Origin of the sequence: Microbacterium jepli (genome assembly GCF_047237905.1) — a bacterium.
Classification (GTDB): domain Bacteria; phylum Actinomycetota; class Actinomycetes; order Actinomycetales; family Microbacteriaceae; genus Microbacterium.
Map to the genome: position 1 here is coordinate 223,519 of NZ_JBDFLW010000005.1, position 461,373 is coordinate 684,891.

The window sequence follows — 461,373 nt, forward strand, 5'->3', positions numbered from 1 at the left end:
CGGGACATCCGGAGGAGACGGCGAGGTTCTTCCGCGCGGAGTACGCCCTCGACGCCCGCATCGCCGAGTACCCCGCGCCGATCGTCGTCTTCGCCGACGGCATCACCATGGGCGGCGGCATCGGCCTGGCCGGGCATGCGGCCGTCCGCGTCGTCAGCGAGCGCTCTCGGCTCGCCATGCCCGAGACGCGCATCGGCTTCACTCCCGACGTCGGCGGCACCTGGCTGCTCGGTCAGGCCCCGGGACGCACGGGCGAGTACCTCGCGCTGACGGGCGCGTCGATGGATGCGGCCGACGCCCTTTACGCCGGCTTCGCCGACCACCTGGTGCCCAGCGCGCAGCTCGACGAGCTTCGCGAGGCGCTGGCGATGGGCGGGGGAGACCTCCCCGCCGACGAGTGCGTGCGCGCGTTCTCGATCGACCCCGGGCCGTCGCGGCTCGAGGCCGCCCGCCCGTGGATCGACGACGCGTTCTCGGCGGAGACGGTCGGCGAGATCCTGCAGCGGCTCCGCGCGCGGCCGGAGGCCGAGGCATCCGCCACCGCCGACGTGCTCGAGGAGGTGTCGCCGACCGCGCTGGCCGCCACGCTCGCCGCCGTCCGCGCGGCGCGCTCGCTCCCAGGCCTGCGAGCCGCGCTCGAGCAGGAGTACGGCCTCGTGCTGTGGTTCGCCCTCACCCAGCCGGATCTCGTCGAGGGCATCAGGGCGCAGCTCGTCGACAAGGACCGCACGCCCGCGTGGCGACCGGCGTCGATCGCCGAGGTCGACCCCGGCATCGGGGCGGAGGCGCTGGCGTTCCGCCCGCCGCAGCCGCTGTGGGCGCGTCCGTAGAATCCCGTCATGACGCTCGCGGCCACGAAATCCGCTCAGCGCAAGGAGCGGCGCGCGCGACGCCGCTACTCGCGCGGCGTCGCGCTGGACTGGGCGTTCTTCATCTTCGCGGGTCTGTCCGCCGTGTGGCTGGCCTACCTCAGCGTCGACGAGGCCTTCCAGGTCGGGTGGTGGGGCATCGCAGCGGCGATCGTCTTCTGGGTGCTGCTGGCCTACCTCGTGCTGCCCCGACTGCACCGCATCCTCACCACCATCTACGTGCCCGACTACTTCATCGGTCGAACGCGCACCAGCGACGGCCTGCTCGGCGACCCGGTGAACCTCGCCCTCATGGGCGAAGGCGCGCAGATCGAGGCCGCGATGCGGGCGGGCGGCTGGACGCGGGCGGACCCGGTCACCCTGCGCTCGTCGTGGCTGATCATCACGCGCACCCTCGGGCGGCGGAGCTATGACGACGCCCCCGTCAGTCCGCTGATGCTGTTCGGCCGCCAGCAGGATTTCGCGTACCAGCAGCAGGTCGACGGCAACCCCTCGCAGCGGCATCATGTGCGGTTCTGGCGCTGCCCCGACGGGTGGCTGCTCCCGGGCGGACGACGCGTCGACTGGCTCGCTGCCGGCACGTTCGACACCTCGGTCGGCCTGTCGCTGTTCACGCTGCAGGTCACGCACAAGATCGACGCCGACACCGACGTCGAGCGCGACCACATCGTCACGACGGTGTGCGCCGCCGAGCCGCGCGTGCGCCTCGAGGTGCTCAAGGACTTCTCCACCGGCTATCACTCGCGCAACGGTGGTGGCGACAGCATCCGCACCGACGGCGACCTCCCGATCCTCGACGTGAGAGGGGTGCCGGCGTGAGCGTCGACGCGCGGGGCGAGCAGCTCCCCGAGAAGCGGGCCGCCTACGAGCCGGCCGCCCGCCTGGCCGAGCCGACGCCGCACGACCCCGCGATGAAGCGCCCGATCTCCACCGTCACCGGCGCCGTCCTGGTGCTGCTGCGCGTCGTCACCGGGGTGGCCGTGCTCATCACCGTGATGGCCGGGGGCACGCCCGACGACAGCCTCGCCGACCTCGTCGGCGTGCAGGCCGACGACGAGACCGCGGCGATCGGACTCGGCGTCTATGCGAGCGTCGTGGGGGTGTCGCTGCTCATCCAGGCGATCCTCGGCCTGCTCATCCTCGCCGGGCGCAACGGCCCGCGCGTGTGGGTCATGCTGTTCGCCGTGGCATCCATCTCCACCGCCTTCGCGGGCTGGTGGTGGCAGGGCCAGGAGATCCGGGTGAGCGGCACGCTCCTGTCCGTCGCGCTGGACGTGCTGATCCTCCTGGCGCTGTCGAGCCGCAGCGCCTCGGCGTACGCCCGCCGCAACGAGCCGCGCCCCGACTGACGAGCCGGGCGAGCCGCGCGAGGCCGCGCGATGCCGCGCGACACCGCTCCGAGCATCCTCACGGGAGCGCGGGGGTAGCGTGGAACGCCGCACCGACCGAGGGGAGCGCGCGTGTTCGACAGCCCGCTGTCCGCGTCCGCCTACGACGTCCTCGCCGTCTCGCCCGACGTCTCCGAGGAGGATCTGCGCCGCGCCTACCGGCTGCGGCTGCGCCAGAGCCACCCCGACACCGGAGGGGACGCCGCCGTCTTCGTCCAGGTGCAGCGCGCGTGGGACCTCGTCGGCACCCCCGAGGCCCGTGCCGCCTACGACCGCGGCCACGGCTTCGGCCAGGCAGCCGCGCCCGAGTGGTCGGGCTGGCACGCGCAGACGCCTCCCGCCGACACGCGACCCCGCGCCCGGTCGTACGGGCAGCCCGGCGGCTGGCGGCGCGAGCGCTACCTCGATCTCGTGCGCGAGTGGGTGGGCCGCGGCGTGACGCTCGACGACCCGTACGACCCCGCGCTCGTGCGCTCGGCGCCGCACCACCTGCGCCGCCTCCTCGCCGACGCGCTCGCCGAGGAGGCGACCGCCCGCATCGTCGCCGACCTCGGCATGGGGTACACGGTGTGGCACGACGTCGCCGCCGGCGGCCGCTCGGGCGACCCCGAATCCAAGGTCGACCACATCGTGCTCGGGCCGAGCGGTCTCTACGGGCTGCTCTCCGAGGACTTCGGCGGGCCCGTGCGGCTGAAGCGTGGCGAGCTCATCGGCGACGGGATCGCCGGCGCGCCCATCGCCGAGCTCCTGAGCCGGCTCCGCGTCGTCGCCCGCGCCGCCGGGGTGCGCTTCGGCGGGGCCATCGTCGTGCTGCCCGACGAGGACGTCGCCGAGGCCATCACCGAGCTCGGCAAGGTGCGGGGCATGCAGGTCGCCGTCGTCGCGCGCAGCGCGCTGGCCACGGTGCTGCGGCGCGGTGTGTCGGGCGCCCGGGCGGTCGGCGGCAACGAGGTGTTCGACGCCCGCACGCGCCTCAACCAGACGGTCGCGTTCGTCTGATCCGCGAGGCACGGGCCCGGGCTCGGCGGGTGACGATCCGCGCGCCGGCGCCGCTCAGTCGTTGAGGCCGAAGAGGTCGAGCGGGTGCGTCAGGCGCCACCAGGGGCTCGGCGGGTCGATGTCGCGGTCGAGGCGCAGGTTCACGGCCGCCTCGTTCAGCGGCCCGGTGGCGGTCAGCCCGCCCACGACGTCGCTCTCGTCGCGGCTGTCGCCCAGGTCGTAGGTGGGGTCGACGGTCGCGACACCGCCGTTCCAGAGGATGACGTTCGCATCGGCGTCCACCACGATGTCGGCCGTGGCGCCCCACCGCGTGCTGACGGTGCCGGCGACGGTGCCGCTCGCGACGGTGGTCGTCGGCTGCAGCTCGCCCTCGAGCTGCGCGTACAGCGCGCGCGAGGCCCCGAGCCGCGCCTCGTCGTCGACCTGGCCCATGACGGCGGCGTACAGCCGCACCGAGGTGTCGCCGATCTCGACGTCCTTGGCCGACAGGACGTTCCAGCTGTCGAGCGTTCCCGTCTTGACGCCCACCACGCCCTGGTCGGCCAGCAGCCCGTTGGTGTTGGTCACCGTGCCCGCCCCGGGGAGCTCGACGGACTGCTTCGCGACGATCTCCGCGATGACCGGGTTGGCGAGCGCGCGCTCGGCGAGGGTGATGAGCGCGGCGGGGCTGGCGATGTTGCCCGCCTCGATGCCGCTCGGGTCGACGATCGTGACGCCCGGCACCCCGTGGGACGCGAGCCATGCGTTGGCCGCCGCGGCGTACACGCGGTCCGACGGCCAGATGTCGTAGGCCAGCCGGTCGGCGTAGTTGTTGGCCGAGCCGATGAGCATGCCCTCCAGCAGCTGGTACTGCGTCAGCGTGCCGCCGATCGGCACGTCGAGGGCCGACTCCCCGTTGCGGCGATACGCCCAGTAGTCGTCGCTGTCCGCGCCGGTGAACCGGAACTCCGGGCCCGACTCGCCCACCGCCAGCGGCATCTGGTCGAGCACCAGCAGGGCGGTCACGACCTTCGTGATGCTCGCGATCTCGACCGCATCGGGCGAGGAGCTCGCCTCGCCCACGCCGAGCACGGCGATCGCCGCGCTGCCCTGCGCCGGCCACGCCGGAGCGGTCGCGGGCGCCGCGGCGGGCGTGACGGTCAGGGCCGTCACGGTCGGCGCGACCGCGTGCAGCGGCCACAGCAGCGTCGTCGCGGCATAGACGGCGATGAGGGCGAGGATCAGCCCCGTCGGCACCAGCACGCCGGGCCGCCAGGGGGAGCGTCGCGGCGCCCGTGCCAGCAGGTCGGCCGCGACCGGCACGAACGGCGTGGTGGCCGGGACGACGGGCGTGGTCACCGTCGCCACGCGCTCCTCGTCGACCCACGCCAGGGCGATCGGACCGGTGGCCTGCGCGCGAGCCTCGCGTCGACGGACGGGGGCGTCGTCGATGCTCACTCGCGCAGAATACCCTGCGCCGTCCGGGGATATACTCAACGGCACAACCACGGGAGTCCGGTGAGCCGGGCTGAGAGGAAGCGATCCACGCTTCGACCGTCGAACCTGATCCGGATCATGCCGGCGCAGGGAGGAGTTCAGATGAGTGCTTCCACGTCTCCATCCATCGAGAGGGATGCCGCGGCCGGCCGTCGCCCCGCAGCATCCGGTCGCTTGCACTGGCGCGTCGTCGACATCGTCGTCGCCGCGGTGCTGGGCGTCGCGCTGGGCCTCGTGTTCTGGGGGTGGAACACCGTCGGCTACGCGTGGTTCCTCGCCATGGACGCCCTCACTCCCGGCCTCGGCGGCCTCGCCGCGGGCATCTGGCTGCTCGGCGGCGTCGTCGGCGGCCTCGTCATCCGCAAGCCCGGAGCGGCGCTCCTCGTCGAGGTGATCGCCGCCATCGTGTCGATGCTCATCGGCAACGTGTGGGGCGTCTCGACGCTGTTCTCCGGCATCGTGCAGGGACTCGGGGCCGAGCTGATCCTCCTCGCTTTCCTGTACCTGCGCTTCACCCTCCCGGTCGCGATGCTGGCCGGTGCGGGCGCCGGCGCGGCCGCCTGGGTGTTCGAGTTCTTCTACGGCAGCTCGCCGAACATCCTGAAGACGCTCGAGTTCAACCTCATCTACCTCGGCTCGCTGCTGGTCTCGGGCGCGATCCTGGCCGGGCTCGTCGGCTGGCTGCTGGTGCGCGCGCTCGCCGCGACCGGTGCGCTCAGTCGCTTCGCCGCGGGCCGGGAACTGCGTCGCGACGTCTGATGACGGCTCCGGCCGGCGTCCTCGTCGAGGGCTGGGGATGGCGCTACGCCGGCCGTCGGCTGCCGGCCGTCAGCGGGGTCGACCTGCGCATCGAGCCGGGTGAGCGCGTGCTCCTGCTGGGCGCATCGGGCTCCGGCAAGTCGACGCTGCTGACCGGCATGGCGGGTCTCCTCGGCGACAGTGACGAGGGCGAGCGCACCGGACGCATCCTCGTCGACGGGGAGCCGCCGGAGCTGCAGCGCGGACGGGTCGGACTCGTGCTCCAGGATCCGGAGGCGGGGGTGGTGCTCTCCCGCGTGGGCGACGACGTCGCCTTCGGCTGCGAGAACCTCGGCGTCCCTCCGGAGCAAATCGGCCCGCGGGTGCGCGAGGCGCTCGACGCGGTGGGTCTCGACGTGCCGCTCGACCGCGCCACGGCCGCACTGTCGGGCGGTCAGAAGCAGCGTCTTGCGCTCGCCGGCGTGCTCGCCATGCGCCCGGGGCTCCTGCTGCTCGACGAGCCGACGGCGAATCTCGACCCCGATGGGGTGGCGGAGGTGCGCCGCAGCGTGGGCCGGATCGCCGAGGCGACCGGCGCGACGATCGTGCTGATCGAGCACCGCACACCGGTCTGGGTCGACCTCATGACGCGCGTGGTGGTGCTCGACCCCGACGGCGGCCTGCTCGCCGACGGATCGCCCGCGGAGGTGTTCGCCGTGCACGGCCGCGCGCTCGCCGAGGCGGGCGTGTGGGTGCCCGGCGCAGCCGTCGAGCTGCCCGTCCTGCCTCCGAACGGCGCGGCCGAGCCGGTGCTCGCCGCCGACGGCCTCGCCGTCGGCCGGGTCAGGGGCGTACCGGTCGCCGCCGGCCTCGACATCCGCGTTCCCGAGGCGGGGGCCACGGTCATCACTGGGCCCAACGGCGCGGGCAAGTCGACGCTGGCCCTGACGCTGGCCGGCCTGCTGCCGGAGGTCGCCGGCGAGGTCGTGGCCGCCGAGCGGCTGGCCGGTCGCGGCGGCCGCCGTCCGCTGCGCTGGCGCTCGACCGAGCTGCTCACGCGCATCGGCACCGTGTTCCAGGAGCCGGAGCACCAGTTCCTCGCCGCGACCCTGCGCGACGAGCTCGCCGTCGGGCCGCGCGCGCTGGGCATGTCGCGCCCCGAGATCGATGCCGTCGTCGACGAGCTCCTCGAGCGGCTCCGCCTCGACCATCTCGCGCTCGCGAACCCCTTCACGCTGTCCGGCGGACAGAAGCGGCGGCTGTCCGTCGCGACGGTGCTCGCCGCGTCACCCGCGGTCCTCGTGCTCGACGAGCCGACCTTCGGGCAGGACCGCCGCGGATGGACCGAGCTCGTCGGCCTGCTGCAGCGCGAGACCGAGCGGGGCCGCGCCGTCGTGGCGGTCACGCACGACGAGGACGTCGTCCGCCACCTGGGCGGGCACCGCATCCGGCTCGGGGCCGGCGCGGAGGCGGCGGCATGAGCGTGGTCGCACCGACGAGGCGAGCGGATGCCGCGGCATCCGCCTGGCTCGACGGCATCAACCCCGTCACGAAGATCGTCATCGCCCTCGTGCTGTCGGTGCCGCTGTTCGCCAGCATCGACGTCGTCTCGGCGATCGTGGCCATCGTGCTGCAGCTCGCGTGCCTGCCCGTCACGGGGCTGCGCCTCGGCGCGGTGCTGCGCCGCATCGCGCCGATCGCCCTGTTCGCGCCGGTGGCGGGTGTCAGCATGCTGCTCTACGCCCAGCCCGGCGGGCGGGTCTACGGCTCCTTCCTCTACGCCACGGTGAGTGACGCGTCGATCGAGCTGGCCGTGGCCGTGACGCTGCGGGTGATCGCGCTGGCGCTTCCGACCATCCTCCTGTTCGGGCGCACCGACCCGACCGAGCTCGCCGACGCGCTCGCGCAGGTCGCCCACCTGCCGGCGCGCTTCGTGCTCGGCGTGCTCGCCGGCACCCGCACGCTCGGCCTGTTCGTCGAGGACTGGCGCACGATGGCGCTCGCGCGCCGCGCGCGCGGGCTCGGCGACCGCGGCGCGGTGCGCCGCTTCCTGTCGATGGCGTTCGTGCTGCTGGTCTTCGCCGTGCGTCGCGGCACGAAGCTCTCCACCGCGATGGAGGCGCGGGGCTTCGGCTCGCCCATCCCGCGCACGTGGGCGCGGCCGTCGCGCCTGCATCCGCGGGATGCCGTCGCCGTCGCCGGTGCGGTGCTGGTCATCGCCGCGGCACTCGCCGCGGCGGTCGCCGCCGGAACGTTCCGGTTCGTCTGGTCCTGACCGCGCGCGGCCCGTAGCGTGGGAGGGACGCGATGGATTCGGGTGAGACGGAGTCCCGCTTAGACTGGCACCGCGTCGCAGCACCTGTTCGAAGGAGAGCATATGAGACTCACCGGCACCAGCGCCCTGGTCACCGGAGGCGCGAGCGGGCTGGGCCTGGCCACCGCCCGCCGCCTCGCCGAGGCGGGATCCGCCGTCACCATCATCGACCTGCCCGCTTCCGCGGGGGCCGACATGGCCGCCGAGCTCGGCGGCTCATTCGCCCCGGCGGACGTCACCGACGCGGAGCAGGTGGCGGCCGCCGTGGCGCAGGCCGCGGCATCCGCTCCCCTCCGCGTCGTCGTGAACTGCGCGGGCATCGCCCCGCCGGCGAAGGTGCTCGACCGCGAGGGCAACCCCGCCGTGCTCGCCGACTTCGAGCGCGTCGTGCGCATCAACCTCGTCGGCACCTTCAACGTCCTCTCGCAGGCCGCCGCCGCGATGGCGCGCACCGAGCCCGACGTCGATTCGGGCGACCGCGGCGTCATCGTCAACACCGCGAGCGTCGCCGCCTTCGACGGCCAGATCGGCCAGCCGGCGTACTCGGCGAGCAAGGGCGGCGTGCACGCGATGACACTGCCGATCGCCCGCGAGCTCGCCCGCCACGCCATCCGCGTGCTGACCATCGCGCCCGGCATCATGGAGACGCCGATGCTCGCGGGTCTGCCGCAGGCCGCGCAGGACTCCCTGGGCCAGCAGGTGCCGTACCCCGGCCGTCTCGGACGCCCGGACGAGTACGCCCGGCTGGTCATGTCGATCGTCGAGAACGGCTACCTCAACGGCGAGACGATCAGGCTCGACGGCGCGATCCGGATGGCACCGAGATGAGCGACTCGACCGCGGATCCGATCCTCCTCGCCCGCGAGGGCGCGCTCGCGCGCATCACGTTCAACCGTCCGGCCTCGCTCAACGCGATGGACTTCGCGATGGGCACCCGCTGGCGGGACATCGCGGTGGAGGTCGCCGCCGACGCGTCGATCGGCGCCGTGATCCTGGATGCCGCGGGTCCCGCCTTCTGCGCCGGCGGGGACGTCATCGCGATGGGCGCCTCGGGGGCGGGCGGCTCCGCCGTCACCGAGATGGCCGGCGTGATCCACGAGGGCATCCGTGCGCTCGTCGAGTGCTCCACCCCCGTCGTCGCCGCCGTGCAGGGTGCGGTGGCCGGCGGTGGCCTGGGGCTCATGCTCACGGCGGACTACATCGTCGCCTCCGATTCCGCGCGCTTCGTCAGCCGCTACGCCAACATCGGCCTGACGCCGGATCTCGGCGTCTCCACGCTCCTGCCCGCGGCGATCGGACAGCGCCGCGCGCTGCAGCTGCTGCTGCAGGACCGCACGCTGGGCGCCGCCGAGGCGCTCGACTGGGGCCTCGTCGCCGAGGTGGTGCCGGCCGCGGAGCTCGCCGCCCGTGCCGAGGCCGTCGCGCGCTTCTGGCTCGACGGCGCGACGGCGGCCTTCGGCCAGGCCAAGCGGCTCATCCGCTCGGGAGCCGGGCGCCCGTTCGCCGACAACCTCGCCGACGAGGCCGCCACCATCGGCGCCCGCTTCGACACCGACGAGTCGAAGCTCCGCGTCGCGGCGTTCGCCGCAGCATCCCGCAAGCACTCCGCCCCGAAGGAGAACCCGTGAGCTCCCCCTCGTCCGCCGGCCCGCTCGCCGGCCGCACCATCCTCATGTCCGGCGGCAGCCGCGGCATCGGCCTCGCGATCGCGCTGCGAGCCGCGGCCGACGGCGCCAACATCGCGCTGCTCGCCAAGACCGACACGCCCCACCCGCGCCTCGAGGGGACCGTGCACACCGCGGCGCAGCAGATCCGGGATGCGGGTGGGCAGGCCCTGCCGCTGGTGGGCGACGTGCGCAACGACGACGACATCACCGAGGCCGTGCTGAAGACCCAGGGCGAGTTCGGCGGCATCGACATCGTCGTGAACAACGCGTCGGTCATCGACCTGTCGGGATCGCTCGACCTCGCGGCCAAGAAGTACGACCTCATGCAGGACGTGAACGTCCGCGGCACCTTCCTCTTGTCGCGTGCAGCCGTGCCGGCGCTCCGCGACAGCGCGAACCCGCACATCCTGTCTCTCTCGCCGCCGCTCAACATCACGCCCAAGTGGCTGGGAGCCCACACCGGCTACACGCTGGCCAAGTACGGCATGACGATGGTCACGCTGGGCCTCGCGGCCGAGTTCGCCGGTGACGGCATCGCCGCCAACACGCTGTGGCCGCGCACCACGATCGCCACCGCTGCGGTGCAGAACGTGCTCGGCGGCGACCAGCTGATGAAGGTGAGCCGCACGCCGGAGGTCTACGCCGACGCCGCGTACCAGGTCATGCTGCAGCCGTCCCGCGAGTACACCGGCCAGACGCTCGTCGTCGAGGACGTGCTGGAGGCCGCCGGCGCGACCGACTTCTCACGGTACGCCGCGGTGCCCGGGACGCCCGATGACCGCCTGTACCCCGACATCTTCCTGGACTGAGTACCCTGACCGGGTGAGCGTGCCCTCGATCGTCGACCTCCTCGGCGAACGTCCTCTCGTGCTCGACGGCGGACTCGGCACGCTGCTGGAGGCGCGCGGGCACGACCTGTCGTCGTCGCTGTGGTCGGCGCGTCTGCTGCGCGACGACCCCGACGAGGTCAGGGTCGCGCACGCGGAGTTCGTCACGGCCGGTGCCGACGTGCTCATCACGTCGTCCTATCAGGTGGGCTACGACGCGCTCGCCGCCGAGGGGCTCAGCGCCGCGGAGGTCGACGAGCTGCTCCGCGCGTCCGTCCGCCTGGCGAGGGAGGCCGCCGACGACGCGGGGCGCGACGTCCTCGTCGCCGCCTCGATCGGTCCGTACGGAGCGGTCCGCGCCGACGGCAGCGAGTACACCGGGGTGTACGACGTGGATGCCGCGGCCCTGCGTCTCTGGCACCGCCGTCGCCTGCAGGTGCTGGCCGACGCCGGTGCGGACCTCATCGCCGTGGAGACGCTGCCGTCGCTCGCCGAGGTGGAGGCGGTCGCCGCCGAGCTCGCCGGCACCGGTGCGGCCGCGTGGATCTCCCTGTCGGGGGCGAGCAGCGGCTTCACGCGCGCGACCCGCATCGCGGCGCTCGCCGCCGCGGCGGAGGTGGACGAGGTCGTCGCCGTCGGCGTCAACTGCTGCCCGCCGGGCTCGGTGGCCGAGGCCCTCGCCGACGCCCCCGACGGCGTCGCGCTCGTCGCCTATCCGAACAGCGGCGAGCAGTGGGACGCGCACGCGCGCGCCTGGCACGGCGCCGGCAATATCTCTCCGCACGACGCGTCGGCCTGGATCGAGGCGGGCGCACGCCTGGTGGGCGGATGCTGCCGCACGACCCCCGCCGACATCGCCGGGCTCGTCGCAGCGATCCGTCGCTGACCTGCCGCGGAGCCGCCGGCGACGCGGCGCCGGTTGAGCCCGCTCAGTCGCGACCCAGACCGCGCGTGCGACCCGCGACGATCGTCACGCTCTGGTCGCTGAGCCACTGGAAGCCCAGGCTCTCGGTCGGCGTCATCCCGGCGGGGCGGTCGGCCGCCGGGATCGCGGAGTAGGGCACCGTCACCACGAGCGCGCCGCGGTCGAAGTCCTGAGCGGGCCGGCAGTCCGCCCGCACATCATCGTCGAGCACGACCGCGAGACACGGGAGCCCGCTGCTGCTGCGCGCGAGCCACAGCTGCCCGCCGTAGAAGTCGCCCAGCGGCGCCGACCAGCGCACCGCCTCGGGCACCGGGAACGGCGGGGCGGTCTCGCCCGACGGCAGGTCGAAGTAGTCGCCGAACCAGTCGTCGACGGGGATCTCGAGCAGCACCCGCGCGGTCGGGTCGCCGGAGAACGGGCTCGCGTCACCGAACCGCGCCGCGACGCTCGCCGTCGGCGACGGCGCGGCGACGGGCTCGAGCTCGGCACCCTGCCACCCCGCCGCGGCCATCAGCACGGCGAGGACGCCGACGCCCGCGACGAGCGCGAGGTGCCAGCGAGCGCGCGGACGGGACGACGGCTCCGGGACGACGGCGGCGCCGACGTCGACCACGGGGTCGGAAAGGGGAGCGGGTGCCGCGCCCTCCGCCGTCGGCGATGGGTCCGGCACGCGTACCGGCTCGGGCTGGGGGCGTGCCGCCTGCTCCAGCTCGTCGAGTCGCGCGAGCGCGACCGGATCGGCGGCGATGTCGGCGTCGGGTCCGTAGGCGCGGCGCCGCAGTCGCGCGAGCTCGGCGGCGTCGTCGTCCACGGACACACGCTACCGGCCGCCGCGCAGGTGCGGCCGGTACCCTCGGAGTCATGACTTCTCCCACCGTTCCGCCTGCCCGGCTCGGCGCCGTCCGCCAGGTGCGACCCGCGACGGAGGGCTGGAAGCAGAAGAAGGACGACGAAGGCCGCCCGCTCCTGCAGTTCGCGAGTCCCAAGCGCGGCAAGCCCCCGGTGCACCTGGCCGACCTCACCCCCGAGGAGCGCGTCGCGAAGGTGAAGGAGCTCGGACTCCCCGGCTTCCGCGCGCGCCAGCTCGAGACGCACTACTTCACGCACTTCACCGACGACGCCGCCCGCATGACCGACCTCCCGGCGGAGTCCCGCGACGAGCTGGTCGCCGGGCTCCTGCCCCCGCTCCTCACCGAGGTGCGCCGGCTGGCGACCGACCGCGGCGACACCATCAAGTTCCTGTGGAAGCTGCACGACGGCGCGCTCGTCGAGTCGGTGCTCATGCGCTACCCCGGCCGCATCACGCTGTGCGTCTCGTCGCAGGCCGGTTGCGGCATGAACTGTCCGTTCTGCGCCACCGGCCAGGCGGGCCTCACCCGCAACATGTCGGCGGCCGAGATCGTCGCGCAGGTCGTGGCGGCCAACGCCGCGATCGTCAACGGCGAGCTGGGCGGCAAGAAGCGCGACGACCACTCCGCGGAGAAGGTGTCGAACATCGTTTTCATGGGCATGGGCGAGCCGCTGGCCAACTACGCGCGCGTCATGCACGCGGTGCGGGTCATGACCGACAAGAAGCACGGCATGGGCATGAGCGCCCGCGGCATCACCGTCTCGACGGTCGGTCTCGTGCCGGCGATCCGCAAGCTGGCCGCAGAGGACGTGCCCGTCACGTTCGCGCTGTCGCTGCACGCCCCCGACGACCAGCTCCGCGACGAGCTCATCCCGGTGAACTCCCGCTGGAAGGTCGACGAGGCCCTCGATGCGGCCCGCGCCTACTTCGACGCCACCGGCCGTCGCGTCTCGATCGAGTACGCCCTCATCAAGGACATGAACGACCACGCCTGGCGCGCCGACCTCCTCGCCGAGAAGCTCAACGCCCGCGGCAGGGGGTGGGTGCACGTGAACCCGATCCCGCTGAACCCGACTCCGGGCTCGATCTGGACGGCGTCCGAGGTGCCGGTGCAGAACGAGTTCGTGCGCCGGCTGAACGAGGCCGGCATCCCGACGACCCTCCGCGACACCCGCGGCAAGGAGATCGACGGCGCCTGCGGTCAGCTCGTCGCGACGGAGGAGGACGAGGTCGTGGCCGCCGGAGTCGCGCCCGCTTCGTGAGCACCCGGTAGCCGACACCGCTCGGGCCCGCAAGGCGAGAGCTCCTCGGGGAGCGGCGATCTAGGCTGGCATCTTCCCCGATGCGAAGGAGCCTTCCGCGTGCGCACCGTCCCCCTCGGCACGACCGGTCTCGACGTCCCCAACATCGTCCTCGGCGTGATGCGCATCGGCGAGATGAGCGACGGCGAGATCCGAGACCTCGTCGCGACCGCCCGCGACAGCGGGATCGACTTCTTCGATCACGCCGACATCTACGGGTCCGACTCCTTCCACCAGTGCGAGCGGCGCTTCGGCGAGGCCCTCGCCCTGTCGTCGTCCGAGCGCTCGGCGATCACGCTTCAGACGAAGGCCGGCATCGTCAAGGACGGCCCGTACTTCGACTTCTCCGCCGAGCACCTTCTGCGGCAGGTGGAGGGCTCACTGGCGGCGCTGCGGACCGACTACATCGACGTGCTCCTGCTGCATCGTCCTGATGCGCTCGTCGAACCCGATGAGGTCGCGCGCGCCTTCGACGAGCTCGAGTCGGCCGGGAAGGTGCGCGCCTTCGGCGTCTCGAACCACACGCCCCGCCAGATCGACCTCCTCGCCCGCTCCGTGCGCCAGCCGCTCGTCGCGAACCAGCTCCAGCTGTCGATCCCGCATGCGGCCATAATCGCCCAGGGTGTCGCGTCGAACATGCCCGGGACGGACCAGTCGACCACCGTCGACGGCGGCGGTGTGCTGGACTACTGCCGTCTGCACGACATCACCGTCCAGGCCTGGTCTCCGCTGCAGGGCGCGAACGGCCCCTTCCTCGGCTCCGCCGCCCACCCCGAGCTGAACGCCGTCATCGATCGGCTCGCCGCCCAGTACGACGTGCCGGCCATCGCGGTCGCGACCGCGTGGATCACCCGCCATCCCGCCGGCATGCAGGTCGTCCTCGGGTCGACGAACCGGACGCGGGTCGCCGACGCAGCCCTCGGCTCCGACCTGCCTCTCACCCGCGCCGAGTGGTACGAGCTGTTCCGCGCCGCCGGACACGACGTGCCCTGACGCGCTCCGCGAATCATCGCCATACCCCACCCCCACGAATCGAAGAAGGAGAACACCCATGGTCGAATACCGGTACCTCGGGAACAGCGGCTTCAAAGTCTCGGAGATCACCTACGGCAACTGGGTGACGCACGCCTCGCAGGTCGAGGACGACGCGGCCGTCAAGACCGTGCACGCCGCACTCGACGCGGGCATCACCACCTTCGACACCGCCGACGCGTACGCGAACACCGCAGCCGAGGTCATCCTCGGGAAGGCGCTGCAGGGCCAGCGCCGCGAGTCGCTGGAGATCTTCACGAAGGTCTACTTCCCGACCGGCCCCGGCGGCGCCAACGACACCGGCCTGAGCCGCAAGCACATCACGGAGTCGATCAACGGCTCGCTGCAGCGTCTGGGCACCGACTACGTCGACCTCTACCAGGCGCACCGGTTCGACTACGAGACGCCCCTGGCGGAGACCTTCCAGGCCTTCGCCGACCTCGTCCGTCAGGGCAAGGTGCTCTACATCGGGGTGTCGGAGTGGACGGCCGAGCAGCTGCGCGAGGGCCATGCGCTCGCGAAGGACCTCGGCATCCAGCTCATCTCGAACCAGCCGCAGTACTCGATGCTGTGGCGCGTCATCGAGGGCAAGGTCGTGCCGGCCAGCCAGGAGCTCGGCATCTCGCAGATCGTCTGGTCGCCGATGGCGCAGGGCGTGCTGAGCGGCAAGTACCTGCCCGGTCAGCCGGTGCCCGAGGGCTCGCGCGCGACCGACGAGAAGAGCGGCGCCGAGTTCATCAAGCGGTTCCTCGAGACCAAGACGCTGGAGGCCGTGCAGAAGCTCAAGCCGGTCGCCGAGCAGGCGGGACTCACCATGCCGCAGCTGGCCATCGCCTGGGTGCTGCAGAACCCGAACGTCGCGTCCGCTCTCGTGGGCGCCTCGCGCCCCGAGCAGCTCGCCGACACCGTCAAGGCGTCGGGCGTGCGGCTGGACGCCGACACCCTCGCCGCGATCGACGAGGCGCTCGGCGACGTGGTCGAGGACGACGCCGAGAAGACCTACAGCACGTCGCCCAAGACCCGGATGTCCTGACGCCGATGGAGGCGATGAGCGCCGGCATCCTGCTGCATCGTCCGGCTCCCGGGGAGTCGGACGATGGCGGCGTGCAGGTGCTCGTCGCCCACATGGGCGGGCCGTTCTGGGCCGCCAAGGACGCCGGGGCGTGGTCGATCCCGAAGGGCGAGTTCGATCCGGCCGAGGAGAGCGCCCGGGATGCCGCGCGTCGCGAGTTCGCGGAGGAGCTCGGCGTTCCCGCACCCGACGGCGACTATGCGGAGCTCGGCACCTTCGCGTACTCGTCGGGGCGGAAGACCGTCACCGTCTTCACCGCGGACGGGTCGGCGATCGACACGGCCGCGTTCGTCTACGGCGAGTTCGAGCTGGAGTGGCCACCGCGCTCGGGCAGGATGCAGAGCTTCCCCGAGGTCGACCGGGCCGAATGGATGCCGGTGGCCGCGGCCCGCGACAGGCTCGTGGCCGGTCAGCGCCCCGCGGTGGACGCCCTGCTGCGGCTTCTCGCCGCGGCATCCGACTGAGGAGACGGTCAGCGACCGTTCTTCGGAGCGACGGACACGTCCAGCTTCGGATGGGTGCCGAGCGACGACCACGCGCTCTCAACGCCTTCGGCGGCGTGCTCGGACGCCCGCACGGCGCGCTCGTCGGCCCATGCGTTCAGCACATGGCCGGAATGGCCGCGCACGTGCTCGAGCGTCACGTCGGGCAGTCCTCGCTCGCGGCGGTCGTCGCGGGCGATGATGAGCTTCTCGAGGATGTCGCGGTTCTTCGTCGGCGCGCCGGTCGACGTCTTCCATCCGCGGCGCCGGTGGCCGTCCATCCACGTGGAGTAGGTGTCGATCGCGTACTTCGAGTCGGCCTGCACGACGAGGTCGGCCACGTCGCGGTGGTCCTCGATGGCGTGGAGCAGCCCGAGCAGCTCGCCGATGTTGTTGGTGCCGAGCGGCAGCGAGCCCGCGGCCCACTCGCCGTCCTCGCCCACCCACGCCCAGCCGGCGGGGCCGGGGTTGCCCTTGCAGGCGCCGTCGGTGGCCACGATGTATCGGTCGACACTCACCCTTCCACGGTAGTCGCCGCGCCGGAGCCGTCGTGCCGCGGACGGCCGCCCTCAGATCTGCGAGCGGGGGCCCGGCTCGACGATCTTGTTGAAGCCGGTGACCGGCTGGTTCTCGTCGAACGACGCGACCGGGCGACGGAAGCCCCGCGTCAGCACCAGCAGGTACAGCACGCCCAGGCCCGTCCAGATGAGGCCGACCACCAGTGCGTGGCTGTCGAGGTTCACCCACAGCAGGCCCGTCAGCACCATGCCGATCGCCGGCATCACGATGTAGGCGAGGATGTCGCGCGGCGTATGACGCCGGTTCCGGCGGATCGCGAAGTACGCGATCACCGAGATGTTGACGAAGGTGAAGGCGATGAGCGCGCCGTAGTTGATGTAGTCGACGATCTGCTCGAGCGTGAACGCGATCGCCGTCAGGCTCACGAGTCCGACGAGCACGACGGTGAATGCGGGCGTGTGGGTGCGGGGGCTGATGTAGCCGAAGAGCTTCTTCGGCAGCACGCCGTTGCGGCCCATCACCAGCAGCATGCGCGCCACGGAGGCGTGCGAGGCGAGCCAGGAGGCCAGCGTGGCGGCGAAGCCGGCCGCCGTCAGCACGGACTGCAGCCAGATGCCGCCGACCTGCGAGCCGATCTCGGGCAGCGTCGAGTCGGCGATCGCCTCGGGCGGGAACGCGTCGTACGACGGGAAGCGCAGCTGCGTGAAGTAGCCGGCGACGAGGAAGATCGCGCCGCCCACGAGCACCGTCAGCAGGATCGCCCGCGGCATCGTCTTGGGCGACTTCGCCTCCTCGGCGTACATCGTGACCGCGTCGAAGCCGATGAACGAGAAGCACACGATGGTCGCACCCGCCAGCACGGCGCCGAATTCGACGTCGGGGTGGAAGAAGGGCTCGACGGATGCCACGGTGCCGCTGCCCGCGCCCTGGATGAGCTGGATGACGACCATCACGACGAAGACGGCCATGACGGCGATCGAGAACACCAGCAGGATCATGTTGGCGTTGGACGTGCCCCGCATCGTCACGTAGATGATCCCGGTGACCGCCGCGGTGAAGACGACGACCCAGATCCACGCCGGCACGTCGGGGAACAGCGCCACCATGTAGCTGCGCAGGATCAGCGCGTTGACCATCGGCAGGAGCAGGTAGTCGATGAGCGATGTCCAGCCGACCAGGAAGCCGAGACCGGGGTGCATCGACTCGCGCACGTAGGTGTACGCGGAGCCGGCGCTCGGGATGACACGCACCATCTTGCCGTAGCTGATGGCGGTGAACCCGATGACGATGAGCGCCACCGCGTAGGCGGCGGGCACGGCGTTGTTCGTCTCGACGGCGACGTTGCCGAAGGTGTCGAAGACGACGGTGGGCGTCATGTAGCCGAGGCCCAGGCCGACGATCGACCAGAGGCCGAGGGTCCGGGCGAGGTTGGCGGTGCGGGCCTTCGGGGCCGCAGCGGCGGCGCGCGACTCGTTCGTGGTCACTCCTGGAGGTGTGGGGACGACACCGCCTGGGTGTGTCCGGTGTGGGAGGGCGAGGGCCCGCACGGGGCCGTCCGCATCATCGGGTGTGGGTCAGCATAGGACCCAGGTGTTTCACAGGGATAGCGTCGAGATGTCCGTGCGCGTCACCGCACGCAGCAGCATCCCGCCGTCAGAGACGCGACCAGGCCTCGGTGAGCACGGAGCGCAGAATCTGCTCGATCTCGTCGAACTCCGCGGGCCCGACGGTGAGCGGCGGGGCGAGCTGGATGACCGGGTCGCCGCGGTCGTCGGCGCGGCAGTAGAGGCCGGCATCGAAGAGCGCCTTCGACAGAAAGCCCCGCAGCAGTCGCTCGGACTCGTCGTCGTCGAAGGTCTCCTTCGTCGTCTTGTCCTTCACAAGCTCGATGCCGAAGAAGTAGCCGTCGCCGCGCACGTCGCCGACGATCGGCAGGTCGAGCAGCTTCTCGAGCGTCGCGCGGAAGATCGGCGAGTTCGTGCGCACGCGCTCGAGCAGGTTCTCCTCCTCGAAGACGTCGAGGTTCTCCAGGGCGACCGCCGCCGAGACCGGGTGCCCACCGAAGGTGTAGCCGTGCGGGAACGACAGGTCGCCGTGGGCGAACGGCTCGTAGACGCGGTCGCTGACGATGGTGCCGCCCAGCGGCGCGTAGCCGCTCGTGACCGCCTTGGCGAAGGTGATCATGTCGGGCTGGTAGTCGTACGCCTGCGCGCCGAAGTAGTGTCCGAGGCGGCCGAAGGCGCAGATGACCTCGTCCGAGACGAGCAACACGTCGTGGCGGTCGCAGATCTCGCGCACGCGCTGGAAGTACCCGGCGGGTGCGGGGAAGCATCCGCCGGCGTTCTGCACCGGCTCGAGGAAGACCGCGGCGACCGTCTCGGGCCCCTCGAACTCGATCATCTGCTCGATGCGGTCGGCGGCCCACAGCCCGAACTCCTCGGGGGTGCCGCCGCCGAAGCCCGACTCCGCGGCGCGGTAGTAGTTCGTGTTGGGCACGCGGAAGCCGCCGGGGGTGACCGGCTCGAACATGTGCTTCATGACGGGCAGTCCGGTGATGGCCAGGGCGCCCTGCGTGGTGCCGTGGTAGGCGATGGCCCGAGAGATGACCTTGTGCTTGGTCGGCTTGCCCTGCAGCTTCCAGAACTGCTTGGCGAGCTTGAAGGCGGTCTCGACGGCCTCGCCGCCGCCGGTCGAGAAGAAGACATGGTTGAGGTCGCCGGGGGCGAGGTTCGCGATGCGGTCGGCGGCCTCGATGCCGGTCGGATGCGCGTACGACCACAGCGGGAAGAACGCGAGCTCCTCGGCCTGGGCGGCGGCGGCCTGCGCGATGCGCGAGCGGCCATGGCCGGCGTTGACGACGAACAAGCCGGCGAGGCCGTCGATGTAGCGCTTGCCGTGCGAGTCCCAGATGTGGTGACCCTTGCCCTTGACGATGATCGGGACGCCGCCGCCCTCCGTCATCACGGACTGGCGCGAGAAGTGCATCCAGAGGTGGTCGCGGGCCATGGCCTGCAGGTCGGCATCGGAACGGGTCAACGGTCCCCCAGGGGTGAGCGGGCGAGGAGTGCGGTTCTTCGAGAGGCTACTCCCCGCCGCGCGCCGCCGACCGGGACCTGGGTCGCGTCCCGGCCGGCGTCCGCATCACGGGCGCAGGAGCACCTTGCCCACCCGTGCGTCGCCGTTGGCGGTCACCGCGGCGGCGGCCTCGTCCAGTCCGTAGGTCGCGGCGACGGGCAGCGTCAGCACACCGGAGGAGAGGTGCTCGCCGAGCTCTCCGAAGAGACGGCCGCGGGTCGCGGCATCCATGCTCGTCGAGACCTTGCTGCCCCAGAAGCCCTTCACCGATGCCTGCGTGAAGATGATGTCACCCGACGACAGCTCCATCGTGGGGGAGTCCATCGCACCGAAGACGACGAGCGTGCCGCCCTCGCCGAGCAGCGAGAGGACGTGTCCGCTCGAGGCGCCCCCCACCGAGTCCACGCCGGCGACGATGGTCGCGCTGCCGATGATCTCCGCCACGCGGTCGCGCCAGTCGTCGGTGTCGACGGCGACGACGCGGTCGATGCCCTGACCTGCGAGATCCGCCACCGCACCGGAGCGACGGACGAGCCCGACGACGTTCACGCCGCGGGCGCGGCCGATCTGCGCGACCATGCGCCCGACGGCGCCGTTCGCGGCGTTCTGGACGATCCACGAGCCCGGCTCGAGGTCGAGGGAGTCGAGCAGGCTGATCGCGCTGAACGGCATCGCCACGAGCTGCGAGGCCACCTCGTCGGAGAGGTCGTCGGCGACGGGGATGAGGGCGGCCGCCTTCACGATGAAGTACTCCGCCCACACGCCGAAGGTGCCGCCGGTGGCCACGCGCTGGCCGACCGAGAGGTTCTGCACACCGTCTCCGAGCGCATCCACCACGCCCACAGCCTCCGTGCCGGCGCGGGAGGGCAGCTCGGGCTTGAAGCCGTAGGTGCCGCGGATCGTCCACAGGTCGTGGTTGTGGATCGGCGAGAGGAGGAGGCGCACGCGCACCTCGCCGGCGCCCGGCTCGGGCAGCGCCACATGCTCGACGGAGAGGACGGCCGCCGGGTCGCCGAATTCGGAATGGGTGAGAGCGCGCATGGAAGCCTCCGGGTTGATACTGTAATGATCAGTCCAATATAGCGCTCGTCCCTGGAAGGAGCAGCCGTGGGGCGCACAGCCACCTTCGACCGCGACGCGGTCGTGCGTGCGGCACGCGACGTGTTCTGGGAGCGCGGCTACGCCGCCACCGGCATCACCGACCTCGAGGAGGCGACGGGCCTCCGCCGGTCGAGCCTCTACCACGCGTTCACGGCCAAGCGCGGGCTGTTCGAGGCCGTCGTACAGGCGTACCTGACCGATGCGAGAGCCGAGTGGGCGGGGCTCCGCGATCCGCAGCCGGCGCCCGACGCGCTCGAACGCTATGTCGCCGAGCTCGCCGCGGGGTTCGCGGGCGCGTCCATCAGGGCGCGAGCCGGGTGTCTGCTGCTCAACGTCGCCTCGACCGCCGTCGCCGTGGAGGACGGCGCCCTGAACGATCTCGTGGTGCAGTACGTCGGCGAGCTCCGGGCCGCCATCCGCGCCGGCGTGGGCGCGCGCCGCCCCGATCTCGGCGACGTCTCAGCCGACGACCTCGCGCGCGTCTGCGGTGCGCTCGTCATCTCCGCGCTCACCTCCGCGCGCACCGACGCCGATGCCGCAGCACGGGACCTGGCCGCGGTTCCGGCGGCCCTCCGCGCATGGGACGACGCGCCGACGTCCACCTGATCCACAGGAGAGGGGTCGTACTCTCTTCCGATGTCCTTCTCCGCTCACCGGCCCGGCCGCTTCGGCTCCGACGGTCGCATCGACCTCGATGCGCCCGACGAGTTCGACGACGCCGAGCCTCAGTATCTGAGCGACCTGCGCGCCGACGCCGACGACGACCAGTCCACCCACGCGTGGGGCGCTCCGGGTGTCGCTGACGAGCAGGACGCGGCGCAGCATCCGGAGCCGTTCGCAGAGACCGCCGAGGCGCCGGCGCCGACGCGTCAGGAGCGGGCGCCGCGCGAGCCCCGGGCGCCGCGCGCTCCGCGTCCGCCTCGTCAGCGCCGGGTGTCGCCGCCGCGCCGGCGCCTTCCGCTCGGACGCCGCATCGCCGTGCTGGGCGGCGCCGACGCCGATGTGCTCGAGGACGTGCCGGAGGAGACCTCGCGCTTCGTGCAGATGTTCTTCGTGCTGCTGGGCACCGCGCTCGTCTCGGCGCTGTCGATGGTCTTCGCGCTCGTCACCGGCGTGCGCATCTCGGTGTGGCTCGCCATCCCGCTCGCCGTCGTCTGGGCGCTCCTCATCTTCAACCTCGACCGCTTCCTCACCTCGACGATGCGCTCGACGCGCAACGTGGGCCGGCTCATCGGGCTCGCCCTTCCCCGCGTGATCATGGCGGCTCTGATCGGCATCGTGGTCGCCGAGCCGCTCGTGCTGCAGGTGTTCGCGAACGACATCGCCCGCGAGGTCAACTCCACCAACGTCGTGCAGGCCCAGACAGATCAGAACGCGGTCACCGACGGGCCGGAGAAGCAGGCTCTGGATGCCGCGAGCGCCCAGGTCTCGGCGCTCGAGAACCAGGCGGCGACCGGCATCGTCGAGGGCACGTCGTCGACCTCCGCCGAGGTCGTCGCCGCCCAGCAGTCGGTCGACCAGCTCACCGCGCAGCTGACCGCCCAGCAGGGCGTCATCGACCAGGCGCGTCTGGTCTATCAGTGCGAGCTGACCGGCGCGGGTGCCGGCACCGTCACCGGTTGCACCGGTGTCGCGGGCGAGGGCACGAGCTCCGACGCCGCCCAGGCGCAGCTGACCCAGGCGCAGTCCGCCTACGACGCGCTGTCCGCACAGCTGACGCAGGCGCAGTCCGCGCTGACGGCGGCCTCGGCCGCGAGCACGGGTGCCGCCGCCGCCTCGGGCGAGCAGAACAAGCAGCAGGCCGAGGATCAGCTCCCCGCCGCCCGCGCGCAGTACGACGGGGCACTGGCCGCCTACAACGAGCGGGCCGCGGCCATCGCCTCGGGCAACGCGGGGGCGGTCGGTCTGCTGAGCCAGATCGGTGCGCTCGAGCGCCTGTCGCAGAAGGAGCCGACGCTCCTATGGGCCCACTGGCTGATCGCCGCGCTCTTCTTCATGATCGAGCTGCTGCCCGTCCTGGTGAAGGTGCTGACGAGCTTCGGCGGACCGTCGCTCTACGAGAAGGCGGAGGCGCTGCGCACGCAGGTCGCGCTCGACCGCGTGACCACGCGCACCTTCCACCGTCGCGCCGAGGCGCTGGCGAGCACCTCCACGAGCTGACCGGCCTCAGGCCTCGCGCGTCGCCTCCCACTCCTCGACCCTGTCGTCAGCCACGTGCACTGAACCCCACCGCGCGCCTCTGTATGCGCTCAGGCGCTGATCCCGCCCCGCGCCTCCCATCCGGCCCGACTTTGTATACACTGGGCCTGTTCCGGCGAAGGGGGATGCATGCGCGCCAGCGATCGGGCGTACGAGCGCCTCCTCGACGAGATACAGAGCGGACAGCTGGCGGCGGGGGCAGTGCTGAGCGAGGTCGGGCAGTCGACCCGCCTCGGTGTCAGCCGCACGCCGCTCCGCGAGGCGCTGAGCCGCCTGGCCGCCGACGGGCTGGTGGTGCAGCAGTCGCCGCGCGTGACCGTGGTCGCCGGCATCGCGGCGGCCGACATCCGCGACCTCTTCGAAGTGCGGACCGCGCTCGAGACCACGGCCGCGCGGGCCGCCGCGCGCCGAGGAGACCCGGCGGTCTTCGCCGCGCTCGCGGAGGAGTTCCGCGCCGCCGGCCTCGACGACGCCGCGCTCGACGCCTACTACGCGCTCATCGCGCGCTTCGACCGGGCTGTCGACGCGGCGGCCGACAACGCGCGCCTGTCCGCGGCCCTCCGCACCGTCCGCACCCACCTCGTGCGCGTGCGCCGTCTCGCGCGCGACAAGCCCGCCCGCCTGGCCGCGTCCGCGGCCGAGCATCGGCTCATCGCGGCCGCCATCGCCGACGCGGACGCCGACCTCGCGGCATCCGCCACCGCCGTTCACCTGCACAACGCGCTCGAGAGCGCACTGCTCTCCCTCGAGGATGCGCCGCGCCCCCTCATCCCCTCCGGAAGGACATCATGACCGTCACCCACCACCTCCGCGTCCACCGCAGCGACGAGGAGCTCGCCCGTGAGGGACAGCTCGCCTGGCGTCTCGCCGAGATCGCCACCGATCCGGTCGAGGTCGACGACGACGTCGCGGACATGATCGTCAACCGCGTCATCGACAACGCGGCCGTGGCTGCGGCATCCCTCACGCGTGCGCCCGTCAGCGCGGCGCGCCAGCAGGCCCTCGATCACGCCGTGTCGATCAGCGGTGCGGGGGCCACGGTCTTCGGCTGCACCCTCGAGCGCCGCACGAGTCCCGAGTGGGCGGCCTGGGCCAACGGCGTCGCCGTGCGGGAGCTCGACTACCACGACACGTTCCTGGCGGCGGAGTACTCCCACCCCGGAGACAACATCCCGCCGATCCTCGCCGTCGCCCAGCACGTCGGCAGCGACGGGCGGGCACTGCTGCGCGGGCTCGCGACCGGGTACGAGATCCAGATCGACCTCGTGCGCGCGATCTCGCTGCACCGTCACAAGATCGACCACGTCGCGCACCTCGGCCCCTCGGCCGCCGCCGGCATCGGCACGCTGCTGGGACTCCCCGCCGAGACGATCTACCAGGCCGTCGGGCAGGCGCTGCACACGACGACCGCCACGCGTCAGTCGCGCAAGGGCGAGATCTCGACGTGGAAGGCGCATGCGCCGGCCTTCGCGGGCAAGATGGCCGTCGAGGCGGTCGACCGGGCGATGCGCGGCGAGACGAGCCCCTCGCCGATCTACGAGGGCGAGGACGGCGTGATCGCCTGGATGCTGGACGGACCCGACGCCTCGTACGAGGTGCCGCTGCCCGGCCCGGGGGAGTCCAAGCGCGGCATCCTCGACTCGTACACGAAGGAGCACTCCGCCGAGTACCAGGCGCAGGCGTGGATCGATCTCGCTCGCAAGCTGCACGCCGAGCGGCCCGACGCGGCCGATCCCGCGAACGTCGAGTCGATCGTGCTGCACACGTCGCACCACACGCACTACGTGATCGGCTCGGGCGCGAACGACCCGCAGAAGTACGACCCGACCGCCTCGCGCGAGACGCTCGACCACTCGATCCCGTACATCTTCGCCGTCGCCCTGCAGGACGGCGGGTGGCACCACGTCGACTCCTACGCCCCCGAGCGCGCCGCGCGACCCGACACCGTCGCGCTGTGGCACAGGGTCACCACCGCGGAGGACCCGGAGTGGACGCGCCGCTATCACTCGGAGGACCCGAACGAGAAGGCGTTCGGCGGCCGCGTCGTCATCCGCTTCACCGACGGCAGCGAGCTGACGGACGAGATCGCCGTCGCCGACGCCCACCCGCTGGGCGCCCGTCCGTTCGGACGCGAGGACTACATCCGCAAGTTCCGCCTGCTCGCCGAGCCCGTCCTCGAGCCCGCCGAGATCGAGCGCTTCCTCGACCTCGCCCAGCGCCTTCCCGAGCTCACCGTCGACGAGGTGCGTCAGCTGAGCATCGTGGCCAAGCGCGGCGTGCTGGCCGGGGCCCCGGCACCGAAGGGCCTCTTCTGATGCTGTACGCCAGCACGCCGGCGGCGGAGAAGCGCCGCCTGTTCCGCGAGCGCCTCGCGACCGGGGAGCTCCTGCGATTCCCCGGCGCGTTCAATCCGCTCAGCGCGCGGTTGATCGAGCGCAAGGGGTTCGAGGGCGTCTACATCTCGGGAGCCGTCCTCTCGGCCGACCTCGGCCTGCCCGACATCGGGCTGACGACGCTCACCGAGGTCGCCGGGCGTGGTCAGCAGATCGCCCGCATGACGGAGCTGCCGGCCATCATCGACGCCGACACCGGCTTCGGCGAGCCCATGAACGTCGCGCGCACCGTGCAGACGCTCGAGGACGCGGGCCTGGCGGGCATGCACATCGAGGATCAGGTGAACCCGAAGCGGTGCGGGCATCTCGACGGAAAGGCGGTCGTCGACGACGACACGGCCGTCAAGCGCATCCGCGCCGCCGTCGACGCCCGCCGCGACGCGAACTTCCTGGTGATGGCGCGCACCGACATCCGCGCCGTCGAGGGGATGGATGCCGCGCTCGACCGCGCTCGCGCGCTGGTGGACGCCGGCGCCGACGCGATCTTCCCCGAGGCGATGCGCACGCTCGAGGAGTTCGCCGCCATGCGCGCCGCCGTCGACGTGCCGATCCTCGCGAACATGACGGAGTTCGGGAAGTCCGAGCTGTTCCCCGCGCAGCAGCTGGCCGACGTCGGCGTCAACATCGTCATCTGGCCGGTGTCGCTGCTGCGGATGGCGATGGGCGCCGCAGGACGGGCTCTGGACACGCTCGAGTCCGAAGGTCACCTCACCGGCAGACTGGACGAGATGCAGCACCGCGCCGACCTGTACGACCTCATCGACTACGAGGGCTACAACCACTTCGACACCAGCGTCTTCAACTTCACCATCACGAAGGACTGACATGAGCGACATCGACATTAAGAAGGGCCTCGCGGGGGTCACGGTCGACTACACCGCGATCTCGAAGGTCAATCCCGACACCAACTCGCTGCTGTATCGCGGGTATCCGGTGCAGGAGCTGGCCGCGACGCAGTCGTTCGAGGCGGTGGCGTACCTGCTGTGGCACGGCGAGCTGCCCGACGACGAGCAGCTCGCCGAGCTGCGGCGCACCGAGCGCTCGCAGCGGGCGCTGCCTGAGGACGTCAAGCAGACGATCGACCTGCTGCCGCTCTCCGCCCACCCGATGGACGTCGTGCGCACCGCCGTGTCCGCCATCGGTGCGGCCGACGAGGAGACCGCGGATGCCTCGCCCGAGGCCGATCTGCGCAAGAGCATCCGTCTGCTCGCCGTGCTGCCCGCCGTCGTCGCGTACGACCAGCGCCGCCGCCGGGGGCAGGAGCTGATCGCACCCCGCGACGACCTGGACTACTCCGCGAACTTCCTCTGGATGACCTTCGGCGAGCTGCCCGACGAGGTCGTGCGCCGGGCTTTCGACGTGTCGATGATCCTGTACGCCGAGCACTCCTTCAACGCCTCGACCTTCACCGCGCGCGTGATCACCAGCACGATGTCCGACCTCTACTCCGCCGTCGTCGGTGCGGTGGGCGCCCTGAAGGGCGCCCTGCACGGCGGGGCGAACGAGGCCGTCATGCACATCTTCGACGACATCGGCACGGCCGAGAACGTGGGGCCGTGGCTGGATGAGGCGCTCGCGTCGAAGCGGAAGGTCATGGGCTTCGGTCACCGCGTCTACAAGCGCGGCGACTCGCGCGTGCCGACGATGAAGGCGGCGCTCGACACGCTCGTCGCGCATGAGGGCGCCGACGATCTCGCAGCCCTCTACGACACGCTCGAGGCCGACTTCGTCGGACGCAAGGGCATCTACCCGAACCTCGACTACCCGTCCGGTCCCGCGTACCACCTCATGGGCTTCGACACCCTGACGTTCACGCCGCTGTTCGTCGCGGCACGGGTGACGGGCTGGACCGCGCACATCATGGAGCAGGCGGCCGCCAACGCGCTCATCCGCCCGCTGTCCGCCTACAACGGCCCCGACGAGCGTCACGTCGAGGGCTACGTCGCCGACACCGCCGCCGTGGATGCGGCCGAGCGTCCCGAGGAAGCCGAGGCCTGAGCCATGGCCCGCACCGCCGTCATCGTCGACGTCGTCCGCACGCCCGTCGGCCGGGGCAAGCCCGGAGGAGCCCTTTCGGGCGTCCACCCGGTCGACCTCGCCGCCGGCGTGCTGCGAGCGGTGCTGCAGCGGAACGGTCTGGAGTCGCGGCAGATCGACGACGTGCTCCTCGGCTGCGTGAGCCAGGTCGGGGAGCAGAGCTCCAACACCGCGCGCCAGGCGGTCCTCGCGGCGGGGTTCGATGAGGGCGTGCCCGCGACGACCATCGACCGGCAGTGCGGATCGAGCCAGCAGGCCGCGCACTTCGCGGCGCAGGGAGTGATGGCGGGTGCCTACGACATCGTCATCGCCGGTGGCGTCGAGTCGATGAGCCGCGTGCCGCTGGGCACGTCCGCCTCCGTCGCCGGGTCGCCGATCTCACCGCTGCTGCGGGCGCGGTATCCCGAGGGCCTCGTCAATCAGGGCGTCTCGGCGGAGCTCATCGCGCACCGCTGGGAGCTCGATCGCGCGGAGCTCGACACGTACGCGGCGCTGTCGCATCGACGAGCAGCGGATGCCGCGGCATCCGGTCTCTTCGACGGGCAGCTGCTCCCGGTCGAGACCGACGGCGGCGCCGTGACGGCGGACGAGACCGTCCGCCCGTCGACTACGGTCGAGGGCCTCGCCGGGCTGGCGCCGGCGTTCCGCACCGACGCTCTGGCCGAGCGCTTCCCCGAGCTGGACTGGCGCATCACACCGGGCAACTCCTCGCCGCTCACCGACGGGGCGTCGGCCGCGCTGATCATGGCGGAGGAGACGGCCGTCGCGCTGGGCCTGCGGCCGCGTGCCCGCTTCCACGCGTTCGCCGTGGTCGGCGATGATCCGCTGATGATGCTGACCGGGCCCATCCCGGCGACGCGGCGCATCCTCGAGCGGAGCGGGCTGACGATGGCCGATCTCGACGCCTACGAGGTGAACGAGGCGTTCGCCTCCGTGCCGCTGGCGTGGGCTCGCGAGCTGGACGCGGATCCCGACGCGCTGAACGCCTGGGGCGGCGCGATCGCGCTCGGGCACGCGCTCGGATCGTCGGGCACGCGGCTCCTCGGCACGCTGCTGGCCCGGCTCGAGGCCGGCGGCGGGCGCTACGGACTGCAGACGATGTGCGAGGGCGGCGGCATGGCGAACGCGACCATCATCGAGCGGCTCTGACGCGGAATCGGCGGTTCGCTCCTCCTCCCCAGATGCGCTGATAGAAGCTTCTCCACGGCTTTGGGAATCACCCGTTGATCTGGGTCATTTCGGGAACGGAATGTCGGTGCCCGCTGGGATGATGGACGCATGACGAACCCCGCCGACGCGCTCTCGAGGGCGTCGGCCACGCTCGCGGGTGCCGTCGAAGACCTCTACCGTTCGGGCGCGTTCGGCGAGTCCGACGACGCGGATGTGCTCACGGTTCTCGCCGACGCGGCTCAGATCGTGCGGCAGGCTGAGGCGGTCATGATCGCCGCGGTCGCCGAGCTGGAGCAGCGAGCGGACGCCGCGCCCCACCCCGACCGTCCGACCACTCGCTACGGGTGCCGCTCGGTGAACGAGCTCGTACAGCGCTCCACGCGCGCCTCCGGTCGGCGCGCCGGCGACCTGGTGCGCGCCGCGCGTGCGGTGCGTCAACCGCGCACGCTCCACGGCGATCGGCTGCCGGCGGAGTATCCGGCGATGCGCGAAGCCGTGGCATCCGGAGAGATCGGCATCGAGGCGACTGTCGCCGTGGTGTCCGCACTGGACGCCGCCCTGTGCGACCGTCAGGTGCGGGCGGCCGCGGAGCGCGAGCTCGCCGCGTCCGCCCTCGGTGCAGGCCCCGATGGCGGCCCTCCGCCGAACGTCGACGACCTCCGGATGCAAGCGCACGTCTGGGCGCTCTACCTCGACCAGGACGGCGCCGAGCCCCGAGAGGCGCGCGCACTGCGGAAGCGCGGGCTGACGGTGGGTCCCTGCCGGGACGGCGTCGTACCGATCCGCGCGAACGCGCTTCCCGAGGTCGCCGCGCAGTTGCAGCGGCTCTTCGACAGCATCCTGAATCCGAAGGGACACGGGCCGGCGATCCCGCCGGGGCCCCGCTTCTCGCAGAGCGCCGCCGGCGGTGACGCCTCCGACACACCGTCAGCCGATGACGCGGACGACCGCACGCGAGCGATGAAGCACCACGACGCGCTCGCCATGATCCTGGCGGTCGCGGCCCGATCGGGAGAGCTCCCGACCATCGGCGGTGCGGCGCCGACGCTCGTCGTCGCGGTGGCGGCCGATGATCTCGACTCGGGAACGGGTGCCGCGCACATCGACGGATGCGTCGAGCCGGTTCCTCTCGCCGTCGCGCGGCAGGTCGCCTGCAGCGGCTCCGTGCAGCGCGTCATCAGCGACGGTGCAGGCCGCATCCTCCAGATCGAGATCCTCGATCGGGTCTTCGCCACGCACCAGCGCCGGGCGATCACGCTCCGGGACGGCGGTTGCGTCATCCCCGGATGCGGCGTTCCTGCCGCGTGGTGCGAGATCCACCACGTGCATGAGCATGCGGACGGCGGGCCCACCCACACGGACAACGGCGTTCTGCTGTGCTGGTATCACCACCGCACGATCGACTCGAGCGGGTGGGCGGTGCGCATGACCGCCGGCGTGCCCGAGGTCCGCGGGCCCGCTGGTGGGACGGCTCCGCCCGCTGGCAGGCCGTCACCACCTCGCCGACACGAATGGGCCGACGGTTGCGGATGCGCAGGACGGCAGGCGTCCCGTGATCAGTTGTCGCGGAACGGAAGATTGAGGTCGGCGGGATCGACCTCGACATCGCCCACGTCGTCGGGGCCGCCCGTTCCGGGGACCGCGTTGATCTGGTCGGTGTCGATGTCGTCGTCGATCGAGTCCGGCAGCGGATCATCCTGCTTCTGCTCGGTCTCGGTTTCGCTCGCGGGGCTGTGCGCCATGTCCTTGCGGACCGCTTCGCTCTCGGGGATGCCGGTGCTCTCGGCGGACTCGTCGGTGGGGGGCGGCGGCGGCGGGGTCTCACCCGCGGCGAATCGCATCTTCTCGTCAGCGTTCATGGCTCGACGGTATGCCTGGCGACGTCATGCCCTGCACCCCTTGACGGGAGTGCGGAGACGGGTTGTCAAGCCCGCCCTCGGTGTCCGCCACTCGAACTAACGTACGAGTCATGTCAGAGAACAACTCGTCCGGCGAGACGCTGGGCTCCACCGAATCCGCCGACAACCCCGCCGTCAAAGACCCGTCCGATTGGGTCACCGGTGACGAGCCCATGACCGCGCCGCAGCGCAGCTACCTCGACACCCTGGCCCGCGAAGCAGGCGAGGAGATCTCCGCCGACCTCACCAAGGCCGAGGCGTCCGAGCACATCGAGCGCCTCCAGTCCGAGACGGGTCGCGGCAGCGAATAGTCGTCCGCGACGAGGTCGACCGCCGAGCAACCATCTATTCGGCGGTCGTCCTCGCATTTACAAGGACGTCCAAGTAAACTCACCATTGCGCTGAGATCAGCGCAGGAGGAGTGCACAGGATGTCCGATCTGATGGTGGCCGTCAGCGCAGAAGAGCGCACCGCAATGGTCGAGGCGGTGCGTGACTTCGCCAGTACGGAACTTGCTCCTCACGCGCTGGAGTGGGACGAGACCAAGACCTTCCCCCGTGAGACGATCCGTCGCGCGGGCGAGCTCGGACTCGGTGGCCTCTACGTCCGCGAAGACGTCGGCGGCACCGCTCTCGCGCGCGTCGACGCGGTCGCCCTCGTCGAGGAGCTGGCGAAGGCGGATCCCGCCGTGGCGGCCTTCATCACGATCCACAACATGGTCGCGTGGATGATCGACACGTACGGCACCGAGGAGCAGCGCCGGCAGTGGCTGCCGTCGCTCACCGCCATGGTCGACCTCGGCAGCTACTGCCTGACGGAGCCGGGAGCGGGGTCGGATGCCGCGGCCATCGCCACCAGCGCCATCCGGGTCGCCGGCGACGCGGCCGACGGACCCGATGACGGCTTCGTTCTGACCGGCGTGAAGCAGTTCATCTCCGGAGGCGGCGAGGCCGCCGTGTACGTCGTCATGGCCCGCACCGGAGAACCGGGCGCCCGCGGCATCACCGCGTTCCTCGTGCCGGGTGACGCGGCGGGTCTCTCCTTCGGTCCGAACGAGAAGAAGATGGGCTGGAACGCGCAGCCGACCCGGCAGGTCATCCTCGACGAGGTGCGGGTTCCGGCATCCGCTGTCCTGGGCGAGCTCGGTGGCGGCTTCAAGGTCGCCATGTCCGCGCTCAACGGCGGCCGCGTGAACATCGCCGCCTGCTCGCTCGGCGGCGCGCAGTGGGCGCTCGACCGCGCCATCCGCTACGTGCACGAGCGCTTCACCTTCGGCGAGCCACTGTCCGAGCGTCAGAGCGTCGTCTTCACCCTGGCCGACATGGCCACCGAGCTGACGGCGGCACGCGCCCTCGTGCGCGACGCCGCACGCGCGATCGACGAGCACGCTCCCGACGCCGCGATGCAGTGCGCGATGGCCAAGCGGTTCGCCACCGACGCCGGGTTCCGTGTCGCGAACGACGCGCTGCAGCTGCACGGCGGCTACGGCTACCTCCACGACTACGGCATCGAGAAGGTCGTGCGCGATCTGCGCGTTCACCAGATCCTCGAGGGCACCAACGAGATCATGCGGGTCATCATCGGCCGCGAGCTCATGGCCGCGGCATCCTGATCGCGGCATTCTGATCGCCACCCGCCGACAGCCACGAAGGCCCCCGTCACTGATGCCGGGGGCCTTCGTCCGATGCGCCGCGTCAGTCGGTGGTGACGCCCCGGCGCCGCCGCAGCACGAACGCCGCGCCGCCCGCGATGACGAGGAACGCGCCTCCCAGGGCGAGTCCCCACGGCACGTCTGCGCCGGTCAGGGCCAGCCCGGTGCCTCCTGCACCCGACCCGGCCGAGCCGGAGCCGGCCGAACCGGCGCCCGGCGTGCCGGGCGTGCCCGGCGTGCTCGTTCCGGGAGTGCTCGGACCCGGCGTCGGCGTGGGCGCCGACTCGGTGACCGGGACCGCAACGGTGACGACCGTTCCCGTCTCCGCCGTGAGCGTCACCTGCAGCACGCTGCCGGCCGGCGCGTCAGCGGGGACGGTGACCCGTACCTCGGCGGCACCGGCGGTGACGGGTGCCGTCCCGGCATCCGTTCCGTCGATGCTGACGCTGAGCTCCGTGGTCTCGGGGGTGCCGAGGCTCGTGAGGTTCAGGCCGGCGGCGGTGAACGTCGCGGTGCCGCCTGCGGCCGTCGGCGCGAGACCCGTGACCTGCACGCCGTGCTTCGCGTACGACGGCGCGACTGGCGAGTCGGCGGCCAGGAAGTCGATCCATGCCTGGTAGTCGACGTTGCCGGTGTCGAGGCGATCCGTCGCCGCCGTGAACGCGCGGAAGTTGTCGCCGCCGTCCGCGAGGAAGGACAGCGTGCCGACCCGGTATTCGGCGGTCTCGTCCAGCGGCTGACCGTTCACCGTCACGGACGTGATGCGGTCGCCCTGCGCGCGGCCGGCGTCGTACGTGTAGGTCACGTTCTCCGACAGCCCGAGCTGCAGGTAGGGGCGCGTCGGCACGTTCCCGTTCGCGTCGAGCTGCCACTGCTCCTCAAGCAGCTGCGTGAAGGTCGCGCCCGTCATCGTCACGAGCGTCGTGGTGTTCGCGAAGGGGAGCACCGCCAGCGCCTGGGCGAACGAGATGTCGCCGTCGGCCAGGCCGGGCGCCGCCGAGGCGCCGAACTCCGCCTGCGTGTCGTAGAGCTCGCTGCGGAGTCCGCCGGGGTTGGTCACACCGATGTCCGCGATGCCCTCCGGCAGGCTGGCCGTCGAGGACAGCAGGGCGTCGGCGACCAGGTTGCCCAGAGTCGATTCCGCGGAGCGGTCATCCCGCTTGCCCCCGGTCCAGATCCCGTCGACGAAAGATCCTCCGGAGAAGGCGGTGGTGATGTCGCTCGACATCTCGGCCACCTTCCGGTTGCCGATCTCCGTGGCCACGCCCAGCGCGGCATCCGCGATCGTCTTCACCTCCGCGACGCGCGGGTAGCGGTCGGCGAGCACGGCGTCGTCGATCGTGGTCCGCGCGATGTTGCGCTCCGTGTGGGACAGCACCTCGCCGGTCTCGGCATCCAGAGACAGGGTGATCCGGCCGATGTTCTCGCCGTACGAGCCAGTCTGCAGAATCGGGCGGGTCTTGGCGGCCTCACCGGGGACCGGCGCGGCCCAGGCGTACTTCTTGTGGGTGTGGCCGGTGAAGATGGCGTCGACCGCGGGCGAGGTCTCCTGCACGATGCGGGCGAAGTCGCCGCCCTTGGCGAGCTCCGCCTCGAGCGAGGCCTCCTCCGCCTCTCCCGCGCTCGCGCCCTCGTGGTAGAGGGCCACGATGACATCCGCCTCGCCGTTGGCGTCGCTTCCGTCGGTCAGCTCTCCCGCGACGCGGTTCACCGCGGCCACGGGGTCACCGAAGTCCAGCCCGGTGATCCCCGAGGGGGACACCAGCGATGCGGTCTCCCGGGTGACGACGCCGACCACGGCCACGCGCAGGCCTTCGACGTCGAAGGTCTCGAACGCGGGCAGCGCGGGCGTCGTGGTGCCCTTCCTGTACACGTTCGCACCGAGGTAGGGGAAGTCCGCGGCGGGCTGCACGCGGTCGGTCAGGTCTGCGAATCCCTGGTCGAACTCGTGATTGCCGACGGCGCTGGCATCCAGCCCGAGAGCGTTGAGCACATCGATGGTGGGCTGGTCCTTCTGGTACGACGAGGCGAACAGCGAGGCGCCGATGTTGTCACCCGACGACAGGAACAGGGCCGCGCCGGGCGCTGCGGCCCGCTGCTCCTCGATCGTCCCGGCGAACTTCACCGTGTTGCCGTCGATGCGGCCGTGGAAATCGTTGATACCCAGCAGCGTGAGGTCCACGGTGCCGCGTTCGTCGATCGCGAAGAGGGTCGTGGTCCCCGACACCTCGTTGCCGACGGCCAGCATGGGCGCGCCGGTCGAGGAGTCCGCGGCGGGGATGAAGTGCAGTCCCTCCGGACCGAGGTCGCCGGCCGCGGCCAGGTCGTCCTCGCCCTGCACCGCGAAGTCGCGGTTGTTCACGTAGGTGACGAACGACGCCGCGGAGGGGACGCTGATGTCGTAGACCATCACGCCGCCGACGCGCTCGAGGCCGACGAAGGCGTAGGTGCGACCGCCGACCTCTCCGATGGCGACGTTCTCGGGCTCGGGGCCCTTGTCGTCGCTGCGGCCGTCGACGTCGGTCTCCTCGTGGTTGGAGTTGAACCCACCCGGCACCGCTGCGGCGACGGTCCGCTCGAACTCGGAGCCCGAGTCGTAGACCTGCATGCCGTCGGTCGTCCAGATGGAGAACGACCGGGCGCCGTAGGCGTACAGCGCGTCGTAGCAGCCCTTCTCGGCGTCGAAGCCGAGGTCGGCGGCGACCTTGAGGCGGCCGAGGTCGGCGTCGCCTGTCTGCGTCGCCAGCGGGCTGTCTGCGCAGACCGGCCCCTGGCCGTCGTCCGCGAGGTTCTTCACCCGCGATTCGTCGATGAAGTCGCCCCACTCGCGGGCGTCTCCTTCGTTCGCGGTGACGAGGTAGGTCTGCCCGCCGGCGGCGTAGGACTGGATGCCGTCGGGCATGTACACGCCGAACAGGTCCTCGTAGCTGCGGATCGAGATGGCGTCGTCGCGGTCGGACGCGTCCAGCGCGTTGCCGTCGGCACCCCAGTCCTTGTAGCCGAGGGGGAGGATGCCGGACACGGCCGCCGACGCCAGGTCGACGGTGGCGACGGCATTGGCTTCCTGCAGGGTCACGTAGGCCGTGCCGCCGTCGATCGCGACGTACTCCGGCTCGAGGTTGCGGCTCACCCGGTTGGCGGAGAGCGGGGTGTCGCCCTGGTCGGGCGCGGCGACATCGGGACCGAAGACGCGGACGCCCGCGGGGAGCGCGTCGCCCTCGAACCCGCCGAAACCGGCGGTGCGGACGTCGGCCTGCGTGGGCGCGGCCCTTCCGATCGGCGCCGTCACGACGCTCACCGAGCCCTCGGGGTCGACCGAGAAGTCATCGGCGGGCTCACCTTCGTTCGCCGACACGACGTACGCGCCGTCGTCGGAGAAGGTGACCATGTCGGGGAGCGCGCCGACCTTGACGCTGCCGAGGAACGCCTCCTCCGCGTCCGCGGCATCCGCGTCGAAGAACACGAGGCTGCCCGGCTCCGTCTTCGCCGCCGCCTCGAAGGCGATGACGCCGAGGCCGTCGGCGCGCACGGCGACCGAGTTGGCCACGCCCGGCGCGCTGATCTCGAAGAGCTCGGCGATCGCGGCGGGGTTCGAGTAGTCCAGCACCATGACGGCGCCGGCCTGCGCGTCGACGACGAAGAGGCGGTCGCCGTGCGCGGTGACGATCTCGGCCGCCGACTCGTTGAAGACGCCGGTGTCGAAGCTGCCGATCGGCGAGAGCGCGATGCGCGCGTCGTCGGCGGACAGACCGACGGGGTCATCGACCACCGCCGCCGACGCGGTGCCGACGGCGGTGAGGGTCAGGGTGCAGACGGCCGCCGTGACGGCCGTGAAGGCGACCGCGCGGCGGAGGGGATGCGAAGGCATGCGTGTCCTCGAGGTGTGGGGGAGCGGAAGCTCCACCTTCGGGCCCGAGGGTGTCGCGCGGGTGAACGGACGGCAACCGGCCGTCGCCCTCAGGGTCCGGCCGGACCCGCGATCTTGATATACCTGAAGAGTCGACGACGACAGCCGGGAGGCCGCTCATGAACACCTCGACCACGCGCATCGCATTCCTCGGCCTCGGCCACATGGGACTCCCGATGGCGCGCAACCTCGCGGCCGCGGGCCATGAGGTGACCGGTTTCGACGTCTCGCCGGCCGCCCGAGAAGCGGCGCGCGCGGCGGGTCTCGCAGTGACGGAGACGGCGACGGATGCCGCCGCCGACCGCGACGTCGTGATCACCATGTTCGCGGCCGGCAGCCAGGTGCTCGGCGCCTACCGGGGAACGGCCGACGTGCCCGGCCTGCTCGCGGTGGCCGCCCGCGGCGCGCTGTTCATCGACTGCTCCACGATCGCCGTCGACGAGGCGCAGGAGGCGCACGCGCTCGCCGAGGCAGCCGGTGTCCGCAGCGTCGACGCCCCCGTCTCGGGCGGCGTGGTGGGCGCCGAGAACGCCACCCTCGCCTTCATGGTCGGGGGATCGGAGGCGGATGCCGCGGCCGCACGACCGCTCCTCGAGCACATGGGCGCACGGATCGTGCACTGCGGCGGCGCCGGTCTCGGGCAGGCCGCCAAGGTCTGCAACAACATGATCCTGGCCGTGTCGCAGATCGCCGTGGCCGAGGCGTTCGTGCTCGGCGAGCGGCTGGGACTCGACCACCAGGCCCTCTTCGATGTGGCTTCGAACGCGTCGGGCCAGTGCTGGGCGCTGACGACGAACTGCCCCGTGCCCGGGCCGGTCCCCACCAGCCCCGCGAACCGCGACTACCGTCCGGGCTTCGCCGGCGCTCTCATGGACAAGGACCTCGGCCTCGCCGAGCAGGCGCTCGTCCGCACGGGCACCGACGCCCGCATGGGCCTGCTCGCCCGGGAGATCTACCGCGAGTACGCGGCCGGCTCCGGCGCGCAGCGCGACTTCAGCGGCATCATCACCGACATCCGCGCCGCCGGCGAGAAGGAGACATCATGACCGAGTACGAGACCATCGTCGTCGAGACCCGCGGTCGAGTCGGCTGGATCACCCTCAACCGGCCCGAGGCGTTGAACGCCCTCAACTCGCAGGTCATGCGCGACGTCGTCGACGCCGCCACCGCCTTCGACGCCGACCTCGGGATCGGCGCCATCGTCGTCACCGGCTCGGAGCGCGCCTTCGCCGCCGGAGCCGACATCAAGGAGATGGAGTCCAAGACCGGCGTCGAGATGATCGTCGACGGTCATTTCGACGCGTGGTCGCGCTTCGCTGAGGTGCGCACCCCCGTGATCGCGGCGGTCTCCGGCTACGCCCTCGGCGGCGGCTGCGAGCTGGCGATGATGTGCGACATCATCCTCGCCGCCGACACGGCCCGCTTCGGCCAGCCCGAGATCACCCTCGCCGTCATCCCCGGCATGGGCGGCACGCAGCGTCTCGTCCGCGCGATCGGGTACTACAAGGCGGCGGAGCTCGTCCTCACGGGCCGGATGATGGATGCCGCGGAAGCCGAGCGCTGCGGACTGGTCTCGCGGTTGGTGCCCGCCGCCGAGCTTCTCGCCGAGGCCTCGGCGGTGGCCGAATCGATCGCCGCGAAGTCGCTGCCGTCGCTCTACGCCGCGAAGGCCGCGCTCGACGCGGCGCTGGAGACCGCGCTCGCCGAGGGGCTGCGGTTCGAGCGCCAGGCCTTCGCTGGACTGTTCTCCACCGCCGACCAGAAGGAGGGCATGGCGGCTTTCCGCGAGAAGCGCCGTCCCGACTTCACGAATGGCTGAATCCCGGCTTCAGAGCGGCTCGGGCAGCGGCCGGGGGTCGGAGAAGTCCCCCGACGCGCGGCGCAGTCGCGCGATGATGCTGACCAGCTGCTCGATGTCGTCGCCCGAGAGTCCAGGCTCGGCGAACACCTCGGTGTTGAGCGCCGAGGTCGCCCGCTCCACGAGCTCCCGCCCGTCGTCGGTCAGGGCGAGGATGGCCGCGCGCCCGTCGGTCGGGTGCGGCTCACGCACGACCAGCCCGTCGCGCACGAGGCGCTCGACCGTGTTCGTGACGCTGGTGGGATGCACCTGCAGGCGGGCGATGGCGCTGGCCATCGGCATCCGCCCCTCTCTCGTGAAGGCGAGAAGGCGCAGCATCTCGTACCGGGCGAACGAGAGAGCGAAGGGCTTGAGGGTGCGCTCGACCCGGCCGATCAGCAGCTGCTGCGCGCGGATGACTGAGGTCACCGCCGTCATGCCGACGGCCGCGTCGTCCCAGCCGTGCGCGATCCATTGCCGCTTGGCCTCGGCGATCGGGTCGACGGGGAGGCGTCGTGCTCCTGCCATGCGGGCTCCTTCCGATCGCGGGCGCCCTCCCACGGTACCGATCGGGGAGTCCGCTGTGCGCACGGCAGGGTCCCGCGCACGTCCGCCCGGTCCGGTGCCGCCGCCTAGAATCGAGAGGACGAAGGAGACGCACCGATGAAGATCGTCGTTCTGGTCAAAGAAGTGCCGGACACGTGGGGTGACCGCATCCTCGATCTCGAGACGGGACTCGCCGACCGCGGCGCGAGCGAGGCCGTCCTCGACGAGATCGGGGAGCGCTCGCTGGAGGTCGCGCTGAGCTACGCCGACGCGCACGCGGGCACCGAGGTGGTCGCCATATCGATGGCTCCGGCCTCCGCGGCGACCACGGTGCGCAAGGCCCTCGCGATGGGCGCCGCCTCCGCCGTCCACATCGTCGACGACGCACTGCACGGCGCGGACTACGTGCTGACCGCCGAAGTGCTGACGGCGGCGATCCGCCGCACCGGCTTCGACCTGGTCGTGGCGGGCAACCTCTCCACCGACGGCGCCGGCGGCGTCGTCCCCGCGATGGTCGCCGAACTCCTCGGCGTGCCGCAGCTGACCGCCCTGACCGCCGTCGAGATCGGAGAGACGTCGGTCTCCGGCACCCGCGCGAGCGACGCGGGCACCATGTCGGTCTCCGCCCCGCTGCCGGCCGTCGTCTCCATCACCGAGGCGCTCCCCGACGCCCGCTTCCCGAACTTCAAGGGCATCATGGCGGCCAAGAAGAAGCCGTTCGAGACCCTGTCGCTCGACGACCTCTCGGTCGACGCCGCGGATCCGCTGGCAGCACGGTCGATCGTGGTGTCGCTCGCGAAGAAGCCCCCTCGCGAGGCGGGCGTGAAGATCCTCGATGAGGGTGACGGCGGGCAGAAGCTCGCCGACTTCCTCGTCTCGCAGAGGCTGGCGTGAGGTTCTGATGAGCGATTTCCCCGACGACTCGATCCTGGTGCTGCTGGATGTCATGCCCTCCGGCGAACTGGCCAAGAGCGCAGCCGGACTCGTCGGCGCCGCGGCGTCGATCGGCACCCCGGTCGCGCTTGTCGTGACCGAGGCATCCGCGTCGCAGGCGGCCGCCGAGCAGGCCGCCGCGCTCGGTGCTGCGCGGGTGCTGCTGGCCGACCACGCCTCGCCCGGCTCGCTCACCGTGCCGATCGTCGACGCGCTCGTCGCCGCGGCCGACGCCGTGCGCCCCGACGCCGTGCTCGTGTCGAACTCCATCGAGGGCCGGGATGCCGCGGCACGCTTCGCCGCGCGGACGCGTGGCGCGCTCGCCGCCGACGCCGTGGGCGTGACCCGCGACGACCAGGGGGTCGTCGCGGAACACTCGGTGTACGGCGGCGCCTACAACGTCGTGTCGGCAGCGACCTTCGGACCGCTCGTGGTGACCGTGCGCCAGGGCGCCGTGGACGAACGCGCCACTGCGCAGCCCCTGGTCAGCGAGACTCTCGCGGTGACGGCGTCCGGTGCTCCCGCCGCCTCGATCGACTCGTTCTCCGAGGCGGAGGCGACGTCGACGCGTCCCGAGCTCCGCGGAGCCGGCGTGGTCGTCTCCGGAGGCCGCGGCCTCGGCTCGAAGGAGAAGTTCGAGCTCGTCGAGGAGCTGGCCGACGTGCTGGGTGCCGCCGTCGGAGCGTCGCGCGCGGCAGTGGATGCCGGGTACGTGCCGTCGTCGTATCAGGTGGGTCAGACCGGCGTGTCCGTGAGCCCGCAGCTGTACATCGCGCTCGGCATCTCCGGAGCCATCCAGCACAAGGCCGGCATGCAGACGGCGAAGACGATCGTCGCGGTCAACAAGGACGCCGACGCCCCGATCTTCGAGATCGCCGACTACGGCGTCGTCGGAGACCTCTTCACCGTCGTGCCGCAGCTCATCGCGGCCCTCCGGTCGCGGAAGGCGTAACCGCGCGTGGCGACCTTCGGCACACAGGTGCGACGCGGTCTGCCGCGCACGCGCGGCGGTGAGCCCTGGCCGCCCGCGGGTGAGGCTCCGCACGCTGCCGCCGATGTCGCTGGCGTCACGGAGACCGCACCCGTTCCGGAGGCCGTTCCCGTTCCGGAGGTCGTTCCCGTTCCGCGGGCCGGCTCCGTCGCCGATGCCACGCCCGTCGCGGAGGCGACACACGTCGCGATGACGGATGCTGCCGCTCCCGCAGTCGCTCCGCCACCTGTCCGCGCGATCCGTCGTGGGCTGCCGCGGGTGCCCGGGGGAGAGCCCTGGCCGCCGGCGGTCGCATCCGCCGCGCCGGATGCTCCCGCGGCAGCGGACATGGCGGTCGAAGCGCCGACCACAGCCGCCCCACAGAATGCGGGTGCAGCCGCGAGTCCGGCATCGAGCGTCGCGGGCACCGCCCTCACGGCCGTCTCGGACACCGACGCGGCGGCTGAATCCGCATCATCCGCCCCGGCCGCGGCGCCCGCGAATGCCACCCCATCCGGCGGCGTCGCGCTGCGCCGCGGCCTTCCCCGCGTCGCGGGCGGAGAGCCGTGGCCCCTGGCCGGCACCGCCCCCGAGGCGGGAGTCACCCGGGCGGCACCGTCAGCAGCCACCGCGACCGCGACCGCCCCGGCCGCCACCGCACCGCCCGCTTGCGCCCCCGCCGCCGCGACGGCTCCCGCCGCCACCGCAGAGCCCGCCGCCCCGGCCACCGAAGCGGCTCCCGTCGCCGACGAGGCCCGGGTCGCAGCATCCGTCTCCCCCGACCTCGCTCCGGTCAGCGCGTCGGCCGCGGGCTCGGTCGTCGTCTCCGGCCCGCGGCCGCCGCTCCCGTTCACCCGCACCGTCTGGGCCGGGCGTGCCGCGCAGGCGGCGCCCGTCCCCAGGCCGGCACCGGAGCGCATCCGCGGACTCTCCAAGGTGCAGTGGGCCGGTGCTGTCATCGGCGGCGGCATCGCCCTGCTGTTCGCGGCCGCGATGCTCGTGTTCGCGGCGCGGTGGTTCGTGTCGCTGCCCGGCGTGCAGTCGTTCCTCACGACCTACCCCGGCGAGACGCACCTGCCCGAGGGCGCGCCCGTCGGCTTCCCGGCGTGGCTCGCCTGGCAGCACTTCTTCAACACGTTCTTCATCGTGCTGATCATCCGCACCGGCTGGCAGGTGCGTGCCGAGAAGCGGCCGGCCGTCTTCTGGACTCCGCGCTGGTCGAAGAAGGGCCGCGGCAAGATCAGCCTCGCGCTGTGGTTCCACCAGTCGCTCGACGTGCTGTGGTTCGCCAACGGCCTGATCTTCATCGTGCTGCTGTTCGCCACCGGCCAGTGGATGCGGGTCGTCCCCACGAGCTGGGACGTGTTCCCCAACGCGCTGTCCGCCGCGCTCCAGTACGTCTCGCTCGACTGGCCGACCGAGAACGGCTGGGTGAACTACAACAGCCTGCAGGTGCTGGCGTACTTCGCGACCATCTTCATCGCGGCGCCGCTGGCCGCCGTCACCGGCGTGCGGATGTCGGGCTTCTGGCCGAAGAAGGCGGAGCGGCTCAACAAGGCGTACCCGATCGAGTGGGCGCGGGCGGTGCACTTCCCCGTCATGCTGTACTTCGTCGGCTTCATCGTGGTGCACGTCGCGCTCGTCTTCGCCACCGGAGCACTGCGCAACCTGAACCACATGTACGGCGGTCAGGACGCCGTGAACTGGACCGGGTTCTGGATCTTCGTCGGCTCGATGGCGCTCCTCATCGCGGGGTGGATCGCGGCCCGCCCGATGGTGCTCGCACCGATCGCCCGGCTGTCCGGCAAGGTCAGCGGGCGCTGACGGCTCCTGTCGGGAGATCGACGGTCGCCGTCGATCCGCGCGCCACGAGCTCCGTCGGCATGACGACCGATTCGCCCTCGACGGTCTCCCCGCCGGCGGCGCGCACCAGGATCCCGACCGCCGCCGCGGCCATCTCGCCGATGGGCTGGCGGAGGGTCGTCAGCGGCGGGTGCAGCCACCGCGCGCCCCGCACGTCGTCGAAGCCCACGACGAGCACGTGCCGGGGGATGCTGAGCCCGGCGTCCGCGACAGCACGGTAGGCGCCGGCGGCCATCTCGTCGTTGCACGCGAAGACGCCGACAAGCCCCGAGCCGCCCCGCGCGGCGATCTCCTCGAGCGCGCGGGCGCAGGCGCGCCGCGCGCCCCAGGCCGTCCAGTCCGCGCTCACGTGCACGCGCGGCGCCGCGGGCGCGGCGCGGGACAGCACCTCCCGGAAGCCGTCGATCCGCGCGCGGCCGAAGCGGTAGGAGGGCGTCCCGCCGATCGACATGAAACGCTCAGCGCCGCGCTCCACGAGATGCGCGGCGGCAGCCGCCCCGCCCTCCCGATCGGTCGTGCGCACGCTCGGCAGACCCCGCGGCGCTTCCGACGGCGGCTCCACGAGCACGAGCGGGATGTCCGCCCTCCGCAGCGCCTCGATCTGCAGGGCCGTGGGCGTGCGGAGGCCGACGATGACGCCGGCCGACCCGCGCGAGAGGATGCGCGGCATCCAGTCGTCACCCGGATCCTCGCGATCCGCCGTCAGCGTCAGGTCGTAGCCGTGCGCCTCGGCCGCGGCACGGGCACCGGCGGTGATCTCGGCGGTGTAGGGGTCGTGGAAGCGTCCGAGCACCAGGTCGAAGGTCCGCGCGGTGCCCGATCGGGGTCGCCCGCGGCTGTCCTGCCCGGCGTGGTAGCCGAGCTCCGCCGCGCTGCGCACGACGCGTGCGCGCGTCTCGGTCGCCATCTCGCCGCGTCCGCGCAGCCCTCGCGAGGCCGTCGCGACGCTCACGCCGGCGTGAGCCGCCACCGCTGCGAGGGTCACGCGTCGCGAGGTCACCCCGCCATTTTGCGCAAATTTCATCGCGGGTGCACGCCATCGGTGGCATCGTGTCCCGGCGTACGCCCCCGTCGGGGCGCGGGAGGGAGTCGATGATGACGACGCACGAGACACGTCGGGCGCTGGTGGTCCGGGGCGGATGGGACGGACACCGCCCCGTCGAGACGACCGACCTGTTCGTGCCGTTCCTCGAGAGCTCCGGCTTCGAGGTGCGCATCGAGGAATCCAACGAGGTCTACGCCGATCGCGCCGTCATGGACGACACCGATCTCATCCTGCAATCGGTCACGATGTCCGAGATCTCGCGAGAAGCCCTCGGCGGGCTCCGCGACGCCGTCGAGCGCGGCACCGGTCTCGCGGGGTGGCACGGCGGTATCGCCGACTCCTACCGCGGGAGCTCCGACTACCTGCAGCTCGTCGGCGGGCAGTTCGCGACGCATCCCGCCGTGAGCCCTGAGGAGCGGGCGGGCGGCGAAGCCGACAACTTCCTCCCGCACACCATCGACGTCACCGACCTCGGGCGCACGCACGAGATCATGGCCGGCATCGAGCGGGTCGCCCTGCGCACCGAGCAGTACTGGGTGCTCACCGATGACCTCAACGACGTGCTGGCGACCACGACCCATCCCGTCCAGCCGTACCACCCGTGGCACCGGCCCGTCGTCTCCCCGGCGGTCTGGACCCGCGCCTGGGGCCGCGGACGGGTGTTCGTCGCCACGCCCGGACACAGCCCCGACGTGCTCGAGGACCCGAACGTGCGCACCATCGTCGAGAGGGGACTGCTGTGGGCGAGCCGCACGCGATAGGCATCATCGGCCTGGGGGTCATCTCCGCGCAGTACCTCGAGACTCTCGGCTCCCACCCTGCCGTCCGCATCGCGACGACCGCCGATCTCGACATGGAGCGCGCGCGGTCGGTCGCCGAGCGCTATCCCGGATGCCGCGCCCTCTCCGTCGACGAACTGGTGCGGGATCCCGCGGTGCAGACCGTTCTGAACCTGACGATCCCCTCAGCCCACGCCGACGTCGCCCTCCGGGCGCTCGCCGCGGGCCGCGACGTGTTCGGCGAGAAGCCCCTGGCCGCCACCTTCGAGGACGCGACGGACGTCATGGCGCGGGCGGGAAACTCGTGGGTCGGCTGCGCCCCCGACACCGTGCTGGGCACCGGCGTGCAGACGGCGCGCGCCGCGGTCGATGCCGGCGCGATCGGCCGGCCGCTCTCCGCCGTCGCCACCTGGGTGTCGCCGGGGCACGAGGCGTGGCATCCGAATCCCGACTTCTACTACCGGGAGGGCGGCGGACCCCTCCTCGACATGGGCCCGTACTACCTGACCACCCTGTTCCATCTCCTCGGGCCGGTCGCGCGGGTGACCGGCGCATCCTCCCGACCGCGGACGACCCGCACCATCGCCTCGGGCCCGCGCGCGGGCGAGGAGATCCCCGTCGAGATCGACACCCACGTGACCGGCGTCCTCGAGCACGTCGGCGGGGCGGTCTCGACGGTCACATTCAGCTTCGACGCGATCACGACGCAGGCGGCGCCCATCGAGGTGCACGGGGAGTCCGGCACCCTGGTGGTCCCCGATCCGAACCTCTTCGAAGGGGTCGTGCACGTGCGCCGGGAGCGCGGCGGCGACGGCGAGCTTGTGACGGATCGCGCGGGCTACGAGAACGCCGGGCGCGGCATCGGCATCCTCGACAGGATCGCCACGGGCTCGGGTGCGCGCACCGACGGCGCGATCGCGCTGCACGTGCTCGAGGTGATGACCGCGCTCGGCGCTTCGGCGCGCGACGGCGTCCGTGTGGAGCTCACCACGCGCCCGGAGCGGCCGCCGGTGGTGCCCTTCACTCCGGAGAGCGTCTGGCGATCGTCCTGACGGCCACCGCGACGGATCAGGGACCCGACGAGAACGCGTCGGCGTCGTCCTGACCGCGGGATGCCGCTCCCGCGGCGAAGCCGGCGGACCAGGCCTCGTCCGAGCCGAGCGAGAACATGTCGCGCTCGGCCGGGCGCACGATCGACCGGGCACCCGGCAGGTCGAGCGGCCCGACGAGGTCGCCGCGTCCGCGCACGACCGCGACGGGCAGCCGCGCGGCCTTGCCCTTGACGAGGTCGCCCGCCGAGGCGAGCTCGTCCGCCACGCACGGCATCGTCACGATGAGCGGCCGCCCCTCGGCGTCGGTTCCGCCGCGGAGATCCTCGAACACGTGCACGCCGGCGGCGCCGATGGCCGAATCCGTCTGACCCTCGCGCCAGGCGCGGCCGAGCGTGTCGGAGATGATGACGCCCACCGCGGCGCCGAGTCGGTCGCGGAGTCCGCTCGCCAGCGCGCGCGCCGACGCGTCGGGGTCCTCGGGCAGCAGCAGCACCGTCCCCGCCGGGGTGTTCGAGGCGTCCACGCCGGCGGCGGCCGCGACGATCCCCAGTCGGCTCTCCACGATGCGGGTGACGTGTCCCGTCGGACTCGTGCGGGAGGCCACAAGCCGCACGGTCTCCGCCGTGATCGCGTCTTCCCGGTCATCCGCGAGGATGATGCGCCCCTCGGCCTTGGAGACGATCTTCGAGGTCACGACGAGGATGTCGCCGTCGCGCAGCTGCTCCTCCGGACGAGTGGATGCCGCGGCATCCGCGATCACCGAGACGAGATCATCGCCGGGCGAGATCTCGCCGATCCCCGGCAGCGCCCAGACCTGCAGCACGTCAGCGGACGAACCGCACCTCGGTGAGCGTCTCGCCGAGGAAGGGCTCCGTGTGCGACGCGCCGTCCAGGGAGAACCCGTTGCGCGCATAGAAGCGGTGCGCCCGGGGGTTGTCCTCGGCGACCCAGAGGTAGAGGGGCTCGCCCTCGTCGACGGCGGCGTCGAACAGGCGCTGACCGATGCCCGTGCCGTGGAAGGCGTCGAGCAGGTAGATGAAGTACAGCTCCCGGAGTGCGGGGGCGTCCTTGTCGCGTGCGGGACCCGATCCGACGAACCCGACGATCTCGCCGTCGACAAGTGCCGCGCTCATGCGGAACTCGGGACCCTGGGAGGCCCAGTGCGTCCACAGCTCGGCCATGCGGCGCGGCGAGATCTTCTCGAGCGCGGCCTTGCTGATGAGGTGGTCGTAGGTCTCGTGCCAGCAGCTGGCGTGGACCCTGCCGAGCGCCTCGGCATCCACGTCGCGGACGGGACGGACGACGATGTCGGTCTGCAGTTCGGGCTCCATGGCCAGACTCTACGCGGGGCCCGCCGTCGGCGGAAATCCGCGCCGAACGGACCACACGGGCCCGAGCGTGGCTACCATCGCACCTCGTGAACGTGATCTGGCGCACCCTGCTCACCATCTGGCACGCCAAGGCGATGCTGCGGCGCCGTGGACCGGCAGATCCGACGTCGGTCGGGCGCATCCGGCTGCGCACGCTGCCCACCGACATCGATCTCCTCGGACACATGAACAACGGGCGGTATGCCTCGCTGTTCGACCTCGGACGCTTCGACCTGCTCATCCGCACGGGGGTGTGGGACGTGCTGCGCGCACAGGGCTGGTACGCCGTGGTGGCCAGCGAGTCGGTGACCTTTCGCAAATCCCTGCAGCTGTGGCAGCGCTTCACCGTCGAGTCCCGCCTCATGTCGCACGACGACAAGTCGGTCTACCTGATGCATCGGGCGGTGGTGAAGGGGGAGGTGTACGCGGAGATGGTGGTGCGGGCCCGCTTCCTGCGGACGTCGGGAGGCATCGTCCCCCACGAGGAGCTGTTCGAGGCGCTGCACCGGCCCGACACCCTTCCGCCGCTGGCGCCGTGGGTCACGGCGTGGGCGGCGGGGTCCGCTCTGCCGTCCACCCGCAGCGCGGCGCCCAGCACGTGGGAATGACCGTGTTTCCGCGGGTTCCGCACCGCGACACGCCCGGGATGCACGCCCGATTTGCCGAGTCCGCCGGACCTGCGTAAGTTATATCGAGTTCGCCCCACAGGGATGCGGGAGGCCGAGAGCCTCACCCCCTCAAGCGGAGAACGAAACCCCCACATGCAGAACGGCTTCGGCTGAACTGTGTCGGGTTGCTTCCGAGTCGGATGCGGCCGGGGATAGGAAACTGCCCCACGTGAAGCTTTGCGGTGGATCGTGGGTGCGTCCGTTCCTTGAGAACTCAACAGCGTGCACTTGTCATATGCCAATGAACCTCGCAACTGATCCTTTTTTGGGTTGGTTGGTGAGATTTCTTTGAGATTAATTGAATTGTCAGTGATGGCATTCTTTTGGTCAGGTTGAACTCGCATGACTTTTCGCCTTTTTCCGGTGGGGGTTGTGCATCATTTTTTTATGGAGAGTTTGATCCTGGCTCAGGATGAACGCTGGCGGCGTGCTTAACACATGCAAGTCGAACGGTGAAGCCAAGCTTGCTTGGTGGATCAGTGGCGAACGGGTGAGTAACACGTGAGCAACCTGCCCCGGACTCTGGGATAAGCGCTGGAAACGGCGTCTAATACCGGATATGAACCACAGCCGCATGGTTGGTGGTTGGAAAGATTTTTTGGTTCGGGATGGGCTCGCGGCCTATCAGCTTGTTGGTGAGGTAATGGCTCACCAAGGCGTCGACGGGTAGCCGGCCTGAGAGGGTGACCGGCCACACTGGGACTGAGACACGGCCCAGACTCCTACGGGAGGCAGCAGTGGGGAATATTGCACAATGGGCGGAAGCCTGATGCAGCAACGCCGCGTGAGGGATGACGGCCTTCGGGTTGTAAACCTCTTTTAGCAAGGAAGAAGCGAAAGTGACGGTACTTGCAGAAAAAGCGCCGGCTAACTACGTGCCAGCAGCCGCGGTAATACGTAGGGCGCAAGCGTTATCCGGAATTATTGGGCGTAAAGAGCTCGTAGGCGGTTTGTCGCGTCTGCTGTGAAAACTGGAGGCTCAACCTCCAGCCTGCAGTGGGTACGGGCAGACTAGAGTGCGGTAGGGGAGATTGGAATTCCTGGTGTAGCGGTGGAATGCGCAGATATCAGGAGGAACACCGATGGCGAAGGCAGATCTCTGGGCCGTAACTGACGCTGAGGAGCGAAAGGGTGGGGAGCAAACAGGCTTAGATACCCTGGTAGTCCACCCCGTAAACGTTGGGAACTAGTTGTGGGGGCCATTCCACGGTCTCCGTGACGCAGCTAACGCATTAAGTTCCCCGCCTGGGGAGTACGGCCGCAAGGCTAAAACTCAAAGGAATTGACGGGGACCCGCACAAGCGGCGGAGCATGCGGATTAATTCGATGCAACGCGAAGAACCTTACCAAGGCTTGACATATACGAGAACGGGCCAGAAATGGTCAACTCTTTGGACACTCGTAAACAGGTGGTGCATGGTTGTCGTCAGCTCGTGTCGTGAGATGTTGGGTTAAGTCCCGCAACGAGCGCAACCCTCGTTCTATGTTGCCAGCACGTAATGGTGGGAACTCATGGGATACTGCCGGGGTCAACTCGGAGGAAGGTGGGGATGACGTCAAATCATCATGCCCCTTATGTCTTGGGCTTCACGCATGCTACAATGGCCGGTACAAAGGGCTGCAATACCGTGAGGTGGAGCGAATCCCAAAAAGCCGGTCCCAGTTCGGATTGAGGTCTGCAACTCGACCTCATGAAGTCGGAGTCGCTAGTAATCGCAGATCAGCAACGCTGCGGTGAATACGTTCCCGGGTCTTGTACACACCGCCCGTCAAGTCATGAAAGTCGGTAACACCTGAAGCCGGTGGCCCAACCCTTGTGGAGGGAGCCGTCGAAGGTGGGATCGGTAATTAGGACTAAGTCGTAACAAGGTAGCCGTACCGGAAGGTGCGGCTGGATCACCTCCTTTCTAAGGAGCATCTGGCAGCTGGCGTCCTCCTTTGGGGGTCGTGTGGTTGTCCAGGCGCCAGTTCGAGACGAATGTTCTCGCTGGTAGCTCATGGGTGGAACATATGACGAGGTGCTGTTCGGGTTGTTCCGGGCTGAGTACGCCGCTTGCGGTGGGAAAGGTTCGGGGTGGTCGGGGTGGCACATGCACGCTGTTGGGTCCTGAGGGACCGGTCGTGACTGCTTTCGGGTGGTTGCTTCTTTCCTCTGGGCCTTGCCTTCTGTCACCGGATGGTGGTGGGGGTGGGGTACCGCCCGTACTTTGAGAACTACACAGTGGACGCGAGCATCTTCAAGATGACCCGTAAGGGTTGTCTTGTTTTGATGATCTTAAAGATCATTAGTCAATTTCGAGTCACACCTTTGGGTGTGGTCCGATTCTTTGATGAACTCATGTGATTTCAAGTCTTTAAGAGCAAACGGTGGATGCCTTGGCATCTGGAGCCGAAGAAGGACGTAGCAATCTGCGATAAGCCTCGGGGAGTGGATAAGCACACTGTGATCCGAGGGTGTCCGAATGGGGAAACCCCGCTGGGCGGCGTGCCGACCTAGTGACTCCCGCCTGAATATATAGGGCGGGTAGAGGGAACGTGGGGAAGTGAAACATCTCAGTACCCACAGGAAGAGAAAGCAACCGCGATTCCGTTAGTAGTGGCGAGCGAAACCGGAACAGGCTAAACCGAGTACGTGTGATATCCGGCAGGAGTTGCGTATTCGGGGTTGTGGGACTTTTCGGGCTGCTCTGCCGAGCAGCCGGCGTGACAAGAAGGTATAGACGAACAGGATTGAAAGCCTGGTCATAGAGGGTGTGAACCCCGTAGTCGAAATGCCTTGTCTTGGCGTGAAGAGTATCCCAAGTAGCACGGGGCCCGAGAAATCCCGTGTGAATCTGTCAGGACCACCTGATAAGCCTAAATACTCCCAGATGACCGATAGCGGACAAGTACCGTGAGGGAAAGGTGAAAAGTACCCCGGGAGGGGAGTGAAATAGTACCTGAAACCGTTTGCTTACAAACCGTTGGAGCCTCCTTAGTAGGGGTGACAGCGTGCCTTTTGAAGAATGAGCCTGCGAGTTAGCGATATGTGGCGAGGTTAACCCGTGTGGGGTAGCCGTAGCGAAAGCGAGTCTGAATAGGGCGATTCAGTCGCATGTCCTAGACCCGAAGCGAAGTGATCTATCCATGGCCAGGTTGAAGCGACGGTAAGACGTCGTGGAGGACCGAACCCACTTAGGTTGAAAACTGAGGGGATGAGCTGTGGATAGGGGTGAAAGGCCAATCAAACTTCGTGATAGCTGGTTCTCTCCGAAATGCATTTAGGTGCAGCGTTGCGTGTTTCTTGCCGGAGGTAGAGCTACTGGATGGCCGATGGGCCCTACAAGGTTACTGACGTCAGCCAAACTCCGAATGCCGGTAAGTGAGAGCGCAGCAGTGAGACTGTGGGGGATAAGCTTCATAGTCGAGAGGGAAACAACCCAGACCACCAACTAAGGTCCCTAAGCGCGTGCTAAGTGGGAAAGGATGTGGAGTTGCTTAGACAACCAGGAGGTTGGCTTAGAAGCAGCCACCCTTGAAAGAGTGCGTAATAGCTCACTGGTCAAGTGATTCCGCGCCGACAATGTAACGGGGCTCAAGCACGTCACCGAAGTTGTGGCATTGACATTTTTGGTAGGCCTTCGTGGTCCAGCCGTGTTGATGGGTAGGAGAGCGTCGTGTGGCCAGCGAAGCGGCGGTGTGAACCAGCCGTGGAGGCTACACGAGTGAGAATGCAGGCATGAGTAGCGAATGACGTGTGAGAAACACGTCCTCCGAAAGACCAAGGGTTCCAGGGTCAAGCTAATCTTCCCTGGGTAAGTCGGGACCTAAGGCGAGGCCGACAGGCGTAGTCGATGGACAACGGGTTGATATTCCCGTACCGGCGAAGAACCGCCCAAGCTAATCCAGTGGTGCTAAGTGCCTGAATCCCAGTGCATCGATCCCTTCGGGGTGAGAGCGTTGGGCCTAGCGCACGACCCCATGCTGGTGCGGTTAGCGTATTAACAGGTGTGACGCAGGAAGGTAGCCCAACCCGGGCGATGGTTGTCCCGGGGCAAGTGCGTAGGCCGAGTGATAGGCAAATCCGTCACTCATTAAGGCTGAGACACGATGCGGATAAAAAGTGGGTGATCCTATGCTGCCAAGAAAAGCATCGACGCGAGGTTCCAGCCGCCCGTACCCCAAACCGACTCAGGTGGTCAGGTAGAGAATACCAAGGAGATCGAGAGAATCGTGGTTAAGGAACTCGGCAAAATGCCCCCGTAACTTCGGGAGAAGGGGGGCCATCCACTTATACCAGCTTGCCTGGAAAAGGGTGTGGTGGCCGCAGAGACTAGTGGGTAGCGACTGTTTACTAAAAACACAGGTCCGTGCCAAGTCGCAAGACGATGTATACGGACTGACGCCTGCCCGGTGCTGGAAGGTTAAGAGGACCGGTTAGCCGCAAGGCGAAGCTGAGAATTTAAGCCCCAGTAAACGGCGGTGGTAACTATAACCATCCTAAGGTAGCGAAATTCCTTGTCGGGTAAGTTCCGACCTGCACGAATGGCGTAACGACTTCCCAACTGTCTCAACCGCGAACTCGGCGAAATTGCATTACGAGTAAAGATGCTCGTTACGCGCAGCAGGACGGAAAGACCCCGTGACCTTTACTATAGCTTTGTATTGGTGTTCGGTGTGGCTTGTGTAGGATAGGTGGGAGACTTTGAAGCGTGGACGCCAGTTCATGTGGAGTCATTGTTGAAATACCACTCTGGTCACTCTGGATATCTAACTTCGAACCGTGATCCGGTTCAGGGACAGTGCATGGTGGGTAGTTTAACTGGGGCGGTTGCCTCCCAAAAAGTAACGGAGGCGCCCAAAGGTTCCCTCAACCTGGTTGGTAATCAGGTGGCGAGTGTAAGTGCACAAGGGAGCTTGACTGTGAGACTGACAGGTCGAGCAGGGACGAAAGTCGGGACTAGTGATCCGGCAGTGGCTTGTGGAAGCGCTGTCGCTCAACGGATAAAAGGTACCTCGGGGATAACAGGCTGATCTTGCCCAAGAGTCCATATCGACGGCATGGTTTGGCACCTCGATGTCGGCTCGTCGCATCCTGGGGCTGGAGTAGGTCCCAAGGGTTGGGCTGTTCGCCCATTAAAGCGGTACGCGAGCTGGGTTTAGAACGTCGTGAGACAGTTCGGTCCCTATCCGCTGCGCGCGCAGGAAGTTTGAGAGGATCTGACCCTAGTACGAGAGGACCGGGTTGGACGAACCTCTGGTGTGTCAGTTGTTCCGCCAGGAGCACCGCTGATTAGCTACGTTCGGGATGGATAACCGCTGAAAGCATCTAAGCGGGAAGCCGGCCTCAAGATGAGACTTCCATACCATTTATGGTGAGAGGCTCCCAGCCAGACTACTGGGTTGATAGGCCGGATGTGGAAGCGTGGCAACACGTGAAGCTGACCGGTACTAATAAGCCGATGACTTGATAACACACCGTTCATGGTGCTTGCGTCCACTGAGTGGTTCTCGATGTACGGTCGAGAACCGCACCAACAACTGTTGTTGTGTGCACGATTGAAACATCACAAGTGTTTCGGCGGCCATAGCGAGAGGGAAACGCCCGGTCACATTCCGAACCCGGAAGCTAAGCCTCTCAGCGCCGATGGTACTGCAGGGGGGACCCTGTGGGAGAGTAGGACACCGCCGAACAACCTCTTTACAACGAAGAATAGCCACCCGATGACGGGTGGCTATTCTTCGTTAACGGCCGTTCTGCGGCTTCCGACGTGCGAAGGCATCGCGCAGCGCATCTCGCACAGCCAGGATGGCGGGTCGTGTGGATGACTCCCGCATGGCGACGAAGATCTCCCGCGCCGGAGCACCCGGAAGGTCATGCAGGTCGATGTCCTGCGGTGTCGGCATCCTCACCAGTTCGGGGAGCATCCCGACCGCCACCCCGTCGGCGATGAGACCGACGTGCGCGGTGAGGTCCGCGATCTCGAAGCGCACGTCGGGCTCGAATCCGGCCGCGCGGCACTGCTGCGTCGCCCACTGACGTGCCGCGGTGCCCACCGGCTCCATCACCCAGGCGCGTTCGGCGAGGAGCTCGAGCTGCGCCCGGCTCTCCCCTCGCGGGAGGGCAAGGCGAATGGGGTCGCGACCGAGCGATACCCGGAGCAGTCCCGGCTGCTGTTCCCGCGTGTGCCCGGGGTACTGCTCGGCGACGACGAGGTCGTAGCGACGCGTGCGCAGTTCGAAGAGCCCCTCCTCCGGGGGGACCTGCGAGACGTAGACCGCGAGGTCGGGCTCTTTCGTCGCCAACAGCGCGAGGGCGGGCGGGACGAGCGATTGCGCCGCCGACTGCATGACCGCGACGCGCACCGGCGCGCTCTGGGGCCGCAGCGCGTCGAGCTCGCCGCGCGCCTGCTCGTCGAGCTGGAGAGCGCGCGCCGCATGCGCCGCGAGGAGCTCGCCGTGGTCGGTCAGTCGCACACCGCGCCCGTCCGCCACGAACAGGGGGACGCCGGCCTCCTTCTCCAGCTGCGTCAGCTGCTGGGACACGGTCGACGGGCTGTAGGAGAGAGCCTCGGCGACGGCTGCGAGCGTGCCGCGGAGTGAAAGCTCGTGGAGCAGACGGAGCCGGCGCAGTTCGAACACGTCATCCCTCGATTTCCTCGACGAGTACCCATCGTAGATGTTCGCTTTTCTCGATGCTTCCCGTGCCGCAGGCTGAGGGCATGACGAACGCCGAGGTGCACTCTGGAAGCACGACGACGAGGGGAGCGCAGACGATGACGTCGACGGGATACGCGGTGAGGGACGACCTGGCGGAGCGCGCCATCGAGCTCGCGCAGCGCTGGACGACCGAGAGCGCCGCCGTCGCTGCGGACCCGGCGGCCGAGCGCCTCGCCGGCGTGCTCAAGGACCCGAACGGCCTGCCCTTCACGATCGGGTTCGTCGACGGCGTCATGCGTCCCGAGAGCCTGTCGGCCGCAGCATCCAATCTGCAGCGCGTGGCGCCCCTCGTGCCGGGGTTCCTTCCCTGGTATCTCCGCGGCGCCGTCCGGCTGGGCGGGACCATGGCTCCCGTCCTGCCGACGCCGGTCGTGCCGATCGCTCGGCGCGTGCTACGCGAGATGGTCGGCCACCTCGTCGTGGACGCACGCCCCGACAAGCTCGGGCCGGCGATCGCGGCGCTGCGTGAGTCCGGCGCGCGCCTCAACCTCAACCTGCTCGGCGAAGCGGTGCTGGGGGAGCAGGAGGCGCTGCGCCGCCTCGAGGGCATTCACGAGCTCATCCGCCGCGATGACGTCGACTACGTCTCCGTCAAGGTGTCGGCCATCGCGAGCCACATCTCCATGTGGGCCTTCGACGAGGTCGTCGACAAGGTCGTGGACCGGCTCCTTCCGCTGTACGAGACCGCCGCCTCGACGGCGGACGCACCCCAGGGACCGACCTTCATCAACCTCGACATGGAGGAGTACCGCGATCTCGATCTGACGATCGCCGTCTTCACGCGCATTCTCGAGGATCCGCGCCTCCGGGGGCTCGAGGCCGGCATCGTGCTGCAGGCCTACCTGCCCGACGCCCTTCCGGCCCTCCGCCGCCTGACCGCGTGGGCGCAGGAGCGCGTCGCGGTCGGCGGCGCGCGCATCAAGATCCGCCTGGTGAAGGGTGCGAACCTGGCGATGGAGCACGTCGACGCCGTCATGCACGACTGGCCGCTCGCCACCTACGACGCCAAGGTCGACTCGGACGCCAACTACCTCCGCTGCCTCGACGAGGCGCTGCGCCCCGAGAGCACCGCGGCGGTGCGGATCGGCGTGGCCGGGCACAACCTCTTCGACATCGCGTACGCGTGGCTGCTGGCCGGTGAACGCGGCGTCCGCGACGGCATAGAGTTCGAGATGCTGCTCGGCATGGCCCAGGGCCAGGTCGAGGCCGTCGCGCGCGAGGTCGGGCACGTGCTGCTCTATGTTCCGGTGGTGCGTCCCGACGAGTTCGACGTCGCCATCAGCTACCTGGTGCGCCGGCTCGAGGAGAACGCCTCGAGCGACAACTTCCTCTCGGCCGCCTTCGACATCGCCGAGGACCCGTCGATGTTCGCCCGGGAGCGCGACCGCTTCGAGGCGTCGCTGCGCCGGGCGGCCGATCCCGCGCTGACCGTCGGGTCGCACCGCTCGCAGGACCGGTCGGCCGAGGCGGGCCCCGACGCATCCGACACCACCGACACCGCTGACGTGCTCACGCGTGACGCCGACGACGACCACGCCACGCAGGTCGTGCTGGGCATCGCGCGGTCCGCGTCGGCCGAGCCCGGTGACACGGTTCCGCTCGCACCGGAGAGCAACGCGGTCGGCTTCGGCGGGCAGGCGTTCGTCGACACCGCCGTCTTCGCCCCGCGCGAATCGACCGAGCGGGCGCTCGGCGCCCCCGGCTTCGCCAACGCCGCGGACTCCGACCCCTCGCTGCCCGCCAACCGCGAGTGGGCGCGGCGGATCGTGGCGCGGGTGGCGGCCTCGACGCAGGGCGAGGCGACGATCGACGCCGCGCTGGTCGACGAGGCCGATCGACTGGAGGAGATCGTCGCGAACGTGCGGGATGCCGCGGTCGCGTGGGGCTCCCGGCCCGCCGCCGACCGCGCGGCCGTCCTGCAGAACGCCGCGCGCGTGCTCGAGTCCCGCCGTGGCGAGCTCATCGAGGTCGCAGCCTCGGAGACCGGCAAGATGCTGGCGGAGGCCGACGTCGAGGTCAGCGAGGCCGTCGACTTCGCCAACTACTACGCGGCCACGGCACGGGAGCTCGATCGTGTCAGCGGTGCGGTGTTCGTGCCCGCGCGTCTCACGGTCGTCACGCCGCCCTGGAACTTCCCGCTGGCCATCCCCGCGGGCGGTGTGCTGGCCGCCCTGGCTGCGGGATCCGGCGTCGTCTTCAAGCCCGCGCCCCAGGCGCGGCGCTGCGCGGCCGTCATCGCCGATGCTCTGTGGGACGCCGGCGTGCCGCGCGAGGTGCTCGCCCTCGTCGACATCGACGAAGGCGACCTCGGCCAGCGCCTGATCTCCCACCCCGACGTCGACAGGGTCATCCTCACCGGCTCCTGGGAGACGGCCGCGCTCTTCCGCTCGTGGCGCCCCGACCTGCCGCTGCTCGCCGAGACCAGCGGCAAGAACGCCATGATCGTCATGCCGTCCGCCGACCTCGACCTGGCGGCATCCGACCTCATCAAGAGCGCCTTCGGGCACGCCGGGCAGAAATGCTCCGCCGCGTCGCTGGCGATCCTGGTCGGCCCGGTCGCCCGGTCGCAGCGGTTCGCCCGCCAGCTGGTGGATGCCGCGACCTCGCTGCGCGTCGGCCCGCCCAGCGATCCGCTGGCCGAGGTCGGACCCGTGATCGAGCCGCCCCAGGGCAAGCTCGCCTGGGCGCTGAGCGAGCTTGAGGGCGAGGAGAAGTGGCTGGTGAAGCCGCGCCCCCTCGACCACGGTGAGGAGTACGCGGGGCGGTTCTGGACGCCGGGCATCCGCACCGGCGTGCAGCCGGGATCGCGCTTCCACCTCGAGGAGGTCTTCGGTCCGGTGCTCGGCGTGATGCACGCCCCGACGCTCGCCGCGGCCATCGAGCTGCAGAACGCCGTCGCCTACGGGCTCACGGCCGGGCTGTACACGCAGAGCCCCGAGGACCTCGCGCTCTGGCTCGACCGCGTGCAGGCGGGCAACCTCTACGTCAACCGCGGCATCACGGGAGCCATCGTTCAGCGGCAGCCGTTCGGCGGCTGGAAGCGCTCGTCCGTGGGCGCGGGCACCAAGGCCGGCGGCCCGAACTACCTCATCGGCCTCGGCTCCTGGCGCCCGTCGAGCGGTGGGCCGTCGTCGGCGACGCTGCACCTGCGCGGGCTGGACTCGCGCATCACCGCGGTGATCGAGGCCGCGCAGCCGTCACTGGACTACGAGGCCTTCGAGTGGCTGCGCCGCGGCGCGCTAGCGGACGCGATCTCGTGGAGCCGCGAGTTCGGCCAGGTGCGCGACGTGTCGCGCCTGGGCGTCGAGCGCAACCTCTTCCGCTACCGTCCGGTGGACGTCGCCGTCCGGGCGACCGCGGACGCATCATGGCAGAGCATCCTGCGCGTGGTGCTGGCCGGCATCCGCTCGGGATCGACCTTCGCGGTGAGCCTTCCGACCGGGCTGCCGACCGGGCTGCCGGCCGAGGTGCGACGCGCCCTGGGCGACGCCGACGTCTCCGTCTTCGTGGAGAGCGACGCGGAGTGGCTCGGACGCATGTCGACCCGCAGGGGCGCCGACTCGGCGCGCGCCCCGCGCGTGCGTCTCGTCGGACCGCCGGAATCGGTGGCGGCGCTGCACGGCGACCTCGCCGAGGCCGTCGCCGGCGACCCCGATCTGGCCGTCTACGCCAACGAGGTCACCACGGCCGGGAGGATCGAACTGCTCCCGTTCCTGCACGAGCAGGCCATCGCCATCACCGCCCACCGGTTCGGCAATGCCGACCGGTGGAGCGAAGCGGTGATCTGAGGGCGCGTCAGGGGAGGACGAGCGAGCCGGTCTTGGTCGCGGCATCCGCGGCCCTGGCCTGCTCGTCGTCTTCCGCGGCCTGCTTCTCGTCCCGCTCGTCCGCGGCCTCCTGCAGCGCCGATTTGGCGCGCAGGGGCGGGGTCTTGAAGAACAGCGACAGCACGAAGGCCAGCAGGACGACGCTCATCGCGACCCAGTAGACGGTGACGGCCGACGAGTTGAACCCGACGAGGAACGGCTTGGTCAGACGCGGGTCGGCGGAGACCAGGAACGACGTGTCGTTGAGGGTCGAGTCGCCGATCGAGGTGTCGCCGTCGCCCGCGGTGAACTGGTCCTGCAGCGTAGTCGCCAGCGTCGTGACGAATGCGGAGCGCGCCGCGGCGTCGCTGAAGTCGAGGCTCACCGTCCCGTCGTCGGCGACGCGGGCGACCGGCACCTGCTGCTGAATCTGCTGGGCGGCGGCCTGACGGGCCTGCGTGACGGCGGCGGCGGTCGCCGCCTCCTGCGCCGCAGCGGGGATCTGCCCGGCTGCGACCTGTGCCGCGACGGCCTGGGTCGCAGCATCCGTCGCCTGATCGACGCCGTCCTGCACCTGGGCGGTGGTCTGCTCGGTGACCCGCGAGACGATCGGGGTGTAGATCGACTCCATGATCTGCTCGTTCTGCGGGGCCGTCGCCACGGCCGGGTCGAAGGCGGCGTCGAGCGCCCCGGTGAGGGTCGAGTCGTCGGAGAAGGAGCCGATGATGTTCGACGGCATGAGCGTGAACAGCAGCGACAGGAGCACCGCCGTGCCCAGCGTTCCGCCGATCTGACGGAAGAACGTCGACGAGCTCGTGGCCACGCCCATGTCGCGCAGCCCGACGGAGTTCTGGCTCGCGATCGTCAGGGTCTGCATGAGCTGGCCCAGACCCAGGCCGATGACGAGCATCGCGCCGGCGACGAACCAGTACGTCGTGTCGAACTTCATGAAGGTGAGCAGGAAGAAGCCGACCGACATCAGGAGGGTGCCGAGGATCGGGAAGATCCGGTACTGGCCGGTGCGGGCGATGATCTGACCGCTGGCGATCGAGGCGATCATCAGGCCGAGGATCATCGGCAGCATCTGGAAGCCGCTCTCGGTGGGCGTGGAGCCCAGCACCAGCTGCAGGTAGAGCGGCAGGGTCAGCATCGCGCCGAACATGCCGAAGCCGACGAGCACGCCGATGACCGTGGCCATCGAGAACGTGGGGGAGCGGAAGAGCTTGAGCGGGATGAGGGCGTCGTCCTTCATCAGCGTCTCGGCGATGACGAAGGAGAGGATGCCGATCGCGCCGATGACGTAGCAGGCGATGGCGATGCCCGAGCCCCAGCCCCACTCGCGGCCCTGCTCGGCGACGAGCAGCAGCGGCACGAGGGCGACGATGACCGTGGTGGCGCCCCACCAGTCGATGCGCACGGAGTGCCGCGGCTGCTTCGGGATGTGCAGGAAGCGCCAGACGATCGCCAGCGCGACGATGCCGATCGGCACGTTGATCAGGAACACCCAGCGCCAGCCGGTGATGAAGAGGATCTCGCCGGAGCCGGCGAACAGTCCGCCGACGAGGGGGCCGATGACGCTGGAGATGCCGAAGACGGCGAGGAAGTAGCCCTGATACTTGGCGCGCTCGCGGGGGGCGAGGATGTCGCCCATGATCGCGAGCGGCATGGACATCAGTCCGCCGGCGCCGAGTCCCTGGATCGCGCGGAAGGCGGCGAGCTCGATCATCGAGGTGGAGAAGCTCGCCAGCACCGAGCCGATGATGAAGATGACGATGGCGATGAGGAAGAGCGGACGGCGGCCGAAGATGTCGGAGAGCTTGCCGTAGATCGGCGTCGAGATCGTCGAGACGATCAGATACGCGGTCGTGACCCACGCCTGCAGGCTCAGGCCCTGGAGGTCGTCGCCGATGGTGCGGATCGCGGTGCCGACGACGGTCTGGTCGAGCGCGGAGAGGAACATCCCGGCCATGAGGCCGAAGATGACGAACAGGATCATGCGGTGCGTCATGATCGGCGCGGAGGAGCGCGGATCGGTGGCGACGGTGGCGGACATGCGAGGCCTCGTTCTGAAGAGGGAGTCGGGATGCTGCGGCCCGCCGTCACCGGTGGTTGTCGCAGGTCAACCATCGTACTCCCGCTCCCGACCTCCCGCGGGCGGTCGTGCGAGAATGAGGACGGCGTGCCCGAGTCGACGGCTTCTCTCAGCTCCGCCGGGCCCCTGGACAGCGTCCGCCGCACCTTCCGCTCGAGGAGCAGTATGTCCACGCAGGAGACCACCGAGACCGCCACGACCACGGGACGCGTCGCCCAGCGCCGCCGGTACCTCATGTGCCGCCCGGAGCACTTCACCGTCAGCTACACCATCAATCCCTGGATGGAGCCGGCCAAGCCGACCGACACGGCCAAGGCCGTCGCCCAGTGGCAGGACCTCTACGACGCCTACGTCGCCCTCGGGCACGAGGTCGAGCTGATCGATCCGATCGCCGGCCTGCCCGACATGGTCTACACGGCCAACGGCGGCTTCCTCATCGACGGCGTCGCGTACGGCGCCAAGTTCCGCTTCCGCGAGCGCGGCCCCGAGGGCCCGGCGTTCATGGACTGGTTCCGCGACCGCGGCTACGACGTGCGCGAGCCCGTCGAGGTCAACGAGGGCGAGGGCGACTTCCTGCTCGTCGGCGACACGATCCTCGCGGGCACCGGCTTCCGCTCGACCGGTGACAGCCACCGCGAGATCGGCGAGGTCTTCCGCCGCGAGGTCGTCTCGCTCACCCTCACCGACCCCCGCTTCTACCACCTCGACACCGCGATCGCCGTGCTCGACCCGGTGCAGGGCGAGGGCGGAGTGGATGCCGCGAACATCGCGTATCTGCCGTCGGCGTTCGACGAGCGCAGCCGGCAGATCCTCACCGAGCGCTACCCTGACGCGATCCTGGTCTCCGACGAGGACGGCTCGGTGTTCGGGCTGAACTCCTCCAGCGACGGCTACAACGTGATCATCTCGCCGCGTGCGAAGGGCTTCGAAGCGCAGCTGCGCGAGCGCGGCTACAACCCGATCATGGTCGACCTGTCGGAGCTGCTGCTCGGCGGCGGCGGCATCAAGTGCTGCACCCTGGAGCTGAGGGACGCCCGATCATGAGCGCCCCGCACGCGCCCGCGCTCGACGAGGCGAGCTCCCGCGTCATCCTCGACGAGGCCCAGCACGTCGCGCACAACTATCACCCGCTCCCCGTCGTGATCTCCCGCGGCGAGGGGTCGTGGGTGACCGATGTGCAGGGCAAGCGCTACCTCGACCTGCTCGCGGCGTACTCCGCACTGAACTTCGGCCACGGGCATCCCGCGATCCTCGCCGCCGCCCGCGAGCAGCTCGACCGGCTCACCCTCACCAGTCGCGCGTACCACAACGATCAGCTCGGCGCCTTCGCCGGGGCGCTCGCGACGCTCTGCCGCAAGGACGTCGTGCTGCCCATGAACACGGGCGCGGAGGCGGTCGAGACCGGCATCAAGGTCGCGCGGGCATGGGGATACCGCACCAAAGGCATCCCCGACGGCCAGGCGAGCATCATCGTCGCCGACGGCAACTTCCACGGCCGCACCACCACGATCGTCGGCTTCAGCGACGACCCGTCGGCGAGGGACGACTTCGGTCCGTACGCCCCCGGCTTCGTCCACGTGCCCTACGGGGATGCCGCGGCGATCGAGGCCGCCATCACTCCGCACACGGCGGCGGTGCTCATCGAGCCCATCCAGGGCGAGGCCGGCGTCGTCGTGCCGCCGACCGGATACCTGCGCGCGGTCCGCGAGACCACGACGCGCGAGAACGTGCTGTTCATCGCCGACGAGATCCAGTCGGGACTCGGTCGCGTCGGAACCACGTTCGCGTGCGACCGCGAAGAGGTCGTGCCCGACCTCTATCTGCTCGGCAAGGCGCTGGGCGGCGGCATCCTCCCGCTGTCGGCCGTCGTCGGCGACCGTGCGGTGCTCGGCGTCATCCAGCCGGGCGAGCACGGGTCGACGTTCGGCGGCAACCCGCTCGCCTGCGCCGTCGGGCTCCGCGTCGTCGAGATGCTCGCGACCGGCGAGTTCCAGCGCCGCGCCGCCGCGCTCGGCGCGCACCTCGAGGAGAAGCTGCAGGCGTTCCTGGGCAACGGCGTCACCGCCGTGCGTGTGGCGGGTCTCTGGGCCGGCATCGACATCGACCCCGCGGTCGGCACGGGCCGCGAGGTCGCCGAGAAGCTCCTCGCCCGCGGCGTACTCGTCAAGGACACCCACGGGCAGACGATCCGCGTCGCGCCGCCGCTCGTGATCCGCTCGACGGAGCTCGACTGGGCGCTCGAGCAGCTGCGGGTGGTGCTCGCGGCGTGACCGACCACGGGGCGAAGGCCGGTGAGACTTCCGAGGACGGCGCGCGCTCGCTGATCGATCGGGCCTTCGCCATCCTGGGTACCTTCCAGGGCGGCCGTGTGAGGCAGTCGCTGTCTGATATCAGCCGACGCACCGACCTGCCGATCGCGACATGCCACCGCATCGTCGGACGCCTGACGGAATGGGGCGCCCTGGAGCGTGATGCGGAGGGCCGCTACAACATCGGTCTGCGGCTGTGGGAGGTGGCGTCGCTGGCCCCGAGATCCGTCGGTCTTCAGCGCCTGGCGCGCCCGCACATGCAGGACCTCTACGAGACGACCGGGTACGCGTCCCACCTGGCCATCCGCGAGGGACTGGAGCTCGTGTCGATCGACCGGTTCCAGAGCCCGCGCCGCCAGGTGAGGCGACCCCAGATCGGCGTGCGCTACCCCATGCACGCGACGGCGATCGGCCTCGTGCTCCTCGCCAACGCCCCGGCGGACGTGCGGGCGGAGGTGCTGGCCGGTGAGCTGGAGGCCTTCACCCCTCGCACCTACACGGACCCTGTCGTGCTCGAGCGCGTCCTCGATGACATCCGCCGCACCGGCTACGCCGTGAGTGACCGCCAGGTGGACAAAGTCCACATCAGCGTGGCGGCTCCCGTGCGTGCGTCGGATGACTCCGTCGTCGCGGCGGTCTCCCTGGCACTCACGGAGAAGGACGTGGACGGCAAGAACATGATCCACCTCGTGCGTCTCACGGCTGCGTCCATCTCGCGCACGCTCGACGCCGCGGGCTTCGGTCGCGTCGAGAGCTGACGGTCTCCGGTCTCCGGAGGCCCGAGCGACGACGCGTCGACGATCAGCGTGTGAACGCGCTCAGTCCCGTGATGGCGCGGCCGACGATCAGGGAATTGATCTCGTGCGTGCCCTCGAAGGTGTACAGCGCCTCGGCGTCGGCGAAGAATCGCGCCACATCGGTGTCGACCCGGATGCCCTCTGCCCCGCAGACTTCCCGGGCCAGGGCGACCGTCTCCCGCGCCCGGTCGGCGGCCCACGTCTTGACCAGCGCGGCGTGAGCGTCCTCGGCGGCTCCCGACGCGCGGCGCTCCGTCAGCCGCATCGCCATGGCAAGCGTCGCGGTGGCGTTGCCCAGCATCCGCGTCAGCTTCTCCTGGACGAGCTGGAAGCCTGCGACGGGTCTGCCGAACTGCTCACGAGCGAGCGTGTACCGCAGCGCCGCTTCATAGGCGCCGGCCTGCAGGCCGGCGGCGTTCCAAGCCACCACGAAGCGCAGGTCGGCGAGGATGCGGGACAGGTCGCGGAACGAATCGATCCGCTGCAGGCGGTCGTGCTCGGGCACCACGACATCGTCGAGAACGATGTCGCCGTTGCGCACCATGCGCAGGGCGATCTTCCCCGAGATGTCGGTGACGGTCACGCCGTCGGAGGTGCGCGGCACGACGAACGCCTTCGCGCTGCCGTCGACCTCATCGCGGGCCACGACGACGAGGACGTCGGAGATGGCGGCATTGCCGATCCATCGCTTGCGCCCGGAGATCCGCCACGAGTCGCCGACGCGCACCGCCGTGGTCTCCAGCCCCCCGGCGATGTCCGATCCGTGTGCCGGTTCGGTGAGGGCGAAGCATCCGGTCAGCTCGAAGGACGGGATGCGCGGGTCCCAACGCTCGATCTGCTCCGGGGATCCGCCTTCCCGGACCAGAGTGCGGAACATGCCGACCTGACCGCCGTAGAGGGTGCCGATCGACATGTCGAAGCGGGCGAGTTCGAAATGGCGGAACCCGATGTAGACGGGCCGAGGAGCGCCGTCGGCCGTGAGGAGCGCGGGGTCGTCCTCCAGCCGGAGAGCGGCCATCTCGGCGCGAAGGTGCTCCGGGCAGGTCGCGTCCTCCCACCACCGCGCGAGGTGCGGACGAGCACGTTCCTCGAGGAGCGCGCGCAAGCCGGCGAGCTTCTCGGTCTCGGCGGCGGTGAGCGATTCGGCGAATCCGAACAGGTCCGTCCGCTCGGTCACCCCGTCAGCCCCAGCAGCCTCGCGGCGTTGTCCTTCAAGATCATCCGGGTCTTGTCCTCCGGGAACTCGAGCAGGGCGAAGTCGTTCAGCCAGCGGTCGGGCGTCAGAGCGGGGAGGTCGGAGCCGAAGAGCATCTTCTGGGTGAGATAGGTGCGCGCCGCGCGCACGAGTGCGGGGGAGAAGTACTTGGGTGACCACCCGGAGAGGTCGATCCACGTGTTGGATTTGTGGGTGGCGATCGAGATCGCCTCGTCCTGCCACGGAACGCTGGGGTGGGCCATGATGACCTGCAGCCGGGGATGCCGCGCGGCGACATCGTCCAGCAGCATCGGATTCGACAGCGACAGTCGGAAGCCCCACCCGCCCGGCGTCCCGGCGCCGGCGCCCGTCTGTCCTGTGTGGACGATGATCGGGACGCCCAGCTCTTCGATCTGCGTCCACAGGGGGTCGAACTGCTCAGCGGACGGGTCGAACGCCTGCACGGAGGGGTGGAACTTGAATCCCCGGACGCCGAGTTCGAGCACCTGACGCCGGGCTTCCTCGACCGCAGCCTCGCCCTGCAGCGGGTCGACACTGCCGAAGGCGACGAGCACGTCGGCATTGCGCCGGGCGCCGGCCGCCAGATCGTCGATGCTGTTCGGTGCGTGGCCGAGATTCGTGGTGGCGTCCACCGTGAAGACGACCGCCGCCATGCGGCGCTCGCGGTAATAGTCCGCTGTCTCGTCGACCGTGCGCGGCTTCTCGCTGCTGCCGAAATACGCCGCCATGGCCTCGGTGAGCGCGGGTGGGGAGGCGGTGCGTCCGCTGTCGTCGATCTGCACGTGCACGTGCACGTCCACGGCCGTCACAGCGGAGAGGTCGATGCCTGTCGGTGCGTTCATGGGGAGGCTTCCTTCGTGTGGCGGTCGGCGAGTTCCTGAGCGGCATCGGCCTTCACGCGGGCCAGCTCCACCTTGCCGGTCTGCGAGCGGCCGAGCGACGTGCGGACGAACCAATGCCGAGGCTTCTTGTACCCGGCGAGCTGAGCGTCGACGTGCCGGGCGAGATGAGCAAGATCGATCGGCGCACCCGCCGCGGGCACGACCATCGCGCTCACGACCTCACCGAATCGAGGGTCGGGGAGACCGAAGACGATCGCGTCCGCAATCCCGGGATGAGACAGGAGAACCTCTTCCACCTCAGCGGGGAAGACCTTCTCCCCACCGGTGTTGACGACTGCGCTCAGCCTGCCGAGAAGCTCGATCGACCCGTCCCCCCGCGCGCGCGCCCAGTCGCCGGGCATGACGTAACGATGCCCATCGATGACGGGGAAGGTCGCCGCGGTCTTGACCGGGTCGCGGTAATAGCCGACGGGGAGGATGCCGCGGAAGGCCAGGATGCCGACGGCGCCCTGTTCCGGAGCCACCTCGTGAAGATCGGGATCGAGCAGCACGGTGTCCGGGGTGGTCACCAGGGAGGTGGGGAGATCGTGTTCCCCCCGGGTGATGCCGAACGCGAACGGGCCGCCTTCGCTGGAGGCGAGCAGGTCGACGATCATGATGTCGCCCTGCCGGTGCAGCCGCGCCTTCACGTCGTCGCTGAATCGCATGCCCGAACTCATGACCGAGTCGAGCCGCGGGAGGCCGTCGCCGCTGCGCTCGAGCGCTTCCACGAAGGGGAGTGCGACGGCGTCGCCCGCCACGACCACTCGAGTCACGTCGTGGGCGCGGGCGAGCCGCAACGCCTCCTCCACATCGAGGTGCGCTGACGCCTGAAGCACGATCGTGCCGCCGAGCGCGAGCGTCCCCATGGTCGTGGACTGCGCCGTGCCGTGCAGCAGCGGAGGAAGGGGGAGCGTGACGACGCGGGGAGTGCCGGGGTCGACGGCGATCGCCACCGCCGCCGCGAGGTCTCCCGGTGGCTCCACGTCGATGATGCCCCACGTCGACTGGCGCCGCGCATGGAGGAGGGTGTCCATATCCCACACCACCGCCCGAGGAGTGCCGGTGGTGCCGCCGGTGTAGAGGCGCATGTCGGCCCCCGAAGGGGCGCGCGGGGGCATCGTCCCGCCGGCGTCGATGACACGGGAGTACGGCGTCGCACCGTCGATCGGGGCGCCGCCGTCATCGACCGAGATGAGCTCCAGCGCCGGCTCGAGACCGACGACCGCTTCGGCGACGATGCCGTGGAAGCTCGTTGCGAAGATGAGGGCTCGCGCATCGCAGTCGTCCAGCAGCGCTCGGACCTCGCCGGCGCGGTATCGATAGTTGATCGCGACGGGGGCGACGCCGATCGACAGGCATGCCCAGAGGAACGTGAGGTACTCCGGGCGGTTGTACAGCAGCATGGCGGCGGCGTCACCCGGACGGAGTCCGCGCGCCCTGAGGTGGTTCGACAGTGCGCCGGCCTCGGCGGCGAACCGGCCGTAGGTGAGGATGTCGTCGGCCGTCACGATCGCCGGCCGCTCCGAGTCGGCATGCGCGATCGCCTGCCAGAGGTCGCTGTAGTGCACCGCGGTCACGCGCTTCCCTCACGCGAGGGCGGTCCGCTCGGCTGGGCGTGGCCGGCGAACTGCGAGCGCCAGGCGTCGCCGATGCCCTCGGCATCCCATCCCCCGTCACGGTACGAGGTCTCCAGAGCTGCCGGATGCGCGTACAGGGTGAGGCGGTCGCCGCCGATGCCGATCGCCTGGCCGGTGACATCGGCGGCGTCGGCGGAGGCCAGCCACACGACCAGCGGAGCGACGTCCTCGGGCGTGCCGAGGGCGTTGTCGCGTCGGATGTCCGGCGGGATCGGCTGGCCCGCCAGGTAGTCCTCGTAGACCTGCGTGTAGGCGGGGATCGTCGCGGTCATGGGGGACAGGGCGGTGGGGACGACCGTGTTCACGGTGATTCCCGCGCGCGCCAGCTCCAGCGACCACGTGCGCGCCATGGCGACCAGGCCCGCTTTCACCGCGGCGTAGTTGGTCTGCCCGAAGCTCCCGAATTGGCCGGCGGGAGACCCGATGAGGATGATGCGACCGCCTTCGCCCTGCTCCCTCATGTAGGTCGCCGCCGCCCGGCCGCATGTGAACGACCCGCGCAGGTGCGTGGCGACGACCAGGTCGAAGTCGGCGTCGCCCATCTTCCAGAGCACGCGGTCACGCAGCACGCCCGCGTTGGCCACGAGGATGTCCAACCGTCCGAAGGCGCTCCGCGCCGCCGCCACGAGTCGTTCAGCGGTCTCGGTCGGGCCGACCGCGCCGATGCATGCGACGGCCCGGCCGCCGCGCCCGGTGATCTCGGTGACCGCCCGAGCAGCGGCATCCTCGTCCACGTCGTTGACGACGACCGCGGCACCGGCGTCGGCCAGTGCGAGGGCGTAGGCGCGGCCGAGACTCCGTCCGGCGCCGGTGACGACGGCGACCCGTCCGTCCAGGCTCACGGCGCTCATCGATAGTGCCTCAGGACGAGCTCGGCGGCGACCGCCGGCTTGTCGCCCCCGCCCTCGAGCTCGAAGGTCAGGGCGAGGGTGACCTGGAAGCCCTCGGAGATCGTCGTCACATCGGCGACGGTGGCGTGGAGCCGAACCCGTCCGCCGGAGGGGACGGGCCGCGGGAACCGGATGCGGTTGTAGCCGTAGACGATGCCCATACGGGCATCGGCGACGCGATAGATCTCGCGCAGCGGAAGAACGACCATGCTGAGGGTCAGCATGCCGTGGGCGATGCGCTCACCGAACGGCGATGCGGCGGCGGCGGCCTCATCGACGTGGATCGGGTTGTCGTCGCCGGTGAGGTCGGCGTACACGTCGATGTCGTCCTGCGTGATGCGGAGCCAGGATGACGGCCCGAGCTCGCGCCCGGCGAGGCCGGGAAGATCGTCCATTGTCAGGGTGTCGGATGTCATCGCTGCTCCTCTCGTACGAGGGCGTCGCCCATCGTGATGATCGCGCGACCGGTGATCTCACCGCGCGCCAGTGCGTCATAGGCCGCCGCGGCCTCCTCGAGCCGGTACCGCCGGGTGATCAGGGCGGCCGGGTCGAAGCGGCCCGATGCCGCGAGCTCCGCGACGGCCGGCAGGTCCGTGCGGGTGCGTCCGCCGAAGGACCCGATGATCTGCTGCCCGCGTCGCACCAGCGGAGTGATGGGCACCGCCGCGGTGCTCGCACCGGCGGCGATGCCGATGGCCACCATCCGTCCGCCGTCGGCGAGCATGCCGACCGCCTGCGCGAACGTGGTGGGGTTGCCCAAGGCCTCGAAGGCCACGTCCACTCCGCCGGTGAGTGCGCGCACCCTCTCGACGGGATCCTCCGTCGATGCGTCGACGGTGGCCGTCGCGCCCAACTCGTGGGCACGGGTGAGTTTCGCGGCCGCGATGTCGACGGCGATGATCTCCGCCGCACCGGCCGCGCGGGCCATGGTGATGAGGCTGGAGCCGATTCCCCCCACGCCCACGATGGCCACGGTGGCGCCGGTCTCGACTGCTCCCGCTCGGAAGACCGCGCCGTAGGAAGTGAGACCGGAACAGCCGAGGAGGCAAGAGGCCTCATGGTCGGGCCCCTCGGGCAGTGCGGTCAAGGCGGTCAGCGGAGCGACGCAGTACTCGGCGAGACCGCCCATCGAGTACATGGCGAGGAAGGAGCCGTCGGGCATGGAAAGGCGGCTCGTGCCGTCGTACAGCGTGCCCCCGAGCCGGTTCCGCCGGAAGAACTCGATGCACAGATCGTCGCGGCCGCGCAGGCACTCCCGGCACGAGGCGCACGGCATGATGAAGCCGGCGACGACGATGTCTCCGACGGCGAGCCCGGACCCGTCGCCCGAACGGCTGTCGCCGGAATCGCCCAGGGCGACGACACGGCCGCTGACCTCGTGACCGAGCACCGCAGGCCGGGGGAAGGCGACCTCGCCCCGCATCACGTGGAGGTCGGTATGACAGACCCCGCACGCGATGACCTCGAGCAGGGCCTCACCGCGCTGAGGAATCGGGGTTCGGATGCGTGCGATCTCGAGGCGATCGTCGGCCAGGACGGCCGCCCGCATCGTCGCGGGCACGGGGTGGGTCACGGCATCTCCTCGGGCGGCATCGGTCTTTCCCCATCCTGGTGAGCGGCCGACCAGGAGGCACGCACCCTTCCACGTAGCGGAAACGCCGATGGAGGCAGCCCCGGGTGCGATGCGATCCTGGCGCCACGCCGACGACGACGTGGAGAGGGAGATCGTGATGACACTGCTGGAACCGCTGCTGGACCCCACCGGTATGGAGGAGGGCGCGGCCGACGCGACCCTCTCACCGCGCCCGGTATCGCTGCGCGGCCTGACGATCGGTCTGCTCGACAACACCAAGCCCAACGCGACGATGCTCCTCGAGGAGATCGGCGCCCGCCTGGTCGCCGACCACGGTGCCGCCGATACGCGTCTGTTCACGAAGGACTACTTCGGCACGCCGGTGCAGGACGACCTGTTCGCCACGATCGTGCAGGAGTGCGACGTCGTCGTCACCGCGGTGGGGGACTGCGGGTCCTGCAGCGCCGCCACTGTCGCCGACGGCATCAAGTTCGAGCGGGCAGGGGTCCCGGCCGTGAGCATCACGTCGGATTCCTTCCTGATGTCCGGGCAGGCGATGGCGACGGTGCAGGGGTTCCCCGGATTCGCCTTCCACGCGGTGAAGCACCCGATGGCGAGCCTGAACGCGGGCGAAGTGCGCGAACGTGCGCTCGCCGCGATGCCGGAGGTCCTGCGGATCCTCGGCGTGGAGGAAGGATGACCATGAGCACGACGATGCTGTCGACGGAGAACGGGACCCTGGATGCCGCGGAGGTGCGCAATCTGCTCGAGCACTATCAGGACATGGGCTGGACGGACGGGTTGCCCGTCGTGCCGGTCACCGCATCGATCCTCGAGGAGTTCCTCGCGGCAACGGATCGTGACCCCGAGGAGGTGCTGTTCGTCATCCCGCACCTCAATCGACGTCTCACCGTCCGTCTCGCGGCCCTCAACGCCGCGCTCGCGGGCTGCCGCCCCGAATACCTCCCCGTCGTGATCGCCGGCTGGGAGGCGATCGCGAAGGAGCCGCATCCGGCGCGGGGCATCTGGCAGTCGACCACCGGGACGGCGCCGATGCTCGTGGTCAACGGACCCGTGCGCGAGCGCATCGGCCTGAACAGCCGCGGCAACATCTTCGGATCGGGCTTCCGCGCGAACGCCACCATCGGGCGGGCCATCCGCCTGGGTTGCATCAACGTGTTCGGCCTGCACCCGCACAAGCTCGACCAGGCGACGCAGGCCACCCCGGCGAAGTACTCGGCATGCATCGCGGAGAACGAGGAGCAGAGCCCGTGGCCCGCCCTCCACGTCGAGCACGGCTACGACGGCGGGGAGGACGTCGTCACGGCATTCGTCATCCGGTCCGTCATCCACATCGAGGCGCGCCATACGCAGGAGCCCGAGCAGCTCGCGCGCGACTTCATCGACACGATCGTGCGCACGGGGGCGCTCATCCATGAGTACACCAGTGCGCTCCTCGTGCTCACTCCCGAGCATGCGCAGGTGTTCGCCTCCGCGGGGTGGGGCAAGGACCAGCTCCGCGCTTTCATCTTCGACAACGCCGTCCGACCGCGTGAGGACCTGGCGTCGGTGGGGAAGGACGCGCTGTCGCACAAGACGCGGTGGCGCTTGGCGACGGCGCACCCCGACTCGATGCCCGACACCGCGAGCGGAACCAGTACGCCGGAGACGGTCCGGCTGCTGAGCGATCCGACCTCCGTGCAGATCATGGTGGCCGGGGCCGACAACGCCGGCGTGTCGGCGGTGGTGGAGATCTTCACGCTCAACCCCCCGCGCCCGGAGCCCTACTCCGACCAGGCGATCGGAGCGGCATCGTGAGCGCCGCGACGGACGGTCCTGTCATCGATGAGGCACTGTCGTCGTTCAGCGACATGATGGCCGCCGACGGGTACGTGCTGAGCTGGACGCCGGCGGAGGCCGGGAGCATCGTCGTGCGCATCGACGCGACGCCGGAGGCCTGCGCGGACTGCCTCGTTCCGGCGCCCGTGATGCAGGCGATCATGACGCAGGCGCTCGCCGAGACGCCGTACAGCGTCGACCACGTCGTGCTGCCGAGCGAGGCCGCCCACGGGTGATGACGATGCGCCTCACCGATGACGAGACACGGATGCGCGACGGCGTCGAGGGCGACGCCGTCGCGGCGGCGATGGATCTCTTGATCCGCTACGGCGACGCGCTCGGCGCGGAACGTCTCGTGGACACCCGCAACGTGGCCGGCACGATGACCCAGCCGTCGCCCGCGAAGGCGAAGCTGTTCGAGGAGGGGGGCTGGGCGCGCGCGTACGCCGTGATCAACCTCGACTGCGACCGCGAGATCGAGGTGCCGCGGATGAAGGTGCCGACCTGTCAGCTGCAGCACGGCTTCGCCGACGATGCGAACGGGCTGACCCTCTATCCCGAGTCCTCGATCCGCTTGCAGGACGACGCCGAGTCCTTCTTCAGCGAGCGTGGCGTCAACATCCTGGCGACGTGCACGCCGTATCAGGTCGGGAACCTCCCGGTGCGCGGTGAGCACTGCGCCTGGATGGAGTCCTCCGCCGTCGTCTACTGCAACTCGGTCCTCGGCGCCCGCACCAACTGCGAGGGCGCCGCCTCCACCGGGGCCGCCGCCCTCACCGGGAAGATCCCCCTGTGGGGCAACCACCTCGCCGAGAACCGGCATGCGACCCACCTGATCCGGGCTGATGTGGACGTCGACTCGTTCCAGGAGTGGGGCATGTTCGGCTATTTCGTCGGCGAACAGGTACTGGAGGCGCGTCCTGCCGTCACCGGGCTGCTGGCGCAGCCGGACCTCGCGGATCTCAAGCACTTCGGTGCAGCCACGGCGACGTCGGGCGGAGTGGAGCTCTTCCACATGCCCGGCGTGACGCCCGAGGCGCCCACCCTCGAGGCCGCGTTCGGAACGAGCCCCGTCCCTGAGCCGGTCGTGTACGGCCGACGAGAGCGGGAGGCCGTGTACGCCGCCCTCAACGGCCAGGGGAACAGCCGCGACGTCGACTTCGTGCTGCTCGGCTGTCCGCACGCCTCGCTCGACCAGGTCGCCGAGCTGGCCGCGCGTCTGGAGGGGCGGCACCTGAGCTCGAGCACGGAGCTGTGGGTCATGATGCCGCGAGCCCTCGCGAGCATGGCACTTCGCAACGGCTACACGCGCACGATCACGGCCGCCGGCGGGCGCGTGCTCACCGACTCCTGCCCGGCGATGTCGAAGGCCGCGCCCCCGGGCACCCGGGTGTTCGCGACCGATTCGGCCAAGCAGGCGCACTACCTGCCGGCCATCCTGGGAATCGAGGCGTGGTTCGGCACCCTGGCGGAGTGCGTCGATGCGGCCGTCACCGGCCGTTGGAGCGGGGGCCTCGCGTGATCGAGCTGCGGGGCCGCGGGATCGTGCCGGGTGTCGCCGAAGCGCCCGCGCTCGTGACGCACGAACCCATTTCCGGCTTCGGCGGCATCGACGTCGCGACGGGGACGGTCATCGAGCCGCGGCACGAGCTCTTCGGAGTCTGCTTCACGGGACGCGTGCTGGTCTTCCCCGGCGCCAAGGGGTCGTCGGGATGGTCGGGCTTCTTCCAGAGCACCCGCCTGATGGGCACCGCGCCGGCGGCGATGGTGTTCGACATCCTCACCACGAAGGCCGTGCTGGGTGCCATCGTCACCCGTGTGCCGACCGTCGTGCAGGCCGTCCCCTCGGCGCTCGATCTGGTGCGCACAGGCGATGTCGTGCGCGTGGACGGCACCTCGGGTCTCATTCAGGTCCTGCGCGACGATGAGAAGGTCGCGCGGTCTTCCGAAGACGAAGACGAGTCTTTCACGCAGTGGAAGGCCTCTTCTGATCGGAGGTGAGGTGATCGCAGACTCGACATGTTCGCCCGCAACGGCGTGGGCGTTTCATTCGGACAGAGGAGTCAGAGATGATCCGTGCAGTGCGTTCCTCCCCCCAGCCTCGACCGGGCCTCCTCTCGCGCGTCGCCCGGACGGCCGCCGTCTTCGGCGTCGCCGGAGCCCTCGCGCTCGCCGGCTGCTCCTCTCCGGCCTCGTCCGGTTCGCAGGGGCAGGACGGCGGCGAGCTGAAGAAGATGCTCGTCGTCACTTTCCTGCCTTTGGAGTCCTTCAGCTTCACCCCGGAGATGTATGCCTACTCCGGCGGTTACTTCGAGAAGCACGGTCTGGATGTGCAGCTGCAGCCGGTGCAGGGCACATCCGCGGCCATCCAGGCCCTGCTCGGCGGAGCGACCCCCATCACGCGTGCGAGCACGGTGGATGTGTTCCCGGCGATGGAGCAGGGGCAGGAGATACGCTCGATCGGCACGATGGCCTACAAGTCCAACCTCCGCATGGTGTCGGTGGAATCCGAGCCCATCACCTCGACTGCGGACATGGAGGGCAAGACCATCGGGATGGGGTCGGTCGGCGGCACGAGCGAGAAGATGCTCGATCTGGCGCTCAACGCCGACGACATCCCGGCTGACTCCGTCACGCGTCAGGCCGTCCCGGTGACCGCTGCGACCCTCGAGGTCGTACGGCAGGGGTCGCTCGATGGCTACATCGTGAGCCTCGACACATCGCTGGCCATCGAGCAGCAGGCCGAGGACGCGGTCGTCGACCCGGCCGGACTCACCGATGCCCCCGACATCCAGACCTGGATCACCACCGCGGACAACCTCGAGAACCCGGAGCGCGTGGAGGAGCTGAAGGCATTCCTCGCCGCGATGGACGAGGCCGTGCAGGCGGTCATCGACGACGCGCCCAACGGCTTCGACAACGTGCTCAAGACCCTCCGCGACAGCGGTGACTGGTCGTTCCCGGCGCTGGCCGACGACGACGTCTCCCGTGCCGCACTCGAGATCTACACCACCGAGACCTGGGTGGAGCAGGGCGGCGACGTGCGACTCCTCGAGAACGACCTAGACGCGTGGAAGTCCACGTACGACACCTACGCCGCAGCGGGACTGCTCAAGGGCGGTCAGGACCCCCTGCAGTGGATCACGAACGAGTACGTCCCCGGCGGATGACCGCGGACGCCCGGAGCACGAGGAGGCCGACGATGATCGACGACACACTCGAAGCACGAACGAGCGAGGCTGCACAGGTGGAGCGCCCGCGGCTGCGCATCCAGGGGGTGGGCCGCGACTTCCATACCAAGGCGGGTGTCACGCACGCCGTCTCCGGGGTGGACCTCGATATCCGACGCGGCGAGTTCGTCGCCGTGATCGGCCGGTCGGGTTGCGGGAAGACGACTCTCCTGCGCATGATCGGAGGCCTCCTCGCGCCCAGTGCCGGATCCATCCAAGTGGACGGCAAAGAGCTGTGGAACGGATCGCGCGTGGATCCCTCCGCCATCACGAAGCTCGGCTTCGTCTTCCAGGAGAGCAACCTGTTCCCCTGGTTCTCGGTGCTCGACAACATCGCCCTGCCGCTGAAGATGCGCGGCGTGGGCAAGACGGAGCGGCGGGACCGAGCCCGCGAGCTGGCAACGTTGGTGGGGCTCGCCGGCTTCGAGAAGTCCTACCCGCGCGAGCTGTCCGGAGGCATGCGTCAGCGTGCGGCCATCGCCCGCGCGCTGAGCACGAAGCCCGACCTGCTGCTCATGGACGAGCCGTTCGGCGCGCTGGATGCGCTGACGCGCGAGCGCATGAACCTCGAGCTCCAGCGGATCGTCATGGAGACGACGTCGACCGTGGTGTTCGTCACGCACGACATCCCCGAGGCCGTCTTCCTCGCTGACCGCGTCGTGCACATGACCCCGCGGCCGGGGCGCATCAGGCAGATCCTCCCGGTCCATTCGGCCAAGCCACGCAGCGTCGACCTCCAGACGACGCCCGAGTTCAACGACATCGTCCGCGCGCTGCGGCACGACCTCGACGAGGAGCACTGAGATGTCCACCTCCACCCAGGCACCCGAGCAGCCCCGCACCCGCGGGCCGATCGACGACGCACCCACGGCACCGGTCGCCGTCACCCGGCGCACGCCGCAGGGGCGATTCATGAAGATCCTGCCGTGGATCGTCACGCCCGCGCTGGTGATCCTGATCGTGTTGGCCTGGCACCTCTACGTGACGATCGCGAAGGTCAACCCGTTCGTCTTCCCTCCGCCTGCCGCGGTCGGCGAAGCGTTCGTCGTCCTGCTGGCCGATCCGGCCACCTGGTCGGAGGTCGGGATCACGGTCACGGAGATCCTCGCCGGCTTCGCGATCGCGGTCGTGCTGGGTGTCCTGGTCGGTGTGCTGCTGGGCAAGCTGCCGTGGCTCGAACTGAGCATCCGACCGCTGATCGTCATCTCGCAGGTGGCGCCGAAGGTCGCCTTCATCCCGCTCTTCGTGATCTGGTTCGGCTTCGGGATGACGTCGAAGATCGTGCTCGCCGCACTGCTGGCGTTCTTCCCGGTGATGCTGAACGTCCTGCTGGGCGTCCGCTCAGTGGAGCGCGGCCAGCGCGAGGTCATGAGCAGTCTGAATGCATCCCGGTTCCAGACCTTCACTCAGCTCGAACTGCGCAGCCTGCAGCCCTACCTCTTCGCCGGCATGGAGGTCGCCATCGTCCTGGCCACCATCGGCGCCATCGTGGGGGAGTACCTGGGAGGCAGCGAGGGACTGGGTGCGATGGTCGTGCGCGCGATGAACTCCCTGGACGCGTCGCGAACCTTCGCGCTGATACTGCTGCTCTCGCTGATCGGGCTGGTTCTCTATCTGATCGTCAATGAGGCGAAGCGGTTCTTCATCCCCTGGCACGAGTCGGTCTACGGACTGCGCGCCGAGACGTGATCTGACGCGACGAGCAGGCGCACCGCCCTCCCTAGGATGGGAGCGCGGTGCGCGTCTCGTGTGCCGAGAGGCGGACAGGCGGAACGGTGGACGGAGAACGATCGCGCGACCGCATCCAGAGCGTCGAGCGGGCAGTCGAGGTGCTGCGGGCCTTCGATGGGCATGACGCCCCGCTCGGCGTGAGCGCCCTCGCTGCACGCGTGCATCTGCCGCGGCCGGTCGTGCGCCGCATCCTCCTGACATTCGAACACCTCGGGTATGTGCGGTCGGACGGTGGGCTGTGGACCCTCACGCCCCGGATCCTCGAGCTGGGTGCCGGCTACTTCACCGCGTCCTCCCTCCCGGAGATCGCGTACCCGGTGATGGGGGACGTCGTCGCCGCGACCGGAGAGACGTGCAGCCTCGGAGTCCTCGACGACGGCGAGGTCATCCACGTCGCGCGCGTCGAGGAGCGGCGTCCTCTCCCCGACGCGGTGCGGGTGGGCACGCGGCTGCCGGCCCATGCGACGGCCGTGGGCCGTGTGCTGCTGGCAGCTCTGCCCTCGGCCGCGCTGGAGGAATATCTGGCCTCATCCGCGCGCGAGCGCTACACCGCGCGCACCATCGTCGAGGCCGATGCGCTTCGCCTTCATCTCGACGAGGTCCGCGCACGCGGCTACGACCTCTCGCTCGAAGAGCTGCACCCCGGGATGGTCGCCGCCGCCGTCCCGATCAGCGTCGATGCGTCGGCGGTGGGCGCGCTCACGGTCTCCTCCACCACGGTGCGCGCCGATGCCGATGTGCTCGAAGCACGCGTCGTCCCCGTGCTGTCGGAGGCCGCGGCGAGGATCGCCGCCGACTACCGATCGGCGAACCCGCAGATCTACCGGAGGGCGGCGTTCTCCGCAGCCACGGACATCTCGGGCGACGGCGGCTCGGTCCCGAGGTAGGCGCCGGCCTCCGTGAGGCGTCGCTGCAGAGCGGCGATGTCGATGCCGGCGACGTCCGTTCCGCTGCCGAGTGCGAGATCCGCAGCCGTGCCCGCCGCCTGGCCCATGACGAAGCACGGCCCGGTCACGCGCCCGGAGGACTGACCGCGTTGTGTCATCGAGGCGCAGCGTCCGGCGACCAGCAGATTCGCGACGCCGTGAGGCACCAGCATCCGGTAGGGCATCTGGTTGTAGCCCCGGCTGCCCGGGTCGGCGAATCGGAACTCGACGTCCCCGGCCACGTGCGCTTCCACCGGCCATCCGTTGACGCCGATGGTGTCGTCGAAGTCCGCGCAGCCGAGAATGTCGTCCTCGGTGAGACTGTAGGCGCCCAGGATGCGCCGCGTCTCGCGGATGCCGATCTGCGGGGCGATGTCAACGACATAGGAGTCCTCGAACCCGGGGGTGCGATCGCGGATGAAGGCGAAGGTGTCCTTCACCTGCTGGCGACCCTGCAGCTCGCCGTGCGTGAGCTGCCGCACGTCGGTGCCGTCGACAGCTGAGCCGTCGGGGTTGCTGAGCTGGGTGAGATTCGACCGCCATTCGAGCGGGTTGCGCTGGGGGCGCACGATGGGCTTCTTACGCGGGAAGTGATGGGTGCCGTCGGCCTCGGCGCGCTCCATGATCTCGCGGATGGTCTTCCATGCGGGTCCCGCGGCCTCGGCGTCCACGCCGTTGATGCGGAACATGAGGGAGGGATAGAGGAGGTGCTCGGAGCGTTCCACCGGCGCGCCGGCCCAGACGGCGAGATCGGCATCGCCGGAACCGTCGATGAAGATGCGCCCGCGCACCGCCGTGCGTCCCGACTTCGACTCGAGCACGACCGCGTCGATGCGGTCGCCGTCCATGACGGCGGACACGGCCGTCGCATGGAAGAGGAGGTGCACGCCCGCGTCGACGACCAGCTCGTCCGCGGCGATCTTGTACGCCGAGATGTCGAAGGCCTGCGCCATGATTCGGTCGGCCACGCTGAGATGCGGTCTGCTGAGACCGTCGAGGCGTTCCAGACGGTCCAGCAGCTCATCGGCCAGGCCCTTGATGACGCGGACGTCTTCACCGTCGACGCGCGCGTGCAGACCGCAGAAGGTCGAGAGACCGCCCATGGTGCCGGCACCGCCGAGGAAGCCGTAGCGCTCCACGAGCAGCGTGCTGCGTCCGGCTCGCGCGGCCGCCGTCGCCGCGAACAGGCCGGCCGGGCCGCCGCCGACCACGACGACGTCGTACTCGCCCATGACGGGGATGTCGGTGGCCGGTATCCGGATGGTGGCGATGCTCATACGTGCTCCTTCGCGGGGGAGGTCGCGGGCGCGGGGAACGACCCGTGGGAGGTGGACAGGGGAGTGGATGCCGCGGCACCGCATAGCGCCGTCGTCGCCCGCGAACAGAGCACCGCTCCGCAGCTCAGTGGCTGGACCAGCTGCTCGTAGTGGTCGAGCATTCCGCCGCCGGTGTCACGGTCGGCGGGAGGACGGTAGGGCTCGCGGGCGGCGAGGGTCTGTGCGTCCACCAGGAGGTCGACACGCCCCGCGGCGAGATCGATGTCGATGACGTCGTCGTCCTGCACCCGACCGAGCGGGCCGTCGGCGGCCGCCTCCGGCGACACCTCCCCGACGGAGATGCCCTGGTTGACGAGTCCGCTGAACTGTCCGTCGGTGACGAGCGCGACCTCGTGCGCCAGCCCGCGGGCGTGCAGGGCGAAGATGAAGGCCGAGGTGAGCCCCATGCCCGGGGCGCCGGACACGCCGATACCGCGGATGACGGCGACGTCGCCGCGGCGGAGGCGTCCGCTGCCGATGGCGGCGATGGCCTCCTCGCGCGTGCCGAACACGCGCGCCGGTCCGGTGAAGCGGTGCGGTCCCGGATCCGGCACGGGGCGCTTCGCGACAGCGCCGCCGGGGGCGAGCGTGCCGCGCAGAACCGAGATCGCAGGGTCGGTCCCGAACGGGTCGGTGATCGAGCGGATGACCTCTCCGTCGGCGGGTCTGGCCCGGTCCGCTGATTGCGCGACTGTCTCCCCCGTCACCGTGATCTGATCGCCGTCGAGCAGCGGGAGGAGTTCGCGCAGCACGGTGGCGCCGCCGCCGGCATCCTCGAACCGCTCGATCAGCCACGGTCCGTTCGGGCGCACCGCCGCGAGCAGCGGTGTCCGGCGGCCGAGCGTGCGGAACAGCTCCCAGACGTCGACCTCGACGCCGGACTCGACGGCGATCGCCTGCAGGTGCTTGATGGTGTTCATGGAGCCGCCGACGGCGAGCATGGTGCGCACGGCGTTGGTGATGGAGCCCGCTGTGATGATGTCGCGGGGCCGGACGTCGCGGTCGATGAGGTCGGCGATCGCAGCGGCGGCTCGGCGCACGCCGTCCCACATGCGGTCGCTGTTGGCGCGCACCGGGGCGGCGCCCGACACGGCCATGCCGAGTGCCTCCGCGACCAGGTGCATGGAGTTGGCCGTGGCCATCCCGGAACAGACGCCCGGACCGAGGATGGCGTCGTCCGCGAGGTCGGCCAGCTCATCCGTCGGCGCACCCGTCACCGCCGCCTGCGCGGCGAGGAGGAACACCTCTTCGACATCCGCCTCGCGGCCCTCCGCCAGACCCGAGTTCTGGTAGCCGCAGGGCACCACGACGGTGGGCACGTTGAGCCGGCCCGCCGCCATCAGGTGTGCGGGCGTCGTCTTGTCGCACGAGCTGAGGCAGATCATGGCATCCAGCTGGGCGCCCTCGACCGCCGCTTCGATGTCGTCGACGATGAGGTCGCGGCTGGGGAGGATGTAGCGGCCCGCCCGGCCGGCGCTCGTGACGAAGTCCGACGGTGCGACCGTGCGGATCTCCAGCGGAAGCAGGCCGTGGCTGCGCAGTTCGGTTTTCAGGACAGCCACGATGTCGTCGAGGTGCGCGTAGCAGGCGGCCAGGTCCGAAGACGTGTTGACGATGGCGACTTTGGGTTTGACGAGGTCCTCGGCGGGGATTCCGAGCGCGCGCCACTGCGCGCGACGGGCGATGCCCAGGGCGGAGGTGGGGGAGAAGTTGCTGCGGAGTGCGGGCATCGGCGACCGGTCCCTTCGAAGACGAACTCGCCCAGCGTACGCAGTGCGTGCACTTGAACGCAATGCGTGCAGACAATTCGGCGTGCAGAACTGTTCCGCACGCTCGCTCGTGCGGAGCGCCCGCCGGCGCCCGCCGTCCCGGCTCAGGCGACGGTGATGTTCAGCTGCTGCCAGCCGGTCGCGCCGTCGGGGGCGGGCCAGGCATCCGTCTCGGTCTGCGTCTCGCCGTCCACGTTCGTCGCGCGGCAGCGGATCGCGTGGTCGCCGGCCACGGCCGTCCACGGGATGCTCCACTGCACCCAGGTGTCGTCGGAGATCGCGGTGGCGAGAGTGGCCTCGCGCCACGCGCCGCCGTCGATCTGCACCTCGACCTTCGACACGCCGACGTGCGGCTGCCAGGCGACGCCCGCGATGACGGTGTCGCCGGGGCTGAGGCCCTGGTTGCGCCGCGGGACGTCGATGCGCGACTGCAGCTTGATCGGGCCGCGCTCCGACCACCCGCGCGTGCTCCAATACGCCTTCGCCCTGTCGAACCGGGTGACCTCCAGCTCGGTCACCCACTTCGTCGCCGAGACGTAGCCGTAGAGACCCGGCACGACCATGCGCACGGGGAACCCGTGCTCAACGGGCAGCGGCTCGCCGTTCATGCCGACGGCGAGGATCGACGCGTGGTCGGGATCCTGCAGCACATCGAGCGGGGTGCTCGCGGTGAAGCCGTCGATCGAGTGCGAGAGCACCATGTCGGCGTCGGCGCTCGGCACGGCGCGGGCGAGGAGCTCGCGGATCGGATAGCCGAGCCAGAGGGCGTTTCCGATGAGGTCGCCGCCGACGGTGTTCGACACGCACGACAGGGTCGTGAAGCTCTCCTCGAGCGGCAGGGCGAGCAGCTCGTCCCACCGCAGGGTGACCTCCTTCTCCACCATCCCGTGGATGCGCAGGCTCCAGTCGGCCGGGTCGACCTGCGGCACGATGAGCGCGGTGTCGATCCGGTAGAACGCGTCGTTGGGGGTCACGACCTTCGCCAGACCGGTGATGTCGAGCTCCGCACCGGCGGGGACGGATGCCGCGGCCTTCGCCGCCGACGGGAGCCGCAGCATCCCGCGCACAGCCTCGACCGAGCGCGATCCCGCCCGCAGCGCCGATCCACCGGCCACCGCCAGCAGGCCGAGGACGGCCGCCCCGCCGCTCCACACGAGGAAGCGGCGGCGGTCGAGGCCCGCGGCGTCCGGCTCCGCGGCGTCTCCGGACACCTCCTCCGCCGCGTCGCCCCGTCGCCGCGGCAGCACGAGCAGGGCGGCCGCGCCCAGGCCGCCGGCGAGCACCGACGGGAGCCACGAGAGCAGTCCGGCGTCGGCGCGCGAGAGCGCCGCGACGGCGCCGGCGATGCCGAGCGCGGCGAACACGACGCGGCCCCACGGGGGACGACGGGCGTCCAGTGCGCCGGCGGCGGCGGCCACGACGAGCAGCACCAGAGCGATGCCCACCAGCAGCGCGGGCTTGTCGCCCGTTCCGAAGAGGCTGATCGCGGCATCCTTCGCCCATGACGGCGCCGCGTCGATGAGGGCGCCGCCGATCGCGGCGAAGGGGCTCGAGCCGGGGGCGAGGATGGCGGCGGACAGCTCGCCCGCGCCGGCGCCCAGCACGACGGCCGCGATGCCCGCGATCGGCCCCGCTGCGCGCGCTCCGGCAGGTCTGGACTTCACCACACGCGAAGCCTACGTCCGCCACCCTGCACGTGGCCTGCGGACGGCCCGCACGCGAAACACCTCGGCAACACGGCCGGAGATAGGCTCTCGTCCATGGGCGATCTCTTCGACGGCTACGGCTCCACGCTGTCCCCTCGCAAGACCGCCTCCGGCGTCCCCGCGTTCGACGAGATGTTCGCAGTCCCGGAGCATCCCGGAGCCCCCGCCCGGTCCCGTGAGGCGTATCACGAGCTCTATCAGGCTCTCGCGCAGATGACGCAGGAGGAGCTGCGGGGGCGCACCGAGTCGCTCGCGAGCTCCTATCTGGCGCAGGGCGTGACGTTCGACTTCGCCGGCGAGGAGCGGCCCTTCCCGCTCGATGCGGTCCCGCGCGTCATCACGTACGACGAGTGGGCGCGCGTCGAGTCGGGCGTGAAGCAGCGGGTGCGCGCGCTCGAGGCGTTCCTCGACGACGCCTACGGCCGCCAGCACTGCGTGCGCGACGGCGTGCTGCCCGCCAAGCTCATCGCCTCGTCGCAGTACTTCTACCGGCAGGCCGCCGGCATCCACTCCGCCAACGGCGTGCGCATCCAGGTGTCGGGCATCGACCTCATCCGCGACGAGAACGGCGAGATGCGGGTGCTCGAAGACAACGTCCGCGTGCCCAGCGGCGTCAGCTACGTCATCTCGAATCGTCGCGTGATGGCCCAGACGCTGCCCGAGCTGTTCGTCTCGATGCGCGTGCGGCCCGTCGGCGACTACCCCAACAAGCTCCTCGCGGCGTTGCGCGCGTCCGCCCCGCCCGGGGTGGAGGAGCCGAACGTCGTGGTGCTCACGCCCGGCGTCTACAACTCCGCCTACTTCGAGCACACGCTGCTCGCGCGCCTCATGGGCGTCGAGCTCGTCGAGGGCCGCGACCTGCTGTGCGCCGGCGGCAAGGTGTTCATGCGCACCACGACCGGCCCCCGCCGGGTGGACGTGATCTACCGCCGCGTCGACGACGAGTTCCTCGACCCGCTGCAGTTCCGTGCCGACTCGATGCTGGGCGCTCCGGGGCTCATGCTCGCCGCCCGGCTGGGCAACGTCACGATCGCCAACGCCGTGGGAAACGGCGTGGCCGACGACAAGCTGCTCTACACCTACGTGCCCGACCTCATCCGCTACTACCTGTCGGAGGAGCCCATCCTCAAGAACGTCGACACGTGGCGGCTCGAGGACCCGGGCTCGCTCGAGGAGGTGCTCGACCGTCTGCCCGAGCTCGTCGTGAAGCCGGTGGACGGCTCGGGCGGCAAGGGCCTCGTGGTGGGGCCGGATGCCTCGCCCGCCGAGCTCGACAAGCTCCGCGCCACCCTCAAGCGCGATCCGCGCGGATGGATCGCGCAGCCGGTCGTGATGCTGTCGACCATCCCCACGCTCGTCGCGGACGGCATGCGTCCGCGCCACGCCGACCTTCGGCCGTTCGCCGTGAACGACGGCGAGGACATCTGGGTGCTCCCCGGCGGCCTCACGCGCGTGGCGCTGCCGGAGGGCGAGCTCGTCGTCAACTCCAGCCAGGGCGGCGGGTCGAAGGACACCTGGATCGTCGGCGGCGCGGCCCCCGGTCACGTCGAGTACGGCCAGGGCTCGGGGCTCGCCGGGCTCGTCGCCGACCAGGCGGCCACCGTCACCGAGGCGATCCCGATCATCTACGACGGCCAGCCGCCGCCGGCGCACTCGCCGCGCGATCCCGCCCGCGGCGATCGCGAGCAGCACGAGCAGCAGCAGCAGGAGCACGCGCGCTCGATGCCGCACACCGCCCAGTCGGAACAGCAGCAGCAGGTGTGCGAGGAGGGGACGTCATGCTGAGCCGCATCGCCGAGAGCCTCTTCTGGATCGGCCGCTACATCGAGCGCAGCGACGGCACCGCCCGCATCCTCGACGTGCACCTGCAGCTCCTGCTCGAGGACCCCTGGATCGACGAGGACACCGCGTGCCGATCGCTGCTGAGTGTCATGGGCTCGTTCCCGTCCGACCCCTCCGCCGCCGTGCGCCGGGAGGACGTGCTCGCCCGCCTGGCCGTGGACCGCATGAACCCGTCGAGCATCGCCTACGCCGTCACGGCCGCGCGCGAGAACGCCCGCCGCGCGCGTGAGATCGTGTCGACCGAGCTCTGGGAGACGCTCAACACGACGAGCGCCCGGATGCCGCGGCGCCTGCAGACCGACAAGGTGCACGAGTTCTTCCAGTGGGTGCGTGAGCGCGCCGCGCTCGCCGTCGGCATCGTGGACTCCTCCACGAGCCGCGACGAGGCGTGGCAGTTCTTCACCCTCGGACGCAGCATCGAGCGCACCGACATGACCGCCCGCCTGCTGGCGACGCGGTCGCTGACCGAGGCCTCGGGGCCGTCGTGGACGACGATCCTCCGGTCGTGCGGCGCGTACGAGCCGTACCTGCGCACCTACCGCGGCATGCCCAGCGCCCGCAACGCGGCCGAGTTCCTGCTGCTCGACCGGCTGTTCCCGCGCTCGATCATCTACTCGATCTCGCGCGCGGAGGACTGCATGAGCGCCATCGACCCCCGCGCCGACCGCGTGGGCCACTCCAACACGGTGCTGCGGGCGCTCGGTCAGATCCGCAACGACCTGGAGTACCGCCCGATCGGGGAGATCCTCGGCGAGCTGCCGCTGCACATGCAGCGGGTGCAGACCGTCACGCGCGAGGCGTCCGAGGCCATCCGCGGCCGCTTCTTCCCGACGCAGGCCGAGCCCAGCTGGATCGGGGAGATCTCATGAAGCGCCTTCGGATCGAGCACTCCACCGGCTTCAGCTACAAGGGCGACGTCACGGCCTCGTACAACGAGGCGCGCATGCTCCCGGTGTCCACCGACAGCCAGTTCGTGCTGAACTCCTCGCTCGACATCGAGCCGTCGACGTCGGTGAACCAGTACGTCGACTACTTCGGCACGCGCGTGGCCGCCTTCGACGTGCTGTCGCCGCACGCCGCCCTGCAGATCACGGCCAAAAGCCTGGTCGAGGTGCGCCCGCGTCCGCTCGAGCACCTCGACATCACGTGGGACGGACTCGCCCGCGAGGCGGAGCGGTCGCTCGAGACGGTGGAGCAGACGAGCCAGACCGGTCGCACGCGCCCCCACCCGGAGGTGGTGGAGCTCGCCCGCTCGATCGCGGCGCAGCACGAGCAGCCCGGGCGCGCGGCGCACGCGATCGCGGAGGCGGTCGGCGACGCCGTGGAGTACATGCACGGCATCACGGGCGTTCACTCCACCGCGAGCGAGGCCTGGGAGGCGCGCAAGGGCGTCTGCCAGGACATCGCGCACATCGCGATCGGCGCCCTCCGCGAGGTGGGCATCCCCGCGCGGTACGTGTCGGGCTACCTGCACCCCCGGCCGTCGGCCGAGGTCGGCGTCGCCGTGACCGGCGAGTCGCACGCGTGGGTGGAGTGGTTCGCGGGGGAGTGGCAGGGCTTCGACCCCACGAACAACATCGAGATCGGCGACCGTCACGTGCTGGTCGGCCGCGGTCGCGACTACGGCGACGTGCCGCCGCTGCGGGGCGTGTACGCCGGGCCGTTCAAGAGCAATCTGAACGTCAAGGTCACGATCACCCGCGAGGCCTGACCCGCGACACGCGGGCATGGCCTCGCGTCACCCGCGGGGCGTGACCTCGCGGCCGCGATCCACCAGCCGCGTGGGCAGCAGCACGGTGGTCGGCTCGACGCCGTCGGGATCGACCATGCGCTGCAGCAGCAGCTCCGCGGCCCTGCGGCCCAGCTCGCCCGCGTCGTAGTCCACGATGCGGATGCGCCGCGGAACGAGGCGCGACAGCTCGAAGTCGTCGAAGCCCGACAGGGCGATGTCGGCGTCGGCGGCCACGATCGCCTCCAGGGCGCCGATCGTCGAGCGGTTGTTGGCGCAGAACACGGCGGTGGGGGGCTCCGCCGAGGCCAGGAGCCGGGTCATCGCCTCGCGCGCCGCCTGCGGGGTGTGCATCTCGGCCACGACGAGGCGCTCGTCGAGGGCGCGGCCCGCGGCGGCGAACGCCTCCTCCACGCCCGCGCGGCGCTCGACCATCGTGAAGATGTCGGGCTTGTCCAGCAGCACCGCGATGCGGCTGTGGCCGGCGGCGAGCAGTTCGGTCAGGGCGGCACGGGCGCCGCCGCGGTTGTCGAGGAGGAGCTCGTCGGCCCGGATGCCGCGGGCCGGACGGTCGAGGAACACGACAGGCGTGCCGCGCTGCACCTCCGCCTGCAGGTAGGTGTGGTCGGCCGCGGTCGGCACGACGATGAGCCCGCCCACGCGGCGCTGGCAGAGGTCGAGCGCGAGCGTGCGCTCGGTCGCGGCATCCTCCTCACTCGAGGCGATGATCAGCTGCATGCCGCGGCCGACCGCGACCGCCGAGGCCGCGGCCGCGATCGTCATGTAGAAGGTGTTGGTGAGGTCCGCCGAGACGAAGCCGAGGGTGTCGCGGCTGCCGGAGCGGAGCGACGCCGCCAGCGCGTTGCGGTGGAAGCCGAGCTTCTCGGCCGACGCGGTCACGCGCGCGGCCAGTGCGGGATCCACGTGCGGCTGCCCGTTGACGACGCGCGAGACGGTCTTCAGGCTCACCCCCGCATCGGCGGCGACGTCGACCATCGTCGGGCGACCGCTCTTGCGCATGGTGCTCCTCCCCGCAGGACCGCGTGGAGGGCGAGCCGCGGCATCCATTGTCCCGGATCGCGTCAGGACGCCGGAGCGACCAGCCGCCCCTCCTCGTGCGAGACGGCGGCCGCGTCGAAGATGCGGTGGGTGAGCGCGGCCTCCTCAGGGCGCACCGTGCCGAAGCGGTCGCCGAGGTCGCCGGTGAGCTCCGCCAGGAACGCGGCCCACATCTGCAGGATCGCGTCGGAGAAGCCCGACTCGAAGTTCGCGCCCGTGACCGTGGGCCACACCGACTGGCTGCCGGCGTCGATGCTCTGCCACGACTGCTCGCGCCCGATGCCGGGCACGTCGACGATCGCGAACACCTCGACGGCCTTCGGGTTCTTCGTGCTGAAGCGCACACCGCCCGACATGCCGACGGCCTCGAACTCCCAGGTGTTCTTCTGTCCAGGAGCGATGCGCTTGGTCTCGGTGGTGAGCGGGAACGGCGCACCGTCGTGCGTCGCCCAGCTGTGGATGACCGCGTTGTCCCAGGTGTCGCAGGGGGCGGGCTCGCCGTCGGGACCGGGACGCTCGGTGACGATGTCCTGGAGCACGCCCTGCAGGCGCTCCGGCGCCCAGCCCAGGCGCAGCGGCACGTGCCACGTGTGCATCCCGAGGTCGTTCATGACGCCGGCGTCGCCGCAGAACTGCTTCTGCCGCTTCCAGTTGAGGGGCTTGTCCACATCGATGTCGCTGGAGTGCAGGAACGAGCAGGATGCCTCGACGATGCGTCCCAGCGCGCCGGAGCGGATGTAGTCGACCGCCCACTGCGCCCCCGGGAAGAACGGCATCTCGCTGGAGACCCGGACGAATGCGCCCGGCGTCTCGTCGATGGCGGCCATCACGGCGTCGGCCGCCGCGCGGTCGATGCCGAACGGCTTCTCGGCCAGCAGCGCCTTGCCCGCTCGGACGGTGTCGACGTAGAGCTTCTCGTGGAGGTCGTGCCGCACCGCGATGTAGACGACGTCGATGTCGGGGTCGGCCAGCAGCTCGGTGTAGTCGGTGGTCTTCATCCGGACCGACTCGATGCCGTCGAACCACTCCATGGCTGCGGGGTTGATGTCGCAGACGGCGACGAGGCGCGGATCGGCGGGGTGGTCGATGAGGGCGGGCCAGCGACGGAGCGCGGCGGCGATCTCGCGACCCATGAGGCCTCCGCCGATGATGCCGATGTTGAGGCGACGGGCGCTCATGCGGCACCGCCGACGAGGGCGAGTGCCTGATCGACCGAGGCGTCGTCGTGGACGACGGCCATGAGGGCCGCGGTGATGCCGGCGGGATCCGGATGCTGGATGACGTTGCGCCCGTACACGATGCCGCGCGCGCCCTGCGCGAGGACGGCGGTGGTGCGCTCGAGCAGCGTGCGGTCGTCGACGCGGCCGCCGCCGCGGACGAGCACGGGGGTGTCGCCGGCGGCCTGGATCACGCGGTGGTAGTCGGAGATGTCGTCGGTCGGGTCGGCCTTGATGAGGTCGGCTCCGAGCTCGCGCGCCTGGCGGACGAGCGTGACGATCTTGGCGGTGTCGCCGTCGACGCCGTACCCGCCGGAGCCGGGTTTGGTCTGCATGACGAGCGGTTCGATCATGAGCGGCATGCCCCAGCGCTGGGCGTCTGTGCGCAGGGCCAGGATCGAGCGGATGCACTGCTCCCGCACCTCCGGGTGGCCCGGCAGGTCGAGCAGGTTCACGCACACCGCCACGGCGTCGAGGCGCACGGCGACCTCGATCGCGTCGGGCACGTGGATGCTGTGCAGCGGCGACTCGAGCGGATCGCCGTAGACGTTGGCGATGTCGGTGCGCATCACCAGGCCCGGCTTCTGCTTGCCGGGGATGGACTGCAGCAGCGGCGCCTGTCCGAGCGTGAGCTGGATGGCATCGGGTCCCGCGGCGACGAGGGTCGAGACGGTGGCCGCCATGTCCTCGATGCCGGTGATGAACGAGTGCTCGTGGAAGGCGCCGTGGTCGACGGCGACGTCCAGGGCGCGGCCGGACCGCGCGTTGAAGAGCCGGTTGAGGCGGTAGGTCGACATCGATGTGCGCTTCCTGATCGTGGGGGCGTGGATGCGCCGATGCATCCGGGGACAGTATGCAGACTTTGAGACAACGTTGTCAACGAGCGATCGCGCTCGGCTCCGCTCCGGCCCGCCCGGCTGTCCGCCCGCCTGCTACCGTGACGCCATGACGGCGGAGCTGTACGGCAGGGCGGTGCCGGACGCCCTCCGGCGGATGGGATCCTCGGCGCAGGCCCTGTCGGTCGAGTCCTTCACGCGGACGGACGGACCGGATGCCGGAAGTCGCCGCATCCGGATGGTCAACGGCCCGCTCTCGGTCGAGCTCCTGCCCGACCGCGGACTCGACATCGGCCAGGTGCGCGCGCACGGCGTGCCGCTGGCGTGGATCTCGCCGACCGGGTTCCCCGCGGCATCCGTCGACGACGCCGACGGCCGCGGCTGGCTCCGTGCCTTCGGGGGAGGGATGCTGGCGACCTGCGGTCTGCGCAACGTCGGGCCGGCGAGCGACGACGGCGGGGAGCGGCATCCGATGCACGGCCGATACGTCTCGCTGCCGGCACGGGTGGTGCGCGCGGAGGCGACGGCCGGGGAGGTCGTGGTGGAGGCGGTGACCCGCGAGACCGCCGTCTTCGGCGACGACATCGAACTGCGTCGCCGCATCAGCATGGCCGTCGGCGAGCCGGTGCTGCGGGTGCGCGACGCGCTGGTGAACCGCTGCAGCCGGACGGTCGAGCCCATGGTGCTGTACCACCTCAATCTCGGCTGGCCGCTGGTGGACGAGGGCACGCGGGTGACGAGTCCGGCGACCGCCGTCGTGCCCCGCGACGCGGAGGCCGCGCGCGGTGCCGGCAGCTGGGACGTCTTCCCGGCACCCGCCGAGGACTACCCGGAGCAGGTCTTCTCGCACGTCCTTCCGCCGCGGCAGCCGGTGGAGGTGGCGGTCGCCGCGCCGTCCGGACTGACGGTGCGGGTGCGCTTCGACACCGCCGCGCTGCCGGGTCTCTTCCAGTGGCGCGTGGCCGAGCAGGGGCACTACGTGCTCGGGATCGAGCCCACCACGACTCCGACGATCCTCGGCCGCGCCGATGCGCGGGAGCGGGGACTGCTGCGTCCCCTGGCGCCGGGGGAGGAGCTGGCGCTGGGTGTGGACATCGCGGTGGAGGGTGCCGCGCACTGAACGCGGATGTATCGGTCGCGTTTCGATAACGGTGCTTGACAACGTTGTCCCGTAGCGCGCAGGATGATCGGCACCGGGCAGAAGGTCCGGATTCACGGCGATGACAACGATGTCGAGGTGGCTATCGATGACGCAGACCATCGCGGACCCGCACGCCCCGGTGTGCGCCCTGACCGGAGCACCCTCATGATCCCCGTCGTCCTGCCGCCGAATCCCGTGCAGCACTTCTACCGCGGCGGCGACCGCATCGCCGCCCTGCGCGGCATCGTGCCCGAGACCGACCACCAGCCGGAGGAGTGGCTGGCGGCGACCGTGTCGCGCTTCGGCGATCCCGTCACGGGTCTGGCGGTCACCGGCGACGGCGCGCTCCTGCGCGATCTCGTCGCCGCCGAGCCGGTCGCGTGGATCGGCGAGGGGCAGGGGCGGGATGCCGCGGACGTCGGCATCCTCGTGAAGCTGCTGGATGCGCGCCAGCGCCTCCCCGTGCACGTGCACCCCGATCGCGGCTTCGCGGCCCGCCACCTCGACTGCCCGTATGGCAAGACCGAGGCGTGGTTCGTGCTCGACACCGAGCAGGACTGCGCCGTGTACGTCGGCTGGAACCAACGGATCGACCGCGACGAGCTCGACCGCCGCCGCGACGATCAGGACAGCGAGTGGATGCTCGCCCACATGAACCGGGTCGTGGTGCGCGAGGGCATGGGCGTGCTCGTGCCCGCCGGCACCGCGCACGCCATCGATGGCGGCATCTTCGTCGCCGAGGTGCAGGAGCCCACCGATTTCTCGATCCTGCTGGAGTGGTCGGTGACGACCTCCACCCGCGAGGAGTCGCACCTCGACCTCGGCTTCGACGCCGTCATGCCCGCCGTCTCGACCGATCACCTCACCGAGGCGGAGCTCTCCGCCCTCATCAGCGGCGCCGGGACGCGCCCCCCGGGGCGGTCCTTCCGCGCCCTGCTGTCGGCATCCGCCGATCCGTACTTCCGGCTGACGGATGCCGCGGCCTCCGGCGGTGCGACCGAGCAGCGCCCCGCGGGCTTCGGCGTGGTGCTGGTCACCGACGGCGAGGGCGCCCTGGTCGGCGCGCGCGAGCGCATCGACGTCGCACGCGGTCAGGTGCTGGCCGTCCCGCACGCCTTCGGCGACTGGCACGTCGAGGGCGACGCGACCGTGCTGCTGGGCGAGCCCGGCGCGGGCTGGCCCGCGACCCTCGTCGCCCCGGGCGCCCCGGGCGGGAGCGGCATCCGGTGAACGAGTACGTCGCGGGTCTGGACATGGGGTCCACGAGCATCAAGATGCTCGTGGCCACCCTGGCGGGCGAGGAGGTGCTGGTGGTCAGCCGGCGCTCGCCGTGGACCAACCTCGAAGGCGGTCGCGCCGAGATGTCGCTCGACCGGGCGCTCGATGTGGTGCGGGAGCTGGCCGCGGAGGCGGACGGCCGACTCGCCGCCGACGGACCCGCCTACCGCATCCTCGCGCTGGGCATCTCGGGCATGGCCGAGGCCGGTGCGCTGCTGGACGCCGCCGACCGGCCGGCCGCGCCGATCATGGCCTGGTTCGACCCGCGCGGCGCCGAGGAGATCCTTGCGACGCCGGCCGCGTTCCGTGAGGAGTTCCCCGGCCGCACCGGCCTTCCCGTCGGTCCGCTCGCCTCCATCTCGAAGCTCCTGCACCTGCGCGGTCAGGGCATCCCGCTCGAGGGCCGCACCTTCCTCAACGTGCCGGAGTCGATCGTGCGCGGGCTCGGCGGGCCCCGGGTCGCCGAGTTCTCGCTCGTCTCGCGCACCGGCCTCATCGACCAGGACGACAGCTCGCCGTGGGACGCCGCCCTCGAGGTGCTCGGCGTCGGCGGCGGCATCCTGGGCGAGCGGGTCGGGGCCGGGACCGCCCTCGGACCGCTGACCGATCCGCGGATGCCGGCGGGCTTCCGCGGTGCGGCGCTCACGGTCGCGGGGCATGACCACCTCGTCTCGGCCGTCGCGGCGGGCGCCACCGACAGCGGCCAGATCTACGACTCGATGGGCACCGCCGAGGCGCTCGTGCGGGTGCTCGACGAGACGCTGCCGTTCGCCGCGCGGGAGCGGCTTGCGCTCGCCGGCATCAACACGGTGCGCCACGTGCTGCCCGGCAAGCACGTGCTCCTCGCGGGCACCAAATCGGGATTGCTCATGCGCCGCGTGCTGCAGCTGCTCGGCATCGGCGACGAGAGCGGCCGCGCCGCCCTCGACGCCCAGGTCATGCAGATGCCCGTCGGCGGCTCGCTCGCCCACGGCGGGGTGTCGGTGGACGGCGCCCGCAACGACGACGGCGTGCTGAAGATCGTCGCCGACAGCGACGGTCTCTCACCCGCGGAGCTGTTCACCGCGGCCCTGCTGCACGGCAACGACGTGTGCGCCGAGCTGATGGGGGTCATGGACCGGGAGGTCGCCCCCCCTACCTCGACCCTGCTCACGGGCGGCTGGTCGAGCATGGCCGCCGTCGTGCGCGCTCGGGAGCTGGTGCTGCCCGCGGTGACGGTGTCGACCCACGACGAAGGCACCGCGTACGGAGCGGCGCTGTTCGCCGCCTACAGCGTCCGGCCGGACGCATCCCACGACTTCGACGCGGTCGCGTCGACCTTCCTGGCGGGCCACTCGGGTGCCGCCGCATCTCCTGAGAGAAGAGGCTGAAATGGCTGTTCCAGTGCTGCAGGCGCGGGGTCTGTCTCGTCAGTTCGGGCATGTGCGGGCGTTGAACGAGGTCGACTTCGAGGTGTACCCGGGCGAGGTCACCGCGCTCATCGGCGACAACGGCGCCGGCAAATCCACCCTCGTCAAAGCCCTCTCCGGCAACCTCGCCGTCGACTCCGGCACGATCCTGTTCGACGGACAGGAAGTGGACATGTCCACCCCCTCGGCCGTGTCCGCCCTCGGCATCGAGACCGTCTACCAGGACCTCGCCCTCGCCCCCCACCTCGACCCCGTCCAGAACATGTACCTCGGCCGCGAACTGCGCCGCTCCGGGCTGGGCGGCGCGCTCGGGTTCATGAAGACCAAAGAGATGGCCGCCGCCTCCCGCGCCGCGTTCGACGACCTCGGCGCCACCGTCCGCTCCCTCACCTCCCCCGTCGGAGAGATGTCCGGCGGGCAACGCCAGGCCATCGCCATCGCCCGCGCCGTGCACTGGGCCTCCCGGGTGGTGTTCCTGGACGAACCCACCGCCGCCCTCGGCGTCCGCCAGACCAAGAACGTCCTGGACACCATCCGCCGCGTCAGCGACAAAGGCATCGCCGTCGTGTTCATCTCCCACTCCATGCCCCACGTCATCGACGTCTCCGACCGCATCCAAGTCCTCCGCCTCGGCACCCGCGTCGCCAACATCAACGCCAAAGACACCTCGATGGAAGAACTCGTCGGACTCATGACCGGAGCCGTCACCCGCAACGCCGACGCGACGCCGCCGGCCGACCTCAGCCCCGCGGGCGACGTCGTGGAGACCGAGACGCCGAAGGAGGACGGACGATGAGCACCACCAAACCCGCCACCGAGACCGTCGCCATCGGCACGCTCGAGGAGCCCAGGACGGGATTCCTCCGCGGCCTGCTCCGGGCGCAGGCGTTCCAGATCCTGCTCGTGCTGCTGGTGATCATCATCATCTTCAGCGCGCTGGCACCGGACACGTTCGCGCAGTGGTCGAACTTCCGGCTGATCATCCAGAACGCCTCGATCCTCGCGGTCCTCGGCGTCGGGATGACCTACATCATCATCACCTCGGGCATCGATCTGTCGATCGGCTCCGTGCTGGTCTTCTCGGGCGTCGTGTCCGCGCTGACCATGCGCGCGCTGGGCGGCGAGGGCTGGGGTGTCGCGACCATCGGCATCCTGGTCTCGATCGCCTCCGGCATCGTGTGGGGGCTCTTCAACGGCTTCCTGATCGCCAAGGGGAAGATCCCGCCGCTCATCGTCACGCTCGGCTCGCTGGGCATGGGTCTCGGCTTCGCCCAGATCATCACGGGCGGCGTCGACATCCGCCAGGTGCCGTCCGTGCTCACCGACTCGATCGGCTACGGCAACATCTTCGGCACGATCCCGATGATCTCCGTCATCGCGCTGGTCGTGGTGATCATCGGCGGCATCGTGCTGCACTTCACGCGGTTCGGTCTCCACACCTTCGCAGTGGGCTCCAGCGAGATCGCGGCGCGGCGCGTGGGCGTCAAGGTCGACCGGCACCTCATCGCCGTCTACACGCTGTCGGGCGGACTGGCCGGCCTCGCCGGCATCCTGTCGCTCTCGCAGTTCTCCACGACCGCCATCGCGGGCCAGTCGCAGACCAACCTGAACGTCATCGCGGCGGTGGTCATCGGCGGCACCTCGCTCTTCGGCGGCGTCGGCACGATCTTCGGCACCGTGGTGGGCCTGTTCATCCCCGCGGTGCTGCAGAACGGCTTCGTCATCACGGGCGTGCAGCCCTTCTGGCAGCAGGTCGCCGTCGGCGCCGTGCTCATCACCGCCGTCTACGTCGACCAGGTCCGCCGGTCGGCGGCCATGCGCGGCAACTCCCAAGGCCTCTGGCGCAAGTTCGTCAGCGGGGGCCGCCGCGGGTAGTCCACCCGCTGCCGGCCCACAGCAACACACCTGTTCGATCCAAGAGAGAAGTGGAATCACGATGAAGTGGAACAAGAAGGTCCTGGCCGTTGCGGTGCTGGGCGCGTCGGCGTCCCTCGCGCTCGCGGGGTGCGCGGGCGGGTCATCCGGTGGCGGGTCGTCCGCCGGTGCCGGCGGTGACGGCGGATACAAGATCGCGTTCGTGCAGGGCGTCGCGGGGGATGAGTTCTACATCTCCATGCAGTGCGGCATCGAAGCGGCCGCGAAAGACGCCGGCGCCACCGTCACCACCCAGGGCCCGGAGAAATTCGACCCGACCCTGCAGAAGCCGATCGTCGACGCGATCGTCGCATCCAAGCCCGACGCGCTGCTGATCGCCCCCACCGACGTGTCCGCGATGGAAGCACCCATCAAAGCCGCCGCCGACGCCGGCATCAAGGTCGTCCTGGTCGACACCACCCTGGAAGACCCCTCCATGGCCGTCTCCCAGATCTCCTCCGACAACAAGGGCGGCGGAGCAGCCGCGTTCGACGCGATCAAGGAAGCCCACCCCGAAGGCGGCAAGGTCCTCGTCGTGTCCGTCGACCCCGGCATCTCCACCACCGACGCCCGCGCCGAAGGCTTCGAAGACGCCGTCAAGGGCGACAGCAAGTTCCAGTCCCTCGGAGTGCAGTACTCCCACAACGAACCCGCCACCGCCGCGGAGATCGTCACCGCCGCCCTCCAGAAAGACCCCGACATCGTCGGCATCTTCGCCGCGAACCTGTTCGCCGCCGAAGGCTCCGCGACCGGCGTCAAGCAGGCCGGCAAAGACGGCTCCGTGACCATCGTCGGCTTCGACGCCGGCCCCGCCCAGGTCCAAGCCCTCAAGGACGGCACCGTCCAGGCCCTCGTCGCCCAGGAACCCGGCACCATCGGCAGCGACGGCGTCGCCCAAGCCCTCGCCGCCCTCGACGGCGGCACCCCCGAAGCCACCATCCAGACCGGCTTCACCATCATCACCAAAGACAACGTCGACGGCGACGCCAAAGACGCCGTCTACCAGTCCAGCTGCGGATAACACCCACCGCATCCCCGGTGGCCGGAACCGCGTGGTTCCGGCCACCGGCCTGCTGTGAAGGACACCCCATGAACTTCCCCGACCTGGCCGGGCGCACCGCCGTCATCACCGGCGGCGCCCGCGGACTCGGCTACTCCCTGGCCTCGGCACTGGCCCGGCAGGGCGTCTCGATCGCCCTCCTCGACCTGCTGCCGGAGGTCGCGGCATCCGCCGCCCGCCTCGCCGATGAGACCGGCGCCGCCACGACGTGGGCGACCGTCGACGTGACCGACGCGGCATCCGTCGACGCGGCATTCGCCGCCGCCCGCGAGACGCTCGGCACCGCCGACATCCTCCTGACCGCCGCGGGCATCACCGTGTGGGGCGATTCCGCCGAGGTGGAGCCGGTCGCATGGTCGCGTGTCATCGACATCAACCTGAGCGGCACGTTCTACGCGGCGCAGAGCTTCGCCCGCGCGCTGCGAGCGGAGGGACGCACAGGATCCGCCGTGCTCGTCTCTTCGATGTCGGGCCGCATCGTCAATGTGCCGCAGCACCAGGCGTCGTACAACTCCTCGAAGGCGGCCGTCGACCAGCTCGCGAAGTCGCTCGCGGTGGAGTGGGCGCCGGACATCCGCGTGAACGCGATCGCCCCCGGCTACTTCCTCTCCGACATGACCCGGCAGTTCACCGAGGCGAACCCCGAGCTCGCCGCCGACTGGACCGCGCGCATCCCCGCCGGCCGCATGGGCGAGCCGGCCGACCTCGACGGACTCGTGCTGCTCCTGGCGTCGTCGTCGTCCTCGTACATCACCGGACAGAGCCTCGTGATCGACGGCGGCTACACCGCGATCTGACGTGACCGATCTCCTGGGCGCCGACCGCGCCGCCTTTCTCGCCGTGGACCTGGGCTCCTCCGGCGTCCGCGTCATGCTCGGGATGCTGCAGCCCGCCCTCGACGTCGCGGAGATGCTGCGCGTGCCGACGCCGGTGACGAACGGTGCCGACGGGCGGGGCTGGGACCTCGCCGCGATCTGGGCGGCCGTGCAGGACGGGCTCGCCGCAGGCATGACGGAGGCGGACCGGCGGGGCGTCGCGGTCGAGGGGATCGGCGTGACCTCCTGGGGCGTGGACTACGCCCGCCTGACCGCGGACGGCGACCTGCGCCCGTTCGTGCGGCATCACCGCGATATGACCGGCGCCGCGAGCCCGCCGCCGTCGGAGCCGGACGCCGCCGGCGCCTACGCGGCGACGGGCGTGCTCGATCAGCCGATCAACACCGTCCACCAGCTCCGGCGCGATGCCGCCGACGGTCGCGGCGCCCCCGACGACGTCGTGCTGCTCGTCGCCGACGCGGTGGTCCACCTGCTCACCGGCGCGGTCGCCGCCGAGGCCTCCCTCGCCTCGACGACCGCCCTCGTCGACCGTCGCACCGGTGACTGGTCATCCGCGCGCACCGCGGATCTGCCGGCCCGCTTCCCGCGCATCGTGCCCGCCGGCGCGTCCGCCGGGGTGACGCGCCCCGAGGTCGCGGCCCGCATCGGCGCACGCGACCCGCTCCCGGTGTGGCACGTCACCGCGCACGACACCGCCGCCGCGTTCTCGGCCGTGACCGGCGCCGCCGACGACCGGGCCGACCTCGTCGCCGTCGTCTCGTGCGGCAGCTGGTCGGTGGTCGGGGCCGCTCTCCCCGCGCCCCTGCTGACCGACGCCGCCCGCCGGGCGGGGCTCACCCAGGAGGTCGGAGCCGACGGCGACATCCTCCTCGCGGCCAACCTCAGCGGGATGTGGCTGCTCCAGGAGGTCATCCGCGAGTGGGGTGCTTCCGACGAGCAGCTCGGCGCCCCGCCGACGACGCTCGACCAGCTGCTGCGGGATGCCGCGGTCTCCCCGTACCGCGGAGTCTTCGACCCCGCCGACCCGTCGCTGCAGGCGCCCGGCGGTCTGCCCGATCGCATCGTCGCGGCCGCCGTCGCGTCTTCCGGTGAGCGCCCGCGGAGTCGCGGCGACGTCGTCCGTACCATCTTCGAGAGCCTCGCCGCCTCGTACGCGCGCACCGTCGCGCACCTGGAGCACCTCACGGGTCGACGCGTGGCCGAGGTGCGCATCGTCGGCGGCGGCTCGCGTATCGCCCTCCTCGGCGAGCTGACCGCGGAGCGGACCGGCCTGCCGGTGCTTCGCGGACCGGTCGAAGCGTCGGTCATCGGGGTGCTCCTGCAGCTCGCGGTCGCCTCGGGCCGTGCCGTCGACCTGGCCGCCGCCCGTCGCGCGCTCGTGCCGGAACCCGGGGCCGCGGCATCCGTCCGCTTAGAAGGAGTCGCCCCGTGACCAGTCTCGACGCGCTCGTGGACCTCAGCCGACGCCTCGGCGACCCCGCGCTGGACGCCGCGCTGCTCGGCGAGGGCAACACGTCCGTCCGCGACGGCGACAGCATGACCGTCAAGGCCAGCGGTGCGGTGCTGGCCGATGCCGTGGCGGGCGACTTCGTGCGTGTGGCGCTGTCGGCCGCCACGCGCCTCGTCGACGATCCGGGCGCGGGCGACCCCGAGGTCGACGCCTTCTTCTCGGCGGTCGCGGCGGCTGAGGGGCGCCGGCCGTCGGTCGAGGCGCTGCTGCACGCGGTGATCTACGCGGAGACGGATGCCGCGGCGATCGCGCACGCGCACCCCACCGCGGTCAACGCCCTGCTCTGCTCGGTCCGCGCGGAGCTGCTCGTGGACGGCGGGCTCTTCCCCGACCAGGTCGTCGTGCTCGGAGCGCGGCCGTTGCTGGTGCCGTACGTGGACCCCGGCGTCGCCCTCGCCCGCGTCGTGCGCGACCTGCTGCGCGAGCACATCGCCCGCCACGGCGAGCCGCCGCGGGTGATCTACCTGCGCAACCACGGCATGTTCGCCCTGGGCGCCTCGCCCGCGGAGGTGCTCGGCATGACCCGTATGGCGCAGAAGTGCGCGCGGGTGATCCTCGGCGCCGAGGCCGCTGGCGGCGTGCAGTTCATGCCGCCCGCCGAGGTGGACCGCATCGACACCCGACCGGACGAGCAGTTCCGGCGGGCCCTGCTGAGCAAGGAGGCGTCCGCATGACGCAGCTGACCGACAGGATCGCGCTGGTGACGGGGTCGAGCTCCGGCATCGGCCTCGCGACGACCGAGGCGCTCGTGGCGGAGGGATGCCGCGTCGTCGCCGTCGCCCGGTCGGAGGACGCCCTCGAGAGGCTCCGGGCGGCGCATCCCGACGCCGTCACCCCGGTCGTGGCAGACGTGTCCGACCCGGCGGCGGGGGAGCGCATCGTCGAGCGTGCCCTCGCCGCCCACGGCCGCCTCGACATCGTGCTGCCCAACGCCGGCATCTACATCGGGGGAGATCTCGCCGGGACCTCGTCCGCGGACATCGCCGCGCTCGTGGCGACGAACGTCACGGGGGTCATGACGCTGGTGCGCGCCGCGCTGCCGCACCTCCTCGAGCGCGGGAGCGGCGACATCCTCGTCACGAGCTCGGTGTCGGGCCGCCAGGACATCGAGTGGGAGCCGGTGTACTCGGCGTCCAAGCACGCAGTGCAGTCCTTCGTCCACACCGTCCGGCGTCAGACGGCCGGTTCCGGCGTGCGGATCGGCGCGATCGCCCCGGGCGTCGTGCTGAATCCGCTGTGGGGGTTCGCGCACGGCTCGCCCGAGGAGGCCGCGCGCATCGAGGAGCGCACCGGCATCCGCTCCTCCGACGTCGCCGACGCCATCGTCTTCATGCTCACCCGCCCGCCGCACGTCGTCGTCCGCGACCTCGTGCTGCTGCCCACCGGACAGGACATCTGATGCCGCTCGTCTCCATGCCCGACCTGCTCGCCGGGTCGCGCGCCGTCGGGGCCTTCAACTTCATCCAGCTGGAGGTCGCCGAGGCGATCGTCACCGGTGCGGAGCGGGCGGGCACCGGGGTGATCCTCCAGCTGTCGCAGAACGCCGTGGCCTTCCACGGCGGGATGGCGCCGGCCGCATCGGCGGCGCTGCATCTGGCCGCGGCATCCGACGCGCCCGTGGTGGTGCACCTCGATCACGCCACCGACGAGACCCTCGTCGACGAGGCCATCGCGCTCGGGCTGCCCTCGGTCATGTTCGACGGCGCGCACCTGAGCGACGGCGAGAACGTCGCCCGCACGGCGGCGGTCGCCGGGCGCGCGCACGCCGCCGGGGTCTGGATCGAGGCCGAGCTGGGTGAGGTCGGCGGCAAGGGCGCCCATGCGCCGGGCGTCCGGACGGACGTCGATGATGCCGCGGCCTTCGTCACGGCGACGGGTGTCGACGCCCTCGCGGTCGCGGTCGGCAGCGAGCACGCGATGCTCGAGCGCACCGCCGCCCTCGACGAGGACCTCATCGCGCGGCTGGCGGACCGGGCCGGCGTGCCGCTCGTGCTGCACGGGTCGAGCGGCGTCTCTGACGCCGGGATCGACCGCGCGATCGCCGCGGGCATGCGCAAGATCAACATCGGCACCCACCTGAACGTGGTGTTCACCGGGGTGGTCCGCGCCGAGCTGCTCGCCCGTCCCGATGTCGTCGATCCGCGCCTCTACGTGCGGCCGGCGCGCGACGCGGTGGCCGCCGAGGTCGCGCGTCTGCTGACGCTGATCGTGCACGGCCGGCCCGGCATGGGCGACGCGGCATGACGCGCGGGACCGTGACGCGCGGGATCGTGACGCGCGGAACCGTGACGCGCGGAATCGTGACGCTCACCGCGGCGGGCGCGATCGATGCGACCTACCGCGTGGGCTCGCTGCGCACCGGCGACTTCGTGCGGGCGTCGTCGTACGAGCGGGAGATGAGCGGCAAGGGCGTCAACGTGTCGGCGGCCCTGTCGCTGGCCGGCGTCGCGACGTCGGCGGTGGTCACGGTCGGCGCGGACGACCTCGACTTCGCGGGCCGCGGGCCGCACGCCGGGCTGCTGCGACCGGTGACCGTGCCGGGGGCGACCCGCGTCAACACCTCGGTGATCGACGATGCCGGCGCGACGACGAAGGTGAACGCGCCCACACCGCCCCTGGAGGAGGCGACGTGGCGCGCGCTCGTCGCCGAGACGCTGGACGCCGTCGACGCGCTCCACGCCGACTGGCTCGTCATCTCCGGGACGCTGCCCACCCTGATCGGTGGCGGCACGGCGGACCTCGCCGACCTCCTCGCGGGAGCCCGCACGCGCGGCGCACGCGTGGCCGTCGACACCAGCGGCGCCGCGCTCGCGCGGGTGGCGGCACGGCCCGACGGCGTGCGGCTCATCAAGCCCAACGCCGACGAGCTTGCGGAGCTGACCGGCCGGTCGCTTCGGACGCTCGGCGACGTGGCCGCCGCTGCGCGGGAGGTCGTCGCCGGCGGGATCGAGGCCGTCTACGCGAGCCTCGGCGGCGACGGCGTGCTCGTCGTCACGGCGTCCGCCGGGGTGCATGCGCACGCCCGGCCCCCGCGCACCGCGAACACCGCGGGAGCGGGGGATGCCTCGCTGGCGGGCTTCCTCGTCGGTCTGGGCGACCGCGACCTCGACGATGGCGACGCCGTCGCGGACGCGGCCGCCTCCGCGGCCGCCTTCGGCGCGCACGCCGTCGCTCAGGCGTCGACGATCCTCCCCGGTCTCGAGGGGATGCCGTCGGCCGTGGTCACGCGCGACCCCGACCCCGGAACCCCGCTGTCGGAGCCGGCGCTGCGCTGACCGCGCGTCAGGCGGGCATCCGCGCCGGCACCCGCAGCCGCAGCATCCCGTCCTCGCGCACAAGCTCCACGCGGTCGAGCCCGTCGACGACGAGGTCGGCGTCGAGGGCGTCCGCGTCGGTCGTGCCGGCGATGCCGAGCACCGCGCAGCCGGCGGCGCGCGCGGCGGCGACGCCGGCGACGGCGTCCTCCACGACCAGGCAGCGAGCCGGATCCACGCCGAGCCGCGCGGCCGCGGTGAGGAACGGCTCGGGGTCGGGCTTGCCGCGGGTGACGTCGTCGACCGTGACGAACACGTCCGGGTGCGGGAAGCCCGCGGCATCCAGTCGCGCGGTCGCGATCGGGACCGATCCCGACGTGACGATCGCCCGCCGGTCCGGGGGCACGCTGTCGTAGAACGCGCGCGCACCGCGCACCGGCTGCAGGCCGACGGCGTCGGCGACCTCGAGGTCGGTGATCCGCGCGAGGCCTTCGACGCGCAGGTGCTCGGGGAGGAGCGCGGTGATGAGCACGCGCGCCGGCTGCCCGTGGTTCTCGTGGAGCGCCTGCATGGAGACGCCGTAGTGCTCGGCGAATCGCCGCCACGAGCGGGTGACCGAGGCTGTCGAGTCGATGAGCGTGCCGTCGAGGTCGAACAGCACCGCGTCGAACGTGCGAGCGAAGAGGGCGGCGTCCACGTCCACGGGCAGGCGCACCCCGAGGAGCGGCAGGAGGCGCGACAGCTGCTGGGCGGTGGTGAGCTCGGCGTCGACGGAGATGACGGGCACCGCGGGCGGCTCGGGCGCGAGGTCGGGGCGGTGACGGTCGCGCTCCTCGCCGCGGGCCGTGCGCCGGGCGCCGAGCAGCTGCGGGTCGCCGTCGAGGTGCACCACGCGCAGGTCGGCGGGGGCCACGGCGCGCACGAGTTCGTGCCACGCCCCGCCCCCGTGGAGCTCCGCCGTGAACGGCGCGACGAGCACCGCGCCGCCGACCGCGTCGACGACGTCGGCGACCACCGCCCGCAGCGCCGCGTACCGCCCGTCGCGGATCGCCGGGCCGTGCTCCGACGCCAGCCAGTGCCCTCCGAGCGCGTCCGTCGGCAGGGACTCGAGGAGCGGCGTGGTCACCGCGTCGAGGTCGAGGAGCGGCATCCTCAGCTCTCTGGCCAGCGCGCGTCCGAGAGTCGTCTTCCCCGAGCCCGCGACGCCCGCGACGGCGATCACGATCGGCCGGTCCATTTGACAGGGAGGGTGCATAGGTCCACAGTAGACGTACCAAGTCACCGGTGTCATGCTTGATTTTCCGGCATTCGACATCCGGTTCAGGAAGGAACCCCGTGTCCGACGGCGCACACGATCCCCACCCCGCCCCCACGGGCGCGCTGTCCGCGGGCATCGACCTCGGCAGCACCGGGGTGAAGATGCTCGTCATCGACGAGACGGGTCGCGAGGTCGTCGGCGCGCAGGTCGCGACGCCGTGGCGCGTCGGACCCGGCGGTACCACCGAGCTCGACGCCGCGACTCTGCTCGACGCCCTGTCCCAGCTCTTCGCGGAGATCGACACGGCCCTCGCCGACCTCACCGACGCGCCCATCGAGGCGGTCGGGATCGCCGGCATGGGGGAGACCGGGATGCTGGTGGATGCCGCGGGCGCCGCCGTCGCGCCGGGCTTCGCCTGGTTCGACCCCCGAGGCCTCGAGCAGGTGGCGGCGTTCCCCGCGCAGATCCACGACGAGTTCGCTGGTCGCACCGGACTGCCCCTGGGCGCGCAGGTGACCGTCGCGAAGCTCGCCCACCTCCGCGACGCAGGTCTGGACCTCGCCGGACTGCGCTGGCTGAACCTCCCCGAGTACGTCGCGGCGGCGCTCGGCGGCGACATCGCCGACGAGTACTCGCTGACCTCGCGCACCGGCCTGCTCGATCAGGACTCCGGCCTCGCCTGGCCCCCGATGCTCGACGCGCTCGGCGTCACCGCCGACATCCTCCCCGAGCTGCGCGGCGGCGGCCTCTCGTGGGGCCGGATCTCGGCCGCGCACGGTCCGCGCCTGGCGGGCGCCGAGCTCACCGTCGCCGGACACGATCACCTCGTGGCCGCCGAGGCCGCGGGCACGCTCGACGCCGACGGCTACCACGTGTCGCTCGGCACGGCCGAGGTGCTGCTGCGGGTGCTCGACCAGCCCCTCGGGTTCGAGGCCCGGGGCCGGCTCGCCGCCGCGCTCATCAACGAGGTGCGCCACATCGTCCCGGGCAAGCACGTGCTCGTCGCCGGGGTGAAGACCGGACTCCTGCTGCGGCGGGCCCTGCTCGCAGCCGGCGTCTCCGACCGCGCCGGCCGCGACGAGATGGATGCCGCGGTGCTCGCGCTCCCGCTGGAGGGCGCCCTGCCCTCCGGCGCCGTGGAGGTGACCGGAGCGCGCAACGACGACGGCGTGCTGCGCGTCACGATGCACGCCGACGGCGTGACCCCCGCGGAGGTCTTCGCCGCCGTGCTGCGCCACAGCAACGACGAGATCGCCGCGCTCATCCGCGCCATGGACCGCGAAGTCGCGCCCGCGACGCACGCCACGCTCACCGGCGGCTGGGCGGGCATGGCCTCGGTCGTCCGCGCCCGGGCGGCGGTGCTGCCCGACCTCACCGCCTCCACCCGCGAGCAGGAGACGGCCTACGGCGCCGCGCTCATCGCCGCGCAGCTCGTGCGACACCGCGAGCCCGCGCCCGCCGCCTGACGGCACCCACCCGAACGCACGCCCACGCAGACGTCCACGCAGACCCCACCGAGAGAGAAGACCATGAACGAACTGAACACGCTCGAGCGCCGCGCCCTGCGGTCGATCTCGACCCCCGCAGGCAACATGCTCATCGTCGCCGCCGACCAGCGCAACGGCATGAAGGCCGCCATCAAGGACGCGCCGGAGGGCTCCGACGCGATCACCCGCGAGCAGCTCGCCGAGGTGAAGGCCGACCTCGTCCGCCACCTCGCCAACCACGCGCCGGCCATCCTGCTCGACCCCGAGGTCGCCCTTCCCGCCATCGTCGACGACGGCGTGCTCGACCGCGACACCGCCCTCGTCGTGGGCCTCGACGCCTCCGGCTTCGAGACCGTCGACAGCCTGAAGTACACCCGCTTCGTGCCGGGCGTGACCCCCCGCACCGTGCGCGACCTCGGCGGCAGCGTCGCCAAGATGCTGTACTACACGCGCCCCGACAAGCAGGACGCCGACTCCCGCGTGGCCCAGGAGATCCGCGACCTTGTCGCCGCCTGCGAGGCGGAGGGCGTGCTGCTCATCGTCGAGCTGCTGACCTACCAGCTGGAGGGCGAGAGCGACGAGGAGTACGCCGCGGCGTTCCCCGACCTTGTCGCCGACGGCGCCGCGCTGGCCGTCGCGTGCGGCGCGAAGATCCTCAAGCTCCAGTACCCCGGCTCGGCCGAGGCGAGCGATGCGGTGACCGCAGCCGCCCAGGGCGTGCCGTGGGCCGTGCTGTCGGCGGGCGTGGACCACGAGACCTTCATCGAGCAGGTCGCCACCGCCGTCGCGCACGGCGCCGCCGGCGCGATGGCCGGCCGATCGCTGTGGAAGGACAGCCTGTCGTTCGACGCGGGCCTCCGCGAGGAGCGCCTCACCGGCCGGGCCCTGCCCCGCCTGCACGAGCTCGCGGCCGCCGTCGACCGCCGCTCCTGACGCCTGAACCCCTGGGAGTCGCGCACGGCTCCCGGGGGATAGGGTTCTGCGGAGTGACCGCACGTGCGCGGAAGGAGCCCACCATGACGACCATGCGTGATGTCGCCGCCCGCGCCGGGGTCAGCACCAAGACGGTGTCGCGCGTCTTCAACGACGACCCGCACGTGCTGCCGCACACCCGCGCCGAGGTCGAGAAGGCCATGCGGGAGCTGAACTACGTGCCCAACGTGATGGCCACGACGTTCCGCTCCGGCCGCGCATCGGTCATCGGCGTCGCGGTGCCCGACATCGTCGACCCGTTCTTCGCCGCGATCGCCCGCGCGATCGAGGACGCGGCCCGCGCCCACGGCATCTCGACCATGGTCACGAGTCTCGGCGACGACCCCGACGACGAGCGCCCGTCGCTGGAGTCGATGCTCGGCCGCAAGCTCACCGGGTTGGTCGTCGCGCCCGTGGGCGACGACCACTCCTGGCTCGAGCGCTGGCGCGAGCACACGCCGATCGTCTTCGTCGATCGCGGGCCCGTCGACCTCGTCACCGACACGTTCACCGAGGACGACGAGCATGGCGCGCACCTCGCGACCAGCCGCCTCATCGAGCACGGACACCGCCGCATCGCCTACGTCGGCGACGTCGTGCGGCTCTCCACAGAGACCAAGCGGTTCGAGGGCTGGCGGCGCGCGCAGAGCGAGTCCGGCATCCCGTTCGATCCTGAGCTCGCCGCCCTGGAGGTGGCGGATCGGGATGCCGCGGCCGCCGCGATCGCGCGCCTGCGGGCCCTTCCCGACCCGCCGACGGCCATCTTCTCCGCCAACGCACGATCGTCGATGGCGCTCGTGCACGTGCTGCGAGAGCAGCCGATGGCCCTTATCGGCTTCGGCGACTTCCCCATGGCCGACACCCTCATCCCGTCGGTCAGTGTGATCGACCAGGATCCTGCACGCTTGGGCACGCTCGCCGCGGAGCGCATCTTCGCGCGTCTCGCCGACGGCGACTCGGAAGACCTGCAGTCCTCGACGGTGCTCGACGTCACGCTCGTCGAGCGCGAGTCGAGTCTGGTGCCCGCGCCCGGTCGCGAGCAGCACGTAGCATCGACCCCATGACGACTCCGGAGCGCATCGACGACGTCTCGATCGGGGGCGACGCGATCCGTCTCGGCCAGTTCCTGAAGTTCGCGGGTCTGCTCGATTCGGGCGGCGACGTCAAGGAGGCGATCATCGACGGCTACGTCTCGGTGAACGGCGAGATCGACCGCCGCCGCGGCCGTCAGCTGCAGCTCGGCGACGTGATCGGCTTCGAGGGGCGGCACGTGCGCGTCTGCGCCTGACCGCCCCCTCGACAGGCGAGTCCGAGTAACCCGTCCGAGGGCCGCGTCAGTCGGCCTCCTCCGGGTCCTGACCCTTCGACGCCTCGGGCGCGTCGGGATCCTCGCCCTCGGCCTGCGACGGGTGGCCGACCTCCGCCTCGACCTGGCCGTCCGCCGGGCGGTCGGGGTCTTCGCCCTCGGCCTGGCTGGGGTGGTTGGGATCCTGGTCGTGCTCGCTCACGGTGCTCCTCCTCCGATGCGCGGCCGCGTGCCGCGATGACGTCAGTGAATCACCGCGGCGCGGCCCGCGCACCGGGGTTGCGCGGGCCGAAGTGAGTTCTAGACGGGCTCGGTCGTGCGGATGAGTCCGCAGTTCACGCACGACCACGCCACGAGGAAGCGCTCGTCGTCGAGGATCTCGAACCGCAGCTCGTCGCCGCAGGTGGGGCAGGCCCGGGGGTCCGGAGGCGGGATGGGCATGGCATCCAGCCTACGGACGGACGGGAGCGGTGGCGCGGTGGACGAGGCCCCTCGGGTCAGGCGCGGTCGTGGAGCGTGATCCGGTAGCCGTCGGGGTCGGCGAGGGTGAACGTGCGGCCGAACGGTCCGTCGATCGGTGCGGAGACGATGGTGTGCCCGTCCGCGACGAGGGCGTCGTGGATCGCCTGCACGTCGGTGGCGTGCAGCCAGATCGCGGCCCCGATGCCGGGCTCGGGCGCAGCATCCATATCCGTGCCGGGCACGATGTCGCGCAGGGCGAAGGCGATGGGGGAGGTCTCGAACACGACCGCGTGCGACGGTCCGCTCTGCGAGCGGACGAGCCCGAGGTACTGCTCGTAGAACGCCTGCGAGGCCGCGAGGTCGCGCGCCTGCAGGGAGATGAAGTCGGGTCCGGTGACGGGCATGATGCCTCCTACTGGGATTGTGTGTCAGTCTTCTGACACGCCCGAGTCTATGTCAGAATACTGACATGACGCAAGATGCGGACGGCATCCGATTGGACACGTCGCTCGGCTACCTCCTGAAGGAGGCCTCGAGCGCCCTGCGCGCGGCCATGGAGGAGGCCCTCCGCCCGCTGGGCATGAGCATCACGCACTACTCCTGCCTCGAGCTGCTCGCGCAGCGACCGGGACTGACGAACTCGGAGCTCGCCCGCGGCGCGTTCGTGACCCGGCAGTCGATGAACGTCCTCCTGCAGGCGCTCGAGCGCGACGGCATCGTCACGCGACCCGAGGAGGCGGCCGTCGGCAAGGCGCTCCCCGCCCGGCTGACCGTCCGGGGGAGAGCGAGCCTCGAGAAGGCGACCGCCGCCGTGCGGGCGGTGGAGATCCGGATGCTGGCCGGACTCGACGACGACCAGCAGGCCGCCGCGCGCGATGCGCTGCGCTGCATGGTGCAGGCGCTCCGGCCGCCCCGGCCGCCTCGGGATCGCGCATAGGATTCGGCTGTGACCTACCGGAGGGGGACGGCCGTGCCGGATTCGGATGACCGCATGACCTGGCTGCTGGTCGACGGCGAGAACATCGACGCGACCCTCGGCTCCTCGATCCTCAACCGGCGACCGCAACCCGACGAGCGGCCCCGCTGGGACCGCCTCGTGACCTTCGCCGAGCGCACCTGGCATCAGGCCGCGCGCGGCATGTTCTTCCTGAACGCCTCCGCCGGCATCCCGCTGCCGTTCGTGCAGGCGCTCAAGGCGATGGACTACGTCGTCGTGCCGCTCTCGGGCAGTCAGGACGACAAGGTCGTCGACATCGCCATCCAGCGCACGCTCCGGGCCCTCGCCGACCGCGACTCGGACGTCATCCTGGTCAGCCACGACGGCGACTTCCTGCCCGAGGTGGCCGCGCTGATCGATCCGTCGCGGCGGGTCGGGGTGGCCGCCTTCTCGGAGTTCCGCAACGCGGGCTACAACACGCTGCCGGGCCTCGAGCGGTTCGACCTCGAGTACGACGCGCGCGTGTTCGACGCGCCGCTGCCGCGCCTGCGCATCATCCCCATCGAGGAGTTCGACCCGGCGGTCTTCCTCGACCTCTGACCGTCCGTAGCGCTCAGCTGCTCTGCAGCGCGGCGATCGTCGCGCGCGCGCCGTCGGCCCTGAGGGCGGCGCGGGCGTCGACGTACGCGGCGCGGAGCCGCTCGTCGGCGCCGAGGTCGCCGAACACCGGTGCGTAGTCCAGGAGTGCTCCCGGATGCTGCGCCTCGCCCGCCACGGCGACCCGCAGGTCGTCGAGCCGGCGGTCGGCGACGGGCGTGGCATCCCCCTTCTCCGTGCGCCCCTCCAGGAAGACGCTCCAGGCGGCCAGCACGAGCGCCGACCGACGGATGTCGCCGCCGGTGGCGAGCTGCTCGCGCACGACCGGCAGGAGGAACTTGGGCAGACGGTCGGAGCCGTCGACGACCTGGCGCGCGAGGGTGTCGCGGATGGCCTCGCTGCTGAAGCGCGAGATCAGCTGCGCGCAGTAGGCGTCGAGATCGATGCCGGGAACGGGTCGGAGTGTCGGGATCGCCTCCTCGTGTATGTATCCGAGGAGGAAGCCCGTGAAGAGGGGATCCGTGCAGACCTCGTGCACGAAGGTGGCACCGGAGAGGATGCCGAGGTAGCTCATCGCCTGGTGCGAGGCGTTCAGGAGCCTCAGCTTCATCAGCTCGTACGGCTCGACGTCGTCCACCAGCTGCACGCCGACCTCGTCGAGAGGAGGGCGTCCGAGGGTGAACGCATCCTCGAGCACCCACTGCTCGAACGACTCGGAGTGCACCGGCCAGCGGTCCTCGATGCCGAAGCGCTCGCTGACCTCGGCGCGGGTCTCGTCGGTCGTCACGGGGGTGATGCGGTCGACCATCGAGTTGGGGAAGGCGACCTCGGCGGAGATCCAGGCGCCGAGTTTCGGATCGATCCGCTCGGCGAAGCCGAGGACGGCGGTGCGGGCGACATGGCCGTTGCCCTGGATGTTGTCGCACGACAGGACGGTGAAGGGAGCGGTGCCGGCTGCACGGCGACGGCGCAGTGCCTCGACGAGGAAGCCCAGCACGCTGGCGGGCACGGGGGAGCCGGCGAGGTCGGCGAGGGTGGCGGCATCCTGCGGGGTGAAGGCCCCCGTCGCGTCGTCGACGCCGTAGCCTCCCTCGGTGATGGTGAGCGAGACGATGCGCGTCTCGGAGTCGGCGAGCTTCGCGAGCACGGCCTCCGGATCGTCCGGGGCGTAGAGGTACTCGGTGATGGAGCCGATGACGCGGGCGCGCGTCGTGCCGTCGGGGGCGGTGGTGACCAGTGTGTAGAGGCCGTCCTGTGCGGCGAGCACGTCGCGCATCGCCAGGTCGGCCGGCATGACGCCGACGCCGCAGATGCCCCAGTCAGTGGAGCCCGCCGACAGCACCCGGTCAAGGAACATCGCCTCGTGCGCGCGGTGGAAGCCGCCGACGCCGAAGTGCACGATGCGGGTGCGGACCGCCGAGCGGTCGTAGCCGGGCACCTCCACGGCGGCGTCGAGGGTGTCGAGGGCGGCGGCGGTCAGCGCGGTCATGGGTGCTCCTGGAAGATGTGGAACCCGCGGGCGCCTCCGGCGAGAGAGGCGCCCGCGGGCGGCTGGTGCGTGCGTGGGTGTTATCCGCAGCTGGACTGGTAGACGGCGTCTTTGGCGTCGCCGTCGACGTTGTCTTTGGTGATGATGGTGAAGCCGGTCTGGATGGTGGCTTCGGGGGTGCCGCCGTCGAGGGCGGCGAGGGCTTGGGCGACGCCGTCGCTGCCGATGGTGCCGGGTTCCTGGGCGACGAGGGCCTGGACGGTGCCGTCCTTGAGGGCCTGGACCTGGGCGGGGCCGGCGTCGAAGCCGACGATGGTCACGGAGCCGTCTTTGCCGGCCTGCTTGACGCCGGTCGCGGAGCCTTCGGCGGCGAACAGGTTCGCGGCGAAGATGCCGACGATGTCGGGGTCTTTCTGGAGGGCGGCGGTGACGATCTCCGCGGCGGTGGCGGGTTCGTTGTGGGAGTACTGCACTCCGAGGGACTGGAACTTGCTGTCGCCCTTGACGGCGTCTTCGAAGCCTTCGGCGCGGGCGTCGGTGGTGGAGATGCCGGGGTCGACGGACACGACGAGGACCTTGCCGCCTTCGGGGTGGGCTTCCTTGATCGCGTCGAACGCGGCTGCGCCGCCGCCCTTGTTGTCGGAGGAGATCTGGGAGACGGCCATGGAGGGGTCTTCCAGGGTGGTGTCGACCAGGACGACCTTGATGCCGGCGTCGGCGGCGGCTTTGATGGGTGCTTCCATCGCGGACACGTCGGTGGGGGCGATCAGCAGCGCGTCGGGCTTGGACGCGACGATCGCGTCGACGATCGGCTTCTGCAGGGTCGGGTCGAACTTCTCCGGACCCTGGGTGGTGACGGTGGCGCCGGCGTCTTTCGCGGCCGCTTCGATGCCGCACTGCATGGAGATGTAGAACTCATCCCCCGCGACGCCCTGCACGAACGCGATCTTGTATCCGCCGTCACCGCCGGCACCGGCGGACGAACCGCCACCGGATGACCCGCCCGCGCACCCCGCGAGCGCGAGGGACGCCGACGCGCCCAGCACCGCAACGGCCAGGACCTTCTTGTTCCACTTCATCGTGATTCCACTTCTCTTGTTGGTAGGGCTTGGTGGGGGAGGGGTGTCGCGTCAGCCGCGGCGACCGCCGCTGACGAACTTGCGCCAGAGACCCTGCGGGTTGCCCCGCATCGCGCTGGAGCGGCGGACCTGGTCGACGTAGACGGCGGTGATGAGAACGGCGCCGACGGCGACCTGCTGCCAGAAGGGCTGGACACCCGTGATGACGAACCCGTTCTGCAGCACGGCCGGGATGAAGAGGCCGACGACCGTGCCCAGGATGGTGCCGACGCCGCCGAACAGCGACGTGCCGCCGATGACGACACCGGCGATGACGTTGAGGTTCGTCTGCGACTGGCCGGCGATCGCCGTGGTCGAGAACTGCGAGAGGGACAGGATGCCGGCGAGGCCGGCCAGTCCGCCCGAAAGCATGTAGACGCGGATCAGCTGGCTGTCCACCTTCACGCCGACGCGGCGGGCGGCGATCTCGCTGGAGCCGACCGCCAGCGTGTACAGGCCGAAGCGGGTGAAGCGCAGCATGACGGCGCCGAAGACGATGACCAGCAGCGCGATGACGGAGATCATCGGGATCGTGCCGAAGATGTTGCCGTAGCCGATCGAGTCGGTGAGCACCGCGGGAACCTCGCGCACGTCGATGCCGCCGGTGATGATCTGCGCGAGACCCAGCGTGATGCCGAGCGTTCCCAGCGTGACGATGAGCGGCGGGATCTTGCCCTTGGCGATGAGGAAGCCGTTGAACAGGCCCCAGAACAGGCCGGACAGGATCGACACCAGGATGCCGATCGCGGCGACGCCCCAGCCCTCGCCGCCGAGGGCGCGCATCGTGATGGCGGCGACGACGCCGGAGAAGACGAGCACCGACCCGATCGACAGGTCGATGCCGGCCGTCGTGATGACGTAGGTCATGCCCACGGCGAGCACGGCCAGGATCGACGCGTTCTGGATGATGAGGCGGAAGTTCGACCACTGCGCGAACGTGTCGGGCGCGATGGCGCTGAAGGCGATGATGATGGCCAGCAGCACCAGGAAGATCTGGAAGGCCTGGGCGCGCAGCAGTCCGCGGACGACGCCGGTCTTCGGCTCGTCGAAGGTGCCGATGGCGACCGTCTCGGTCGCGGGCGTGGTGCTGGAGGGGCGGGAGGTCGAGGTGCTCACGGCTGGGTCTCCTTGGTGACGGCTCCGGTCATGAGTCCGACGAGTTCTTCCATCGAGGTGTCTTTGGCGTTGATGTTGGCGACGCGGGTGCCGAGGCGGAGGACTTGGATGCGGTCGGAGACGTCGATGACGTGGGGCATGGAGTGGGAGATGAACACGACGGCGATGCCTTTGTCGCTGACGCGGCGGATGGTGTCCAGGACGTTCTTGGTCTGGCGGACGCCGAGGGCGGCGGTGGGTTCGTCCAGGAACACCACCCGGGAGGCCCAGTGCACGGCGCGGGCGATGGCGATGGCCTGGCGTTGCCCGCCGGACATCTCTCCGACGGGGGAGGTGAGGGAGCGGACGGTGGCGCCGAGGTCGTCGAACGCGGCGCGGGAGGCGGCGGCCATCTCTTTGGTCTTCATGAACCCGAGCGCGCCTCCGAGCCCGGAGCGGCGCAGTTCGCGGCCGAGGTACATGTTCTGGACGGGGTCGAGGTGGGGGGCGAGGGCGAGGTCCTGGTAGACGGTCTCGATGCCGAGGGCGGACACGGCCGAGGGGGTGGACATGTCCACTTCCTGTCCGTCGAACAGGATCGTGCCGGAGTCGACGGCGAGGTTGCCGGAGAGGGCTTTGACGAGGGTGGATTTGCCGGCGCCGTTGTCGCCGATGAGCGCGGTGACCTCGCCCGGGTACACCTCGAAGTCGACCTCGTTCAACGCCCGCACATGCCCGAACTGACGAGACAGACCCCGCGCTTGCAGGACGGGGACGGGTGGGGTGCTCATGAGCGGACTCCTTGTGTGATGTGCTGCCGGGAAGGTGTGGAGATCGTGACGCGCACGACGAGGTCGGCACGGTCGCGCGCGGGTTCGACGAGGCGGGCGTTGGGCTCGTCGACGTCGTCGACCCAGGCGGCCGCGGCGTCGGTGGGGTGGCCGTACGACTCGCGTCGCGCTACCAGGCGCCGCCGCCGCTCGTCGACCTCGACGTCGAGGAACCAGGACTCGTCGAGGAGGGGAGCCACGGCATCCCACCCGTTCTCGTCGTGGAGGAGGTAGTTGCCCTCCGTGATGACGAGGGGGACGCGGGAGGGCACGGCGATCGCGGAGCCGATGGACTCCTCGAGGGCGCGGTCGAAGACAGGTGCGTAGACGACGGGCTCGTCTGCTGCGCGCAGGCGCTTCAGCAGCGACACGTATCCGGGGACGTCGAACGTGTCGGGGGCCCCCTTGCGCTCACGCCGGCCGAGTCGGATGAGCTCGGCGTTCGCGAGGTGGAAGCCGTCCATGCCGACGAGCACCGCCGCATCGCCGAGGGCGTCCTGCAGGGCGGCGCACACGGTCGACTTGCCGGCCCCCGGGGTGCCGGTGATGCCCACGACCTTCCGGCCGCCGGTCGCGGCGATCATCCGCGCGCGCTCGACGAGTGTCTCCAGATCCGCATCGATGATGCGGGAGGTCTCGTCGTGGCGGGTCATGGTGTCCTCTGGGTGCCGACGACAACGTCGATCGCTGCGTCTGTGAAGCGGGCCTGTCGAACTCATTCGGGGGTGTGGCCCCGAGAAGATCTTCCTGAAACGTAGACCGTGCATGTCACCGGTGTCAAGCATGTCGTCCGGCGCGCTATGACACCGGCGACATGCCCGTCTTTCTGCGGGTAGCATGTCAACGCGCGGCCACGGCTCCACCTCCGGATCCCCGACGGCGCAGCATCCTTTCATCGTCGAGAAGAGAGCACGTCCCATGAGCGAATTCCACGGCCGCACCATCCTCGTCACCGGCGCGGGGGGCGGGATCGGCGGAGCGACCGTCCGCCAGCTCGTGGCCGCGGGCGCCGACGTGCTCGCCGCCGGGCGCACCGCCGACAGCGTCGCGCAGATCGCGGCCGAGACGGGCGCGGAGCCGGTCGTGTTCGATCTCGAGTCCGAAAACGAGATCCGCGCGGCGATCGAAGGCCGCGACCTCTACGGGGTCGTCAACTGCGGCGGCTGGGGCGGCGAGATCGCCACGCCCATGGACACCGACATCGCCGTCTTCGACAAGGTCATGAGCATCAACGCGCGCGGCTCGCTCCTGGTGACGAAGTACGCGTCGCGCGAGATGGTGCGCCTCGGCGCGGGCGGCGCGATCGTGAACGTCTCGAGCCAGGCGAGCCTCGTCGCCCTGAGCGGTCACATCTCGTACGGCTCGTCGAAGGCGGCGCTGGACAACATCACGCGCGTCTCGGCGCTGGAGCTCGGCGGACACGGCATCCGCGTCAACAGCGTGAATCCGACCGTCGTCATGACGCCGATGTCGGCCTGGTACTGGGGGCGCCCCGAGATCGAGGGTCCGTTCCTCGACGCGATGCCGCTGCACCGCTGGGCCACGGAGGACGACATCGCCGCGCCCATCGTGTTCCTCCTCGGCGACGGCGCCGCGATGATCTCCGGAGTCTCGCTGCCGATCGACGGCGGCTACTCGAGCCGATGACGTCGTCGGAGCTGGAGCGGGCCCGGCGCTCCGCGTGGCCGGAGGCACTCCCCACAGGGGACCGTCTCCGTGCCGGCGCGCGCGATCGCTGGGTGCGCATCCGCACGGACCTCGGCGACGGCCAGGGACGGGTCGGGATGCTGCGCCGTCACCGCGCCGTCATCGCCGAGCTCTTCGGCGAGCACACCTGGGTCACGGTCATCGCCGAGGACTGGCCGACCGGTGACGGCGCCGCCGGGTGGACGGCGGTGCACCTCCCGGAGGCGGAGCCGTGGCGCTCGGTCGAGGCCGAGGACGCGGACGGCGCGGACGGTGCCGCGGAGCTGTTCGTCGCCGAGGTCGGGGCGACCACGCTGGACGATCTGCTCGGGCTCGCGCTCGACGGCCGGGCGCTGTTCGTGCTGGCCGACCCAGAGCGTCGGCGCCTGTACGCGCCGTACGACCTCGGCGCGGACGTGTTCCTGGTCGACGAGGCCGAACGGGCGGCGTTCCGCGCCCGTCACGCCGACTGGCTGTCGCCGCGCGTCGACCGGCCCTGATCCGCGGTCTGGAATCCGACGCGCTCGCTGCCGGCGCCGCCCCCCGGTCGTCCCGTGTTCAGCCGCGCGGCTCGTAGTGGACGAGCGAGACGGATGCCGCGACCACCGCGCGGAGGTCCTCCAGGGTCGCCTCGGGGCCGAACCAGCCCTGCGCCCGCCCCTGCACCAGGACGTTGCCCAGAGCGGTGGCCTCGACGGGCCCGGCGAGCACCGGCAGCCCGGAGCGGTCGGCGGTCGCCTGGCAGAGCAGCCGGTTCAGGGATCCGCCGCCGACCAGGTGCACCGCGTCGAGCTCGCGCCCGGTCAGTCGGGCTGCGGTCGCCAGCGCGTCGGCGAAGGCCTGCGCGATGCTCTCGACGATCGTGCGGGCGAGCGCGGAGCGGCTCGCGGGCACGGGCGAGCCCGCCTCCGCCAGCACCGCTGCGATGCGCGCCGGCATGTCGCCGGGGGCCGCGAGGCGCGGGTCGTCGGCGTCGAAGAGCGGCACGTCGCCGGTGACGGCGGCCGCGGCATCCAGCAGCTCCGGCAGGTCGACGGGGGCGCCGTCCTCCTCTTCCCACGCGCGGACGGTCTCGCTGAGAAGCCACAGACCGGTGACGTTGTGGAGGAAGCGCACCCGGCCGTCGACACCGCCCTCGTTGGTGAAGTTCGCCGCGCGGGCGGCGTCGCTGAGCACCGGCGCGTCGAGCTCGAGGCCGACGAGACCCCACGTGCCGCAGGAGATGTAGGCGGCGTCCGGCGAGCTCAGCGGGACGGCCGCCACCGCCGAGGCGGTGTCGTGCGAGCCCACGGCGATCACCGGCGGCGCCGCGCCGATGTGCGTCGACGCAGCGCCGGAGACATCGCCGAGGCGCGTGCCGGGGTCGACGACCGTCGGGAGGACGGATGCCGGGATGCCCAGCCGCGCGGCGAGGTCGAGGTCCCACGCACCGGTCTGGACGTCGAGCAGCCCGGTCGTGGAGGCGTTCGTGCGCTCCGCTCCCTGGCTGCCCGTCAGCAGGTAGGCGACGAGGTCGGGGATGAGGAGTGCGACGTCGGCGCCGGTCAGCCGGTCGTCCGCGGCGAACTGGTAGAGCGTGTTGAACGGCAGGAACTGCAGTCCGTTCCGGGGATACAGCTCGTCGAACGGCGCGACGGCGTGCACAGCCTCGACGCCGCGGGCGGTGCGGTCGTCGCGGTAGTGGAACGGCTCGGCGACGAGGGCGCCGTCGCGGATCAGGCCGTAGTCGACCGCCCACGAGTCGATCCCGACGCTCTCCAGCGCCGGCTCGCGCTCGAGCGCGAGCCGGAGACCGTCGAGGATGTGCCCGTACAGCGCCGAGAAGTCCCAGTGGAGTCCGTCGGGCCCCGCCACGGGTCCGTTCGGGAACCGTGCGACCGGCTCGAGCCGCAGCATCCCGTCCTCGAGCCGGCCGATCATGACGCGGCCGCTGGTGGCACCGAGGTCGACCGCCGCGACGGCGCGCCGGGCCGGAACGTCGCGGCCGGCCGGGACGGCGCTGTCGGCCTGCGCGGTCATCGCAGGAACGCTGCGGCGACGCCGGAATCGACGGGGATGTGCAGTCCGGTGGTGCGGCTCAGCTCGGGGCCGGTCAGCACGTAGACCGCGTCGGCGACGTTCTCGGGCACGACCTCGCGCTTGAGGATCGTGCGGTTCGCGTAGAACTGGCCGAGGTCCTTCTCGTCGACGCCGTAGGTGGCGGCGCGGTTGGCGCCCCAGCCGGACGCGAAGATCCCGGAGCCGCGGACGACGCCGTCGGGGTTGATCCCGTTGACGCGGATGCCGTGCTCGCCGAGTTCCACCGCGAGAAGGCGCACCTGGTGGGCCTGGTCGGCCTTGGTCGCGGAGTAGGCGATGTTGTTCGGGCCGGCGAAGACGGAGTTCTTCGACGAGATGTAGATCACGTCGCCGCCCATGCCCTGCTCGATGAGCGCCTTCGCCGCCGCCTTCGCGACGAGGAACGAGCCCTTCGCCATGACGTCGTGCTGGAGGTCCCAGTCCTTCTCGGTCGTCTCCAGCAGCGGCTTGCTCAGCGACAGTCCCGCGTTGTTGACGACCAGGTCGATCCCGCCGAAGGCGAGCAGGGTCGCGTCGATCGCGGCCTGCACCCCGTCGGCGTCGGCGACGTTCGCGGCGACGCCGATCGCGACATCCGCGTTCCCGAGCTCGGACGCTGCGGCCTGGGCCTTCTCGAGGTCGAGGTCGGCCACGACGACGCAGGCGCCCTCGGCGGCCAGGCGGACGGCGATCGCCTTGCCGATGCCTGAGGCCGCACCCGTGACGAAGGCGATGCGGCCCTGGTGGGTCTTCGGCTTCGGCATGCGCTGCAGCTTCGCCTCCTCCAGCGCCCAGTACTCGATGCGGAACTTCTCCGCGTCGGAGATCGGCGCGTAGGTGGAGATGGACTCCGCGCCGCGCATGACGTTGATCGCGTTGACGTAGAACTCGCCGGCGACGCGGGCGGTCTGCTTGTTCGCGCCGTAGCTGAACATGCCGACGCCCGGCACGAGCACGATGAGCGGGTCGGCGCCGCGGATGGCGGGGCTGTCGGCCGTGGCGTGCGCGTCGTAGTACGCCTGGTAGTCCGCACGGTACTGCTCGTGCAGCTCCTTCAAACGTGCGACGGATGCCTCGACCGAGGCGTCGGCCGGAAGGTCGAGCAGCATCGGCTTGACCTTGGTGCGCAGGAAGTGGTCGGGGCAGCTCGTGCCGAGCTCCGCGAGCTCGGGCGCGCGCTCCGACGCGAGGAAGTCCAGCACGACGTCGGAGTCGGTGTAGTGCCCGACCATCGGCTTGTCCGTGGAGGCGAGTCCGCGGATCGTCGCCGCAAGTGCAGCGGCCTTCGTCCGGCGCTCGGCCTCGGGCAGGGCGGCGAACTCCTGGCGGGAGGCGCCGAACGGAGCTGCGGAGCCGTGCTCGTCGAGGTACTTCTGCGCGGTCTCGATGATCCACAGGGAGTTGCGCTCGGACTCCTCCGACGTGTCGCCCCACGCAGTGATGCCGTGGCCGCCGAGGATCGTGCCGACGGCCTGCGGGTTCTGCCGCTTGATCTCGGCGATGTCGAGTCCGAGCTGGAAGCCCGGACGGCGCCACGGCACCCAGACGACCTCGTCGCCGAAGATCTCGCCCGTCAGGCGCTCGCCGTCCACGGCCGTCGCGATCGCGATGCCGGAGTCGGGATGCAGGTGATCGACGTGCGCCGCGTCCACCAGACCGTGCATGGCCGTGTCGATCGACGGAGCAGCGCCGCCCTTGCCGTGCAGGCAGTAGTCGAAGGCCGCGACCATCTCGTCCTCGCGGTCGACGCCCGGGTAGACGTTCACCAGCGACCGGAAGCGGTCGAGACGCAGGACTGCCAGGCCCGATTCGGTGAGGGTGCCGAGGTCGCCGCCGGAGCCCTTGACCCACAGCAGCTCGACGGGCTCGCCCGTGACGGGGTCGGTCTCGGTGCCCTTGGCGGACGTGTTGCCGCCGGCGTAGTTCGTGTTCGCAGGATCCGCACCGAGGCGGTTGGAGCGGGCGATCAGCGCCGCAGCGGTCTCGTTCGTCATGTGCTTACGCTCCCCATCCGGCCTGGACGCCGCCGACGCGGTCGGTCTCGATCTTCTCCTGGTACCCCGATGCCGCGTACGCGGCCATCGGGTCGGCGGGGAGTCCGCGCGACTCGCGCCATTCCGCCAGGGCGGGGCGGACGTCGGTGTAGAACGCGTCCATGAACACGGCGTTGGCCGCCAGCACGTCGCCCGAGATCTGTGCGGCGCGAAGGGCCTCGCCGTCGACGAGCAGCGCCCGCGCGGTCATCTCCTGGACGTTGAGCACCGAGCGGATCTGTCCGGGGATCTTCTTCTCGACGTTGTGGCACTGGTCGAGCATGAACGCCACGTCGGGGTTGTTGAGCCCGCCGCCGCGGATGACCTCGAAGATGATGCGGAAGAGCTGGAACGGGTCGGCCGCACCCACGATGAGGTCGTCGTCGGCGTAGAAGCGCGAGTTGAAGTCGAAGGAGCCCAGCTTGCCGAGCCGCTGGAGCTGCATGACGATGAACTCGATGTTGGTGCCGGGGGCGTGGTGTCCGGTGTCGAGGCAGACCATCGCCTTGTCGCCGAGCGCCGCCACCTGCGCGTAGGACGTCCCCCAGTCGGGGACGTCGGTGTGGTAGAACGCCGGCTCGAAGAACTTGTACTCGAGCACCAGCCGCTGGTCGTCGCCGAGGCGCGCGTAGATCTCCTGCAGCGACTCCTGCAGGCGGTCCTGGCGGCCGCGCAGGTCTGCCTGTCCGGGGTAGTTCGAGCCCTCGGCGAGCCAGATCTTCAGGTCACGGGAGCCCGTGGCATCCATGATGTCGATGCACTCGAGGTGGTGCGCGATCGCCTTGCGGCGCACGGCGGGGTCTTCGTGCGTGAGGGCGCCGAACTTGTAGTCGTCGTCCTGGAAGGTGTTGGAGTTGATGGTGCCGAGCTCGACGCCGAGGTCGTTCGCGTGCCGGCGGAGGTCGGCGTAGTCGTCGACCTTGTCCCACGGGATGTGCAAGGCGACCGACGGTGCGAGCGCCGTGACGCGGTTGACCTCGGCGGCGTCGGCGATCTTCTCGTACGGATCGCGGGGGGTGCCGGGCGTGGCGAACACCTTGAAGCGGGTGCCGGAGTTGCCGAACGCCCACGAGGGCAGCTCGATCGCCTGCTGCTCCAGAGCGGAGCGGATGTCGGGGGTCAGCGTCGTCATGATGCAGTGCCTTCGGTGTCGGTGTCGGTGGTGCTGGCGGCGGCGGCCGTCAGCTGGTCGTGGAGGTGGAAAACCTCGGTCAGGGGCGTCGCCGCCTGGTCGGGGCGTCCGTCGAGGCCGACGAAGAACTCGGCCATCGAGGCCTCCCACGCGGCGGCGACGGGCGAGGCCGCGAGGTAGGCCTGTGCCGCGGCGTCGTCGTCCGTCTCGTAGTAGCCGAAGAGGCGGCCGTCGGCGCCCAGGAACAGCGAGTAGTTGCGACGTCCGGCGGCGGCGATCTCGGCCAGCATGTCGGCGCGGACGGGGGAGTGGCGGCGGACGTACTCGTCGACACGCTCGGGAGCGATCTGAAGCTCGAACGCGACGCGGGTCACGGGCACTCCTTCGTGTCGGCGGCGCGCTGTGCGTGGCTGATGCCACTCGTGTGATGAGCGCGATGAATCGTTTCAAACGATAGCCTGGGGAGCCGGCGACGTCAAGACCGGACCCCGCGTCAGATTGGCTCCGATGGCAGTGAGTGTGAAGGATGTTGCGGCCGCGGCATCCGTCTCGGTCGGAACGGTCTCGAACGTTCTCAACCGCCCCGAGAAGGTGTCGCCCGACACGGTCGCCCGCGTGCATGCCGTGATCGCCGAGCTCGGGTTCGTGCGCAACGACGCCGCGCGGCAGCTGCGCGCGGGGCGCAGTCGCAGCATCGGGCTCGTCGTGCTCGACAGCGCCAACCCGTTCTTCGCCGAGGTCGCGCGAGGCGCCGAGGAGCGTGCCGCAGCGGACGGCATCTCGGTCCTGACCGGCAACAGCGGTCAGGATCCCGTCCGCGAGGAGGCATACCTGGCGCTCTTTCGCGAGCAGCGGGTGAACGGCGTGCTGCTGACGCCGACGGGCAACGTCGGAGCGGCGGTGGTCGACGCAGGAGTGCCGCTCGTGCTCGTGGACGCCGGCGATCCGTCCGGTGCGGTGTCGTCCGTCGCGGTCGACGACGTCGAGGGCGGCGCGCTGGCGGTGTCGCATCTGCTCGCGCAGGGACGTCGCCGCATCGCCTTCGTCGGCGGACCGCTCTCGATCCCGCAGGTCGCCGATCGTCTGGAGGGGGCGCGTCGGGCGCTGGATGCTGCGCCCGACGCCACTCTCGAGGTGCTCGAGCTGGACGGACTCACCGTGCAGCACGGCCAGAACGCGGGCGCCGCGATCGCGGCCAGGCCGGCGGGGGAGCGACCCGATGCGGTCTTCTGCGCCAACGACCTCCTCGCCGTGGGGGTGCTGCAGGGGGCATCGATCCTCGGCGAGGTGCGCGTGCCCGAGGACATCGCCCTCATCGGCTATGACGACATCGACTTCGCCCGGGCGACGGTGGTGCCCCTCTCGTCGGTGCGGCAGCCGGCCCGGCAGATCGGCGCCACGGCGGTGGAGCTGCTGTTCGAGATCCTCGCCGACCCCGATGCGCCGGTCCGCCACGTCCGTTTCCGCCCGGAGCTCGTCGTGCGGGCTTCCACCGGTGGTGCCGGTGCCAGTGACGCGAGTCAGGGCGCGGGTGCTGGTTCGGGCGGTGCGGGTGCGAGTGCTGGTACTGGCGTGGGTATCGGTTCGGATGGTGCTGGAGCCCACGCTGGCACGAGCGCGGGTACTGATCCGGGCCTTGCCGGTGCCGACACGGGTGCTGCGCCGGCTGGCTCGGACATTGCTGGTGCTGGTGCTGGTGCCGGCGACCCTGATAGCAGTTCTGGTGCCGGCGCTGACGACGCCAGTGCCGGCGAGCGCCTGGGCAAGACTGCGCGCTGATCGCGCTGATCGCGCTGATCGCGCTGATCGCGCTGATCGCGCCGACCGCGCTGATCGCGCCGATCGCGCTGATCGCGCTGGCCCGCCGATCCCGCTGCCCGCCGATCTCGCTGATCACGCTGGGTGTGCTCTTGGTGTTCCTTCTGGGTACCGCGCTTGAACTCCCGACGCGCGACTTTCCCGAGGCCTGCAGCTCAGAACGGTGGCGGGTCGCCCGTGGGCACGAACATCACTCGAGGTGGTGGCGGATCCTCATAGGTGTTGCCGAGTGGACTGTGGAACTCGAGCGTGCCGTCGGGTCGTTGATGAACGGTCCACGGTGTCTCGGACTTCAGCGTGTGGTGACGCACGCACAGGTGCGCGAGGTTCCCCAGTGCCGTGCGACCGCCGTCGTGGTGCTCGTGATTGTGGTCGATCTGACAGCGGTGAGCCGGTTGCCGGCATCCCGGCGCTCGGCAGTGCCGGTCTCGGGCACGGAGGAACCGGCGCTGCGCGGCGGTGGGCTCGTAGCGGTCGACCTCGACGACGGTGCCGGTCACCGGATGCAGCAGCAGGCGGTCCCAGCCCGGCGCATCGCCGGCAAGCCGACGTGCCGTGTCGGCGTCGATCGGCGCACGCCCGTCGAGAGTGGCGCCGCCGTCACTCGCACCGGTGAGGACGGTCGCAGGAATCAGGATCTGCACCGACGCACTGATGGCACCCAGTTCGCCCGCGGCGTCGTCGTCGCTCGTCGGGTCGGCTGCGGGAGCGGACGTGAGCAGCAGGTCGCAGATGACATCCGCTTCGATCTGAGACAGCGTGCGGGTGTCGACGACCATCGGATTCGATCCGTCTCCCGGCGCGGCAGCACATCGGGGTGCCGCGGCGACGCCGGCAGCCACGGCGGCCCCTGCGGACGGACCGGTGTCGGCACCATCCGCCCCGGCCGCAGCAGAAGCAGACGCGGTCGCGGTCGCGTCCGCAGCCGCAGCCGCAGCCGCGTTCGATGCTGACGCTGACGCGGCCGCACGCTCAGCCTCGGCCAGCGCCACCTCCCTCAGTCGCCGCGCCATGCGGCCGATCCGGTCGGCGATGCCGCGCGCCAGGGTCGTGGGGAGGATGACGACGAGCTGCGACATGCCGTCGGCGAGCTGCGACACGGAGACCCCGCGCGAGAGCACGGCGCGGCTGAACCGCTCGGTCATGGTCTCGGGGTCGACCGCTTCGGCCAGTTCGAGCGCGTAGGCCCGCGTGCGACCGGGGCTCTGCCCGGCGGCGAACTCCAGGACCGTCGACTCCCACGCGCCGCGCACGCCTGGGTCGCCGATCGTCATGCCGGCGTCGAGGATCGCCGACACGTGTCGCATGGAGATCGTGCCGTCGGCGAGCGCGCTGACCGTCGCCGCAAGACGGGTCGTGAGCACGAAGGCCTCGTCGAGCTCCCGCTGCATCGTGCGGTCGTGCTGTCTTGTGGCGGCGGCCAGTTCGGCCGCGACGGACCGGACCGGCATGTCACGCAGGCGCGACGCGCGCGAGGGGAGGCGGCTGGTCTGCGCGACCGCGATCTCAGCGATCGTGGCCAGCGCGCGGATGCGCTCGGCCTGGGCGCGGCCGATCGCCGCGTTGGATGCGCGCACGCCGTCGATCTCGGCATTGAGCCGGTCGACGTCGCCGGGGGAGAAGAACCCGGCTGGTGTGCTTTCCATGCGTCGAATCTACGCGGGGGTTCCGACATTGAGACCCGCCGGATGCGGGCCGAAAATCGAACTGTGGACTGGGGTTTTCGTTCCAATCTGTGGAGGAGACGTTAAGCCCTACCCCCTCCGGGTAGGGAGGAGCGGCGGCGTCCGCATGCTGGCTGATCCGGAGGGAAGGAGCCTCCACGTTGCATCGGCAGCCGCCCCGGAACGAAGGACCTCGTGACACCCCGCGCGCCCTCGTGACACCCCGCGCGCCCTGGGGACGACCCCCTCGGGTCATCCCGAGCCGCCCGGAGCGCACCGACCCGCGTCACACACCGACACGATCCACCTCTCCAGCCCCATCGGCCCGGAATCGAACAAGACTCGAAGGCGAACACACCACAACCCCGTGCCGCATGGCCCCGCGCCCCAGCCCCCGCGCCCCAGACACCTGGCACCGCAACCCCGCCAGGCCCAAGAACCGAACCGACACCCCCGCGAACGCAAAGGACCCCGATGACTTCTGACGCCGCCGTCTACGTGCTGCACGACAACCCCGAATGGATCCCGCCGTTCGCGCGCGCGTTCGCCGCGGAGGGCGTCGAGCTGCGCGAGTGGCCGCTGGGGACGGGAACCGTCGACCTCGATGCCGAGCCCCCGGCCGGTGTCTTCTGGTCACGGCTGAGCGCCTCCTCGCACACCCGCGACGCGGAGGGCGCGAAGGATGCGGCACGCGCGACGCTGACCTGGCTGGAGAGCTGGGGCCGGCGCGTGGTCAACGGATCCGCCGTCACCGCACTCGAGGTGAGCAAGGTCGCCCAGCACGCCGCGCTGCGCCGGGCGGGCTTCGACGTGCCGCGCACGATCGCCGTCTTCGGAAGCGAGGGGCTGAAGGAGAGCGCGCGCCGGCTCGAGACGCCCTTCATCACGAAGCACAACCAGGGCGGCAAGGGCCTCGGCGTCCGCCGGTTCGACCGGTTCGAGGACTTCGACGCGTACGTCGACGGCCCCGACTTCGAGGTCGCGGTCGACGGCATCACCCTCCTGCAGGAGTTCCTCTTCTCGGCCGAACCCTTCGTGACCCGCGCCGAGTTCATCGGCGGCCGGTTCGCGTACGCCGTCCGGGTCGACACCAGCGCCGGCGGATTCGAGCTCTGCCCCGCCGACGCCTGCGCCGTGCCGGAGAACGGGGTGCCCGCCGAGCCGCTCTTCCGCCTCCGGACGGAGGTGGGGGCGCAGCATCCGCTCAGTACGCAGTACGAGGCGTTCCTCGCTGCGCACGGCGTCGAGATCGCCGGCATCGAGTTCATGGAGACGCGCGACGGACGCACCGTCACCTACGACGTGAACACGAACACGAACTACAGCCCCGATGTGGAGGCAGGCCTCGACGAGCCCGCTGGGCGCCGCGTCGCCCGCTTCCTCGGGTCGCTGCTGGCCGAGCAGACGGCGGCTGCGGTCCGATGAGGTTCGGATACTGGACGCCGACGTTCGGCGGATGGCTGCGCAACGACGCCGACGAGGGTGTGCCGGCGACGTTCGCGTACGTGCGCGACCTGGCCGCGGCGGCGGAGGAGTCGGGCTTCGCGCTCACCCTCGTGCCCGAGCTGAACCTCAACGACATCAAGGGCCCAACGGGTCCGGTGCTCGACGCGACCGCGGTCGCCGCCGGGCTCGCGGCCACGACGCGCTCGCTGGAGATCATGCTGGCGGTGCGTCCGGCGTTCCATCCGCCGGCGTTGACGGCGCGTCAGCTGACGACGATCCAGGATGCTGCAGCCGGCCGTCTCTCGCTGAACATCGTCTCCGCGTGGTGGGCGGAGGAGGCCCGGCAGTACGGCGTGCCCTTCGGCGACCACGACGCGCGCTACGCGGTCACCCGCGAATACGTCGAGGTGCTGCGCGGACTCTGGGAGCACACGCCCTACTCGTTCGAGGGCGCCCACTACGCCTTCGAGGGGACCCATCTCGAGCCCAAGCCGGCATCGGCGCCGCTGATCTACGCCGGCGGCGAGAGCGAAGCCGGTCGGGAGGCCATCACCGAATTCGCGGACGCCTATGTGACACACGGCGGCACGGTCGGCGAGCTCGAGGAGAAGATCCGCGACATGACGCGCCGAAGGTCGGAGTTCGGACGACCCGAACTCGCGCACATCGGCATGTCGGCCTTCGTCGTCGTGCGCGACACGGAGGAGGAGGCGCAGGCGGAGGTGCGACGGATCACCGCCGTGACCGAGGGCCCGGCCTACGCCTCGTACGGCGCCTTCGTCGAGAACTCGAACCTCGACGTCGAGGTCGCGCTCGCCGACTACTCCGTCTCGAACAGGGGTCTGCGACCGAACCTGGTGGGCACGCCGGAGACCGTGGCGTCGCGCATCCGGGAGTTCGAGGCCGTCGGCGTCGACACGCTGCTGCTGCAGTTCTCTCCGCCTCTCGAGGAGCTGCAGCGCTTCGGCCGCGACGTGATCCCGCTCGTCGACGGCGGAGCCGGATAGGCGGGCGTCCGACGAGGAGAAGCGCGAGCGAGCTTCCATCAGTAGGGTGATAGGAGATTCACCACAGAATGGAAATTCAGTGAACGCTGAGCAACCGTCCATGTCCCGCACGCTCGGCCGGACCGGCATCGAGGTGACGGCGATCGGTCTCGGCACGTCCGGGCTCGGCCGGGGCATAGCTCCGGGATCGCCCGAGGAGCGCGCCGCCGTCGACCTGGCGACGGCGATGCTGTCCGGGGGGCGCACGATCGACACGTCGAACGAGTACGCCGGCGGTCGTTCCGAGCCGGTGCTCGGCCTGGCCGTGCCGGCGGTACCCGACGCCGCATCGAGGATCGTCACGAAGGTCGACCGCGACCCGGAGACCGGCGCCTTCGACCGCGGCCGCGTGCTCCGCTCCTACGAGGAGAGCCTGCGGCGCCTCGGCGTCGATCGCGTGCGGCTGCTGCACCTGCACGATCCGTACACCGTGTCGTTCGAGGAGGCCGTCGCTCCGGGCGGCGCGCTCGCGGGGATGCTCGAACTGCGCGACAGCGGAGCCGTGGACGCCATCGGCATCGCAGCCGGGCCGATTCCGCTCATGACGAGGTACGTCGACACCGGCGCGTTCGACGTGGTGCTCAGCCACAACCGCTTCACCCTCGTCGACCGGAGCGCGTCCGCACTCTTCGAGAATGCGCGGGCTCGCGGGATGGGCGTCATCAACGCCGCACCCTTCGGCGCGGGCATCCTCGCGACCGGCGCCGGCGCCGCGACCGGCGCCGCGACGGAAACCGACGCCACGACCGGCGCCTTGACCGGTCCCGTGGCGGAAACAAACACGGCCGGCGCCACCCCCACCGGCCCGAAGCCGCCCTCGTACGGCTACCGCCCCGCCTCCGCCGCGCTGCAGGAGTGGGCGCGTCGGGCGGAAGCCGTCTGCACCGCCCACGGCGCGACGCTCCGCGCCGCCGCGCTCCGGTTCTCGACCCGCTCTCCGCTCGTCGACATGACCGTCGTCGGGGTGTCCTCGATCCACCGGCTGGCCCAGCTCGACGCGCTGGAGGGCGAGGCGATCCCCGATGACCTGTGGGCGGAGATGGACGCGCTCGGGCCGGCTCCGACGCCGATCGACGACGACGCCCCGGGCGGTGCCGGATGAGCGCCTACGTCGAGTCCTTCGCACCGGGGGCCGGTCGCCGTCGCCCCCGAGCGGACGCGCCGAGCGATGCATCCGTCCTCTCTCTCAACGGCTCCTGGCGGTTCCGGCTCTCGCCGACGGCCGCCGGATCGGGAGACGACTTCCTCCAGGACGGGTTCGACGACAGCGACTGGGATGCGATGCCCGTGCCGTCGCACTGGGTGCTCGAGGAGTTCACGCCGCTCGCCGGCGGTCCGGCGCGCTCGATGCGGGGCACCGAGGAGGGACCGCTCTACACGAACACGGCCTACCCGATTCCGCTCGATCCTCCGCGTGTGCCGACGGAGAACCCGACCGGCGACTACCGGCTGACCTTCGACGTGCCCGCCGGGTTCGAGCGGGCGGTGCTCCGCTTCCAGGGCGTCGACTCCTGCGCGAAGGTGTGGCTGAACGGAGCGGAGCTCGGCTGGTCGACCGGGAGCCGCCTCCCCTTCGAGTTCGACGCCCCCGTGCGCACCGGGCGCAACGTGCTCGCGGTGCGGGTGCACCGGTGGTCGGCCGGCACCTACCTCGAAGACCAGGACATGTGGTGGCTGCCCGGCATCTTCCGCGACGTCGAGCTGATCGCCCGGCCGGCCGGTGCCGTCGACGACCACTTTGTCCACGCCGACTACGACTCTTCGACGGGCCTCGGGACACTGCGAGTGGATGCCTCGTGCCCGGCCGTCGTCGAGATCCCCGAGCTCGGCATCCGCATCTCCGCGGGCGAGACCGTGTCGGTGCCCGTCGAACCGTGGAGCGCGCACCGCCCTCGGCTCTACCTCGGCACGCTGCGTGCAGACGGGCGTCCGGGGGAGGAGACCGAGACCGTGGCCCTCGCGGTCGGCTTCCGTCGCGTGGAGATCGTCGACGGCGTCTTCCGCGTGAACGGCCGCCCGGTGACCTTCCACGGCGTCAACCGGCACGAGCACCACCCCGACACCGGGCGCACGCTCGACCGGGACACCATGATCCGCGACATCGAACTCATGAAGCGGGCCAACATCGATGCCGTGCGCACGAGCCACTACCCGCCGCATCCCGAGTTCCTCCGGCTCTGCGACGAGTACGGGCTGTGGGTCGTGCTCGAGGTCGACCTCGAGACCCACGGGTTCATCTACGCCGGCTGGGAGGGCAACCCGCCGGCCGACGCCCGCTGGCGCGACGCACTCATGGACCGCCTGCACCGCACCGTCGAGCGCGACAAGAACCATCCGAGCATCGTGGTGTGGTCGCTGGCGAACGAGAGCTGGGTCGGCGACGCCTTCGGCGACATGCGACGGTGGCTCGACGATCGCGACCCGTCGAGGCCCGTGCTCTACGAACGCGATCCGCGCTACCGGGACTCGGATTTCGCCTCGCTGATGTACCCCTCGCTGGAGCTGCTCGAGCAGATCGGTCGCCGCGAGGAACCGCGCGGCGGACGCCTCGGCATGCACGGCATCGTCTTCGACGACGAGGTCGACCGCGAGGTGGAGGGGGACACGGATGCCGCGACCCACGTCATCGCGGTCACCGACGCCGACGACGCCCGGCGCCGCAGCCTGCCGTTCCTCCTCGTCGAGTACGCGCACGCGATGGGCAACGGTCCCGGCTCACTGCAGGACTACCAGCGGATCATCGAGGCCCACGACCGCCTGTGCGGCGGCTTCGTCTGGGAGTGGATCGACCACGGCTTCACCGTCGACGGTCTTGACGGGCAGCCGATGATCATGCACGGCGACGACGTCGACTACGAGCCGCGCGGCGGGCGCTTCAGTCTGCACGGGCTCGTCTTCAGCGACCGCACCCCGACCCCGGGGCTCGTCGAGCTCGCCAAGGCCTACGCGCCGCTCGAGATCACCGTCGACGGCGTCGTGCGCATCCGTCACCGCCGGCAGGATGCGGATGCCGCGGGTCTGGCCTTCCGCTGGACGCTCGAGACCGCGGGCGAGATCGTCGACAGCGGCGCGCTCGCAGTGCCGGTGCCGGCGGCCGGGGAGGCGATCGAGGTCGCGCTCCCGGTCGACGTCGGCCGCATGGGCGGGGCAGCCGCGGACGCGGTGCTGACGGTCGAGGCGGCGCTCGTATCCGATGAGCGCTGGGCCCCGGCCGGGCATGTGGTGGCGTGGGGCCAGCGGGTCCTCGATGAGCCTTCGCCCACTCCGCATCCCCCCACGCCCGGGACACGACGGAGGTGGAGCGCAGCATCCGGAGCGCTCGATATCGGCCCCGGTGTCTTCGACCGGATGACGGGACGGATGCTGCGGCTCGGCGATCTGGAGATCGACGGCCCCACGCTCGACCTGTACCGGGCGCCCACCGAGAACGACCACGGGCAGGGAGAGACGAACGACCTCGCCTCCGTGTGGCGCAAGACCGCGCTGGACCGCCTGCTGCACCGCATCGACGAGGTCGTGGAGGATGCCGGATCGCTCGTCGTGCGCGGGCGCACCGCTCCGCGCACCCACCCGCACGGCGTCGACTGGACGATGCGGTGGACGCCCGACGGCGACGGCCTGGTGCTCGAGACCGAGGTCGACTTCACCGGGCCGTGGGCCGACACCCCGTACATGCACCGCGACATCCTCGTGCCGCGCCTCGGGCTGCTGTTCGGGCTGCCCGGGCAGCTGGGGGAGGTCACCTGGTTCGGCCGCGGACCTGGGGAGACCTACGCCGACTCATTCGAGGGCTCACGCGTCGGACGCTTCGCCGCGTCGGTCGATGCCCTGCAGACGCCGTATCCCGTGCCCCAGGAGAACGGCAACCACCTGCAGACGCGCTGGCTGGAGCTGCGAGGAGCGCACGCCGGGCTGCGCGTCGACGGACGTCCGCTCTTCGACTTCACCGCGAGGCGATGGACGTCGCACGACCTCGCCCGCGCCGGGAAGCCGCACGAGCTGCGCGACACCGGGCGGGTGTGGCTCAACATCGATCACGCACAGCAGGGCGTCGGCTCCGCGTCCGTCGGTCCGGCGCTGCCGGAGCAGTACCGGGTGCCGCGCGAGCGCACCGCGTGGGCGGTCCGTCTGGAGGCGCCGCCGGCCTGATCGCGGTGCGGTCAGCGCGTCCAGACGATCTGACGCACCTGATCGGGGGTGTCGGCGATCGCGAACCAGCTGTCGGTCAGCAGCATGCCGCTCAGCTCCATCGGGCCGTCGCCGGCCGCGCCGTCCTCGGCGCCGTAGGTCAGCCACGTGCCTTCGGCGGTGTCGGTGAGCGTGTAGCCGTTGTCGACGGCGAGCTGCAGGACGGTGTCGCGCTCGCCGGGTGCCAGCGCCGTCCACGCGTAGTACTGCCGGGCGGCCATGTCGCCGGGGAGACCCCACGGGCACTCGATCGAGGCCTCGGTCGGCGTGAACTGGAACTGCGTCCACGGCTTGGGCGCGGGGGACATGCCCTGCCGGCGGAGGTCGGCGTCGACGGCGGGGTCGAGCATCGCGTCGCAGTCGATGGTGTCGATCGTCGGCAGCGTGGTGCCGGCCGTGGACTCGGGCGTCGGCGACGGCTCGGACGGCGACGGGACGGGGGTGGGCGTGGGCGCCGTGGTCGCTGACGGCGAGATGGTTGCCGCAGGGGTCGCGGCGCCGCCTGGCGTCCGCGGCGTCGCGCAGGCCGCGAGGGCGATCACGCAGGCCGCGACGAGCGCGGTGGATGCCGTGCGGCGGATGATCGACGATGCTGTCGCGGCGGGCCTCATGGCCTCACCCTACTGACCGCCCCCGACTCCGCGGCCGCCGTCGCGGCGTGCGTCGTGTCATGACCGTCGGGTGTCGCGCGAACGAGCGGCAGGACCCTACGATCCGAGCGCCGCGATGTCCGTGAACAGCGACACGACCCCGACCTGGCCGCCCTTCAGCAGCAGCTCCACGCCGTCCACCGCGGGATCAGCGGCGTGGGCGCGCAGCAGCACCACGTTGTCGCGCGGGTTCGCGGCGATCGAGAGGGATTCGACGCCGAGCAGGCGCGTGACGCGGCTCGACGTGTCGCCGCCGCACACGATGACGCGCCGGGTCGCCCCTGCCCGTACGGCCGCGTCGATCACGGATGCCGCGGCGTCCGCGATCGCCGGGAGCACCGATTCGCCGTCGGCCGGCCGCAGATCGGCGTCGTCGGACGTGAGCACGACGCCGCGACCGGTGCTCAGCGCTTCGAGCACGTCGGAAAGGAGGGGCGGCGACGGGGCGAGCGTCAGCGGCCGCACCAGCCAGCCGGCGGCGGCCGCGGCATCCGCCTGTCGTCTCGTCTGCGCCGAGCGGCTGCCGGAGACCACGAGCACCGGGCCGCGCGCCGGTGTCGATGACGGCACGGGTGCCGCGTCGCCCGGATCGGCGGCGGCAATCCCGTGCGACAGCCCGCCGGACCCGATCGCGAACACGGGCCCGGGCATCGAGAGGAGGGTGCGTCCGATCGTCACCAGATCGTCGTCGGTCAGCGCGTCCAGCACCAGGCCCGCCTCGGTCGCCGACGTGAGGCGCGCGGCGAGGTCGCCGAGCGCCGGCAGGGTGACCGAGGCGATCGGGAGGGCCGTCTGACGGGAGAGGTGCCGGGCGAGATCCGACTCGGTCATCGGCGTCGACGGGTGGGTCGACATGGTCGGCTGCCGGTCGAGTCGGTAGACGACACCGCCCTCCGCGGCGAAGTGGTGCCCGAAGAGAGTGAACCGCCCGAAGTCGGGCTGCGCGAAGAGCATCGGCACGGGTCGGTCGCCGACGACGGCGCGCGCGACCTCCAGCACGCGTCCGAGGCTGCCCACCGTGGGAGACGAGTCGGCGGTGGAGCACGCCTTGTACTGCAGCACCTGGGGATGCAGCGCCGTGAGCGCCGTCAGCGCCGGTCGCAGCTCCTTCTCGATCTCCGCCGGAGACAGCGACCGGGCGATGCCGGCCACGCCCACCACGTCCACTTCGGCCGCCGCCCGCCGCAGCGCATCGGCGTCGGGCAGGGCGGTGAACAGGCGGCCCGTCCACCCGCGGCGTGCGAACTGCAGCAGCGCGTCGACGCTGCCGGTGAAGTCGTCGCCGTAGTACGCGACGCGCAGGTCAGACACGCACCGGCCCGAAGAGCTCCATGGCACGGCGGAGGGCTGCGGAGCGGTCGAGGGCGTCGTCGACCGACTCCCCGGACGCGGCCGAGCGCCAGGCGTCGCGCATGCTCGCCACACCGGCGGCCGCGCCGTCCGGATGGCCGTGGATGCCGCCGCCCGCGAGCACCAGGAGGTCGGTGCTGCCGACCGCGCGGTAGGTCGCGTGCGCGAGGCCGCCCCACTGACCGGAGGACAGCACAGGGACGGTGGACGTGAGCCCGAGGAGCGGCGTGCGCACCGCGGCGATGGAGGCGAGCACTTCCTCATCCGTCTCGTAGAACTTGTTGCTGATGCCGTTGGTGTGCAGGTGATCGGCGCCGGCCAGGCGCGCGAGCTTCTGCCACGCTCCGAACCCTATGCCCACCTGATCGGAGCGGTTCACGGCCCCGAGCATGGCGCGGTGGCCGTGGACGGGCACCTCGGCGTGCCGGCGCAGGAACTCCAGTCCCGACAGTCCGACGAGGTTGATGCACGCCATCACGCAGGTGCCCCCGGCGGCGACGACGAGGTCATGGTTGGCCTCCAGCATCCCGATGTCATCGGTGATGTTGAAGGCGTACATCGGCATCCGTCCGGTGCGGTCGGCGTACCGGTGCAGCACGGGCATCACGGCGCGCACGCGTTCGGCCAGCGGCGCGGACGGGCCGTTGCCCTGCAGTTCGTCGTCCTTGATGAAGTCGACGCCCGCCTCGGCCAGCTCGCCCACGACCTCGGCCAGCTCCGACGGAGCCAGGCCGATGCTCGGCTTGATGATCGTGCCGATCATCGCCCCGTCCGGCCGCCCGACGAGTCGTCGCGTTCCCTCGACGCCGAAGCCCGGACCGGCGTAGCGGTCGGCGAAGGCCGACGGCAGCTCGAGATCGAGCAGCTTGATCGCCGACAGCTCCTTCAGCTCGAACAGGTTGCCCGCCACCGCGGCCAGCAGGTTCGGCATCGAGGGGCCGAAGTTGTCGAGCGGGAAGCGCAGGCGCAGGATGCCGCGACGTCGCGCCGACGGATCGCCGATGAAGCCGGGCAGTGCCGACGAACCGGTGAGGGGCACCTCCTCGATGGACTCGACCTGCGCCGCGAAGCGCGCCCGCAGATCGTCCGACTCGCGCTCGACCCGCACGAAGGTGCCCGTGGACTGCTCGCCGGCGAGCACCTCGGCCGCCTGGGCGAGGGGGAAGGAGGTCTCGATCGCGTAGGTGGCGATCACGTGCTGTGTCGTCATCGTCTCACCAGACCAGGGGGAGCCACACGGACATCTCGCCCGCTCCGCGGTTGCCCCACGCGTGATAGGGGATCAGTCGCGCGGCGACCGACCCCACCTCCGCCTCGGCGAGGTCGTCGTAGAGCGCGTCCTCATCGGGGGCGGGGAGGATCGCCAGCTCGGTCTCGAGCGCGACGACGCGGTGCCCGGCGACCTCCGCGTCAATCGGCGTGAGCGCGGAGCCGCGGCGCCAGGCCGCCTGCTCCAGTCGCACGCCGTCCGGCAGGTCGGCGCTCTCGAGGCAGTAGACGACGGGGCCGCGCTGCACGGCGATCTGGTTCGTGGCCTCCTCGGCCAGGCGATGGGCGCGCAGCACCCGCACCGGCATCGGCAGGTCGAGCACGACGACGTCTCCCGTGGCCCACGTCCGGTCGATGCGCGTGTACGTCCCGGGGGCGCTGACCGCGGCATCCTCTCCGTTGATCGTGAGGGTGACGCCCGCCGACCAGCCGGGGATGCGCAGCAGGAGCGGGATGCCGCCGCCTGCGGTCTCCGTGACGGTGAAGGTGATGCGGCCGTCCCAGGGGTAGTCGCCGTCCTCGCGGAGCGCGAGCACGCGGCCGTCCTGTTCGGCGCGCACGTCACTGCCGCCGTACTGGTGGAGGTGGAGGCCGTCGTCGCCGACGGCGGCGACGCGCTCGTGGAAGCGCGCCAGCGTGCGGGCGATGTTGGGCGGGCAGCAGAAGCAGCTCAGGTAGCCCTCGCGCAGGCGCTCGTCGGAGGGCGGCGGGGCGGGCACGGGGTGCAGCGCGGTGTCGCCCGGACGGCGGAGCGGGTAGGGCAGGTCGCGCACCTGACGGAGCGGGTTCGTGTAGAAGTACTCCGATCCCGCGAGGCTGATGCTCGCGAGCAGGCTGTTGACGGCCACCTGCTCGATGACGTCGGCGTACCCGGCGTCGCCCGTCAGCGCCAGCATGCGCTCGCCCCAGAGGATGAGCCCGATGTTCGCGCACGACTCGTTGTGGGCGGTCGTGTGGGGGAGCTGGAACGCGCGGCCGTAGGCCTGGTGCACACGGCTGATCTGGTCCTGCCAGGGGGAGCCGTCGGGCGAGGCGCCGTCGTAGAGAGCGCCGGCGCCTCCGGTGACATAGAGCTTGGTGTCGACGACGTCGCGCCACAGCCGCTCGAGCACCGCGGTGAGCTCTGCGTCGCCGGTCTCGGCCACGAGGTCGGCCAGGCCCGCGTAGAGGTAGTTCGCGCGGACGGCGTGCCCGGCGACGGCGGTCTGCTCGCGCACGGGCAGGCGGTCCTGGTTGTCGTCACCGCCCTGGAACTCGTCCCGGACACGCACGAAGGACTCGGCCAGCCGCAGCCAGCGATCATCGCCGGTCACGCGGTACAGCTCCACCACGGCCATGTAGTGCGAGGGGCAGATGGCGCTGCGGGCGAGCTCGACGGGCTTGTTCGTCGCGAGGTCCTCGAGGAAGGAGGCGGCCTTGACCGCGGCATCCAGCAGCGTGTCCGAGCCAGTCACCTCGTGGTGGCGCACGCCCGCGGTGATGAGGTGGCCCAGGTTGTAGGTCTCGAAGTGGAAGCGGTCGGCCAGCGCCGCCGTGTCCTCGTGGTTGCGCGCGGCGATGAGGGTCGGCGTGTGGAGGTATCCGTCGTCGCGCTGCACGGAGGCGATGAGGCGTGCGATCTCCTCCAGCCGGCCGGCGAGCTCGGGGTCCGGGTCGGTCTCCAGCCGTGCGACGGCCGCCTCGAACCACTTGTAGAAGTCGCCGTCCATGAACGGCGGGCCGAGATGGGTGCCCCCCTGCAGCCCGGCGGCCACGCGGAAGTTCGTCAGCCCCGGGCTCACGGCGGGGTCGCTCAGGCTGTCCCAGATCTGCGGGATGGTGGTGTCGCGCGTGCGGGCGTGCACCTCTCCCCAGAAGCCCCGCGCCCACCGGGCGCCGTCGGCCCCCAGCGGTCGCAGGCGGGCATGGCCGCGGAGCACGGGCGTGACGGTCATGGAGCGGTCCTTCCGGGGTGGCGTTCAGTCTTCAGCGGCCCGCGTCCTCGCGGCAACCGCCGGGAGCTTCCGGCGGCGTCCCGTGCTCTCGGAAAGAACTCGCGACCCTGCATCGAAATGCACTCTAACCCGATTCGAGGGCGAAAGTGAATAGAATTTCAGTACTGATTGTTGACACACACCCGATTCGTGCCTACTGTCGAGGTCGAACCCCCACACAGCTCGGTCGTCGTCAAGGAGGACGTTTTGAACACTCGCAGAAACCGCCGCCCGCTCATCGCGGTCGGTCTCGCCCTCGCGACGGTCCTGCCGCTGGCCGCGTGCGCCGGCGGAGGCAGCACCCCCGGCTCGACGGAAGGCGGCGGATCCACCGGCACCGACCCCTCGAGCTTCTCCGTGCTCACCGCGAACGAGAACCCGACCCTCGAGGCGCAGCTCACGGCACTCTCGGAAGACCAGTGCAAGGCGCAGAACGACGCCCTGCCCCTGGAGAACCAGAAGGTCGCCCAGGCCGACGTGGTGCAGAAGGTGACGCTGCTCGCCAGCCAGGACGCCCTGCCCGCCCACTTCATCGCCGGCACCGCGATGGTGCGCCCGACCGGCGATCTCGGCACCGCCGGGCTGGTCGTCGACTACAAGGCGGAGCTCGAGAAGCTCGGCATGTGGGAGAACATCCTGCCGGCCGCAGCCTCCACCATCGAGAACGTCTACGGACAGATGGTGTCGCTCCCGTACCAGTACAACCTCGAAGGCATCTGGTACAACAAGGAGATCTTCTCCGAGGTCGGCATCGACGAGCCCACCACCTTCGACGAGCTGCAGGCCGCGAACAAGAAGCTCGCCGCCGCCGGCTACACGCCGATGGCCGAGGCGGGCGCCGCGGCGTGGCCGCTCACGCGCCTCATCGGCATGTACATCTACCGCACCGTCGGCCCCGACGCCCTGACGGACATCCGCGACGGCAAGGCGAAGCTGACCGACCCGGAGTACGTCGCCGGCGCGCAGGCCCTGGTCGACATGGCGAACGCCGGTGACTTCGGCGAGGGCTACGTGACGGCCGACGCCGCCACGGCGAACAACGACTTCCTGACCGGCAAGGCCGCGATGAAGTACGACGGCACCTGGCTGCTCAGCAACATCAACGACCCCGAGCAGAACAAGATCGGCGCCGACAACGTGGGCTTCATCCCGTTCCCGGCCGTCGAGGGCGGCGCGGGCAGCATCGACCAGTGGCCGGCCAACGCCGGCACCGCGATGGCGATGAGCCCGAAGACCTTCGGCCCCAAGGTCGGCGACTGGCTCGGCTGCATCGCCGAGAACTACGGCTCGCAGGCCCTGCAGGATGCGGGCGTCATCTCCGGCTTCAAGGTGAACACCGAGGTGACCGATGTCGCCGCGCCGACCAAGATGGTGCAGGACAAGGTCGCGGAGATCACCGAGACGGTGCTGTGGTTCGAGGCGCTGATGGACGGCAAGTCCACCTCGCTGGCCCAGTCCAACGTGTCGCTGCTCGTCGGCGGCCAGCTCAGCCCCGCGGACTACATGTCGCAGCTGCAGTCGAGCATCGACGCCAACAAGTAGGACCCACGCGGCACCGGCCCGGGTCATCGCACGATGACCCGGGCCGTCGCTTCGCAAGCTGAGGAGCTTCGCCCATGAAACGGGTCTTCGGAGATCGCAAGACGATCATCATCCTGCTGGCACCCACGCTGGTGCTCTACGTCGCACTCAAAGTCGTGCCGGTGCTCTGGTCGCTGGGGCTGTCCTTCTTCGAGGGCAACTCCCTCCGCGGGTTCGAGTTCGTCGGCGTCAAGAACTTCACGACGTTCGCGTCCGACCCGGCCGCCCTGCAGTCGCTCGGGGTCAGCGTCGTCTTCGCCGTCCTCGCGACGGCCGGCCAGATCGTCCTGGGCTACCTGCTCGCGCTGCTCTACGTCTTCGTCCTGCGCAACGGCTCGGCCTTCGTGCGCACGGCGGTGTTCTTCCCGATGGTGCTGCCCACCGTCGCCGTCGCCCTGCTGTTCAAGAGCTTCGTGGCCGTGGGTGACAACCAGGGACCGGTCAACGACCTGCTGAACTTCTTCGGCCTGCCCAGCAACGAGTTCCTCGCCACCACCGTCGGCACCATGGTCGTCGCGCTCGCCATGACGTACTGGAGCTCGATGGGCTTCTACGCCGTGCTGCTCTACACGGGTCTGCTCGACATCCCCGAAGAGGTCATCGAGTCGGCGCGGCTGGACGGCGCGAGCGGGCTCAAGCTCGTGCGGCACATCATCATCCCGCTGTCGCTGCCGATCCTGATCTCGTCGATCATCTTCAGCTTCAACTCCACTCTCAAGGTGTTCGACAGCCTGCTCGCCCTCAACAACGGCGGACCGGGCACGTCGACGGCACCCCTCACCCTGTACATGTATCGCACCGCGTTCGAGTACGCCGAGTACGGCTACGGCAGCACCATCGCCCTCGTGCTGACGCTGCTGTGCCTGGTGTTCACCCTGACCATCTTCCGGTCATCGAGCCGCCGAGCGGAGGACTGAGCATGACCGCCACCCAGACCCTGACCCAGGCGAGGCCGCAGTCGCGCCTGTCCGCGACCGGCACCCCGACGGGACGCCGCCGCGCGCAGCGGATCCTCCGCCGCCTGCCGGTGTGGATCGTCGTCACCGTCCTGCTGATCGTCGTGCTCTACCCGCAGCTGTGGATCGTGCTGGGGTCGTTCAAGACCCAGAGCGAATTCCTCTCCAACCCGACGTGGGCGCTTCCGGAGTCGCTGAACCTCGACAACTACTTCCAGGCCCTCGGCCGGGGCAACGTCGCGGTCAACTACCGCAACAGCATCCTCGTGACGCTCCCGTCGGTCGCCCTGATCGTGTTCCTGGGCGTCGCCGCCGGCTATGCCCTCGAGGTCATGATCTGGAAGGGCCGGAAGGGCACGCTGCTGCTGATCCTCGCCGGGATCATGGTGCCCGGGCAGATGATCCTGGTGCCGCTGTTCACCATCTACTTCCGCATCGGCATCACGAACACCCTGTGGCCGCTGATCATCACCTACACGGTCATGGGCCTGCCGCTGACGACGTTCCTGATGGCGGCGTACTTCCGCACCCTGCCCCGCGAGATCTTCGAGGCGGCGACGATGGACGGCTCCGGGCCGCTCAAGTCGTTCTTCGTGATCGCGCTGCCGCTGATGAAGAACGCCATCCTCACCGTCGCGCTCGTACAGTTCTTCAGCGTCTGGAACGACCTGCTGATCGCCCTGACATTCACGGTGCGGCCGGAGCTGGCTACCATCCAGGTGGGCCTGCTGAACCTCAACGACCAGTACGGCTCGACGCAGTACGGACCGCTGTTCGCGGCGATCAGCATCAACATCGTCGCGCTGCTGATCGTGTTCGTGTTCCTGAACAAGAAGATCATGGCCGGTCTCGCCGCCGGGTCGCTGAAGGGCTGAGATGACCGAGCACACCCCCCGCGTCGCCTTCGTCCACACGGGCGCCGTCGTCATCGCGCCGGTCGCGGACCTGGCCACGCGCCTCCTCGACGGAGCGGCCACGGTCAACTACCTCGACGACAAGATCGTCGCCGACCTGGGCGACCCGGCGCGCGCCGACTCCGTGCCCGAGCGACTCGAAGACCTCGTGCGCGCGGCGCAGAGCGCGGGGGCCGATCTCGTCATGCTCACCTGCTCGTCCATCTCGCAGCTGGCCGCGCCCGTCTCCGAGAAGGTGGGCATCCCGGTGCTGCGCATCGACGAGGCGATGGCGGATGCCGCAGTGCGCCAGGGCTCTCGGATCGCCGTCCTGGCGACCCTGCCGACCACCCTGACCCCGACGCTGGCGCTGCTGCGCGAGCGGGCGGCGCTGGCAGGCGCCGCGCCGGAGTTCACCGACGAGGTCATCGACGGCGCATTCGCCGCGGTGTCCGCGGGTGACCGGCCCGAACACGACCGCCTCGTAGCCGCGGCGATCGAGCGGGTGGCGGCCGGCGCCGACGTCGTGGTGCTCGCACAGGCGTCGATGGCGAGTGCGGCGGATGCGGCATCCGTCTCCGTCCCCGTCCTCACCAGCCTGGAGCCCGGCATCCGCCGTCTCGGCGAGGCGCTGAGCGCGCTCTGACGGCGGCGCCGCGGCGCGTCAGTCGCGCTCGGCGAGGTGCTCGGCGGTGCGCAGGTCGGTGACGAGCGTCGTCACCCAGCCGCCGCGCAGGGCTCCGAGGATGGCGTCGCGCTTGCCCTCGCCGCCGGCGATGCCGACGCGGCGGGGGATGCGGCGCAGATCCTCGACGGGGATCGCGATGATGCGGTCGTCGATCTGACCGTGCACCGGAGACCCGTCCGCGCGGAAGATGCGGTGGCAGATGTCGCCGACGGCGCCGTCCTTCAGCAGCACGGCACGCTCCTCCGGCGGGAAAGCGTTGCCGCTGGTGGCCAGCACGTTCGAGGGCTCGATGCTGCCGATGCCCATGATGGCCATCGTGAGATCGCGCCAGTGCCGGGCGACCTCCTGCATCGACGGGTCGGCCAGGAGGCTGTCGCGGATGACCGGATCGGCCACCACGCCGGGCGCCTGCACGTAGACGGGCTCCGCCCCGAGCATCCGGGCGAGCTCGCCGAGGATCCGGTTCGAGTGGCTCTGCGCCTCGGGGGCGCCGACGCCGCCCAGCAGCTGCACCACCTCGGTGGCGGCGCGGACGGTGGAGGGCCGCATCCGATCGACCATCGCGAGCACCGTCTGGCTCCACGACGACACCCCGATGCGGTCGCCGCCGGAGAGCGTCGCCTCGAGGTACGCGGCGGCGCCGGCGCCGATCGAGGCCAGCAGCTCCGCGGCGTCGGCGTCGGGGTCGACGTCGACCACGACCGCTTCGGCGAGGGCGTACTTCTCCTCGAGACGCTCCTCGAGCTCGGCATGGACGCCCGGCGCGACGGTGACGATGGTGCGCACGATTCCGGCGGCTTCGGCGCGCTTCAGGAGGCGCGACACCTTGGCCTGTGAGATGTTGAGGGCGGCGGCGATCTCGGCCTGCCGCACGCCCCGCTCGTGGTACATGCGCGCGACCTTCGTCAGCAGGCGCACCTGACCGTCGAGCGGTCGGGCATAGCGGTTCACGGACACGGGGCTCCAGCCTCACAGGTGCGCTCAGCCTACTGACCGGCGCGGAATTCAGTATAGAATCTTTATGCAACTGCTGCATAGACATTCGAGCCCGGGTCACTCCTCGTGGTTCACGCCGAGAGGACCGACGATGACCGCCTCCTTCGACCGAGCGGATGCCACGACTCGCGTCGTCGGGCTGCGCTCGTCCCACGGCGTCGGCCTCATCGGCGTTCCGCGGTCGGGTCTGCGGCTGTCCTGGCGCGTCGAGGGGGCTCGTCCCGGCCTTCGTCAGCTCGCCTACGAGATCGCGGACGGTGCGCCAGGCTCCTCGCTCGCGACGCGCGGTGTCGTCGCGGGGGAGGAGTCCTTCGGCATCCGCATCGAGGAGGCGCTCGCCGCCCGTGAGCGCCGCGCCTACGCCGTGCGCATCGCGACCGAGGACGGCTGGACCGCGTGGAGCGATCCGCTCGTCGTCGAGGCGGGTGTCGACGGATCGGACCTCGATGCGCGCGTGATCGGCATCCCGAGCGAGATCGACGGCGCGGTGCAGCTTCTGCGCAGGGAGTTCACGCTCCCCGCGGCACCCGCCCGGGGACGCCTGCGCCTCAGCGCACTCGGACTCGTCGACGCCTGGATCAACGGCCACCGTGCCACCGACGCCCTCCTCACTCCCGGATGGACCTCGTACCAGGGCCGGGTGCTCGTGGACACGCTCGACGTCACGGCGCTGCTGCGCCCCGGCGTGAACGTCGTCGTGCTCGCCGTCGCCGACGGCTGGTACCGCGGCCGCATGGGCTTCGCCGCCCGCACCGGCATCTACGGCGACTGCTCGGGCGCGCTGGCGCAGATCGAGACCGAGCGCGGCGTGGTCGCCGTCACCGACGAGACCTGGCGCGGAGGCTTCGGCGCGATCACCGCGGCGAGCATCTACGACGGCACGGAGATCGACCTGCGCCGCGACGACCCCGCCGTGCACGAGCCCGGGTTCGCCGATGCGGGCTGGGTCGCGGCATCCGTCATCGACACCAATCCCGCCCTCTTCCAGCCGCGGTCGGCGCCCCCGGTACGGGTGGTCGCCGAGCTGCCGATGTCACCGAGCGAGTACGAGGGGCGCGTGCAGCTGGATGCCGCGCAGAACGTCACCGGCTGGGTGCGGCTGGTCGTGCGGGGACGCGCCGGCGACGTCGTGACGATCCGGCACGCCGAGGTGCGGGAGCCGTCCGGCGCGCTGCACACGGCGGCGCTGCGGGCGGCGAGGGCCACCGACGTCTACACGCTGGCCGCGGACGGCGAGAGCGTCCTCGAGCCCGCCTTCACGTTCCACGGGTTCCGCTACGCCGAGGTCGACGGCGCCGACGTCGTCGCGGCGACGGCGATGTGCATCTCCAGCGACCTGCCGGCGCGGAGCGCGTTCCGCTCGTCGCACCCCGCGCTCGACCGCTTCCACGCGAACGTCTTCTGGTCGCAGCGCGACAACTTCGTCTCCATCCCGACCGACTGCCCGCAGCGCGACGAGCGACTGGGATGGACCGGCGACGCCCAGGCGTTCGCCGCGACGGCCAACACCCTGATGGACGCGGAGTCGTTCTGGATCTCGTGGTTGCGCGATCTCGAGATCGACCAGACCGACGAGGGCGGCGTTCCGTCGGTGGTGCCCGACATCATCCGCTTCGAGGACATGCGGATGGGCGGTGTCCCGGTCGACAACATGGGCCGCGCCGGCTGGGCGGATGCCGCGACGATCGTGCCGTTCGCCGTGCACGAGTCCTTCGGCAGCGACGAGGTGCTCGAGCGCCAGCTCACGAGCATGCGCCGGTGGGTCGACCACCTGCGGCGGCGCGCCGGCGACGGCGTCGTGCTGCCGACGGAGCCGTTCCAGTACGGCGACTGGCTCGATCCGGATGCCCCGGCCGCACGCCCTTGGGAGGCGAAGGTCTCCGCGGACTTCGTCGCGAACGCCTTCTACGTCCGATCGGTGCGACTGCTCGCCCGTGCGGAACGCCTCGTGGGCGAGCCCGCGCGCGGCGACGATCTGGACGCGCTGGCGGACCGGGTCGCGGCGGTCACCTGGGAGCGCTGGGGGGAGCGGGCATCGTCGACGCAGACGGGCGCCGCGCTCGCCCTGGAGTTCGCCGTCGCCCCGGCGGGGCGGCGCGCCGCCATCGCGCAGGGCCTCGCGGACGACGTGCGCCGCCAGGGCGGGCGCATCGCGACCGGATTCCTCGGCACACCCCTCGTGCTCTTCGCGCTGTCGCGCGCAGGGCACCTGGCGGAGGCGTTCCTCATGGTGCTGCGGCGGGAGGCGCCGTCGTGGCTCTACCAGGTCGACCGGGGCGCCACCACGGTGTGGGAGCGCTGGGACGCGATCCGCCCTGACGGCTCAATCCACGGCGGCGACATGGATGCCGGGTCGCCCGACACCGAGGGTGCGGGCATGCTCTCCTTCAACCACTACGCCTACGGCGCGATGATCGACTGGGTCTACCGCACGGTCGCCGGCCTCGCCCCCGACACGGAGGCCCCCGGATACCGGGTCGTGCACGTCGCGCCCCGCCCCGCGGTCGGGCTCGACTCCGCGGCGGCGGAGATCGAGACGCCGCTGGGCCGGCTGGCGATCGACTGGGCTGTCGTGGACGACACGTTCACCGCGACCCTCGACGTGCCCTTCGGTGCCCGTGCCCTGCTCGACCTGCCGGTGACGGAGCAGTCCCTCGTCACGGTCGACGGCGCGCCGGCTCCGGCCGAGCTGACGCACGGCCGCCACACCCTCACCGTCACGCGGCCCGCGGTCGCCGCTCCCGCCTGACGCGGGCGACGACCGCACGATCCACCGAGAAGGGCACACCATGTTCATCGCCGTGACCGGCAGCCAGGGCAAGCTCGGACGGGCGACCGTCGCGCGGCTGCGCCACGAGGGCCATGACGTGATCGGGTTCGATCTGGCCGGCCCCGCCGGCCCGGGATTCACCCGCATCGACCTCGGCGACTACGGCCAGGTGCTCGACGCGTTCCTCGGCGTCACCGCCCGTCACGACGGCCTCGACGCGGTCGTGCACCTCGCCGCCATCCCGGTCAACGGCATCGTGCCGGATGCCGCGACCTTCCACAACAACGTGACGGCCTCGTTCAACGTGCTGTTGGCCGCCCATCGCGCCGGCATCCGCACGGTGGTGACCGCCTCGAGCATCACGGCCACGGGCTTCCCCTTCGAGGTCGCCCCGCCGCGACTTCCACTCGACGAGTCGCACAGCGCCGCCTTCAACACGTATGCGCTCGGAAAAGTGGTGGAGGAGGCGATGGCCGCTCAGCTCGTGGGATGGGATGCCGCGGCATCCATCACCGCCCTGCGCTTCACCAACGTGGTCGACGACAGCGAGTACGCCACCTTCGAGCGGGCCGGCGAGCCCGGCTACCGGCGCGACCTGCTCGGCTCGTGGATCGACGCCCGCGACGGCGCGCAGGCGGTGGCGCTGGCCCTCGCGCACGCCCGCCCGGGCTTCGAGATCTACCACGTCGCCCACCCGCAGTCCGGGAACGCCGATCCGTCACGGGTGCTGGCGGAGCGGTGGTTCCCGGGGGTTCCGGTCGCGCACGACCTGGGCGAGCACGAGTCGCTCTTCTCCACCCGCAAGCTGCAGAGGGAGCTCGGCTTCGTGCCGGAGCACGACTGGCGCTAGAACTCCTCCGCGACGGGGCGTCCCTCGACGTAGGCGATCATGTTGAGCACGAGGAAGTTCCAGTTCTGGAAACCGTGGGTCACGATCGGCTCGCCGTTGTCGGGGTGATAGTACTCGTGCAGCGAGCCCGTCTTCTCGAGGTCCCGGCCGAACAGCCGGATGGTCTTCTCCGCCAGCAGTCGCGCATCCTCCTCGTATCCGTACGACGAGAGGCCGCGGAAGACGAGGTAGTTGCTGATGCCCCAGATCGGGCCCAGCCAGTTCGACGGGTTGTGCGTGGCGCGCAGGTCGTAGGCCTTCTCCAAGCGCGACAGGGTGCGCACTCCGTGGGCGGCCGAGAAGGTGCGCTCGTCGCGGTGTCGCTCTACCATCCGCTCGGCCTGCTCCTGTGTCGCGATCCCCGCCCAGAGGGGCAGGAAGCTCGACCAGCTGTCGACCCGGAGCAGCACCGACGACCATCGGCGCGGCGCCCCGCGGTGCAGCCAGTCGTCGCTGCCGAGGGCCCGCAGGCCGATGTCGACGCTGTAGAACGTGCCGTCCCTCTCGTCCCAGGAATGCTCACGCACCGCGTCGGCGAGGTCGTGCGCCCGGCCGCGCCAGCGCAGCGACTCATCCAGTTCGTCCAGGTGCTCCAGGATCTCGCCGAGCGCGAGGAGCTCCCGGTAGAGCAGGCAATTGAGGAAGATCGCCGCCGTGCTTCGGTCGGGCCGGAAGAACACCGACGGGTCGTTGTCGACGCCGATCGCGAAGTCGCTCTGCCAGTAGGCGAGACCCGTCTCCGGATGGATGTGACTGTCCAGGTAGCGCTGCACGAAGCGGGTGAGTGCCGACAGGTGCGGGCGGAGCCACTCCGCGTCGCTGTCGCGCTGCACGAGCATGGCCGCGTGCTGCGCCAGCACCGGCTTGTGCATGTTCTCGCCGAACCCGCCGGCGCGACCGGGCTCCCGATGCAGGAACGGCCCGTCTGCGCGCAGCAGCACGGGGATGACGCCGTCCTCGTCCGCATGGTCGAGGAAGTTCAGGATGCTGCCGCGCTCGTAGTGGCGGAAGCGACCGGCATCCGCGGCGTCCCTCTCCACCTGCCCGAGGGCGATGCCGATGGCCCACGAGTCCCAATCCCAGAGTGCCGCGGCGTAGAAGGGCGAACCGGGACTGCTCGGCACCGTGTACGGGTGGGCGAGGATCCCCTCGGGTTCGCGCGTCATCTGGGGAGCGTGCGCGTGGATGTGCGTGCGCAGCAGGTCGGCCCATCGTGCGACCGCCGCCGTGGGCGTCGTCTCAGCCATCAGCCCACCTCGATGCCGAGATCGGCGATGCGGACGGGCGCGCCGGTCGACAGGGATCTGTTGGCCGCGATCCCCACCGCGATCGAGCGCAGGCCGTCGCGGTAGTCCGCGGCCCGCCCGAGCGCATCGTCCTGCGCACCGTGGAAGACGTCGTGCAGCAGGAGGCGGTCACCGCCGCCGTGGTCGCCGCCGCCTCCGCGGATGGGCACCTCCTGCGCCGCTTCCCAATGGCGCTGCAGCACCAGTCGCTCGGCGTTCGGGCGCGGGCCGTAGTCCTCTCCGCCGTCCGCGGCGAGCGACGGGTCGACGGCGATCCGGCCGTCCGCGCCCGGAAGGACGGCGCCGCGCTCGACGACGTCCAGCTCGACGCGTCCGCGCGTGCCGTTGACGGCGACGCGGTACCCCTCCCAGGGGGCGTGGGCGTTCAGCGCGTAGCTGAGGGTCGCCCCGCGGCGGTAGTCCACGACGACCGCGAGGTTGTCCTCGATCGTGATGCCGTCGTCGAATGCCGACCGGTCGCGCCGGTAGCCGTCGTGCTGCTCGGCGTCGAGGTAGAGGGCCCGCAGTCGAGGGTCGCGCCGCAGGTCGAGGGCGAAGGGATCCGCGGATGACGCGTCGCTGCTGCCCCGTTCGGCGCTGACGGTGCGGCCGTGCCGGCGGGCGTTCTCGGCCCCGTAGAAGCGCAGCCCGCCAGAGGCGAAGACGCGGGCCGGGGTGTCGGAGATCCACCAGTTCACGAGATCGAAGTGGTGGGACGACTTGTGCACGAGAAGCCCGCCCGACGTGCGCTTGTCCCGGTGCCAGCGCCGGAAGTAGTCCGCGCCGTGGGAGGTGTCCAGCATCCATTCGAAGACGACCGACGTCACCTCGCCGATGCCGCCGTCCGCGATGACCTGCTTGAGCGCGGAGTTGCGCGGCGAATACCGGTAATTGAAGGTGACCACCGGATCCCGCCCGGTCTCGGCCGCTGCCGTCGCGACGAGGCGTGCGCCGTCCTCGTCGATGGTGAGCGGCTTCTCCACGACGACGTCGACGCCCGCGCGCAGGCATCGGTCGATCAGGTCCGCGTGCGTCGCGTCCGGCGCGCACACGATGACCCGGTCGATGTGCTTCTCTTCGAGCGCCCGCACCAGTTCGTCCGGGTGGGCGGCACGCGGTGCCGCCGTCGCGCCGTGCCGCAGAGCCGCGGCGATCGCGTAGTCGGCCCGCGTGGGGTTGGGCTCGACGATGAGGGCGAGCTCGGCGACGTCGGCGTGCGCGCCGGCGATCGCCGCGACGTACATCTCGGCACGGTGGCCCGATCCGATCAGGGCGTAGCGGAGGCGGGCGGGCGGGGCGGGGCGCATGACGGGTCCTTCGGTGAGGGGAGCGGATGCCGCCGAGTGCACGGCGGCGGTCACAGCGGGAGCTCCAGGGGGCGCGGCACACCGTCGACGTCCGTCTCGGGCCAGACGCCGTCCCGGGTGAGGACGGTCACGCGGCCGCCGTCCAGGAGAACGGTGTCCTCGATCTTGCGGGCGTGCGCGGTCGGATTCCACGCGAACGCCTGTCCGTCCTGGACCAGCTCGGTGCCGCGCGGGGAGGCGCGCGGGTCGCGGCCCGCGTAACCGGCCGCTCCGCCCTGGTGGTGGCGGGTCCACTCGTCCGGAGCGAACCCGTGCCGGGGGTAGGCGGCCGCGATCTCCGACAGCACCTCGCCGAGCGTCGCGCCGTGCCGTGTCGCGCGGAACGCGTCGGACTCGACGGCGCGCAGCGCGGCGTCCCCGTCGGCCTCCGCGGTGGCCGCAGGCCCGAAGCGCACCCAGCGGGTGGCGTTGGAGATGAGACCGTCACGACGCGCGCAGACCACGACCATCGCGCGCGTGCCCAGCGTCGCCGAGGTGGGGAGCGGGTGGCGGTGGTGCAGGCGTGAGGCACCGGCGACCATCACCACGACCGGATCGGCCCCCCGCGCGACGAGCGCCGCGCTGAGCCGGCCTGCCAGCGCGCGCTCGGTCTCGTCGGGGACCGCCCGCATCAGCTCGGCGGTGAGGGCCTCGGCGGTGTCCCGGCAGAGGGCCGCGTAACGACGGCGCTCGCCCGGCAGCAGAACCGCTCGCGCGGCGCGCAGCGGCCCGGCCAGCGACTCCTCCGCCCACGCCGGGCCGTGGCGCTCGTCCACGAGCGGGGCGTGCCAGTCCACCGCCTCGACGGCGACACCGGGCGGCAGCTCCTCGGCCACCAGCCGCTCCGCCTCGTTGGCGAAGACGCGCACGAGGTCGCCCGCCGCGTCCACCCGTACCGCCGCCACGGGCGGTCCGAGGAGGCTTGTGTGCACCCGCGAGCCGTCGAGATACCAGGACAGGGCAGGAGAGGAGGTCAGCCACACCGCATCGGCCCCGGCCCCGGCGAGCACGTCGAGGACGCGACGGCGCTTGACCGCGCGATCCGCCGACGTCGAGGTTTCACGACCGGCAACGGAGGTCATGCGCTCACCTCCACTGCACCGAAGACCGCGTGACCGGGCCCTCGCGCGGCGAGGCCCCACTCGGCACCCGTCCAGCGACGGCCGGTGAGGACGAAGGGATCGCCCGCCGTCCTCCCGTCCACCGTGAACGAGGCTCGGTCGCCGTCAATGCGGAGTCCGAGGCGCACGCCGGCGGATGCGGCAGCCACAGGGCGGACGCGGATTCCCTCGTCGGTGTGCTCGAGGATCTCGACGCGGCCCCCGTGCTCGGTCAGGTGCGCGACGAGCTCGCGGACGATGCCGTCGTGGACCGTCAGCGACGCGGCGGCATCCTCCACGCCCAGCACCGGCACCTGGGTGTGGGGGTGGTCGCCGTCGACGGGACGCAGGAGGGCACCCGTCGCCGTTCCGGCGATCCGTACCCGTCCGCCTCCGACAGCGGTGACCAGCTCGGTGCGGGATGCTCCTCGGGAGTGCCATCCGGCGTCCACGACACGGCCGGTGAAGTCGTCGATCTGTCGCGTGGGTGGCGGTGGCACGGTGCCCGCCCGTGGCGTGTCCCAGACGGCGACCGGCTCGCCGGGGCGGTCGGGATCGCCGATCTCAGGCCACCCGTCGTCCCCCCACCGCAGCGGCTGCAGGTGCAGCACCCGTCCGAGCGGTCCGGCGGCCTGGAAGTGCGCGAACCACTCCTCGCCGTCGTCGCCCGTCACCCAGGCGCCCTGGTGCGGGCCGTTCACCCGCGTGCCGCCCTGCGCGAGCACCGTGCGGTGCTCCCACGGGCCTTCCCACGACGGAGCGCGGAAGACGTACTGCCACCCTGTCGCGACGCCGCCGGCGGGCGCGAAGATCCACAGGCGATCTTCCCGCCGGTAGACCTTCGGCCCCTCGAGCACGGTGCAGCCGGGGATCGCGTCTCCGTCGATGATCGTCCGCGAGGGGGTGCGCGCCGTGGTGAGGTGCGGGTCCGCCTCGAAGACGTCGATGCGGTTCGCGAAGCCGGCGCGCGAGCGCGCGTAGCCGTGCACGACGAGCGCCCGATCCTGGTCGTCGTCCCAGATCGGGCAGGCGTCGATGAGCCCCCGTCCGGCGAGGAGGACGCGGGGAGCGTTCCACGGCCCCTCCAGCGACGGCGCCTCGACGACGAGGACGCCGATGTCGGGGTCGCCCCACACGACGTAGAGCACGCCGTCACGCTCGCGGATGCTCGGCGCCCACACGCCGCCGTCGCCGGGGGCATCGGCTCGGTGACCGCCGGCGAAGCCCATGGCACGCCAGGTCATCAGGTCGTCCGATCGCCACAGCGGGAGGCCGGGAGCGCGATCGAAGCTCGAGGCGACGAGTGCCCATCCGCCCGCGCGGAGAGGGGTGATGTCGGGATCCGGCACGTCGTGATGCAGGAGCGGATTGCGGAAGCGCTGGCGCGCGCGGGGTTCGGTGGGCATCGTCGCCTTTCTGTCGTGCAGGCTCTCGAAGATGTGTTGGCACACGGGGGACCTGCTGATACAGTACGTGAGAAACCGGTTTCTGGAAACCGGTCTCTGCGCCGCTCGGCATCGATCGGCACCCCACGCACCCGGGTCCACCGGCTCAAAGAGGAGTTGCTTCAGATGACATACACACCCTTCACCCGCGGCCTGCGGCTGACCGGATTCGGCGCCCTCGCGCTCGGCCTCGTCGTGGGCACCTCGGCGTGCTCGGGCGCTGCCGCCCCGTCCGACGGCGCCTCCGAGGGAGGCGATGTGACCATCTCCTTCCAGTGGTGGGGCAACGACGAGCGCGCTGAGCTGACCGAGGCGGCGATCGATCTCTTCGAGGAGCAGAACCCGGGCGTCACGGTGGAGACGTCGTTCTCCGCGATCGATTCCTACATCCCCAAGCTCGCCACCCAGATCGCCTCCGGCTCCCAGCCCGACCTCTTCCTGATCCCGATGGAGTCGGTGAAGGAGTACACCCAGAAGCAGGCGACCTCCGACATCTCGCCCTACATCGGCGACATCATCTCCGTCGACGACATCCCCGAGGCCACGCAGCGGATCGGTGAGATCGACGGCGCGACCTACGGCTTCACGCTGGGCACCGCCACCTACGGGTGGGCGTACGATCCGAACGTCTGGGCCGATGCGGGACTCGATACGCCCGATGAGAACTTCACGTGGGACGACCTGAAGGACGCCGGTGAGGCGATCCGGGCGGCCAGCGGCGGAGCGAAGGCCGCCATCAGCGACCCCGGCGGCTACATCGCGCTCTTCTCGGTATGGCTCCGCCAGCAGGACAAGCTGCTGTTCACGGAGGACGGCGAGCTCGGCTTCGAGGAGCGTGACCTGAAGGGGTGGTTCGACCTGATGCAGGAGCTGCGTGACTCGGGGGCCACCACCGACCCGCAGACGACCTCGACGATCGACCAGAGCATGCAGAACTCGGGCTTCGCGCGGGGCCTGTCGGCGGGGGAGTTCATCGCCGCCTCGATCACCGGCGCCTTCGTGGACACCCTCGGGGAGGGCAACGTGGCGCTGGCGCCGATGCCCACCGACACCGGGACCATCGGCCTCAGCATGGCGGGCACCAACGTCGCGGCGATCTCGCCCAAGTCGGCCCACCCGGAGACGGCGGCGAAGTTCCTCGACTTCCTGATCAACGATCCCGAGGGCTCGAAGATCCTTGGCCTCACCCGCGGCATCCCGCTGAACACCAAGAACTACGAGGCCCTCGCGCCGAGCCTGACCGGCGGCAACAAGATCGTGAACGACTTCGTGCTGCAGTACCAGCCGCAGTTCTCCGACGCAGAGCCGCTCGCGCCGGCCGGTGTCAGCACCCTGCCTGCCGACTTCACCCTCGCCTACGAGAACGTGATCTTCGGACAGCAGTCCAACGCCGACGCGGCCAAGAGCCTCTACGCGACCTTCACCTCCGCGATCCGGTGATCGATCACCGGCCGCCGGGCATCGGCCCGGCGGCCGGTCCTCTCCGTACGAAAGGACGCTCATGACGGTCACAGAACCGGCGATCAGCGCCGGAGCGGTGCCCCCGCCCTACACTTCGGCGTCGCGGCCCCGCCGTCGCCGCCCGGCCGGCACGTCGCGCGGAGCGGCGTGGGTGTTCCTGTCGCCGTGGGTGATCGGAGCGGCGCTGCTAACCATCGGTCCGATGATGGCCTCCCTCATCCTCTCCTTCACGGACTACGACCTCTTCACCCAGCCGGAGTTCGTCGGCCTGGACAACTACCAGCGCATGTTCTTCGAGGATCCGCGCTTCTGGAAGTCCGTGGGCGTCACGCTCAACTACGTTCTCGTCGCCGTGCCGCTGAAACTCGCCATCGCCCTCGGCATCGCCCTCCTGCTCAACCGTCCCCGGCGCGGACAGGGGTTCTACCGCTCTGCCTTCTACGCGCCGTCGCTGCTCGGCGCCAGCGTGGCCGTCGCGATCGTCTGGCGCACGCTGTACTCGAACGACGGCGTGGTCGACAACACCCTCAACCTCTTCGGCCTCGACATCGGCGGCTGGATCTCCAATCCCTCCCTGGCGATCTACGTGCTCGTGAGCCTTGCGGTGTGGCAGTTCGGGGCGCCGATGGTCATCTTCCTGGCGGGGCTCAAGCAGGTGCCCTCCGAGTTGTACGACGCCGCGGCGGTGGACGGCGCGGGGAAGTGGCGCACCTTCTGGTCGGTCACCTGGCCGCTGCTGTCGCCGGTGCTGTTCTTCAACCTGGTGCTGGAGATGATCGGCGCCTTCCAGTCCTTCACATCCGCCTACGTCGTCAGCGGCGGTCGGGGTGGACCCATCGATTCGACGCTGTTCTACACGCTGTATCTCTACGACCGCGCCTTCACCGCCTTCGACATGGGCTACGCGTCGGCCATGGCGTGGTTCCTGCTCATCGTGATCGCCATCGTGACGGCCCTCATCTTCCGCAGCTCGCGCGGCTGGGTCCACTACGTCGGAGAAGAGAAATGACCGCCACCCTCCCGCGGGACACCGTCCCGGACGCCACGGCGACCCTCATCACCGGCAAGCCGGTGCCGCGGCGCCGGCCGCGCACCGCTCGCTCGCGCGCGTCGTCCGTCCTCTGGCATGTGTTCTCCTTCGCCCTGCTGGCGCTGCTCCTCTACCCCGTGCTCTGGCTGCTGGGATCGTCGTTCAAGCCGGGTACCGAGATCCTGACCAACCCCACACCGATCCCGCAGCAGTTCACCCTGGAGAACTTCGAGATCGCCGTCCAGGGCGTCGCGGGTCTGAGCCTGTGGCAGCTGCTGGGCAACTCGCTCACGATCTCGGTCCTCAGCGTCGTCGGCAACGTCGTCAGCTGCGCGCTGGCGGCGTACGCCTTCGCGCGACTGAAGTTCCGGGGCCGCGGCGTCCTGTTCGCCTTCATGATCTCGACGATCATGCTGCCCATGCACGTGGTGCTGATCCCGCAGTTCATCATCTTCAACGAACTCGGCATGGTCGGGACTTTCCTGCCCCTCGTCCTGCCGAAGTTTCTGGCGACCGAGGCGTTCTTCGTCTTCCTCATGGTGCAGTTCATCCGCGGCATCCCCCGCGACCTCGACGAGGCCGCCCTCATCGACGGCGCCGGTCCCTACCGAACCTTCTGGTCGGTGATCCTGCCGCTGATGCGTCCCGCACTGATCACCACGACGATCTTCTCGTTCATCTGGAGCTGGGACGACTTCTTCCCCCAGCTCATCTACTTGAACCGTCCGGAGTCCTTCACCCTGCAGATGGGCCTGCGCCTGTTCGTCGACCAGACGAGCGCGTCGGCATTCGGTCCGATGTTCGCGATGAGCGTGCTCGCGATCCTGCCCGTCGTCATCTTCTTCGCCATCTTCCAGCGCTACCTCGTCGACGGAGTGGCGACTTCGGGGATGAAGGGATGACTGCGCCCGCGGCGGCCACGCGAGGTCGGCAGGGGAGCGGTCTGGACCCGCATTCCGACACCTTCCGCTCGTTCTCCGATGTGCTCTACACGGGCGTGCTCCTTTTCGCGCTGTCCCTGCCGGTGCTCACCTGGTTCGCCGCGCTGTCGGCGGGCGCGCAGGCCCTGCGCGAGGCTCGGGAGGGCGACCGACACGTGACCGTCGGCGCCGTGTGGCGACCGTTCGTGCGTCGCCTCCACCGCCACTGGTTCGTGCACGTCATCGCGCCGACCGTGTTCGCGGCGGTCGTGGTGCTCGATGCGCTGATCCTTCCCTTCCTCGGCGCGGGCGAGCTGATGTCGACGCTCGTGCCGGCCCTGCTCGCCTCCGCGGTCGGAGCCGTCGCGCTGCGGGTCGCCGGCGCGTGGCGAGAGGACGTGCCGGCGCGGACCAGTGTCGCGCTCGCCTGGCGACGGATGTCGGAGGATGCCGCGGGTTCCGCCCTGCTGATGCTCGCCGTCGCCGCAGCCGGGGCGATCGTCTCCGTGATCCCCCTGCTCGCCTTCGTCATGGGCGGCCCGCTGGCGCTGGCGGCGGTCGCGATGGACCGATCGGGACGGAGCAGGACGTGATCGTCACGGACACCCGGAGGCGACGGGTCGTCATCGACTCGGACGTGAAGAACGAGGCTGACGATCAGTTCGCGGTGGTCCACGCCCTCCTCTCGCCGAGTCTGGACATCCGCGGCATCATCCCCGCGCACTTCGGCTCGTCGCGGTCGGCCACGTCGATGCTGGACTCCCGGGCGGAACTGGAGCACCTGCTCGCGCTCATGGGACGCACCGGGAGCGTGCGCATCGAGAACGGCTCCCCGGTCTCCCTGTCCGGGCATCCGGAGACCGTCCGCAGTGCCGGTTCGCGCCTCATCGTCGAGGAGGCGCGGCGCACCGACGCGGGACCGCTCTTCATCGCGTTCCTCGGACCGCTCACGGACATGGCGGCCGCGCTCCTCGAGGCGCCCGACATCGCGACGACCGACACGACGGTGATCTGGATCGGCGGGCCTCCGTACGGCGACCGCGAGTGGCGCGGCACCTGGCCGGAGTTCAATCTCCGCAACGACATCGCCGCGGCGAACGTGGTCTTCGGCTCCGGCATCCGCATCTGGCAGGTGCCGGCCAACATTTATCGACTGGTGGGCGTCGGGTACGCCGAGCTGCGACGTCGCGTCGAGCCGCACGGTGCCCTCGGCCGCTATCTCGCTCAAGCCGTCGTCGACTTCAACACCGCGCACCACGGGGTTCCCGTGGAATCCCGGTCCCTGGGGGACTCACCCGCCATCGCCCTGATGCTCGACCCCTGGTGCGCGGTCTTCCGCGCGCAGTCGCCGGTGCGGTTCACGGACTCCGGACACTGCGTCCCGGCCGAGAGCGGCTCGCCCGTGTCCGTCGTCGAGGCCATCGACGTCCGGTACTTCCTCGAGGACATGTTCGCCAAGCTCGCCGAATTCGGCGAGGTGAACGGCACCCGCTGACCGACGCGGCGGCGGGGCCGCCGCGTCGGGGGATCACACGAGGTCGGGCGAAGGCGCGGAGGTGTCGTCGTCGTCGAGCTCGGCCGGAACCTCGCCGGTCTCCTGGCCCATTCCCGCCGCGTCGATCGCCGGGCCGGCGGCTTCGGTGGGTTCGACGATCTGCTGCTCGTCGGCGGGCTCGCGGGTATCGGACATGACGTGCTCCTTCGGTCGGTGGGGCTCCAGCCTGGCCCCGCGCGGCTCCGTCACCGGCGTGCTTGACGCGGGAGCGCGTCAGCGGTAACGCCGTCTGCCGCTCGGAGCGGGCCCGTCGACGCCGCTCCCGCCGAGGTCACCGTGCGCGGCGGGGCGGGGGGCCCGAGCTGTCGCGCGACTGGAGCGTGCCCTCGAGCCAGAGCGGACCCTGCGGTGAGCGCCCCTCCATCGCCTCGTGCAGGCGCTCCCAGACGGCGACGCCCAGCTCGTCCTGCGGCACCGAGACCGTCGTGAGGGCGGGATCGCTGAAGCGGGCGTACGGGATGTCGTCGACGCCGACCACCGACAGGCGCGAGGGCACGTCGATGCCGAGCTCGCGCAGCCGCGACAGCAGCCCGAGCGCGACGAGGTCGTTGTAGGCGACGACGGCGGTCGCTCCGGACTCCAGAACGCGGTCCGCGCCGGCCCAGCCGTCATCGAGGCCCGCGCCGATCGTGAGCCGGTTGATGCGCAGCTCCGGATGCCGTTGCACGGCCGCGTCCAGGGCCGCGATGCGCAACCTGTTGGACGCGCTCGCGGTCGGGCCCCCGAGGTACATGAGATGGCGGTGCCCGAGTCCCTCGAGGTGATCGACGATGAGACCGATGGCCTGGCCGTAGTCCATCGCCACCTGAGGCACGGCCTCGTCGGCGACGATGCGATTGACCAGCGCGAGAGGCGCCGTCGCGCCCACCACCTGCGCGAGCCTGTCGTCGTCCATGCGGGGAGCGCACAGGACGAGCGCGTCGCACCGGCGCCGCGCCTCGATCGCGGCATCCATCTCCGCCGCCGTCTTCTCCTGGGTGTCGCCGACGAGGACGCGGTAGCCGTCCTTCGCCGCGGCACGCGTCACGCCTCGCAGGATCGCCTGGAACATCGGGTTGCCGAGATCGGGGACGACGACCGCGACGGTGTGCGTGCGACCCAGGGACAGGTTGCGCGCGGTCTCGCTCGGGCGGTAGCTGAGTGCGGCGGCGGCGGTGCGCACCCGATCTGCGATGGCGGGTTCGACGGTGCTCAACCCGTTCATCACCCGGGACACGGTCGCACGGGAGACGCCGGCGCGAGCCGCGACATCAGCGATCGTGGCCCGTCGAGACGGCGTCGTGCTGGTCATCGGTCTCCTCGTCGAAAGTCCTGGTTCATTGTGGCGGATGGTTTGCCGATGCCGACGACGTCACGCTAGTGTATCTGAGAAACCGGTTTCTCATCCGGTTCGCGAATCGAGAGGCGACGCATGCGCATCGCAGTGACAGGGGCATCGGGGCGCCTGGGCCGGAGTGTCGTGGACGTGCTCCGCGCCGCCGGGCACGAGGTGCAGGCGATGGACCGCGAGTCGGTCGACGGGGCGGCGGGGGTCGAGGTCGACCTCCGCGACCCTGTCGCGACGCGCGCGGCGCTGACGGCGCTCCACCCGGAGGCGGTGGTGCACCTGGCCGCCATCGCGGTGCCCTTCAGCGCGCCTGAGCGGGAGATATTCACCGTCAACACGTCGATGGCTTTCGACGTGATCGAGGCGGCGGTCGAGGCTGGAGCCTCCCGCGTGCTGGTCGCCTCCAGCCCGACGGTCCTCGGCTACGGCGCTGCGGAGTGGACGCCGTCGCGGCTTCCGCTCGATGAGACGACGCCCGTCGCCCCCGCCCACGCGTACGCCCTGTCGAAGGTCTGCGTCGAGGAGATGGTCTCCGCCTTCGCCCGAGCGGTGCCCGGCGTGCGCTTCGCCGCTTTCCGGCCCTGCTATGTCGTGCCGCCGGAGGAGTGGACCGGAGCCCCCACGCAGCAGGGTCACACCATCATCGAGCGATTGCAGGATCCGGCGCTGGCGGCGGTGTCGCTGTTCAACTACGTCGATGCGCGAGACGCCGGCGAGTTCGTCGCGGCGTGGCTCTTGGCCCTCGATGCGCCGACCGGCGCCTGCTACGTCGTCGGCGCGGAGGACGCCCTCGCGACGGCCCCGCTCAGCGATCTGCTGCCGCTCTTCCACCCCGGCACGGCGGGGGTCGCGGACGTGCTCACCGGCACGAGGCCCGCCTTCGACAGTTCGGCGGCGACGCGCGACACCGGCTGGGTCGCCCGCCGGTCGTGGCGCACGGAGCTGAGCGCCGACGACCTCGCCACGGTGACCGCCGCGCGTCCCGCATCCACCCTCGACCAGAGGATCCTGTCATGACTCTCGCCTTCGCCGACGGCCCGCTCTACTTCCCGGTGACGGCATTCGCGAATGACGGAACCGTGGACCTCGACATGACCGCCCGCGCGCTCGCCGCAGGACTCCAGCACGGCCCGGGGGGCGTGTTCCCGGCGTGCGGGACAGGCGAGTTCCACGCGCTGGCGGCCGACGAGTCACTGGCCGTGGTGCGCGCCGCGGTGCAGGTGGTCCAGCAGTCCGCGACGCCGGTCCCCGTCGTCGCCGGAGTGGGCGGACCGGTCGGCCAGGCGGTGGCCGCGGTCCGCGCGTTGCGAGAGATCGGCGTGGACGGCGTCCTCCTGCTGCCGCCCTACCTCGTCGGCGCCTCGCAGGAGGGACTGATGCACTACGTCGCGGCGGTGGCCGCGGCATCCGACCTGCCCGTCATCGTCTACCACCGCGGGACCGCACGCTTCTCGGCCGCGACCTTCGCACGCCTCCTGCGCGACCAGCCCACCGTCGTGGGATTCAAGGACGGCATCGGCGACGTGGCCCTCGCCCAGGAGATCGTGCTGGCCGCGGGCGCCGTGCGCGAGGACGTCGAGTTCTTCAACGGTCTGCTCACCGCGGAGGCGAGCCAAGCGGCCTACCGCGCCATCGGCATACCGCTGTACTCGAGCGCCGTCTTCGCGATGGCCCCCGCGATCGCCACGGCCTACTACCGCGCCTACACCGCCGGCGACAGCTCAGCCTGCGATCGCCTCCTGCAGGGCTTCTACCACCCGCTGGTCGCGTTGCGCGACACGACCCCGGGCTACGCGGTGTCGCTCATCAAGACCGGAGTGCGCCTCGGCGGGATGCCGGTGGGCGGCGTCCGCGCGCCGCTGACGGACCCCGGACCCGAGCACGTCGCCCGGCTGCGTGAGATCCTCGCGCAGGGCGAGCGGCTCGTCGCCGGCCTGTGAGCGCGATCGCCCGCATCGACCTCCACCGGGTGTCGGTGCGGATGCCGCGGCCCTGGGTGCCCGACGCACCCGACCTGCATCTCGTCCGTGTCGAGGTGGAGGACGCTGACGGACGCAGGGGATCGGGCTTCTCCTGGACGCCGACCATCGGAGCGAGTGCGGTCACGGCGCTTCTCTCGGACGACATCCGCGCCTTCGCCCTCGGGCGCGACGCCGACCCGGAGTCGCTGTGGCCCGACCTCTGGGCTCACCTCCATGAGGCGGGCGGCGGCGGAGTGACGACGATCGCCATGGCGGGGCTAGATCTGGCGCTGTGGGACCTGCGTGCGCGGGATCGCGGGCTGGGACTGCCCGCGCTGCTCGGGCGCCGACACGAGCGGCTCCCCGTCTACGGTTCGGGCGTCAACCTGCACTACAGCGAGGACGAGCTCGCGAATCAGGTGCGTCGGTGGATCGACCGCGGACTCGGCGCGGTGAAGATCAAGGTCGGCCGCCCCTCTCTCGCCGAGGACATCGATCGCGTCGCCCTCACGCGCGAGCTGATCGGGCCGGACCGCGGCCTGATGATCGACGCGAACCAGCGATGGGATCTGGATCGCTCGACCGCGGCCGTCGACGCGCTGAGGTCCTTCGATCCGGCATGGATCGAGGAGCCGCTGCGTGCCGACGACACCATCGGCTTCCGCGAGCTGGCGCGCCGCATCGACGTCCCGATCGCGCTCGGAGAGAACCTGCACACGGTGCATCGATTCCGCGAGGCGATCGAGGGCGGATACGCGGGGGTGCTCCAGCCGAACATCATCCGGGTCGGCGGGATCACGCCCTTCCGGGCGATCGCGGCGCTCGCGGCGGAGGCCGACGTGCCGCTCGCGCCCCATCTCCTCCCCGACCTCTCCGCGCAGGTGGCGGTGTGCCTGGACGCCGCGTGCTGGGTCGAAGACGTCGAGGACGCGGGCTTCGACGCGCTCGGCCTCTTGACGACCCCGTCGCCCGTGCGCATCGAGGGAGCCTGGGCGCACGTGGACGACGTGCACGGCCTGGGACTCGATCTCACCACCACCCCCCAGCTCAAGGAGTCACCGTGACCGCCGAGATCCTCACCGACCCCCGCGACCTCGACGCGGCTCTGGCGCGCAGCGCCGCCGCCGCCGAGGCCTTGCGCCGCATCCCGGACGGCGTCCGAGCGGGATGGCTCGACGCGATCGCCGACGCGCTCGACGCCGCGCGCGACGAGCTGGTTCCGATCGCACAGCGTGAGACGCACCTCGCCGAGGCGCGTCTGGTCGGCGAGGTGTCCCGCACCACGGGTCAGCTGCGCATGCTCGCGGCGGTCGCGCGTGAGGGCTCCTACCTCGAAGCCGTGCTGGATGCGGCCGACCCGGCCGCGACACCCCCTCGACCCGACCTGCGACGCGTGCTCGTGCCCGTGGGGCCGGTCGTCAATTTCGCGGCATCCAACTTCCCGTTCGCCTTCTCGGTCGCAGGCGGCGACACGGCCGCCGCCCTCGCGGCCGGGTGCCCGGTCATCGTCAAGGCGCACAGCGGCCACCGTGAGCTGTCGCGCCGGACGGCGGAGATCGTCGGTGAGGCGCTCGCGCGCGCTGGGGCCCCGGACGGCGTCTTCCACCTCGCCGAGGGGCGCGAGGTCGGAACGGCGCTCGTTGCGCACCCCGTCGTCAAGGCGGGGACCTTCACCGGGTCGGTGGCCGGCGGACGTGCGCTGTTCGACATCGCCTCCGGACGACCCGATCCCATTCCCTTCTACGGCGAGCTGGGCAGCGTCAACCCGGTCGTCGTCGCTCCCGGCGCGGATGCCGCCCGGGACGAGGAGCTCGCGGCGGGTCTCGCCGCCTCCTTCACGCTCGGGGCGGGCCAGTTCTGCACGAAGCCGGGCCTGGTGTTCGTGCCCGAGGGGAGCCGGATCCCCGAGCTCGCGGCCGCGTCCGTCGCGGCCGCCGGCCCCGCGCAGCTTCTGACCGAGTCCATCGCGAACGCCTACGCGGGCGGTTGGGACGAGCTTGCGGCCATCGACGGTGTGGACGTGCTGGCCGTCGCCACCGCCGGATCATCGGGCGTCACTCCGGGCGTGGTCCGCGCTCCGCTCGACACCTTCCTCGCCGAGCCGCGGCTCGGCGAGGAGCTGTTCGGTCCGGCCACGGTGCTGGTCACCTACCCCGACAAAGCCGGCGTCGCCGCTGCGATCCGGGGCCTCGAGGGCAGTCTCACCGGAACGATCCACGCAGAGTCCGACGAAGACATCGCCGAGCTCGTCTCGGCGCTGTCCGACCGGGTCGGGCGGCTGCTGTTCGGCGGGTGGCCGACGGGGGTCGCGGTCACCTGGTCGCAGCACCACGGGGGGCCGTGGCCGGCGACCACGTCGTTGTTCACGTCCGTCGGCGCCACGAGCGTGCGGCGGTTCCAGCGTCCGCTGGCGTTCCAGGACGCCCCCACGTCGGTGCTCCCCGACGCGCTCAAGGACGCCAATCCGCTCGGAATCCCGCGCCGCATCGACGGCGTCCTCACTCCGGGGGCGGCGCGATGACTCCCGTGGACGGCGTGCACGAGATCGTGCTCACGGGGCCGGGGGAGCCGATACCGGCCGACCGCACGCCCGTCGTGGCGCACTTCACGCAGGACGGGACGACCGTGGAGGTCCCCGGATTCTGGGACGGCGACGACCGATACGTCGTGCGCTTCGCGCCCCCGACGGACGGGGAGTGGTCGTGGTCGACGCGCAGTGACGCCGCCGAGCTCGATGGCGCGAGCGGTGCCCTGACCGCCGGCCACCGTACAGGCCCGGGCGGCGTGCGCGTCTCCGCGGTCCACCACTTCGCGCACGCGGACGGGACGCCGTTCCGTCCGGTCGGAGCCACGGCGTACAACTGGCTCCACCAGGAGGAGCCCCTCTTCTCCGAGACGGTCGAGGCGCTGGCGGAGGCCGGCTTCAACAAGTTCCGCTACATGGTGTTCCCCCAGGCCGGCGGCTACGTCGAGCACTTCCCCGAGCTGCTGCCGTTCGAGAGGGGAGCGGATGGCCGGTGGGACGTCTCGCGACCGGTCATCGCGTTCTTCCGCCGCCTCGACGACGCCGTCGCGCAGCTCGGAGCCCGCGGCATCCACTCCGACGTTCTCATCTTCAACGCCTACGACAACGGGCGGTTCGGTCTCGACGAGCTGGCGGAGGAGGAGGATGCCGCGTACCTGCGCTACCTCGTCGCCCGGCTCTCCGCCTCGCCGTACGTGTGGTGGTCGCTGTGCAACGAGTTCGACATCCTCGATCGGCCCACCGAGCGGTGGAACCGGATGGGCGAGCTGCTGGCGGAGATCGATCCGCACCAGCGCCTGCGCTCGATCCACCAGTGGATGCGCTTCCCCGACCACAACCAGCCGTGGGTGACCCACGCCTCGATCCAGAACGGCGCCGCGACCACCGAGTTCGGCCGGGCGTCGCTGTACCGCGATGCGTATCCCAAGCCGATCGTGCTCGACGAGATCAAGTACGAGGGGGACATCCCCGATCGCTGGGGCCACCTCAGCGGCCCGCAGCTGGTGCACCAGTTCTGGATTGCGACGGTCGCCGGGTGCTACGCCAGCCACGGAGAGAGCTTCGTCACCCCCGGCGGCAGTCTGCACATGGTCGAGGGCGGGCGCTTCCGCGGCGAGAGTCCGCCGCGGCTGGGGTTCCTGCGCCGCGTCCTCGACGACCTCACGATTCCAGGACTCGACCCGATCGATCGGTGGGACGACCCGGCCTATGTCGCGGGGTCACCGCGCCGCCAGTACCTGCAGTACCTCGGTCGGTCGGCACCGCACGAGTGGCCGTTCCGGCTCCCTCAGGGCAACCTGGGTGACCGTCTCGAGGTCGGCGACGCCTTCGAGGTCGACGTCATCGACACCTGGAACATGACGGTGACGCCCGTGGGCCGCCGTTTCGTGCTGGACGACGTGCAGCGCAACGACGCCTACGCGACGGGAGCCGAGCCGGTCCCGCTTCCGGCCGGCGAGGCCGTTGCGCTGCGCATCACACGGGTCCCCTGACCCGGCGCCAAGAACGCGCGGGCACCAGGGCCTCGACGGCGGCGGTGCCGTCGACCACGACGGACAGCATGCGAGGCCGCGTGTCGAGGTTCGCCATCAGCAGGGCGGTGGCCGCGGCATCCCGTGCTCCGACCGCCCAGACGAGGGTGTCGGGGCTCGCGCCCCACAGCAGCCGCGCACCGGACAGCGATCGCAGGGCGTCGACGGCCGCGGCGACCGGGTAGGGATCCCCGTCGGCGGAGCGGATGCCGCGGGCACCCCACTCCTCGAAGTACGCGATGCCCGCCACGCCGGGCACGGCCAGGGCGGCAGCGGACGCGATGGTCCAGGCCGCGAGCTCGGCGGAGGTCTGCCGTGGATCGGGCGATCCGGTGAACTCCGCGCCGTACCCATCCGAGAGGTCGTCGCGCACGGGGGCGGGCTCGCGACGCGTGGCCACGTTGTTGAACCGGGCGCGCAGCGTGACAGGCCCGACGTGGACCGGCCGATCGCCGGCGATCTCGACGGCCTGGGCGGCAAGAGCCCGCTGCACGGCGATGGACTCGAAGAGCTGCTCGTCGCCGAGCGTGTGGAAGAGGGGAGTGAGTCCGAACGCGACGGCGTCGACGTCCGCGGGCACGCGCTCCTGCTCGCGGTTGAGCTCGGTGAAGTGCGAGCGCGTGCCACCGACGAGGGCGGGGGAGAGTGCGGCATCTGCCAGGGCGACGCGCAGTGCGGCGACGAGCGCGGGCTCGCTGAGGTGGCTGACGGGGTCGAACACGCCCACCCGTCGCACGGGCAGGCCCACGAGTTCTCGCACAGCGGAGCCGAGTGCCGCCTCGAGCTCGGCGCCGGTCACCGCGCCGGGGGTCTTCGTGCCCCACGGCGCGTCGGCCGTCGGGGGAGCGATGAGTCGCACGTCCAGGGCGGCGGCGGTGCCCGCGGCGCGGGCCAGAGCGGCGCGCCAGTTCGTTGCGGACAGGTCGAGCTCGACCAGGAGCGCTTCGGACGTCACCTCGTGGGGCGCGGGTTCGGGCGCGGAGGCCGCTCCCACCACGATGTCGGGAAAGGTCCCCTCCGCGCGCAGTTCGATGCGGTCGGCCCCGCGGGCGCCGACTGCCGTCGCCGCCCCGGCGGCCCGCACCGTGACCGATTGCGCGACGCGCTCGCCGGCGGCGAGGTCGTACGGGAACGGCAGGTCGAGCGGGCGGCTGTACGTCTTGTACGAGGCGTCGGTCCAGTTGCGCTGGTCCTCCATCTCGAACACGTCGCCGCCGAACGCCAGGTCGACCTCGACGCCGTCGACCGCCCACGCCAGTCCGGCGATGTCGAACACGGGCTGATGCGGGCTGACGGCGCGGGGGAACGCGGTCGACTCCTGCCCGCCGCCCGCGTGCACGACCCGCAGCGGGACACCGGCGAGGCGGTGCGGATGCAGCACCACGAGTCCGACGCGGTTCGTGCGGAACGCCGCGCGCGACTCCGCGTCGAAGGTGACGGACACCACATCGCCGTCCGCGCGGACCGTCACGTCACCCGCGACGTCGGCGCCGAGGTCGGTCCACGTCACCGCGAGAGTCAGCGAGTCCGGACCTTCGTCGATGCGCGAGATCTCCGGAGTGGCCGTCGCCCAATCGGCGTCGCGGACGACGGCACGGATGCTGCGCAGCACCACGACGCCGCGCCAGGCGAGATCGGCGATCTCGTCGGCGCGGCGGTCGAAGCTCCAGTCGCCCCAGGTCGTGACGGCCATGTCATGGACGCGACCGGCGAGAGCGGCTCACAGCGTGGTCATCCCGCCGTCCACGGCGAACAGCGCGCCGGTCGCGAAGGCCCCGTCGTCGCTCGCGAGGAAGACCATGATGCCCTCGACGTCGCGCGGCGTGCCGGGGCGCCCGAGCGGGATGCGCCCCACGATCGCCGCACGGGAGGCGGGGTCATCCGAGATCGCGGTCACCAGCGACGTCTCGGTGTAGCCCGGAACGACCGTGTTCACGCGGATCCGGTCGGCGGCGTAGGCCGCCGCGACGGTGCGCGTCAGGCCGTGGATGCCGGCCTTCGTCGCGCTGTAGGCGGTGAAGTCCTGCCCCTCGCCGTTCAGCCCGGTCGGGCTGCCGGTCAGGATGATGGATCCGCCGCCGATCGTGAGCAGCCCCCGCACCGCGTGCTTGACGGTGAGGAACGTCCCCGTGAGGTTCACGTCGACGGTGCGCTTCCAGACCTCGAGGTCGAGGTCGGCCGCCTTCGCGTCCTGGCCGAACAGCTGCACGCCGGCGTTGGCGACGACGACGTCGGGCGTCCACTGCTCCGCGGCGAGCTCGGCGAAGGCCGCCTCGACCGACCGCTCGTCGGAGATGTCCATCACCGCGACGCGCGCGACGTCGGCGCCGATCTCCGCCACGGCGTCGATGGCCGCCGCCTCATCGCGGTCGGCCACGATGACGCGCGCGCCCTCGCGGGCGAAGCGCGCGGCCACCGCGTAGCCGATCCCGGTGGCGGCGCCCGTGACGAGCGCCGTCTTGCCCTGCAGTCTGGTCATGCCGGTCCTCAGCGCTCGATGTGGTCGAGGTGCAGCATCCGCGCGAGGTTCTTGTCGAGCTCGTCGTCGCGGAAGATCTTCTTCCAGTCGTCCTTGATGATGCTCTCGCGACCGTAGTCCATCGCGATCAGGCACGCGTCGCTGAACGGGTTGTCGCCGCGGAGGCCGTTGGCCAGGGCGACCTGCGTGTGACCGTACAGGATGCTGCGGGCCGCGGCCTCGGGGACGCCCATCGTGTTGATGGTCTCCTCGAGCGCCTCGTTGAGGAGGGCGCCGATCATGCAGGCGACCGTCTCGACCAGCGTCGGCTCGAGCTGCGCGAGCTGCTTGATCGTGACGAAATGCACGTCGATGACCGGCGCGTAGATCGCGCGCACCGTGGCTTCGACGATCGCGGCCTTGGCCGGGTCGTCGCTCTCGATGGCGGCGATCGCGTCCTGCGGCGCGGCGATGCCGCCGAAGGTGTCGGCCCACTCCTCGGGGCTCTGGCGCTGCAGGAAGATCGACGGGTGGCACGGGTGCGCCACGGCGCGGATGACGTCGTCGCGGTCGGTGAGCAGTCCGGCGTAGGCGGCGGCGGGATCGAGGGTGAGCGCGATCGCGCCCGACTTCATCTGCGGCACGAGGTCGGCCGTGACCGGGCCGAGGGCGAGGTCGGGCACCGCGAAGACCACGATGTCGGCGTCGGCGACGGCGGTCGCCGCATCCGTCAGCTCGCGGCCGGCGTCGATCGTGCGCTGCTGGCCGGCGGGGGAGTTCTCGACGTACCAGGCGGTGTGCGCGGTCTTGTCGAGGTTGTTCGACACGCGCATGCCCATCTTGCCGCCCGCGCCGATGACGGCGATCTTGTAGGACTCGGTCGCCGCCTCGGCGGCGGTGCTCGTCGACGTGTCGGTCATGGTGTGCTCCTCAGGTATTCGATGGTGGCGCGGGTCCAGTCCCGCTCGGTGCGGATGGTGGTCTCGGGGTCTCCCTGCCAGGAGAGCCAGTGCTCGACGATCTCGTTCACGCCGCGCTCGCGCGGGCGGACGGTCTCGAGCAGGTGCGGATAGTCGTGCAGTCCCTCGCCCATGACGGCGCCGCCGTAGGTGAACCCGACCCAGCCGGGCTGACGCGCGAAGGCGAAGTCCTTCACGTGCACGTTCTTCACGTGCGGCGCGGTGAGCTCGACGCAGTCACGGGGGAGCTCGACCCGCGCGACGACGTTCGCCGGGTCGAGGCAGACACCGAGATGGTCGTCACCGACCCGCTCGATGAGGGCGATCAGGTCGGACGTCGCGACCTGCTCGTACGTCTCCAGCGCGAGCGTGACACCGGATGCCGCATACCCCCCGATCGCGGAGCGCAGCTGCTCCTCGGCCTCGGCGAGGGTGGGGCGGCTGTCGGGCCCGTAGAGCATGGAGCGCACGAGTCGGGCGTCGAAGATGTCGGCGAGACGGAGGAAGCGCTCGAGGCGCTCGGGCTCGATGCCCTTGGTGCCGAGCTCGATGGTGAGGCCGAGGTCGCGGGCGGCGGCCGCGGCATCCGTCAGCTCGCGGTCGTCCATGGTCTCGAGCGGCGCGTAGTCGCAGATCTGGAAGAGCTCGACGTCGAGGGCGCGCGTGGCCTCGAAGGCGCCGCGCAGCGACAGCGGCTCCGGCACCCCGTCGGAGTGCTGCCAGAAGAAGGCGTAGGTGCCGAGGCCGATCATGCCGCCCCTCCCTCTGCCCCGCGCTCTACCCCGCGAGACTGCAGCGGGTCGGCGAGACCGTGGGCTTTCCCCGACGTTTCGCCGCGCTGCTGCAGTCTCGCGGTCCGGGCGCGGGCGGTCCGGGTGCGGGAGGTGCGGGTGGCGGCGGCGGATGCCTCGTCCAGCACCGCGACGAGGGCGTCGGGGTCGTGCGCGAAGCGGCCGAGGAAGAGCCCGTCGACGGCGTCGCCGAGTCGCGTCAGGAGGCCGGGGCCGGCACTGCCGCCGTAGATGACGGTGGATCCGTCGCGGGCGGGATCCGCGTCGAGGGCGTCGCGGAGCGCGCGGGTGACGACGGAGATGTGCGCGTCGGGCGCCGGCTCTGCGGCGCCGATCGCCCAGACCGGCTCGTACGCGACGATGACGGGTCCGGCGGGCGCTCCGTCGAGGTCGGCCTGCAGCTGGTGGAGGTTCGCGCGAGCGGCGGCCGCGGCATCCATCCGGTCCTCCTCGCCGATGCACAGCACCGGCGTGATCCCCTCGGACAGGGCCGCCGAGGCCTTCGCGGCGGTGTCGGCGTCGGTCTCGCCGAACAGTCGGCGTCGTTCGGCATGTCCGATCTCGGCGACGCGCACGCCGATCTCGGCGAGCTCGGCCGCGGTGACCTCGCCGGTGAACGCGCCGGGCGGGTGCGCGGAGACGTCCTGGGCGCCGACGAGCACCGGGGTGCCGGCGAACGCGGCGAGGGCTGCCGGGATCTGCAGGTACGAGGGGATGACGAACAGGCGCACGCGTCCGTCGGCGATCGCCGGCAGTGCCGCGACGCGCGCCGCGACATCGCCGCACCACGACGTCGCCCGGGCATGCGTGAAGTACGCCTTGAGGGAGACGCCCACCGTGATCGGGGCGGTCGAGGGGGTACTCATGCGGGTGCCGTTCTGCAGGGTGGCGGGGTCAGCAGGACCCGGTGGCCTCGTATTGGCCGATGACCGCGACCTTCTCGGCCGACGCCGAGGAGGTGTCGAAGCGGTAGGTCAGCCACTCCTTCGCGAGGCGACGGGCGAGCTCGATGCCGACCACGCGCTGGCCCATGCACAGCACCTGGGCGTCGTTGGAGAGTACAGCGCGCTCGACGCTGAAGGAGTCGTGGGCGGTCACGGCGCGGATGCCGACCACCTTGTTCGCCGCGATCGCGACGCCCAGCCCGGTGCCGCAGATGAGGATCGCACGATCGGCCTCGCCGGCGGCGACGCGCTCGGCCGCGGCGATCGCGACCTTCGGGTAGGCGGTGTGGCCGTCCGCGTCCACGCCCACGTCGATGACGGAGGCCACGCCGGGGTTGGCCTCGAGATCCTTCTTGATGATCTCCTTGTACTCGAAGCCGGCGTCGTCGCAGCCGATGACGAGGCGGAGGGGCTGGGGATCGGTCATGGGGTGGGTCCTTCCGAGGAGGCGGTCGAGTCGGCCAGGATGCAGCCGACGGCGGTCACGAGGAGCGCGAGGCTGATGGCGCCGGGGTCGGGCGTGCCGACGGCGTGCTCGCCGTGCGTGCGTGCGCGGCCCTTGCGGGGGAGCAGGCCGGCGGTGGCCTGTGCGGCGTCCGTGGCGGCGACGGCGGCGGACTTCCATGCGTCGGCGAGACCGGCGCCCCCGTCCACGCCGCGCGTGAGCGTCTCGGAGAACGGGATGAGCGCGTCGACCAGGGTCTTGTCGCCGAGTTCGGCCTTGCCGTAATCGGTGACGCCGCGCGAGCCCGCCGCCACGCCGGCGGCGACGGCCGCGGCATCCGGGGTTCCCGTGTCGCCGAGTTCTGCGGCGACGGCGCGGAGGATGACGCCCCACAGGGCGCCCGACGTGCCGCCGGCCTTGTCGGCCCATGCGTCGGCGGCGCGGGTCAGCGTCGTCTGCGCACCGGCGCCGGCGTCAGCGGCGCGACGTGCGGCGCGCAGCGCCGCGGTCGACCCGCGCTGCATGCCGATGCCGTGGTCTCCGTCGCCCGCGACGGAGTCGAGGCGCCCCAGCTCGTCGACGTTCTCGTCGACCGTGGCGGCGAGGGCCGCGACGGCGGCGACGACCGTCGCGGCGGAGGCGCGGGAGGCGTCGTCGGCCTCGGGCACCGCCACCTCGGCGTCGTCGGCGCGGTAGGCCGCGGCATCCACCCGCTCCTGGGGCGCGACGGAGCCGCGACGGTAGGCGGGGGTGTTGACCGGGGTCTCCCAGAGGGTCTCGAGCTCGTCGTCCAGCCAGAAGAGGGTGAGCGAGGTGCCGGCCATGTCGAAGCTCGTGCAGTACTCGCCGACGTGCGGGTCGACCACGACGATGCCCGCGTCCGCGAGCAGCACGGCGATGCGCCGGTAGACGACGAACATCTCCTCGTACTTGAGCGACCCGAGGCCGTTCAGGACGGGGATGACGCGGGCTCCGGCCGCCGACTCGACACCTTCGGGCAGCTCGGAGAGCAGGCGCTCGACGAGCATCTCGGCGAGGCCGTCGGCGGTCGGGACGTCGGCCTCGTCGATGCCGGGCTCGCCGTGGATGCCGAGCCCGATGGCCATGCGCCCGGCCGGGACGGAGAAGAGCGGGTCGGCGGCGCCGGGCAGGGTGCAGCCGGTGAAGGCGACGCCGAACGAGCGGGTGCGCTCGTTGGCCTTCTGTGCCACGGCCACGACGGCGTCGAGGTCGTAGCCGGCCTCTGCGGCGGCGCCGGCGATGCGGAAGACGGTGAGGTCGCCCGCGATGCCGCGGCGGCGGTCCTTCTCGGACACGGGCGCCGAGGCGACGTCGTCGGTCACGACGACGGTCTGAGCGGGGATGCCCTCGGCGCGGAGCTGGTCCTGCGCGGCGTCGAAGTTGAGCACGTCGCCGGCGTAGTTGCCGTAGGTGAAGAACACCCCGCCGCGGTTGTCGGCCGCGGCGGCGACGGCGTGCACCTGATGGGTCGAGGGCGAGGCGAACAGATTGCCCATCGCCGCGCCGTGCGCGAGCCCCGGACCGACCAGTCCGCCGAAGGCGGGGTAGTGGCCCGAGCCGCCGCCGACCACGACGGCGACCTGCCCGGCGGGCGATGCGGTCGAGCGCACCACTCCGCCGGTCACGCGGCGGACGTAGCGGCCGTTGGCGGCAACGAACCCCTCGATCATCTCGTCGGCGAAGTCCGCCGGCGCGTTCCAGAGGCGGGTCATCGGCGCGATCCGGGCTTCTGGACCGTGGATGCTGCGGCAGCGGCATCCGGGGTCGGCGTCGTCAGCTCGACGGCCACCGGCTCGATGCGCTTGCTGCGGGCGAGGAGCACCATGAGCACCGCGGAGACGAGCATGACGAAGCCGACGATCATCATCGGCACCTCGTAGCCGCCGGTCGCGTCGTGCACGGCGCCGGTGATGTACGGGGCGGAGAAGCCCGCCAGGTTGCCGACCGTGTTGATCAGGGCGACGCCGGCGGCGGCCGCGGCACCCGTGAGGAAGCGGGTGGGCAGCGTCCAGAAGTTCGGCAGGGCGGCGAAGATCGCGCAGGCCGTGATGGTGATGACGGCGATGGTGGCCGCCGGCGAGCCCGCGAACAGCGCCAGAGGGATCGTGACGGCGCCCACGACCGCCGGGACGGCGATGTGCCAGGTCTTGAGGCCCCGGCGCGAGGCGTCGCGCGACCAGAAGTACATGACGATGGCGGCCGGCAGGTAGGGGATCGCGGTGATGAGACCCTTCTGCAGCACATCGAACGAGGTGCCCGCGCTCTGCTGGAAGCCCTCGATGATCGTGGGAAGGAAGAACGCCAGCGCGTACAGGCCGTAGATGAAGCCGAAGTAGATGAAGGACAGCACCCACACGCGGCCGCTCTTGAAGGCGAAGCGCGCCGAGACGTGCTTCTCGTTGCCGCCGGTCGCCGAGCGCTCCTTCTGGAGGGCGTCGGTGAGCCAGACCTGCTCGTCGCGGGTCAGCCACTTCGCGTCGGCCGGCTTGTCCTTGAGGTAGAACCACGCGATCACGCCCACGACGATCGCGGGGATCGCGACGCCGAGGAACATGAAGCGCCAGCCCTCGAGGCCGAAGAACACGCCGTGCTGCTGGATGAGCGCGCCGGCGAGAGGGGCGCCGACCACGGTCGTGAGGGGCTGCGCCAAGTAGAAGAGCATCAGCACGCGGCCGCGGTACTGCGCCGGCACCCACAGGCTCAGGAAGAGGATGGCGCCCGGGAAGAAGCCGGCCTCGGCGACGCCGAGGAGGAAGCGCAGCACGACGAGCTGCTCGAAGTTGCCCACCCACGTGAACAGCAGGGCCACGATGCCCCACGACACCATGATGCGGGCGAGCCAGCGGCGGGCGCCGAAGCGGTGCAGGGCCAGGTTGGAGGGGACCTCCAGCAGGATGTAGCCGACGAAGAAGACGCCCGAGGCGAAGCCGAACTGCGCCGCGCTCAGCGCCAGGTCGGTGTTCATGCCGTTGGGGGCGGCGAATCCGATGGCGGTGCGGTCGAGGTAGTTGATGAAGAACATCAGCGCCACGAACGGCACGAGCCGGATCGAGACCTTCCGGATGGCGGACCGCGCGACGTCCGGCGCAGCGGTCTGGGAGGGGGACGTGTCCACGATGACTCCGATTTCGATCGACGTTGATTCGCGACGATGAAGCTCGGCGTCGCAGTCCCATTGTGGCAAACCGGTTGACCAATTACAAGATATCCGGTTGACCAATTTACGAGTGGTCGCACGCGCGCTACCGTGGTGCCATGCCCGCCTACCCCGGTGACGACGCCGGCGACATCGCCGCCGCGCTCGGCGCACTGCCCAGCGGGACGCCGGTGTCCGAAGTCGCCCGCAAGCTTATGGATCTCTTCACCGGCGGCTCCATCGCGCCCGGCACCCGGCTTCCTCCGGAGCGACAGCTGGCATCGACCCTCGGCGTCGGCCGCTCCGCCGTGAGGGAGGCGCTGGCCGCTCTGGAGATCCTCGGCATCGTCGACGTCCGCCCGGGGTCGGGGACCTACCTGCGCGGGACGGCGAGCGAGCTGCTGCCGCAGACCCTGCGGTGGGGACTGCTGATCGGGGAGCGCAACACGGCGGAGCTCCTCGAACTGCGTTCCGGTCTGGAGATCTACGTCGCGCGTCTCGCGGCTGCGCGCGCAACCGAGGCGGACCGGGCGCGGATCGCGGCTCGCCTCGACGACATGCGCGCGCAGCTGGGCGACCTCGCGGCTTTCGCGCGCGCCGACCTCGAGTTCCATCACACCCTCGCCGAGGCCGCCGGCAACAAGGTCCTCATCGACCAGCTGCAGGTGGTGCGCTCGCTCCTGCGGGTGTACGCGGACCGTGCCGTGCGTGACGAGGCCGAGGCGCGGTCCGCCATCGCGGAGCACGACGCCATCCATCGCACCGTCGTGGAGGGGGATCCGGATGCCGCGGCCTCCGCGATGGCGACGCACATGGCCACCGCGTCGGCCCGCCTGTCGGCGGACGCCGCCGTCGGCTGAAGCAGACGGACGGATCAGCCCGCGGCGTACTCCTCGATCACCACGCCCGAGGCGAAGGGCCGCGTGCGCGTCGGGGTGAACGCCCGGGCCTCGAAGGGGGCGTCGCCGAAGAGCGGTATGCCGGATCCGAACACGAACGGATTGCGCTTGAGCACCAGCCGGTCGATCTCCGGAAGCAGCGCGCCGGCCAGGCTGCCGCCGCCGCACAGCCAGATGTCGAGACCGCCCTCCTCCTTGAGGCCTCGGACCGTCGCCCGAGGATCCGCCGTGACGGTGATGGCGGGGTCGACGTCGCGCGTCCGGCGGCTCGCGACGACCTGGCGGAGATGCGGGTAGGGACTGGGGATGCCGGCCGCCAGCGCCGGGGTCAGCGTGTTCCAGCCCATGATGACGGTGTCGAAGAGCGTCCGCGGTGGCTCGATGCCGAGCGCCGCGTGGGCGTGGACGGGGAGCGCGTCGGCGTACTCGCCGTAGACGACGGCGCCGTGATCCCCCTCGGCGAGGAAGGCGTCGAAGCCGCCGTCCGGATCGGCGATGAAGCCGTCCAGGCTGACGGCCACGTAGTAGACCAGCTCTCGTGTCATGGGTTCTCCTCCCTGCCGGGAGCCTATCGAGGGCGCCGAGTGGCCACCCGGCTCAGTCGCCGACGCGGGTGAGCCGCACCGCCATGAACTGCCGGCCGGGCAGCTCCACGCGCACGGTGCCGCGGTGGGTGCCGCCGACGCGGTCGACCGTCATGTTCCAGGTGTCGATGACCTCGAGCGCCCATTCGCCGTCGGCGAGGATCAGGTTGCGGAAGCGCGGCCGGTTGAAGCCGAAGTAGCCGACCCGCAGCATCCCCTCGACCCCTCCCCAGGGGACGTCCCAGTCCGACGTCAGCGGATCCCACACGCCCTCGGGCGCCTCGGCCTGCAGCTTCTCGAGGAAGGCGATGCGGTCGGGGGAGGAGCCGTGCAGCACTCCGCCCTTCGCCCACCACAGCACCTCCGGGTCGTCGCCGAACCCGGCGTCCACCGCCCCGCCGTCCGCGGCGGGAAGGTACGTCTCGCCGTGGCCGACATACCCGCCGCGCACCGCGCCCTCCCAGAAGCGGCGCACCATCTCCTCGCCGGTGATGTTGCCCCAGCCCTGGTCGATGTCACCCTCGTAGGCGCACTCGTCGATGACCACGGGCTTGCCCCAGCGCTCGCGCCACTCGTCGGTGTTCTCGGCGGTGCGGTAGACGTCGACGCGCTGGATCGACACGTGCGTGATCCACGGACGGGTGTAGTCGTAGAACGGCCGGCAGTTGTGGATCGAGTTGAGGTGCCCGAACGGGTCCTCCGCGCCGACGACCGCCGCGAGGCGCTCCCAGTCGGGCTCGTCCTTGCTCCACAGGAGGTCGTACTCGTTGGCCATCGACCACCACACATTGGAGAACGCGGCCAGGCGGCGCACGACGTAGCGCAGGTAGCGCTCGTCGACGGCGGGCCCGAGGTCGGCGAACCCCCACCGGTCGTAGGCGTGGAAGAGGATCAGATCGGCCTGGATGCCGCGCTCGGCCAGCTGCGCGATGCGCTGCTCGAGACGGCGGAAGTGAGCCGGATCGAAGCGCTCCAGATCGAAGCCGTCCGCCAGCGAGCCCGGGAAGACGAAGTCCTCCGGCTCGTTCTGGTTGAACAGGTAGGACTTCGGGAACAGGCACATGCGGATCTTCGAGAACGGCGCCTCCGCCAGGGTCGAGAGCGTCTGCTCCTGCAGGGCGTCGGGCTGGTGCGTCCACGCGTAGGCGGTGGTGCCCAGCGGGCGGTGCCGTGTGCCGTCGGCATGGCGGAAGTGCAGGCCGTCGACGCGCACCGGGCCGTGCGCACCCTCCCGCGCCCCCGTCACGGTGAACGAGCCGGAGACGCCGTCCAAGGACCGCGCCGTGGAGCGCGTCGTGAACGTCCACTCGCCCTCCGCATCGGCGAGCACCCGCACGAGGTACCGCCCGTCGCCGTCGTAGAACCCGCCCATCCGCAGCTCGCTCCCGTCGGGGCGGGTGACCAGCGCGTCGAGCTCGACGTCGACGAAGGGATTGCCGTGCGACGGCCCCGCGAGGCGCACGTCGGCGACATCCCAGAGCGGCGTCGGCTCCGGCGCGGCGACCGACGCCGAGCCGCGTTCGACCGACGCGTCCTCGTACGACGGGTCGGGCTCGATCGCGGGCGCGTACGGCGGTCGCGGGTCCGCCCCCTCGCCGAGCTCCGCCAGCGACGCCCAGAGGCGTTCGCGCTCGGCGGCGTCCGAGAGCGACGGCACGAACCCGACCAGCTGGCCGAGCCGCCCGTTGCGGAACTGCGTGGCCATCGGCGAGGCCGCGATGCCGGGCATGTACCGCTCGAGCACCGCCCGGGCGGCGGGGTGGTCGAGGGCTTCGCCGAAGGTGGAGGCGCGGTCGAACATGGAGGACCTTTCGGGTTCAGGGGCGGTGGGCCGCGGGCTTCAGGACACGCGGCCGCGCTGGTTTCAGGACGCGGTGGCCGTGCGGATGGCCTCGTCGACGCGGGCGAGCACGTGCGGCGGGGTGAACATGAGGGCGGCCGCGACGGGGCGACCCGACCCCCAGAGGGTGTCGGCGCGCACGGCGTCGACGCGGTCGGGCGCGACCTCGGCGAGCGTCGCGAGCAGTGCGTCGTAGGCTCGGCGGTCGTCGATCACGTCGGCGAGCGAGGCGTCGAGCCCGTCGAGGGGCGGATGCTGCGGCTCCGGCGCTGCGCCGAACCGCCACTCGTGACGGCCCGAGCCGACGTGCTGCACAGGCTGGAGTGGAAGGGCGACCTCGGCGGTGGTGTTGGCCGGGACGGTCGCGCGGACGACGACGGTGTCGCCGTCGCGCTCCCACGCGACCGACGCTTCGCCGTAGGGGGTGAGGTGGCGCGCCGAGGCGGACGTCAGCCCGGACAGGGGCTGCGGCGCGATGCGCAGCGCGCGGTAGCCCGGTGCCGCCGGCGCGAGGCCGGCCACGGTGCGGTGCAGCCAGTCGGCCACGGCGCCCAGCGCGTAGTGGTTGAACGAGGTCATCTCTCCCGGGTTCACCGAGCCGTCGGGCAGCAGCGAGTCCCACCGCTCCCACACCGTCGTCGCGCCCATGGTGACGGGGTACAGCCACGAGGGGCACTCGGTCTGCATGAGCAGCCGCTCGGCGGCAGCAAGGTGTCCGCCCTTCGCGAGGGCGTCGGTGACGAGGGGCGTGCCGACGAAGCCGGTGCCGATGCGGTAGCCGCCCTCCCGCACGCGCGCCGACAGTCGCGCGGCGAGGCGGGCGCGCACGTCGGCGTCGTGCACGAGGTCGAACTCGAGCGCGAGCGCGTAGGCGGTCGGGGCGTCGCTCATCATGCGGCCCGCGGGCGTCACGTACTCCGCGACGAAGGCCTTCCGCGACCTCTCGGCGAGCGCGCCGTAGTGCTCCGCGTCGTCGTCGCGCCCGAGAAGGGCGGCCGCGTCCGCGACGATCCGCAGCGACCGGGCGAGGTACGCCGTCGCGACGATGTCGCCGTCGACTTTCGCCTGGCCGGGCTTGTCCGGCGGCGCCGACGGGTCCAGCCAGTCGCCGAGCTGCATCGATCCCGCCCACAGTCCGGAGTCCCCGGCCTCGGAGACGACCAGGTCGACCCATGAGGTCATGCTCGGATACTGCGCCTCGACGACGCCGAGGTCGCCGAAGCGCTCGTACAGCACCGAGGGCACCACGGTCGCGGCATCCCCCCAGGCGGCCGTCGCCCCGAGCGAGCCGAAGCTCGGCAGCGCGGCGGGGACGACGAGCGTCACATCGCCGCCGCGGCGCCCCTGCTCGAGCGCGAGGTCGCGCAGCCACGACGTCAGGAACCCGTCGCAGTCGTAGAGGAACGAGGCGGTGGGGGAGAAGACCTGCAGGTCGCCGGTCCATCCGAGCCGCTCGTCCCGCTGCGGGCAGTCGGTCGGGATCGACAGGAAGTTGCCCCGCATGCCCCACAGCACGTTGTCGTGCAGACGCGACAGCAGGGGGTCGGATGCCTCGAACCACCCCGTGCGCGTCATGTCGGTGTGCAGCACGACGGCCTCGACGTCGGCGGGGTCGAAGGCTCCCGGCCAGCCGTCGATGGAGGCGTAGCGGAAGCCGTAGAAGCTGAAGCGCGACTCGAGCACCTCCTCGCCGGTGCCGGCGAGGTCGAAGGTCGCCGTCGCGGCGGCGTTGCGGAGCGGGCGGATGCTGAGCTCGCCGTCCTCCAGCACCTCCGCGTGACGTGCGGTGAGCCGGGTGCCTGCCGGGCCGGTCACCCGGATCCGCAGGCGTCCGACCAGGTTCTGACCGAAGTCGAGGATGGTCGCTCCGGACGGCGAGGTCGTGACGTCGACCACGGGGAGGGTCTGGATGCGGCGGACCGGAGGGGCGATGCGGGCCTCCGGCACGGGGACCGTGTCGTAGTCCGGCCGGGCCGCGGGTCCGACGCGCACCGGATTCCAGCCCTCCACCGTGCCGCCGGGCGCCGACCAGCCGGGCAGCACCCGCCGCAGGTCCTGGTGCTCGCCCGGGTAGATGCCGCTGTCGACGACGGGACCGTCGCCGGTCGCCGTCCACGCGTCGCCCGTGGCGGCGATCGTGTCGACCGTCCCGTCCTCGAACGCGACGCGCAGCTGCGCCAGGAACGACGGCTGGTCGCCGTACAGGCGGTCGGTGAAGGTGAAGAAGCCGTACTTCTCGGTGTACCAGGCGCCGGCGACGGTCGCGCCGAGCACGTTGTCGCCCTGGCGGACGAGCCGCGTCACGTCGACCGTCTCGTGGACGAGCCGGTCGCGGTAGGCGGTCCAGCCGGGCGCCAGCACGTCCTCGGCCACGGGCTCGCCGTTGAGCTCGGGCTCGGCGACGCCGAGCGCCGTCCACAGCAGCAGCGCCGAGCGCACCGGACGGTCGAGGTGGAACGAGGTTCGCACCAGCGCCGGCTGCGCCGGCCGGTCGGGGTCGGCCAGCCCGATGGGCTCGGCCACCCACTCGCCCTCGGCGAGGAAGCCGGCGGCCACGCGCCGCGGCGCACTCCAGGCGGTCTGCGCACCCGACGTCGCGATCGCGCGCACCGTGACGTCGCGCTCCTCGCCCGCGGCGAGGGGCGCGAACGGCCAGGCGACCAGCGCGCTGTCCGGGCCGTCGAGCCGGACGGTGTCCCGCCCGTCGGAGAGCTCGGCCGACGCCTGGATCCAGCCGTCCGCCGCGTCCTCGACGGTCCACGTGAGACGTGGTGTCGGCGTCGCGACGAACACGGTGTCGTCCCGCAGCTCGGCGCGCAGCATCCCGATCACCGCGGTGTTCGTCGTCTCGGTCATTCGTCGTCTCCTTCGGTGGTCCAGCTGTCCACGATGATCTCGCCGCTCACGGCGTACACGCCGATCACCCGGCCGGTGAACGACTCGGTCGTCTCGGACGACAGGAAGCGTCCGTCGACCTCGCCGAGCTCGCGGCGCTCGCCGCCCGCCGTGACGGCGAGGGTGATCACGTCGCTCGTGCGGGGGAAGCCGCCGGATGCCGCGGGCGGGCTCGAGTCGATGTGCAGCTCGACGCGGCCCCCGGCGTAGGGCGTGCTCCACTCCTTCACGATGCCGGCCAGCGCGGCACGTCCCGTGAGCGCGCCGTTTCCTGCTTCGATCTCGACGTGGAAGCGCTCGTCGTAGCGCACGGCGAGTCCGCCCACGCCGGCGGAGGCGTCCAGGCCGACGGTCACCGCGGAACGGAGATGCTCCTGGCGGCGCCCGACGAATACGGGGCGCGGATCGTCGAGCGTCGCGCCCGTGCCGCGCAGCACGAGCGCACCGGGGTGCGAGTCGAGGTCGGCGTGGTCGGTCGGAAGGGAGCGGACGGCGATCCACTCGGCGTCGAGGGGTGCGTCGAAGATGACATCCGCGCGGGTGCCGGGGCGCGGGTTCAGCAGCACCGGGTCGATCGCGGGCCAGCCGTCGGACTCCCAGCGGACGGGGGTGACGAAGGTCTCGCGGCCGACGGCGGAGAAGGCGCGGGTCATGCTGCGGGGTCGCACACCCAGCAGCACGCAGAGCCAGTCCCCGTCGGGGCCGATCACCAGGTCGCCGTGGCCGGTGTTCTGCACGGGACGGATCGTGGAGCGGGCGGAGACCAGCGGGTTCTGCGGTGCGGTCTCGAACGGACCCTCGGGCGAGTCGCCGCGCGCGATGGAGATGCCGTGGCCACGCTCGGTGCCCCCCTCGGCGATCATCAGGTACCACCGGCCGTCCACCGCGTAGAGGTGCGGCGCCTCGGGGAACTGCCCGCCCGTGCCCGACCAGACCGAGCGCGGCTCCTCGAGCGCGCGGTGCGCGTCGAGGTCGACCCGCACCTGCTGGATGCCGAGGTGGGAGCCGACGCCCTCCCCGCTGAGGATGAGCCCGGAGAACGTGATGTAGACGGTGCCGTCCTCGTCCCACGCGATGTCGGGGTCGATGCCGTCGAGCGAGGCGGAGCCGTCGGCCTTCAGGATCAGGTCGCCGTCGCTCCACGGACCGGCGGCATCCGCGGCGGTGAAGTGCAGCATCCCGCGCCCCATCGCGTCGGTGACGACGAGGTGGAACACGCCGTCGCGGTGGCGGATGGTGGGCGCCCAGGCGCCGCCCGCCGTGGGCACCTCTTCGACGGCCAGCTGGCCGGGGCGGGTGGCGACGTGGCCGATCAGCTCCCAGGTCTCGAAGTCGGTCGACCGGTGGATCGGGATGCCGGGCAGGTACTCGAACGTCGAGGTCGCCAGGTAGAACTCGTCGCCGACGCGCACGACCGACGGGTCGGGGTGGAAGCCGCTGATGAGCGGGTTGAACAGCGTGGTCACGGGGAGCCTCGATCGTCGGGTGGGGCGCGGTGCGCGGGCGGGACGGATGCGCGAACGCGCGGGCGGGTCAGGAGCCGAAGATGCGGCCGATCTCGACCGCGAGGGCGAGCGCGCGGGGATCGGCGCCGCCCGGCCAGGGGCCGCGGGCGATCGTGTAGGCGAAGGCCACGCCCGTGTCGGGGTCGACGCAGGCGAGGGCGCCGGCGGCGCCATCGTGCCCGAACGCCCGCGGGCCGCCGAAGTGCAGCGCCGGCGTCGGCTTCTGGAAGACGACGCCATGAGCGCGGTGCGGCTGACCGAGCACCTCGTCGTAGCCGCTGACCTGCTGCAGGCCGACGACCTCGACGGTGTCGGGCGACAGCACGGGCGCGGCGCCGTCGACACCGGTCACCATCGCCGCGAACAGGCGCGCCAGACCCCGTGCCGAGCCCGTGCCCGACGCCCCGGCATGGCCGAAGCGCCAGCTGCGCTCATCGTTGGCGACATCGAGCTCCGGACCGGGGGACGACCAGACCAGCGGCATCAGCAGCGACGTGTAGCGCGGCGCGGAATCGATCTTGGGCCTGATCATCGGCAGCACGGGCACGCGGCGGGCGTCCTCGGACTCCGGGAGGCCGAGATAGAAGTCCACCGCGTGCGGGCGGCGGATCTCCTGCTCGTAGAAGTCCTGGAGCGTGCGGCCGGTGATGCGGAAGACGAGCTCCGCGCCGAGGTTGCCGATGGTGAGCGCGTGGTAGCCGAACGAGCTGCCGGGCTGCCACAGCGGCCGGCTGGCCGCGAGCCGGTCGGCGGCCGCGTGCGCATCGAGCAGCTCTGCCCACGTGAGGGCGGGCGTCGCCTGCGGCAGGCCGGCCTGGTGGGACAGCAGCTGCCGCACGGTGACCGCGCCCTTGTCCTTCGCCGCGAACTCCGGCCAGTACTGCGCGACGGGCGCGTCGAGGTCGACGAGCCCGCGCTCGAGCAGGAGGGCGATCGACAGGCCGAGCGTGTTCTTGCTCACCGAGTACGGCACCATCAGCGAGTCCCGGCTCAGGTGCGGACCGGTCCAGACGTCCAGCACCGGCCGTCCGCCGGCGAAGGCGGCCACCTGCACGGAGTATTCCGGATCCGCCGCGGCGAACCCCTCGATCTCGGCGACGACCGCGGCGAGGCGGTCGTCGGCGAAGCCGTCGACGTGAGCGGTCAGGGCATCGGACATGGGGGACCTTCCGGTGATCGGGGGGTGGAGCGCTGTGCGCAGTGGCGACCGGCGGTCAGTCGCCGACGCTCCACTCCATCGTGAGCGGAAGATCGGCCACGGAGGCCCCGGCGCGGAGGGTGAAGGCGCCGCCCTCGACCTGCCAGCCGTCGCTCCAGTGCGCGAAGCGCCGCGCGGGGAGGGGGATCGTCGCGGTGACGGTCTGCCCCGCCTCGGCCCGGACGGTCGCGAAGCCGACGAGCCAGCGCACCGGTCGCTCGACCGTGGAGTCCGCCCGCTCGGCGTAGACCTGTACGACCTGCTTGCCGGCACGCGCGCCGGTGTTGGCGAGCGTGACGTCGAGCGCATCGCCGTCACGCTGCACGGCGCCCCACGACCAGGTCGTGTAGCCGAGGCCGTGCCCGAACGGGAAGGCGGGCGCGGTGTCGGCGCGTAGCCACGCGCGATATCCGATGTGTATGCCCTCGGTGTAGGCCAGCACGCCGTCCTGCGGCGTGACGTCGGTGACCGGAACGTCCGCGAGTGCGGCGGGCCAGGTCGTGGGCAGGCGTCCGCCGGGCTCGGCGGCACCGGTCAGCACCGCCGCGACGGCGGAGCCGAACTCCTGCCCGCCGAAGTAGCCCTGGACGACGGCGGCGACATCGCCCGCCCACGGCAGCACCACGGGGGAGCCCGCGTTGACCACCACGATGGTCGGGGTGCCGGTGGCGGCGACGGCCCGCACCAGGTCGTCCTGGCGTCCGGGGAGGTCGAGGTCGACGCGGTCGTAGCCCTCGGACTCCACCTTCGAGTTCGTGCCGACGACGATAACAGCGACGTCGGCGGAGGCCGCGGCCGCCGCCGCGCGGGCGATCAGCTCGTCGGGATCGGTCTTCTCCGGGGCGATGCCGAGGGTGACGCTGAGCGCCCCGGCCAGGGGTCCGCCGGAGGACAGCGCGAACTCCGCGCGGAGGCGGAGCGGCCGGCCGGCCTCGGCCTGCACCGCGGCGGTCGACGACGGCGGGTTCAGGAAGGCGGCGCCGAGGTCGGTGCCCTCGATCTGCGGCGTCTCGGCGAGCATCTCGACGCCGTCGATCGACACGCGACCGGGGTTGGCGCCCGCGAAGCCGAGCTGGATCTCGCCGGTCTCGGCGGGCGTGTAGACCGTCTCGAGCACCACGGAGGAGCTCGCCGCGATCGGGGCGTCGCCGCCGAACCACACCAGTGCCGTCGAGCGGCGGTCTTCGGTGAAGAGCTCGGCTCCGTCCGCGTCGAAGAACGACACCCGCAGCCCGGGCTCGCCGGTCGCGGGGTTCTCCAGGTGCTCCAGCGGCAGCTCCGCGACGCCCTCCTGCACGACGGCGCCGATCTCGTACGAGACGGCCGCCTCGGGCAGCGCGGTGCGCAGCCCCTCCAGGGGCGATACGACGTGCTCGGGCAGCACGGTCGCGCTGCCCCCGCCCTGCGTGCGGGCCTCGAGCGCGTTGTGGCCGATCACCGCGACGGAGCGCAGGGTCGTCGCATCCAGGGGCAGGGTGCCGTCGTTCGTGAGCAGCACGGTGCCCTCGACGGCAGCCTCGCGGGTGAAGGCGACGCCGTCGACCGGGGCGGGCTCGACGCTCGGCGTGCCCTCGAGCGCGCCGACGCGCTCGGCCAGGAGCAGCATCCGGAGCACCTTGCGGTCGAGGTCCGTCTCGGAGACCCTGCCGTCGCGGACAGCCGCGACGAGGTCCCCCCACGCGGGAGCGGGACCGGGCATGGCGAGGTCCTGCGACGCGGCGACGGCGTCTAGGGAGCGCACCGCGGTCCAGTCGCTGACGACGACGCCGTCGAAGCCCCACTCGGAGTTCAGGGGTGTCTCGAGCAGGTCGTTCTCGGTCATGGTGACGCCGTCGACGGAGTTGTACGAGCTCATCACCGACCAGGTGCCGGCTTCGACGGCGCGCTCGAACGGCGCGAGGTAGAGCTCGCGCAGGGCGCGCTCGTCGACCCGGACGTCGACGGTGAAGCGGTCGGTCTCGGAGTCGTTCGCGACGTAGTGCTTCGGCGTCGCGGCGACGCCGTTGTCCTGCAGGCCGCGGACGTAGGCGGCGCCGAGCTCGGCGGTGAGCTCCGGGTCCTCGCTGAAGCACTCGAAGTGCCGGCCGCCGAGCGGCGAGCGGTGCAGGTTGATGGTGGGTCCGAGCACGACGTCCACGCCCTTGCGACGGGCTTCGGATGCTGCGGCCGCGCCGTAGCGGTAGGCGAGATCGATGTCCCACGAGGCCGCCAGGGCAGAGCCCGAGGGCAGGTTGAGCGAGGGCTCGCGCTCGTCCCATCGCGGGCCGCGCACGCCGGCCGGGCCGTCGGACAGGGTCATCGCCCGCACGCCGATCTCGGGGAGCGGCACGGTCGCCCAGAAGTCCGCGCCCTGCACGAAGGCGGCCTTCTGCTCGAGGGTCAGCTGCGCGAGGAGGGGCAGGAGGTGGGACGTCGCGTCGCTCGTGGCGACGGTCGATTCGGTGGTCACGGGGGTCCTTCCGGGGACAATGAGCAGCGGTGCGCCGCGTGGCGCACCGTCGAGCGGGGGATCAGGCGGCGTCGACGGACGTCGCGGCGCCGTCCGCCTGCGCGGCCAGCAGCGCACGGCGCGCGGCGCGCCGTTCCGCCTGGTCGTCGGGGTTCGGCACGGGGGCGGCCAGGAACAGCCGCTGCGTGTAGGGGTGCTCGGGGCGAGCGGTCACCTGGTCCCCGTCGCCGGTCTCCACGAGCTCGCCGCGGTACATCACCGCGACGCGGTGGCTGATGTGCCGGACGACCGCGAGGTCGTGCGAGATGAAGAGGTAGGCGACGCCGGTGCGCTCCTGGATTTCGATGAAGAGGTCGAGCACGCGGGCCTGCGTGGACAGGTCGAGCGCGGAGACCGGCTCGTCGCAGACGATGAGCTTCGGGTCGAGGGCGAGCGCCCGCGCGATGGCGACGCGCTGACGCTGTCCGCCGGAGAACTCCCGCGGCAGCCGCCCCGCGGCGTCCGAGGGAAGACCCACCCTATCGAGGAGGTCGCGCACCCGTGCCGACGCGGCCTTCGCGGCGGTGCCGCGAGCGGTCAGCGGCTCGGCGAGGATCTGCTCGATCGTGAGCGAGGGGTTGAGCGAGGAGTACGGGTCCTGGAAGACGACCTGGATCTCCGAGCTCAGCGTGCGCCGCTCCCGGCGGGAGAGGTGGCCGATCTCGCGACCGTCGTAGCGGATCGAGCCGCCGGTGACCGGCGCGAGGCCGAGGACCGCCCGGCCGAGCGTGGTCTTGCCCGATCCGGACTCGCCGACGAGGCCCACGGTCTCCCCGGGACGGATGTCGAGCGAGACGCCCTTCAGCGCCTGGAACGGCTTCGCCCGGAAGCCCTTGCCGGGATAGGCGACCTCGAGGTCGGCGATGTCGAGCAGCGGGTTCACGGGCGGACTCCTTCGGACGAGCCGGCCGGAGCCAGCGGACCGCGGGCGGGACCCTCGTCGAGGATCGCGTCCAGCAGCGACTGCGTGTAGGGGTGGGAGGGCGAGCCGAGGATGGTGCGCACCGGCCCCTGCTCGACGAACAGGCCCTGCTGCATGACCGTGACGCGGTCGCAGAGGTCGGACACGACGCCGAAGTTGTGCGTGACGAGCAGCATCGCCATCTGGCGCTCGCGCTGCAGGTCGCGGAGGAGGTCGAGCACCTCCGCCTGCACCGTCACGTCGAGGGCCGTGGTGGGCTCGTCGGCGATGATCAGGTCGGGGTCGGTCGACACGGCACCGGCGATCAGCACGCGCTGCGCCATGCCGCCGGAGACCTCGAACGGGTAGGCGTCGAAGGTGCGCTGCGGGTTCGGGATGCCGACCCGGTCGAGCAGCTCGAGCGACCGCTTGCGGGCATCCGCTTTGGACAGGCCCAGGTTCTTCACCAGCGGTTCGACCAGCTGCGAGCCGATCTTGAACGACGGATCGAGGTTGCTCATCGGCTCCTGGGGGATGTAGCCGATGCGGCGTCCGCGGATGCCGGCGTAGGCCCGCTCCGACGCGTCGCCCAGCTGCGTGCCCTCGTAGTCGATGGTGCCGGCGGTGACGCGGCCGCCGCGCGGCAGCAGGCCGAGCACGGCGAAGGCGGTCTGCGTCTTGCCGGAGCCCGACTCGCCGATCAGTCCGTGGATCTCGCCCTTGCGGATGTCCATCGAGACGCCGTGGACGACCTCGATGTCGGGGCCCGACGGCTGCTCGTAGCCGACGCGCAGGTCGCGGATGCTGAGCACCACTTCGTGCGATGCGCTCGCGGTGGCCGCGTCATCCGGGTGCACGATCGTGTCGGTGACGACGGGAAGTTCGCCCGAGTCTGCCAGCGCGTCGAGGTCGCCGCCGGAGAGGCTCATCGAGGTGGTCACGGCGGCGATGGAACCGGTGGCGGTGGTGACCGCACGGCGCCGCCGGCGGCGGACCGTCGCGGTGCGCTCCAGCACGTCGCGCATGGCGTTGGCGAGGAGGATCAGGGCGATGAGGGTGACGGCGATCGCGAGCGACGGCCACACCATGAGTAGGGGCGCCTGGTAGATCTTCTGGAACGCGTCGTTGAGCATGCCGCCCCACGTGGGAACGGACGAGTCGCCGATGCCGAGGAACTCCAGGCCCGACTGGATCGCGATGGCGATGCCCAGGATGATCGCCGACTGGATGATGATCGGCGCACGGACCACCGACAGGATGTGGCGGCCGATGATGCGCAGGTCGGAGAGGCCCGCCACGCGGGCGGCGTCGACGTACAGCTCGTTGCGCACGCCGGTGACGGCGGCGTAGACGAGGCGGAAGAAGGCGGGGGAGAGCAGGATGCCGAAGATCAGCATCGACAGCCACACCGAGGGTCCGAGGACGGCGCGGGCGGCCAGCAGCACCACGATGCCCGGCAGGGCCATCGTCAGCGACGTGACCCAGGAGGAGACGGCGTCGAACCAGCCCTTGTAGTAGCCGGCGATGAGGCCGGCCGTGACGCCGATGACCGCCGCGGTGACGAGCGCGACGAGGGCGGCGGCGACCGTCACCTGCGTGGCGGCGAGGAGACGGGACAGCACGTCGCGACCGGCGGAGTCGGTGCCCAGCAGGTGGTCTGCGCTGGGCCCCTTGAGGATCAGCTGCAGCGACGCGAGGTTCGGGTCGTGCGGCGCGATGATCCCGCCGAAGACGGCGATCAGCGCGACGACGGCCAGCACGATGAGCGAGGCGAGCCCGATGGGGCGACGCACGAGCCGGCGCAGGAGCGAGACGCGCACGGGCGGCGTGGGGATGGTGGTCGGGACGTCGACGGCGGTCATGACAGTCGCACCTTCGGGTTGAGCGCGGCCTGCGCGAGGTCGATGAGGAGGTTCACCACGATGACGATCACGGCGAAGGCGACCACGACGCCCATGACGACGGGGATGTCGCCCTGGGTGGTGGCGGAGACGGTCAGCTGGCCCATGCCCGGCAGGGCGAAGATCGACTCCACGATGACGGCGCCGCCGAGGAGGCCGACGAACTGCACCGCGAGGACGGCGAGGGCGGGGCCGCCGGCGTTGCGCAGCACGTGCTTGTAGACGACGCTGCCCGAGGACAGGCCGCGGCTGCGGAGCGTGCGGACGTAGTCGCGGGACAGCGCATCGGACACCGAGCCGCGGATCTGCTGCGCGACCGCGGCGATCGCGCCGATGGACAGGGCGATGATCGGCAGCGTCACGGACGAGAGCCAGCCGGCGAAGCTGGTGGTGATCGGGATGTAGCCCGTCGCCTTGAAGAGCTTGAGGTTGATGGCGAAGATCAGCACGAGGTACAGCGCGATCAGGAAGCCCGGGATCGCGAAGCCGACGACGGAGATGAACTGCACGAGGGCGTCGACCCAGCCGCCGCGGCGGGCGGCGAGCACGCCGAGCACGACGGCGATGATCGCCGACACGATCGTCGCGCCGATGACGAGCGACAGGCTGACGGCGAGGCGCCCGGAGAGGCTGACCGAGACCAGCTGGCCGTTGAACCACGAGCGGCCGAAGTCGCCGGTGAGGGCCGAGGTGATCCAGTCGCCGTACTGCACGAGCAGCGGGCGATCGAGCCCGAGCTCCCGCGTCTTCTGCGCCACCAGCTCGGCGGTCGCATTCTGTCCGAGGATGCGGCGGGCGATGTTGGCGCTGTCGAGGTAGAGCAGGCTGAACGCCACGATCGAGATGACGAGCAGCAGGATGACGCCCGAGAGCAGGCGGCGCACGATGAAGCCGAGCATTCTTCGCTCCGATGGGAAGAGGGTTGGTGTCCGGTCCGCCCTCAGGAGGGCGGACCGGACGTGGGCGTTACTTGGGCTGGATGTCGTAGATCGCCGGGTAGGCGTTCGTCGGCACCATCTCGACGGTCGTGTTCGCGTCGACCGCGAAGGAGCCCTGCACGCGGTAGAACGGGGCGAACCAGGCCTGCTCGACGATGTACTTGTTCAGCTCCTTGGCCACCGACTTCTGCGTGGCCTCGTCACCGAACTGGATCTGCTTGATGTACTCGTCGACCTTCGGGTCCTCGTACTTGTAGGGGTTGAAGACGGCGTTCGGCGCGATCATGAACTGGATGAGCTGCCAGTCCGGGTTCTGCTCCAGAGCCATGAACGATGCGGAGAACTTGGGCGCCAGCAGGTCGGCGATGAAGTTCTGACCGGGTTCGGTGTACTCGGCGGTGATGCCGATGTCGGCGAGCTGCTGCGAGATCAGCGTGTAGGTGCTGGCGCCCAGCAGCGTCGAGGACGGCATCGACAGCGTGAAGCCGTCGGCATAGCCGGCCTCGGCCAGCAGCTCCTTCGCCTTCGCCGGGTCGTACGTGTAGTAGTTGTCGAGCTCGGGGTCGTAGGCGTCGGAGGTCGCGGGGAACACCTGCGTGGTGACCGATCCCAGGTCGTTCTGCAGCGCGGCCTTCAGGCCCGCACGGTCGAACGCGTAGTTCAGCGCCTGACGCACCCGGACGTCGCCGAGCGCGGGCGTCTGCGTGCCGGCGCGGTCGAGGAGCAGCATGCCCTGGAAGTCGAGCTCGTTGGAGGCCACGGTCCAGCCGGCGCCCTCGACCTCGCTGAGGGTGTCGTTGGTCGACAGGCGGACGCCGTTGGCCTCGCCGGCCTTGATGGCGTTCAGCGCAGCAGTGGGGTCCTGGTAGACGTTGATGACGAGCTTGTCGTAGTGCTGCACGTCCGGGTTCCAGTAGTCCGGGTTCTTCGTGTAGGTGTAGCTCGTGCCCGTCACCGTCGCTGCGGTGTCGAGCATGTAGGGGCCGGAGCCGACGGGCGTGGTGGCCACGTCCGGGCTGTCGAGGGAGGCCTCCGCGCCGACGAGGCCCGGGTCGCGGGTCAGGTAGTTGAGCATCGCCGGATCGGGAGCGGCGAGCGTGATGACGACCGTGCTGTCGTCGGGAGCCTCGAAGCTCGTGACGCCGGAGAAGTAGCCCGCGTCCGGCGAGGTGCCGGCCTTGAAGCGCTCGAGGTTCTTGACCACGACCGCACCGGTCAGCTTGGTGCCGTCCGAGAAGGTCACGTCATCGCGCAGGGTGAGGGTCAGCACGGTGTTGTCGTCGTTGTACGAGTACTCGGTGGCCAGCCAGGGCTCGATGGTGCCCTCCGGCGTCGCGAGCAGGAGCGTGTCGAAGACGGCCTGGTAGTAGGGCGAGCGATTGCCCCACTCCGAGCCGGCCGGGTCGAGGGTCGTGGGCGCGGCGATCGCGCCGAGGGTGAGCGTGCCGCCCGACTGCTCGCCGCCGCCGGTCCCGGAGTCGCCGCCGGCGCAGCCGGTCAGAGCGAGAGCGGCGATCGCGAGGGCGGCTGCTGTGGCCTTCCAACGGAACATCCTTGGTCCCTTCATCAGGGCGATACCCCAACGGATCGCCTCTGACGGGAGAACGTAACAGCAAATCCGAACTGTCGCTAGGTTTTCGTTCGAAAAACCTAGCGATCGCTCGTGTTTCGTTATAGAACTGTCTCGAGGACCCGACGCGGGCTGCCGATGGAGGCAGCGGCGCGGGATGAGGTGACACGATGACGGACACCATCGGCGCTGTCGGGCGCGTCCGGGGGACGTACGCCAAGACGGCCGCGAAGCGCATAGCGATCCTGGATGCCGCTCTGGAGGTGTTCGCCGAGTCCGGGTATCGCGCGGGCTCCCTCCGCGAGGTCGCCAGCCGCGTCGGGATGAGCGAGGCGGGCCTGCTGCACCACTTCCCGAACAAGGGCGTGCTGCTCCAGGCGGTGCTCGACCACCGCGACGACCGATCCCGCGCGGTCGTGGACTTCGATCACGAGGACGGTCGGGTGGGCCTGCGCGGACTCATCTCCCTCGCGCTCTACAACCAGTCGATCCCCGGTGTGGTCGAGTTGTACTGCACGCTCTCCGCCGAGGCGACCGCCCCCTCCCATCCGGCCCACGCGTACTTCGTCGACCGCTACGCGTACGTGCGCCGCTCCGTCGGAGAGACGTTCGCCCGGCTGCGGGATGCGGGCCGCCTCCGCGCCGACGTCGACCCCGCGCGCGCCGCCATCGCGACGGTGGCCCTCATGGACGGCCTGCAGGTGCAGTGGCTGCTCGATCGCGACGCCGTCGACATGGCCCGCGAGCTGGCCGGTCTGTTCGACTCGATGGTCGACTTCGGCGAGGGCGAGTCGGTCATGTCGGGCGTCGTCGCGATCCAGCCCGAGGAGGACGCGGCGTGATGCGCACCCCGTTCGACGCCGGCTGGACGGTCGGCCCCAAGCGCGGCACCTTCGAGGCGCCCGTCGCCGGCGACCGCCGGGCGGTGCTGCTGCCTCACGACGCGCTGCGCGATCTGCCGCGCTCGCCCGACAGCGATCAGGGGGTGCACGCCGGCTACTTCCCCGGCGGCGTGTTCGAATATGCCAAGACGTTCACCGTGCCGGAGGAGTGGCGCACGCGCACGGTGCTGCTGGAATTCGAGGGCGTCTACCGCGACGCCGTCGTCAAGATCAACGGCGACTTCGCGGCGCACGAGCCCAACGGCTATGCGACGTTCGTCGTCCGCGCCGACGCCTTCCTCCGCTTCGGTGTGGACAACACGGTCACCGTCGAGGCGCGCGCCCACAAGGACTCCCGCTGGTACGCCGGGGCCGGCATCCATCGTCCCGTCCACCTGATCGTCGCCGATCCGGTGCACCTCTCCGTCGACGGCGTGCGGGTCACCACCCCGGACATCGACGCGGAGCGCGCGATCGTCGCCGTCTCGGCCACCGTCGAGAACGACACCCGGCACACCGCCCTCACCCGCGTGCGCTGGCGCGTCGCCTCGCCCGACGGCGCGACCGTCGCCGAGGGCTCGGCGCCCGTGACGGTGCTGCCCGGTGAGCCCGCGACGGCCCGCGCCCGCCTCCGCGTGCGCGAGCCGCGGCTGTGGGGGACCGGCGATCCCGCGCTGCACGTGCTGCACACGACGGTGGAGGATGCCGCGGGCACACGCATCGACGAGGACACGACGACGTTCGGCATCCGCTCCCTCCGGCTCGACGCCGCGCGGGGGCTCCGGATCAACGGCGAGACGGTGAAGCTGCGCGGCGCGTGCGTGCACGCTGACAACGGCCCGCTCGGCGCGGCCGCGGTCGATGCGGCGGAGGACCGCCGCATCCGTCTGCTCAAGGCCGCCGGCTTCAACGCGATCCGCAGCGCGCACAACCCGATCAGCCGCGCGATGCTCGACGCCTGCGACCGGCACGGCGTGCTCGTGATGGACGAGCTGACCGACGTGTGGACCTCGGCGAAGACCACCTTCGACTCCTCGCTGACCTTCCCGGAGCGCTGGCGCGACGACGTCGCGGCGATGGTGCGCAAGGACGTGAACCACCCGAGCGTCATCCTGTACTCGATCGGCAACGAGATCCTCGAGCTCGCCACTCCGCTCGGCTCCGCGTGGAGCCGTCGCATCGCCGAGGCGGTGCGAGAGGACGATCCGACGCGCTTCGTCACCAACGGCATCAACGGCATCATCGCCAACCTGGGTCACATGGCCGAGGCGAGGGCGGAGGTCGAGGCCGCCGATCCGAACACGATGATGGCCGGCATGGGCGAGCAGATGGCGCGGATGAACGCGTCCGACCTCGTCACCGCGTCGACCGAGGAGTCGGCCTCCGTGCTCGACGTCGTCGGCTTCAACTACGCCGACTCCCGCTACGCGCTGGACGCGGAGCTCTTCCCGGAGCGCATCATCGTGGGCTCCGAGACGTTCCCGTCGAAGATCGAGGTGATGTGGCAGCTCGTGAAGGAGTGGGACCACGTCATCGGCGACTTCACCTGGACGGGCTGGGACTACATCGGCGAAGCGGGCATCGGCCGCGTCGACTACACCGACGTGGAGGGCTACGAGCCGACCGGCACCGCCGGGCCCTACCCGTACGTGCTGGCGGAGAGCGGCGACCTCGACATCACCGGCCACCGCCGCACGGTGTCGTACTACCGCGAGATCGTCTTCGGGCTCCGCTCCGACCCGTGGATCGCGGTGCACCGCCCGCAGCATCACGGCCGTCCGGCCGCGACCACCCCCTGGTCATGGGACGACACCGTCGCCTCGTGGAGCTGGGGCGTGCCCGCCGGATCGCCGGTCGAGGTGGACGTCTACGCCGACGCCGACGAGGTCGAGCTGCTTCTCGACGGTGCCTCCCTCGGAACGGCAGCGGTCGGCGCGGCGCCGGCTGACGCGGCGCCCGGCAAGGCGTTCGTCGCCCGCTTCGCGACTCACTACCGGCCCGGCGAGCTGGTGGCCGTCGCCCGACGCGACGGCGCCGAGGTCGGCCGCACGGCGCTGCGGACGGCGGCGGGCGAGATCTCGGTCCTGGCCCGGGTCGACCGCGACCGGCTGGCGGACGGCTCCGAGGACGCCGCGTTCGTCGAGATCACGCTGGAGGATGCCGCGGGCACCGTGCCGTGCGACGTCGACCGTCTCGTCTCCGTCACCGTCGAGGGAGCCGGCACTCTCGGCGGCCTCGCCACCGGCCGCGCCCGCACCGAGGAGCCGTTCGGCGGACCCTCCGTCACGACGTACGACGGACGGGCGCTCGCCGTCGTCCGGCCGGACGGCACGGGCACCGTCACGGTGACCGTTCGCGCCGACGGATGCCGCGACGCCCGGGTGGTGCTCGAGGTCGCCTAGGCTCGCTCGAATGGAGCGCAACTGGGCCGGAACGCACGAGTACACCGCACCGTGGATCCTTCCCGTGGCGGATGAGGACGACGTGCGGCACGCCGTCCGCGAGGCGGAGGGCCGCGTGCACGCGCTCGGCACCCGGCACTCCTTCACCGATCTGCCCGACACCGACGGCACGCTGCTCGACCTCGCCGGCCTGACCGGCGGGTTCCTGCTCGACCAGGCCGCCGTCACCGTCACGGTCGCGGCCGGCACGCGCTACGGCGTGCTCGCGGAATTCCTCGAGGCGAACGGCTTCGCCCTGCACAACCTCGGCTCGCTGCCGCACATCTCCGTCGGCGGGGCGACCGCGACGGCCACGCACGGGTCGGGCGACGCCAACGGCGTGCTGACGACCGCGGTCCGCGGCATCCGCTGGATCGATGCGACCGGCGAGGTGCGCGAGACGCGCGAAGGCGACCCCGACTTCCCGGCGCTCGCGGTGGGCCTCGGCGCCTTCGGCGTCGTCGTGGCCGTCACGCTGGCGGTGCAGCCCACCTTCCAGGCCCGCCAGGACATCTACGTCGGAGTCACGTGGGATGCCGCGCTCGCCGACCTCGACGCCGTCACCGGCGCGGGCTACAGCGTCTCCGTCTTCACCCTCTGGAACGAGGAGTCGGTCGGCTTCGTGTGGGTCAAGACCCGCGTGGAGCCCGGTGACGCGGATGTGCCCGACACCCTGCTGGACGGACGCCGCGACCACGAGGCCGCCCCGCTCGGCACGGCCGGCAACGTCACCGAGGTGCGCGGCGTCCCCGGGCCGTGGCTCCAGCGCCTGCCGCACTTCCGGCTCGACGCCGTGCCGTCCTTCGGCGACGAGATCCAGAGTGAGTACTTCATCGCGCGCGAGGACGCGCCGGCCGCCCTGCGGGCGATGGTCGCGCTCGGCGAGCGGATCCGTCCCGTCCTCATCGTCAGCGAGCTGCGCACCGCCGCCGCCGACGAGCTGTGGCTGAGCGGCGCCTACCGGCGCGACATGCTCGCGATCCACTTCACCTTCGTCAACGACCCGGCGGGTGTCCGCGCGGTGCTCCCCGCGATCGAGGCCGCGCTCGCCCCGTTCGCGGCCCGGCCGCACTGGGCCAAGCTGCACACCTTTGACGCCGAGCGGATCGCCCGCGTGCACCCCCGCCTCGCCGACGCCCGGGAGGTCTACGAGCGCCTCGATCCCGAGGGCCGCTTCTCCAACGCCCACCTCGAGCGGGTCGGGGTGCGCCGGGCACGCTGACGCCTCCGGGCGGCCGGGCCACGGGCATCCGTCATCACCGCCGTTCGAGCGACGGCTCTCGCGCGGGCACAGGTCCGCTCCGCAGGGTTGCGTCCTGCGCTCGCGCCGGCACCTCGCCTCGCGCGGACGACCGCGTCAGCCCGCGCGGCGACCGGCGGGCTGCGGGTCCGTCGAGGGCAGCGGCACCGGGGTCGCCTCGGCGATCTCGTCACTGAACTCCTCGGGCGGGATGACGCCGATCGGACGCGTCTCGTCGATGGTCAGGCGGAAGCGCCGGCTCTCGTGCCGGTGAAGGCGACCGGATGCCGCGACCCACGTCAGCCCGATGATGCAGGCCAGCGCGCCGGCGGCCGCGCCCACCTGGATGGCGGCGCGGGGTCCGAACGCGGTGGCCACCCATCCCGCGATGGGGGCGCCGATGGGCGTCGCGCCCATGATGACGGCCATGTACAGCGCGAGCACGCGGCCGCGGAGCGCCGGGTCGGTGGTGGTCTGCACGTAGCCGTTCGCCGTCGTCAGCATCGTGACGGTGCAGAACCCGACGAGCACGAGCGTGACGGCGTAAAGCCCGTAGAGGGGCATGAACGACGACAGGAGCGAGACGGCTCCGAAGCCGCCGGCGGCCCAGACGACGACCCTCATGCGGGCGCGGTCGCGACGGGCCGACAGAAGCGCGCCGATGAGCGAGCCGATCGCCAGCACCGAGCTCAGCAGCCCGTAGCCGTCGGCGTCGCGGCCGAACTCGATGGCCATCGTGGAGGCGAAGATCGGGAAGTTCATGCCGAAGGCGCCGAGCAGGAACACCATCGAGAAGATGACGAGCAGGTCGGGGCGTCCGCGCACGTAGCGGAACCCGTCGGCCAGGCGCGCCGCGCCCGCCGAGCGCGCCCGCGGCACGAGCTCGTGCGCGCGGATCAGCGCCAGCGCCACCAGCATCGCGAGGAAGGTGCCGGCGTTGGCGAGGAACATCCAGCCCGTGCCGATCAGCACGACCAGCACGCCGCCGACGGCGGGGCCGATGAGGCGGGCCATGTTGAACGAGGCCGAGTTGAGGGCGACGGCGTTGGACGCGTCCTCTCGGCCGACCACGTCGGACACGAACGCCTGGCGCGCGGGGGCGTCGAAGGCGTTGACCATGCCGAACCCGAGGGCGAAGAGCCACATGAGGGGGAGGGTCATGACGTGGGTGAGCAGCAGCACACCGACGGCGACGGCGAGGAGCAGCAGCGCGGACTGCGTGACCATGAGCAGCTTGCGCCGGTCGAACCGGTCGGCGACCCAGCCAGTCACGCCCACGAGCAGCAGCGGCGGGCCGAACTGCAGCGCCATCGTGACGCCCATCGCGGTCGCGTCGTGGTTCGTCAGCTCGGTGAGCACGACCCAGTCCTGTGCGGTCGCCTGCATCCAGCCGCCGATGTTCGACACGAGGGCGCCGAGCGTCCACACGCGGAAGTTGAACACGCGCAGCGAGCGGAACATGCTGCTCATCTGTCGGCCACCTCCCGCATGATGGCCGCGGCCTCCGCGAGCACGGCGCGCTCGGCATCCGTCAGCTGCTGCAGTGCCGCCTCGAGCCACGCGTCGCGGCGGCGCACGGTCTCCGCCACGACCTCCCGGCCGGCATCCGTCACGACGATGTTCACCTTGCGGCGGTCGTTCTCGTCGGCCGAGCGGGTGAGGTAGCCGAGCTCCTCCAGGCGGGTGACCGTGCGGTTCATCGAGGGGGCGGTGACCCGCTCGCGCTCCGCCAGCTCGCCGAGCGTGTGCAGGCCGTGCACCTTGAGGGCGACCAGCACGGCGAACTGGCCGTCGCTCATCGAGTCGACGGCGCGCTGGCTGCGCAGGCGCCGCGCGAGGCGGAAGGTCGCCATGCGCAGATCGGATGCCGCGCCGCTGAGCTCACCGGTGATGTCGGGAGCTTCCGGGGTGTCTGTCGCGGCGGTCACGATTACTTAGCATAGCTCATTAGCCATGCTAAGGGGTTGCCGGAGCCCCGTCCTGCCCGCGCGCCTCCGCCGCGCGGCGACCGCCGCGCGAGGGCCCCAGCGACAGCGACGCGACCAGGCCGAGGGTGAGGAAGCCCGCCGCGGTGAAGGCTCCGAGGCGCGTGCCCTCCGAGAACGCGGCCTTGGCGTCGTCGGCGATCGCTGCGGTGTCGGGCGACTGCTCGAGTCCCGCGATCGCGCCGCCGGCGCTGTCGACCACCGCCGAGACCACCTGGTCGCGCTGCTCCGGAGGGAGTCCGCGGTCGTCGAGCTTCGCCCCGAGGATGCCGGCGGTGCTGGTGAAGAGCACGGTGCCGAGGATCGCGACGCCGAGCGCGGAGCCGATCTGCCGGGCGGTGGACTGCGTGCCCGAGCCCTGGCCGCTCTCGGCGACGGGCACGTCGGCGAGCACGACGCCCGTCAGCTGGGCGGTCGCGAGACCGACCCCGAAGCCGTAGGCGACCAGGCACGGGATGAGCCATCCCCATCCGATGTCGGCTCCGACGATGAAGCCCACGCCGGCCACGCCGATGATCTCGGCCACGAGCCCGATCCGCACGACGGCGACCGGCGAGATGCGTCCGGTCGTCGCACCGGCGGCGCCGCTCGCGACGAAGGAGCCGATCGCGAGCGCCAGCAGCGCGAAGCCGGTCTGCAGCGCGGAGAAGCCCTGCACGAACTGCAGCCACAGCGGGAGCGACAGGATGATGCCGAACTCGCCGAGCGAGACGACGAGGGCGGCGATGTTGCCGTTGCGGAATGAGGGGATGCGGAAGAGGCCCGACGCGATGAGGGTCGTCTTGCCGAGCCGGCTGCGGTGCCGCGCCCACAGCACGAAGGCGGCGACGCCGACGACGGCGATCGCGAACGAGAACGGAACGGGTGAGAGGGAGAACGGCCAGGTCCAGTCGCCGACGGCCGGGGCGGTCTCGGTGGTCCACCAGCCGTAGGTGCGGCCCTCGATGAGACCGAAGACGAGGGTCGCACTGGCGATGACCGCGAGGGCCGCGCCGCCGCCGTCGATCCGCCCGGGCTGATCGGCTCTCGACTCGCCGACGCACAGCAGCACGCCGACGATGATGAGGATGCCGAGCGGGATGTTGATCGCGAAGGCCCAGCGCCACGAGAAGTCCGTGGTGAGCCAGCCGCCCAGGAGCGGCCCGACCGCCGCCATGCCGCCGATGGTCGATCCCCAGACGGCGAAGGCGATGCCGCGCTCCTTGCCGCGGAAGGTGGCGTTGATGAGCGACAGCGTCGTGGGCAGCACCATCGCGCCACCGACGCCCTGCACGAGACGGGCGAGGATCAGCAGCCCGCCGGTGGGGGCGAACGCGGCGGCGACCGAGGATGCCGCGAACAGCACCACACCGAGGATGAGCAGACGGCGCCGTCCGAAGCGGTCGGCGAGGCTGCCGAAGACGAGGAGGAACGCTGCGAAGACGAGCGTGTACGCCTCCTGCACCCACTGCACCTCGGTGGACGTGATGCCGAGGTCGTCGACGATCGCGGGGATGGCGACGTTGACGATCGTCGAGTCCACGATGATCAGGGACACGGCGATGCTGATGAACACCAGGCCCGCCCAGCGTCGGCGGGTGAGGGTGTCGCTCACGGTCTCGTGCATGAGATTTACCTAGCTTTTCTAGCGATCTGTGGTCGCCGATACGTTAGCACGACGGCGGGCCGACGGCGATAGGCTCCGGACATGCCCGAGTACACCGACGCCTACGGCGTCACGATCGTCTACGACCGGCACCCCCTCACGGGCAGCTCGGGCGGCGGAGACGCGCGCGGAGTGGTGCAGCTCCTGCACGGCGTCGGGGAGCACGCGGGCCGGTATGCGCGCACGATCGCCGCGCTCACCGACGCCGGGTTCATCGTCTACGCCGACGACCACCGCGGGCACGGCCGCACCGGCATGACGCAGCACGGCGACGCCCTCCGTCTCGGCCGACTCGGGCCCGGCGGTCACCGCGCGGCCGTCGCCGCCCTGTGGCAGTTCACGACGCTCATCCGCGACGAGAACCCCGGCCTGCCCCTCGTGCTCCTCGGGCATTCCTGGGGATCGTTCCTCGCGCAGATCCTTCTCAACGACCACCCCGACGCCTACGACGCGGTCGTGCTGACCGGTTCGGCGCTGCGCTGGCCGGGTTCGCTGAACCACCGCCCGCTGAACGCGCCGTGGGCGGGGCCCGAGGCGACCGGCCTCGAGTGGCTGTCGACCGATCCCGCCGTTGCAGCGGACTTCGCCGCCGATCCGCTCACGATCGACGTCCCCCTCGCGAAGCTCTTCGGCGTCTCCGAGACGCTGCGCCTCGTCGGACGGCCGCGCAGAGACCTCGGCCGCGACATCCCGGTGCTCCTCATGGTCGGCCGCGACGACACGGTCGGCGGTCCGCGCAGCGTGCACCGGCTGGCCGACGCGTATCGCCGGCGCTCGGGACTCACCGACGTCACGACGCTCGTCTACCCCGACGCCCGGCACGAGATCTTCAACGAGGGCGTGCAGGAGGAGGTGCGGGCCGACCTCCTGGCGTGGCTCGACGCCCGCGTCCCCGTGCGGCACCGGCCGTAGGCTGAGAGCATGCACGGCGAATACAAGGTGCCCGGCGGCAAGCTCGTGGTGGTCGACCTCGAGGTGCGCGACGGGCGGATCGCGGACTTCCACCTCGCGGGCGACTTCTTCCTCGAACCCGACGACGCGCTCGCCGACATCGACGCGGCCGTCACGGGGCTTCCCGTCGAATCCGACGGCGGTCAGATCGCCGCCGCCGTGCGCGGAGCGCTCCCCGCTGGCGCGCAGCTGCTCGGCTTCACGCCGGAGGCCGTGGGCACCGCCGTGCGGCGCGCCCTCGTCACCGCGCCCGGCTGGAAGGACTTCTCCTGGGAGGTCGTGCACGACGCCCCTGTGAGCCCGCGCATGAACCTCGCCCTCGACGAGGTGCTCACCGCCCGCGTCGGCGACGGCCGCCGTAACCCCACGCTGCGCCTCTGGGAGTGGGACGAGTCGGCCGTCGTCATCGGCTCGTTCCAGTCGCTGCGCAACGAGGTCGACCCCGAGGGCGCGGCCCGCCACGGCTTCGATGTCGTCCGGCGCATCTCCGGCGGCGGCGCCATGATGATGGGCGCCAACTCGATCGTGACGTATTCGCTGTACGTGCCGGCATCCCTCGTGGCGGGCATGACGTTCGCCGACTCCTACGCCTTCCTCGACGACTGGGTGCTGCAGGCGCTGCGCTCGGTCGGCGTCGAGGCGACCTACCAGCCGCTGAACGACATCGCCTCGCCGCAGGGCAAGATCGGCGGCGCCGCGCAGAAGCGGCTGGCCAACGGCGGGGTGCTGCACCACGCGACCCTGAGCTACGACATGGACGGTCAGGTCATGACCGAGGTGCTGCGCATCGGCCGCGAGAAGCTCAGCGACAAGGGCACGGTCTCCGCCGCGAAGCGGGTCGATCCGCTGAAGAGCCAGACGGGGATGCCGCGCGCGGCCATCATCGACACCTTCATCCAGACGTTCTCGAACCTGTACGGGGCCGTTCCGGGGCACATCACCGACGACGAGTACGCCGAGGCGGAGGCGCTGGTCGAGTCGAAGTTCTCCACGGACGCGTGGCTGCGCCGCGTGCCGTGACCGACCCGACGGCGGACGCCGTCGCCGGCGGCACGGTCGCTCCCGGCCCGGCGCTCCGCGGCTCCGTCGCGATCCACCACGGCGACAACCTGGAGGTCGCGCGCACCCTGCCCGACGCGTCCTTCACGCTGATCTACCTCGATCCGCCGTTCAACACCGGCCGCGTGCGCGAGCGCGCGATCGAGACCGCCCGGGCCGCAGCATCCGTCCCTCCCGTCGCGGACGCGACTCCACGGATCGGTGCCGCCGACGCATCCGCGGCCGCGTCCGGCGCCCCTGCCGCCTCGGATCCGTGGAGTCCGGCAGACGCGGCCCCCGGCGCGCCCGCCTCGCCGGTCCGCACCGGCTTCCACGGACGGTCGTACGAGCGATTGCGCGGCGACCTGCGTGCCTACGACGACGCTTTCGATGACTACTGGGCGTTCCTCGAGCCCCGGCTCGCCGAGGCCTGGCGGCTGCTGGCCGACGACGGCACGCTCTACGTGCACCTCGACTATCGCGAGGTGCACTACGTCAAGGTGATGCTCGACGGGTTGTTCGGTCGCGACCGGTTCCTCAACGAGCTCATCTGGGCCTACGACTACGGCGCCAAGACCCGCAAGCGGTGGCCGACGAAGCACGACACGATCCTCGTGTACGTCAAGGATCCGACCGGCTACTGGTTCGACTCGGAGTCGGTCGACCGCGAGCCGTACATGGCGCCGGGGCTCGTCACGCCCGAGAAGGCCGCGCGGGGAAAGCTCCCGACCGACGTGTGGTGGCACACCATCGTCCCGACCACCGGCCGCGAGAAGACCGGCTATCCCACGCAGAAGCCCGAGGGGATCCTGCGGCGCGTCGTCCAGGCGTCCTCCCGGCCGGGCGACCGCGTGCTCGACCTGTTCGCCGGCAGCGGCACCACGGGCGCCGTGGCGGCCGCCCTCGGCAGGGACGCGGTGCTGGTGGACGCCAACCCGGCGGCGATCGAGGTGATGCGCCGGCGCATCCCCGACGCGGAGGTTGTCAACCCGAGGTGAGGCCGCGCGCCGCACGTCAGGATGGCGGCATGGCGCGACAGCGATGGGTGGTGGCCGGCCAGCTCGGCGAGGAGTTCGACGACGGCGGGCGGATGCTGCTGGTCGAGGCCCGCTCGGCGTGGAGCCGTGCCCCGATCCACCGTCGCAAGGCGCACCTCTACCTGTCGGCGATGCGGCACCGGAAGGCGGAGCTCGGCGACCGCATGGAGTACGTGCAGGCGGCGACGTTCCGTGAGGCGCTGGGGGGCCGCGACCTCGAGGTGGTCGATCCGACCTCCTACCGTGCCCGACGGCTCGCGCGCGAGCTGGGCGCCGAGATCCTGCCCAGCCGCGGCTTCGTCACGAGCGAGCCCGACTTCCAGGAGTTCGCCGACGCGCATCCGAAGGCCGCGATGGAGGACTTCTACCGCTGGGTGCGCGAGCGCACCGGCATCCTGATGGAAGACGGCCGCCCCGCGGGCAGCCGCTGGAACTACGACCACGACAACCGGCAGTCGCCGCCCAAGAACGCGCACACCCTCGGCCTGCCCGACCCCTGGTGGCCGGAGGAGGACGACATCGACGCCGAGGTGCGCCGCGACCTCGACCGCTGGGAGCGCGACGGCGACGTGCGCTTCGTGGGCACGGACGGGCCGCGCGAGTTCGCCGTCACGCCGGCGGAAGCGCGCGCGGCGCTGCGCGACTTCATCGAGACGCGGCTGAACGACTTCGGGCCGTTCGAGGACGCCATCCTCGAGGGTGACTGGACGATGGCGCACTCGCTGCTGAGCGTGCCGATGAACCTCGGGGTGCTCGATCCGCGCGAGGCCGTGGACGCCGTCGTCGCCGAGTACGCCGCGGGCCGCGCGCCGCTGGCGAGCACGGAGGGGTTCGTCCGCCAGATCATCGGGTGGCGCGAGTGGATCTGGCACCACTACTGGCGCTTCGGCGAGGACTACGTGCACAGCAACGTGCTCGCCGCGAACCGCGACGTGCCGCCCGCACTGCTCGAACTCGACGCCGACGAGATCGAGGAGGCGTGCCTCTCGCACGCGATCGGCACCGTGCGCGACCACGGGTGGGCGCACCACATCCAGCGCCTCATGGTGATCGGCAACCACGCGCTGCAGCGCGGCTACGACCCGCGCGCGATGAACGACTGGTTCGTGTCGATGTTCGTCGACGGCACGCCCTGGGTGATGCCCGCGAACGTGGTCGGCATGACCCTGCACGCCGACGGCGGTCGCGTGGCGACCAAGCCCTACGCGTCGGGCGGCGCGTACATCAACCGGATGTCGGACCACTGCCGCGGCTGCCGCTTCACGCCGACCGTGCGGATCGGCGAGAAGGCGTGCCCCTACACCGCGGGGTACTGGGCCTTCCTCGACCGGGTCGAGCCGATCCTCAGCGAGAACCACCGCATGCAGCAGCCGTTCGCGGGCCTCCGGCGCCTCGCCGACCGGCACGCCGTGGTGGCGCAGGAGCGCTCGCGCCCGCCCCTCGGGTTCCGCGCGGACGAGGACACGCCGCCGGTGCCGAGCGATCCCGCCTGATCGAGCCGCAGCATCCGGCCCGCTCCTAGGCTGAACCCATGCGATTCGGAACCTTCATCCCCCAGGGCTGGCGCTTCGACCTCGTCGGCATCGAGCCGGCCGATCAGTGGCGCGTGATGAGCGAGCTCGCGCAGCGCGCCGACGAGGGTCCGTGGGAGTCCCTCTGGGTGTACGACCACTTTCACACGACGCCGGTGCCGAGCGAGGAGGCCACCCACGAGGCGTGGACGCTGATGTCCGCCTTCGCCGCCGTGACCGACCAGATCCGCCTCGGCCAGATGTGCACCTGCATGGGCTACCGCAACCCGGCATATCTCGCGAAGGTCGCCGCGACGGTCGACCTGATCTCCGGCGGTCGCGCCGAGATGGGCATCGGCGGCGGCTGGTACGAGCACGAATGGCGAGCGTACGGCTACGGGTTCCCCGGAATCCCGGACAGGCTCGGGATGCTGCGCGAGGGCGTCGAAATCATGCATCAGGCATGGACCACCGGCACCGCGACCCTCGACGGGAAGCACTACCAGGTCGACGGGGCGATCGTGCAGCCGCAGCCGCTGCAGGAGGGCGGCATCCCGCTCTGGATCGCCGGCGGCGGCGAGAAGGTCACGCTGAAGATCGCGGCGAAGTACGCCTCGTACACGAACTTCGCCGGCTCGATCGAGGAGTTCGACCACAAGAGCGACGTGCTCCGCGGGCACTGCGAGAAGCTCGGCCGGCCGTTCGAGGAGATCACGCGGTCGTCGAACTTCAACACGATCATCGCCCCGTCAGAGGCCGAGGCGGAGGAGCGTCTCGCGCAGGTCGTGGCCCGCGTCGCGCCGCACGTGGGCGAGGAGCGCGCCGCCGCGATCGAGAGCGACTACCGCGGATCGCTGGGCTTCGGCACGCCCGAGCAGATCGTGGAGCGCCTGGCCGAACGGGCCGAGCACGGCCTCGGCTATGCGATCCACTACTTCCCCGAGCACGCCTACGACCGCTCGGGCATCGAGCTGTTCGAGCGCGAGGTCATCCCCGCCCTCCGCTGACCTCATGCCGCTCGTCGAGCGAGGAGCGCCGGCGACGAGACGAGACGCGTTTCGACTCGCTGCGCTCGCTCAACGGGCGGGCGCAGCGGTGGCGGAGGATCCCAGGCCCAGGGCCTGCAGCAGAGCGGCGATGTCGCCCGCCATGTCGATCGAGGGGTCCATCAGCCACTGCTCCTGCAGCCCGTCGGCGAGGGCGATGAGGATGCGGCTCAGCTGCTCGGGCTCCAGCGACGACGGCAGATCGCCGCGCTTCTGCAGGTCGGCGATGGCCGGCGCGAAGCGCGAGCGGATCTGCTCCACCCGCTCCCGGAAGTACTCGTGCCCGTCGTGGGCGGGATCCGTCGCGGCCGCCGACAGGTGCACGTACAGCTGCACCAGGCCGGGGACATCGGCGTTGTGCCGGATGAGCGCGAGGAAGCCGTCGAAGAGGGCGACGGGGTCGGGTCCCGCGGCGTCCATGCCGACGGCATCCACTTCATCACGCTTGCGCAGCACCTCGGTGAACAGCTCGTCCTTGCTGGCGAAGTAGTGCAGCAGTCCCGCCTGACTGAGGCCGACCGCGTCGGCGAGCTGGCGGACGGATGCTCCGCTGAACCCCTCGCGGACGATCACGTCCAGCGCGGTGGTGAGGATCTCCTCCCGCTTGGCGATGCCCTTCGCGTACGCGCCTCTCTGTGCCATAACTCGAGCGTATGGGCGCCCCGCGCGCGGGGGAGCGACCCGTCGCCTCACGTGTCGCGGCGGGCGCCCTCCGACGCGGCGACGGTGAAGATCGACGGCGCACCATAGCCGGCGGCATCGAAGGCGGCGCGCACGGCGTCACCCACCCGCTCGACGGCCGCGTGCTCCACGAGGGCGATGGCCGCCCCGCCGAATCCGCCGCCGGTCATCCGGGCGCCGATCGCGCCCGCCGCGACCGCGGCCTCGACGGCCGTGTCCAGCTCCGGCACGGAGATCTCGAAGTCGTCGCGCATGGAGGCGTGCGACGCGAGCAGCAGCGCGCCGATCGCGCGCGGGCCGCTCTCTCGCAGGGTCGCCACCGTCTCGCGCACGCGCTCGTTCTCTGTGACGATGTGCCGCACGCGGCGGAACGTCGTGTCGTCGAGCAGCTTCTCCGCCCGCGGGAGGTCGGCCACCGAGACGTCGCGGAGGGCGGGCACGCCGAGAGCGTGCGCGCCGCGTTCGCAGGCGTCGCGACGATCGCGGTAGCCGCCGGTCGCGTGGGAGTGCTTCACGCCGGTGTCGATGACGAGCACGTCGAGGCCCGCGGCGGCGAAGCCGAGGTCGACCACCTCGGTGTCGAGCGATCGGCAGTCGAGGAAGATCGCGGCATCCGTCCGCCCGAGCATCGCCGCCATCTGGTCCATGATCCCGGTGGGGGCGCCGACCGCGTCGTTCTCCGCCGTGCGGCCGATGCGCGCGAGGGCCACGGCGTCGAAGCCCAGCGACCACAGGTCGTTCAGCGCGGCGGCGGTGGCGCCCTCGATCGCGGCCGACGACGACAGTCCCGCGCCGACCGGCACGTCGGAGGCGATGGCGAGGTCGAGTCCGCGCGTGGGGGAGATGCCGGATGCTGCGACCGCCGCCCACGCGACGCCGATGGGATACGCGGCCCACTCGGGCACGTCCGACCCCGGGAAGAGGTCGGGCAGGTCCGCCAGGGCGACCTCGACCGGCTGTTCGGCGAAGGTCGAGGCGACGCGGAGCATGCCGTCGGCGCGCTCGGCAGCCACCACGCTGGTGCGGCGGTCGATCGCGAACGGCAGCACGAAGCCGTCGTTGTAGTCGGTGTGCTCGCCGATGAGGTTCACGCGGCCCGGGGCCGACCACGAGCCCAGCGGCTCGCCCGCGGTCAGCTCGGACAGCAGCGCGGACGCGCGGGACGCGGCATCCGTCCGTTCGTCCTGCGTCGTCATCGCGTCGTGCGCGTTCGGATCCGTCATCGTGCGATGGCCTCTCGGAGTCGGTCGGCGGCGGCCTCCGGGGCGATGTCGCCGATCCAGGCGCCCATCGCGGATTCGGATCCGGCCAGGTATTTGAACTTGTCGGCGGCGCGGCGCGGGGAGGTCAGCTGCAGGTGCAGGCGCACCGTGTCGCGGCCGACGCCGACGGGCGCCTGATGCCAGGCGGCGATGTAGGGAGTGGGGTCGCCGTAGAGGGCGTCGACGCCGCGCAGCAGGCGCAGGTAGACCCCGGCGAGCTCGTCGCGCTCCTCCGGACTGGTCTCTGCGAAGTCGGCGACGTGGCGGCGCGGCGCCAGGTGCACCTCGATCGGCCAGCGGGCGGCGAACGGCACGTAGGCGATCCAGTGCTCGGCCTCCAGCACCACGCGGGGACCGGCAGACTCGAAGGAGACGATGCGCTCGAACAGGTCGTCGCCCTCGCGCCGGATCGAGGCGAGCAGCAGCTGCGTGCGGGGGGTCAGGTACGGGTAGGCGTAGATCTGGCCGTGCGGATGCCGCAGCGTCACGCCGATCGCCTCGCCCCTGTTCTCGAACGGGAAGACCTGCTGGATTCCGGGCAGGCGGGACAGAGCGGCCGTGCGATCGGCCCATGCCTCGATGACCGTGCGCGCGCGCGTCGGCGTGAGCGTGCCGAAGGATCCCTCGTGCTCGGGCGAGAAGCAGACGACCTCGCAGCGTCCGACCGAGCTGCGCGTGCGCCCGAGCCCCGGGGCATCGAGGTCGGCGAGATCGCGCGGCGGATCGGCGGCCGCCGGGGCGTCGGCCGTGGCCGCGGCGAGCCCGGGGCCGAACGACGGCGACTTGTTCTCGAAGACGGCGACGTCGTACAGCGACGGGATCTCCGACGCGTTGCCGGGCGCCTGCGGAGCGAGCGGATCGAGGTGGGCCGGCGGCAGGAAGGCGCGGTTCTGACGCGAGGCCGCGATCGAGATCCAGTCACCGGTGAGCACGTCGCGACGCATGGTGGCCGTCTCGGGCCGCGCCTCGAGCACGCGCGGGTCGACGCTCCGCTCCGGGGGGAGCATGGTGCCGGGGTCGTCGTAGTAGATGAGGTCGCGGCCGTCGGCGAGGCGCGTCGCGCGCTTCACCACGCCGGCGCCGAGCTCCTCGACGAGCGAGGGCGCATCGCCGGGGGAAGCGTCGCCCGAAGGGCCGTCTGTCGGGAGCGTGTTCACGATAACACGCTACGCGCAGGGGATGGTAACGTCAACACGGGAAGGGGTGACATGGCGAAGCGCGCCTCGATGGCCGACGTCGCGGCCCGCGCGGGGGTGTCGGCGCAGACCGTGTCCCGCGTGGTCAACGGCAGTCCGCGCGTGGATCCCGCCACCCGCGCTCGCGTCGAGACGGCCATGGCTGACAGCGGATACCGTGTGCACCGCGCCGCGCGGGCGCTGCGCACCGGCCGGTCCGGCACCCTGGGCGCGATCGTCTCCACGCTCGCCACCGTCGGCAACTCGCTCCTGCTCGAGGCCGTCACCGAGGCCGCCGCCCGACGCGGGTACGACATCGCGCTCGTCACGATCGGCGACTCCCTCGCCCAGGCACTCGACCGGCTGCGCGATCAGGGCGTCGACGGCGTCGTCGTCGTGAACGAGGCATCCACCCTGGCTCACGCCGCCGAGCTGCCCGCCGACCTGCGCTTCGCCGTCGTCGACTCGCCCTTCGACGACCGGTACGTCGGTGTCGAGACCGACCACGTCGGCGGGGCGAGGGCCGCCACCGAGCACCTTCTCGCCCTCGGCCACCGCACGGTGGTGCACATCGCGGGTCCGGCATCGTCCTACGCCGCCTCCGAGCGCGAGCGCGGCTGGCGGGAGGCGCTCTCCAGCGCCGGCCGGGTCGTCGGCGACGTGGTGCGCGGCGCCTGGACCTCCTCGTCGGGCTACGACGCGGCCCGCGCGCTGCTCGAGGCGGACGCCATCGGCTCGGCCGTCTTCGTCGCAAACGACCAGATGGCGCTCGGCGCGCTGCGCGCGCTGGCCGAGCACGGACTGCACGTGCCCGAGGACGTCTCGGTCGTCGGCTTCGATGACGTGGCGGATGCCGCGAACTACCGTCCTCCGCTGACGACCGTGCGCCAGCACTTCGACCGCCTGGGCGAGACCGCCGTCGCGATGCTGGTCGACGGTGCCGACGCCGGACACTCCCGCCTGGTGGTGCCGGCCACGCTGGTCGAGCGCGCCAGTACGGCTGTTTTCCGGCCCGTGTAGAACGCGCTGAGCGTTTCGACTCGCTGCGCTCGCTCAACGGGCGGGTAGGGCTGTGCGTTTCGACTCGCTGCGCTCGCTCGACGGGCGGGGAGCGGTGAGCGTTTCGGCTCGCTTCGCTCGCTCAACGGCGGGGAGGGGTCAGGCCGCGCGGCGGGCTTCCCAGCCGCTGCGGACCATCTCGTCGACGCTCCAGCGCATCTTCCAGTCGAGGTCCTGCGCGGCGAGCTCGCCGGAGGCGACGATGCGGTCGGGATCGCCCGGGCGCCGGGGCGCGATGTCGGGGGTGAAGTCGATCCCGGTGACGCGGGCCATGGCATCCATGATCTGACGCACGCTCAGGCCGTCGCCGGAGCCCAGGTTGTACGCGGCATGCAGCGGCTCACCGGCGGCCAGGCGCTGCGCCGCGGCGACGTGCGCGAGCGCGATGTCGGCGACGTGCACGTAGTCGCGCATGTTCGTGCCGTCAGGGGTGTCGTAGTCGTCGCCGTTGATGCGGGGCGTGCGGCCCTCGATCAGCGCCTCGAACACGAGCGGGAAGAGGTTGTGCGGACTCGTGTCGTAGATCACCGGGTCGCCGGAGCCGACGACGTTGAAGTAGCGGAGCGACGTGTGCCGCAGCGGCGAAGCGGACTCGGCGGTCGCGACGCCCTGGTCGCGCAGCAGCCACTCGCCGATCAGCTTCGACTCGCCGTACGGCGACGCCGGCGCCTTCGGGGTGTCCTCGGTGACGAGGTCGACGTCGGGGGTGCCGTAGACGGCCGCGCTCGAGGAGAACACGATCGAGGCGACGCCGGCGGCCGCCATCGCCTCGAGCACGACCCGCGTGCCCTCGACGTTCTGCGCGTAGGTGTGCAGCGGGCGCTGCACCGAGACCCCCGCATACTTGTAGCCCGCGACGTGGATGACGCCGGTGACGTCGTGCTCGCGCAGCGTGCGCTCGACGAGCTCGCCGTCGAGGATCGACCCCTGGACGAACGGCACGCCGTCGGGCACGAAGCCCGCGTGACCGCTGGAGAGGTCGTCGAGCACGACGGGCGGGAGGTCGGCGGCAGCGAGTGCGCGCACGACGTGGGCGCCGATGTAGCCGGCACCGCCGGTCACGAGCCAGGACATGGGTCTCCTCCGGATCGGAACGGTGCGGCGCAGGGGGCTGGTCCGCGCCACCCACGCTACCGGTGCCAGGATGACGACATGAGCGTCGTCATCGCGGTCGACTCGTTCAAGGGTTCGCTCCCGGCCGCGGCGGCCGCGCAGGCCCTCGCGGAGGGATGGCGCCGCGCGCTCCCCGCGACGGACCTGCGCCTGCTGCCGATGGCCGACGGCGGCGAGGGGACGCTCGACGCGTTCGCTGCCACCGTGCCCGGTGCGCGGCGCATCCCCGTGCGCGTGACCGGACCGGCCGGATCGCCGATCGACGCCGCATGGCTCCTGCTCCCGCCGACCCCGCGAGCGCCCGCCGGCACCGCCGTCGTCGAGCTCGCCGCGACCTCGGGCATCGAGCTGCTCGGAACAGCGCTCCGCCCCCTCGACGCCGGAACGCGCGGCGTCGGCCACGCGATCGCCGCCGCCCTCGACGCGGGCGTCTCGCGCGTCGTGGTGGGCATCGGCTCGAGCGCCTCCACCGACGGCGGCGCGGGTCTCCTCCAGGCTCTGGGCGCCGACCTGACGGATGCCGCGGGCACCGCGATCGCGGACGGCGGCCGCGGCCTGGCGGCCCTCGCCGCCGTCGACCTGACGGGGCTGCGTCCCATGCCGGACGGCGGCGTCACCGTCCTCACCGACGTGCGCAACCCACTCCTTCGGGCCGACGGCGCGGCGGCCGTCTTCGGCCCGCAGAAGGGCGCGACGCCCGCGGAGATCCGGATGCTGGACGACGCCCTCGCCCGCTGGGCAGCGCTGAGCGGGGTCGATCCGCGCACCCCCGGCGCCGGAGCCGCCGGCGGCGCGGGCTACGGGCTCCTCGTCTGGGGCGCGATCCTCCAGCCCGGTGCGTCGGCCGTCGGAGAGCTCATCGGTCTGGAGCAGGCGGTGGCCGCAGCATCCGTCGTCATCACGGGGGAGGGGGCGTTCGACGGGCAGTCCTCGGCGGGCAAGGTCCCGGGCCACGTCGCCGCGCTCGCCGCCGCGCAGGGAGTGCCGGTCCTGCTGGTGGCCGGCCGCATCGCTCCGGATGCTGCAACCGACGCCTTCGCGCACACCGTCTCCCTGACGGAGCTCGCGGGCGGCACGGCCGGAGCGATGCGTGATCCTAGGCGATGGCTTCGGGCGGCCGGTGAGAGCCTGGCGAGGAGGACAATGGGGACGTCTTAATCCCCCCGAAGGAGACCATGTACACCGTCAACGCCTACGCCGCCCCCTCCGCCACCGAGCCGCTGGAGCCCACCACCATCGAGCGCCGCGACCTCGGCCCGAAGGACGTGCTCATCGACATCGCCTACGCCGGCATCTGCCACTCCGACATCCACACCGTCCGCGGCGAGTGGGGCGAGATCGTCTACCCGCAGGTCGTGGGTCACGAGATCGTGGGCACCGTGGCGGAGGTCGGCTCCGAGGTCACGCTGCACGCCGTCGGCGACCGCGTCGGCGTCGGCTGCATGGTCAACTCCTGCCGCGAGTGCGAGAACTGCAAGGCCGGCATGGAGAACTACTGCCTCAAGGGCAACGTCGGCACGTACGCCGGCAAGGACAAGGACGGCACCATCACACAGGGCGGCTACGCCGAGAAGATCGTCGTGGTCGAGGACTTCGTGCTGCGCGTGCCCGAGTCGATCCCCTACGAGGCGGCCGCGCCGCTGCTGTGCGCCGGCATCACCACGTACTCCCCGCTCGCGCACTGGAAGGTCGGTCCCGGCAGCCGTGTCGCCGTCGTCGGCCTCGGCGGACTCGGCCACATGGCCGTCAAGATCGCCCACGCGATGGGCGCCGAGGTCACCGTGCTCTCGCAGACGCTCAGCAAGAAGGAGGACGGCCTCAAGATGGGCGCCGACCACTACTACGCCACGAGCGACCCCGAGACGCTGAAGAATTTGCGCAACTCGTTCGATCTCATCGTGAACACCGTCAGCGCCCCGCTCGACCTCGACGCCTACCTGCGCACGCTCGCGCTGGACGGCACGATGGTCAACGTGGGCGCCCCGCCGGAGGCGCTGCCCCTGCACGTCTTCACGCTCTTCGCCAACCGCCGCACGTTCGCGGGCTCGAGCATCGGCTCGATCGGCGAGACACAGGAGATGCTCGACTTCTGCGCCGAGCACGGCATCGCCCCCGAGATCGAGCTCATCGACGCGTCGCAGATCAACGAGGCCTACGAGCGCGTGCTGAAGTCCGACGTGCGCTACCGCTTCGTCATCGACACGGCGACGCTGGCTCCCGCGAGCTGACCCGGGGCTGCGTTTCGTCTCGCTGGCGCTCGCTCAGCGACCGGTCTCCGGTGGTTGAGCGAGCGTCCGCTCGTTGAGCGAGCGAAGCGAGTCGAAACGCGCGCTCAGCCGCCGAGCGCCGCCGACACGACCGCGCGGGCCTCCTCCTGCACCTCGCGCAGGTGTTCCTCGCCGCGGAGCGACTCGGCGTAGAGCTTGTAGACGTCCTCGGTGCCCGACGGCCGCGCGGCGAACCACGCGTGCTCGGTCTGCACCTTCAGCCCGCCGATCGCGGCGCCGTTGCCCGGAGCGTGCGACAGCTTCGCGGTGATGGTCTCACCGGCGAGCTCCGTGGCACTGACGGCCTCCGGCGAGAGCTTCGCGAGCTGGGCCTTCTGCGCGGGACTGGCGGGCGCATCCACCCGCTGGTACGCGGATGAGCCGAATTGCTGCTCGAGCTCCGCGTAGCGCTGCGACGGAGTCTTGCCGGTGACCGCGAGGATCTCGGCCGCCAGCAGGCACAGCAGGATCCCGTCCTTGTCGGTCGTCCAGACGGTGCCGTCCTTGCGCAGGAACGAGGCCCCGGCCGACTCCTCGCCGCCGAAGGCGACGGATCCGTCGAGCAGGCCCGGCACGAACCACTTGAAGCCGACCGGCACCTCCAGCAGCGTCCGGCCCAGCGCGTCGGCGACCTTGTCGATGATCATCGACGACACGAGGGTCTTGCCCACCGCGGCGTCGGCCGGCCAGCCGTCGCGATGCGAGAACAGGTAGTCGATCGCCACCGCGAGGTAGTGGTTCGGGTTCATCAGGCCCGCGTCGGGCGTGACGATGCCGTGCCGGTCGGCGTCGGCGTCGTTGCCCGTGAGGATGTCGTACTCGCTCCGACGCTCGACGAGCGACGCCATGGCCGAGGGTGAGGAGGGATCCATGCGGATCTTCTCGTCCCAGTCCAGCGTCATGAACTTCCACGTCGGGTCGACGTCGGGGTTCACGACGGTGAGGTCGAGTCCGTAGACCTCGGCGATGAGGGCCCAGTACTCGACGGATGCCCCGCCCAGCGGGTCCGCGCCGATCCGCACGCCCGCGCGGGCGATGGCCTCGACGTCGATGATGTTCACCAGGTCGCGCACGTAGCCGTCGCGGAAGTCGTACGCGCCGAGTGTATCGGCGTCGATGTCCTTGAACGCGGTGCGCTTGACGCCCTCGAGCCCGGCCGCGATCAGCTCGTTGGCGCGGTTCGCGATCCACCCGGTGGCGTCGGTGTCGGCGGGTCCGCCGTTCGGCGGGTTGTACTTGAATCCGCCGTCGCGCGGAGGGTTGTGGCTGGGCGTGACGACGATGCCGTCGGAGCGGCCCGGGTCATCGAGCGCGCGGCCCTTGTTGTACGTGAGGATGGCGTGGCTGAGCGCCGGCGTCGGCACCCACGAGTCGCGGGAGTCGAGCCGCGCGTCCACGCCGTTCGCGACGAGCACCTCGACGGCGCTCCGCTCCGCGGCGAGCGACAGGCCGTGCGTGTCGCGACCGAGGAAGAGCGGCCCGGCGATGCCCTGCGCCGTTCGGTAGTCGACGATGGCCTGCGTCGTGGCGAGGATATGGTCCTCGTTGAAGCTGGTCGACAGGCTCGACCCGCGGTGCCCGCTCGTGCCGAACGCCACGCGCTGCTCCGGAATCGAGGCGTCGGGCTTCCGGTCGTAGTACGCGGCGATCAGTTCATCGACGTCGATGAGATCGGATGCTTCGGCTGGCTGTCCTGCGCGGCTCATGGCCCCAGTCTTGCACCGCGCCGCGCGATCCGCGCCGGTTCTCCCCGGCTCACGCACTTCTGCCGCAGACACGTTTTCCCACGGCCGCTGAACTTCACGCTCACACAGCCTCCGCCGCAGACATGTTCTCTCACGGTCGTTGAACTTCACGCTCACACAGCTTCCTGGGGGTACCCGTGCAGACCCGGTGCCACTGCGCACCCAGTGAGCCCGCAACTGAGCCACTCAGCCCGCAACCCACCCCACCCCGTCCCCCCCCGACCGAATCCCGAGGCTGTGTGAGCGCGAAGTTCATTGCTGTTACGGGAAAGCAACCGCGCGCCCGCCAGGCGAGGCGAGTCGGGCGATAGTGCATGCCGGGTGACCGAGGCCAAGCCTCCACCCAATCCTGAGGCTGTGTGAGCGCGAAGTTCATTGCTCCTACAGAAAACTGGATGCGCGCCCGGCGGTGGGGTGAGCCGGGAAACAGGGCAGGCAGGAAGGCCGAAGCGGCCGGAATCCCAGGCGAGATGACAGACGAGAATCCCACCCCGAACCGCGGCGGAGCCGGAGACGACCGCCGACCTCAGGAGCCGAGCGAGGATGCGCGGGCGACGAGCGCGTCGAGGGCGGCGCGGAGGGCGGGCGAGTCGGCCTGGGTGCGCCGGTGCACCGCGACGACGTCGCGCGTCGAAGCCGGGTCGGCGGTGGGAATCGCGACGAGATCCGGTCCGAGGTCGCCGCGTCCGAGCCGGGGCACGAGGGCGACGGCGAGGCCGGCGCGCACCATCTCGATGTGGTTCGGGAACTCCATCGACTCGTGCACGATCCGCGGGGCGTTCGGCACGCCGTCGAAGAGCCGCCGCAGCCACTGCCGACAGATGGTGGCCTCGAACGTCGCGACCCAGCGCTCGTCGGCGAGGTCGTGCGGGTGCAGCACGTCACGGTCGGCCAGCGGGTGGCCGCGCCGCAGGATGACGTCGGCGACATCGGTGAACAGGGGCGTCTCGACGAGCGGTTCGGGCATCGCGAGCGCGACCCCGCCCCAGCGGTGCACGACGCCGAGGTCGCGCTGCCCCGACGCGACCAGAGCGATCGTCTCCCACGGCTCGCTCTCGCGCAGGGGGAGCGAGAGGCCCGGATGCTGCCGCCCCAGCTCCGCGATGACGGGGACGACCAGCCCGCGCACCACCGTCGAGAACGCCGCCAGCCGCACCTCGCCGACGAGGGACTCCGTGTCGGCGGTGAGCTGCAGGTCGGCGCGGAGACGCTCGAGGTCGGCGAGGATCGGTGTCGTCGCCACGACGAGCCGCGTGCCCGCCTCAGAGAGCATCACGCCGCGACCGACCCGCTCCAGCAGGATCACGCCCGTCTCGCGCTCCAGACGCTTCACCTGCTGCGACACGGCGGACGGCGTGTAGCCGAGCGCGGCCGCGGCGGCCACGACGCTGCCCTGCGTGGCGACGGCGCGGAGGGAGACGACGGCGTCGAGGTCGATCATGAAGCGATGCTAACGGGTGAGGAGCAGAAAGCATCGCTTGTCCTTCATCGGCTGCTGCGCTGGAGTGGAAGCGTGAGCAGACGTGACATGATCCTGGCCGCGATGGTGGCGTCCTTCTGGGGTTTCAACTTCGTGGTGATCGACTGGGGGATGGCGGGCATCCCGCCGCTGCTGTTCGTGGCCATCCGCTTCCTCGCGGTGGCGGTCATGGTCGTCGTGGTGCCGCGACCCGCGGCATCCTGGAGCACCGTCATCGGCGTCGGCCTCTTCATGAGCCTCGGTCAGTTCGGACTCCTGTACACCTCGCTCGCGTTCGGCCTGCAGCCCGGCCTCGCCGCGCTCCTCATGCAGGCGCAGGCCGTGTTCACGATCCTCATCGCCGCGGGCGTGCTGCGGGAGCGCCCCACCGTGGCGCAGTCGGTCGGCGTGGCCGTCGGCATCCTCGGTCTCGCCATCGTGGCCACCGGTCGCGGGGGCGACGCGCCCGTGCTCGCCGTGCTGCTTGCCCTGGCCGCCGCGCTCTCCTGGGCGATCGGCAACGTCATCGCGCGGCGCGCGGGTGTCGTGACGGGCCGCGGCCCGCTGGGCGCTCTGTCGCTCACGGTGTGGTCCGCGCTCGTCGTACCGGTGCCCGCCCTCGTGCTGGCGCTCGCCGTCGACGGGCCCGCCGCGATCGGCGCGGGTCTCGCGGCGTTCGGCTGGCGACCCGCGGTCTCGACGCTCTACACCGCGGTCGTCTGCACCGTCATCGGCTACGCCGTCTTCAACAGCCTGCTGGCCCGCAACCGCTCGGCGGCGGTCGTCCCGTGGGTCCTGCTCGCGCCGGTCGTCGCGATGGCCGCGGCCGCGCTGCTGCTCGGGCAGATCCCGAACACCGCCGAGGTCGTGGGCGGCATCGTGCTGGTGGTCGGCGTGCTGGTCACGAGCCTGCGACGAAGGATGCCGCGGCCCGCGCCGACCGCACGGAACGGCGTCGGAGAGCGGGTCCGCCCGAGCGAGCCGCTGCTCACGGAGGAGGCGGTGCCGCCGCGGCTAGGCTGAGCCGGTGACCTCGGACAGCCCGCCCCCGCGCCGTACCTACAGCTATCTCGGGCCGGCGGGAACCTTCACGGAGGCCGCGCTCGCGCAGGTGCCGGAAGCCCGCGATCAGCAGTGGCGCTCGGTGCGCAACGTCGGCGAGGCGCTCGACGACGTGCTCGAGGGCCGGTCGGACGCCGCGATGATCGCGATCGAGAACTCCGTCGACGGCGGGGTCTCGGTGGCGCAGGATGCGCTCGCCACGATCCCCGGCCTGCGCATCGTGGGGGAGTACCTCGTCGCCGTCGACTTCGTGCTCGTCGCCCGGCCGGGCACGCGGCTCGAGGACGTCTCGCTCATCGCCGCGCACCCCGTCGCCTACGCGCAGTGCCTGCGGTGGCTCACCACCGCGCTGCCCGGCCACGCGCACATCCCCGCGGCCAGCAACGTCGCCAGTGCCGTCGGCCTGCTCGACGGCAGCAGCGACGCGGATGCCGCGATCGCCCCGCCCGGGATCCTCGACCACTACGAGCTCGAACCGCTCGCGCGCAGCATCGGCGACAACCCCGACGCCGTGACCCGCTTCGTGCTGGTCAGCCGCACGGTCACCCCGCCGCCCCCCACCGGCGCCGACAAGACGTCTCTCATCGTCGAGCTGCCCGAAGACCACCCGGGCGCGCTGCTCGAGCTCCTCGAGCAGTTCGCCACCCGCGGGATCAACCTGAGCCTGCTCGCGTCGCGCCCGATCGGCGACGCGCTGGGTCGCTACCGCTTCGTCATCGACGCCGACGGGCACGTCGAGGACGAGCGGATGGCCGACGCCCTGCTGGGCCTTCGGCGCTTCAGCCCGCGCGTGGTCTTCCTCGGGTCGTATCCCCGAGCCGACCGCGCGGTCATCCGCTACCCGGAGCGCTACTCCGACGACGTCTTCGTCGAGGCGCGCGACTGGCTGCGCGGACTGATCAGCGGCGAGCCCGAGGCGTGACGTCCGGGCTCTGACGCCCGATCAGGTCAGGCTGCGGCCATGGCCGGCGCGAGCGCGGCCGCGATGAGCTCGATCGTCTGCACGCGGCCGGGCGCAGCATCCATCGGCTCGTTCTCGTACGCCCCGGCGATCGGCGAGATCATCACCTCGTCGACCTCGTGCTTCGCGGCGAAGGCGACGAGGTCGGATGCCACGTCCGCACCGGTCCCGACGAACCACTTGGCGCGGCCCGAGGTCATGATCGAGCGGGTCATCGCGTCGAAGTCGTCGGCTCGGGCCAGCGACTCCTCCACCGTCTCGAGCGGCACGAGCGGCATGTTCGAGCGCAGCCGCGCCATCATCCGCTGGTTCGGGAGCGACCGCGCCTCGGCCTCCTCGGCCGTGGGGGCGGCGACGACGTTGACGGTGAGGAACGTCCGCGGCGCCGCGAGCATCTCGCTCGGCTGGAAGCCGGTGCGGTAGAGATCGAGTGCGCGCTCGAGTCCTTCGCCGGAGAAGTGGTTGGCGAAGACGTACGGCAGACCCATGGATGCTGCGAGCCGGGCCGAGTAGTCGCTCGAGCCCAGCAGCCACACGTCGGGCGTGCCGGTCGCGGCGGGCGTCGCGCGCACCGCGTAGTCGCGGCCCGAGGTGAAGCGCAGGGTCGCGCCGTCGGCCGAGACGAGCGACAGTATGTCGGCGACGTGGTCCGGGAAACGCTCGACGTCGCTCGTCGTGCCCGACTGCCGCAGGAGCTGCGTGATCACGGGGTCGCTGCCGGGCGCGCGCCCGATGCCGAGGTCGATGCGGCCCGGGGCGAGGGCCTCGAGGGCGGCGAACTGCTCGGCGACGACGAGCGGCGAGTGGTTGGGGAGCATCATGCCGCCCGACCCGACGCGGATGCGCGCGGTGCGCGCCGCGGCGGCCGCGATCAGCACGGGCGGCGTCGTGGAGGCCACCGCGGGCATGTTGTGGTGCTCCGCGAACCAGTACCGCCGGTAGCCGGCGGCGTCGGCTGCCGTCGCGACGCCCAGGGAGGCGGCGACGGCCTGCGCGCTCGTCTGACCCGTGCGGACCGGCACGAGGTCGAGGACGGACAGGGCGGGGGCGGCTGAAGTGCTCATCCCTGAAGACAACCGCCCCGCGCCCCATCGCATTCCGCAAGCCCACGAGGCCGCCGCTAGTAGCTCAGCGCCGCGACGCGCCCTTCACGGCCTCGTACGCCTGCAGCGCCGCCTTCCGCGTCTCGCCGAGATCGACGATCTGCGGTGGAGGGGAATCGGAGACGTGGTCGGGCGCCCACTCGGCGATGTAGCGCGACTGCGGGTCGAACTTCTTCGCCTGCAGCTCGGGGTTGAAGATGCGGAAATAGGGAGCCGCGTCGGCGCCCGAGCCCGCGACCCACTGCCAGTTGAACGCGTTGCTGGCACCGTCGGCGTCGACGAGGGTGTCCCAGAACCACTCCTCGCCGATGCGCCAGTCGATCATCAGGTTCTTGATGAGGAACGACGCCGTCACCATCCGCACGCGGTTGTGCATGTAGCCGGTCTGCCAGAGCTCGCGCATGCCGGCGTCGACGATGGCGAAGCCGGTGCGGCCCTGCTGCCACGCGGCGAGGTGCTCCGGGTCGGGCGGCGGCCACGGGAACGCGTCGAAGTCGCGGCGCAGGTTCTTCGTCGCGAGATCGGGGAAGTGGAACAGCGTGTGCCACGCGAACTCGCGCCATCCGAGCTCCGACAGGAACATGCCGCCGACACCGGCCTGCACCGACTCGTGCCAGATCGTGTACGGGCTCAGCTCGCCCCAGCGCAGCCGCGGCGACAGCAGCGAGGTCGACCCGGCCGACGGCGTGTTGCGCGCGGCCTCGTACGACGAGCTGTCCTCGGTCAGGAACTCGTGCAGACGGTGACGCGCCGCCGGCTCGCCCGGCTCCCACATCTCGCGGAGGCCGCCGGCCCAGTCCGGATGCTGTGGCAGCAGCTCCCACGAATCGAGCTCGTCCGAGGCGGGAGCCTGGGAGATGCCGGGGATCGCACCCGGCTCGGGAAGGGGCTCGCGTGGCGTCGGAAGCGAGAGGCAGGCGCGCCAGAACGGGGTGTAGACGGAGTACGGCGTGCCCGATCCGGTCGCGACGGTCCACGGCTCGAACAGCACGGACGCGGCGAACGACTGCACCGTCAGGCCGTCTTCGCGCAGCGCGGTCTTGAGCGCGGCGTCGATGTCACGTTCGGGCTGCCCGTAGCGGCGGTTCCAGAAGACGGCGCCCGCTCCGGCATCCTCCGCCACCTCGGCGACGACCTTCTCGGCCGGTCCCCGGCGCAGCACCATCGTCGACCCGCGCTCGCGCAGGCGCTCCGCCAATGACGTGAGGGAGTGGTGCAGCCACCACCGGGCGGCGCCGCCGAGGGGACGGATGCCGGGACTCTCGTCGTCGAGCACGTACAGCCCGATCACCGGCTCGTCACGGTCGAGCGCGGCCTGCAGGGCAGGGTGGTCCGCGAGACGGAGGTCGTCGCGGAACCACACGATGGACGGACTCGTCATGGAGCCATCCTCCCGAGCGCCATCGACGTCGGCGCGGGCTTGACAGTCCGGATCAGAGACGAGAGGTGTCGTGACCTGCCGGGAGGGCGGCGATGATGCCGCCCGCCACGAGGCGCACGCGGATGCGGGTGGCCTCGCCGAACTCGTCGCCGTCGAGCTGCACCGCCTGCGCGCTCTCGGCCTGCAGCTCGATGCCCTCGCCGCGGGAGTAGATGACGGTGTTGTCGCGGGTCCGCAGCGACAGCACCTGACGGCCGGCGCGGAAGCGGCGGAGGAAGCTGTTGTCCCACGCGACCCGGCGCCAGACGAGGAACCAGCCCCAGAAGTTCTTCGGCGCGAAGATGGCGACGTCGAGCTCGCCGTCGGAGACGGATGCCTCGGGGATGAGCTCGAGGCCGGCGGGCAGTGATCCGCAGTTGGCCACGAGGATGCTCTGCACGCGGGCCGAATGGAGCTTCCGGCCCGGTATCTGGTACATGATCCGGAACGGCGTGGCCCGCGCGAGCGAGCGCGCCGCCCCGTCGACGTAGGCGATCCAGCCGACCTTCTTCTTGAGGTCGCCGCTGGTGTTCGCGATCATCGCGGCGTCGAGCCCCATGCCGCCCATCACGACGAAGGCGTGCTCGACGGAGCTGCCGTCGGGACGCCGGAGCGCGGCGAAAGCCACATCGATGGGCAGCCGGTCGCCCTCGAACGTCGCGCGGATCATTGTCTCCGGATCGCCGAGCGGCAGGAAGAGGTTGCGGGCGAGGAGGTTGCCCGTGCCGCTCGGCACGATCGTGAGCGGCACGTCCGACCCGCACACGGCCTCCGACACCGCCCGCACCGTCCCGTCGCCGCCGGCGACGAGCACCGCGTCGACGTTCTCGGCGAGGGCGCGGCGGGTGACGCCGTCGCCGAGGTCCTCCACCGTGGTCTCGAAGAAGAGGGGCTCGTCCCAGCCGGCCTCCGCCGACAGGCGCGAGACCGAGGAGCGCAGCTGCGCGGCGTCGACCTTGATCGGGTTGTAGACGAGGGCGGCACGACGCGACGGCGGCTCGACGTCGGCGGGAGGCACGCGATCGGCCGACACGTCGCCGGGACCGTTCGCCATGGGTACACCTTAGGGCCGTCGTTCAGAGCTTCCCCTGAGAGCGCGAAGCGGTCCGCGGCGCGGCGGGCCGCGGCATCCCGCCCATAGAATCGAGGGGTGATCGATCCCCAGCTCCTGCGCGACACGCCCGAGATCGTTCGCGAGTCCCAGATCGCCCGCGGCCTGTCTCCCGAGACCGTCGACGCGGCCATCGCCGCCGACCGCGACCGCCGTGCCGCCATCACCGCGTTCGAAGAGCTGCGCGCGGCCCAGAACGCCCACGGCAAGACGGTCGCGAAGGCATCCAAGGAGGAGAAGCCCGCGCTCGTCGCGGCGGCCAAGGAGCTCAGCGAGCAGGTCAAGCAGGCGCAGCACGCGGCGAGCGCCGCGGAGGATGCCGCGACCGCGGCCATGGCGGAGATCGAGAACATCGTCATCGAGGGCGTGCCCGCCGGCGGCGAGGACGACTTCATCACGCTCCGCACGCACGGCGAGCCGCCGACCTTCGACTTCGCACCCCGCGACCACCTCGAGCTCGGCGAGATGCTCGGCGCCATCGACATGGAGCGCGGCACGAAGGTGTCGGGCAGCCGCTTCTACTTCCTCACCGGCATCGGCGCACGCCTCGAGATCGCGCTGATGAACCTGGCGCTCGACCGTGCGCTGCAGGCCGGGTTCACCCCGATGATCCCGCCGACGCTCGTGCGTCCGGAGGTCATGCAGGGCACCGGGTTCCTCGGCAAGCACTCGGCCGAGGTCTACCACCTCGAAGACCAGGACATGTACCTCGTCGGCACGAGCGAGGTGCCCCTCGCGGGCTACCACATGGGCGAGATCCTCGAGGTGGCCGACAAGCCCAAGCGCTACGCCGGCTGGTCGACCTGCTACCGCAGCGAAGCGGGCTCGTACGGCAAGGACACCCGCGGCATCATCCGCGTGCACCAGTTCAACAAGCTCGAGATGTTCGTCTACACAACGCCGGAGGCGGCGGAGGAGGAGCACCTGCGGCTCGTCGGCCTCCAGGAGCAGATGCTCCAGGACCTCGGCCTGTCCTATCGGGTGATCGACGTGGCCGCGGGCGACCTCGGCTCCAGCGCCGCCCGCAAGTACGACGTCGAGGCGTGGGTGCCCACGCAGGACGCGTACCGCGAGCTGACCAGCACGAGCAACTGCACGACGTACCAGGCTCGCCGGCTCGACATCCGCCACCGTCCGGCCGTCGAGGCGGGCGCCGCTCCGGCGAAGCCGACGCCGGTCGCCACGCTCAACGGCACCCTCGCCACCACCCGGTGGATCGTCGCCCTCCTCGAAACCCATCAGCGGGCCGACGGCTCGGTGACGGTGCCCGAGGTGCTGCGGCCGTTCCTCGGCGGACTCGACGTGCTGGAGCCCATCGCGTGACCCCCGACGATGCCGGCATGCCCGACACCGGGACGGTCGACGTCTCCCCGCAGAAGGACGCCGCGGAGCTGGTGCAGGAGATCGCCGAGGATGCCACCTCCGGCGCCTCGGAGCGCATGCTCATCGCCCTCGACATCGACGGCACCGTCCTCCTCGAGGACGAGACGCTGAGCCCCGGCATCGTCGACGCCGTGGCCGACGCGCACGCCGCGGGGCACGAGGTCATGCTCGCCACCGGACGCAGCTGGAGCGGCACGCAGCACATCCAGCAGCTGCTCGAGATCGAGCCGGAGTACGTCGTGTGCTCGAACGGCGCGGTGGTGCTCAAGCGGGAGACGGATGCCGCGGGCACGAGCTCCTACGTCCGGTTCCACACCGAGACCTTCGACCCGCGCACGGTGCTCGAGCTCCTGCGCACGCACCTGCCCGACGCGCATTTCATGGTCGAGCTCGAGGACGGGGTGCGCCTCTACACGGAGTCGATGCACAACTGGAACCTCTCCGAGGCGCGTGAGGTCGCGTTCGAGGAGCTGGCGCAGCATCCGGTCAGCAGGGTTGTCGTCGTCGCGCCCGACCACAGCGAGGAGGACTTCCTCGCGCTTGTGAGCGACATCGGGCTCAACCAGGTGTCGTACGCCATCGGCTGGACCGCGTGGCTCGACATCGCCCCGATGGGCGTCGACAAGGGCACGGCCCTCGAGATGGTGCGCGGGTGGCTGGGCGTTCCGTCGGAGCGGGTGATCGTCTTCGGCGACGGCCGCAACGACATGGGCATGTTCGCCTGGGCGCTGTCGAACGGCGGGCGCGCGGTCGCCATGGGGCAGGGTCCGCAGGAGGTGCGGGATGCCGCGGGTGAGCGCACCACGTCGGTGACCGAGGGCGGCGTCGCCGCCGTGCTCCGCACCCTCTGACGCCCTGACCCGTTTCGACTCGCTTCGCTCGGCCGACGATCGTGTCGGTCGTTGAGCGAGCGGAGCGAGACGAAACGCCGGTCGCGCCCCTCGTTCAGGACCCGCTCAGCCGTGTTCGCGAGAATGGGGCACGATGGCCCGTCTACTAGACTCGGCCTCTGTCGACGGATGACGCCCCCGCTCGGGGCGCTCCGCCGGGAGGGTTGTCCGAGCGGCCGATGGACCTGGTCTTGAAAACCAGTGGGCAGCAATGTCCCGTGGGTTCGAATCCCACACCCTCCGCCCTGGCGAGGAGTGTGCCCGGATCGTGCCCGTAGACGTTCTGCCGAGAGGACACGCGTGAGCCCGACGAACCCGCCCGCACCGCGCGGCCGCCGCACGGTCGCGCGCCACGGCGCGCTCTCCTCGCCGAGCCCGTTCGGTCAGCTCCTGAAGCTCCTCGGCGTCGCGCTCGCCGTCGTCCTCGTCGCCGGCGCCGGCGTCACGGCGTACGCCGCCTACGACCTCACCGCCAGCTTCACCGACGAGGCCGTCGACCTCGAGGGTCAGGATGCCGTCCCGCCCGACATCGGCGCGATCGAAGGCGGCGTCAACCTCTTCATCGCCGGCACGGACGAATGCCTGCCCGAGTTCGCGGACTACTTCGGCGACCGCTGCACGGGCGCCGACGCCGGCGGCGAGCTGAACGACGTCAACCTGCTCGTGCACATCTCCGACAGCCCGCGGCGCGTGACGGTCATCTCCTTCCCCCGCGACCTCATGACCCAGATCCCGGTCTGCACCGGTGCCGACGGCTCCGAGGCCGGCGGCATCAGCAAAGGCCAGATCAACTCCGCCTTCATGTACGGCGGGCTGTCGTGCGCGGTGAAGACCGTGTCCGAGCTGAGCGGCCTCAGCATCCCGTTCGCGGCGAAGGTCAACTTCGGCGGCGTCATCAACATCACCGACGCGATCGGCGGCGTCGAGGTCTGCATCGGCAACGGCGGCATCCGCGACTCGTACACGGGCATCGACTGGCCCGCCGGCATGCGCAACGTGCAGGGCCTGGACGCCCTGCAGTTCCTGCGCACGCGCCACGGGCTCGAGAACGGCAGCGACCTCGCGCGCATCTCGAACCAGCAGCAGTACATGTCGCGCCTCGCGCACAAGCTCGTCGGCGAGGACGTGCTGACCAACCCCGCGCTGCTCTACAAGCTGGCCACCACGGCCGTCGAGAACGTCACGCCGAGCCAGAGCCTGGCCAACCCGCTCACGCTCGTGCAGATCGCGCTCGCCGTGAAGAGCGTGCCGTTCGACGAGATCGTCTTCCTGCAGTACCCGGTCCTCGACGACCCGTCCGATTCGAACCGCGTCGTGCCGAACTACGAGGCGGCCGACCAGCTGTGGGCGGCTCTGGCCGCCAACCAGCCGATCGTGCCGACGAGCGACCCCGACGCCGGCGGAGGCGTCATCCTCGCCGACCCCGGCACCGAGGCGACGCCCGACCCCGTCGAGTCCGCCGACCCCGGCGCCACGCCCGCGCCGAGCGAGTCCGCGGTCGAGCTCGACTCGTCGATCCCCGGCACCACCGCGGCGCAGGCCACCTGTTCCGCCGGCAACCTGCGAGCGGACGGCTGACCTCGTCGATGAGCGGATGCCGCGGCATCCGCTTCTCGTGTGGTCGAATCGCTCGCGGTGGAAGGTGTGAAGCATGACCGGTGCCCCTGACCGGCGGAGTCCGCTCGCGCAGCACGGACGTGCCCCGCGCTCGCGGCCGCTGACGCGTCTGCTGCTCGCGATGGGTGTGGTCGCGGCCGTGCTGATCGTGTCGATCGGCGGCGTCGGCGCATTCGCCCTGTGGAACGCGGCCGACCTCATCTCGGCGAGCTCCGTGCAGATCGGCGACGAGGACGAGCTCCCGCCGCCGACCATCGGCGAGATCGAGGGCGACGTCACGATGCTGCTCGTCGGCACCGACTCGTGCGAGGGCCCGAACGCGGCGCTCTCGGGCGCCTGCCAGGCCGGCGACACCGACGGCGAGCGCAACGACGTGACGATGCTCGTGCGCATCAGCGACAGCCCGCGGCGGGTGACGGTCGTGTCGATCCCGCGCGACATGATGGTGTCGCTTCCGGAGTGCACCGGCCCCGATGGTCGGACGTATCCGGCGGAGTCGTCGGCGATGCTCAACACCTCGTACGCGAACGGCGGGCTCTCGTGCACCGTCGACACGGTCGAGGAGCTCACGGGCACGCAGATCCAGTACGCCGCGGCCATCCGCTGGACCGGTGTCATCAACCTCTCCGACGCGGTCGGGGGAGTGGACGTCTGCGTCGCTGGCGACATCTCCGACAGCTACACGGGCCTGAACCTCACCGCGGGCACGCACACGCTGCAGGGGGCGGAGGCGCTGCAGTTCCTGCGCATCCGCCACGGCATCGGCGACGGCTCCGACCTCGGACGCATCTCGAACCAGCAGCAGTTCATGTCGTCGCTCGTGCGCAAGCTGCAGAGCCAGTCCGTGCTGGGCAACCCGGCGACGCTGCTGAACTTCGCGAGCACCGCCATGCAGCAGGTGTCCAACGGTCAGCTGATCCTGAGCTCCGGACTCGCGAACCCCACGCGAATGGTGCAGATCGCGATGGCGCTGCGGAGCGTGCCGTTCTCGGACATCGTCTTCGTGCAGTACCCCACCTATTACTCGAACTCGTCGGCGAGCCGGGTGCTGCCGGTGACCGATGCCGCGGAGGCCCTGTTCGCCGCGCTCGCCGAGAACAAGGCGCTCATCCTGACGGGCGAGGCGAGTCAGGGGAGTGCGGTCGAGGTGACCGGGGAGGCCGCGCCGCTGCCGACGCCCACGCCGACCTCGACGGATGGAGCGGCTGCGGAGACGCCTGCGCCCGGCGCGTCGGCCGGCGCCGCCGGGCCCGACGCCGTGGAACTGCCGAGCGAGATCGCCGGCACCACCGCCGCGCAGGTCACCTGCACCCAGCCGCAGCGGTAGCGCGGCCGGGGTCGTGCGGCTGACGCGGGCGCGGCTGGGTCTGCGCCCGGGTGGCGGGTCGTTCAGCTGACGCGAGTTGCAGCATCCCGTCGGCGGTTCCGCAGATCGGGTCCAGTGGATGTCGATCCCGACGACGTTCGGCGCTCGGGTGCACAGCGGTTATGATGGGTGTCGCGCGACCATTTCGGTGCCCGCGCATGGAGACGTCGCATAGTTCGGCCTAGTGCACCACCCTGCTAAGGTGGAGTCCTCGCAAGGGGACCGAGGGTTCAAATCCCTCCGTCTCCGCCACCTAAATACCTGATCCACGGGTTTTTTTCGAGTGGCCTTGCCCACAATCTGCCCACATTTGAGACGTGCACGTTCCGCTCAGACACGTGGCGCAGCGATCATCGAGGATGCCGAGAGCCATGCGGGCATGCCCACCTCGTTGGGTTTTGGGCAGCTTGTCCACGGGGCTACTGCGGTCGTCGCTTCCGGCGAACTGTCGTCGCCTAGCTTCGCGCACCTCTTTGCGTCGTGCGGCGGGATGGAGACGGGTACCGCCGAACGGCGGGAACTTCGTCCGTACGAGTGCAGCGCGGCGGTTCCGGCCGCTGCTGCTAACGCGGACGATCGGATCATGACAGATTCGACCCGCGTGCAGCTCGCTTCGATCCGTGTGATCACCGACGACTTGGCGGCCTCAGTCCACTTCTACCGAGTGCTGACTGGGTCGACACCGCAATACCTGACCGACGATTTCGTGGAATTTGTCACACCCTCGGCGACGGTCGCCTTGAGCACCCCGGAGAGGGTCGCCTTCATCACCGAGAACACTCCGCGTGCGGGCGCCAACAACACCGCCATCATCGAGTTCCTCGTGGATGACGTCGACTCTCTCCTCAGCAAGCTGCTCGATGCCTTCGGGGACGCCCTGGATGTCGTGCAGAAACCGACCACGATGCCGTGGGGGAACCGGTCCTTGCTGATCCGCGACCCCGAGGGCTCGCTCGTCAACGTCTACGCGCCGGTGACGCCGAGAGGAGTCTCGTTGCAGCAGAACCGGACGCCGAAAATGCTTCCCCCTGCCAACTGAGCACACGGGTCGCCATCAGTAGCGCCGCGCCTGACCCGCCCATGCCCGGCGCGGTCGGCCGCGCATCGAGTCTTCATCGACCAACCGATTGACGTCGTCCTGGGAGTCTTCGTGCCTACACCGCTCCGCATCACGCCCCTCGGCCATTCGTGCGTCCTTCTCGAAGCGTCGATGGGCGCGGACACCGTGAAAGTGCTGCTCGACCCTGGAAGCCTGACGCCAGAATTGACGCCGATCAGTGGATTGGACGCGATACTTATCACTCACGCGCACGCGGACCATATCGATCCGAGCCAGGTCCGCCGGCTACGGCAGGGTGGACGCGTGCCGGTATACGCGGACGCAGAGACGGTGGCGATGCTGGTGGACGCCGGTGAGCCGGATGTCCGCATCGTAGAGGCCGGCACGCTCGCCATCGGAGGGATGACCGTCGAAGTGACGCTGTCCGCGCACGAGGAGATCTACCCAGGGCTCCCTTTACCGAGCAACCATTGCTACCACGTCAGCAAGTCGGTGTTTGCCCCGGGGGACTCCTTCGCAGTACCTGACTTCAAGGTGGACACGCTGCTCGTGCCTCTTGGCGCACCTTGGCTGAAGCTCTCGCAGACCATCGACTACCTGCGTTCCGTCGCTCCTCGTATCGCGATTCCCGTACACGGTGGAGGTCTCGCCGCGGACCATCGAAAAATGCACCTCGCGCTGCTGTGCAAATTCGCTCCGGCCGGAACCACAGTTATCGAATCCGAGATCGGCCGAACAATCAAGGTGTAGCCGCGGCGCCGTGCAACACCCTCGGTCAGTCTTGTCGGTTTACAGCACGCGCCAGGAAAGCGTGTCGCACGCCATTCGACAGTTGCGAGATCGCAGCGTGCGGTGCGGTGTAGTCGAAGCCATGCCACGCTCCCGGCCACAGGTGGAATTCGACGCGCACGCCCGCGGCGGCCAGCCGCCGAGAAAGCGTGATGACCTCATCGCGGAATGTCTCGACTTGGCCGACGTCGATGTACGTGATCGGCAGACCCGCAAGTAGCGTCTCTCGAGCTGGCGCAGCATATTTCGACACGTTAGGCCCACCTAGAGAATCTGCCAGCAATGCGTACCAGCCCGTGCGATTGGAAATCTGGTCCCAGACGACCGCTTCAGAAGCGTCTGAAAGACGACCCGCCGCGGTTCGGTCATCGAGCATCGGGCATTGCAGGATCTGGTGACTGATTGCTGGCCCCCCACGATCGCGCGCGAGTAGAACGGTCGCGAGTGCCAGCCCGCCGCCGGCGCTCGAGCCTTGCATGATGATGCGCTCGGGATCGATGCCGAGCTCGGCAGCATTCCGTGACACCCACTCGAGGCCGGCATAACAGTCCTCTACTCCTGCGGGAAACGGATTCTCCGGTGCCAGCCTGTAGTCCACGGAGATCCCGACCACGTCGAACTCGACGACGGCTTCAGCGAGAGCGTCCGAGCGGAGCATGAAATCCCCAGCGATCATGCCGCCGCCGTGGACCGTGTAAACGCATGGACGCGAGCTGACCGAACGGCCCGCCTTCCGGATGACCAACAACCGGATCTCAGGAGCGTGCGGAGGTCCTGGCACTATCCGGATCTCTGCTTCCACCGCCCCGCTCGCCGACAGACCGGTCAGCGTCGGAGTCTTGTCCAGGATGGCCGCACGGAACGTCGCCATGGTGTTGATTGTTACCGAGGCTCGCATGCTCGCCGGAAAAGAGTGCAGGGCCGCGCCTAGTTCGGGGTCAAAAGGCGGCCCCACCACCTTGGTGGTCGGGTACTTAGCAGTTTCCTGATGCGCTGTAGATGCTCTCGGACGCCTCATCACTTGCCCAGTTTTGGAGCGTCAGCTCAGGGCGTCTACCGCCGAGTGTCGGCGGGGGAGAACTTCTCACCGCCGCTCGGCGGTGGAGGAGGTCATGGCGATCAATCTCTTGCGGCAACCTCATAGTTCCCCCCAGTCCCCGACAAATGGCTGGTGGGCTAGTTGATCGCCCAACGTTCGGCGGTACACATCGGATAGGCCTGAGCGTGACGCTGAGACGTCGCATCCGTTCGTCCGTGCGACGGTCCAAGGGAGGGCTACGAAATTGTCTGAAGTTCAAACAGCATCGATCGATGCACAACAGCCGACCCGGGCGACGCTTCGCAGAATCACGGCTCTTGTGACGCTCGGCAATGTTCTGGAGTGGTTCGACTTCTCCGTATACGCGGTAGTCGCCGTCTACATAGCAGCAACGTTCTTCGCCACGACTGACCCCATCGCCGCCTTGCTGCCGACATTTGCCGTCTTCGGTGCTGCGTTCGTCGCCCGACCGCTCGGCGCCCTCATCCTCGGGCCGATGATGGACCGTCGCGGCAGGAAATCGGTGATGTTGCTGTCGATGCTGCTCATGGCAGGAGGCTCGGTCCTGATCGGCTTCGCTCCAGGCTACGCGACCGTCGGCATTCTCGGGGCGCTCCTCGTCGTGGTCGGACGATTAGCGCAGGGCTTCTCCGCTGGCGGCGAATTCGGCAGCGCCGCGGTCTTCCTTTCCGAGTGGGCGCCGGACGGCCGCCGAGGCTTCTACGTCAGCTTCCAACAGGTTGCCACTAGTGCCGGCCTCGTATTCGGCCTGGTTTTCGCGTCGTTGCTGACTCTCGCTCTCGGGCCGCAGAACATGGCTGCCTGGGGATGGCGGATCCCGTTCCTTTTCGGGGGCGTGCTGGCAATCGTCGTATTCATCCTGCGGCGGAGGATCGACGACACCCCGGTGTTCCGAGCGATGGAGGAGCAACGCCTGGCGTCACCCGATCATGCCGCGCCAGTCGCGACGGTTGAGGAGTCCAATGTCCGCGGATTCCTCACCACTATGGGCATCGTCGTTCTGTGGACCATGGTCTCGTTCATCACCTTCAACTTCATGCCTGCGTTCGCCGTGAGCTTCGTGGGGGTTGACCAGCAAGCTGCTCTCATCGCGACTGCGATCGGCGCGGCAATGTCCATCGTGCTGATCCCGCTCGCTGGCGCGATCTCCGATCGAGTGGGGAGGCGCCCACTGATCATCGTCGCGTCGATCGCCTACCTCGTGCTGTCGTTCCCCATGTTCTGGATGATGGTGTCCCTGCAGTCGTTCGGCGGCTTGGTGCTGTTTCAGCTGATCCTCGCGCCGTTCACGGCAGCCGTCGTCGGCGTGGGCCCGGCAACGATCACCGAGCTGTTCGGATCGCGGCGAAGAGGGGCGATGGTGTCCATCGCCGCGGCACTCACGACTGCCTTGTTTGGCGGATTTGGCCCCTTCATCGCGACCTGGCTCATACAGGTGACCGGAACGCCCACGGCACCCGCGTTCTACCTCATGGCGGGCGCGGTGATCACGCTCATCACGGCGCTCACACTCTCGAAACGGCTCGGATTCGAAAACCTGAAGGACTGATCGCCACATGGATTACCCCAAGACATCGCGCGTCGCCCTCGTGCGGGACTACGACAAGGGCGTCGAGCTTGACGAGCTCCCTGTTCCTCCCCTCGTGGAAGGTGCCGTCCTCGTCCGCGTGGAAGCCGCGACCGGGTGCGGGACCGACGTTCATATCGCCAGTGGCGGGCTCCGCCACTCTCCGACGTGCAAGCTCCCCCTCGTCCTCGGTCACGAGGCAGTCGGCCGTATCGTCGCGCTGGGAGCTGACCGAGTCACCGACGTCGTCGGGAAGCCGCTTCGTGAGGGCGACCTCATCGCCTGGGCATCCCCGTGGTGCGGCAACTGTTACTGGTGCGCGGTCGCCCATCAACCCACGCTGTGTGTCAACGCCAACCTTTACGGGTTCGGGCCAGCAGACCAATTCCCGTCCCTCACCGGAGGATTCGCCGAGTACGTCTATGTCCACCCGCGTTCCGCGGTGGTGCACGTGCCCGAAGGCTTGTCGCCCGCTCTGGCGTCTTCCGCGACATGCGCTTTTCGCACGGTTGTGCACGCGTTTGAAACCGTCGGTCAACTTCGGCCCACCGACACCCTCGTCATCCAGGGGTCGGGTGCGGTTGGCCTGTACGCCACCGCGTACGCAACCATCATGGGGATCCCTCAGATCATCGTCATCGGCGCGCCGAGCTCTCGTCTGGCCCTCGCCGAGAAGTGGGGCGCGTCGACCACGCTGGACGTGGAGCACTCCACGCCCGAGGAGCGCCGGCAGATCGTCCTTGACGCGACAGACGGCCGAGGGGCCGACATCGTCTCCGAATGCAGCGGTGCAGTGCCAGCCTTCGCCGAGGGCCTGTCGCTAGCGCGTCGCGGAGGAAAGATGCTCGTCATCGGCGCTGCCGACCCGCGCCCCAGCAGCGTCAGTGCGACCAACTTCAATATGCGCCAGATCTCCGTGACCGGCAGCATCTCTGCTGACATCTCCCACTTTTGGCGAGCGTTCCAACTGCTCACGACGTACGCAGATCGATTCGACTTCGACGCCCTGCTGGGTAACACCTACGGGCTCGGATCGGTGTCCGATGCGCTCGTGAGTCTCGAAGCGGGCGAGATGAAGCCCGTGATTGTTCCGCACACCGCATGAGCGACACCGAGGCGGGCGACCTGGAGACCTCGCATGTCCGCGACCTGGTCACGGCGAATCGCATCCTCGCGCATCACCGTGTATTCGATGCATGGGGACACATCAGCATCAGATCACCGCATGATCCCGCGCGTTTTTTCATGAGCACGTCACGGGCGCCGGCCCTCGTGGTTGAGCAAGACGTCGTCGAGCTGAACGTGGACACCGGAGAGGTCGTGGGGGAGAGGACCTCGTACGCGGAGCGGCACATCCACGCCGGCATCTACCGGCGGCGCGCCAACATCCAGGCAGTCGTGCACACGCACTCGTCCGGGCTCATTCCTTTCGGTGCTGTCGGGCGGCCTCTTCGCGCCATCGCGCACACGGACGCCTTCCTCATCGACGGGTGCCCCATGTTTGAAATCCGGGATGAGACCGACGACCACACGATGCTCGTCGAATCCTCTCAACTGGGGGATGCCCTGGCTCGTCGTCTCGGCGACGCGGCCATCGTGCTGATGCGCGGGCACGGCGCAACCGTCGTGGCGCCCTCGCTGCGGGAGGTGGTGTACCGGGCGATCTACGCGTCGCACGCCGCGGATCTCGAGCTCACCGTTTGGGGGCTCGGCGACGCGCCGCGTTACCTCGGCGAGCAGGAAGCGCGGGCGGCGGCGAGCGCCATCGCTGCGACGGCACAACGCCCATGGGAACTCTGGAGCGCCCAAGTGGGGCGACCGGCCAACGGAAAGGATCGCCATGACCGGTGACTTGAAAACCAACACCCTCCGTGTGAACGAGCTGCTCACCGGTCCGTGGGGGCTGCTGATCGACGGCGAACTCGTTCCCGCAGCCGACGGTCGGACCTTCGACGTCATCTCGCCGCAGTCGGAGGAAGTGGTCGCCGAGGTTCCCGACGGTACTGCCGACGATGTCGACGGTGCGGTACGAGCCGCAGTCCGCGCCCATCCTGCCTGGGCAGCGTTATCCCCGAATGAGCGGGCTGACTACGTCATCCGTCTGGCTGAACTGATCCAGCTGCATAAGAGCGATCTCGCGCTCCTGGACGCCGTGGACGGCGGAGCACCGATCGCCGTGATGGAGGCGGATGTCGATCACTCCGCCCGGGTGTGCCGCTACTTCGCAGGACTGGCCCTGGAGACGAAGGGGTACTCTGTCCCGCTCGCCACGGGCACGCACTTCACCGTTCGCGAGCCATTCGGAGTGGTCGCCGCCATCGTCCCCTTCAACCACCCGATCCTGTTCGCTGTGACGAAGCTCGCCGCGCCGCTGGTGGCCGGCAACTGCGTCATCCTCAAGCCCGCAGAGGCGACTCCGCTCTCCGCACTGCACCTTGCCCGGCTGGTCGCCGACCTCTTCCCCCGCGGTGTCGTCCAGATCGTTGTTGGTGATGGTCCTACGGTGCCGCGCGCCTTGACGCGCCATCCCGAGATCTCCCGCATCGCCTTCACCGGCAGCGAAACCACCGGCAGGGCGATCCTGCGTGATGCAGCCGACAGTGGCGTCAAGGAGGTGAGTCTCGAGCTCGGCGGTAAGAACGCCATGCTCGCCTACCCCGATGCCGACCCGCAGGAGGTGGCCGCGGCCGCTGTTCGCGGAATGAACTTCGCTTGGTCCGGACAGTCGTGCGGTTCGACCTCGAGGCTCCTCGTGCACGAAAGCATCGCAGACGCGGTGACCGAGTCGATCGGGGCGCTGCTGGAGGGTCGGCGGATCGGTTCGCCGCTTGATCCTCACAGTCAGCAGGGGCCCCTCGTGAACCGACGGCAGTTCGAACGTGTGTCGGATTTCATTGAAGAGGCAGTCGCCGGTGGGGCGGATCTGATCTCCGGTGGCAGTAACAGGCCGGCAGCACTTGAGACGGGCTACTACCTGCCGCCCACCGTCTTGGAGGTCGCGGACAGGACCGCGCGCGTGCTGAACGAAGAGATCTTCGGCCCCGTGCTGTCCGTGGTGCGGTGGGGGGACTCCGACGATCCGGTGGCGATGGCCAACAGCGTGCGCTACGGCCTGACTGCCAGCGTGTACTCCAACGACATCAAGACCGCAATGCGAGCAGCCAAGAAACTTCAGGCGGGATATGTCTGGGTGAACGGTGCGGCGCAGCACTTCATTGGAATGCCGTTCGGCGGATACAAGGCCTCCGGTCTGGGACGCGAAGAATCGATCGACGAGCTTCTCAGCTTCACGCAGGTGAAGTCCATCCACATCCTGGACGCATAGAGGCTGCGCGCGATCCGCCATATGGCGAATCGCGCTTGCCATTTCGCTTCGCCCGGCGGTCGCTCCGGCTCGCGCCGAATTCAAGACTTGTTTGACACAGAAGTGCGGCTTGTCGATGCTCGACGGACACCTCCGAACCGGGAAGCCGCCGGACGGGAAAAGACATGACGACTCGTTTCTACGAGACGGTGATCATCGGAACCGGATTCAGTGGCATCGCGGCCGCACGGGAGCTGTTGGTGGCCGGACACTCGGATTTTCTAATACTCGAGCAGGCTGAGGAGGTCGGCGGCGTCTGGCGCGAGAACCGATACCCGAACGCGGCGTGCGACGTCCCGGCGCACCTGTACAGTCTCTCGTTCTCGCTGAACCCCGAGTGGTCATGCAATTTCGCTGGGTGGAGCGAGATTCTCGCCTACATGAACGCCGTCGTCGACGAGTTGGGCATTCGCGAGCAGATCGCGTTTGACACGAAGGTCGTCGCTGCGCACTGGGACGGCGACCTCGAGATGTGGGAGGTGACGCTGGATGATGCGACGGCCCTGCGTTGCAAGTACTTCATCTCGGGCGTCGGTGCCATCAGCCGGCCACTTATCCCCGACCTCCCGGGCATGAGCGACTTCCGCGGGGAGATCATCCACACCGCCAAATGGCACAGCGGGATCGATCTTTCCCACAAGCGGGTAGCCGTGATCGGGGCTGGGGCCAGCGCCATCCAGGTCGTGCCCTACGCGGTTGACAGCGCTGACGCGGTCCTGGCAGTGATCCGCACCGCGCCGTACGTCGTTCCCAAGCCCGAGGAATTCTACGACGAAGAAGACAAGAGGTTCTTCCGTGAGCACCCCGAGGTGCTCCAGGAGAAGCGTCGCATCATCTACGACGAGTTCAACATCTCGACGGATGCGTCCGCCGCGATGGACGCCGAGTTCCTGGACCGGGCTACAGCCGTGTGGAAGCAGCATATGGAGAGCGCGATCGAAGATCCGGAATTGCGACGCATACTCACCCCGGACTATCGATACGGCTGTCGGCGGCCTGCGCTCTCCAACATCTACTATCCAGCGCTCGCGAACCCGAAGACGACCGTATGGGACGATGTCGTCGTCGCGTTCACCGAGAGCGGCGTGGTCGGTGCGGACGGTCGCGAGTGGGATGCCGACGTCGTCGTGCTGGCGACGGGCTTCCGCGCCACGGAGATGTTCGCCGGGGTGACCTACTCGGGCGCACGCGGCGTTCTCCTCCACGAGAAGTGGGCCGGAACGCCGGAGGCATACAAGGGCACGCTCGTGCCGGAGTTCCCCAACCTGTTCCTGATGGCGGGGCCCAACACCCAGGCCGCCGGATCGATCATCGGCGTCATCGAAGCCCAGGCACGGATGGTCGTCGACTTGATCACCACTGCAGAGTGCAACGGCTCAGGCACGATTCAAGTGACCGAACAGGCCCAACGCGAATACAACGACTGGCTGGACGAGAAGATGGCGGGATCGGTGTGGGAGGCAGGCGGATGCCGCAGTTGGTATCGCGTCGACGGCAGCGGCAAGGTCGTCATCCGATTCCCCGCCAGCTTGGCCGCCTTCGAGCGCTTAACAGCGCGAATCGACGCAGATGACATCCTCTTCGGTGGCGCGGGCACAGCCGGCGACGGCGGGCGCCTCGTCGCCACCACACCCTAAGACCGATCGGTACACGCAGATGACGGCGCTCCTCGCGGGGCGTCGTCGTCTGTGTTTTGGCCGCGTTCTCGACACCCCAGGCGCGAACCGCCAATTGTCGTGATCGACTTTCGATAGCCCTACAAACGGCGGTGCCGTCCCCTCGCACCCAATGAGAGCTTTGTATCGCGCGGTTCTCATCGCAGAGACCGGCTGGTAGTGGAAAGCGATGGCACCTCTGTGGCACACGAATCTCGACACGTTCTCATCACCGGCGCGGGAATGCTGGGTGCACACACGGCGAAGGTCTTCCTCGCGAACGGGTGGACGGTCACGCTCGTTGACCGTGCCATCCACCACGATTACCTGCACGATATCCTCGGAACGTCGGAGGGCGTGCGGACGGTTCAGGTGGACCTCACCGACGAGGTGGCGACGGACGAGGCGCTGAGCGGCGTCCGTGCTGATGCTGTGGTGAACACGGCGGCGCTCATCGCCGCGAGCGCGCAACGCAACCCGCTGTTGACGCTCGATGTCAATGTCAAGATGCCGCTGCGTCTGGCGCAGTGGGCACAGCAAGCCGGCGTCGAGCGATTCGTGTCCATCAGCAGCTGGGGAATCTATGCGGCGGATCAATCCGAGCGGATCACGGAGCAGTCGCCGACGACGTCGCCGCACGTCTCCCACTACGCCGCGTCCAAGGCCGCGATGGAGAACGTCCTCGGCGCCTTCGCCGTTGCGACGGGATTGAAGACGGCAGTCATCCGCCCCACGATCATCTACGGCTACGGGCCGAACCTGGGCGGCAGTATCGCTAGCGCGATGCTCGAGGGTCTCGTCGCTGAAGCGTTGCGCGGCCAGGACGTTGTCGTTCCCTCCGGGATGCCGTCCGAGTCCGAGTACACGTACGTGGGGGATGTTGCCAACGTCGCGTTCGGCGCTGCTACCTACGATGGCGATGACGTCTTCGAGGTCTTCAACGCCGGGTCTCAGCAGACGACGTCGACGGCACGGTTCGCCGCGGCGATGCATGGTCTGTTCCCGGATATCTGCATCGTCGAAGCTCCTCGCGACGACTCGATTTTCGGACCGCCGCGACAGAGCCACGCAACCGATCTGTCCCGCACGATCGGGCTGCTGCAGGTCCCGGAGCCCCTCACCATCACAGACGGTCTCGCGCGTTTCGTCGACGACCTGCGTCACGCGGAGCACTTCGACGACGTCGGTTCTCTGCGCTGACGGCGCCGCCTTACGGCATACCGTCGCGCCGCCAAGTTTCGGAAAGCCTCGATGAAGGAGTCAACAGTGAAGTACGTGATCGGGATCGACGTCGGAGGAACCTTCACCGACGCGGTAGCGGCAGATGACCGTGGGCAGATCACCGGCGCGAAAACGCCGTCGACGCCGGCGGACTATTCCATCGGTGTTCTGGCAGCGATCAGCGAACTCGCCGCCCAACTGAAGTACGACGAGCGCGAACTGTTGCAGAACACGGAGTACATCGCGCACGGCACGACCGCCAGCATCAACGCGCTGGTCACCGGGAATGTCGAGCCCATCGGCTTCATCACCTCGAAGGGGCACGGCGACTCCATCGAGATCATGAACATCGAGGGCCGCTACCTCGGTCTCACCGCCAACGCGATCCAGGACTCCATCAACCTCCACAAGCCGGCTCCTCTGGTCCCTCGGCAACGCGTGATCGAAGTCACCGAACGCGTGGACCGACGTGGAAACGTCGTCGTCGCGTTGCACGAGGACGAAGTGCGCAGCGCGGTCACTCGCCTTCTCGCGGAAGGAGTCCATGCGATCGCCGTGTCCTTCCTATGGTCGTTCCAGAACCCCGCTCACGAGCAGCGCGTGGCGGAGATTATCGCCGAGATGTCGCCGGACACGTTCGTCGCCGTCTCCAGTGAGGTCTCCCCGCGGATCCGCGAGTTCGCCCGAAGCTCCACCACCATCATGAGCGCCCAGCTGGGTCCTGCGCTACGCCGCTACTTGACGCCGCTCGTCCGCGAGCTGGGCGAGCGGGGGCTGCGGGGACCGCTGCTCGTCATGCAGAGCTCGGGTGGAACGATCGCGGCGGCCGAGGCCCCTGCGTCGGCTATCACCACGGTCGGCTCGGTTCTGAGCGGTGGGGTGGTGGGTGCTGCGCGCCTGGCGCAGCAGCTCGGACACAAGAACGTTGTGACCGCAGATGTGGGCGGTACGACGTTCCTGGTCGGCATGGTCGTGGACGGGGAACCGGTTCGAACGTCGACCACGGTGATCAACCAGCATCCCATCAATGTCCCCACCATCAGGGTGGACGCGATCGGATCCGGCGGCGGCGCGATCGCGTGGATCGACCAGGGCGGCAACCTGCGCGTGGGCCCGAGGAGCGCCGCAGCCGTGCCGGGCCCGGCGGCCTACGGGGCGGGAGGCACGGAACCCACCGTGACTGACGCCGATGTGGTGCTGGGCATCATCGACCCCGACTATTTCCTCGGCGGCAAGCGCAAGCTCCGCGTCGACCTGGCAGAACAGGCGCTTCTGGAGAAGATCGGGCGTCCACTGGGGCTCACCGCGAAAGAAGCTGCGGCAGCGGTATACGAAGTACAGAACGCGCAAACCGCCGACCTCGCCCGCAAGGTCGTCGTCGAAGCCGGCCACGACCCCCGCGGATTCGTGATGTACGCCTTCGGCGGCGCGGGCCCGATCCATGCCGCGGCGATCGCGACGGAGCTGAAGGCGAGCGAGCTGGTCGTGCCCCTGGGAGCGGCAGCATCCGGGTTCTCGGCCTTCGGTCTGGCCGCATCCGATGTGGCCGTCACGGCTGAGGTGTCGGATCCCGCGCTGTTCCCGCTCGACCCAGCCGACGTGCAACGCAACTTCGACAGGCTCACGGCACAGGTTCGCGAGTCGCTCGACCGTCAGGGCGTCGCCTTCAGCGATGTCACTTTCAACCGGGAGTTCGATGCGCGGTACGCCGGGCAGATGTTCGAGGTGACCGCGGAGGCGCCCGTCGACCAGACGATCGACGATTCGACGGTCGAGGCGATGGGAGAAGTCTTCGATGCGCGCTACGCCGAGCTCTTCGGCGCCGGATCCGCGTTCGCCGACGCGGGTCGGGAGATGATCTCCTACCGGATCCGCGGGGTCGGCGAGCTGCCGTTCCGACCGACCCTCCCAGAGCATGAACGATCCGACGACGCAGACGCCTCATCGGCGATCAAGGGCCACCGTCTCGTGCATCTGCAGCACGAGCGCGGCTTCGAAGAGACGGCGATCTACGACTACGCGAAGCTGCGTAGCGGTCACCGTTTCCCCGGTCCCGCCGTCATCGAGGTCGCCACGACCACAGTGACCATCCCCGCGGGCCGCGAGGCCCGGGTGGACGAATACGGCAACCTCCGGGTGGACCTTTCAGAGAGGAGCGCACAGTGAGCGCCAGAACGTCGACATCAGCTGAGGCGGAGAAGTTCCAAAGTCGGCCGCTGCCGATGGATGAACTCCGCCGCCGCATCTCCCCCAAGCTGCGCCTGCACTCCGTGCCGGCAGACCAGACCGACATAGATCCGCTGAGCTACGAGGTTCTCCGCCACCGCATGTGGTCCATCACTGAGGAGATGGGGGAGACGCTCAAGAAGATGTCGGGCTCTCACGCCGTCACCGAGGCCAATGACATGGATGTCGCCATCTGCGACGAACTTGGGCAGCCGGTGCAGGTGGGCCTGTACAACACCGGCCTCATCGCCTCCATGGATCTCGCCGTCTACTGGACCCTCCAGCACCGCAGCGACAGCCCCGGCATACGTGAGGGCGACATGTTTCTCACCAACGACCCGTGGGTGGGCGGCGGCCTGCATCAGAACGACACGGCGATCATCGCTCCCATCTTCTGGGAGGGAGAGCTGTTCGCCTGGACGAGCGCGATCTGCCATCTCGTCGACGTGGGGGGCGCCAAGCCCGGCTCCTCCGACCTCTCGGCGGTCGACGTCTTCACCGAGGCCGTGCCGACACCCCCGATCGCCGTCGTGCGCGGCGGAGAGATCCAGGACGACGTCCTGGATTCCTTCCTCCGCCACTCGCGACTGCCACACCACGTCGAACTCGACCTGCGTTCGCAGATCGGCGCCAACCAGATCGCGCAGCGACGTCTTCTCGAACTCGTGGAACGCTACGGGGCCAACACGGTCAAGGCCGTGATGAAGCAGATGATGAACGACGCCGAACAGCGCCTGCGTGCACGTCTGCGCGACATCGAGGACGGCTCGTGGAGCGCGGTCAGCTATCTCGAAGAGTCCGGCATTGGCGATCGCGATCTGCACAAGCTCGCCGTCACGCTGACGAAGACGGGCGACCAGATGTCGTTCGACTTCACGGGCACGGCACCTCAGAGCGGCATGATCAACTGCCCCTACTCGGGAATGCGCGCCGGTGTCATCATGGCGGTTCTGCCGCTCCTGGCGGGCGACATCCCGTGGTCGGCCGGAGGCCTGCTGAGATGCTTCGACATCGTTTCGGAGGAAGGGACCATCAACAACGCCACGTTCCCCGCCGCAGTGGGATGGGGGTCGATCACCTCGGGACTGGGCACGATGAACGTGGTGTCCGAAGTGATCGGGCGGATGGTCGACACCGCTGTCGACCTAAAGGAGCGCGTTCAGGCGTCGTGCACGAGCACGTACGACGTCGTCACCCTGGCCGGCGTCGATCGAGAGGGCCAGCCGAACGTCAACATCGTTTTCACCGCGATGGCCGGAGGCTTCGGTGCGCGGCCTTACGAGGACGGCGCCGATACGGCTGGATCACTGAATATCCCGATGGGCCGCGCGCCGGACGTCGAGATGCAGGAGCTGGCCGGTCCGTACCTCTACCTGTGGCGACGCGAGGAGGTGGACTCGGGTGGCGCGGGCCGGTTCCGGGGAGGGTTGTCGGCCTCCACCTGTCTCATTCCGTATGAGACCGGCCAGCCGCTGTTCGGTGCGTTCTCCACGAACGGCAAGGCGCGTGCGGAGGTGAACGGACTCGCCGGGGCATATCCCGGCGGGCCTGGTCTGGACGTCATCGTGCGAAATGCCGACGTTCCCGCGATGTTCGCCGCGGGAGCGGTGCCGACGAGCCTGGCCGAGCTGGGTGGCACGATCCAGGTGGTCCCGAACCGTTTGGAGACTCACGTCGAGCTGGTCGATGCCGTCTACATCCAGCCGACAGGCGGCGCCGGTTACGGCGACCCGCTCTTGCGCGACCCAGCTGCAGTCGCGCTGGACATCGCGAATGGGAGGGTGAGCGGGGCCGCGGGCATCGATGTGTACGGGGTGTCCGTTCTGCCAGACGGCGGCGTCGACGAAGCCGGAACCGCTCAGCGGCGATCGCAGCTGCGCGAGCAGCGGCTTGGGACAGCGCCGACTCGAGACGCGGGCCACGCCGACGGCGACTTCACCGAGTTCATCGATGAGAACCTCGCTATCACGGGCCACGATGCGGCGCAGCTGATCGCGTGCCGGCAGTGCGGACACGAGATCGCTCGGCGAGGCGAGGACCTCGCCAGCGGATTGGTCGTCCGAGACTCGGACCTCCCCGCGGCCATCCCCGGCATGTTCGCCGCGCCGACCGAATACGTCGACCGCGAGCTGGTCTTCCGCGCGTTCTTCTGCCCAGAGTGTGCGACTCAGGTTCGCTCCGAGGTAGTCCCCGCCGACGAACTGCCCACCATGCGGTAGTTCCGACGTGGTCTTCGAGATCGCTTCAGCCACCGGCGGCGGATCTCGAACAACACTCTCGCAAACGAAAGGAAGACGATGATGTTTCCCGCCAGAAGAACCGGTGCCCTCGCGACGGCCATCGTGATGGCCGCTGCACTCGCTGCGTGCTCCAGCCCCAGCCCCGCAACAACCGGTGACAACTCCGGCTCGTCGGAGGCGCAGACCGCCGCGCAAGAAAGGGTCGATAAATTCACCGCCGAGCAAGACCCGATAGCCGTCGCAGCGCTCACGGGGACGCCCGATGCGTCGCTCACAGTGGCAATATCCACGTGCGTGCTCCCGGTCTGCCACACCACGACAGACGCCGCCGTGGAGGCGGCCAAAGCGCTCGGCTGGACCGTGCGCGAGTACGAGTCAGAAATGTCGCCCGAGGCGTATCTGGCGGTGTGGGATCAGATCATGCAGGATCCGCCGGATCTCATCGCTTACACACCCGTCGTCCCGGATGAGGCCATCGCTGCTCAGCTTCAGGCGGCAGCGGCGTTGGACATCCCCATCGTGTCCATCGCGCCCGCAGGTGACCGCCCAGATAAGAACGGACCCGTCTTCGCCGCCTACGCGAGTGCTCCGACATTCACCGAGTCCGGGTCGCTGATGGGAGACATCATCGTCGCCGACGGGGGGACCGGGGCAAACACCGTGTTCGTCTGGGACCCTGCCTTATCGACCATCTGGAATCCGCTGAAGGACGCCTTCGAGGATGCGATCTCGGCGACCGGCTCGGAGTCCGCCGTACTGGAGGCGCCGACAACGGGCATCGGTACAACGGTTCCCGGGAAGGTGGTCAGTTACGTACAGAGCCATCCGAACATCAAGTACGTGGCATTTTCGTTGGGCGATTACACCGTCGGCGTACCGGCCGCCCTGGAAGCTGCGGGTCTCGCGGATCAGGTGAAGGTCGTGACTCTCTCGCCGCAGGCGGGAAACCTCGCCGACCTCAAGAGCGGCAAGGAATTTGCATCGGTCGCTCAGGAGAACACGACTGCGGGCTGGCGTGCGATCGACGGCCTCGCCCGGCTCTCGCTCGGAGAGACCCCGACGGACGAATGGTTCGAACCGTCCGGATGGCACCAGATCCTCGTCGCCGACAACGTGACCCAGACGACCGACGTGCCTGCAACTCCTGGTACGCCTGAGGCGTTCCTGGCTGCCTGGGGCGTCGAGTAGAGATGTCTGGCCGAGGGGGGGTGACGACAGCGGCGCCGACATCCGTCGTTGCGGCGGCCGCCTTGGACATCCAGTCGCTGAGCAAGACGTTCCCGGGCGGCCGCGGTCTGAACGACGCGGCGCTAACGATCCGTCAGGGCACGGTGCATGCGCTCCTCGGCCAGAACGGCTCGGGCAAATCGACCCTGATCAAGGTGCTCGCCGGTGTCTACCAACCCGATACCGGTGCAACGGCGACCGTCCAAGGCGAGCCGTTCGAATTGGGATCGCCGACGGACTCCCAGGCGCGCGGCATCCGCTTCATCCATCAGGACCTCGGACTCGTGCCCACCCTCGACGTTACCGACAATCTCCGCCTGGGCCGGCAGTACTCTTCTCGCTGGTGGCTGTCGGACCGAAAGGAGAAGCGCGTTGCCGCCGAGCTGCTCGCAGACCTCGGCGTGGATGTGGACGCTTCCGCGAACCTGGGGGAGCTCTCGCAGGCGCGCCAGACGATGGTCGCCATCGCTCGAGCGTTGAGCGACAACGACCGCCCGGGGCGACTCATCGTCCTGGACGAGCCGACCGCCTCCCTGCAGAGCACTGAAGTGGCCTACCTCTTCGAGCTCGTCCGACGCCTGCGAAATAGTGGCAACAGCGTGCTCTACGTCACGCACCGTCTCGAGGAGGTTTTCGAGATCGCCGACGACGTCACCGTCCTCCGCGACGGGCGCACGGTAGCCAGCGGGCCAGTGGCGTCCCTCGACCACGACGGTCTGGTCGAGTTGATCATCGGCCGTCCTCTCGAGGCGTTCTACCCGGAAAGCCCCGCGCCCAGCAGCGAGGTCGTGCTGAGCGTGCGCGACGTGGCCGGCGCCACCGTCGACGGCGTCAGCTTCGACGTTCGCAAGGGGGAAATCCTGGGAATCGCCGGCTTGATCGGGTCCGGGTATGAGGAACTGCTCTTCCTGATGGGCGGCGGCAAAGCCAGGGAGGGCGGCACCGTAGAGGTCCGCGGTCAATCGATCCCCTCCGGAGATCCGCAAGCCGCCATCCGCGCCGGTCTCGCGTTCGCTCCTGCCGATAGGAAAAGACTCAGCGCAATACCAACGTGGAGTTTGAGTGAGAACATCACCCTCCCCGCGCTGGCGCCCCTGCGCGGCGTATGGCTCAGCGGTCGGGCTGAGGCTCGGGATGCCGCGACATGGCTGGAACGAATGAATGTGAAGTTCCCGGCATCCACGCTCTTCTCACTGCTGAGCGGCGGCAATCAGCAGCGGGTCGTGCTGGCGCGATGGTTGCGAACCGACGCGGCAGTGATGCTGCTCCAAGAACCCACCAACGGTGTGGACACAGGGGCGAAGCAATCAATCTATTCGGCACTCGACACCGCCCTGGCCTCCGGCACGGCAGTGGTCATCTCGTCCTCGGATGCCGAGGAACTCTGCGCTATCTGCGATCGCGTGATCGTACTGAACGACGGTCGCATCGGGGCGGTGCTGGAGGGAGGAGGCCTGACCGTCGACCGGCTTCTCGCGGCCTGCATGAGGAAAGCGTCCACGAAAGGAGACGAGCATGAACGTAACTGAGAGCTCACCCCGACAGGCCGAGGCGACGACATCTCCTCCCGCGCCGCGTCGTAGGCGCGTCGATCTCGGTTTTCAGAGATTCAGCGGCCTCTACGTCTGGGCCGGGATCATCGTGATCTTCGGTGCCTGGATCCCCAGTGTCTTCCTCACCAGTCAGACGCTCGTGAGCCTTGTCTCGGACGAGGCGGTGACGGCCATTCTCGCTGTGGGTTTGATGTTCACCCTCGCCGCCGGTGGCTTCGACCTGTCCATCGGGCAGAACCTCGGCCTCAGCGCGATCCTCACTGCGACGCTCTCGACGGTCGGGGGATGGAACCCCTGGGCAGCCGCTATCGCCGCGATTGTCTGCAGTACGGCGATCGGGGCGCTCAACGGCCTGCTCGTCGCGAAGGTGGGCATCAACAGCTTGATTGCCACGCTGGGAATGACCTCGATCTTGCTGGCCCTGTCCCAGGTCATCTCCGATCAGCAGTTTCGCGGACCGGTTCCAGCCGACTTGAGAGCGCTCACGGCGTGGCAGCCGCTCGGCATACCCGCGATCGCGATCTACGCTGTGGCATTCGGCTTCGTCGCGTGGTACCTGCTCGAGCACACGCCCTTCGGCCGCCGGATCTATGCAACCGGCGCAGGGCCGGAAGCCGCCTTCCTCGCCGGAGTTCGCACGTCCCGCTATCTGCTGGTCTCATTCATGCTGTCCGGCCTCGCGGCCGGGATTGGTGGCGTGCTGCTGACGGCGAAGATCGGGAGCATCGGACCGACGATCGGACCCAGCTACCTCCTGCCCTGCTTCGCTGCGTGTTTCCTCGGCACCACCCAGATCAAACCGGGGAAATTCAACGTCTGGGGCACTCTCATCGCGATCGGACTCCTCGCAACCGGCGTGAAAGGACTTCAGCTGGTCGGCGGTCAGCAGTGGATCACCGATGCCTTCAACGGTGTCGCGCTGATCGGGGCAGTGTCCATCGCCGTGGTCGCTGCTCGTCGCGCGTCGGCCGGACGAGCACGCAAGGGCGGCCGTCGTCAGTAGCCAAGTGGACCCGACCAGTTCGGCCCGTGCGGGGTGTGCGGCACCGCACGGATGTCACGGCTCGGCTCGGCGCGGCCCGCAAGCGTAATCTGGCGTTGCCAGCCGCGGTCGAGCCAGAACCACATCTCCAGGGAGATTCATGCAAGAGATGTTCGGACGGCTGCGCGAGCTGGATGCTTCAGCAGCGGATGCGTTCCGCGTGATCCGCTACTTCGACTCACTTGTGGCCAATCGAGCCGGGCTTGACGCGTTGCTGCGCGCCGGCGCGGTGCTGACCGAGAGCGTGGTCGGGTTCACCGACTCCGACCGCCAGCTGCATCTCCGGGTCTCTCCCGAAGGGCGTGTCGCGCAGGACGCGGACACGGACGACGAATGGCCATCGGTGGATCTGGGGGGCGACGCTGTCGCGCGCGTGTGGATCGAACGGAGGGAGTCGCCCGGCGAGCTCGACGCGATCGTTCTGGAACGCATGGCCGCAGGCGTGAAGATCGCCCTTGATCGGACTCGGCATTCGGAAACGCATGATCCCGCGAGCGTGGACGTACTGCTGGATGAGACATCGTCGGAACTTGACCGGTCGGTTGCAGCCCGCCGGCTTCTGCTTGAGAACGAGAAGCAGCTTCAGGTCGCGGCCATCATCGGTGCGGATCGACCGACACCCGCCCTGCTCGCTGGTCCCCTGGTTAGCAGGGCGACCCGCATCGGGCGCGTGACGGCCGTGATCCTCACGCGCGGCGAGGGTGAGATGCCAACTGAGTTCGCGTCCCTTCCGCACGGGATCGGACCGGCGGGCGATGTCCTCGGACTACCGGCGTCGTGGCACAAAGCCCTGCTCGCCCTCCGCATGACCGGAGATGCGACGCCGACCAGCCCAGGCCCGCGCCGGTTACGGTACGACGACGTCGGAGTGCTCGCAGACATTGTCGGAGAGATGTGGGCGAGGGCCTCGACCGTTGCGGATGTGACACGTCTGATCGAGATGGAGAGAGTAAATCCCCGGAGCCTAGAATTCCTTGAGGCGATCGCAGCGACCGACAGCCTCCGGCAGGCGGCCGACCGCGTCCACGTGCACCATTCCACCCTTCAAGCTCGCCAGTCGCAGTTGCAGAAGGCGCTGGGTTACACGCTGGACTCGCTGGGCAAAGCGCGGCTACAGTTGGCGCTCATGCTCGTCCGGGCAGTGCGGAACGGCGCCCTTCCGTGACAACCCGGCCGCTCGCCTCAACGACGCCGCGCCTTCCATGCGCGCTCTAGTTGGTAGGTCCGACGGCGCGCGCAAGAAATGCGTGCCGAGTGTCGTTCGAGAGTTGTGAGAGGGCCGCGTAGGGCGCGACGTAGTCAAAGCTGTGCCAGGCGCCCGGCCAGAGGTGGAACTCCACGAGTCCGCCGGCAACGGCCAGTCGTGCGACGAAGTCGAGGACCTCATCGCGAAAAGTATCCGCTTGTCCGACGTCGATGTAGGTACTGGGCAGACCGCTGAGGTCTGTTGCTCGCGCTGGCGCCGCGAGCGCCGGCACGGTCGTCCCACCGGCGGTCCCGCTGAGGAGGAAGTTCCAGGCCGTGGCGTTGGACACGTGGTTCCAGATGTTGTCCTCTGTCTCGGCCGGTTCACGGCCGACGGAGGTGCGATCATCCAACATCGGGCACTGCAAGATCTGGTGACTGATCGACGGGCCACCCCTCTCGCGCACGAGGAGAGCCGTGGCAAGAGCGAGGTTGGCCCCGGCGCTGGCTCCTTGCGTGACGATGCGACTGAGATCGATGCCGAGCTCGGCGGCATGCTTAGAGGCCCACAAGAGCGCGGCGTAGCAGTCCTCGAGCGCGGCGGGGAACGGATTCTCTGGAGCGAGCCTGTATTCGACGGAGATGCCCACGACGTCCAACCGCAAGACGCTCTGTGCGAGCGAGTCTGCCCGCATCAGGAGGTCGCCGGCGAGCATGCCTCCACCGTGAAGGTGGTACAGACACGGTCGGGGGCGCGGGGAGCCGCCCGCTTTCCTCAGGATTAGAATCCTGATCTCTGCGGATCCATCCGGTCCGGGCACGTTCCGGATCTCCGCCTCGACGAGGCCGGTGGCTGTCACTTCGTCCAGCGTGGGCTGCCGTGCGTGGATCGCTTCGCGATAAGCGTCAAGGGTCTCCGGGGTGACGGCTCCCAACGGCGGCGGATAGAAATCCAGGATGGCGCGCAGTTCCGGGTCGATCGGAGAACGGGTCGCCACGCTGTCCGACTTCCCAGGCACCTCATTCAGTTCCACTTGAACTAACCTCACTCATAGCCGGGAGTCGCTCTAATTCTCATGCCCAATCGATCAGGAATCCCCCCGCCGATCGTCGGCTAAATGGACATCAATCTCCGCCGTTCGGCGCCTGCGGGCCTACGTATCCGTCAGACCCGAGCGTACGCCTCGCGCGGGCGACATCCTCGAGCTTTCATCTCGCACGACGGGTCAGCCGCCCGCTGCCGCGCTGTTCTGCGCGACCAGTGCCCGAACCTCTCCCGACGAGACTTCGAGCACGGGTGCCTCCCCGCGGTTGGGCCGTCACCCATGGGTGCAACCGTCCGACCATGCATCGACTCGCGTCACATCCCAACTCCAGCCGCGACGCGTCACCACCAGACGTGGTGCGCGCATGAAAGTTGTTGCTCGCTCGTATTGACTGCACGGGGCAGTTAGCGGCGAGGCTGGGGTCCCTGCATAACCGCGAACTCTCCCGTCGAGTTCCTCACGGTCTGTCTCACCACGGAGTAGAACCAATCGAGAGCGCCTGCGTGGTGGGTCGTGTGCCGCTTGTAGAGGTTGAGGGCGATGGGTGTCATCGTGAACGGCACCGGGCGCGTCACCAACGGCCACCGGTGTGTCCAGGCTTCAGCGATCGTCTCGGGGATTGCGGCGATCAGCTCGCTACTTCGGCTGAGGAGCGGCGGGAGGGTTGCAAAGTGTTGGACGGAGACGGTCGGAGCGGTGATTGGTCCGAGTTGGTGGTGTGCGGCGTCGAGAAGCACAGCGCCGGAGTCGCTCTCAACATGAACCCTGCGTGCAGCCAGATATAGATCCGTAGTCACCTGGCGTCGCGCCAACTCGTTCAAATCCGACATGACGATGCAGTACATCTGATGCTTCACCAAGACACGCTCTGCAGCGATTCTCGGATCGACAGGGGTGATGGCGAGATCGATCGCGCCGACCTGAAGCCACTCCGACAACCGGCTCGTATCGAGGTGCACCACTTCGAGACGAGCCCGCGGAGCATCGCGGTGGAAGATGGTGAAAATCTCGGGCAACCACCCGACCTCACCGAGCTCAGACATCGCAATGCGAAACGTGCGCTCCGACGTGGCGGGATCGAAGCCGTTGACCGCATCGAAAGTGTTGTCGATATCAGCGAGTGACGCCTGAAGGCGCGGAAAGATCGCTTCAGCCAGAGGAGTGGGAGTGACCCCACGACCGCTCCGCTTGAAGAGTTGATCATCAAGTTCGCGTCTGAGCCGAGCCAAGGACTGGCTGATCGCAGGGGCGGTGACATGAAGGCGCTCGGCGGCAATAGTGACGCTTCGCGCCTCGTAAACCGCCACAAGAACACGTACAAGATTCAGATCCACGCCGAGCCCTTCGTTAGTCGTGCTTTCCGGCAGTTTAGTGAGGGTACATGTGAGGGCGGCTCTAACTAAGTACCGTGAAAGAGCCTTCTAAAGGGTGGTCACGTTCAAAGGAGTTCAGGTGTCCGAATCTGCTGCAGATGTCATCGATCGTGCCGGAGGGGTCGTCGCTGCGTTGCGAAATGCTCCCGACCGTCCGGCCATCTTCCCCGTTACGCCAGAATTCACCAACTGGCGTTCCGAGCAGCGTGCCTGGCGCGACGGCGTCGCGCTGCTCGATCAGTCGCATCACATGACGGACCTGTTTATCTCCGGTCCGGATGCGCTCAAGCTCCTCGCCGACACCGGAGTGAACAACTTCTCGCGCTTCGCCGTTGGTGACGCCAAGCAGTTCGTCGCCGTGAACCACGAGGGCTGGTTGATCGGTGATGCGGTTTTGTTCTACCTCGAGAAGGAACGCTTCGACCTCGTGGGCTGGTACATGGTGCTCGACTGGGTCCAGTTCGTCGGAGAGACCGGTGACTACGACGTCACCTTCGAGCGCGATGCGAACTCGATCATGCGGGAGCACGGGAAGAGCCCCGTTCTGTACCGCTACGAGATCCAGGGCCCGTTGGCGATGGCGGTCATGGAGAGGGTGCTGGGCGGCCCCGTTCCTGAGACCAAGTTCTTCGGTACCGCGAAACTGACCATCGCCGGAGTGGAAGTCGACTCGCTCCGCCACGGGATGGCCGGTCAGCCCGGATTCGAACTGTTCGGCCCCTGGGAGCAGCGAGAGGGCGTTCGCCAGGCGATCCTGGACGCCGGCCGAGAGTTCGGACTGGTTCTCGCCGGCGCGCGTGCGTATTCCACAGCCAATCTCGAATCGGCGTGGGTGCCTTCGCCCATCCCGGCCGTCTTCACCGGCGAGCGATCGGAGGAGTACCTCAGGTGGCTGCCGGGAGACCGCATCGGATCGAGCGCCGGAAGCTTCGTGTCCGACGACATCGAGGACTACTACCTCAGTCCCTACGACATCGGATACGGGCGAACCGTGGCATTCGATCATGACTTCATCGGCCGGGAAGCCCTCGAGCTGCGCGCCGCCGACCAGAAGCGCAAGAAAGTCACTCTGGTGTGGAACCCCGTTGATGTCGCCGCCATCCAGCGCTCACAGTACGAGCCGGGCAGCCCCGCCAAGTACCTCGAATTCCCCAAGGCCCGCTATGGCCTCTATCAAGAGGATCGCGTAGAGAAGGGCGGGCAGCTGGTGGGAATTTCCCACGACGTCGGCTATGTCACGAACCAGCAGTCCTTCATCTCACTCGCAAGCGTCGACCTCGGGTACTCCGATCCCGGCACGGAGCTCGAACTCGTGTGGGGCGAGGACCCCATCACGGCGAAGCCGGCCGTCGAAGAGCACCGCCAGGCGCGGGTGCGAGTGACCGTGCAGCCCGCGCCGTACTCCTCGTTCGCTCGTGACAACTACCGCAAGAACCCCTCGTGACAGGCACGGCGCCGACACTCGGTGTCGGCGCCGTGCCACGCCCCGACCCGATAGGGCCCCACTCATGGCACACACCACGTCCACGCGGAATGCCGCGGCGGAACGCGAGCTCGTCAGCGACTTCTCGCTCGAGATGACGGGCAAGGACGTCCCCGGCCTCATCGAGGCGAAGGACTCCATCCCCCAGGGGACCAAGATCAACGTGACCTTCCTCGGCAACGAGGACCTCGAGATGCGCGTCGCGGCATCGAAGGCCGTGCGCGACATGGGCTTCATCCCGGTGCCGCACATCTCCGCCCGTCGCCTCTCTTCGCAGGCGCAGCTGGAGGAGTTCCTCTCCCGGCTGCAGGACGTCGATGCCACCGAGAGCGTCTTCGTCGTCGGCGGCGACCCGGCCGTTCCCGAGGGACCGTACGAGGGCGCGTACGACGTGATCCGCACCGGCATCCTCGCCGACTACGGCGTGAAGGAGGTCAGCATCGCGGGCTACCCCGAGGGCCACCCCGACATCTCCGACGAGGTGCTGTGGCGCTCGCTCGACGAGAAGGCCGTCTCCCTCCGCGAGCAGAACCTCGGCACCACCGTGCTGACCCAGTTCTCCTTCGACACCGACCCCGTCATGAGCTGGATCGACCAGGTGCGCGCCCGCGGCATCGACTCCACCATCCGGATCGGCACCCCCGGACCGGCGGGCATCAAGCGCCTGCTCGGCTTCGCCCGCCGCTTCGGCATCGGCGCGAACGCGATGATCGTGAAGAAGTACGGCTTCTCCCTCACCAACCTGATGGGCACCGCCGGACCCGACCGCTTCGTCAGCGATCTCGCCTCGCTCGTGTCCGCCGACCCCGCCGCCGGCAAGGTCAGCCTGCACTTCTATACGTTCGGCGGACTGCTGGCAACATCGGAGTGGGCGCGGGACTACCTCGGCGCCGCACGGCGGCCACGGTGACCGCCCTGGTGCTCGACGGGGTCGCCGCCGCGGCTGCTGTCAAAGCCGAACTGCGTGAACGGGTCGCGGTGCTTGCAGAGAGGGGAATCTCTCCGGGACTCGGCACACTACTGGTGGGCGATGATGGTGCATCGCGGTCCTACGTGACGGGGAAGCATCGAGACTGTGCCGAGGTCGGCGTGCAGTCGATATCGGTCGAACTGCCGTCCACGGCGACGCACCACGATATCAGCGCGGCAGTCCGCGCGCTCAATGATGACCCTGCGGTGACGGGTTTCATCACGCAGCTTCCGCTCCCGGCGGGTACCGATGAAAACGCCGTCCTCGAGCTCATCGACCCGGACAAGGATGCCGACGGTCTCCATCCGACCAACCTGGGCCGACTCGTCCTGGGCGTAGACCCGCTCACAGCCACCCCGGCGCCGCTGCCCTGCACGCCAGCCGGCATCATCGCCCTGCTCCGCGGCCACGGCGTGCCGATCGCCGGCAAGCACGTGGTCGTCATCGGACGTGGGATCACTGTGGGGCGACCGCTCGGGTTGCTGTTGTCCCGGCGAGGATTGGACGCCACCGTCACACTCACGCACTCGAGGACGGCCGATCTCGCCGAGGAAGTGAGCCGCGCGGACATCGTGGTGGCTGCGATGGGGCAACCGCATCTCGTGCGCCGGCATTGGATCAAACCAGGGGCCGCGGTGCTCGACGTCGGAGTCACACGCGTCGGTACGACGGACTCCGGCAAAGCCCGGCTCGCCGGTGACATTCATCCTGAGGTGGCTGAGGTCGCCGGGTGGCTGTCACCCAATCCAGGGGGTGTAGGGCCGATGACGCGAGCAATGCTCGTGTCGAATGTCGTGCAGTCCGCGGAGCGGTTCCTCGAGAGGAAGCGATAATGACTCACGCAACGCCTGCGTTCGCCGATCACGCCTGCCTGATCGTCCACGGCCCCGACCGCCCCGGAATCGTGGCGGCCGTCACGGCCCTGATCGCCCGCAACGGCGGCAACATCACCACCCTCGACCAGTACTCCTCCAACGCCGACGGCGGCGAGTACTTCCAGCGAGTCGTCTTCCACCGCCCCGACCTGGCCGCCGCGATGCCGGTGATCGAGGAGGACCTCACCGCGACGGTCACCCCGCTCGGACTCGAGTGGACGCTGACGGACCAGTCGATCCCGAAACGGATGGCGATCCTCGCCTCCACGTCCGATCACTGCCTGCTCGAGCTGCTGTGGCGCCACCGCCGCGGCGAACTGCCCGTGACCATCCCGATGGTCATCAGCAACCACACCAACACCGCCGAGGACGTCCGCTCGTTCGGCATCCCCTTCTTCCACGTCCCCTCCCAGGGGCCGGACAAGTCGGAGGCCGAGGCGAAGATCCTCGACCTGCTGCGCGGCAACGTCGACTTCGTCGTCCTCGCCCGCTACATGCAGATCATCTCGGAGGACTTCCTCGACGCCGTCGGGGTGCCGGTGATCAACATCCACCACTCCTTCCTCCCCGCCTTCATCGGCGCGGCGCCCTACCGGAAGGCGAAGGAGCGCGGCGTGAAGCTCATCGGCGCGACCTCCCACTACGTCACCAAGGACCTCGACGAAGGCCCCATCATCGAGCAGGACGTCGCCCGCGTCGACCACTCGATGAGCGCGGCCGACCTCCAGGCCCGCGGCGCCTACGTCGAGCGCGCCGTCCTGTCCCGCGCCGTGCAGTGGCACGCCCAGGACCGGATCATCCGCGACGGCAACCAAACCATCGTCTTCAGCTAGTCGACTTTCATGCAGCGCACGCATTCAACGGGAGCGACAGCCGACTATCTATCCCTCGCCCGCGAGCTGCGACGGGCCATCGTGCGAGGAGATTATGTCCCACATCAACGCCTCACCGAGCGAGCGTTAGAGCAGCGATATAGCGCTCCGCGCTCCGCGGTCCGGAACGCCCTGATCTCGCTCGTGCATAGCGGCCTGATCGAACACACCCCTTACCAAGGAGTCCGCGTCCGAAAAGCCACCGCGAAGGAGATCGCACCTCTGCTGGAGGCCAGCTCGGCCATACAGGAGCTGTGTGCGCAGAAAGCTGCTGTCGCGCTGTCCGCCTCGGATGTCATCATGCTCACTTCCATTCGCAACAGCTATCGGAGCGCATCTTCGTTCGCCGAACTGAGCACGGTGTTGATGTTCCATGCTCGCGTCTGTGGGCTTCTCGGCCGGTTCGGCCGGCAACCTGTCTCCGTCGAGATGCTCGAGCAACTGGATGACCGGCTGCATCAGCATCTGCTCACTGAGAAGCGCATTCCTGACGTAGCAGCTCCGTTGTCAGCATTGACCGATCGTCTCGTCGACGCGGTCATAGCGAGCGACCCCGCGGCTGCGGTAGCGGCGATCCGAGATCGGACGGTGTTCCTCATTAGGCAGGTCCGAGGTGCCCGTAGAGAGGGTAAGTGATCGGCCGCTCACTTCCCGAACTCGTCGGCCTTTCAGCCCATGTCGTTGGGACGACGCGTTGAGAGGCATACCACCCAGCGAGTCATTGTGCCGGTCCCGAGCTTGCCTCAGCCGCGGTGGCAGATGTCTTCCCGTTGGGCGTGATGAGTGTCCCCATCTAGAGGTCGAGACGAACTGGTCGAACGGGGTGGAAGACTCCGTCTTCGTGGCCGCGGCGATCGCGTCGACGCAGGACTCGGTAGGGCCGACGACGCGGGAACCGGCCTCGCCCTATCCGGAGCCCGGTACCAAGTACGTCAGCAACGGCCGCCGACGCGGACCCGTCAAAACGCTCTACCGTCGGGCTTGTACTGATCAGATCGACTGTCAGGGATGTCTTGATGCAGGACCGTCAGGTACGTCCGAGTACATCACACCCGGGTCGCGGGACTCTCGGCTGCTTGACCACATTCTGCCCACACATGAACGCGATCGGGCACGATCAGGATTAAAGTTCGCCTAGCGAAGCGACGGCTGCGCCCGCGTATTTACGCGGTTTTCAGACCGCTAATGGTCTAGCGCGAACGGACGCGAAGTCGATCGCTGGGCTTCAAATCCCTCCGTCTCCGCCACGAGAACCACTTCGAGACCCGCGTGAAGACGCGGGTCTTTCGTGTTCTCGGAGTCCGTCGCGCGCGTCTACTCCGAGCGAATCTGCTGAGACAGGGCGGGGATCACGACAGAGTCGATGAGTGCAGTCACCACCTCGCGTTCGAGGGCCCGCTGGCGCATGGTGACGCTGCCGAACGCGGCTGTCGGCACGATCCCGGCGATGAGGTCCACGGGAACGTCGGCTGAGACGACGCCTCTGCGGATCCATTGTTCGATCACGCTCACGAGTGTCGCCACGGGGGGACCGCCGATCACACGGTGAGCGGCGGCGTAGAGCTCGGAGTCCCGTCCGATCTCGCTGAGCACCCGCGCCAGGACGAGACCCGAGCGATCGCCCGCGTCGGCGAAGTGCAGGGCCGCGGCGAGCAGGTCTTCCCGCAGGTCTCCGGTGTCGGGAATCTCGGAAGGCTGCTGCGACGCTCTGACCGCCGCGACGACCAGCTCGGGCTTCGAGTCCCACCGACGGTAGATGGCCGACTTGCCGCACCGCGCGCGCTGAGCGACCCCGGCGATCGTCGTGCCGGCATAGCCCCTTTCGAGCAGGAGATCCTGCGTCGCGATCAATATGCTGCGCTCGACCTCGGGATCGCGCGGCCGCCCCGCGGCGCCGGTCTTCTCCGTCGTCGCCATGAGGCGATTGTACGTTGCGGGACCACGTAGTACCGTATTCCAGATAACGAGACCAGCTGGAACCGTAATCGCGGCAGCGTGGCTCGATCGACGAACTGGAGCTGCCATGACCACCGCTTCCTCCCTCCCGCGACAGGCATCGACGTCGAAGGGACGGACCGTACTTCTGCTCGCGACCGCCGTCGTCACCGCCGTCGTGGTCAATGCGTGCATCGCCCTCGCTGCCGTGGCCTTCGGCGCGCCCGCAGGCTACGGCCCCCTCTCCGTGCCGGCGCAGGCGCTGTTCACCGTGATCGGGGTGGTGGTCGGGTGGATCGGATGGACCCTCGTTCACGCCAGAGCCCGCAACCCGCGCCGTGTGCTTCGGATACTGGTGCCGGTGGTGACACTCGCATCACTCGTCCCGGACGTGCTGCTGCTCGTGTTCGGCTTCATCCCCGGCACCAACCTGCCCGCCGTGGCGGCCCTGATGCTCATGCACCTCGTCGTCGTCGCGTGCGCCGTGACGGCGTACGTGCTGGCCGGTCGCGGCCGGAATGCCGGAGGGCGTCGCGTCTGACACCTGTCGCGCAGAAAGTCCTCCGGTAGCGGCCGACAACCAGGGTCGAATCAGCGACTCAGCCCGCGGCGGTGGACGCGAGCAGCGCGAGCTTGTCGGCATCCGTAGACCCTGCCGCTGCGTGGTAGATCACGAGTATCATGCCCTCGTTGCCGGTGACGGCCAGCTTCTCTCGGTCGACGCGCAACTCGCCGAGCTGCGGATGCTCGAACCGCAGGGAGGCTCCCTGCCGCACGCGGATCTCGTGGCGGCCCCACAGTCGCCGGAAGAGCGGCGAGGTGAGCGAGAGCTCGCCGACCAGCTCGATGAACTGCGGATCGTCCGTGTCGGTGCCGACGGACTGCCGGAAGCCGGCCACGAGGGCGCCCGCGGCCTGCTCCCAGTGCGGTTCGAACAGGGTGGTAATCGGCGCTGATGCCCGCGAGCATGGCGACCTCCTCGCGTCGCAGGCCCGGCACCCGGCGGACGCCGACGACGGGGATGCCGACCAGCTCGGGCGGGACGAGTTCGCGCCGCGCGCGCAGGAAGTCCCCGAGCTCGTTGGCCGCCGCATCCGTCACGCCCGTCAGCGTAGGCGCTCCGCCCGTCTGCATCCTGGTCCCTTCACTCCCAGGATCGCGGGGGACCTGGCTGACTCTGCGCCGCCCGAAGAGGCTCATGTCATGACCACCGAACAGCCCTCCATCCTCGTCACCGGCGGTGCCGGCTTCATCGCCGGACACGTCCTCGCAGCCCTGCTCGAGCAGGGGCACACCGTCCGCACCACGGCACGCTCCCTCGACCGCGAGCCGCATGTGCGCGAACAGCTCGCCCGCATCGGCGTCGATCCCGGTGACCGGCTCGAGCTCGTTGCGGCCGATCTGCTCACCGACGACGGCTGGAGGCAGGCCGTCGGCGGCGTCGACGTCGTCTTCCACGTCGCATCTCCCGTCATGCCGGGTCACGTCGAGAACGAGGAGGAGGTGATCGTGCCGGCCCGGGAGGGCACGCTGCGGGTGCTGCGCGCCGCGGAGGACGCCCGCGTGAAGCGCGTGGTGCTGACCTCGGCCTTCCACGCCGTCGGACTCGGCCGGGGCCGCACCGACCACACCTTCACCGACGATGACTGGTCGCCCCTCGAGGGTCCGGGCATGGATGCCTACGGCCGCAGCAAGGTGCTCGCCGAGCGCGCCGCGTGGGACTCGGGCCCGGAGCAGCCTTCGAGCTCGTCGCCCTGAACCCCGTCGCGGTCATGGGGCCGGCGGTGTCGACGTCGGTCACGGGCGGCAATGCGATCGTGCGCCGCATCCTCACGGGAGAGCTCGAGTCGTTCCCGAACCTCTGGATCCCGATCGTCGACGTGCGGGATGTGGCCGACGCGCACGTGCGTGCGATGACGACCCCGGATGCTGCGGGTCGGCGATTCATCGTGGGCAGCGGTGCGGGGCTCACCCTCGTCGAGATCGGCGCGATCCTGCGAGCTCGGCTCGGTGACGCCGCCGCGAACGTGGCGACCAGGACGACGCCGAGCGACGACATCCGCGCGGCCGCGGAGACGAATCCCGCTCTGCGCGGACCGGCAGCCGACATCGACATCGTGAAGCGGATCGACGCGTCGAAGATCCGTCGGATCCTCGGGTGGACGTCGCGCCCCCTCGAGGAGACGGTGGTCGACGCGGCGACGAGCTTCCTGGACCTCGGACGGACCGCCCCGCTCGGCTCCTGATCGGCCGCAGCGGCGGTCGTCAGAGGGGCTCGGTGAGGAAGCTGCTGAGAAGCCGTCTGATCACGTCGGGCTGCGAGAACGCGTCCGGCTGATACATCGCCTGGATCTGCAGACCGTCCGACAGCGCGACGTATGCTCTCGCCGCGTCGTCCGGTCGGACGTCCGGCCTCAGTCGTCCGGACCGTTCGAGCTCCACGAAGGAGCCGAGCACCGCGTTCAGGGTGGCGTCGTAGTGCTGCAGGAGACGGTGGTGAGCCGGGTGCTCCGGCGATGTCGCTTCCGCGGACATGACCGCGAAGAGGCGGATCGTCACCGGGTCGCCCTCGTTGGATTGGGCCAGGTCGAGCGATGCCCGCAGGTTGTCGAGCGGGTCGCTGCTGGTGAACAGGGAGACGGCCACCTCTCGACTGCGGTCGAAGACCGCTTCGAGCAGCTGCGTCTTGGTGGCGAAGTGATGATTGAGGCCGGCGATGCTCATGTTCGCCGCCTCCGCGATGTCTGCGAGCGACGCGGCGGTGAAACCCGATCGGCTGAACACCTCGGCGGCGGCATCGAGGATCTGCTCGCGCCGCGCCGCAGACTTCGCGTATTCGCCTCGGCGACGCGTCACTTGAGCCGACACCCAGTGAACGTAGCACGAGCCCGCACATCACCCTCGGCTATAAACCGGATAAGCGTCCGGTTTTGTGTTAGCTTGACCGGAGCCCCACTCGTGGCCCTCCCTTCAGCATCGAAAGGACCGTGCAAGGATGCACAGCAGAAAACTCACCGTGGTAGCGACCGCCCTCGCCGGCCTGCTCGCGCTGTCCGCATGTTCCGGTGGCGGAACCGGCAGCACCGGCAGTTCGGAAGGGAGCAAGACCCTCCGGTACGGCGCTGCGGCGACGCTCGCGTCCTTCGCGCCCTGGGAAGCCCGGTGGGCGGGTGACGTCGCCTTCCTGCAGCCGGTGTACGACACCCTGCTGCGGGCGGCACCCGATGGAACCCTGGAGGAGGGTCTCGCCACGGACTGGTCCTGGGATGATTCGCTCACGAAGCTCACGCTGACGCTGCGCGACGGCGTCACCTTCTCGGACGGCGAGGCCTTCACCGCCGAGGTCGCGGCCGGGAACCTCACCCGCTTCCGCGATGGAACGAGTGACAACTCCTCATTCCTGACCGCGATGTCGTCGGCCGAGGCGGTCGACGACAAGACCGTCCTGATCACGCTGTCCGCACCGGACCCTGCCTTCCTCGTCTACCTGAGCCAGAACGCGGGCCTTCAGGGCAGCCCTGCGATGTGGGACTCCGCCGACGCCAAGACGGATCCCATCGGCACCGGCCCCTATGAGCTCGATCAGTCGAAGACCGTGGTCGGTTCCTCCTACGTCTTCGACAAGCGCGACGACTACTGGGACGAGGACTCGGTGCACTACGACGAGATCGTCGTGAACGTCTACAGCGACGCGACAGCGCTCGTCAACGCGCTCAAGGGCGGTCAGGTGGACGTGTCGGCGTCCAACATCCCGACGCAGATCCCCGACGCGCAGGCTGCCGGATACACGGCGAACACCACCGAGCTCAACTGGGCCGGCTTCCTCCTGACGGACCGCAACGGCACGATCAATCCCGCCATGGGAGACGTGCGCGTGCGCCAGGCCATCAACTATGCGCTCGACCGGGAGGCGCTCGTGAGTGCACTCGCGGCGGGCTACGGCACACCGACGACGCAGGTGTTCTCGGCAGCCGGCGACGCCTTCGAGGCCGATCTCGACAACCGATACCCCTATGACCCGGAGAAGGCCAAGTCGCTCCTCACGGACGCGGGCTATCCGGACGGATTCACGCTCGTCATGCCCCGCAACAATTTCGTCCCCGACTCGGAGTTCGCCATCTACGCCGAGCAGCTGGCGGCAGTCGGCATCTCCGTGCAGTGGGAGCAGACCGGCGAGGACCTCTTCCCGAAGATGCTCGGCGGCACGTGGGCTGCGTTCCCCTTCCAGTTGCAGTCCGACCCGACGGCGTGGCAGACGCTGCAGCTGTCGATGCTGCCGTACTCGACATGGAACACATCGCACGTGGCGGACCCCGAGCTCGACGCTCTGGCCGCCCGCCTTCAGGTGGCACAGGGTGACGAGGCGACCGCGCTCGCCCAGCAGATCAACGAGTGGATCGTCGAGCAGGCGTGGTTCGCGCCTGTCTACCGGGCGCAGAGCGCCTTCTTCAGCAACGCGGGCACGCAGGTCGTGATGCAGACGGACAACATCGCCCCGTACCTCTGGAACATCCAGCCCAAGTAGCCGGAATGGAGCAGGCGGGGACGGGCCTCGAGGCCCGTCCCCGCCGACCATCATGATCATCTACATCCTCCGCAGGCTCGGTGCGGGCGTCGTCATCGTAGTGACGCTCTGCGTCCTCGCCTTTTTCCTCCTCTACGTCGGAGCCCAGGACACCGCCCGCAACATCGTCGGCCAGACCGCAGCTCCGGAGATCGTCGCGCGCAAAGCGGCTGAACTGGGAATCGACCGACCTCTCGTGGTTCAGTTCGGTGACTGGCTGTCGAACGCCGTCACCGGCGATCTGGGTCGCTCCTGGTTCACCGGCGAGCCCGTCACTCAGCTCCTGCTGGTGCGGGTCCCCGTCACGCTGTCCGTCACGATCGGCGCGATCCTTCTCTCCGCCCTCCTCGCCGTCATCCTGGGAGCCCTGTCCGCCGGGCGGCGGGGGTGGGTCGACCGCGGACTGCAGGTGGTCTCGGTCGTCGCCGCAGCGGTGCCCGGATTCCTCTTCGCGCTGGCTCTCGCCACGGTGTTCGGTCTCACACTGCGCTGGCTGCCGGCCACCGGGTACATCCCCATCACCGTGTCGTTCAGCGGGTGGTTGTCGACGGTGACGCTGCCGATCGTCGCTCTCGCCATCGGCGCCACCGCTGCTGTCACGCAGCAGGTTCGCGGCTCGATGATCGACGTCCTCCGCATGGACTACATCCGCACCCTCGAATCCCGCGGCCTGCCGACGCGCCGCGTCGTATACGGTCACGCCCTGCGCAACGCAGCCGGACCGGCTCTCGGTGTTCTGGGCCTGCAGTTCGTCGTCGTGTTCGGCGGTGCCGTCATCGTCGAGCAGGTGTTCTCGCTGCCCGGCCTCGGTCAGGCGGCCGTGGGCGCCACGTCGCGGGGCGACATCCCCGTCGTGATGGGGGTCGTCATCGTGACCGCCGTGCTCGTCGTCCTCGTCAATCTCGCCATCGACCTCCTGCAGGGGTGGCTCAACCCGAAGGTGCGCCTGTCATGACCGCCGCAGAGCCGTTCACAGCGCCCATCCCCCAGGGCCCCCCGTCGCTTCGGAAGGGTCTCTTCCGTCGGCTCCTGACGAACCCGCTGGGCGTGGTCACCCTCGTCTTCCTCGCGCTCCTCGCCGCCGTGGCCGTGGTCGGACCCTTCCTCGTGCCGTTCGATCCGAATGCCGCCGACATCCGCAACGTGCTCGCGGCACCCGACGCCGTCCATCTTCTCGGCGGAGACAGCGCCGGACGCGACGTCCTGTCCCGGCTCGTCTTCGCGACCTCCGTGAGCCTCGCCGGCGCGCTCGTCACCGTCACTGTTGCCGCTCTCGTCGGCGTGCCCGCGGGTCTCATCGCGGGCTACTACGGCGGCTGGTTCGACACCGTGGCGGCCTGGCTGGCCGGCTTGCTGATGGCGCTGCCCGCCCTGGTCGTGCTCCTCGCCGTGCGCGCGGTCGTCGGCCCTTCCCTCTGGCTGGTCATGGCCATCTTCGGCGTGCTGATCTCACCCGCGTTCTACCGCGTCGTGTCCGGAGCCGTCCGAGCCGTGCGCGAAGAGCTCTACATCGATGCGGCGAAGGTCGCCGGCCTGAGCGACGCCCGCATCATCGGACGCCACATCCTCACAGCCGTGCGCGCTCCCGCGGTCCTGCTGGTGGCGGGGATCTTCGGCGTCGGTGTCGGCATCCAGGCCATCCTCGACTTCCTCGGACTCGGAGACACCTCGCTTCCGACATGGGGAGGGATGCTGAGCGAGGGCTTCTACAACATCTTCCGCGCTCCGAGCCTGATGGTCTGGCCCAGCCTGGCCATCGCGCTGACCTGCATCGCCCTCACCCTTCTCGGCACCGCGCTGAGGGATGAGATGGAGTTCGCCGGAGACCGCGGAGGACGCTCCCGCGGAGCATGGACGGCTTCGGACGATCCACCCGTCGCGGCGGTCCGCCACGATGTCGTGGGTGCAGACGTCGAGCCGTTGCTGAACATCCGGGGGCTCGCCGTCGCCTACCCCAAGGACGGCGGGTGGACCACCGTCGTCGAGGGAGTGGACCTCGCCGTGATGCCCTCGGAAGTGCACGCCCTCATCGGTGAATCCGGCTCGGGCAAGACCCAGACGGCATGGGCGACGCTCGGACTCCTGCCCGCGGGCGGCCGGATCGTCGCGGGCTCGATCACCTTCGACGGCGCCGAGATCACCGGACGCGGTTCCGGCGCGCTGCGCAACCTGCGCGGACGTCGCATCGCCTACGTTCCTCAAGAACCTCTGAGCAACCTCGACCCGTCCTACACGATCGGCCACCAGCTCACGGAGCCCCTCCGGGTAGTCATGAAGATGTCGAACGACGCGGCACGCGATCGCGCTCGCACTCTGCTCCGACGAGTGGGCATCGCGGACCCCGAACGGGTGATGTCCTCGTACCCGCATCAGATCTCCGGAGGGATGGCGCAGCGCATCCTCATCGCCGGCGCCATCTCCTGCGACCCCGACCTCCTCATCGCGGACGAACCGACGACAGCACTCGACGTCACGGTGCAGGCAGAGGTGCTCGGCATGCTGCGGCAGCTGCAGAAGGAGATGGGACTGGCGTTGCTCATCGTCACGCACAACTTCGGCGTCGTCGCCGACCTGGCGGACACGGTCTCGGTGATGCGCGCGGGAGCCATCGTGGAGACGGGACCCGTCGCGGCCGTCTTCGCCGACCCTCAGCACCCCTACACGCGCACGCTCTTCGACGCGCTGCTCGACGATGCGCCCACGCGCGCCCCCTTCACCGATACTCCGGAGGTCGCCCGATGAGCCTGCTGACCGTCTCCGACCTGACCGTGACGTACCCGGGGAGAGGATGGCGCAAGCCGGCCTTCACGGCGCTCCACGAGGTCTCCCTCGACGTGCGCGCGGGCGAGACCGTCGGTCTGGTCGGGGAATCGGGTTCGGGGAAGTCGACCCTCGGACGCGCCATCCTCGGCCTCGCCCCCGTCAGCGGCGGGAGCATCTCGTATGACGGAAGAGACATCGCACACGTGTCGCAGCGGGTGCGACGAGAACTCGCTCGCGACATCCAGGTGGTGTTCCAGGACCCGCTGTCGTCGCTGAGCCCCTCGCTGACGGTCGGCGAGAGTCTCGCCGAGCCCCTGCGCGTGCGCCGTGTCAGTCGCTCAGAGGCAGACGACCGCATCCGGGAGGCGCTCGACCTGGTGCATCTGCCCGCCGACGCGGTCCGCCGGCTCCCGCGCGAATTCTCCGGCGGTCAACGGCAGCGCATCGCCATCGCCCGCGCTCTGGTGCTCGAACCCCGGCTGATCGTGTGCGACGAACCCGTCTCCGCCCTCGACCTGACCACCCAGGCGCGGGTTCTCGACCTGTTCCTCGACGTGCAGGAGCGGACGGGTGTCGCCTACCTCTTCATCTCCCACGACCTCTCCGTCGTGCGGGTCATGAGTCATCGCGTCGCAGTGATGCGCCACGGTCGCATCGTCGAGGCGGGCGACGCTCACGCTGTGACCACCTCGCCCACGAACCCCTACACCCGCCAGCTCCTCCTCGCCGCCCCGGTCGCGGATCCTGCTGCGCAGGCGCGCCGCCGAGCGGACTATGAGGCCTCCCGCGCCATGGCGCCCTATTCCCAGGAGACGACTCGATGACCACGATCAACACGGATCGGACGACCGACCGTGCGACGGAGATCGTCGATGCCCTTCCCCTTCAGCAGCAGATCGGCCTGCTCATGCACCCGGTGGTCGTGATCGGTCCGGATCCTGATGCCTCTTCCGGATTCGGGGGACCGAGCATGCGCGAACTGATCGTCGATCGCGGCATCCGCTTCTTCAATCTCGGCCCGCTCCCGGACCCGGCGCAGACTGCTCGCATCATCGCCGACCTGCAAAGGCTGACGCGCGATTCGGGCTCCCCGCTGCCGCTGGTGTTCTCGACGGACCCTCGACATTCCTTCATCCAGGCCGATGGAGCCGCCCACAGGGCGGCCGGCGTCTCGCAGTGGCCTGAACCGCTGGGTCTCGGCGCGCTGGGCGATGTCGACCTCGTCCGTCGCTTTGCCGACGTCGTGCGACGGGACTACCTGGCCATGGGAATCCGCATGGCGCTGCACCCGCAGGTCGACCTCGCGACCGAGCCGCGCTGGGGACGACAGGCCCAGAGCTTCGGCAACACGTCGGAATCGACCGCGCGGATGCTGGAAGCCTTTCTTGACGGTCTGCAGGGCCCGCACCTCGGCGCCGGGAGTGTCGCCGCCACCGTCAAGCACTTCCCCGGAGGTGGACCTCAGCTCGACGGGGAGGACCCGCACTTCCCCTACGGCCGCGAGCAGGTGTATCCGGGCGGTCGCTTCGAAGAGCACCTCGCCCCGTTCCGCGCCGCCATCGCCGCGGGGGCGGCGGCGATCATGCCCTACTACGGGATGCCGCAGGATCTCGTCGTGGACGGGGAGGCCGTCGAACCGGTCGGGTTCGCGTTCAACCGTCAGATGATCACCGGCCTGCTGAGGGAGAAACTCGGCTTCACCGGCGTCGTCCTGAGCGATTTCGGGCTCGTGACCGACATCGAGATCATGGGGAAGCCCTTCCCCGCTCGTGCGTGGGGTGTGGAGCACCTCTCGGAGATCGAGCGCGTCGGACGGATCTTCGATGCCGGAGTCGACCAACTCGGCGGAGAGAAGGACACGGCGATGGTCGTGGCCGCCGTGGAGGCCGGGCTGCTGCGCCCGGAACGCATCCGCGAATCCGCCGTGCGAATCGTGCAGATGATGCTGGACCTCCATCTCGTCGACCACGAAACCCCCGCTGTCATCGGCGATCCTGAGCTGCCCGCCGCTGCAGACGTCGCGCTGGGGGAGAGGGCGCAGACACGAGCCCTCACCGTGCTCACGAACGCGGCAGAGGACTCGGCCGCCCACCTTCCGCTGCGGAGTGGGCTCGACGTCCATTTCGTGGGCTTCTCGCCCGAGCCGCTGCCGACCGGGTGGCGAGCCGTCCCGGCTGCCGATGCCGACGTCGTCGTCATGCGGGTGGCCGCACCATTCGAGCTTCGCGATCATTTCTTCCTCGAGAAGGGAATGCATCAGGGATCCCTCAATTTCCCGATCGAGCTGACGGAACAGGTGCGCCGGCTGGCGGAGGACGCTCCTGTCGTGCTGGTCGTGCAGCTTGACCGGCCGGCGATCCTCACCCCGCTGATGGACTCGGTGGCGACGGTCGTCGCCGACTTCGGTGCATCGGACGTGGCCGTCATCGAGGGGCTGACCGGACGCATCATCCCCGAAGGGCGTCTGCCGTTCGAGCTGCCGCGCTCGATGCAGGCCGTGGCAGCGTCCGCACCGGACGTCGCCGATGACACGATCGACCCGCTCTTCCCTTCCGGATGGGGCCTCGTCATCGGCGCCCCCGAGAGCCAGGTCACCCGGTGACACGCGTCACGACGGTGCGCGCGGAGTACCGATCCGACTCCGCGTGGGTCGGTGTGCCTCGCCCGCGCCTGAGCTGGGTCGCGGCGACGGAAGACGCCGACTGGACGCAGGGCGCGGTCGAGATCACGCTCGGCGACGGCCGCACGGCCGTCATCGAGACGGCCCGCAATTCCCTGCTGCCGTGGCCGTTCGATGACCTCGAGCCCCGCGCCGACGTGACGGTGTCGGTCCGCCTTCGCGATGCCAATGGAGCATGGTCGCGTCCCAGTGAGCCATTGAGAGTGCGCAACGGATCGCTCGGGGAAGACGAATGGCGCGCCGGGTTCGTGAGGCTGCGTGACCCGAGCGAGGCGGCCCAGCCGTTCGTCGCGGCATCCGTCATCGAGATCGACCGCCAGGTCGCGTCCGCGACGCTCTACTGGACGGCATTGGGTGCCGTCGTGGCTCGCATCGACGGCCACGAGGTGGACGATGCGGTGCTCGCCCCCGGGTGGACGGCCTACCCGCGCGTCATTCACGAGACCACCGACGTCACCGCCCACCTAACGCCCGGATCGCACACCCTCAGCCTCGAGGTGACCGGTGCCTGGTACACCGAGCAGTACGGCTTCGGAGACGGCGCCGCGCGCTTCTACGGCGATCAGCCTTCCGCCGCCGCCCAGCTGCACATCCGCTATGTGGACGGCGACGAGCAGGTTCTGGTCACGGACGGCAGGTGGCGGGCCGCCGCCGCGGGCGTCGTCGTCGCGTCGGGGATCTACGCAGGCGAATCGGTTGATGCCCGACGCGCACTCGACTGGGGCCCGCAGATGGCGGCGCAGTGGGACCCGGTGCTGCTCGCTGACGAGCAGCCCGTGCCCGCCGCACGGACGAGCGAACCGGTCCGTCGCACCCAGACACTGCCGGTCGTCGAGGTCCTGGAGTCGCCCTCGGGCCGGCTCGTCCTCGACTTCGGCCAGAACCTCGTCGGACGACTGCGCCTCCGCGCGGCCGGCGCGGCGGGCTCGGCCATCGTGGTCCGCCACGCCGAGGTCCTCGAGAGCGGCGAGCTCGCACTTCGGCCGCTGCGCCGCGCGGCGGCGACCGACACCTTCATCACGTCCGGTGAGGGGGAGGATTTCTTCGAGCCCGTCGGCACCTTCCATGGCTTCCGGTACGTCGACATCGAGGGGTGGCCGGGCGATTTCGACCCGTCGGCGGTGGAGGCCGTCGTCCTTCACAGCGACATGCGTCGCACGGGACGCTTCATGACGTCACATGCGCTCATCCAGCAGCTCCACGAGAACGTGGTGTGGGGGATGAAGGGCAACTTCCTGGCACTCCCGACCGACTGCCCGCAGCGTGATGAACGCTTGGGCTGGACGGGCGACGTGCAGGTCTTCGCGCCGACGGCGACGACGCTGTACGACTGCAACGGCTTCCTCGCCCACTGGCTGACGGATCTGCGTCTGGAGCAGGATCGCAGCGACGGAGTCGTGCCGACCATCGTCCCCAACGTCTTCGGTCCGGCCTGGCCGGCAGCCGGCTGGGGAGACGCGGCGACAGTGGTCCCCTCGGTCCTCGCCGAGCGGTATGCAGACCTCGATCTCCTGCACCGGTCGGTGCCGAGCATGCAGCGATGGGTCGCGGTCGAGGGCGAGGCCGCGGGTGGGCTGCTCTGGGATTCGTCGCTGCAGTTCGGCGACTGGCTGGACCCGTCGGCTCCGGCGGACATGGCGGGAGCGGCGAAGACACCGCCGGAGATCGTCGCCACCGCGTACCGCATCAGGTCCCTGGATCTGCTGTCCGCGGCCGCGAAGTCGGCCGGCGAGGACGAGGCTTCCGACACGGCGTCGCGGGAGGCCGATGCGACTCGACACGCCTTCCAATCGGCCTACGTGACCGCCGGCGGTCGCATGATGTCCGATGCCGCCACGGCGTACGCCCTCGCGCTTCGCTTCGACATCGTCCGTGATGCGCAGTTGCGCGCGGCCCTGGCCGAACGCCTCGCCCACGTCGTCCGCCGCGAGGCGTTCCACATCTCGACGGGCTTCCTCGGAACGCCGGTCGTGTTGGACGCCCTCGTCGACTTCGGTCACGTCGAAGAAGCCTCGCGCCTGATGCTGCAGACGCGGCTCCCGTCCTGGCTCTACCCGGTGACGATGGGCGCCACGACGGTGTGGGAGCGCTGGGATTCCCTTCTTCCCGACGGCACCGTCAACCCGGGTGAGATGACCTCGTTCAATCACTACGCCCTCGGCGCGGTGGTGGACTGGCTGTATCGCCGGGTCGCCGGTGTTGCGCCCGCCGCAGACGGCTATCGGCGCATCCGTTTCGCACCCCTCGAGGTCACGGGCATGGACGATGCGAAAGTCGAGCTCGACACATCGTCCGGCGTCATCGCGGGAGGGTGGCGACGAGACGGGGACTGCGTCGTCTGGACGCTCGACGTGCCCGCGCATGCCCGCGCAGAGGTGTCGATCCCCGGCGTCGAGGCGGCGGAGGTCGGTCCCGGTCACCACAGCTGGATCACATCCGCAAGGACAGTCGTGAGCACGGGCCACGTCATGCTCTGGAGCCCGATCGCCGACATCGTCGCCCATCCCGGCGCGTATGCGGTAGTCATGGGCGTGCTGGAGGCCCACGATCGGGACCTCGCCGACAACGTGCGTCGACGAACGGACTGGACGATGGGGACACCGCTGGGAGCGGCCCTCTTCGGTGTTCCGGCCGACGTCGTCGAGGCGATCGCGGCCGCCCTCAACGGTTGAGTGCGACCACCTGAACGGTGCATCGACCTGAAGCCGCGGATGACCTCCGAACGGCGAGCGCTAGCCGGCGAAGTCGAGGATGTCGCGTCCCAGAGGAAGTTCGTCGGTGCGACTGCCGGCGGTGCTGGTGTCGATCGTGATCGCGACACCCTGGGGGTCAGCGGTGGGCAGGTCGGCCAGTGCGGGCCCGCGGCCGACGACGTCGAATCGGTCGAACACGTACGGCAGGCCGTTCGCGACGAGGGCGGAGGGGCGGTCCATCACCTGGAAGTGCAGGTGCGGCCCGGTGGAGCTGCCCGAGTTGCCGGTGCGGGCGATCTCCTGACCCGCGGTCACCGTGTCGCCCACCCGGACATCGACGGAGCCCGGCTTGAGGTGCGCGTAGAACGCGAACACGCCGTCGGAGAGCTCGAGGATGACGTAGTTGCCGTCGGCCTCGTCGATCGTGACGGGTTCGGGGGCGTCGGGGACCTGATCGGGGAACTCGTCGGCCGCTCGGATCACCGTGGCATCGGCGACGGCGAGCACCGGCTGGTCGTAGGTGGGCCAGCTCTCGTTCAGCGACGGGTCGCCGGTGGCGAGGCGATCGTCCGCGCTCAGCCGGTTGAAGTCGATCGCGAACCGCTGGGCGAGGTACTGGCCGTTGTCGATCGGCTGGAAGGCGCGGCGGTGCGGACCGTCGCAGCAGCTGCCGATCGCGAACCACCCGTCGCCTTCGAGGGGCGGCGAGATGACCACGGCGGCCGTGGGGGCGGCCGTGGTCGCTCCACCCGTCGATGTGATCTGCTCCGGAACGGGAAGGCCGGGCGGGACGGACACGGTGAGACGGTGGTCGACCGTATCGGGCACATCGCCGGGTTCGTCGAGGACGACATCCATCCAGATGACGCCGGCCGTCGACGGGGGGAGCGCGTCGGGACGTGGCACGCCGAGCGGCTGCAGCGACCAGGCTGCCGACAGCGCGTCGCCCTCGAGGGTGGCGATGACCGCCGACCCGTCGAGCACCTCCAGCTTCTGCAGGGTCACGTCGACCGGGAAGGCGTTGAGCAGTGCCACCTCGTACACGAGGTGGACCGATCCGTCCGAGCCGGTGAACCACCCGGGAGTCGTCGGCACCGACATCAGGATGGGCGTGAACTGCTCGGTCATCTCGGCCCCGGTGCCACCTGACCCGGCCGAGGCCGTCGGTCCGCCGGGCCCTCCGACGGCGGGATCCTCGTCAGGCGACGGTGACCCGCCCATCGTGCACCCGGTCACGAGCAACACCGCTGCGAACGCGCACAGCGCCATGGTGCGGCGAAACAGCGCTCGACTCCGACCCACGTCGCTCCCCAACCTGCCGTGTTGAGGATGAAAGTACACCCGCCGGGGCGAAGCGTCGATGGGCCGTCGACGCGAGGTCCGGACGTTACCGCGCCTGCAGCTCCACGAGGAAGACCGACTGGGGGGAGAGGTCGAGGTCGAGCTGGAGGTCTCCCGCGTCGGACACCTGCTCGTCACGGGGGCCGTCGACGGCTCCGGTCGTCGAGGTGCGTGTGACGCTCACCGTGCGCCCCGCCCAGGGGAGGTTGCGGACGTCGATGCGCACGGCGGCAGCGCCTGCCGACGCCAGTTCGGGGCGCTGCGGAGGCAGGGTGAGGCCCAGTTCGATGCGCTCCGCGCCGATGGGGATGCGGAAGGTGAAGCGGTCCTCCGCACGCTCGGCGAGCGCCACGTCGGGGGCCGCGTAGTTGGCCACGAGCACGCGCACAGCATCGCCTTCGCGACCGGCCGCGACGGCCAGACCCGATTCGTCGCCGCCCGTGACAGCCAGACGGCGACCCGCGAGTGCGCGCCCGGCGAGGGCGAGTGCACGAGAGCGCTCGTCGGGTTGGTCGTCGGCCGTGCCGACGCCTCCCGGGTCGACGAACCCGTAGTGCGGATCGCGTCCGCTGTCGGCGCGGAAGAAGAACGCGTGGTCGGTGACGGTGTCCTGCAGGTAGATCGCCGTCGCCGCCTGGAACGCGCCCTTCTCCGCCGCCGGCGCGGAGCTGCTGGGAACGGCGAGATAGTTCCAGTAGCAGAGCGTCAGGTCGGTGTCGGTGAACCCGCGCCGATCGAGCACCGCCCGCAGCTCGGCTGACACGTAGCGGTAGTCGAGCGGGTCGCGACTACCGTCGGTGAACCAGAGGAAGGAGAAGAAGTCGAGCGGCAGGTCGTTCTCGCGCACGAAGTCGAGGAAGCCCTCGCGGTAGGGCGCATCCGTCTCGAGGGGGAAGGCCAGCGCCGGACCGCCCACCGTCAGCGACGGGTCGACCCGTCGGATCGCCGCGCAGAACGCCTCGTACATGGCGTAGAACTCCTCGGGGCGACCCCCGAAGTGCAACGGCCCGAAGTCGGGCTGATCGCCGAACTCGTAGATGCGGATGGGCTGCGACGGTCCGTCCGCCCACCCCTGCGAGTAATGGCGCACGATGTGCTCCACGACCCGTCCGTACAGCTCGACGTCCTGTGCGGGGAGCTTGTTCGAGGGGATCGAGCTGGCCACCGTGAACATGACCTCGGCGCCGGCCGCGTTGACGGCCGCCACCCACTCGTCCGTGGCCGTGAAGTTGTAGCTCGCCGGATCGTCGACGGGGGCGTCCCAGTCGGGGAACAGGCTCGTCGGGTTGTTGCGCGTGTCGAGCCGTGAGACCCAGTCGAACGACCGCACGACTGTGACCCCGGCCTCGCGCCACAGCGGAGTCATGTCCGGGAACTGCGGGTAGCCGGTCGCCGGCCCGGGGATGCCTCCGACTCCGTTCAGCGGCCGGAAAGCGCTCTCCTCCCCGGCGTCGACGACGAGCAATCGGGCGGGGGTGGATTCGTCGGTTCGCGACACGGGCTTCTCCTCGAGTTCGATGGGGCGGTCGAGCCGCTCAGTAGGGCATCCGCAGCAGCCGGTTCGCGTATTCGTTCGCGATCGGCTCGTCGTGACGGAGGTGCTCGATGCGAGCGCGGTACGCCTCCGGCGTCACGGAGTCGAACTCCTCGAGCATCGATTCGATCGATCGATCGAGGACGGCGCGGACGCGCGGCAAGCGGCGCTTCATGACGTTCAGCTGCGCATCGAGCAGAGACTGGTCCTTGTCGAGCTCCTGGGCGAGGACGACACCGTCCTCGATGCTCATGGCGGCTCCCGACCCGAGGTAGGGGGTCATGGTGTGCGCCGCGTCGCCCATAATCATCACGCGGCCGCGGAACCACGGGTACGGCACCCAGACGGTCGAGTACGGCGTGTAGGCGACGTTGTCGGCGTGACGGACGTCCTCCAGGGCGTCGGCCAGGAACTCGGCTCCTCCGGTGAGGGCGACCGCCCGGTCGTGCATGATCTCGGCCATCTTGTCCGCGTCGTAGCGAGGGCGCCCCTCCTCCGCCACGGTGAGGACCATGTACATCAGGTCCTCCGACAGCGGCGTGAGCATGATCTTCCCGCCGTGGCCCTGGCAGATGATCGGCTGCATGATCTTGCGCCGGTTCGGAAGTCCCGCCCGCCAGGCCACGCCGCCGACGGGGCGGGGGGCGTACTTCTCGCCGAAGTAGTCACGGCGGATCTGCGAGTTGAGGCCGTCGAAGCCCACGACGAGGTCGTACTCCGCCTGGTCGCCGCTGCTGAAGGTGACCGCGGCCGTGTCGTCATCCTGTGTGATGTCGGTGACCGTCGTGCTCATGCGGAAGGTGCAGCCGTTGTCGAGCGCATGCCGTGTGGCCATCTCGAGGAAGGCGACGCGCGACATCGTCACACATCCGGGGAGGCCCTCGTCCTGTGTGCCGTAGCTCATCGTGCTGAGCAGATTGCCCTCGGAGTCGTAGTTGTCGATCCCGGGCGCGGGGTGGCCCATCTCCAGGACGTCGTCCAGCATGCCGATCTCGCGCACGGCCCGGAGACCGTTGATGCGGAGCCCGAAGCCGACGCCCGCGACGCTGATCTCGGGCTTGTCGTCGATGACCTCGACCTGTGCGCCGATCCGGGCCAGGGCCGAGGCCGTGGTCAGACCACCGATGCCGGCGCCGACGATCAGGACCTTCAGCGGCTCTGTCATGAGGTGCTCCCTTCTGAGTCCCGTCCCGGACGAGGCGCCCGGGACGGGAATGTCGTGCTGAGGCCGTTTCAGGCGAATGTGTCGGTGAAGGTGTCGTGCGCGACCGGCGGCACCGGCTCGAGCTTCTGCACCGTCTCGGGGCTGTAGGGGTGGTTCTTCGACGGCACCGGCTCGTCGGCGGGAGGCATGAACACGGGCTTGCCGTCGTCGCCGAAGTACATCAGGTCGAGATCGAAGGCGCCCTGGTTCTTGAGGCCGAAGCTGACCCAGTTCTCCTCGAACGGCGCACGGGCCAGCTCGTAGCAGCGGAACTTCCAGAACTTCCACTCGCCGTCCTGCTTCAGGAAGTCGATCGCGTACTTGCACCAGACCCAGTGCGCCCAGACCTTCTTGCCGAGCACCTCGTCGGGCGAGTACATGTCGGGGAACGCCTCGGCGACCGCCGGGTCGGTCAGTCCCGACTCGGTGCCGGCCATGAGCCAGACGCCCTTCGCCGTCTTGCCGTCGGCGGCGACCTCGATCACGGGGGTGTTGGTCGTGTGCAGGATGAGCTTGCCCTCGGGGTGGGGACGACCGCGGTGGTAGTCGGTCACGCTCTGCCACGTGGTGTACTGGCCGGCGTTGGTGTAGCGGGCACGGATGCCCTCGGTGCCTTCCTTGACCCACATCGGGATGATCTGCTCGTCCTCGAATGCGTTGTGCAGGAACATGTAGCGGTTGAACAGGTTCTCCACCTGCCCGCGGTCCTCGGCACGCTGGGCCAGCGCTTTCGCGGCCGCGACGTCCTCGCGGAGGCGGGTGAGCTCGGCGGTGATCTCCTCGAGGGATGCCGCGGTGATGGTGTCGGACACGGTGAAGCTCCTTTGCATTACGGGTGGTCAACGCGGCGACGGTAGCACGAATACCTACATCACCGTAAGTATTCGTTCTGTGGTTAGGTGAAGGCGTGTCAACGGGAAGCGGGTACGCACCGGGACGCGCTCGGCAGCAGCAGATCCTGGCCGAGGCGACCCGTGCCTTCGGCCGTGCCGGCTTCGACGGCGTTTCGGTGCAGGAGATCGCCGAGGCCTGCGGGATCTCACGACAGGGTCTGCTGCATCACTTCAAGAGCAAAGAGGACCTGCTCATGGCGCTGCTGCGCCAGCGAGACGAGGCCGATCAGGAGCTGTTCCAGGGCGTTCTCAGCGAGTCCGGCTCGCCCTTCCGGGCGATCGTCGCGGTCGTGCGGGCGAACGCGGCCGCCCCCGGGATCACGGCCATGTTCACGCAGCTCGCAGCGGAGGCGATCCGTCCGGAGCATCCTGCGCACGACTTCTTCCACGACGTGTACACGCGCATCCACCGCGACCTCCGCGGGACACTGGCGCAGATGCAGCGGGACGGGACGCTGGTGGCGACCGCGGACCCGGAGAAGCTCGCCTCGGGACTCATCGCCTTGCGTGACGGACTCGCCCTGCAGTTCTTCCTGCGCTCGCCGACGCAGAACGCGGACGAGATGACCGACACGCTCGAGACGATGTTCAGCCTTCTCGTCGCCTGACTCGATCTCGACGCTCGCCACGAGGGCGGCCGGCGACCGCCGCGGTCGTCCGCGCGGTGCCGGCCCCTCAGAGGGTCGCGGCGTGGTCGGGCACGAAGCGGTGCTCGTCGAGGGGAGGGCGACCGGCCCCGGTGGGCGCGGGGCGCTCGGGGAAGTGCACCTCCTCGGGCTCGAGGTGGCCGTACGGCACCTGGCTGAGGAGGTGGCTGATCGTGTTCAGCCGGGCGGCCTTCTTGTCGTCGCTGTTGATGGTCCACCACGGCGTCTCCGGACGATCGGTGACCTCGAACATGGCGTCCTTGGCGCGGGAGTAGTCCTCCCAGCGGGTGATCGACAGAAGGTCGGTGTCCGACAGCTTCCACCGGCGCATCGGATCGTTCAGCCGCGACCGGAACCGCTTCTCCTGCTCGGTGTCGGACACCGAGTACCAGTACTTCAGCAGGATGATCCCGTCGTCCACCAGCATCTTCTCCACGACGGGCACCTGCTGGAGGAAGCGCTCGTACTGCTCGTCGGTGCAGTAGCCCATCACCCGCTCCACACCCGCGCGGTTGTACCAGGAGCGGTCCATCAGCACGATCTCGCCGGCAGTGGGCAGCTTCTCGATGTAGCGCTGGAAGTACCACTGGCCCTTCTCGCGTTCGGTCGGCTGCGGCAGCGCGACCACGCGGGCATGACGGGGGTTGAGGTACTGCATCACGCGTTTGATCGCGCCGCCTTTGCCCGCAGCATCCCGCCCCTCGAAGATCACGAGCACACGGGCGCCGGTCGCGATGACCCACTGCTGCCTGCTGACCAGCTCGATCTGCAGCTTCCGCAGATCCTTCTCGTAGGCCCTCTTCGACACGTGCGTCGGCTTGATCTTGCGGTCCTGCTTCTTCGGAGACATGGGGCCCTTCGCGGCGTCTGCCGACGGACATGCGCGTCGGGCGGAGGATTCCGTGCCGGTGGGAGCGGCGAGCTCTCATCACCGGGGTCGGGAACGTGGTCCGAGCGTAGTCCCCGGGTCGGGGCGGCGCTCACCGGTGGCGCGGCACGCCCTTCAGGATGCGATCGACGGCGTTCTTCGGACCGTGCACGGCCACGCCGACGAGGTCGAGCGCGTCGCCCGGCGCGGCGGCCACGACCGCGCGGTTCGCCGCATCGTGGCCGGTGGAGAACATCGCCCGGTCGTAGACGGCGACTCGCAGATCGCGGGACACCGCCTTCGCCCGCACGTCCTGCAGCGTCGCGGCGTCGCCCTGCTGGATCATGATCGGCTGCCCCAGGAGCGCGAGGTAGGCGGTGCCGTCGCCGTCGACGTAGGGCTCGCCGAGGAGGTCGGGTTCCGCTGCGACGCCGCTGGCCAGGAACGCCGCGACGTTGGCGATCTGCCAGGGCGCGAGATCATCGCGCAGCACGAGCGCGATGCGAGTGGGGAAGCGGACGGGCTCATCGGTCATGATCCGATCCTGGGATGCTGCGCACGTGGTGTCTTGTACGTTCCTCGCATGCGCGGAGAAGGCCCGCGCGCGCACCGGTGTCCGCCGGCGGGCTCGACGACGGCAGCTCGCCGGGAGCGCGACCTCAGCGGATGAGGCCGCGGATGCGGATGGACGAGAGCACGGTGAAGACGACGGCGACGCCGCAGAGCACCGCGACGGCCACCCAGACGGGCAGGACGTTGCCGTCGATCAGGATGTCGATGCCGTAGAACTCGGAGATGGATGCTGCGGCTCCGTCCACGGTGCCCACCATCGTGGCCAGCGTCTCCCGGGTGAACTCCTGGCGGAGCAGCATGGCACCCTGCGCGAACGGCAGCGTGTTGACGCCGTTCGCGACGCCGTCGGGGAGCGATCCGACCGGGATGTAGGCACCCGCGACGAAACCCAGGATGGTTCCCATGACGGTCGACAGACCCGAGAAGGCGGCGCTGGTCTTGACGAACGTCACGATGAACGCGGTGAGTGCGGTGAAGCCGAGGCAGCACAGGACGACGGCCCCCAGGAGCCGCACGATGGCGGAGACGGGAGGCCAGACGCCGTCGACCAGGCCGAGGTAGAGCAGTCCGATCACGAGCACGATGCTCGACATCAGGATGGCGACGGTCACCGCGGAGATGAGGTAGCCGAGCACCAGCTGCGAGCGCCTGACCGGGGAGACGAGGAAGTCGCGGAAGCGACCCGTCTCGCGGTCGTTCACGAGCGGTGCCAGCGCTCCGAGACCGGTCGTGATGGTCGACAGCAGCACGATGCCCGCGAACATCCAGCTGTCCACGAACGTGCGGATCTCATCCTCTGTGGCGTCCGGGAAGGTGCCCTTGAGTCCCTCGATCTGAAGGTTGCCGAGGAAGAGCGTGTAGAGCAGGAACAGGATGAGCGCGCCGAGCAGCGAGAAGAACACGTTCATCGGGTCACGGAAGAAGAGCCGCAGATTCCGCCCGACGACGGCGGTGACGACCCTCACGCTGCGGTCTCCGCGACCGTGTCGCCCTCGGGGGTGCGCCCGGTGAGCGCGAGGAACACATCGTCCATGCGGCCGTGACGGAATTCGAAGTCCCGGACGTGGTCGCCGTGGGCTGCGAGGATCGCCCGGGCGGTGTCGGCGTCGGGCACCGCCATGACAGCGAGACCGCTGTCGTAGCTGACCTCCGCCCCCTGTGCGGCGGCCGACGCGGACAGCGCGCTGCGGTCGTCCGTGTCGATCGTGAGGACGCTGGTGCTGTGCCGGGCGCGCAGGGCGGCCGGTGTGCCGTCGGCGATGATGCGCCCCTTCTCGATCACGCACACGCGATCGGCCTCCTCCGTCTCCTCCATGTAGTGGGTCGTGAGGAAGACGGTCAGGCCGGTCCGCTCGCGGAGATCGCGCATGGTCTCCCAGACGATCGCGCGGCTGGCGGGGTCGAGACCGGCCGTCGGCTCGTCGAGGAAGATGATGGACGGCTCGTGCAGCAGGGCGCGAGCGATGTCGACCCGTCGCCGCTGTCCGCCGGACAGCCTTCCGTACCGGCTCTTGAGGAACGATCCGAGCGAGATGAGGTCGGAGAGTTCGCGGATGCGCGTCGTGGCGCGCGAGCGATCGACACCCGCGAGGGTGGCGCGGAGATGGAGGTTCTCCTCGACCGTCAGCGCCGAGTCGAGGATCGACTCCTGGAAGACGACCCCGATGCTGCGACGGGCGGCCGCGCCGTCACGGACGACGTCGTGGCCGGAGATCTCGACACGTCCGGCATCGAAGGACAGCACCGTCGTGAGGCAGTTGATCGTGGTCGACTTGCCGGCTCCGTTGGCGCCGAGGAAGGCGAACAGGGTGCCGTCGTCCACGGAGAAGCTGAGATCGTCCACCGCTCGCACGGATCGATAGGACTTCGTCAGTCCCTGCACTTCGATGGCCACTCGTCCCCCGTCGTCGGTCGAGTGTCGCACACCCGCCATCTCGGCGGCCTGACGGGGCGGGCGCTCGTGCCGCGGTCGGGCCTCTTGTACCGTTCTCGCATGGGCGGCGGCACGTGGATGAGGGCCTGGCGCCCGGCCGTGCCGTCCGTGCGCGAGGTGCTGCACGCGCGCATGACCGATCACGCGTACCCCGCGCACGCCCACGCCGACTGGGCGCTCATGCTGGTCGACGAGGGCGCGGTCGTCTACGAGCTCGGCGGCCGGCGGCGCATCGCCGATCGTTCGAGCGCGACGCTGCTGCCTCCGGGTATCGCGCACGACGGGCGTGCGGCGCCGCGCAGCGAGGGCTTCTCGAAGCGCGTCGCCTATCTCGACGGTGACTGGATGCCGGAGTCCGTCGCCGGTCTCGTCGTCGACATGCCCGGTCGGACGGATCTGCTCGCCGCGACCCGGCGGTTCCACTTCGCGCTCGCCGAGCCGGGGGAGGAGCATGCCGCAGAGCACGCGCTGCTGGGCGTCGCCGACGTCCTGGTCGGCGCCGCCCACGGCCGCCCGCGCCCGCTGCGCGACGACGTGCTCGCGCGCCGGCTCCGCGACCTGCTCGAGAGCCACCTCGTCGACGGCATCAGCCTGCGGGACGCGGGTCTCGCGCTCGGGTCGCATCCGGGGCATCTGTCGCGGTCGTTCACCGCGTCGTTCGGGATGCCGCCCCACCGCTACCTCACCAGCCGCCGCGTCGATCTCGCACGGGAGCTTCTCCTGAGGGGCGAGAAGCCGTCTGCGGCGGCGGCGTCGGCCGGCTTCCACGATCAGGCCCATCTGACGCGTCACTTCCGGCGGCTGCTCGGGACGACGCCCGCGCGCTTCGCCGGTGCGCGGCGAGCAGCCTGACGCATGATGCGGCATCAACGGCCGCGTTCCCGCAGTTCGGGTCAGGTGGAGGATCCTCATCCGCCCGGCGCGGCGGCCGTCGGCCCGGCTGATAGCCTGCCCCTCGGTCGTGGCGGAGGGATGAGAGTGGTCGACAGCGGTTCTGAATCAGGGGGATCTCCGGTCCTCGCCACCGACCTCACGGAGATCTGGACGCCGGTGGAGGTCCGCCTGCAGCCGCGCGCCGGACGCGTCCTGATCCTCGAGACGCGTCCCGACGTCGACGAGAACACCTACGTCGGACGACTCCTGCTCGGAGACGCCGGCGGGGCCGACCTGACCGAGGTGGATGCCGGGCGCGGCGTCGGTCCCGTCGCCTTCTCCCCATCCGGCGAGGCCCTGGCCTGGGCTGCGACGCGGGACGGCCGCAGCGCGGTGCGTCTGCTCGACCTCCGTCCTGACGAGACGCGGGAGGCTCGCGAGGTGGCCGCCCTCCCCGACGGGATCGAGGAGCTCGCCTGGTCGCCCGACGGCGCGACCCTGGCGGTCGTCGCCCGGGTGCCCGACGACCGCACCTGGTGGGAGGCTCCCGTCGACCGCCGGCCCCCGCTGGTGATCGAGACCCTCCGCTTCAAGGCGGACGGCGTCGGGTGGACGGTGAACACCCGTCGGCAGCTCTTCCTCGTCGACGTGGCATCGGGCGACGTCCGCCGTGTGAGCGACGGCACCGCCGACGACCACGGTGTCGCGTGGGAGGACGGCGGCCACCTGCTCTTCGTGTCGCAGCGTCAGCCCGACCGCGACCTCACCGAGGCCAACGCGCTGTTCCGTCTGCGGCTCGAGGACGGCTCCGTCGAGCAGATCACCGACGCCACGCGCGAGCTGTCGGGTCCGGTCCTCTCGCCCGCCGGCAGCCGCGCGGCGGTCATCGCCGTGGAGCTGCAGAGCTACCCCAGCACCTCGCATCCGGCCCTCGTGGATCTGGCCACGGGCGGGGTGACCGACCTGCGCGGCGTGGTCGACCGCGACGGCGCGGCATCCTCACTCCGCTGGGTGTCCGACGACGCCTTCACGGTGGTCGTGGGCAGCGAAGGACGCATGGAGGTCGTCGAGATCTCCTGCGCGCCCGCGTCCGCTCCGTCGGCACGGACGATCCTGACCGGTCAGCGCCACCTCACCGCCCACGACGCGGATGGGGACCGGTGGATCGCCGTCGAGGCGACGCCGTCCACACCGCCGCGCGTGATCACCGGCAGCCGGACGAATGCGGCCGAGCGCGTCATCCACGACCCCAACGCGGCGTACCGCGCCCGCCATCGCTTCATCGAGCCGCGTCACGTGCCGGTCGACGTCGACGGCACCACCCTCGACTCGTGGGTCGCCGTGCCGCCCGGCGGCGGGCCGCATCCGCTGATCGTCTGGCTGCAGGGCGGCGGCACCCAGTACGGCTACCAGTGGTCGCACGAGGTGCAGCTCCTCCTCGCCGCCGGCTACGCGGTCTGCTGGCTCAACCCGCGCGGATCGGCGGGCTACGGCACGGCCTGGATGAAGGTCAATGCCGCCCCGGGCGCCGCAGAGCCCGGCGAGGGCTGGGGCACGCGCGACCTGGCCGACATCGTCGCCGTCGTCGAGCATCTCATCGGCTCCGAGGATGTGGATGCTGCGAGGGTCGGCGTCATGGGCGGCTCCTACGGCGGCATGATGACCGCGATGCTCCTCGCGCGCACCGACCTCTTCGCCGCGGGATGGGCGGAGCGCGGTCCGTACAACCTCCTGAGCGACGCCGCGACGAAAGACGAGGCCCCCTGGTTCTTCGAGCAGTATCTCGGCGTCTCGCACCTCGACGACGCCGCACCGTACTGGGATGCGTCGCCGCTGAAGTTCGTGCACGGCATCACCGCGCCGCTCGCGATCGTCCACTCCGAGGAGGACTGGCGCTGCTCGATCCAGCAGGCGGAGGAGCTCTTCTTCGCGCTGCGCGTTCTGGGTCGCCCCGTGCGCTTCATCCGCTTCCCCGGCGAGGGCCACTCCCTCACGCGCACCGGAAGTCCCGTCCACCGCGTCCAGCGCGGAGAGCTGCTCGTCGACTGGTTCGGCGAGAAGCTGACGCCGGCGCCGGAGCCGACCCCCGCGGGCGCGGCGTCGTGAGCGGCCTGCGCGCCCTCACCGAGGCCGGCGTGGAGTTCGTGACGGAGCGGCATCTCGCGACGCTGTCGACGATGGCGCCGTGGGGCGGCATCCACGTCGTGCCGGTGGGATTCACCCTTCACGACGGCGTCGTGCGCATCATCACGTCGCGGGCGTCGCAGAAGGTCCGGAATGTGCGTCGCGACGGCACCGCGACGGTGAGCCAGGTCGGAGGCCCGGCCTGGCTCACGATCCAGGGCATCGCCACGGTGCACGACGATCCCGACGAGGTGGCCCTCGCCGTGGCCCTCTACGCGCAGCGCTACCGGCAGCCACGCGAGAACCCGCAGCGCGTCGCGATCCATATCGCGCCGACGCGCTTCATGGGCAGCGGCGGGATCCTCGTCTGACGGGCGCCGGTCCTACGCGCCCGGCTTGACCGCCTGCAGCGTGTAGCTGAGCGGCATGACGCCCGAGCGCGCGTCGAGCACGAACTCGCCGTCCTCGCGCAGACGCATCTGACCCGGCAGCGCGTCATAGGGGACGCTGTCGTGCTCGACCAGCCCGGTGAGCACGAGTCCCGCGTCGAGCAGCGCCGTGACCACCTCGCCGATCCCGTGGTTCCACTCGTACGTCTTCGTCGCCGTGAGGGCGCGGTCGGTCTCGACGTAGCTGCTGTCGTCGTCCCATTCGAGGGGCTCGGCCCGTTCGAAGTACGAGTAGCGGAGGTGCACGTCATCGCCGATCGTCTCGTCGACGGCCCAGAGGATCGGATGCGCCTCGCGGATGAACAGCCTGCCGCCGGGCGCGAGGAGACCCGCGACCACCTCGGCCCATGCGCGGATGCTCGGCAGCCAGCAGAGCGCCCCGATGCCCGTGTAGACGAGGTCGAACCCGCCCGCACCGAGCGCGGACACCGCGTCCGCGACGTCCGACACGACGTAGTCGACCTCGGCGCCCGCGTCGGCCGCCAGCCGGCGCGCCTCCTCTATGCCGACGGGGGAGAAGTCGAGTCCGGTGACCCGGGCGCCCAGGCGTGCGAGCGACAGCGTGTCGGTGCCGATGTGACACTGCAGGTGCACGACCCGGAGCCCGCGGATGTCGCCGAGGCGCTCGCGGTCGAAACGCACCACGTCGGAGAGCACAGAGGGGTCGTCTATGAAGCGACCGACGCGGTAGCCCTTGCCGCCGCGGTCCGCGTGGAGGGCGGCACGGTCGTCCCAGTTGGCGCGGTTCGCGGCCAGGAAGTCCTGCATGGCTCACACGCTAGCGGTCGCGGTCGCCTCACGCCGTCGCGGTGGACGGCTGCTGCTGCGTGATGCAGTGGATGCCGCCGCCCCGCGCGACTTCGGGGTGCGGGCCGGAGTTCTGCCGACGTCTGCGCGGCGCCTAGGGCTGATGGGGTCTGGCGGGGCCAGGTTGATGTCCCACTTTCTGCAGAAGGCGTCGGCGAGTTGTGCAGAAAGTGGGACATCAACGCGGACCGGCAGCGACATCAACGCGCGCCGACACGCTCGCGGCCGGTTCGGCCTCAGGCGCTCGCGGTGGACGGCTGCTGCTGCGTGATGCAGTGGATGCCGCCGCCCCGCGCGAACAGCGGCCGCGCGTCGACGGTCACCACCCGCCGTCCGCCGTACGCCTCGGTGAGGATCTCCCGCGCCTCGGCGTCAGCCGCCTCCTCGCCGAAGCCGCACGCGATGACGCCGCCGTTGACGACGAGGTGGTTGACGTAGCTCCAGTCGACGATGCCCTCGTCGTCGCGCAGGGTGGCAGGTGCCGGGAGCGACGTGATGCGCAGCGCGCGGTCGTCGGCGGCGTACGCCTCTTCCAGCTCGCGCCGGATGATGGCCGTGACTTCGTGGTCGGGGTGCGCGGCGTCGCGCTGGTCGTGCAGGAGGATGTGGTCGACGTCGGCGAAGGCCGCGACGATGTCGACGTGGCCGTTCGTGCCGAACTCGTCGTAGTCGCGGGTCAGGCCCCGCGAGAGCCAGACGGCCCGCTCCGCCCCGAGAGTGCGGAGCATCTCCGCCTCGACGCCCGCGCGGTCGGCGTAGGGGTTGCGGCGCGGGTCGAGCTGCACCGTGTCGGTGAGCAGGACCGTGCCGGCGCCGTCGACGTGGAGTCCGCCGCCCTCCGCGACGAGGAGCGAGCTGATGACCTCCGCACCTGCGGCCTCGCCGGCGATGCGCCCGATGCGGGCGGACTTGCGCCACTCGGCCCACGCGGGGTCGCCCCAGCCGTTGAAGATCCAGTCGACGGCGCCGAGGACGCCCGGCCGCTCGGGGTCCACGACGAAGGTCGGACCCATGTCGCGCATCCAGAACTCGTCGACGGGTGCTTCGAGGATCTCGATGGACGAGTCCAGCATCCGTCGCGCGCGTGTCATCTCGGACGGGTCGACGACCATGGTGACCGGCTCGAACTCGAGCACGGCGTGCGCGACGGCCGTCCAGGTCGCGTAGCCCTCCTCGCGCTCAGCGTCGCCGTCGCCCAGGGTGAAGCCTTCGCGGGGGAAGGCCATCCAGGTCCGGTCGTGCGGTGCGGTCTCCGCGGGCATGCGCCACATGTCGTCTCCTCGGTGTTCGTTCTGTGTCTGCGGGTGGTCGGCCGGCTCACCAGCCGGTGGACAGCACCCGCTCCAGCGCATCGGCGAAGTAGTCGGCCGACTCCTGCGTCACGCAGAGCGGCGGCTTGATCTTCAGGACGTTCTGGAAGTCGCCGGTCGGCTGCATGACGACGCCGAGCTCGAGCAGGCGGTCGCAGATCGCGGCCGTCTCGACCGGGGCCGGCTCCAAGGTCTCACGGTCGCGCACGAATTCGAGGCCGAGGTACAGCCCGGAGCCGTGCACGGTGCCGACGATCGGATGCCGGTCGCCCAGCGCCTGCAGGCGGGCCTTCAGGTGCGCGCCGACCACCCGCGCGTTCTCCTGCAGCTGCTCCTGCTGGATCACGTCGAGCACGGCCATGCCGATCACCGACGAGACCGGCGAACCACCCGTAGACGAGAAGAAGTAGCCCTGCGTGCGGTAGCGGTCGGCGATCTCCTTCCGCGTGATCACCGCGCCGATGGGCTGACCGCCGCCGATCGACTTCGCCACCGCGACCACATCGGGGAGCACGCCCTGCTGCTGGAAGCCCCAGAACCACTCGCCGAGGCGGCCGAAGCCGACCTGCACCTCGTCGGCGATCGCGATGCCGCCGTGCGCACGCACGGCCCGGTAGACCTCGGCGAGGTACCCCGCGGGCAGCGCGACGCCCCCGGCGTTGCCGAAGAACGTCTCGCAGATGAACCCGCCCGCCGGGCGGCCCTCCGCCGCGAGCCGATCGATGACGGCGACCGCCTCGGGGGCGTACTTCGCCGCCTCGTCACCGCGGTGGACGCCGCGGTAGGAGTTGGCGGCGTCGACCGTATGCACCCAGGCGGGCCGGCTCTCGAGCGCGTTCGGGTTGTCGGCGATGGAGGTCGAGACGGCATCGCTCGCGTAGGTCCACCCGTGGTACGCCTCGCGCATGGCGACGACGTCGGGCCGGCCGGTGGAGGCCATCGCGAGCCGGATCGCGAGGTCGGTCGCCTCCGAGCCGGAGTTCACGAAGAAGACGGTGTCGAGCTCGTCGGGCAGGGTCGCGGCGATCTTCTCGGCGTACTCGGTGATCGCCCCGTAGTTGAAGCGCGAGTTGGTGTTCAGCAGCCGCAGCTGCCGCGACGCCGCGGCCGCCACCTTCGGGTGGGCGTGCCCCACGGAGGCGACGTTGTTGACCATGTCGAGATACACGCGGCCGTCGACGTCGACGAGGTACTCCCGCCAGCCGCGCTCGATCCGCGGCGGACGCACGTAGTAGTGCTCCTGCACCTCGGCGAGCACGCGCTCGCGCCGGTCGAGCACGTCATCGTCGTGCACGATCGGAGCCGTCGGCAGGCCGAGCGCCGGCGCCGGATCGCCGAGCACGCTGCGCCACGCGGGTGCGAGCGCCGCCGTGACACGGTCCGGCGCCTCGAGGTCCGCGGCGTGCGGGCCGCGGACGCGCAGCGCGACGCCCGCGGGCAGCGTGCGCTCGGGCGTGCCCGCCGGAATGCCCGAGATACTCACTCGGTCGTCGCCCGCGCGGATGACGAACGTCCCGTCGGCGGATGCCGCGGCATCCACGTCCTCGGGAAGGGTCACCGCCTCGGCCAGCCACAGCGTGAGGGCGGTCGGGATGGTCGCGGGCGGCGCCGGGGTGCGGTGCGGGGCGCCGGACAGGACCGGCAGCCAGGCGGGCAGGACGACCGCGTCGGCGCCGCCCGCCAGCGCCGCCTGCGCGGCCAGGTCGATGGTGTCGGCCTGCAGCCACGCGCCCTCGTCGTTGAGCTCGGAGACGGTGCCGGCGTCGAGGGTGACGACGTCTGCGAGAGCGGGAAGGAGGGCCGGTCCACCCCAGGGGCGGGCGTCGGCGACGGGCAGTCCGAGCGCGCGGCGGGTCGTGCGCGTGATGACCTCGAGCGGCACCGACGCGGCCTGACGCAGCACCTCGAACTCGCGGTCGAGGGCGTCGCCCGCGTAGGTGTTCTCCTCGTCGAGGCGCACCTGCTGCCGCCCGCTCAGCACGAGGATCGCCCCGCGCAGCACCACCAGCGGCCAGAGCGCGGTCACCTCATCGTCGGACAGCGGCCGCAGTGCGTGGAACGCGCGGATCGCCGGAAGCGCCCATACCGGGCTCGCGCCGTCGTGGTGCAGCACCGACGACACCGTCACCGCGATCTCGCCGACCGCCCACGACGCCGTGACGTCGCCGAAGTCGATCACCGCGTCGGGGAGCGCGTCGCCGTGCGGGTGCAGGATGTTGTCGTCCGTGACGTCGAAGTGACCGGCCTGCACCGGCAGTCTCTCGGAGACGGAGTCCAGGATGCTGCGGGCCGGCCGCACCGCGCGTTCCACCTCTGCGCGCACGGCGGCGTCGGGTTCCAGCGGCAGGAGGATGTCGATGACCCGCGTCGCATGGCGCAGGTCCCATTGCAGGACACGGCTGAACGCGGGATGGACGTAGTCGGCGAGGGAGACGCTCACGCGCGCCGACACCTCGCCCATGCGCGCCACCACGGACGGCGAGAGGTAGCCCGACCCCATCAGGGTGCTCCCGGCGATGTTCTCGATCACGCGCGCGTGGATGCGGCCCTGAGACGACTCCCACCAGGCCGAGAGCGGACCGCGCGGGCCGACGACGATGCGGGGGATCCGCAGGGTCGGCTGGCGGTCGGCGACGACCGCGGAGGCCTCGTCCTGCATCTCGATCTCGGACTCGCTGAACGCCGGGTTACTCAGCTTGAGCACGCCGAGCGGTTCGCTCTCCCCGGCGCGGAAAACGCGAAAGTTCTGATCCTGCTGGCTGCCGAGGGACGTGGCATCCACCTCGATCCCGAAGGTCGACGCGAACAGCCGCCGCACCTCGTCCAGGCCGAGGGTGGGGGTGGGGAGCTCGACCTGCGCGAAGTAGTCGAACGTCGGGGTGGTCATGGTTCTCCTGCGGTGGCGAGGTCGGATCAGAGGGGTGCGGAGGCGGTGGTGCCGAAGGCTCCGGCGACGGCGCCCGCGGCATCGCGGACGACGACGACGACGAGCGGGCCGTACGGCTCGCGCCAGGTGCTGTGGGTCCGCGTGTGGGCGTCGGCCGGGAGGACGGCGGTGGCGGTCAGGCGGTCGCCGTCGACGGTGAGGGGCACGCGGACGCCGTCGACGTAGGCCGCGGAGTCCTCTGCCGTGCCGCCGGTCACCGTCGCGGTGACGGAGACCTCGAGCCCGTCGCCGCTGCTCTCGGCGCGGACCTCACGCACCTCGACGGCGAGCGGACCGCCGGCGGCGCGCCGGGAGGTCGCGAACGGCGCCTCGTCGGCGAGAGGGGGCGTGCGCGGCGGCGCGGCGCGGCGGTCGCCGAGGGCGCTGATCGCGGCGGCCAGGGCCACGAGCCGTGCGTCGTCGTAGGCCGCTCCCGCGATCGTGAGGCCGACGGGCATGCCGATGTCGGCCATGATCCCCATCGGGATGGTCACCGTGGGCACGCCCAGGTGGCGCGGGACGAGGTTGCCATTCGAGACCCAGACCCCGTTGCGCCACGCGATGTCGGCGGAGGCCTCGTTCACGTCCGCGTCCGCCGGTCCGACGTCGGCGGCGGCCGGGAAGATGACGGCGTCGAAGCCTTCGGCGGCGAGCCACTCCTCGAGATCGACCTTGCGGGTGTGCTCGAGTCCGCGGAGCCCCGCTTCGAGGCCCGCGACCTCGGTGACGCCCGGCAGGCCGCGCTGCGCTGCGCCCACGTACGCGGCCAGGTCGACCTCCGCGTCGAAGGAGAAGATGCCGTAGCGGTCGGGCAGCGCGCCCTCGGGCTCGGGGAAGATGCGGTCGGCCGCGACGTCGGCGAGGCGGTTCAGTGCGGGATCGGCGTTGCGTCGAAGGAAGTCGTCGAACGCCGCCGCCGCGAGCTCGCCGATCTCCGACTCCAGGAAGGCCGCCGTGACGAAGCCCCGGTCGACGAAGTCGCGGGAGTCTGCGTGCAGCTTCTCGTAGTTGTCGACCACGGGGAAGTCCGTCTCGACGATCTCGGCGCCCGCCGCCTCGAGGTCGGCGCGGAGCGAGGTCCAGAGGTCCATCACGCTCGGACGCGTCTCGATCGGCAGCGCGGTGTCGGGGTCGGCGTTGATGTAGATGCGCGGCGCGGCCAGACGGAGACCCGCGAGGGGAAGGGCGGGCAGGTCGGCGAAGGACTCCGGGCGCACCTCCGACGGCTTCGGGATCGACACCCACGGCTGCCGGCGCCACAGGTCGCCGCCAGTATCGGCGTCGTCGGCGACGACGACGTCCAGGACGCGGGCGAGGTCGGCCACCGAACGGGTGTGGGGCACCACGACGTCCATCGTCGGGACGAGCGGCCAGTTGCCGCGCACCGAGATCATGCCGCGCGACGGCGTGTAGGCGACGAGGGCGTTGTTGGAGGCGGGAGCGCGTCCCGACGACCAGGTCTCCTCGCCGAGGCCGAAGGCCGCGAAGCTCGCCGCCGTGGCTGTGCCCGACCCGTTCGAGGATCCGGAGCCGAAGGCGGCGGTGAGGTGGTCGGCGCTGTAGGGCGACTCGGCCCGGCCGTAGACCCCGCGCTGCATGCCGCCCGCGGCCATCGGTGGCATGTTCGTCAGGCCGATGATGACGGCGCCGGCCTCGCGCAGGCGAGCCACGGCGAACGCGTCGTCGCCGGCGATGAGGTCGGCGAAGGCCGGCGACCCGGCGGCGACGGTGAGGCCCTTCACCATGTAGCTGTCCTTCGCGGTGAAAGGGATGCCGTCGAGGGGCCCGCGCGACTGCCCGCTCGCGCGCCGCTCATCGGACGCCCGCGCCTGCGCGAAGGCGCTCGGATCCAGCACGGGAACCGCGTTGAGGAGCGGGCCGCTGCGGTCGTAGGCGGCGATCCGGTTAAGGTAGCGGGCGACCAGTTCGACACTGGTGACGGCGCCGGCCTCCAGCGCCGCGCGCAGGCTGTCGATGTCCGCCTCGACGACGGTGAACGTGCTGGGGGTCATGATGGTCTCCCGGGGATGAGTGCGGCCCTCCGGTTGAAACATACAGTGTTTGTTTTAAGCTGTCACCACCCAGAGGAGGCCCGTCATCGCCCGACCACCGCACCCCCTGCTCAGTCGCGATCTGATCGCCCGGACGGCGCTCACCCTCGTCGACCGGCACGGCGTGGACGGCGCCAGCATCCGCCGTGTCGCCGCCCGCATCGGCGTGAATCCCGCGTCGCTCTACAACCACGTCCCCAGTCGTGCGGCGATGGTGGAGGACGTGCGGGCGATCGTCTCGGCGGGCATCGACTTCCGGCCGCTGCGGGCGCTCGCATGGGAGCAGGGACTGGAGGCCTGGGCCTGGTCGTACCGGGCTGCGTTCGCGCAGCATCCGCGGGCCATCCCCCTGCTGATGACGATGTCGGCCTCCGCGCCGGTGCTGCTCGCCGGCTATGAGGACTTCGTCGTCGCCGCAGAGGCGGCCGGCTGGGCGAGCCGCGACATCCTTCCGCTCCTCACGCTCTTCGAGTCGTTCATCCTGGGCAGCGTGCTCGACATGTCCGGCCCCTCGGTCGTCTTCGACCCGACGGGTCAGGAGGAGCAGTTCCCCCGGTTCTCGGCCGCCTTCGACACCGTCGCCGACGAGGATCCCGAGGATCCGGTCGCCTCCCGCGCGTTCGCGCTCGGACTGCGGATGCTGATCGCCTCCGCCCGGCCGAATCCGTGATGGTACGGGTGGGAGGCGTGCGTCGAGGGGCGGCGGAGCGATGCATGGTGGTTGGCATCGCCGCGGCCCTCGCCGCCCTCCTGTCCGCGTGCGCAGCGGCCAGCGCACCGCCCGATGGGCCCACGGGGGATGCCGGCTTCCCCTCCTCGCTGGTCGTCGACTACCAGCTGGGCGGCGGGTATGCGCCCGCCCCCGGTGTCGGCGGCGTGGTGCGCGACAGCACGGACGTCGCCGAGCCGGACGCGTACTCGATCTGCTACGTCAACGGGTTCCAGAGTCAGCCCGCCGATCGCGACCTCTGGATGGCGCAGCCCGAGCTCGTGCTGATCGGAGAGGACGGGCAGCCGATCATCGATGGGAACTGGCCCGACGAGCTGATCTTCGACATCTCCACCGACGATCGGCGCCGCCGCATCGCCGCCCTCGTCGGGGAGAGCATCGCCGCCTGCGCGAAGAAGGGGTTCGCGGCCGTCGAGATCGACAACCTCGACTCCTACACGCGGTCGGGCGGCCGCCTCACCGAGGACGACGCCATCGCCCTGGCCACCCTGTACGCGCGGACGGCGCACGACGCCGGGCTGCTCATCGGGCAGAAGAACGCGGCCGAGATGGGACTCCGCGGGCGCGATGAGGTCGGGTTCGACTTCGCCGTGGCGGAGGAGTGCGTCGCGTTCGAGGAGTGCTCCGCCTACCGTGACGTCTACGGCGAGGCGGTGCTCGACGTCGAGTACACCGACAACCTCGAGGGCGGATTCGACGCCGCCTGCGCCGTCGACGACAGCCCGCACTCGACGATCCTGCGCGACCGCGACCTGACGCCGGCGGGCGATGCCGACCACGTCTTCGAGGCCTGCCCCGCCTGACCGCCGGCGGGAGGGTGGGCTGTGCGTCCTCCGTGCATCGTGGCGCGCTCCTGGCGGCGGGCTCCGGACACTCCTAGCATCGCGGGATGACGGCGGAGAGCGCGGACCTACCGGGAACCATGGTGCGCGTCTCCGCGACCATCGATGACGCCACCTTCGAACTTGCGCAGGACCAGGACGTCGGCGAGCTCAAGAGCCGCATCGAGGAGGCCGCCGCGACGACAGGGCGGTTCGTGGACTTCACCGTCGTCGGCAACCGCGAAGCGAGCGTCCTCATCACCTCGCGCACTCGCGTCTCCATCTCGAGCGAGACGGTGTTCTTCGATCCGCGCGACACCGGCGACACCGACGACCCGTTCGGCGGCTTCCTCGACTATCCCCGCGGGCAGGACGAGGCGTCGGCGTTCGACTGAATCCGCGCCGACGCGTCGTCCGCAGCGCTCACGCCCCGAGGATCGGCTTCCCGCCGGTGACGGGCAGCACGGCGCCCGAGATGTAGCTGCCGTCGTCCGAGGCCAGGAGGACGTACGCCGGTGCCAGCTCGGCCGGCTGTCCGGCGCGCCCCAGGGGGGTGTCGCCGCCGAACTGCTCGACGGCCTCCGGCGGCATCGTCGAGGGGATCAGCGGGGTCCAGATCGGGCCCGGGGCGACGGCGTTGACCCGGATGCCTCGTTCGCCCAGCATCTGCGCGAGCGAGGCGGTCATGCTCGCCATCCCCGCCTTCGTCATCGCGTACGGCATAAGCTGCGGGCTCGGCGAGTCGGACTGGATCGACGACGTCGCGATGATCGCCGACCCGGCCTGCAGGTGCGGCACCGCCGCCTTGGCGAGGTGGAAGTAGGCGCTGAGGTTGGTCGCGACCGTGAAGTCCCACTCCTCGTCGGGGATGTCGGTGATGTCCTCGCGGAACATCTGGAAGGCGGCGTTGCTGACGAGGATGTCGAGACCGCCCAAGTCATCGACCGTCTGTGCGACGACGTCGCGGCACGTCTGCGGGTCGGACAGGTCGCCGGGTAGCAGGACCGCCTTGCGCCCTGCCTCCTCCACCCATCGTGCGGTGTCCTGGGCGTCGTCGTCCTCCGAGAGGTAGGAGATGGCGACGTCGGCGCCCTCGCGGGCGAAGGCGATCGCGACAGCCTTGCCGATGCCGCTGTCGGCCCCGGTGATGAGCGCGATCTTGCCGGTGAGCTTGCCGGTGCCGACGTAGCTGCGCTCGCCGTGATCGGCGCGGGGCTCGAGCGCCGCCTCCTCGCCGGGGACGTCCTGCTGCTGTGCGGGCTGATCGGTCACGGTGTCCTCCTCGTCCGGCGCGCCGTGCGGATGCGGCGCGATGGCCGACACGCTACGAGCGGTCGGCGCGAGGGGTCGCCGGGGTTCCCCCCGGCGCGGACATAGGGTAGCGCGTCTCAGCGCGGGGCCACGACCGCCCAGCCGTGCGGCGCCAGACGTCCCGGCATCCCGCGCGTGCCGTCGTCGGCCGAGAGCAGCTCTCCGGGTATCAGCGGGAAGGTTTCGTCGCTCAGGTTGAGGGCGATGGTCAGCCGGTCGGACCCGAGGACGACGTCGATCTCGAGGTGCTCGTTGGCGAGGGTCCGCGGCTCGTCGGTGCGCGCCCGGTGCAGCCACGGATGGCGGCGGCGGAGGCCGAGCAGCTCCTGGTGGAGCCGCAGCACGCGCTCGTCGACGCCGGCCGCCGCGGCCGGCCCGTCGGCGGGGAACTCGGGGCGGATCGCGTCGTCTCCGCCCGCACGCTCCTCCTTGACCGCCTCCCAGCCGAACTCGTCGCCGGCGTAGAGGGCGGGCGTGCCGCCGAGCAGCGCCAGCAGCACGAGGGCGTGCGGGCGGTGGCGCGGGTCGGTGACAGCCGAGGCGATGCGCGTCACGTCGTGGTTGCCGACGAAGGTCACCGGCGCGAACACCTCGAGGAACTCGTTGTGGCGGGTGAGCGACCACGCGAGCTCGAAGAGGTTGCGTTCCTGGATGCTGGAGCGGACGGCCTTCCACAGTTCGTACTGCGTGACGCTGTCCACGGTGCCCTCGGTGACGAACGCCGCGTAGTCGCCGTGGATGACCTCCGCCTCGAACCAGGCGTCGGGGTGAGCGGCCCGCACCTCGGGAAGGACGGCGGCCCAGAAGTCGAGGGGCACGCGGTACGCGGCATCCAATCGCCATGAATCGGCGCCGCGGTCGAGCCAGTGCCGCATCGCATCGGTCACCAGCCGCCGGGTCGCCGGCCGGGAGTGGTCGAGCTCGACGAGGGCGTCGTGGCCCTCGAACGCGACGAGGTCGCCGCCCTCGGTGCGGCGGAGCACGCCATCCGGGTCGTCGGCGACGAGCGGATGCCGGCGCCCCACGTGGTTGAAGACGCCGTCGAGCTGCACGCGCAGTCCGCGCTCGTGCGCGGCGGCGAAGAGGGCGTCGACATCGCCTTCATCACCGAGCCGCGGGTCGATGCGGAAGTGGTCGACGACGTCGTAGCCGTGGGTGTCGGAGGCGAAGATCGGTCCGAGGGCGATGCCCGAGGCGCCAAGTTCGACGACGTGGTCGAGCCAGGGGATGAGGCGACGCAGGCGGTGCTCCTCGGGGCCGGGGGCACCGTTCTCGGGGGCGGGCACGGCGCCGACGAAGCCGAGCGGGTAGACGCGCCACCAGATGGCGTGAGCCACCCAGTCGGGCTCGGGCGGTGGGGACGGATGCCGGGTGTCGCTCACTCCTCGACGCTACCCCGCGCCCGGCGCCGCCCCGGGGACCTTTGCGCAGGCGCCCGTCCGGGATGGGCGGAAGCGGCGTCTCGGGGTAGCGTCGGAGCCGTCCCGCGAACCGCCGCTCTGTCGGCACGCGGCGCGGGGCGCTCCACCCCCGACACGCGCCCGCCGACCGGCACCGCGGAAAGGCCCGCACATGACCGATGCCCGTGCGATGCACGCGATCACCCCCGACACGACCGAGACGGTCGACGTCGTCCTCGACTACGCCCGTCGGCGGGCCCTGTGGGAGGACGTGCCGCTCGACGAGCCGAAGACCCCCGACGAGCTCGCGGCCGTGGCATCCGGGTCCGTCACCGACGAGGGCATCGGCGCCCAGCGCGCGATCGACCTGTTCGAGCACGTGCTGGCACCCGCGTGCATCACGACGGACCACCCCGGGTATCTCTCGTTCATCCCCTCGGCGCCGACGAAGGCCGCGCTGTCGTTCGACCTCGTCGTGTCGGCCTCGTCGATCTACGGCGGATCGTGGCTGGAGGGGTCGGGCGCGGTGTTCGCCGAGAACGAGGTGCTGCACTGGCTCGCGTCGGAGTTCGGTCTGCCCACGGGCGCCGGGGGCGTCTTCGTTCAGGGCGGCACGATCGGCAACCTGTCGGCACTGGTCGCCGCCCGTCACGACGCACGCCGGGCGCGGGAGGCGTCCGGCGAGCCGCTCCCGTCGCGCTGGGCCGTGGTCTGCAGCTCGGGGGCGCACTCGTCGATCGCATCCGCGGCGGCCGTGATGGACGTCGACGTGCTCACCGCCGAGACCGACGCGGACGGCCGGCTGCGCGGCGACGCTGTAAGGGCGGTGCTCGCCGAGCGGGGGCAGGACGTGTTCGCGGTCGTCGCGACCGGCGGCACCACCAACCTCGGCATCGTCGACGACATCGCGTCGGTCGGCGAGGCGGCGCGGGAGCACGGCATCTGGTTCCACGTCGACGGCGCCTACGGGCTCGCCGCGATGCTGGTCGAGCGCACGCGGCCGCTCTTCCGCGGCGTCGAGCTCGCCGACTCGCTCGTGGTCGACCCGCACAAGTGGCTCTTCGCGCCGTTCGACGCGTGCGCGCTGATCTACCGCGATCCGGCGAAGGCGCGCGCGGCCCACACGCAGAAGGCCGAGTACCTCGACCACCTGACCGAGAAGCCCGACTGGAACCCGTCCGACCTCGCGGTGCAGCTGACGCGGCGCTCGCGCGGCCTGCCGCTGTGGTTCTCGCTCGCCACACACGGCACCGCGCACTATCGCGCGGCCATCGACGCCGGCATCGTGCTCGCCGCCGACATCGCCGACGAGATCCGCCGCCGCCCCGAGGTCTCGCTCGTGCACGAGCCGCAGCTGTCGGTGGTCGTGTTCCGGCGGGAGGGCTGGGCGCTCGCCGACTACCAGGCGTGGTCCGACCGGCTCCTGGCCGAGCAGCACGCCTTCGTCGTGCCGTCCTCCCACGACGGGGAGCCGGTGCTGCGCTTCGCGATCATCAGCCCGATGACGACCTTCGAGCTGCTGCGCGACATCCTCGACTCGCTCGTCTGAGCGGACGCCGGACATGCCGACGGCCGACGCGCACCCCGAGCGCTGGGATGTCATCGTGGTCGGCGCGGGGCCGGCCGGATGCGCGGCGGCGGTTGCCGCCCGACGCGAACGGCCCGGTGCGCGGGTGCTGCTGCTGGATCGTGCCGCGTTCCCGCGCGACAAGGTCTGCGGCGACGGCATCGCCGCCGAGGCCCTCGACGTCCTCGCCGAGCTGGGGATGGATGCCGCGGCGATCGCCGACGGCTATCCGCCGGTCGAGCGACTCCGCCTGTCGGCTCCGGGCGGCGCCGAGGTCGAGCGCCGCATGGCGCGCGCGGCGCACGTCATCCCGCGGCGCGTGCTCGACGCCCGCATCCTCGCGGAGGCGCTGAGCCAGGGCGTCGAGTTCCGGCGCCATGCGGTGCGCACGGTCCAGTCGACGCCGCACGGTGTCGTCGTCGACGGCCTCCGAGCGGACGTCGTGGTGGGGGCTGACGGTGCGGAGTCCGTCGTGCGCCGGGCACTGCATCCGGCGCCTCCGGCCGGCACCGTGGCGCTCGCCTTCCGTGCGTACGCCGACGAGCCCGCCGGGCAACCCGGAACGCAGGTCATCACCATGACCTCCGCGCACTGGCCGGCGTATGCCTGGAGCTTCCCCGACGGCACGGGGCGGGCGAACGTCGGCTACGGCGAGGTCCTCACGGCCGCGCCGCCGTCGCGTGCGGCGATGCTCGAGCGGTGGGACGCGCTCGCCCCCACGGCAGGCACCCGCGATGCGCTCCGCGCGCACCGTCTGCCGCTGTCGACGGGCCGCCCGCCGGTCCCCGACGGCCGCATCCTTCTCGTCGGCGACGCGCAGTGCCTCATCAACCCGCTGACGGGGGAGGGGATCTTCTACGCCGTGCGATCCGGGCAGCTCGCGGGCCGCGCGGCGCTCGCCGGTGCCGGCGCTGGCTCGCTCTACCGCCGCACGATGCGGCGCGCGCTGGGCCGCCACTTCCGCCACACGACGCTGCTCGCGCGGGTGACGCGGGCGCCGCGGCTGATCGATGCGGCCGTGCGCGCCTGCCGACACGATCAGCGCGTGTTCGACGACCTTCTGCGCATCGGGCTGGCCGACGGTCTGCTCACCCCGAGGCTCGTGACGGGCCTGCGGCCGTGACGCAAGGCCCACGGTCGCGCAGGGGCGTCCGGTGGCCGTCAGGCGGCTGCGGCCCGACGCACCTCGTAGCGGTGCGCGTGGTGGAGCACGGGGTACGCGCGCCGCAGCAGCGCGCCGGTGACCCGGAGCGACGCGTGCCGCACGCCGTGCGCGTCCAGGGTGCGGTCGAAGGGCCGCGTGTAGTCGGCGAACTCCTCCGCCGAATCGCCCATGCGCCGCGCCGAGACGGTCGCGGCCATGCGCGGCGTGTAGCCGATCGGCAGGCCGTGCCGCGCCAGGTGTACGGCCAGATCGATGTCCTCGTGGAAGAGATCGTCGGGATCGGAGCAGACCGATGACCGGATGCTGCGCCACGCCGATCGCCGCAGCGCCATGTTGCTGCCGTAGAGGAAGGGCGCCCCGCAGACGGTCGTGATGGCCCGGCGGGCGAAGTCGTCGACCTGGCGCATGACCGTCGCGAGCGGCAGGTCGTAGTAGCCCACCGGGCCGGTGGTGGCCGCGATGCCCGGTCTCGCGAACGACAGGGCGAGCTGACGGATCCAGTCGGCTGACACCACCGTGTCGGCGTCGATGCGCGCCAGCACATCGCCGCGGGCGGCGTCGAAGCCGCGGTCGCGGGTGGGAACGAGCCCCTGGGCCTCGGTCTGGGTGATCACGATCACGGAGGGGTCGTCGGCCGCAAGGGCGCGGTAGTGCTCCAGCGTGCCGTCCGTCGACATGTTGTCGACCACGATGACCTCGAACGGAGCCACGCTCTGGCGCTGGAGTGCGGCGAGGCACCGGCCGACCGTGTCGACCTCGTTGAAGGCCGGCACGATGACCGACACGCGCGGCAGCGGCTGACGACCTCGCGCCGCAGAGCCTCCTGCGGGGGTGAGCGGCCGAACGGTCACACTCGGAATCTACGGCGCGTCGGCCCCGGAGCGCACGAGGGTTGACGCGCGTCGCCTTCGGGGGCCGGATGCCGCGGCCACCGGCTACGGTGGCGTGATGACCTCCCGGCGCGCCCGATGACCCGGCGTATCGAGCTCACGCTGCACAAGCCGCGACTCGCGCTGTACGCCGGCATCCGTCCCACTCTCGTCATCGACGGTCGGGGCCAGCCCGTGCAGTGGGGCGTGGGCACCTGGCAGCTGCCCGACGACCGTCCCGTCGTGCTCGGGGTCTACCTCTTCGCCCGTCTGTGGCGCTTTGGTCAGGCCGAGGTGACGATCGATCCCGCCGATGACGGGCCGATCGCCTACCGCGCGCCGGTGCTGCCGTTCCTCCCGGGACGGATGGGACCGCCGGCAGGTCACTGAGTCGGCCGACACGTCAACCGGTTCGCTTGGTGAGATGCGCTTTGCGGCTCGATATACAACGTTGGAAGTTTTCCTTGACCTCATGGGACATGGGCGGCACTCTTGAGCGCAGAGGCGTTTACTACGTTGTAAACGGATGATCCTCGCCTCATCCGGGGTGGTGGACGCCACTGCACGGCAGCCGGCTCGCGGAGGTTTCGCGGCGGTGGCCAGCGGTGCGCGGTCCTGCGCACCGACACCCCAGAGAGGAATCAACGGTGATGGATACTCGGGCGCGGCGCAGTCGCACGCGCAGCAGATGGGCGGCCGCGATGACGGCCGCAGCGGTGGGAGTGGGGTCGCTTCTGGCGGCGCCGCCGGCGATGGCGGTCGACGACGACTCCTGGGTCTCGGTGCCGCAGGATGCGTACTACCGGTTCTCGGTTCCGAACGCAGCGGTCGTCACCGCGGTCGGCTCGGAGGCGGCGATGGCGGCGGCCGAAGGCAGCTTCGGTCCGGGGAAGACCACCGCGCAGCTGAACATGTCGCGCAGCGGCGACAACTGGACGGGCACGATCGGGCCCCTCGAACCGGGGCTGTACTCCTACCGCTACAAGGCGACGGTCGGAGGCTCGGAGGCGTTGGTGTCGTTCCGGAATCCGGGGTCGCCGCAGGAGGTGACCTCCGACGGGTCGTTGAAGACGATCTTCGTGTCGGGTGCGGAGTCGGCGTGGATGGCGGATGTGCCGGCGGGTGGTGCGTTGCAGACGATCTCGTATGACAGTTCCACCGCGGGCGCGGAGAGGTCGGCGCTGGTGTGGACTCCGCCGAGCTATGACGCGGATCGGGCGGAGCCGTATCCGGTGCTGTATCTGCTGGGTGATGCCGGGCAGAGCTACCGGGAGTGGGCGGAGCTGGGCCGGGTGGGTCAGATCCTGGACAACCTCATCGTGGAGGGCGAGGCGGAGCCGATGGTGGTCGTCATGGGCGACGGCGACACGTCGGAGGCGCGTGCGGAGGTGCTGGACAACATCGTCCCGGCGGCGCGCGAGGACTTCAACATCTCGGACGAGCCGGCAGATCAGGCCATCGCGGGTATCGGACGGGGCGGGTCGCAGGCGCTGAACCTGCTGCTGACCGACACGGGTGAGTTCTCCAAGGTGGGCTCGTTCTCGGGCAGCCTGGTGAGCAGCGTCGGGTCGGCCAAAGCGGCCCAGATCAACGACGCGACCGATCTCATCCGCCTCTACGTCGGCAACGCGACGGACAAGTCGTACAACCAGAACGTCAGCCTCGTGCAGAAGCTGAGCGCGGCTGGTGTGGAGTACGAGTTCGACGGGGTCACCGCGGAGACGGGCGGGACGTGGAACACGTGGCGAGAGAACCTGCGCGACTTCGCGTCGCGTCTGTTCCGCACGGTCGATGACCACGGTCCCAGCGCGGGCAACCTCGAGCTGAACGGGCCGACATCGCTGCCGGCTCCGGGGACCACCCCGACGCCGTTCATCGACGAGAACGGGATCGTGACCTTCGAGACCGGCACCGAGTACGCCGACGCCAAGAACGTCACCGTCTGGGGCAACTTCGCACCCGGCGGCAGCTGGCTGCGCGTGCCCATGGAGAAGGCCGGCGACCGCTGGCGGGTGACCGTCGGTCCGATGGACGCCGCGTTCTACTACTACAAGTTCATCGTCGACCGCGTGGACAAAAAGGACACCGGCAACCCCGGAGCCTTCACGACCGAGGTCAACTGGAGCCCGTTCCTCATCCCCGGAGACACGGCACCGGCGCGTTTCCTCTCCGACGTGCCGGAGGGTGAGGGTGGTGCGCTGAACGTGCTGGACTACCAGAGCCAGGTCGCCGCTCAGCAGCGCTCCGCGTATGTCTGGACCCCGCCGGGCTACGACCCGGAGCGGGCCGAGGCCTATCCCGTGTTCATCCTGAACCACGGCGGCGGTCAAAGCTGGACCGACTGGGTGCAGTCGGGCCGGGCGAAGCAGATCCTCGACAACCACTACCGCGACGGAAACTTGACGCCGATGGTCGTCATCATGCCCAACGGCAACGTGTCGGACTTCAACAAGGAGATCAGGGAGAACCTGATGCCGGCGGCCGAAGCGGCCTACCACCTCAGCACCGACCCTTCGCAGCGCGCGATGGCCGGGCTCTCAGCGGGCGGCGCCCGCACGGTGGGCATGCTGAAGGCCTACCCGGGCGACTACTCCTACATCGGCGTCTTCTCCGCGGGCTTCGGCGGGACGACCGGGATCGACGTGGCGGCGATCAATGCGGGCACGAAGGTGCTGCGCCTGTACGTCGGCGACATCACGGACTTCGTGAACCCGGGCGCGCTCACATCGGTGCAGCAGATGGAGGCCGCGGGCATCGAATTCGAGTTCGACGGCATCACCGTCGGCCCGCACGGATGGGACCCCTGGCAGAAGAACCTGATCGATTTCGCTCCGCGGCTGTTCAAGGCGGACACGTCGTCGGGGATTCCGGTGGAGGCGACGATCCCGGAGGCCGAGAACGGTGTGCTGGCCCTCACGGTCGCTGACTTCGGTGACGGGGTGGCGGTGTCGGCTCCGGAGAACGCCGGCGACCGGCTGCGGATGACGGGCGCGCTGCCCGAGGTGACGGTCACCGACTCCCGCACCGCGCAGCAGGCCGGCCTGGGCGGCTGGGCCGTGTCGGGTCAGGCGGACGCGTTCACCTCCGACGGTCAGACCGTCGAGGCGGAGCACTTCGGCTGGATCCCGCAGGTGCTGACCCCGCGTCCTGGCCTGTCGGCCGGTGACCCGGTGCTGACGGTGATGGATGCCGGACCCGGCCTCGCCACGCCGGGCGAGCTGGCCTCGGCGGACCGTGAGGGACGCTTCGGCACCGCCAAGCTCGGCGCGGAGCTGCGACTGGAGGTCCCCGTGGACACCCAGCCCGGCACCTACACCGGTCAGGTGACGATCTCCCTGTTCCCCGTCGACTGACCCGCATCGACATCACGCAGTACCCACGCAACACCTGACAGGACGCGGCCGGCCGATTGCCGGCCGCGTCCTCGGAGGACATCATGAACGCTCGGCCTCGCACCCTTCTCGTTCTCGCCGCCGTCGTCGCGGCATGCCTGACTGCCGGACCGGCGGCCGTGGCTGCCGACGGACCTCCGCAGATGCCCTCCGCCGTGCGGGCGGAGGCGGCTCCGACGCCCGCCGGCGGTACCACCTGGGCGCTCCAGCCCGCCACCGCGGACGGCCCCGACGGCCGCGTCTCACTGCGCCACGTCATCGACGGCGGTGCGCAGGCATCCGATGCGATCGCTCTCACCAACTTCAGCGCACAGCCGGCCACCTTCGCGGTCTACGCGAGTGACGGCACCATCAGCAGCAGTGGCGGCTTCGACCTCGTCCCCGCCGATCAGGTGCCGAGCGACGGAGGCTCGTGGGTCGCGCTCAGAGACGTCGCCGGCTCGACGCCGCGCGACGGGGGAGGGATGCTCCTCCCCCTCGAGGCCGGCGCCACCGCCATCATCCCGATCGAGATCTCGGTGCCGGGTAACGCGACGCCCGGCGATCACCCCGCGGGCGTCGTGGCGGAGTTCGTGCCGGCGAGCGGTTCGAACGTCCAGCTTGCGTCGCGCGTCGGAGTGCGGATGCACCTCCGCGTCTCGGGCGACATCGTGGCGGCCGTCGTGCCGGAGGCCGTGCAGACGTCGGTCGCTCCGTCGTGGAACCCCTTCGCGCCGTCGATGGTCACGGTGACCTACGCGCTGGCGAACGCCGGCAACGTGCGACTCGGCTCCGAGACCGAGACTTCGCTGGCCGGGCCGTTCGGGGCGGGCGCGTCGACGGAGGTCTCGTCGCAGCGCGAGGTGCTGCCCGGCCAGGCGACGACCGCGACCGTCACGGTCCCCGTTGCGCCGCTCTTCTTCGCCTGGGGCGAGGTGCGCTCCGCACCCGTGGTGGTGGGAGACGACTCCGTGGAGGCGGAGCTGGCCGCGGCATCCACGTCCTTCACCGTCTGGACGGTGCCGTGGACGCAGCTGGTCCTCCTGCTGCTCCTCGTCGGCGGCTTCTTCGGATGGCGGACGCTCCGGCGTCGGTCGGGGGCACGCGTCCAGGCCCGGATCGACGCCGCCGTCGCCGCCGCCACGGCCGCGACGGTTCCGTCCGGGACCTCCGCTGCACAAGAGTCGGTCGCGCCGGCAGATGCCGCGGCAGCCGTAGGCGAAGAACGGGTCGGCGCGAGCTGAGTCCCGCTACTGCGGGGAGTCGGGGTTGCCGGTCGACTCGCGGGCGACGATGCGGAAGTCGGGCTTGATCGTGCGCGGCGGCCGGGCATCGTCCTTCTCGGCGATCCGCTCGATCAGGAGCTCGACAGCGATCGCGGCGATCTCGTCCCGGCCGGTGTCGACGGTGGACAGCGACGGCACGGAGTAGCGGCTCTCATCGATGTTGTCGAAGCCGATCACGTCGACGTCGTCCGGCACGCGCAGGCCCGCGGCGCCCAGGGTGCGCAGGGCGCCGAGCCCCAGGGTGTCGTTCAGGGTGAAGATCGCATCGAAGTCGACGCCCTCGTTCAGCAGGCCGCGCACCGTGTCGGCGCCGCCGGCGCGGTTCCAGTGCTCGCAGGGGCGGATGAGCGCGGGATCGATCTCGATGCCGGCGGCGTCCAGCGCCTGCCGGTATCCCTTGAGTCGCAGGCTCGCGGAGCTGGCCTCGTCGCCGGCGGCCGGATCGGCGCCGATCAGGACGATGCGACGTCGACCGCGCTCGAGGAGGTGCTCGACGGCGGCGCGCGCCGCGGTCGTGTTGTGCATCACGACATGGTCGGTCGGACCGTCGAAGATGCGCTCCCCGAGGAGGACGAGCGGGAAGCTGCCGCCGGTGAGCGCGGCCGCGTCCGTCTGGCCCATGGCGACCGGGCTGAACAGCAGGCCGTCGAGGAAGCGGCGCCGGCCGCCCGACACGGCCAGGAGCTCGGCGTCGCGCTCCCCGCTCGTCTGCTCAACGACGACCCCGAGACCGTGCGCCTCGGCGCTGCGGATCACGGCGTCGGCGAGCTCGGCGAAGTAGTTCTCGCGCAGGGCGGGCACGGCCAGCCCGATGACCCCGGTGCGCCCGGAGCGGAGACCGCGTGCGGAGAGGTTCGGCCGGTAGTCCAGTTCCGCGATCGCATCCTGCACCCGGTTCCGGGTGTCGGGACGCACGTGCGGGTAGTCGTTGATGACGTTGGACACCGTCTTGATCGACACCCCCGCGACGCGCGCGACGTCGTGCATCGTCGATCCCATCGACGCCTCCATCCGGCCAGAGCGATCCTCGTACTTTATCCGCTTCCCCCATCGCTCCGGACCGCCCATTTTACAACGTTGTATCGCGTGTGTAGTGTGCTGACCATCACGACGAAGGAGTCCTCGATGCTGACCGCCGACACCTGGCCCATCGCGGCTGCCCTCCTCCCTCTGGGAGACGCCGATCCCGCGGTGGTCCCCGCAGCGCGGCTGGCTGAGAGGTGGCGCTCCGATCTCCTCGAGGTGGCCGACGCGGGGTTCGAGGGGGTCGGTCTCACCGACTCCTGGGTCCGGTACGGCGATCTGGACGCCCGCGGCCTGACCGCCCTGCGTGACGCACTGACGGAGACCGGCCTGCGGGCCCTGTCGATGTCGGCCATCCGGCGCAGCGTCATCGACGAGCGCGACGGCGACGCGCACCTCGCCTACGCCCACCGCTGCATCGACGCGGCGGCCGAACTGGGTGTCGAGGTGGTGTCGTTCGGACTGCATCGCGCGCTGACCGCCGAGCAGGCGAAGCAGCAGTGGTTCTGGACCGTCGAGGGGCACCGCGACGACCCTGACGACGGCGATGCGTGGCAGCGCGCCGTCCGGCGCTTCCGCGAACTCGGCACCCACGCAGGCGAGGTCGGTCTCGTGGTCTCGCTGGAGATGTACGAGCACACGTACCTCGGCTCGGCGGCCTCGTCGGTGCGGCTGGTGGAGGAGATCGGTCTCGACACCGTCGGCCTGAATCCCGACATCGGAAACCTCGTTCGTCTGCACGAGCCCGTCGAGTCATGGCGGATGCTGCTCCAGGCCACGATGCCGTACGCGAACTTCTGGCACGTCAAGAACTACGCGAGGGACGAGGATGCTGCGGCGGGCTGGTTCTCGACGACCCCGTCCTACCTCGAGTCCGGCGTGATCGACTTCCGGTCCGCGGTGAAGATCGCCATCGGAGCCGGCTTCCAGGGGGTCATCTGCACGGAGCATTACGGGGGCGACGGGCTGAGCATGAGCGCGGCGAACCGCGACTACCTCCGGCGGATTCTGCCCAGGCGGGACTACGAGGTCGGCCACAGCCGGGTGCACCAGACGTCGCCGGCGCGGGTGTCGTCATGACGCGCATCCTGTCCGAGCCGGAGACCTTCGTTCCTGACGCCCTGGCGGGGTTCGCAGCGGCACACGCTGATGTCGTGCGCGCGGTCGACGGCGGTGTCGTCCGTCGCCACAGGTCCGCTCCTGGGCGCGTCGCGGTGCTGATCGGCGGCGGATCCGGTCACTTCCCCGCCTTCGCGGGCTACGTGGGGGAGGGCATGGCGGCCGGCGCGGTCTGCGGCAACATCTTCTCCTCACCGTCCACCGGCCAGGCGATGCGCGTCGCCCATGCGGCCGACGCCGGGGGCGGCATCCTCTTCACGTACGGCAACTACGCCGGCGACGTGATGCACTTCGGCGAGGCGGAGCGCCGCCTGCGCGAGGAGGGCATCGACGCCCGCACCGTCCTGCTGACCGATGACGTCGCCAGCGGACCGCGCGACGCGCGCGCACAGCGCCGGGGCATCGCCGGCATCGTGTTCGCGTTCCACGTCGCAGGCGCCGCGGCCGACCGCGGCGACGTTCTCGACGAGGTCGAGCGGCTGGCGCGCCTCGCCAATGAGCGGACCGTGACCTTCGGCGTCGCGTTCTCGGGCTGCACGCTCCCCGGGGCCGATGCGCCGCTCTTCGAGGTGCCCACGGGGATGATGTCGCTCGGACTGGGGATCCACGGCGAGCCCGGCATCGAGGACGTCCCGCTGCAGACCGCGCCGGACCTCGCCGCGACCCTGCTGCAGCCGCTGCTCGCGGAGCGGCCTGCAGGCGCCGACCGCGTCGCCCTCATCGTCAACGGCCTCGGCTCGGTCAAGTACGAGGAGCTGTTCGTGCTGTTCGGAGAGGTGTCGGGCCTGCTCGACGCGCAGGGGATCACCGTGGTGCAGCCGCTCTGCGGCGAACTGGTGACGAGCCTCGACATGGGCGGCGCCTCCGTCAGCCTGCTGTGGCTCGACGACGAGCTCGAGGAGCTCTGGGCCGCGGCGGCGGCAGCGCCCGCCTTCCAGCGGGGCGCGGTCGCACCCCGCACGGGCGACGCCGAGCAGATCGACGATTCTGCCGTCGAGAGCCGGTCCGGCATCCCGTCGTCCTCCGAGCCCGCTCCGGCCGGCTCGGTCGCCGCGGCGGAGACGGCCGCCGACCTCCTGCGGGTCGCGCTCGACGTCGTCCGCGTCCATGAGGCCGAGCTCGGCGCACTCGATGCGATCGCCGGCGACGGCGACCATGGGGTGGGGATGGTGCGCGGACTGGATGCCGCGGTGACGGCCGCCGAGCGGAGCGGCGTCGCCGCGGGTGTGTCCGCGACGCTCACCGCGGCGGGGGAGGGATGGGCCGAGCGCGCCGGCGGCACCTCGGGCGCCCTGTGGGGCGCCGCCCTCGCGCAGCTCGGCGCCACGCTGGACGATCGCGACGAGTACCCGCCGGCGCTCATCGCGGATGCCGTCGACGCGGCGGTGGAGCGCATCCGCGCGCTCGGCGGTGCGGATGCCGGAGACAAGACCATGCTCGACGCCATGGCGCCGTTCGCGGAATCGCTGCGGGGCGGGATCGCGGGGGGAGAGCCCCTCGCCGGCGCCCTGCGCGCGGCGGCCGCGTCTGCCACGGCGGCGGCCGCGTCGACGGCCGCCCTCGTGCCGCGCCGCGGACGGGCGCGACCGCTCGCGGAGCGCAGTGTCGGCCACGCCGATCCCGGCGCGACGTCCTTCGCCATGATCGTCAGCGCCGTGGTGACGCGCGTCGAGACGGGGAGCTGACATGGGATGGCGCATCGTCGTCGGGGCGGATGACGCGGGGCAGGCGTACAAGGACGTCCTGCGCGACCTGCTGGCCGCGGACCCGCGGATCGACCACGTCGAGGACGTCGGAGTGGCGGAGGGCGGGTCCACGCCCTACCCGAGCATCGCCGTAGAGGCCGCGGAGCGCGTGGCCGCCGGGACGGTGGATCGTGCCGTGCTGGTCTGCGGAACAGGACTGGGCATGGCGATCGCCGCCAACAAGGTCCGCGGCATCCGCGCCGTGACGGCTCACGACAGCTACTCGGTCGAGCGCAGCATCCTGAGCAACGACGCCCACGTCCTCGCGCTCGGCGCCCGCGTCATCGGCCTCGAGCTGGCGAAGCGCCTGGTCTCGGAATGGCTGGACTACCGCTTCGACCCTGCGTCGCCGTCGGCGGCGAAGGTCGATCTGATCGAGAAGCACGAGGAGACAGCATGATCGAGTCCATCGCCGTCGTCGGATCCGGCTACATGGGGGGCGGCATCGCCCAGGTCCTCGCGCTCGCGGGCCTGAGGGTGTCGCTGGCCGATGTGAGCCCAGAGGTCGCCGCGGCAGGTCGGGAGCGCATCATCGCGGAGGCCGCCGACCACGCCGCGCGCGGGCTGTTCCCGCCCGACGCGCGCGACCGCATCGCCGAGGGCGTCACCGCCGCCGCGTCGATCGAGGACGCCGTCGCGGAGGCCAAGTTCGTCGAGGAGGCCGTGCCGGAGGTGCCGGAGATCAAGTCCGGCACCCTCGCCCGCATCGACGCCGCGTGCCCCGTCGACGCCATCATCGGCAGCAACACGTCGACCATCTCGATCGGCGTGCTGGCGGAGGCGCTGGAGCGCCCCGACCGCTTCCTGGGAGTGCACTTCAGCAACCCGGCCACCTTCGTGCCCGGGGTCGAGGTCATCGCGCACGCTGGCACCGCCGATGGTGTCGTCGAGCGCGTCGTCGAGCTCCTCGCCGAGGCGGGCAAGGTCGGCGTGCCGATCAAGGACGTGACCGGCTTCGCGCTCAACCGCCTGCAGTACGCCCTGTTCAGCGAGGCGGCCCGCCTCGTTGAGGAGGGTGTCGCGACGGCCGAGGCCGTCGATCTCATCACCCGCACGACCTTCGGCTTCCGGCTGCCGTTCTTCGGACCCTTCGCCATCGCCGACATCGCCGGCCTCGACGTGTACGAGTTCTGCTACCGGTCGCTGTCGGAGACCTATCCCGAACGCTTCGCCGAGCCGGAGGTGCTCGCCGCGCACGTGGAGAGGGGTGAACTGGGCCTGAAGACGGGACGCGGGTTCCTGGCCACGTCACCCGAGACCGCCCCGGAGGTCGCGCGCTACCGCGACGACGCCTACGCCGCACTGTCGCGCCTCCTTGCCGATCTGCCGGCCCCGCCCATCCGGTACTGAGCGGAAGTTCCGCTCAGTCTCCGGGAAGTTCCGCCGACTCTCTTGACACCCGCAGGGTCGGCTGGCATTCTCTCTACAACGTTATATACAACGTTGTAATAACCTGCCGGACACCGTGACGCGCACGGCTCCACCGTCGCGTCGCGTGTTCCGGGGGTGGCACCGACGAAGAAGTCCAGCACACCGAAAGGAATCTCCAGTGAAGACGAAGCATGTCCTTGCTGCGGCCACCACGCTCGTGCTCGCCGGCGGGCTCGTCGCCTGCTCCGGCGGCGGAGGCGGTACCGCATCCCAGGGCGGTGGAGGCGGCAACGACGCCACCAACTGCACCAACACCATTCCGAAAGCCGACCTCCCCGTCGTCACCATGTGGGCCTGGTACCCCAACATGGAGACGGTCATCGACAACTTCAACGACCAGAACGACGAGGTTCAGGTCTGCTGGACGAACGTCGGCCAGGGCGGTGACGAGTACGACAAGTTCCAGACGGCAATCACCGCCGGCACCGGCGCCCCCGACGTGATCATGGTGGAAGCCGACCGCATCCCGACCTTCCAGATCCAGAAGGGCATCGTCGACATCAAGGACCTCGGCTACGAGGACGTGAAGGGTGATTACAGCGAGGGTGCCTGGAAGGACGTCTCCGTCGGCGACGGCGTCTACGGCGTCCCCGTTGACGGCGGCCCCATGGGCATGATCTACCGCGCCGATATCTTCGAGGAGTACGGCATCACCCCGCCCACGACGTGGGAGGAGTACGAGGCCGCAGCCCAGAAGATGAAGGATGCCGGCGGACCGCTGTTCGGCGACCTCGGCGCGAACGTCCCGGCCGTGATGATGGCGCTGCAGTACCAGAACGGCGCCACGCCCTTCGGGTACGACTCCTCGAAGCCCGAGGAGATCGCCATCGACCTGGCCAGCAGCGAGTCGAAGGAGGTCCTGGACTACTGGGCCGGCCTCGTGGAGAAGGGCCTCGTGGGCACGCAGGACCAGTTCACGCCGGAATACATCTCGGGGGTCATCGGCGGCAACTACGCCACATACATCTCCGCCGCGTGGGCGCCCGGATACCTGACTGGTGCCGGCGTCGGCGAGGGCGAGGATGCCGATGTCTGGCGCACCGCTCCGCTGCCCCAGTGGGACTCCTCGAACCCGATCTCCGTGAACTGGGGAGGGTCGGCGTTCTCGGTGACGAGCCAGGCCAAGGATCCTGCGCTGGCGGCGAAGGTCGCCCTCGGCGTCTACGCGGACGAGAAGTCGCTCGAGGACGGCTGGCAGAACCAGGTCATCTTCCCGCTCAACCTCACCGCGCTGAACTCGGACGCCTTCGTGGATTACGAGATCCCGTTCTTCAGCGGACAGCAGGCCAACAAGGAGGTGTACGTGCCGGCGGCGAACGCATACACCGGCATGACGTACGTGCCGTTCGGGCAGTACTACTACGACGCGTTCACGCAGCAGCTCGCCTCCATCAACGAGGGCTCGATCTCCGGCTCCGACGCCGCCGACGCTCTGCAGGCCGACATCGCCGCCTACGCGACGGAGCAGGGCTTCACCGTCAAGTGACCACCGCGACGGGGGTCGGTCCGCTCGCCGGACCGGCCCCCGTCGTCCCGACCCTCGTCTCCGGGAGACACGTATGACCGTTCAACTGGTGAAGGACGCGCCCCAGGCCGTCGCACCCACACCCCGACGCCGCAGATCCCGACGTGGTCTCATCGGATGGGGGTTCATCGCCCCGTTCGCCATCGTCTTCCTCGCCTTCCTGGTGGCGCCGCTCCTCTACGCCCTGTACCTGAGCCTCTTCCAGTCCCAGCTCATCGGCGGCACCCGCTTCGTCCTCTTCGGCAACTACGTCAAGGCCTTCACCGACCCGAGCTTCCTCGACGGCGTCTGGTTCGTCGTCCGGTTCTCGCTCGTCCTGATCCCGCTGCAGATGCTGGTGTCGCTGGCCGTCGCGCTCATGCTCGATGTGGTCACGACTCGCTTCGCGCGGTTCTCGCGGCTCATGATCTTCCTGCCGTACGCGATCCCCGCCGTCATCGGCGCGCTGATGTGGGGGTTCCTCTACAGCAAGAGCTTCGGCCCTCTCGCGGAGATCTTCGGAACTTTCGGAGCCACGGGCCCGGACTTCCTGAGCCGGGGCCTCATCTTCTACGGCCTGCTGAACATCGTCATCTGGCAGTGGGCGGGCTACTACATGATCATCCTGTACGCCGCTCTCCAGGGCATCGACCCGACGCTGTACGAGGCCGCGCGCATCGACGGCGCCAACCAGTGGCAGATCGTGCTGCGGATCAAGATCCCACTGATCGCGCCCGCCCTGGTGCTCATCCTGGTGTTCGCGCTGATCGGCACCCTGCAGTTCTTCAACGAACCGCAGATCCTGCGATACCTCGCCGCCGGAGCGATCAGCGCCGACTTCACGCCGAACATGTACGCATACCAGCAAGCCTTCGCGCTGGCGAACTACAACTACGGGTCGGCGATCTCCTTCGCCCTCGGCGCCGTGGTGTTCATCTGCGTGTACCTCTTCATGTTCATCACACGCAAGCGCGGGAGCTTCCTGTCATGACCGCCTCTACGCTCGACCTGCGGAAGCCGCGCCAGCAGCGCTACATTCCCCTGCAGGTGCTCCTCGGATTCCTGCTGATCTACTTCCTGATCCCCTTCTGGTGGGTGATCGTCAACAGCTCGAAGGATGCGGCCGGCCTCTTCGGCGGCGGCAGCGCACTCTGGTTCACGGACAATGTGGACTACTGGGGCAACCTCGTTCAGCTGTTCTCGTTCCAGGACGGCATCTACCTCCGCTGGCTGATGAACTCCGCGCTGTACGCGGTCGTCGGCGGGCTGGGGGCGACGGTGCTCGCGGTCGCAGCCGGCTACGGCTTCGCGAAGTACGACTTCCGTGGACGTCGGCTCGGCTTCGCGATCCTGCTCGGCTCGGTCATGGTGCCGGCGACCGCGCTGGTCATCCCGACGTTCATCATGTTCTCCCAGATGGGTCTGACGAACACGATCTGGGCCGTCATCCTCCCGACGCTGCTCAATCCGTTCGGCGTGTACCTGATGCACGTCTACGCCCGCGACGCGGTGCCCGAGGAGCTCCTCGACGCCGCTCGCGTCGACGGGGCGGGCGAATTCCGCATCTTCGTCCAGGTGGCCCTTCCGCTCCTCCGCCCCGCCATCGTGACGGTGGTGCTGCTGTCGGTCGTCGCGTCGTGGAACAACTACTTCCTGCCGCTGGCGATGCTCTCGGACAACCGGCTCTTCCCGGTGACGGTCGGCATCGGCCTGTGGCAGGGTATCGCCTCGGCCAACAATGCCGGCGGCACGTCGCTGTGGAGCATCATCATCCTCGGCTCGCTGGTCTCGGTGATCCCCCTCATCATCGCGTTCCTCACCCTGCAGAAGTACTGGCAGGGCGGGCTCGCCATCGGAAGCCTCAAATGAGCCTCGCCGCTCGCGTCGTCACCATCCCCTGAACCTCGGAAGAAGAACATGCTCCACTCCCGCCTGACGATCGACCCGGCCGCGGCCATCGGACCGATCGACCGCCGCCTCTTCGGCTCCTTCGTCGAGCACCTCGGCCGATGCGTCTACGACGGCATCTACGAGCCGACGCACGCGACCGCCGACGAGGAGGGCTTCCGCACCGACGTGATGGACCTCGTCCGCGAGCTCGGCGTATCGACGATCCGGTATCCGGGCGGCAACTTCGTCTCCGGGTACCGCTGGGAGGACGGCGTCGGACCGCGGGCCAATCGCCCGCGGCGGCTCGACCTGGCCTGGCACTCGACGGAGACGAACGAGATCGGCCTCGACGAGTTCGCCTCGTGGCTGGAGAAAGTCGGCAGTGAGCTCATGTACGCCGTGAACCTGGGCACCCGCGGCATCCAGGACGCGCTCGACGTCCTCGAGTACGCGAACCTCCGCACCGACACGGCGTTCGCCCGGCAGCGGGTGGCCAATGGCCGAAGCGAGCCGCACGACATCCGCATGTGGTGCCTGGGCAACGAGATGGACGGACCGTGGCAGCTGGGCTACAGCACCGCGGAAGAGTATGCGCGCATCGCGGGGCAGACGGCGCGCGCCATGCGTCAGATCGACCACGATCTGGAGCTCGTCGTCTGCGGCAGCTCCGGCGCGCAGATGCCGACCTTCGGCGAGTGGGAGAGGGTCGTGCTCGAGCGAACCTACGACGAGGTCGACTACATCTCGTGCCACGCCTATTACGAGCCGATCGACGGCGACCTCGGCAGCTTCCTGGCCTCAGCGGTCAACATGGACAGCTTCATCGAATCGGTCGTCTCGACCGCCGACCACGTCAAGGCGCTCCGGCGCAGCGACAAGACGATCAAGATCTCATTCGACGAGTGGAACGTCTGGTACCAGTCGCGCTACAACGACGTCGACAAGATCACCGACGTCGACTCCTGGCCCGTTGCTCCCCGCCTGCTCGAGGACTCGTACTCGGTCATGGACGCGGTGGTCGTCGGCAGCCTGCTGATATCGCTGCTGCGTCACGCCGACCGGGTCACCTCGGCGAGTCTGGCCCAGCTGGTGAACGTCATCGCGCCGATCATGACCGAGCCGGGCGGCCCCAGCTGGCGCCAGACCACGTTCTTCCCGTTCTCCCTCACCTCGCGTCTCGCCCACGGCCAGGCGCTGCAGGTGACGCTCGACACCCCCACCTACGACACGGCGGTGTTCGGTGCGGTGCCCACGGTGGACGCGGTGGCCACGCACGACGCGGAGACGGGGGACGTGTCGGCGTTCCTGGTCAACCGCAGCCTGACGGAGCATGTCGAGCTCGCCGTGGACATCTCAGCATTCGGCCCGATCGACAGGGTGTCGGCGACGACGCTGGCGGACCCCGACGTGCACGCGGCGAACACGCTGGCCGAGCCGGAGCGCGTCGCGCCCGCCGAGAACACCTCGGTGCGGCGGGAGGGCTCCACGGTCACCATCATTCTGCCGCCGGTCTCGTGGAGCGCCGTCACGCTGGCCGCCGCGCAGGGCACCAGCGAGGGCTCGGGTGTCTGAGCTGCCGGTCCTGCGCGTCGACGGAACGCGCATCGTCTCGGGCACCGAGCCGGTGCGTCTGCGCGGCTTCGGCCTCGGCGGCTGGATGAACATGGAGAATTTCATCACCGGCTACGCCGGCTCGGAGTCGCAGCAGCGACGGGCGCTGCGCCGCGCGATGGGCGAAGAGGCGTACGAAGCGTTCTTCGAGCGCTTCCTGCACGACTTCTTCACTGATTCGGACGCCGCGTTCCTGCAGTCGCTGGGAGTGAATTCCCTCCGGGTGCCGTTCAGCTATCGGCACTTCGAAGACGACACGGAGCCCCTCGTCCTGCGAAACGAGGGATTCCGCCTGCTCGATCAGGTCGTCGAGGCGTGCGCGCGGCACGGCATCTACACGATCCTCGACCTCCATGCGGTGCCGGGCGCCCAGAATCAGCATTGGCACAGTGACAACCCCACCCAGTGGGCGGGCTTCTGGGCGCAGGAGCAATTCCAGCACCGGGTCATCGCCCTGTGGGAGCACATCGCCGAGCACTACCGTTGCAACCCGTGGGTGGCCGGCTACAACCCGGTCAACGAGCCGGCCGACGTCGAGGGGTCGACCATCGGCCCGTTCTACCGGCGGCTGGAGGCCGCGATCCGGCGGGTCGATCCCGATCACATCCTCTTCCTCGACGGCAACCGGTACTCCACGCAGTTCGACCAGCTCGGCGATCCGCTGCCCAACACGGTCTACACGGCGCACGACTACGCGCTTCCCGGCTTCGTCGACGGCGGCCCGTATCCGGGCGTCTCGCGTGGCCAGTTCGTCGACCGCGACGTCGTCGAGCGCACCTTCCTGCAGCGCACGGAGTACATGCGCCAGACGGGCACGCCCATCTGGGTCGGTGAATTCGGACCGGTCTACACGGGCGACCCGGACCGCGATGCGGAGCGCTCGCAGCTCCTGGGGGATCAGCTCGACATCTATGACCGCTACGACGCGAGCTGGGCGCTGTGGACGTATAAGGACATCGGCCTGCAGGGCGTCGTGATCGCCGATCCGCAACGCGACTACCTGCGCCTGATCGCGCCGGTGCAGGAGAAGAAGGCCCGCCTCGGTGTCGACTCCTGGGGCTCGACCGATGCGGGGGTGCGCAGCATCCTCGATCCGATCGAGAAGCTGTTCGCGGATGAGTTCCCCGACTTCCAGCCCTACCCGTGGGGCGCCCGCCGATGGATCCACGGGCATGTGCGGCACGTGATGCTGGCCGAGGCGATGGTCGACGACTACGCGCGGGTCTTCGCGGGTGTAGCTCCGGCCGAGGCCGCCGAGTTGGCCGGAGACTTCGCCTTCGAGCGCTGCGTCGCGCGCCGGCCGCTCGCGGATCTGCTCCGGGACTCGCTCCGCAACTGAGGGGACGCCTCACGTGACGGTCCGCGTGACACTCCGGGAGATCGCCGCCGAGACGGGCGTCTCCCTGACGACCGTCTCCAAGGTGCTGAACGGCGGATCTGACGTCTCGTCGGCCACGCGCGGGGCGATCGAGGAGCAGCTGCGCCTGCGAGGGTATCGCCGTCGCGGCGGCGCGGGGCGCCGCGAATACATCGAGGTGGTGCTGCCGCGCCTTCACGGCGAAGAGATGCTCGAGATCGTCGACGGGATCCTGACCGTCGCCACAGCTGAGGGCATGGCCGTGTCGCTGGCGATGTCGGGTGATGTGCGGTCTGCGGCGCCGGCGTGGACGGATGCTGCAGTCCGCCGCCGACCGGCGGGTGTCATCGTTCTCGCCTCCGGCCTGCCGCCGGGCGCCCAGGAGATTCTGGACCGCGCGGGCGTGCCCGTCGTGCTCGTGGACCCGGCCGGGGACCCCGAGCACGGCCTGGCGGCAGTGGGGGCGGCTCACTGGACCGGCGGCCTGACCGCGACCCGCCACCTCATAGACCTGGGCCACCGTCGCATCGCCGCGATCATGGGACCGTCGAGCGACATGTCGGCGGTCGCGCGGATGGACGGCTACCGGGCCGCGCTGGCGGCGGCCGACCTCGAGGTTGCGAGTGGCTTGGCACGCTTCGCGTCGTCCGACGCCGAGGGAGCGGAGACGTCCGCCCGCGAGATGCTCAGCGGAGCGTCGCCGCCGTCGGCGATCGTGGCGGGCAGCGATGCGCAGGCCGTGGGGGTGATCCGGGCCGCTCGCGAGCTCCGCCTGACCGTCCCAGCCGGGCTGTCGGTCGTCGGCTTCGGGGGGCTCACAACCGCTGCGCTGTCCGTACCGCGGTTGACTACGGTGAGACTGCCGCTCCGCGAGATCGCGGAGACGGCTGCTCGCGCCGTGCTGCGACCCGACGACGAGGGCGCGACTTCGCCGAGGCGGGTGGAGCTGGCCACCACGCTCGTCGTCGGCGGATCGACGGCGCCACCGGCCAGAAAGGGCGGCGCGACGCGTCCGCGCGCGTGACGCGCCTCGGCTCGGCCAGCCGCCGACCGACGGGGCACGGTCACCCCACGGCACGTCACTCCACGCGCGCGGACGCCTCGATCACAGCGCGCGCGACCCGCGGGTCCTCCGCGGCGACAGGGTGCTCGGCGCCGGTGATGTCGAGGACGGCCTCGGCGTCGCGCTCGGCGCAGGACGGACCGACCCACAGCTCGACCGCACCGGGCTCGACGATCCGACGGCCGTGCACCCCGGTGAACGCCAGGCGCTGGGTCGGCACCTCGAAGCGCACGAGGGTCTCCTCGCCGGGCTCGAGAGTCACGCGCGCGAAGGCGAGCAGCTGCGCGACCGGGCGCGTGACGCTCGCGTACAGGTCGCGCCCGTAGAGCTGGACCACGTCGGTGCCCGCGCGCTCGCCGGTGTTGCGCACCCGCACCCGCGCCGTGAACGACGACCCCGCGGCGACCTTCCCGTCGACGAGGAGCTCCTCGTGGGCGAACGTCGTGTACGACAGGCCGTGGCCGAAGGGTAGCGCGGGGGTGGAGTCGGCGCTCGTGATGTCGGTGCGTCCGCCGAGCACGGGGTGCAGGTAGGAGTAGGGCTGCGCGCCCGCGGAGCGGGGGAGCGAGACGGGGAGGCGTCCGGACGGGACGACGGCGCCGCTCAGCACGCGGGCGATGGCGATGCCGCCCTCCTCGCCGGGGAAGAACGCCTGGAGCACGGCGGCTGCGGCACCCGCGCGGGCCGGTGCGGCATCCGCGTCGGAGGGAGCATCGGGGATGCCGAGCCCGGCCCTCGTGCCCGGGTCAATCGCGCGCGCGGGCAGCGCCCACTCGATCGCGTAGGGGCGGCCGGTCAGCAGCACGAGCACGACCGGCGTGCCGGTCGCCGCGACCGCCTCGACGAGCTCGCGCTGCACGCCGGGGAGCTCGAGCGACTCGACGTCGTTGCCCTCGCCCACGGTGCCGCGCCCGAAGAGCCCGGCACGGTCGCCGACCACGACGATCGCGACGTCTGCGTCGGCGGCGAGGGCGACAGCCTCTGCGATGCCGCTGCGGTCCGGTCCCTCGGCGTCGCACCCGGCGGCGTGCGTGATGCGGGCGTGCGGTAGGTTCGCGCGCAGGCCGTCGAGCACCGTCGGCAGCTCGATGCCCGCGGGCGTGCCGGGATGGTGGGCCAGCACGTGGTTGACGAACGAGTAGCAGCCCATGAGTGCCTCGGCGCTGTCGGCGTTCGGGCCGAGGACGGCCACGCGGGCGGTCGTGTCGACGGCGAGGGGGAGGACGCCGTCGTTGCTGATCAGCACGAGCGACTCCTCGGCGAGCTCGCGCGCGATGCGGCGGTGCTCGGGGGTGTCCAGGTCGATCGTCTCGGGCGCCGCCTCGAACACGGCGTCGAGGAGGCCGAGGTCCTCCTTCTGCGTCAGCACGCGGGCGACGGCGCGGTCGACGAGCGCAGCATCCGTCCCTCCTGCGGCGGCGAGCGCGACGAGCTCCGGGTACGCGTCGGCGCCGGGGAGCTCGACGTCGATGCCGGCCGCGATGGCGAGCGAGGCTGCGAGGGCGCGGTCTTCGGCGACACGGTGCATCGTCATCAGGAAGGCGACGGCGAAGTAGTCCGAGACCACCACGCCGTCGAAGCCCCAGACCTCGCGCAGCAGGGTCTGAAGGTAGTCGGGGGTCGCCGCGACGGGCATGCCGTCGATCTCGGCGTAGGAGTTCATGACGCTGCGCACGCCCGCGTCGCGGACCGCCATCTCGAACGGCGGCAGCAGCACGTCGGCGAGCTCGCGGACGCCGGCGGAGACGGGGGCGTGGTTGCGGCCGGAGCGCGAGGCGGAATAGCCGACGAAGTGCTTGAGGGTGGCGTGCACCCCGGCGCCCTGCAGCCCGCGGACGTAGGCCGAGCCCAGCATCCCGACGACGTAGGGGTCTTCCGAGATGCACTCGTCGACGCGGCCCCAGCGTGGATCGCGGATGACGTCCAGCACGGGGGCGAGGCCCTGGTGGATGCCGAGCTCGCGCATCGAGCCGCCGATCGCGGCGGCCATCTCCTCGACGAGGGCCTCGTCGAACGAGGCGCCCCAGGCCAGCGGAGTCGGGAAGGTCGCGGCCTTCCACGCCGCGAGTCCGGTGAGGCACTCCTCGTGCACGATCGCCGGGATGCCGAGGCGGGTCTCGGTGGTGAGCCGGCGCTGCTCGCCGTGCAGCCACTGCGCGCGCTCCACGGGGTCGACGGGGCGAGTGCCGTACACGCGGGTGAGGTGTCCGAGGCCGTGGGCGGTCGCCTCCGCGTAGCGGGTGGAGGTGCGCATCTCGCCGGCCATCGGCGCGACGACCTCGTCGCCCTGGTCGACCCAGTAGCCGACCAGCTGGGCCACCTTCTCCTCGTTCGTCATGCGGGCGAGCAGGTCGCGCACGCGGGGCGACACCGGGGATGCTTCAGGCAGGGCCACGTCGTTCTCTTTCTCTATCTGCGGGCACGTCCGACGGACGTGCGAGACGGTGTCCGGCCGCGGTCGGCGGCCGGACACCTCGCGGGGGCGTCAGCCCTTCACGGCTCCGGTGAGACCGCCGACGATGCGGCGCTCGAAGAGGCTGAAGAACACCAGCGCCGGCAGCATCGACAGCGACGTGAAGGCCAGCACCTTGGCTGTGTCGACCGAGTACTGCGATGCGAAGGACTGCACCCCGAGGGGCAGGGTGAAGGCGGCCTCGTTGTTCAGGATGAACAGGGGCAGCAGGTAGCTGTTCCAGCTGCCGATGAACGCCAGGATGCCGGTGGTGATGACGCCCGGCAGCGACAGCGGCAGCACCATGCGCCAGAAGAAGCCGATACGGCTGCACCCGTCGATGAACGCGGCCTCCTGGATCTCGTCCGGGATGGCACGGAGGAACGGCACCAGGATGATGATCGTCGTCGGCAGGGCGAAGGCGATCTGGGGCAGGATCACCCCGCCGAGGGAGTTCATCAGACCCAGGTTGCGCACCACGATGTACAGCGGGGTGATCGCGACCGTGAGCGGGAACATCAGCCCCGCGGCGAACAGCGCGTACAGCACGCCGCGGCCGGCGAACCGGTAGCGGGCGAGCACGTAGCTGGCCATGAGACCGAGGCCGACGGCACCGGCGGTCGTGGCCACCGCGGCGACGAGCGAGTTGCCCACCTGGCGCCAGAAGATGCCGCCGGTGAGGACGTCGATGTAGTTGCCGGCGTCCCACGGACTCGGGAATCCCGACGGGTCGACCGTGATCTGGGCGTTCGTGCGGAAGCCGCCGATGATGATGTACCCGATGGGCACGAGCATCACGGCGATGACCACGACGGCGACGAGGTAGACGCCGGGGCTGCCGGTGGGGAGGGCGCCGCTCGTGCGGGGGCGCCGCCGGCGGGCCGGTGCGTCGCCCGTGGGGCGGGTCGCGGTCCGGGCGGCGGGGCGCTCGGTCAGGGGTGCGGGAGCGGCGGTCATCGGCGTTCCTTCCTCTTCCTGCCGCTGTCGCCGGTGAGGGCGCCGTCGGTGTCCCGACGCAGCACGAAGCGCTGATAGATGAGGGCGACGACGAGGGAGATCACGAAGATCACGACGGCGACCGCGTTGCCGTAGCCGAAGTTGCCCGCGTTGCGGCCCTCGGAGACCATGTACGTCGCCATGGTCGAGGTGCCGGCGGTGGAGGCGATGTACTGCCCCCAGATGATGTAGACGAGGTCGAACAGCTGCAGCGATCCGATGATCGACAGGAACGCCCAGATGCGCAGCGTCGGGCCCATCAGCGGCAGCGTGATGCGCCACTGGATCTGCCAGAACGAGGCGCCGTCGATGGCGGCCGCCTCCGAGAGCTCCTCGGGGATGCCCTGAAGACCGGCGAGGAAGAGGATCACCGCGAAGCCGATGTACTTCCACGTGATGATGCCCATGAGGGTCCAGATGGCGATGCTCGGGTCCGACAGCCAGTCGGCCGTGAACGCGCCGAGGCCGATCTTCTCGAGGAGCCCGTTGAGGGCGCCGGTCGTCTGGAGCATCAGGCTCCAGCCGGTGCCGACGACGACCTCGGCGATGACGTAGGGCACGAAGATCAGCACGCGGATGAGCGACTGCCCCCGCATGCGCCGGTTCAGCAGCAGGGCGATGAGGATCGCCGCCGGCCCCTGCAGCACGAGCGACAGCACGACGATGAAGCCGTTGTGACCCAGCGCCTCGAGGAAGAGCGGGTCCTGGATGATCGTCAGGTAGTTGCGGAAGCCGACGAAGTCCGTCGGGGCGCCGTAGCCCTGCCAGCTGAAGAAGCCGTAGTACGCGGCCATCGCGACCGGGAAGATCACGAAGCCCAGGAACATGACCAGGGCGGGCCCGACCAGCAGCAGGATCTCCAGCCGCGTGGACCAGCTGGTGCCGCGCCTGCGGCGGGGGGATGCCGGCGGCGAGGCCGGCGGGGACGAGATGACGTCGTCCCCGCCGGCCTGCGCGAGCACTCCCGGTGTGCTGCCGCGCTCGGCGGCGCTCACGCGTGAGTGCATGACCTCACGCCTTCGCTGCGGCGCTCTTGACGGCCTCGACGAGGTCCTGCGGCGAGCCCTTGCCCGCGAGCAGGTCCACCACGGCGACGTTCATCGCGTTGCCGACGTTCTGGCCGTAGACGGTGTCGAGCCACTGCGACGCGTAGGGCGCGGCGTTGTACGCCTCCAGGATGTCCTGCAGGTAGGGCTCGGTGACCGCCTTCTGCGCGACGGTGTTCACCGGCGGCGCGTTGAAGGCCTTGTAGTAGTTCGTCTGCACGTCGGAGGTGCCGAGGTAGTTCAGGAAGTCGACGCATGCGTCGGGGGCGTCCACGGAGCAGGAGTATCCGTCCACGCCGCCCATCATCGAGCCGGGCTCACCATTGCCGCCGGAGATCTCCGGGAAGGGGAACCAGCCGAGGTCGGGGAGGGGCTTGGCGTCGGGGGTGAGCGAGCTGATCACGCCCGGGTCCCAGGCGCCCATGAGCTCCATCGACGCCTGGCGGTTGGCCACGAGGCCGGCGGAGCTTCCCGCGCCCTGCTGGGCGGAGGTGGTGAGGAAGCCCTCGTTGAACGGCTGTGTCGCGGCGAATTTCTCGAGGTCCTCGCCGGCGGCGACCCAGCACTCGTCGTCGAAGTTCTTCTGGTCGGCGGCCTGGGCCAGCGTGTCGGCGCTGCACTCGCGCAGCGCGAACCAGTAGTACCAGTGCGCTGCCGGCCAGGCGTCCTTCGCGCCGAGGGCCACGGGGGCGATCCCGGCGGCCTTCAGCTTGGAGACCGTGTCGTCGAACTCCTCCATGGTGGTGGGCGTCTCGGTGATGCCGGCCTGGGTGAAGAGGTCCTGGCTGTAGAAGAGACCGCCGGGCAGGACGGCGACGGGGAGGGCGTACACCTTGCCGTCCAGGGTGTTGGCCGAGTATGCCGCCTGCGGGATCTCGTCCTTGGCCGGACCACTGATGGCGTCGGTCAGGTCCTTGAGCTGACCGGCCTTCACCATGGCGGCCATCTTGCCGCCGCCGCGCTGCAGGAACAGGTCGGGCGCGTCGCCGGCGTTCAGCGCGGTCTGGAGCTTGCCGTCCAGGTCCTCGTTCTGCACCGACTGGATCTCGATCGTGACGCCGGGGTTGGCCGCCTCGAAGTCGGCGACCGTCGTCTCCCAGAACTCCTTGCCGGGGCCGGTCGTCGAGTTGTGCCAGAGGCTCATCGTGACGTCGCCGCCGTCGCTGCCCCCGCCGCTGTCGCCGCCCGCGCCGCAGCCGCTGAGAGCGAGTGCTCCCGCGACGAGTGCGGCCGATGCGACCAGCATCCTTCTGCTGTTCATGTGATTCACCATGTTCTCCTCGTTGAGTGGCGCCGATGGGTGACGACGCTGGTCGGTGCCGCGAAGCTGTCCGGCGACCGGTCCGAGGATCGTCGCAACCGCGGACGGGATTCGTCAAACGTTTTCGAAATCATTTTCTTCCACTAGATTCGGCCTCATGCCCACCCGCCGCGCCACCATCCACGACGTCGCGGCGGCAGCAGGGGTGAGCGTCGCCACCGTGTCCAAGGCCGTCAACGGCCGGTACGGCGTGGCCGAGGGCACGGCGCAGCGCGTGCTCGCCGAGGTCGAGCGCCTCGGCTACGCGTCGAGCCTCGTCGCGAGCAGCATGCGGGCCCGCCAGACCGGCGTGATCGGCGTCCTCGTGCCGGATTTCGAGCCGTTCACGGCCGAGATCCTCAAGGGCGTCAGCGCCGGTCTCGCCGGCTCACCCTACGATGTGCTCGCCTACGCGGGGGTGCGCCACCACGCCTCCGCCGGGTGGGAGAAGCGTTCGCTGCAGCGGCTCTCGGGCACCCTCATCGACGCCGCGATCATGGTCACCCCGACCGTCATCGCCCCGAGCGCCGAGATCCCGATCGTGGCGGTCGACCCGCACACCGGCCACGGGGATCTCCCCACCGTCGAGTCCGACAGCTTCGGGGGAGCGGTCGAGGCGACCCGCTACCTCGTCGAGCTCGGCCACCGCCGCATCGGCTTCCTCGCCGGCCGTCCCGACCTGCGCTCGGCGAAGCTCCGCGAGGCCGGCTACCGGCAGGCCCTCACCGATGCCGGCATCGACTTCGACCCGCGGCTGGTGGAGGTCGGCCGGTACGAGCCGGAGGCGGCGGGGGATGCTGCGCGCACCCTTCTCGGAGGAGCGCGACCGACCGCGGTGTTCGCCGCGAACGACCTCTCGGCCCTCGCGGTGCTCGGCGTCGCCGCCGAGATGGGCCTGCGGGTGCCCGACGACCTGTCGGTCGTCGGCTTCGACGACATCCCCGAGGCGTCGCGCCGGCTGCCCGCCCTCACCACGGTCCGCCAGCCCATGCACCGCCTGGGCCGGATCGCCGCTGAACTGGCCATGGCGCTGATGGCGGGCGAGACGCCGACGCAGACCAGCATCCTGCTCCCCACGCGGCTCGTGCCCCGGGCGACGACGGCGGCGGTGCCGGCGGCCTGATCGCGGGTGCTGCCACGTGGATCGCGGGTGTCCGTCGGCTGGTCGCGGGTGTCTGCGGGCGGGAGTAGCGTGCCGCCATGTCCCTCGACCCGAAGACGCTCGACTGGCTCCTCGACACCGATCCCGCGCTGCGCTGGCAGGTGCAGCGCGACCTCCTGCACGCGCCGCGCGAGGTGTGGGAGGAGACCCGATCGCGCGTGGCGACGGAGGGCTTCGGGGCGGAGCTGCTCTCGCACCAGGACGACGACGGCCAGTGGGCCGGCGGCGCGTACTTCCCCGCCGGCTACTTCGACAGCTCCGACGCGGAGGAGCCAGGGCAGCCCTGGGTCGCCACGACCTGGAGTCTGAAAGACCTGCGCGAGTGGGGCGTCGACGCGTCTGTGCTCGCCGACACGGTGGAGAAACTCGATCGCAACAGCCGCTGGGAGTACGACGATCTCCCCTACTGGGGCGGCGAGGTCGACGTGTGCATCAACGCGTTCACGCTCGCGACCGGCGCCTGGCTGGGCGCCGACGTCTCGCGCCTCGTGGCCTGGTTCCCCGCGCACCGCCTCGCCGACGGCGGCTGGAACTGCGAGGCGGAGGAGGGGGAGTCGACCCGGTCGTCGTTCCATTCCACGCTCAACGCGGTACGCGGCATGATCGCCTACGAACGCATCACCGGCGACACGTCACTCCGTGACGCGCGCCACGGAGGAGAGGAGTACCTGCTGTCGCGGAGGCTGCTCTACCGCGCGTCGACGGGCGAGCGCGTGGGGGAATTCGTCGACCAGTTCCTCTACCCGGGTCGCCATCGCTACAGCGCCCTGGCCGCGCTCGACCACTTCCGCGACGCCTCCGATCTCGAGGGCACGCCGCCCGACGAGCGACTCGCCGATGCGATCGAGATCATCCGCGCGGCGCGGCAGAGCGACGGCACCTGGCTGCAGGCGGGACGGCTCCCCGGCCGCACGTGGTTCGACGTCGATGTGGCCGAAGGGGAGCGCTCGCCCTGGCTCACCCTCATCGGCACGCGGGTGCTCGACTGGTGGGACGCCGCGAGCTGAGGGGACAGTATTCGGCTGCATGCAGGAGTAGCGTGGAAATCCCCCTCGCCCCCACGGAGACATGCCATGCCCCACCGCACCCCCGAGGAGACCGTCAGCATCGAGGAGATCGCGGAGCGTCTGCGCTCGCGGTTCCCGGATGTTCCGGAGGAGACGGTGCGCTCCGTCGTCGAGGACTCCTTCGACGAGCTGCACGACGCGCACGTGCGGGACTTCGTGGCGGTGCTCGTCGAGAAGCAGGCCAAGAAACGGCTCAAGGCGCTCTGAGCACCCGGCGGTCCGCCCGCTCCGCGCGGTGGCGGTCGCCGGCGCGGGTAGCCTCGATCACATGGCCATCGGTGCGACGATCCACACCTTCGCGGTGCAGCTGGCCGACGTCGATCGCGGCGTGTACGAGGATCTGACGCTGCGCGTGGCGCGGCATCCGTCCGAGACCGACGCCTTCATGATGACGCGCGTTCTGGCCTACTGCCTCGAGTACGCCGAGGGCATCTCCTTCAGCGAAGGGGTCGCCGCCACCGACGAGCCCGCGGTGCTCGTGCGCGACCTGACCGGGCGCGTGACGTCGTGGATCGAGGTCGGCTCTCCGGATGCCTCGCGACTGCACACCGGCAGCAAGCTCGCCGACCGCACCGTCGTCTACACCCACCGGGATCCGGCGAAGGTGGCCGCGACGTGGGACGGCAAGCGCATCCATCGCGCCGAGGACATCCCGCTGCGCAGCTTCGAGCCCGGCTTCGTCGACGCGGCCGCCGCTGCCCTCGAGCGCCGCAACACCCTGTCCGTCTCGGTCACCGAGGGCACCGTGTACCTCGAGCTGAACGGAACGAACCTGTCCACGCCCATCCACGAGCTGCGCGCCGGCTGAACCGCCCAGGAGCACCCATGACCCTCACCTCGACTCCCTCTTCGATGGATCGCCCGCGCAAGCCCCGCACGCCCCTCGTGCTCGAGGTCGTCGCGACCGAGCGGCTCTCCGCATCGCTGACGCGCGTGCGCCTAGGAGGCGCGGGCGTGGAGCAGTTCCTGACTCAAGCCGACCCGGAGCGCCTCGCCGCCACCGACAAGTACGTCAAGCTCCTCTTCGCGAAGCCGGAGCTCGGCCTGCAGCCGCCCTACGACCTCGACGCCCTGCGCGAGACGCTGCCCCCGGAGGACCTCCCCTCGCGGCGCACCTACACCGTCCGCGACGTCGACCTCGAGGGCCGCACCATCGCGATCGACTTCGTGGTGCACGGCGACGACGGCGTCGCCGGCCCCTGGGCGGCTTCCGCGAAGCCGGGTGACCTGCTCTGTCTGAGCGGCCCGGGCGGCAAGTTCGTCCCGTCACAGGATGCCGCGGTCCATCGCCTCTACGCGGGTGACGAGTCGGCCGTCCCGGCCATCGCCGCCGCACTCGAGGCGGCCCCGGCGGACGCCGTGGGCCTCGTGCTCATCGAGGTGGACGGAGCCGACGACGAGGTGGCGCTGCGCGCACCGACCGGCGTCGAGGTGCGCTGGGTGCACCGCGGCGAGTCCGACGTGGTGACGGCGGTCTCCGGCCTGACGCCGTCCGCTGCGCCGGTCGAGGTGTTCGTGCACGGCGAGCGCGGACAGGTCAAGGCGCTCGGCGCCCACCTGCAGCGCGTGTGGGGTCTGTCGCGCACCGAGATGTCGCTGTCGGCGTACTGGGCGCGCGGCCGCGCCGAGGACCGCTTCCAGTCGGAGAAGCGCGAGCCGATCGGGCAGCTCTTCGACGACCCGGCCTGACCGCGTCGCCCCCCGCCCGGCGTCGCGTCACGCCGCCTGAAGCCCTCGCGTACTTCGGAGGACGGCACGTCGCGAGAGGCCCTCGCGTACTTCGGAGGACGTCGCGTACTTCGGAGGAAATCTGCCGGATCGTCCGAAGTTCGCGCGAAACTCCGAAGCTCGCGCGAGATACAGCCACGACGGAAGCCCGAGCTCGACCGGTCGAGCCGGCCTCAGCCCGACCGCGTCAGTCGACGCGGGAGTGCTCGCCCAGACGGTGCCAGACGCGGTTGTGGTAGACCAGCCCGTTGCCGGCCTCGGCCGGCGGCGTGTCGCGCTCGATGTGGGCCTGGAGGGCCTGAGCGGCGATGACGACCGAGCTGCCGGCATCCATTCTGCTGACGACCGCACAACGCACCCAGGCGCGCACGCCCCGGTAGACCGGCTCCCCGGTCGACAGGCGCGTCCACGCGTCGGTGTCGGCGAAGCGGTCGACGCCGCTCGTCGCGCCCAGACGGGCGAGGTCGAGGTCGTCGGCGTCGAGCAGGTGCACGACGATCGTCTCCGCGGCGGCGATGGCCGGCGTGGCGGACGAGAGCACCGAGGTCGAGAAGATCAGCAGCGGCGGGTCGACGCTCACGGACGAGACCGACGATGCGGTGAGGGCGACGGGTCCGTCGGGGCCCTGCGCGGTGATGACCGCGATGCCACCGGGGTGGCCCCGGAAGACGGCCTTGAACTCGTCGGCCGAGACGGTGGCGCCCAGGGTGTGCGCCCGGTGGGGGCCGGAGTCCTCGGCCTCGATACGGGCACTGCGCGATGCGGTCATGTCTCGACGCTAATCCTCTCCCGCAGGACGGGCCGCGAATGTGTCGGCTCGCGTCGTCCTGTTGCGTCTTGTGTCAACGTCGGTCGGCTCGGTGGCATTCCGGTTCAGAACGACGCCAGGTTGGCGTGGAGACCCTCGCCGGTGAAGTCGTCCCGGAGGATGCCGCGGCGACGCAGGATCGGCACGAGCTCGTCCAGCGCTCGATGCAGCGTCACGGGATGCAGGTCGCCCGAGAAGATCAGCCCGTCGTTGTCGGCGTCGTCCCCGAGCGCCTGGATCAGGTCGGCCAGCTCGTCGGCCGTGCCCACGGTGCCGCTGATGCCGTCGCCGATACGGCCCAGTCGCGCCTTGCCGGCGAGGATCTCGCGGAACGGCACGTCGGAGAACGAGTCGAAGCGCCCCCGCAGACCCTTGATCGTGCCCTGCGACACGTGCTCGCCGAAGATGCCCGGGTCGAGCGGACGGTCGAGGTCGAGAGCGGTGAGGTCGGTCTCGAGGTCGCTCGACCACGCCTCCGCGACGGCGAGCAGCGCCGCGTCGTCGGGATGCGCCGAGGCGGCGACGATGCGGTCGGCTTCCTCGACGGATGCCGCGACGATGGGCTTGAACACGAACATCGTCTTGATCGCCCCGGGGTCGCGGCCCTCAGCGCGGGCGGCCGCGTGCACCTTCGCGCGGTAGGCGCGGATCGCGTCGACGTCGAGGTTCGACAGCGCGAGCTGGATCTCGGAGTTGCGCCCGGCGAAGCTCAGCCCGCGGCCGGACCCGCCCGGGGATGCGATCACCGGTTCGGTCGATAGCGGCTCCGCGTTCAGCGGACCGTCGAAGGAGTAGTACTCCCCGCGGTGCTTGACCGCGCGGATCTTCGTGCCGTCGGCGTAGATCTGCGATTCCGCGTCGAGGATCAGGGCGTTGTCGTCCCAGCTGCGCCAGAGGAGGCGCAGGGCGTCGAGCCATTCCTGTGCACGGTCGTAGGCCGCGTCGTGGGGGAGGCGGTCCTGTCCGAAGTGGTGTGCGGAGCCGACGTCCGTCACGACGTTGATCCCGACGCGCCCGCGGCTGAGGTGGTGCAGGGAGGCGAACTGCCGGGCCGCCGTGTAGGGGTGCCAGCCGGCAGGATTGGCGGTCGGGATGACGCCCAGATGGTCGGTCGCGGCGAAGAGGTAGGGAGCCAGCATCCACGGGTCGTGCTTGGGTCCGCCGTAGGCCTTGCGCACGCGCAGGTCGAGGGTGGCGGGGCTGATGCCGACGGAGAGGGCGTCCTCGATGAGCACGAAGTCGAAGCCGGCCTGCTCGAGCTCGCGGGCGGACTGCTGGTAGAGCCCGGGTTCCTTCCAGGCGTGGTTCCACTCCCAGTACGGCCGCGCCCACCCGTGCGGTCCGAAGCCGCGCGAGAGGAACCACCCGAAGTGCTGCGGCTTGCTCACGCGAGCCCCGCTTCGGTGAGGAGGCGAGCGGATGCTGCGGCCTCCAGCGCCTGCGAGAGGTCGCCGATGAGGTCCTCGACGTCCTCGAGCCCGATCGAGAGCCGGAGGAGGCCGGGCTCGATGCCGCGCGCCGCGCGCTGCTCGTCGGTGCTGCCGACGTGGGTCGTGGTGGCGGGGTGAAGGACGAGCGAGCGCACATCGCCGAGGTGGGTCATGCGCGTGAACAGCTGCAGCGAGTTCTGGAACACCCGGGCAGCCTCGAGGCCGCCGTGGATGGTGACGGCGAAGACCGAGCCCTGGCCGTCGGGGAGGTACTGCTCGGCGAGCTCGTGATAGGAGCTCGAGGCCAGTCCGCTGTAGTCCACGGAGACGACGCCGGGCTGCTTCTCCAGCCACTCGGCGACCTGGAGGGCGGCGGCGGACTGGTGCTTCACCCGCAGCGACAGCGTCTCGATGCCCTGCAGGATGAGGAACGCGTTGAGCGGCGAGGGCGACGGGCCGTAGCGCATGGCGACACGGCGGGCGAACTCGGTGAACGCGGCGGCGCCGGCTCGCTCGAGGTGCGTGCGTCCGTCGGGACCCCGCTCGACGACGAGCTGCGGGTACTTGTCGGGGTAATCGCCCCACGCGAAGGTGCCGGCGTCCACGACGAAGCCGCCGAGCACCGAGCCGTGGCCGGCGAGGAACTTGCTCGCGGAGTGCACGATGATGTCGGCGCCGTGCTCGATCGGGCGCACGAGGTACGGGGTGGCGAGCGTGTTGTCGATCGCCAGCGGAACCCCGTGGCGGTGCGCGATCGCGGCGATGGCCGCGATGTCGAGCACATCGTTCTTGGGGTTCGGGATGGACTCGGCCAGCACCAGACGCGTCTCGGGGCGGAACGCGGCATCCCATTCGTCGAGATCGCGGGCGTCGGAGACGAAGTCCACCGTGATGCCGAGCCGGCTGAGGTCGTCGCGCAGGAACTCGCGCGTGCCCTCGTAGAGGCTGGATGCGGCCACGATGTGGTCGCCGGCGGAGACGAGCGCCAGGACGGTGGTGGCGACGGCGGCCTGACCGCTGCCGACGAGGAGCGCGTCCTTCGCGGACTCGAGGTCGGCGATGCGGCGCTCGGCGGCGGCGTTGGTGGGGTTGCCGACGCGGGTGTAGCTGAATCCGCTCACCGTGCCGGCGAACCGGCCGTGCGCCTGGTCGAAGTCGTCGAACTCGAATCCGGCGGTCAGGTAGATCGGCGTCGCGCGCGGCGCGTGCGGTCCGTGCTGCTCGTCACCGGCGTGGAGTTGACGGGTGGCGAAGCCGAGGCGGCCGCCGGAGGGGGCGCGATCGGGAGCGTCGGACGAGGGCATGACGACACGCTAGACGCCCGGGCTGAGCGGGACCCGTCGCGGCGTCATGAACCGACACGCAGCGGGGGCTGCGGGGGAGCGGCGATGCGCTGCAGCCAGACGTCGAGGAGCTGCACCTCCGCGGGGATGAGTCCAGCGTGCGCCGACAGGTCGGGGTCTGCGGACAGCGCGGCGCGGAGGGCTCCCGCCGTGGCGGCGCCGGTGGCGTCGCCCGCGAGCGGTGCGTCGGTCAGGATGGCCGCGATCGCGGCCTCGCGCGCCAGATCGCTGAGCGCGAGTCCGACGGTGTCGAGGGAGCCGTCGATGAGGGTGAGGATGACACCGCGCCCGGCGGCGTGGAACAGCAGGGTGGCCTGCTCGACGCTGACCCGCAGGCGGCCCGCCGCCGCCAGCCGCTCCATCTTGTCGCCGAGGATCACCTGACCGGCCGCCAGTGAGGGCAGTCGGGCGGATCGGCCCTCGGCGAAACGGTAGACGGCAGGATGCCGGGTGCCGAAGTCGACCGCGTCGTCCCAGCCGTCGCGCAGCGCCTCGACGGGGTCCTCGTGCAGCGGGTGGCGGGCTTTGCCGCCCACCCAGTCCGCGTACGCCCGCTCGCAGGCGGCCAGGAGCAGCCCGTCCTTGTCGCCGAACAGCCGGTAGATGGCCGGTGCCTGCACGCCCGCGCGCGCGGTCACGGCTCGCGTCGAGACCGCATCGACCCCGCCCTCGTCGAGGAGCTCGAGGACGGCGCGGAGGATGCGTTCGCCCGTGGGGGCGTCGTCGTCTGCCATGTTGACCACGCTATCAAAGAGCTGTTAGCGTCACTAACACACCGCTAACAGCTATCTGTTAGCAATGATACGGAGGCATGTCATGATCGTCATCACCGGAGCGGGCGGCCGTCTCGGCCGCGCCGTCGTGGATTCGCTGCTCGAGCGCACCGACCCCTCAACCATCGGCGTCAGCACCACGCGGCCGGAGGCGGCCGCAGAGCTCGCCGAGCGGGGAGTGCGCGTGCGACGCGGCGACTACGACGATCCGTCGTCGCTCGTCGACGCCTTCGCCGACGCCGACCGGGTGCTGATCGTCTCCGCACCGCGGATCGGGCCAGCGACCCTCGAGGCGCACCGCATCGCCCTCGATGCCGCCCGCACGGCCGGGGTGTCCCGCGTCTTCTACACGAGCCACGTCGGCGCCGACGCACTGTCGCCCTTCCCTCCTGCTGTCACGCATGCTGCGACCGAGGTGATGCTGCGCGACAGCGGGGTGCCGTTCACCGCACTCCGCAACGGCTTCTACGCCGACACGCCGCTGCGCATGGTGCAGGCCGCGGCGCCCGTCGGAGAGCTGCGCGCGCCCCGGGACGCCCCGGTGTCGTGGACCTTCCACCGCGACCTCGGGCCCGGGATCGCCGCCCTCCTGCTCGACGAGGCCTTCGAGCTTCCGGCCGTCAACCTGACGGCGGGCGAGGCGTTCGACATGGCGGCGGTGGCGGCCGCGGCCTCCGAGATCCTCGGCCGCGAGATCCGGCACACGGTGGTCGGCGATGAGGACCACGCCGCCGAGCTGACACGCGGCGGTGCTCCGGAGATGGCGGCGCGCATGTCGCTCGGACTGTTCCAGGCGGCGCGGCAGCGCCACTTCGGCATCGTCGACCCGACACTCGCCGAGGTGCTGGGGCGGCCGACGACGTCACTCCGCGATGTGCTCGCCGCGTCGCTCGCGGAGTCGGAGGCGGAGCCGGCGGGTGAGGCGACGGGTGCGGAGCCGCAGCCGGCGGCCGCGGGTCGGGGTGCCGCGGCCTAGCGTCCGGGGCCCTCAGCCGGTTCGAGCGTGCACAGCGCAGGCAGAAGGTGCCGCCGCGCCGGATGCGCCGCCGATCGACGGCCGAAACGGGCGGTATCGCCTGCGTTGTGCACGCGGCCACCACTGCACGGGGCCTCCGGCGGTCGGACCGGCACCGGGTGCAGGGGCACCCGGTGCCGGGGTTCAGCGCGTGCGGGTGCGGAGGATGAGGATCACCGCGGCCCCGACCAGCACCACCGCGCCACCGCCGAGCAGCAGGCCGAGGCCGATGCCGTCGTCGCCCGCGGAGCCCGTGGACGAACCGGATGCCGCGGCATCCGGTTCGGCGCTCGCCTCGGCGCCGTCCGACACGGCGGCGCCGGCTGCCGTGTCGCCCGACTCTCCGCCGCAGACCGGCGTCGCTGACCCGGCCGACACGGCCGCGCCGGCGGCCGGCGTGTACTCGAACGAGTACGTGTCGGAGACGGGATGGCCGTCGGAGGAGACCGCGCGCCACACGACCTCGTAGGTGCCGGCCGGGCCGAGCGCCACCGGAGTGGTCAGCGTTGGACCTGCCAGCGCCACGCAGTCCGTCTCGTAGTACCGGCCGTCGGGCCCGGTGATCTCGACGATGTTGCCCGCGCCGAGGTCGAGGAGGTTCTCACTGAACGTGAGCTCCACCTGCGACAGCGCGGTCACCGTGTCGCCGGAAGCGGGTGACGCGGCGATCAGGCTGTCGTGCGCGGAGGCGGCCTGTGCCCCCGCGAAGACGACGACGCCCGCGATCACGAGTGCCGAGGCGAGGCGGCCGGTTCTCACGAGCGCGCCTTCGGCCGGCGGGCGAACGCGAGCGCGCCGAGCACCGCACCGCCGGCACCCAGCACCAGCGCCGCGATGCTGAGCCCGAGGGCGAGGCCCGACGACGAGTCGGCGGGGGCCGCGGCATCCGTCGTCATCGTCATCTCGTCCGACGACCCCGACGACCCCGACGATCCGGCGGCACCGGCGCTGTGCGCACCGTGCTCATCGGCCGGCGGGGCATCGGTGATGTAGAGCACCGGCGCGGGATCCAGCGTGTCGTCGGCGGCGACCTCGTCGGGCGTGGCGGTCCATTCGGCGACCTTCCCGTCGTCGTACGTCTGGACGGCCGGCAGGAGCACCGAGCCGACGTCCGGCACCGGCCCGAGCGAGACGGGGAAGTTCACGAACTGTCCCTGACCGATCCCGACGCCGGGGTCGGCCTGCCAGACGATGCTCGTCGGCGCTTCGGTGATCGTGTTGCCGCCGACCTCGACCGGCTCCGGGAGGGTCGATGTGGTGATGGTCGCCGTCCATCCGGGCACGGGCTCGTACCGCACGCTCGTGAACGGTGTGTCGGAGGGCAGGGTGACCTCGAGACGCACGGTCTCGGCCGTCTCCGACTCGTTCGGCACACGGAACTGCACCTGCGTGTAGCTGCCGGGATCGGCCGTGCCGGGGTCGACGGTGACGTGGGCGGATGCTGCGAGCGGAACGCCGACGGCGAGGACGACGCCCAGGGCCGCACCCGTGAGGGCGCGACGGAGAGTGTTGCGTGAAGACATGGTGATGCTGCTTTCTGCGAACGCGCGCGCGATCGGCGCCGCTGCGCGCGGAAGGGGAGAGATGGATGTCGCGGGTCAGGCGACAGCCGGCGGTCCCCGCCGCCGCATCACCGACAGCACGGCGATGCCGGAGCGCACGAGGGGCGCGGGCACGGCGGGCTGCGGGACCGTGGAGACGCCCGGCGCGCGCAGCGGCGCGAGGGCGCGGAAGGCCTCGGCGAGGAAGTCGCCGACGACGCGCAGCGCGCGCTCGCCGCGACCCAGGGCCAGGATCGTGAGAACCGCGGCCACGGCGTGAGCGACCCACATCCACGGCGAGTCGACGCCGTGGAGCAGCGCCGGGCCGGTCGACGCCGCGGTGCTCGCGTGCTCCGACATGGTCATTCCGTGGTGGCTCGTGGCGGCCGCGCCGGCTCCCGTCAGGTCGAGCGACAGGATCGAGTGGAAGAGGGCCTGGCTCGCGGCTACGGCGACCGAGATGCGCCGCCACGACGGCACGCGGCCGGTGAGGATCACGCAGATCGGCGCGGCGAGCCCGAGGGCCAGGAGCAGGTTCGCGACTGGCGGTGCCTGGCCGGTGACCGCGGCGTGGGAGGCGGTCGCGGCGAACGTCGCGACGGCGGCAGCGGCCACGCCGCGCAGGGCGCGGGTGCCGCGGTCGGCTCGAGACGACATGATCCTCCTGCGCTCCAGCCTAAGCGGGCCGCGCGGGCGCGCGGGCGCGGCGGGCCCGGCGGTCGCGGGCGAGCCGCCCGCGGCGTCAGCGCGTGGAGGGATCCTCGTCCGTCGAGGATCCGCCGATCTCCTCCTCGACCTCGCGCAGCCGGTCGCGGGCATCGTGCTCGACGATGCGCGGGACGAAGTCGCGCACCGCGGCATCCTCCATCGATTCGTGGATCTCGGTCACCGTCTCCTCCACCACCTCCGCCGGGACGTCGGAGAACTTCTCGGTGAGGCGCTCGACCACCTTCTCGACGTCGGCCTCCTCGAGGCGGGCGCGCTCGGCGGCCTCTTCGGGCGTCTCCTCGGTCGCGGGCGGCACCGGGGACTCCTGCGCGTCGACGCCCTCGTCGACGGCTCCGGCGCGGCGTTCCTCGATGGCGATCCCGTCCTCCTCCGGCGCCGGACCGCGGTCGTCGCGGGAGGTCGATGCGAACCCGGTCTGGGCGAGGTAGGTGTCGTCGGTGGCGTTGCTGTCGCTCATGGCGCGACGCTACGACGCCCGGGTGACCAGCAGGTGAACGATGTCCCTGGTCAGGAGACGGTGGATGCTGCGGCCCGGGCCGCATCTCGGCGCATCGTCAGGCCGGCGAGGGTGGTGCCGACCAGAACGAGGGCGATGAAGACGAGGAGCACCGGCACCGGGGGGATGCTCACCAGAGCGATGCCGACCGCGATGACGGGCACCGTGAGGCCGGTGTAGGCGACCAGGAACAGCAGCGCGAGCGTCCCTCCGCGACGGGCGGGATCCGCCACCGCGAGCACCGTGCCCGTCGCGGCCTTGAAGAGGAGGCCCACGCCGACGCCGGCGATCGCGCCGCCGACGATGAACGCGATCAGCTCCGGCACGACGGCGCCGACCGCCACCAGGCCGAGTCCCGCGATGCACGTGACGACCGCGACCGTCAGCTGGCGCCGGAGCGGGAGACCCGCCAGCGCGACCTGTCCGATCGCGGCGGCGGCGAAGACGGCGAACGGCGGGATGCCGGCCAGCAGGTGGTCGGTCTCGCCGAACGTCTTCGCGAGGAACGTCGGGGCGAGCGAGGTGAAGAGCCCGAAGACGGCGAAGCCGGAGAACACGGCTGCACCGGCGAGCAGGAAGACCCGTCCGCCGCCCGCCGGCACGGCAAGCCGCTGCGGACGGTAGGAGGGCAGCTCATCGGGCCGCGTCACCGTCTCGGGCACGATCAGCAGCGCACCGGCCGCGGCGACGAGGAGCACCAGGTAGACGGCATGCGGCAGCACGAGCGGCGCGGGGAGGAACTCCGCGAAGAGGCCGCCGATGAGCGGGCCCAGGGCCAGGCCGCCGATGTTCGCGGCTCCGGCCAGAGATGCGGCCAGCCCGGGCCCCTCGCCAGGCCGCGCGACCGCGCGGAGCTCCCCGAGGTGCGCGGTGGCGGTGGCGGTGAGCAGGCCGACGCTCAGCCCGTCGATCACACGCGCGATGAGCAGACCGGCTGTCTCGGGCCAGAGGAGGAAGACGACCGCGGCGACGATCGACAGGAGCACGGCGACCAGCAATACGCGGCGGCGGCCGACCCAGTCGCTGACATGGCCGGCGAGGTACAGCGCGAGCATGACCCCGGCGGCGAAAGCCGCGAAGATGACGGTGATCATGGCGACGGGGAAGCCGTCGAGCGCCTGGTACAGCGGATACAGCGGCGTCGGCACGGTCGCATACGACATCACCAGGACGAAGACCACGGCGACGATCCAGAAGCCGAGGTGATGACGGGATCTGCTGCGGTCGTCCATGAGTGGCTCCTCCCCAGCATCCGCCGACGTTCGTCTCTCCGAGGATGCTACGGCTCTCGTGGCGCCGATGTCGCCGCCCGCTGAAAGACTCGACAGATGACCGACGACACCCGCACCGCCGCCCGCGAGGTGCTGCAGACCCTCGTCGGCCGCGACGACGCCGACTTCCACGAGGGTCAGTTCGAGGCCATCTCGGCGCTCGTGGACGACCGCCGGCGCGCTCTCGTGGTGCAGCGCACGGGGTGGGGCAAGTCCGCGGTCTACTTCGTCGCGACGCTTCTGCTGCGTCGCGCGGGTGCGGGTCCGACCGTGCTCGTCTCGCCGCTGCTCGCCCTGATGCGCGATCAGATCGCCGCGGCCGCCAGAGCCGGAGTGCGCGCCGTGGCCATCAACTCCACGAACGCCCATGAGTGGACCGACGTCGTCGCGGCGCTCGACCGCGACGAGGTCGACGTGCTGCTCCTGTCGCCCGAGCGGCTGAACAACCCCGCCTTCCGCGACGAGCAGCTTCCCGCGCTCGTGCGCCGGATGGGGATGCTGGTGGTCGACGAGGCGCACTGCATCAGCGACTGGGGCCACGACTTCCGTCCCGATTACCGGCGTCTCGCCGAGCTCATCCGCCGACTGCCGGCCGGGGTGCCGATCCTCGCGACGACCGCGACGGCGAACAGTCGCGTCGTGGTCGACGTCGCCGAGCAGCTCGGCGGCGACGGCGAGGCGTCCGACGGCGGCACCGGGTCGGCCGACGTGCTCACGATCCGGGGCCCGCTCGCCCGCACCTCGCTGCGGCTGGGCGTGCTGCGCCTGCCCTCCGCGAAGGCCCGTCTCGCCTGGCTGCTGAGTCATCTCGCCGATCTGCCGGGCTCCGGCATCGTCTACACGCTGACGGTCAGCGCGGCCGAAGACGTCGCCCGGCTGCTGCGGGAGGCGGGCCACAACGTGCGCGCCTACACCGGCCAGACCGACGCGGGGGAGCGGGAGGAGGCCGAGGCGCAGCTGAAGGCGAACGAGGTCAAGGCGCTCATCGCCACGAGCGCGCTGGGCATGGGCTTCGACAAGCCCGATCTCGGCTTCGTCGTGCACCTGGGTGCGCCGTCGTCGCCCGTCGCGTACTACCAGCAGGTCGGCCGCGCCGGCCGTGCGACCGAGAACGCCGACGTGCTGCTGCTGCCGGGGCCCGAAGATCCCGACATCTGGCGCTACTTCGCGACCGCCTCCATGCCCACGCGCGAGCGCGCGGAGCGCGTCATCTCCGAGCTGGGTCCGAACCCCACCTCCACGCCCGCGCTCGAGGCGCTCGTCGACATCCGCCGCACGCCGCTCGAGCTTCTGCTGAAGGTGCTCGACGTCGACGGGGCGGTGCGTCGTGAGCGCGGCGGCTGGGCGGCCACCGGACAGCCCTGGACCTACGACGCCGAGCGCTACGAGCGCATCTCCGCCGAGCGTGTCGCCGAGCAGCAGAACATGCTCGACTACGAGCGCACCGACACCTGCCGCATGGCCTTCCTCCAGACCGCGCTCGACGACCCGACCGCCGCACCGTGCGGCCGCTGCGACAACTGCGCCGGGGTGTGGTTCGACGCGGAGGTGCTCGGAGAGGCGGATGCCGCGGCATCCGCGTCTCTCGAACGCGTCGGCGTGCCGATCGAGCCGCGGGCGCAGTGGCCGACCGGCGCCGACCGGCTGGGCGTGCCCGTGAAGGGGCGCATCCCGGTCGACGAGCGGGCCGAGGAGGGCCGCGCGCTGGCGCGGCTGACCGACCTCGGCTGGGGCGGCGCGCTCCGCGAGTTGTTCGCGGCGTCGAGCCCCGACGGGCTCGTTCCGCCGGCGCTGCTCGAGGCCACCGTGCGGGTGCTCGCGTCGTGGCCGTGGGCGCAGCGTCCCGGCTCGGTCGTCGCCATGCCCTCCCGTTCGCGGCCGCAGCTGATCGCGTCGCTCGCCCAGGCGCTCGCCGGCGCGGGTCGCCTGCCGTTCCTCGGCACGCTCGGCACGCGCGGCGGCGGGCCGTCCGGACAGCCGGGCGGCAACAGCGTCTACCGTCTCGCCGGCGTGTGGGACCGCTTCGACGCGACTGGCCTGAGCATCCCGCCGGGGCCGGTGCTGCTGGTCGACGACCTCGCCGACAGCCGGTGGACCCTGACGGTCGCGGCCGGCGAGCTGCGCCGAGCGGGGACGGAGGCGGTGCTGCCGTTCGCGCTCGCGCTCCGCGGGTAGACGGCGGTGCGGCCGTCGCGTCGCCGTGAACGGCCCATGGGCGGTCGGCGCCTCGGGCCGCGGCGGAACACCGGACGCCCGATCGCGCAAGGGGTTCCGGTGGCGACGGTGCGGAGGCGAGGATGACGGCATGAGCGCGACGAACCCGGAGAGCGAGTACGAGTCCCTCGTGCACGTGATGCGCCGGCTGTCCTCGCGCTACCCGCTGCTCCCCGAGGACGAGCTCCTCGCCGCGACCGTCGACGAGTTCGAGCGCTTCGACGGCGTGCGGCTGCGCGCGTACGTCCCGACGCTCGTCGAGCGCAGTCTGCGCGAGCGCTTCCGCGCGACCTACGGCTGGGCCGCCTGACCCCCGCCCGCGTGCCCGCGTGCCCGCGTGCCCGCGGCACGCGCCGCGCCGCGCCGGCTCATGCGCCGCGCGTTGCGCGCCGCCCATGCGCCGCGCCCCGCACCCTCAGCCGCGAGACTGCACTCGCGGCGCGAAACATAGGGGATTCCCCTGCGTCTCGCCGGCCCGGTGCAGTCTCGCGGGGAAGGTCGCGGGTCAGGCTGCGGTCTGCAGCAGGCAGGCCTCGAGCGCGACCCAGGCGAGCATCGCGCACTTGACCCGCATGACGTAGCGCGCGACGCCCTGGAACGCGGCGGCGTCGCCCAGCTCCTCCGACGGCTCCGCCCCGCCGCCGCGCGAGCGCAGCATGGTGCGGAACTCCTCGATCAGCGCCTGGGCCTCCGGCCGCGGCATCCCGTCCAGCAGCGACGTCATCACCGAGGCGGAGGCCATCGAGATGCTGCAGCCCTGGCCCTCCCACGTGATGCCCGCGATGCGGTCGCCGTCGACGGTCAGGCCGACGGTGATCTCGTCGCCGCAGGACGGGTTCAGCTCGTGGTGGCTGACGGCGGCGCCCGACACGTCGCCGCGGCCGATCGGTCGTCGCGAGTGGTCGAGGATGACCTCGCGGTAGAGATCCTCCAGCTCGCTCATCGGTCGGCCCCGAAGAACGCGCGCACCTCGGCGAGGGCGCTGCCGAGGCGCTCGACCTCTTCGCTCGTCGTGTAGACGTAGCCGCTGGCCCGCGTCGTGGCCGCGACGCCGAGGCGGCGGTGCAGCGGCTGCGCGCAGTGGTGGCCCGTGCGCAGCGTGATCCCGCGGTCGTCGAGGAACTGCCCGACGTCGTGCGCGTGCACGCCGTCGACCGTGAAGCTCACGATCGCCGCCCGGTCGGCGCCCGGGCGCGGTCCGAACAGCCGCACGCCCGGCACGCGGGTGACGGCTTCCACGAGCTGGGCGGCCAACTCGTCCTCGTGCGCGAGCACCTCGTCCATGCCGAGTCCCTCGAGGTAGCGCACGGCGGCGCCCAGCCCGACGGCCTGACTCACGGGCTGCGTGCCCGCCTCGAAGCGCTGCGGTGCGGGCAGGAACTCCGCGGCGTCCATCGTCACGGTCGTGATCGTCGATCCGCCGGTGCGCGCCGGAGGAAGGGCGTCGAGGATCTCCGACCGCCCGTAGAGCACGCCGATGCCCGTGGGGCCGAGCATCTTGTGCCCGGAGAACGCTGCGAGGTCCACGCCGAGCGCACCGAAATCGACCGGACGATGCGGCACCGACTGGCAGGCGTCGAGCACCGTGATGGCGCCGAGCGTCCGGGCAAGATCGACGACGTCGTCGACGGGCGCCAGCGCGCCGGTGACGTTCGAGACGTGCCCGAACGCGATCAGCCGGGTGCGGGGACCGGATGCCGCGGCCAGGTCGTCGATGCCCCAGAGGCCGTCGTCGTCCACGCCTGCCCAGCGCAGCACCGCGCCGGTGCGCAGCGCCAGCCGCTGCCAGGGGATGAGGTTGGCATGGTGCTCCGCCTCGGTCAGCAGGATCTCGTCGCCGGGCCGCAGGGCGAGCTCGGGTGCACCGAGGCCGAGCGAGGCATCCGACAGCCCCAGGGCCACGACATTCAGGGCGTCCGTCGCGTTCTCGGTGAATACGATCTGCTCCGGGCGCGCGCCGACGAAGCGCGCGACGTCGTCACGGGCGTCCTCGAAGGCCGCCGTGGCGGAGCCGGTGGCCTCGCTCGACCCGCGGTGCACCGCCGCATACGACGTCTCGACGAAGGAGCGCTCGGCGTCCAATACGGCCGACGGGCGCTGCGAGGTGGCGCCGGAGTCGAGGTAGACGCGGTCGCCGGCGCCCACGAAGGCGAAATCCGCGCGGACGCGGGCGACGTCGAGCGGATGCCGCGGCCCGCGGTCGCCGTCGGGTGACGCGTGTTCGGAGGCGAGGGTGGATGCGGGGGTCATAGACCTCCATTCTCCCGCGAACCGGGTGGGAGCGCCCGGTTCGGGCTAGAGTGGTCGCCGTGCTGACCTGTCTGTGTTGTCGCTGAGCGCTTCGCGCTCGTCTTCGCCGACCCACCAGCACGCCGCGCTCGCGGCCCTTCCGAAGGACAACATCTCGTGCGTTACGCGCAGAGTGTCGCCGACCTCGTCGGCCGCACGCCCCTCGTCCGCCTGAACCGCGTCACCGACGGCATCGCCGCCACCGTGCTCGCGAAGGTGGAGTACTTCAACCCCGGCGGCTCCGCCAAGGACCGCATCGCCCGCACGATCATCGACGAGGCCGAGCGCTCGGGTGCGCTGCAGCCCGGTGGCACGATCGTCGAGCCCACCAGCGGCAACACCGGCGTCGGGCTCGCCCTCATCGCCCTGCAGCGCGGGTACCGCATGATCTTCGTCGTGCCCGACAAGTTCGCCGGCGACAAGGTCGACGTGCTGCGCGCGTACGGCGCCGAGGTGGTGGAGACCGCGACGAGCGTGCCGCCGGAGCATCCCGGGTCGTACTACTCGGTGTCAGACCGGCTCGTCCGCGAGATTCCCGGCGCGTTCAAGCCGAACCAGTTCGCGAACCAGAACGGTCCGCGCGGGCACTACGAGTCGACCGGCCCCGAGATCTGGTACGACACCGACGGCCGCGTCACGCACCTCGTGGCGGGCATCGGCACGGGCGGCACCATCACCGGCACGGGACGATACCTCCGCGACATCTCCGACGGCACCGTCCGCGTGATCGGCGTGGAGCCGGTCGGCTCGATCTACTCCGGCGGACCCGCGCACGGCTACGACGTGGAGGGCGTCGGCGAGGACTTCTGGCCCGAGACGTTCGACCCGACCGTGGTCGACGCCTACGAGCGCGTCTCCGACGCGGAGTCCTTCGCCATGACCCGCCGCCTCGCCCGCGAGGAGGGCCTCCTCGTCGGCGGCTCCAGCGGCATGGCGGTGGTCGGCGCGCTGCGCGTCGCCCGCACCCTGCCCGCCGACGCGGTGATGGTCGTCGTCCTGCCCGACCACGGCCGCGCCTACGTGCGGAAGATCTTCGACGACGGGTGGATGACCGATCGCGGCTACGAGGTCGAGCCCGCGGCATCCCTCCTGCCCGCCGGATTCGACCCCCGCCCCGGCGACACCGACACCTTAGATGCCCGCTCCATGACCGAAGGACCCTCCGCATGACCGATCACACCTCCGGCGCCCACGACGCCGCGCGCGGCATCGAGAGCCTCGCCGTCCACGCGGGACAGGCCTTCGACCCCACCACCGGCGCGGTGATCCCGCCCGTGCACTTCTCCACGACCTACGCGCAGGACGGCATCGGCGGACTCCGCGGCGGCTACGAGTACGGCCGCAGCGGCAACCCGACGCGCACCGCGCTCGAGACCCAGCTCGCGGCGCTCGAGGGCGGCCGTCACGGCATCTCGTTCGCGTCGGGCCTGGCCGCGGAGGACGCACTGCTGCGCTCCGTGCTGACCCCCGGTGACGAGGTGCTGCTCGGCGACGACGTCTACGGCGGCACGTACCGGCTCATCGCCCGCGTGCTCGGACCGTGGGGAGTGAAGCTCCGCGTCGTCGACATGAGCGATCTCGGCGCGGTCGCCGCGGCACTGGAGGAGCGCCCTGCCCGCATCCTGTGGGTGGAGACGCCGAGCAATCCGCTGCTGCGCATCACCGACATCGCGGGTCTCGCCGCCCTCGGCCACGCCGCCGGCGCGCTCGTGGTCGTCGACAACACCTTCGCCTCGCCGGCGCTGCAGCGCCCGCTCTCGCTGGGCGCCGATGTCGTCGTGCACTCGACGACGAAGTACCTCGGCGGACACTCCGACGTCGTCGGGGGAGCCCTGGTGCTGAACGACGACACGGTCGCCGAGGGCGCCCGTTTCCTCCAGTTCGCCGCCGGCGCCGTCTCGGGTCCACTCGACGCGTGGCTGACGACGCGCGGCATCAAGACCCTGCCGTTGCGCATGCAGCGTCACAGCGACAACGCCCAGGCCATCGCCGAGCACCTCGAGCGCTCGGGCCGGGTCGCCCGCGTCTACTACCCGGGCCTGGCCTCGCACCCCGGGCACGAGCTCGCGGCGCGCCAGATGACCCGCTTCGGCGGCATCGTGTCGCTGGCGCTGGAGGATGCCGCCTCCGCACGCCGCTTCGCGGAGTCGACCCGCCTCTTCCAGCTCGCCGAGTCGCTCGGCGGGGTGGAGTCGCTCGTCAACTACCCCGACGCGATGACCCACGCGTCGGTGCGCGGAACCGCGCTCGCCGTGCCCGAGGAGGTCGTGCGGCTCTCGGTCGGGATCGAGAGCGTCGACGACCTGCTCGCCGACGTCGACGGGGCGCTCGCGACGCTTTGAGTCGGACGGCCCGCGGCGCGCGGTGTCAGCGCGCCTGCGCGGCGAGCTGACGCTGCCAGTCACCGGGCACGCGGTCGCGCGGTCCGGGCACGCCCTGCGACGCGCGGTGCGCCGTCGGCGGGGCGAGCTCCGGCCCGTCGAACATCTCCTCCGTGCCGTAGTCCCAGAACCAGTCCTCGCCCGGCTCGAAGCTCTGGATCACGCGGTGGCCTGTGGCCTGGAAGTGGGCGGTCGCATGCTTGTTGAGCGAGTCGTCGCAGCATCCGATGTGTCCGCAGTCCGCGCAGCGCCGCAGGTGCAGCCACCAGCTGCCCTGCTCCTCGCACTCCACGCAGCCGGTGCCCGAGGGCGGAACCTCGGGGTGGATGAAGGTCGCAGCGTCGGACATGGGGCCTCCTCGTGTCGTCACGCCCCACGATAGGGCCGCGTCCGCCGCGCGGCCACCCGTGCCGGCCCTGACCCCGTGCGGAACGGGAGGAGATGTGGTCATCCGGAGGCGCAGCTGCAGCATCCGTCCTCCCGTTCTGCACATCTCCTCCCGATCGCCCGCCCACAGCCTGACCACCTCCGGGGCGTGGAAGAGTGAGGCGGTGACTTCTCGAACGATCGTCCTGACCGGTGCCAGCGATGGCATCGGCGCCGCCGCCGCGCGCGAGCTGTCCCGTCTGGGCCACGAGGTCGTGCTGGTGGGCCGCTCCCCCGACAAGACCGCCGCCGTCGCGCGCGAGCTCGACGCCGAGTCGCACCTCGCGGACTTCTCCCACCTCGCCTCCGTCCGGCGGCTGGCGGACGACCTGCGGCAGCGGCATCCGCGGATCGACGTGCTCGCGAACAACGCGGGCGGCATCTTCGGCAGGACGCGGGTGCTTACGACCGACGGCCACGAGCAGACGTTCCAGGTGAACTACCTCGCGCCGTTCCTGCTCACGCACCTGCTGCACGAGCCGCTCCTCGCGGCCGGTGGGACGGTGGTCAACACGTCGAGCGCGGCCAACAAGCTCTTCAGCCGCTTCGACATCGACGACCTGGACGCCGCGCGCCGCTACGACCCGCGCCGCGCGTACGGCAACGCCAAGCTCGAGCAGATCCTCTTCACGAAGGAGTTCGAGCGCCGCTTCTCGGGCGTCGGACTGTCCGCGACCGCACTCCACCCCGGCGTCGTGGCCTCCAGCTTTTCGGGAGCGACCGGCTCGGCGATGCGGCTGATCTACACCTCGCCGCTCTTCGCCCGCTTCCTGGTGCCGGTCGAGCGCGGCGCGGACACGCTCGTCTTCCTGGCCGACGGGCAGCCGGGCGTGGACTACCCGACGGGCGAGTACTTCGTCGACCGGGCGGTCAAGCGTCCGAAGCGGCAGGCCGAGGATCCCGAGCTCGCCCGTCGCCTGTGGGACCGCTCCGAGGAGATGCTCGGGATCTGAGGGACGGATGCCGCGGCCCCGCGCCGCGGCAGGAGTCGAGCCCCGTCGGGCTCAGACGGTCGACCCCGCCTCCGCCGCCAGCGCCGTCAATCTCCGCTGCCGGTTCGCGAGGAACAGCGGGAACACGAAGGCGAACGCGGTGATGCCGGCGGCGACGACGTACAGCCAGCCCCGCCGCATCCCGAGCCGGCGCGCCTCGACGATGATTAAGATGCTGCCGGCGACGGCCACCACGAAGAGGTCGACGGTGATCGACGACACCGCCGGGCCGCTCGAGACCAGGTCGCCGATGAAGTTCGACATCTGCACGACCGAGAGCACGTTGAAGATCCACGTGCCGACGAGTCCGGCGACGGCGAGCACGGCGTAGCCGACGGCGAGAGGTGTCCAGTGACGGGTCATCCCCCGATCATGGCCCGACGGTGACCCGACCGGCTCCGCCCGACGCGATTCGGCGCGCTTACCCTGGGATGAGGAGGTGCACGCATGTCGGATCCCCGCGAGGCGGCCGCCCGCTACCGCGCCGAGCAGGCGTCGCGGGACGCGGGCGCCGGGCAGGCGGAGCAGGAAGCATCCGAGAAGCCGGCGGCCGCAGCATCCCGCCCCTCCGCCTCCACGTGGCGCGAACGCAGCGCATACGTCGAGACGGCCATCCAGCAGGCGGTGCGCCGCGGCGAGTTCGACAACCTCCCCGGCGCGGGCAAGCCGCTGGCGGGGCTCGGCGGCTCGCACGACCCGGACTGGTGGCTGAAGCGCAAGATCGAGGCCGAGGGTCTCACGGGTCTCGGCCCGCCCGCGCTCCTGCTGCGCACCGAGTACGCCGACCTCGACGCGCGCATGGACGAGCACTCCCGGGAGGCGGACGTGCGCGAGGCGCTGGAGGACTTCAACCGACGCGTGATCGAGGCGCGCCGGCAGCTGCTCGGCGGACCGCCCGTGGTGACTCCGCTGGTGGACGTCGACGAGCGCGTGGGGGAGTGGCGCGAGCGACGGGATGCCGCGGCCCGCGCCGCCGCCCACGCCCGGGCCGCCGAGCGCGAGGTCGGGCGGCCATCGTGGCGCGAGCGTCGCGCCACCCGCCGCGCACGTCGGACGCAGCGCTGAGCCGAGGGACGATGTCTGACGCATCCGTCAAGGGCCTGCGCCATCCTGTGGGCCGGCGGAAGGATCCGGGTATGGCATCGGATGAGCGGCAGCACGCACCGGAGAACGACGACGACGAAGCCGTCGAGCAGGTGGTGGACGAAGTGCGGGAGGATGTGCGGCACGGTCATGTCGAGGACGACGTCAGCCACGTGCTCGACGAGCGGCTCGAGGAGGCCGGCGTGCACCTGCGACCGGAGGTCGTGGACGACCTCGCGGAGGACATCGAGAACGACGTCTCGATCTGACCCGAGCCTCACCGCCGGATACGGTGGTCCGGTGACTGCGAAGAACCTCGGGCTCGTCGCCGCCGCCTGCGCACTGGTCGCCGTGGCGTGCTGCGTGATCGCGGCCGTCGTCGCGATGCCTGACGCGGCGCAGATCGCGCTGATCGCCGTGTGCGTCCTCATGGTGGGCGTCGCCGGCGTCGCCATCGGCATCGCGCTGTCGCTGCGGGGCACCGCCCGGCGCTGAGGCACGACGGCGGCGCTGAACCCGTGCGCGCCCGAGCGAGCCGCGAGCCCGGCCGCGTGGACGAATGTTCACGCTCACATCCGTTACCGGAACGTTGCACTATGCTCCGTCATGGAATCTTGTGAACGCTAACAGTGAGCGCTAACATCCTGAATCACGGCCACGGTGGCCGACGCACCAGGAGCGCAGAGCTGCGCACCAGGACGCAACAAGGAGGTTCACGCACATGAAGAAGCTCATCTCGCTCGCAGCCGCAGGTGTCCTGCTGCTCGGGCTCGCCGGTTGTGCGGGCGGGGGGACGACTGCCGGTGGCGACGCCGCAGGCCCCAAGGCCACCGACCAGCTCGTCGTCGGCTTCGCCCAGGTCGGCGCGGAGTCCGGCTGGCGCACCGCCAACACCAAGAGCATCCAGTCCGCCTTCGAAGAGGCGAACATCGAGCTCAAGTTCTCCGACGCACAGCAGAAGCAGGAGAACCAGATCAAGGCGATCCGCTCCTACATCCAGCAAGGCGTCGACTACATCTCCTTCTCGCCCGTCGTGGAGACCGGCTGGGACGCGGTGCTGAACGAGGCCAAGGCCGCCAACATCCCCGTGATCCTGACCGACCGCGCCGTCGACAGCAAGGACGACTCGCTCTACGTCACGTTCCTCGGCTCCGACTTCGTCGAAGAGGGCAAGAAGGCCGGCGAGTGGGTCGTCGAGGAGTACAAGGACGCCTCCGCACCGGTGAACATCGTGCAGCTCGAGGGCACGACGGGCGCCGCGCCCGCCATCGACCGCGCCGAGGGCTTCGCCGACACCATCTCGTCGAACCCGAACCTCACGGTGATCGCCAGCCAGACGGGTGACTTCACCCGCGCCGGCGGCAAGCAGGTCATGGAGGCGATGCTCAAGTCCAACCCGAAGATCGACCTCGTCTACGCCCACAACGACGACATGGGACTCGGCGCCATCGAGGCGATAGAGGCCGCCGGCCTCGTCCCTGGCAAGGACATCAAGATCGTCACGGTCGACGCGGTCAAGGACGGCATGCAGGCCCTCGCCGACGGGAAGATCAACTTCATCGTCGAGTGCTCCCCCCTCCTCGGACCCCAGCTGGTCGATGTCATCAAGACCCTCAACGAGGGCGGCACCGTCGAGAAGCGCATCCTGACGGACGAGACCACCTTCACCCAGGAGCAGGCCGCCGCGGCCCTGCCCGACCGCCAGTACTGAACACGACGCCGCGGCCCCGACGTGCACACGCCGGGGCCGCGGCATCCCTCTACCCTCAGAGCAGCCGATCCCGTTCGATGGAGAACCACATGACCGCGCCCAGTCGCACCGCCGCGCCCGCTCGTCCGCCGGCACCGGCCGCCCACCCCGAGCCGGTCGTCGAGATGAGCGACATCTCGATCTCCTTCCCCGGGGTCAAAGCGCTCGACGGGGTCTCCTTCCGGATGTTCCCGGGCGAGGTCCACTCGCTCATGGGCGAGAACGGCGCGGGGAAGTCCACGCTCATCAAGGCGCTGACGGGCGTCTACCAGATCGATTCCGGCACCGTGCTCCTGGCCGGTCGGCCCGTGTCGTTCGCGAGCACCGCCCAGGCTCAGGATGCCGGCATCAGCACCGTCTACCAGGAAGTCAACCTCCTCCCCAACCTCTCGGTCGCCGAGAACATCATGCTGGGACGGGAGCCCCGGCGCTTCGGGTCCATCGACACGCGCGGGATGCGCCGCCGCGCCGCCGAGGTGCTGTCCAACCTCGGGCTCGACGTCGACCCGGGCTCCCTGCTCGGCTCGCACTCGCTCGCGATCCAGCAGCTGATCGCGATCGCCCGCGCGACCAACATCGACGCCAAGGTGCTCATCCTCGACGAGCCCACCTCCAGCCTCGACGCGGACGAGGTGGCGGAGCTCTTCCGCATCATCCGCTCGCTAAAGGACGACGGCGTCGCCATCCTCTTCGTCTCGCACTTCCTCGACCAGGTCTACGAGATCGCCGACCGGCTCACGGTCTTCCGCAACGGGCGGTTCATCGGCGAGTACCTGACGCCCGATCTGCTGCGCATCGACCTCGTGCAGAAGATGATCGGCAAGGAGCTGACCACCCTCGAGGAGCTCGAGCAGCGCGTGCAGGAGTCCGACGGCGACGCCGGCGACGAGACGGTCTTCCTCCGCGCCTCCGGGGTCGGCCGCCGCGGCTCGGTCGCGCCCTTTGACCTCACCATCCACGAGGGCGAGGTCATCGGCTTCGCCGGCCTGCTCGGATCGGGCCGCACCGAGCTCGCCCGCCTGCTGGGCGGCACCGACCGCTCCGACGAGGGCAGGCTCACCATCTCCGGCGAGCCGCAGCGGCTCCGGACGCCGCGCCAGGCCCTCAAGAAGCGCATCGCGTACTCCAGCGAGAACCGCCGCAGCGAGGGCATCGTCGACGAGCTGACCGTTCGCGACAACATCATCCTCGCGCTGCAGGCCGATCGCGGGTGGTTCCGGCCCATCTCCAAGAAGCGCCGTGACGAGCTGGCCGACAGCTACATCCAGGCCCTCAACATCCGCCCCGCCAACAAGGACGCCATCGTGCGAAACCTGTCCGGCGGCAACCAGCAGAAGGTGCTGCTGGCCCGGTGGCTCGCGACGGCACCGCGCCTGCTCATCCTCGACGAGCCGACGCGCGGCATCGACATCGGCGCGAAGGCGGAGATCCAGAAGCTCGTGTTCTCCCTCGCGGAGAACGGGATGTCGGTCGTCTACATCAGCGCGGAGCTCGAGGAGGTGCTGCGACTCAGCCATCGCGTCATCGTCATGCGCGACCGGCGCAAGGTGGCCGACCTCGTCAACGACGAGCTCACCGTCGACGGGCTGCTCGCCCTCATCGCCGACGGCTCGCTCGAGATCGAGGACCCCACCGTGGTGAGCGCCGTCGCATCCGCCGGCACGACCGCCCGTGCCGAGGCGACCGCCCCCGCCGACACGACCGCCCGCCCGCAGGGAGACCACGCATGAGAACCGTCCTCGCCCGCTTCGTCTCGAGCCGAATCTTCTGGCCGATCGTGATGCTCGCCGTGCTGTTCGCCATCAACGTGGTGGCGTTCCCGGGCTTCTTCAGCATCTCCTTCCGCGACGGCAACCTCTACGGCAGCCTCATCGACATCCTGCGCAACGGCGCTCCGACGCTGATCGTCGCCATCGGCATGACGCTCGTCATCGCCACTCGCGGCATCGACCTGTCGGTGGGCGCGGTCGCCGCCATCTCCGGGGCGGTCGCGTGCAGCATCCTGCTCGGATCTCCCAACCCCGGCGACCCGGCGACCGTGATCGTCGCCATCCTGGTCGCGCTCGTGATCGGGGTGGGCTGCGGCCTGTGGAACGGACTGCTCGTCTCGGTCATCGGCATCCAGCCCATCATCGCCACGCTCATCCTGATGACGGCCGGACGCGGCATCGCGATGCTGCTCACGGAGGGGCAGATCCTCACGGTGACCAGCCCGCCGTTCAAGCTGCTCGGCACCGGCTTCTGGTTCGGCGTGCCGGTGGCGATCTTCATCGCGGCGTTCATCTTCATCATCGCCGCGCTGCTCACCCGCCGCACGGCGCTCGGACTCCTGATCGAGTCGGTCGGCATCAACCCCGAGGCCAGCCGTCAGGCGGGTGTCCGCGCGCGGGGCGTGCTGTTCTCGGTCTACATCTTCACGGCGCTGTGCGCCGCGGTCGCCGGACTCATCCTCACGGCCAACACGATGGCCGCCGACGCCAACAACACCGGCCTGTTCATCGAGCTCGACGCGATCCTCGCCGTCGTGATCGGCGGCACCTCGCTGGCCGGCGGCCGCTACTCGCTCGCCGGCACGCTCGTCGGGGCGCTCGTGATCCAGACGCTCGTCACCACCGTCTACACCGTCGGCATCTCGCCCGTGGCGACGATGGTGTTCAAGGCGGCCGTCGTCATCATCGTCTGCCTGCTCCAGTCGCCCACCACCAACCAGGCGCTGGCCGGCTTCCGCCGTCGCCTCGCCCTCCGCTCCGGAAAGGGGGTCGCGGCAGCATGATGACCACGACCACCGCAGCGCCGCGCACGCCGCTGACCCGTACCACCGGCATCCTGAAGGACACCTTCACGAGCCCGAAGTACGGACCCGTCCTCGTCACCGCGATCCTGTTCCTCGTCGTCTTCATCGGCGGCGGGCTCCGCTATCGCGGCTTCTTCACGGGCCAGGTCTTCCTGAACCTGTTCGTCGACAACGCGTACCTCATCGTGCTCGCGGTCGGCATGACGTTCGTCATCCTCACCGGCGGCATCGACCTGTCGGTGGGGGCCGTGGTCGCCCTGTCGGGCATGATCGCGGCCAGCACGCTGCAGAGCGGGTGGTCGCCGGTCGTCGTGATCCCGCTGATCCTGGTGACCACCAGCATCCTGGGCCTTCTCGTCGGGTTGATGATCCACTACTTCCACGTGCAGCCGTTCATCGCGACACTGGCGGCGATGTTCCTGGCCCGCGGACTCTGCTACATCATCAGCCAGAGCTCGATCTCGATCACCGACCCCGGCTTCATCGCGCTGGCCGTGACGCGGATCCCGCTCGGACCGGGCCTGTCGATCACCCCCAGCGTCATCATCGCTGTGCTCGTCGTCGTCATCGCCGTCTGGGTGCTGCACAGCACGCGCTTCGGCCGCACCGTCTACGCCATCGGCGGCGGCGAGCACAGCGGCATGCTCATGGGCCTGCCCGTCGCGCGCACGAAGGTGCTCGTCTACCTCATCAGCGGACTGTGCTCCGGCATCGCCGGCATCCTGTTCACCTTCTACACGCTGTCGGGATACCCGCTCACGGCGATCGGCACCGAGCTCGACGCGATCGCCGCGGTCGTCATCGGCGGCACCCTGCTGGCGGGAGGCTACGGCTTCGTGCTCGGATCGGTGCTCGGCGTGCTGGTGCTGGGCATCATCCAGACGATCATCACGTTCGAGGGCACGCTGTCGTCGTGGTGGACGAAGATCTTCATCGGCGCCCTGCTGCTCGTCTTCATCATCCTGCAGCGCGTGCTGACCGCGCGACGACGATGACGGCCCGCGGCGCGGGGGTGAACACAGACCCTGCCGCGATAATGAGGGCGAGGGCGCGTGTCGGCGTGCCCGGGGGGAGCCGGCGCAGCACGTGAGCACGAACGGCGACCGCAGTCGGGGGACGACGATCTTCGACGTCGCCCGCCTGGCCGGAGTGTCGCACCAGACGGTCTCGCGGGTGCTCAACGACCTCCCGAACGTCCGCCCGGCGACCCGCGAGCGGGTCGAGCAGGCGATCCGCCAGCTGCGCTACGTGCCCTCGCAGGCCGCGCGCGCGCTCGTGACGCGGCGGTCGCGCACCATCGGCCTCGTCGCGACGGGCCTGCCCGACTACGGCCCCGCGAGCTACGTCCTGACGGTCAACGAGTCGGCGCGCGATGCGGGATATGCGGTCATCACGACGACACTGGCGGATGCTGCGGGCCCGAGTCTGCGCTCGGCCGCGGAGCTGCTGATCCGCCAGAACGTCGAGGCGATCGTGCTCATCGCCGCCGAGCGGGTGGCGCTGGACGCCTTCGACGGCTGGGAGCTGGGCGTGCCGCTCGTCGTCGTGTCGGGGGAGCCCCGCGGGCGCGCGGTGCGCGTAGGGCTCGACCAGTACCGCGCCGCCCGCGCCGCGGTGTCGCACCTGCTCGAACTCGGGCACACCGACATCCGCCACGTCGCCGGCCCCGCCGGCTCGATCGACGGCGAGGAGCGGCTGCGCGGATGGCGCGACCGGCTGCTCGAGTCGGGTCTCACGCCCACCGAGGCGCTGCGCGGCGACTGGACGCCGGCGTCGGGTTACGACCTGGGCGCCGCGCTCGCCGCGACGGGTGCGGAGGCGGTCTTCGTCGCGAACGACCAGATGGCGCTCGGCGTGCTGCACGCGCTGCAGACCGCGGGACGCCGGGTGCCCGAAGACGTCAGCGTGATCGGGTTCGACGACATCCCGGAGGCCGCCCACTTCTCGCCGCCGCTGACGACCATCCGCCAGGACTTCGTCGCGATCGGACGGGATGCCATGGCCGCCGTGCTCGCATTGCTGCAGGACGAGGACGGAACGCGGCTGCCCGCGCCCCGCGACCCTCCGCTCATCGTCCGGGGGAGCACCCGCGCGGTGTGACGCGGCTCCGCGAGCACAGGTGCTCCGGCGCGGTGTGACGCGGCTTCGCGGGCTCAGGTGCTCGGGCGGCGACAGGACGTTTCGGTGCGAGACCGTCCTGCCCTCACCGGATCTCCGATGCCGGACCGCCGCGTCGATGCCCGGCTCAGCCGCCGGCGACAGGGATCCAGACGCGCCGGAGCCGCGAGACCGGCTCAGCGCGGGTCGCGCCAGGAGTGCTGCGGCTCGTACCCGAGCACGCGCCGGGCCTTCGCGATCGACAGCATCGTGTCGTGCTCGCCGATCTCGCCGTGCACGGGCACCTCGGGGAATACCTCGGCCACCAGCTCCGCGTTCGGGCGCGACATCACGGTGTCGGCCGCCGCGATGATGTACGTCTCGAAGCCGACGGGCGCGACATCCAGTGCGCGGTCGATCGCCTGTGCGCCGTCGCGCGCGTCGATGTAGCCCCACAGGTTCCACTTGCGGGCGAACGCGTCGGCGTCGAACGAGGGGAACTCGTCGTAGTCCTCCGGCCACATCACGTTCGAGAAGCGCAGCGCCGTGATCGACAGGTCCGGATGCCAGCGCACGAGCTCCCGGGCCAGCTGCTCCTCCAGCGTCTTGACAATCGAGTACACCGATTCGGGGCGCGGCGGGTACTCCTCGTCGACGGGGATGTAGGGCGGCGGCACGTCGAACGGCAGCCCGAGAACGGTCTCGCTGGAGGCGTAGACGATGCGACGGATGCCGAGCCGCACCGCCGCCCAGAAGACGTTGAACGTGCTCGTCATGTTGTTGTGGAAGGTCGCGGCGTCCGTCATCAGCCCCGGCGCCGGAATCGCGCCCAGGTGCACGACGGCATCGAAGCCGACGGCCCGGTCGACTCCGGCCAGCGCGTCCACGACCTGCCCGTAGTCGGTGAGGTCGAGCTGCACGAACTGCGGCCCGCGCTCGCCGGTGCGGTCGAGACCGATGACGTCGTGCCCGGCGGCGGTGAGCTCGCGGGCGACGACGGAGCCGAGTTTGCCGGACGAGCCGGTGAGTGCGATGCGCATCCCCTCAGCCTGTCACGGGGTGCGGGTGCGCAGGCGCTCCAGACGCTGCCGGGCGAAGTCCTGCGCGCGCGGGCCGCCGCCGAGCGTGCGGCCGGTGACGGCGAGGATCAGCCGGGTCGCGGTGACGACCGGGAAGGGTGAGCGGCGTAGGCCGAGCAGACGCCGGTAGGGCTTCGGGATGCTCGCGACGGCGCCGCGGTAGAGCACCGCATAGGCCGGGCGCATCGGGCCGGTGAACGGGATGCGGCGGAGGAACCGCACCACCTCGTCGACCCGCTCGTCACGCCGCAGGGTGCCCGCGGTCAGGTAGTCCGCCATGCGGCCGCGCAGTTCCCGCTCTGTGGTGGGCGGATGCTGGACGCCCATCAGCGTTCCCGCGGTCGCCCATTCGCGCACGTAGGCGTCGGACCCGCCGGGGATCGGACCGCCCCACATCTCGTGAGCGGCCAGGAAGGAGTCCGTGAAGGCGAGGTGGACCCACTCGACGAGGTCGGCGTCCTCGGCGGAATACGACCGTTCGGCGCCGTCCGCGGCGACATAGGTTCCCTTGACCTTGTCGTGGAAGCGCGCGACGCGTCCGACCTCGCGCCCGGTCTGCTCGCGCGAGCCGTACGTCAGCGTGATGACCCAGCGCACCGTGCCGGTCAAGCGGCCCATCGGATCGTCGCGGTACCGCGACCAGTCGTGCACGCCGGCGAGGGCGCCCGGGTGCAGCGCCTGCATGAGCAGCGCGCGGATGCCGGCGACCAGCGTGCCCATTCCGGAGTGCACGGTCCACACCGCGCCTTCCTCCTCGAAGTAGCCGGTGTCGTCGCCGTCGGCGAGGGCGCGGATCCACGGCGGCGAGCCGCCGGCGTCGCCGGACAGCGCGGTCAGGAGCCGTCCGCGCAGGCGCTCCTCGCGGGTGCTCACGAGAGGTGCGCGGAAGCCGGAACGGATCGGGAACGGGTCCGGTGTCGCATCCCTCCAGCGTGCCACGGCGGCAGGGGGCGAGGGTCGCGGGCGGCCCCCGCAGAGCGGGTTGTCAGGAGCGTGGCCGCGTTCCTGAGTGTTCGGTGAAAACGCCCATCCGAATGCGGCCGCTCCTCGAATGAGGATCTGTGCGCATCTGGGGATGCGCGCCGCGGCGGCCCGGGGGGATCCCTTCGGGCGACTCGCTCGGCGGGCGCCGCCGTGTGGAGCCGGGAACTGCACTGGGGGCAGGTCCCGGCTCCACTCCTTCCTCGTGCGAGCGTCTCGCCCCTGCCGCAGGCCGACCGCCGAGGCGCGCGCGATAGCGTGTCCCCGATGAGCACGGCGGACGAGCGCGGCACCCGGCGCGCGGGCATGCGAGAGGTCGCGCAGCGCGCGGGCGTCTCCACGCAGACCGTCTCGCGTGTGCTGAACGGGCATCCGCACATCCGGGAGGAGACCCGCGCCCGGGTCAGCGAGGCCATCGCCGCCCTCGACTACCGCGTCAACAACGCCGCCCGCACCCTCGGCACCGCCCGCACCCGCACGCTCGGCGTCATCGCCTCGGACCCGACCCTCTACGGTCCGGCAGCCGGCATCGCCGCGCTCGAGTCGGCGGCGCGCGCGCAGGGCCGCTGGATCTCGACGGCCTACGCCAAGGCGGAGGACGCCGCCTCTGTCGCCGCCGCTCTCGCCCACGTGCACGCCCAGGGCGTCGACGGCATCATCCTCGTCGGAGCCCACGGCAGAACCCTCGAGGTGCTCGCCGACGCCACCGGCGGACTCCCGTTCGGCACGCTGCACGGCGGCCCGGGTGCGCGCCGGCAGGCCGACGGCGCCGCCGCGGTCGTCGCGCACCTGCACGACCTCGGCCATCGCCGCATCGCGCGTCTCGGCGGACCTGCCGACTGGCTCGACGAGCGCGCCCGCGCCGACGGTCACGCCGCCGCGCTCGCCGCGCTCGGCCTCGAGCCGGGCCCCGCATGGTCGGGGGACTGGTCGGCCCGCACCGGAGCGGACGTCGCTCCGGCGGTGGCGGAGGCGGTGCGTGCGGCCGGCGGACCGACGGCCGTCGTCGTCGCCAACGACCAGATGGCGCTCGGACTCATCGCGGGCCTCACCGCCGCCGGCCTGCGGGTTCCCGACGAGGTGAGCGTCGTCGGCTTCGACGACAACCCCGACGCCGCGTTCTATCGCCCCGCGCTCACCACGGTGCGGCTTGACGTCGACGGCGAGGCGCGCGCCTGCATCGCGGCGGTGCTGGGCGACCCCGAGGCTCCGGACGAGGAGACCGCGCCTCCCGCGGAGCCGCTCCTCGTCGTCCGCGTCTCCAGTGCACCACCAGCGGGCTGAAGGCCGATGTGCGATCGCATCGCTGGCCAAGCGCGATTGTTACCGGTAACATGACTCCGGATGCCGCGGCATCCGCTCGACACGAGGAAGTGACCCGCATGACCGCCACCCCTGCCGACCTGACCGACCCCGCTCTCGCGGAGGCGATCGACCGCACCCGGGCCGACGTCGCCCGCCTGCACGCGGAACTCGTGCGCTACGGCCTCGTGATCTGGACCGGCGGCAACATCTCGGGCCGCGTCCCGGGCGCCGACCTGTTCGTCATCAAGCCGTCGGGGGTGTCGTACGACGACCTGACGCCCGAGAACATGATCCTCTGCGACCTCGACGGCATCGCCGTCCCCGGGGCTCCCGGCAGCGAGCGCAGCCCGTCGAGCGACACCGCCGCGCACGCCTACGTCTACCGCCACATGCCCGACGTGGGCGGCGTCGTGCACACGCACTCGACCTACGCGGTCGCCTGGGCCGCACGCGGCGAGGAGATCCCCTGCGTCATCACGGGCATGGCCGACGAATTCGGCGGGCCCATCCCGATCGGCCCGTTCGCCGTCATCGGCGACGACTCCATCGGCCGCGGCATCGTCGAGACCCTCCGCGGTCACCGCTCCCGCGCCGTGCTCATGCAGAACCACGGGCCGTTCACGATCGGCGTCAGCGCGAAGGACGCCGTCAAGGCGGCCGTCATGTGCGAGGACGCTGCGCGCACCGTGCACATCGCCCGCGAGGCCGGACCGCTCATCCCGATCCCGCAGGACCGGATCGACGCGCTGTTCAACCGCTACCAGAACGTCTACGGACAGAACACGGACGACCGTCGATGAGCGTCGACGCCGCGACCGTCATCGCGGAAGGACGTGCGGTGCTCGGCATCGAGCTCGGCTCGACGCGCATCAAGGCGTGCCTCATCGGACCGGATGCCGCGGTGCTGGCCACCGGATCGCACGAGTGGGAGAACCGCTTCGTGGACCGCCGCTGGACGTACGGACTCGACGAGGTGTGGAGCGGCCTGCAGGCCGCCTACGCCGACCTCGTCTCCGACGCGTCCGACCGGCACGGCGCCGCCCTCACCGCGGTCGCAGCTTTCGGCGTCTCGGCGATGATGCACGGCTACCTCGCGTTCGACGCCGACGGCGAGCTGCTCGTCCCGTTCCGCACCTGGCGCAACACCAGCACGGGCCCGGCGGCTGAGGCGCTCACGGCCTCGTTCGGCGTGAACATCCCCCTGCGCTGGTCGATCGCGCACCTCTACCAGGCCGTGCTCGACGGCGAGGAGCACGTGCCGGCGATCGCCTCGGTCACCACGCTGGCCGGGTACGTGCATGAGAAGCTCACCGGGCGCCGCGTCCTCGGCGTCGGCGACGCCTCGGGGATGTTCCCCATCGACCCCGCCACCCGCGACTACGACGCCGACCTCCTCGGCCGTTTCGACGCGCTGGCCGCCGGCACGGCGCTCCCGGGTCCGGTCCGCGGCCTCCTGCCCGACGTCCTCGTTGCCGGCCAGAGCGCCGGCGAGCTCACCGACGCGGGTGCGCGCCTGCTCGACCCCTCCGGAGTGCTGCGACCGGGCGCCGTCGCAGCTCCTCCCGAGGGCGACGCCGGCACCGGCATGGTCGCGACGCGCGCCGTCGCTCCGCGCACCGGCAACGTGTCGGCCGGCACGAGCATCTTCGCGATGGTCGTGCTCGAGCGTCCGCTTGCGGGCCTCCACCACGAGCTCGACGTCGTCACGACTCCGGTCGGCGACCCGGTCGCCATGGTGCACTGCAACAACGGCGCCAGCGAGCTCGCCGCCTGGGTGGGACTCTTCCGTCGATTCGCGGATGCCGCGGGCCGGCCCGTCGACGCCGACACAGCTTTCGACGTCCTCCTGCGCGAGGCGCTCGAGGGCGACGCGGATGCGGGCGGCCTGCTCGCCTACAACCACCTCGCGGGGGAGCCGATCGCCGGGCTCAGCGAGGGACGCCCGTTGCTCGTGCGGTCGCCGGACAGCCCGTTCACCCTCGCGAACGTCATCCGCGCGCAGCTCTACGGCGTCTACGGCACGCTCGCGCTCGGGATGCGCGTGCTGGCCGAGGAGGATGTCGCCCTGGACCGCATGTATGCGCACGGCGGCATGTTCCGCACGGCGGGCGTCGCGCAGCGCTTCCTCGCGGCCGCCCTCGACGCTCCTGTCGCTGTTGCCGGCACGGCCTCCGAGGGCGGAGCGTGGGGAATGGCCGTGCTCGCGGCCTTCGCCGCGCACCGGGCAGCCGCGCACCGGGCAGCCGCGCGCACGGGCGCCTCGTCGACGACGGAGGCCGCGGCGTCCGGAGCCGATCTCGACGCCTACCTGCTCGAGTCCGTGTTCGCCTCCACCGTTTTCGACACCGCCGACCCCGAGCCCGCGGACGTCGCGGGCTTCGCCGCCTGGCTCGACCGCTACCGGGCGGGGCTCGCGGTCGAGTCCGCCGCCGTCGACGCCCTCTGACCCGCCTCACCCCCTGGAGATCCGCATGACCCGCACGCCCCTGTCCACGTCCCTCGACGGCTACGAGGTCTGGTTCGTCACCGGCAGCCAGAACCTGTACGGCGAGGAGACCCTCCGCCAGGTGGCCGAGCAGTCCCAGGCGGTCGCCGACGGCCTCGGCGGCCTGCCGGTGAAGGTCGTCTGGAAGCCGGTGCTGAAGGACTCCGACAGCATCCGCCGGATGGCGCTCGAGATCAACAGCCGCGACGACGTCATCGGCGTGATCGCCTGGATGCACACGTTCAGCCCGGCCAAGATGTGGATTTCGGGTCTGGACGCGCTCCAGAAGCCGCTTCTCCACCTGCACACGCAGGCGAACGTCGAGCTGCCGTGGGCCGACATCGACTTCGACTTCATGAACCTCAACCAGGCTGCGCACGGCGACCGCGAGTTCGGCTACATCCAGACGCGCCTCGGGGTCGCGCGCAAGACCGTGGTCGGCCACGTGTCGAACCCGGTCGTGCGTCAGCAGGTCGAGGACTGGCAGCGTGCGGCGGCCGGCTGGACCGCCTCGCGCACCCTGAAGCTCGCCCGCTTCGGCGACAACATGCGCTACGTCGCCGTCACCGAGGGCGACAAGACCGAGGCCGAGCTCCGCTTCGGCGTGCAGGTCAACACGTGGGGCGTGAACGAGCTCGCGGAGGCGGTGGCCGCGGCATCCGAGTCCGACATCGACGCGCTGATCGCGGTCTACCTCGACGAGTACGACGTGGCCGCCGAGCTGCTCCCCGGCGCCGAGCGTCACCAGTCGCTCCGCGACGGCGCCGCGATCGAGATCGGGCTGCGGTCGTTCCTCGAGGAGGGCGGCTTCGGCGCGTTCACCACGAGCTTCGAGGATCTCGGCGCGCTCACCCAGCTGCCGGGCCTGGCCGTGCAGCGACTGATGGCGGACGGGTACGGCTTCGGCGCGGAGGGCGACTGGAAGACGGCCATCCTCGTCCGCGTCGCCAATGTCATGGGCGCGGGGCTCCCCGGCGGCGCAAGCCTGATGGAGGACTACACCTACGATCTCGTGCCCGGCTCCGAGCGGATCCTCGGCGCGCACATGCTCGAGGTGTCGCCGACGCTCTCGAGCTCGAAGGCGCGCCTCGAGGTGCACCCGCTCGGCATCGGCGGCAAGGCCGACCCGGTGCGCCTGGTCTTCACCGCCGACCCCGGCCCGGCGCTGGTCGTCGCGATGAGCGACATGCGGGACCGCTTCCGCCTCGTCGCGAACGTCGTCGAGAACGTCGAGGCGCCCGACCTTCCGAAGCTCCCCGTGGGCCGCGCGATCTGGAAGCCGCAGCCCGACTTCGCGACCAGCGCCGCCTGCTGGCTCACCGCCGGGGCCGCGCACCACACGGTGATGACGACCGCCGTCGGCATCGAGGTGTTCCGCGACTTCGCCGAGATCTCGCGCACGGAGCTCGTCGTCATCGACGAGGACACCACCGTCCGGGGCTTCCAGCAGGAGCTGCGCTGGAACCAGGCGTACTACCGTCTCGCACAGGGCCTCTGAGCCCGAAGTCCGAACGTCACCGCGGTGACGAGACACCGAGGAGCTCCACGATGGCCCGCACCCCTCTTTCCGGCATCCAGCACTCGCTTCGCGCGGGCGACTATGAGGCGGTCGTCGCGAGCGTCGGTGCCTCGCTGCGGTCGCTGACCTTCGCCGGTCGCGATCTCGTCGTGCCCTTCGGGGCCGACGAGGTGCGCCCGGGCTTCCGCGGGGCGACGCTCGCGCCCTGGCCGAACCGCGTCGTGGACGGGCTGTACGCGGTCGAGGGTGTCCAGCGTCAGCTGGCGCTGACCGAACCCGACCGCGGTCACGCCCTCCACGGGCTCGCCGCCTGGCTCGAGTTCGACGCCGTCGACAAGAGCCCGAGCCACGTGACGCTGGCCGCGGTCATCGAGCCGCAGACCTCGTACCCCTGGCGCCTGGTCGTCGAGACGACCTACGCGCTGACCGCCGAGGGACTCACGCAGTCGGTGCGCGCGCGCAACGACACCGACGAGCCGGCGCCCTGGGGCACCGGCCCGCACCCCTACCTCGTCGCCGGGGAGGGATCGGTGGACGACTGGATGCTGCGGCTTCCGGCATCGCGCGTGCTCGAGGTGACCCCCGACCGCCTGGCTCCCACGGAGCTCGTCGGCGTGGATGCGGATGCCGCGCGCTTCGACTTCCGCAAGGAGCGGCGGATCGGCGCCGTGGAGATCGACCACGCCTATGCCGGTCTCTCGCGCGCGGACGGCATCGCCACCGTGACCCTCGTCGCGGACGACGGCCGCGGCGTGGCGATGAGCTGGGGCGCGGCCTGCCCCTGGGTGCAGATCCACACGGCGGATCTGCCGTCCGGACCGGGCACTCCCGGTCACCGGGCCGGTCTGGCCGTCGAGCCGATGACCTGCGCGCCCGACGCCTACAATGCCGACAGCTACGACTTCGACGCAGGGCTGATCACCATCGCGCCGGGGAAGTGGTCACCCACGGCCGAGTGGATCATCCACGCGATCGACTGATCACGCGGGTACGGGTCGCCGACTGTCGAGTCAGTGGCCTTCGTGCGTGATGACCGGCAGAGTGCCGTCGTCGCGCAGCAGGTAGCCGTCCTGCGTGGCGCCGAGCGCCGGGGTGACCAGGGCTGAGAGCACGGCAGCGGCCAGCAGCATCCCGATGACTCCGCGGGCGCTTCCTGCATCACGGGGACGGATGCCGCGGCGCACGGCCGCGGCGCAGAAGCCGCCGACGACGATCAGTAGCACGGTGCCGATGGCGACGGCGAAGACGCTCGCGCGAGCAGGCGCGAGCACGAGCAGGGCGAAGAGCGCCAGGACGCCGGCGAGCACGCCGGCCAGAGCGGCGCGAGGGGCGACCAGGCGGGAGAGTGCGAGGCCGGCGCAGCCCCAGCCGAATGCTGTCGCGCCGAGCAGGGCGACGACGACGCCGACGATGCGGGCCGCGGCGCTGGAGTCGGTGGAGACGATGGCGCCGGCGCCGAGGGCGAGCTGAACGAGCCCCGCGCCCCAGGCCGCAGCCGACGGCCAGGAACCCGTGAAGCGCACAGGCCGTACGGCCGCCCCGACCTCGGTCGGGGCGGCCGTACGGATGTGGTGCTGCAGGATCATGAGGGTGATCAGACCGTGGCGGTGCGAACGTCCTTGTCGGCCGAGAGGCCGACGCCGAGGAGCACGACCGCGCTGGCGAGGTGCAGGAAGTGGTCGGGCACGTTCAGCGCGAGGATGTTGAGCGCGTTGTCGGGCGAGCCGATGAAGAAGCCCACGATGCCCAGGAGCAAGTAGACGGCTCCGATGGTGATGTTGACGCCCTTCGCCGCACGGGCGTTGGACAGACCCGCGATCAGCAGCGCGGCACCGATGAGGAGGTGGGCGATGTTGTGGAGCGGGTTGACCTCGAAGATGCCGAGCAGCAGCCCGCCCTTCGATGCGATGAAGCCGACACCGCCGGTGACGGCGAAGCCGAGCAGACCGACGAGCACGTAGACCGCGCCGAAGATGACTGCCACGAGACGATTGGGTGACTGACGCATGAGCGACCTCCTTGTTCGAGCGGCTGCGCCGCGTTCTTCTGTTAGTTCGTGCAGCAGCCGAAATCGGATGTGTATCCGATCCCGCGCCGGGGGCACTGTGCTGCAAGGTCTCACGCTAGGGCCCGCTTTCCGCGCCTGACCCGGGGGTTGCCCCGTCGCCGCTCGCACTGGTATCCCGCGCTGGCGGAGGCTGCAGCATCCGTGTCACACTCACCGCATGCGCTTCGAGACGACCATGCTGCAGATGGGCAACAACACCGGGATCGAGGTGCCGCCCGAGGTGCTGGAGGCCCTCGGCGGCGGCAAGCGGCCGGCGGTCGATGTCACGGTGAACGGCTTCGCGTACAAGAGCACGGTGGGGGCGATGGGCGGGAAGTCGCTGATCCCGTTCAGCTCCGACAAGCGGGCGGCGAGCGGCATCTCCGGCGGCGACGCGATCGTCGTCGACGTAGAGCTCGACACGGCACCGCGCACCGTCGACGTCCCCGACGATCTCGCGGCGGCGCTTGCGACCGCTGGGCAGCGGGAGGCGTTCGACGCCCTCTCGCCGAGCCAGCGCAAGGCGCACGTCACGGGCGTCGAGGGTGCGAAGGCCGCGGACACCCGCGCTCGCCGGATCGAGTCGATCGTCGCCAAGCTGGGAGCCTGACGCCTGCCTCTCGCCTGGGCCGTTCGCGCTCTCGCGCGATCGTGACGAACGGGGGCGCGCGATACCCTTGAGCAGGGGAGAGGAGCACCGGTGGGCAAGACCTCGGAGGCTGTGGAGGAGGGCGTGTCCATCGCCTCATCCGCCGCGCGTCTGGCCGTGCGCAACCACATCCTGGTGCAGACCATCTCCCGCGGTGAGCCGTTCGTCGTCGAGGACATCGCCGCCTACGCGCGGGAGATGCTCGAGAACCTCGCGCAGGAGCAGGACACGGCCGCAGCCCTCGCCAAGCGTCAGCGCAAGAAGGCGTGGGGGCGCTTCTCCGATCCCGACGGCACGCACGACTACCGCGATCGCGACACGCGGAACCTGCGGAAGCGGCAGCGGCAGTACGCGCGCGTCGCCGCACGGCTGCGAGAGGTGGCCGCGGATGACAGCGCCGTGCGCGAGCTCGTCGAAGAGGCCCGGGATGCTGCCTGGGGAGACGTCGAGGCGAACCTCAACCGCCGCCTGCGGGTCGAGGGGATGACGGCGGATTCGTACCCCGACTACGCGCAGCTGCGCTCGGCTCGGATGCAGGCGCTCCGCCTCGTCGACCTGCCGCGCCTGGCCGCGCACCAGCGCCACACCGGCGCATCCGATGCGGACGTGGAGGCCGGGACGCCCGATGCCGAGGCCGCGCAGCGGTGAACGTCGGCCGCCGATTCGCGACCGCGGCGGAGCTGGGGTAAGCTGAACAACGGCCCGCGCGCCGTTTCGCGCGTGGGTTTGCGCCCGTAGCTCAATGGATAGAGCATCTGACTACGGATCAGAAGGTTGGGAGTTCGAGTCTCTTCGGGCGCACACTGTGTTGAGACAGTGACCGACAGAAGCCCCGGGAAACCGGGGCTTCTGTCATTTCCGGAGACAGGGCACTGGCGGCGATTCTGAGCGGCGCCGTCGGGACCGTCGCCGGCAACAGGTTCGCCCACTTCGTGAACGGTGAACTCGGGGCGCCGACACAGCCGGACTCGCCTTCTCGACGCAACCGCCTCCTGAGATGCCTATCGCACGTCTCAGCAGCCGAGGCGACTAGGGACGAGCCGACAGTATGCGGTGAGCATAGAGTGCGCTGCTGCGGCATCGAAGGTCTCGTCAACACTCGAAGCGGCCCGGATAAGATCGTCGGCCGTTGTGAGGACCACGATCTGTCGTGTGCGGTTCCGACCTATCCGCTCGGCCTCAGACGCGAGCTCGCGGCAGCTCTTCGCCGTGTCGGACGCTTTGTAGGCGGCCTCGATGACCTGGTCGATGGTGACCTGGTCGAGTGACGCCGTTTCCACAAACGCCACCGCGCCCTGCGCGCACTTCCAGGCCGCGTTCCACTTCGGCGTCACCTGGGCCGTGATCAGATCGACGAATTCGATCAGTGGTTCGCCGATTGAGCTGAACGCGATCCACTGGCGTGTGAGCGCGGGGTCGATGCTCACCGTCGGAATCGTCCGGTCCACTGCGACTGTTTCGCCCGGAAGTATGAATGCCGGAGCGAGCAGACCCGCGGCGCGGTAAGCCTGGAGCGTCTGAGTGCGCATCGCCGTCATCAGCGTCGTCGAGCCACGCGGAGTCGCACCACCGCTCACAACCCAGACCGCCTTCGAGTTGTTGGTGATCTGACTGAACCTGGTCGCCACACACCAGCTGAGATCGCCCACGTACGCGATTGAGCCAGCATCACTGGCGATTAGCGATGCTCGGTACGACAGCTCTGGGGGGCCGGAGCGATAGAGCACGGTTGGGCAGACCTCTGTTGCCGCCGCCTCCGCCGCGGGTGAAAGCAGCACTCCGCCGAGCAGGACTGTGCAGGCAACTGCGATCGTTGCAAGCGTCCGGACGCGCATGGGACCACCCACCCCTCGGTCGAGCCCCAGCGCTCGGCCTCCGTCAGCAAATTACACGCGTGATGCCACCCTGTCAGCTGAAAGGCACGTGCTCCCGCATCGGGTCCGCGCTGCCGATTTGGTTCGCATCGAAAACAAGGCGCCGAACTGGCTGGTCCACGAGCACCGATGAGGGGGAACGAAGCCGCTAGCTCGGAGACGCATGCACCGAACCGCTGAGTGCACCGCGCGACGCGCGACAGGCCGTGCGGCGACCGGGTGCCACGGGAACGCTCGTCTCTCGGATAGATTCTCTGGAGCGGATGCGGCCGGCAACGGCCCTCCCCGAGCCCTCACTCAGCCCGGGGAACTCCGCACCCAACGGCCCAGATCCCGCCGGTCACGCAGGCGACTCCAGGGGGATCTGGCATGGACGATCCGGTATCCGCCGCCTCGCGCCGGCGATCGTCGCGGGAGCGCAACCTCAGCGCAGCGCTGGTCTCCCTTGCTGACACCCTCACGTCCGATTACAGCCTCATCGATCTGCTCGAGACGCTCGTCGGGAAGAGCATCGAGCTCCTCTGCACGGACGAGGGCGGACTCCTGATCGCGGACCCCTCCACGGCGCAGCTCCGCTCGGTCGTGTCCACTGACGCGAGCGCGCGTCGTCTCGAAGCCCAGCAGCTCGACACCCGCCGCGGCCCTTCCATCACGAGCTTCGAGATGGGTGAGCCGATGTCGGTCGACGACATCGGAACGGACGCGGAGCGGTGGCCCGACTTCCGAGACAGCGCCCGCGCGGAGGGCTTCCGCTCCCTCCACTCCTCCCCCCTCCGTCTGCGGGGCACCGTGATCGGGGTGATGAATCTCTTCGGGCGAACGCCGCGGACCCTCGACGAGCAGGACGTCGCCGCGGGGCAGGCGCTGACCGACGTGGCCACGATCAGCATCCTGCAGCAGCGAACGCTGGAGGACAGTGTCCGACTGACACAGCAGCTGCAGCACGCCCTCGACAGTCGCGTCGTGATCGAGCAGGCCAAGGGCGTCATCGCCCACTCGGAGAAGGTCAGTCTCGACGAGGCATTCATCATCCTCCGCACGCACGCTCGGAACAGCCGACGGCCGCTCAGCGAGATCGCCGCGGAGGTCATGCACCGCACGCTGAATCTGCGGTCCGAGGGCTGACGTAGGCGGGCGGCGGCTGCTGTCAGGAGTCGAAACCGACCCCGAAGAGACCGGCGAGCTTGAGCAGCGGGCCGTCCTTGCCACCGTTCGCGTCGGAAGCCGCGACCGCGTGACGCATCGTCTGGATGAGCGGGTAGGCGAACGGCTCCGGCGGGATGGGGACGGGCAGTCGCCGCGCCATCTTCAGGCGGGTGCGCGGGGTGTCGGCGCCGACGAGCAGGTCGAGCATGGTTTCCGCACCGAAGCGCGTGGCGGCGACGCCGAGACCGGTGTAACCGGCGCTGTAGGCGACCTTCCCGCCCTTCGCCACGCCGTGGAAGGCGACCAGCTGCGTCGACATGTCGATGGCACCGCCCCAGGTGTGGGTGAAGCGGATGCCGGTGAGCTGCGGGAACGTGAGGAGGAAGTGGTCCGCGAGGCGTCGGAACGTCTCGGGCCGCTGGTCCTGCGAGCGGCGGACCCGGCCTCCCCGGTGATAGACGGCGTCGTAGCCGCCGAACAGGATCCGGTCGTCGGCGGTCTTGCGGTAGTAGTGGAATTCGCGCGAGGAGTCGGTGATGCCGTGGCGGCCGGTCCAGCCGATGCTCTCCAGCTGCTCGGCGGTGAGCGGCTCGGTCATGAGCACGTAGTCGTAGACGGGCACGGTGAACAGGCGGCGCGAGGGCAGGAGCGACGGGAACACGTTCGTCGCGAGGGCGACGCGCGCCGCGCGCACCTCGCCGTGCGGGGTGGAGACGACCACGCCGTCGGCTGTCGTCGTCAGGCCGCTCGCGGGCGTGTGCTCGTGGATCTCCACGCCCAGCCCCTCCGCGGCCGCGGCCAGACCCCACGCCAGTTTGGCCGGGTGGACGTACGCGGCTCCGGACGCGGCGAAGACCCCCGCGCGGAACAGCGGAGATGAGGCCTTCGTCGCCAGCGCGGCACCGGTGAGGTACTCGGCATGCCCGTGGCCGGAGTCGTCCGCGGCCGCCTCTTCCAGCCAGCTGATCTGGTGCGGCTCGGTGGCGACGGTGAGGATACCGGTCTCCTCCCATTCCGCGTCGATGCCGTAGCGGGTGAGCGTCGCGGCGAGCGCCTCGAAGTTCTCGGTCTCGAGCTTCGTGATCTCGGGGATCTCGTCGGCGAAGTGCAGCTCACCGTTCTCGGGGCCGTGGGTGAGGCTCGGCTCGACGAACCCGCCGTTGCGACCGCTCGCGGACCAGGCGATGCGCTGCCCCTCCAGGAGGATGACCCGGCGCTGAGGGTCGCGCTCCTTGGCGATCAGGGCGGTCCACAGCCCGCAGTAGCCGCCGCCGATCACGACCAGATCGGTCTCGCGATCGCCACGGAGGGTCGGTCGCGGCTCGGGCCGAGAGGGGTCGTCGAGCCAGAACGGCCGGGGGGCGGCATCCGACAGCGCGGCATCCACGATCGCCCGCGGAGTGCGCAGGTCGTGTCCGTAGGCGGTGGGGACGGTCATGCTCGCTCCTCGGGATCGACGGGGTACGGCTCACGGTACGCGTTCATGACGACGCATCGCCCGGGGAGCCGAGGATGTAGACCTTGCGGAGGCGGTCGGGCACGACCCAGCGCGTCGTCATGCCCGCCGTCAGCCGGCACACGACGCCGGGGGAGAGCGCGATCTGCTGCTCCCCGCCGTCCGCCTCGAGAGAGACCGTTCCGTGGCCGTCGATCACCACGAACACCTCGTCCACCTCGATGTCGCGCGCCGTCCCGGCTGTCAGCTCCCAGATGCCGATCTCCGCACCGGCCGCCGTGGCAAGGTCGCGGGCGCCGGTGCGCGGACCGCCTTCGACGACCTGCTCTTCGGGGACGTTTTCGTAGGCGAGGTCGGCCGTGAGCGCGTCGATCGACGCGAAGGGCTCCAGTCCGCTCATGCGAGTGAGCCCGGAACGCAGCAGGCAGCGGCGAGAGTCATCCGCCCAGTCTCACGACTCGATCGTCTCGGCGCCACATTCGCACGACGTGGGATCCGCCCCGTTCGTCCTGCCGCGCAGGTGTCAACCCCTGCGGCGGATCGGCCGATCGTCGCCCATCGTGGGCGTTCGCCGTCGCCACGTGCGGCGGACGATCGGAGGCACCATCATGAGCACGCAGCGGACATCCCAGCGATCGCCGCATGCGCGCTGGCCCGTCCTGCTCTGGGAGGGCGGCGGCACGTGGGAGCTCTGCGACCCCGCGCCGGGCCCGGGGGGCTCCCGCCGGCCGCTCGGCCGTGTCGACGCGACCGTCGAGGGCGGCTACGCGCTGTCCCTCGCCGGCAGGTCGGACTCGACGACGTACGCAACGCTCGCCGCCGCCGTGGACGCGGTCGGTGCCGTGCTCGTCGGCGGTGTCCGCGACCGGATGCCGGGAAGCACCTTCCCGCCGATGTGAGCGTTACGGGCGGGTCGGGCCTTTGCCCTTGCCGCCACCGTTGCCGTTCCCGTTCCCGTTCCCGTTGCCGTTGCCCGGGCCCTTGTCGGCATTGTCCGCGGAGGCTGACGGTTCGGGGGCGGGGGCCGGAGCAGACGTCTCGGGTGCCGGCTGATCCACCACGGGTGCCGGGGATTCGACGGTTCCGCCGCCGACCGGTTCGACCGGTGTCGACCCGACCGGCGTCGACTGGACGGGCGTCGACTCGACCGGCGTCGACTCGACGGGGGTCGACTCGACCGGGGTCGACTGCTCCGCACCCGACTCGTCGGTCACCGGCTGGTCGACGGCGGTCTCCTCGGTCGGGGCACCGTCATCGGTGACGGGCCCGGAGTCGGACGTGTCCGTGCTCACGACGGTGTCGGGCGTCGGGGTCGTGGCACTGCCCGGCGCGAGCGTGGCCATCACCATCCAGAGGATCAGCAGGAGGGCGACGATGACACCGCCGACGAGGGCGATCAGGCCGGCACGCTGCCGCGAGGTCGCGCTGGTCTCCGGCTCGACGTCCGTTTCCGATGCGCCTCCGGTGAGCAGTTCGTCGAGCTCGCTGCCTGCCGCGGGTGAGGCGACGGCGCCGTGCGCGGCGACGGTCGGCGCGACGGGGGAGGGGAGGGCGACCGTCGCCTCGTCGGCGGCAGCCGCCAGCACGCGGGTCGGAGCCGCCGTCTCGCGCGCCTCGCGCCGCACCGATCCGCGGCGGTCGCCGAGCGGACCGAGCTGCGCCGCCCGCTCCTCGACCTCGCCGGCAGTCGGCCGCTGGGCGGGGTCGCGAGCGGTCATCTCCGTGAGGAGACTCCTCCAGCGCTCGCCGAGATCGGCGGGCATCTCGGGGTCGCGATCCAAACGCGCGAGCAGGGTCGCCGGGGCGGAGACGGTGCCGAAGGGGTGGAGGCGGCTGAGCGCCTCGAGGGTGAGCAGTCCCAGCGCGTAGACATCGGACGCCGTCGTCGGCTCCCCGCCGTGCACCTGTTCGGGGGCGAGGTAGGCGGCTGTGCCGATGACGGTGCCGGGCGTGGTCAGGCGGGCCGCGTCGACCAGATGGGCGACCCCGAAGTCGGCCAGCACCGCCCGGTACGGCGGGCGGCCGCCGGGCTCCGAGCGCAGGAGCACGTTCGAGGGCTTCACGTCGCGGTGCACGACGCCGGCGCGGTGCACCGCCGCCAGACCGCCCGCGAGATCCTGCAGCAGGCGCGCCACATCGGACGGATCGATCGGACCGGCCTCGATGGCGTGGCGAAGCGTGGGTCCGTCGATGAGCTCCATGACCAGGTAGGCCTGGTCAGCGGCTGTCACCTGCGCGTCGAAGAGCGTGACCAGGCACGGGTGGTTGAGTGAGGCCAGCACCCTCGCCTCGGATGCCCGGCGCGCAGCATCCGCTTCGCCGCCTTCTCCCTGGAAGAACAGCTTGACGGCGACGTCGCGGCCGAGCAGCTCGTCGCGGGCGCGATAGACGCGCCCCATGCCGCCCGCGCCGATCCGCTCGACCAGACGGTAGCGTCCGGCGAGGAGTTCTCCCGTGTGCGGGAGTGGCGCGGCCAGCAGGTCGGACATACGGCTCAGACGAGCGGGTCGCCGTTGTCGGTGGTGCGTCGAGTGGTGACGCTCTGCCCGTTCGCGGGGTCGACCGCCGTGTGCGACGTCGACACCGTCGATCGGCGTCTCAGCACGAAGATGAGGCTGAGCAGGAACACCACGGCGCCGGCCGCCATCAGGATGTAGCCGATGAGGTGGATGTCGACGTAGCCGCCCAGGTCGACGTTCACCGCGAACGCCAGGATGGCGCCGATCACGATGAGCGCGATGCCGCTTCCGATGCCCATGGGTACTCCTTCAGCCGTACGAGAGCGGCGGCCCGATACGGGCCCACGCGGGGGCGCGCGAGACCGCCCCGTACGTCGAGCGTAGGCAGGCGGGCGGCTGCGGCCCCGGGCATGGCGGCCGACGGGACCGCGGTGTATTGTCTTGTGCCCCAATCCGCCGGAATCGCCCGCGTCGTCGCGCTCGGGATGAATTCGTGACGAAACTGCCCGTCGCGCCCTCTTATCTCCGAGACGAAAGGGCGGGACTGATCCCGGTGAGTGAAACGATGACAGAAGAGGGGGCGCTCGCGGATGTATCCGACGAGGTGCTCGTGCAGCGTGCGGTCGACGGCGACACGGAGGCGTTCGCCGCGCTGATCCGCCGTCATGGGCCGGTGGTGCGTGCCCTCCTCGGGCGACTGGCCGGGTCGACGGCCGACGGCGACGAGCTGACGCAGGAGGCGTTCTTCACAGCCTGGCGCGAGCTGCCGAGCAGGCCTGCCGACGCCGACCTGCGCGGGTGGCTGCTGCGCATCGCCATCCGTCTGGCTCTCGCACGCCTACGCGAGGGTCGCGTTGTCGAGGTCGCGGAGGTGGACGCCGAGTGCGAGGATGCCGCGGCATCCGCTCCTGAAGAGACGACCGAGCCCGACACCCGTCACGTGCGCACCCGGGCACTGTCGGGCGCGCTCGACGCGCTTCCCGACGACGAGAGGCACTGCTGGCTGCTCAGGGAGATGGGCGGGCTCGAGATCGATGAAATCGCGGAGCTGCTCGGCCTGACGAACACCGACGTCCGGGCGCGCCTCGCCGGCGCCCGGGCGACGATCTACACGCGAATGGAGGAGTGGCGATGACGGCCTCTGACCCTCGCATGCTGGCATGCGGGAAGACGATCGACGAGCTGAGCAACTACCTCGCCGGCGACCGAGAACCGTACGATCCGGCCATCGAGAACTGCCCGGAGTGCCTGAACGCGCTGAGCGGTCTGGAAGACCTGTCGGCCTGGTCTCGCGAGCTGCTCGAGGAGGACGGCCGGCGGCTGGGCGCTCCGGACGAATCATGGATCCGGGGCATCCTCGACAGCATCGTGCTCGAGGTGAGAGCGGGCCGGGACCTGCCCGTGGCGCACCCCGATCCGCGTCTCACGGTCGTGATCGCCGAAGGCGCTGTGCGAGCGCTCGTGCGCTCCGTCGGCGGATCCATCCCGGGAGTGGTGATCGCCGGCTGCAGCCTCGACGGCGACGTCGAGACGCCGGGCGCGCCGCTGCGCGTCGTGCTGACCATGAGTCTCGACTGGCAGGTGCCCGCCGCCGACGTGATCACCGCCGTGCGTGACGCGGTCGCCGAGGCCCTCGCGGAGCACACCGAGCTGCGCGTCGACGACATCGACATCTCGGTCGTCGATGTGCATCGATCGACAAGAACGGGGGAGGGATCGTGAACGGTGTTCCTGAAGAGTCCGAGCTGACGGATGCTGCGCGGGAGGTCCGCGGACTGACCGACGTCTACCCGGCGCCGGCGGCGCTGGCCGAACCGCCCGAGACGGTGGCGGCGGTGCTCGCGCGCGACCTCGACGCGCTGTCGAAGGTGTACGTGCAGGAGGAGGCTGACGGCGTGGAGGCGCTGGCGCACGTGGGTGTGGACCGGTCCCGCCCGGCGCCGGAGACGGCGAAAGCGGCCGCCGAGGCGATCGCCGCGCGATTCGACGCCGACGCGCCGGTGCACGTGACGGTGCGCGTCACGCGCATCAGCTGACGTCGGTGGCGGGGATGCCTTACGTCATCCGGGCCGCGGGCGCCAGGCCGGAAGAATGTCGCACGTCGTGCGTACAGTGAACGGGTGCCGGAGGGAGACAGTGTCTATCTGCTGGCCGCGCGGCTGCGGGCGGTGGGCGACGGCCACCGGGTCGTCGACGGCGAACTGCGCTCCGGTCCGTCGGCCGGAACCCCGCTTTCGGGTCGGACCATCCTCGAGATGGTGACGTTCGGCAAGAACCTGCTCATGCGCTTCGATGATGGGATCACCCTCCACACGCACCTGCGGATGCAGGGCAGCTGGTCGATCACCGGTACGGGCAAGACGCTGTCGCGGGCGATGCACGAGAGGGTGAGGGTGCGGATGCGGCTCGACGACGGACGCACGATGTGGGGTCTCGACCTCCCCGTCGTGGAGACGGTGCCGACGTCGCACGAGGATCAGGTCGTCGGACACCTCGGCCCCGATCCGCTGCGCGACGACTGGGACGCGCCCGAGGCCGTGCGGCGTCTGCGGCGGGAGCCGGCGCGTCCGCTCGTGTCGGCGCTGCTCGATCAGCGCAACATGGCGGGCCTCGGCAACCTGTGGGTGAACGAGCTCGCCTTCCTGCGGGGTGTGTCCCCGTTTCAGCCTGTCGGCGACGTCGAGCTGGAGCCGCTCGTCGCGCTTGCTGCACGCTCGCTGCGGATCTCCGCAACCGTTCCCGGCATGTACCAGGTGACCACCGGTCGCTCGCAGAAGGGCGAGTCGCACTGGGTCACCGGGCGCGCGCATCGCCCGTGCCTGCGGTGCCGCACCACGATCCTCGTGCGCGCGGAGCAGCCGAACGACCCCGACCACCGCCGCACGTGGTGGTGCCCCTCCTGCCAGCCGACGCGGGCGAGCACGGCCGCGCCACCCGGTGCCGCCGCGCCGATCGCGAACGGCCCCGCAGTGCAGCCCGGTATCGGCCCTGCCGCGACACCCGGCGTCGGCGACCTCCCACCCCACACGCCAGACCCTGACACCCGGGCCCCCGCGCCCACACGGAGAGAACGATGATGGACACGATGGATGCCGCGCTCCGCGGCGCGCTCGACGGCGTCGTCTGGGCGCAGGTCGAGCCCGGCTTTCACGTCGGCAGCCGGGACGGCGACTTCCTGGGCTACATCGACCGCCGTGACGACGGCCGGTACCTCGCCTCGGACATGACGGCGCGCGTCGTCGGACGCTTCCCCGACCTGGCATCGGCGATCCGGGCGCTCTCGGAGCGGCATCCCGATACCGACGTGTCCGGCGAAGGGGCAGTGACCTCGTGAGCGCCGACGACGGGCAGCTGCTGTCGGTGACGTATTCGAGCGCGGCGACGGCGGATTTCGACGACGCCGACCTCGCCGCGCTCCTCGCGCAGAGCCGGGAGTCGAACGAGCGCCTCGGGCTCACCGGCATGCTGCTGTACCGCTCAGGTCGGTTCATCCAGATCCTCGAGGGGCCGAGGCAGGCGGTGCGCGACCTCGTCGCGCGCATCGGCCGGGATTCGCGTCACGCCGACATGCGGATCCTGCTGGAGGAGCGCGTACCCGCTCGCTGGTTCTCGGACTGGACGATGGGCTACGAGCCCATCGCCGCGAGCGGGGAGCCGGCGCCCGCCGGTTTCCGCGACACGTTCGACGACCTCGAGGGCGACACCGACGAGCGGGCGACCCTGCGCGCGGTGCGCGAACTCAGCATCTGGTTCCGCGCGCGGGCCGGCGGGTCTCAGGCCCCGACCGGCTGATCCCGGCTCGCCGGGAGGGTGGCCGACTCCGTCGCGACCGCTCGATGCCGACCCGCGGGCGGCGCGTGACGCCGCCGGCTCCGTAGCGACGGCTCAGCGCGGCATGACCTGCAGCCACGCGAACCCGTGCGCGGGAAGGGTCAGACCGGCCGCGAAGTCGACCGGCTCGGCCGTGAGGAGGTCGGTCGCCGCGCTGTCGAAACCCGAGAGGGTGAGCGCGTCGATGTCGGCCGCGTCGTCTCCGACGTTCGCCAGCACGAGCACGAGCGATCCCACCCCGGGCCGCTGGTAGCCCAGCACGGTCGGGTGGCCGGCGTCGAAGCCGATGAGCCGGTTGCCGCCGAGGGCCGGCGTCGCCTTGCGCGTCGCGATCAGCCGGGTGAGGCGGGAGTGGACGCGCCCCGCCGGCGTCGACTCGTCGTGGCGAGCGGCGTAGGCCTCCGCGGGGCGCTCGCCGCGGTGCACCCACCGCGAGTCGTGGGCGTGATGCGGGTCGTCGAGGTATCCGTAGTCGTTGAGCTGACCGACCTCGTCTCCGAGGTACAGCAGTGGGATGCCGCCGGTGCTCATGGCGATGGCGTGCGCCAGCACGACGCGGTCTTCGCCGCCGGCGTCGCCCGCCTCCACTCCGGCCAGTGAGGCGGTGGTGCCCGCGACCCGGGCGTCCCCGGTCTTCGGGTTCTCCTGGAAGGTCGCGCCGCGCGAGAAGCTGCCCTCGACGCGGTTCACGTAGAAGTCGTTGAGGAAGCGACGGTGCGGATATCCCTCGATGCCGAGCTCCGCGGCATCCTCGTCGGCGAAGGTCCATCCGATGTCGTCATGACTGCGCACGTAGTTCACCCATGCCGTGCCGGCCGGCAGCGCGTGCCGGCGCTCGAGCGCCTGCTGCAGCAGGCGCCGATCGCGGGTGGCGAGCGCCTCCCACGTCAGCGCCATCTGCAGCGGGTTGTACGACAGCTCGCACTCGTCGCGGGAGATGTAGCTGACCACCTCGTCGGGATGCACGATCGCCTCCGACTTGAACAGCATCGACGGCGCCGCGAGATCGAGCACCGCGTTGAAGGCCTGCAGCAGCAGGTGCGCCTCCGGCAGCGACTCGCACGTCGTGCCCAGGCGCTTCCAGATGAACGCGACCGCGTCCATGCGGAGGATCTCGACACCCTGATTCGCGAGGAAGATCATCTCGCCCGCCATCGCCCGGAAGACGGCGGGGTTCGCATAGTTCAGGTCCCACTGGAAGTGGTAGAACGTCGCCCAGATCCAGCGGCCGTCGTCCAGCTGCACGAAGGAGCCGGGGTGGTCGTCGGGGAAGATCTCGCGCACCGTCTGCTCGTAGGCGTCGGGCATCGTGCGGTCGGGGAAGATCAGGTAGAAGTCCGCGAAGTCGGGATCGCCCGCGACCGCCTTCCGGGCCCACTCGTGCTCGCTGCTCGTGTGGTTGAAGATGAAGTCGAGCACGAGCGAGATGCCCGCGAGGCGGAGGTCGGCGGCCAGCGCCGCCAGCTCCTCCATCGACCCGAGCGCCGGGCTCACGCGCCGGTAGCTCGACACCGCGTAGCCGCCGTCGTTGTCGCCCTCCGGGGCGTCGAAGAGCGGCATGAGGTGCAGGTAGGTCAGGCCCAGCTCCTGGAAGTAGGGGATCTGCGCACGCACGCCGTCGAGGTTCCCCGCGAAGCGGTCGACGTAGCAGACGCCCCCGAGCATGCCCTCCGACTGGAACCAGTCCGGGTCTGCCGCGCGCTGCGCATCGCGCGCCTTCAACTCGAGCGACCGGCTGCGCCAGGATGCCGCGGCCTCCTGCACGACCGCTGCGAGCTGCTCCGCAGCATCCGCTCGATCGCCGTAGAGCTCCTGGAAGATGCCGTGCAGCCGGGGGAACTGCGCGTCGAGCCGGGCGTCGAATGACGCGTCGGTGACGGTGGCCGTGCGGATCAGCTGCAGGTCGGTGGCGGCGTCGCTCAGCGCGGTCATCCCGCCAGCCTAGAGGGGACGCCCACCCGCCCGAGGACCCCGCGGCGACTAGCCTGGAGGTGTGAGCGCCTACGTCTCGGCGTTCGAGCTGTTCTCCATCGGAGTAGGACCCTCGAGCTCCCACACGGTCGGTCCCATGCGGGCCGCAGTCGACTTCGCCATGCGCTTGCGGGAGTCCGGACTCCTCGATCGGGTCGGGCGCATCACCTGCACGCTGTACGGGTCGCTGGGTGCGACGGGCATCGGCCACGGCACGCCCGACGCCGTCGTCGCGGGCCTCCGCGGACTCCAGCCCGAGACGGTCGATCCCGACGAGGTGCGGGCGGCATGGATGACCTGGCCGCGCGGCGGCGAGCTGCTCGTCGACGGCACGCACCGTGTGCCGTTCGCGAAGTCGGACGTGACGTTCGCCGCCCGGGTGCGTCTTCCTGCGCACCCCAACGCCATGACGATCGAGGCATGGTCCGAGCCGCACCAGGGACCGCCGCGGTCGGAGGCGGGCGACGTGCGGGCGACCGGTACGGCGCCGGCCCTCACCGCGCCCGTGAGCGACGAGGGCCTGCTGCTGCGAGAGACGTACTACTCGGTGGGCGGCGGATTCATCCGCCGCGACGGCGAGTCGCCGCGCGTGCAGGCGCACGCCTATCCGCTCGACTTCTCCAGCGCGGAGGAGCTCATCGCCCTCTGCGACGAGCGCGGCATCACGATCGCCGAGGCCGCGCGGATGAACGAGGAGGCGCTGCGCTCCGACGAGGAGATCGCCGCCGGACTCGACGCCGTCTGGGACGCCATGGCCGGCAGCGTCGAGGCGGGCCTCGAGACGGGTGGGGTGCTGCCTGGGATGCTGCAGGTGCGCCGCCGCGCATCCGTCATCCGCGAACAGCTCGAGGCCGCCGAGTCGGGCGGCCACCGCGAGCTGCCGGGGGAGTGGCTGGGCGCCTTCGCGCTCGCCGTCAACGAGGAGAACGCCGCCGGCGGTCGCGTCGTGACGGCGCCCACGAACGGTGCCGCCGGGATCGTCCCCGCCGTGGCGATGTACTGGTGGCGGTTCCTGGCGGATTCCGGTCTGGGCGCGGGCAATGCCGTCACCCCGCACGGAGAGCTCGTCGGCAGCGCGCTGCTCGGCTACTCGGGCACCGCGCAGGTCGAAGCAGCCGGACGCGGTGACCAGGTCGGACGCGACGAGCGGGACGGACGCGACGAGCGGGACGAGGAGCAGATCGCCGAGGCGAACCGTCGCCGCGGCATCCGTCGCTTCCTCCTCACGGCGACCGCGCTCGGGTCGCTCTTCAAGGCGAACGCCTCCATCTCCGGTGCCGAGGGCGGCTGTCAGGCCGAGGTCGGCTCCGCGTGCGCGATGGCGGCCGGCGGACTGACCGCGGTCATGGGCGGCACGACGCGGCAGATCGAGAACGCCGCCGAAATCGCGATGGAGCACCACCTCGGCCTCACGTGCGACCCGGTCGGCGGGCTCGTGCAGATCCCGTGCATCGAGCGCAACGCCATCGCCGCCTCGACCGCCGTCACCGCCGCCCGCCTCGCCCTGCGCGGCGACGGGTCGCACTACGTCTCGCTCGACATGGTGGTCGAGACCATGCGTCAGACGGGCATCGACATGTCGACCAAGTACAAGGAGACCAGCGAGGGCGGCCTCGCGGTCAACGTCATCGAGTGCTGACGCGGGGACTTTGCTTCGCGCGTCGGCGGGTCGGAGCGCTTCACCTGACGCCCGTCGTGCAAATCGCGGCTGGCTGCTTGCACTTCGCGTCAGGTGAAGCCGTTCGCTGTTCCCGTTGAGCGCGGGTTGGGCTGTTCACTTGACGCCTGTCGCGGCAATCGCGGCTGGGTGCTCGCACTTTGCGTCAGATGAAGTCGTTCGCCCGTCCCGCCGCGCGCGGGCTCGACTGTTCAGTTGACGCCTGTCTGGGCCGTTCAGTTGACGCCTGTCGCGGGAACCGCCGCCGAATACCCACGTCACTCGTCAGGTGAAGCCGCCGCCCACCCCCGGCGCGTGAGCGCGGCACGGATGCGCGCGACCGCGGCGCCCGACCGGAGGTGCTCGGAGGTGACCCGCACCACGATCCAGCCCAGGCTCTCGCAGGCGGCGTATTTCTCGATGTCGCGGTTCCACTGACGGATGTCGACGCGGTGCTGGTCGCCCTCGTACTCGACCATCACGCGCCTCAGCCGGTACGCGAGGTCGGCGATCCCGATCAGTTCCCCCGACTCGCCGAGGATCTCCACGTCGAGCTCGGGCTCGGGCAGCCCCGCGCGGACGACCGCGAGGCGCGCCCGGGTCTCGCCGGGCGACGAGCTCCCGAGCCGGATGAGCTCAAGCGCTGCGCGCAACGCGGCGGCTCCGGCTCGCCGACCGACCGTCGCCGCCGCGCGGAGGTTCTCGATCCGGGCGAGCGCATGTTGTGGTTCGCCCGCATGCCCGCTCCGCAGTCTCGGGACGCGGATGATCGCGTCGCCCACGATCACAAGGTCGTCCAGAGAGAGGGATGCTCCGACCAGCCCTCCGAGCTGCGCCCAGGTGGTGGCGGGGTCGCAGACGATCAGCCCCGACACCGAGCGGGTTCCGATGAGGGCGGGGTCGAGCTGGCGGCCCCGGACGCCGGTTGCGCGAGAAGCCCGACGAGGCGCGATCGCGCTGACGTCGAGAAGCGTCGGTACGGGCACGGGAAGTCCAAGGATGAGGGCGGCCGTCTGGTGGGAGAAGACCGTGTCGGGAGGCATCGCGGTCGCATAGGCCTCAGCCAGTGCGACGTGCTCGGCCGCCGCCCGTTCTCGAGGGTGCGGGGTGGGCGTCTGCTCGCGATCTCGTAGGTCGTTCGGCGCGCGTCCGCGTTCTTGCTGCAGGATGCCCATGTGCTCGAGCCGGCGGACGTCATGCCGGTGGTGCTCGCGCCGGGCCGGTTCGCTCCGCCCCTGGTCCGCGGCGCGCACGCGAACGCCGCGGAAGGGGGCATCCAGATCTTTCGCGCGGACGCGCCCAGCTGATACTCCGGCCCGCCGAGCCTGCGCCACCGAGAATGCATCGGGCAACGAGGAGGGAAGCGGACGGCGAGAGCGCGGCATCCGCTCATCGTTCCCTTCGACACACCCGCATCGGCGTCGGGTACAGCCATCTCGTGGACAGCGGCATGCGGCACCGTCCTGGGGAGAGCTGCTGCTCCTCGGTCACTTGGCCGATACTGCGGCCACGCCGGGCTCGATCCCGCGAGAAGCGTCAGGTGAGGCATCCATCCAGCCCGCCCCGCTTCGCAGTCGACCGCCGACGCGCCCTTACCTGGCGCGAACTGCGGTTACGCCCTCGCGCATCCCGCAAGAAGCGTCAGGTGAGGTACCCACCCCGCAGCACGCGAGGCAGCCGACCGTCGACGCGGCGCTCACCTGACGCGATGCGCGGAAACGCTGCGGCGATACCCGCAGCACGCGACACATGAACCGAAAAAACGGCAAAGAGGCGAGCCGGCTCAGTCCTCGCGCGGGGTGCGCAGCTTCGCGGTGAGGTCGCGCAGCTGCACGAGCTCCTCGTCGGTCAGGGCCGACATCCGGTCGGCGATCGACCGGCCGTGCGCGGTCGCGAGGCGCCGGAAAATCTTCGTGCCCTCCTCGGTCGCGCGCACCAGCGCTCCGCGGCCGTCTTCGGGGTCGGGGCATTTGGTGACGAGCCCGCGGGCCGCCATGCGGTCGACGAGGCGGGAGACGCTCGGCTGACTGATCAGCATGTTCGCTGTGACATCGCGCAGGCGGGCGGTCATGTCGGCCGATCGGGTGACCGTCAGCAGCACGTCGTACTCGCCCTGCAGCAACCCGTCGCCCTCGAAATCACTGGAGATCTCGGAGAACACCTCGTGCTGCGCACGGAACAGGCTCTCCCACGCATCCACAGCGAGGCGTCGATCGGTCATGCCCCCCAGGATAGAGCGCGGGGCGCCTCTAGGCTTGCGCCATGTCCCGGACGCGACGCCCCTCCCGCCTCATCCTGGCCATGCTGGCGGTCATCCTGCCGCTCCTGCTGGCGGCCCCGACATCAGCGCTCGCCGCCGCAGACACGAGCAGCGACCATCGAGCGGATGCCGCGGCATCCGTCCCCGGGATCGTCACCGCCGGAGTCGACGACTTCTCCTTCGAGAGCATGGACGCCGACTACACGATCGGCAGAGCCGACGACGGCACGAGCACCCTCCGCGTCGTCGAGACCTTCGTCGCGCTCTTCCCCGACATCGACCAGAACCGCGGGATGCGGCGCATCATCCCCGACAGCTACCAGGGCCAGCCGCTCTTCCCGAAGCTGATATCCATCACCGACGGCGACGGTCAGCCGCGAGCATCGGAGACCGACTCCGAGGACGGCTCGTACTCGATGACCTCGCGGGCCGACGACTACGTCCGCGGATCGCAGACCTACGTGTTCACGTACGAGCTGCGCAACGTCACGGGCACCTTCGCCGACACCGACGCGACGGAGTTCTACTGGGACGTCAACGGCGTCCAGTGGGCCCAGCCGTTCGGCGCGGTGTCCGCGCGGCTGCACGTGCCCGCCGCGCTCGCCGGATCGCTGACCGGCGCCGCCTCCTGCTACGTCGGGGCCCAGGGCGCGACCGCGACCTGCCCGATCGACCAGGCGCCCGACGGCGGCGGCGTGGTGTTCGACGCCTTCTCGCAGGACGTCGCGCCCTACCAGACCGTGACGATCGCGGTGGCGTTCGCGACCGGCACCTTCGCGCAGTTCGACTCCTCGTACCTCGCCTCCCCGTGGGGGTGGGCGCAGGGCGTCGCCGGACTCGGCGTGCTCGCCGCCATCGTCGGAGCGTTCGTCGTGGCCGGGCGGCGCCTGCGCGACGATCCCGGCCGACCGGTCATCATCGCCGAGTACACGCCCCCGCCCGGCATCGACGCCCTCGAGAGCGCGGTGCTCCTGGGCAAGCAGGCGAAGGCGATTCCGGCGGAGGTCCTCGAGCAGGCGGTGGTCGGCAGCATCCGCATCATCGAGGGTCGCAAGAGGTTCTTCGGCGGGCAGCGCCTCATCGCCGAGCTCGTCGATCCCTCGCGAGCAGACAGGGACGGGCGAATGCTGCTCGACGGCCTCTTCCGCGACCTGACGCCCGGTGCGCAGTTCGAGTTCGGCAGCACCGACACGCGGTTCTCGACGGCGGCGCAGAAGATCCTCAAGGCCGCGGACAGCGAGCTGACGATCCGTGGCCTGCGCAAGAAGGTCCCCGCGCGACTGCGCGCCTGGCCGATCCTGCTCTCCACCGGCGCGGGAATCGGGGTCTTCCTCCTCGGCTTCGCCGCGATCAACGCGGGCGTCTTCGCCCTGGTGCCGGTGCTGCTCATGGTCGCGACCTTCGTCGCCTTCTTCCTCGTCGGAGGCGTCCTCGCGCGCAAGCCGCTGACCGCCGCCGGCGCCGAGGTCCGCGATCATCTGGCGGGGCTCAAGGTGTTCATCGAGTGGGCCGAGGCCGACCGCATCCGGATGCTGCAGTCGCCGACGGGCGCGGAGCGCGTGCGCATCGACCCGGGCGATCCGCGCGAGATGCTGCGCCTCTACGAGGCCCTTCTGCCGTACGCGGTCGTGTTCGGCCAGGAGAAGGAGTGGGCGGAGCGGCTCATCGTGCTCTACGGCGACCACACGCCCACCTGGTATTACGGCAGCGGCGCCCTTAACGCGGCCGCGTTCTCCTCCGGCATCACGTCGCTCTCGTCCGTGGCGTCGTCCTCCTCGTCCTCCGGCGGGTCGGGCGGCGGCGGCTCGGCCGGTGGCGGCGGAGGCGGGGGAGGCGGCGGTGGAGTCTGAGCTCCGCGGTTCACGGCACTCGCCGACGCAGCGGCCTCGCCGCGCCTGCGCGCACCCCCTGAACCCTGTGCTCTAGCCTCCAGCACACCCGCGCTCCGCGGCCCGCGTCGCGCCTAGCCTGGACGCATGCCCGCTGACGCCCGCACCGCCCTCGAGACCGCCGACTGGCGCCGTCGTGTCTTCGCCCTCTACGACGCGGTCCGCCGCGCGGAGACGCCCGAGGAGGGGCACGAGCTGTGGCGGATCGAACGCGATGACCTGCTGGCGCGGCATCCTGCATCGCCCCTGCTGCCCGAGGCGAAGCAGTGGTTCACGGGCGCCGAGGTGGCACCGTACGACGCCGACTGGCGCTTCGAGCTGCCCATCGTCGAGGCGGAGCCGGCGCGCTTCGAATTCGCCACCGGCACCGACGGCGTGGTGCCGTTCGAACGGCTCGGCGTCGTCGAGATCCCCGGCGTGGGCACCCTGGACGTGTGGCGGCTGACCACGTACGGCGGCGGGCTGTTCGTCCCGGTGCGCGACGCGCTCGCCGGAGCCCCGGGCGGCACGTACGGCGGCGGGCGCTACCTGATCGACACGATCAAGGGTGCCGATCTGGGGGCGGATGCCGCGGCATCCCGCATCGTCGTCGACTTCAACTTCGCCTACAACCCGTCGTGCGCCTACGACCCGGCCTGGGCGTGCCCGCTCGCGCAGCCGGGCAACGTGCTGCGCGTCGACGTGCCCGTGGGCGAGCTCTACAGCTGAATCACCGGGCCCGGACGCAGTGAGGGCCGGTCGGAGAGGCATCCGACCGGCCCATGTCCCTTTGCACCAAGAGAGTCCTGCAATCACATGACGGGAGCTGCCACAGCAAACAACTTCCGCTCCTGAACTGTATAACGACGAGGTAACGGAAGGGAAGACCTTTCTGTCGTCCGAACCTGGCAGTCCTTTATCAGGGCTCCGGGATGACCCGGTCGAACAGCTCGTCGCGGGCGACGTCGGGGTCGGGTCCGCTGCGCACACCGGTGTCGAGCGCGGTGATGCGGGCCATGTCGTCCTCGCCGAGCTCGAAGTCGAAGACGTCGAAGTTCTCGCGGATGCGCTCGGGGTTCGTGGACTTGGGGATGACGGAACGGCCCTGCTGGATGCCCCACCGCAGCATGACCTGGGCCGGACTCCTGCCGTGCGCACGGGCGATGTCGCCGATCGTCTCGTCCTGCATCACGTTGCGGCGCTCGTCGCCCCAGGGTCCGGGGTAGAACGTGATGCCGCCGATCGGCGACCACGCCTGAGTCAGGATGCCGCGCCGCGCGTCCTCGGACTGCACGTCGGGCTGCGCGAAGTAGGGGTGGAGCTCGACCTGGTTGACGGCCGGGACGACCTCGACCTCGGCCATCAGCCGTTCCAGGTGGTGGGGCATGAAGTTGCTCACGCCGATCGCCCGCACCCGGCCGTCGGCCAGCAGCTCCTCCAGTGCATGGTAGGCGGCCACCGTACGGGCGAAGCGGCTCGGTGCGGGCTGATGCAGGATCAGCAGGTCGAGCGTCTCGACGCCGAGCTTGCCGACGGCCTTCTCGAAGGCGTGCAGCGTCTCCTCACGGCCGTAGTCGGACACCCACACCTTGGTCTCGACGAACACGTCGGCGCGGTCGACGCCCGACCGGCGGAGGCCCTCACCCACCTCGCGCTCGTTGTTGTAGGCCGCGGCCGTGTCGATGTGGCGATAGCCGACGCGCAGCGCGGTGTCGACCGCGGCGGCCGTCTCGTCGGGCGGGCTCTGGAACACGCCGAGTCCGATCGTGGGAAGGGTGACGCCGTTGTTCAGGGTCAGGTCGATCATGGGAACCTCTCTCCGTCGCGGATGCGACGGGATCCATGCTCGACCCGTCGGGCCGTGCCGGCCAGCCCCTTCCACGGGAGGCGGGCCGATGTCACGCGCTCGACCGACGCCGATCCTGCACGGTCGGTCGCGCTCGACCGACCGTAGGCTCGGGGCGGGTCGCGACCGCGCGGCCCGATCGGAGGCCGGAATGGACTACTCGCTCGAAGTGATCGCGATTCCCGTCTCGGACGTCGACGTCTCGCTGCGCTTCTACGTGGATCAGGTCGGGTTCCACCTCGACCACGACGTCTCGCATGTTCCCGGGATGCGGGTGGTGCAGATGACGCCGGTCGGGTCGGCGTGCTCCGTCGTGATCGGCGAGGGGATGCCGTTGGGCGAGCCCGGCTCGACGAAGGGTCTTCAGCTGGTGGTCGGCGACATCGACGCGGCCCGCGAAGAGCTCGCCGGGCGCGGCGTGTCGATCTCCGAGGTGCGGCAGCTCGGCCCCGAGGGCATGCAGGGCTCGCGCTTCGCGTTCTTCTCCGACCCCGACGGCAACGGGTGGTCGATCCAGGAGATCAAACGCTGATCCGACATCCCGCTGTCAAGTCTGTACGCGGCGGCCCTCCCCGGCGTAGCGTCATGATCACGACCCCGAGGAGGCGGCCATGACACACCACGACAAGTCCCACGACACGTCGGCCCATGACGAGACGGTGCGCGAGACCACGAGCGAGGGCGAGTACACCGACACCGAGACGGCGTCGGGCCGCGACACGCACAAGGACAACGTCCACCCCGGCCAGTACACCGACGCCGACCTGGGTGAGGGCAAGGACTGACACCTCCCAGTCAGGCCTGACACTGTCCGTCAGGCCCGACGCTCTCGGTCAGGCCACGGCGCCGGGCGCCGGGCGCACCGGCGTCGGCGCTGTCCGAGCCGCAGCCAGCCGCGCGACGACCACGCCCGCGGCTGTCTGCAACTCGGGCGGCGCGATGATCGCGAAGTCGACGTCGAAGCGCAGCACCCAGGACAGCAGTCCGGCGTACGACCATGAGCCGATGCGCACGCGGCAGCCGCCGTCCGGCAGCTCCTCGAGGTCGCCGTCGTCGACCCACGGGGCGACGGCCGCGGGAGGCAACGGCAGGGAGAACTCTCCGTAGACCGGCCAGACCGCAGCATCCGTGGATCCCTTGAATCGCGCCTCGACGAAGGCGGCGGCATCGCCCGAGGGGATCGGCCGCGGGGCGAACGGCACGCCCCCCGCCTTGGGCCGCAGCCGGTCGAGGCGGAAGGTGCGCCAGTCCTCGCGGTCGAGGTCCCACGCCACGAGATACCAGCGCCCCGCCCGAGCGACGACCCCGTGGGGCTCGGCACGGCGTGGCGGTCCGTCGCTCTCGTCGCTGTAGTCGAAGCGCAGCGTCCGCCGGTCGTGCACGGCCGCGCTCACGGACTCGAGCACCGCCGGATCGACCTGCTCCCGTGCGGCCGCGTCGGAGAAGCGGATGCCGTCGATGCGGTGACGCAGGCGCGACGGCATCACCTGACGCACCGTGAGGAGCGCGCGCGCCGCCGCGTCGTCCAGGTCCACGCCCGAGGACGACACCGACTGCAGGGCGACCGCGATGGCGACGGCCTGCGCGTCGTCGAACAGCAGCGGCGGCAGTTCCGAGCCGGCGGACAGCCGATAGCCGCCGTCGGGTCCCTTGCTCGATGCGATCGTGTAGCCCAGCTCGCGCAGGCGGTCGACATCACGGCGGACCGTCCGCGGCGTCACGTCCAATCGCTCCGCGAGCACCGGCCCCGGCCAGTCCCGACGTGTCTGCAGGAGCGACAGCAGCGCGAGCATGCGGGAGGACGTGGTGGGCATGACCACAGTCTCCCGGATGAAGAGGACTCAACCTGTCCGCATCGGACGAGAGAGTGCAGGTACGGCAATCAGCCGCACCTCTCGATCGAAGGACACCCCGTGAGCATCATCACCACCACGCACCTCAACTTCCGCGGCACGGCACGCCCGGCGATGGAGTTCTACCGCTCCGTCTTCGGCGGCGACCTCCAGCTCATGACCTACGCCCAGATGGGGATGCCCGCCGAGGCGCCCGGGGCGGACAAGGTCGTCTTCTCGCGCCTGCAGGCCGATGGCGGGTTCCGTCTGATGGCATACGACATCCCCGGAATCGACGACGCGGATGCTGCGGCCACCGCCGGCAGCACGCGTCGCGAGAACGGGGCGACCCTCACGGACCGCACGTTCTTCCAGTCGCTGCAGGGATCGACGCTCGATGAGGTCGCGGTGCTGTGGGACCGTCTGTCCGACGGGGCCCGCATCATCGAGCCGCTGGCCGCCTCCACCTGGAGCGCGGGTTTCGGCATGCTCACCGACCGCTTCGGCGTCACCTGGGTCGTCGACGTGCAGGCCGCGGCCTGAGCGCACGGGCCCGGGCGCGCAGGCGCCCGGGCCTCGCGCGCCCTGGGCCTCCCGACAGTGCCGGGCCGCGCGCGGATGCCTGCCCCGGCTCCGGGGCGCACGCCCAGGCTCGGGTCGACGTCTCGCCGTACGCTGGCGGGACACCCCCGAAGGAGGCGTCATGGACGCGAACCCCACCCCCGACGAGTCGCCGCTGCGCGGCCGCCCGTGGCTGAGCGCCTATGCCGACGGCGTGCCCGAGGAGATCGACCCCGTCACCGAGACGCTGGTGGATCTGCTCGACGCGTCGGTGCAGCGCTACAGCAGTCAGGTCGCGTGCGAGTTCTTCGGCGCCGAGACGACGTACGCCGAACTGGGGGAGCAGGTCTCCCGTGCGGCGAACGCCCTGCGCAAGCTGGGCGTCGAGGCGGGGGACAGGGTCGCCCTGGTGCTGCCGAACTGTCCGCAGCACGTCGTCGCCTTCTACGCCGCCCTGCGCCTCGGCGCCATCGTCGTCGAGCACAACCCGCTCTACACGGCGCGCGAGCTCCGTCACCAGTTCGAGGTGCACGAGGCCGTCGTGGCGATCGTCTGGGACAAGGTCGCCGACACCGTGGCGGAGTTCCCGAGCGACATCGCGCCGTCGGCCATCGTGTCGGTGCGGATGACGGACGCCCTTCCCTGGGGCAAGCGCGTCGCGCTGCGCCTCCCGCTGCCCGCCGCGCGTGCCTCTCGCGACGCGATGACCGCCGACCCGACGGCGAAGGGCGTGCTGACGTGGTCGCAGCTCATCAAGACGCGCCGGCTCTCGCGCCGGCATCCGGTCCCGTCCCTCGACGACACCGCCCTGCTCCAGCTGACCAGCGGCACCACGGGCACGCCGAAGGCCGCGATCCTCACCCACCGCAACCTCCGCTCGAACGCGGCGCAGGGACGCGCCTGGGTGCCGGGACTGCGCGAGGGCGAGGAGACCTTCTACGCGGTCCTGCCGATGTTCCACGCGTACGGCCTGACGCTCTGCCTGACCTTCGCGATCTCCATCGGTGCGCGCATCGTGCTGTTCCCGAAGTTCGACGTCGACCTCGTCGTGGCCGCCGCGAAGTCCTCCCCGCCGACGTTCCTGCCCGGCGTGCCGCCGATCTACGACGCCCTCGCCCGCGCGACGTCGCGCAAGGGCGTCGATCTCACGAGCATCCGCTTCGCCATCTCGGGCGCCATGAGCCTGCCGGTGCCCACGGTCACCCGGTGGGAGGAGGCCACGGGCGGACTACTGGTCGAGGGCTACGGCATGACCGAGACCTCGCCGGTCGCGCTCGGCAACCCCATCGGCCCGACGCGGCGGCCCGGCACGGTCGGCGTGCCGTTCCCGAGCACCGACATCCGCGTCGTCGACCCCGACGATCCGTCGTCCGACCGCGCACTCGGGGAGCCGGGCGAGCTGCTCATCCGCGGACCGCAGGTGTTCGGCGGCTACTGGCGGCGCCCCGACGAGACGGCGGCGGTAATGCTGGCCGACGGATGGCTGCGCACCGGCGACATCGTCACGGTCTCCGACGACGGCTTCGTCACGGTCGTCGACCGGGTCAAGGAGCTCATCATCACGGGCGGATTCAATGTCAGCCCGAGCGAGGTCGAGCAGGCTCTCCTGCTGCACCCGGACGTCGCGGAGGCGGCGGTCATCGGACTCCCGCGCGACTCGGGCGGGGAGGACGTCGTCGCCGCGGTCGTGCTGACCGACGGCGCCGTGTTCGACGCGGGCGCCCTGCGCGACTTCTGCCGCTCGCACATCACGGCCTACAAGGTCCCCAAGCGCATCGTGCAGCTCGGCGACCTGCCGCGGTCGCAGATCGGCAAGATCCAGCGCCGCCTGGTGCGGGAGCAGCTGCTGGCCGATTGAGACGGATGCTGCATCGTGCGGTGTACGCGCCACAGGACCCGGTGCGCACCGCAGACCGTCTCGTGCTCGACGAGAGGCATCGAGATCGATTCGCCCTGAGCGGCTCCATCGCTTTCCGGGGCTGGGAAACTGGGGTCATGGCCCACTACCGCGACACCGCGAGCGGTCCGTTCGTGGTCACCCTGGTGGTCGACCTCCCGATCGCGAAGCTCGACGCGCTGGAAGTGATCGCGTTCGTCTCGGACGGGCAGATCGACAACGCCGGCACCGCCTGGCCGCGGGTCAGCGTCGCGCCGAACGCGTGGGCCGAGGTGCAGATCCCGCGCTTCGGCGACCCGCCGCCGCTCGCCGTCGACGTCTGCTCGGACGCGTCGCCCGAGGTCGCCCGCGCGGCGGCATCGACGCTGCGCGCGGCACTCGAGCGCGTCGGGTGGACGGTGCGCGACCCTCGCAACGGCGAGGTGTAACGGGATCGATACGATGGTCGAAAGGCCCTACCAATCGGAGTCGTCGTGGCGGATCCCCTGGAGCACCTCGTCTCGCAGCTGCTCGCGCTGACGACGGTCGAGCCCGGGACGGGAGCGCGGCGCCTCCCCCCGGAACGCGAGCTCGGTGATGCGCTCGGCATGAGTCGCGGGGCACTGCGCGAGCAGCTCTCCGTGCTGGAGCGCCTGGGATTCCTCCACCGCACCCAGGGACGGGGCACGTACCTCGACCGGCCGTCAGACGATTTCGTGCGCACCTACTTCACGATCGCCCGGGAGCTGGGCTACCTCACCGACGGTCAGTTCGCCGAGTCACGCGTGCTGCTCGAGGAGGCGGTCGCCGAGGCGGCGGCGGCCCGGGCCACGGAGGAGGATGTCGCGCTCCTCCGCGCGCAGGTCGACACCATGATCTCCGCGACGCGCGCCGGAGACCACGAGGCGGCGTTCGAGGCCGATGTGGCGTTCCATCGCCGCCTCCAGGCGATGGTGGACAACCCCGTCCTGCACCTCATGCACGACGGACTCGCCCACGTGCTGCGCGAGGCGATCCGCTTCCGCCGGCTGGAGGCCGTGGCCGTCGAGGTCCCCGACGAAGACGGCGTGCGCCGCACCGACAGCGTGCACTACGCCATCGTCGAGGCCATCGAGGCCCACAACCCCGAGGCCGCGCGTCAGGCCATGCGGGCTCACTTCGAGAACTGGGCCGCACTCGGCATTCCCGCTGCGCGCTGACGCGTCGCCGCCCTCCTCCACTCAACGATTGGTTAGACCAATCGTTGACACCGGCGTGCGATGGTTCTATCCTCGAACGGTATTGGTCCAACCAATCCTCGCTCGATGATCCGCACCACCGCATCACCGCGGCACCAATGGAGGTCACCCGCTCATGAACGACTCTGTCCTCGACGTCGTATTCGTCGGGATCGGTGCCATCGGACTCCCGATGGCGCAGCGTCTCGCCGCCGGCGGTCACCGCGTGACCGGAGTCGATCCTTTCCCCGCTGCGCGTGAGCGCGCCGAGGGCCTCGGTCTCGCCGCCGCCGAGACCATCGCCGACGCCGGTCGAGGGGAGCTCGTCGTGGTGATGGTCGCGACCCCTGACCAGCTGGAGACGCTGATCGATCAGGCCGAGGCGGCGGACGCGATCTCGGGTCGCACGTGGGTCGTCATGAGCACGGTCGGCCCTGACGCCGTCATCGCCGCCGGCGAGCGCCTCCGAACGGCTGGTGCGGCCGTCGTGGACGCGCCCGTCACCGGCGGCGTCGCCCGCGCCAGGACCGGTACTCTCACCATCTTCGCCTCGGGGCCCGCCGGCGCCGTCGCGGCTGTGCAGCCGGCGCTGTCGCACCTCGGTACGGTCCGCGTCGTGGGGGAGGACCTCGGAGCCGGCCAGGCGATCAAGGTCGTCAACCAGCACCTGTGCTCTGTCCACATCGTGGCCGCCGCCGAGGCGCTCGCGCTCGCCGGCGACCTCGGTCTGGATCCGGCCGACGTCCTGCCGCTCCTGGAGTCCGGCGCGGCCGGCTCCTGGATGCTCTCGGACCGCGGCCCGCGCATGCTCGAGGGCACAGACGTCGAGGTCACCAGCCAGATCAACATCTTCGTGAAGGACTCCGGCCTCGTCGCCGACGCAGCCCGAGCCGCCGGCACCTCCACGCCCGTCCTCGACGCGGCGCGCGCGCGCTTCCTGGCAGCCCAGGCCGCCGGACTCGGCACGCGCGACGACTCGCGCGTCATCGAGACCTACCGCACCTCCGCCCCCTGATCACCACCCTCGCCCGCTCACCCCGTTCAAGGAGGAACACATCATGACCCGCATCGACGAAGCGCGGCCGAGCCGCTCGAAGAAGTCCCTGGCAGACAATCCCGCCAAGGTGTCCGTCGCCTCGATGATCGGCACCGCCGTCGAGGCCTACGACTTCTTCATCTACGGCACGGCCGCCGCCGCCTATTTCGGCACCGTCTTCTTCCACTCGGAGAACCCCATCGTCGGCGTCCTCCAGTCGTTCGCGGTGCTGGCGGTCGGTTTCTTCTTCCGTCCGATCGGTGGCTGGCTCGCCGGCCACTTCGGCGACCGCATCGGGCGCAAGACCATCCTCATCGCCTCGCTGCTCATCATGGGTATCGCGACCTTCCTCGTCGGCTTCCTCCCCACGTACGCCCAGATCGGCGTCATGGCACCGGTCCTCCTCATCACACTCCGCGCGATCCAGGGCATCGGCTTCGGCGCCGAGTGGGGCGGCGCGGTCCTGATGGCCGTCGAGCACGCTCCCGAGAAGCGTCGCGGCTTCTTCGGTGCGATCCCGCAGATCGGCATCCCCGCCGGCCTGCTGCTGGCCAACGGGACGTTCCTTCTGAGCAACAGCCTGCTCGAGGGGGACTGGAAATGGCGCGTGCCGTTCCTGCTGTCCATCGTCATGGTCGTGATCGGGCTCTGGATCCGCATCGGCATCAAGGAATCCCCCGACTTCGAGAAAATGAAGGCGAACGACGAGATCCACAAGCAGCCCGTGCTGGTCATGTTCCGTCGCGACTGGCGCCTGGTCCTGCGCGTCGTCGGCCTGCGTCTGGCCGAGACCGGCGGCTACTACATCACGACGAGCTTCGTGCTGTCCTACGTGGTGCTCGCCTCGGTCAGCGAGTCGCAGTACGTCCTGTGGGGCACCCTGATCGGATCTTTCCTGGGTCTGGGCTCACACCTGCTCTACGGCGCCCTCAGCGACCGGGTCGGCCGGAAGCGCGTCTTCCTCATCGGCTCGATCGTCACGATCCTGCTGGGCATCCCCATGTTCCTGCTCATCAACACCGGTGCGGTCCTCATGATCATCGTCGCCGTCGCCATCAGCCTCCTGTTCAGCCACGACCCGATCTTCGCCGTGGAGTCGAGCTGGTTCTCCGAGCTGTTCTCGCGCGACGTCCGCTCGTCGGGCATCTCGCTGGGCTACAACCTCGCGTCCATCGTCGCCGGCACCCTGCCGTTCGTCGCGACGGCGCTCTACGCCGGGGCCGGCTGGATCGGACCCGCTCTGCTCTTCGTGCTCCTCGGCGTCATCTCGACGGTGACCGCCCTGTTCACCCGCGAGACGGCGCCGGTGAAGGTGGGCTTCACCGACGCCGACCAAAGCCCGCTCATCCCGACCGCCGGCGCTGTGCGCTGACCTGGAGGCACAATGACTGACCTGGCCACCGCCGTCATCGACCGCGGAACACTGGATGACCGGACCCGGCGGGTACGGGAGGCGGCGCAGCGCATCCGGCTGAACGCCCTCGCCATGGGAGAAGTGCAGGGGCAGGGGTACGTCGGGCAGGCGCTGGGTGCCGCCGACATGCTCGCCGCCGTGTATGTCGATCAGCTGCGCTACCGCGCGGACGACCCCCATTGGGACGAGCGGGACCGCTTCCTCCTGTCGACCGGGCACTACGCGATCGGCCTGTACGCGGCGCTCGCCGAGGCCGGCATCGTGCCGATGGAAGAACTCGAGTCGTACGGCTCCGATGACTCGAGACTGCCCATGTCCGGCATGGCCAGCTATACGCCGGGCATGGAGATCTCGGGAGGATCGCTCGGGCACGGCCTCACCGTTGCGGTGGGCATGGCTCTCGGCCAGCGCCACCTCGGGCGCGATTCCCGCATCATCAACTTCCTGTCGGACGGCGAGCTGAATGAGGGATCGACGTGGGAGGCGGCGATGGGCGCAGCATCCCATCGCCTGGGAAACCTCATCGCCCTCGTCGACATGAACGCGCTGCAGGCGGACGGCCCGACCGCGAACGTGATGTCGATCGAGCCGGTCGAGGCGAAGTGGGCCTCATTCGGCTGGAACGCGATGCGCGTCGACGGCAATGACCCGCGCGCCGTTCTGCAGGCGTTCGACCAGGTGGGGCGCCGTGATCCGGTCGGACCGCCGAGTGTGCTGGTGTGCGACACGGTGGTCGGCAAGGGCGTGGAGCTGCTCGAGCAGCGCGAGAAGAACCACTTCATGCGCATCGAGGAGCACGAGTGGCAGATCTGCCGCGATCAGCTGATCGCGCGATACGAAGGAGCGGCCCGATGAGCGTGACGGCACGACCGAAGCTCAAGACATCGGCGATGATCGCCTCGTTCGCCGACCCCGGACAGCGGACCGCATCCGCGCCCTTCGGGCACGCGCTCGCCCGACTGGCCGAGACCGACGAGCGAGTGGTCGGCCTGAGCGCCGACCTGGCGAAGTACACCGACATGCACATCTTCCGTGATGCGCACCCTGACCGGTTCTTCCAGATCGGCATGGCCGAGCAGCTGCTGTTCGGCGCGGCCGCCGGCATGGCCGAAGTGGGCCTCGTCCCGTTCGCCTCGACCTACTCGGTGTTCGCCGCGCGTCGTGCGTACGACTTCATCTGCCTCGACATCGCCGAACCCGGTCTCAACGTCAACATCGTGGGCGGGCTTCCCGGGCTGACGACCGGCTACGGCCCGAGTCACCAGGCGACGGAGGACATGGCGATCTTCCGCGGCATGCCCAACCTCACCATCGTCGACCCCTGCGACTCGGTCGACCTCGAGCAGGCCGTGCCCCAGCTCGCTGAGTCCGCGGGCCCGACCTACCTGCGCCTGCTGCGCGGCAACGTGCCGACCGTGCTCGACGAGTACGACTACTCGTTCGAGCTCGGCAAGGCGAAGGTGGTGCGTCCCGGCGCCGACGTCGTCTTCGTCTCGAGTGGCCTGATGACCATGCGGGCGCTGCAGGCGGCCGAACGGCTGGCGGCGCACAAGGTCGACGTCTGCGTCGTGCACGCGCCGACCATCAAGCCGTTCGACGAGGACACCGTCGTGCGCGAGATCGACACCCCGCGTCTCGCCGTCACCCTCGAGAACCACACCGTCATCGGCGGGCTATTCGAGACCGTCGCGTCCGCGCTGGTGCGACGGGGTGTTTCGCGGCGGGTCGTGCCGATCGGCCTTCCCGACGCGTTCCTCGACGCGGGCGCCCTCCCGACCCTCCACGAGCGCTACGGACTGTCGACCGACGCCATCGTCGAGAAGGTCCTCCGGGAGCTGGCGTGAAGGTCCTCATCCTCGACGACGACCCGACCGGGACGCAGTCGGCCACCGATGCCGTCGTCCTCCTGCGATGGGACGCGGAGAGGATCACCGACGTGCTCCGGAAGCGGGATGCCGCGTATCTCCTCACCAACACGCGTGCCGTCGACGAGGAAGCCGCCGTCGCGCTGCTCGAGTCGGTGCGCGACGACGTTCGCGTCGTCGAGCGGGCTCTGGGCGAGCCCGTGCACGTCGTGCTGCGCGGGGACTCGACGCTGCGCGGTCACGTCTTCCCCGAGACGGAGGTCTTCGCAGGGCCCGACGACGTGATCGTCTTCGTTCCGGCCTTTCCGCAGGGCGGTCGCACGACCCGCGGCGGTGAGCACTACGTGCGCATCGAGGGAGTGGAGCACGCGGCGCGAGACACCGAGTTCTCGAAGGACCCCGTCTTCCCTTTCGAGACGAGCTACCTTCCCGACTACGTCCGCGCCCGCACCGACCGTCTCGTGCGCCCCGTGAGCCTCGACGAGGTTCGCATCGGCGCGCTCGCGACGATCGTCGCGGAGATCGAGCCGGGCACGGTGATCGTGCCCGACGCCGTCACCGACGATGACATCCGGATCATCTCCGACGGCGTGCGCGCCGCCTGGGCCACCGGCGCGCACGTCGTGGTCCGGTCGGGCTCGCCGCTCGCCGCCGCCCTCGCCGGGGTCGAGAGCACCGGCCTGCTTCGCCGCCCCCTGGTCGCTGATCCGCGGCCGACGCTGCTGGTCTGCGGATCGCACACCGCCGGGGCGACCCGGCAGCTGGGGGCGGTTGCCGAACGCTGGGGCGCTCCGGTGGAGATCGACACCGACGCCGCCATGGCCGACGCGGCCGCGGAGGCCGCGCGACTGTCCAGCGCTCTCCTCGAGTCCCTGCGTCGCGACGCCTTCGCCGCGTTCGCGTCGGCGCGCGACCGGCGCGACGACCACGACACCCTCGCGCATGGCGAGCAGGTCATGGCCGCGTTGACGGGCGCGGTGCGGGCGGTGCGCGCGCACACTCCGGTCGTCGTGTCCAAGGGCGGCATCACGTCGGCCGACGTTGCGCGCGTCGGGCTCGGCGCCGACCGGGCGGTGGTCGTCGGCCAGGTGCTCCCCGGTGTATCGGTCTGGTCGCTTGTCACGCCCGAGGGCGTCGAGGTGCTCTACGTCGTGGTGCCCGGCAACGTGGGGGACTCGTCGACGATCGTCGACGTGCTCGACGCCGTCCGGGCCCCCGAGCCGGCGCGGCACGCTGCGTGACGTGGGTCGGGGAGGATGGAGGGGTGAGCCCTGACATCCGTCTCGTCGCCGTCGACATGGACGGCACCCTCCTCGACGGCGACGGCCGCATCCCCGACACGCTCTGGCCGCTGCTGCCGCGCCTCGCCGAGCGCGGGGTGACCTTCGTGCCCGCGTCGGGTCGGCAGCTCGCCACCCTGCGGCGCTCGTTCGGCGACGCGGCCGCCGACATGACGTTCATCGCCGAGAACGGCACGCACGTCGTGGACGGGTCCCGCCTCATCGCGATCGACGCCCTCGACGCGGCGACGGTCCGCACGGCGGTCACGACGCTGCGGGCGCTCGCGGCCGACGGGTTCGACCTCGGCGTGGTCGTGTGCGGGCGTCGCTCGGCGTACATCGAGCGGACGGATGCCGCATTCCACACCGAGGCGGACACGTACTACGCGGCACTTGAGGTGGTCGACGATCTGCTCGCGGTCGACGACGAGGTGCTGAAGCTCGCGGTGTACGACTTCGACGTCGCCGAGCACAGCGTGGGTCCGGCGCTCGCCGACATCGCCCGCACGCATCAGGTCGTGGTATCGGGTCAGCACTGGGTCGACATCATGAACCGCGGCGTCGACAAGGGCGTCGCCCTCCGCCGCCTCCAGGAGGACCTCGGCATCGACCGCTCGCAGACCGCGGCGTTCGGCGACTTCCTGAATGACCTCGAGATGCTGGATGCCGCGGACTGGTCGTTCGCGATGGCCGACGCCCACCCGGACGTCGTGGCCCGTGCGCGCCACCGCGCGCCGTCGAACGTCGACCACGGGGTGATCACGACGCTCGAGGAACTCGTCTTCGGCGGCTGAGCGCGGGCCCGCGCCGCGTGCACAGCGCAGGCAGAAGTAGGCCCGAGGCGACCTTCGGGTCGTTGGCCGCCGCGTGTCGAGGCGATCTGCCTGGGTTGTGCACGGTGGGCGAGGGTGAGCGCCCGCCGCGTGCCACGCGGGACGATCCGGCGTCGCGGCGGGCCCGCGATACGGTCGGAGGATGAGTGGAATCGTCGTCCTCGGCAGCGCCAACATGGACCTCGTCGTGCGCCAGCCGCGCCCGGCGCGCCCCGGCGAGACCATGTCGGGCTCCTCGTTCGCGACCGGCCCCGGCGGCAAGGGCCTCAATCAGGCCGTCGCCGCCGCGCGTGCCGGCGCGGACGTCGCCTTCATCGGATGCGTCGGCGCCGACGACTTCGGCGCGCGCCTGACCCGCGTGCTCGACGAGGCCGGCATCGACGCGTCCGGCGTCCGCGTGATCACCGAGCCCGCCGACCGCGCGTCGACCGGCATCGCGGCGATCAGTGTGACCGACGACGGCGAGAACTCGATCGTCGTCGTCCCGGGCGCGAACGGCGACGACGAGCTGACGGAGACGGATGCCGCGGCCATCGCCCGCGCGCAGTTCCTCGTCGTCCAGCTCGAGCGTCCGCTGCCCCTCGTGCGCCGGGCGCTGGAGGCCGCGCGCGAGAGGGGTGTGCGCACCGTGCTGACCCCGGCGCCGGCGACGGCGGACGCTGCCGCGCTGATCCCGCTGGCCGACATCGTCGTGCCCAACGAGGGGGAGGCGGCGTTGCTGTCCGGGCTCGTCGACCACGATGCCGACGCATCGGCGCGGGCCCTCAGCGGGCGCGCGTCGGGAGGCGACGGCACCGGACTCGCCGTCGTCACCCTCGGTGAGCGCGGGGCGATCGTCGCCTGCGGCGGCGAGATCGTGCACCGGGTGGGCGCGCGCCGCGTCGACGCGGTCGACACGACCGGCGCGGGCGACACCTTCGTCGGAGCGCTGGTGGCCTGGCTCGCCCGCGGCGCCGATCTCGAGGAGGCGCTGGAGGCGGCGACCGCCGCGGCGGCCATCGCCGTCACGCGTGAGGGGGCCGCAGCATCCATGCCCTCCCGTGACGAGATCGAGGCGGCGCTCGCGGGCGAGGCGTCGGTTCCGGATGCTGCGCCGCAGCCCGTCGAGCGGGCGCCCGACCTGATTCCGGCTCCCGTCTACCTCGACACGGACCTCGGCATCGACGATGCGCTGGCGCTCGGCTACCTGCTGGCGCACCCCGGCGTGGAGGTCGTGGGTGTCGGTTCGGTGCACGGCAACCTGGACGCCCCGCAGGCCGCGCGCAACGTGCTCGATCTGCTCGCGCTGACCGCGGGCCGCGGCATCCCGGTCGCGGTCGGCGCCTCCGATCCGCTCGCCGCACCCTATGCGGGCGGGGCGCCGCACGTCCACGGCGACAACGGCATCGGTGGCGTGGTCCTCGACCGCAGCCCCGACGAGCCGGTATCGGGGGATGCCGCCGACCTGCTCATCCGGCTGGCGCACGAGCACGCGGGCCGGCTGCGCGTGGTCGCGATCGGTCCGCTAACGAACCTCGCTATCGCCCTCGAGCGGGATCCGGCGATCGCTGGCCTGGTCGACGGGGTGTGGGTGATGGGCGGCGCCGCACTGGTGCCCGGCAACATCACGCCGACCGGTGAGGCGAACATCTTCCATGACCCCGAGGCCGCGCAGGTCGTGCTCGAGGCCGGCTGGCCGGTCGTGCTGGTGCCCCTCGACGTGACGATGCAGAACCGCTTCACGTCGGCCGATCGCGCCGCGCTCTCGGCGGCCCCCGGCGCCGCCACGCGCGCGATCGGCGAGATGCTGGCGCTGTACGAGGAGTTCTACACGCCGATCTTCGGAGCCCCGGATGTCGCGCTACACGACCCGCTCGCCGCGGCGCTCGCGGCGGGCGGTGTGCGCACGGCGCTCGCGCCGCGCGTGCGGGTGGTCGTCGACACGACCGACGGCCCCGGGCGGGGGCAGACGATCTGCGACTTCCGCGGCATGTACCGCGGGCACCCGGTGCCCTCCGGCCGCAGCGTGGAGGTCGTGCTCGAGCTCACCGAGCCGTTCGCTCCAAAGCTGCGGGCCCGCCTGCTCGAGCTGCGCTGACGCGGCGGCGCCCGCGAACCGACGCGCCCGCGAATCGGTGCGGGCGAACCGCCACCCGCCCGCGGCTCAGGACGAGCGGTGGGAGCTGTAGTACTCCAGCAGTGCGCGGGTCGAGGCATCCTGCGACTCCAGCGCCTCGGCGTCGCCCTCGATCGCGGGCGCGATCTGCAGAGCCAGCTGCTTGCCGAGCTCCACGCCCCACTGGTCGAACGAGTTGATGCCCCAGACGGTGCCCTGCGTGAACGTGATGTGCTCGTACAGGGCGATGAGCTGGCCGAGCACCGAGGGCGTCAGCGACGCGGCGAAGATCGACGTCGTCGGACGGTTGCCGGGGAAGGTGCGCGCGGCGACGAGGGCACCGGTCGTGCCCTCGGCCTCGACCTCCTCCGCGGTCTTGCCGAACGCCAGCGCCTTCGTCTGAGCGAGGAAGTTCGCGAGGAACAGTCCGTGCACGTCGCGCCCGCCGTCCTCCAGCGGGTATGCCGGGTTGACGAAGGCGATGAAGTCGGCGGGGATGAGGCGCGTGCCCTGGTGGATCAGCTGGTAGAACGCGTGCTGGCCGTTGGTGCCGGGCTCGCCCCAGAAGACCTCGCCCGTGTCGGTCGTGACCGGGCTGCCGTCCCAGCGCACGGACTTGCCGTTGGACTCCATGGTGAGCTGCTGCAGATAGGCCGGGAAGCGGTTCAGCTGCTGCGCGTACGGCAGGACGGCGTGCGACTGCGCGCCGAGGAGGTTGTTGTACCAGACGTTGAGCAGCCCCATGAGGACGGGGACGTTCTGCGCGAGCGGGGTCGAGGCGACATGCTCGTCGACGGCGTGGAAGCCCGCCAGCAGCTCGCGGAACGCGGACGGTCCGAAGACGATCGCGAGCGACAGGCCGATGGCCGAATCGACGGAGTAGCGTCCGCCCACCCAGTCCCAGAAGCCGAACGCGTTGGTCGGGTCGATGCCGAACGCCTCCACCTTGTCGAGCGCCGTCGACACGGCGACGAAGTGGTGCGCGACGGCATCGGTCTTCGCGGCATCCGTCCCGTCGATGATGCCCGCGGAGGTCAGGCCGTCCCACAGCCAGTCGCGTGCGAGGCGGGCGTTGGTAAGGGTCTCGAGGGTCGTGAACGTCTTGGAGGCGACGATGAACAGCGTCGTCTCGGGGTCGAGTCCCGACGTCTTCTGCGCGATGTCGGTCGGGTCGATGTTGGACACGAAGCGCGCCTCGATGCCGGCGTCGGCGAGGGGCTTCAGCGCCTCGTAGACCATCACGGGGCCGAGGTCGGAGCCGCCGATGCCGATGTTGACGACGTGGGTCACCTTCTTGCCCGTGACGCCCTGCCACTCGCCCGAGCGCACGCGGTCGGCGAACGTCGACAGCTTCTCGAGCACGGCCTGCACGTCATCGTCGATCTGCTGTCCGTCGACCTCGAGCGCGGGGGAGGCGCCCGCGGGGCGGCGGAGCGCAGTGTGGAGCACGGCGCGGTCCTCCGAGGTGTTGAGGTGTACGCCGGCCAGCATCTCGGCGAAGCGCTCGGCGACGCCGGTCTGCTCGGCGAGGCGGACGAGGGCCGCGAGCACGTCATCCGTGACGAGATTCTTCGACAGGTCGACGTGCAGGTCGACGAGCGGCAGAGACATCCGCTCCACGCGCCCGGCGTCTTGTGCGAACCAGGTGCGCAGGTCGGGGCGCAGCGAATCGCGCAGCGCGGTCAGCTCCGACCAGGCAGCGGTGGACGTGGGGTCGATGGGCGCGCTCATGAGTCCACGCTAGCGCCGCGCGGCGGGTGTGAGAGGGCGGATGTCGGGCAAAGAGGAAGGCCGGTCGGAGAGGAATCCGACCGGCCCTTGTCCCTTTGCACCAAGAGTGTCCTGCAATCACATGTCGGCAGCTGCCACAGCAAAACAACTGCCTGGCGATGACTCTATAACGGCGAGGTAACGACGGCAAGAGCCTGTCGTTATCTTTTCGTGATGACGCGGAGATGAGTCTCCCGAGGTCCGGATGCAAGCCCGCGCCCGGCATCGTCACAGCCGCGTAGCCTCCTCACCACGAGCCGGCTTCCGCCCGGCATCCGATCCCGAAGGGACTGCACGATGACCGCCTACGAGGACGCCTCGCCCGCCTCCGACGCCGACTGGACCCGTCTGGGCGCGGAGAGCTTCGTCTCGCTCGGCACCTTCCGCAAGAACGGGGAGGTCGTGAGCACGCCCGTGTGGATCGCGCCCGACGGCGGCGCGCTCGTCGTCACGACGGAGCGGTCGACCGGCAAGGTCAAGCGGCTGCGGCGCAACGCCCGCGTCGTGCTGCAGCCCTGCAGCCGGATGGGCAAGGTCGAGCCCGGGGCGCCGCTCGTGAAGGCGGTCGCGGTGGTCACCGACACCGCCGCGGCGGAACGATCCGCGACCGATGCCCTGCGGAAGAAGTACGGCTTCCAGTTCCGGGCGTTCCTGACCGTCGAGCGCTTCGTGCGCCGGCTGCAGCGGCGGCCCGGCGAGCGCGTCATCCTCCGCATCACCCGCCGCGGCGCCGGAGACGACGGCACCGACTGACGACCGTCGTCCGCCGCGCCGTCGGTGGCGCGTGGGACGATGGAGGGATGTCCGCCGACTGGTTCCCGCAGGTCGAGGAGCTCACGATCGCGCGCCTGGTCGGCGCCCTCTCCTTCAGCCGCGGCAAGACCTACGCCGACAGCGGGCGCGTGAGCGGCCTCACCTACCAGGCGGCCGGACAGGTGCTGTCCGGACTCGTGAAGGGCAGCGCCGATCGGCCGTATCAGGTGCGCATCGCGCTCGCCGACGCCACGACCTCGCGCCCGCTGGTGCGGACCGCCACCTGCACCTGTCCGATCGCGATCAACTGCAAGCACGCCGCGGCGGTGCTGACCGCCGCCGCCGCCGCGGGCAAGGCGGCGCTGACCGCGGAGAGCGAGGCGGATGCCGGCTGGCGCGGCCTGCTCGCCGCGTTCGGCGATCCCGGCGCAGGCCCGGACATCGCGCGCGTGCGGCGCCCTCTTGCGCTGCAGTTCGAGCCGCGACGGCGCACGGCGGGTCGGAGCCGGTGGGGGGAGCGCCGTGACGAGCCCGCGAAGGATGCGGCATCCGTCGACCGCCTCGCGGTCCGTCCGGTGACCTCCGGGCAGCGCGGCGGATGGATCAAGGGCGACCTCACGTGGCAGAACGTGGGCTTCCAGGGTGCGGCCGGCGGCTACGACCCCGCGCAGGCGCAGTGGTTCGGACAGCTCGCCGCGCTCAAGGGCGCGACGGCCCTCGGGGCCATGGAGCACGGCTCCGACTGGATCGCGCTCGACGTCTTCGAGTCGCCCCTGCTGTGGGCCCACCTCGCCGACGCTCCCGGTCTGGGCATCGCGCTCGTGGGCACGGTGCTGCCGACGGTCTCGGTGCTCGACGGGGCGTCGGTCGGGTTCGACGCGCACGACACGGGTGATGCGCTCACCCTGGCGCCTGTCGTGGTGATGGACGGCGAGGCGGTGGATGCGGCAGCCGCGCGCCCGATCGGCGGCCACGGCGTCTACGTCGTCGACTTCGCAGCGAAGACCCTCCGGCTGGCTCGTCTGTCGGCGCCGCTGAGCCGCGCACAGCGCGCGATCCTCGAGCGCCCGCGGGAGGTCGCGGTCGAGGCGGCCGACCGCACCGAATTCCTGCGCGGCCTGCCGGCACTGGCGCGCACGGCGCGGATCCTGAGCTCCGACGGCACCTTCGAGCCGCCGGTGGTGCCGCCCGCGACCCTCGTGCTCTCCGCCCGGTTCGAGCGCGACCGCGTGCTGCGGCTGGACTGGCGGTGGGAGCTCGCGGGCGAGCGACGCGTGCCCCTCGCCGCGGGTGACGCGTCCTTCCTCGACCCCGCGACCGAGCGAGCGCCCGCGGCCCGGGCGGCCGAGCTCCTAGCCACCGACCCGGCCGGCGCCGCGGCGCTCGCCGCGGACGGCTCCCTCCGTCCGACCACCGTCCTGCACCATCTCGACGCCGCGGAGTTCAGCGCCCGTCTGCTGCCGGAGATCGAGCGGCTCGAGCGCGTGCGTGTCGAGGTGATCGGCGAGCAGCCTGCCTACCGCGAGATCGAGGAGGCGCCGACGCTCGTGGTGCGCACCGTGGAGTCGGAGCGCAACGACTGGTTCGAGCTCGGCGTCATGGTGCAGGTCGAGGGGCGCATCGTGCCGTTCGGGCCGCTCTTCAAGGCGCTGTCGAAGGGCGCCGCGAAACTCCTGCTCGTCGACAGCAGCTACCTGTCGCTGAAGCAGCCGGTCTTCGACCCGCTCCGGCAGCTGATCGAGGAGGCGGGCACGCTGCGGGAGTGGGAGACCGGCGCGCGCATCAGCCGCTATCAGGCCACGCTCATGGCGGAGTTCGAGGACCGCGCCGACGAGAGCCCGCAGGCGCTCGCGTGGCGTCGCACCGTCGAGGGACTCGCGGAGGACGCCGACCCCTTCGAAGCCGCGGTGCCCGCCGGGTTCCAGGGCGAGCTCCGGCCGTATCAGGTGGCCGGCTTCCGCTGGCTCGCGTTCCTGCATCGGGCACGCCTCGGCGGCATCCTCGCCGACGACATGGGCCTCGGCAAGACGGCCCAGACGCTCGCGCTCATCCAGCACGCCGTCGAGACCGACGAGGGACCGGATGCCGCGCGGCGGCCCTTCCTGGTCGTGGCGCCCACGTCGGTCGTCTCCAACTGGGCGCGCGAGGCGGCGCGCTTCGTGCCGGGACTGCGGGTCGCGCAGATCGACCGCACCCGGGGCAAGAGCAGGCGGGGGCTGGCCGACCGGATCCGCGGCGCGGACATCGTGCTGACCACCTACGCGATCCTGCGCCTCGACGCGGAGGAGTTCGCCTCCCGCGAGTGGGCCGGGCTGATCCTCGACGAGGCGCAGTTCGCCAAGAATGCGGCCTCGAAGGTGCACGAGGCCGCGCAGGGCGTCCGCGCGCCGTTCCGGCTCGCGGTCACCGGCACCCCGATCGAGAACAACCTCGGCGAGCTGTGGGCGCTGCTGGCCCTCACCGCCCCCGGACTCTTCCCCTCGCGCCGGGCGTTCGACGAGACCTACCGGCGCCCGATCGAGGTGATGGGAGACGAGGAGAAGCGGCAGCGTCTGCGCCGCCGCATCCGTCCGTTCCTCCTCCGCCGCACGAAGGAGCAGGTGGTCCCGGAGCTGCCGCCGAAGCAGGAGCAGGTTCTCGAGGTGCCGCTGCATCCGGAGCACCGACGCCTCTACGACACGCACCTGCAGCGCGAGCGGCAGAAGATCCTCGGGCTCGTCGCCGACCTCGACCGCAACCGGTTCACGGTGTATCGCTCGCTGACCCTGCTGCGTCTGATGAGCCTGGATGCTGCGCTCGTCGATCCGGAGGCGTATGCCGACGTGCCCTCGGCCAAGCTCGACGCGCTGCTCGAGCAGCTCGAGGACGTGCTCGCGGAGGGGCACCAGGCGCTGGTGTTCAGCCAGTTCACCTCGTTCCTGCGCCGCGCCGCCGCGCGGGTGGAGCAGCGCGGCACGCCGTACGCCTATCTCGACGGCACCACCCGCCGCCGGGAGGAGGTCATCGACCGCTTCCGGTCGGGCGAGGCGCAGGTCTTCTTCATCAGCCTCAAGGCCGGCGGCTTCGGCTTGAACCTCACCGAGGCCGACTACGTCTTCCTGCTCGACCCGTGGTGGAACCCCGCGAGCGAGGCACAGGCCGTCGACCGCACCCACCGCATCGGCCAGGAGCGGAAGGTGATGGTCTACCGGCTCGTGTCGGAGGACACCATCGAGCAGAAGGTCATGGCGCTGAAGGAGAAGAAGGCCGCGCTGGTCTCCTCCGTGCTCGATGACGAGGGCGTCTTCAGCGAAGCGCTGAACGCGGACGACATCCGGGGCCTGCTGGGCGCCTGACGCCACGGTGCCCGGCCGTCAGGCTGGATACTGGCTCCATGGAGGATCCCGTCGCCCTCATCGCCTGGGTGGTCGCGTTCGTGCTCGTCACGGTGACGGTGACCGGTCTGGTCGGGCGGATCGGATTCTCCGCTCCGGTCGCCCTCGTGGCCGTGGGCGGCGCCATCTCCTACGTGCCGGGCATCCCCGCGATCACGGTGGAGCCCGACCTGATCCTCTACGGCATCCTCCCGCCGCTGCTGTTCGCCGCGGCGATCCGCAGCTCCATCGTCGACATCCGCGCTCGCCGCGACAGCATCCTGCTGCTGTCCATCGGGCTCGTCGCGTTCACCGTCGTGACGGTGGGGTTCGCGACGTGGCTGCTGTTCCCCGTCGTGACCCTCGCCGCCGCGTTCGCCTTCGCCGCCGTCGTGGCGCCGACCGACGCGGTGGCGGTGAGCGCCATCGCCGGCAAGGTGGGGCTGCCGCGGCAGGTCGTCACGATCCTCGAGGGAGAGAGCCTCCTCAACGACGCGACCGCGCTCGTCGCGCTGAACACGTCGATCGCCGCCATCGTCAGCATCGTCAATCCGGTGTCCATCCCGCTCGACTTCGCACTCGCGGTGGGCGTGGGCCTCGGCGTCGGGCTCGGGGCCGCATGGATCATCTCCTCCGTGCGGCGCCGACTGCACTCGCCGGTGCTCGACACCAGCCTGGTGCTGATCGTGCCGTTCGCGATCTTCCTGGTCGCGCAGTCGCTGCGCGGCTCGGGCGTCATCGCCGTGGTCGCCGCGGGTCTGTACATGTCGTTCGTCTCCCCGACCGTCGCCTCGGCGGAGGCGCGGGTCGCGACGCGGCTCAACTGGCGCACGATCCAGTTCCTCCTCGAGAACGCCGTGTTCCTCTTCATCGGCCTCAACCTGTCGGGCATCGTCGCGGGCGCCGTGCGCACCGGACCCGGGCTGTGGCCGACGGTCCTCATCGTCGCCGGCATCATGTCCGCGCTCATCGCCTCGCGGTTCGTGTGGACGATGACCGTCACCGCGATCTACCGGTGGGGTCCGCCGCGACTGCGCGAGCGCAGCTGGAGCTGGGGCAACGGCCTCGCCGTGTCATCGGCGAGCGTCCGCGGGGTGGTCACCCTCGCGGCGGTGTTCCTTCTGCCCGCCGAGACGCCCGCACGCGAGTATCTGCAGTTCCTCGCGTTCGTCGTCGTGGTTCTGAGCCTGCTCGGCGGACTCGCCCTGCCCGCCATCATCCGCGCCCTGCACCTGCCACCGCCCAACAGCCTGCAGGAGCGCACCGAGCTCAAGAATCTGCTCGCCGAGGCGCGCCGGGCGGGCGTCCAGCGTCTCGACGAGGTCGTCACCCCGGAGGACGAGCCGCGAGTCGTCGAACTGCTGCGCACCGACGCCGCCTTCCTCGGCGACACGCTCGACGGCTTCGACCCCGAGGAGCAGTGGAAGCAGTTCCAGTCGCAGCAGCGGCTGCGCCGCCAGATGCTCGCGGCGCAGCGCGCGGCGGTGGTCCAGGCCCGCCGGGAGGGTCGCTATCAGGAGCCCGCGATCGTCAGCGCGCTGAAGGCGATCGACGCCGAGGAGACCTCGCTGCGCGCGCACGAGCCCGACGAGAACGACTGACGCGGCATCCTATCCTCCGCGCTTTCACATGCTGAAGGCGGTTCCGCCGCGGGGGCGTCGTCGGAAGAATGGGAGCATGACGGACGCCCCGCAGATCCCCACCGTGACCCTCAACGACGACACCGCCTTCCCGGAGCTCGGCCTCGGCACCTACGAGCTGCGCGGGGAGGAGGGCGTGTCGGCGATCGTCGAGGCCATCCGCTCCGGCTACACGCTGCTGGACTCCGCGGTGAACTATGAGAACGAGCGGGAGGTCGGCGAGGCCGTGCGGCGCAGCGGCGCGGACCGCGAGACGCTGGTGGTCACGACGAAGATCCCGGGCCGCGAGCACGGGTATGACGAGGCGATCCGCAGCGGTCGCGACTCCCTCGAGCGGCTCGGCCTCGACCGCATCGACGTGCAGCTGATCCACTGGCCGAATCCGAGCGTCGACAAGTACGTGCAAACCTGGCGCGGAATGATCGAGCTCCGCGATCAAGGGCTCGTCCGCACGATCGGCGTCTCCAACTTCACCGAGGCGATGCTCACCCGCCTGGCCGACGAGACGGGCGTGATCCCCGCGATCAACCAGGTCGAGCTGCACCCGTACTTCCCGCAGACAGCTCTGCGCGCGTTCCACGACGAGCACGGCATCCGCACCGAGAGCTGGAGCCCGCTCGCGAAGCGCTCCGAGCTGCTGGAGGAGCAGGTCGTGCGCGACGTCGCCGCCGCCCACGGCGTGACGCCGACGCAGGCGGTGCTGCGCTGGCACGTGCAGATCGGCTCGACGCCGATTCCGAAGTCGGCCGATCCCGCACGCCAGCGCGAGAACGCCGACGTCTTCGGCTTCGAGTTGTCGGACGACGAGGTCGCGGCCATCAGCGGCCTCGAGCGCGGACGCCTGTGGGGAGCCGACCCCGACACCCACGAGGAGATGTGACGACATGGCCGATCAGCCGAGGATCTACCCCGAGGGCGTGCCCTGCTGGGTCGACATCGAGGTCGCCGACCGCGAGGCGGCCGAACGGTTCTACTCGGCTGTCTTCGGCTGGGAGTTCTTACCGGCCATGCCCCCGGAGGCGCCGGGCTTCTACGACATCGCCGCGCTGAAGGAACAGGATGCTGCGGCGATCGGTGGCGGCACCGGTGAGCCGGTCTGGAACACCTACATCGCGTGCGACGACGTCGACAGCACGGCCGCCGCGGTGACGGAGGCCGGCGGCACGGTGCTGTCTCCGCCGGCGGACGCGGGGCCGGGAGGCAGGCTTGCGGTCTGCGCCGACCCTCAGGGCGCTGTTTTCCGGCTGTGGCAGGCGCGGCGCCGCCTCGGAGCGCAGATCGTGAACGAGCCGGGCGCGTGGAACTTCAGCTATCTCCGGACCCCCGAGCCCGACGCCGCGCTCGCGTTCTACGGCGCGGTGTTCGGCTGGCGCGTCGACCCCGACCTCGGGGCCGGGATGATCCGTCTCCCCGGCTACGGCGAACACCTGGCGAGCACGGTGGATCCGGGCATCCACGAACGCCAGGCCTTCGCTCCTCCCGGCTTCGCCGACGTGGTCGCGGGCATCGCCCCCACCGACGGCCCGGCCTGCTGGGAGGTGCGCTTCACCTCCGCCGACCGTGATGAGAGCGTCGAGGCGGTTCGCCGCGCGGGAGGGCAGGTGCTGTCGTCCGCCGAGACCGACTGGACGCGCGAGGCCGTCGTGGCCGATCCGCCCGGCGCGACGTTCGTCGTGAGCCAGCTCGCCCCGCGGGAGTGAGGCCGGCCGCCCCCGCTCGTTCGCGCGTTTCGTCTCGTCGCTGACGCTCCTCGCTCAGCGACCGGAACCGCTCGTTGAGCGAGCGAAGCGAGTCGAAACGCCTCATCCCGTTCGCTCAGCTGACACTTCCCTCCGCTTCGGCGGAGGCTTTCCCGCAGCTCGCGTCAGATGAGCCTTCGAAGTGAGCGGATGCCGCAGCATCCCGTCCGCTCATCTGACGCGTGTCGTCGCCACCGCGTGTGAAATCCCGCAGCTCGCGTCAGGTGAGTAACCGCGCTTCGTCGCACCACGACCGCCGGTCGATCGAGCGAGCGAGCGAGCGCAGCGAGCTGGAACGCCGGAACTAGAGCTGGGCGCCGTCGTCGTGCGGGTCGTCGAGGCCGACGGTGCGACCGCGCCACGACTCGTAGGCGATCAGCCAGCCGATCGAGATGATCGCGGCGATGAAGAGGCCGAGGAAGATGCTGCCGAGCACGGCCCCCACCAGCAAGCCGAGGCCGATCAGCGCCAGTGTTCCAGCGATCCAGCCGATGCGTCCGCGCGGGAAGCCGGTGCGGGTTTCGTCCATGCGCCCAGCCTAGGGCTCCGCGTCAGTCCGAGCCGGCGCGTGCGTTGTAGACCGTGATGCCGCCGTCGTCGACCGCCGTGCGGTAGGCGCGGAAGACGTCGAGCGCCTCGTCGCGAAGCACGTCGGTCGTGACACGGATGCCGCGGGCTTCGAACTGCTCGGCCCAGTCGCCTCCGAGCGGACCCTCGTCGAAGGTCGTGATGTCCTCGAGCTCGCGACCCTCGCCCGCGATCGTGAGGTGGCGGACCCCCGACCACATGGCGGCGCCGTAGCACTGGATGCACGGCCGCCAGTTGACGACGAGCTCGTGCTCCGGAAGCCCTTCGGCACCCAGGTCCCATCCACCGAGGCGGGTCTGGGCGAGTCCGAGGGCGACGACCTCGGCGTGGGCGCTGGAGACTCCGCTGCCGAGCACGACGTTCACACCGACGGACACGATGCGGCCCGTCTCGCGCTCGGCGACGACCGCGGCGAAGGGTCCGCCGTTGCCCTCGCGCCAATTGCGGTCGGCGAGCCGATTCACGAGGCGCATCCGCTCGACGGGGTCGGCGATGACGTCGGGCGTGCCGGCCAGTTCATCCGCGATCCACGCGGGCAGGGCGATGCGGTACTCGGTGGCGATGTCATCCAGGGGCATGGGGATCCTTCGGTCGAGGCGGGGGAGGGCGGCGCGTCCGCGGACGCGCGGCACCGCCCCGAGCGTAGGCGGCCCCTGTTTCGGCCAGGTGTCGGCCGCCGCCTGTCGGCGGCGGCCGTCACGGCGTACCGTGTCGCCATGGACCAGACCGACGGCTTCCATGCCGCATCAGCCGGCGTCATCGTCACGCCCCTCCACGTCGCAGACCTCGCGGTCGAGGGCGAGGCCATGCCGGTCTGCGTGCACGTCATCGAGCATCCGGACGGCCGTGTGCTGGTGGACACCGGCTTCACCGAGCTGCACCCGGCGGTGGAGGACATGGACCCCCGCCTGTTCCCGCTCGATCTCGACGCGCTGGGGCGGATCGACGCGGTGGTGAACACCCACCTGCACTACGACCACGTCGGCGGGAATCACCTGTTCCCCGGCATCCCGATCCATGTGCAGACGCGCGAGCTCCACGACGCGCGCACCGCTCCCGACTACACGATCCCCGCGTGGGTCGATCCGCCCGGCATCCTGTACGTCGAGCACGACGGGCCGCACGAGCTCCTGCCGGGCGTCCGGCTGCTCCCCGCGCCGGGTCACACGCCGGGCTCGCAGATCGTCGTCGTCGACACCGCCGACGGCCCGGTCGTCATCGCCGGAGACTCCGCCGTGTGGTTCGGCGAGCTGGACGAGCCGACCACCGACGGTCAGCGCCTCATCCGGTCGCTCAACCCCGTCGCCGTGTGGCTCTCGCACACGCACGAGCCGTGGCGACCGAAGAGCGCGGAGGCCGTCGCGGATGTCTCCGCCGAACCGGCGGGTGGGCCCGGCGCCGCCCCGTCGGAGGGCCCCGCGACTCCGGAGTACCGTGTTCGGGTGAGCGAGATCCACCGGGCGCACGTCGCCGACATCGACCCCGTCGCGCTGTACCGCATCCTGTGGCTGCGCGTCAGCGTGTTCGTCGTCGAGCAGCAGGCCGCGTACCCCGAGATCGACGGGCGCGACCTGGAGCCGGGCGCCGAGCTCATGTGGATCGTCGAGGACGACGAGGTGCTCGCGACCCTGCGCATCCTCTGCGGAGACGAGGCGATGCGCATCGGCCGCGTGGCGACCGCTCAGGCCGCGCGCGGCCGCGGGCTCGCCGCCCGTCTGATGGAGGCGGCGATCGAGCGCTGCGCGCACCTCGCCCGCGACCTGCCGATCGACCTCGACGCGCAGCTGCAGCTCGAGCAGTGGTACGGCCGTTTCGGCTTCGTCCGCACGGGTGACGCCTACCAGGAGGACGGGATCCCCCACATCCCGATGCGACGATCGGCCGGCGACGATCCCGATGCGCAGACCTCCGCCGCCGGAGCCGACGCGTGAGCGGTCTCCCGCCGGTCCGCGTCGTTATCCCGTGGCGCCCCGCGCCGTCGCGCATGGACGCCTTCGAGCGCGTGGTGCGCTGGTATCGGAAGGCTCTGCCCGGTGTGCCGGTCGAGACCGTCGACACGGGCGACACGCCGTTCGTGCTCGCCGCCTGCCGCAACCGCGCCATGAGCGAGGCGCGGTCCGACGAGGTCGTCGTCATCGGCGACGCCGACACACTGCCCGAGATCGAGCCGCTCCGCGAGGCGATCATCGCCGCGGCGACGAGCCGCTTCGTGCACCTGCCCTACGACGAGTACCGCTGGCTGGGTCGCAGCGGCTCCGCGGAGGTCGCCGCCGGCACGCCCCTCATCGACTGCACGGTCGAGCAGTACGTCGACGGCGCGTGCTCCGGTGTCTACGTCGCCACGCCGCGCACGTGGGCCGCGCACGGTGGGCAGGATGAGCGCTTCCGCGGATGGGGATTCGAGGATGCCGCGTGGTACCTCGCCCACACGACGATCCTCGGTTCGCCGCCCCAGCGTCTTCACGGCCGGGTCTACGCGCTGCATCACGCCGGCGAGGTGCGCGCGGGCGCGAACTACGAGGCGAACGCCGCGCGCATGGAGCTGTACCGGGCGGCATCCGGGGATGCTGCGGCGATGGCCGCCGTCGTGGGCATCGAGTCGCCCGCGGCCGGTTGACCGCCGACGCCGCCTCCAGCGGCCGGCTGACGGCCGACGCCCGCCGCCCGCAGCCGGCTGACAGCCGACGCCGTAACACGCCGGCTGCGTCGGCCCACGTCGCGCGGGACGGATGCGTCGCGCGTGTCAGACCGAGCCGGTCAACGTCTCGTAGGCGATCCGCGGCCCCGGCCGAGCGGCCTGCGCCTCGGCGGCGGCCGTGAGGAGCGCCCTCCCCGGGAACCGCTCGTCGACGACGGTGACCAGCGCACGCGTCAGCGCATCGACGTCGGCGGTGTTCGGGTCGAGCGCGATGCCCGCGCCGGCGCGCTCGAGGGCCGCAGCGCCGGCGAACTGGTCGGTGGAGAACGGCAGCACCACGAGCGGCACGCCCGACCCGACGGCCTCCGTGACGGAGTTGTTGCCGCCGTGGGTGACGGCCGCCGTCGCAGCGGACAGCAGCCGCACCTGGGGCAGGTACGGGGCGATCAGCCAGTCGGAGGGGAGCGGGCCGAGCTCGGCGGGATCGGTCGAGCCCGTCGCGATCGCCGCGCGCAGGCCCGCACGCCGCAGCGCCTCCGCCACGCGGGCGAGCACATCCGCGCGCACCGACAGGAAGCTGCCGAAGCTGACGTAGACGAACGGCTCGCCGCTCGACAGCCACTCCTCGACGTCGGCCTCGCGAGCCTCGTCACGGGGGACGGAGCCCAGGAAGCGATGCGGAGGGAGCACGCGGCCGTCGCCGACGGCCAGCTCGCCGGGATAGTTGTAGAGCACGGTGTCGCCGCGCAGCGCGAAGGCGTCGTCGATGGGGGATGCCGCGGCATCCAGTTCTCTCGCCGCCTCGTTCCACTGCGCGGTGAAGCCGGCCGACACGCGCTCGCACAGTGCACGCAGCTCGGCGAGCTCGTCGTCGGCGGGGCGGAAGGCGGCGGGCCAGAACGGCGGATAGCCGTAGACCTCGTCGCCGACGGGGAGGGCGGTCGGGTGCCCGAGCACGACGTCGCCGTAGGGGATGCCGCGCGTGTGCAGGGCCAGCCGGGCGCTGAAGGCCAGGTGGTCGACGAGGATCGCGTCGGGCTGCACCTCCTCGATCACGGCGAGCGTCGCGTGCGCGCGGTCGACCGGCTGCCACATGAGGTCGGTCAGGCGCTCCCGCGCCTGGTAGGTCAGGGTCTCCACCATGCCGCGACGTGTCGCGGCGAAGAAGCCCTCGAGCGACTGCGCCTCGGCCGCCACCTGGTCGTCGCTGCGGATCACGCCGGGATTGGCGCCGCGGCCGAGCGGGAGGTCGACGCGGTCGTAGCCGAACTGCGCGACCACCGGCGCAGTGGCGGGCCCGGTGGCGACGACGACGCGCTCGCCGGCGTCGCGCCATGCGGTGGCGATGCCGGCCAGCGGCAGGAGGTGCGAGGCGTAGTCGGGGCTGATGACGAGCAGGGTCACGCGGACAGACCCGCCGCGCGCTCCAGCTCCGCCTCGGCGCGCGCGACCATTCCATAGACGGGCGCGAGGGTCGCGGCCATGCCCTGGATGGTGAAGCGCTCGGCGACCAGCGCGCGGCCGCGCGCCGGTTCGTCGACGCTCAGCTCAGAGGCGCGCTGCAGGGCGTTCGCGATCCCCTCGGCGAGCCGCTCCCGGTCGGCGGTCGCGACGAGGAACCCCGTGTCGCCCTCGGCGACGTAGGTGGCGGGGCCGCCCGCGTCGGGGGCCACCACGACCAGCCCCGTGGCCATCGCCTCGAGGATCGCGAGTCCGAACTCCTCCTTGACGCTCGCGCACACGTACGCACCGCCGGGCGCGGCGAACCCGGGCAGCCCCAGGCGAACGGCCGCAAGCCATTCCGCGGTCACGCCGTTGGGGCGGTGGCCGGGCACGACGAGGCCGCGCGCGGCGCGGTCGCTGCGCGAGACGATCGCGTCGATGGCGTCGAGCTGCTCCCGCTCGTCGCTCGACGGGAAGCGCAGGTCGCCGCCCACGATGAGCAGGTTGGCGACGTCGGCCAGCGGGCTCTCCGCCCACGTGCGCACCAGGGCGGCCATGCCCTTGACCCGGTGCATGCGCCCGACGCTGATGAGCAGCGGCAGGGCGCGGCGCTCGGCCGGCAGGTCCGCCAGGAGCGATGCCAGCTCGGTCAGCGCCGGCGTCAGGGCGCCTCCTCGAGCGGCTTCGCGCGCCGTCACGGCCGCGTCGTCGATGATGGCGAGGTCGACGCCCTCCGCCACGACGCTGTGCCGCTCGGGACGCGAGGTGAGGTCGATGCCGACCAGCTCGCGCATGTCGCTGACGAGGTCGGGCCGGGGGAAGAGCACCGAGTGCGATGCCGAGGCCGCGAGGCTCTGCACGAGCTGTGCGCGGAACCAGTAGTGCTCGCGCACATCGGCCGCGCCGAAGCCCTCGCGGGTCAGCTGGCCGGAGCGCTCGAGCGACGCGATGACGCTGTGCGGGTCGGGGGCGACGGTGAAGACGGTCGGGATGCCGAGCTCGCGCGCGACGTCGGCGGCGGCGAGGCTGCCGACGTCCGCCATGCGCAGGTGCAGCACGTCGACACGGCCGGCCGCCTTGAGCAGACGACGGATGCCGCGGCGCACGGTCACCCGCAGATGCCAGGCCGTGCTCGACGACGCCGGCAGTTCGTTCAGGGGGATGTGGCCGTACACGTGACCCGACGTCGTGCCCGCGACCTGGACCAGGTCGGGGGCCGCCTGCCGCACGGTGCCGCGCGACAGCGTCAGCACCCGCTCGACGCCGGCGTCCTGCGCGACGAGCGCATCGCCCAGACGCACCAGGAGCGTGGCGATGCCGCCGTTGTCCCCGGCACCCGCCGATGAGAGCGAGGAGTCGACGTCGGCGTGCAGGAAGAGCTGGGCGACGGTCAGACCGGTGCCTTCCCGGGACGGTGCGGTCTCGGGGTCGACGTCGATGAGCGAGAGGCGGGCGAGGTCGCCTAGCAGGCCGCCCTCGGAGACGAGCTGGTCGAGGAGCGCGACCGATGCGGCGTCCCTGCGCTGCCCGAGGGCGGCGACGGCTGCGGCGCGCACCGGGCGTGGGACCTTCGCATCGGCGGCGGCCTGACGCAGGAGCGCCGTCGCCGAGGGCTGGCGGACGAGGCCCATCGTCTCGATGAGACGCGCGCGTGCGCCGGAGGAGAGGGTGCCCGTCCCCGCGGCCTCGAGGGCCACCGCCAGCAGATCGCCGCCGGTCACCGACCACTTCTCGATGGTGTGCTGCGCGAGCATGCCCGCGAAGCCGCCCTCGGCGACGAGCCGGATCAGGCGCCCCACCGCGTCGGGCCGCATCGGTCGGCGACCGAGCGCCCAGGCCGCGTGCTGCACGATCCACGCGCGGGAGTCGGAGAGCAGTGACACCAGGAGACGGGCCGCCTGCTCGTCGTTCATCTCGGCGATCGCGTGCACGGCGGCGATCGCGGCGATGTCGTCGGCGCCCGCGAGGGCGGCGGAGAGCACGCGCAGGGTGCGCACGCCGGGGTCCCGCCCCGCCTCGAAGGCCAGGTCGTCCGCCGCGCGGAGCGCGGCGACCACGGTCGGGGCCTCACTGATGCGATCCATCGCCGACTGGATCCCCATGGGTCCTCCGCCCTGGCGCCGCGATTCAGCGCCCCAGTGATCGTAGTGCGCGCACATGGACGGACGCTTACGGTGGACGAGGCGTCGATCGGCGCCGCCCCCCCACGACGGGAGACGCGTGAGCATCCTGACCATCGGCGATATCGGAGTCACCTCCGGCATCATCCACATCGGCGACGAGGCCATGTTCGAAGCGGCCCGCGACGAGCTGGCCGCGCGCGGCCGCACGATGACGGGCATCTCATCCGTACCCGCGGAATCCGCGCACCGCTACGGCATCGAAGCGATCGGCCGTCTCGGCTTCGGCGACCTCGACCGCGCCGCGGCGGAGGAGCGGTCGTCGCTGCTGCGGGCCGCGGCATCCGAATCATCGGCGCTCGACGACGCCGACCCCGCGTCCCCTGTTCTGCGCGCGCTCGATGACGCCGACGGCGTGCTGATCGCCGGCGGCGGCAACCTCGCCTCCCGGTGGCCGGTGCACGTCTACGAGCGGACCACCCTCGCTGCGATGGCCGTCGCGCGGGGGCTCCCCGTGGTCGTCACCGGGCAGACCTTCGGCCCCGATCTGACCCCCGCCGACGAGAGCCGCGTCGCGGCGATGGCGCGGGCGGCGCGGCTCACCGGCGTCCGCGAGCACGACTCCGGAGCGCGGGCGCAGCAGTCCTGGGGCGTCCGTGCGCGGGTCGGCGTCGACGACGCGTCCTTCATCGGCGGCGGTCCGTCGGGCAGCCCCATCGCCGATCCGGATGCGCCGGTGCTGGTCAGCCTCTCGGGCTGGTTCGCAGGTCGACCCGCGGTCGACGTCGAGCGGGGGATCGCGGAGCTGCTGGATGCTGCGGCTCAGACCGTCGGTCCTGTCGTCTTCCACGCGCACTTCGGTCCCGTCGATGCGGGAGCGGAGCCGCAGGGCGACGCCGTGCTGCACGAGCGGGTGCGGGCGCGGATGCGGCAGGGCAGCACGGTCGTGCCGAGCGGAGACTCGCGGACGTCCGCCGAGCTCGCGCGCGGCGCCCGGTTGCTCATCACCAGCCGGTACCACCCGGCGGTGTTCGCGGCTCCCGCGGGCGTGCCGACCCTCGCCCTCGCCGCCGATGAGTACACGCGCATCAAGCTGGGTGGCGCCCTCGGGCACTGGGGGCAGTCGGAGGTCGTCGACCTCGACGACCTCGCCGGGGCGCCCGCGAAGCTGGCCGGCCTCGACGCCGCGCGCGACGCGATCGCCGAGCGCACGCTGTCGCGCCTCCCCGCGCATCGGGCGCGCGCGGCGCTGTGGTGGGACGACGTGGCCGCCGCGCTCGGCTGAGGTCGAGGTCTCAGCGGTCGCGGTGGTCCTCGGGGTGCAGGCGTGGGCCGCGACGCGGTTCGACCGCGCCGCTCAGGCCGATCAGGCGGATGACCCGCTGACGGTGCCCCGCCCAGGGGGCCAGGAGCCGCAGCATCCCGTCGTCGTCGCAGCGGGCGCCCGTGAGGGCCCAGCCCACCTGATGGGCGAGGTGGTAATCGCCGACGCTGACCGCGTCGGGGTCGCCGAAGGCGCGGATGCGGGTCTCGGCCGACGTCCACGCGCCGACGCCGCGCAGGGAGATGAGCACCCGGTCTCGGGCTTCGCCGTCCTCCGCACGGAGGAGCGCGCGCACGACGGTGTCGCCGCGGCGCGCGGCCTCGACGATCGTGCGCGACTGCGGCGGCTCGAGACCGGCACGATGCCAGCCCCAGGAGGGGATGTGCCGCCAGCCCTGAATGGACGGCGGCGCGAACATGGGCTTCGGGGTCGGCCCCGGCGCGCGCTCGCCGAACCAGGTGACCAGGGTGCGCCAGGCCGAGAAGGCCTGCAGGCTCGTCACCTTCTGCTCGATGACGGAGCTCGCGAAGGCGTCGAACACGTCGCCGGTGCGTCCGATGCGCAGGCCCGGATTGCGCCGGTGCACCTCGGAGATGAGCGGATGCTTCGACCCGTCGAATCCGGTCGGGTCATCGTCCGCCCCGCACAGCGCGGGCAGGCGCTCGAGCGCCACACCGGCTCCCGGCCCCCAGGCGGCGGCACGGATGACGCCCCCTGACACTTCGCGGATGGCGAGGGTCGAGACGCCGGCCGGTGTCCGGCTGACGCGCCACATCACCGACCCGTCGAGCGTCATCGTCGGATCGCCCATGCCGTGCCGCTGGTACATCACGGTGCGCCGCACGTCGAGCGGATGCCGCGGACGGTACTCCGTCTCGAGCGGTCTCCCGCCGGGCGTGCCCGCAGGGATGCTGCGCACGTCCCGTCGCGGCTCGCGCGCGAGCGCGGGGCCGGGCGGCGAGATCGTCATGCAGACACCCTACGCGCGCCCCTCCGACATCCCACCGGCGAGCACGACCGCCGCCGCGTCAGAAGCGGTCGGGTGAGGGGGTGCCGTGCCCGTAGCGGATGACGACGTCGGCGTGGCGATCGAAGCGGTAGCCGATTCCGCGCACCGTGCGCACGATGTCTTCGTAGCGGCCGAGCTTCGCGCGCAGGCGGCGCACGTGCACGTCGATCGTCCGCTCGCCCGGTGCCTCGTCATCGGTGGCGCCCTGCCAGAGCGAGGAGACGAGCTCCGTGCGCTCGATGGTGCGGCCCTCGCGCAGCACCAGGTACTGCAGCAGCTCGAACTCTTTGAAGGTGAACGCCGCCGACTCCCCGTCGATGAGCACGCGCTTGCGGGAGATGTCGACGACGACGCCGCCCTCGACGCGATCCTCGGGCTCCGGCTCGTTCTTGGTGCGCGCGACGGCCGACGGCTCGTGGAGCGCGAGGCGCACGACGTCGACGTCACGGCCGCCCGCCCCGGTCGGCGCCAGCGCGACGGTCGCGTAGGTCTCGGCGGTCGGGGCCAGCTCGCCCAGCGTGCGGCGGAGCGCCTCGACGAGCACGCCGAGGCTGACGCCGGCGGCGGCCGCCTTCTCCTCGTCGATGCCGACGTAGAGGGCGAAGCCGCGGGGCGCGGTGTTCGGCGGGAGGTGGCGGGCGGGAGCGGCCGGTGCGGCGTCCACCTGCTCGGACGCCGCCGGGGCGGCGGCGATCGGCGAGACGGCACGAAGGTGCGGGACGCGGGCGGCGGGACGGTCAAGCAGAAGGGTGTTCGACACGATGCAAGTCCTTGCGGGAGGAACCCGGCGGGGTTCAGGGGTGCTGCTGGGTGCCCGGAGGGGCGGAGACGAGGCGTCCTGCGTCGCGCAGATCATGCGGACGGTGCCTCGGGGGCGGAACGGGTCGCGTTCTCCCGGATCTCTTCGAACCCGGACGGCGACTCGTGAGCCCGGCAGGGGTCACTGTGTCAGCGGCACATTCGACAGCACATGACGCGGCCGCCGGCCATCATCATGCGGGCAGTCCCGTTCGCCTCCAGGGCGGACAGAGAGCGTGCGTTGTCGGTCATGTGGCTGATTATGACGGAATGCGTCCGGATGCGTCAAATCGCCCAGGCCCGGCCGCGGACGGATGACGAATTGTGACAGATTGCTCAGTCCCGGGCGGGAGAGGATGCCGGCGGCTCCTCCACACAGCATCCGTACAGCGCCGCACGCTGATCCCGGGCGTATTCTTCTGCGGTGACCGAGCTGACCTTCACCCATGAGAAGGACGCGTCGCGCTACGCCCTGCACAAGGGCGACGACCTCGTCAGCGTCCTCGACTACCGCGACGACGGACGCACCGTCGCCATGACCCGCGCGTACACGATCCCCACCTTCCGCGGCCACGGCTATGCGGGCGAAGTGGTCGAGCGTGCGGTGTCCTCCCTCGAGGAGAGCGGTGACCGGGAGGTGCTCCCGGTCTGCTGGTACGTCGCCGACTGGTTCGAGGCGCACCCCGAGCGCTCCGGCATCCTGCGCGCCCGCGCCTGACCCTCCGCGCCGCGCCGCCCGTTCACCCCGCCCTACACTGACCCCGTGGACATGGAGTCGGTCTTCATCGGCGTCGCTGTGGGCTTCGAGGTCGTGGGCGCCATCGCCATGGTCTCGGGCTTCCTCCTCGCGGTCGTGCTCTGTGCGCGCTCGCTGAGCCGCCGCGAGGGCGGGCGGACGGCGTTCCTCGTACTGCGCAACACGCTCGGCTCGGCCATCCTCCTGGGGCTCGAAGTCCTCGTCGCCGCCGATCTCCTGCGCACCATCACGTCCAAGCCCTCGCTCGAGGACGCGCTCATCCTGGGCGTCATCGTGCTGATCCGCACCGTGCTGTCCATGTCGATCCAGGTCGAGATCGAGGGCGTGCTGCCCTGGCGCCGGGCGCTCCTGCGCAGCGGCGGCCAGATGCTGGGCGACGCGGTCGTCCGCGATCGGGATGCCGCGGCATCCGCTCGCTCCACGGCACCGAATCAGCACTGACGCCGGAGTCGCCGGAGCGCTGCGGGCTGTCAAGCCCCTGCCTTTCCGCGCGGAACGGAGCACGCTGGGGGAAACGATGAGGGAGTGGAAATCATGAGCGATGAGCGCGATCTGCCCGAGGGCGTCCTCGACGCGAACCCGGCCGGGGCCTGGGAGGACGGGAGCACGAGCGACACCGAGACGTCGGAGAGCACTGCGGACTCGATCCACTCCGCGTCCCTGACGGATTCCGGCCTGCCGCCGAACACGCCGATGCCGGACTCCGCCACCGGTGACGAGGTCGTGGGCGACGGCCCTGCGGCACCGGCGGATCCCGACGGCTCGATCGAGGACGCCGCTGCGACGCGCGGCATCGACCCCGACCTGCGCACCGACGAGGAAGCCGAGGAGAACGCGTGAGCGACCGCGGCACCGATGCAGAGCCCGTCGGCGGGAGCAACGTCCCCGCTGACGCGGAGGTCCCGGGCGAGACGCCCGGCGCGCCGGGCATGCGCGAGGACGTCGTCGGCGGTGCGCTCTCGCACGACGCGGACGAGAAGACCGGCCCGGGTGCCGCGGCCGACACGCAGGACGAGCCGGCCATGGACGTCCACGACGCCAGCCACGACGACAAGGTCGCCGGCATCGCCGCGCAGACCCGGCTCGACGTCGGGACCGAGGGGCATGAGCGGATCGCCGATGTGCTCTCGCAGCGCTTCAGCGACGCCGGCATGTCCGTGACCGACGAGGACCGCGTGGCCCTCGCGAAGCGCATCGCCGGCGAGTGATCTGACCCGATCGTCCGGCGCGCCCGCAAGGGCCCGCCGGACGGATCGCGTCGAGGATCAGCCTCCTGTGAAGGCGAGGATGGCCGCGGCGGACGGAGCGGAGTCGCGGATCATCGTCTCGTGCCCGTGGTGGTCGACCACGACCAGGTCGGCGCTGTGGAGAGCCGCCGCGACCTCCGCGCACCACCACTGCGGGCAGACGCGGTCCGTTCCCCCGCGGATCACCAGCGCCCGCTGGGTCACGCGGGGGTAGACGTCCTCCGGGCGATGCGCCAGCATCGCCCGGAACTTGCCGCGCAGGTTCGGGCCCGCGCGCAGGTACTCGATCGCCCCCACGAGGATGACCCGCGGGCTCTCGACCGCCAGATCCTGGGCGAGCCGGAGGATCTGCCGGGCGGCGGTGCGCTCCGCGCGCGTGACCGTCGGCGCCAGCAGCACGACACTGTCGACCAGCGCAGGATGCCGGGCCGCCAGCTCCACCGCGACCTGCGTGCCCATCGAATGGCCCACGGCGACGACCGGCCCCTCGCCGCTGTCGCGGAGGAGCGCGGCGAGCAGGTCTGCGGTGCGCGCCATCGTCAGGGTCCGCTCCGGCTCCGGAGCCGCGCCGTAGCCGGGCAGGTCGACGGCGATGAACCGGCCTCGGCCGCGCAGCTGACCGGCGAGTCCGCGGAACGCCAGACGCCCCATGCCGAGGCCGTGGATGAGGAGGAAGGTGCGGGCGCCCCGTCCGAACGACTCCGCGACGAGCGTGGCGCCCGCGTGCGAGAAGCTCCGGACGGTCGCGGGGGTGTCGCGCGGGGCGACCACCGACGTGTCGGCGGGCGGGCGACGGGCGAACAGCACCGGATGACACTATTCAGTGCGGCTGTGTCGCTCTTCGGACCGGCCGGGCTGCGGTCGGGCTCGCGGGGCCTCTTCTCCCGCGCGGGATGCGCGCGTACCGTGTCTGCCATGTGCCGCAACATCCACACGCTCCATAACTTCGAGCCCGCCGCGACCGATGAGGAGGTGCACGCAGCCGCGCTGCAGTACGTGCGCAAAATCGCCGGCACCACCAAGCCGTCCAAGGCGAACCAGGACGCCTTCGACCGTGCGGTGGCCGAGATCGCGCACATCACCGGGCACCTCCTGCAGGACCTCGTCGCCGTCGTGCCGCCGAAGAACCGGGAGGAGGAGGCGGCCAAGGCGCGTGCCCGGGCGGAGGCGTCCGGCCGCTACGCCCCCCGCGTCGCGCAGGCGGGCTGACCGCCGCCGTCGCTCGCCCGCCGTGGGCACTGCTCTGGGCGACCCGCCCGGCCGCTGCCCGGTGATGTCGGTGGCTCGTTTTAGCGTGTGAGCATGCGCATCCTGCACACCTCCGACTGGCACATCGGGCGGTCGTTCCACGGCCACGCAACGCTCGATGCGCTCGCCGGCGTGCTGCAGGAGCTCGCGGAGCAGGTGCGCGACAACGACGTCGACGTCGTGATCGTCGCCGGCGACGTGTTCGACTCCGCCACCCCGGCCGCGGCCTGCTACCCGCTCCTCTCACGGGCCCTCGGCGCCATCCGCGACGCCGGAGCGCAGATCGTCGTCACCTCCGGCAACCACGACTCCGCCGCCCGGCTGGGGTTCCAGTCCGCCCTCCTCCGCGACGGCATCCACGTCATCACCGATCCGGCCACGGTCGGGGTGCCGGTCACCGTCGACGACGCGCACGGGCCGCTGCACTTCTACGGCATCCCCTATCTCGAGCCGACGATGGCGCGCGCGGTGTGGCCGGGCATCACCCTGCGTTCGCACGCCGACACGCTCGACCACGCGATGGGCCTCATCCGGGCCGACCTCGTCCGGCGGGGCGGGCGGTCCGTCGCGATCGCCCACTGCTTCGCGGCAGGCGTCGCCCCCACACCTCAGCTCGAGCGCGACATCCAGCAGGGCGGCCTCGATGTGGTGCCGCTATCCGCGTTCGACGGTGTCGACTACGTCGCCCTCGGGCACATCCACGGCCGGCAGCAGCTCTCCGACCGCGTCCGCTACGCGGGGGCGCCGCTGCACTACAGCTTCGGCGAGGCCAACAAGCCGCGCGGGTCGTGGCTGGTCGATGTGGATGCTGCGGGCGAAGTGTCGGCGCGGTGGATCGATCTCCCCGTGCCCCGCCGCCTGGTGACCCTGCGCGGTTCGCTGGAGGAGCTGCTGGCCGACCCGGCGCTCGACGTGCACACGGACGACTGGGTGTGCGCGGTGCTGACCGATCCCACGCCCCAGATCGATCCGATGCGGAAGCTCCAGACGCGGTTCGCCTGGTGCGCCACGATCAAGCTCGACCCGGTGGGGGTGCCCGCGGCATCCCGCGTCACCTACGCCGACCGCGTGCGCGACGTCGAGAGCGACGACGAGCTCATCGAGCGCTTCCTCACGCACGTGCGGGCCGGCGAGGGGGCGGGGGAGCGCGAGCGTGAGCTCATCGCCGAGGCCGTGGCAGAGGCCCGGGTCGCGGAGCTCACGTCGTGAGGCTGCATCGGCTCGAGATCGAGGGCTTCGGGCCGTTTCGCGCGCCCCAGGTCGTCGATTTCGATGCGCTCGCCCGCGACGGCATCTTCCTGATCGGCGGTCGCACCGGCGCGGGCAAGTCCAGCATCCTCGACGCGGTCTGCTTCGCGCTGTACGGGGGCGTGCCGCGCTACGAAGACGGCGAGAAGCGGATCCGCAGCGACCACTCCACGTTCGCCGAGCCGACGCGCGTGCGCCTGGAGTTCTCCAGCGGCGGACGGAGGTGGCGCGTCGAGCGGGTGCCCACCTATGAACGTCTGAAGCGCAACGGCCGCGGCACGACGCTGACGCCCGCCGAGGCGCGGCTTGAGGAGGAGGTCGACGGCGAGTGGGTCGGCCGCGCATCCCGTCCCGTCGACGTCGGGCACGAGCTCGGGCCGGTGCTGGGGCTCACGCAGCACCAGTTCCTGCAGGTCATCCTGCTGGCGCAGGGGCGCTTCGCCCGCTTCCTGCTCGCCCGCAACGACGAGCGCCAGACGCTGCTGCGGACGCTGTTCGACTCCAAGCGGTTCGGCGGCTACGAGGAGACGCTCGAGCGTCGCCGCAAGGAGACGCTGGAGCGTCTCACCCTCGACACGCGCACGCTGCTCGTTCAGCTCGACAACGCCGAGGTGCTCAGCCGGGCCACGGTGCCCGACGCCGAGCCGGGCGATGCGGGTCCGGCTGCCGATGCGGGTGCGGCGCAGATCGCCGCCGAGGATGCGGCCGCGCTTCCGCTCGACGAGCGCCTCCGCCGGGTGCGGCAGGCGCGCCTGCGCGCCGCTCATACCCGCGAGGTGACCGGGGCCGAGGAGGTCGCGGCCCGCGCTGCGCAGTCCGCCGCCGAGGCCCTGCACGCCGACCGCGTGGAGCAACGCGCGGCGCAGGTGCGCCGCGATGAGGCCCGCGTCAGGCTGGCGTCGCTCGACGCGCGCGCCGCAGAGGTCGGCGCCGCACGGGAGACGCTCCTCCGGGCGGCCGACGCCGAGCCGCTGCGCGCTCTCATGACCGCGGCCGACCGGGCGCACGCCGCCCTCACCGGCGACGAGGTCGCCCACGCCGCGGCCCTGGCCGCCTGGGCCGACGCGGGGGAGGAGTCGGTCGACCGCCCGGAGCTCGAGCGGCACACCGACGCCCTGCTCGCCGATGTCGGGGCCATCGGCGTCGCCCTCGAGACCGAGCGCACGATTCCGACGCTGCGCGAGGAACGCGCCACGACGGCCGACCTGCTCGCGGCGGCGGCGGCCGAGACCGAGGCGCTGACGGCCCGCCGCGCAGATCTGCCCGCGCTGCTGAGTGAGTCCGCGGCTGCGCTCGCGCTCGCCGAGGGCCGTGCCGCACGTCTGCCCGAAGCGCAGGGCCGCGTCGAGGCCGTGCGCGCCGTGGTCCGCGCGGCCGAGGAGTCCGAGACCCTGCGCGACCTCCGCGACGCAGCCGAGGCGGCCGCGGGAGCGGCAGGACGCGCCCTGACCCGCGCATCAGCGGCGCTCGACGACCTGCGCGACCGGCGGTTCCGCGATCACGCGGGCGAGCTCGCCGAGTCGCTGGTCGACGGCGACCCCTGCCCCGTCTGCGGCTCCTGCGAGCACCCGCAGCCGACCGTCCGCACCGGCGACCCGGTCACCGATGACGACATCACCGCGGCCGAGGAGGCGAAGGCCGCGGCGGCGACCGCCGACCTCGCCGCGACCGTCGCCCTGCAGTCCGCCCGCGACGACCTCGCCGCGGCGCTGCAGGGCGCCGGCGGCCGCTCGCCCGCCGAGGCGCGCGCCGAGGCCGATGCGGCGGCAGCCGACCTCGCTGTGGCCGAGACCGCCGTGGCCGAAGCCGCGACCCTCGCGACCCAGCGTGCCGAGCGCGAGACCGAGTTCGCCGAGGTCGGAGCGGCGGTCGACGCCCTCGAGCAGGCGCGCGCCGCGGCATCCGGTGAGCTCCTCGCGGTCGACCGTGCGATTGCTCAGGCCGAAGCCCTCGTCCTCGACGCCCGCGGCGGTCATGAGTCGGTGCAGGCGCGGCTGTCGGCGGCGGAGGAGCTCATCCGCAGGGCCCGCTCGCTGCTCGGCGCGATCGACGCGGTCGCTCGTCGGCGATCGGCGGTCGAGCTCGCCGACGCGGAGCTCGTCGCCGCTCTCGAAGCATCGCCGTTCGAAGGACGGGATGCTGCAGCCGCCGCCCTCCTCGACGCCCGGGCACGCGAGCGGCTCACGAGCGAGGTGCGACTCTTCGACGATGAGATCGCGGGTGTGCGCTCGACCCTCATGGACCTCGAGCTGCGGATGCTGCCCGAGGAGCCGATCGATGTCGAGACCGCGGCCGCCCTCCTCCGAGACGCGTCCGAGCAGCGGGACGAAGCGGTCCGGCGGTGCGTGCGCGCGGCCGAGGCCGCGGAGCGCCTGGACGAGGCGGTCACCGCCGCCGAGATCGCACACGAGGCCATCGCGGAGGTCGCCGCCGAGGCCGAGGTCATCGAGCGGCTGGCCCACGCCGTGGCAGGGCGCGCGCCGAACACCCTGAAGATGAACCTCGAGACCTTCGTGCTGGCCGCTGAGCTCGAGGAGATCGTGGCTGCCGCCAACGTCCGGCTCGACGGCATGACGCAGGGACGCTACCGGCTGCAGCATACCGACGCCCGGGCGGCACGCGGTGCGGCGTCGGGACTGGGCATCGAGGTGTTCGACGCGTTCACGGGCCAGGCCCGACCGGTGTCGTCGCTCTCGGGCGGCGAGACCTTCCTCGCGTCGCTCGCCCTCGCTCTGGGCCTGGCGGAGGTCGTCACCGCCCGCGCCGGCGGCATCACCCTCGACACCCTCTTCATCGACGAGGGCTTCGGTTCGCTCGACGGCGACACCCTCGACGTAGCGATGCAGACCCTCGACGAGCTCCGCCAGGGCGGCCGGGTGGTCGGCGTCATCAGCCACGTCGAGGCGATGAAGGACCAGCTCCCCGCGCAGCTCACCGTACGCACCACCCCGCACGGCGACAGCGTCATCGAGCAGGACGTGACGGCCGGAGCCGCGTAGGCGAACCGCCGCGGGGCCCGACCTCAGCCGTGCACGGCGGTCTGACCGAGGTGCTCGACGAGCGCGTCCAGCGCCTCATCCCATCCGTCGTAGAACGACCCGTCACCGGGCTCCCCGTCGACGCCGCGCAGATCGAACGTCAGGCGTGTCAGCTCGCCGAGAGGCTCGATGACGACCGTCACCACCGGCGAATCGTCGGGATCGTCATCCGGGGCGCCCCATGTGAAGGAGAGCCGCGTCGGCGGTTCCACCGTGCGGTAGACGCCGCCCGTCGGGTACTCCTCGTCTGTGAGGGTGTTCACCATCGTGTACGCGTAGCGACCGCCCGGGCGTGCGTCGATCTCGACGGTCTCGCGCGGCGTCGTCACGTCTCTCGGGTGCCACCACTGCGCGGCTTCATCCGCATCGGTCCAGGCCGACCAGATCGCCTCGGGCGCCGCATCCAGGTTGCGGACGATCGTGAAACCCTTCGCCGTGTCGGCCATGGTCGCTCCTCTGCTCCGGCGGCGCGTGAGCCGCACGATCATGTTCGTCGCGTCGGGGGAGCCGGGCAAGCGGTTGACAGCGTTCGAGCTCCGCCCGACCGTCACCGGGATCTTTCCCGGGGCCGTCTAAACTGTCGGGGTGAACACCCGCACCCTCTGGAGCATCGTCGGCGTCATCGTCGCGATCGTCATCGCCTGGTTCCTCGTGAACATCCTGTTCTCCGTGCTCGCGTTCATCTTCAAGATCGTCATCGTCGCCGTCGTGGCGATCGTCGTGTTCTTCATCCTGCGGTCGCTGTTCACGCGTCGCAGCGACGCCGGCTGAGGGCCGGGAGCCACGACCCCGCGAGTACCCTGAGAGGGATGCCCGCTGAACAGACCTCCCCGTCGCCTGACGCTCCGCAGACACTCACCATCCCGCTGACGCAAGCGCGGAAATGGCGCGCCTTCTGGGTCTGCGTCTCCGTGGCGGCGATCACGATCCTCGACCTCAGCAAGGTCAATGTGGCGCTGCCGTCCATCGAGGCGGCCTTCGGCTCCGGGTCGACGGAGCTCCAGCTCATCGTGTCGGGGTACGTCCTGACGTTCGGTCTGCTGCTCGTGCCGATGGGACGTCTGGGCGATCAGCGCTCTCGCCGCACCCTGTTCATCGTCGGTCTGACGCTCTTCACCCTCACCAGTCTCGTCTGCGCGCTCGCGCCGAACACGACGGTGCTGCTGGTAGCGCGCCTCATCCAGGGGGTGGCCGCCGGCATCCAGATGCCCCAGGTGCTGGGGCTCATCCAGCAGCTCTTCCAGGGCAAGGAGCGCGGACGCGCCTTCGGTCTCTTCGGTGCGACCATCGGCGTCGCGACCGCCTTCGGCCCGACCCTCGGCGGGCTGATGATCGCCCTCGGCGGCCCCACCGACGGATGGCGCTACATCTTCTGGATCAACATCCCGCTCGGGCTCATCGCCATCGCCCTGGCCATCTTCGTCCTCCCCGCGACGCGCAAGTCGTCCCGAAAACCGCTCCAGCTCGATCCCGTGGGCGTCGTCCTCTTCGCGCTCACCATCCTCGCCCTGATGTTCCCGTTCCTCTTCACGACCGGTTCCCCGAATGACAACCCGCAGCGCTGGTGGCTGCTCGTCGTCTTCCTGCTGTTCGCGACGGCCTTCTTCGCCTGGGAACGGCGCTATGCGGCATCCGGTCGTGATCCCCTCATCCCGTTCGCGCTGTTCTCCGTGTCGTCCTTCCGCAACGGCTCCATCCTGCAGGCCGCGTACTTCGCCGCCATCCCGTCGCTGTTCCTGCTGACGACCCTGTACCTGCAGAGTGGCCTGGGGCTCGAGCCGGTCTTCGCGGGCATGGTCTCGATCGGGTTCGCGCTCTCGAGCGCGGTCGCGTCGTGGATCGGCGGGAACATCGTCACCAAGTACGGGCGACCCGTGGTGGTGTGGGGGCTCGTGCTGGTGATGGTCTGCATCGCCGGACTGGTCGTGACGGCCCTGTACGTGCCCGACGCGGTCACGCCCTACGCGATGGCCGGGGTCATGATCATCGGCGGCATCGGCGGCGGACTCGTGATCGCGCCGAACCAGACGCTCACCCTCGCCGACATCCCGGTCAAGCAGGGCGGGCTCGCCGGCTCCGTCGGTCAGCTGGGACAGCGCATCGGCACCGCGGTCGGCACGGCGATCGCCCTCGCCCTCTTCTACGCGACGATCTACCGCGAGGACGGCAAGGCGTCCGACTCCGTCGTCTTCCACGACGCGTACGGCTTCGGGATGGTGGCCGTCGCCCTCTTCATCGCCTTCGCCTTCGTGCTCTCGGTGCTCGACCTCTCCGCGCGCAAGCGCCGAGAGCGGGAGACCGGGGGCGATGAGGACGCCGACGAGGACGCAGAGGAGCCGCGGGTCATCACGTGAGCGGTCGGATGCCGCGGCCGCCGGTGGACGGCGGTGCGCGGCGTGCCCGGACTCAGACCCCGTAGAGCTCCGTGACGGTGTCGCGCAGCTGGGCGCTGCACGCCGCGACCGTCTCGCGCCAGTCGGTGATCGCGTCGTCCTGCGCGCGGTCCGACACGGCCTTCAGCACGCGGATCGGCACGCCGAACCGGTCGGCGACCCAGATGTAGGCGTAGGTCTCCATGTCGACCATGCGTGCGCCCAGGGGGCGGATGACGCCCACGGCCTCGGCGTCGTCGACGAAGTGGTCGCCGGTGGCGATCACGACGCCGTCGCCGTCGCCGATCTCCACCCGCGGGGGGAGCGACACGTGCTGGCCGACCACGCCGTCGATGTCGGTGACGTCGTGCTGGATCGCGCCGCCGATCTCGTGCACCCCGGTGGGAAGTAGGGGATCGATCGCGCCCGCAGTGCCGACGACGAGGATCTCGTCGTAGGCCGCCGCATCCAGCGCGCGCGTGAGCGCGAACGTCGCCTGCAGCTTGCCGGGGCCGGTCACGAGGCGATCGAATCCGGGAAGGGTGTCGGGGAAGGCGACGAGCTCGGCATCCAGGGCCGCGACGAGAAGTTTCACCGTCCCATTCTCCCTTGCCGGCCCCGGGCGATCCGCCGTGGAGGTGTCAAGCCTGCTTTGTTGGCGCCGGCGACAAAAGTCTTGCGAGATCGGGGAGCGCGGGTTAGCATCGTCGTCGAAGCGTTTCGCGAAGCGCTTCGATCCGCGACACGAGTCGCATGACGAAGGAGTCCTGATGGTGAAGATCGACGAGGTGGCTCGCGCCGCAGGCGTCTCCATCAGCACCGTCTCGTACGCCCTCAGCGGCAAGCGTCCGGTCTCGGCCGCCACCCGCACGCGCATCGAATCCGCCGTCGAAGAGCTCGGCTACCGGGCGAACGCGGGTGCCAGGATGCTGGCCGGAAGCCGCACGCAGATCTTCGCCCTCACCGAGCCGTTCCGCCCCGACACCTTCGCTCCGACGCACATGGCGTTCGTGCTGGCCACCTCCATCGCCGCGCGTCGCCAGGATTACGACATCCTTCTCCTCACGGAGGAGGACGCCGCCGACGGCATGCGCCGGGTCGCCGACAGCGGACTGGTCGACGGCATCCTCGTGCTCGACGTCGCGCCCGCCGACCGCCGTGTCGCCCTCGCCCGGCAGCTCGACATCCCCTCCATCTTCATCGGCGTCCCCGACGACCACGACGGCCTCACCTGCGTCGACCTCGACTTCGAGGCGGCCGCGGCGCTCGCCGTCGATCGGCTCGTCGAGGCGGGCCACCGGATCGTCGGCCTGATCGGCCACCCGGCCATCGCCTACGAGAACTCGAACTTCCCGCCGCGCGTCCGCTCGGGTTTCCTTGACGCCTGCGCGCGACGCGACGTGACGGCCCTCTTCCGCACCACGGGCGGACCGGTCGTGGAGATCGCCGTCGTCCGCGCCGCCGTGGCCGAGATGCTCGCCGAGGGCGTGACCGGCTTCGTCCTCCACGGGGGAGACGACGCCCACGCCGCCGTCCTGCAGGAGCTGGCCGCCCACGGCCGCGCCGTGCCGGACGACGTCTCTGTCATCTCCGTGGGCGCGACGTTCGACCCCACCGCCTTCTCCGTGCCCCTGGACGCCATCCCGCTCATCCCGGCGTCCTCCTGCGACCTCGCGGTCGACCTCGCCATGCGCTCGCTCGGCCCCACTCCGCCGGAGCCCGGCGTGCACCTCATCCCGCCCACCTACCGAGCCCACGGCTCGGTCGGCCCACCGGCCACGATCTAGCTTCCGTCGCGGGCGAGCCGCAGCATCCGCTCGTCCACCATCGAAGCGCTTCGACGAAGACCGCACGACCCGCACGACCGCACCACCCGCACCACCCGCACTCACCTCGACCGACGACGGTCACCGAGAAAGGAATGCCGAAGATGGCACACCACATCACCCCGCGGACCCGCATGAGGCTGCTCGCAACCGCATCGCTCGTCACCGCCGGCGCGCTCGCGCTCGCCGGCTGCTCCGGCGGCAGCGGACAGGAAGCCGAGAGCGGCGACTCGCTGAAGCTCTGGCACTTCGAGGGCGCCAACAGCGCCATGGGCATCGCCTGGGACCAGGCGATCAAGACCTTCGAGGAGGAGACCGGGGCCACGGTCACCTTCGAGGAGAAGAGCTTCGAGCAGATCCGCTCGACCTCCAGCCAGGTGCTCAACTCCGACGAGGCGCCCGACATCATGGAGTACAACAAGGGCAACGCCACGGCCGGCCTCCTCGCCAGCCAGGGCCTTCTCACCGACATCAGCTCCGCGGTCGACGAGTACGGCTGGGCCGACAAGCTCGCCCCCTCGCTGCAGACCACGGCGAAGTACAGCGAAGACGGCGTCATGGGATCGGGCGCCTGGTACGGCATCCCGAACTACGGCGAGTTCGTCACCGTCTACTACAACAAGGACATGTTCGCCGCGGCGGGCCTGGAGATCCCCACGTCCTACGACGAGCTCGTCGACGTGATGGACGCCTTCGTCGCGCAGGGCGTCACCCCGCTCGCCGAGGCGGGACTGGAGTACCCCCTCGGGCAGCTCTGGTACCAGCTCGCGCTGAGCAAGGCCGACCGGCAGTGGGTCAACGACTACCAGCTCTACGAGAACCCGGTCGACTGGCAGGGCGAGGCCGTCTCCTACGCGACCGACACCGTCAAGGAGTACGTCGACAAGGGCTACATCTCCAAGGACGTCTCCGGCGTCAAGGCGGAGGACGCCGGCGTCTCGTTCATCAACGGCACCGCGCCGATCTTCGTGTCGGGCAGCTGGTGGTACGGCCGCTTCGTCGACGAGATCTCGGGCTTCGACTTCGGCATCTTCCCGTTCCCCGACTCCGACCTCAGCCTCGGCTCGTCGGGCAACCTGTGGGTCGTGCCGGAGAACGCCAAGAACAAGGAACTGGCCTACAAGTTCATCGACATCACCATGCGCCCGGAGATCCAGGCCCTCATCGGCAACAACGGCGGTCTGCCGGTCGCCGCCCAGGAGTCCGACATCACCGACCCGAAGAGCCTCGAGCTCATCCAGGCGTTCAACGCCGTGAACGAGAAGGACGGGCTGTCTTTCTACCCCGACTGGCCCACCCCCACGTTCTACGACACCATCGTCGCCCAGCTGCAGGAGCTCGTGAACGGCACGAAGAGCCCGGCCGACGTGCAGCAGGCGCTCGGCGACGAGTACGAGTCGTACGCCTCCGACTTCCGCTGAGCCGGACACCGCGGCGACAGCCGTGTGAACACCGCGGCGAGAGCCGTGTGAACAGGGATGCCGCGTCCACCGCGGGCGCGGCATCCCTCCCCTTCGAACCCTGAGGAGCAGGGCATGACCGCTGTCCCCTTCGTGCGACCGCCTCGCACGCCCAAGGCGCGCCGGGCCGACGTACCGCCCGACGAGCCGCTGATCCCGCAGCGTGGACGACGCGGCGGAGCCGGCTACTGGCTCTACCTGGTGCCCGGACTCGTGCTGCTGACGGTCGTCGTGCTGATCCCGCTCGGCTGGAACGTCTACCTCTCCTTCACGGAGTGGCGCGGCATCCGTCCCCCCGAATTCATCGGCTTCGAGAACTGGATCGAGCTGGCCGGCGACGGGAAGTTCTGGACGTCGTTCGGCAACAGCATCTGGATGATCGTCGCGATGGTGATCGTGCCGACGCTGGTGGGCCTCATCCTCGCCGCCCTGCTGTTCGACCTCGTCGGTCGCAAGTTCGGCGGCCGGCTCGCCAGCTTCCTGCGCGCGACCTACTACCTTCCGCAGATCCTCCCCGCCGCGATCGCAGGCATCGTCATCGGCTGGATCCTCCGGCCGCAGGACGGCGCGCTCAACGAAATCCTCGAGGGTCTCGGCCTCGGCGCCCTCACGCACAACTGGCTCGGCAGTCCCGACACCGCGCTGGCCAGCATCATGGTCGTGCTCGTCTGGATTCAGATCGGCTACCCGGTCGTGGTGTTCATGGCCGCGCTCCAGCGCGTCGATCCCGAGCTGTACGAGGCGGCGGAGCTCGACGGCGCCAACTGGATCCAGCGCTTCCGCGCGATCACGGTCAGCATCATCAAGCCCGAGATCTACGTCGTCACCCTGACGTGCACGATCGCCGCGCTGAAGGTCTTCGGCCCCGTCTACGTGCTGACGCGCGGCGGCCCCGGCGACTCGACCATCGTGCCCGCGTACTACGCGTACAGCGAGTTCTTCCAAGCGCAGCAGGTCGGCTACGGCGCGACCATCGCCACCGCACTGACCATCGTCATCGCGATCGTCTCGGTCGTCTTCATCCGCGCGCAGAATGCCGCGGAGCGCAAGGAAAGGGCGGGTCTGTAATGGCCTCCACCACCACGACCCTGCCCGCCGTCTCCGGTCCGCGCGCCGCGCGGACCACCGCCCGCACCGGCCGTCCGCCCCGCCCGCGCGGCGGGATGACGAAGAAGAAGGGCGTCGACTGGCTGCTGCTGGCGTTCGCGGTGGCGGCCGCGGCGCTGATCATCGCGCCGTTCTACCTGATCCTCGTCAACTCGTTCAAGTCGCCGGCCGACTACTCCAACGGCGGCCCGCTCGCGCTGCCGACGGGCATCTACCTCGACGGCATCGTCGCGTTCTGGGAGCGCGTCGACTTCCCGGGCAAGGTGTGGAACTCGTTCTTCATCTCCGGCATGGTCGCGGTGCTCGCGGTGCTGATCTCCGTGCTCAACGCCTTCGCGATCGGCATCGGCCGCATCCGCGGGCGCAGCTGGATCGTGCTGCTGTTCCTGCTGGCGAACCTGCTTCCGCAGGAGGCCCTGCTCTACCCGCTGTACTACATGTTCAAAGCGGTGGGCCTCTACAACAACGTGTGGTCGGTGATCATCATCTTCACGGTGATCCAGGCCGCGTTCGGCACGTACCTGCTCGCGTCGGTCTACGGCACCTTCCCGAAGGAGGTGCTGGAGGCGGCATCCATCGACGGCGCGAGCCGCTGGCAGATCCTGTGGCGGGTCATCTTCCCGATCAGCCGGCCCACTCTTTCGGTGCTGCTGATCTTCTTCTTCATCTGGACGTGGAACGAGTTCCTCATCCCGCTGACGTTCCTGGTCTCCAACGCCAACCAGACCGTGCCCGTCGCGATCAGCGTGCTCCAGGGCGACCGCCTGATGGACGTCACCACCACCAGCGCCTCCGCGCTGCTCGGTCTCATCCCCACACTCCTCTTCTTCCTCATCTTCCAGCGCACCCTCACGCGCGGCATCACCGCAGGAGCAGTCAAGTAATGAAGTTCACCGATGGTTTCTGGCAGCTGCGCCCCGGCGTGACGGCGCTCTACGGCCAGGAGGCCTACGACGTGGAGGAGACGGATGCTGCGGCCGACGGCTCCGGGATCGTCGTCACCGCGCCCACGGCGCAGATCGTCCGCCGCGGCGACACGCTGAACCGCCCCGTGCTCGGCGTCACCCTCTCCTCGCCCGCCGAGGGCATCGTCCGGGTGCGCATCGCCCACCACGAGGGCGGCGCACGGCATACCGGCTTCGACCTGCCGGGAGCGGTGGTCGGCGGTGCCGGCACCGTGTCGATCGACGGCGACGGCGACGGCGGCACCCTGACCACGGGTCCGCTCACCGCCCGCGTCCGTCGCGGCGCGCCCTGGGCGCTGGACTTCGAGGTCGACGGCGTGCGCGTCACCGGCAGCGGACCGAAGGCGCAGGGCTACATCACCCTCGCGCCCGACGCGCAGGTCGACCACGGGATCGTGGGCAACGCCCGCGGCCACGGCGCGGCTCCCGTCGAGCGCACCTTCGTGCACGAGCAGCTCGACCTCGGCGTCGGCGAGCTCGTCTACGGCCTGGGCGAGCGGTTCGGGCCTCTGGTCAAGAACGGCCAGACCGTCGAGGTGTGGAACGCCGACGGCGGCACCTCCAGCGAACAGGCCTACAAGAGCATCCCGTTCCACGTGTCCAGCCGCGGCTACGGCGTGCTCGTCAACGATCCCGGACACGTCTCGTACGAGGTCGGATCGGAGGCCGTCGAGCGTGTGCAGTTCTCGGTGCCCGGCGAGGTGCTGGAGTACTTCCTGATCGCCGGTCCGACGCCCAAGGACGTGCTGGACCGCTACACCGCCCTGACCGGCCGCCCGCCGGTCGTGCCGGCGTGGTCGTACGGACTGTGGCTCTCGACGAGCTTCACCACCGACTACGACGAGATGACGGTCACGTCGTTCATCGACGAGATGGCACGGCGCGAGCTGCCGATGTCGGTGTTCCACTTCGACTGCTTCTGGATGCGCGAATTCAACTGGTGCGACTTCGAGTGGGACGCGCGGGTCTTCCCCGATCCGGAGGGCATGCTGCAGCGTCTGCACGACCGCGACCTGCGCGTCAGCGTGTGGCTCAATCCCTACATCGGTCAGCGCTCGCCGCTGTTCCGCGAGGCCGCCGACCAGGGCTTCCTGGTGAAGCGTGCCGACGGGTCGGTGTGGCAGTGGGACCTCTGGCAGGCCGGCATGGGGCTGGTCGACTTCACCAATCCCGCCGCGACGGCCTGGTACCAGGGACACCTGCGCCGGCTCATCGCCCAGGGTGTCGACTGCTTCAAGACGGACTTCGGCGAGCGGATCCCGGTGGAGGTCGAGTGGGCGGACGGCAGCGACCCGCTCCGCATGCACAACCTCTACACGCACCTCTACAACAAGGCCGTGCACGAGGTGCTGGTGGAGGAGCGCGGCGAGGGCGAGGCCGTGCTCTTCGCCCGGTCGGCGACGGCGGGCGGTCAGCAGATGCCCGTGCACTGGGGCGGCGACTCGACCTCCACCTTCGTGTCGATGGCCGAGACGCTCCGTGGCGGCCTGTCGCTCGCATTCAGCGGCTTCGCGCACTGGAGCCACGACATCGGCGGATTCGAGGGGATGCCGGACGCCGCCGTCTTCAAGCGCTGGACCGCGTTCGGCCTGCTGTCCAGCCACAGCCGCTTCCACGGCTCGACCTCGTACCGCGTCCCGTGGATCTTCGACGAGGAGGCCGTCGACGTCACGCGGGAGTTCACGCGCCTCAAGCTGCGACTGATGCCGTACCTCTACGGCCTCGGCGTCGCGGCGACGACCACCGGAACGCCGCTCATGCGGCCGATGGCGATGGAGTTCCCCGACGACCCGGCCGTCGCCTACCTCGACCGGCAGTACATGCTCGGGCCCGACATCCTGGTCGCCCCGGTCTTCACCGAGAGCGGTGACGTCGAGTTCTACCTGCCGGCGGGGGAGTGGACGCACCTGCTCACCGGCGAGACCGTCACCGGCGGCGGATGGCGTCGCGAGAACCACAACGTGCACAGCCTGCCGCTGTACGTGCGGCCGGGCGCGGTGCTGCCGTGGGGCGCCCGTGACGATCGCCCGGACTACGACTACCTCGACGGACTCACGCTCCGGGTGTTCCCCGGCGGCTCCGGTGTCGCGACGGTGACGGTGACGACGCCCGACGGCCGGGCGCAGGTGTTCGAGGCGGACCGGGCGGCCGTCACGCGCTGAGCGCGGCGTCCGCGGCCGGGGCCGGCTGAGGACGCTGCCTGCCGGTCCCGAGGCCGCCGGCTCCGCGGCCGCCGGCTGAGGAGTCGCCGGTCCCGTGGCCGCCGGCTCAGGACTCGGCGGCCTCGTCCTCTTCGGGCTCGAAGTGGGAGGCCTCGCCGGTGTGTCCGGCGGCGACGCCGCCCGGGTGGGGAGGGATCGTGCCGTCCTCACCGAGTCCGCCGGGCTTGGTCTCGCCGTCGGAGTCGGTCACACCCGCCTGCGTGATGCCCGTCTCCTGCTCGTCGGCGCCGTGCTCGAGATCGCTGTCCATGGTGTCTCCTCGTCCTTTTCTCGACGGTATCCCCGCGCACGTCCGTTCGTCTCGCGCTTGACAAGCGCCGCAGCATCCCCGGGTCCCAGTCTTCCGCCTGCGACGGCGACCACCCGCCTCAGTCGACGAGATCGGGCAGCGCGGCCTTCAGCTCCGCCAGCCAGGCCGTGGCGTTGCCGTCGGAGGGGGCGCGCCAGTCGCCGCGCGGCGACAGCGATCCCGCGGGTGAGACCTTCGGGCCGTTCGGCATGGCCGAGCGCTTGAACTGCGCGAAGGCGAAGAAGCGGCGGAGGAACACCTGCATCCACCTGACGACCGTCTCGAGGTCGTAGGCGTAGCGGTCCTCCTCGGGGAAGCCCGGGGGCCACGCGCCCGCATCGGCATCGCGCCACGCGTGCGCGGCGAGGAACGCGATCTTCGACGGACGGAACCCGAACCGCAGCGCGTGCCAGAGCGTGAAGTCGTGCAGGGCGTACGGGCCGACGCGGTCCTCGGTGGACTGCATGCGCCCGTCCTGCCCGGCGGGCACAAGCTCCGGACTGATCTCGGTGTCGAGCACGGCCTGCAGCACCTCGGCGGTGCCGTCGGCCAGCTGCCCGTCGGCGATCACCCAGCGGATCACGTGCTGGATGAGCGTCTTGGGGATCCCCGAATTCACCGCGTAGTGGCTCATCTGGTCGCCGACGCCGTACGTCATCCAGCCGAGGGCGAGCTCCGACAGATCGCCGGTGCCGATCACGAGTCCGTCGTTCTTGTTCGCGAGGCGGAACAGGAAGTCCGTGCGGAGACCCGCCTGCACGTTCTCGAACGTCACATCGTGCACGGGCTCGCCCTGCGCGAAGGGGTGTCCGATCTTGGCGAACATCTCGTTCGCGGCATCCCGGATGTCGATGGTCTCGATCGACGCACCGACCGCCTCGGCGAGGGCGATGGCGTTGTTCTTCGTGCGATCGGACGTCGCGAAGCCCGGCATCGTGTAGGCGAGGATGTCGCTGCGGGGTCGGCCCATGGCGTCCATCGCGCGTGCGACCACGAGCAGCGCGTGGGTGGAGTCGAGTCCTCCGCTCACGCCGATGACCGGCTTCGGACCGCCGATCGCGCGCAGCCGCTGCACGAGCCCCGAGACCTGGATGTTGAACGCCTCGTAACAGTCCTGCGCCAGCCGCCCCGGGTCGTCGGGCACGAAGGGGAACCGGTCAAGCGAGCGCTTCAGACCGATGTCGCCGGCGGGCGGATCGAGACGGAAGTGGACGGTGCGGAACGCGGCATCCGCCCCGGTCGCCCGCCTGTTGTCATCGAAGGTGCCCTGTCGGAGGCGGTCCTGACGCAGCCGGTCGAGGTCGACGTCGGCGATCGAGCGGCGCGGACCGTCGGGGAAGCGCTCGGTCTCGACGAGCAGGCTGCCGCCCTCGTAGATCATCGTCTGGCCGTCCCACGAGACGTCGTTCGTCGACTCGCCCATACCCGCCGCGGCATAGGCGTAGGCGGCCAGACAGCGCAGCGACTGCGACTGCACGAGGTCTGAGCGGTCCTCCGCGCGGGCGATCGTGATGGGGCTGCCTGAGAGGTTCAGCAGGACGGTCGCGCCGGCCAGCGCCGCCTGCGACGACGGCGGGATCGGCACCCACATGTCCTCGCACACCTCGGCGTGCACGACGAGTCCGGGCACGTCCAGCGCTTCGAACAGCAGGTCGGGACCGAACGGCGCGTAGAGGGAGCCGACGCGGATGTCCTGCCCCCTCTGGTCGTCGCCCGCCGCGAACCAGCGGCGCTCGTAGAACTCGCGGTACGTCGGCAGGAACGACTTCGGCGCCACCCCGAGCAGCTCTCCGCGGTGGATCACGACCGCGCAGTTGTAGACGCGGTTGCGGTGCGCGAGCGGCGCCCCGACGACGAGGACGGGGAGCAGCGACTCGGATGCCGCGACCAGCTCTTCGACGGCCTGTGCGACCGCGTCCAGCAGCACGTCCTGCAGGACGAGGTCCTCGATCGAGTAGCCGGAGAGGCAGAGCTCGGGGAAGACGGCCACCGCGACGCCGTCGGCGTCGAGCTCGCGCGCCGTCTCCAGCACAGAGCGCGCGTTGGCGGCCGGGTCGGCGATCGTGAGCGGGAACGTGCAGGCCGCGACGCGGGCGAACCCGTGCCGGTAGACGCTCTCGAAGGGGAGGCTCATGCCCCCAGTCTGGCACCGGCCGCCTCCGCCGGACGAGGGTGTCGGATGCCGCGGCTAGGGTCGTTCGGGAAGGGGAGACATGCGCTACATCGAAGACGAGGGCCGAATCGTCTGGAGTGCCAGCGATCTCAAGGCGGCAGCCGAGTGCGAGTTCGCGTGGCTCCGCCGCATCGACGCCCGCCTGGGCCGCGTGGAGGCTGTCGTCGAGCCGGAAGACGCGACGCTGAAGCGCGCCGGGCTCCTCGGCACCGCGCACGAGCTGCGCATGCTGGAGCACTACCGCGAGGTCTTCGGCGAGGCGGTGGTCGAGATCCCGGCCGCGCAGGCGTCGGATGCCGCGGCTCTCGCCGATGCGGTCGCCCGCACCCGCGCGGCGCTCGCCGATCCGGCCGTCGAGGTGGTCTTCCAGGCCGCGTTCTCCACCGACGAGTTCGTCGGCTTCGCCGACTTCCTCGTGCGCGAGCGGTCGGCGCCGAGCCCGGACACCACGGCCACGACGGTGCCGCACGCGGACGACGACGGCACCCGGTGGGTGGTGCAGGACACGAAGCTCGCGCGGCGCGCCCGCGTGACGGCGCTGATGCAGCTGGCGGCATACGCCGACCAGCTCGACCGGCTCGGCATCGCCCGCGCCGACCGGGTGCAGCTGCTGCTCGGCGACGGCACGGTGAGCGAGCACCGGGTAGACGACGTCATGCCGGTCTACCGCCTGCGTCGGGCGCGCCTGAAGGCGCTCATCGCGGACCGCGCCGTGCCCTCGGGCGCGACCGGCGCGGCGATCGCGTGGGGGGATCCGCGCGGCGACCTCGATGTCATCGCGTGCGGCCGCTGCGCCACGTGCGAGATCGAGGTCATCGCCCATCGCGACCTGCTGCTCGTGGCGGGCATGCGGCCCGTGCAGCGGGTGCGGCTCCAGACGGCCGGCATCCACACCATCGACGATCTGGCCGCCGCGGAGGCACAGCCCGCGGGAGTCGGCGCCGACACGTTCGCGTCTCTGCGCACCCAGGCGCGCCTCCAGCTCGACAGCCCCGCAGGCGTGCCGACCGGGTCGGACGAGCCCGGCATCCCCGTCGTCCCGACGTTCGAAGTCGTCGAGCCGCGCGCCCTGGCCGCGCTCCCGCGGCCTGACCACGGAGACCTGTTCTTCGACTTCGAGGGCGACCCGCTGTACACGGAGGGCGACGCGAGCTCGTGGGGCATCGACTACCTCTTCGGCTGGATCGACATGGCAGAGCGCTACGGCGCGCTGTGGGCGCACGACTTCGACGAGGAGCGCGCCGCACTCGAGCGCTTCCTCGACATGGTCGCCCGTCGCCGCGAGAAGAGCCCGGGCATGCACATCTACCACTACGCGCCCTACGAGCCCACCCACCTGCTGGCCATGGCGGCGAAGTACGGCGTGCGCGAGGCCGACGTCGACCAGCTGCTCCGAGACGGCGTCTTCGTCGACCTCTACCCGATCGTGCGGCGCGCGCTGCGGGTGGGATCGCGGTCGTACTCGATCAAGAAGCTGGAGCCGCTCTACATGGGCGAGGAGGTCCGCACCTCCGACGTGCAGAAGGGCGACGACTCGATCGTCCGCTACGTCGAGGCGCGCGAGCTCGCCGACGCGGGCGACTCTGCGGGGGCGCAGGAGATCCTCGACGACCTGGCCGACTACAACCGCTACGACTGCGTGTCGACCCGGCGGCTGCGCGACTGGCTCGTGGATCGCGCCCGAGAGGCGGGCCTCCGCCCGTCCGCCGAGCGCGAGCCGGAGGAGGCGGGCTACCAGGACTCGCCGCTCGCCGTCCGGCTGCGCGCCTACGCCGACGAGGTCGACCTGGCGGAGGCCGCGAGCGCCTCCGATGCGACTGCGCTGCGCCTCGGCGCCGCGGCGATCGACTACTACCCGCGCGAGGCGAAGTCCTTCTGGGCGACCCATTTCCTGCGGCTGCGCGAGCCGATCTCCATCTGGGAGGACAACCGCGACGTCGTGGTGGTCGATCCCGCCCGATCCCGGGTCATCGAGGACTGGCACCTGCCCGAGGGGAACGGCCGGGAGCGGCGGCGCGTCGAGCTGAGGGGCGAGCTGTCGCCCGGCACGCGGCTGAGCGAGGGCGTCGAGCCGTTCGCGCTCTACGAACTGCCGGCTCCCTTCCCGTCGGAGACCCGCCCGCGGTGGATCCACACCGCGACGTGGGTGCGCGTGGTCGAGGTGCTCGACGACGGGGCCGTCATCGAGGAGCTGGCCGTCGAGGGGTTCACGTGGCAGGAGCTGCCCCTCGCCCTCACGCCGGCGGCGCCGCCCCGTGCGGGCAACCAGCAGTCGGCCATCGAGGCGTGGGCGCAGACCGTGCTCGAGACCCGGTCCGCCGGATCACGTGACGACGACGTGCTGCTCACACCGGAGCCGTCCCGCCCGCTGCCGCGGGATCCCGCCACCGATCTGCTGCGCCGCCTCCCCCCGCGCACCCTTTCGGGGGCCCTCGCGCCGGCGGACCCCTCCGACGAGGCGTCGGCCATCGCGCGGAGCGTGGCCGATCTCGATCACAGCTACCTCGCCGTGCAGGGGCCTCCCGGCACCGGCAAGACCTACGTCGGCTCGCACGTCATCGCCCGCCTCGTCCAGGAGCGGGGCTTCAAGGTCGGCGTCGTGGCCCAGGGGCACGCCACGGTCGAGCATCTGCTCGACCGCGTGATCGAGGCGGGCGTCCCACCCGTGCAGGTGGGGAAGGCGCCGAAAGATCCCTCCCTCCCGCACCGCTTCACGATCATCCCGAAGAACGGCGTCGCCGCCTTCACCGCCGAGCACCAGACCGACGGCTTCGTGGTCGGCGGCACCGCGTGGGACTTCAGCCATCAGGGCCGCATCCCGCGCGGCAGCCTCGACCTCCTCGTGATCGACGAGGCGGGGCAGTTCTCGCTCGCCTCGACCGTGGCCGTCTCTCTCGCCGCGCAGCGGCTGCTGCTGCTCGGCGACCCGCAGCAACTCCCGCAGGTCAGCCAGGGGACGCACCCCGAGCCGGTCGACACGTCGGCACTGGGATGGATCATGGACGGCGCCGAGGTCCTCCCCGCGGAGTACGGGTACTTCCTCGCGCGCACGCGTCGCATGCACCCCGCGGTGGCCGAGCCGGTCTCCCACCTGTCGTACGAGGGCCGCCTCGCCGCTCACCCGTCGACCGCCCTCCGCACGCTGGAAGGCGTGCGCGCCGGCGTCCACGTCCGGCCCATCGCGCACCGCGGCAACGCCACCTCGTCGCCCGAGGAGGCGGCTGAGGTCGTGCGGCTCGTCACCGACCTCGTCGGACGCACGTGGACGGGCAGCGACGGCGGAGTGGGGGATGCTGCGACCCTCCTGTCGCCGCGTCCGCTGCTGCCGTCCGACATCATCGTGGTCACGCCCTACAACGCCCAGCAGGTCGAGGTGGAGGAGGCGCTGACGGCCGCCGGCTTCGGCGACGTGCAGGTCGGCACCGTCGACAAGTTCCAGGGCCGGGAGGCGGTCGTCGCGATCGTCTCGCTCGCCGCGTCGTCCGGTCGCGATGCACCGCGCGGGCTGGAGTTCCTGCTGCTGCGCAACCGCATCAACGTCGCGCTGTCGCGGGCGATGCAGGCGGCCTACGTCGTGTACTCGCCCGGTCTCCTCGACGACCTTCCCCGAACGCCCGAGGGCGTCGCGCGCCTCAGCGGGTTCGCGACGCTGGTGGAGGCGCCGGCGGCCTGAGATCTGTCCACAGGGGCCCGGAGCATGCCGTCAGCGCGGACGTAGACTTGCGCGGACGATTGGAGCCCCATGGCCGATGACGCCCAGCGGCAGTTCGAGATCGACCTGCCCCCCGATCTCATCGGCGGGGCCTACGCCGACTTCGCCAACGTCTGGCACACGCCCACCGTCTTCGTGATGGACTTCGTCGCGCTCGCCCAGCCGCCGCGTGAGCAGCTCGACGCGCAGACGGGCGAGGCGCGCACGGTGGTGCCGGCGCGCGTCGTCAGTCGGATCCGCATCCCTCCCGAGCAGGTCTTCGAGCTCGCCAAGGCCCTCACGCAGCAGCTGGAGTTCTGGGAGCAGGAGACCGGGCGGCGGCAGCCTGTCGATCCGCTCATCGACCCCGACGACTGACATCCGGCGGCGACCGACCTAGAGATCCGGCTCCGCGCTGTCAACCCCTTCGGAGAATGTTCTCGAGCCGACATAACCTGGCGTCGCGCCTCACAGCGCAGGTCGCGGCATCCACTCGGCGAGGGGTGGATGCCGCGGCCTCTTTGCTTTCTGTGTCCCGATTTCTGCGAAACACTCCGGCGTGTTGTGCAGATTGTGGGACTCAGTGGCGCCGAGCGAGCAGCGGGCGGCTGGCGGCGAGGTCAGACCGTGCCGTAGAGGCGATCGCCGGCGTCGCCGAGTCCTGGCACGATGTAGCCCTTCTCGTTGAGCCGCTCGTCGAGCGCACCGAGGACGAGGGTGACGTCGCGGCCCTCGACCTGCTTCTCGATGGCGGCCACGCCCTCGGGGGCGGCGAGCAGGCAGATCGCCGTCACGTCCTTGGCGCCTCGGCGGAAGAGGAAGTCCATCGCCGCCCCGAGCGAGCCGCCCGTGGCGAGCATGGGGTCGAGCACGAAGCACTCCCGGTCGCTGAGGTCTTCGGGCAGACGCTCCGCGTAGGTGGTCGGCTCGAGGGTCTCCTCGTTGCGCGCCATGCCGAGGAAGCCGACCTCCGCGCTGGGCAGGAGCTTGACCATGCCGTCGAGCATGCCGAGGCCCGCGCGCAGGATCGGCACCACGAGCGGTCGCGGATCGCCGATGCGCACGCCGATGGTCGAGGTGACCGGAGTCTGGATCTCGATGGGCGTCACGCGCACGTTCCGCGTCGCCTCGTACGCGAGGAGCGTGACGAGCTCCTCGGTCAGCTGGCGGAACACCGGCGAAGGGGTGCGCTCGTCGCGCATCACCGTGAGCTTGTGAGTGATGAGGGGGTGGTCGGCCACGTGCACGCGCATGAGCCCAGGCTATCGGGTGACGCCCGGATCGCCCCCGGCGGGAGGGCGCAGTAGCGTGAGGGCGTGAGCCTGCCCACCGCCACCGGCGACCTGACGGCCATGCGGCGCGCCCTGCAGCTGGCCGCGGTCGCGGGTGCGGAGGGCGACATCCCGGTGGGGGCGGTGGTGACGGATGCTGCGGGCACCGTCATCGGGGAGGGCCGCAACCTCCGCGAGGCCACCCACGATCCGACCGCGCACGCGGAGGTCGTCGCGCTGCGGGAGGCCGCAGCATCCGTCGGCTCCTGGAATCTCTCGGAATGCACGCTCGTCGTCACGCTCGAGCCGTGCCTCATGTGCGCCGGAGCGCTTCTCCAGGCGCGCATCTCGCGCCTGGTGCTGGGGGCATGGGACGAGAAGGCCGGTGCCGCCGGGTCGCTCTACGACGTCGTCCGCGACCGTCGCCTGCCCGCGCGCGCGGAAGTCGTCGGCGGGGTGTGCGCGGCGGAGTCCGAGGCCCTGCTGCGCGACTTCTTCCTCGCCCGCCGCTGAATCCCCGCGCTGTCGTCAGCGGGGGAGGAGCGGGAGGACCTCGGTGCCGAGGAACTCCACCTGCTCGACGTCGCGGAGATCCATCAGCTGGAAGTAGACGCGGTCCGCGCCGAGGTCCACCAGGCGCCGCACCTTCTCGGCGACCTCGTCAGGGCCGCCCACGATGTCGACGCCGTTGCGCACCTCGTCCGGGTTCTTGCCGATCGCCTGCGCGCGGCGGCGGACCTCGCCCTCGTCGGCGCCGGCCAGCGTCGGCAGCGCGACGGACAGCTTCAGCGTCCCGGGGTCGCGTCCGGCGCGCTCGCACGCCGCGCGGACGTTGGCGAAGCGATCGGCGATCTTCTCCTCCGGCTGGAAGCCGATGTTGAATTCGGTCGCGAACCGCGCGGCGAGCTCGGGAGTGCGCTTCGGTCCTGCGCCGCCGATGATGATCGGCACCCGGTCCTGCACCGGCTTGGGCAATGCGGGCGCCCCCTCGAGCGTGTAGTGCGCGCCGGCGAAGTCGAAGGTCTCGCCGATCGGCGTGGACCACAGGCCCGTGACGATCTGCAGCTGCTCCTCGAACGGTCCGAAGCGGCGCTCGGGGAACGGGATGCCGTAGGCGCGGTGCTCCTCCTCGAACCACCCGGTGCCCAGCCCCAGCTCGACGCGTCCGCCGGACATCTCATCGACCTGGGCGACCTGGATCGCGAGCAGGGCGGGGAGCCGGTGGGTGGCCGAGGAGACGAGTGTTCCGAGGCGGATCCGCGATGTCTCGCGCGCCAGCCCCGCGAGCGTCGTCCAGGCGTCTGTCGGGCCCGGGAGCGGGTCGCCGGGACCCATCCGCATGTAGTGGTCCGAGCGGAAGAAGCCGTCGAAGCCGACGCGTTCGGTCGCCTGGGCTAATGCGAGCTGGTCGCCGTAGGTGAAGCCCTGCTGGGGCTCGGTGAAGGTGCAGTACTCCATGGCGTCAGGAGGCCGTCGCCTGCGCGGGCGCCGCGGGAGCCGCGGCATCCGGTCGATAGACGTCCGGTTCGAGGTAGATGACGCGCGCGATCGGCACGGCGGCGCGGATGCGACCCTCGACGGCGTCGATGTCGGCGGATGCCTGGACCAGTGTCCGGTCGGAGGGGAGGGCGATCTTCGCCGCCACCAGCAGCTCGTCGGGTCCGAGGTAGAGGGTCTTGATGTGGATGAGCGTGTCCACCTCCGGGCCCGTCTCGATCGCGGCGACGATGCGGTCGAGGTCACCGGGGGTGGCGCCCTCGCCGACGAGCAGGCTCTTCGTCTCGATGCCCAGGATGATCGCGACGAGGATCAGCAGCGTGCCGATGGCGAGCGTGCCGACGGCGTCCCAGAGCGGGTTGCCGGTCAGCACCGTGAGGCCGACGCCGAGGAGGGCGAACACGAGGCCGGTGAGGGCGGCGACGTCCTCGAGGAGCACCACCGGCAGCTCGGGCGCCTTGGCGCGCCGCACGAACGACACCCACGACTGGCCCTTCTCGCGGATGTGGTTGCTCTCCTTCACCGCGGTGCGCAGGGAGAAGCTCTCCAGTCCGATCGCGATGACGAGCACCGTGATCGGCAGCCAGGCGTTCTCCAGCTCGTGCGGGTGCGTGATCTTGTCGACGCCCTCGTAGATGGAGAAGAGGCCGCCGACGGAGAAGAGGATGATCGCCACCACGAACGCGTACACGTAGCGCTCGCGGCCGTGGCCGAACGGGTGCTCACGGTCGGCCGCCTTGCGGGCCTGGCGGCCACCCAGCAGCAGGAGGAGCTGGTTGCCGGAGTCGGCGACCGAGTGGATCGCCTCGGCCAGCATCGAGGCGGAGCCCGATACGAACCACGCGATGAATTTCGCCAGGGCGATGCCCATGTTCGCGGAGAAGGCCGCGATGATCGCCTTGTTGCCGCCGGATGCACTCATGACCGCAGTCTATTGACGCGGCGGGCCCGCTGACTCCGCGGCTGCGGGTCAGTCGGCGGAGCGCGGCGGGCCCGCGGACTCCGCTGCCTGCGGGTCAGTCCGCGGAGCGCAGGATGATCGCCTCGGTCGGCGGTGCCGGATCGACCGGGGTGCCGAGGTAGCCGATCACCGAGAGCAGCGCTTGGCGGAACTCCGCCGGACGCTCGAGGTGCGGGGCGTGGCCGACGCCCTCCAGCGTGATCTCCGTCACGGCGCCGCCGGCGTCGGTGTAGGCGCCGAGGACGTCGCGGGTCTGGGACACCATCGGCTGTGCCGGCGCGATCTCGTCTCCGGGCCAGCCGGGAACGACGCCCAGCGCGCCGAGGTGGTTGAGGTCGAAGAACGATCCGTCGGAGACGATCGCGTCGTCGGTGCCGTGGATCCAGAGGATCGGCGGCTTCGGGTCGAGCTCGACGATCGCCGACACGTCGTGGTACCGCGGCGCCATGGTGTTGAGCACGCCGATCGTCCCGGCGCCGAAGCCCGGCCAGTTCTCGCTCGCGACGCCGTCACCGGGGTAGTTGCCCTCGGCCGTGGACGTGGTGAGCATCGAGTCGACCCAGACGTCCTCGTGCTCCGTGCTGTAGCCGGCCGCGACGTACGCGGCCCGGAAGACGCTCCGCGGCGACGTCGGCGCCTCGTCGGTGGTGTCGTGGTCGTTCAGCCGCTGCACGAAGTCGGGGTTTGCGCCGCCGCCGCCCGTGCCCGCGTCGTCATCGGTGAGGCGCGAGCCGTCGCGACGCGTGCCGCCGAAGCCGTACGGCGAGACGGGCGCCTGCAGGGTGAGGGAAAGAACGGGGTGGTCGAGGGCGTACTGCATGATCACGCCGCCGCCCATCGACCAGCCGACGAGGTGGACGGCGCCGAGCCCGAGCTCCTCGAGGGTCGCGTGGAGGTCGTCGCTGAAGTCGCGGAGCCCTCGCGTCGCGTCGATGGGGGAGTGCTCGGTCGAGCCGAAGCCGCGGAGGTCGACCGCGATCACCCGCAGGTCGGACGGGAGATCCTGCATGAGCTCCTGCCAGAAGAGGGAGGAGGAGACGTTGCCGTGCACGAGCACCACCGTGTGCTCGGCGGGCGTCGAGGGGTCGTCGCCCGCGCGCTCCAGGATGCCGACGCTCAGCCGGGACGTCTCGACGATCCGAGCGGTGATGCCATCGAACAGGGTCATTGCGAGGTGCCTCCCGTTGTGCCCTCCGGAGCGCCGCCGCTCCGTGCCCTCCCGACTATAGACCGCGCGCCGATGCGCCTCCCGGACCGCGTGAGCGCGTCCCGCCGCGAGCCCCCGACGGCTCCTAGGATGACGGGATGACCACCGCCGAGGACCGTTCCCTGCCCGCCGTCGCCGTCCTGGGAGCGGGGTCGATGGGTGGGGCCATCCTCCAGGGGCTGGTGGCGTCCGGACTGCCCACCGGCGGCATCACCGCCACCAACCGCACGCGTGCCAAGGCCGACACCCTCGCGGGTCTTGCCGGGGTGACGAGCGTCGCCCTCGAGGAGCAGTCCTCCGGGAACACGGATGCCGCGGCCTCCGCCGGCATCGTCCTGGTGGGCGTGAAGCCGGCCATGGTGCCCGACCTGCTGGCTGAGATCCGCCCGGCGCTGCGGCCCGACGCCGTCGTGGTCAGCCTCGCCGCCGGCGTGACGATCGCGACCTTCGAATCGGTGCTCGGCGAGGGCGCTCGGGTGCTGCGTTCGATGCCGAACACCCCGGCCGTCGTGGGCAAGGCGGTCACGGGCCTGGCCGCGGGCAGGGGCGCGGATGCCGAGGACGTCGCGACGGTCACGCGGCTGTTCGAGACGGTGGGCGCTGTGCTGCAGGTTCCGGAGGAGCAGATCGACCCGCTGTCGACGATCTCCGGGTCGGGGCCCGCCTACGTCTTCCTGCTGGTGGAGGCGCTCACGAGCGCCGCCGTCGGCAAGGGCTTCACTCCCGAGCAGGCGCGGCTCATGGCCGAGCAGACCTTCATCGGAGCCTCCGCCCTGCTCGACGCGTCGGGCGAGGAGGCGGCCGAGCTGCGCCGGCGCGTCACCAGTCCGAAGGGCACGACCGAGCGCGCCGTGGCCGTGCTCCAGGGGGCGGATCTCGACGCCCTGTTCGCCGAGGCGACGGATGCCGCACTCGGCCGCGCACGCGAGCTCGCCGCCGGCGCCTGAGCCGCTGCGGGGTCAGTTGACGCGGCCTGGGCCGCCGGGTCAGTCGCCCAGCCTGAGCCGCCGGTGCGCCGCGGCCTGAGCCGCCGGTGCAGCCGCCTCGACTGCGCCGGGTCAGTCGCGCCGACGCATGTACCACTCGGTGAACGAGCGCGCCCGGCCGTCGGGTGCCAGGTCGATCACCCACAGGTTGCGGTAGTCGCGCTCCGACTCGGAGTCCGTGGCCGAATAGACCGTGCGGCCCTCGATGAAGACCCGTTCGCCGTCCACCCCCGCGAGGTCGTAGGTGAAGGAGTAGTCGTCCGGCTCGTCCGCGTGCGACACCCAGCCGACCACGATGGCGTCGGCCCCCCGCCACGGCGCCGACCAGGGCTCGGTGCGGTACGCGCCGTCGTCGGTGAACAGCGCGCGGATGTCGGACTCGTCGTTCGAGGCCCAGGCCTTCTCGTAGGCCGCGACCCATGCCCGGGCGGCGGCGCTCATGTCTGTGCGATCCATGGCCGGAGTCTGCTCCGGGCCTCCGACACCCGCGCGGCGCGACTCAGCGGTCGAGGGAGGCGAAGCGCTCGATGTCGACGTTCGTGCCCGAGACGATGATGAGGTCGTGGTTCGTGACCACGGTGTTGGCCTCGGCGTAGCGGAACGGCTTGCCGGGGCTCTTCACACCGACGACCGTCACGTTGTACTTCGAGCGCACCCCCGACTCGTTGAGTCCGACGCCCCGGATGAACCGCGGCGGGTACATCTTGGCGAGCACGAAGTCGTCGTCGAAGCGGATGAAGTCCAGCATCCGTCCGCTCACGAGGTGGGCGACGCGCTCGCCGGCCTCCCGCTCGGGATAGATCACGTGGTTCGCACCGACGCGGGCGAGGATCTTCCCGTGCGACTGCGACACCGCCTTCGCCCAGATCTGCGGCACTTTGAGGTCGACGAGGTTCGCGGTGATCAGCACCGACGCCTCGATCGAGGAGCCGACCGCCACGACCGCCACTTGGAAGTCCTGCGCGCCGATCTGCTTGAGCGCGTCGATGTTGCGGGCGTCGGCCTGCACCGCGTGCGTGACCCGCTCCGACCACTTCTGCACGAGCTCGAGGCTGTCGTCGATCGCGAGCACGTCGCGGTCGAGGCGGTCCAGCTCCCCGGCGCATGCGGCGCCGAAGCGCCCGAGGCCGATCACCAGCACCGGTGCGTCGCCGCGGATCTGCTCACCCAACGATCGGCCTCTCCACCGGCAGCGAGTAGAGCTGCGAACGGGATGTCGCGGCCACCGCCGCGGCGAGAGTCACTGTACCAACGCGTCCCATGAACATCGTGAGGGCCATCACGTAGATCGCCGGATCCGGGAGCTCGGCGGTGAGGCCCGTCGAGAGGCCCACCGTGGCGAAAGCGGAGATGACGTCGAACAGCACCCGCTCGATCGGCGCCTGCGTGATCTGGGCGATCGTGATGGTCGAGAGGGCCACGATCGTGGCGCCCCACGCGACGACGGAGAGGGCGACGCGCTGCACGTCGCTCGGGATGCGCCGGCCGAAGGCCTCCACCGACTGGCGGCCCTTCGCCTCGGAGAAGACGGCGAGGGCGAGTACCGCCAGTGTGGTCACTTTGATGCCGCCGGCGGTGGAGGCCGAACCGCCGCCCACGAACATCAGCATCGAGCCGACGACGAGCGACGATCCGTGCAGATCGTCCATGGGCACGGTGCTGAAACCGCCCGAGCGCGTCATCGCGGAAAGGAAGAACGACTGGAAGGTGGTGTCCCACGCGTCCATCGACCCGAAGGTCTTCGGATTGTTCACCTCGAGGATGAGGAACGCGGCCGCGCCGGCGAAGAACAACACGACAGTGGTGATCAGGGTGAGCTTCGTGTGCAGCGACCAGTACCGCACGTGCCACTTGTGGCGGGCCAGCGTGAAGATGACGGGGAAGCCGATGGACCCGAGGAACACGCCGGCCATCAGCACGGTCAGCAGGAAGTAGTCGTCGGCGAACGGCGTCAGGCCGTCGGCGTTGGGCACGAACCCGGTGTTGGTGAACGACATCGCCGCGTAGTACGGCGCCTCCCACAGTGCGGCGAGGGGGTCGATGCCCGCGGCCAGGAGCGCGGGATAGAGCAGCACCGTCAAGCACGCCTCGATGATGAGCGTCGACAGGGCGACGGTCGCCAGCAGCTGACCCACCTCGCCGAGCCGGACCGTCTGACCCTCGTTCACGGGTCCGCCGTGCGCGCGCAGCGGGTTGCTGTCGCCGGCGGCGATGAGCTTGGCGCGCAGGCCGAGCCGCTTGGAGATCACCAGGCCCAGGATCGATGCGAGCGTCAGCACGCCGAGGGCTCCGACGTTGACACCGAGGTAGGTGAAGACGTGGCCGATCGGCGACCAGTGGGAGTACATGTTGACCGTCGAGAGGCCCGTGACGCAGATCGTGGACACCGCGGTGAAGAGGGCGTCGGCGAATGGCGTGACCCGGCCGTCGGCGGAGGCGATCGGCAGCGAGTACAGCCCGGTGAAGATCATGATGAGCAGCACGAAGATGCCGACGGCGAAGCGTGCGGGGGAGGCGGTCGTCAGATCGCGCAGCGCATCCCACAGGTCGTACAGGCGGGAGCGCACGGACCGGCGCGGGCGCGACGGTCGGGATTCGGCCGTCATCCGTCGCCTCCTTCGTCCGAAATCGTTGTCATGGTACTCCGCGGTGCGCGCGACTAATCTGAACACATGGCGGACATCTTCGACGTGATCGCAGACGGCACGCGTCGCGACATCCTGCAGCTCCTCCGGGAGCGGGCCGCCTCGGGTGAGCGCGGTACGAGCGTCTCGCAGATCGTCCACCAGCTGGAGGTCAGCCAGCCGACCGTCTCGAAGCACCTCAAGGTGCTGCGCGAGGCCGAGCTCGTCTCCGTCCGCGAGGAGGGCCAGCACCGCTACTACAGCCTGTCGGTGGGTCCACTGGACGCGGTCGACGACTGGCTCATGCCGTTCCTTCTGGACGACATGGACGTGGATGCCGCGCCGGTCAGCTTGCCCGATTCGGCTGCGCATGCCGCTGAAGTGATGGGCCGCGCTGCGGCCTCGGCGAAGCACGTCGTAGCCAGCGCGCTGAAGAAGCTTCCGGGTCGTTGAATCGCGGTCCGGCGAGCCTCATCCGTCACAGAGACCACACAGGTTTACACGAGTGCGATCGCGCCCCTAGAGTGTGGAGCACAGCCATCTGGGGATCACAGCGGAGGAACGCCATGGCAGAACTGCCCGATGTGCGCTTCCTGACGGTCGCGGAGGTCGCCGAGCTCATGCGCGTGTCCAAGATGACCGTGTATCGCCTCGTGCACGCCGGAGAGCTGCCCGCCGTGAGGTTCGGACGCAGCTATCGCGTGCCCGAATCGGCCGTGACCGCGGCTCTGCACAGGCCTGTCGCCGACGTCGGCTAGACTGACCCGAGGCATTTTACGTTCTGCCCGATCCCGGATGCAGGTGATCCTGCGTCCAGACCCCGATCTAGTGAGGTTTTCCGTGGGTTCAGTCATCAAGAAGCGCCGCAAGCGCATGGCGAAGAAGAAGCACCGCAAGCTGCTTCGCAAGACTCGCCACCAGCGCCGCAACAAGAAGTAACGCGGCCGCACCACACCGAGCGCCTGTCCCGAGGGACGGGCGCTTCGTGTATCGCCGCCGTGCCGACAGGGAGGAATCCGTCATGAAGTCGATCACCGTCCAGCAGCTGAACGAGCGCGAAGGCGTGCCGCTCATCGACGTGCGCGAAGCGGACGAATATGCCGCAGGGCATGTGCCCGGCGCCGTCAACCTCCCGATGTCGAGCATCGGCGAGCACCTCGACGAGCTCCCCGACGAGCCCTTCGACGTCATCTGCCAGGCCGGCGGCCGCTCGGCGCGCGTGGTGCAGGCACTCGAGGCCCGCGGCTACGACGCGACCAACGTCGACGGCGGCACCGGCGAATGGGCGCAGGCGGGGCTTCCGCTCGAGCGCTGAGCCGCACCCCGTTCCGACACCGGAGCGTCACCGGATGGCAGGTGAAGGGTTGTCCGATGTCCGAGCCTGCGTCGGAGCGCGCCCATAGGATGAGTGCGTGACCATCCTCACCCTGATCGGCAAACCCGACTGCCACCTCTGCGACGTGGCCCACGGCATCGTCGACGACGTGATCGCGGGTCTCCCCGAGCGTCTGGCCGACGGCATCGACGTCCGCGAGGCGTCCATCCTCGACGACCCCGCGCTCTACGAGCAATGGTGGGAGAAGATCCCGGTAGTCCTCATCGACGGCGACCTGCACGCGCACTGGCGGGTGTCGGCCGACCGTCTCCGCGACGCGCTGGTCGCGGCATCCGCTGTCCCGACGTCGGCGGGAGCGCAGTCGTGAGCCTTCGGCACATCGTGCTGTGGCGGCTGGACGCCGACGACGCCGACACGCGCGCGCTGCACGCCGAGGAACTGCGCACCCGGCTCGAGGGTCTCCAGGACGTCATCCCCGAGATCGACAGCATCCAGGTCGGGCCGAACGTCGCCTTCCCGGGTGCGAACTGGGACGTCGCGCTCGTGTCGGAGTTCGCCGACACCGAGGCGCTCGAGCGCTACATCGTCCACCCGGCGCACCAGGAGGTCGTCGAGTTCGTGCGCAGCGTCACGAAGGACCGCGCCGCGATCGACGTCCCGCTCTGACCTCCGTCTGACTGCCACGGCGCCGGCTGGGCCGGTCGCGCAGGCTCTGTCTGCCCGGCGGCCGCGTGCCACCTAGGTGTCCCACTTTCTGCACAACCGCTCGGCGTGTTGTGCAAATTGTGGGACACAGGCTGCGCGCGTCGGCGTCAGGCGGGCGCAGCCCACCTAGGTGTCCCACTCTCTGCACAACCGCTCGGAGTGTTGTGCAGAAAGTGGGACACGGGTCGGGCGCGCGCCGGGGTCAGGTGCGCGGCCGGACCGCGACGGCTACGGGATCGAGGGCTATACGCACGCGGTCGTCGAACGACACCCGATCTGAGGCCGCGTGCTGCACGCGCACGAGAGAGCCGTCGAGGGTGCGCACCAGCGTGCGCCGGAAGCTCCCGAGGAACGTGCTCTCCTGCACGACCGCGTCGGTGCCCGAGCCTTCCGCGCCGAGGATGCGCACGTTCTCCGGGCGGAGGAAGACATCGACCTCCCCGTCGGGTGCGGCGACCTGCAGCGGCAGGGCCTGACCCCACACCGTGAGTGCTCCCGCGGTGACGACGCCCGGCACCACGCTGGAAACGCCCACGAACGCCGCGACCTCGGCGGTGGCGGGCCGGAGGTAGAGGTCTTCCGGGGTGCCCATCTGCTCGATGCGTCCGGCGTTCATGACGGCGATACGGTCGGAGACCGCGAGGGCCTCCTCCTGGTCGTGCGTGACGAAGACCGTGGTGATCCCCAGCCGCAGCTGGATGCGGCGGATCTCGTCGCGCAGCTGCACCCGCACCTTCGCGTCGAGCGCGGAGAGGGGTTCGTCCAGCAGCAGCACGCGAGGCTCTGTCACGAGCGCGCGTGCCAGCGCGACGCGCTGCTGCTGCCCACCGGACAGCTCGTGCGGGAACCGTTCGGTCAGATGGCCGAGCCCGACCAGCTCGAGCGCGGCGGCGGCGCGGGCCGCAGCATCCGTCTTGCCGACCCGGCGCCGCCGCAGACCGAACGCGACGTTGTCGACGACGCGGAGGTGCGGGAACAGCGAGTACGACTGGAAGACCATCCCGATGTCGCGCTTGTTCGTCGGGACGGACGAGACGTCCTTCCCGCCGAGGCGGATCGCGCCGGCGGTGGCGCGCTCGAGTCCCGCGAGCACGCGCAGCGCAGTCGTCTTGCCGCATCCGGAGGGGCCCAGGAGCGAGACGAATTCCCCGGGGGCGACGTCGAGGTCCACGCCGTGCAGCACGCGCGTTGACCCGTAATCCTTGACGATGCCGTCGAACTGCACGCGCGTGCCCTCGCCCGCCTCGGCGAGGAGCATGTTGTCGGAGGTGCGGGGGAGCGCGCGGGCCGGGGTGTCTGCGGTGGTCATGAGGACTGCCTCCTGGCGCCGACACGTCCGGCGCGGCCGATGATGAGCAGGAGCACGAATGCGAAGGCGAGGGCGAGCAGCGTGAAGATCGCCGCCGCCCACGCGTCCTGCCGGTTGATGAGCACGAGTGCCGTCTGCAACACCTGGCGGTTCAGCAGCGACGCGATGGTGAACTCCCCGAGCACGACGGCGACGGAGATGAGGGATGCCGCCAGCAGGCCCTGCCGGAGGTTGGGTGCGATGACGCGCAGCAGCACGGTGAACCACCCGGCGCCCAGGGTGCGGGCTGCCTCCGACAGCGTGCGGATGTCGACCGCGTCGATCGAGGCCTGGATGGAGCGGTAGGTGAAGGGCAGCACGAGGATGCCGTACGCGAAGGCGAGCGTCCACGCGCCGGTGCCGAAGGTGCGGCCGATCTGCAGGTAGATGGGCGCGAGGCCGACGACGAGCACGATCGCCGGGATCGATATCGGCAGCAGCGCGAGGAACTCGAATCCCCGCCGCAGCTGCGGGAACTTCAGGGCCACCAGCACCATGGTGGGCGCGAACAGCAGCAGGACCAGCAGCACCGTGACGGCGGCGAGGATCAGCGAGTTGCCGAGTCCGATCCAAATGGGGCGGTACGCGGCGGCGCTGGCGGGGTCGAAGAGCGCCGTCCAGCGCTCGAGCGACAGTCCGGAGGGGGACTCCAGCGTGTACAGCAGGGTCGCCACGAAGGGGATCGCGAAGACGACGCCGACGAGGAGGCCGACCAGCCACCGGGTGAGCGACGACGGAGCGAAGCCCCTCACGACTGCCACCGTGCGGCGCGGCGCTGCACCAGGGCGTACATCGTCATGACCACCGCGACGACGACGATCATGCCGAGGGCGAGCGCGCCGGCGAGGTTCTCGCGCCCCAGCACCGTCTCGCTCGTGAGCGCGGTGCGGATCTGCAGCGGCACGATCTGCGACCCCTGGCTGGCGAGGGCGGCGGCCGTCGCGTACGACGAGAACGCGTTGGCGAACAGCAGCAGCAGGCTCGCGAGGAACGACGGCGCCAGCACGGGCAGGCCGACGAAGCGCCAGAAGTTGGCGCGGGTGCCGCCGAGCGTCAGGTGCGCCTCGGCCCACTGCGGACGCAGCGCGGCGAGGGCGGGCATGAAGGTGATGATCATCAGCGGCACCTGGAAGACGAGGTAGGCGGGGATGAGGCCGGGGAGCGCGTAGATCCAGGCGCCGTCGGCGTAGAGCTCGAGACCGAAGGTCGACGAGAGGAACTTCGTCACGATGCCCTGAGTGCCGATGGCGGCGATCATCGCGAACGCCAGCATCACGCCGCCGAACTGCGCGAGGACACCGGATGCCGCGTCCACCGTGGTGCGGACGATCCCCGTCTCGGGCAGGCCGAGCATGGCGTAGCAGACGAGCGCTCCGACCACGGCGCCGATGACGGCGGTGAGCAGGGACAGCCACGTCGAGTTCCCGAACGTCGTGAGGATGACGGGGTCGCCGAGTGCGGCGAGGTTGTCGAGGGTGAAGGCCCCGTCGCCGTCGAACAGCCCGCTGGCGACGGCGAGCACTGTCGGAACGGCGAGGAAGGCCGTGACATAAAGGGCGAGGGGCACGAGGCCGACCCACGACCAGTCGCGGCGAGCGACGCCCCGCGGGGCCGCAGCAGCAGGCTGCTGAGGCCCGACGGGACTCGTCACGCGGTCCAGGCTCGGACCGTCGAGGACGTCGGAGGTCACTGGACCGCCGCTGCCCACTTCTGTCCGAGCAGGGTTCCCGCCGCGGTGGACTGCGCCTCGGTCGGCACGACCGTCTCGGACGGAGCCTCCGGCAGGGCGGCGGCGAGATCCTTGTCGATGGTGCCGGCGTCGGTCATGGCCTCCATGCGCACGGGCCGAGCTCCGCCCTTGAGCCACATGTTCTGCGCCTCGTCGCTGTAGAGGAATTCCTGCCAGAGGCGTGCGGCCGCCGGGTTGGGGGCGTTCTTGTTGATGGCCTGGTTGTAGTACCCGGCGTATCCCGTGCCGGGGAAGACGACGGTCTTCCACGACGGGACGTCCTTCGCGTGCGTGGCGTTGAGGTAGTCCCAGTCGAAGACGACCGGGGTCTCGCCGCTGGCGACCGTCGCCGTGGTGACGTCGAGCTTGAGCAGGTTGCCGCTCTTGTTCAGCTCGCTGAAGAAGTCGATGCCCGGCTGGTAGTCGTCGAGGGTGCCGTCGTTCTGCACGGTCGCCAGGCCCACGGCGGCGAAGGCCGCGCCCGCCTGGGTCGGGTCGCCGTTGAGCGCGACGGAGCCGCGGAACTCCGAGCTGAGGAGGTCGTCGAGGCTCTCGGGGGTGGGGAACTTCGCCGAGTCGTAGCCGACCGACATGTAGCCGCCGTAGTCGCCGACGAACAGCCCGGTCGGCTCCTTGAGGGCGTCGGGGATCTCGTCCCACGTCTGCACCTTGTAGGGGGCGAACTCGCCGGTGTTCTGCAGGGCGACGGTGAGTCCGAGGTCGAAGACGTCGGGCGCGGTGTCGAGTCCCTCGTTGGTCTTGGCGGCCTGGATCTCCTCGGCCGACGAGACGTCGGGCGACTGCTCGTTGACGGTGATCTCGGGGTACTTGGCGGTGAACGCGTCGAGGATCTCGCCGTAGTTGGCCCAGTCGCGCGGCAGGGCGATGACGTTGAGCTGGCCCTCCGCCTTGGCAGCGGCCTCGAGGTCGGCGAGCGTGCCGAAGGAGCTGAGGTCGGAGGCGGTCGCGGCGTCGACGCCGGAGGCGGCCTGGCCGGCGTCCGCAGAGCCTCCGGCGCAGCCGGTGAGGATGAGGGCGGTGCTCGCGAGGAGCGCGGCGCCAACGCCTCCGAGGTGGGTGAGACGGGCGTGACGGGTCATGGTGCTGTTCCTCTCGGTGCTGCCGCCGAGCGCGCGAAGAGGCGGTCGACGATCGGGATGAGAGCACCGTAGGGATGCCGGATGACCGGTGGCACCGGGGGAGGTGAACAGACGGAGAGCGGCGGGTGTCCGAACCGGACACCCGCCGCTCTCCGTCAGCAGCAGATCAGGGCGCGCGCCGCGCGTCACCCGTGTCCCACTTTCTGCACAACCGCTCGGCGTGTTGCGCGAAAGATGGGACGCGGGTCGACGCGTGCCACCGGCGTGTCCCACTTTCTGCAAAACCGCGCGGCGTGTTGTGCAGGAACTGGGACACCGGGCAGGCGCGTCGGCGTCAGGCTGACCCAGCCCACCTAGATGTCCCGCTTCTCGCACAACCGCTCGGCGTGTTGTGCAAAAAGTGGGACACGAAGAAAGCGGCCCAGAAGGGTCAGGGGGCGAGGCGCGTGGGGCCCCGGAAGAGGAACGTGACCTCGCGGATGCTGCTCTCGCCCAGCAGCAGCATCAGCACGCGGGCCAGGCCCATGCCGAAGCCGCCGTGCGGCGGGGTGCCGTAGCGGAAGAAGTCGAGGTAGTGCTCGATGCCGGCGAGGTCGAGGCCCTTCTCGGTGGCCTGCGCCTCCAGCACGTCGACGCGGTGCTCGCGCTGCGCGCCGGTGGTGATCTCCACGCCCTTGAAGAGCAGGTCGTAGCTCTTGGTGAGCCCCGTCTCCTCGTCGCGCATGTGGTAGAACGGCCGGATCTCGGGGTGGTAGTCGGTGATGAAGACGAACTCGTGCCCCAACTGCTCCTGCACGTGCGCGGAGATCTGACGCTCGCCCTCGGGGTCGAGGTCGCCGTCGGCGCGCGGGATGTCATAGCCGCGCGCCTTCACGATCTCGCGGGCCTCGGCGAGCGGGATGCGCGGGAACGGCGTCGCGGGCACCTGCACCTCGAGGCCGAAGAGCTCCTGGATCTCGTCGCCGTGCTTGTCCGTGACGGCCTGGATCGCGGTCTGCAGCAGCTCCTCCTGCATGCGCGCGACGTCTTCGTGCGAGTCGATCCAGCTGATCTCGGCGTCGACGGAGGTGAACTCCGTGGCGTGCCGCGAGGTGAACGACGGGTCGGCGCGGAACACGTCGCCGATCTCGAAGATCTTGCCGAAGCCGGCCGACTGGGCCATCTGCTTGAAGTGCTGCGGGCTCTGGGCGAGGTAGGCCGTCTTGTCCTCGAAGTACTCCATGCTGAACAGCTCGGCGTTGGACTCCGACGGGCTCGACATCAGCTTGGGGGAGTGCAGCTCGATGTAGTCGCGCTCGATCCAGTACGTGCGCATCGCGTGCTCGAGGGTCGTCTGCACGCGGAAGATCAGGTTGTTCCGGCGCTGGCGCAGGTCGAGGAAGCGCCAGTCCATGCGCTTGTCCAGCCCGCTGTCCGCCGCGATCGGCGTCTCGGGCAGGGCGGCCGCGGCGATGGTCAGGTTCGAGATCTTGATCTCGACGCCCCCGAGCTTGACCCGCTCGTCGGCCTTCAGCGCGCCCTCGACCGTGAGGAAGGTGCCCGTGCTGAGGTTCGAGATCGTGTCGGTGAGGGCGAGAGCCGCAGCATCCTGTTCGCTGCCGTCCTCCGCCGGACGCGTCGCCGGGTTCACCAGCTGCACGGCGCCGGTCTCATCGCGGAGGATGACGAACTGCACCTTCTTCTGATCACGCACCGTCTCGACCCACCCCGAGACCGAGACGGGACCGTCGGGAAGGGACTTGAGCTGGGAGACCAGGACGCGTTCACTCACGAGGGTCCAGTGTACGGGGACGGATGCCGCGGGCCCGTGCCCCGCGGGACGGCAGCCCGATACGATGCCCGCGTGACCTCCGCTCCTCCTCCCTACAGCGGTCCGTCCGCTCCGGTCTCCGCGGGGCCGTGGGCCTCGCCCTCGCCCGTGCGACCGCCCCTGCGCGTGTGGGACGTGGTGCTGACGATCGTCTTCCTCGTCGCCGACGCCGTGCTGGCCCTGATCATGTCGTTCTTCGGGGCGTTCCTCGCGATGGCGAGCGATCCGTGCGGGGCGCGGGACTGCAACACCGACCTCATCACGGTCGGCGTGCTGGCCGCCATGGCCCTTCCCTGGGTCTTCCTGGTGGCCGCGCTGGTGGTCTCGATCGTGCTGCTGGTGAAGCGGCGGCTCGCGTTCTGGGTGCCGCTGGTGGCCGCGGTCCTGATCATCGGCTCCTGGTTCATCGGAGCGGCCTTCGCGACGGCGGGCGTTCCCGGGTCCTGACGGTCGGAGCGTCCGGGCACTCAGGTTCCCGTCACCTGCGCCGGATAGCGTGGCCGGAGCCGTTCGCGGCCTCCGATCCGATCACCGACGCGGGAGCACCGATGACCGACATGACGCAGGCGACGACGAGCGGCGGAGGGTCCTGGCTGACCTCGCTGGCGGACTGGACGGTCTCCCTCATGGAGGTCATCGGCCCCGTGGGCGCGGGAGCGGCCATCGCGCTGGAGAACCTCTTCCCGCCGCTGCCGAGCGAGGTCGTCCTGCCGATGGCGGGGCTGACCGCCAGCCGCGGGTCGTTCACCCTGGCCGAGGCCCTCATCTGGACCACCATCGGATCGGTCGTCGGCGCCTATGTGCTCTACGGCCTGGGCCGCTGGCTGGGGGCGGAGCGTCTGCGCCGGATCGCGGGCCGGATGCCGCTGATGAAGGTCGAGGACGTCGACAAGACGGTCGCCTGGTTCCAGCGCCACGGCGCGGTCGCGGTCTTCTTCGGACGCATGATCCCGCTGTTCCGCAGCCTCATCTCGGTCCCCGCGGGAGTGTCGGGGATGAAGTGGTGGACCTTCGGCCTGCTCACCGCGGCGGGGAGCCTGGTGTGGAACACGATCTTCGTGATGGCCGGGTTCCTGCTGGGCGAGAACTGGCACGTGATCGAGGCCTACGCCGACGTCTTCCAGTACATCGTCATCGGGCTGATCGTGGCCGCGGTCGCATGGTTCGTCGTGGTCCGCGTGCGCGCCGCCGCGCAGAACCGCCGTCGCGAGCAGCTCGACGGCGCCTGACGCGCAGCTGTTCCGGTCAGGACTCCGACGGAACCAGCGGCAGCTCGTGCCCGTAGTTCCAGGAGAGGATCGCGGGCTGCTCGCGGTCGAAGCTCAGCACCGAGACCGACCCGGCGTCCAGGCTGATCTGCGCCGCGAAGCGGGGAGCCTGACGCAGGAACACCGCGGTCAGGATGCGCAGGAAGTGCCCGTGGGCGACCAGCGCGACGTCGCCGTCGACCATCGCCGGCAGCACCCGCGTCACCACGCGGGAGGCGCGCGCAGCCACCTCCTCGACGGTCTCGCCCGGGGTGTCGCCGCGGATCACCCCGTGGGTGAAGGCGCTCCAGTTGTAGCCGAGCTCGGCGCGGATGTCGCGGGTGGTCCGGCCCTCGTACCCGCCGTAGTCCCACTCGACCAGGAGCGGATCGACCTGGGCGTGCAGACCCGCGAGCTCGGCCGTGCGCCGCGCGCGCTGCAGCGGCGAGGTGAGGACGAGCGAGAAGTCGTAGTCGGCCACCAGCGCACCGGCGCCGCGGGCGCGGTCCTCCCCGCGCGGGGTGAGGGGGATGTCGGTGAGTCCGGTGTGCTTGCCCTCCTTCGACCACGGCGTCTCTCCGTGGCGGAGGAGGACGAGCTTGCCCGACGGGTTGTCGGGCGCGGGGCGGTCGGGGAGCGGATCGTTCGTGGGCACAGGGCCACCGTAGTCTCGCGGTCCGTGACGCGCGCGACGGCGGTTGCCGCACCCCCGAACAGCGCACGGCCGCATGCACGGCACCCGCACAGGCTCCCTCAGCCGCCGCACAGAAGGGGCCGCCGTAGACTGAAGGGGTGCCAGCGGACCGCCTCCATCTCGTGCGCCACGGCGAGGTCCACAATCCCCGCCGCGTGCTCTACGGGCGGCTCCCGGGGTTCGGTCTCAGCGTCGACGGCCGCGGCATGGCCCGCGCGGCGGCCGACCACGTGCACAGCCTCGCGCGTCCGGTGACGAGCCTCGTCTGCTCGCCGCTGCAGCGCACGCGCGAGTCGGCTCTGCCCTTCACCGAGCTGTTCGGCATCGAGCCGGTCGTCGAGGAGCGCATCATCGAGCCGACCAACGTCTTCGAGGGTCGCCGCATGAAGCGCGCGCTGGCCAATCCGCTCAACTGGCGCCACCTGCGCCGTCCGGCCGTCCCGAGCTGGGGTGAGCCGTACGAGCGCATCTCCGCGCGCATGATCGCCGCCATGGACGACGCCTGGTCGAAGCCGGCGACGGGCGATGTGGTGCTGGTGTCGCACCAGCTGCCGATCTGGATCACGCACCTCACGGTCGCCGGGCTCCCGGGGCGGCACGATCCGCGCAATCGGCGGTGCGCGCTGTCGAGCGTGACGAGCTTCGAGAAGAAGGACGGGCGCTGGGTCGAGGTCGACTACGCCGAGCCCGCGGAGCACTCCGGCGCCGTCGATGTGGGAGCAGTGTGATGACACCGAACCGAGGAGTCGCACGCGCGGCATCCGCTCTTGTCGCCCTCGCGCTCGCCGTGGGGCTCGCGGCCTGCAGCAATGACCCGCTCGCCGACCAGTACCGCGCCGGCGACAACAAGGGCTTCATCGCCGCGGACGGGTTCCAGACCAAGGAGATCGTGCCCGCCGAGCGGGAGGCGCCGGTGGAGTTCACCGGCACGACCGAGCGGGGCGACGCCGTCTCGAGCGACCAGTACCGCGGCGGGGTGCTCGTGGTGAACTTCTGGTACGCCGCCTGCGGACCGTGCCGCGCCGAGGCCGACTTCCTCGAGACCGCGTACACGTCGTTCGCGGGACAGGATGTCGCGTTCCTGGGCATCAACACGTCCGACTCGGCCGCCACGGCCGGCGCCTTCGCCGACAAGTACGGGGTGACCTACCCGAGTGCGCTCGCCGCCGAGGACGGAGCGCTCAAGCTCGCCTTCGCCCAGCGGACGCCGATCAACGCCACCCCGACGACGCTCGTGCTCGACAAGCAGGGGCGCGTCGCCGCGCGCATCATCGGACAGCTCAGCGAATCGTCGATCCTCGAGACCATCGTCCGCGACGTGCTCGCGGAGCAGTCGTGAACCCGGGCGACATCGTCGCCGGCGGCGCCCTCTGGCTCGCGCTCCCGCTGGCGCTCGCCGCCGGACTGCTGTCATTCCTGTCGCCGTGCGTACTGCCCCTGGTGCCCGGCTATCTGGGCTTCATCAGCGGAGCCGTCGCCCCGCGCCGCGTGCCGGTCGGCACCGGCGTCGGCGGCACGCCGTCCGCTCCGTCGACGGATGCCGCGGCCCCCGCGACAGCGGAGGCGCCCACCCGCGGGCGGCTGCTGCTGGGCGTGGTGCTCTTCATCGCCGGGTTCACGGTCGTGTTCATGGCCGTCAACGTGCTCGGCGGGACGGTCGGACTGTTCTTCGTACAGTACGCCGACCTCCTCACCCGCCTGCTCGGTGTCGTGGTCATCCTCATGGGGCTCGTCTTCATCGGCATGCTCGGTCTCGCTCAGCGCACGGCTCGGCCGCAGCTGACCTCGCGCATCGGCCTCGTCGGCGCCCCGCTTCTCGGTCTCGCGCTGGGCATCGGTTGGACGCCGTGCATCGGACCCACCCTGACCGCGATCTTCTCGGTGTCGTGGTCGCTCGGCGACCCGGGCCGCGCGGCGCTCCTCGGTCTCGCGTACTCGCTCGGTCTCGGCATCCCGTTCGTGCTCCTCGCCCTCGGATTCGGCTGGGCGACGCGGTCGGTGACCTTCCTCCGCCGGCACATCCGCACCGTCAACCTCATCGGAGGCGTCCTGCTCATCGTCATGGGCCTCCTCATGGTCACCGGCGTGTGGAGCGCACTCATGGTGCAGCTGCAGGGGGTGGTGGGAAGTGTCCCGCTCCCGCTCTGAGGACGCCGGGGGTCTCGACCCCCTCCGCCCGTCCGATCACGCCGACGGCGCGGTCGACGTCGCCTCGCCCTCCCTCGGGCCGATCGAGTGGTTGCGCTGGGCGTGGCGGCAGCTCACCTCCATGCGCACGGCCCTCGTGCTCCTGCTGCTGCTGGCCATCGCCGCGGTGCCCGGCTCGATCGTGCCGCAGCGCAGCGCCGACCCGAACGGCGTCACCCAGTACTTCACCGACAACCCCGACGTCGCGCCGATCCTCGACCGCCTGCAGCTGTTCGACGTGTATTCGTCGGTGTGGTTCTCGGCGATCTACCTGCTGCTGTTCATCTCGCTCATCGGCTGCGTCATCCCGCGTACCAAGCACCACTGGAAGGCGCTGCGCGCACGGCCGCCGCGCACCCCGGCACGCCTGTCCCGGCTCGACGACTCCCGCTCCACGGCGCTCGAACTCGCACCTGAGCAGGATGCCGCGGCCGCAGCATCCGTCGCCGTCGACATCGCCGCGTCGCAGCTGAAGCGCGCCGGCTATCGCGTCGAGCGCTACGAGGCGGGGGGCGTGCCCTCGGTGTCGGCGGAGCGCGGCTACCTGCGCGAGACCGGCAACCTGATCTTCCACTTTGCGCTGGTCGGCGTGCTGGTGGCCGTCGGGGTGGGCGGCGGACTCACCTACACCGGTCAGAGCGTGCTCATCGAGGGACGCACGTTCGTCAACTCGCTGCTGGACTACACGTCGTTCAACCCGGGGCGCTTCGTCGACGAGGACCAGCTCGCCCCTTATTCGATGACGCTCGACAAGTTCGACGTGACCTATCAGCCGTTCGGCGCGCAGGGTTCGGGGCAGGCGGGTGACTTCGTCGCGCATCTCACGACGCAGCTCGCCGGCGAGACGCCGACGGAGGGCGACGTGCGGGTCAACCACCCGCTCGAGATCGCCGGCGACCGCGTGTACCTGATGGGCAACGGCTACGCGCCGACCCTCACGATCCGCGACGCCGACGGGAACGTGCAGTTCTCCGACCCGGTGCCCTTCCTGCCGCAGGACGCGAACATGACCTCGCTCGGCGTAGTGAAGGTGCCGGACGGGTTCCCGCAGCAGCTCGGACTGGTCGGCTTCTTCTACCCGACGCAGGCGCAGCTCGCGTCGGGGGCCTTCACCTCGACGTACCCCGCGCTGGTCAACCCCGTCCTCACCCTCGAGGTCTACGCGGGTGACCTCGGCATCGACGACGGCACCCCGCGATCGGTGTACACGCTCGACACGGGCGACATGACGAAGCTCGCGGGTCGCGGCGTCGACGCTCCGACCATCGAGATCGCGCCGGGGGAGACCGCCGACCTGCCCAACGGACTCGGGACGATCACCTTCGACGACGAGGCCCCCGCCGGCGCCACGGGCTACGACGGCTCGGTGGCCCGCTACGTCTCGCTGTCGGTGCACCGCGACATCGCCGCTCCGTTCGTGCTGGTGTTCGCCATCCTCGCGCTGCTCGGTCTGCTCGCCGGCCTGTTCGTGCCGCGCCGCCGCATGTGGGTCAAGGCGACGGCCGACGGCCGCACCCTACGGATCGAGTACGCGGGGCTCGCCCGCGGCGAGGATCCGACGCTCGCCGACGCCGTCGACCAGGTCGCCCGCAGACATACCGACGCCGTCGAGACATCCCTGCGTCACCCCGAGAACCCGCGCGTAGACTGACGACATGCCCGCAACCGAACCCTTCTCGCTGGACATGGTCTCGGTGCTCCTGGTCTGGACGGCCATCGCGATCTACGCCCTCGCGTTCATCGCCTACGCCGTCGATCTCGCGCGCCGCTCGGCCCTGGCCGTGGACGCGATCCCGCTGCAGCGGCAGGCCGCGGCGTCCCGCCCGCGCGAGCTCGCGGCTGTCGGGGCCTCGAGGGGTGCGGGTGTCTCCGGGAGCGCCGGCGACGTCGCCGCGGCATCGGTCTCCGGGTCCGACGCCGGGCCGGCGCGACGGCCGCGCATGGTCTGGGCTCGCATCGGCACGTCGATGACCGTGCTCGGGTTCCTCTTCCACCTCGCCGGCGACATCACGCGCGGCCTCTCGGCCGGTCGCGTGCCGTGGTCGAACATGTACGAATTCTCGCTGACTGGCACGATGCTGATCGTCGGCGTGTACCTCGTCGTGCTGTTCCGCTATGACCTGCGCTTCCTCGGCTCGTTCATCACCGGCATGGTGGTGTTGCTCCTCGGCGGCGCGACGCTCGCGTTCTACGTCGAGGTCGTGCCCCTGGCCGACCCCCTCAAGTCGGTCTGGCTCGTCATCCACGTCTTCGTCGCGTCGCTCGCGACGGCGCTCTTCGCGCTCGCGTTCGGCCTCTCCGTCCTGCAGCTGCTGCAGGCCCGGCGTGAGCGCACGCTCGTGGGCGCGGCATCCGTCACCGGTGACGACGCTCCGAAGCGCCGCCTCGGCTTCCTCCGCACCCTGCCCTCCGCCGACGCGCTCGAGTCGCTCGCCTACCGCTTCGCGATCCTCGGCTTCATCTTCTGGACCTTCACGCTCATCGCCGGCTCGATCTGGGCCAACGACGCGTGGGGCCGCTACTGGGGCTTCGACACCAAAGAGGTCTGGACGTTCGTCATCTGGGTGCTCTACGCCGGCTACATCCACGCGCGGGCGACCCGCGGATGGCGCGGCACGCGTTCGGCGTGGCTCTCGATCATCGGCTTCGCGGCGGTCATGTTCAACTTCACGATCGTCAACATGTTCTTCAAGGGCCTGCACGTCTATTCCGGCCTGAGCTGAGCTGACCCAGGCTGAGCTGAGCTCTTCGGTCGAGATCGACCTCCGCCGGTGCGCGCTCGCCTCCTCGGCAGGTCCGCCGCGTGCACAACGCAGGCAGAACCGAACGGCGCGGCCCGGCGGTCTCCGGAATTCCGGGCGTGACCGTCCCTGAACCGGTCGAATCTCCTGCGCTGTGCACGCCACGTCGTCGCCCCGCGCCGCGTCCCGGCCTGAGGCTCCCGCCCCGCGAGCACCTCAGGCGGGGAGGGTGGATGCTGCGACGAAGGCCCGTGCGGCCACTGAGCGCTTGCGCGCCACGACGATCACCGTCACCGCGAACGACAGCACCGCCCAGACGATCATTCCGGTGACGCCGGCGCCGACGCCCCCGGCTCCCGTCAGCACGCCGATGAACGCCTGGTAGGCCGGGGCGGTCGGCATCAGGCCCGCGACCGAGGTCAGCCACGCCGGAACCGTCGAGATGACGCCCGTCGCGATCGCGAAGACGGTGACCAGCGCGCCGATCCAGCGTCCGATCCCGCGGAGCGCGGCCACCAGCGCCTGGTTGACGGCGGCGAAGGTCACGCCCGCGATCACGCACAGCCCGGCGAAGGCGAACCAGTCGCTCCACGAGTACGAGGCGGCGAGCTGCACGGCTCCCGCGACGAGCAGGCCCTGCACGGCGCCGATCACCGCACCGGGCGCGAAGCCGCCGAGGGCGAGCATCGCCGAGGACCGGCGCGAGGTCAGCGCGCGGCGTGAGACCGCCTGCAGCGCGACGTAGGTCGCGAGTCCGCCGACCCAGAGGGCGAGCACCGCGAGCAGCGGCACGGCCGCCGCGCCGAAGAGCGACGTGCCGGCACCCTCGGCGGCGACCGGGTCGGCCACCACGTCGGCGAGGTTCTGCGCGCCGCCGTCGCTGAGCGACGGGAGAGCGTCGGAGGCCTGGCGCAGGCCGTCGGCGAGGGTCGAACTGCCGTCGGCGAGCTGCGACACCCCGTCGCCCAGCGCGGTGGCGCCGGCGCTCCACTGGCGGGTGCCGTCGGCCGCGGTGGTCGCGCCGGCGGCCAGCTGCGATGCGCCGCCGGAGAGCTGGGCGGCGCCGTCCGAGAGCTGCGAGGCGCCGGCGGCGAGGCCGTCGGCGCCCGCGGCGAGCTGCGCGACGCCGTCGGCGGACTGCGTCGCGCCGGTCGCGAGTTCATCTATGCCGTCGGCGAGGCCGGTCAGTCCGGCGGTGAGCGTCGGCCCGAAGGTCGCGAGCTTCGACACACCGTCGGCGAGCTGCCCGGACTGCGACAGCGCGTCGGTCACCACCGGCAGCGCCTCGTCGGCGCGCTGCGAGGCGGCTGCGACCCCGTCGCAGAGCTCGGCGGATCCGCCCTGCTGCGTGCACGTGGCGGCCAGCTGCGAGAGTTGAGCCGCGGCATCCGTCGCCCGTCGGGAGATCTCGCCGCTGTTGGCGGCGAGTCCGTTCGCGGCCTCGACCACCTCCGGTGGCACGGACGGGAGCTGGGAGACGCCGTCGGCGATCTGCCGGGCGCCGTTCGCGCTGGCGGTGGCTCCGGCGGCCAGACGGTCGAGGCCCGAGGCGGTCGCGTCGAGTCCGCCGGAGAGCTGCGTGGCTCCCGATGACAGCTGGGTCGCGCCGGTCGCGATGCCCGAGGCGCCCGAGGCGATGCCGCCCGCCCCGCTCGCGAGCTGGTCGACGCCGTCGGCGATGTCGTTCGCGCCGCCGGCGAGCTGCGTCGCTCCGTCGGAGGACTGCCGCGCACCGTCAGCGAGCTGCGCGGCGCCGTCGGCGGCCGTGCCCAGCTGGTCGCCGAGCGTCGTGAACCCGACGAAGACGTTCTCGAGCGTCGCGGAGGAAAGAGTCCGGCCGAGGATGGATGCCGCGGCCTGCGTGATCTGCGAGGTGATGGCGTCGTCGACGATCTTGGCGTCGGGCGGCGTGCTGACCTGGATGAGCGCCTGCTGCGCGGTTCCGCTGCCCTGGAGCTGCTGGCCCGACGAGGTCGCCGCGGCGGAGAAGTTCTTCGGGATGGTCACGACGGCCTGGTACCGGCCGTCGGCGAGGCCGGCCGCAGCATCCTCATCGTTGGAGATCACCCAGGTGAGGTTGCTGGGGATCTGATCCGACCCCTCGACGAGCCCCGCCGTGAGCTGGCGCCCGAGCGGGGTGTATTGACCGTCGATCGTGACGGGCTCGTCGGCGTTGACCACCGCGGCGGTCATCTCGTTCAGTCGCTCCGTCGGGTTGTACAGCGCGGCGACGAGGATGCCGCCGATGAGCACGGGCAGCAGGATCACGCCGATGATCGTCAGCCAGGTGACGGGGGTGCGCGTGCGGGCGCGCTCGAGCGAGAGGGTCATGCGTGCACCTCGGTGGTCAGGTCGGCGTCGTGGGCCGAGGAGGGGGCGGTGCCGGTGGGCGCGGGGATGTCGCGGCGCGGCAGCAGACGGAGGTCGAGGAGGTCGACGGGGGTGTGCATGGCCTCGCCGACGAGGAGCGCGACGCGCTCGCCGTTCTCGCCGCCGGCGACGACGGTGAGCGCGCGGTCCTCCTCACGGGCGACGAGGACGGCGTCGCGCAGGGTGGCGGCGACCTGGTCGCGTGCGGCGGGATCGGTGACGAGGTCGAGGCCGTCGATCACCACGAGGGTCGGGCGTCCGGCGAAGGCGCGGCGCAGGAGCACATCGGGCGACGCGTCGTCGTCTTCGCCGAGGAGAGCGACGCCCACGTGGCTGCGTGTCCAGGCCGCGCGCTCGGGCAGCAGGTGTCCGGCGACCTTGAGAGCGCCCTTGGTGGGGGAGAGCCGGCCGGCGATCGTGAGCAGCAGGGCCCGGATGCTGCGGCGTCCGGCCCCGGTCACGACCAGGGTCTCGCCCGGCTCGAGCCGCAGAGCGACGTCGTCGTAGAGGGTCACGCCCCGCTCGCTGAGGCCGAGGCCGGAGGCGACGGCGATCGAGCGGGTCTCGGGCTCGGGCCACGCACTCAGGGACAGCTCGCGCTCCACCGCCTCGCCCTCGATGTCGAAGTGGGGCAGCACGCGGTCGAGCCAGCGCGGCATCCACCAGGCCTTGTCGCCCAGCAGCGTCATGACCGCCGGCACGAGCGTCATGCGCACGAGGAACGCGTCGACAGCGATGCCGACGGCCAGACCCAGGGCGATCGGCTTGATCGACGAGTCACCCTCGGGCACGAAGGCGGCGAACACCGCGAACATGATGACCGCGGCCGCGGTGACGACGCGCGCCGAGGCCGTGAAGCCCGAGCGCACCGCCGCGACGGCGATGTCGCGTCCGCCGCGACCGGCGGCCCGGCGGGCGTGCACGTAGTCCTCGCGCATGCGGGAGACGAGGAAGACCTCGTAGTCCATCGCGAGACCGAACAGCACGCCCATGAGGATGATCGGCATGAAGCTGATGACCGGTCCCTCGCGCGTGACGTGCAGCAGGTCGGCGAACCAGCCCCACTCGAAGACGGCCGCCACGACGCCGAACGATGCCGCGACCGACAGCAGGTAGCCGACGGCGGCCTTGAGCGGCACCCAGATCGAGCGGAACACCATGGTGAGGAGGAGGAGCGAGAGGCCGACGACGAAGATGCCGAAGGGCACGAGTGCGGCGCCGAGCCGGTCGGAGATGTCGATGCCGACGGCGGTGAATCCGGTGACCTTGAGGTCGACGGCGTACTCGTCGAGCAGGCGGTCGTGCTGGGCGCGCAGGGTGCGGACCAGCTCGGCAGTGGCCGGATCGTCCGGAGCCGTTTCGGGGACGATCTGGATCAGACCCGTGTCGATCGTCTCGTTGGGGGTGGAGAGCGCGACCTCCTTCACCCCCGGGATCTTCTCGATCTCGCTGCCGAGGTCCTTCATCAACGTGAGCGGGTCGGTCGAGGTGACGATGGTGCCCGTCATGATGAGCGGTCCGTTCGAGCCGGGCCCGAAGTACTCGGCGGTCAGGTCGTAGGCCTGGCGGGCCTCGCTCGACGGCGGCTGCACGCCCGCGTTCGGCAGGGCGAGGCGCAGGCTCGCGGCGGGGATCGCCGCGATCGCCAGCAGCATCACGACCGAGACGGTGGTGACGATCGGATGCCGCGTCACCAGCGCCACCCAGCGGTTCGTCTTCAGCGGGGTCACGGAGACCGGCGAGGCGGGGGCGGTGTCGTCGTCGCCGGGTTCCTCGCCGTCGGCATCCTCCCCGGGCTCACCGGCCCGACCGGCATCCCCGGCCGCTCGGTTCGAGCCCGCGCCGCGGCGACCGCGACGTGGCCCGACGCCGGAGCGCAGCATCCGGTATCCCCAGCCGGCGACCCGCTCGCGGGCGAATCCCAGCAGAGCCGGGGTCAGGGTGACGGCGACCATGACGGAGATCGCGACGGCGACAGCGGCGGCCAGACCCATGGTCGTGAGGAAGGGGATGCCGGCGAAGCTCAGGCCGATGAGGGCGATGAGCACCGTGATGCCGGCGAAGACGACGGCCGAGCCGGCGGTGCCGGTGGCGCGGGCGGCGGACTCCTCCGGCGACATGCCGGCGCGGACCTGGTCCTGATGTCGCGCGACGATGAACAGCGCGTAATCGATGCCGACTGCGAGCCCGAGCATGATCGCGAGCAGCGGGGTGGTGGAGGAGATCGTGGCGAAGGCGGTCGACACGTAGATGAGGGCGATCGCGATCCCGACCCCGATGAGCGCGCTGACCAGGGGGAACCACGCGACGACGAGCGAGCGGAACACGATGATCAGCACGAACAGGGCGATCAGGATGCCGACGGCCTCGGTGATCGACAGCGCCGGCACGGAGGAGGAGAAGAGATCGCCGCCGACGGCGACCCGACTGCCGGCGGGCAGCTCGTCGCGCAGGGACTGCGCGGCATCCTTCAGCGCCGTCTCGGTCTCGGCGGGCACATCGCTCGCCTGACCGTCGAACTGGAGGCGCACGATCGCGGCGCGGTCGTCGTCTGAGACGAGCCCGGTGACCATGTCGTCGAAGGGATCCTGCACGGCGGCGACGCCGTCGAGCGCCTGAAGGTCGGTGATCGCGCCGGCGATGTCGGAGCGGTACGGGTCGGCGTCGATCCGGTCGCCGTCCGCGGACACGACGATGAGCTGCGCGCTCGTGCCGCTGGCCTGCGGGAAGGTGCGATCCAGCAGCTGGATGCCCTCCTGGGCCTCCGTGCCGGGGATGGAGAAGCTGTTGTCGGTGCCCTTCGCCAGGAGCGCCACGCCGCCGCCGACGAGGGCGAGCAGGAGCAGCCATGAGACGAGCACGCGCCAGGGGTGACGGTACGACCAGCGTCCGAGGGCGTAGAGCAGGGTGGACACGGTGCCTCCGGGATCAGGGTGATCGAGGGATACACCGGCGTATCCGATACATAAGTGTATCGTAAGGGACTGCCCGGGCAGCCTGGGTGTCGCGTGTGAGAATGAGCAGACCACAGGAGGGGGGCGTATGACCGACGTCATCGTCTCGAGCGCCCGCCGCGAGCGGACGCGCCGCCGACTGCTGGATGCCGCAGCCGACGTCTTCGCCGAGGACGGCCTCGACGCCACCTCCGTGGAGGCCATCTGCGAGCGCGCCGGGTTCACCCGCGGCGCCTTCTACTCGAACTTCGCCTCGAAGGACGAGCTGTTCCTCGAGCTCGCGACGCGGGTCTCCAATGACAAGCTCAGCGCCGTCACCGCGCGTGTGCGCGAGCTCGACCCGGAGGCCGTCGGGAGCCTGCGCCCCGCCGAACTCGTCGGACGGCTGCTCGACGTCGAGCACGACAGCCGCAAAGACGTGCTGCTGCTCAGCGAGATCCGCACCCACGCCCTGCGCGATGCGGCGCTCGCCGCCGGCTATCTCTCGTGGCAGGACGCCATGATCACCCGCGTCGCGGAGATCGTCGCCGACGTGGGCCGTGCGGGGGGCCTGACCTTCCGGCTGCCCGCCGAGGCCATGGCCCGGATGCTCCTGGAGACGTGGGAGACCGCGGCCTCCCGGGCCGCCATGGAGGGCCTGGACGACGAGGCGCTCTGCCGCGTCGTCAGCCTGCGGATGCAGACGCTCGCCGAGGTGCTCGTCGGCTGAGGCCTGCTCCGCGCGGGCTCAGTCCTGCTGCGCGGCTCGCGCGGCGAGGAGCGCGTACGTGCGGCGGATCCGCTCGAGCCACCACTCCCGCCGCTCGGCCGACGCGGCGAGCTCGTCGAGCAGCGCCGGCTCGGGCACGACACTGCTCACCTCGATGACGCCTCCGCGCGGCGCCAGAGCGGATGCCGCAGCATCCGTCCCCGTCACATCCCGCGCGAACAGCGACGCCGTGCCCAGACCGCAGTCGTAGTCCAGGGTGGGCAGCGCGGCGGCGAGGGCGGCGCCCATGCCGAGGCCGATGGAGGTGTCGAGCGCGCTCGAGACGACCGCCGGGAGGCCGGCCGCCTCGACGATGCGCAGGGCGCGGCGCACGCCGCCGAGGGGCTGGGCCTTGATCACGATGATGTCGGCCGCACCCGCCTCGGCCACGGCGAGCGGATCCTCCGCCTTGCGGATGCTCTCGTCCGCCGCGATCGGGATGCCCATGTACTTCACCCGGCGGCGCAGCTCGCCGAGCTCCTCGACGCTCGCGCACGGCTGCTCGACGTACTCGAGGTCGAACTCGGCCATGGCGTGGATCGCGTGCTCGGCCTCGTCGACGTTCCAGGCGCCGTTGGCGTCGAGGCGGATGCGCCCCTCCTCGCCCATCGCCGCGCGCACCGCGCGCACGCGGGCGACGTCGTCGTCGAGCCGCTGTCCGGCCTCGGCGACCTTCACCTTCGCGGTGCGGCAGCCGTCGAAGCGGGCGAGGACCTCGGGGACGGATGCTGCGGCCACCGCCGGCACGGTCGCGTTGACCCGGATCGCGTCGCGCCGGGGCGCGGGCTGCTCATTCCAGCCGAAGTCGAGCGCGGCGGCGAGCCAGGTCGCGGCCTCGTCGTCGGCGTACTCGACGAAGGGCGAGAACTCCGACCAGCCCTCCGATCCTTCGATGAGCACGGCCTCGCGCACGTCGATGCCGCGGAAGCGGGTGACCAGTGGCAGCGCCACCACCCGCGCGGTGTCGAGGATGTCGGCGAGCGGGGGCAGCGGAGCGTCATCGGTCACGCCCCCATCCTGCCCTGCCCGGGCGGCGCAGGGGGGGTTCGGCTCATCCGGCCACCTCGGCTGCCTCGGCCGCCTCGGCCGGTGCGAACCGCGCCCCGCCCGCCCCACCCGCCGTCGACCGCGCGACCCTAGGCTGAGAGCATGCTCCTCGACACCCCCGTGCGCCTCGGCGTGCAGATCGAACCCCAGCACGCCACCTACGGCCAGATCCGCGATGCCGCGGCACGGCTGGAGGACATGGGCGTGGACATCTTGTTCAACTGGGACCACTTCTTCCCCCTCCACGGCGACCCCGACGGCGCGCATTTCGAGGGCTGGAGCATGCTCGCGGCCTGGGCCGAGCAGACGGAGCGCGTGGAGTTCGGCGCCCTGGTCAACTGCAACAGCTACCGCAACCCCGACCTTCAGGCCGACATGGCCCGCACGATCGACCACATCAGCGCGAAAGACGGCACCGGCCGGTTCATCTTCGGCACCGGCTCGGGCTGGTTCGAGCGCGACTACGACGAGTACGGCTACGAGTTCGGCACGGTCGGGTCGCGCCTCGACGACCTCGCCGAGGGCCTCGACCGCGTCGTGGCCCGCTGGGGCCGGCTGAACCCCGCTCCGACCCGCCGCATCCCCGTCATGATCGGCGGCGCCGGCGAGCAGAAAACCCTCCGCC

Annotated in this window: 408 protein-coding genes, 3 tRNA genes, 3 rRNA genes, 3 pseudogenes and 1 riboswitch (2 of these 418 cut by a window edge); of the genes and pseudogenes, 255 read left to right on the forward strand and 162 right to left on the reverse strand. The window is 70.8% G+C overall.

Translation table 11 applies throughout. The annotated features are described in order from the left end of the window. From ABC304_RS05360 to ABC304_RS05375, 4 genes are all read left to right on the forward strand, one after another. A protein-coding gene (locus ABC304_RS05360; RefSeq protein WP_412929390.1) for an enoyl-CoA hydratase/isomerase family protein crosses the window boundary here: on the forward strand, positions 1-830 show its 3' portion. It extends 256 nt beyond the left edge of the window; 830 of the gene's 1,086 nt are visible here — the last part of the coding sequence; its start codon lies beyond the left edge, outside the window; its stop codon occupies positions 828-830. A gap of 9 nt (positions 831-839) precedes the next feature. Next, positions 840-1,688, forward strand: coding sequence for an LssY C-terminal domain-containing protein (locus ABC304_RS05365; RefSeq protein ID WP_412929392.1), 849 nt, complete (start codon positions 840-842; stop codon positions 1,686-1,688). Next, a complete protein-coding gene (locus ABC304_RS05370; protein WP_412929395.1) occupies positions 1,685-2,218 on the forward strand; it encodes a hypothetical protein in 534 nt (177 codons plus the stop codon). Before ABC304_RS05365 ends, ABC304_RS05370 begins: the two co-directional genes overlap by 4 nt. Positions 2,219-2,329: 111 nt before the next feature. After that, positions 2,330-3,256, forward strand: coding sequence for a J domain-containing protein (locus ABC304_RS05375; protein ID WP_412929396.1), 927 nt, complete (start codon positions 2,330-2,332; stop codon positions 3,254-3,256). A gap of 54 nt (positions 3,257-3,310) precedes the next feature. On the opposite strand, the gene ABC304_RS05380 is transcribed toward ABC304_RS05375, so the two are convergent. After that, a complete protein-coding gene (locus ABC304_RS05380; RefSeq protein WP_412929397.1) occupies positions 3,311-4,693 on the reverse strand; it encodes a D-alanyl-D-alanine carboxypeptidase family protein in 1,383 nt (460 codons plus the stop codon). Between the two features lie 39 nt (positions 4,694-4,732). Further along, positions 4,733-4,844: riboswitch (TPP riboswitch) on the forward strand. Between ABC304_RS05380 and ABC304_RS05385 the strand changes: the two genes are divergently transcribed. The 7 genes from ABC304_RS05385 to mmuM all read left to right on the forward strand — a co-directional run bounded on the left by ABC304_RS05385 (position 4,835) and on the right by mmuM (position 11,164). Next, complete coding sequence (locus ABC304_RS05385) at positions 4,835-5,491, forward strand: ECF transporter S component (protein WP_412929398.1); 657 nt, start codon at positions 4,835-4,837, stop codon at positions 5,489-5,491. Its footprint overlaps the riboswitch before it by 10 nt. Then, on the forward strand, positions 5,491-6,951 hold the full coding sequence (locus tag ABC304_RS05390; RefSeq protein ID WP_412929400.1) for an ABC transporter ATP-binding protein: 1,461 nt from the start codon (positions 5,491-5,493) through the stop codon (positions 6,949-6,951). Before ABC304_RS05385 ends, ABC304_RS05390 begins: the two co-directional genes overlap by 1 nt. Then, complete coding sequence (locus ABC304_RS05395) at positions 6,948-7,745, forward strand: energy-coupling factor transporter transmembrane component T family protein (protein WP_412929402.1); 798 nt, start codon at positions 6,948-6,950, stop codon at positions 7,743-7,745. Before ABC304_RS05390 ends, ABC304_RS05395 begins: the two co-directional genes overlap by 4 nt. Positions 7,746-7,847: 102 nt before the next feature. Continuing rightward, on the forward strand, positions 7,848-8,612 hold the full coding sequence (locus tag ABC304_RS05400) for an SDR family NAD(P)-dependent oxidoreductase (protein WP_412929403.1): 765 nt from the start codon (positions 7,848-7,850) through the stop codon (positions 8,610-8,612). After that, the gene (locus ABC304_RS05405) at positions 8,609-9,412 is read left to right on the forward strand and encodes an enoyl-CoA hydratase/isomerase family protein (RefSeq protein WP_412929405.1); all 804 of its coding nucleotides are present in this window, start codon (positions 8,609-8,611) and stop codon (positions 9,410-9,412) included. Before ABC304_RS05400 ends, ABC304_RS05405 begins: the two co-directional genes overlap by 4 nt. Next, positions 9,409-10,260 (forward strand): SDR family oxidoreductase, encoded by an 852-nt coding sequence (locus ABC304_RS05410; RefSeq protein WP_412929406.1) that lies wholly within the window; start codon positions 9,409-9,411, stop codon positions 10,258-10,260. The genes ABC304_RS05405 and ABC304_RS05410 overlap by 4 nt, the downstream gene beginning before the upstream one ends. Before the next feature lie 13 nt (positions 10,261-10,273). Further along, positions 10,274-11,164 (forward strand): homocysteine S-methyltransferase, encoded by an 891-nt coding sequence (gene mmuM / locus ABC304_RS05415; protein ID WP_412929408.1) that lies wholly within the window; start codon positions 10,274-10,276, stop codon positions 11,162-11,164. A gap of 43 nt (positions 11,165-11,207) precedes the next feature. Here the strand turns inward: mmuM and ABC304_RS05420 are convergent, their stop codons facing one another. Beyond that, positions 11,208-12,014 (reverse strand): hypothetical protein, encoded by an 807-nt coding sequence (locus ABC304_RS05420; RefSeq protein WP_412929409.1) that lies wholly within the window; start codon positions 12,012-12,014, stop codon positions 11,208-11,210. 50 nt (positions 12,015-12,064) lie between these two features. Between ABC304_RS05420 and rlmN the strand changes: the two genes are divergently transcribed. The 4 genes from rlmN (at position 12,065) to ABC304_RS05440 (ending at position 15,922) form a co-directional block, all read left to right on the forward strand. Beyond that, positions 12,065-13,315 (forward strand): dual-specificity RNA methyltransferase RlmN, encoded by a 1,251-nt coding sequence (rlmN, locus tag ABC304_RS05425; protein WP_412929410.1) that lies wholly within the window; start codon positions 12,065-12,067, stop codon positions 13,313-13,315. 99 nt (positions 13,316-13,414) lie between these two features. Then, positions 13,415-14,347: an aldo/keto reductase gene (locus ABC304_RS05430; RefSeq protein ID WP_412929411.1), complete on the forward strand. Its 933-nt coding sequence runs from the start codon at positions 13,415-13,417 to the stop codon at positions 14,345-14,347. 58 nt (positions 14,348-14,405) lie between these two features. After that, the gene (locus ABC304_RS05435; RefSeq protein ID WP_412929412.1) at positions 14,406-15,419 is read left to right on the forward strand and encodes an aldo/keto reductase family protein; all 1,014 of its coding nucleotides are present in this window, start codon (positions 14,406-14,408) and stop codon (positions 15,417-15,419) included. Between the two features lie 5 nt (positions 15,420-15,424). Further along, on the forward strand, positions 15,425-15,922 hold the full coding sequence (locus ABC304_RS05440; protein ID WP_412929414.1) for an NUDIX hydrolase: 498 nt from the start codon (positions 15,425-15,427) through the stop codon (positions 15,920-15,922). An 8-nt stretch (positions 15,923-15,930) separates the two neighbouring features. Here ABC304_RS05440 and ABC304_RS05445 read toward each other — a convergent pair whose 3' ends face one another. From ABC304_RS05445 to ABC304_RS05460, 4 genes are all read right to left on the reverse strand, one after another. Beyond that, positions 15,931-16,458, reverse strand: coding sequence for a ribonuclease H family protein (locus tag ABC304_RS05445; protein WP_412929415.1), 528 nt, complete (start codon positions 16,456-16,458; stop codon positions 15,931-15,933). A gap of 51 nt (positions 16,459-16,509) precedes the next feature. After that, positions 16,510-17,943, reverse strand: coding sequence for an APC family permease (locus ABC304_RS05450; RefSeq protein WP_412929416.1), 1,434 nt, complete (start codon positions 17,941-17,943; stop codon positions 16,510-16,512). 169 nt (positions 17,944-18,112) lie between these two features. Next, positions 18,113-19,495: an aspartate aminotransferase family protein gene (locus ABC304_RS05455; protein ID WP_412929417.1), complete on the reverse strand. Its 1,383-nt coding sequence runs from the start codon at positions 19,493-19,495 to the stop codon at positions 18,113-18,115. A gap of 105 nt (positions 19,496-19,600) precedes the next feature. After that, entirely contained in the window at positions 19,601-20,575 is a 975-nt protein-coding gene (locus ABC304_RS05460; RefSeq protein WP_412929418.1) for a zinc-binding dehydrogenase, read from the reverse strand. A 66-nt stretch (positions 20,576-20,641) separates the two neighbouring features. On the opposite strand from ABC304_RS05460, the gene ABC304_RS05465 reads away from it, so the two are divergent. The 8 genes and pseudogenes from ABC304_RS05465 to ABC304_RS05500 all read left to right on the forward strand — a co-directional run. Next, positions 20,642-21,241 (forward strand): TetR/AcrR family transcriptional regulator, encoded by a 600-nt coding sequence (locus tag ABC304_RS05465; RefSeq protein ID WP_412929420.1) that lies wholly within the window; start codon positions 20,642-20,644, stop codon positions 21,239-21,241. Between the two features lie 30 nt (positions 21,242-21,271). Then, entirely contained in the window at positions 21,272-22,795 is a 1,524-nt protein-coding gene (locus ABC304_RS05470; protein ID WP_412929421.1) for a DUF4407 domain-containing protein, read from the forward strand. Between the two features lie 168 nt (positions 22,796-22,963). After that, positions 22,964-23,626 carry a GntR family transcriptional regulator gene (locus ABC304_RS05475; RefSeq protein WP_412929422.1) on the forward strand — a complete coding sequence of 221 codons (663 nt, stop codon included), beginning with the start codon at positions 22,964-22,966 and terminating at the stop codon, positions 23,624-23,626. Next, entirely contained in the window at positions 23,623-25,149 is a 1,527-nt protein-coding gene (locus ABC304_RS05480) for an MmgE/PrpD family protein (protein ID WP_412929424.1), read from the forward strand. Before ABC304_RS05475 ends, ABC304_RS05480 begins: the two co-directional genes overlap by 4 nt. Then, on the forward strand, positions 25,149-26,051 hold the full coding sequence (gene prpB / locus ABC304_RS05485; protein ID WP_412929425.1) for a methylisocitrate lyase: 903 nt from the start codon (positions 25,149-25,151) through the stop codon (positions 26,049-26,051). The genes ABC304_RS05480 and prpB overlap by 1 nt, the downstream gene beginning before the upstream one ends. 1 nt (position 26,052) lies before the next feature. Further along, positions 26,053-27,225 carry a bifunctional 2-methylcitrate synthase/citrate synthase gene (locus ABC304_RS05490; protein ID WP_412929426.1) on the forward strand — a complete coding sequence of 391 codons (1,173 nt, stop codon included), beginning with the start codon at positions 26,053-26,055 and terminating at the stop codon, positions 27,223-27,225. A gap of 3 nt (positions 27,226-27,228) precedes the next feature. Further along, positions 27,229-28,413, forward strand: a complete 1,185-nt coding sequence (locus tag ABC304_RS05495) for a thiolase family protein (protein ID WP_412929428.1) — start codon at positions 27,229-27,231, stop codon at positions 28,411-28,413. A 288-nt stretch (positions 28,414-28,701) separates the two neighbouring features. Beyond that, a pseudogene (locus ABC304_RS05500) lies at positions 28,702-29,640 on the forward strand (DUF222 domain-containing protein); the annotation flags it as partial. A gap of 350 nt (positions 29,641-29,990) precedes the next feature. Here ABC304_RS05500 and ABC304_RS05505 read toward each other — a convergent pair. Then, on the reverse strand, positions 29,991-30,293 hold the full coding sequence (locus ABC304_RS05505) for a hypothetical protein (RefSeq protein WP_412929429.1): 303 nt from the start codon (positions 30,291-30,293) through the stop codon (positions 29,991-29,993). Positions 30,294-30,403: 110 nt separating this feature from the next. Here ABC304_RS05505 and ABC304_RS05510 point away from each other — a divergent pair, with 110 nt between their 5' ends. Next, the gene (locus ABC304_RS05510) at positions 30,404-30,643 is read left to right on the forward strand and encodes a DUF3072 domain-containing protein (protein WP_127096794.1); all 240 of its coding nucleotides are present in this window, start codon (positions 30,404-30,406) and stop codon (positions 30,641-30,643) included. A 119-nt stretch (positions 30,644-30,762) separates the two neighbouring features. Continuing rightward, positions 30,763-31,944, forward strand: coding sequence for an acyl-CoA dehydrogenase family protein (locus ABC304_RS05515; RefSeq protein ID WP_412929431.1), 1,182 nt, complete (start codon positions 30,763-30,765; stop codon positions 31,942-31,944). An 82-nt stretch (positions 31,945-32,026) separates the two neighbouring features. On the opposite strand, the gene ABC304_RS05520 is transcribed toward ABC304_RS05515, so the two are convergent. Next, positions 32,027-35,851, reverse strand: coding sequence for a choice-of-anchor I family protein (locus tag ABC304_RS05520; protein WP_412929432.1), 3,825 nt, complete (start codon positions 35,849-35,851; stop codon positions 32,027-32,029). Positions 35,852-36,009: 158 nt separating this feature from the next. On the opposite strand from ABC304_RS05520, the gene mmsB reads away from it, so the two are divergent. Next, positions 36,010-36,936 (forward strand): 3-hydroxyisobutyrate dehydrogenase, encoded by a 927-nt coding sequence (mmsB, locus tag ABC304_RS05525; RefSeq protein ID WP_412929433.1) that lies wholly within the window; start codon positions 36,010-36,012, stop codon positions 36,934-36,936. Continuing rightward, complete coding sequence (locus ABC304_RS05530; RefSeq protein ID WP_412929435.1) at positions 36,933-37,709, forward strand: enoyl-CoA hydratase-related protein; 777 nt, start codon at positions 36,933-36,935, stop codon at positions 37,707-37,709. The genes mmsB and ABC304_RS05530 overlap by 4 nt, the downstream gene beginning before the upstream one ends. Positions 37,710-37,718: 9 nt before the next feature. On the opposite strand, the gene ABC304_RS05535 is transcribed toward ABC304_RS05530, so the two are convergent. Then, the gene (locus tag ABC304_RS05535) at positions 37,719-38,255 is read right to left on the reverse strand and encodes a MarR family winged helix-turn-helix transcriptional regulator (protein ID WP_127096789.1); all 537 of its coding nucleotides are present in this window, start codon (positions 38,253-38,255) and stop codon (positions 37,719-37,721) included. 135 nt (positions 38,256-38,390) lie between these two features. Between ABC304_RS05535 and ABC304_RS05540 the strand changes: the two genes are divergently transcribed. Genes ABC304_RS05540 through ABC304_RS05550 form a run of 3 tightly spaced genes read left to right on the forward strand, consistent with a single transcriptional unit; the run spans position 38,391 to position 42,000 of the window. Continuing rightward, positions 38,391-39,167 carry an electron transfer flavoprotein subunit beta/FixA family protein gene (locus ABC304_RS05540; protein WP_412929437.1) on the forward strand — a complete coding sequence of 259 codons (777 nt, stop codon included), beginning with the start codon at positions 38,391-38,393 and terminating at the stop codon, positions 39,165-39,167. A gap of 7 nt (positions 39,168-39,174) precedes the next feature. Continuing rightward, positions 39,175-40,158: an electron transfer flavoprotein subunit alpha/FixB family protein gene (locus tag ABC304_RS05545; RefSeq protein WP_412929439.1), complete on the forward strand. Its 984-nt coding sequence runs from the start codon at positions 39,175-39,177 to the stop codon at positions 40,156-40,158. Between the two features lie 6 nt (positions 40,159-40,164). Then, entirely contained in the window at positions 40,165-42,000 is a 1,836-nt protein-coding gene (locus tag ABC304_RS05550; RefSeq protein ID WP_412929440.1) for a cytochrome b/b6 domain-containing protein, read from the forward strand. On the opposite strand, the gene ABC304_RS05555 is transcribed toward ABC304_RS05550, so the two are convergent. Next, positions 41,987-43,039, reverse strand: coding sequence for a LacI family DNA-binding transcriptional regulator (locus ABC304_RS05555; protein ID WP_412929442.1), 1,053 nt, complete (start codon positions 43,037-43,039; stop codon positions 41,987-41,989). The genes ABC304_RS05550 and ABC304_RS05555 overlap by 14 nt on opposite strands. A 95-nt stretch (positions 43,040-43,134) precedes the next feature. Here ABC304_RS05555 and ABC304_RS05560 point away from each other — a divergent pair, with 95 nt between their 5' ends. Both ABC304_RS05560 and ABC304_RS05565 read left to right on the forward strand, forming a co-directional pair. Beyond that, a complete protein-coding gene (locus ABC304_RS05560) occupies positions 43,135-43,845 on the forward strand; it encodes a ThuA domain-containing protein (RefSeq protein ID WP_412929443.1) in 711 nt (236 codons plus the stop codon). Further along, positions 43,824-44,915: a Gfo/Idh/MocA family protein gene (locus ABC304_RS05565; RefSeq protein ID WP_412929445.1), complete on the forward strand. Its 1,092-nt coding sequence runs from the start codon at positions 43,824-43,826 to the stop codon at positions 44,913-44,915. The genes ABC304_RS05560 and ABC304_RS05565 overlap by 22 nt, the downstream gene beginning before the upstream one ends. Before the next feature lie 16 nt (positions 44,916-44,931). On the opposite strand, the gene cofE is transcribed toward ABC304_RS05565, so the two are convergent. Continuing rightward, entirely contained in the window at positions 44,932-45,738 is an 807-nt protein-coding gene (gene cofE / locus ABC304_RS05570; protein WP_412929446.1) for a coenzyme F420-0:L-glutamate ligase, read from the reverse strand. 1 nt (position 45,739) lies between these two features. Next, the gene (locus ABC304_RS05575) at positions 45,740-46,246 is read right to left on the reverse strand and encodes a GNAT family N-acetyltransferase (RefSeq protein WP_412929447.1); all 507 of its coding nucleotides are present in this window, start codon (positions 46,244-46,246) and stop codon (positions 45,740-45,742) included. 86 nt (positions 46,247-46,332) lie between these two features. On the opposite strand from ABC304_RS05575, the gene ABC304_RS05580 reads away from it, so the two are divergent. The 4 genes from ABC304_RS05580 to rrf all read left to right on the forward strand — a co-directional run bounded on the left by ABC304_RS05580 (position 46,333) and on the right by rrf (position 52,626). Then, the gene (locus ABC304_RS05580; RefSeq protein ID WP_412929448.1) at positions 46,333-46,893 is read left to right on the forward strand and encodes an acyl-CoA thioesterase; all 561 of its coding nucleotides are present in this window, start codon (positions 46,333-46,335) and stop codon (positions 46,891-46,893) included. Positions 46,894-47,337: 444 nt separating this feature from the next. After that, a 16S ribosomal RNA gene (locus tag ABC304_RS05585) occupies positions 47,338-48,860 on the forward strand. A 437-nt stretch (positions 48,861-49,297) separates the two neighbouring features. Further along, a 23S ribosomal RNA gene (locus tag ABC304_RS05590) occupies positions 49,298-52,407 on the forward strand. A 102-nt stretch (positions 52,408-52,509) separates the two neighbouring features. Then, positions 52,510-52,626, forward strand: a 5S ribosomal RNA gene (gene rrf, locus ABC304_RS05595). Together the 16S, 23S and 5S rRNA genes form the textbook arrangement of a ribosomal RNA operon. Before the next feature lie 51 nt (positions 52,627-52,677). On the opposite strand, the gene ABC304_RS05600 is transcribed toward rrf, so the two are convergent. Beyond that, positions 52,678-53,574, reverse strand: coding sequence for a LysR family transcriptional regulator (locus ABC304_RS05600; protein WP_412929449.1), 897 nt, complete (start codon positions 53,572-53,574; stop codon positions 52,678-52,680). Between the two features lie 134 nt (positions 53,575-53,708). Between ABC304_RS05600 and ABC304_RS05605 the strand changes: the two genes are divergently transcribed. Further along, on the forward strand, positions 53,709-57,440 hold the full coding sequence (locus ABC304_RS05605) for a proline dehydrogenase family protein (protein WP_412932838.1): 3,732 nt from the start codon (positions 53,709-53,711) through the stop codon (positions 57,438-57,440). A gap of 7 nt (positions 57,441-57,447) precedes the next feature. On the opposite strand, the gene ABC304_RS05610 is transcribed toward ABC304_RS05605, so the two are convergent. Next, on the reverse strand, positions 57,448-59,511 hold the full coding sequence (locus ABC304_RS05610) for an MDR family MFS transporter (RefSeq protein WP_412929450.1): 2,064 nt from the start codon (positions 59,509-59,511) through the stop codon (positions 57,448-57,450). 204 nt (positions 59,512-59,715) lie between these two features. Here ABC304_RS05610 and ddaH point away from each other — a divergent pair, with 204 nt between their 5' ends. Genes ddaH through ABC304_RS05625 form a run of 3 tightly spaced genes read left to right on the forward strand, consistent with a single transcriptional unit; the run spans position 59,716 to position 62,617 of the window. After that, positions 59,716-60,594 carry a dimethylargininase gene (gene ddaH, locus ABC304_RS05615; protein ID WP_412929452.1) on the forward strand — a complete coding sequence of 293 codons (879 nt, stop codon included), beginning with the start codon at positions 59,716-59,718 and terminating at the stop codon, positions 60,592-60,594. Further along, positions 60,591-61,820, forward strand: a complete 1,230-nt coding sequence (rocD, locus tag ABC304_RS05620; protein ID WP_412929453.1) for an ornithine--oxo-acid transaminase — start codon at positions 60,591-60,593, stop codon at positions 61,818-61,820. Before ddaH ends, rocD begins: the two co-directional genes overlap by 4 nt. Continuing rightward, a complete protein-coding gene (locus ABC304_RS05625; RefSeq protein ID WP_412929454.1) occupies positions 61,817-62,617 on the forward strand; it encodes an IclR family transcriptional regulator in 801 nt (266 codons plus the stop codon). The genes rocD and ABC304_RS05625 overlap by 4 nt, the downstream gene beginning before the upstream one ends. Before the next feature lie 43 nt (positions 62,618-62,660). Here the strand turns inward: ABC304_RS05625 and ABC304_RS05630 are convergent, their stop codons facing one another. The 6 genes from ABC304_RS05630 to ABC304_RS05655 are packed head-to-tail and all read right to left on the reverse strand — an operon-like array spanning position 62,661 to position 68,856. Further along, complete coding sequence (locus tag ABC304_RS05630) at positions 62,661-63,833, reverse strand: acyl-CoA dehydrogenase family protein (protein ID WP_412929455.1); 1,173 nt, start codon at positions 63,831-63,833, stop codon at positions 62,661-62,663. Then, positions 63,830-64,714 (reverse strand): amidohydrolase family protein, encoded by an 885-nt coding sequence (locus tag ABC304_RS05635; RefSeq protein WP_412929457.1) that lies wholly within the window; start codon positions 64,712-64,714, stop codon positions 63,830-63,832. The genes ABC304_RS05630 and ABC304_RS05635 overlap by 4 nt, the downstream gene beginning before the upstream one ends. Further along, positions 64,711-66,333 carry an AMP-binding protein gene (locus tag ABC304_RS05640; RefSeq protein WP_412929459.1) on the reverse strand — a complete coding sequence of 541 codons (1,623 nt, stop codon included), beginning with the start codon at positions 66,331-66,333 and terminating at the stop codon, positions 64,711-64,713. The genes ABC304_RS05635 and ABC304_RS05640 overlap by 4 nt, the downstream gene beginning before the upstream one ends. Further along, positions 66,330-67,244 (reverse strand): SDR family NAD(P)-dependent oxidoreductase, encoded by a 915-nt coding sequence (locus tag ABC304_RS05645; RefSeq protein WP_459564419.1) that lies wholly within the window; start codon positions 67,242-67,244, stop codon positions 66,330-66,332. Before ABC304_RS05645 ends, ABC304_RS05640 begins: the two co-directional genes overlap by 4 nt. Beyond that, entirely contained in the window at positions 67,241-67,699 is a 459-nt protein-coding gene (locus tag ABC304_RS05650; protein ID WP_412929460.1) for a MaoC family dehydratase, read from the reverse strand. Before ABC304_RS05650 ends, ABC304_RS05645 begins: the two co-directional genes overlap by 4 nt. Further along, entirely contained in the window at positions 67,696-68,856 is a 1,161-nt protein-coding gene (locus ABC304_RS05655; RefSeq protein ID WP_412929461.1) for a zinc-binding dehydrogenase, read from the reverse strand. Before ABC304_RS05655 ends, ABC304_RS05650 begins: the two co-directional genes overlap by 4 nt. A 157-nt stretch (positions 68,857-69,013) precedes the next feature. Here ABC304_RS05655 and ABC304_RS05660 point away from each other — a divergent pair, with 157 nt between their 5' ends. From ABC304_RS05660 to ABC304_RS05700, 9 genes are all read left to right on the forward strand, one after another. Further along, complete coding sequence (locus tag ABC304_RS05660) at positions 69,014-69,556, forward strand: UGSC family (seleno)protein (RefSeq protein ID WP_412929463.1); 543 nt, start codon at positions 69,014-69,016, stop codon at positions 69,554-69,556. Between the two features lie 2 nt (positions 69,557-69,558). Next, entirely contained in the window at positions 69,559-70,674 is a 1,116-nt protein-coding gene (locus ABC304_RS05665; protein WP_412929465.1) for a hypothetical protein, read from the forward strand. Then, complete coding sequence (locus ABC304_RS05670; protein ID WP_412929466.1) at positions 70,671-70,931, forward strand: hypothetical protein; 261 nt, start codon at positions 70,671-70,673, stop codon at positions 70,929-70,931. The genes ABC304_RS05665 and ABC304_RS05670 overlap by 4 nt, the downstream gene beginning before the upstream one ends. 5 nt (positions 70,932-70,936) lie before the next feature. Continuing rightward, positions 70,937-72,217, forward strand: a complete 1,281-nt coding sequence (locus ABC304_RS05675; protein ID WP_412929467.1) for an aconitase X — start codon at positions 70,937-70,939, stop codon at positions 72,215-72,217. Continuing rightward, the gene (locus tag ABC304_RS05680) at positions 72,214-72,696 is read left to right on the forward strand and encodes an aconitase X swivel domain-containing protein (protein WP_412929468.1); all 483 of its coding nucleotides are present in this window, start codon (positions 72,214-72,216) and stop codon (positions 72,694-72,696) included. Before ABC304_RS05675 ends, ABC304_RS05680 begins: the two co-directional genes overlap by 4 nt. A 68-nt stretch (positions 72,697-72,764) precedes the next feature. Beyond that, entirely contained in the window at positions 72,765-73,865 is a 1,101-nt protein-coding gene (locus ABC304_RS05685) for an ABC transporter substrate-binding protein (RefSeq protein WP_412929469.1), read from the forward strand. Positions 73,866-73,897: 32 nt separating this feature from the next. Then, positions 73,898-74,728 carry an ABC transporter ATP-binding protein gene (locus ABC304_RS05690; protein ID WP_412929470.1) on the forward strand — a complete coding sequence of 277 codons (831 nt, stop codon included), beginning with the start codon at positions 73,898-73,900 and terminating at the stop codon, positions 74,726-74,728. A gap of 1 nt (position 74,729) precedes the next feature. Further along, positions 74,730-75,614 (forward strand): ABC transporter permease, encoded by an 885-nt coding sequence (locus ABC304_RS05695; RefSeq protein WP_412929471.1) that lies wholly within the window; start codon positions 74,730-74,732, stop codon positions 75,612-75,614. An 86-nt stretch (positions 75,615-75,700) separates the two neighbouring features. Further along, positions 75,701-76,543 carry an IclR family transcriptional regulator domain-containing protein gene (locus ABC304_RS05700; RefSeq protein WP_412929473.1) on the forward strand — a complete coding sequence of 281 codons (843 nt, stop codon included), beginning with the start codon at positions 75,701-75,703 and terminating at the stop codon, positions 76,541-76,543. On the opposite strand, the gene ABC304_RS05705 is transcribed toward ABC304_RS05700, so the two are convergent. From ABC304_RS05705 to ABC304_RS05715, 3 genes are all read right to left on the reverse strand, one after another. Continuing rightward, positions 76,477-77,859, reverse strand: coding sequence for an FAD-dependent oxidoreductase (locus ABC304_RS05705; RefSeq protein ID WP_412929475.1), 1,383 nt, complete (start codon positions 77,857-77,859; stop codon positions 76,477-76,479). The genes ABC304_RS05700 and ABC304_RS05705 overlap by 67 nt on opposite strands. Next, entirely contained in the window at positions 77,856-79,628 is a 1,773-nt protein-coding gene (locus ABC304_RS05710; RefSeq protein WP_412929476.1) for a dihydroxy-acid dehydratase domain-containing protein, read from the reverse strand. Before ABC304_RS05710 ends, ABC304_RS05705 begins: the two co-directional genes overlap by 4 nt. Positions 79,629-79,771: 143 nt before the next feature. Beyond that, the gene (locus ABC304_RS05715; protein WP_412932842.1) at positions 79,772-81,331 is read right to left on the reverse strand and encodes a molybdopterin-dependent oxidoreductase; all 1,560 of its coding nucleotides are present in this window, start codon (positions 81,329-81,331) and stop codon (positions 79,772-79,774) included. Between the two features lie 96 nt (positions 81,332-81,427). Here ABC304_RS05715 and ABC304_RS05720 point away from each other — a divergent pair, with 96 nt between their 5' ends. Genes ABC304_RS05720 through ABC304_RS05730 form a run of 3 tightly spaced genes read left to right on the forward strand, consistent with a single transcriptional unit; the run spans position 81,428 to position 84,926 of the window. Beyond that, positions 81,428-83,158: a circularly permuted type 2 ATP-grasp protein gene (locus ABC304_RS05720; RefSeq protein ID WP_412929477.1), complete on the forward strand. Its 1,731-nt coding sequence runs from the start codon at positions 81,428-81,430 to the stop codon at positions 83,156-83,158. Beyond that, positions 83,152-84,084 carry an alpha-E domain-containing protein gene (locus tag ABC304_RS05725; RefSeq protein ID WP_412929479.1) on the forward strand — a complete coding sequence of 311 codons (933 nt, stop codon included), beginning with the start codon at positions 83,152-83,154 and terminating at the stop codon, positions 84,082-84,084. The genes ABC304_RS05720 and ABC304_RS05725 overlap by 7 nt, the downstream gene beginning before the upstream one ends. Then, entirely contained in the window at positions 84,081-84,926 is an 846-nt protein-coding gene (locus ABC304_RS05730) for a transglutaminase family protein (protein WP_412929481.1), read from the forward strand. Before ABC304_RS05725 ends, ABC304_RS05730 begins: the two co-directional genes overlap by 4 nt. A 27-nt stretch (positions 84,927-84,953) precedes the next feature. Here ABC304_RS05730 and ABC304_RS05735 read toward each other — a convergent pair whose 3' ends face one another. The 3 genes from ABC304_RS05735 to ABC304_RS05745 form a co-directional block, all read right to left on the reverse strand. Then, the gene (locus ABC304_RS05735; protein ID WP_412929482.1) at positions 84,954-85,964 is read right to left on the reverse strand and encodes a LacI family DNA-binding transcriptional regulator; all 1,011 of its coding nucleotides are present in this window, start codon (positions 85,962-85,964) and stop codon (positions 84,954-84,956) included. Between the two features lie 62 nt (positions 85,965-86,026). Further along, entirely contained in the window at positions 86,027-87,181 is a 1,155-nt protein-coding gene (locus tag ABC304_RS05740) for a Gfo/Idh/MocA family protein (protein ID WP_412929483.1), read from the reverse strand. Beyond that, positions 87,178-88,017: a class I fructose-bisphosphate aldolase gene (locus ABC304_RS05745; protein ID WP_412929484.1), complete on the reverse strand. Its 840-nt coding sequence runs from the start codon at positions 88,015-88,017 to the stop codon at positions 87,178-87,180. Before ABC304_RS05745 ends, ABC304_RS05740 begins: the two co-directional genes overlap by 4 nt. A gap of 148 nt (positions 88,018-88,165) precedes the next feature. Here ABC304_RS05745 and ABC304_RS05750 point away from each other — a divergent pair, with 148 nt between their 5' ends. From ABC304_RS05750 to ABC304_RS05805, 12 genes are all read left to right on the forward strand, one after another. Further along, positions 88,166-89,176 carry an aldose 1-epimerase family protein gene (locus ABC304_RS05750; RefSeq protein ID WP_412929485.1) on the forward strand — a complete coding sequence of 337 codons (1,011 nt, stop codon included), beginning with the start codon at positions 88,166-88,168 and terminating at the stop codon, positions 89,174-89,176. A gap of 117 nt (positions 89,177-89,293) precedes the next feature. Beyond that, positions 89,294-90,427, forward strand: coding sequence for a hypothetical protein (locus tag ABC304_RS05755; RefSeq protein ID WP_412929486.1), 1,134 nt, complete (start codon positions 89,294-89,296; stop codon positions 90,425-90,427). Next, on the forward strand, positions 90,424-91,845 hold the full coding sequence (locus ABC304_RS05760; RefSeq protein ID WP_412929487.1) for an FGGY family carbohydrate kinase: 1,422 nt from the start codon (positions 90,424-90,426) through the stop codon (positions 91,843-91,845). Before ABC304_RS05755 ends, ABC304_RS05760 begins: the two co-directional genes overlap by 4 nt. A gap of 1 nt (position 91,846) precedes the next feature. Beyond that, a complete protein-coding gene (locus ABC304_RS05765) occupies positions 91,847-92,680 on the forward strand; it encodes an ATP-binding cassette domain-containing protein (RefSeq protein ID WP_412929488.1) in 834 nt (277 codons plus the stop codon). After that, the gene (locus ABC304_RS05770) at positions 92,677-93,759 is read left to right on the forward strand and encodes an ABC transporter permease (RefSeq protein WP_412929489.1); all 1,083 of its coding nucleotides are present in this window, start codon (positions 92,677-92,679) and stop codon (positions 93,757-93,759) included. The genes ABC304_RS05765 and ABC304_RS05770 overlap by 4 nt, the downstream gene beginning before the upstream one ends. Before the next feature lie 61 nt (positions 93,760-93,820). Next, the gene (locus ABC304_RS05775; protein ID WP_412929490.1) at positions 93,821-94,819 is read left to right on the forward strand and encodes an ABC transporter substrate-binding protein; all 999 of its coding nucleotides are present in this window, start codon (positions 93,821-93,823) and stop codon (positions 94,817-94,819) included. Between the two features lie 68 nt (positions 94,820-94,887). Next, positions 94,888-95,655 carry an SDR family oxidoreductase gene (locus ABC304_RS05780; RefSeq protein ID WP_412929491.1) on the forward strand — a complete coding sequence of 256 codons (768 nt, stop codon included), beginning with the start codon at positions 94,888-94,890 and terminating at the stop codon, positions 95,653-95,655. A gap of 1 nt (position 95,656) precedes the next feature. Then, positions 95,657-97,126: a rhamnulokinase gene (locus ABC304_RS05785; RefSeq protein WP_412929493.1), complete on the forward strand. Its 1,470-nt coding sequence runs from the start codon at positions 95,657-95,659 to the stop codon at positions 97,124-97,126. Beyond that, positions 97,123-97,878 (forward strand): class II aldolase/adducin family protein, encoded by a 756-nt coding sequence (locus ABC304_RS05790; RefSeq protein ID WP_412929495.1) that lies wholly within the window; start codon positions 97,123-97,125, stop codon positions 97,876-97,878. Before ABC304_RS05785 ends, ABC304_RS05790 begins: the two co-directional genes overlap by 4 nt. Then, positions 97,875-98,603, forward strand: a complete 729-nt coding sequence (locus tag ABC304_RS05795; RefSeq protein ID WP_412929497.1) for an SDR family oxidoreductase — start codon at positions 97,875-97,877, stop codon at positions 98,601-98,603. The genes ABC304_RS05790 and ABC304_RS05795 overlap by 4 nt, the downstream gene beginning before the upstream one ends. After that, positions 98,603-99,448 carry a class II fructose-bisphosphate aldolase gene (locus tag ABC304_RS05800; RefSeq protein ID WP_412929498.1) on the forward strand — a complete coding sequence of 282 codons (846 nt, stop codon included), beginning with the start codon at positions 98,603-98,605 and terminating at the stop codon, positions 99,446-99,448. The genes ABC304_RS05795 and ABC304_RS05800 overlap by 1 nt, the downstream gene beginning before the upstream one ends. Next, positions 99,445-100,479 carry a 1-phosphofructokinase family hexose kinase gene (locus ABC304_RS05805; protein WP_412929499.1) on the forward strand — a complete coding sequence of 345 codons (1,035 nt, stop codon included), beginning with the start codon at positions 99,445-99,447 and terminating at the stop codon, positions 100,477-100,479. The genes ABC304_RS05800 and ABC304_RS05805 overlap by 4 nt, the downstream gene beginning before the upstream one ends. Before the next feature lie 7 nt (positions 100,480-100,486). Here the strand turns inward: ABC304_RS05805 and ABC304_RS05810 are convergent, their stop codons facing one another. Continuing rightward, positions 100,487-101,695: an HAD-IA family hydrolase gene (locus tag ABC304_RS05810; RefSeq protein ID WP_412929500.1), complete on the reverse strand. Its 1,209-nt coding sequence runs from the start codon at positions 101,693-101,695 to the stop codon at positions 100,487-100,489. Positions 101,696-101,793: 98 nt separating this feature from the next. On the opposite strand from ABC304_RS05810, the gene ABC304_RS05815 reads away from it, so the two are divergent. From ABC304_RS05815 to ABC304_RS05830, 4 genes are all read left to right on the forward strand, one after another. After that, the gene (locus ABC304_RS05815) at positions 101,794-103,182 is read left to right on the forward strand and encodes an FGGY family carbohydrate kinase (protein ID WP_412929501.1); all 1,389 of its coding nucleotides are present in this window, start codon (positions 101,794-101,796) and stop codon (positions 103,180-103,182) included. 63 nt (positions 103,183-103,245) lie between these two features. Beyond that, on the forward strand, positions 103,246-104,136 hold the full coding sequence (locus tag ABC304_RS05820) for a hypothetical protein (RefSeq protein WP_412929502.1): 891 nt from the start codon (positions 103,246-103,248) through the stop codon (positions 104,134-104,136). An 83-nt stretch (positions 104,137-104,219) separates the two neighbouring features. Next, positions 104,220-105,239, forward strand: coding sequence for a LacI family DNA-binding transcriptional regulator (locus ABC304_RS05825; protein WP_412929503.1), 1,020 nt, complete (start codon positions 104,220-104,222; stop codon positions 105,237-105,239). Next, a complete protein-coding gene (locus tag ABC304_RS05830; RefSeq protein ID WP_412929504.1) occupies positions 105,236-105,463 on the forward strand; it encodes an RNA-binding S4 domain-containing protein in 228 nt (75 codons plus the stop codon). Before ABC304_RS05825 ends, ABC304_RS05830 begins: the two co-directional genes overlap by 4 nt. 46 nt (positions 105,464-105,509) lie before the next feature. On the opposite strand, the gene ABC304_RS05835 is transcribed toward ABC304_RS05830, so the two are convergent. The 3 genes from ABC304_RS05835 to ABC304_RS05845 form a co-directional block, all read right to left on the reverse strand. Beyond that, positions 105,510-105,683, reverse strand: a complete 174-nt coding sequence (locus tag ABC304_RS05835) for a hypothetical protein (protein WP_412929505.1) — start codon at positions 105,681-105,683, stop codon at positions 105,510-105,512. Between the two features lie 98 nt (positions 105,684-105,781). Further along, positions 105,782-105,922, reverse strand: coding sequence for a hypothetical protein (locus ABC304_RS05840; RefSeq protein ID WP_412929506.1), 141 nt, complete (start codon positions 105,920-105,922; stop codon positions 105,782-105,784). 56 nt (positions 105,923-105,978) lie between these two features. After that, positions 105,979-106,347 carry a VOC family protein gene (locus ABC304_RS05845; protein WP_412929507.1) on the reverse strand — a complete coding sequence of 123 codons (369 nt, stop codon included), beginning with the start codon at positions 106,345-106,347 and terminating at the stop codon, positions 105,979-105,981. 65 nt (positions 106,348-106,412) lie between these two features. Between ABC304_RS05845 and ABC304_RS05850 the strand changes: the two genes are divergently transcribed. Together ABC304_RS05850 and ABC304_RS05855 are read left to right on the forward strand one after the other, a co-directional pair. Then, a complete protein-coding gene (locus ABC304_RS05850) occupies positions 106,413-106,880 on the forward strand; it encodes a MarR family winged helix-turn-helix transcriptional regulator (RefSeq protein WP_412929508.1) in 468 nt (155 codons plus the stop codon). A gap of 54 nt (positions 106,881-106,934) precedes the next feature. After that, positions 106,935-107,480, forward strand: a complete 546-nt coding sequence (locus ABC304_RS05855; RefSeq protein ID WP_412929509.1) for an NYN domain-containing protein — start codon at positions 106,935-106,937, stop codon at positions 107,478-107,480. 13 nt (positions 107,481-107,493) lie between these two features. On the opposite strand, the gene ABC304_RS05860 is transcribed toward ABC304_RS05855, so the two are convergent. From ABC304_RS05860 to ABC304_RS05880, 5 genes are all read right to left on the reverse strand, one after another. Continuing rightward, positions 107,494-108,966: a mannitol dehydrogenase family protein gene (locus tag ABC304_RS05860; protein WP_412929510.1), complete on the reverse strand. Its 1,473-nt coding sequence runs from the start codon at positions 108,964-108,966 to the stop codon at positions 107,494-107,496. An 80-nt stretch (positions 108,967-109,046) separates the two neighbouring features. After that, positions 109,047-110,045: an ABC transporter substrate-binding protein gene (locus tag ABC304_RS05865; RefSeq protein ID WP_412929490.1), complete on the reverse strand. Its 999-nt coding sequence runs from the start codon at positions 110,043-110,045 to the stop codon at positions 109,047-109,049. 51 nt (positions 110,046-110,096) lie between these two features. Continuing rightward, on the reverse strand, positions 110,097-111,200 hold the full coding sequence (locus ABC304_RS05870; RefSeq protein WP_412929511.1) for an ABC transporter permease: 1,104 nt from the start codon (positions 111,198-111,200) through the stop codon (positions 110,097-110,099). Further along, positions 111,197-111,970 carry an ATP-binding cassette domain-containing protein gene (locus tag ABC304_RS05875; protein ID WP_412929512.1) on the reverse strand — a complete coding sequence of 258 codons (774 nt, stop codon included), beginning with the start codon at positions 111,968-111,970 and terminating at the stop codon, positions 111,197-111,199. Before ABC304_RS05875 ends, ABC304_RS05870 begins: the two co-directional genes overlap by 4 nt. Beyond that, a complete protein-coding gene (locus ABC304_RS05880) occupies positions 111,967-112,662 on the reverse strand; it encodes a nucleoside/nucleotide kinase family protein (protein ID WP_412929513.1) in 696 nt (231 codons plus the stop codon). Before ABC304_RS05880 ends, ABC304_RS05875 begins: the two co-directional genes overlap by 4 nt. A gap of 265 nt (positions 112,663-112,927) precedes the next feature. Between ABC304_RS05880 and ABC304_RS05885 the strand changes: the two genes are divergently transcribed. After that, positions 112,928-113,656, forward strand: a complete 729-nt coding sequence (locus ABC304_RS05885; RefSeq protein WP_412929514.1) for an SDR family oxidoreductase — start codon at positions 112,928-112,930, stop codon at positions 113,654-113,656. Positions 113,657-113,748: 92 nt separating this feature from the next. Further along, complete coding sequence (locus ABC304_RS05890) at positions 113,749-114,195, forward strand: DUF3885 domain-containing protein (protein WP_412929516.1); 447 nt, start codon at positions 113,749-113,751, stop codon at positions 114,193-114,195. 58 nt (positions 114,196-114,253) lie between these two features. On the opposite strand, the gene ABC304_RS05895 is transcribed toward ABC304_RS05890, so the two are convergent. From ABC304_RS05895 to ABC304_RS05910, 4 genes are read right to left on the reverse strand one after another with little or no spacing between them, the layout of a single operon-like run. Then, complete coding sequence (locus ABC304_RS05895) at positions 114,254-115,714, reverse strand: rhamnulokinase (RefSeq protein ID WP_412929518.1); 1,461 nt, start codon at positions 115,712-115,714, stop codon at positions 114,254-114,256. Then, a complete protein-coding gene (locus ABC304_RS05900) occupies positions 115,711-117,747 on the reverse strand; it encodes a bifunctional aldolase/short-chain dehydrogenase (RefSeq protein ID WP_412929519.1) in 2,037 nt (678 codons plus the stop codon). The genes ABC304_RS05895 and ABC304_RS05900 overlap by 4 nt, the downstream gene beginning before the upstream one ends. 4 nt (positions 117,748-117,751) lie before the next feature. After that, positions 117,752-118,918, reverse strand: coding sequence for an L-rhamnose isomerase (rhaI, locus tag ABC304_RS05905; protein WP_412929520.1), 1,167 nt, complete (start codon positions 118,916-118,918; stop codon positions 117,752-117,754). After that, positions 118,915-119,292, reverse strand: coding sequence for an L-rhamnose mutarotase (locus tag ABC304_RS05910; protein ID WP_412929522.1), 378 nt, complete (start codon positions 119,290-119,292; stop codon positions 118,915-118,917). The genes rhaI and ABC304_RS05910 overlap by 4 nt, the downstream gene beginning before the upstream one ends. A gap of 133 nt (positions 119,293-119,425) precedes the next feature. Here ABC304_RS05910 and ABC304_RS05915 point away from each other — a divergent pair. After that, positions 119,426-120,418 (forward strand): annotated as a pseudogene (locus ABC304_RS05915) (LacI family DNA-binding transcriptional regulator); the annotation flags it as partial. A gap of 473 nt (positions 120,419-120,891) precedes the next feature. Here ABC304_RS05915 and ABC304_RS05920 read toward each other — a convergent pair. Next, entirely contained in the window at positions 120,892-122,382 is a 1,491-nt protein-coding gene (locus tag ABC304_RS05920; RefSeq protein WP_412929523.1) for an HNH endonuclease signature motif containing protein, read from the reverse strand. 492 nt (positions 122,383-122,874) lie between these two features. Between ABC304_RS05920 and ABC304_RS05925 the strand changes: the two genes are divergently transcribed. The 4 genes from ABC304_RS05925 (at position 122,875) to ABC304_RS05940 (ending at position 129,041) form a co-directional block, all read left to right on the forward strand. Continuing rightward, positions 122,875-123,825 (forward strand): ATP-grasp domain-containing protein, encoded by a 951-nt coding sequence (locus tag ABC304_RS05925; RefSeq protein WP_412929524.1) that lies wholly within the window; start codon positions 122,875-122,877, stop codon positions 123,823-123,825. Then, positions 123,822-124,853: an LLM class flavin-dependent oxidoreductase gene (locus ABC304_RS05930; protein ID WP_412929525.1), complete on the forward strand. Its 1,032-nt coding sequence runs from the start codon at positions 123,822-123,824 to the stop codon at positions 124,851-124,853. The genes ABC304_RS05925 and ABC304_RS05930 overlap by 4 nt, the downstream gene beginning before the upstream one ends. 100 nt (positions 124,854-124,953) lie before the next feature. Next, positions 124,954-125,994: an aldo/keto reductase gene (locus ABC304_RS05935; protein WP_412929526.1), complete on the forward strand. Its 1,041-nt coding sequence runs from the start codon at positions 124,954-124,956 to the stop codon at positions 125,992-125,994. Then, a complete protein-coding gene (locus tag ABC304_RS05940; protein ID WP_412929527.1) occupies positions 125,991-129,041 on the forward strand; it encodes a glycoside hydrolase family 2 TIM barrel-domain containing protein in 3,051 nt (1,016 codons plus the stop codon). The genes ABC304_RS05935 and ABC304_RS05940 overlap by 4 nt, the downstream gene beginning before the upstream one ends. A gap of 11 nt (positions 129,042-129,052) precedes the next feature. Here ABC304_RS05940 and ABC304_RS05945 read toward each other — a convergent pair whose 3' ends face one another. From ABC304_RS05945 to ABC304_RS05960, 4 genes are all read right to left on the reverse strand, one after another. Further along, on the reverse strand, positions 129,053-129,691 hold the full coding sequence (locus tag ABC304_RS05945; RefSeq protein WP_412929528.1) for a hypothetical protein: 639 nt from the start codon (positions 129,689-129,691) through the stop codon (positions 129,053-129,055). A gap of 96 nt (positions 129,692-129,787) precedes the next feature. After that, on the reverse strand, positions 129,788-131,041 hold the full coding sequence (locus ABC304_RS05950) for a four-carbon acid sugar kinase family protein (protein WP_412929530.1): 1,254 nt from the start codon (positions 131,039-131,041) through the stop codon (positions 129,788-129,790). After that, positions 131,034-132,290 carry a RuBisCO large subunit C-terminal-like domain-containing protein gene (locus ABC304_RS05955; protein ID WP_412929532.1) on the reverse strand — a complete coding sequence of 419 codons (1,257 nt, stop codon included), beginning with the start codon at positions 132,288-132,290 and terminating at the stop codon, positions 131,034-131,036. Before ABC304_RS05955 ends, ABC304_RS05950 begins: the two co-directional genes overlap by 8 nt. A gap of 4 nt (positions 132,291-132,294) precedes the next feature. Continuing rightward, entirely contained in the window at positions 132,295-134,283 is a 1,989-nt protein-coding gene (locus tag ABC304_RS05960; RefSeq protein ID WP_412929533.1) for a glycoside hydrolase family 127 protein, read from the reverse strand. Positions 134,284-134,529: 246 nt separating this feature from the next. On the opposite strand from ABC304_RS05960, the gene ABC304_RS05965 reads away from it, so the two are divergent. The 4 genes from ABC304_RS05965 (at position 134,530) to ABC304_RS05980 (ending at position 138,398) form a co-directional block, all read left to right on the forward strand. Beyond that, complete coding sequence (locus ABC304_RS05965; protein ID WP_412929534.1) at positions 134,530-135,864, forward strand: ABC transporter substrate-binding protein; 1,335 nt, start codon at positions 134,530-134,532, stop codon at positions 135,862-135,864. 74 nt (positions 135,865-135,938) lie between these two features. Beyond that, positions 135,939-136,820 (forward strand): carbohydrate ABC transporter permease, encoded by an 882-nt coding sequence (locus tag ABC304_RS05970; RefSeq protein WP_412929537.1) that lies wholly within the window; start codon positions 135,939-135,941, stop codon positions 136,818-136,820. A 2-nt stretch (positions 136,821-136,822) separates the two neighbouring features. Then, positions 136,823-137,734 carry a carbohydrate ABC transporter permease gene (locus tag ABC304_RS05975; RefSeq protein ID WP_412929538.1) on the forward strand — a complete coding sequence of 304 codons (912 nt, stop codon included), beginning with the start codon at positions 136,823-136,825 and terminating at the stop codon, positions 137,732-137,734. 1 nt (position 137,735) lies between these two features. Beyond that, positions 137,736-138,398, forward strand: a complete 663-nt coding sequence (locus ABC304_RS05980; protein WP_412929539.1) for an aspartate/glutamate racemase family protein — start codon at positions 137,736-137,738, stop codon at positions 138,396-138,398. Between the two features lie 18 nt (positions 138,399-138,416). On the opposite strand, the gene ABC304_RS05985 is transcribed toward ABC304_RS05980, so the two are convergent. Then, positions 138,417-139,397, reverse strand: a complete 981-nt coding sequence (locus ABC304_RS05985; protein ID WP_412929540.1) for a sugar-binding transcriptional regulator — start codon at positions 139,395-139,397, stop codon at positions 138,417-138,419. Between the two features lie 130 nt (positions 139,398-139,527). Between ABC304_RS05985 and ABC304_RS05990 the strand changes: the two genes are divergently transcribed. Continuing rightward, positions 139,528-142,185 carry a family 78 glycoside hydrolase catalytic domain gene (locus ABC304_RS05990; protein ID WP_412929541.1) on the forward strand — a complete coding sequence of 886 codons (2,658 nt, stop codon included), beginning with the start codon at positions 139,528-139,530 and terminating at the stop codon, positions 142,183-142,185. Positions 142,186-142,225: 40 nt separating this feature from the next. Further along, positions 142,226-143,056, forward strand: a complete 831-nt coding sequence (locus tag ABC304_RS05995) for an NAD-dependent epimerase/dehydratase family protein (protein ID WP_412929542.1) — start codon at positions 142,226-142,228, stop codon at positions 143,054-143,056. On the opposite strand, the gene ABC304_RS06000 is transcribed toward ABC304_RS05995, so the two are convergent. Genes ABC304_RS06000 through ABC304_RS06015 form a run of 4 tightly spaced genes read right to left on the reverse strand, consistent with a single transcriptional unit; the run spans position 143,053 to position 148,233 of the window. Then, positions 143,053-144,342, reverse strand: coding sequence for an MGH1-like glycoside hydrolase domain-containing protein (locus ABC304_RS06000; protein ID WP_412929543.1), 1,290 nt, complete (start codon positions 144,340-144,342; stop codon positions 143,053-143,055). The genes ABC304_RS05995 and ABC304_RS06000 overlap by 4 nt on opposite strands. Beyond that, entirely contained in the window at positions 144,342-145,688 is a 1,347-nt protein-coding gene (locus ABC304_RS06005) for a Gfo/Idh/MocA family protein (protein WP_412932844.1), read from the reverse strand. Before ABC304_RS06005 ends, ABC304_RS06000 begins: the two co-directional genes overlap by 1 nt. Before the next feature lie 50 nt (positions 145,689-145,738). Further along, complete coding sequence (locus ABC304_RS06010) at positions 145,739-146,809, reverse strand: M24 family metallopeptidase (RefSeq protein ID WP_412929544.1); 1,071 nt, start codon at positions 146,807-146,809, stop codon at positions 145,739-145,741. Further along, on the reverse strand, positions 146,806-148,233 hold the full coding sequence (locus ABC304_RS06015) for a family 43 glycosylhydrolase (protein WP_412929545.1): 1,428 nt from the start codon (positions 148,231-148,233) through the stop codon (positions 146,806-146,808). Before ABC304_RS06015 ends, ABC304_RS06010 begins: the two co-directional genes overlap by 4 nt. A gap of 165 nt (positions 148,234-148,398) precedes the next feature. On the opposite strand from ABC304_RS06015, the gene ABC304_RS06020 reads away from it, so the two are divergent. From ABC304_RS06020 to ABC304_RS06040, 5 genes are all read left to right on the forward strand, one after another. After that, positions 148,399-149,712: an ABC transporter substrate-binding protein gene (locus ABC304_RS06020; RefSeq protein WP_412929546.1), complete on the forward strand. Its 1,314-nt coding sequence runs from the start codon at positions 148,399-148,401 to the stop codon at positions 149,710-149,712. Positions 149,713-149,773: 61 nt separating this feature from the next. Next, complete coding sequence (locus ABC304_RS06025; protein WP_412929547.1) at positions 149,774-150,742, forward strand: carbohydrate ABC transporter permease; 969 nt, start codon at positions 149,774-149,776, stop codon at positions 150,740-150,742. Beyond that, the gene (locus ABC304_RS06030) at positions 150,739-151,665 is read left to right on the forward strand and encodes a carbohydrate ABC transporter permease (RefSeq protein ID WP_412929548.1); all 927 of its coding nucleotides are present in this window, start codon (positions 150,739-150,741) and stop codon (positions 151,663-151,665) included. Before ABC304_RS06025 ends, ABC304_RS06030 begins: the two co-directional genes overlap by 4 nt. Beyond that, positions 151,662-152,276: a hypothetical protein gene (locus tag ABC304_RS06035; RefSeq protein WP_412929549.1), complete on the forward strand. Its 615-nt coding sequence runs from the start codon at positions 151,662-151,664 to the stop codon at positions 152,274-152,276. Before ABC304_RS06030 ends, ABC304_RS06035 begins: the two co-directional genes overlap by 4 nt. Continuing rightward, positions 152,273-153,178: a nucleoside hydrolase gene (locus ABC304_RS06040; RefSeq protein ID WP_412929550.1), complete on the forward strand. Its 906-nt coding sequence runs from the start codon at positions 152,273-152,275 to the stop codon at positions 153,176-153,178. The genes ABC304_RS06035 and ABC304_RS06040 overlap by 4 nt, the downstream gene beginning before the upstream one ends. Positions 153,179-153,211: 33 nt before the next feature. On the opposite strand, the gene ABC304_RS06045 is transcribed toward ABC304_RS06040, so the two are convergent. After that, positions 153,212-153,373 (reverse strand): hypothetical protein, encoded by a 162-nt coding sequence (locus ABC304_RS06045; RefSeq protein ID WP_412929551.1) that lies wholly within the window; start codon positions 153,371-153,373, stop codon positions 153,212-153,214. Between the two features lie 136 nt (positions 153,374-153,509). Next, positions 153,510-154,529 (reverse strand): LacI family DNA-binding transcriptional regulator, encoded by a 1,020-nt coding sequence (locus tag ABC304_RS06050; RefSeq protein WP_412929552.1) that lies wholly within the window; start codon positions 154,527-154,529, stop codon positions 153,510-153,512. Between the two features lie 120 nt (positions 154,530-154,649). Between ABC304_RS06050 and ABC304_RS06055 the strand changes: the two genes are divergently transcribed. From ABC304_RS06055 to ABC304_RS06075, 5 genes are read left to right on the forward strand one after another with little or no spacing between them, the layout of a single operon-like run. Continuing rightward, on the forward strand, positions 154,650-155,582 hold the full coding sequence (locus tag ABC304_RS06055) for an NAD-dependent epimerase/dehydratase family protein (protein ID WP_412929554.1): 933 nt from the start codon (positions 154,650-154,652) through the stop codon (positions 155,580-155,582). After that, positions 155,579-156,505: a 5-dehydro-4-deoxyglucarate dehydratase gene (locus tag ABC304_RS06060; protein WP_412929555.1), complete on the forward strand. Its 927-nt coding sequence runs from the start codon at positions 155,579-155,581 to the stop codon at positions 156,503-156,505. Before ABC304_RS06055 ends, ABC304_RS06060 begins: the two co-directional genes overlap by 4 nt. Continuing rightward, positions 156,502-157,590 (forward strand): mandelate racemase/muconate lactonizing enzyme family protein, encoded by a 1,089-nt coding sequence (locus ABC304_RS06065; protein ID WP_412929556.1) that lies wholly within the window; start codon positions 156,502-156,504, stop codon positions 157,588-157,590. Before ABC304_RS06060 ends, ABC304_RS06065 begins: the two co-directional genes overlap by 4 nt. A gap of 8 nt (positions 157,591-157,598) precedes the next feature. Beyond that, the gene (locus tag ABC304_RS06070; protein WP_412932846.1) at positions 157,599-159,047 is read left to right on the forward strand and encodes an aldehyde dehydrogenase (NADP(+)); all 1,449 of its coding nucleotides are present in this window, start codon (positions 157,599-157,601) and stop codon (positions 159,045-159,047) included. Beyond that, positions 159,044-160,543: an apiosidase-like domain-containing protein gene (locus ABC304_RS06075; protein WP_412929557.1), complete on the forward strand. Its 1,500-nt coding sequence runs from the start codon at positions 159,044-159,046 to the stop codon at positions 160,541-160,543. The genes ABC304_RS06070 and ABC304_RS06075 overlap by 4 nt, the downstream gene beginning before the upstream one ends. On the opposite strand, the gene ABC304_RS06080 is transcribed toward ABC304_RS06075, so the two are convergent. Genes ABC304_RS06080 through ABC304_RS06115 form a run of 8 tightly spaced genes read right to left on the reverse strand, consistent with a single transcriptional unit; the run spans position 160,527 to position 169,315 of the window. Beyond that, the gene (locus ABC304_RS06080) at positions 160,527-162,275 is read right to left on the reverse strand and encodes a D-apionate lactonase family protein (RefSeq protein ID WP_412929560.1); all 1,749 of its coding nucleotides are present in this window, start codon (positions 162,273-162,275) and stop codon (positions 160,527-160,529) included. The genes ABC304_RS06075 and ABC304_RS06080 overlap by 17 nt on opposite strands. 27 nt (positions 162,276-162,302) lie before the next feature. After that, complete coding sequence (locus ABC304_RS06085) at positions 162,303-163,061, reverse strand: SDR family NAD(P)-dependent oxidoreductase (protein ID WP_412929562.1); 759 nt, start codon at positions 163,059-163,061, stop codon at positions 162,303-162,305. Positions 163,062-163,069: 8 nt separating this feature from the next. Then, positions 163,070-163,960, reverse strand: a complete 891-nt coding sequence (locus ABC304_RS06090; protein WP_412929563.1) for a phosphogluconate dehydrogenase C-terminal domain-containing protein — start codon at positions 163,958-163,960, stop codon at positions 163,070-163,072. Continuing rightward, positions 163,957-164,751, reverse strand: coding sequence for a sugar phosphate isomerase/epimerase family protein (locus ABC304_RS06095; protein WP_412929565.1), 795 nt, complete (start codon positions 164,749-164,751; stop codon positions 163,957-163,959). The genes ABC304_RS06090 and ABC304_RS06095 overlap by 4 nt, the downstream gene beginning before the upstream one ends. Next, on the reverse strand, positions 164,748-165,656 hold the full coding sequence (locus ABC304_RS06100) for a triose-phosphate isomerase family protein (protein WP_412929566.1): 909 nt from the start codon (positions 165,654-165,656) through the stop codon (positions 164,748-164,750). The genes ABC304_RS06095 and ABC304_RS06100 overlap by 4 nt, the downstream gene beginning before the upstream one ends. Positions 165,657-165,684: 28 nt before the next feature. Then, on the reverse strand, positions 165,685-166,161 hold the full coding sequence (locus ABC304_RS06105; RefSeq protein WP_412929567.1) for a ribose-5-phosphate isomerase: 477 nt from the start codon (positions 166,159-166,161) through the stop codon (positions 165,685-165,687). Beyond that, a complete protein-coding gene (locus tag ABC304_RS06110; RefSeq protein ID WP_412929568.1) occupies positions 166,158-167,912 on the reverse strand; it encodes a dihydroxyacetone kinase family protein in 1,755 nt (584 codons plus the stop codon). Before ABC304_RS06110 ends, ABC304_RS06105 begins: the two co-directional genes overlap by 4 nt. Then, the gene (locus ABC304_RS06115; RefSeq protein WP_412929569.1) at positions 167,909-169,315 is read right to left on the reverse strand and encodes an MFS transporter; all 1,407 of its coding nucleotides are present in this window, start codon (positions 169,313-169,315) and stop codon (positions 167,909-167,911) included. Before ABC304_RS06115 ends, ABC304_RS06110 begins: the two co-directional genes overlap by 4 nt. A gap of 140 nt (positions 169,316-169,455) precedes the next feature. On the opposite strand from ABC304_RS06115, the gene ABC304_RS06120 reads away from it, so the two are divergent. Further along, complete coding sequence (locus ABC304_RS06120; RefSeq protein ID WP_412929570.1) at positions 169,456-170,196, forward strand: FadR/GntR family transcriptional regulator; 741 nt, start codon at positions 169,456-169,458, stop codon at positions 170,194-170,196. Between the two features lie 14 nt (positions 170,197-170,210). On the opposite strand, the gene ABC304_RS06125 is transcribed toward ABC304_RS06120, so the two are convergent. The 10 genes from ABC304_RS06125 to ABC304_RS06170 form a co-directional block, all read right to left on the reverse strand. Continuing rightward, the gene (locus ABC304_RS06125; RefSeq protein ID WP_412929573.1) at positions 170,211-170,780 is read right to left on the reverse strand and encodes a dihydrofolate reductase family protein; all 570 of its coding nucleotides are present in this window, start codon (positions 170,778-170,780) and stop codon (positions 170,211-170,213) included. A gap of 52 nt (positions 170,781-170,832) precedes the next feature. Next, positions 170,833-172,620 (reverse strand): DUF5605 domain-containing protein, encoded by a 1,788-nt coding sequence (locus tag ABC304_RS06130; protein ID WP_412929575.1) that lies wholly within the window; start codon positions 172,618-172,620, stop codon positions 170,833-170,835. A gap of 63 nt (positions 172,621-172,683) precedes the next feature. Continuing rightward, the gene (locus tag ABC304_RS06135) at positions 172,684-175,515 is read right to left on the reverse strand and encodes a family 78 glycoside hydrolase catalytic domain (RefSeq protein WP_412929577.1); all 2,832 of its coding nucleotides are present in this window, start codon (positions 175,513-175,515) and stop codon (positions 172,684-172,686) included. Next, positions 175,512-177,020 carry a glycoside hydrolase family 43 protein gene (locus ABC304_RS06140; RefSeq protein ID WP_412929580.1) on the reverse strand — a complete coding sequence of 503 codons (1,509 nt, stop codon included), beginning with the start codon at positions 177,018-177,020 and terminating at the stop codon, positions 175,512-175,514. Before ABC304_RS06140 ends, ABC304_RS06135 begins: the two co-directional genes overlap by 4 nt. A 67-nt stretch (positions 177,021-177,087) precedes the next feature. Continuing rightward, a complete protein-coding gene (locus ABC304_RS06145; protein WP_412929582.1) occupies positions 177,088-178,218 on the reverse strand; it encodes a serine hydrolase domain-containing protein in 1,131 nt (376 codons plus the stop codon). A 55-nt stretch (positions 178,219-178,273) separates the two neighbouring features. Beyond that, on the reverse strand, positions 178,274-180,727 hold the full coding sequence (locus ABC304_RS06150) for a beta-glucosidase family protein (RefSeq protein WP_412932848.1): 2,454 nt from the start codon (positions 180,725-180,727) through the stop codon (positions 178,274-178,276). A gap of 40 nt (positions 180,728-180,767) precedes the next feature. Further along, positions 180,768-181,628, reverse strand: a complete 861-nt coding sequence (locus tag ABC304_RS06155) for an ATP-binding cassette domain-containing protein (protein WP_412929584.1) — start codon at positions 181,626-181,628, stop codon at positions 180,768-180,770. Continuing rightward, a complete protein-coding gene (locus tag ABC304_RS06160; protein ID WP_412929586.1) occupies positions 181,625-183,508 on the reverse strand; it encodes a dipeptide/oligopeptide/nickel ABC transporter permease/ATP-binding protein in 1,884 nt (627 codons plus the stop codon). The genes ABC304_RS06155 and ABC304_RS06160 overlap by 4 nt, the downstream gene beginning before the upstream one ends. After that, the gene (locus tag ABC304_RS06165; protein WP_412929587.1) at positions 183,505-184,446 is read right to left on the reverse strand and encodes an ABC transporter permease; all 942 of its coding nucleotides are present in this window, start codon (positions 184,444-184,446) and stop codon (positions 183,505-183,507) included. Before ABC304_RS06165 ends, ABC304_RS06160 begins: the two co-directional genes overlap by 4 nt. Before the next feature lie 67 nt (positions 184,447-184,513). Next, the gene (locus ABC304_RS06170; protein WP_412929588.1) at positions 184,514-186,037 is read right to left on the reverse strand and encodes an ABC transporter substrate-binding protein; all 1,524 of its coding nucleotides are present in this window, start codon (positions 186,035-186,037) and stop codon (positions 184,514-184,516) included. Positions 186,038-186,225: 188 nt separating this feature from the next. Between ABC304_RS06170 and ABC304_RS06175 the strand changes: the two genes are divergently transcribed. From ABC304_RS06175 to ABC304_RS06185, 3 genes are read left to right on the forward strand one after another with little or no spacing between them, the layout of a single operon-like run. Further along, positions 186,226-186,897 carry a TetR/AcrR family transcriptional regulator gene (locus tag ABC304_RS06175; RefSeq protein WP_412929589.1) on the forward strand — a complete coding sequence of 224 codons (672 nt, stop codon included), beginning with the start codon at positions 186,226-186,228 and terminating at the stop codon, positions 186,895-186,897. Then, entirely contained in the window at positions 186,897-189,338 is a 2,442-nt protein-coding gene (locus ABC304_RS06180) for a glycoside hydrolase family 2 TIM barrel-domain containing protein (RefSeq protein WP_412932850.1), read from the forward strand. Before ABC304_RS06175 ends, ABC304_RS06180 begins: the two co-directional genes overlap by 1 nt. Before the next feature lie 10 nt (positions 189,339-189,348). Further along, on the forward strand, positions 189,349-190,599 hold the full coding sequence (locus tag ABC304_RS06185) for an FAD-binding protein (protein WP_412929590.1): 1,251 nt from the start codon (positions 189,349-189,351) through the stop codon (positions 190,597-190,599). A 135-nt stretch (positions 190,600-190,734) separates the two neighbouring features. Here ABC304_RS06185 and ABC304_RS06190 read toward each other — a convergent pair whose 3' ends face one another. From ABC304_RS06190 to ABC304_RS06200, 3 genes are all read right to left on the reverse strand, one after another. After that, positions 190,735-192,078, reverse strand: coding sequence for an MFS transporter (locus ABC304_RS06190; RefSeq protein WP_412932851.1), 1,344 nt, complete (start codon positions 192,076-192,078; stop codon positions 190,735-190,737). 5 nt (positions 192,079-192,083) lie between these two features. Further along, positions 192,084-192,470 carry a MarR family winged helix-turn-helix transcriptional regulator gene (locus ABC304_RS06195; RefSeq protein WP_412932853.1) on the reverse strand — a complete coding sequence of 129 codons (387 nt, stop codon included), beginning with the start codon at positions 192,468-192,470 and terminating at the stop codon, positions 192,084-192,086. Positions 192,471-192,573: 103 nt separating this feature from the next. Next, a complete protein-coding gene (locus ABC304_RS06200; RefSeq protein ID WP_412929591.1) occupies positions 192,574-194,208 on the reverse strand; it encodes an MFS transporter in 1,635 nt (544 codons plus the stop codon). 81 nt (positions 194,209-194,289) lie between these two features. Between ABC304_RS06200 and ABC304_RS06205 the strand changes: the two genes are divergently transcribed. Genes ABC304_RS06205 through ABC304_RS06225 form a run of 5 tightly spaced genes read left to right on the forward strand, consistent with a single transcriptional unit; the run spans position 194,290 to position 199,791 of the window. Next, positions 194,290-195,159, forward strand: a complete 870-nt coding sequence (locus ABC304_RS06205) for an alpha/beta fold hydrolase (RefSeq protein ID WP_412929592.1) — start codon at positions 194,290-194,292, stop codon at positions 195,157-195,159. A gap of 9 nt (positions 195,160-195,168) precedes the next feature. Continuing rightward, entirely contained in the window at positions 195,169-196,218 is a 1,050-nt protein-coding gene (gene lplAB, locus ABC304_RS06210) for a lipoate-protein ligase LplAB (protein WP_412929593.1), read from the forward strand. After that, complete coding sequence (locus ABC304_RS06215; protein WP_412929594.1) at positions 196,215-197,234, forward strand: DNA-methyltransferase; 1,020 nt, start codon at positions 196,215-196,217, stop codon at positions 197,232-197,234. The genes lplAB and ABC304_RS06215 overlap by 4 nt, the downstream gene beginning before the upstream one ends. A gap of 29 nt (positions 197,235-197,263) precedes the next feature. Then, positions 197,264-198,766: a cryptochrome/photolyase family protein gene (locus tag ABC304_RS06220; protein ID WP_412929595.1), complete on the forward strand. Its 1,503-nt coding sequence runs from the start codon at positions 197,264-197,266 to the stop codon at positions 198,764-198,766. 38 nt (positions 198,767-198,804) lie between these two features. Continuing rightward, complete coding sequence (locus tag ABC304_RS06225) at positions 198,805-199,791, forward strand: LLM class F420-dependent oxidoreductase (protein WP_412929596.1); 987 nt, start codon at positions 198,805-198,807, stop codon at positions 199,789-199,791. A 69-nt stretch (positions 199,792-199,860) separates the two neighbouring features. On the opposite strand, the gene ABC304_RS06230 is transcribed toward ABC304_RS06225, so the two are convergent. Genes ABC304_RS06230 through galT form a run of 3 tightly spaced genes read right to left on the reverse strand, consistent with a single transcriptional unit; the run spans position 199,861 to position 202,846 of the window. Then, positions 199,861-200,472, reverse strand: coding sequence for a TetR/AcrR family transcriptional regulator (locus tag ABC304_RS06230; protein ID WP_412929597.1), 612 nt, complete (start codon positions 200,470-200,472; stop codon positions 199,861-199,863). A gap of 47 nt (positions 200,473-200,519) precedes the next feature. Further along, positions 200,520-201,734, reverse strand: a complete 1,215-nt coding sequence (galK, locus tag ABC304_RS06235; protein WP_412929598.1) for a galactokinase — start codon at positions 201,732-201,734, stop codon at positions 200,520-200,522. Continuing rightward, the gene (gene galT / locus ABC304_RS06240; RefSeq protein ID WP_412932854.1) at positions 201,731-202,846 is read right to left on the reverse strand and encodes a galactose-1-phosphate uridylyltransferase; all 1,116 of its coding nucleotides are present in this window, start codon (positions 202,844-202,846) and stop codon (positions 201,731-201,733) included. The genes galK and galT overlap by 4 nt, the downstream gene beginning before the upstream one ends. 135 nt (positions 202,847-202,981) lie before the next feature. Here galT and ABC304_RS06245 point away from each other — a divergent pair, with 135 nt between their 5' ends. Next, the gene (locus ABC304_RS06245; protein ID WP_412929600.1) at positions 202,982-203,968 is read left to right on the forward strand and encodes a LacI family DNA-binding transcriptional regulator; all 987 of its coding nucleotides are present in this window, start codon (positions 202,982-202,984) and stop codon (positions 203,966-203,968) included. A 138-nt stretch (positions 203,969-204,106) separates the two neighbouring features. Here ABC304_RS06245 and galE read toward each other — a convergent pair whose 3' ends face one another. After that, entirely contained in the window at positions 204,107-205,081 is a 975-nt protein-coding gene (gene galE, locus ABC304_RS06250; RefSeq protein WP_412929601.1) for a UDP-glucose 4-epimerase GalE, read from the reverse strand. Between the two features lie 78 nt (positions 205,082-205,159). Here galE and ABC304_RS06255 point away from each other — a divergent pair, with 78 nt between their 5' ends. Both ABC304_RS06255 and ABC304_RS06260 read left to right on the forward strand, forming a co-directional pair. Then, on the forward strand, positions 205,160-206,278 hold the full coding sequence (locus ABC304_RS06255) for a glycerate kinase (protein WP_412929602.1): 1,119 nt from the start codon (positions 205,160-205,162) through the stop codon (positions 206,276-206,278). A gap of 17 nt (positions 206,279-206,295) precedes the next feature. Next, positions 206,296-207,348, forward strand: coding sequence for an NAD(P)-dependent alcohol dehydrogenase (locus tag ABC304_RS06260; RefSeq protein ID WP_412929603.1), 1,053 nt, complete (start codon positions 206,296-206,298; stop codon positions 207,346-207,348). A gap of 104 nt (positions 207,349-207,452) precedes the next feature. On the opposite strand, the gene pgm is transcribed toward ABC304_RS06260, so the two are convergent. Beyond that, positions 207,453-209,093 carry a phosphoglucomutase (alpha-D-glucose-1,6-bisphosphate-dependent) gene (gene pgm, locus ABC304_RS06265; RefSeq protein ID WP_412929605.1) on the reverse strand — a complete coding sequence of 547 codons (1,641 nt, stop codon included), beginning with the start codon at positions 209,091-209,093 and terminating at the stop codon, positions 207,453-207,455. 565 nt (positions 209,094-209,658) lie between these two features. Further along, complete coding sequence (locus ABC304_RS06270) at positions 209,659-210,573, reverse strand: LysR family transcriptional regulator (protein ID WP_412929606.1); 915 nt, start codon at positions 210,571-210,573, stop codon at positions 209,659-209,661. Between the two features lie 72 nt (positions 210,574-210,645). Between ABC304_RS06270 and ABC304_RS06275 the strand changes: the two genes are divergently transcribed. Both ABC304_RS06275 and pheA read left to right on the forward strand, forming a co-directional pair. Beyond that, entirely contained in the window at positions 210,646-211,614 is a 969-nt protein-coding gene (locus ABC304_RS06275) for an EamA family transporter (RefSeq protein WP_412929607.1), read from the forward strand. Positions 211,615-211,618: 4 nt separating this feature from the next. Beyond that, positions 211,619-212,575 (forward strand): prephenate dehydratase, encoded by a 957-nt coding sequence (pheA, locus tag ABC304_RS06280; RefSeq protein ID WP_412929608.1) that lies wholly within the window; start codon positions 211,619-211,621, stop codon positions 212,573-212,575. A gap of 26 nt (positions 212,576-212,601) precedes the next feature. On the opposite strand, the gene ABC304_RS06285 is transcribed toward pheA, so the two are convergent. From ABC304_RS06285 to ABC304_RS06295, 3 genes are all read right to left on the reverse strand, one after another. Further along, positions 212,602-213,678, reverse strand: a complete 1,077-nt coding sequence (locus ABC304_RS06285) for an MsnO8 family LLM class oxidoreductase (protein WP_412929609.1) — start codon at positions 213,676-213,678, stop codon at positions 212,602-212,604. A 64-nt stretch (positions 213,679-213,742) separates the two neighbouring features. Then, positions 213,743-215,098 (reverse strand): cryptochrome/photolyase family protein, encoded by a 1,356-nt coding sequence (locus tag ABC304_RS06290; protein WP_412929610.1) that lies wholly within the window; start codon positions 215,096-215,098, stop codon positions 213,743-213,745. Positions 215,099-215,150: 52 nt separating this feature from the next. Beyond that, positions 215,151-216,191, reverse strand: a complete 1,041-nt coding sequence (locus ABC304_RS06295; protein ID WP_412929612.1) for a diacylglycerol/lipid kinase family protein — start codon at positions 216,189-216,191, stop codon at positions 215,151-215,153. A gap of 96 nt (positions 216,192-216,287) precedes the next feature. Between ABC304_RS06295 and serS the strand changes: the two genes are divergently transcribed. The 8 genes from serS (at position 216,288) to ABC304_RS06335 (ending at position 223,314) form a co-directional block, all read left to right on the forward strand. Further along, positions 216,288-217,571 carry a serine--tRNA ligase gene (gene serS / locus ABC304_RS06300; RefSeq protein ID WP_412929614.1) on the forward strand — a complete coding sequence of 428 codons (1,284 nt, stop codon included), beginning with the start codon at positions 216,288-216,290 and terminating at the stop codon, positions 217,569-217,571. A gap of 17 nt (positions 217,572-217,588) precedes the next feature. Then, positions 217,589-218,482 (forward strand): HAD family hydrolase, encoded by an 894-nt coding sequence (locus ABC304_RS06305; protein ID WP_412929615.1) that lies wholly within the window; start codon positions 217,589-217,591, stop codon positions 218,480-218,482. Positions 218,483-218,679: 197 nt separating this feature from the next. Next, positions 218,680-218,764, forward strand: a tRNA-Ser gene (locus ABC304_RS06310). A 57-nt stretch (positions 218,765-218,821) separates the two neighbouring features. Continuing rightward, positions 218,822-220,099, forward strand: a complete 1,278-nt coding sequence (locus ABC304_RS06315; protein WP_412929616.1) for an LCP family protein — start codon at positions 218,822-218,824, stop codon at positions 220,097-220,099. A 73-nt stretch (positions 220,100-220,172) separates the two neighbouring features. Next, positions 220,173-221,465, forward strand: a complete 1,293-nt coding sequence (locus ABC304_RS06320; protein ID WP_412929617.1) for an LCP family protein — start codon at positions 220,173-220,175, stop codon at positions 221,463-221,465. Positions 221,466-221,664: 199 nt separating this feature from the next. Further along, positions 221,665-221,756 (forward strand) — tRNA-Ser (locus ABC304_RS06325). 331 nt (positions 221,757-222,087) lie between these two features. Beyond that, positions 222,088-222,543, forward strand: a complete 456-nt coding sequence (locus ABC304_RS06330) for a VOC family protein (protein ID WP_412929619.1) — start codon at positions 222,088-222,090, stop codon at positions 222,541-222,543. Between the two features lie 111 nt (positions 222,544-222,654). Continuing rightward, on the forward strand, positions 222,655-223,314 hold the full coding sequence (locus tag ABC304_RS06335) for an MBL fold metallo-hydrolase (RefSeq protein ID WP_412929621.1): 660 nt from the start codon (positions 222,655-222,657) through the stop codon (positions 223,312-223,314). A 25-nt stretch (positions 223,315-223,339) separates the two neighbouring features. Here the strand turns inward: ABC304_RS06335 and ABC304_RS06340 are convergent, their stop codons facing one another. Next, positions 223,340-224,224 carry an alpha/beta hydrolase gene (locus ABC304_RS06340; protein ID WP_412929623.1) on the reverse strand — a complete coding sequence of 295 codons (885 nt, stop codon included), beginning with the start codon at positions 224,222-224,224 and terminating at the stop codon, positions 223,340-223,342. A 487-nt stretch (positions 224,225-224,711) separates the two neighbouring features. On the opposite strand from ABC304_RS06340, the gene ABC304_RS06345 reads away from it, so the two are divergent. The 12 genes from ABC304_RS06345 to ABC304_RS06400 all read left to right on the forward strand — a co-directional run bounded on the left by ABC304_RS06345 (position 224,712) and on the right by ABC304_RS06400 (position 241,673). After that, positions 224,712-225,962 (forward strand): MFS transporter, encoded by a 1,251-nt coding sequence (locus ABC304_RS06345; protein ID WP_412929625.1) that lies wholly within the window; start codon positions 224,712-224,714, stop codon positions 225,960-225,962. Between the two features lie 7 nt (positions 225,963-225,969). Then, on the forward strand, positions 225,970-227,085 hold the full coding sequence (locus ABC304_RS06350) for a zinc-binding dehydrogenase (RefSeq protein WP_412929626.1): 1,116 nt from the start codon (positions 225,970-225,972) through the stop codon (positions 227,083-227,085). Further along, entirely contained in the window at positions 227,082-227,831 is a 750-nt protein-coding gene (locus ABC304_RS06355) for a class II aldolase/adducin family protein (RefSeq protein ID WP_412929628.1), read from the forward strand. Before ABC304_RS06350 ends, ABC304_RS06355 begins: the two co-directional genes overlap by 4 nt. Beyond that, complete coding sequence (locus tag ABC304_RS06360; protein ID WP_412929630.1) at positions 227,821-229,305, forward strand: aldehyde dehydrogenase family protein; 1,485 nt, start codon at positions 227,821-227,823, stop codon at positions 229,303-229,305. The genes ABC304_RS06355 and ABC304_RS06360 overlap by 11 nt, the downstream gene beginning before the upstream one ends. A 164-nt stretch (positions 229,306-229,469) precedes the next feature. Continuing rightward, positions 229,470-230,981, forward strand: a complete 1,512-nt coding sequence (locus tag ABC304_RS06365) for a flavin-containing monooxygenase (RefSeq protein ID WP_412929632.1) — start codon at positions 229,470-229,472, stop codon at positions 230,979-230,981. A gap of 219 nt (positions 230,982-231,200) precedes the next feature. Next, positions 231,201-232,199: an NAD-dependent epimerase/dehydratase family protein gene (locus ABC304_RS06370; RefSeq protein ID WP_412929633.1), complete on the forward strand. Its 999-nt coding sequence runs from the start codon at positions 231,201-231,203 to the stop codon at positions 232,197-232,199. A 66-nt stretch (positions 232,200-232,265) separates the two neighbouring features. Then, positions 232,266-234,386: a hydantoinase/oxoprolinase family protein gene (locus tag ABC304_RS06375; RefSeq protein ID WP_412929634.1), complete on the forward strand. Its 2,121-nt coding sequence runs from the start codon at positions 232,266-232,268 to the stop codon at positions 234,384-234,386. Then, positions 234,383-236,665 carry a hydantoinase B/oxoprolinase family protein gene (locus ABC304_RS06380; protein WP_412929635.1) on the forward strand — a complete coding sequence of 761 codons (2,283 nt, stop codon included), beginning with the start codon at positions 234,383-234,385 and terminating at the stop codon, positions 236,663-236,665. The genes ABC304_RS06375 and ABC304_RS06380 overlap by 4 nt, the downstream gene beginning before the upstream one ends. A 78-nt stretch (positions 236,666-236,743) precedes the next feature. Further along, positions 236,744-237,874 carry a sugar ABC transporter substrate-binding protein gene (locus tag ABC304_RS06385; protein WP_412929636.1) on the forward strand — a complete coding sequence of 377 codons (1,131 nt, stop codon included), beginning with the start codon at positions 236,744-236,746 and terminating at the stop codon, positions 237,872-237,874. Positions 237,875-237,936: 62 nt separating this feature from the next. Continuing rightward, the gene (locus ABC304_RS06390; RefSeq protein ID WP_412929637.1) at positions 237,937-239,442 is read left to right on the forward strand and encodes a sugar ABC transporter ATP-binding protein; all 1,506 of its coding nucleotides are present in this window, start codon (positions 237,937-237,939) and stop codon (positions 239,440-239,442) included. Further along, the gene (locus ABC304_RS06395; protein WP_412929638.1) at positions 239,429-240,469 is read left to right on the forward strand and encodes an ABC transporter permease; all 1,041 of its coding nucleotides are present in this window, start codon (positions 239,429-239,431) and stop codon (positions 240,467-240,469) included. The genes ABC304_RS06390 and ABC304_RS06395 overlap by 14 nt, the downstream gene beginning before the upstream one ends. A 139-nt stretch (positions 240,470-240,608) precedes the next feature. Then, positions 240,609-241,673 carry a CdaR family protein gene (locus ABC304_RS06400; protein ID WP_412929640.1) on the forward strand — a complete coding sequence of 355 codons (1,065 nt, stop codon included), beginning with the start codon at positions 240,609-240,611 and terminating at the stop codon, positions 241,671-241,673. 46 nt (positions 241,674-241,719) lie between these two features. On the opposite strand, the gene ABC304_RS06405 is transcribed toward ABC304_RS06400, so the two are convergent. Together ABC304_RS06405 and ABC304_RS06410 are read right to left on the reverse strand one after the other, a co-directional pair. Continuing rightward, entirely contained in the window at positions 241,720-242,727 is a 1,008-nt protein-coding gene (locus ABC304_RS06405) for an alpha/beta hydrolase (protein WP_412929641.1), read from the reverse strand. A 416-nt stretch (positions 242,728-243,143) separates the two neighbouring features. Further along, positions 243,144-244,073: a LysR family transcriptional regulator gene (locus ABC304_RS06410; RefSeq protein WP_412929642.1), complete on the reverse strand. Its 930-nt coding sequence runs from the start codon at positions 244,071-244,073 to the stop codon at positions 243,144-243,146. A 118-nt stretch (positions 244,074-244,191) separates the two neighbouring features. Between ABC304_RS06410 and ABC304_RS06415 the strand changes: the two genes are divergently transcribed. The 5 genes from ABC304_RS06415 (at position 244,192) to ABC304_RS06435 (ending at position 248,948) form a co-directional block, all read left to right on the forward strand. Further along, positions 244,192-245,556 carry an aminomethyl transferase family protein gene (locus ABC304_RS06415; protein WP_412929643.1) on the forward strand — a complete coding sequence of 455 codons (1,365 nt, stop codon included), beginning with the start codon at positions 244,192-244,194 and terminating at the stop codon, positions 245,554-245,556. 64 nt (positions 245,557-245,620) lie between these two features. Further along, positions 245,621-246,505, forward strand: a complete 885-nt coding sequence (locus ABC304_RS06420; protein WP_412929644.1) for a methylenetetrahydrofolate reductase — start codon at positions 245,621-245,623, stop codon at positions 246,503-246,505. Next, entirely contained in the window at positions 246,502-247,398 is an 897-nt protein-coding gene (locus ABC304_RS06425; RefSeq protein ID WP_412929645.1) for a bifunctional methylenetetrahydrofolate dehydrogenase/methenyltetrahydrofolate cyclohydrolase, read from the forward strand. Before ABC304_RS06420 ends, ABC304_RS06425 begins: the two co-directional genes overlap by 4 nt. Next, the gene (gene purU, locus ABC304_RS06430; RefSeq protein ID WP_412929646.1) at positions 247,398-248,273 is read left to right on the forward strand and encodes a formyltetrahydrofolate deformylase; all 876 of its coding nucleotides are present in this window, start codon (positions 247,398-247,400) and stop codon (positions 248,271-248,273) included. Before ABC304_RS06425 ends, purU begins: the two co-directional genes overlap by 1 nt. Positions 248,274-248,282: 9 nt before the next feature. Further along, positions 248,283-248,948 (forward strand): GntR family transcriptional regulator, encoded by a 666-nt coding sequence (locus ABC304_RS06435; protein WP_412929647.1) that lies wholly within the window; start codon positions 248,283-248,285, stop codon positions 248,946-248,948. A 678-nt stretch (positions 248,949-249,626) separates the two neighbouring features. Here ABC304_RS06435 and ABC304_RS06440 read toward each other — a convergent pair. Continuing rightward, entirely contained in the window at positions 249,627-250,229 is a 603-nt protein-coding gene (locus ABC304_RS06440; RefSeq protein WP_412929648.1) for a TetR/AcrR family transcriptional regulator, read from the reverse strand. Positions 250,230-250,335: 106 nt separating this feature from the next. On the opposite strand from ABC304_RS06440, the gene ABC304_RS06445 reads away from it, so the two are divergent. Then, positions 250,336-250,788 carry a DUF6069 family protein gene (locus ABC304_RS06445; protein ID WP_412929650.1) on the forward strand — a complete coding sequence of 151 codons (453 nt, stop codon included), beginning with the start codon at positions 250,336-250,338 and terminating at the stop codon, positions 250,786-250,788. Positions 250,789-250,846: 58 nt separating this feature from the next. Here the strand turns inward: ABC304_RS06445 and ABC304_RS06450 are convergent, their stop codons facing one another. Then, on the reverse strand, positions 250,847-251,146 hold the full coding sequence (locus tag ABC304_RS06450; protein WP_412929651.1) for an MmyB family transcriptional regulator: 300 nt from the start codon (positions 251,144-251,146) through the stop codon (positions 250,847-250,849). A 304-nt stretch (positions 251,147-251,450) separates the two neighbouring features. Here ABC304_RS06450 and ABC304_RS06455 point away from each other — a divergent pair, with 304 nt between their 5' ends. Both ABC304_RS06455 and ABC304_RS06460 read left to right on the forward strand, forming a co-directional pair. Beyond that, positions 251,451-252,005, forward strand: coding sequence for an NAD-dependent epimerase/dehydratase family protein (locus ABC304_RS06455; RefSeq protein ID WP_412929652.1), 555 nt, complete (start codon positions 251,451-251,453; stop codon positions 252,003-252,005). Continuing rightward, complete coding sequence (locus ABC304_RS06460) at positions 251,963-252,493, forward strand: Rossmann-fold NAD(P)-binding domain-containing protein (protein WP_412929653.1); 531 nt, start codon at positions 251,963-251,965, stop codon at positions 252,491-252,493. Before ABC304_RS06455 ends, ABC304_RS06460 begins: the two co-directional genes overlap by 43 nt. Before the next feature lie 19 nt (positions 252,494-252,512). Here the strand turns inward: ABC304_RS06460 and ABC304_RS06465 are convergent, their stop codons facing one another. Further along, the gene (locus tag ABC304_RS06465; protein ID WP_412929654.1) at positions 252,513-253,115 is read right to left on the reverse strand and encodes a TetR/AcrR family transcriptional regulator; all 603 of its coding nucleotides are present in this window, start codon (positions 253,113-253,115) and stop codon (positions 252,513-252,515) included. 127 nt (positions 253,116-253,242) lie between these two features. On the opposite strand from ABC304_RS06465, the gene ABC304_RS06470 reads away from it, so the two are divergent. The 6 genes from ABC304_RS06470 to ABC304_RS06495 are packed head-to-tail and all read left to right on the forward strand — an operon-like array spanning position 253,243 to position 262,926. Next, positions 253,243-254,772 (forward strand): ABC transporter substrate-binding protein, encoded by a 1,530-nt coding sequence (locus ABC304_RS06470; RefSeq protein ID WP_412929655.1) that lies wholly within the window; start codon positions 253,243-253,245, stop codon positions 254,770-254,772. Positions 254,773-254,824: 52 nt separating this feature from the next. Next, positions 254,825-255,766, forward strand: a complete 942-nt coding sequence (locus ABC304_RS06475; RefSeq protein ID WP_412929657.1) for an ABC transporter permease — start codon at positions 254,825-254,827, stop codon at positions 255,764-255,766. Next, on the forward strand, positions 255,763-257,553 hold the full coding sequence (locus tag ABC304_RS06480) for an ATP-binding cassette domain-containing protein (protein ID WP_412929658.1): 1,791 nt from the start codon (positions 255,763-255,765) through the stop codon (positions 257,551-257,553). The genes ABC304_RS06475 and ABC304_RS06480 overlap by 4 nt, the downstream gene beginning before the upstream one ends. Further along, positions 257,550-258,398 carry an ABC transporter ATP-binding protein gene (locus ABC304_RS06485; RefSeq protein WP_412929659.1) on the forward strand — a complete coding sequence of 283 codons (849 nt, stop codon included), beginning with the start codon at positions 257,550-257,552 and terminating at the stop codon, positions 258,396-258,398. Before ABC304_RS06480 ends, ABC304_RS06485 begins: the two co-directional genes overlap by 4 nt. After that, on the forward strand, positions 258,395-260,176 hold the full coding sequence (locus ABC304_RS06490; RefSeq protein WP_412929660.1) for a glycoside hydrolase family 3 protein: 1,782 nt from the start codon (positions 258,395-258,397) through the stop codon (positions 260,174-260,176). Before ABC304_RS06485 ends, ABC304_RS06490 begins: the two co-directional genes overlap by 4 nt. After that, positions 260,173-262,926 (forward strand): alpha-L-rhamnosidase, encoded by a 2,754-nt coding sequence (locus ABC304_RS06495; RefSeq protein ID WP_412929661.1) that lies wholly within the window; start codon positions 260,173-260,175, stop codon positions 262,924-262,926. The genes ABC304_RS06490 and ABC304_RS06495 overlap by 4 nt, the downstream gene beginning before the upstream one ends. A 60-nt stretch (positions 262,927-262,986) precedes the next feature. Here the strand turns inward: ABC304_RS06495 and ABC304_RS06500 are convergent, their stop codons facing one another. The 4 genes from ABC304_RS06500 to ABC304_RS06515 form a co-directional block, all read right to left on the reverse strand. Further along, positions 262,987-264,075, reverse strand: a complete 1,089-nt coding sequence (locus tag ABC304_RS06500) for a M23 family metallopeptidase (protein WP_412929662.1) — start codon at positions 264,073-264,075, stop codon at positions 262,987-262,989. A gap of 259 nt (positions 264,076-264,334) precedes the next feature. Beyond that, on the reverse strand, positions 264,335-265,786 hold the full coding sequence (locus ABC304_RS06505) for a GH39 family glycosyl hydrolase (protein WP_412929663.1): 1,452 nt from the start codon (positions 265,784-265,786) through the stop codon (positions 264,335-264,337). Positions 265,787-265,823: 37 nt separating this feature from the next. Continuing rightward, on the reverse strand, positions 265,824-266,987 hold the full coding sequence (locus ABC304_RS06510; RefSeq protein WP_412929664.1) for an FAD-dependent monooxygenase: 1,164 nt from the start codon (positions 266,985-266,987) through the stop codon (positions 265,824-265,826). A gap of 68 nt (positions 266,988-267,055) precedes the next feature. Beyond that, positions 267,056-267,838: a nuclear transport factor 2 family protein gene (locus tag ABC304_RS06515; RefSeq protein WP_412929665.1), complete on the reverse strand. Its 783-nt coding sequence runs from the start codon at positions 267,836-267,838 to the stop codon at positions 267,056-267,058. Between the two features lie 95 nt (positions 267,839-267,933). On the opposite strand from ABC304_RS06515, the gene ABC304_RS06520 reads away from it, so the two are divergent. Continuing rightward, positions 267,934-268,527, forward strand: a complete 594-nt coding sequence (locus ABC304_RS06520) for a TetR/AcrR family transcriptional regulator (protein ID WP_412929666.1) — start codon at positions 267,934-267,936, stop codon at positions 268,525-268,527. A gap of 67 nt (positions 268,528-268,594) precedes the next feature. Here ABC304_RS06520 and ppk2 read toward each other — a convergent pair whose 3' ends face one another. The 4 genes from ppk2 to ABC304_RS06540 form a co-directional block, all read right to left on the reverse strand. Beyond that, the gene (gene ppk2 / locus ABC304_RS06525; protein ID WP_412929667.1) at positions 268,595-269,416 is read right to left on the reverse strand and encodes a polyphosphate kinase 2; all 822 of its coding nucleotides are present in this window, start codon (positions 269,414-269,416) and stop codon (positions 268,595-268,597) included. Positions 269,417-269,546: 130 nt separating this feature from the next. After that, positions 269,547-269,969: a DUF2000 family protein gene (locus ABC304_RS06530; protein ID WP_412929668.1), complete on the reverse strand. Its 423-nt coding sequence runs from the start codon at positions 269,967-269,969 to the stop codon at positions 269,547-269,549. A 124-nt stretch (positions 269,970-270,093) separates the two neighbouring features. Next, positions 270,094-270,972 carry an ABC transporter permease gene (locus ABC304_RS06535; protein ID WP_412929669.1) on the reverse strand — a complete coding sequence of 293 codons (879 nt, stop codon included), beginning with the start codon at positions 270,970-270,972 and terminating at the stop codon, positions 270,094-270,096. Beyond that, positions 270,969-271,901, reverse strand: coding sequence for an ABC transporter ATP-binding protein (locus ABC304_RS06540; RefSeq protein ID WP_412929670.1), 933 nt, complete (start codon positions 271,899-271,901; stop codon positions 270,969-270,971). Before ABC304_RS06540 ends, ABC304_RS06535 begins: the two co-directional genes overlap by 4 nt. A 99-nt stretch (positions 271,902-272,000) precedes the next feature. Here ABC304_RS06540 and ABC304_RS06545 point away from each other — a divergent pair, with 99 nt between their 5' ends. The 3 genes from ABC304_RS06545 to ABC304_RS06555 all read left to right on the forward strand — a co-directional run bounded on the left by ABC304_RS06545 (position 272,001) and on the right by ABC304_RS06555 (position 275,308). Continuing rightward, positions 272,001-272,792, forward strand: a complete 792-nt coding sequence (locus ABC304_RS06545) for a helix-turn-helix transcriptional regulator (RefSeq protein ID WP_412929671.1) — start codon at positions 272,001-272,003, stop codon at positions 272,790-272,792. A gap of 120 nt (positions 272,793-272,912) precedes the next feature. After that, on the forward strand, positions 272,913-274,919 hold the full coding sequence (locus ABC304_RS06550; RefSeq protein ID WP_412929672.1) for a S9 family peptidase: 2,007 nt from the start codon (positions 272,913-272,915) through the stop codon (positions 274,917-274,919). Continuing rightward, positions 274,916-275,308, forward strand: a complete 393-nt coding sequence (locus ABC304_RS06555; RefSeq protein WP_412929673.1) for a PPOX class F420-dependent oxidoreductase — start codon at positions 274,916-274,918, stop codon at positions 275,306-275,308. Before ABC304_RS06550 ends, ABC304_RS06555 begins: the two co-directional genes overlap by 4 nt. 12 nt (positions 275,309-275,320) lie before the next feature. Here the strand turns inward: ABC304_RS06555 and ABC304_RS06560 are convergent, their stop codons facing one another. The 4 genes and pseudogenes from ABC304_RS06560 to ABC304_RS06575 form a co-directional block, all read right to left on the reverse strand. Beyond that, positions 275,321-276,154, reverse strand: a complete 834-nt coding sequence (locus tag ABC304_RS06560) for a class I SAM-dependent methyltransferase (RefSeq protein ID WP_412929674.1) — start codon at positions 276,152-276,154, stop codon at positions 275,321-275,323. A 275-nt stretch (positions 276,155-276,429) separates the two neighbouring features. After that, a complete protein-coding gene (locus ABC304_RS06565; protein ID WP_412929675.1) occupies positions 276,430-277,464 on the reverse strand; it encodes an agmatine deiminase family protein in 1,035 nt (344 codons plus the stop codon). Positions 277,465-277,510: 46 nt separating this feature from the next. Beyond that, positions 277,511-280,390: an aminotransferase gene (locus tag ABC304_RS06570; RefSeq protein WP_412929676.1), complete on the reverse strand. Its 2,880-nt coding sequence runs from the start codon at positions 280,388-280,390 to the stop codon at positions 277,511-277,513. Positions 280,391-280,767: 377 nt separating this feature from the next. Then, positions 280,768-282,441: pseudogene (locus tag ABC304_RS06575) on the reverse strand (amidase); the annotation flags it as partial. A 124-nt stretch (positions 282,442-282,565) separates the two neighbouring features. Here ABC304_RS06575 and ABC304_RS06580 point away from each other — a divergent pair. The 3 genes from ABC304_RS06580 (at position 282,566) to ABC304_RS06590 (ending at position 284,426) form a co-directional block, all read left to right on the forward strand. Further along, positions 282,566-283,150 carry a TetR/AcrR family transcriptional regulator gene (locus tag ABC304_RS06580; protein ID WP_412932856.1) on the forward strand — a complete coding sequence of 195 codons (585 nt, stop codon included), beginning with the start codon at positions 282,566-282,568 and terminating at the stop codon, positions 283,148-283,150. A gap of 44 nt (positions 283,151-283,194) precedes the next feature. Continuing rightward, positions 283,195-284,013, forward strand: a complete 819-nt coding sequence (locus ABC304_RS06585) for an endo alpha-1,4 polygalactosaminidase (RefSeq protein ID WP_412929678.1) — start codon at positions 283,195-283,197, stop codon at positions 284,011-284,013. Positions 284,014-284,099: 86 nt separating this feature from the next. Then, positions 284,100-284,426, forward strand: a complete 327-nt coding sequence (locus ABC304_RS06590; RefSeq protein ID WP_412929679.1) for a hypothetical protein — start codon at positions 284,100-284,102, stop codon at positions 284,424-284,426. Positions 284,427-284,454: 28 nt separating this feature from the next. On the opposite strand, the gene ABC304_RS06595 is transcribed toward ABC304_RS06590, so the two are convergent. Next, entirely contained in the window at positions 284,455-285,303 is an 849-nt protein-coding gene (locus tag ABC304_RS06595; RefSeq protein ID WP_412929680.1) for an SDR family oxidoreductase, read from the reverse strand. A gap of 116 nt (positions 285,304-285,419) precedes the next feature. Continuing rightward, positions 285,420-286,724 carry an alpha-amylase family glycosyl hydrolase gene (locus ABC304_RS06600; protein ID WP_412929681.1) on the reverse strand — a complete coding sequence of 435 codons (1,305 nt, stop codon included), beginning with the start codon at positions 286,722-286,724 and terminating at the stop codon, positions 285,420-285,422. A 190-nt stretch (positions 286,725-286,914) separates the two neighbouring features. Here ABC304_RS06600 and ABC304_RS06605 point away from each other — a divergent pair, with 190 nt between their 5' ends. Both ABC304_RS06605 and ABC304_RS06610 read left to right on the forward strand, forming a co-directional pair. Further along, positions 286,915-288,291 (forward strand): pyridoxal phosphate-dependent decarboxylase family protein, encoded by a 1,377-nt coding sequence (locus tag ABC304_RS06605; protein WP_412929682.1) that lies wholly within the window; start codon positions 286,915-286,917, stop codon positions 288,289-288,291. 13 nt (positions 288,292-288,304) lie between these two features. Beyond that, the gene (locus tag ABC304_RS06610; protein ID WP_412929683.1) at positions 288,305-289,432 is read left to right on the forward strand and encodes an NAD(P)/FAD-dependent oxidoreductase; all 1,128 of its coding nucleotides are present in this window, start codon (positions 288,305-288,307) and stop codon (positions 289,430-289,432) included. 38 nt (positions 289,433-289,470) lie between these two features. Here ABC304_RS06610 and ABC304_RS06615 read toward each other — a convergent pair whose 3' ends face one another. After that, positions 289,471-290,325 carry a glycosyltransferase family 2 protein gene (locus ABC304_RS06615; protein ID WP_412929684.1) on the reverse strand — a complete coding sequence of 285 codons (855 nt, stop codon included), beginning with the start codon at positions 290,323-290,325 and terminating at the stop codon, positions 289,471-289,473. Positions 290,326-290,442: 117 nt separating this feature from the next. Between ABC304_RS06615 and ABC304_RS06620 the strand changes: the two genes are divergently transcribed. The 3 genes from ABC304_RS06620 to ABC304_RS06630 all read left to right on the forward strand — a co-directional run bounded on the left by ABC304_RS06620 (position 290,443) and on the right by ABC304_RS06630 (position 294,958). Continuing rightward, complete coding sequence (locus ABC304_RS06620; protein ID WP_412929685.1) at positions 290,443-290,733, forward strand: hypothetical protein; 291 nt, start codon at positions 290,443-290,445, stop codon at positions 290,731-290,733. A 311-nt stretch (positions 290,734-291,044) separates the two neighbouring features. Continuing rightward, positions 291,045-293,696, forward strand: coding sequence for an alpha/beta hydrolase-fold protein (locus ABC304_RS06625; RefSeq protein WP_412929686.1), 2,652 nt, complete (start codon positions 291,045-291,047; stop codon positions 293,694-293,696). 83 nt (positions 293,697-293,779) lie between these two features. Continuing rightward, positions 293,780-294,958 (forward strand): COG1470 family protein, encoded by a 1,179-nt coding sequence (locus tag ABC304_RS06630; RefSeq protein ID WP_412929688.1) that lies wholly within the window; start codon positions 293,780-293,782, stop codon positions 294,956-294,958. Between the two features lie 6 nt (positions 294,959-294,964). On the opposite strand, the gene ABC304_RS06635 is transcribed toward ABC304_RS06630, so the two are convergent. After that, positions 294,965-295,987, reverse strand: coding sequence for a LacI family DNA-binding transcriptional regulator (locus tag ABC304_RS06635; RefSeq protein WP_412929689.1), 1,023 nt, complete (start codon positions 295,985-295,987; stop codon positions 294,965-294,967). A 108-nt stretch (positions 295,988-296,095) separates the two neighbouring features. On the opposite strand from ABC304_RS06635, the gene ABC304_RS06640 reads away from it, so the two are divergent. From ABC304_RS06640 to ABC304_RS06685, 10 genes are all read left to right on the forward strand, one after another. Next, the gene (locus ABC304_RS06640) at positions 296,096-297,103 is read left to right on the forward strand and encodes a sugar phosphate isomerase/epimerase family protein (protein ID WP_412929690.1); all 1,008 of its coding nucleotides are present in this window, start codon (positions 296,096-296,098) and stop codon (positions 297,101-297,103) included. Next, the gene (locus ABC304_RS06645) at positions 297,100-298,827 is read left to right on the forward strand and encodes a dihydroxyacetone kinase family protein (protein ID WP_412929691.1); all 1,728 of its coding nucleotides are present in this window, start codon (positions 297,100-297,102) and stop codon (positions 298,825-298,827) included. Before ABC304_RS06640 ends, ABC304_RS06645 begins: the two co-directional genes overlap by 4 nt. 1 nt (position 298,828) lies before the next feature. After that, positions 298,829-299,287, forward strand: a complete 459-nt coding sequence (locus ABC304_RS06650; protein ID WP_412929692.1) for a ribose-5-phosphate isomerase — start codon at positions 298,829-298,831, stop codon at positions 299,285-299,287. After that, positions 299,284-300,237: a 3-hydroxyacyl-CoA dehydrogenase family protein gene (locus ABC304_RS06655; protein WP_412929693.1), complete on the forward strand. Its 954-nt coding sequence runs from the start codon at positions 299,284-299,286 to the stop codon at positions 300,235-300,237. The genes ABC304_RS06650 and ABC304_RS06655 overlap by 4 nt, the downstream gene beginning before the upstream one ends. Positions 300,238-300,436: 199 nt before the next feature. Then, a complete protein-coding gene (locus ABC304_RS06660) occupies positions 300,437-301,804 on the forward strand; it encodes an ABC transporter substrate-binding protein (protein ID WP_412929694.1) in 1,368 nt (455 codons plus the stop codon). Positions 301,805-301,877: 73 nt separating this feature from the next. Then, a complete protein-coding gene (locus tag ABC304_RS06665) occupies positions 301,878-302,813 on the forward strand; it encodes a carbohydrate ABC transporter permease (RefSeq protein ID WP_412929696.1) in 936 nt (311 codons plus the stop codon). Next, complete coding sequence (locus ABC304_RS06670; RefSeq protein ID WP_412929697.1) at positions 302,810-303,691, forward strand: carbohydrate ABC transporter permease; 882 nt, start codon at positions 302,810-302,812, stop codon at positions 303,689-303,691. Before ABC304_RS06665 ends, ABC304_RS06670 begins: the two co-directional genes overlap by 4 nt. 48 nt (positions 303,692-303,739) lie before the next feature. Further along, a complete protein-coding gene (gene arfA / locus ABC304_RS06675) occupies positions 303,740-305,284 on the forward strand; it encodes an arabinosylfuranosidase ArfA (RefSeq protein ID WP_412929698.1) in 1,545 nt (514 codons plus the stop codon). Further along, a complete protein-coding gene (locus ABC304_RS06680; protein WP_412929699.1) occupies positions 305,277-306,662 on the forward strand; it encodes a glycoside hydrolase family 5 protein in 1,386 nt (461 codons plus the stop codon). The genes arfA and ABC304_RS06680 overlap by 8 nt, the downstream gene beginning before the upstream one ends. A 13-nt stretch (positions 306,663-306,675) precedes the next feature. Then, positions 306,676-307,704, forward strand: coding sequence for a LacI family DNA-binding transcriptional regulator (locus tag ABC304_RS06685; protein WP_412929700.1), 1,029 nt, complete (start codon positions 306,676-306,678; stop codon positions 307,702-307,704). 55 nt (positions 307,705-307,759) lie between these two features. Here ABC304_RS06685 and ABC304_RS06690 read toward each other — a convergent pair whose 3' ends face one another. The 4 genes from ABC304_RS06690 to ABC304_RS06705 form a co-directional block, all read right to left on the reverse strand. Beyond that, positions 307,760-310,138: a beta-xylosidase/alpha-l-arabinosidase gene (locus ABC304_RS06690; RefSeq protein ID WP_459564420.1), complete on the reverse strand. Its 2,379-nt coding sequence runs from the start codon at positions 310,136-310,138 to the stop codon at positions 307,760-307,762. A gap of 90 nt (positions 310,139-310,228) precedes the next feature. Beyond that, complete coding sequence (locus ABC304_RS06695) at positions 310,229-311,152, reverse strand: carbohydrate ABC transporter permease (protein WP_412929701.1); 924 nt, start codon at positions 311,150-311,152, stop codon at positions 310,229-310,231. Further along, positions 311,149-312,198, reverse strand: coding sequence for a carbohydrate ABC transporter permease (locus ABC304_RS06700; RefSeq protein ID WP_412929703.1), 1,050 nt, complete (start codon positions 312,196-312,198; stop codon positions 311,149-311,151). Before ABC304_RS06700 ends, ABC304_RS06695 begins: the two co-directional genes overlap by 4 nt. A gap of 4 nt (positions 312,199-312,202) precedes the next feature. Next, complete coding sequence (locus ABC304_RS06705) at positions 312,203-313,498, reverse strand: extracellular solute-binding protein (protein ID WP_412932859.1); 1,296 nt, start codon at positions 313,496-313,498, stop codon at positions 312,203-312,205. A gap of 157 nt (positions 313,499-313,655) precedes the next feature. Here ABC304_RS06705 and ABC304_RS06710 point away from each other — a divergent pair, with 157 nt between their 5' ends. From ABC304_RS06710 to ABC304_RS06730, 5 genes are all read left to right on the forward strand, one after another. Next, complete coding sequence (locus ABC304_RS06710) at positions 313,656-314,660, forward strand: LacI family DNA-binding transcriptional regulator (RefSeq protein ID WP_412929704.1); 1,005 nt, start codon at positions 313,656-313,658, stop codon at positions 314,658-314,660. A gap of 77 nt (positions 314,661-314,737) precedes the next feature. Continuing rightward, positions 314,738-315,706, forward strand: coding sequence for a squalene cyclase (locus ABC304_RS06715; protein WP_412929705.1), 969 nt, complete (start codon positions 314,738-314,740; stop codon positions 315,704-315,706). A 66-nt stretch (positions 315,707-315,772) separates the two neighbouring features. Continuing rightward, positions 315,773-315,973, forward strand: coding sequence for a three-helix bundle dimerization domain-containing protein (locus ABC304_RS06720; protein WP_412929706.1), 201 nt, complete (start codon positions 315,773-315,775; stop codon positions 315,971-315,973). A gap of 61 nt (positions 315,974-316,034) precedes the next feature. Then, positions 316,035-316,574, forward strand: coding sequence for a YaeQ family protein (locus tag ABC304_RS06725; protein WP_412929707.1), 540 nt, complete (start codon positions 316,035-316,037; stop codon positions 316,572-316,574). A 17-nt stretch (positions 316,575-316,591) separates the two neighbouring features. Beyond that, a complete protein-coding gene (locus ABC304_RS06730) occupies positions 316,592-317,455 on the forward strand; it encodes a siderophore-interacting protein (protein ID WP_412929708.1) in 864 nt (287 codons plus the stop codon). Positions 317,456-317,681: 226 nt separating this feature from the next. Here ABC304_RS06730 and ABC304_RS06735 read toward each other — a convergent pair whose 3' ends face one another. The 4 genes from ABC304_RS06735 to ABC304_RS06750 all read right to left on the reverse strand — a co-directional run bounded on the left by ABC304_RS06735 (position 317,682) and on the right by ABC304_RS06750 (position 321,809). Continuing rightward, positions 317,682-318,263, reverse strand: a complete 582-nt coding sequence (locus ABC304_RS06735) for a flavin reductase family protein (RefSeq protein WP_412929709.1) — start codon at positions 318,261-318,263, stop codon at positions 317,682-317,684. 104 nt (positions 318,264-318,367) lie between these two features. Further along, entirely contained in the window at positions 318,368-319,690 is a 1,323-nt protein-coding gene (locus tag ABC304_RS06740) for an LLM class flavin-dependent oxidoreductase (protein ID WP_412929710.1), read from the reverse strand. Next, positions 319,687-321,036: an O-acetylhomoserine aminocarboxypropyltransferase/cysteine synthase family protein gene (locus tag ABC304_RS06745; protein ID WP_412929711.1), complete on the reverse strand. Its 1,350-nt coding sequence runs from the start codon at positions 321,034-321,036 to the stop codon at positions 319,687-319,689. Before ABC304_RS06745 ends, ABC304_RS06740 begins: the two co-directional genes overlap by 4 nt. A gap of 44 nt (positions 321,037-321,080) precedes the next feature. Next, positions 321,081-321,809 (reverse strand): TetR/AcrR family transcriptional regulator, encoded by a 729-nt coding sequence (locus ABC304_RS06750; RefSeq protein WP_412929712.1) that lies wholly within the window; start codon positions 321,807-321,809, stop codon positions 321,081-321,083. 82 nt (positions 321,810-321,891) lie between these two features. Here ABC304_RS06750 and ABC304_RS06755 point away from each other — a divergent pair, with 82 nt between their 5' ends. Further along, complete coding sequence (locus ABC304_RS06755) at positions 321,892-322,824, forward strand: NmrA family NAD(P)-binding protein (protein ID WP_412929713.1); 933 nt, start codon at positions 321,892-321,894, stop codon at positions 322,822-322,824. A 183-nt stretch (positions 322,825-323,007) separates the two neighbouring features. Here ABC304_RS06755 and ABC304_RS06760 read toward each other — a convergent pair whose 3' ends face one another. The 5 genes from ABC304_RS06760 to ABC304_RS06780 all read right to left on the reverse strand — a co-directional run bounded on the left by ABC304_RS06760 (position 323,008) and on the right by ABC304_RS06780 (position 326,861). Further along, positions 323,008-323,622, reverse strand: a complete 615-nt coding sequence (locus tag ABC304_RS06760) for a copper resistance CopC family protein (protein ID WP_412929714.1) — start codon at positions 323,620-323,622, stop codon at positions 323,008-323,010. Next, the gene (locus ABC304_RS06765) at positions 323,619-324,386 is read right to left on the reverse strand and encodes a YcnI family copper-binding membrane protein (protein WP_412929715.1); all 768 of its coding nucleotides are present in this window, start codon (positions 324,384-324,386) and stop codon (positions 323,619-323,621) included. Before ABC304_RS06765 ends, ABC304_RS06760 begins: the two co-directional genes overlap by 4 nt. A 75-nt stretch (positions 324,387-324,461) precedes the next feature. Next, the gene (locus ABC304_RS06770) at positions 324,462-325,061 is read right to left on the reverse strand and encodes a hypothetical protein (RefSeq protein ID WP_412929716.1); all 600 of its coding nucleotides are present in this window, start codon (positions 325,059-325,061) and stop codon (positions 324,462-324,464) included. Positions 325,062-325,146: 85 nt separating this feature from the next. Continuing rightward, positions 325,147-325,590 carry a three-helix bundle dimerization domain-containing protein gene (locus tag ABC304_RS06775; RefSeq protein ID WP_412929717.1) on the reverse strand — a complete coding sequence of 148 codons (444 nt, stop codon included), beginning with the start codon at positions 325,588-325,590 and terminating at the stop codon, positions 325,147-325,149. 50 nt (positions 325,591-325,640) lie between these two features. Further along, a complete protein-coding gene (locus tag ABC304_RS06780; RefSeq protein WP_412929718.1) occupies positions 325,641-326,861 on the reverse strand; it encodes an MFS transporter in 1,221 nt (406 codons plus the stop codon). Between the two features lie 96 nt (positions 326,862-326,957). On the opposite strand from ABC304_RS06780, the gene ABC304_RS06785 reads away from it, so the two are divergent. Further along, a complete protein-coding gene (locus tag ABC304_RS06785; RefSeq protein ID WP_412929720.1) occupies positions 326,958-329,075 on the forward strand; it encodes a RecQ family ATP-dependent DNA helicase in 2,118 nt (705 codons plus the stop codon). Between the two features lie 130 nt (positions 329,076-329,205). Further along, positions 329,206-329,424 carry a three-helix bundle dimerization domain-containing protein gene (locus ABC304_RS06790; protein WP_127096567.1) on the forward strand — a complete coding sequence of 73 codons (219 nt, stop codon included), beginning with the start codon at positions 329,206-329,208 and terminating at the stop codon, positions 329,422-329,424. A gap of 195 nt (positions 329,425-329,619) precedes the next feature. Here ABC304_RS06790 and sufU read toward each other — a convergent pair whose 3' ends face one another. After that, positions 329,620-330,057 (reverse strand): Fe-S cluster assembly sulfur transfer protein SufU, encoded by a 438-nt coding sequence (gene sufU, locus ABC304_RS06795; RefSeq protein ID WP_412929722.1) that lies wholly within the window; start codon positions 330,055-330,057, stop codon positions 329,620-329,622. Next, positions 330,054-331,364 carry an aminotransferase class V-fold PLP-dependent enzyme gene (locus ABC304_RS06800; RefSeq protein ID WP_412929724.1) on the reverse strand — a complete coding sequence of 437 codons (1,311 nt, stop codon included), beginning with the start codon at positions 331,362-331,364 and terminating at the stop codon, positions 330,054-330,056. The genes sufU and ABC304_RS06800 overlap by 4 nt, the downstream gene beginning before the upstream one ends. Before the next feature lie 156 nt (positions 331,365-331,520). Here ABC304_RS06800 and ABC304_RS06805 point away from each other — a divergent pair, with 156 nt between their 5' ends. Further along, entirely contained in the window at positions 331,521-332,573 is a 1,053-nt protein-coding gene (locus tag ABC304_RS06805) for a pyridoxal-phosphate dependent enzyme (RefSeq protein WP_412929725.1), read from the forward strand. Further along, complete coding sequence (locus tag ABC304_RS06810; RefSeq protein ID WP_412929726.1) at positions 332,570-333,745, forward strand: cystathionine gamma-synthase; 1,176 nt, start codon at positions 332,570-332,572, stop codon at positions 333,743-333,745. The genes ABC304_RS06805 and ABC304_RS06810 overlap by 4 nt, the downstream gene beginning before the upstream one ends. 25 nt (positions 333,746-333,770) lie before the next feature. On the opposite strand, the gene ABC304_RS06815 is transcribed toward ABC304_RS06810, so the two are convergent. Then, positions 333,771-334,133 carry a UBP-type zinc finger domain-containing protein gene (locus tag ABC304_RS06815; protein ID WP_412929727.1) on the reverse strand — a complete coding sequence of 121 codons (363 nt, stop codon included), beginning with the start codon at positions 334,131-334,133 and terminating at the stop codon, positions 333,771-333,773. Positions 334,134-334,335: 202 nt separating this feature from the next. Here ABC304_RS06815 and ABC304_RS06820 point away from each other — a divergent pair, with 202 nt between their 5' ends. Further along, the gene (locus ABC304_RS06820; protein ID WP_412929729.1) at positions 334,336-335,163 is read left to right on the forward strand and encodes an SDR family NAD(P)-dependent oxidoreductase; all 828 of its coding nucleotides are present in this window, start codon (positions 334,336-334,338) and stop codon (positions 335,161-335,163) included. A gap of 51 nt (positions 335,164-335,214) precedes the next feature. On the opposite strand, the gene ABC304_RS06825 is transcribed toward ABC304_RS06820, so the two are convergent. Continuing rightward, entirely contained in the window at positions 335,215-335,565 is a 351-nt protein-coding gene (locus tag ABC304_RS06825; RefSeq protein ID WP_412929731.1) for a DUF2834 domain-containing protein, read from the reverse strand. Positions 335,566-335,649: 84 nt separating this feature from the next. Here ABC304_RS06825 and ABC304_RS06830 point away from each other — a divergent pair, with 84 nt between their 5' ends. The 8 genes from ABC304_RS06830 to ABC304_RS06865 all read left to right on the forward strand — a co-directional run bounded on the left by ABC304_RS06830 (position 335,650) and on the right by ABC304_RS06865 (position 342,929). Then, a complete protein-coding gene (locus ABC304_RS06830; protein WP_412929732.1) occupies positions 335,650-336,267 on the forward strand; it encodes a DnaJ family domain-containing protein in 618 nt (205 codons plus the stop codon). Between the two features lie 71 nt (positions 336,268-336,338). Next, a complete protein-coding gene (locus tag ABC304_RS06835; protein WP_412929733.1) occupies positions 336,339-336,554 on the forward strand; it encodes a hypothetical protein in 216 nt (71 codons plus the stop codon). A gap of 31 nt (positions 336,555-336,585) precedes the next feature. Further along, positions 336,586-336,780, forward strand: coding sequence for a hypothetical protein (locus ABC304_RS06840; protein ID WP_412929734.1), 195 nt, complete (start codon positions 336,586-336,588; stop codon positions 336,778-336,780). A gap of 226 nt (positions 336,781-337,006) precedes the next feature. Next, entirely contained in the window at positions 337,007-337,996 is a 990-nt protein-coding gene (locus tag ABC304_RS06845; RefSeq protein WP_412929735.1) for an ABC transporter substrate-binding protein, read from the forward strand. Between the two features lie 89 nt (positions 337,997-338,085). Then, positions 338,086-339,765 carry a sugar ABC transporter ATP-binding protein gene (locus ABC304_RS06850; RefSeq protein WP_412929737.1) on the forward strand — a complete coding sequence of 560 codons (1,680 nt, stop codon included), beginning with the start codon at positions 338,086-338,088 and terminating at the stop codon, positions 339,763-339,765. Continuing rightward, entirely contained in the window at positions 339,762-340,808 is a 1,047-nt protein-coding gene (locus ABC304_RS06855; RefSeq protein ID WP_412929739.1) for an ABC transporter permease, read from the forward strand. The genes ABC304_RS06850 and ABC304_RS06855 overlap by 4 nt, the downstream gene beginning before the upstream one ends. After that, positions 340,805-341,824: a galactofuranose ABC transporter, permease protein YjfF gene (gene yjfF, locus ABC304_RS06860; protein ID WP_315268549.1), complete on the forward strand. Its 1,020-nt coding sequence runs from the start codon at positions 340,805-340,807 to the stop codon at positions 341,822-341,824. Before ABC304_RS06855 ends, yjfF begins: the two co-directional genes overlap by 4 nt. 91 nt (positions 341,825-341,915) lie before the next feature. Continuing rightward, a complete protein-coding gene (locus ABC304_RS06865; protein WP_412929740.1) occupies positions 341,916-342,929 on the forward strand; it encodes a LacI family DNA-binding transcriptional regulator in 1,014 nt (337 codons plus the stop codon). Positions 342,930-343,123: 194 nt separating this feature from the next. On the opposite strand, the gene ABC304_RS06870 is transcribed toward ABC304_RS06865, so the two are convergent. Together ABC304_RS06870 and ABC304_RS06875 are read right to left on the reverse strand one after the other, a co-directional pair. Continuing rightward, entirely contained in the window at positions 343,124-343,966 is an 843-nt protein-coding gene (locus ABC304_RS06870) for an NAD-dependent epimerase/dehydratase family protein (RefSeq protein WP_412929742.1), read from the reverse strand. A gap of 12 nt (positions 343,967-343,978) precedes the next feature. Continuing rightward, positions 343,979-344,944 (reverse strand): oxygenase MpaB family protein, encoded by a 966-nt coding sequence (locus ABC304_RS06875; RefSeq protein WP_412929745.1) that lies wholly within the window; start codon positions 344,942-344,944, stop codon positions 343,979-343,981. 309 nt (positions 344,945-345,253) lie between these two features. Here ABC304_RS06875 and ABC304_RS06880 point away from each other — a divergent pair, with 309 nt between their 5' ends. The 5 genes from ABC304_RS06880 to ABC304_RS06900 all read left to right on the forward strand — a co-directional run bounded on the left by ABC304_RS06880 (position 345,254) and on the right by ABC304_RS06900 (position 351,275). After that, a complete protein-coding gene (locus tag ABC304_RS06880; RefSeq protein WP_412929747.1) occupies positions 345,254-346,270 on the forward strand; it encodes a LacI family DNA-binding transcriptional regulator in 1,017 nt (338 codons plus the stop codon). Between the two features lie 98 nt (positions 346,271-346,368). Beyond that, positions 346,369-347,091 (forward strand): L-ribulose-5-phosphate 4-epimerase, encoded by a 723-nt coding sequence (locus ABC304_RS06885; RefSeq protein WP_412929749.1) that lies wholly within the window; start codon positions 346,369-346,371, stop codon positions 347,089-347,091. Beyond that, a complete protein-coding gene (locus tag ABC304_RS06890; RefSeq protein ID WP_412929751.1) occupies positions 347,088-348,737 on the forward strand; it encodes a xylulokinase in 1,650 nt (549 codons plus the stop codon). The genes ABC304_RS06885 and ABC304_RS06890 overlap by 4 nt, the downstream gene beginning before the upstream one ends. A gap of 25 nt (positions 348,738-348,762) precedes the next feature. Further along, positions 348,763-350,274, forward strand: coding sequence for an L-arabinose isomerase (araA, locus tag ABC304_RS06895; protein WP_412929752.1), 1,512 nt, complete (start codon positions 348,763-348,765; stop codon positions 350,272-350,274). A gap of 50 nt (positions 350,275-350,324) precedes the next feature. Next, positions 350,325-351,275, forward strand: coding sequence for an aldose 1-epimerase family protein (locus ABC304_RS06900; RefSeq protein WP_412929753.1), 951 nt, complete (start codon positions 350,325-350,327; stop codon positions 351,273-351,275). A 30-nt stretch (positions 351,276-351,305) separates the two neighbouring features. On the opposite strand, the gene ABC304_RS06905 is transcribed toward ABC304_RS06900, so the two are convergent. Both ABC304_RS06905 and ABC304_RS06910 read right to left on the reverse strand, forming a co-directional pair. Then, the gene (locus ABC304_RS06905) at positions 351,306-351,881 is read right to left on the reverse strand and encodes a hypothetical protein (RefSeq protein WP_412929755.1); all 576 of its coding nucleotides are present in this window, start codon (positions 351,879-351,881) and stop codon (positions 351,306-351,308) included. An 8-nt stretch (positions 351,882-351,889) separates the two neighbouring features. Then, positions 351,890-352,303 carry a DUF4383 domain-containing protein gene (locus ABC304_RS06910; protein ID WP_412929756.1) on the reverse strand — a complete coding sequence of 138 codons (414 nt, stop codon included), beginning with the start codon at positions 352,301-352,303 and terminating at the stop codon, positions 351,890-351,892. A 217-nt stretch (positions 352,304-352,520) separates the two neighbouring features. Here ABC304_RS06910 and ABC304_RS06915 point away from each other — a divergent pair, with 217 nt between their 5' ends. The 3 genes from ABC304_RS06915 (at position 352,521) to ABC304_RS06925 (ending at position 353,792) form a co-directional block, all read left to right on the forward strand. After that, the gene (locus ABC304_RS06915) at positions 352,521-352,952 is read left to right on the forward strand and encodes a YdeI/OmpD-associated family protein (RefSeq protein WP_412929757.1); all 432 of its coding nucleotides are present in this window, start codon (positions 352,521-352,523) and stop codon (positions 352,950-352,952) included. 90 nt (positions 352,953-353,042) lie between these two features. Then, complete coding sequence (locus ABC304_RS06920; RefSeq protein ID WP_412929759.1) at positions 353,043-353,639, forward strand: asparagine synthase; 597 nt, start codon at positions 353,043-353,045, stop codon at positions 353,637-353,639. 80 nt (positions 353,640-353,719) lie between these two features. After that, positions 353,720-353,792: transfer RNA gene (locus tag ABC304_RS06925), tRNA-Arg, on the forward strand. 212 nt (positions 353,793-354,004) lie between these two features. On the opposite strand, the gene ABC304_RS06930 is transcribed toward ABC304_RS06925, so the two are convergent. Continuing rightward, the gene (locus ABC304_RS06930; protein WP_412929760.1) at positions 354,005-354,826 is read right to left on the reverse strand and encodes a hypothetical protein; all 822 of its coding nucleotides are present in this window, start codon (positions 354,824-354,826) and stop codon (positions 354,005-354,007) included. Between the two features lie 408 nt (positions 354,827-355,234). On the opposite strand from ABC304_RS06930, the gene ABC304_RS06935 reads away from it, so the two are divergent. Further along, positions 355,235-355,990, forward strand: a complete 756-nt coding sequence (locus ABC304_RS06935; protein WP_412929762.1) for an ANTAR domain-containing protein — start codon at positions 355,235-355,237, stop codon at positions 355,988-355,990. Positions 355,991-356,012: 22 nt separating this feature from the next. Here ABC304_RS06935 and ABC304_RS06940 read toward each other — a convergent pair whose 3' ends face one another. Further along, entirely contained in the window at positions 356,013-357,449 is a 1,437-nt protein-coding gene (locus tag ABC304_RS06940; protein ID WP_412929763.1) for an NAD(P)/FAD-dependent oxidoreductase, read from the reverse strand. A gap of 43 nt (positions 357,450-357,492) precedes the next feature. Then, positions 357,493-357,867, reverse strand: coding sequence for a cupin domain-containing protein (locus tag ABC304_RS06945; protein ID WP_412929764.1), 375 nt, complete (start codon positions 357,865-357,867; stop codon positions 357,493-357,495). A gap of 208 nt (positions 357,868-358,075) precedes the next feature. Between ABC304_RS06945 and ABC304_RS06950 the strand changes: the two genes are divergently transcribed. Continuing rightward, entirely contained in the window at positions 358,076-358,366 is a 291-nt protein-coding gene (locus ABC304_RS06950; protein WP_412929766.1) for a hypothetical protein, read from the forward strand. A gap of 3 nt (positions 358,367-358,369) precedes the next feature. Here the strand turns inward: ABC304_RS06950 and ABC304_RS06955 are convergent, their stop codons facing one another. Both ABC304_RS06955 and ABC304_RS06960 read right to left on the reverse strand, forming a co-directional pair. Next, positions 358,370-359,956: a serine/threonine-protein kinase gene (locus ABC304_RS06955; protein WP_412929768.1), complete on the reverse strand. Its 1,587-nt coding sequence runs from the start codon at positions 359,954-359,956 to the stop codon at positions 358,370-358,372. A 5-nt stretch (positions 359,957-359,961) separates the two neighbouring features. Further along, complete coding sequence (locus ABC304_RS06960) at positions 359,962-360,225, reverse strand: DUF6458 family protein (RefSeq protein ID WP_412929769.1); 264 nt, start codon at positions 360,223-360,225, stop codon at positions 359,962-359,964. 266 nt (positions 360,226-360,491) lie between these two features. Between ABC304_RS06960 and ABC304_RS06965 the strand changes: the two genes are divergently transcribed. From ABC304_RS06965 to ABC304_RS06990, 6 genes are all read left to right on the forward strand, one after another. Then, on the forward strand, positions 360,492-361,061 hold the full coding sequence (locus ABC304_RS06965) for an RNA polymerase sigma factor (protein WP_412929770.1): 570 nt from the start codon (positions 360,492-360,494) through the stop codon (positions 361,059-361,061). Next, on the forward strand, positions 361,058-361,648 hold the full coding sequence (locus ABC304_RS06970) for an Asp23/Gls24 family envelope stress response protein (protein WP_412929771.1): 591 nt from the start codon (positions 361,058-361,060) through the stop codon (positions 361,646-361,648). The genes ABC304_RS06965 and ABC304_RS06970 overlap by 4 nt, the downstream gene beginning before the upstream one ends. Then, positions 361,645-361,962: a hypothetical protein gene (locus ABC304_RS06975; RefSeq protein ID WP_412929772.1), complete on the forward strand. Its 318-nt coding sequence runs from the start codon at positions 361,645-361,647 to the stop codon at positions 361,960-361,962. Before ABC304_RS06970 ends, ABC304_RS06975 begins: the two co-directional genes overlap by 4 nt. A gap of 84 nt (positions 361,963-362,046) precedes the next feature. Beyond that, on the forward strand, positions 362,047-363,003 hold the full coding sequence (locus tag ABC304_RS06980; RefSeq protein WP_412929773.1) for a DNA-formamidopyrimidine glycosylase family protein: 957 nt from the start codon (positions 362,047-362,049) through the stop codon (positions 363,001-363,003). Beyond that, positions 363,000-363,260 (forward strand): hypothetical protein, encoded by a 261-nt coding sequence (locus ABC304_RS06985; protein WP_412929774.1) that lies wholly within the window; start codon positions 363,000-363,002, stop codon positions 363,258-363,260. The genes ABC304_RS06980 and ABC304_RS06985 overlap by 4 nt, the downstream gene beginning before the upstream one ends. After that, positions 363,257-363,718: a BLUF domain-containing protein gene (locus ABC304_RS06990; RefSeq protein ID WP_412929775.1), complete on the forward strand. Its 462-nt coding sequence runs from the start codon at positions 363,257-363,259 to the stop codon at positions 363,716-363,718. The genes ABC304_RS06985 and ABC304_RS06990 overlap by 4 nt, the downstream gene beginning before the upstream one ends. 93 nt (positions 363,719-363,811) lie before the next feature. Here the strand turns inward: ABC304_RS06990 and ABC304_RS06995 are convergent, their stop codons facing one another. Continuing rightward, positions 363,812-365,689: an amylosucrase gene (locus ABC304_RS06995; RefSeq protein ID WP_412929776.1), complete on the reverse strand. Its 1,878-nt coding sequence runs from the start codon at positions 365,687-365,689 to the stop codon at positions 363,812-363,814. Positions 365,690-365,750: 61 nt separating this feature from the next. On the opposite strand from ABC304_RS06995, the gene ABC304_RS07000 reads away from it, so the two are divergent. Further along, positions 365,751-367,367 carry an L-serine ammonia-lyase, iron-sulfur-dependent, subunit alpha gene (locus ABC304_RS07000; RefSeq protein ID WP_412929777.1) on the forward strand — a complete coding sequence of 539 codons (1,617 nt, stop codon included), beginning with the start codon at positions 365,751-365,753 and terminating at the stop codon, positions 367,365-367,367. Positions 367,368-367,663: 296 nt separating this feature from the next. On the opposite strand, the gene ABC304_RS07005 is transcribed toward ABC304_RS07000, so the two are convergent. Both ABC304_RS07005 and ABC304_RS07010 read right to left on the reverse strand, forming a co-directional pair. Next, positions 367,664-368,638: a hypothetical protein gene (locus ABC304_RS07005; protein ID WP_412929779.1), complete on the reverse strand. Its 975-nt coding sequence runs from the start codon at positions 368,636-368,638 to the stop codon at positions 367,664-367,666. Between the two features lie 530 nt (positions 368,639-369,168). Beyond that, entirely contained in the window at positions 369,169-369,606 is a 438-nt protein-coding gene (locus ABC304_RS07010) for a MarR family winged helix-turn-helix transcriptional regulator (protein ID WP_412929781.1), read from the reverse strand. A gap of 41 nt (positions 369,607-369,647) precedes the next feature. Between ABC304_RS07010 and ABC304_RS07015 the strand changes: the two genes are divergently transcribed. Together ABC304_RS07015 and ABC304_RS07020 are read left to right on the forward strand one after the other, a co-directional pair. After that, positions 369,648-371,495, forward strand: a complete 1,848-nt coding sequence (locus ABC304_RS07015) for a DUF2207 domain-containing protein (RefSeq protein WP_412929783.1) — start codon at positions 369,648-369,650, stop codon at positions 371,493-371,495. A 126-nt stretch (positions 371,496-371,621) separates the two neighbouring features. Further along, the gene (locus tag ABC304_RS07020) at positions 371,622-372,242 is read left to right on the forward strand and encodes a DUF1684 domain-containing protein (RefSeq protein ID WP_412929784.1); all 621 of its coding nucleotides are present in this window, start codon (positions 371,622-371,624) and stop codon (positions 372,240-372,242) included. A 190-nt stretch (positions 372,243-372,432) separates the two neighbouring features. Here ABC304_RS07020 and ABC304_RS07025 read toward each other — a convergent pair whose 3' ends face one another. After that, positions 372,433-373,320: an aldo/keto reductase gene (locus tag ABC304_RS07025; protein WP_412929786.1), complete on the reverse strand. Its 888-nt coding sequence runs from the start codon at positions 373,318-373,320 to the stop codon at positions 372,433-372,435. A 190-nt stretch (positions 373,321-373,510) separates the two neighbouring features. On the opposite strand from ABC304_RS07025, the gene ABC304_RS07030 reads away from it, so the two are divergent. Both ABC304_RS07030 and ABC304_RS07035 read left to right on the forward strand, forming a co-directional pair. Then, positions 373,511-373,891: a VOC family protein gene (locus ABC304_RS07030; protein ID WP_412929787.1), complete on the forward strand. Its 381-nt coding sequence runs from the start codon at positions 373,511-373,513 to the stop codon at positions 373,889-373,891. A 79-nt stretch (positions 373,892-373,970) separates the two neighbouring features. After that, positions 373,971-374,144: a hypothetical protein gene (locus ABC304_RS07035; protein ID WP_164734658.1), complete on the forward strand. Its 174-nt coding sequence runs from the start codon at positions 373,971-373,973 to the stop codon at positions 374,142-374,144. Positions 374,145-374,192: 48 nt separating this feature from the next. Here ABC304_RS07035 and ABC304_RS07040 read toward each other — a convergent pair whose 3' ends face one another. Next, entirely contained in the window at positions 374,193-375,173 is a 981-nt protein-coding gene (locus ABC304_RS07040; protein WP_412929788.1) for a helix-turn-helix transcriptional regulator, read from the reverse strand. Positions 375,174-375,272: 99 nt separating this feature from the next. Between ABC304_RS07040 and ABC304_RS07045 the strand changes: the two genes are divergently transcribed. The 11 genes from ABC304_RS07045 (at position 375,273) to ABC304_RS07095 (ending at position 387,350) form a co-directional block, all read left to right on the forward strand. Continuing rightward, positions 375,273-375,734, forward strand: a complete 462-nt coding sequence (locus ABC304_RS07045; protein WP_412929789.1) for a VOC family protein — start codon at positions 375,273-375,275, stop codon at positions 375,732-375,734. 160 nt (positions 375,735-375,894) lie between these two features. Further along, positions 375,895-377,610 (forward strand): long-chain-fatty-acid--CoA ligase, encoded by a 1,716-nt coding sequence (locus ABC304_RS07050; RefSeq protein ID WP_412929790.1) that lies wholly within the window; start codon positions 375,895-375,897, stop codon positions 377,608-377,610. Positions 377,611-377,747: 137 nt separating this feature from the next. Further along, positions 377,748-378,077: a hypothetical protein gene (locus ABC304_RS07055; protein ID WP_412929791.1), complete on the forward strand. Its 330-nt coding sequence runs from the start codon at positions 377,748-377,750 to the stop codon at positions 378,075-378,077. A 45-nt stretch (positions 378,078-378,122) separates the two neighbouring features. After that, positions 378,123-378,827, forward strand: coding sequence for a FadR/GntR family transcriptional regulator (locus tag ABC304_RS07060; RefSeq protein ID WP_412929792.1), 705 nt, complete (start codon positions 378,123-378,125; stop codon positions 378,825-378,827). A 154-nt stretch (positions 378,828-378,981) separates the two neighbouring features. After that, positions 378,982-379,860 carry an NAD(P)-dependent oxidoreductase gene (locus ABC304_RS07065; protein ID WP_412929793.1) on the forward strand — a complete coding sequence of 293 codons (879 nt, stop codon included), beginning with the start codon at positions 378,982-378,984 and terminating at the stop codon, positions 379,858-379,860. Positions 379,861-379,903: 43 nt separating this feature from the next. Further along, positions 379,904-381,253 carry an MFS transporter gene (locus ABC304_RS07070; RefSeq protein ID WP_412929794.1) on the forward strand — a complete coding sequence of 450 codons (1,350 nt, stop codon included), beginning with the start codon at positions 379,904-379,906 and terminating at the stop codon, positions 381,251-381,253. Positions 381,254-381,265: 12 nt separating this feature from the next. Beyond that, positions 381,266-382,150 (forward strand): transketolase, encoded by an 885-nt coding sequence (locus ABC304_RS07075; protein WP_412929795.1) that lies wholly within the window; start codon positions 381,266-381,268, stop codon positions 382,148-382,150. Further along, a complete protein-coding gene (locus tag ABC304_RS07080) occupies positions 382,147-383,139 on the forward strand; it encodes a transketolase family protein (RefSeq protein ID WP_412929796.1) in 993 nt (330 codons plus the stop codon). Before ABC304_RS07075 ends, ABC304_RS07080 begins: the two co-directional genes overlap by 4 nt. Next, positions 383,136-384,401 (forward strand): four-carbon acid sugar kinase family protein, encoded by a 1,266-nt coding sequence (locus ABC304_RS07085; protein WP_412929797.1) that lies wholly within the window; start codon positions 383,136-383,138, stop codon positions 384,399-384,401. Before ABC304_RS07080 ends, ABC304_RS07085 begins: the two co-directional genes overlap by 4 nt. Positions 384,402-384,424: 23 nt before the next feature. Next, positions 384,425-385,234 carry a Cof-type HAD-IIB family hydrolase gene (locus tag ABC304_RS07090; RefSeq protein ID WP_412929799.1) on the forward strand — a complete coding sequence of 270 codons (810 nt, stop codon included), beginning with the start codon at positions 384,425-384,427 and terminating at the stop codon, positions 385,232-385,234. Between the two features lie 181 nt (positions 385,235-385,415). After that, positions 385,416-387,350 carry a PfkB family carbohydrate kinase gene (locus tag ABC304_RS07095; protein WP_412929800.1) on the forward strand — a complete coding sequence of 645 codons (1,935 nt, stop codon included), beginning with the start codon at positions 385,416-385,418 and terminating at the stop codon, positions 387,348-387,350. Between the two features lie 66 nt (positions 387,351-387,416). On the opposite strand, the gene pgi is transcribed toward ABC304_RS07095, so the two are convergent. After that, on the reverse strand, positions 387,417-389,099 hold the full coding sequence (gene pgi / locus ABC304_RS07100) for a glucose-6-phosphate isomerase (RefSeq protein WP_412929801.1): 1,683 nt from the start codon (positions 389,097-389,099) through the stop codon (positions 387,417-387,419). 336 nt (positions 389,100-389,435) lie between these two features. Here pgi and ABC304_RS07105 point away from each other — a divergent pair, with 336 nt between their 5' ends. The 5 genes from ABC304_RS07105 (at position 389,436) to ABC304_RS07125 (ending at position 396,584) form a co-directional block, all read left to right on the forward strand. Next, the gene (locus tag ABC304_RS07105; protein WP_412929802.1) at positions 389,436-389,891 is read left to right on the forward strand and encodes a PPOX class F420-dependent oxidoreductase; all 456 of its coding nucleotides are present in this window, start codon (positions 389,436-389,438) and stop codon (positions 389,889-389,891) included. A 47-nt stretch (positions 389,892-389,938) separates the two neighbouring features. Next, the gene (locus tag ABC304_RS07110; protein WP_412929803.1) at positions 389,939-393,226 is read left to right on the forward strand and encodes an SNF2-related protein; all 3,288 of its coding nucleotides are present in this window, start codon (positions 389,939-389,941) and stop codon (positions 393,224-393,226) included. Between the two features lie 38 nt (positions 393,227-393,264). Next, positions 393,265-394,845, forward strand: coding sequence for a cation:proton antiporter (locus ABC304_RS07115; RefSeq protein ID WP_412929804.1), 1,581 nt, complete (start codon positions 393,265-393,267; stop codon positions 394,843-394,845). Positions 394,846-394,921: 76 nt separating this feature from the next. Continuing rightward, on the forward strand, positions 394,922-395,764 hold the full coding sequence (locus tag ABC304_RS07120; protein WP_412929805.1) for an aldo/keto reductase: 843 nt from the start codon (positions 394,922-394,924) through the stop codon (positions 395,762-395,764). A gap of 4 nt (positions 395,765-395,768) precedes the next feature. After that, on the forward strand, positions 395,769-396,584 hold the full coding sequence (locus ABC304_RS07125; RefSeq protein ID WP_412929806.1) for a VOC family protein: 816 nt from the start codon (positions 395,769-395,771) through the stop codon (positions 396,582-396,584). Positions 396,585-396,927: 343 nt separating this feature from the next. Here the strand turns inward: ABC304_RS07125 and ABC304_RS07130 are convergent, their stop codons facing one another. Both ABC304_RS07130 and ABC304_RS07135 read right to left on the reverse strand, forming a co-directional pair. Continuing rightward, entirely contained in the window at positions 396,928-397,152 is a 225-nt protein-coding gene (locus ABC304_RS07130) for a hypothetical protein (RefSeq protein WP_412929807.1), read from the reverse strand. A 22-nt stretch (positions 397,153-397,174) separates the two neighbouring features. After that, on the reverse strand, positions 397,175-397,789 hold the full coding sequence (locus tag ABC304_RS07135; RefSeq protein WP_412929808.1) for a nucleoside deaminase: 615 nt from the start codon (positions 397,787-397,789) through the stop codon (positions 397,175-397,177). Between the two features lie 138 nt (positions 397,790-397,927). Here ABC304_RS07135 and ABC304_RS07140 point away from each other — a divergent pair, with 138 nt between their 5' ends. Both ABC304_RS07140 and ABC304_RS07145 read left to right on the forward strand, forming a co-directional pair. After that, positions 397,928-399,142 carry a GNAT family N-acetyltransferase gene (locus ABC304_RS07140; RefSeq protein ID WP_412929809.1) on the forward strand — a complete coding sequence of 405 codons (1,215 nt, stop codon included), beginning with the start codon at positions 397,928-397,930 and terminating at the stop codon, positions 399,140-399,142. Between the two features lie 53 nt (positions 399,143-399,195). Continuing rightward, positions 399,196-399,828: a hypothetical protein gene (locus ABC304_RS07145; protein ID WP_412929810.1), complete on the forward strand. Its 633-nt coding sequence runs from the start codon at positions 399,196-399,198 to the stop codon at positions 399,826-399,828. A 126-nt stretch (positions 399,829-399,954) separates the two neighbouring features. Here the strand turns inward: ABC304_RS07145 and ABC304_RS07150 are convergent, their stop codons facing one another. Next, on the reverse strand, positions 399,955-401,253 hold the full coding sequence (locus ABC304_RS07150) for a glycosyltransferase (RefSeq protein WP_412929811.1): 1,299 nt from the start codon (positions 401,251-401,253) through the stop codon (positions 399,955-399,957). Beyond that, positions 401,250-403,376 carry a glycosyltransferase gene (locus ABC304_RS07155; RefSeq protein WP_412929812.1) on the reverse strand — a complete coding sequence of 709 codons (2,127 nt, stop codon included), beginning with the start codon at positions 403,374-403,376 and terminating at the stop codon, positions 401,250-401,252. The genes ABC304_RS07150 and ABC304_RS07155 overlap by 4 nt, the downstream gene beginning before the upstream one ends. Before the next feature lie 136 nt (positions 403,377-403,512). Between ABC304_RS07155 and ABC304_RS07160 the strand changes: the two genes are divergently transcribed. Continuing rightward, a complete protein-coding gene (locus tag ABC304_RS07160) occupies positions 403,513-404,697 on the forward strand; it encodes a polysaccharide pyruvyl transferase family protein (protein ID WP_412929813.1) in 1,185 nt (394 codons plus the stop codon). A gap of 10 nt (positions 404,698-404,707) precedes the next feature. Here ABC304_RS07160 and ABC304_RS07165 read toward each other — a convergent pair whose 3' ends face one another. Both ABC304_RS07165 and ABC304_RS07170 read right to left on the reverse strand, forming a co-directional pair. After that, on the reverse strand, positions 404,708-405,706 hold the full coding sequence (locus tag ABC304_RS07165) for a DNA-3-methyladenine glycosylase family protein (RefSeq protein WP_412929814.1): 999 nt from the start codon (positions 405,704-405,706) through the stop codon (positions 404,708-404,710). A gap of 58 nt (positions 405,707-405,764) precedes the next feature. After that, positions 405,765-406,505, reverse strand: a complete 741-nt coding sequence (locus ABC304_RS07170; RefSeq protein ID WP_412929816.1) for a winged helix-turn-helix domain-containing protein — start codon at positions 406,503-406,505, stop codon at positions 405,765-405,767. Positions 406,506-406,967: 462 nt separating this feature from the next. Here ABC304_RS07170 and ABC304_RS07175 point away from each other — a divergent pair, with 462 nt between their 5' ends. The 4 genes from ABC304_RS07175 (at position 406,968) to ABC304_RS07190 (ending at position 408,508) form a co-directional block, all read left to right on the forward strand. After that, positions 406,968-407,261 (forward strand): GNAT family N-acetyltransferase, encoded by a 294-nt coding sequence (locus ABC304_RS07175; protein WP_412929817.1) that lies wholly within the window; start codon positions 406,968-406,970, stop codon positions 407,259-407,261. 51 nt (positions 407,262-407,312) lie between these two features. Continuing rightward, the gene (locus tag ABC304_RS07180; RefSeq protein ID WP_412932861.1) at positions 407,313-407,741 is read left to right on the forward strand and encodes a DUF1622 domain-containing protein; all 429 of its coding nucleotides are present in this window, start codon (positions 407,313-407,315) and stop codon (positions 407,739-407,741) included. 93 nt (positions 407,742-407,834) lie between these two features. Next, positions 407,835-408,140, forward strand: coding sequence for a hypothetical protein (locus tag ABC304_RS07185; RefSeq protein ID WP_412929818.1), 306 nt, complete (start codon positions 407,835-407,837; stop codon positions 408,138-408,140). After that, entirely contained in the window at positions 408,137-408,508 is a 372-nt protein-coding gene (locus ABC304_RS07190; RefSeq protein WP_412929819.1) for a hypothetical protein, read from the forward strand. The genes ABC304_RS07185 and ABC304_RS07190 overlap by 4 nt, the downstream gene beginning before the upstream one ends. A gap of 57 nt (positions 408,509-408,565) precedes the next feature. Here the strand turns inward: ABC304_RS07190 and ABC304_RS07195 are convergent, their stop codons facing one another. Beyond that, complete coding sequence (locus ABC304_RS07195) at positions 408,566-409,354, reverse strand: alpha/beta fold hydrolase (RefSeq protein WP_412929820.1); 789 nt, start codon at positions 409,352-409,354, stop codon at positions 408,566-408,568. A gap of 108 nt (positions 409,355-409,462) precedes the next feature. Here ABC304_RS07195 and ABC304_RS07200 point away from each other — a divergent pair, with 108 nt between their 5' ends. The 3 genes from ABC304_RS07200 (at position 409,463) to ABC304_RS07210 (ending at position 414,042) form a co-directional block, all read left to right on the forward strand. Continuing rightward, entirely contained in the window at positions 409,463-409,756 is a 294-nt protein-coding gene (locus ABC304_RS07200; RefSeq protein WP_412929822.1) for a DUF2277 domain-containing protein, read from the forward strand. Positions 409,757-409,849: 93 nt separating this feature from the next. Next, positions 409,850-411,004 (forward strand): exonuclease SbcCD subunit D, encoded by a 1,155-nt coding sequence (locus tag ABC304_RS07205; RefSeq protein ID WP_412929823.1) that lies wholly within the window; start codon positions 409,850-409,852, stop codon positions 411,002-411,004. Then, positions 411,001-414,042, forward strand: coding sequence for an AAA family ATPase (locus ABC304_RS07210; protein WP_412929825.1), 3,042 nt, complete (start codon positions 411,001-411,003; stop codon positions 414,040-414,042). Before ABC304_RS07205 ends, ABC304_RS07210 begins: the two co-directional genes overlap by 4 nt. Before the next feature lie 23 nt (positions 414,043-414,065). Here the strand turns inward: ABC304_RS07210 and ABC304_RS07215 are convergent, their stop codons facing one another. Further along, entirely contained in the window at positions 414,066-414,527 is a 462-nt protein-coding gene (locus ABC304_RS07215) for an SRPBCC family protein (protein WP_412929827.1), read from the reverse strand. Between the two features lie 139 nt (positions 414,528-414,666). Here ABC304_RS07215 and ABC304_RS07220 point away from each other — a divergent pair, with 139 nt between their 5' ends. Both ABC304_RS07220 and ABC304_RS07225 read left to right on the forward strand, forming a co-directional pair. Further along, a complete protein-coding gene (locus ABC304_RS07220; RefSeq protein WP_412929828.1) occupies positions 414,667-414,852 on the forward strand; it encodes a hypothetical protein in 186 nt (61 codons plus the stop codon). 38 nt (positions 414,853-414,890) lie between these two features. Then, positions 414,891-416,435 (forward strand): MFS transporter, encoded by a 1,545-nt coding sequence (locus ABC304_RS07225; protein WP_412929830.1) that lies wholly within the window; start codon positions 414,891-414,893, stop codon positions 416,433-416,435. Between the two features lie 52 nt (positions 416,436-416,487). Here ABC304_RS07225 and ABC304_RS07230 read toward each other — a convergent pair whose 3' ends face one another. After that, a complete protein-coding gene (locus ABC304_RS07230; RefSeq protein WP_412929832.1) occupies positions 416,488-417,048 on the reverse strand; it encodes a phosphorylase family protein in 561 nt (186 codons plus the stop codon). A gap of 175 nt (positions 417,049-417,223) precedes the next feature. On the opposite strand from ABC304_RS07230, the gene ABC304_RS07235 reads away from it, so the two are divergent. The 5 genes from ABC304_RS07235 to yicI all read left to right on the forward strand — a co-directional run bounded on the left by ABC304_RS07235 (position 417,224) and on the right by yicI (position 423,973). Further along, positions 417,224-418,240 (forward strand): LacI family DNA-binding transcriptional regulator, encoded by a 1,017-nt coding sequence (locus tag ABC304_RS07235; protein WP_412929833.1) that lies wholly within the window; start codon positions 417,224-417,226, stop codon positions 418,238-418,240. A gap of 143 nt (positions 418,241-418,383) precedes the next feature. Next, positions 418,384-419,700, forward strand: coding sequence for an ABC transporter substrate-binding protein (locus ABC304_RS07240; RefSeq protein WP_412929835.1), 1,317 nt, complete (start codon positions 418,384-418,386; stop codon positions 419,698-419,700). A 114-nt stretch (positions 419,701-419,814) separates the two neighbouring features. Then, positions 419,815-420,807 (forward strand): carbohydrate ABC transporter permease, encoded by a 993-nt coding sequence (locus ABC304_RS07245; protein WP_412929836.1) that lies wholly within the window; start codon positions 419,815-419,817, stop codon positions 420,805-420,807. Then, on the forward strand, positions 420,807-421,730 hold the full coding sequence (locus ABC304_RS07250; protein WP_412929838.1) for a carbohydrate ABC transporter permease: 924 nt from the start codon (positions 420,807-420,809) through the stop codon (positions 421,728-421,730). Before ABC304_RS07245 ends, ABC304_RS07250 begins: the two co-directional genes overlap by 1 nt. After that, positions 421,730-423,973 (forward strand): alpha-xylosidase, encoded by a 2,244-nt coding sequence (gene yicI, locus ABC304_RS07255; protein ID WP_412929840.1) that lies wholly within the window; start codon positions 421,730-421,732, stop codon positions 423,971-423,973. The genes ABC304_RS07250 and yicI overlap by 1 nt, the downstream gene beginning before the upstream one ends. Before the next feature lie 106 nt (positions 423,974-424,079). On the opposite strand, the gene ABC304_RS07260 is transcribed toward yicI, so the two are convergent. Beyond that, positions 424,080-424,283, reverse strand: a complete 204-nt coding sequence (locus ABC304_RS07260) for a hypothetical protein (RefSeq protein ID WP_412929842.1) — start codon at positions 424,281-424,283, stop codon at positions 424,080-424,082. A gap of 118 nt (positions 424,284-424,401) precedes the next feature. Further along, complete coding sequence (locus tag ABC304_RS07265; protein WP_412929843.1) at positions 424,402-426,456, reverse strand: NAD(+) synthase; 2,055 nt, start codon at positions 426,454-426,456, stop codon at positions 424,402-424,404. Between the two features lie 79 nt (positions 426,457-426,535). Between ABC304_RS07265 and ABC304_RS07270 the strand changes: the two genes are divergently transcribed. Continuing rightward, on the forward strand, positions 426,536-430,168 hold the full coding sequence (locus tag ABC304_RS07270) for a TM0106 family RecB-like putative nuclease (protein ID WP_412929845.1): 3,633 nt from the start codon (positions 426,536-426,538) through the stop codon (positions 430,166-430,168). Positions 430,169-430,237: 69 nt separating this feature from the next. Then, complete coding sequence (locus tag ABC304_RS07275; RefSeq protein WP_412929847.1) at positions 430,238-430,564, forward strand: DUF3467 domain-containing protein; 327 nt, start codon at positions 430,238-430,240, stop codon at positions 430,562-430,564. Between the two features lie 242 nt (positions 430,565-430,806). Here ABC304_RS07275 and upp read toward each other — a convergent pair whose 3' ends face one another. Further along, the gene (upp, locus tag ABC304_RS07280; protein ID WP_412929849.1) at positions 430,807-431,439 is read right to left on the reverse strand and encodes a uracil phosphoribosyltransferase; all 633 of its coding nucleotides are present in this window, start codon (positions 431,437-431,439) and stop codon (positions 430,807-430,809) included. Between the two features lie 99 nt (positions 431,440-431,538). Between upp and tadA the strand changes: the two genes are divergently transcribed. Beyond that, positions 431,539-431,970, forward strand: a complete 432-nt coding sequence (gene tadA, locus ABC304_RS07285; protein WP_412932862.1) for a tRNA adenosine(34) deaminase TadA — start codon at positions 431,539-431,541, stop codon at positions 431,968-431,970. A 15-nt stretch (positions 431,971-431,985) separates the two neighbouring features. On the opposite strand, the gene ABC304_RS07290 is transcribed toward tadA, so the two are convergent. The 3 genes from ABC304_RS07290 to ABC304_RS07300 all read right to left on the reverse strand — a co-directional run bounded on the left by ABC304_RS07290 (position 431,986) and on the right by ABC304_RS07300 (position 435,083). Next, positions 431,986-432,915, reverse strand: coding sequence for an LLM class F420-dependent oxidoreductase (locus ABC304_RS07290; RefSeq protein WP_412929851.1), 930 nt, complete (start codon positions 432,913-432,915; stop codon positions 431,986-431,988). Between the two features lie 4 nt (positions 432,916-432,919). Then, positions 432,920-433,876: a cation diffusion facilitator family transporter gene (locus ABC304_RS07295; RefSeq protein WP_412929852.1), complete on the reverse strand. Its 957-nt coding sequence runs from the start codon at positions 433,874-433,876 to the stop codon at positions 432,920-432,922. Positions 433,877-433,970: 94 nt separating this feature from the next. Continuing rightward, on the reverse strand, positions 433,971-435,083 hold the full coding sequence (locus ABC304_RS07300; RefSeq protein ID WP_412929854.1) for an alpha/beta fold hydrolase: 1,113 nt from the start codon (positions 435,081-435,083) through the stop codon (positions 433,971-433,973). A 137-nt stretch (positions 435,084-435,220) separates the two neighbouring features. On the opposite strand from ABC304_RS07300, the gene proC reads away from it, so the two are divergent. After that, positions 435,221-436,069 carry a pyrroline-5-carboxylate reductase gene (gene proC / locus ABC304_RS07305; RefSeq protein ID WP_412929855.1) on the forward strand — a complete coding sequence of 283 codons (849 nt, stop codon included), beginning with the start codon at positions 435,221-435,223 and terminating at the stop codon, positions 436,067-436,069. A gap of 111 nt (positions 436,070-436,180) precedes the next feature. Here proC and ABC304_RS07310 read toward each other — a convergent pair whose 3' ends face one another. Genes ABC304_RS07310 through ABC304_RS07320 form a run of 3 tightly spaced genes read right to left on the reverse strand, consistent with a single transcriptional unit; the run spans position 436,181 to position 438,714 of the window. After that, positions 436,181-436,564, reverse strand: coding sequence for a nuclear transport factor 2 family protein (locus ABC304_RS07310; protein ID WP_412929857.1), 384 nt, complete (start codon positions 436,562-436,564; stop codon positions 436,181-436,183). A 43-nt stretch (positions 436,565-436,607) separates the two neighbouring features. Further along, complete coding sequence (locus ABC304_RS07315) at positions 436,608-437,279, reverse strand: potassium channel family protein (protein WP_412929859.1); 672 nt, start codon at positions 437,277-437,279, stop codon at positions 436,608-436,610. After that, entirely contained in the window at positions 437,272-438,714 is a 1,443-nt protein-coding gene (locus tag ABC304_RS07320) for a TrkH family potassium uptake protein (protein WP_412929861.1), read from the reverse strand. The genes ABC304_RS07315 and ABC304_RS07320 overlap by 8 nt, the downstream gene beginning before the upstream one ends. A 66-nt stretch (positions 438,715-438,780) precedes the next feature. Between ABC304_RS07320 and ABC304_RS07325 the strand changes: the two genes are divergently transcribed. The 6 genes from ABC304_RS07325 (at position 438,781) to ABC304_RS07350 (ending at position 440,734) form a co-directional block, all read left to right on the forward strand. Then, positions 438,781-439,185, forward strand: a complete 405-nt coding sequence (locus ABC304_RS07325) for an ArsR/SmtB family transcription factor (RefSeq protein ID WP_412929863.1) — start codon at positions 438,781-438,783, stop codon at positions 439,183-439,185. A 113-nt stretch (positions 439,186-439,298) separates the two neighbouring features. Next, on the forward strand, positions 439,299-439,490 hold the full coding sequence (locus ABC304_RS07330; protein ID WP_412929865.1) for a helix-turn-helix domain-containing protein: 192 nt from the start codon (positions 439,299-439,301) through the stop codon (positions 439,488-439,490). Positions 439,491-439,572: 82 nt separating this feature from the next. Next, positions 439,573-439,671, forward strand: a complete 99-nt coding sequence (locus ABC304_RS07335) for a 30S ribosomal protein bS22 (RefSeq protein WP_003792170.1) — start codon at positions 439,573-439,575, stop codon at positions 439,669-439,671. Positions 439,672-439,753: 82 nt separating this feature from the next. After that, positions 439,754-440,047: a rhodanese-like domain-containing protein gene (locus tag ABC304_RS07340; RefSeq protein WP_412929867.1), complete on the forward strand. Its 294-nt coding sequence runs from the start codon at positions 439,754-439,756 to the stop codon at positions 440,045-440,047. Between the two features lie 97 nt (positions 440,048-440,144). Then, positions 440,145-440,435, forward strand: a complete 291-nt coding sequence (locus tag ABC304_RS07345; protein ID WP_412929869.1) for a glutaredoxin family protein — start codon at positions 440,145-440,147, stop codon at positions 440,433-440,435. Then, the gene (locus tag ABC304_RS07350) at positions 440,432-440,734 is read left to right on the forward strand and encodes a Dabb family protein (protein WP_412929871.1); all 303 of its coding nucleotides are present in this window, start codon (positions 440,432-440,434) and stop codon (positions 440,732-440,734) included. The genes ABC304_RS07345 and ABC304_RS07350 overlap by 4 nt, the downstream gene beginning before the upstream one ends. A 241-nt stretch (positions 440,735-440,975) precedes the next feature. Here the strand turns inward: ABC304_RS07350 and ABC304_RS07355 are convergent, their stop codons facing one another. The 5 genes from ABC304_RS07355 to aspS form a co-directional block, all read right to left on the reverse strand. Continuing rightward, positions 440,976-442,082, reverse strand: coding sequence for an ABC transporter ATP-binding protein (locus ABC304_RS07355; protein ID WP_412929873.1), 1,107 nt, complete (start codon positions 442,080-442,082; stop codon positions 440,976-440,978). Beyond that, complete coding sequence (locus ABC304_RS07360) at positions 442,079-442,873, reverse strand: ABC transporter permease (RefSeq protein WP_412929875.1); 795 nt, start codon at positions 442,871-442,873, stop codon at positions 442,079-442,081. Before ABC304_RS07360 ends, ABC304_RS07355 begins: the two co-directional genes overlap by 4 nt. After that, on the reverse strand, positions 442,870-443,688 hold the full coding sequence (locus ABC304_RS07365) for an ABC transporter permease (RefSeq protein ID WP_412932864.1): 819 nt from the start codon (positions 443,686-443,688) through the stop codon (positions 442,870-442,872). Before ABC304_RS07365 ends, ABC304_RS07360 begins: the two co-directional genes overlap by 4 nt. A 119-nt stretch (positions 443,689-443,807) precedes the next feature. Continuing rightward, positions 443,808-444,950: an ABC transporter substrate-binding protein gene (locus ABC304_RS07370; RefSeq protein WP_412929877.1), complete on the reverse strand. Its 1,143-nt coding sequence runs from the start codon at positions 444,948-444,950 to the stop codon at positions 443,808-443,810. A 430-nt stretch (positions 444,951-445,380) separates the two neighbouring features. Further along, positions 445,381-446,721 (reverse strand): aspartate--tRNA(Asn) ligase, encoded by a 1,341-nt coding sequence (gene aspS / locus ABC304_RS07375; protein WP_412929879.1) that lies wholly within the window; start codon positions 446,719-446,721, stop codon positions 445,381-445,383. Between the two features lie 72 nt (positions 446,722-446,793). Here aspS and ABC304_RS07380 point away from each other — a divergent pair, with 72 nt between their 5' ends. Both ABC304_RS07380 and ABC304_RS07385 read left to right on the forward strand, forming a co-directional pair. Continuing rightward, positions 446,794-447,207 carry a hypothetical protein gene (locus ABC304_RS07380; protein WP_412929881.1) on the forward strand — a complete coding sequence of 138 codons (414 nt, stop codon included), beginning with the start codon at positions 446,794-446,796 and terminating at the stop codon, positions 447,205-447,207. A gap of 101 nt (positions 447,208-447,308) precedes the next feature. Beyond that, the gene (locus ABC304_RS07385; protein ID WP_412929883.1) at positions 447,309-447,989 is read left to right on the forward strand and encodes a DedA family protein; all 681 of its coding nucleotides are present in this window, start codon (positions 447,309-447,311) and stop codon (positions 447,987-447,989) included. 16 nt (positions 447,990-448,005) lie between these two features. On the opposite strand, the gene ABC304_RS07390 is transcribed toward ABC304_RS07385, so the two are convergent. Continuing rightward, positions 448,006-448,662 (reverse strand): histidine phosphatase family protein, encoded by a 657-nt coding sequence (locus tag ABC304_RS07390; protein ID WP_412929885.1) that lies wholly within the window; start codon positions 448,660-448,662, stop codon positions 448,006-448,008. Between the two features lie 137 nt (positions 448,663-448,799). Between ABC304_RS07390 and ABC304_RS07395 the strand changes: the two genes are divergently transcribed. From ABC304_RS07395 to ccsB, 5 genes are read left to right on the forward strand one after another with little or no spacing between them, the layout of a single operon-like run. Beyond that, positions 448,800-449,429: a histidine phosphatase family protein gene (locus tag ABC304_RS07395; RefSeq protein WP_412929887.1), complete on the forward strand. Its 630-nt coding sequence runs from the start codon at positions 448,800-448,802 to the stop codon at positions 449,427-449,429. Next, positions 449,429-450,040 (forward strand): TlpA family protein disulfide reductase, encoded by a 612-nt coding sequence (locus ABC304_RS07400; RefSeq protein ID WP_412929890.1) that lies wholly within the window; start codon positions 449,429-449,431, stop codon positions 450,038-450,040. Before ABC304_RS07395 ends, ABC304_RS07400 begins: the two co-directional genes overlap by 1 nt. Then, positions 450,037-450,849: a cytochrome c biogenesis CcdA family protein gene (locus tag ABC304_RS07405; RefSeq protein ID WP_412929892.1), complete on the forward strand. Its 813-nt coding sequence runs from the start codon at positions 450,037-450,039 to the stop codon at positions 450,847-450,849. Before ABC304_RS07400 ends, ABC304_RS07405 begins: the two co-directional genes overlap by 4 nt. Beyond that, a complete protein-coding gene (resB, locus tag ABC304_RS07410; protein WP_412929894.1) occupies positions 450,830-452,539 on the forward strand; it encodes a cytochrome c biogenesis protein ResB in 1,710 nt (569 codons plus the stop codon). The genes ABC304_RS07405 and resB overlap by 20 nt, the downstream gene beginning before the upstream one ends. 4 nt (positions 452,540-452,543) lie before the next feature. Then, positions 452,544-453,611: a c-type cytochrome biogenesis protein CcsB gene (gene ccsB, locus ABC304_RS07415; protein ID WP_412929896.1), complete on the forward strand. Its 1,068-nt coding sequence runs from the start codon at positions 452,544-452,546 to the stop codon at positions 453,609-453,611. A 234-nt stretch (positions 453,612-453,845) separates the two neighbouring features. On the opposite strand, the gene ABC304_RS07420 is transcribed toward ccsB, so the two are convergent. Together ABC304_RS07420 and ABC304_RS07425 are read right to left on the reverse strand one after the other, a co-directional pair. Then, positions 453,846-455,960, reverse strand: coding sequence for a YhgE/Pip family protein (locus ABC304_RS07420; RefSeq protein ID WP_412929898.1), 2,115 nt, complete (start codon positions 455,958-455,960; stop codon positions 453,846-453,848). Then, positions 455,957-458,914, reverse strand: coding sequence for an efflux RND transporter permease subunit (locus tag ABC304_RS07425; RefSeq protein WP_412929900.1), 2,958 nt, complete (start codon positions 458,912-458,914; stop codon positions 455,957-455,959). The genes ABC304_RS07420 and ABC304_RS07425 overlap by 4 nt, the downstream gene beginning before the upstream one ends. 127 nt (positions 458,915-459,041) lie before the next feature. Here ABC304_RS07425 and ABC304_RS07430 point away from each other — a divergent pair, with 127 nt between their 5' ends. Further along, positions 459,042-459,662 carry a TetR/AcrR family transcriptional regulator gene (locus ABC304_RS07430; RefSeq protein WP_412929902.1) on the forward strand — a complete coding sequence of 207 codons (621 nt, stop codon included), beginning with the start codon at positions 459,042-459,044 and terminating at the stop codon, positions 459,660-459,662. Positions 459,663-459,680: 18 nt separating this feature from the next. Here ABC304_RS07430 and ABC304_RS07435 read toward each other — a convergent pair whose 3' ends face one another. Then, on the reverse strand, positions 459,681-460,709 hold the full coding sequence (locus ABC304_RS07435) for an o-succinylbenzoate synthase (protein WP_412929904.1): 1,029 nt from the start codon (positions 460,707-460,709) through the stop codon (positions 459,681-459,683). Positions 460,710-460,850: 141 nt separating this feature from the next. Between ABC304_RS07435 and ABC304_RS07440 the strand changes: the two genes are divergently transcribed. Further along, positions 460,851-461,373, forward strand: partial view of an LLM class F420-dependent oxidoreductase gene (locus ABC304_RS07440; RefSeq protein ID WP_412929906.1) — the 5' portion only. Its footprint extends 281 nt past the window's final position; only the first 523 of its 804 coding nucleotides appear in the window; the start codon lies at positions 460,851-460,853; its stop codon lies off the right edge, out of view.

Coding starts and splice junctions, on each gene's coding strand:
- ABC304_RS05365 (WP_412929392.1), top strand. CDS start 840: ATGACGCTCGCGGCCACGAAATCCGCTCAGCGCAAGGAGCGGCGCGCG.
- ABC304_RS05385 (WP_412929398.1), top strand. CDS start 4,835: ATGAGTGCTTCCACGTCTCCATCCATCGAGAGGGATGCCGCGGCCGGC.
- ABC304_RS05390 (WP_412929400.1), top strand. CDS start 5,491: ATGACGGCTCCGGCCGGCGTCCTCGTCGAGGGCTGGGGATGGCGCTAC.
- ABC304_RS05395 (WP_412929402.1), top strand. CDS start 6,948: ATGAGCGTGGTCGCACCGACGAGGCGAGCGGATGCCGCGGCATCCGCC.
- ABC304_RS05400 (WP_412929403.1), top strand. CDS start 7,848: ATGAGACTCACCGGCACCAGCGCCCTGGTCACCGGAGGCGCGAGCGGG.
- ABC304_RS05405 (WP_412929405.1), top strand. CDS start 8,609: ATGAGCGACTCGACCGCGGATCCGATCCTCCTCGCCCGCGAGGGCGCG.
- rlmN (WP_412929410.1), top strand. CDS start 12,065: ATGACTTCTCCCACCGTTCCGCCTGCCCGGCTCGGCGCCGTCCGCCAG.
- ABC304_RS05435 (WP_412929412.1), top strand. CDS start 14,406: ATGGTCGAATACCGGTACCTCGGGAACAGCGGCTTCAAAGTCTCGGAG.
- ABC304_RS05440 (WP_412929414.1), top strand. CDS start 15,425: ATGGAGGCGATGAGCGCCGGCATCCTGCTGCATCGTCCGGCTCCCGGG.
- ABC304_RS05460 (WP_412929418.1), bottom strand. CDS start 20,575: ATGCGCGCTCTCACCCATTCCGAATTCGGCGACCCGGCGGCCGTCCTC.
- ABC304_RS05470 (WP_412929421.1), top strand. CDS start 21,272: ATGTCCTTCTCCGCTCACCGGCCCGGCCGCTTCGGCTCCGACGGTCGC.
- ABC304_RS05475 (WP_412929422.1), top strand. CDS start 22,964: ATGCGCGCCAGCGATCGGGCGTACGAGCGCCTCCTCGACGAGATACAG.
- ABC304_RS05480 (WP_412929424.1), top strand. CDS start 23,623: ATGACCGTCACCCACCACCTCCGCGTCCACCGCAGCGACGAGGAGCTC.
- prpB (WP_412929425.1), top strand. CDS start 25,149: ATGCTGTACGCCAGCACGCCGGCGGCGGAGAAGCGCCGCCTGTTCCGC.
- ABC304_RS05490 (WP_412929426.1), top strand. CDS start 26,053: ATGAGCGACATCGACATTAAGAAGGGCCTCGCGGGGGTCACGGTCGAC.
- ABC304_RS05495 (WP_412929428.1), top strand. CDS start 27,229: ATGGCCCGCACCGCCGTCATCGTCGACGTCGTCCGCACGCCCGTCGGC.
- ABC304_RS05505 (WP_412929429.1), bottom strand. CDS start 30,293: ATGAACGCTGACGAGAAGATGCGATTCGCCGCGGGTGAGACCCCGCCG.
- ABC304_RS05510 (WP_127096794.1), top strand. CDS start 30,404: ATGTCAGAGAACAACTCGTCCGGCGAGACGCTGGGCTCCACCGAATCC.
- ABC304_RS05515 (WP_412929431.1), top strand. CDS start 30,763: ATGTCCGATCTGATGGTGGCCGTCAGCGCAGAAGAGCGCACCGCAATG.
- ABC304_RS05520 (WP_412929432.1), bottom strand. CDS start 35,851: ATGCCTTCGCATCCCCTCCGCCGCGCGGTCGCCTTCACGGCCGTCACG.
- mmsB (WP_412929433.1), top strand. CDS start 36,010: ATGAACACCTCGACCACGCGCATCGCATTCCTCGGCCTCGGCCACATG.
- ABC304_RS05530 (WP_412929435.1), top strand. CDS start 36,933: ATGACCGAGTACGAGACCATCGTCGTCGAGACCCGCGGTCGAGTCGGC.
- ABC304_RS05535 (WP_127096789.1), bottom strand. CDS start 38,255: ATGGCAGGAGCACGACGCCTCCCCGTCGACCCGATCGCCGAGGCCAAG.
- ABC304_RS05540 (WP_412929437.1), top strand. CDS start 38,391: ATGAAGATCGTCGTTCTGGTCAAAGAAGTGCCGGACACGTGGGGTGAC.
- ABC304_RS05545 (WP_412929439.1), top strand. CDS start 39,175: ATGAGCGATTTCCCCGACGACTCGATCCTGGTGCTGCTGGATGTCATG.
- ABC304_RS05560 (WP_412929443.1), top strand. CDS start 43,135: ATGACGACGCACGAGACACGTCGGGCGCTGGTGGTCCGGGGCGGATGG.
- ABC304_RS05575 (WP_412929447.1), bottom strand. CDS start 46,246: ATGGAGCCCGAACTGCAGACCGACATCGTCGTCCGTCCCGTCCGCGAC.
- ABC304_RS05605 (WP_412932838.1), top strand. CDS start 53,709: ATGACGTCGACGGGATACGCGGTGAGGGACGACCTGGCGGAGCGCGCC.
- ABC304_RS05610 (WP_412929450.1), bottom strand. CDS start 59,511: ATGTCCGCCACCGTCGCCACCGATCCGCGCTCCTCCGCGCCGATCATG.
- ddaH (WP_412929452.1), top strand. CDS start 59,716: ATGTCCACGCAGGAGACCACCGAGACCGCCACGACCACGGGACGCGTC.
- rocD (WP_412929453.1), top strand. CDS start 60,591: ATGAGCGCCCCGCACGCGCCCGCGCTCGACGAGGCGAGCTCCCGCGTC.
- ABC304_RS05635 (WP_412929457.1), bottom strand. CDS start 64,714: ATGAACGCACCGACAGGCATCGACCTCTCCGCTGTGACGGCCGTGGAC.
- ABC304_RS05645 (WP_459564419.1), bottom strand. CDS start 67,244: ATGAGCGCCGTGAGCCTGGACGGACGGGTCGCCGTCGTCACCGGCGCC.
- ABC304_RS05650 (WP_412929460.1), bottom strand. CDS start 67,699: ATGACATCCGACACCCTGACAATGGACGATCTTCCCGGCCTCGCCGGG.
- ABC304_RS05660 (WP_412929463.1), top strand. CDS start 69,014: ATGACACTGCTGGAACCGCTGCTGGACCCCACCGGTATGGAGGAGGGC.
- ABC304_RS05665 (WP_412929465.1), top strand. CDS start 69,559: ATGAGCACGACGATGCTGTCGACGGAGAACGGGACCCTGGATGCCGCG.
- ABC304_RS05675 (WP_412929467.1), top strand. CDS start 70,937: ATGCGCCTCACCGATGACGAGACACGGATGCGCGACGGCGTCGAGGGC.
- ABC304_RS05685 (WP_412929469.1), top strand. CDS start 72,765: ATGATCCGTGCAGTGCGTTCCTCCCCCCAGCCTCGACCGGGCCTCCTC.
- ABC304_RS05690 (WP_412929470.1), top strand. CDS start 73,898: ATGATCGACGACACACTCGAAGCACGAACGAGCGAGGCTGCACAGGTG.
- ABC304_RS05695 (WP_412929471.1), top strand. CDS start 74,730: ATGTCCACCTCCACCCAGGCACCCGAGCAGCCCCGCACCCGCGGGCCG.
- ABC304_RS05705 (WP_412929475.1), bottom strand. CDS start 77,859: ATGAGCATCGCCACCATCCGGATACCGGCCACCGACATCCCCGTCATG.
- ABC304_RS05710 (WP_412929476.1), bottom strand. CDS start 79,628: ATGCCCGCACTCCGCAGCAACTTCTCCCCCACCTCCGCCCTGGGCATC.
- ABC304_RS05720 (WP_412929477.1), top strand. CDS start 81,428: ATGGGCGATCTCTTCGACGGCTACGGCTCCACGCTGTCCCCTCGCAAG.
- ABC304_RS05725 (WP_412929479.1), top strand. CDS start 83,152: ATGCTGAGCCGCATCGCCGAGAGCCTCTTCTGGATCGGCCGCTACATC.
- ABC304_RS05730 (WP_412929481.1), top strand. CDS start 84,081: ATGAAGCGCCTTCGGATCGAGCACTCCACCGGCTTCAGCTACAAGGGC.
- ABC304_RS05735 (WP_412929482.1), bottom strand. CDS start 85,964: ATGCGCAAGAGCGGTCGCCCGACGATGGTCGACGTCGCCGCCGATGCG.
- ABC304_RS05740 (WP_412929483.1), bottom strand. CDS start 87,181: ATGAGCGCCCGTCGCCTCAACATCGGCATCATCGGCGGAGGCCTCATG.
- ABC304_RS05745 (WP_412929484.1), bottom strand. CDS start 88,017: ATGTCGACCTACCGCCTCAACCGGCTCTTCAACGCGCGGTCCGGCCGC.
- ABC304_RS05750 (WP_412929485.1), top strand. CDS start 88,166: ATGACGGCGGAGCTGTACGGCAGGGCGGTGCCGGACGCCCTCCGGCGG.
- ABC304_RS05765 (WP_412929488.1), top strand. CDS start 91,847: ATGGCTGTTCCAGTGCTGCAGGCGCGGGGTCTGTCTCGTCAGTTCGGG.
- ABC304_RS05770 (WP_412929489.1), top strand. CDS start 92,677: ATGAGCACCACCAAACCCGCCACCGAGACCGTCGCCATCGGCACGCTC.
- ABC304_RS05775 (WP_412929490.1), top strand. CDS start 93,821: ATGAAGTGGAACAAGAAGGTCCTGGCCGTTGCGGTGCTGGGCGCGTCG.
- ABC304_RS05780 (WP_412929491.1), top strand. CDS start 94,888: ATGAACTTCCCCGACCTGGCCGGGCGCACCGCCGTCATCACCGGCGGC.
- ABC304_RS05795 (WP_412929497.1), top strand. CDS start 97,875: ATGACGCAGCTGACCGACAGGATCGCGCTGGTGACGGGGTCGAGCTCC.
- ABC304_RS05800 (WP_412929498.1), top strand. CDS start 98,603: ATGCCGCTCGTCTCCATGCCCGACCTGCTCGCCGGGTCGCGCGCCGTC.
- ABC304_RS05805 (WP_412929499.1), top strand. CDS start 99,445: ATGACGCGCGGGACCGTGACGCGCGGGATCGTGACGCGCGGAACCGTG.
- ABC304_RS05810 (WP_412929500.1), bottom strand. CDS start 101,695: ATGGACCGGCCGATCGTGATCGCCGTCGCGGGCGTCGCGGGCTCGGGG.
- ABC304_RS05820 (WP_412929502.1), top strand. CDS start 103,246: ATGAACGAACTGAACACGCTCGAGCGCCGCGCCCTGCGGTCGATCTCG.
- ABC304_RS05825 (WP_412929503.1), top strand. CDS start 104,220: ATGACGACCATGCGTGATGTCGCCGCCCGCGCCGGGGTCAGCACCAAG.
- ABC304_RS05830 (WP_412929504.1), top strand. CDS start 105,236: ATGACGACTCCGGAGCGCATCGACGACGTCTCGATCGGGGGCGACGCG.
- ABC304_RS05840 (WP_412929506.1), bottom strand. CDS start 105,922: ATGCCCATCCCGCCTCCGGACCCCCGGGCCTGCCCCACCTGCGGCGAC.
- ABC304_RS05845 (WP_412929507.1), bottom strand. CDS start 106,347: ATGCCCGTCACCGGACCCGACTTCATCTCCCTGCAGGCGCGCGACCTC.
- ABC304_RS05850 (WP_412929508.1), top strand. CDS start 106,413: ATGACGCAAGATGCGGACGGCATCCGATTGGACACGTCGCTCGGCTAC.
- ABC304_RS05855 (WP_412929509.1), top strand. CDS start 106,935: ATGACCTGGCTGCTGGTCGACGGCGAGAACATCGACGCGACCCTCGGC.
- ABC304_RS05860 (WP_412929510.1), bottom strand. CDS start 108,966: ATGACCGCGCTGACCGCCGCCGCCCTCGACACCCTCGACGCCGCCGTG.
- ABC304_RS05865 (WP_412929490.1), bottom strand. CDS start 110,045: ATGAAGTGGAACAAGAAGGTCCTGGCCGTTGCGGTGCTGGGCGCGTCG.
- ABC304_RS05875 (WP_412929512.1), bottom strand. CDS start 111,970: ATGAGCACCCCACCCGTCCCCGTCCTGCAAGCGCGGGGTCTGTCTCGT.
- ABC304_RS05880 (WP_412929513.1), bottom strand. CDS start 112,662: ATGACCCGCCACGACGAGACCTCCCGCATCATCGATGCGGATCTGGAG.
- ABC304_RS05885 (WP_412929514.1), top strand. CDS start 112,928: ATGAGCGAATTCCACGGCCGCACCATCCTCGTCACCGGCGCGGGGGGC.
- ABC304_RS05895 (WP_412929518.1), bottom strand. CDS start 115,714: ATGACCGCGCAGGCCGACAGCGCCGTCCCGGCCGGCCGCGACGTTCCG.
- ABC304_RS05900 (WP_412929519.1), bottom strand. CDS start 117,747: ATGACGAACGAGACCGCTGCGGCGCTGATCGCCCGCTCCAACCGCCTC.
- rhaI (WP_412929520.1), bottom strand. CDS start 118,918: ATGACGACGCTGACCCCCGACATCCGCTCCGCTCTGGAGCAGCAGGCG.
- ABC304_RS05920 (WP_412929523.1), bottom strand. CDS start 122,382: ATGGAAAGCACACCAGCCGGGTTCTTCTCCCCCGGCGACGTCGACCGG.
- ABC304_RS05925 (WP_412929524.1), top strand. CDS start 122,875: ATGACTTCTGACGCCGCCGTCTACGTGCTGCACGACAACCCCGAATGG.
- ABC304_RS05930 (WP_412929525.1), top strand. CDS start 123,822: ATGAGGTTCGGATACTGGACGCCGACGTTCGGCGGATGGCTGCGCAAC.
- ABC304_RS05935 (WP_412929526.1), top strand. CDS start 124,954: ATGTCCCGCACGCTCGGCCGGACCGGCATCGAGGTGACGGCGATCGGT.
- ABC304_RS05940 (WP_412929527.1), top strand. CDS start 125,991: ATGAGCGCCTACGTCGAGTCCTTCGCACCGGGGGCCGGTCGCCGTCGC.
- ABC304_RS05945 (WP_412929528.1), bottom strand. CDS start 129,691: ATGAGGCCCGCCGCGACAGCATCGTCGATCATCCGCCGCACGGCATCC.
- ABC304_RS05955 (WP_412929532.1), bottom strand. CDS start 132,290: ATGACGACACAGCACGTGATCGCCACCTACGCGATCGAGACCTCCTTC.
- ABC304_RS05960 (WP_412929533.1), bottom strand. CDS start 134,283: ATGACCGTCACGCCCGTGCTCCGCGGCCATGCCCGCCTGCGACCGCTG.
- ABC304_RS05970 (WP_412929537.1), top strand. CDS start 135,939: ATGAAACGGGTCTTCGGAGATCGCAAGACGATCATCATCCTGCTGGCA.
- ABC304_RS05975 (WP_412929538.1), top strand. CDS start 136,823: ATGACCGCCACCCAGACCCTGACCCAGGCGAGGCCGCAGTCGCGCCTG.
- ABC304_RS05980 (WP_412929539.1), top strand. CDS start 137,736: ATGACCGAGCACACCCCCCGCGTCGCCTTCGTCCACACGGGCGCCGTC.
- ABC304_RS05990 (WP_412929541.1), top strand. CDS start 139,528: ATGACCGCCTCCTTCGACCGAGCGGATGCCACGACTCGCGTCGTCGGG.
- ABC304_RS05995 (WP_412929542.1), top strand. CDS start 142,226: ATGTTCATCGCCGTGACCGGCAGCCAGGGCAAGCTCGGACGGGCGACC.
- ABC304_RS06000 (WP_412929543.1), bottom strand. CDS start 144,342: ATGGCTGAGACGACGCCCACGGCGGCGGTCGCACGATGGGCCGACCTG.
- ABC304_RS06005 (WP_412932844.1), bottom strand. CDS start 145,688: ATGCGCCCCGCCCCGCCCGCCCGCCTCCGCTACGCCCTGATCGGATCG.
- ABC304_RS06010 (WP_412929544.1), bottom strand. CDS start 146,809: ATGACCTCCGTTGCCGGTCGTGAAACCTCGACGTCGGCGGATCGCGCG.
- ABC304_RS06015 (WP_412929545.1), bottom strand. CDS start 148,233: ATGCCCACCGAACCCCGCGCGCGCCAGCGCTTCCGCAATCCGCTCCTG.
- ABC304_RS06020 (WP_412929546.1), top strand. CDS start 148,399: ATGACATACACACCCTTCACCCGCGGCCTGCGGCTGACCGGATTCGGC.
- ABC304_RS06025 (WP_412929547.1), top strand. CDS start 149,774: ATGACGGTCACAGAACCGGCGATCAGCGCCGGAGCGGTGCCCCCGCCC.
- ABC304_RS06030 (WP_412929548.1), top strand. CDS start 150,739: ATGACCGCCACCCTCCCGCGGGACACCGTCCCGGACGCCACGGCGACC.
- ABC304_RS06035 (WP_412929549.1), top strand. CDS start 151,662: ATGACTGCGCCCGCGGCGGCCACGCGAGGTCGGCAGGGGAGCGGTCTG.
- ABC304_RS06045 (WP_412929551.1), bottom strand. CDS start 153,373: ATGTCCGATACCCGCGAGCCCGCCGACGAGCAGCAGATCGTCGAACCC.
- ABC304_RS06050 (WP_412929552.1), bottom strand. CDS start 154,529: ATGACCAGCACGACGCCGTCTCGACGGGCCACGATCGCTGATGTCGCG.
- ABC304_RS06055 (WP_412929554.1), top strand. CDS start 154,650: ATGCGCATCGCAGTGACAGGGGCATCGGGGCGCCTGGGCCGGAGTGTC.
- ABC304_RS06060 (WP_412929555.1), top strand. CDS start 155,579: ATGACTCTCGCCTTCGCCGACGGCCCGCTCTACTTCCCGGTGACGGCA.
- ABC304_RS06075 (WP_412929557.1), top strand. CDS start 159,044: ATGACTCCCGTGGACGGCGTGCACGAGATCGTGCTCACGGGGCCGGGG.
- ABC304_RS06080 (WP_412929560.1), bottom strand. CDS start 162,275: ATGGCCGTCACGACCTGGGGCGACTGGAGCTTCGACCGCCGCGCCGAC.
- ABC304_RS06085 (WP_412929562.1), bottom strand. CDS start 163,061: ATGACCAGACTGCAGGGCAAGACGGCGCTCGTCACGGGCGCCGCCACC.
- ABC304_RS06090 (WP_412929563.1), bottom strand. CDS start 163,960: ATGACCGACACGTCGACGAGCACCGCCGCCGAGGCGGCGACCGAGTCC.
- ABC304_RS06095 (WP_412929565.1), bottom strand. CDS start 164,751: ATGATCGGCCTCGGCACCTACGCCTTCTTCTGGCAGCACTCCGACGGG.
- ABC304_RS06100 (WP_412929566.1), bottom strand. CDS start 165,656: ATGAGTACCCCCTCGACCGCCCCGATCACGGTGGGCGTCTCCCTCAAG.
- ABC304_RS06105 (WP_412929567.1), bottom strand. CDS start 166,161: ATGACCGATCCCCAGCCCCTCCGCCTCGTCATCGGCTGCGACGACGCC.
- ABC304_RS06110 (WP_412929568.1), bottom strand. CDS start 167,912: ATGACCCGCCTCTGGAACGCGCCGGCGGACTTCGCCGACGAGATGATC.
- ABC304_RS06120 (WP_412929570.1), top strand. CDS start 169,456: ATGCCCGCCTACCCCGGTGACGACGCCGGCGACATCGCCGCCGCGCTC.
- ABC304_RS06125 (WP_412929573.1), bottom strand. CDS start 170,780: ATGACACGAGAGCTGGTCTACTACGTGGCCGTCAGCCTGGACGGCTTC.
- ABC304_RS06130 (WP_412929575.1), bottom strand. CDS start 172,620: ATGTTCGACCGCGCCTCCACCTTCGGCGAAGCCCTCGACCACCCCGCC.
- ABC304_RS06135 (WP_412929577.1), bottom strand. CDS start 175,515: ATGACCGAGACGACGAACACCGCGGTGATCGGGATGCTGCGCGCCGAG.
- ABC304_RS06145 (WP_412929582.1), bottom strand. CDS start 178,218: ATGTCCGATGCCCTGACCGCTCACGTCGACGGCTTCGCCGACGACCGC.
- ABC304_RS06160 (WP_412929586.1), bottom strand. CDS start 183,508: ATGACCGCCGTCGACGTCCCGACCACCATCCCCACGCCGCCCGTGCGC.
- ABC304_RS06165 (WP_412929587.1), bottom strand. CDS start 184,446: ATGCTCGGCTTCATCGTGCGCCGCCTGCTCTCGGGCGTCATCCTGCTG.
- ABC304_RS06170 (WP_412929588.1), bottom strand. CDS start 186,037: ATGTTCCGTTGGAAGGCCACAGCAGCCGCCCTCGCGATCGCCGCTCTC.
- ABC304_RS06175 (WP_412929589.1), top strand. CDS start 186,226: ATGACGGACACCATCGGCGCTGTCGGGCGCGTCCGGGGGACGTACGCC.
- ABC304_RS06180 (WP_412932850.1), top strand. CDS start 186,897: ATGCGCACCCCGTTCGACGCCGGCTGGACGGTCGGCCCCAAGCGCGGC.
- ABC304_RS06185 (WP_412929590.1), top strand. CDS start 189,349: ATGGAGCGCAACTGGGCCGGAACGCACGAGTACACCGCACCGTGGATC.
- ABC304_RS06190 (WP_412932851.1), bottom strand. CDS start 192,078: ATGTTCCGCTCGCTGCGCGTGTTCAACTTCCGCGTGTGGACGCTCGGC.
- ABC304_RS06195 (WP_412932853.1), bottom strand. CDS start 192,470: ATGGCGACCTTCCGCCTCGCGCGGCGCCTGCGCAGCCAGCGCGCCGTC.
- ABC304_RS06200 (WP_412929591.1), bottom strand. CDS start 194,208: ATGCACGAGACCGTGAGCGACACCCTCACCCGCCGACGCTGGGCGGGC.
- ABC304_RS06205 (WP_412929592.1), top strand. CDS start 194,290: ATGCCCGAGTACACCGACGCCTACGGCGTCACGATCGTCTACGACCGG.
- lplAB (WP_412929593.1), top strand. CDS start 195,169: ATGCACGGCGAATACAAGGTGCCCGGCGGCAAGCTCGTGGTGGTCGAC.
- ABC304_RS06220 (WP_412929595.1), top strand. CDS start 197,264: ATGGCGCGACAGCGATGGGTGGTGGCCGGCCAGCTCGGCGAGGAGTTC.
- ABC304_RS06225 (WP_412929596.1), top strand. CDS start 198,805: ATGCGATTCGGAACCTTCATCCCCCAGGGCTGGCGCTTCGACCTCGTC.
- ABC304_RS06230 (WP_412929597.1), bottom strand. CDS start 200,472: ATGGCACAGAGAGGCGCGTACGCGAAGGGCATCGCCAAGCGGGAGGAG.
- galK (WP_412929598.1), bottom strand. CDS start 201,734: ATGACGGATCCGAACGCGCACGACGCGATGACGACGCAGGACGAACGG.
- ABC304_RS06245 (WP_412929600.1), top strand. CDS start 202,982: ATGGCGAAGCGCGCCTCGATGGCCGACGTCGCGGCCCGCGCGGGGGTG.
- galE (WP_412929601.1), bottom strand. CDS start 205,081: ATGTCCTGGCTCGTGACCGGCGGTGCCGGCTACATCGGCGCCCACGTC.
- ABC304_RS06255 (WP_412929602.1), top strand. CDS start 205,160: ATGAGCGTCGTCATCGCGGTCGACTCGTTCAAGGGTTCGCTCCCGGCC.
- ABC304_RS06260 (WP_412929603.1), top strand. CDS start 206,296: ATGTACACCGTCAACGCCTACGCCGCCCCCTCCGCCACCGAGCCGCTG.
- pgm (WP_412929605.1), bottom strand. CDS start 209,093: ATGAGCCGCGCAGGACAGCCAGCCGAAGCATCCGATCTCATCGACGTC.
- ABC304_RS06270 (WP_412929606.1), bottom strand. CDS start 210,573: ATGATCGACCTCGACGCCGTCGTCTCCCTCCGCGCCGTCGCCACGCAG.
- ABC304_RS06285 (WP_412929609.1), bottom strand. CDS start 213,678: ATGAGCACTTCAGCCGCCCCCGCCCTGTCCGTCCTCGACCTCGTGCCG.
- ABC304_RS06290 (WP_412929610.1), bottom strand. CDS start 215,098: ATGACGAGTCCGTCCATCGTGTGGTTCCGCGACGACCTCCGTCTCGCG.
- ABC304_RS06295 (WP_412929612.1), bottom strand. CDS start 216,191: ATGGCGAACGGTCCCGGCGACGTGTCGGCCGATCGCGTGCCTCCCGCC.
- ABC304_RS06305 (WP_412929615.1), top strand. CDS start 217,589: ATGCCCGACACCGGGACGGTCGACGTCTCCCCGCAGAAGGACGCCGCG.
- ABC304_RS06320 (WP_412929617.1), top strand. CDS start 220,173: ATGACCGGTGCCCCTGACCGGCGGAGTCCGCTCGCGCAGCACGGACGT.
- ABC304_RS06330 (WP_412929619.1), top strand. CDS start 222,088: ATGACAGATTCGACCCGCGTGCAGCTCGCTTCGATCCGTGTGATCACC.
- ABC304_RS06340 (WP_412929623.1), bottom strand. CDS start 224,224: ATGGCGACGTTCCGTGCGGCCATCCTGGACAAGACTCCGACGCTGACC.
- ABC304_RS06350 (WP_412929626.1), top strand. CDS start 225,970: ATGGATTACCCCAAGACATCGCGCGTCGCCCTCGTGCGGGACTACGAC.
- ABC304_RS06355 (WP_412929628.1), top strand. CDS start 227,082: ATGAGCGACACCGAGGCGGGCGACCTGGAGACCTCGCATGTCCGCGAC.
- ABC304_RS06360 (WP_412929630.1), top strand. CDS start 227,821: ATGACCGGTGACTTGAAAACCAACACCCTCCGTGTGAACGAGCTGCTC.
- ABC304_RS06365 (WP_412929632.1), top strand. CDS start 229,470: ATGACGACTCGTTTCTACGAGACGGTGATCATCGGAACCGGATTCAGT.
- ABC304_RS06385 (WP_412929636.1), top strand. CDS start 236,744: ATGATGTTTCCCGCCAGAAGAACCGGTGCCCTCGCGACGGCCATCGTG.
- ABC304_RS06395 (WP_412929638.1), top strand. CDS start 239,429: ATGAACGTAACTGAGAGCTCACCCCGACAGGCCGAGGCGACGACATCT.
- ABC304_RS06400 (WP_412929640.1), top strand. CDS start 240,609: ATGCAAGAGATGTTCGGACGGCTGCGCGAGCTGGATGCTTCAGCAGCG.
- ABC304_RS06420 (WP_412929644.1), top strand. CDS start 245,621: ATGGCACACACCACGTCCACGCGGAATGCCGCGGCGGAACGCGAGCTC.
- purU (WP_412929646.1), top strand. CDS start 247,398: ATGACTCACGCAACGCCTGCGTTCGCCGATCACGCCTGCCTGATCGTC.
- ABC304_RS06435 (WP_412929647.1), top strand. CDS start 248,283: ATGCAGCGCACGCATTCAACGGGAGCGACAGCCGACTATCTATCCCTC.
- ABC304_RS06440 (WP_412929648.1), bottom strand. CDS start 250,229: ATGGCGACGACGGAGAAGACCGGCGCCGCGGGGCGGCCGCGCGATCCC.
- ABC304_RS06445 (WP_412929650.1), top strand. CDS start 250,336: ATGACCACCGCTTCCTCCCTCCCGCGACAGGCATCGACGTCGAAGGGA.
- ABC304_RS06455 (WP_412929652.1), top strand. CDS start 251,451: ATGACCACCGAACAGCCCTCCATCCTCGTCACCGGCGGTGCCGGCTTC.
- ABC304_RS06470 (WP_412929655.1), top strand. CDS start 253,243: ATGCACAGCAGAAAACTCACCGTGGTAGCGACCGCCCTCGCCGGCCTG.
- ABC304_RS06475 (WP_412929657.1), top strand. CDS start 254,825: ATGATCATCTACATCCTCCGCAGGCTCGGTGCGGGCGTCGTCATCGTA.
- ABC304_RS06480 (WP_412929658.1), top strand. CDS start 255,763: ATGACCGCCGCAGAGCCGTTCACAGCGCCCATCCCCCAGGGCCCCCCG.
- ABC304_RS06485 (WP_412929659.1), top strand. CDS start 257,550: ATGAGCCTGCTGACCGTCTCCGACCTGACCGTGACGTACCCGGGGAGA.
- ABC304_RS06490 (WP_412929660.1), top strand. CDS start 258,395: ATGACCACGATCAACACGGATCGGACGACCGACCGTGCGACGGAGATC.
- ABC304_RS06500 (WP_412929662.1), bottom strand. CDS start 264,075: ATGACCGAGCAGTTCACGCCCATCCTGATGTCGGTGCCGACGACTCCC.
- ABC304_RS06510 (WP_412929664.1), bottom strand. CDS start 266,987: ATGACAGAGCCGCTGAAGGTCCTGATCGTCGGCGCCGGCATCGGTGGT.
- ppk2 (WP_412929667.1), bottom strand. CDS start 269,416: ATGTCTCCGAAGAAGCAGGACCGCAAGATCAAGCCGACGCACGTGTCG.
- ABC304_RS06530 (WP_412929668.1), bottom strand. CDS start 269,969: ATGACCGATGAGCCCGTCCGCTTCCCCACTCGCATCGCGCTCGTGCTG.
- ABC304_RS06545 (WP_412929671.1), top strand. CDS start 272,001: ATGGGCGGCGGCACGTGGATGAGGGCCTGGCGCCCGGCCGTGCCGTCC.
- ABC304_RS06550 (WP_412929672.1), top strand. CDS start 272,913: ATGAGAGTGGTCGACAGCGGTTCTGAATCAGGGGGATCTCCGGTCCTC.
- ABC304_RS06560 (WP_412929674.1), bottom strand. CDS start 276,154: ATGCAGGACTTCCTGGCCGCGAACCGCGCCAACTGGGACGACCGTGCC.
- ABC304_RS06565 (WP_412929675.1), bottom strand. CDS start 277,464: ATGTGGCGCATGCCCGCGGAGACCGCACCGCACGACCGGACCTGGATG.
- ABC304_RS06570 (WP_412929676.1), bottom strand. CDS start 280,390: ATGACCACCCCGACGTTCGACTACTTCGCGCAGGTCGAGCTCCCCACC.
- ABC304_RS06585 (WP_412929678.1), top strand. CDS start 283,195: ATGGTGGTTGGCATCGCCGCGGCCCTCGCCGCCCTCCTGTCCGCGTGC.
- ABC304_RS06590 (WP_412929679.1), top strand. CDS start 284,100: ATGACGGCGGAGAGCGCGGACCTACCGGGAACCATGGTGCGCGTCTCC.
- ABC304_RS06605 (WP_412929682.1), top strand. CDS start 286,915: ATGACCGATGCCCGTGCGATGCACGCGATCACCCCCGACACGACCGAG.
- ABC304_RS06610 (WP_412929683.1), top strand. CDS start 288,305: ATGCCGACGGCCGACGCGCACCCCGAGCGCTGGGATGTCATCGTGGTC.
- ABC304_RS06620 (WP_412929685.1), top strand. CDS start 290,443: ATGACCCGGCGTATCGAGCTCACGCTGCACAAGCCGCGACTCGCGCTG.
- ABC304_RS06625 (WP_412929686.1), top strand. CDS start 291,045: ATGACGGCCGCAGCGGTGGGAGTGGGGTCGCTTCTGGCGGCGCCGCCG.
- ABC304_RS06630 (WP_412929688.1), top strand. CDS start 293,780: ATGAACGCTCGGCCTCGCACCCTTCTCGTTCTCGCCGCCGTCGTCGCG.
- ABC304_RS06635 (WP_412929689.1), bottom strand. CDS start 295,987: ATGCACGACGTCGCGCGCGTCGCGGGGGTGTCGATCAAGACGGTGTCC.
- ABC304_RS06645 (WP_412929691.1), top strand. CDS start 297,100: ATGACGCGCATCCTGTCCGAGCCGGAGACCTTCGTTCCTGACGCCCTG.
- ABC304_RS06650 (WP_412929692.1), top strand. CDS start 298,829: ATGGGATGGCGCATCGTCGTCGGGGCGGATGACGCGGGGCAGGCGTAC.
- ABC304_RS06655 (WP_412929693.1), top strand. CDS start 299,284: ATGATCGAGTCCATCGCCGTCGTCGGATCCGGCTACATGGGGGGCGGC.
- ABC304_RS06665 (WP_412929696.1), top strand. CDS start 301,878: ATGACCGTTCAACTGGTGAAGGACGCGCCCCAGGCCGTCGCACCCACA.
- ABC304_RS06670 (WP_412929697.1), top strand. CDS start 302,810: ATGACCGCCTCTACGCTCGACCTGCGGAAGCCGCGCCAGCAGCGCTAC.
- arfA (WP_412929698.1), top strand. CDS start 303,740: ATGCTCCACTCCCGCCTGACGATCGACCCGGCCGCGGCCATCGGACCG.
- ABC304_RS06695 (WP_412929701.1), bottom strand. CDS start 311,152: ATGACCGCCGCTCCCGCACCCCTGACCGAGCGCCCCGCCGCCCGGACC.
- ABC304_RS06700 (WP_412929703.1), bottom strand. CDS start 312,198: ATGCACTCACGCGTGAGCGCCGCCGAGCGCGGCAGCACACCGGGAGTG.
- ABC304_RS06705 (WP_412932859.1), bottom strand. CDS start 313,498: ATGAACAGCAGAAGGATGCTGGTCGCATCGGCCGCACTCGTCGCGGGA.
- ABC304_RS06710 (WP_412929704.1), top strand. CDS start 313,656: ATGCCCACCCGCCGCGCCACCATCCACGACGTCGCGGCGGCAGCAGGG.
- ABC304_RS06715 (WP_412929705.1), top strand. CDS start 314,738: ATGTCCCTCGACCCGAAGACGCTCGACTGGCTCCTCGACACCGATCCC.
- ABC304_RS06720 (WP_412929706.1), top strand. CDS start 315,773: ATGCCCCACCGCACCCCCGAGGAGACCGTCAGCATCGAGGAGATCGCG.
- ABC304_RS06725 (WP_412929707.1), top strand. CDS start 316,035: ATGGCCATCGGTGCGACGATCCACACCTTCGCGGTGCAGCTGGCCGAC.
- ABC304_RS06730 (WP_412929708.1), top strand. CDS start 316,592: ATGACCCTCACCTCGACTCCCTCTTCGATGGATCGCCCGCGCAAGCCC.
- ABC304_RS06735 (WP_412929709.1), bottom strand. CDS start 318,263: ATGACCGCATCGCGCAGTGCCCGTATCGAGGCCGAGGACTCCGGCCCC.
- ABC304_RS06745 (WP_412929711.1), bottom strand. CDS start 321,036: ATGCCCTCGTCCGACGCTCCCGATCGCGCCCCCTCCGGCGGCCGCCTC.
- ABC304_RS06750 (WP_412929712.1), bottom strand. CDS start 321,809: ATGGCAGACGACGACGCCCCCACGGGCGAACGCATCCTCCGCGCCGTC.
- ABC304_RS06755 (WP_412929713.1), top strand. CDS start 321,892: ATGATCGTCATCACCGGAGCGGGCGGCCGTCTCGGCCGCGCCGTCGTG.
- ABC304_RS06765 (WP_412929715.1), bottom strand. CDS start 324,386: ATGTCTTCACGCAACACTCTCCGTCGCGCCCTCACGGGTGCGGCCCTG.
- ABC304_RS06770 (WP_412929716.1), bottom strand. CDS start 325,061: ATGTCGTCTCGAGCCGACCGCGGCACCCGCGCCCTGCGCGGCGTGGCC.
- ABC304_RS06775 (WP_412929717.1), bottom strand. CDS start 325,590: ATGAGCGACAGCAACGCCACCGACGACACCTACCTCGCCCAGACCGGG.
- ABC304_RS06780 (WP_412929718.1), bottom strand. CDS start 326,861: ATGGACGACCGCAGCAGATCCCGTCATCACCTCGGCTTCTGGATCGTC.
- ABC304_RS06785 (WP_412929720.1), top strand. CDS start 326,958: ATGACCGACGACACCCGCACCGCCGCCCGCGAGGTGCTGCAGACCCTC.
- ABC304_RS06790 (WP_127096567.1), top strand. CDS start 329,206: ATGAGCGCGACGAACCCGGAGAGCGAGTACGAGTCCCTCGTGCACGTG.
- sufU (WP_412929722.1), bottom strand. CDS start 330,057: ATGAGCGAGCTGGAGGATCTCTACCGCGAGGTCATCCTCGACCACTCG.
- ABC304_RS06800 (WP_412929724.1), bottom strand. CDS start 331,364: ATGACCCCCGCATCCACCCTCGCCTCCGAACACGCGTCACCCGACGGC.
- ABC304_RS06810 (WP_412929726.1), top strand. CDS start 332,570: ATGACCGATCACACCTCCGGCGCCCACGACGCCGCGCGCGGCATCGAG.
- ABC304_RS06815 (WP_412929727.1), bottom strand. CDS start 334,133: ATGTCCGACGCTGCGACCTTCATCCACCCCGAGGTTCCGCCCTCGGGC.
- ABC304_RS06825 (WP_412929731.1), bottom strand. CDS start 335,565: ATGACCCGTCACTGGACACCTCTCGCCGTCGGCTACGCCGTGCTCGCC.
- ABC304_RS06830 (WP_412929732.1), top strand. CDS start 335,650: ATGTCGGATCCCCGCGAGGCGGCCGCCCGCTACCGCGCCGAGCAGGCG.
- ABC304_RS06835 (WP_412929733.1), top strand. CDS start 336,339: ATGGCATCGGATGAGCGGCAGCACGCACCGGAGAACGACGACGACGAA.
- ABC304_RS06845 (WP_412929735.1), top strand. CDS start 337,007: ATGAAGAAGCTCATCTCGCTCGCAGCCGCAGGTGTCCTGCTGCTCGGG.
- ABC304_RS06850 (WP_412929737.1), top strand. CDS start 338,086: ATGACCGCGCCCAGTCGCACCGCCGCGCCCGCTCGTCCGCCGGCACCG.
- ABC304_RS06855 (WP_412929739.1), top strand. CDS start 339,762: ATGAGAACCGTCCTCGCCCGCTTCGTCTCGAGCCGAATCTTCTGGCCG.
- yjfF (WP_315268549.1), top strand. CDS start 340,805: ATGATGACCACGACCACCGCAGCGCCGCGCACGCCGCTGACCCGTACC.
- ABC304_RS06870 (WP_412929742.1), bottom strand. CDS start 343,966: ATGCGCATCGCACTCACCGGCTCGTCCGGCAAACTCGGCTCCGTCGTC.
- ABC304_RS06880 (WP_412929747.1), top strand. CDS start 345,254: ATGAGCACGGCGGACGAGCGCGGCACCCGGCGCGCGGGCATGCGAGAG.
- ABC304_RS06885 (WP_412929749.1), top strand. CDS start 346,369: ATGACCGCCACCCCTGCCGACCTGACCGACCCCGCTCTCGCGGAGGCG.
- ABC304_RS06890 (WP_412929751.1), top strand. CDS start 347,088: ATGAGCGTCGACGCCGCGACCGTCATCGCGGAAGGACGTGCGGTGCTC.
- araA (WP_412929752.1), top strand. CDS start 348,763: ATGACCCGCACGCCCCTGTCCACGTCCCTCGACGGCTACGAGGTCTGG.
- ABC304_RS06900 (WP_412929753.1), top strand. CDS start 350,325: ATGGCCCGCACCCCTCTTTCCGGCATCCAGCACTCGCTTCGCGCGGGC.
- ABC304_RS06905 (WP_412929755.1), bottom strand. CDS start 351,881: ATGATCCTGCAGCACCACATCCGTACGGCCGCCCCGACCGAGGTCGGG.
- ABC304_RS06910 (WP_412929756.1), bottom strand. CDS start 352,303: ATGCGTCAGTCACCCAATCGTCTCGTGGCAGTCATCTTCGGCGCGGTC.
- ABC304_RS06915 (WP_412929757.1), top strand. CDS start 352,521: ATGCGCTTCGAGACGACCATGCTGCAGATGGGCAACAACACCGGGATC.
- ABC304_RS06930 (WP_412929760.1), bottom strand. CDS start 354,826: ATGCGCGTCCGGACGCTTGCAACGATCGCAGTTGCCTGCACAGTCCTG.
- ABC304_RS06935 (WP_412929762.1), top strand. CDS start 355,235: ATGGACGATCCGGTATCCGCCGCCTCGCGCCGGCGATCGTCGCGGGAG.
- ABC304_RS06940 (WP_412929763.1), bottom strand. CDS start 357,449: ATGACCGTCCCCACCGCCTACGGACACGACCTGCGCACTCCGCGGGCG.
- ABC304_RS06945 (WP_412929764.1), bottom strand. CDS start 357,867: ATGAGCGGACTGGAGCCCTTCGCGTCGATCGACGCGCTCACGGCCGAC.
- ABC304_RS06950 (WP_412929766.1), top strand. CDS start 358,076: ATGAGCACGCAGCGGACATCCCAGCGATCGCCGCATGCGCGCTGGCCC.
- ABC304_RS06955 (WP_412929768.1), bottom strand. CDS start 359,956: ATGTCCGACCTGCTGGCCGCGCCACTCCCGCACACGGGAGAACTCCTC.
- ABC304_RS06960 (WP_412929769.1), bottom strand. CDS start 360,225: ATGGGCATCGGAAGCGGCATCGCGCTCATCGTGATCGGCGCCATCCTG.
- ABC304_RS06965 (WP_412929770.1), top strand. CDS start 360,492: ATGACAGAAGAGGGGGCGCTCGCGGATGTATCCGACGAGGTGCTCGTG.
- ABC304_RS06970 (WP_412929771.1), top strand. CDS start 361,058: ATGACGGCCTCTGACCCTCGCATGCTGGCATGCGGGAAGACGATCGAC.
- ABC304_RS06985 (WP_412929774.1), top strand. CDS start 363,000: ATGATGGACACGATGGATGCCGCGCTCCGCGGCGCGCTCGACGGCGTC.
- ABC304_RS06995 (WP_412929776.1), bottom strand. CDS start 365,689: ATGACCGCGCTGAGCGACGCCGCCACCGACCTGCAGCTGATCCGCACG.
- ABC304_RS07010 (WP_412929781.1), bottom strand. CDS start 369,606: ATGACCGATCGACGCCTCGCTGTGGATGCGTGGGAGAGCCTGTTCCGT.
- ABC304_RS07015 (WP_412929783.1), top strand. CDS start 369,648: ATGTCCCGGACGCGACGCCCCTCCCGCCTCATCCTGGCCATGCTGGCG.
- ABC304_RS07020 (WP_412929784.1), top strand. CDS start 371,622: ATGCCCGCTGACGCCCGCACCGCCCTCGAGACCGCCGACTGGCGCCGT.
- ABC304_RS07025 (WP_412929786.1), bottom strand. CDS start 373,320: ATGATCGACCTGACCCTGAACAACGGCGTCACCCTTCCCACGATCGGA.
- ABC304_RS07030 (WP_412929787.1), top strand. CDS start 373,511: ATGGACTACTCGCTCGAAGTGATCGCGATTCCCGTCTCGGACGTCGAC.
- ABC304_RS07035 (WP_164734658.1), top strand. CDS start 373,971: ATGACACACCACGACAAGTCCCACGACACGTCGGCCCATGACGAGACG.
- ABC304_RS07040 (WP_412929788.1), bottom strand. CDS start 375,173: ATGCCCACCACGTCCTCCCGCATGCTCGCGCTGCTGTCGCTCCTGCAG.
- ABC304_RS07050 (WP_412929790.1), top strand. CDS start 375,895: ATGGACGCGAACCCCACCCCCGACGAGTCGCCGCTGCGCGGCCGCCCG.
- ABC304_RS07055 (WP_412929791.1), top strand. CDS start 377,748: ATGGCCCACTACCGCGACACCGCGAGCGGTCCGTTCGTGGTCACCCTG.
- ABC304_RS07065 (WP_412929793.1), top strand. CDS start 378,982: ATGAACGACTCTGTCCTCGACGTCGTATTCGTCGGGATCGGTGCCATC.
- ABC304_RS07070 (WP_412929794.1), top strand. CDS start 379,904: ATGACCCGCATCGACGAAGCGCGGCCGAGCCGCTCGAAGAAGTCCCTG.
- ABC304_RS07075 (WP_412929795.1), top strand. CDS start 381,266: ATGACTGACCTGGCCACCGCCGTCATCGACCGCGGAACACTGGATGAC.
- ABC304_RS07080 (WP_412929796.1), top strand. CDS start 382,147: ATGAGCGTGACGGCACGACCGAAGCTCAAGACATCGGCGATGATCGCC.
- ABC304_RS07095 (WP_412929800.1), top strand. CDS start 385,416: ATGAGTGGAATCGTCGTCCTCGGCAGCGCCAACATGGACCTCGTCGTG.
- pgi (WP_412929801.1), bottom strand. CDS start 389,099: ATGAGCGCGCCCATCGACCCCACGTCCACCGCTGCCTGGTCGGAGCTG.
- ABC304_RS07105 (WP_412929802.1), top strand. CDS start 389,436: ATGACCGCCTACGAGGACGCCTCGCCCGCCTCCGACGCCGACTGGACC.
- ABC304_RS07110 (WP_412929803.1), top strand. CDS start 389,939: ATGTCCGCCGACTGGTTCCCGCAGGTCGAGGAGCTCACGATCGCGCGC.
- ABC304_RS07115 (WP_412929804.1), top strand. CDS start 393,265: ATGGAGGATCCCGTCGCCCTCATCGCCTGGGTGGTCGCGTTCGTGCTC.
- ABC304_RS07120 (WP_412929805.1), top strand. CDS start 394,922: ATGACGGACGCCCCGCAGATCCCCACCGTGACCCTCAACGACGACACC.
- ABC304_RS07125 (WP_412929806.1), top strand. CDS start 395,769: ATGGCCGATCAGCCGAGGATCTACCCCGAGGGCGTGCCCTGCTGGGTC.
- ABC304_RS07130 (WP_412929807.1), bottom strand. CDS start 397,152: ATGGACGAAACCCGCACCGGCTTCCCGCGCGGACGCATCGGCTGGATC.
- ABC304_RS07135 (WP_412929808.1), bottom strand. CDS start 397,789: ATGCCCCTGGATGACATCGCCACCGAGTACCGCATCGCCCTGCCCGCG.
- ABC304_RS07140 (WP_412929809.1), top strand. CDS start 397,928: ATGGACCAGACCGACGGCTTCCATGCCGCATCAGCCGGCGTCATCGTC.
- ABC304_RS07145 (WP_412929810.1), top strand. CDS start 399,196: ATGGACGCCTTCGAGCGCGTGGTGCGCTGGTATCGGAAGGCTCTGCCC.
- ABC304_RS07155 (WP_412929812.1), bottom strand. CDS start 403,376: ATGGATCGCATCAGTGAGGCCCCGACCGTGGTCGCCGCGCTCCGCGCG.
- ABC304_RS07165 (WP_412929814.1), bottom strand. CDS start 405,706: ATGACGATCTCGCCGCCCGGCCCCGCGCTCGCGCGCGAGCCGCGACGG.
- ABC304_RS07180 (WP_412932861.1), top strand. CDS start 407,313: ATGGAGTCGGTCTTCATCGGCGTCGCTGTGGGCTTCGAGGTCGTGGGC.
- ABC304_RS07185 (WP_412929818.1), top strand. CDS start 407,835: ATGAGCGATGAGCGCGATCTGCCCGAGGGCGTCCTCGACGCGAACCCG.
- ABC304_RS07200 (WP_412929822.1), top strand. CDS start 409,463: ATGTGCCGCAACATCCACACGCTCCATAACTTCGAGCCCGCCGCGACC.
- ABC304_RS07205 (WP_412929823.1), top strand. CDS start 409,850: ATGCGCATCCTGCACACCTCCGACTGGCACATCGGGCGGTCGTTCCAC.
- ABC304_RS07215 (WP_412929827.1), bottom strand. CDS start 414,527: ATGGCCGACACGGCGAAGGGTTTCACGATCGTCCGCAACCTGGATGCG.
- ABC304_RS07225 (WP_412929830.1), top strand. CDS start 414,891: ATGCCCGCTGAACAGACCTCCCCGTCGCCTGACGCTCCGCAGACACTC.
- ABC304_RS07235 (WP_412929833.1), top strand. CDS start 417,224: ATGGTGAAGATCGACGAGGTGGCTCGCGCCGCAGGCGTCTCCATCAGC.
- ABC304_RS07240 (WP_412929835.1), top strand. CDS start 418,384: ATGGCACACCACATCACCCCGCGGACCCGCATGAGGCTGCTCGCAACC.
- ABC304_RS07245 (WP_412929836.1), top strand. CDS start 419,815: ATGACCGCTGTCCCCTTCGTGCGACCGCCTCGCACGCCCAAGGCGCGC.
- ABC304_RS07250 (WP_412929838.1), top strand. CDS start 420,807: ATGGCCTCCACCACCACGACCCTGCCCGCCGTCTCCGGTCCGCGCGCC.
- yicI (WP_412929840.1), top strand. CDS start 421,730: ATGAAGTTCACCGATGGTTTCTGGCAGCTGCGCCCCGGCGTGACGGCG.
- ABC304_RS07260 (WP_412929842.1), bottom strand. CDS start 424,283: ATGGACAGCGATCTCGAGCACGGCGCCGACGAGCAGGAGACGGGCATC.
- ABC304_RS07265 (WP_412929843.1), bottom strand. CDS start 426,456: ATGAGCCTCCCCTTCGAGAGCGTCTACCGGCACGGGTTCGCCCGCGTC.
- ABC304_RS07270 (WP_412929845.1), top strand. CDS start 426,536: ATGCGCTACATCGAAGACGAGGGCCGAATCGTCTGGAGTGCCAGCGAT.
- ABC304_RS07275 (WP_412929847.1), top strand. CDS start 430,238: ATGGCCGATGACGCCCAGCGGCAGTTCGAGATCGACCTGCCCCCCGAT.
- upp (WP_412929849.1), bottom strand. CDS start 431,439: ATGCGCGTGCACGTGGCCGACCACCCCCTCATCACTCACAAGCTCACG.
- tadA (WP_412932862.1), top strand. CDS start 431,539: ATGCGGCGCGCCCTGCAGCTGGCCGCGGTCGCGGGTGCGGAGGGCGAC.
- ABC304_RS07290 (WP_412929851.1), bottom strand. CDS start 432,915: ATGGAGTACTGCACCTTCACCGAGCCCCAGCAGGGCTTCACCTACGGC.
- ABC304_RS07295 (WP_412929852.1), bottom strand. CDS start 433,876: ATGAGTGCATCCGGCGGCAACAAGGCGATCATCGCGGCCTTCTCCGCG.
- ABC304_RS07300 (WP_412929854.1), bottom strand. CDS start 435,083: ATGACCCTGTTCGATGGCATCACCGCTCGGATCGTCGAGACGTCCCGG.
- proC (WP_412929855.1), top strand. CDS start 435,221: ATGACCACCGCCGAGGACCGTTCCCTGCCCGCCGTCGCCGTCCTGGGA.
- ABC304_RS07310 (WP_412929857.1), bottom strand. CDS start 436,564: ATGGATCGCACAGACATGAGCGCCGCCGCCCGGGCATGGGTCGCGGCC.
- ABC304_RS07320 (WP_412929861.1), bottom strand. CDS start 438,714: ATGACGGCCGAATCCCGACCGTCGCGCCCGCGCCGGTCCGTGCGCTCC.
- ABC304_RS07325 (WP_412929863.1), top strand. CDS start 438,781: ATGGCGGACATCTTCGACGTGATCGCAGACGGCACGCGTCGCGACATC.
- ABC304_RS07330 (WP_412929865.1), top strand. CDS start 439,299: ATGGCAGAACTGCCCGATGTGCGCTTCCTGACGGTCGCGGAGGTCGCC.
- ABC304_RS07340 (WP_412929867.1), top strand. CDS start 439,754: ATGAAGTCGATCACCGTCCAGCAGCTGAACGAGCGCGAAGGCGTGCCG.
- ABC304_RS07355 (WP_412929873.1), bottom strand. CDS start 442,082: ATGACCACCGCAGACACCCCGGCCCGCGCGCTCCCCCGCACCTCCGAC.
- ABC304_RS07370 (WP_412929877.1), bottom strand. CDS start 444,950: ATGACCCGTCACGCCCGTCTCACCCACCTCGGAGGCGTTGGCGCCGCG.
- ABC304_RS07385 (WP_412929883.1), top strand. CDS start 447,309: ATGACCGACATGACGCAGGCGACGACGAGCGGCGGAGGGTCCTGGCTG.
- ABC304_RS07400 (WP_412929890.1), top strand. CDS start 449,429: ATGACACCGAACCGAGGAGTCGCACGCGCGGCATCCGCTCTTGTCGCC.
- ccsB (WP_412929896.1), top strand. CDS start 452,544: ATGCCCGCAACCGAACCCTTCTCGCTGGACATGGTCTCGGTGCTCCTG.
- ABC304_RS07420 (WP_412929898.1), bottom strand. CDS start 455,960: ATGACCCTCTCGCTCGAGCGCGCCCGCACGCGCACCCCCGTCACCTGG.
- ABC304_RS07430 (WP_412929902.1), top strand. CDS start 459,042: ATGACCGACGTCATCGTCTCGAGCGCCCGCCGCGAGCGGACGCGCCGC.